This window comes from Desertivirga xinjiangensis (assembly GCF_024436435.1).
In the GTDB taxonomy this organism is placed as follows: Bacteria; Bacteroidota; Bacteroidia; order Sphingobacteriales; family Sphingobacteriaceae; genus Desertivirga; species Desertivirga xinjiangensis.
In genome coordinates, this window is the sequence record NZ_JAFMZP010000004.1 from 1 (window position 1) to 461,373 (window position 461,373).

341 protein-coding genes and 3 tRNA genes (1 of these 344 only partly in view) are annotated in these 461,373 nt (G+C 42.1%); 205 read left to right on the forward strand and 139 right to left on the reverse strand.

What is annotated here, in order from left to right:
- Nucleotides 1-417: 417 nt before the first annotated feature.
- The 3 genes from recA to J3P37_RS11480 all read right to left on the reverse strand — a co-directional run bounded on the left by recA (nucleotide 418) and on the right by J3P37_RS11480 (nucleotide 3,237).
- Nucleotides 418-1,425, reverse strand: coding sequence for a recombinase RecA (recA, locus tag J3P37_RS11470; protein WP_256011287.1), 1,008 nt, complete (start codon nucleotides 1,423-1,425; stop codon nucleotides 418-420).
- Nucleotides 1,426-1,517: 92 nt separating this feature from the next.
- The gene (gene nth, locus J3P37_RS11475) at nucleotides 1,518-2,273 is read right to left on the reverse strand and encodes an endonuclease III (protein WP_256011288.1); all 756 of its coding nucleotides are present in this window, start codon (nucleotides 2,271-2,273) and stop codon (nucleotides 1,518-1,520) included.
- 349 nt (nucleotides 2,274-2,622) lie between these two features.
- Nucleotides 2,623-3,237: an RNA polymerase sigma factor gene (locus tag J3P37_RS11480; protein WP_256011290.1), complete on the reverse strand. Its 615-nt coding sequence runs from the start codon at nucleotides 3,235-3,237 to the stop codon at nucleotides 2,623-2,625.
- Between the two features lie 261 nt (nucleotides 3,238-3,498).
- Here J3P37_RS11480 and uvrA point away from each other — a divergent pair, with 261 nt between their 5' ends.
- The 6 genes from uvrA to J3P37_RS11510 all read left to right on the forward strand — a co-directional run bounded on the left by uvrA (nucleotide 3,499) and on the right by J3P37_RS11510 (nucleotide 10,852).
- Nucleotides 3,499-6,300 (forward strand): excinuclease ABC subunit UvrA, encoded by a 2,802-nt coding sequence (gene uvrA / locus J3P37_RS11485; RefSeq protein WP_256011294.1) that lies wholly within the window; start codon nucleotides 3,499-3,501, stop codon nucleotides 6,298-6,300.
- Nucleotides 6,301-6,428: 128 nt separating this feature from the next.
- On the forward strand, nucleotides 6,429-7,598 hold the full coding sequence (locus tag J3P37_RS11490; RefSeq protein WP_256011295.1) for a trans-sulfuration enzyme family protein: 1,170 nt from the start codon (nucleotides 6,429-6,431) through the stop codon (nucleotides 7,596-7,598).
- Between the two features lie 44 nt (nucleotides 7,599-7,642).
- Nucleotides 7,643-8,074 (forward strand): OsmC family protein, encoded by a 432-nt coding sequence (locus J3P37_RS11495; protein WP_256011296.1) that lies wholly within the window; start codon nucleotides 7,643-7,645, stop codon nucleotides 8,072-8,074.
- Between the two features lie 570 nt (nucleotides 8,075-8,644).
- Entirely contained in the window at nucleotides 8,645-9,178 is a 534-nt protein-coding gene (locus J3P37_RS11500; RefSeq protein WP_256011297.1) for a YceI family protein, read from the forward strand.
- A 424-nt stretch (nucleotides 9,179-9,602) separates the two neighbouring features.
- A complete protein-coding gene (locus J3P37_RS11505; RefSeq protein WP_256011298.1) occupies nucleotides 9,603-9,788 on the forward strand; it encodes a DUF551 domain-containing protein in 186 nt (61 codons plus the stop codon).
- An 80-nt stretch (nucleotides 9,789-9,868) separates the two neighbouring features.
- On the forward strand, nucleotides 9,869-10,852 hold the full coding sequence (locus tag J3P37_RS11510) for an acyl-ACP desaturase (RefSeq protein ID WP_256011299.1): 984 nt from the start codon (nucleotides 9,869-9,871) through the stop codon (nucleotides 10,850-10,852).
- Nucleotides 10,853-10,891: 39 nt separating this feature from the next.
- Here J3P37_RS11510 and J3P37_RS11515 read toward each other — a convergent pair whose 3' ends face one another.
- From J3P37_RS11515 to J3P37_RS11560, 10 genes are all read right to left on the reverse strand, one after another.
- Nucleotides 10,892-11,104: a hypothetical protein gene (locus tag J3P37_RS11515; RefSeq protein WP_256011300.1), complete on the reverse strand. Its 213-nt coding sequence runs from the start codon at nucleotides 11,102-11,104 to the stop codon at nucleotides 10,892-10,894.
- 72 nt (nucleotides 11,105-11,176) lie between these two features.
- Nucleotides 11,177-12,133, reverse strand: coding sequence for a transglutaminase family protein (locus J3P37_RS11520; RefSeq protein WP_256011302.1), 957 nt, complete (start codon nucleotides 12,131-12,133; stop codon nucleotides 11,177-11,179).
- Nucleotides 12,134-12,145: 12 nt separating this feature from the next.
- Nucleotides 12,146-13,081, reverse strand: coding sequence for an alpha-E domain-containing protein (locus tag J3P37_RS11525; protein ID WP_256011303.1), 936 nt, complete (start codon nucleotides 13,079-13,081; stop codon nucleotides 12,146-12,148).
- A gap of 14 nt (nucleotides 13,082-13,095) precedes the next feature.
- Nucleotides 13,096-14,544: a circularly permuted type 2 ATP-grasp protein gene (locus J3P37_RS11530; protein ID WP_256011304.1), complete on the reverse strand. Its 1,449-nt coding sequence runs from the start codon at nucleotides 14,542-14,544 to the stop codon at nucleotides 13,096-13,098.
- Between the two features lie 95 nt (nucleotides 14,545-14,639).
- Complete coding sequence (locus J3P37_RS11535; protein WP_256011305.1) at nucleotides 14,640-15,830, reverse strand: aspartate aminotransferase family protein; 1,191 nt, start codon at nucleotides 15,828-15,830, stop codon at nucleotides 14,640-14,642.
- Between the two features lie 103 nt (nucleotides 15,831-15,933).
- Nucleotides 15,934-16,341: a hypothetical protein gene (locus J3P37_RS11540; RefSeq protein WP_256011307.1), complete on the reverse strand. Its 408-nt coding sequence runs from the start codon at nucleotides 16,339-16,341 to the stop codon at nucleotides 15,934-15,936.
- Nucleotides 16,342-16,353: 12 nt separating this feature from the next.
- Nucleotides 16,354-17,001 (reverse strand): hypothetical protein, encoded by a 648-nt coding sequence (locus J3P37_RS11545; protein ID WP_256011308.1) that lies wholly within the window; start codon nucleotides 16,999-17,001, stop codon nucleotides 16,354-16,356.
- A 30-nt stretch (nucleotides 17,002-17,031) separates the two neighbouring features.
- Nucleotides 17,032-17,574 (reverse strand): RNA polymerase sigma factor, encoded by a 543-nt coding sequence (locus J3P37_RS11550; RefSeq protein WP_500793327.1) that lies wholly within the window; start codon nucleotides 17,572-17,574, stop codon nucleotides 17,032-17,034.
- 128 nt (nucleotides 17,575-17,702) lie between these two features.
- Nucleotides 17,703-18,533 (reverse strand): alpha/beta hydrolase family protein, encoded by an 831-nt coding sequence (locus J3P37_RS11555; protein WP_256011310.1) that lies wholly within the window; start codon nucleotides 18,531-18,533, stop codon nucleotides 17,703-17,705.
- Entirely contained in the window at nucleotides 18,530-18,988 is a 459-nt protein-coding gene (locus J3P37_RS11560) for a MarR family winged helix-turn-helix transcriptional regulator (protein WP_256011311.1), read from the reverse strand. The genes J3P37_RS11555 and J3P37_RS11560 overlap by 4 nt, the downstream gene beginning before the upstream one ends.
- 349 nt (nucleotides 18,989-19,337) lie before the next feature.
- Between J3P37_RS11560 and hemA the strand changes: the two genes are divergently transcribed.
- The 15 genes from hemA to J3P37_RS11635 all read left to right on the forward strand — a co-directional run bounded on the left by hemA (nucleotide 19,338) and on the right by J3P37_RS11635 (nucleotide 34,958).
- Entirely contained in the window at nucleotides 19,338-20,564 is a 1,227-nt protein-coding gene (gene hemA / locus J3P37_RS11565) for a glutamyl-tRNA reductase (protein WP_256011312.1), read from the forward strand.
- Nucleotides 20,565-20,629: 65 nt separating this feature from the next.
- The gene (gene hemC / locus J3P37_RS11570; protein ID WP_256011313.1) at nucleotides 20,630-22,210 is read left to right on the forward strand and encodes a hydroxymethylbilane synthase; all 1,581 of its coding nucleotides are present in this window, start codon (nucleotides 20,630-20,632) and stop codon (nucleotides 22,208-22,210) included.
- Nucleotides 22,211-22,255: 45 nt separating this feature from the next.
- Nucleotides 22,256-23,224 (forward strand): porphobilinogen synthase, encoded by a 969-nt coding sequence (gene hemB / locus J3P37_RS11575; protein WP_256011314.1) that lies wholly within the window; start codon nucleotides 22,256-22,258, stop codon nucleotides 23,222-23,224.
- A 61-nt stretch (nucleotides 23,225-23,285) separates the two neighbouring features.
- Nucleotides 23,286-24,665: a glutamate-1-semialdehyde 2,1-aminomutase gene (gene hemL / locus J3P37_RS11580; RefSeq protein WP_256011315.1), complete on the forward strand. Its 1,380-nt coding sequence runs from the start codon at nucleotides 23,286-23,288 to the stop codon at nucleotides 24,663-24,665.
- Between the two features lie 35 nt (nucleotides 24,666-24,700).
- Nucleotides 24,701-25,576 carry a sensor histidine kinase gene (locus J3P37_RS11585; protein ID WP_256012017.1) on the forward strand — a complete coding sequence of 292 codons (876 nt, stop codon included), beginning with the start codon at nucleotides 24,701-24,703 and terminating at the stop codon, nucleotides 25,574-25,576.
- Complete coding sequence (locus J3P37_RS11590; RefSeq protein ID WP_256011316.1) at nucleotides 25,566-26,270, forward strand: response regulator transcription factor; 705 nt, start codon at nucleotides 25,566-25,568, stop codon at nucleotides 26,268-26,270. Before J3P37_RS11585 ends, J3P37_RS11590 begins: the two co-directional genes overlap by 11 nt.
- A gap of 5 nt (nucleotides 26,271-26,275) precedes the next feature.
- The gene (locus tag J3P37_RS11595) at nucleotides 26,276-26,791 is read left to right on the forward strand and encodes a hypothetical protein (RefSeq protein WP_256011317.1); all 516 of its coding nucleotides are present in this window, start codon (nucleotides 26,276-26,278) and stop codon (nucleotides 26,789-26,791) included.
- Complete coding sequence (hemE, locus tag J3P37_RS11600; RefSeq protein ID WP_256011318.1) at nucleotides 26,788-27,834, forward strand: uroporphyrinogen decarboxylase; 1,047 nt, start codon at nucleotides 26,788-26,790, stop codon at nucleotides 27,832-27,834. Before J3P37_RS11595 ends, hemE begins: the two co-directional genes overlap by 4 nt.
- 20 nt (nucleotides 27,835-27,854) lie before the next feature.
- Nucleotides 27,855-28,388, forward strand: a complete 534-nt coding sequence (gene hemJ, locus J3P37_RS11605; RefSeq protein WP_256011320.1) for a protoporphyrinogen oxidase HemJ — start codon at nucleotides 27,855-27,857, stop codon at nucleotides 28,386-28,388.
- Between the two features lie 32 nt (nucleotides 28,389-28,420).
- Nucleotides 28,421-29,551: a lipid A deacylase gene (locus J3P37_RS11610; RefSeq protein ID WP_256011321.1), complete on the forward strand. Its 1,131-nt coding sequence runs from the start codon at nucleotides 28,421-28,423 to the stop codon at nucleotides 29,549-29,551.
- Nucleotides 29,552-29,599: 48 nt separating this feature from the next.
- Nucleotides 29,600-30,169 carry an RNA polymerase sigma factor gene (locus J3P37_RS11615; RefSeq protein ID WP_256011322.1) on the forward strand — a complete coding sequence of 190 codons (570 nt, stop codon included), beginning with the start codon at nucleotides 29,600-29,602 and terminating at the stop codon, nucleotides 30,167-30,169.
- Entirely contained in the window at nucleotides 30,150-30,881 is a 732-nt protein-coding gene (locus J3P37_RS11620) for a hypothetical protein (RefSeq protein ID WP_256011323.1), read from the forward strand. Before J3P37_RS11615 ends, J3P37_RS11620 begins: the two co-directional genes overlap by 20 nt.
- Nucleotides 30,882-30,885: 4 nt before the next feature.
- The gene (locus J3P37_RS11625) at nucleotides 30,886-31,677 is read left to right on the forward strand and encodes an outer membrane beta-barrel protein (RefSeq protein ID WP_256011324.1); all 792 of its coding nucleotides are present in this window, start codon (nucleotides 30,886-30,888) and stop codon (nucleotides 31,675-31,677) included.
- A 158-nt stretch (nucleotides 31,678-31,835) separates the two neighbouring features.
- Nucleotides 31,836-32,885, forward strand: a complete 1,050-nt coding sequence (locus J3P37_RS11630) for an ABC transporter ATP-binding protein (RefSeq protein ID WP_256011325.1) — start codon at nucleotides 31,836-31,838, stop codon at nucleotides 32,883-32,885.
- Between the two features lie 120 nt (nucleotides 32,886-33,005).
- On the forward strand, nucleotides 33,006-34,958 hold the full coding sequence (locus J3P37_RS11635; protein ID WP_256011326.1) for an LTA synthase family protein: 1,953 nt from the start codon (nucleotides 33,006-33,008) through the stop codon (nucleotides 34,956-34,958).
- Nucleotides 34,959-34,980: 22 nt separating this feature from the next.
- On the opposite strand, the gene ilvA is transcribed toward J3P37_RS11635, so the two are convergent.
- From ilvA to atpD, 13 genes are all read right to left on the reverse strand, one after another.
- Complete coding sequence (gene ilvA / locus J3P37_RS11640) at nucleotides 34,981-36,228, reverse strand: threonine ammonia-lyase IlvA (RefSeq protein ID WP_256011327.1); 1,248 nt, start codon at nucleotides 36,226-36,228, stop codon at nucleotides 34,981-34,983.
- Nucleotides 36,229-36,318: 90 nt separating this feature from the next.
- Nucleotides 36,319-37,380 (reverse strand): 3-isopropylmalate dehydrogenase, encoded by a 1,062-nt coding sequence (gene leuB, locus J3P37_RS11645; RefSeq protein ID WP_256011328.1) that lies wholly within the window; start codon nucleotides 37,378-37,380, stop codon nucleotides 36,319-36,321.
- A gap of 33 nt (nucleotides 37,381-37,413) precedes the next feature.
- A complete protein-coding gene (locus J3P37_RS11650) occupies nucleotides 37,414-38,934 on the reverse strand; it encodes a hydroxymethylglutaryl-CoA lyase-like TIM-barrel protein (RefSeq protein ID WP_256011329.1) in 1,521 nt (506 codons plus the stop codon).
- 102 nt (nucleotides 38,935-39,036) lie between these two features.
- Nucleotides 39,037-39,633, reverse strand: a complete 597-nt coding sequence (leuD, locus tag J3P37_RS11655; protein WP_256011330.1) for a 3-isopropylmalate dehydratase small subunit — start codon at nucleotides 39,631-39,633, stop codon at nucleotides 39,037-39,039.
- Nucleotides 39,634-39,710: 77 nt separating this feature from the next.
- Nucleotides 39,711-41,108 (reverse strand): 3-isopropylmalate dehydratase large subunit, encoded by a 1,398-nt coding sequence (gene leuC / locus J3P37_RS11660; protein WP_256011331.1) that lies wholly within the window; start codon nucleotides 41,106-41,108, stop codon nucleotides 39,711-39,713.
- 49 nt (nucleotides 41,109-41,157) lie between these two features.
- Nucleotides 41,158-42,672 carry a 2-isopropylmalate synthase gene (locus J3P37_RS11665; RefSeq protein WP_256011332.1) on the reverse strand — a complete coding sequence of 505 codons (1,515 nt, stop codon included), beginning with the start codon at nucleotides 42,670-42,672 and terminating at the stop codon, nucleotides 41,158-41,160.
- 106 nt (nucleotides 42,673-42,778) lie between these two features.
- Nucleotides 42,779-44,248 (reverse strand): ATP-binding cassette domain-containing protein, encoded by a 1,470-nt coding sequence (locus J3P37_RS11670; protein WP_256011334.1) that lies wholly within the window; start codon nucleotides 44,246-44,248, stop codon nucleotides 42,779-42,781.
- A gap of 277 nt (nucleotides 44,249-44,525) precedes the next feature.
- Entirely contained in the window at nucleotides 44,526-46,007 is a 1,482-nt protein-coding gene (gene ilvC / locus J3P37_RS11675; RefSeq protein WP_256011335.1) for a ketol-acid reductoisomerase, read from the reverse strand.
- Nucleotides 46,008-46,173: 166 nt separating this feature from the next.
- Nucleotides 46,174-46,785 carry an acetolactate synthase small subunit gene (ilvN, locus tag J3P37_RS11680; protein WP_256011337.1) on the reverse strand — a complete coding sequence of 204 codons (612 nt, stop codon included), beginning with the start codon at nucleotides 46,783-46,785 and terminating at the stop codon, nucleotides 46,174-46,176.
- Between the two features lie 39 nt (nucleotides 46,786-46,824).
- On the reverse strand, nucleotides 46,825-48,561 hold the full coding sequence (gene ilvB / locus J3P37_RS11685; RefSeq protein WP_256011338.1) for a biosynthetic-type acetolactate synthase large subunit: 1,737 nt from the start codon (nucleotides 48,559-48,561) through the stop codon (nucleotides 46,825-46,827).
- Between the two features lie 81 nt (nucleotides 48,562-48,642).
- On the reverse strand, nucleotides 48,643-50,358 hold the full coding sequence (gene ilvD, locus J3P37_RS11690) for a dihydroxy-acid dehydratase (RefSeq protein ID WP_256011339.1): 1,716 nt from the start codon (nucleotides 50,356-50,358) through the stop codon (nucleotides 48,643-48,645).
- A gap of 606 nt (nucleotides 50,359-50,964) precedes the next feature.
- The gene (atpC, locus tag J3P37_RS11695) at nucleotides 50,965-51,210 is read right to left on the reverse strand and encodes an ATP synthase F1 subunit epsilon (RefSeq protein ID WP_256011341.1); all 246 of its coding nucleotides are present in this window, start codon (nucleotides 51,208-51,210) and stop codon (nucleotides 50,965-50,967) included.
- 90 nt (nucleotides 51,211-51,300) lie between these two features.
- The gene (gene atpD, locus J3P37_RS11700) at nucleotides 51,301-52,806 is read right to left on the reverse strand and encodes a F0F1 ATP synthase subunit beta (protein ID WP_256011343.1); all 1,506 of its coding nucleotides are present in this window, start codon (nucleotides 52,804-52,806) and stop codon (nucleotides 51,301-51,303) included.
- Between the two features lie 187 nt (nucleotides 52,807-52,993).
- Between atpD and J3P37_RS11705 the strand changes: the two genes are divergently transcribed.
- From J3P37_RS11705 to obgE, 7 genes are all read left to right on the forward strand, one after another.
- The gene (locus J3P37_RS11705; protein ID WP_256011344.1) at nucleotides 52,994-53,281 is read left to right on the forward strand and encodes a hypothetical protein; all 288 of its coding nucleotides are present in this window, start codon (nucleotides 52,994-52,996) and stop codon (nucleotides 53,279-53,281) included.
- A 66-nt stretch (nucleotides 53,282-53,347) separates the two neighbouring features.
- On the forward strand, nucleotides 53,348-53,596 hold the full coding sequence (locus J3P37_RS11710) for a hypothetical protein (protein WP_256011345.1): 249 nt from the start codon (nucleotides 53,348-53,350) through the stop codon (nucleotides 53,594-53,596).
- An 83-nt stretch (nucleotides 53,597-53,679) separates the two neighbouring features.
- On the forward strand, nucleotides 53,680-54,591 hold the full coding sequence (locus J3P37_RS11715) for an SDR family oxidoreductase (RefSeq protein ID WP_256011347.1): 912 nt from the start codon (nucleotides 53,680-53,682) through the stop codon (nucleotides 54,589-54,591).
- 78 nt (nucleotides 54,592-54,669) lie between these two features.
- The gene (gene floA, locus J3P37_RS11720; RefSeq protein ID WP_256011348.1) at nucleotides 54,670-55,653 is read left to right on the forward strand and encodes a flotillin-like protein FloA; all 984 of its coding nucleotides are present in this window, start codon (nucleotides 54,670-54,672) and stop codon (nucleotides 55,651-55,653) included.
- Between the two features lie 110 nt (nucleotides 55,654-55,763).
- Nucleotides 55,764-55,837: transfer RNA gene (locus J3P37_RS11725), tRNA-Arg, on the forward strand.
- A gap of 70 nt (nucleotides 55,838-55,907) precedes the next feature.
- A complete protein-coding gene (locus J3P37_RS11730; RefSeq protein ID WP_256011349.1) occupies nucleotides 55,908-56,480 on the forward strand; it encodes an adenylate kinase in 573 nt (190 codons plus the stop codon).
- Nucleotides 56,481-56,561: 81 nt separating this feature from the next.
- The gene (gene obgE / locus J3P37_RS11735) at nucleotides 56,562-57,560 is read left to right on the forward strand and encodes a GTPase ObgE (protein ID WP_256011350.1); all 999 of its coding nucleotides are present in this window, start codon (nucleotides 56,562-56,564) and stop codon (nucleotides 57,558-57,560) included.
- A 166-nt stretch (nucleotides 57,561-57,726) separates the two neighbouring features.
- Here the strand turns inward: obgE and J3P37_RS11740 are convergent, their stop codons facing one another.
- Nucleotides 57,727-58,284 carry a WcaF family extracellular polysaccharide biosynthesis acetyltransferase gene (locus J3P37_RS11740; RefSeq protein WP_256011351.1) on the reverse strand — a complete coding sequence of 186 codons (558 nt, stop codon included), beginning with the start codon at nucleotides 58,282-58,284 and terminating at the stop codon, nucleotides 57,727-57,729.
- A gap of 133 nt (nucleotides 58,285-58,417) precedes the next feature.
- Here J3P37_RS11740 and J3P37_RS11745 point away from each other — a divergent pair, with 133 nt between their 5' ends.
- The 8 genes from J3P37_RS11745 to J3P37_RS11780 all read left to right on the forward strand — a co-directional run bounded on the left by J3P37_RS11745 (nucleotide 58,418) and on the right by J3P37_RS11780 (nucleotide 66,027).
- The gene (locus J3P37_RS11745; RefSeq protein WP_256011353.1) at nucleotides 58,418-59,140 is read left to right on the forward strand and encodes an ATP-binding cassette domain-containing protein; all 723 of its coding nucleotides are present in this window, start codon (nucleotides 58,418-58,420) and stop codon (nucleotides 59,138-59,140) included.
- Between the two features lie 81 nt (nucleotides 59,141-59,221).
- On the forward strand, nucleotides 59,222-59,800 hold the full coding sequence (locus J3P37_RS11750; protein WP_256011355.1) for an outer membrane beta-barrel protein: 579 nt from the start codon (nucleotides 59,222-59,224) through the stop codon (nucleotides 59,798-59,800).
- A gap of 100 nt (nucleotides 59,801-59,900) precedes the next feature.
- On the forward strand, nucleotides 59,901-60,629 hold the full coding sequence (gldF, locus tag J3P37_RS11755; RefSeq protein WP_256011356.1) for a gliding motility-associated ABC transporter permease subunit GldF: 729 nt from the start codon (nucleotides 59,901-59,903) through the stop codon (nucleotides 60,627-60,629).
- A complete protein-coding gene (gene gldG, locus J3P37_RS11760) occupies nucleotides 60,623-62,305 on the forward strand; it encodes a gliding motility-associated ABC transporter substrate-binding protein GldG (protein ID WP_256011357.1) in 1,683 nt (560 codons plus the stop codon). Before gldF ends, gldG begins: the two co-directional genes overlap by 7 nt.
- Nucleotides 62,306-62,480: 175 nt before the next feature.
- Nucleotides 62,481-63,605, forward strand: a complete 1,125-nt coding sequence (dnaN, locus tag J3P37_RS11765; protein ID WP_256011358.1) for a DNA polymerase III subunit beta — start codon at nucleotides 62,481-62,483, stop codon at nucleotides 63,603-63,605.
- Between the two features lie 141 nt (nucleotides 63,606-63,746).
- Entirely contained in the window at nucleotides 63,747-64,430 is a 684-nt protein-coding gene (locus J3P37_RS11770) for a DUF4397 domain-containing protein (protein WP_256011359.1), read from the forward strand.
- Between the two features lie 129 nt (nucleotides 64,431-64,559).
- Nucleotides 64,560-65,288: a DUF4397 domain-containing protein gene (locus J3P37_RS11775; RefSeq protein ID WP_256011360.1), complete on the forward strand. Its 729-nt coding sequence runs from the start codon at nucleotides 64,560-64,562 to the stop codon at nucleotides 65,286-65,288.
- Nucleotides 65,289-65,376: 88 nt separating this feature from the next.
- Nucleotides 65,377-66,027, forward strand: coding sequence for a DedA family protein (locus J3P37_RS11780; RefSeq protein ID WP_256011361.1), 651 nt, complete (start codon nucleotides 65,377-65,379; stop codon nucleotides 66,025-66,027).
- Here J3P37_RS11780 and J3P37_RS11785 read toward each other — a convergent pair whose 3' ends face one another.
- A complete protein-coding gene (locus J3P37_RS11785) occupies nucleotides 66,028-66,975 on the reverse strand; it encodes a zinc dependent phospholipase C family protein (protein WP_256011362.1) in 948 nt (315 codons plus the stop codon).
- A 134-nt stretch (nucleotides 66,976-67,109) separates the two neighbouring features.
- Here J3P37_RS11785 and rpsT point away from each other — a divergent pair, with 134 nt between their 5' ends.
- From rpsT to J3P37_RS11835, 10 genes are all read left to right on the forward strand, one after another.
- Nucleotides 67,110-67,364 (forward strand): 30S ribosomal protein S20, encoded by a 255-nt coding sequence (rpsT, locus tag J3P37_RS11790; protein ID WP_256011363.1) that lies wholly within the window; start codon nucleotides 67,110-67,112, stop codon nucleotides 67,362-67,364.
- Between the two features lie 80 nt (nucleotides 67,365-67,444).
- Nucleotides 67,445-68,143 (forward strand): RadC family protein, encoded by a 699-nt coding sequence (gene radC / locus J3P37_RS11795; RefSeq protein WP_256011364.1) that lies wholly within the window; start codon nucleotides 67,445-67,447, stop codon nucleotides 68,141-68,143.
- Between the two features lie 56 nt (nucleotides 68,144-68,199).
- Nucleotides 68,200-70,596 (forward strand): phenylalanine--tRNA ligase subunit beta, encoded by a 2,397-nt coding sequence (gene pheT / locus J3P37_RS11800; RefSeq protein WP_256011365.1) that lies wholly within the window; start codon nucleotides 68,200-68,202, stop codon nucleotides 70,594-70,596.
- 103 nt (nucleotides 70,597-70,699) lie between these two features.
- Complete coding sequence (locus J3P37_RS11805; protein WP_256011366.1) at nucleotides 70,700-71,008, forward strand: hypothetical protein; 309 nt, start codon at nucleotides 70,700-70,702, stop codon at nucleotides 71,006-71,008.
- Between the two features lie 23 nt (nucleotides 71,009-71,031).
- Nucleotides 71,032-71,322: a cell division protein ZapA gene (locus J3P37_RS11810; RefSeq protein ID WP_256011367.1), complete on the forward strand. Its 291-nt coding sequence runs from the start codon at nucleotides 71,032-71,034 to the stop codon at nucleotides 71,320-71,322.
- A 234-nt stretch (nucleotides 71,323-71,556) separates the two neighbouring features.
- Nucleotides 71,557-73,110 carry a ribonuclease Y gene (gene rny / locus J3P37_RS11815; protein WP_256011368.1) on the forward strand — a complete coding sequence of 518 codons (1,554 nt, stop codon included), beginning with the start codon at nucleotides 71,557-71,559 and terminating at the stop codon, nucleotides 73,108-73,110.
- Between the two features lie 47 nt (nucleotides 73,111-73,157).
- Nucleotides 73,158-73,664 (forward strand): Mpo1 family 2-hydroxy fatty acid dioxygenase, encoded by a 507-nt coding sequence (locus tag J3P37_RS11820; protein WP_256011369.1) that lies wholly within the window; start codon nucleotides 73,158-73,160, stop codon nucleotides 73,662-73,664.
- A 41-nt stretch (nucleotides 73,665-73,705) separates the two neighbouring features.
- Complete coding sequence (locus J3P37_RS11825) at nucleotides 73,706-73,951, forward strand: hypothetical protein (RefSeq protein WP_256011370.1); 246 nt, start codon at nucleotides 73,706-73,708, stop codon at nucleotides 73,949-73,951.
- 536 nt (nucleotides 73,952-74,487) lie between these two features.
- Nucleotides 74,488-77,340 (forward strand): TonB-dependent receptor, encoded by a 2,853-nt coding sequence (locus tag J3P37_RS11830; RefSeq protein ID WP_256011371.1) that lies wholly within the window; start codon nucleotides 74,488-74,490, stop codon nucleotides 77,338-77,340.
- A gap of 82 nt (nucleotides 77,341-77,422) precedes the next feature.
- Nucleotides 77,423-78,784 carry a beta-helix domain-containing protein gene (locus J3P37_RS11835; protein WP_256011372.1) on the forward strand — a complete coding sequence of 454 codons (1,362 nt, stop codon included), beginning with the start codon at nucleotides 77,423-77,425 and terminating at the stop codon, nucleotides 78,782-78,784.
- Nucleotides 78,785-79,500: 716 nt separating this feature from the next.
- Here J3P37_RS11835 and J3P37_RS11840 read toward each other — a convergent pair.
- The 6 genes from J3P37_RS11840 to J3P37_RS11865 all read right to left on the reverse strand — a co-directional run bounded on the left by J3P37_RS11840 (nucleotide 79,501) and on the right by J3P37_RS11865 (nucleotide 85,555).
- Complete coding sequence (locus J3P37_RS11840) at nucleotides 79,501-79,692, reverse strand: hypothetical protein (RefSeq protein WP_256011373.1); 192 nt, start codon at nucleotides 79,690-79,692, stop codon at nucleotides 79,501-79,503.
- 148 nt (nucleotides 79,693-79,840) lie between these two features.
- A complete protein-coding gene (locus J3P37_RS11845; RefSeq protein WP_256011374.1) occupies nucleotides 79,841-80,425 on the reverse strand; it encodes a nucleotidyltransferase family protein in 585 nt (194 codons plus the stop codon).
- Nucleotides 80,418-81,593: an XdhC family protein gene (locus J3P37_RS11850; protein WP_256011375.1), complete on the reverse strand. Its 1,176-nt coding sequence runs from the start codon at nucleotides 81,591-81,593 to the stop codon at nucleotides 80,418-80,420. The genes J3P37_RS11845 and J3P37_RS11850 overlap by 8 nt, the downstream gene beginning before the upstream one ends.
- 3 nt (nucleotides 81,594-81,596) lie before the next feature.
- The gene (locus J3P37_RS11855) at nucleotides 81,597-83,840 is read right to left on the reverse strand and encodes a xanthine dehydrogenase family protein molybdopterin-binding subunit (RefSeq protein WP_256011376.1); all 2,244 of its coding nucleotides are present in this window, start codon (nucleotides 83,838-83,840) and stop codon (nucleotides 81,597-81,599) included.
- A gap of 96 nt (nucleotides 83,841-83,936) precedes the next feature.
- Nucleotides 83,937-84,920, reverse strand: coding sequence for an FAD binding domain-containing protein (locus J3P37_RS11860; RefSeq protein WP_256011377.1), 984 nt, complete (start codon nucleotides 84,918-84,920; stop codon nucleotides 83,937-83,939).
- Nucleotides 84,917-85,555: a (2Fe-2S)-binding protein gene (locus J3P37_RS11865; protein WP_256011378.1), complete on the reverse strand. Its 639-nt coding sequence runs from the start codon at nucleotides 85,553-85,555 to the stop codon at nucleotides 84,917-84,919. The genes J3P37_RS11860 and J3P37_RS11865 overlap by 4 nt, the downstream gene beginning before the upstream one ends.
- 254 nt (nucleotides 85,556-85,809) lie before the next feature.
- Here J3P37_RS11865 and J3P37_RS11870 point away from each other — a divergent pair, with 254 nt between their 5' ends.
- From J3P37_RS11870 to ald, 20 genes are all read left to right on the forward strand, one after another.
- Complete coding sequence (locus J3P37_RS11870) at nucleotides 85,810-87,093, forward strand: sugar MFS transporter (protein ID WP_256011379.1); 1,284 nt, start codon at nucleotides 85,810-85,812, stop codon at nucleotides 87,091-87,093.
- 48 nt (nucleotides 87,094-87,141) lie between these two features.
- Nucleotides 87,142-88,032: an ROK family protein gene (locus tag J3P37_RS11875; protein ID WP_256011380.1), complete on the forward strand. Its 891-nt coding sequence runs from the start codon at nucleotides 87,142-87,144 to the stop codon at nucleotides 88,030-88,032.
- A gap of 231 nt (nucleotides 88,033-88,263) precedes the next feature.
- Nucleotides 88,264-89,301: a LacI family DNA-binding transcriptional regulator gene (locus J3P37_RS11880; protein ID WP_256011382.1), complete on the forward strand. Its 1,038-nt coding sequence runs from the start codon at nucleotides 88,264-88,266 to the stop codon at nucleotides 89,299-89,301.
- A 196-nt stretch (nucleotides 89,302-89,497) separates the two neighbouring features.
- Nucleotides 89,498-89,692 (forward strand): hypothetical protein, encoded by a 195-nt coding sequence (locus J3P37_RS11885; RefSeq protein WP_256011383.1) that lies wholly within the window; start codon nucleotides 89,498-89,500, stop codon nucleotides 89,690-89,692.
- Nucleotides 89,656-89,811 (forward strand): glycoside hydrolase family 97 C-terminal domain-containing protein, encoded by a 156-nt coding sequence (locus J3P37_RS23120; RefSeq protein ID WP_369414075.1) that lies wholly within the window; start codon nucleotides 89,656-89,658, stop codon nucleotides 89,809-89,811. Before J3P37_RS11885 ends, J3P37_RS23120 begins: the two co-directional genes overlap by 37 nt.
- 162 nt (nucleotides 89,812-89,973) lie before the next feature.
- Nucleotides 89,974-90,558: an RNA polymerase sigma-70 factor gene (locus tag J3P37_RS11890; RefSeq protein WP_256011384.1), complete on the forward strand. Its 585-nt coding sequence runs from the start codon at nucleotides 89,974-89,976 to the stop codon at nucleotides 90,556-90,558.
- Nucleotides 90,559-90,677: 119 nt separating this feature from the next.
- Complete coding sequence (locus J3P37_RS11895) at nucleotides 90,678-91,682, forward strand: FecR family protein (RefSeq protein ID WP_256011385.1); 1,005 nt, start codon at nucleotides 90,678-90,680, stop codon at nucleotides 91,680-91,682.
- Nucleotides 91,683-91,876: 194 nt separating this feature from the next.
- A complete protein-coding gene (locus tag J3P37_RS11900; RefSeq protein ID WP_256011386.1) occupies nucleotides 91,877-95,344 on the forward strand; it encodes a SusC/RagA family TonB-linked outer membrane protein in 3,468 nt (1,155 codons plus the stop codon).
- 4 nt (nucleotides 95,345-95,348) lie between these two features.
- Nucleotides 95,349-97,052 carry a RagB/SusD family nutrient uptake outer membrane protein gene (locus J3P37_RS11905; RefSeq protein WP_256011388.1) on the forward strand — a complete coding sequence of 568 codons (1,704 nt, stop codon included), beginning with the start codon at nucleotides 95,349-95,351 and terminating at the stop codon, nucleotides 97,050-97,052.
- A 42-nt stretch (nucleotides 97,053-97,094) separates the two neighbouring features.
- A complete protein-coding gene (locus tag J3P37_RS11910) occupies nucleotides 97,095-100,133 on the forward strand; it encodes a SusC/RagA family TonB-linked outer membrane protein (RefSeq protein WP_256011389.1) in 3,039 nt (1,012 codons plus the stop codon).
- Nucleotides 100,134-100,150: 17 nt separating this feature from the next.
- Complete coding sequence (locus J3P37_RS11915) at nucleotides 100,151-101,893, forward strand: RagB/SusD family nutrient uptake outer membrane protein (protein ID WP_256011391.1); 1,743 nt, start codon at nucleotides 100,151-100,153, stop codon at nucleotides 101,891-101,893.
- Between the two features lie 2 nt (nucleotides 101,894-101,895).
- A complete protein-coding gene (locus tag J3P37_RS11920; RefSeq protein ID WP_256011392.1) occupies nucleotides 101,896-103,719 on the forward strand; it encodes a glycoside hydrolase family 2 protein in 1,824 nt (607 codons plus the stop codon).
- A gap of 8 nt (nucleotides 103,720-103,727) precedes the next feature.
- Entirely contained in the window at nucleotides 103,728-104,804 is a 1,077-nt protein-coding gene (locus J3P37_RS11925; RefSeq protein ID WP_256011393.1) for an endo-1,4-beta-xylanase, read from the forward strand.
- A 24-nt stretch (nucleotides 104,805-104,828) separates the two neighbouring features.
- Nucleotides 104,829-107,912 carry a T9SS type B sorting domain-containing protein gene (locus tag J3P37_RS11930; RefSeq protein WP_256011395.1) on the forward strand — a complete coding sequence of 1,028 codons (3,084 nt, stop codon included), beginning with the start codon at nucleotides 104,829-104,831 and terminating at the stop codon, nucleotides 107,910-107,912.
- Nucleotides 107,913-107,940: 28 nt separating this feature from the next.
- Nucleotides 107,941-108,843 (forward strand): PorP/SprF family type IX secretion system membrane protein, encoded by a 903-nt coding sequence (locus tag J3P37_RS11935; RefSeq protein WP_256011397.1) that lies wholly within the window; start codon nucleotides 107,941-107,943, stop codon nucleotides 108,841-108,843.
- A gap of 15 nt (nucleotides 108,844-108,858) precedes the next feature.
- Nucleotides 108,859-110,502 carry a T9SS type A sorting domain-containing protein gene (locus J3P37_RS11940; RefSeq protein WP_256011398.1) on the forward strand — a complete coding sequence of 548 codons (1,644 nt, stop codon included), beginning with the start codon at nucleotides 108,859-108,861 and terminating at the stop codon, nucleotides 110,500-110,502.
- A gap of 87 nt (nucleotides 110,503-110,589) precedes the next feature.
- Nucleotides 110,590-111,825: an endo-1,4-beta-xylanase gene (locus J3P37_RS11945; protein WP_256011399.1), complete on the forward strand. Its 1,236-nt coding sequence runs from the start codon at nucleotides 110,590-110,592 to the stop codon at nucleotides 111,823-111,825.
- Between the two features lie 89 nt (nucleotides 111,826-111,914).
- Entirely contained in the window at nucleotides 111,915-114,137 is a 2,223-nt protein-coding gene (locus J3P37_RS11950; protein ID WP_256011400.1) for a glycoside hydrolase family 3 N-terminal domain-containing protein, read from the forward strand.
- Nucleotides 114,138-114,230: 93 nt separating this feature from the next.
- Entirely contained in the window at nucleotides 114,231-115,328 is a 1,098-nt protein-coding gene (locus J3P37_RS11955; protein ID WP_256011402.1) for a mandelate racemase/muconate lactonizing enzyme family protein, read from the forward strand.
- Between the two features lie 36 nt (nucleotides 115,329-115,364).
- Nucleotides 115,365-116,504, forward strand: a complete 1,140-nt coding sequence (gene ald, locus J3P37_RS11960) for an alanine dehydrogenase (RefSeq protein WP_256011403.1) — start codon at nucleotides 115,365-115,367, stop codon at nucleotides 116,502-116,504.
- A gap of 358 nt (nucleotides 116,505-116,862) precedes the next feature.
- On the opposite strand, the gene J3P37_RS11965 is transcribed toward ald, so the two are convergent.
- Nucleotides 116,863-117,240, reverse strand: coding sequence for a hypothetical protein (locus tag J3P37_RS11965; RefSeq protein WP_256011404.1), 378 nt, complete (start codon nucleotides 117,238-117,240; stop codon nucleotides 116,863-116,865).
- A 252-nt stretch (nucleotides 117,241-117,492) separates the two neighbouring features.
- On the opposite strand from J3P37_RS11965, the gene J3P37_RS11970 reads away from it, so the two are divergent.
- The 9 genes from J3P37_RS11970 (at nucleotide 117,493) to J3P37_RS12010 (ending at nucleotide 137,358) form a co-directional block, all read left to right on the forward strand.
- The gene (locus J3P37_RS11970) at nucleotides 117,493-121,683 is read left to right on the forward strand and encodes a hybrid sensor histidine kinase/response regulator transcription factor (RefSeq protein ID WP_256011405.1); all 4,191 of its coding nucleotides are present in this window, start codon (nucleotides 117,493-117,495) and stop codon (nucleotides 121,681-121,683) included.
- 283 nt (nucleotides 121,684-121,966) lie between these two features.
- Complete coding sequence (locus J3P37_RS11975; protein WP_256011406.1) at nucleotides 121,967-123,139, forward strand: glycoside hydrolase family 43 protein; 1,173 nt, start codon at nucleotides 121,967-121,969, stop codon at nucleotides 123,137-123,139.
- A 24-nt stretch (nucleotides 123,140-123,163) separates the two neighbouring features.
- Complete coding sequence (locus J3P37_RS11980; RefSeq protein ID WP_256011407.1) at nucleotides 123,164-126,283, forward strand: SusC/RagA family TonB-linked outer membrane protein; 3,120 nt, start codon at nucleotides 123,164-123,166, stop codon at nucleotides 126,281-126,283.
- 18 nt (nucleotides 126,284-126,301) lie between these two features.
- Nucleotides 126,302-128,257 (forward strand): RagB/SusD family nutrient uptake outer membrane protein, encoded by a 1,956-nt coding sequence (locus J3P37_RS11985; RefSeq protein ID WP_256011408.1) that lies wholly within the window; start codon nucleotides 126,302-126,304, stop codon nucleotides 128,255-128,257.
- A 24-nt stretch (nucleotides 128,258-128,281) separates the two neighbouring features.
- Complete coding sequence (locus J3P37_RS11990) at nucleotides 128,282-129,925, forward strand: endo-1,4-beta-xylanase (protein ID WP_256011410.1); 1,644 nt, start codon at nucleotides 128,282-128,284, stop codon at nucleotides 129,923-129,925.
- Nucleotides 129,926-129,979: 54 nt separating this feature from the next.
- Nucleotides 129,980-131,917, forward strand: coding sequence for a sialate O-acetylesterase (locus tag J3P37_RS11995; RefSeq protein WP_256011411.1), 1,938 nt, complete (start codon nucleotides 129,980-129,982; stop codon nucleotides 131,915-131,917).
- The gene (locus tag J3P37_RS12000; protein WP_256011413.1) at nucleotides 131,918-133,024 is read left to right on the forward strand and encodes an endo-1,4-beta-xylanase; all 1,107 of its coding nucleotides are present in this window, start codon (nucleotides 131,918-131,920) and stop codon (nucleotides 133,022-133,024) included.
- A 6-nt stretch (nucleotides 133,025-133,030) separates the two neighbouring features.
- Nucleotides 133,031-135,862, forward strand: a complete 2,832-nt coding sequence (locus tag J3P37_RS12005) for a glycosyl hydrolase 115 family protein (protein ID WP_256011414.1) — start codon at nucleotides 133,031-133,033, stop codon at nucleotides 135,860-135,862.
- Nucleotides 135,863-136,086: 224 nt separating this feature from the next.
- A complete protein-coding gene (locus tag J3P37_RS12010; protein ID WP_256011415.1) occupies nucleotides 136,087-137,358 on the forward strand; it encodes an Hsp70 family protein in 1,272 nt (423 codons plus the stop codon).
- 39 nt (nucleotides 137,359-137,397) lie between these two features.
- Here J3P37_RS12010 and J3P37_RS12015 read toward each other — a convergent pair whose 3' ends face one another.
- Nucleotides 137,398-138,420, reverse strand: a complete 1,023-nt coding sequence (locus tag J3P37_RS12015; RefSeq protein WP_256011417.1) for a LacI family DNA-binding transcriptional regulator — start codon at nucleotides 138,418-138,420, stop codon at nucleotides 137,398-137,400.
- A 193-nt stretch (nucleotides 138,421-138,613) separates the two neighbouring features.
- Here J3P37_RS12015 and J3P37_RS12020 point away from each other — a divergent pair, with 193 nt between their 5' ends.
- From J3P37_RS12020 to J3P37_RS12145, 26 genes are all read left to right on the forward strand, one after another.
- Nucleotides 138,614-140,896 (forward strand): FAD-dependent oxidoreductase, encoded by a 2,283-nt coding sequence (locus J3P37_RS12020; protein ID WP_256011419.1) that lies wholly within the window; start codon nucleotides 138,614-138,616, stop codon nucleotides 140,894-140,896.
- Between the two features lie 18 nt (nucleotides 140,897-140,914).
- Nucleotides 140,915-142,633, forward strand: a complete 1,719-nt coding sequence (locus tag J3P37_RS12025) for a sodium:solute symporter family protein (protein WP_256011420.1) — start codon at nucleotides 140,915-140,917, stop codon at nucleotides 142,631-142,633.
- Nucleotides 142,626-144,032 (forward strand): sialate O-acetylesterase, encoded by a 1,407-nt coding sequence (locus J3P37_RS12030; RefSeq protein ID WP_256011421.1) that lies wholly within the window; start codon nucleotides 142,626-142,628, stop codon nucleotides 144,030-144,032. The genes J3P37_RS12025 and J3P37_RS12030 overlap by 8 nt, the downstream gene beginning before the upstream one ends.
- A gap of 358 nt (nucleotides 144,033-144,390) precedes the next feature.
- The gene (locus tag J3P37_RS12035) at nucleotides 144,391-147,228 is read left to right on the forward strand and encodes a SusC/RagA family TonB-linked outer membrane protein (protein ID WP_256011422.1); all 2,838 of its coding nucleotides are present in this window, start codon (nucleotides 144,391-144,393) and stop codon (nucleotides 147,226-147,228) included.
- Between the two features lie 16 nt (nucleotides 147,229-147,244).
- Complete coding sequence (locus J3P37_RS12040; protein ID WP_256011424.1) at nucleotides 147,245-148,939, forward strand: RagB/SusD family nutrient uptake outer membrane protein; 1,695 nt, start codon at nucleotides 147,245-147,247, stop codon at nucleotides 148,937-148,939.
- A gap of 31 nt (nucleotides 148,940-148,970) precedes the next feature.
- Nucleotides 148,971-152,087, forward strand: a complete 3,117-nt coding sequence (locus tag J3P37_RS12045) for a SusC/RagA family TonB-linked outer membrane protein (protein ID WP_256011425.1) — start codon at nucleotides 148,971-148,973, stop codon at nucleotides 152,085-152,087.
- A gap of 9 nt (nucleotides 152,088-152,096) precedes the next feature.
- Nucleotides 152,097-153,848, forward strand: a complete 1,752-nt coding sequence (locus tag J3P37_RS12050) for a RagB/SusD family nutrient uptake outer membrane protein (protein ID WP_256011427.1) — start codon at nucleotides 152,097-152,099, stop codon at nucleotides 153,846-153,848.
- A 65-nt stretch (nucleotides 153,849-153,913) separates the two neighbouring features.
- Nucleotides 153,914-156,232, forward strand: coding sequence for a glycoside hydrolase family 3 C-terminal domain-containing protein (locus J3P37_RS12055; RefSeq protein WP_256011428.1), 2,319 nt, complete (start codon nucleotides 153,914-153,916; stop codon nucleotides 156,230-156,232).
- A gap of 115 nt (nucleotides 156,233-156,347) precedes the next feature.
- Nucleotides 156,348-160,391: a hybrid sensor histidine kinase/response regulator transcription factor gene (locus J3P37_RS12060; protein WP_256011429.1), complete on the forward strand. Its 4,044-nt coding sequence runs from the start codon at nucleotides 156,348-156,350 to the stop codon at nucleotides 160,389-160,391.
- Between the two features lie 355 nt (nucleotides 160,392-160,746).
- The gene (locus J3P37_RS12065) at nucleotides 160,747-161,292 is read left to right on the forward strand and encodes a sigma-70 family RNA polymerase sigma factor (protein ID WP_256011432.1); all 546 of its coding nucleotides are present in this window, start codon (nucleotides 160,747-160,749) and stop codon (nucleotides 161,290-161,292) included.
- Nucleotides 161,293-161,375: 83 nt separating this feature from the next.
- Nucleotides 161,376-161,612, forward strand: coding sequence for a hypothetical protein (locus J3P37_RS12070; RefSeq protein WP_256011433.1), 237 nt, complete (start codon nucleotides 161,376-161,378; stop codon nucleotides 161,610-161,612).
- 115 nt (nucleotides 161,613-161,727) lie between these two features.
- Nucleotides 161,728-164,061: a glycoside hydrolase family 3 N-terminal domain-containing protein gene (locus J3P37_RS12075; protein ID WP_256011434.1), complete on the forward strand. Its 2,334-nt coding sequence runs from the start codon at nucleotides 161,728-161,730 to the stop codon at nucleotides 164,059-164,061.
- A gap of 109 nt (nucleotides 164,062-164,170) precedes the next feature.
- On the forward strand, nucleotides 164,171-164,524 hold the full coding sequence (locus tag J3P37_RS12080; RefSeq protein ID WP_256011435.1) for a hypothetical protein: 354 nt from the start codon (nucleotides 164,171-164,173) through the stop codon (nucleotides 164,522-164,524).
- 67 nt (nucleotides 164,525-164,591) lie between these two features.
- The gene (locus J3P37_RS12085; protein ID WP_256011438.1) at nucleotides 164,592-167,765 is read left to right on the forward strand and encodes a SusC/RagA family TonB-linked outer membrane protein; all 3,174 of its coding nucleotides are present in this window, start codon (nucleotides 164,592-164,594) and stop codon (nucleotides 167,763-167,765) included.
- 10 nt (nucleotides 167,766-167,775) lie between these two features.
- A complete protein-coding gene (locus J3P37_RS12090) occupies nucleotides 167,776-169,383 on the forward strand; it encodes a RagB/SusD family nutrient uptake outer membrane protein (protein ID WP_256011439.1) in 1,608 nt (535 codons plus the stop codon).
- Between the two features lie 10 nt (nucleotides 169,384-169,393).
- The gene (locus J3P37_RS12095) at nucleotides 169,394-170,305 is read left to right on the forward strand and encodes a DUF5017 domain-containing protein (protein WP_256011441.1); all 912 of its coding nucleotides are present in this window, start codon (nucleotides 169,394-169,396) and stop codon (nucleotides 170,303-170,305) included.
- 3 nt (nucleotides 170,306-170,308) lie between these two features.
- Nucleotides 170,309-171,694 carry an alpha-L-fucosidase gene (locus J3P37_RS12100; RefSeq protein WP_256011442.1) on the forward strand — a complete coding sequence of 462 codons (1,386 nt, stop codon included), beginning with the start codon at nucleotides 170,309-170,311 and terminating at the stop codon, nucleotides 171,692-171,694.
- A gap of 25 nt (nucleotides 171,695-171,719) precedes the next feature.
- A complete protein-coding gene (locus J3P37_RS12105) occupies nucleotides 171,720-173,645 on the forward strand; it encodes a T9SS type A sorting domain-containing protein (RefSeq protein WP_256011443.1) in 1,926 nt (641 codons plus the stop codon).
- Nucleotides 173,646-173,655: 10 nt separating this feature from the next.
- Nucleotides 173,656-175,035 carry an SGNH/GDSL hydrolase family protein gene (locus J3P37_RS12110; protein ID WP_256011445.1) on the forward strand — a complete coding sequence of 460 codons (1,380 nt, stop codon included), beginning with the start codon at nucleotides 173,656-173,658 and terminating at the stop codon, nucleotides 175,033-175,035.
- A 29-nt stretch (nucleotides 175,036-175,064) separates the two neighbouring features.
- On the forward strand, nucleotides 175,065-176,282 hold the full coding sequence (locus J3P37_RS12115; RefSeq protein WP_256011447.1) for an alginate lyase family protein: 1,218 nt from the start codon (nucleotides 175,065-175,067) through the stop codon (nucleotides 176,280-176,282).
- Between the two features lie 11 nt (nucleotides 176,283-176,293).
- Complete coding sequence (locus J3P37_RS23125) at nucleotides 176,294-179,074, forward strand: MGH1-like glycoside hydrolase domain-containing protein (RefSeq protein ID WP_256011449.1); 2,781 nt, start codon at nucleotides 176,294-176,296, stop codon at nucleotides 179,072-179,074.
- 63 nt (nucleotides 179,075-179,137) lie between these two features.
- Nucleotides 179,138-180,418 (forward strand): polysaccharide pyruvyl transferase family protein, encoded by a 1,281-nt coding sequence (locus J3P37_RS12125; RefSeq protein WP_256011450.1) that lies wholly within the window; start codon nucleotides 179,138-179,140, stop codon nucleotides 180,416-180,418.
- Nucleotides 180,419-180,446: 28 nt separating this feature from the next.
- Nucleotides 180,447-182,417 carry a right-handed parallel beta-helix repeat-containing protein gene (locus J3P37_RS12130; RefSeq protein WP_256011451.1) on the forward strand — a complete coding sequence of 657 codons (1,971 nt, stop codon included), beginning with the start codon at nucleotides 180,447-180,449 and terminating at the stop codon, nucleotides 182,415-182,417.
- Between the two features lie 3 nt (nucleotides 182,418-182,420).
- Nucleotides 182,421-185,753 carry a T9SS type A sorting domain-containing protein gene (locus J3P37_RS12135; protein ID WP_256011452.1) on the forward strand — a complete coding sequence of 1,111 codons (3,333 nt, stop codon included), beginning with the start codon at nucleotides 182,421-182,423 and terminating at the stop codon, nucleotides 185,751-185,753.
- Between the two features lie 45 nt (nucleotides 185,754-185,798).
- Complete coding sequence (locus J3P37_RS12140; protein WP_256011453.1) at nucleotides 185,799-187,613, forward strand: DUF4955 domain-containing protein; 1,815 nt, start codon at nucleotides 185,799-185,801, stop codon at nucleotides 187,611-187,613.
- Nucleotides 187,614-187,716: 103 nt separating this feature from the next.
- Nucleotides 187,717-190,089 carry a glycoside hydrolase family 3 N-terminal domain-containing protein gene (locus J3P37_RS12145; protein ID WP_256011454.1) on the forward strand — a complete coding sequence of 791 codons (2,373 nt, stop codon included), beginning with the start codon at nucleotides 187,717-187,719 and terminating at the stop codon, nucleotides 190,087-190,089.
- A gap of 80 nt (nucleotides 190,090-190,169) precedes the next feature.
- Here J3P37_RS12145 and J3P37_RS12150 read toward each other — a convergent pair whose 3' ends face one another.
- Both J3P37_RS12150 and J3P37_RS12155 read right to left on the reverse strand, forming a co-directional pair.
- Nucleotides 190,170-192,716: a family 20 glycosylhydrolase gene (locus J3P37_RS12150; RefSeq protein WP_256011455.1), complete on the reverse strand. Its 2,547-nt coding sequence runs from the start codon at nucleotides 192,714-192,716 to the stop codon at nucleotides 190,170-190,172.
- Between the two features lie 88 nt (nucleotides 192,717-192,804).
- On the reverse strand, nucleotides 192,805-197,124 hold the full coding sequence (locus J3P37_RS12155) for a hybrid sensor histidine kinase/response regulator transcription factor (RefSeq protein WP_256011456.1): 4,320 nt from the start codon (nucleotides 197,122-197,124) through the stop codon (nucleotides 192,805-192,807).
- Between the two features lie 187 nt (nucleotides 197,125-197,311).
- On the opposite strand from J3P37_RS12155, the gene J3P37_RS12160 reads away from it, so the two are divergent.
- The 7 genes from J3P37_RS12160 (at nucleotide 197,312) to cysQ (ending at nucleotide 207,492) form a co-directional block, all read left to right on the forward strand.
- Complete coding sequence (locus tag J3P37_RS12160; RefSeq protein WP_256011458.1) at nucleotides 197,312-198,112, forward strand: glycoside hydrolase family 16 protein; 801 nt, start codon at nucleotides 197,312-197,314, stop codon at nucleotides 198,110-198,112.
- 54 nt (nucleotides 198,113-198,166) lie between these two features.
- Nucleotides 198,167-201,313 (forward strand): SusC/RagA family TonB-linked outer membrane protein, encoded by a 3,147-nt coding sequence (locus J3P37_RS12165; protein WP_256011459.1) that lies wholly within the window; start codon nucleotides 198,167-198,169, stop codon nucleotides 201,311-201,313.
- Between the two features lie 10 nt (nucleotides 201,314-201,323).
- On the forward strand, nucleotides 201,324-202,892 hold the full coding sequence (locus J3P37_RS12170) for a RagB/SusD family nutrient uptake outer membrane protein (RefSeq protein WP_256011461.1): 1,569 nt from the start codon (nucleotides 201,324-201,326) through the stop codon (nucleotides 202,890-202,892).
- Between the two features lie 114 nt (nucleotides 202,893-203,006).
- On the forward strand, nucleotides 203,007-204,422 hold the full coding sequence (locus J3P37_RS12175) for an aryl-sulfate sulfotransferase (protein ID WP_256011462.1): 1,416 nt from the start codon (nucleotides 203,007-203,009) through the stop codon (nucleotides 204,420-204,422).
- A 25-nt stretch (nucleotides 204,423-204,447) separates the two neighbouring features.
- A complete protein-coding gene (gene chrA, locus J3P37_RS12180; RefSeq protein WP_256011463.1) occupies nucleotides 204,448-205,710 on the forward strand; it encodes a chromate efflux transporter in 1,263 nt (420 codons plus the stop codon).
- Between the two features lie 2 nt (nucleotides 205,711-205,712).
- Nucleotides 205,713-206,738, forward strand: coding sequence for a sulfotransferase family protein (locus tag J3P37_RS12185; protein ID WP_256011465.1), 1,026 nt, complete (start codon nucleotides 205,713-205,715; stop codon nucleotides 206,736-206,738).
- Nucleotides 206,722-207,492 (forward strand): 3'(2'),5'-bisphosphate nucleotidase CysQ, encoded by a 771-nt coding sequence (cysQ, locus tag J3P37_RS12190; RefSeq protein WP_256011466.1) that lies wholly within the window; start codon nucleotides 206,722-206,724, stop codon nucleotides 207,490-207,492. Before J3P37_RS12185 ends, cysQ begins: the two co-directional genes overlap by 17 nt.
- Before the next feature lie 2 nt (nucleotides 207,493-207,494).
- Here the strand turns inward: cysQ and cysC are convergent, their stop codons facing one another.
- The gene (gene cysC / locus J3P37_RS12195) at nucleotides 207,495-208,043 is read right to left on the reverse strand and encodes an adenylyl-sulfate kinase (RefSeq protein ID WP_256011467.1); all 549 of its coding nucleotides are present in this window, start codon (nucleotides 208,041-208,043) and stop codon (nucleotides 207,495-207,497) included.
- 560 nt (nucleotides 208,044-208,603) lie between these two features.
- On the opposite strand from cysC, the gene J3P37_RS12200 reads away from it, so the two are divergent.
- A complete protein-coding gene (locus J3P37_RS12200) occupies nucleotides 208,604-211,216 on the forward strand; it encodes a TonB-dependent receptor (protein ID WP_256011468.1) in 2,613 nt (870 codons plus the stop codon).
- A 160-nt stretch (nucleotides 211,217-211,376) separates the two neighbouring features.
- Here J3P37_RS12200 and J3P37_RS12205 read toward each other — a convergent pair whose 3' ends face one another.
- Both J3P37_RS12205 and J3P37_RS12210 read right to left on the reverse strand, forming a co-directional pair.
- The gene (locus tag J3P37_RS12205) at nucleotides 211,377-212,237 is read right to left on the reverse strand and encodes a DUF4886 domain-containing protein (protein ID WP_256011469.1); all 861 of its coding nucleotides are present in this window, start codon (nucleotides 212,235-212,237) and stop codon (nucleotides 211,377-211,379) included.
- A 76-nt stretch (nucleotides 212,238-212,313) separates the two neighbouring features.
- A complete protein-coding gene (locus J3P37_RS12210; RefSeq protein ID WP_256011470.1) occupies nucleotides 212,314-212,904 on the reverse strand; it encodes a biliverdin-producing heme oxygenase in 591 nt (196 codons plus the stop codon).
- A gap of 132 nt (nucleotides 212,905-213,036) precedes the next feature.
- Here J3P37_RS12210 and J3P37_RS12215 point away from each other — a divergent pair, with 132 nt between their 5' ends.
- From J3P37_RS12215 to J3P37_RS12295, 17 genes are all read left to right on the forward strand, one after another.
- Entirely contained in the window at nucleotides 213,037-213,900 is an 864-nt protein-coding gene (locus J3P37_RS12215; RefSeq protein ID WP_256011471.1) for an SdiA-regulated domain-containing protein, read from the forward strand.
- A 65-nt stretch (nucleotides 213,901-213,965) separates the two neighbouring features.
- Nucleotides 213,966-214,652 carry a response regulator transcription factor gene (locus J3P37_RS12220; RefSeq protein WP_256011473.1) on the forward strand — a complete coding sequence of 229 codons (687 nt, stop codon included), beginning with the start codon at nucleotides 213,966-213,968 and terminating at the stop codon, nucleotides 214,650-214,652.
- Nucleotides 214,639-215,910, forward strand: coding sequence for a sensor histidine kinase (locus J3P37_RS12225; protein ID WP_256011474.1), 1,272 nt, complete (start codon nucleotides 214,639-214,641; stop codon nucleotides 215,908-215,910). The genes J3P37_RS12220 and J3P37_RS12225 overlap by 14 nt, the downstream gene beginning before the upstream one ends.
- Nucleotides 215,911-215,998: 88 nt before the next feature.
- Entirely contained in the window at nucleotides 215,999-216,445 is a 447-nt protein-coding gene (locus J3P37_RS12230; RefSeq protein WP_256011475.1) for a PepSY-like domain-containing protein, read from the forward strand.
- 697 nt (nucleotides 216,446-217,142) lie between these two features.
- Nucleotides 217,143-220,328: a SusC/RagA family TonB-linked outer membrane protein gene (locus J3P37_RS12235; protein ID WP_256011476.1), complete on the forward strand. Its 3,186-nt coding sequence runs from the start codon at nucleotides 217,143-217,145 to the stop codon at nucleotides 220,326-220,328.
- A gap of 19 nt (nucleotides 220,329-220,347) precedes the next feature.
- Nucleotides 220,348-222,123: a RagB/SusD family nutrient uptake outer membrane protein gene (locus J3P37_RS12240; protein WP_256011477.1), complete on the forward strand. Its 1,776-nt coding sequence runs from the start codon at nucleotides 220,348-220,350 to the stop codon at nucleotides 222,121-222,123.
- Nucleotides 222,124-222,140: 17 nt separating this feature from the next.
- Entirely contained in the window at nucleotides 222,141-223,697 is a 1,557-nt protein-coding gene (locus tag J3P37_RS12245; RefSeq protein WP_256011478.1) for a DUF4957 domain-containing protein, read from the forward strand.
- A gap of 89 nt (nucleotides 223,698-223,786) precedes the next feature.
- Nucleotides 223,787-227,932: a hybrid sensor histidine kinase/response regulator transcription factor gene (locus J3P37_RS12250; RefSeq protein ID WP_256011479.1), complete on the forward strand. Its 4,146-nt coding sequence runs from the start codon at nucleotides 223,787-223,789 to the stop codon at nucleotides 227,930-227,932.
- 507 nt (nucleotides 227,933-228,439) lie between these two features.
- Nucleotides 228,440-228,748, forward strand: a complete 309-nt coding sequence (locus J3P37_RS12255) for a hypothetical protein (protein WP_256011481.1) — start codon at nucleotides 228,440-228,442, stop codon at nucleotides 228,746-228,748.
- Nucleotides 228,749-229,125: 377 nt separating this feature from the next.
- Complete coding sequence (locus tag J3P37_RS12260; RefSeq protein ID WP_256011483.1) at nucleotides 229,126-229,545, forward strand: SRPBCC family protein; 420 nt, start codon at nucleotides 229,126-229,128, stop codon at nucleotides 229,543-229,545.
- Between the two features lie 24 nt (nucleotides 229,546-229,569).
- Nucleotides 229,570-229,965 (forward strand): DoxX family protein, encoded by a 396-nt coding sequence (locus J3P37_RS12265; protein WP_256011484.1) that lies wholly within the window; start codon nucleotides 229,570-229,572, stop codon nucleotides 229,963-229,965.
- Nucleotides 229,966-230,157: 192 nt separating this feature from the next.
- Nucleotides 230,158-230,736 (forward strand): RNA polymerase sigma factor, encoded by a 579-nt coding sequence (locus J3P37_RS12270; RefSeq protein WP_256011485.1) that lies wholly within the window; start codon nucleotides 230,158-230,160, stop codon nucleotides 230,734-230,736.
- A gap of 90 nt (nucleotides 230,737-230,826) precedes the next feature.
- Nucleotides 230,827-231,963 (forward strand): FecR family protein, encoded by a 1,137-nt coding sequence (locus J3P37_RS12275; protein ID WP_256011486.1) that lies wholly within the window; start codon nucleotides 230,827-230,829, stop codon nucleotides 231,961-231,963.
- Nucleotides 231,964-232,198: 235 nt separating this feature from the next.
- On the forward strand, nucleotides 232,199-235,477 hold the full coding sequence (locus tag J3P37_RS12280) for a TonB-dependent receptor domain-containing protein (protein ID WP_256011487.1): 3,279 nt from the start codon (nucleotides 232,199-232,201) through the stop codon (nucleotides 235,475-235,477).
- A gap of 9 nt (nucleotides 235,478-235,486) precedes the next feature.
- On the forward strand, nucleotides 235,487-236,242 hold the full coding sequence (locus J3P37_RS12285; RefSeq protein ID WP_256011488.1) for a hypothetical protein: 756 nt from the start codon (nucleotides 235,487-235,489) through the stop codon (nucleotides 236,240-236,242).
- Between the two features lie 45 nt (nucleotides 236,243-236,287).
- A complete protein-coding gene (locus tag J3P37_RS12290; protein ID WP_256011489.1) occupies nucleotides 236,288-236,656 on the forward strand; it encodes a hypothetical protein in 369 nt (122 codons plus the stop codon).
- Between the two features lie 395 nt (nucleotides 236,657-237,051).
- Complete coding sequence (locus J3P37_RS12295) at nucleotides 237,052-237,885, forward strand: DUF3800 domain-containing protein (protein WP_256011491.1); 834 nt, start codon at nucleotides 237,052-237,054, stop codon at nucleotides 237,883-237,885.
- Between the two features lie 628 nt (nucleotides 237,886-238,513).
- Here the strand turns inward: J3P37_RS12295 and J3P37_RS12300 are convergent.
- Nucleotides 238,514-238,587, reverse strand: a tRNA-Met gene (locus tag J3P37_RS12300).
- Between the two features lie 138 nt (nucleotides 238,588-238,725).
- Here J3P37_RS12300 and J3P37_RS12305 point away from each other — a divergent pair.
- The 3 genes from J3P37_RS12305 (at nucleotide 238,726) to J3P37_RS12315 (ending at nucleotide 241,971) form a co-directional block, all read left to right on the forward strand.
- The gene (locus tag J3P37_RS12305; protein WP_256011492.1) at nucleotides 238,726-239,106 is read left to right on the forward strand and encodes an START-like domain-containing protein; all 381 of its coding nucleotides are present in this window, start codon (nucleotides 238,726-238,728) and stop codon (nucleotides 239,104-239,106) included.
- A gap of 110 nt (nucleotides 239,107-239,216) precedes the next feature.
- Complete coding sequence (locus J3P37_RS12310) at nucleotides 239,217-240,650, forward strand: LptF/LptG family permease (RefSeq protein WP_256011493.1); 1,434 nt, start codon at nucleotides 239,217-239,219, stop codon at nucleotides 240,648-240,650.
- Nucleotides 240,651-240,756: 106 nt separating this feature from the next.
- Nucleotides 240,757-241,971, forward strand: coding sequence for a bifunctional 3,4-dihydroxy-2-butanone-4-phosphate synthase/GTP cyclohydrolase II (locus J3P37_RS12315; protein ID WP_256011494.1), 1,215 nt, complete (start codon nucleotides 240,757-240,759; stop codon nucleotides 241,969-241,971).
- Between the two features lie 525 nt (nucleotides 241,972-242,496).
- Here the strand turns inward: J3P37_RS12315 and J3P37_RS12320 are convergent.
- The gene (locus J3P37_RS12320; protein ID WP_256011495.1) at nucleotides 242,497-246,909 is read right to left on the reverse strand and encodes a translocation/assembly module TamB domain-containing protein; all 4,413 of its coding nucleotides are present in this window, start codon (nucleotides 246,907-246,909) and stop codon (nucleotides 242,497-242,499) included.
- A gap of 96 nt (nucleotides 246,910-247,005) precedes the next feature.
- Between J3P37_RS12320 and tsaD the strand changes: the two genes are divergently transcribed.
- The 3 genes from tsaD to crtD are packed head-to-tail and all read left to right on the forward strand — an operon-like array spanning nucleotide 247,006 to nucleotide 249,713.
- On the forward strand, nucleotides 247,006-248,034 hold the full coding sequence (gene tsaD, locus J3P37_RS12325) for a tRNA (adenosine(37)-N6)-threonylcarbamoyltransferase complex transferase subunit TsaD (RefSeq protein ID WP_256011496.1): 1,029 nt from the start codon (nucleotides 247,006-247,008) through the stop codon (nucleotides 248,032-248,034).
- 45 nt (nucleotides 248,035-248,079) lie between these two features.
- Complete coding sequence (locus J3P37_RS12330) at nucleotides 248,080-248,250, forward strand: hypothetical protein (protein ID WP_256011498.1); 171 nt, start codon at nucleotides 248,080-248,082, stop codon at nucleotides 248,248-248,250.
- Between the two features lie 2 nt (nucleotides 248,251-248,252).
- Entirely contained in the window at nucleotides 248,253-249,713 is a 1,461-nt protein-coding gene (crtD, locus tag J3P37_RS12335; RefSeq protein WP_256011499.1) for a 1-hydroxycarotenoid 3,4-desaturase CrtD, read from the forward strand.
- Between the two features lie 256 nt (nucleotides 249,714-249,969).
- On the opposite strand, the gene J3P37_RS12340 is transcribed toward crtD, so the two are convergent.
- From J3P37_RS12340 to sufB, 8 genes are all read right to left on the reverse strand, one after another.
- Nucleotides 249,970-251,238 (reverse strand): DUF1501 domain-containing protein, encoded by a 1,269-nt coding sequence (locus J3P37_RS12340; protein WP_256011500.1) that lies wholly within the window; start codon nucleotides 251,236-251,238, stop codon nucleotides 249,970-249,972.
- A 604-nt stretch (nucleotides 251,239-251,842) separates the two neighbouring features.
- Nucleotides 251,843-253,807, reverse strand: a complete 1,965-nt coding sequence (locus tag J3P37_RS12345) for a DUF1800 domain-containing protein (RefSeq protein ID WP_256011501.1) — start codon at nucleotides 253,805-253,807, stop codon at nucleotides 251,843-251,845.
- Between the two features lie 87 nt (nucleotides 253,808-253,894).
- Nucleotides 253,895-254,206: a DUF59 domain-containing protein gene (locus J3P37_RS12350; RefSeq protein WP_256011503.1), complete on the reverse strand. Its 312-nt coding sequence runs from the start codon at nucleotides 254,204-254,206 to the stop codon at nucleotides 253,895-253,897.
- A gap of 4 nt (nucleotides 254,207-254,210) precedes the next feature.
- The gene (locus tag J3P37_RS12355) at nucleotides 254,211-254,663 is read right to left on the reverse strand and encodes a SufE family protein (RefSeq protein ID WP_256011504.1); all 453 of its coding nucleotides are present in this window, start codon (nucleotides 254,661-254,663) and stop codon (nucleotides 254,211-254,213) included.
- A 9-nt stretch (nucleotides 254,664-254,672) separates the two neighbouring features.
- Nucleotides 254,673-255,911 carry a cysteine desulfurase gene (locus J3P37_RS12360; protein ID WP_256011505.1) on the reverse strand — a complete coding sequence of 413 codons (1,239 nt, stop codon included), beginning with the start codon at nucleotides 255,909-255,911 and terminating at the stop codon, nucleotides 254,673-254,675.
- 10 nt (nucleotides 255,912-255,921) lie between these two features.
- Nucleotides 255,922-257,247 carry a Fe-S cluster assembly protein SufD gene (gene sufD, locus J3P37_RS12365; protein WP_256011506.1) on the reverse strand — a complete coding sequence of 442 codons (1,326 nt, stop codon included), beginning with the start codon at nucleotides 257,245-257,247 and terminating at the stop codon, nucleotides 255,922-255,924.
- A 13-nt stretch (nucleotides 257,248-257,260) separates the two neighbouring features.
- On the reverse strand, nucleotides 257,261-258,052 hold the full coding sequence (gene sufC / locus J3P37_RS12370) for a Fe-S cluster assembly ATPase SufC (protein ID WP_256011508.1): 792 nt from the start codon (nucleotides 258,050-258,052) through the stop codon (nucleotides 257,261-257,263).
- A 35-nt stretch (nucleotides 258,053-258,087) separates the two neighbouring features.
- Nucleotides 258,088-259,533 (reverse strand): Fe-S cluster assembly protein SufB, encoded by a 1,446-nt coding sequence (gene sufB, locus J3P37_RS12375; RefSeq protein WP_256011509.1) that lies wholly within the window; start codon nucleotides 259,531-259,533, stop codon nucleotides 258,088-258,090.
- Between the two features lie 251 nt (nucleotides 259,534-259,784).
- Here sufB and J3P37_RS12380 point away from each other — a divergent pair, with 251 nt between their 5' ends.
- Nucleotides 259,785-261,089 carry an O-acetylhomoserine aminocarboxypropyltransferase/cysteine synthase family protein gene (locus J3P37_RS12380; protein WP_256011510.1) on the forward strand — a complete coding sequence of 435 codons (1,305 nt, stop codon included), beginning with the start codon at nucleotides 259,785-259,787 and terminating at the stop codon, nucleotides 261,087-261,089.
- Nucleotides 261,090-261,641: 552 nt separating this feature from the next.
- Here J3P37_RS12380 and J3P37_RS12385 read toward each other — a convergent pair.
- Both J3P37_RS12385 and J3P37_RS12390 read right to left on the reverse strand, forming a co-directional pair.
- On the reverse strand, nucleotides 261,642-262,724 hold the full coding sequence (locus tag J3P37_RS12385) for a mannose-1-phosphate guanylyltransferase (RefSeq protein ID WP_305121157.1): 1,083 nt from the start codon (nucleotides 262,722-262,724) through the stop codon (nucleotides 261,642-261,644).
- Between the two features lie 67 nt (nucleotides 262,725-262,791).
- Nucleotides 262,792-263,757, reverse strand: a complete 966-nt coding sequence (locus tag J3P37_RS12390; RefSeq protein ID WP_256011511.1) for a KpsF/GutQ family sugar-phosphate isomerase — start codon at nucleotides 263,755-263,757, stop codon at nucleotides 262,792-262,794.
- A 96-nt stretch (nucleotides 263,758-263,853) separates the two neighbouring features.
- On the opposite strand from J3P37_RS12390, the gene recQ reads away from it, so the two are divergent.
- Both recQ and kdsA read left to right on the forward strand, forming a co-directional pair.
- The gene (gene recQ / locus J3P37_RS12395) at nucleotides 263,854-266,043 is read left to right on the forward strand and encodes a DNA helicase RecQ (protein ID WP_256011513.1); all 2,190 of its coding nucleotides are present in this window, start codon (nucleotides 263,854-263,856) and stop codon (nucleotides 266,041-266,043) included.
- The gene (kdsA, locus tag J3P37_RS12400) at nucleotides 266,044-266,856 is read left to right on the forward strand and encodes a 3-deoxy-8-phosphooctulonate synthase (protein WP_256011514.1); all 813 of its coding nucleotides are present in this window, start codon (nucleotides 266,044-266,046) and stop codon (nucleotides 266,854-266,856) included.
- 104 nt (nucleotides 266,857-266,960) lie between these two features.
- On the opposite strand, the gene J3P37_RS12405 is transcribed toward kdsA, so the two are convergent.
- Entirely contained in the window at nucleotides 266,961-267,413 is a 453-nt protein-coding gene (locus tag J3P37_RS12405) for a hypothetical protein (RefSeq protein WP_256011515.1), read from the reverse strand.
- Nucleotides 267,414-267,507: 94 nt separating this feature from the next.
- Between J3P37_RS12405 and gatB the strand changes: the two genes are divergently transcribed.
- The 4 genes from gatB to J3P37_RS12425 all read left to right on the forward strand — a co-directional run bounded on the left by gatB (nucleotide 267,508) and on the right by J3P37_RS12425 (nucleotide 271,730).
- Nucleotides 267,508-268,992, forward strand: coding sequence for an Asp-tRNA(Asn)/Glu-tRNA(Gln) amidotransferase subunit GatB (gene gatB / locus J3P37_RS12410; RefSeq protein WP_256011516.1), 1,485 nt, complete (start codon nucleotides 267,508-267,510; stop codon nucleotides 268,990-268,992).
- A gap of 33 nt (nucleotides 268,993-269,025) precedes the next feature.
- Nucleotides 269,026-270,123 carry a TlpA disulfide reductase family protein gene (locus tag J3P37_RS12415; protein ID WP_256011517.1) on the forward strand — a complete coding sequence of 366 codons (1,098 nt, stop codon included), beginning with the start codon at nucleotides 269,026-269,028 and terminating at the stop codon, nucleotides 270,121-270,123.
- A 103-nt stretch (nucleotides 270,124-270,226) separates the two neighbouring features.
- Nucleotides 270,227-270,913, forward strand: coding sequence for a response regulator transcription factor (locus J3P37_RS12420; protein ID WP_256011519.1), 687 nt, complete (start codon nucleotides 270,227-270,229; stop codon nucleotides 270,911-270,913).
- A 97-nt stretch (nucleotides 270,914-271,010) separates the two neighbouring features.
- Nucleotides 271,011-271,730 carry an RluA family pseudouridine synthase gene (locus J3P37_RS12425; protein ID WP_256011520.1) on the forward strand — a complete coding sequence of 240 codons (720 nt, stop codon included), beginning with the start codon at nucleotides 271,011-271,013 and terminating at the stop codon, nucleotides 271,728-271,730.
- Between the two features lie 43 nt (nucleotides 271,731-271,773).
- Here J3P37_RS12425 and J3P37_RS12430 read toward each other — a convergent pair whose 3' ends face one another.
- The 3 genes from J3P37_RS12430 to J3P37_RS12440 form a co-directional block, all read right to left on the reverse strand.
- Entirely contained in the window at nucleotides 271,774-273,162 is a 1,389-nt protein-coding gene (locus J3P37_RS12430; RefSeq protein WP_256011521.1) for an arginine decarboxylase, read from the reverse strand.
- Nucleotides 273,163-273,463: 301 nt separating this feature from the next.
- A complete protein-coding gene (gene ctlX / locus J3P37_RS12435; RefSeq protein WP_256011522.1) occupies nucleotides 273,464-274,390 on the reverse strand; it encodes a citrulline utilization hydrolase CtlX in 927 nt (308 codons plus the stop codon).
- Complete coding sequence (locus tag J3P37_RS12440; RefSeq protein ID WP_256011523.1) at nucleotides 274,387-275,811, reverse strand: arginine deiminase family protein; 1,425 nt, start codon at nucleotides 275,809-275,811, stop codon at nucleotides 274,387-274,389. Before J3P37_RS12440 ends, ctlX begins: the two co-directional genes overlap by 4 nt.
- Before the next feature lie 148 nt (nucleotides 275,812-275,959).
- Between J3P37_RS12440 and argS the strand changes: the two genes are divergently transcribed.
- Nucleotides 275,960-277,729 carry an arginine--tRNA ligase gene (gene argS / locus J3P37_RS12445; RefSeq protein WP_256011524.1) on the forward strand — a complete coding sequence of 590 codons (1,770 nt, stop codon included), beginning with the start codon at nucleotides 275,960-275,962 and terminating at the stop codon, nucleotides 277,727-277,729.
- Nucleotides 277,730-277,761: 32 nt separating this feature from the next.
- On the opposite strand, the gene bioD is transcribed toward argS, so the two are convergent.
- From bioD to J3P37_RS12470, 5 genes are all read right to left on the reverse strand, one after another.
- Nucleotides 277,762-278,376, reverse strand: a complete 615-nt coding sequence (gene bioD / locus J3P37_RS12450; protein WP_256011526.1) for a dethiobiotin synthase — start codon at nucleotides 278,374-278,376, stop codon at nucleotides 277,762-277,764.
- Nucleotides 278,377-278,380: 4 nt separating this feature from the next.
- Nucleotides 278,381-279,574, reverse strand: a complete 1,194-nt coding sequence (locus tag J3P37_RS12455; protein WP_256011527.1) for an aminotransferase class I/II-fold pyridoxal phosphate-dependent enzyme — start codon at nucleotides 279,572-279,574, stop codon at nucleotides 278,381-278,383.
- Nucleotides 279,571-279,984 carry a DUF4890 domain-containing protein gene (locus J3P37_RS12460; RefSeq protein WP_256011528.1) on the reverse strand — a complete coding sequence of 138 codons (414 nt, stop codon included), beginning with the start codon at nucleotides 279,982-279,984 and terminating at the stop codon, nucleotides 279,571-279,573. Before J3P37_RS12460 ends, J3P37_RS12455 begins: the two co-directional genes overlap by 4 nt.
- Before the next feature lie 104 nt (nucleotides 279,985-280,088).
- Nucleotides 280,089-280,493, reverse strand: coding sequence for a DUF4890 domain-containing protein (locus J3P37_RS12465; protein ID WP_256011529.1), 405 nt, complete (start codon nucleotides 280,491-280,493; stop codon nucleotides 280,089-280,091).
- 59 nt (nucleotides 280,494-280,552) lie between these two features.
- Nucleotides 280,553-281,329: an XRE family transcriptional regulator gene (locus J3P37_RS12470; RefSeq protein ID WP_256011530.1), complete on the reverse strand. Its 777-nt coding sequence runs from the start codon at nucleotides 281,327-281,329 to the stop codon at nucleotides 280,553-280,555.
- 96 nt (nucleotides 281,330-281,425) lie between these two features.
- Between J3P37_RS12470 and J3P37_RS12475 the strand changes: the two genes are divergently transcribed.
- A complete protein-coding gene (locus J3P37_RS12475) occupies nucleotides 281,426-281,767 on the forward strand; it encodes a GIY-YIG nuclease family protein (protein WP_256011531.1) in 342 nt (113 codons plus the stop codon).
- A gap of 50 nt (nucleotides 281,768-281,817) precedes the next feature.
- On the opposite strand, the gene J3P37_RS23130 is transcribed toward J3P37_RS12475, so the two are convergent.
- From J3P37_RS23130 to J3P37_RS12495, 5 genes are all read right to left on the reverse strand, one after another.
- Nucleotides 281,818-282,048 carry a hypothetical protein gene (locus J3P37_RS23130; protein WP_369414076.1) on the reverse strand — a complete coding sequence of 77 codons (231 nt, stop codon included), beginning with the start codon at nucleotides 282,046-282,048 and terminating at the stop codon, nucleotides 281,818-281,820.
- Between the two features lie 213 nt (nucleotides 282,049-282,261).
- Nucleotides 282,262-284,979 carry a peptidase MA family metallohydrolase gene (locus J3P37_RS12480; protein WP_369414077.1) on the reverse strand — a complete coding sequence of 906 codons (2,718 nt, stop codon included), beginning with the start codon at nucleotides 284,977-284,979 and terminating at the stop codon, nucleotides 282,262-282,264.
- 60 nt (nucleotides 284,980-285,039) lie between these two features.
- Nucleotides 285,040-287,499 carry a penicillin-binding protein 1A gene (locus J3P37_RS12485; RefSeq protein WP_256011532.1) on the reverse strand — a complete coding sequence of 820 codons (2,460 nt, stop codon included), beginning with the start codon at nucleotides 287,497-287,499 and terminating at the stop codon, nucleotides 285,040-285,042.
- 96 nt (nucleotides 287,500-287,595) lie between these two features.
- On the reverse strand, nucleotides 287,596-288,372 hold the full coding sequence (locus tag J3P37_RS12490) for an amidohydrolase (RefSeq protein ID WP_256011533.1): 777 nt from the start codon (nucleotides 288,370-288,372) through the stop codon (nucleotides 287,596-287,598).
- Nucleotides 288,373-288,398: 26 nt separating this feature from the next.
- Nucleotides 288,399-289,544, reverse strand: coding sequence for a methionine aminotransferase (locus J3P37_RS12495; protein WP_256011534.1), 1,146 nt, complete (start codon nucleotides 289,542-289,544; stop codon nucleotides 288,399-288,401).
- 126 nt (nucleotides 289,545-289,670) lie between these two features.
- Between J3P37_RS12495 and J3P37_RS12500 the strand changes: the two genes are divergently transcribed.
- From J3P37_RS12500 to J3P37_RS12510, 3 genes are read left to right on the forward strand one after another with little or no spacing between them, the layout of a single operon-like run.
- The gene (locus J3P37_RS12500; RefSeq protein WP_256011535.1) at nucleotides 289,671-290,639 is read left to right on the forward strand and encodes an ABC transporter substrate-binding protein; all 969 of its coding nucleotides are present in this window, start codon (nucleotides 289,671-289,673) and stop codon (nucleotides 290,637-290,639) included.
- Nucleotides 290,639-291,511, forward strand: coding sequence for an ABC transporter permease (locus J3P37_RS12505; protein WP_256011536.1), 873 nt, complete (start codon nucleotides 290,639-290,641; stop codon nucleotides 291,509-291,511). The genes J3P37_RS12500 and J3P37_RS12505 overlap by 1 nt, the downstream gene beginning before the upstream one ends.
- A complete protein-coding gene (locus J3P37_RS12510) occupies nucleotides 291,504-292,253 on the forward strand; it encodes an ABC transporter ATP-binding protein (RefSeq protein WP_256011538.1) in 750 nt (249 codons plus the stop codon). The genes J3P37_RS12505 and J3P37_RS12510 overlap by 8 nt, the downstream gene beginning before the upstream one ends.
- Before the next feature lie 51 nt (nucleotides 292,254-292,304).
- Here the strand turns inward: J3P37_RS12510 and J3P37_RS12515 are convergent, their stop codons facing one another.
- On the reverse strand, nucleotides 292,305-292,973 hold the full coding sequence (locus tag J3P37_RS12515; RefSeq protein WP_256011539.1) for a DUF4412 domain-containing protein: 669 nt from the start codon (nucleotides 292,971-292,973) through the stop codon (nucleotides 292,305-292,307).
- A gap of 66 nt (nucleotides 292,974-293,039) precedes the next feature.
- Here J3P37_RS12515 and J3P37_RS12520 point away from each other — a divergent pair, with 66 nt between their 5' ends.
- From J3P37_RS12520 to J3P37_RS12535, 4 genes are read left to right on the forward strand one after another with little or no spacing between them, the layout of a single operon-like run.
- Nucleotides 293,040-293,855, forward strand: a complete 816-nt coding sequence (locus J3P37_RS12520; protein ID WP_256011540.1) for a PorV/PorQ family protein — start codon at nucleotides 293,040-293,042, stop codon at nucleotides 293,853-293,855.
- A 10-nt stretch (nucleotides 293,856-293,865) separates the two neighbouring features.
- A complete protein-coding gene (locus tag J3P37_RS12525; RefSeq protein ID WP_256011541.1) occupies nucleotides 293,866-295,899 on the forward strand; it encodes a helix-hairpin-helix domain-containing protein in 2,034 nt (677 codons plus the stop codon).
- Nucleotides 295,899-298,034, forward strand: coding sequence for a ComEC/Rec2 family competence protein (locus J3P37_RS12530; protein WP_256011542.1), 2,136 nt, complete (start codon nucleotides 295,899-295,901; stop codon nucleotides 298,032-298,034). Before J3P37_RS12525 ends, J3P37_RS12530 begins: the two co-directional genes overlap by 1 nt.
- Nucleotides 298,035-298,068: 34 nt before the next feature.
- Nucleotides 298,069-299,133 (forward strand): metallophosphoesterase, encoded by a 1,065-nt coding sequence (locus J3P37_RS12535; RefSeq protein WP_256011543.1) that lies wholly within the window; start codon nucleotides 298,069-298,071, stop codon nucleotides 299,131-299,133.
- 66 nt (nucleotides 299,134-299,199) lie between these two features.
- Here J3P37_RS12535 and J3P37_RS12540 read toward each other — a convergent pair whose 3' ends face one another.
- Entirely contained in the window at nucleotides 299,200-300,936 is a 1,737-nt protein-coding gene (locus J3P37_RS12540; protein ID WP_256011544.1) for a phospho-sugar mutase, read from the reverse strand.
- A gap of 401 nt (nucleotides 300,937-301,337) precedes the next feature.
- On the opposite strand from J3P37_RS12540, the gene porK reads away from it, so the two are divergent.
- From porK to J3P37_RS12560, 4 genes are all read left to right on the forward strand, one after another.
- A complete protein-coding gene (gene porK, locus J3P37_RS12545) occupies nucleotides 301,338-302,747 on the forward strand; it encodes a T9SS ring complex lipoprotein PorK/GldK (protein ID WP_256011547.1) in 1,410 nt (469 codons plus the stop codon).
- 26 nt (nucleotides 302,748-302,773) lie between these two features.
- Nucleotides 302,774-303,673: a type IX secretion system ring subunit PorN/GldN gene (porN, locus tag J3P37_RS12550; protein ID WP_256011549.1), complete on the forward strand. Its 900-nt coding sequence runs from the start codon at nucleotides 302,774-302,776 to the stop codon at nucleotides 303,671-303,673.
- A 261-nt stretch (nucleotides 303,674-303,934) separates the two neighbouring features.
- A complete protein-coding gene (locus J3P37_RS12555) occupies nucleotides 303,935-304,801 on the forward strand; it encodes a YihY/virulence factor BrkB family protein (RefSeq protein ID WP_256011550.1) in 867 nt (288 codons plus the stop codon).
- Between the two features lie 34 nt (nucleotides 304,802-304,835).
- Nucleotides 304,836-305,765, forward strand: coding sequence for a hypothetical protein (locus J3P37_RS12560; RefSeq protein ID WP_256011552.1), 930 nt, complete (start codon nucleotides 304,836-304,838; stop codon nucleotides 305,763-305,765).
- Between the two features lie 19 nt (nucleotides 305,766-305,784).
- Here the strand turns inward: J3P37_RS12560 and J3P37_RS12565 are convergent, their stop codons facing one another.
- The 4 genes from J3P37_RS12565 to J3P37_RS12580 all read right to left on the reverse strand — a co-directional run bounded on the left by J3P37_RS12565 (nucleotide 305,785) and on the right by J3P37_RS12580 (nucleotide 308,743).
- Nucleotides 305,785-306,297, reverse strand: a complete 513-nt coding sequence (locus J3P37_RS12565) for a DUF4251 domain-containing protein (RefSeq protein ID WP_256011553.1) — start codon at nucleotides 306,295-306,297, stop codon at nucleotides 305,785-305,787.
- Nucleotides 306,298-306,726: 429 nt separating this feature from the next.
- Nucleotides 306,727-307,347 carry an L-threonylcarbamoyladenylate synthase gene (locus J3P37_RS12570; RefSeq protein ID WP_256011554.1) on the reverse strand — a complete coding sequence of 207 codons (621 nt, stop codon included), beginning with the start codon at nucleotides 307,345-307,347 and terminating at the stop codon, nucleotides 306,727-306,729.
- A gap of 32 nt (nucleotides 307,348-307,379) precedes the next feature.
- Nucleotides 307,380-308,435 (reverse strand): 2Fe-2S iron-sulfur cluster-binding protein, encoded by a 1,056-nt coding sequence (locus tag J3P37_RS12575; RefSeq protein ID WP_256011555.1) that lies wholly within the window; start codon nucleotides 308,433-308,435, stop codon nucleotides 307,380-307,382.
- 53 nt (nucleotides 308,436-308,488) lie between these two features.
- On the reverse strand, nucleotides 308,489-308,743 hold the full coding sequence (locus tag J3P37_RS12580; protein WP_256011556.1) for a KTSC domain-containing protein: 255 nt from the start codon (nucleotides 308,741-308,743) through the stop codon (nucleotides 308,489-308,491).
- Nucleotides 308,744-308,883: 140 nt separating this feature from the next.
- Here J3P37_RS12580 and J3P37_RS12585 point away from each other — a divergent pair, with 140 nt between their 5' ends.
- The 9 genes from J3P37_RS12585 (at nucleotide 308,884) to J3P37_RS12625 (ending at nucleotide 316,543) form a co-directional block, all read left to right on the forward strand.
- Nucleotides 308,884-309,621: a (Fe-S)-binding protein gene (locus J3P37_RS12585; protein WP_256011557.1), complete on the forward strand. Its 738-nt coding sequence runs from the start codon at nucleotides 308,884-308,886 to the stop codon at nucleotides 309,619-309,621.
- 6 nt (nucleotides 309,622-309,627) lie between these two features.
- Nucleotides 309,628-311,019, forward strand: coding sequence for a lactate utilization protein B (locus tag J3P37_RS12590; RefSeq protein WP_256011558.1), 1,392 nt, complete (start codon nucleotides 309,628-309,630; stop codon nucleotides 311,017-311,019).
- Between the two features lie 82 nt (nucleotides 311,020-311,101).
- The gene (locus J3P37_RS12595) at nucleotides 311,102-311,683 is read left to right on the forward strand and encodes a LutC/YkgG family protein (RefSeq protein WP_256011559.1); all 582 of its coding nucleotides are present in this window, start codon (nucleotides 311,102-311,104) and stop codon (nucleotides 311,681-311,683) included.
- A 117-nt stretch (nucleotides 311,684-311,800) separates the two neighbouring features.
- Nucleotides 311,801-313,069, forward strand: a complete 1,269-nt coding sequence (gene fucP, locus J3P37_RS12600) for an L-fucose:H+ symporter permease (RefSeq protein WP_256011561.1) — start codon at nucleotides 311,801-311,803, stop codon at nucleotides 313,067-313,069.
- A gap of 1 nt (nucleotide 313,070) precedes the next feature.
- A complete protein-coding gene (locus J3P37_RS12605) occupies nucleotides 313,071-313,406 on the forward strand; it encodes an L-rhamnose mutarotase (protein ID WP_256011563.1) in 336 nt (111 codons plus the stop codon).
- A gap of 456 nt (nucleotides 313,407-313,862) precedes the next feature.
- Entirely contained in the window at nucleotides 313,863-314,087 is a 225-nt protein-coding gene (locus J3P37_RS12610) for a hypothetical protein (RefSeq protein ID WP_256011564.1), read from the forward strand.
- A 13-nt stretch (nucleotides 314,088-314,100) separates the two neighbouring features.
- Nucleotides 314,101-315,267 carry a glycoside hydrolase family 88 protein gene (locus J3P37_RS12615; protein WP_256011565.1) on the forward strand — a complete coding sequence of 389 codons (1,167 nt, stop codon included), beginning with the start codon at nucleotides 314,101-314,103 and terminating at the stop codon, nucleotides 315,265-315,267.
- Between the two features lie 175 nt (nucleotides 315,268-315,442).
- The gene (locus J3P37_RS12620; protein ID WP_256011567.1) at nucleotides 315,443-315,808 is read left to right on the forward strand and encodes a response regulator; all 366 of its coding nucleotides are present in this window, start codon (nucleotides 315,443-315,445) and stop codon (nucleotides 315,806-315,808) included.
- Nucleotides 315,809-316,084: 276 nt separating this feature from the next.
- A complete protein-coding gene (locus J3P37_RS12625; RefSeq protein ID WP_256011568.1) occupies nucleotides 316,085-316,543 on the forward strand; it encodes a GNAT family N-acetyltransferase in 459 nt (152 codons plus the stop codon).
- 90 nt (nucleotides 316,544-316,633) lie between these two features.
- Here J3P37_RS12625 and J3P37_RS12630 read toward each other — a convergent pair whose 3' ends face one another.
- Nucleotides 316,634-316,792 carry a hypothetical protein gene (locus tag J3P37_RS12630; RefSeq protein ID WP_256011569.1) on the reverse strand — a complete coding sequence of 53 codons (159 nt, stop codon included), beginning with the start codon at nucleotides 316,790-316,792 and terminating at the stop codon, nucleotides 316,634-316,636.
- Between the two features lie 34 nt (nucleotides 316,793-316,826).
- Nucleotides 316,827-317,033: a hypothetical protein gene (locus J3P37_RS12635; protein ID WP_256011570.1), complete on the reverse strand. Its 207-nt coding sequence runs from the start codon at nucleotides 317,031-317,033 to the stop codon at nucleotides 316,827-316,829.
- A gap of 305 nt (nucleotides 317,034-317,338) precedes the next feature.
- On the opposite strand from J3P37_RS12635, the gene J3P37_RS12640 reads away from it, so the two are divergent.
- The gene (locus tag J3P37_RS12640; RefSeq protein ID WP_256011571.1) at nucleotides 317,339-319,234 is read left to right on the forward strand and encodes a DNA topoisomerase IV subunit B; all 1,896 of its coding nucleotides are present in this window, start codon (nucleotides 317,339-317,341) and stop codon (nucleotides 319,232-319,234) included.
- 9 nt (nucleotides 319,235-319,243) lie between these two features.
- On the forward strand, nucleotides 319,244-319,753 hold the full coding sequence (locus J3P37_RS12645; RefSeq protein WP_256011572.1) for a cytidine deaminase: 510 nt from the start codon (nucleotides 319,244-319,246) through the stop codon (nucleotides 319,751-319,753).
- Between the two features lie 41 nt (nucleotides 319,754-319,794).
- Here the strand turns inward: J3P37_RS12645 and J3P37_RS12650 are convergent, their stop codons facing one another.
- Complete coding sequence (locus J3P37_RS12650) at nucleotides 319,795-320,229, reverse strand: nuclear transport factor 2 family protein (RefSeq protein ID WP_256011573.1); 435 nt, start codon at nucleotides 320,227-320,229, stop codon at nucleotides 319,795-319,797.
- A 275-nt stretch (nucleotides 320,230-320,504) separates the two neighbouring features.
- On the opposite strand from J3P37_RS12650, the gene J3P37_RS12655 reads away from it, so the two are divergent.
- Both J3P37_RS12655 and J3P37_RS12660 read left to right on the forward strand, forming a co-directional pair.
- Complete coding sequence (locus J3P37_RS12655) at nucleotides 320,505-321,602, forward strand: acyltransferase family protein (protein WP_256011575.1); 1,098 nt, start codon at nucleotides 320,505-320,507, stop codon at nucleotides 321,600-321,602.
- Between the two features lie 45 nt (nucleotides 321,603-321,647).
- Nucleotides 321,648-323,069 (forward strand): pectate lyase family protein, encoded by a 1,422-nt coding sequence (locus J3P37_RS12660; protein WP_256011576.1) that lies wholly within the window; start codon nucleotides 321,648-321,650, stop codon nucleotides 323,067-323,069.
- Nucleotides 323,070-323,117: 48 nt separating this feature from the next.
- Here J3P37_RS12660 and J3P37_RS12665 read toward each other — a convergent pair whose 3' ends face one another.
- Nucleotides 323,118-323,279, reverse strand: coding sequence for a hypothetical protein (locus J3P37_RS12665; protein ID WP_256011577.1), 162 nt, complete (start codon nucleotides 323,277-323,279; stop codon nucleotides 323,118-323,120).
- A 148-nt stretch (nucleotides 323,280-323,427) separates the two neighbouring features.
- On the opposite strand from J3P37_RS12665, the gene J3P37_RS12670 reads away from it, so the two are divergent.
- Complete coding sequence (locus J3P37_RS12670) at nucleotides 323,428-324,321, forward strand: aldo/keto reductase (protein WP_256011578.1); 894 nt, start codon at nucleotides 323,428-323,430, stop codon at nucleotides 324,319-324,321.
- A 53-nt stretch (nucleotides 324,322-324,374) separates the two neighbouring features.
- Here the strand turns inward: J3P37_RS12670 and J3P37_RS12675 are convergent, their stop codons facing one another.
- From J3P37_RS12675 to J3P37_RS12710, 8 genes are all read right to left on the reverse strand, one after another.
- Nucleotides 324,375-324,803, reverse strand: a complete 429-nt coding sequence (locus tag J3P37_RS12675; RefSeq protein WP_256011579.1) for a GNAT family N-acetyltransferase — start codon at nucleotides 324,801-324,803, stop codon at nucleotides 324,375-324,377.
- A gap of 17 nt (nucleotides 324,804-324,820) precedes the next feature.
- A complete protein-coding gene (locus tag J3P37_RS12680; RefSeq protein ID WP_256011581.1) occupies nucleotides 324,821-325,231 on the reverse strand; it encodes a hypothetical protein in 411 nt (136 codons plus the stop codon).
- The gene (idi, locus tag J3P37_RS12685; RefSeq protein WP_256011583.1) at nucleotides 325,221-325,751 is read right to left on the reverse strand and encodes an isopentenyl-diphosphate Delta-isomerase; all 531 of its coding nucleotides are present in this window, start codon (nucleotides 325,749-325,751) and stop codon (nucleotides 325,221-325,223) included. The genes J3P37_RS12680 and idi overlap by 11 nt, the downstream gene beginning before the upstream one ends.
- Nucleotides 325,752-325,756: 5 nt before the next feature.
- The gene (locus J3P37_RS12690; RefSeq protein ID WP_256011584.1) at nucleotides 325,757-326,602 is read right to left on the reverse strand and encodes a phytoene/squalene synthase family protein; all 846 of its coding nucleotides are present in this window, start codon (nucleotides 326,600-326,602) and stop codon (nucleotides 325,757-325,759) included.
- 82 nt (nucleotides 326,603-326,684) lie between these two features.
- Nucleotides 326,685-328,352: a glycoside hydrolase family 43 protein gene (locus tag J3P37_RS12695; protein WP_256011585.1), complete on the reverse strand. Its 1,668-nt coding sequence runs from the start codon at nucleotides 328,350-328,352 to the stop codon at nucleotides 326,685-326,687.
- A gap of 74 nt (nucleotides 328,353-328,426) precedes the next feature.
- On the reverse strand, nucleotides 328,427-329,431 hold the full coding sequence (locus tag J3P37_RS12700; RefSeq protein ID WP_256011586.1) for a pectinesterase family protein: 1,005 nt from the start codon (nucleotides 329,429-329,431) through the stop codon (nucleotides 328,427-328,429).
- Between the two features lie 573 nt (nucleotides 329,432-330,004).
- Entirely contained in the window at nucleotides 330,005-331,183 is a 1,179-nt protein-coding gene (locus J3P37_RS12705) for an AIR synthase related protein (RefSeq protein ID WP_256011587.1), read from the reverse strand.
- Between the two features lie 101 nt (nucleotides 331,184-331,284).
- On the reverse strand, nucleotides 331,285-333,459 hold the full coding sequence (locus J3P37_RS12710) for a glutamine synthetase III family protein (protein WP_256011589.1): 2,175 nt from the start codon (nucleotides 333,457-333,459) through the stop codon (nucleotides 331,285-331,287).
- Nucleotides 333,460-333,653: 194 nt separating this feature from the next.
- Here J3P37_RS12710 and J3P37_RS12715 point away from each other — a divergent pair, with 194 nt between their 5' ends.
- Entirely contained in the window at nucleotides 333,654-334,496 is an 843-nt protein-coding gene (locus tag J3P37_RS12715) for an energy transducer TonB (protein ID WP_256011590.1), read from the forward strand.
- A gap of 52 nt (nucleotides 334,497-334,548) precedes the next feature.
- Nucleotides 334,549-335,505 carry a GNAT family N-acetyltransferase gene (locus tag J3P37_RS12720; protein WP_256011591.1) on the forward strand — a complete coding sequence of 319 codons (957 nt, stop codon included), beginning with the start codon at nucleotides 334,549-334,551 and terminating at the stop codon, nucleotides 335,503-335,505.
- Here J3P37_RS12720 and asnB read toward each other — a convergent pair.
- Together asnB and porU2 are read right to left on the reverse strand one after the other, a co-directional pair.
- Nucleotides 335,502-337,304 (reverse strand): asparagine synthase (glutamine-hydrolyzing), encoded by a 1,803-nt coding sequence (asnB, locus tag J3P37_RS12725; protein ID WP_256011593.1) that lies wholly within the window; start codon nucleotides 337,302-337,304, stop codon nucleotides 335,502-335,504. The genes J3P37_RS12720 and asnB overlap by 4 nt on opposite strands.
- A gap of 1 nt (nucleotide 337,305) precedes the next feature.
- Complete coding sequence (gene porU2 / locus J3P37_RS12730) at nucleotides 337,306-342,228, reverse strand: putative type IX secretion system sortase PorU2 (protein WP_256011594.1); 4,923 nt, start codon at nucleotides 342,226-342,228, stop codon at nucleotides 337,306-337,308.
- 51 nt (nucleotides 342,229-342,279) lie between these two features.
- Between porU2 and J3P37_RS12735 the strand changes: the two genes are divergently transcribed.
- The 9 genes from J3P37_RS12735 (at nucleotide 342,280) to fbp (ending at nucleotide 350,625) form a co-directional block, all read left to right on the forward strand.
- A complete protein-coding gene (locus tag J3P37_RS12735) occupies nucleotides 342,280-343,470 on the forward strand; it encodes a glycosyltransferase (protein WP_256011596.1) in 1,191 nt (396 codons plus the stop codon).
- 10 nt (nucleotides 343,471-343,480) lie between these two features.
- A complete protein-coding gene (locus tag J3P37_RS12740) occupies nucleotides 343,481-344,692 on the forward strand; it encodes a lipopolysaccharide biosynthesis protein (protein WP_256011598.1) in 1,212 nt (403 codons plus the stop codon).
- Between the two features lie 28 nt (nucleotides 344,693-344,720).
- The gene (locus J3P37_RS12745; protein WP_256011599.1) at nucleotides 344,721-346,022 is read left to right on the forward strand and encodes a glycosyltransferase 87 family protein; all 1,302 of its coding nucleotides are present in this window, start codon (nucleotides 344,721-344,723) and stop codon (nucleotides 346,020-346,022) included.
- Complete coding sequence (locus J3P37_RS12750; protein ID WP_256011600.1) at nucleotides 346,019-346,954, forward strand: glycosyltransferase family 2 protein; 936 nt, start codon at nucleotides 346,019-346,021, stop codon at nucleotides 346,952-346,954. Before J3P37_RS12745 ends, J3P37_RS12750 begins: the two co-directional genes overlap by 4 nt.
- Nucleotides 346,955-347,153: 199 nt before the next feature.
- On the forward strand, nucleotides 347,154-347,843 hold the full coding sequence (locus tag J3P37_RS12755; protein WP_256011602.1) for an FkbM family methyltransferase: 690 nt from the start codon (nucleotides 347,154-347,156) through the stop codon (nucleotides 347,841-347,843).
- Between the two features lie 39 nt (nucleotides 347,844-347,882).
- Entirely contained in the window at nucleotides 347,883-348,269 is a 387-nt protein-coding gene (gloA2, locus tag J3P37_RS12760) for an SMU1112c/YaeR family gloxylase I-like metalloprotein (RefSeq protein WP_256011603.1), read from the forward strand.
- The gene (locus tag J3P37_RS12765; RefSeq protein ID WP_256011605.1) at nucleotides 348,250-348,975 is read left to right on the forward strand and encodes a tRNA1(Val) (adenine(37)-N6)-methyltransferase; all 726 of its coding nucleotides are present in this window, start codon (nucleotides 348,250-348,252) and stop codon (nucleotides 348,973-348,975) included. Before gloA2 ends, J3P37_RS12765 begins: the two co-directional genes overlap by 20 nt.
- Before the next feature lie 11 nt (nucleotides 348,976-348,986).
- Nucleotides 348,987-349,481 (forward strand): metallophosphoesterase family protein, encoded by a 495-nt coding sequence (locus J3P37_RS12770; protein WP_256011606.1) that lies wholly within the window; start codon nucleotides 348,987-348,989, stop codon nucleotides 349,479-349,481.
- Nucleotides 349,482-349,503: 22 nt separating this feature from the next.
- Nucleotides 349,504-350,625 (forward strand): class 1 fructose-bisphosphatase, encoded by a 1,122-nt coding sequence (gene fbp / locus J3P37_RS12775; protein ID WP_256011608.1) that lies wholly within the window; start codon nucleotides 349,504-349,506, stop codon nucleotides 350,623-350,625.
- On the opposite strand, the gene rnhA is transcribed toward fbp, so the two are convergent.
- Nucleotides 350,622-351,098, reverse strand: a complete 477-nt coding sequence (rnhA, locus tag J3P37_RS12780) for a ribonuclease HI (protein ID WP_256011610.1) — start codon at nucleotides 351,096-351,098, stop codon at nucleotides 350,622-350,624. The two genes, fbp and rnhA, sit on opposite strands and share 4 nt — an antisense overlap.
- Before the next feature lie 211 nt (nucleotides 351,099-351,309).
- On the opposite strand from rnhA, the gene J3P37_RS12785 reads away from it, so the two are divergent.
- Nucleotides 351,310-351,385, forward strand: a tRNA-His gene (locus J3P37_RS12785).
- Nucleotides 351,386-351,613: 228 nt separating this feature from the next.
- Here the strand turns inward: J3P37_RS12785 and J3P37_RS12790 are convergent.
- Together J3P37_RS12790 and J3P37_RS12795 are read right to left on the reverse strand one after the other, a co-directional pair.
- On the reverse strand, nucleotides 351,614-352,006 hold the full coding sequence (locus J3P37_RS12790) for a hypothetical protein (protein ID WP_256011611.1): 393 nt from the start codon (nucleotides 352,004-352,006) through the stop codon (nucleotides 351,614-351,616).
- A gap of 90 nt (nucleotides 352,007-352,096) precedes the next feature.
- Nucleotides 352,097-352,969 (reverse strand): LysR family transcriptional regulator, encoded by an 873-nt coding sequence (locus J3P37_RS12795; RefSeq protein ID WP_256011612.1) that lies wholly within the window; start codon nucleotides 352,967-352,969, stop codon nucleotides 352,097-352,099.
- A gap of 102 nt (nucleotides 352,970-353,071) precedes the next feature.
- Here J3P37_RS12795 and J3P37_RS12800 point away from each other — a divergent pair, with 102 nt between their 5' ends.
- Both J3P37_RS12800 and J3P37_RS12805 read left to right on the forward strand, forming a co-directional pair.
- Nucleotides 353,072-353,794 (forward strand): class I SAM-dependent methyltransferase, encoded by a 723-nt coding sequence (locus J3P37_RS12800; protein ID WP_256011613.1) that lies wholly within the window; start codon nucleotides 353,072-353,074, stop codon nucleotides 353,792-353,794.
- Between the two features lie 105 nt (nucleotides 353,795-353,899).
- A complete protein-coding gene (locus tag J3P37_RS12805; RefSeq protein WP_256011615.1) occupies nucleotides 353,900-354,796 on the forward strand; it encodes a bestrophin family protein in 897 nt (298 codons plus the stop codon).
- Nucleotides 354,797-354,918: 122 nt separating this feature from the next.
- Here J3P37_RS12805 and J3P37_RS12810 read toward each other — a convergent pair whose 3' ends face one another.
- From J3P37_RS12810 to J3P37_RS12820, 3 genes are all read right to left on the reverse strand, one after another.
- Nucleotides 354,919-356,679, reverse strand: coding sequence for a RagB/SusD family nutrient uptake outer membrane protein (locus J3P37_RS12810; protein ID WP_256011616.1), 1,761 nt, complete (start codon nucleotides 356,677-356,679; stop codon nucleotides 354,919-354,921).
- 49 nt (nucleotides 356,680-356,728) lie between these two features.
- Nucleotides 356,729-359,989, reverse strand: coding sequence for a SusC/RagA family TonB-linked outer membrane protein (locus J3P37_RS12815; protein ID WP_256011617.1), 3,261 nt, complete (start codon nucleotides 359,987-359,989; stop codon nucleotides 356,729-356,731).
- Between the two features lie 394 nt (nucleotides 359,990-360,383).
- Nucleotides 360,384-360,977, reverse strand: a complete 594-nt coding sequence (locus tag J3P37_RS12820) for a dihydrofolate reductase family protein (RefSeq protein ID WP_256011619.1) — start codon at nucleotides 360,975-360,977, stop codon at nucleotides 360,384-360,386.
- Nucleotides 360,978-361,311: 334 nt separating this feature from the next.
- Here J3P37_RS12820 and J3P37_RS12825 point away from each other — a divergent pair, with 334 nt between their 5' ends.
- Nucleotides 361,312-362,535, forward strand: a complete 1,224-nt coding sequence (locus J3P37_RS12825; RefSeq protein WP_256011620.1) for a PQQ-dependent sugar dehydrogenase — start codon at nucleotides 361,312-361,314, stop codon at nucleotides 362,533-362,535.
- A gap of 401 nt (nucleotides 362,536-362,936) precedes the next feature.
- Complete coding sequence (locus J3P37_RS12830) at nucleotides 362,937-363,680, forward strand: DUF6266 family protein (RefSeq protein ID WP_256011622.1); 744 nt, start codon at nucleotides 362,937-362,939, stop codon at nucleotides 363,678-363,680.
- A 234-nt stretch (nucleotides 363,681-363,914) separates the two neighbouring features.
- Here J3P37_RS12830 and J3P37_RS12835 read toward each other — a convergent pair whose 3' ends face one another.
- From J3P37_RS12835 to J3P37_RS12845, 3 genes are all read right to left on the reverse strand, one after another.
- Nucleotides 363,915-364,508, reverse strand: coding sequence for a YceI family protein (locus tag J3P37_RS12835; protein WP_256011624.1), 594 nt, complete (start codon nucleotides 364,506-364,508; stop codon nucleotides 363,915-363,917).
- Between the two features lie 147 nt (nucleotides 364,509-364,655).
- On the reverse strand, nucleotides 364,656-365,045 hold the full coding sequence (locus J3P37_RS12840) for a YidH family protein (protein WP_256011625.1): 390 nt from the start codon (nucleotides 365,043-365,045) through the stop codon (nucleotides 364,656-364,658).
- A gap of 24 nt (nucleotides 365,046-365,069) precedes the next feature.
- A complete protein-coding gene (locus tag J3P37_RS12845; protein ID WP_256011627.1) occupies nucleotides 365,070-365,306 on the reverse strand; it encodes a hypothetical protein in 237 nt (78 codons plus the stop codon).
- A 169-nt stretch (nucleotides 365,307-365,475) separates the two neighbouring features.
- Here J3P37_RS12845 and J3P37_RS12850 point away from each other — a divergent pair, with 169 nt between their 5' ends.
- Nucleotides 365,476-366,240 carry a rhamnogalacturonan acetylesterase gene (locus J3P37_RS12850; protein WP_256011629.1) on the forward strand — a complete coding sequence of 255 codons (765 nt, stop codon included), beginning with the start codon at nucleotides 365,476-365,478 and terminating at the stop codon, nucleotides 366,238-366,240.
- An 11-nt stretch (nucleotides 366,241-366,251) separates the two neighbouring features.
- Entirely contained in the window at nucleotides 366,252-367,025 is a 774-nt protein-coding gene (locus tag J3P37_RS12855; RefSeq protein ID WP_256011630.1) for a rhamnogalacturonan acetylesterase, read from the forward strand.
- A 145-nt stretch (nucleotides 367,026-367,170) separates the two neighbouring features.
- On the opposite strand, the gene J3P37_RS12860 is transcribed toward J3P37_RS12855, so the two are convergent.
- From J3P37_RS12860 to J3P37_RS12870, 3 genes are all read right to left on the reverse strand, one after another.
- Nucleotides 367,171-367,620, reverse strand: coding sequence for an SRPBCC family protein (locus J3P37_RS12860; protein ID WP_256011631.1), 450 nt, complete (start codon nucleotides 367,618-367,620; stop codon nucleotides 367,171-367,173).
- A 31-nt stretch (nucleotides 367,621-367,651) separates the two neighbouring features.
- Nucleotides 367,652-368,074: a VOC family protein gene (locus tag J3P37_RS12865; protein ID WP_256011632.1), complete on the reverse strand. Its 423-nt coding sequence runs from the start codon at nucleotides 368,072-368,074 to the stop codon at nucleotides 367,652-367,654.
- 68 nt (nucleotides 368,075-368,142) lie between these two features.
- Nucleotides 368,143-368,721, reverse strand: coding sequence for a Crp/Fnr family transcriptional regulator (locus J3P37_RS12870; protein WP_256011633.1), 579 nt, complete (start codon nucleotides 368,719-368,721; stop codon nucleotides 368,143-368,145).
- A 272-nt stretch (nucleotides 368,722-368,993) separates the two neighbouring features.
- On the opposite strand from J3P37_RS12870, the gene J3P37_RS12875 reads away from it, so the two are divergent.
- A complete protein-coding gene (locus J3P37_RS12875; RefSeq protein WP_256011635.1) occupies nucleotides 368,994-371,381 on the forward strand; it encodes an outer membrane beta-barrel protein in 2,388 nt (795 codons plus the stop codon).
- Nucleotides 371,382-371,422: 41 nt separating this feature from the next.
- Here J3P37_RS12875 and J3P37_RS12880 read toward each other — a convergent pair whose 3' ends face one another.
- The 6 genes from J3P37_RS12880 to J3P37_RS12905 form a co-directional block, all read right to left on the reverse strand.
- On the reverse strand, nucleotides 371,423-372,061 hold the full coding sequence (locus J3P37_RS12880) for a DUF417 family protein (protein WP_256011636.1): 639 nt from the start codon (nucleotides 372,059-372,061) through the stop codon (nucleotides 371,423-371,425).
- A gap of 239 nt (nucleotides 372,062-372,300) precedes the next feature.
- Nucleotides 372,301-373,044 (reverse strand): hypothetical protein, encoded by a 744-nt coding sequence (locus J3P37_RS12885; protein ID WP_256011637.1) that lies wholly within the window; start codon nucleotides 373,042-373,044, stop codon nucleotides 372,301-372,303.
- Nucleotides 373,045-373,055: 11 nt separating this feature from the next.
- Nucleotides 373,056-373,847 carry a hypothetical protein gene (locus J3P37_RS12890; RefSeq protein ID WP_256011639.1) on the reverse strand — a complete coding sequence of 264 codons (792 nt, stop codon included), beginning with the start codon at nucleotides 373,845-373,847 and terminating at the stop codon, nucleotides 373,056-373,058.
- Between the two features lie 19 nt (nucleotides 373,848-373,866).
- Nucleotides 373,867-377,265: a TonB-dependent receptor gene (locus J3P37_RS12895; protein ID WP_256011640.1), complete on the reverse strand. Its 3,399-nt coding sequence runs from the start codon at nucleotides 377,263-377,265 to the stop codon at nucleotides 373,867-373,869.
- 142 nt (nucleotides 377,266-377,407) lie between these two features.
- On the reverse strand, nucleotides 377,408-378,334 hold the full coding sequence (locus tag J3P37_RS12900) for a FecR family protein (RefSeq protein ID WP_256011641.1): 927 nt from the start codon (nucleotides 378,332-378,334) through the stop codon (nucleotides 377,408-377,410).
- Nucleotides 378,335-378,392: 58 nt separating this feature from the next.
- The gene (locus J3P37_RS12905; protein ID WP_256011643.1) at nucleotides 378,393-378,989 is read right to left on the reverse strand and encodes an RNA polymerase sigma factor; all 597 of its coding nucleotides are present in this window, start codon (nucleotides 378,987-378,989) and stop codon (nucleotides 378,393-378,395) included.
- 104 nt (nucleotides 378,990-379,093) lie between these two features.
- On the opposite strand from J3P37_RS12905, the gene J3P37_RS12910 reads away from it, so the two are divergent.
- The gene (locus J3P37_RS12910) at nucleotides 379,094-380,332 is read left to right on the forward strand and encodes a cation:proton antiporter (RefSeq protein ID WP_256011644.1); all 1,239 of its coding nucleotides are present in this window, start codon (nucleotides 379,094-379,096) and stop codon (nucleotides 380,330-380,332) included.
- A gap of 21 nt (nucleotides 380,333-380,353) precedes the next feature.
- Here J3P37_RS12910 and J3P37_RS12915 read toward each other — a convergent pair whose 3' ends face one another.
- The 12 genes from J3P37_RS12915 to J3P37_RS12965 form a co-directional block, all read right to left on the reverse strand.
- Nucleotides 380,354-381,415 carry a fatty acid desaturase family protein gene (locus tag J3P37_RS12915; protein WP_256011645.1) on the reverse strand — a complete coding sequence of 354 codons (1,062 nt, stop codon included), beginning with the start codon at nucleotides 381,413-381,415 and terminating at the stop codon, nucleotides 380,354-380,356.
- Between the two features lie 236 nt (nucleotides 381,416-381,651).
- The gene (locus tag J3P37_RS12920; protein ID WP_256011647.1) at nucleotides 381,652-382,812 is read right to left on the reverse strand and encodes a sensor histidine kinase; all 1,161 of its coding nucleotides are present in this window, start codon (nucleotides 382,810-382,812) and stop codon (nucleotides 381,652-381,654) included.
- Nucleotides 382,813-382,934: 122 nt separating this feature from the next.
- A complete protein-coding gene (locus tag J3P37_RS12925; protein ID WP_256011648.1) occupies nucleotides 382,935-383,654 on the reverse strand; it encodes a metallophosphoesterase family protein in 720 nt (239 codons plus the stop codon).
- Nucleotides 383,654-384,415: a metallophosphoesterase family protein gene (locus J3P37_RS12930; protein WP_256011649.1), complete on the reverse strand. Its 762-nt coding sequence runs from the start codon at nucleotides 384,413-384,415 to the stop codon at nucleotides 383,654-383,656. Before J3P37_RS12930 ends, J3P37_RS12925 begins: the two co-directional genes overlap by 1 nt.
- A 26-nt stretch (nucleotides 384,416-384,441) precedes the next feature.
- Nucleotides 384,442-385,524 (reverse strand): ACR3 family arsenite efflux transporter, encoded by a 1,083-nt coding sequence (gene arsB / locus J3P37_RS12935; RefSeq protein ID WP_256011650.1) that lies wholly within the window; start codon nucleotides 385,522-385,524, stop codon nucleotides 384,442-384,444.
- Between the two features lie 29 nt (nucleotides 385,525-385,553).
- A complete protein-coding gene (locus J3P37_RS12940) occupies nucleotides 385,554-386,120 on the reverse strand; it encodes a DUF6428 family protein (RefSeq protein ID WP_256011651.1) in 567 nt (188 codons plus the stop codon).
- A 48-nt stretch (nucleotides 386,121-386,168) separates the two neighbouring features.
- Nucleotides 386,169-386,498 carry an ArsR/SmtB family transcription factor gene (locus tag J3P37_RS12945; protein ID WP_256012020.1) on the reverse strand — a complete coding sequence of 110 codons (330 nt, stop codon included), beginning with the start codon at nucleotides 386,496-386,498 and terminating at the stop codon, nucleotides 386,169-386,171.
- 115 nt (nucleotides 386,499-386,613) lie between these two features.
- Nucleotides 386,614-388,116 carry a glycine betaine uptake BCCT transporter gene (locus tag J3P37_RS12950; RefSeq protein ID WP_256011652.1) on the reverse strand — a complete coding sequence of 501 codons (1,503 nt, stop codon included), beginning with the start codon at nucleotides 388,114-388,116 and terminating at the stop codon, nucleotides 386,614-386,616.
- A 21-nt stretch (nucleotides 388,117-388,137) separates the two neighbouring features.
- The gene (locus tag J3P37_RS23235) at nucleotides 388,138-388,257 is read right to left on the reverse strand and encodes a four-helix bundle copper-binding protein (RefSeq protein ID WP_500793325.1); all 120 of its coding nucleotides are present in this window, start codon (nucleotides 388,255-388,257) and stop codon (nucleotides 388,138-388,140) included.
- A gap of 113 nt (nucleotides 388,258-388,370) precedes the next feature.
- Complete coding sequence (locus J3P37_RS12955; protein WP_256011653.1) at nucleotides 388,371-389,051, reverse strand: potassium channel family protein; 681 nt, start codon at nucleotides 389,049-389,051, stop codon at nucleotides 388,371-388,373.
- Nucleotides 389,052-389,059: 8 nt separating this feature from the next.
- A complete protein-coding gene (locus J3P37_RS12960; protein ID WP_256011655.1) occupies nucleotides 389,060-390,835 on the reverse strand; it encodes a TrkH family potassium uptake protein in 1,776 nt (591 codons plus the stop codon).
- A gap of 65 nt (nucleotides 390,836-390,900) precedes the next feature.
- Complete coding sequence (locus tag J3P37_RS12965) at nucleotides 390,901-391,983, reverse strand: mechanosensitive ion channel family protein (protein WP_256011656.1); 1,083 nt, start codon at nucleotides 391,981-391,983, stop codon at nucleotides 390,901-390,903.
- Between the two features lie 512 nt (nucleotides 391,984-392,495).
- On the opposite strand from J3P37_RS12965, the gene J3P37_RS12970 reads away from it, so the two are divergent.
- Together J3P37_RS12970 and J3P37_RS12975 are read left to right on the forward strand one after the other, a co-directional pair.
- Nucleotides 392,496-392,855 (forward strand): response regulator, encoded by a 360-nt coding sequence (locus J3P37_RS12970; protein WP_256011657.1) that lies wholly within the window; start codon nucleotides 392,496-392,498, stop codon nucleotides 392,853-392,855.
- 280 nt (nucleotides 392,856-393,135) lie between these two features.
- Nucleotides 393,136-395,016, forward strand: coding sequence for a PAS domain-containing sensor histidine kinase (locus J3P37_RS12975; protein WP_256011658.1), 1,881 nt, complete (start codon nucleotides 393,136-393,138; stop codon nucleotides 395,014-395,016).
- 15 nt (nucleotides 395,017-395,031) lie between these two features.
- Here the strand turns inward: J3P37_RS12975 and J3P37_RS12980 are convergent, their stop codons facing one another.
- From J3P37_RS12980 to J3P37_RS12990, 3 genes are all read right to left on the reverse strand, one after another.
- Nucleotides 395,032-396,006, reverse strand: coding sequence for a gluconolaconase (locus J3P37_RS12980; protein WP_256011659.1), 975 nt, complete (start codon nucleotides 396,004-396,006; stop codon nucleotides 395,032-395,034).
- 12 nt (nucleotides 396,007-396,018) lie between these two features.
- Nucleotides 396,019-397,230, reverse strand: coding sequence for a PQQ-dependent sugar dehydrogenase (locus J3P37_RS12985; protein WP_256011661.1), 1,212 nt, complete (start codon nucleotides 397,228-397,230; stop codon nucleotides 396,019-396,021).
- Nucleotides 397,231-397,343: 113 nt separating this feature from the next.
- Nucleotides 397,344-398,948 (reverse strand): PAS domain-containing sensor histidine kinase, encoded by a 1,605-nt coding sequence (locus tag J3P37_RS12990; protein ID WP_256011662.1) that lies wholly within the window; start codon nucleotides 398,946-398,948, stop codon nucleotides 397,344-397,346.
- Between the two features lie 348 nt (nucleotides 398,949-399,296).
- Between J3P37_RS12990 and J3P37_RS12995 the strand changes: the two genes are divergently transcribed.
- The 6 genes from J3P37_RS12995 to J3P37_RS13020 all read left to right on the forward strand — a co-directional run bounded on the left by J3P37_RS12995 (nucleotide 399,297) and on the right by J3P37_RS13020 (nucleotide 406,987).
- Complete coding sequence (locus J3P37_RS12995; protein ID WP_256011663.1) at nucleotides 399,297-399,599, forward strand: hypothetical protein; 303 nt, start codon at nucleotides 399,297-399,299, stop codon at nucleotides 399,597-399,599.
- 188 nt (nucleotides 399,600-399,787) lie between these two features.
- Complete coding sequence (locus J3P37_RS13000; protein WP_256011664.1) at nucleotides 399,788-400,498, forward strand: ABC transporter ATP-binding protein; 711 nt, start codon at nucleotides 399,788-399,790, stop codon at nucleotides 400,496-400,498.
- 1 nt (nucleotide 400,499) lies between these two features.
- On the forward strand, nucleotides 400,500-401,921 hold the full coding sequence (locus tag J3P37_RS13005) for a DUF3526 domain-containing protein (RefSeq protein WP_256011665.1): 1,422 nt from the start codon (nucleotides 400,500-400,502) through the stop codon (nucleotides 401,919-401,921).
- Entirely contained in the window at nucleotides 401,918-403,306 is a 1,389-nt protein-coding gene (locus J3P37_RS13010) for an ABC transporter permease (RefSeq protein ID WP_256011667.1), read from the forward strand. Before J3P37_RS13005 ends, J3P37_RS13010 begins: the two co-directional genes overlap by 4 nt.
- 82 nt (nucleotides 403,307-403,388) lie before the next feature.
- The gene (locus J3P37_RS13015) at nucleotides 403,389-405,758 is read left to right on the forward strand and encodes a TonB-dependent receptor (RefSeq protein WP_256011670.1); all 2,370 of its coding nucleotides are present in this window, start codon (nucleotides 403,389-403,391) and stop codon (nucleotides 405,756-405,758) included.
- 29 nt (nucleotides 405,759-405,787) lie between these two features.
- On the forward strand, nucleotides 405,788-406,987 hold the full coding sequence (locus J3P37_RS13020) for a YncE family protein (protein WP_256011671.1): 1,200 nt from the start codon (nucleotides 405,788-405,790) through the stop codon (nucleotides 406,985-406,987).
- A 138-nt stretch (nucleotides 406,988-407,125) separates the two neighbouring features.
- On the opposite strand, the gene J3P37_RS13025 is transcribed toward J3P37_RS13020, so the two are convergent.
- The 15 genes from J3P37_RS13025 to J3P37_RS13095 all read right to left on the reverse strand — a co-directional run bounded on the left by J3P37_RS13025 (nucleotide 407,126) and on the right by J3P37_RS13095 (nucleotide 431,833).
- The gene (locus tag J3P37_RS13025; RefSeq protein ID WP_256011672.1) at nucleotides 407,126-407,368 is read right to left on the reverse strand and encodes a hypothetical protein; all 243 of its coding nucleotides are present in this window, start codon (nucleotides 407,366-407,368) and stop codon (nucleotides 407,126-407,128) included.
- 230 nt (nucleotides 407,369-407,598) lie between these two features.
- Nucleotides 407,599-408,594 carry a hypothetical protein gene (locus J3P37_RS13030; protein ID WP_256011673.1) on the reverse strand — a complete coding sequence of 332 codons (996 nt, stop codon included), beginning with the start codon at nucleotides 408,592-408,594 and terminating at the stop codon, nucleotides 407,599-407,601.
- Nucleotides 408,584-411,703 (reverse strand): efflux RND transporter permease subunit, encoded by a 3,120-nt coding sequence (locus tag J3P37_RS13035; protein ID WP_256011674.1) that lies wholly within the window; start codon nucleotides 411,701-411,703, stop codon nucleotides 408,584-408,586. The genes J3P37_RS13030 and J3P37_RS13035 overlap by 11 nt, the downstream gene beginning before the upstream one ends.
- A 10-nt stretch (nucleotides 411,704-411,713) precedes the next feature.
- A complete protein-coding gene (locus J3P37_RS13040) occupies nucleotides 411,714-412,772 on the reverse strand; it encodes an efflux RND transporter periplasmic adaptor subunit (RefSeq protein ID WP_256011676.1) in 1,059 nt (352 codons plus the stop codon).
- 23 nt (nucleotides 412,773-412,795) lie between these two features.
- A complete protein-coding gene (locus J3P37_RS13045; protein WP_256011678.1) occupies nucleotides 412,796-414,106 on the reverse strand; it encodes a TolC family protein in 1,311 nt (436 codons plus the stop codon).
- 429 nt (nucleotides 414,107-414,535) lie between these two features.
- A complete protein-coding gene (locus J3P37_RS13050) occupies nucleotides 414,536-415,219 on the reverse strand; it encodes a YiaD family glycine zipper/OmpA-like lipoprotein (protein WP_256011679.1) in 684 nt (227 codons plus the stop codon).
- Nucleotides 415,220-415,450: 231 nt separating this feature from the next.
- A complete protein-coding gene (locus J3P37_RS13055; RefSeq protein WP_256011680.1) occupies nucleotides 415,451-416,218 on the reverse strand; it encodes a LytR/AlgR family response regulator transcription factor in 768 nt (255 codons plus the stop codon).
- Entirely contained in the window at nucleotides 416,193-417,233 is a 1,041-nt protein-coding gene (locus J3P37_RS13060) for a sensor histidine kinase (protein WP_256011681.1), read from the reverse strand. Before J3P37_RS13060 ends, J3P37_RS13055 begins: the two co-directional genes overlap by 26 nt.
- Before the next feature lie 394 nt (nucleotides 417,234-417,627).
- Entirely contained in the window at nucleotides 417,628-418,737 is a 1,110-nt protein-coding gene (nagA, locus tag J3P37_RS13065) for an N-acetylglucosamine-6-phosphate deacetylase (RefSeq protein ID WP_256011682.1), read from the reverse strand.
- 139 nt (nucleotides 418,738-418,876) lie between these two features.
- Nucleotides 418,877-421,321, reverse strand: coding sequence for a beta-galactosidase GalB (gene galB, locus J3P37_RS13070; protein ID WP_256011683.1), 2,445 nt, complete (start codon nucleotides 421,319-421,321; stop codon nucleotides 418,877-418,879).
- A gap of 197 nt (nucleotides 421,322-421,518) precedes the next feature.
- Nucleotides 421,519-422,955 (reverse strand): glycoside hydrolase family 30 beta sandwich domain-containing protein, encoded by a 1,437-nt coding sequence (locus tag J3P37_RS13075; RefSeq protein ID WP_256011684.1) that lies wholly within the window; start codon nucleotides 422,953-422,955, stop codon nucleotides 421,519-421,521.
- A gap of 25 nt (nucleotides 422,956-422,980) precedes the next feature.
- Complete coding sequence (locus J3P37_RS13080; protein WP_256011685.1) at nucleotides 422,981-425,272, reverse strand: FAD-dependent oxidoreductase; 2,292 nt, start codon at nucleotides 425,270-425,272, stop codon at nucleotides 422,981-422,983.
- Between the two features lie 13 nt (nucleotides 425,273-425,285).
- Complete coding sequence (locus J3P37_RS13085; protein WP_256011687.1) at nucleotides 425,286-427,028, reverse strand: sodium:solute symporter family transporter; 1,743 nt, start codon at nucleotides 427,026-427,028, stop codon at nucleotides 425,286-425,288.
- 62 nt (nucleotides 427,029-427,090) lie between these two features.
- Entirely contained in the window at nucleotides 427,091-428,770 is a 1,680-nt protein-coding gene (locus J3P37_RS13090) for a RagB/SusD family nutrient uptake outer membrane protein (RefSeq protein ID WP_256011688.1), read from the reverse strand.
- 36 nt (nucleotides 428,771-428,806) lie between these two features.
- Complete coding sequence (locus J3P37_RS13095) at nucleotides 428,807-431,833, reverse strand: SusC/RagA family TonB-linked outer membrane protein (protein WP_256011689.1); 3,027 nt, start codon at nucleotides 431,831-431,833, stop codon at nucleotides 428,807-428,809.
- 232 nt (nucleotides 431,834-432,065) lie between these two features.
- On the opposite strand from J3P37_RS13095, the gene J3P37_RS13100 reads away from it, so the two are divergent.
- The gene (locus J3P37_RS13100) at nucleotides 432,066-433,223 is read left to right on the forward strand and encodes a LacI family DNA-binding transcriptional regulator (RefSeq protein WP_256011691.1); all 1,158 of its coding nucleotides are present in this window, start codon (nucleotides 432,066-432,068) and stop codon (nucleotides 433,221-433,223) included.
- Between the two features lie 67 nt (nucleotides 433,224-433,290).
- On the opposite strand, the gene J3P37_RS13105 is transcribed toward J3P37_RS13100, so the two are convergent.
- Together J3P37_RS13105 and J3P37_RS13110 are read right to left on the reverse strand one after the other, a co-directional pair.
- Nucleotides 433,291-434,820 (reverse strand): glycoside hydrolase family 53 protein, encoded by a 1,530-nt coding sequence (locus tag J3P37_RS13105; RefSeq protein WP_256011692.1) that lies wholly within the window; start codon nucleotides 434,818-434,820, stop codon nucleotides 433,291-433,293.
- Nucleotides 434,821-434,941: 121 nt separating this feature from the next.
- A complete protein-coding gene (locus J3P37_RS13110; protein ID WP_256011694.1) occupies nucleotides 434,942-437,401 on the reverse strand; it encodes a hypothetical protein in 2,460 nt (819 codons plus the stop codon).
- A gap of 509 nt (nucleotides 437,402-437,910) precedes the next feature.
- Here J3P37_RS13110 and J3P37_RS13115 point away from each other — a divergent pair.
- Complete coding sequence (locus tag J3P37_RS13115; RefSeq protein WP_256011695.1) at nucleotides 437,911-440,067, forward strand: sulfatase-like hydrolase/transferase; 2,157 nt, start codon at nucleotides 437,911-437,913, stop codon at nucleotides 440,065-440,067.
- Between the two features lie 111 nt (nucleotides 440,068-440,178).
- On the opposite strand, the gene J3P37_RS13120 is transcribed toward J3P37_RS13115, so the two are convergent.
- Nucleotides 440,179-441,213, reverse strand: coding sequence for a LacI family DNA-binding transcriptional regulator (locus J3P37_RS13120; RefSeq protein WP_256011696.1), 1,035 nt, complete (start codon nucleotides 441,211-441,213; stop codon nucleotides 440,179-440,181).
- A gap of 135 nt (nucleotides 441,214-441,348) precedes the next feature.
- Between J3P37_RS13120 and J3P37_RS13125 the strand changes: the two genes are divergently transcribed.
- The 9 genes from J3P37_RS13125 to J3P37_RS13165 all read left to right on the forward strand — a co-directional run bounded on the left by J3P37_RS13125 (nucleotide 441,349) and on the right by J3P37_RS13165 (nucleotide 459,529).
- Nucleotides 441,349-444,354: a SusC/RagA family TonB-linked outer membrane protein gene (locus tag J3P37_RS13125; RefSeq protein ID WP_256011698.1), complete on the forward strand. Its 3,006-nt coding sequence runs from the start codon at nucleotides 441,349-441,351 to the stop codon at nucleotides 444,352-444,354.
- 11 nt (nucleotides 444,355-444,365) lie between these two features.
- Nucleotides 444,366-446,021: a RagB/SusD family nutrient uptake outer membrane protein gene (locus J3P37_RS13130; protein WP_256011701.1), complete on the forward strand. Its 1,656-nt coding sequence runs from the start codon at nucleotides 444,366-444,368 to the stop codon at nucleotides 446,019-446,021.
- Nucleotides 446,022-448,028, forward strand: coding sequence for a glycoside hydrolase family 2 protein (locus J3P37_RS13135; RefSeq protein WP_256011702.1), 2,007 nt, complete (start codon nucleotides 446,022-446,024; stop codon nucleotides 448,026-448,028).
- Nucleotides 448,029-448,052: 24 nt separating this feature from the next.
- Nucleotides 448,053-450,335 (forward strand): FAD-dependent oxidoreductase, encoded by a 2,283-nt coding sequence (locus tag J3P37_RS13140; RefSeq protein WP_256011703.1) that lies wholly within the window; start codon nucleotides 448,053-448,055, stop codon nucleotides 450,333-450,335.
- A 5-nt stretch (nucleotides 450,336-450,340) separates the two neighbouring features.
- Nucleotides 450,341-452,047, forward strand: a complete 1,707-nt coding sequence (locus tag J3P37_RS13145) for a sodium:solute symporter family protein (protein WP_256011705.1) — start codon at nucleotides 450,341-450,343, stop codon at nucleotides 452,045-452,047.
- 21 nt (nucleotides 452,048-452,068) lie between these two features.
- Nucleotides 452,069-453,595, forward strand: coding sequence for a glycoside hydrolase family 53 protein (locus J3P37_RS13150; protein ID WP_256011707.1), 1,527 nt, complete (start codon nucleotides 452,069-452,071; stop codon nucleotides 453,593-453,595).
- A 75-nt stretch (nucleotides 453,596-453,670) separates the two neighbouring features.
- The gene (galB, locus tag J3P37_RS13155; RefSeq protein ID WP_256011708.1) at nucleotides 453,671-456,118 is read left to right on the forward strand and encodes a beta-galactosidase GalB; all 2,448 of its coding nucleotides are present in this window, start codon (nucleotides 453,671-453,673) and stop codon (nucleotides 456,116-456,118) included.
- Nucleotides 456,119-456,251: 133 nt separating this feature from the next.
- Nucleotides 456,252-458,621: a glycoside hydrolase family 35 protein gene (locus J3P37_RS13160; RefSeq protein WP_256011709.1), complete on the forward strand. Its 2,370-nt coding sequence runs from the start codon at nucleotides 456,252-456,254 to the stop codon at nucleotides 458,619-458,621.
- Between the two features lie 512 nt (nucleotides 458,622-459,133).
- Nucleotides 459,134-459,529, forward strand: coding sequence for a DUF1573 domain-containing protein (locus J3P37_RS13165; RefSeq protein WP_256011710.1), 396 nt, complete (start codon nucleotides 459,134-459,136; stop codon nucleotides 459,527-459,529).
- A gap of 256 nt (nucleotides 459,530-459,785) precedes the next feature.
- Here J3P37_RS13165 and J3P37_RS13170 read toward each other — a convergent pair whose 3' ends face one another.
- Nucleotides 459,786-461,373, reverse strand: partial view of a peptidase associated domain and porin domain-containing protein gene (locus tag J3P37_RS13170; protein ID WP_256011712.1) — the 3' portion only. The gene runs 1,214 nt beyond the window's last position; the window shows 1,588 of its 2,802 coding nt (coding positions 1,215-2,802); its start codon lies beyond the right edge, outside the window; its stop codon occupies nucleotides 459,786-459,788.

The window sequence follows — 461,373 nt, forward strand, 5'->3', positions numbered from 1 at the left end:
TACTGCAGTAACATGTGGGAGAGTAGGTCGGTGCCAAATCTTTATTAAAAACAGAAGCTCGTTAGTTATACTAACGGGCTTTTTTGTTTGGGGCGGAATTGCTGTAGAAGTTTGGTATAAGCGCACGCGGCTCGCGGATCAAGCGGAAAAGTTCTGGGCATTATTTCTTTGTCATCCTGAACATGTTTCAGAACCTCTTGCCTAAACAGGGCATCATGCACATAGTTCAAGAGATGCCGAAATAAATCCGGCATGACGATAGGCGTTAACATGCTTAGCCCCCCCAACTTTTACGCTTGATGCCTTAATTTATAAAACGGCACTAAATATTTATATGGGGAGGCTAGTTACTTAAATATAATAATAAAGCCTTGCTCTTTGGGAGCAGGGCTTTATTATTTGTGCTGGAGAGCTTTATTAAGCTTCTTCCAGATGAGAGCCAGTAACAATTTCTCTGATCTTTGTTTCTAACTCATCCATCAGATCTGGATTATCGAGGATCAGTTGCTTTACAGCGTCGCGGCCCTGGCCTAACTTAGTATCTCCGTAACTGAACCATGATCCTGATTTCTTAATTACCTCGTATTCTACTCCAAGATCGATAATTTCTCCCACTTTGGATATACCCTCTCCGAACATAATATCGAACTCTGCAAGGCGGAAAGGAGGAGCCACTTTATTCTTAACTATTTTAACCTTCACGCGGTTTCCTGATACTTCATCAGAATCCTTGATCTGGGATATACGACGTACGTCCAAACGCACAGACGCATAGAATTTCAAGGCGTTACCTCCGGTAGTTGTTTCCGGGTTGCCAAACATTACACCGATCTTTTCTCGTAATTGGTTGATGAATATACAGCAGCAGCCTGTTTTAGAAATAGTACCCGTAAGCTTACGTAATGCCTGAGACATCAAACGTGCCTGTAGGCCCATTTTTGAATCGCCCATTTCACCTTCTATTTCGCTTTTCGGCACCAATGCTGCCACTGAGTCAATGACAATAATGTCAATTGCTCCGGAGCGGATCAGGTTATCGGCGATTTCCAGGGCCTGCTCACCATTATCTGGTTGTGAAATCAATAGGTTTTCGATATCTACTCCAAGTTTTTTTGCATAGAACTTATCAAAAGCATGTTCTGCGTCGATAAATGCAGCAATGCCACCTTGCTTTTGACACTCAGCAATAGCGTGTATAGCCAAAGTTGTTTTACCAGACGACTCTGGTCCATATATTTCTATGACACGGCCTTTAGGAAGACCGCCTATACCAAGGGCTATGTCAAGACCAAGGGATCCGGTTGATATAGATTCTACAGCTTCAACTACGCTATCACCAAGTTTCATAATAGTCCCCTTACCATATGATTTCTCTAGCTTATCCAGGGTCAGTTGAAGAGCTTTTAATTTATCTGCGTTGCTCATTTTTTTAGTTTATTAATACGAAGTTATGAATTATAAAGCAAAATGCTAATATTTTTTGCTAATTAATATTGAGGTGATTTGAATAAATAAAATTATTCTTTTACTTCGAATTTTTTTAATGCCTCCGTCAATTTAGTCACTTTTTTACGCTTACTTAATTCGCGCTCTTTTTTACGCTCTGCAATCGCCGCCTGAGTGAGCGCTGTAGCTGTTTGCTGGTAAGCATAATACTTACAGAAATGGGTGATAGGACAAATCTCGCACTTCGGGCGGCGTGCCAGGCAGATATAGCGTCCGTGCAAAATTAGCCAATGGTGCGCGTGCCTGATTGTTTCTTTTGGTAAGTATGCGATCAATTGTTTTTCAACTGCGAGAGGCGTACTGGCGTTCCTCGTCAAACCTAAGCGGTTGGCGACACGGAAAACGTGTGTGTCTACAGCCATGGCAGGCGCTTCAAATACAACGGAGGTGATAACATTGGCTGTTTTTCTGCCAACACCAGGCAGTTTTTGAAGATCTTCCATAGAAGATGGAACCTCGCCATTAAACTGTTCTACGAGTATCCTGGCCATTCCGGAAAGGTGGCGGGCCTTGTTGTTTGGATAGCTCACCGATCTTATAAGTTGAAAGATGTCCTCTACCTCTGCCTGTGACAAGGAAAAGGCGTCTGGATACTGCTCAAATAGTTTAGGTGTGATTTGATTGATCCGCTTGTCTGTACATTGTGCCGAAAGTATGACAGCAACAAGCAGCTCGTAGGGATTCGAATAGTTAAGTTCTGTTTTTGCATCAGGCTGATGAGTAGAGAAATACTCAACAAATGCCTTAAAGCGATCTGTTTTTAGCATGACTAAGAATTGAAGTAAAATTCAGGCATGGGGCTTACAAAAGGTTTATGAGGAGCCAGGCAGCCTAAATTTCAGTAGCAAATTTGAATGAGGTAAGATGCTTAAAGAGATAAGTTTCGTGAATGAGCTAGTATATTCTCAATGGTGCTTTGATGCGGTTGTCTGATTTCGTTATTTAATTCGCTTCTAATAAAGGCGAAGAAGATTTCATCTTCGCTGTTCAAAGAACAAGAAGGTTCATCAGGAGTATTCTCAATGAATAATAGCGAGGCTGGAGTAGAAAATTGGATCATACGCAATGCTGTTTTTTGATATATAAATCTAAAACGGCATTGCGCATGAAATTATTTTATTCCACAAGAATTTTTTTCGGATTGTTTACGAGCTTCAAGGTCAGTTCCTTAGCTTCCATCATTTTCCTGAGGTTATTAAGGGCATATCGCATTCGGCCCAGCGCTGTATTGATACTTACATTGGTGATCTCTGCGATATCTTTAAAGCTCATGTCGCCATAATGCCGCATAATTAATACCTCCTTCTGTTCTGAAGGTAAAAGCTGAATCATTGCTTTCAGATCTTTATGAGTTTGATCGCGGACCATTTTTTCCTCAATGCTTTCATCATAAAACCCAAGAACATCGAAAATATCGAACCCATCACCATTGGTAATAATAGGAGTGCGCTTTTCCTTACGGAAATAGTCAATAACCAGGTTGTGCGCAATTCGAAGCACCCATGGTAAGAACTTTCCTTCTTCGTTATATTTACCTGCTTTTAGCGTGTTTATAACTTTGATGAATGTATCTTGAAAAATATCTTCTGCCAGAAAATCGTCTTTTACCAGCATATAGATAGATGTGAAAATTTTTGCTTTGTGCCTGCGGATCAACTCTTCTATGCCCGCTTCCGCACCTGCCATGTACACATGTACCAGCTCGTGATCATTTTTATCTTGAAGATTCATAGGACTCCCTTTCTGTAAATTCCCCTTTAAAATTGTTAGTAAAATTTATTAAGTAGAGTTTTTCCTATAATTCCCTTTTGTTTAAAAATGTGTGCGTTGTGTGTGGTGTTGTTATCTCAAATTTAATTACTAAATTTTATATGTGCAAACATTTATTTAAAAATAATGAGTTAATTGGTGGTATTTTTGCAGGAAAACAGTTGGTGCTGTTTTCGAATTAATACCTTAAGGTGTTTTAAATAAGTTTAAGTGTCCGTTTTCATGAGTATAGAATCAGAAAAAGATCCCCAAAAATATATCATCATAAAAGGTGCCCGGGTGCATAACCTGAAGAATATTGATGTAGCGATACCGAAGAATAAGCTGGTTGTGATTACAGGAATGTCTGGTTCGGGTAAATCGTCACTGGCTTTTGACACTTTGTATGCCGAAGGGCAGCGCCGGTATGTGGAAAGTCTCTCGTCTTATGCGCGTCAGTTCATGGGCCGGATGAATAAACCGGATGTTGATTATATCAAAGGAATTGCGCCGGCCATTGCCATTGAACAAAAAGTGATCACCAGTAATCCCCGTTCAACTGTAGGAACATCTACCGAAATTTATGATTATTTGAAGCTATTGTTCTCAAGGATCGGAAAGACGTTTTCTCCGGTCTCAGGGAAGGAAGTGAAGAGGGACACGGTAACAGACGTAGTGAATTTTATATGCTCACTTGGGCAGGATACCTCTGTGACTGTTTTCTGTCCGCTGCATCCGCATAATAATCGTTCCTTAAAGGAAGAGCTCGCTGTGCTTCTTCAGAAGGGGTTTTTAAGAGTTTATTATAAAGGAACCCTTTCCAGGATAGAAGATCTGCTGGAGGATGAGTCAGTAAAGAATGACAAGCTGTTGGATTCTGAAACCTTGCGGGTGATCATAGACAGGATTTCGGTTAATGAGGAGGAAGAAACGGTGAGCCGGATGGCGGATTCTGTGCAAACCGCATTCTTTGAAGGTAAAGGGGACTGCTTTGTTGAGGAGAATGGAAACGTCCATTTCTTTTGTGACAGGTTCGAACTTGACGGGATTAAGTTTGAAGAACCCAATCCCAACTTTTTCAGCTTCAATAATCCTTACGGGGCCTGCCGGCGCTGTGAGGGGTATGGCAAGGTAATGGGAATAGATGAAGACCTGGTAATTCCTGATAAAAGCAAATCGCTATATGACGGCGCAGTGGCTCCCTGGAGAGGAGAAAAAATGCGTGAATGGCTGGATGAACTTTTAAAACATGCCTTAAAATTTGATTTCCCGGTTCATCGATCATATAATCAATTGACTGAAAAGGAACAGCAGCTTGTTTGGTCAGGTAATAAATATTTCCGCGGATTGGATGCGTTCTTCAGGCATCTTGAGGAGCAAACTTATAAGATTCAGTACCGGGTATTGCTATCGCGATATCGTGGAAAAACTACATGCCCGGATTGTAAAGGAAGTCGTTTACGTAAAGATGCGTCTTATGTGAAAATAGCTGATAAGTCAATTACCGATATTGTTTTGATGCCTCTGGATTCGGCGCTTAGTTTTTTCGAGACGCTTGATTTGAAAGAGAATGATACTAAAATAGCGAAGCGACTGCTTATAGAAATAACAAACAGGATCAGGTTTTTGAACGACGTTGGCTTGAGTTATTTAACACTTAATCGCCTAAGTAATACGCTTTCAGGGGGAGAGTCACAGCGCATTAACCTCGCTACGTCGTTAGGTAGTTCTCTGGTGGGTTCTGTTTACGTACTGGATGAGCCGAGTATTGGCTTGCATCCCAGAGATACCCAGCGCCTGATAGGTGTTTTAAAGTCGTTGCGTGATGTTGGAAATACAGTACTAGTGGTAGAACATGAAGAGGAAGTAATGAAAGCCGCCGACCATTTGATTGATATTGGCCCCGAAGCAGGTACCCAAGGAGGAGAGTTGATATTTACCGGCGTTTATGATTCTATTATAAAGGACGAAATTAGTTTAACAGGGAAATATCTGAGCGGCCGGGAAAAGATTGAAGTCCCAGAAAGACGGCGTTTATGGAACGACTGCATAGAAATCAAGGGTGCAAGGGAGAATAACTTAAAAAATATTAATGTTAAAGTACCTCTCAATGTGTTTACTTGCGTTACGGGCGTTTCCGGTTCGGGGAAAACATCCCTAATTAAGCGAATTCTTCAACCTGCAATACAAAAAGCTATCGGGAACTATTCAGGCGAACAAACGGGCGCTTATGATGAGCTGACAGGCGATACGGGCAAAATCCAGCAGGTAGAGTTAGTGGATCAGAACCCAATAGGCAGGTCGTCCCGCTCCAATCCGGTAACTTATGTTAAGGCCTGGGATGAGATAAGGAATTTGTATGCTTCGCAGGCATCCGCAAAAGCAGCAGGTTTAAAACCCGCCGCTTTTTCATTCAACGTGGAAGGCGGCCGCTGTGATGTATGCCAGGGGGAAGGAGAAGTGAAAATCGAAATGCAGTTCATGGCAGATATTTTCCTTCCATGCGAGGCTTGTAATGGTAAACGCTTTAAGCAGCATGTGCTGGATGTAACATATAAGGAAAAGAACGTTTCTGAGGTGCTTGATCTTACAATCGATGAGGCTTTAGGGTTTTTTGCGGAAGAGCCAAAGATCCTTAATAAGATCCAGCCACTTGTAGATGTAGGTTTGGGCTATGTCCATTTAGGCCAGTCGTCGAACACCCTGTCTGGAGGTGAAGCGCAGCGTATTAAATTAGCTTCATTTCTAATTAAGGGAAATAATAGTAGCAAAACTCTGTTCATTTTTGACGAGCCGACTACTGGACTGCATTTTCATGATATAAAAAAATTACTGAAGTCATTCACTGCCTTATTAGATTTGGGGAACAGCATTCTGGTGATCGAACATAATATGGATGTGATAAAGTGTGCAGACTGGGTTATCGATATCGGTCCTGAGGGGGGTGACAAAGGGGGGAATCTTGTATTTGAAGGATTGCCTGAAGACCTGGCTAAGAAAAAAGGATCTTATACCGGCAAATTTTTGAAGGAGCATTTGCAATAGGTGGCCGGTTGTTTAGGCGAATTCTGACACAAGCATTATGTGGTCTGCAGGGAATATTACTATTTTTAGCAGATATTAAATAATCATTCTATTTTGCCTCAATATCGGGCAGAGTATAGATAATTCTAATGAAAGAGCAATCCAGATTAATTCGTAACCAGGCTCCGCGAAGTCATAACAGGGAGCATTCAGTTCCTTTATACCTGACTTCAAGTTTCATATTTGATGATGCAGAGCAAGGCAGGGCAATTTTTGCAGATGAAGAGGACGGAAATATTTATTCGCGTTATTCCAACCCAAATACAACAGAATTTATAGATAAGGTCTGCAATCTGGAAGGCGCAGAAGCAGGTCTCGCTTTCTCATCGGGAATGGCCGGGATATTTGCTTCGTTAGCAGGCTTACTCCGGAGCGGAGACCATATCATTGCTTGCCGTTCGGTGTTCGGATCTACGCATCAGTTGCTGAATCAGTTGTTTCCGCGTTGGGGGATCACCTATACTTATGTGGATGCCTCGCAGCCTGAAACCTGGGAGGCAGCAATTCTTCCTGAAACCAAAATGATATTTCTGGAAACACCTTCCAATCCTGGTCTTGAACTGATAGACCTTGAATGGTTAGGTGGATTTAAGAAGAAATATCCTCATATTATTCTTAATGTTGATAACTGCTTTGCGACACCTTATTTGCAAAAACCTTTGCAATACGGGATTGATTTGGTTGTGCATTCTGCGACTAAATACATGGACGGACAGGGACGTGTTTTAGGTGGTATTGTTTGCGGCAAAGCTGAACTGATTAAAGAATTGATGTTTTTTATAAGGCATACGGGGCCTGCTATGTCTGCTTTTAATGCATGGCTTCTTTCTAAAAGCCTGGAAACGCTTACTTTGCGTATGGATCGACATTGCAGTAACGCGTTGAAACTTGCTGAGATGCTTGAAGAACATCCTGATGTGGAAGTGGTGAGGTATCCGCATCTTCCTTCACATCCTCAGTATGATCTTGCAAAAAAACAAATGAAACAAGGCGGTGGAATTGTTACCTTTAATGTAAAGGGAGGATTTGACAGGGCTAAAAGCTTTCTTGATGAGCTGAAGATGATCTTATTTACATCGAATCTGGGAGACTCCAGGTCCATTGCAACTCATCCTGCATCAACAACTCATTCCAAACTTAATGACGCCGAACGTTTGGCTATCGGTATAGCGCCTGGAAGTATTCGCATATCTGTAGGATTAGAGGATGCAGAGGATATTCTTGAAGACGTTAGGCAAGCTTTAGATAATTCGAAATAAACCATCATCTGGGTTGCTCTTAGCAGCTTTACTAGTAGAAACAAATGAAGATAGAATTGAACAGAGTAAATGATGCCGTACATTTTGAGGCATCAGGTATGACAAGTGTTAAGGTAAATATTGACGGCTCGCCCGAAATTGGTGGCCAGGGCTTAGGCGCCAGGCCTATGGAACTGGTTTTAATGGCTTTAGGCTCTTGTAGTTCACTTGACTTACTGCAGATTTTAAAGAAACAGCGTCAGGAAGTCAAAGATATCTCTATTTCGGTAGAAGGAGAGCGTACAGACAAGATACCTGCCGTTTTCACTAAAATACATATGACATTCGACCTTAAAGGAAATATAGACCCTGCCAAGGCAGAGAAAGCGACAGAACTGGCTGTGAAAAAATATTGTTCGGTGCATGATATGCTGGCTGCCGGTGGTGTTGAAATCACTTATTCGATTAATATCACAGAGGCAGCCGAACTGGTGTAAGCTTTTTTTTGTCTTGGTAATGATAAAAAGGGGGGATTCATAATGGATCCCCCTTTTTTATTTGGGCTTTTGTCTGTCCTTAGGAGTTCCGGAGAGCTCTTAGGATTCATAAACAAAATGGGATCAAGCGGAAAAGTTGGAAGATGTTCTTCCTTCGTCATCCTGAACTTGTTTCAGGACCTCTTGCTTAAGCATGTCCTTTATAGTCCAAGAGTTGCCGAATCCTGAACTTGATTCAGGATCGGCATGACGACCGTTTTAAAAAGTTTGGCACTAATGCGCTTAGCCGCCCCCAACTTTTCCACTTGATCCACAAAATGGAGCCTTTGACTCGGTTAAAGCGCTATACAAAAACGCCTGAGGAGTCGGAGACCCTCTTCTATTTGTTGATCCTTAGTCCCTGGCGCGCTTAAGCCCCGGCTAAAGACTAAGGACAGCGCCGAGCGTGGGAATACGCTAATATTTGCTTGATGCAAATGCAACAATTGAACATTCAGGCTGTTAACATATTTACATTAGTGTTACATGTTTAAACATCAATTTGTATTTCTTTGAATAAAAACTTAAAATATGGCAACAACTACTACCTGGGTTATAGACCCAACACATTCGGAGATTCAATTCAAGGTGAAGCACCTGGTGATCTCAACCGTAACCGGTAATTTTAGAAGCTTTGACGGTAAAGCCGTATCAGCTAATGAAGATTTTACAGATTCAGAGATCGAGTTTACAATTGATGTTAACAGTATCGACACTAATCAGGAACAGCGAGACGCACATCTTAAATCAGCAGATTTTTTTGATGCTGAAAAATATCCAAAGATGTCCTTTAAGTCAACTTCTTTCAAAAAGGAGGGTTCTGATTACAAACTGGTTGGGGATCTAACCATTAAGGATGTAACTAAGCAGGTTGAGCTTGATGTCGAGTTCGGGGGAGTGGCAGGAGATTTTTATGGAAATACCAAAGCAGGATTTGAATTAAGCGGAAAGATCAGCCGTCGCGAGTTCGGATTGGTTTGGTCAGGGATTACTGAAGCGGGGACTGTAGTTGTTGGAGACGATATAAAGTTGGTTTTAAGCGTGCAGTTTGCTAAGCAGGCTTAAACGTTAAGCATGGTCGGTTAAATAATCATTCAACCGATCATGTTTATATTTAGAATCAGGCGATTTGAGCCGAATTATTGAGTTTGCTCTGGTTATTCCGTAAAAATTTACCTTTGCCCGATTTGAATGCTTTTAAATCGTTTTTTATTAGATCCCTTAATTCTTTATCCAAGTTTGATGAGGTATTTAAAACTACAACTTTCATATAGTGTTAATTTAGTGTATAACACTTAGCATATCTCGTTCCAAAGCATATTTGTGTGCTGATTGGCGCTTTAAGGTCTCTTTGTGTATGGATTTAACTACATTAAAATACAGATGGTGCCTAGGCCAGCATACGAGAGAAAATATATTTTACATTAAATGCGGGGGATTAACAGCTTTAATATGATCGAAATTAATTAAAAGCGTAGTTTTGTATAATATGGAATGGGTTCTGATTAAAGATACACTACCCGAACAAGGTGAAGACGTTCTATTGTTCGACGGCGGTCAGATTTACTTTGGCTATTACAGCGAAATATCTGACAAGTTTATTGTTGGTGACGACAAAGTCAATATAAGTGATTTTACGCATTGGATGAAATTGCCGGCATTTCCGGGAAAGTAATCTTTTCACGCTATCGTTATGTTATAAATTGACGGATAGCATATAACAAAATAATTATCTTTGCATTTTTAAATAACAGCATGAATATAAGTTACGGAGCTCGACGAGAAGTAATGAAGCATATTGAGAAATATATGCTTGATAATATGCAGACGTACCTTAAGTCTATTGATACTAACTGGCAACCTTCCGACTTTCTGCCTGATTCTAGTAAGGATAATTTTTTTGAGGAAGTGAAAGAGTTACAGGAATGTGCAAAGGACCTTCCTTACGACCTGATAGCTGTGCTTATTGGAGATACAATTACTGAAGAAGCTTTGCCTACTTATGAGTCATGGCTTGCTACCGTGGAGGGAGTTTCTAAAGATGAAGAGGGAGGCTGGATGAAATGGCTTCGGTACTGGACGGCAGAGGAAAACCGGCATGGCGATCTGCTTAATAAATACCTTTATTTGTCTGGACGTGTGGATATGCGTCAGATGGAAATCTCGACCCAATACCTCATCGCAGATGGTTTTGATATTGGTACAGACAGAGACCCTTACAGGAATTTTATCTATACCAGTTTTCAGGAGCTGGCAACAAATATATCACATCGCAGAGTAGCTTCTTTGGCTAAAAAGAATGGCGATACCTTACTTTCTAAAATGTGCGGTGTTATAGCATCAGATGAGGCCAGGCACGCTAAAGCTTATACGGATTTTATCTCACAGATCTTTAAGGTTGATCAGAGCGAAGCTATGATCGCTTTCGAAGATATGATGCGTAAAAAAATCGTTATGCCTGCGCACTTCCTGCGTGAAATTGGAAAAAAGGCTGGTGATACTTTCAGTCACTTTGCAGATGCGGCACAACGTCTGGGGGTGTATACTGCTGTTGACTATGTAGATATCCTGCAAGATTTAATTAAGAGCTGGAACATCGAACAGGTTACAGACTTAACCGACGCCGGTGAAAAGGCCAGAGATTATATAATGAAACTTCCTGGGCGTTTGACAAGGATAGCTGACCGGATGAAAGATCCGGGGCTGGAGTATAAGTTTGCGTGGATACATGCTATGTAGGTAAAAATAAAAGGGGAGCAAAATTGCTCCCTTTTATTTTTACTTGTCTTTCTTAGCGTCTGATCTGTAATCTTCACTCTCTTCGATCCCTTTATCCCATTCGGGAGAGTTACCACTTTCAGTAGGATTAGGATTTATACCATTTATATTTGCATTGTCTGTTATGAAATCTTGGGTTTTAAGAACAGATTTTGATTTGTCCTCCTTCTCTTTCTTATTTTCTACCGGTTTCGATTTTGATGATTCTGACATGATTTTTCAATGTTTATGTACTTATTAAACTGCTGAATAAGTGTTTTGTTCACCTCAAATCATATCAGGTATTTATTGTTGTTGCTGCTGCATTTCTAAATATTGCTGAAAGCTGTTTAAGGGAATCGCAGTTTCGGGCAATGTTACCGGAATTATTTCGGCATCTATCTTTTCCTCTTCCTCGTTTTCGTATGATACGGTGACGGATACTTCCAGTTTATGTTCCGCAGCGCCTTTGTACACACCTTTTACTGGCGAACAATCCGAAAAATTACGTCCTACCGCAAGGCGCACATGGGTTTCAGTTGCAATGCAGTTGTTGGTTGGGTCTAAACCCAACCATCCGTAAGTGGGGATATATGCTTCAACCCATGCATGGGTGGCTCCTTCACCTCTCATGCCATTTTTATGGGGACATATATAACCGCTTACATAACGGGCAGGTATATTTATCGATCTAAGCATTACAAGGAGAATGTGAGCAAAGTCCTGGCAAACACCGGCTTTTAAATTCCAAACTTCGTCGAGGGTGCTTTCTACTGTAGTGATTCCCGGGATATATTTGAAGTTGTTAAAAACGTATTGATTGAATCGTCCAGCGACAGCATAAGGTGTTTCATTGGCAGTCTTTTCTTTTTCAATTACCGTTCTGAGTTCATCGAATCCTTCGAAGGATTCCTGCTTTAAATAATCCACATAAGGAATTTGATGTTTTACCTTTGTCAGCTCATCCCAGTGATGGAGTGCAAAGAAGTCGTCTATTGGCAGGGCCCTGGGACTGGTATTTACAAGGATTTTGGAATAAATAACCAGCTCTGTGTGAGGCTCACAATTAGTGAAACTTCCAACTTCATTTCCATAATAGTCGCGGTACACATCTACATGCGGGTCGCCAGTGATTTTCAGTTCATGGTCTAATACTTCCTGGTGCTCATCTTTAATGGGAAATAGAATGATTTGATTTGCACTATCCCTCACTAACCCTTTGTAAGTGTATTTTGTGATATGTTTAATTTTGAACTGAGGCATGTTGATTGTTTGCTACGAATATGCAAAATATTGGATGTTGACAGCATTGCCAATTGCATATAGTTCTTTTTTAACTGAATATAGATAGTTGTGCAAGCCTTCTTCCTGTATTGTTTCTATGGTGCTGTATTTTATCCGGCTATGTAACCTGCCTACTAAAAAAGAAAGTTCCTTAACTTCAGTAATAGTGTTATTGATCTTTAATCTGTCAAGATAGCGGCTTATCTGACCAACCGAATATAATACAGACCGGGGAAAGTCGTGGTTAAGAACCACCATTTCGAGTACGTTCTCGGCTTCAAAGCCCTGGCGGTAGGTTTTCAGGTAAAGTTCGTAGCCTCCTATAGACAATAACAAGTGTTTCCAATAGGTTGTATCTGTGAGTAAATCTGGCCCATTGTCGATCGTGCTGAATTTGCTATCCAGAATATCAATTGACTGTATGCTGCGTTCGAGGTATTTGCCAATATTCATGAAACTTCTGCGTTCTCCTCGCTCCATGGTTACTTCTGCAGTGCCATAGTACAGCATTACCTGTTTTATCAGGATGTCTAAGGCTGATATCGGGTCATCTTTTCTCAATGTTGAAATGAGACGCTGGTCTTTCACCAGATGGTAATATTCATTGAGGCATTGCCATAAATCCTTTGTTATGTGATCCTGAACGCTTCGGGCGTTTTCCCTGGCAAGGGTGATGATATTAGTAATCGAATTGGCGTTTTCCTTGCCTGCAACGAGGTAGGAGAGAACCTCACGACTGTTAAATTCTATTTGTTTGACATAATTTTCATCCAGTCCCGTATAGATCTTAATAACCGGACGCCATGAAAACTCCTGAATGGAATCCTGCGACGATGCGTAATATATTTTAAGCATTCTTAAAATACCGTCGCTGCGCTCAACATAGCGACTGAGCCAATACAGATTTGCTGCTACTCTGCTTAACATTATTGTTGTTTAATTTAAGATGCTAAAACCCAGGTGTCCTTGCTGCCACCTCCTTGTGAACTGTTGACAACCAATGAGCCTTCTTTTAGCGCAACCCGGGTGAGGCCGCCAGGTACAATCTCAATGCCATTAGGTCCGCATAACGCAAAGGGCCTCAGGTCGATACGTCTCGGGTGAAGTTGTTTATTCAAATAACAAGGTGCTGCAGAAAGGCTGATTGTTGGTTGAGCAATAAATTGTCTTGGGTCTTTCAGTACCTCTGCCTTGTATGTGTCGATCTCAAGATCGGTAGCGTTGTAACCCATAAGCATACCATATCCACCGCTGCCATTGGTTTTTTTGATCACCATTTTGTCTATGTTATTAAAAACATAGTCTTTATGTTCAGGGTCATCCAGCTTGTAGGTGGGCACATTTTTTAATAAAGGTTCTTCATTCAGATAATATTTAATCATCTGAGGGACATATGAATATATTGCTTTGTCGTCTGCAACTCCGTTTCCAACGGCATTTACGATAGCTACATTACCCTTGCGGTAAGCGCTCATTATACCGGCAACACCAAGTACGCTTTCTGGATTAAAGACCAGGGGATCAAGGTACTCATCATCTACACGGCGATAGATAACATCGACCTGCTGGCGACCATTAGTTGTCTTCATAAATACTTTGTGGTTGTCAACAAGTAAGTCTTTTCCTTCGACCAATTCAACACCCATTAACCTGGCCAGGGTAGTGTGTTCAAAATATGCTGAGTTGTAAATGCCGGGGCTTAACAGTACGATTGTCGGATTTGAGATTTGTCTGGGAGACAGAGACATCAGGTTTTTGTATAGGATGTTCGGATACTCTGTCACGCTTCGTACTTTGCACTGAGGTAAAAGATCGGGGAACAAGCGTTTAGTAATTTCCCTGTTCTCAAGCATATAACTTACCCCTGAAGGCGTGCGGAGATTGTCTTCCAGAACGTAATAAGTGCCGTCAAAATCTCTTATCAAGTCAATCCCAGCAATATGAACGTAGATATCATAAGGAACAGAAACATTAAACATTTCCCTTAAGAAGTGCGGACATGAATAGATCATTTCAATTGGAATGACCCTGTCCTTTATGATAAACATGTTGCTGTAAATGTCTTTCAGGAAGAAATTTAATGCTTTTAGCCGTTGCTTTATTCCTTTTTCAATGAAACTCCAGTCGCTCGCAGTAAGAATGCGGGGAATAATATCAAAAGGAAAGATCTTTTCGATACCTTCTCCACTGTTGTATACGGTAAATGTAATACCCTGACTCATAAAGAGTCTTTTGGCTAATTCTTCTTTTTTATTAAGGTCGTCGGCCGATTCATTCGCCAGATAATCGATTATTTTCTTGTAAGGTGAGCGTATTTGGTGTTCCTGGGTGAACATCTCATCCCAGGTGTTGCTTTCTGGGAGGTAACTTTCTAAAAAATTGCTACTCATCTTTCCTGTTTTTTAAGCTTTTTGTAGATATAGTATAAATACTTCGGGTAATTTATAAAAAAATGAGTTTATCTTTAGAAAATTATAAAAATAAGTTAGTTTTTGTGTAGTTCTATTGCATTGATTATAGTTTGGCAGTACTTTTTGATTTCCTGTTCTGTGATGATCAATGGTGGAGCGATCCTGATAGCTGTATCGCAATGTAAAAACCAGTCGACAATAACTCCGTTTTCTACGCAGGTTTTGCTTACAGCTTCCACCTGTGGAAAGGATTCCAGTTGAATTGCGAGCATCAATCCCATACCTCTAACCTCTTTAATAAGGGGATGCTTTAACAATTGTCTGAACAGAGCTTCTTTAGAAGGAACTTCAGCCATCATATTTTCCTCGAGTATCGCTTCTAATGTGGCCATACCAGCAGCACATGTTACGGGGTGCCCGCCAAAAGTTGTTATATGGCCAAGTATTGGATTGTCTTTTATGGAATCCATGATCTTCCGGCCTGCGATGAATGCTCCGAGGGGCATTCCTCCTCCGATCCCTTTTGCTAAAAGTAAGATATCAGGAATGATACCGTAGTGTTCAAAGGCGAATAATTTTCCTGTACGACCGAAGCCTGTCTGGATTTCATCCATTATTAACAAGGTGCCCGTTTCATCACAACGTTTTTGAAGCGTACGTAGGTAATCGTGAGTTGGTACAATTACTCCTGCTTCTCCCTGGATGCTCTCGATGATTACGCAGGCAGTGTCCTGTGTGATGCCTTGAAGGTCGCCAATGTTATTATATTCGATAAAGTTAACGTTTGGCAATAAGGGGCGGTAAGCTTTCTTGTAGTATTCATTACCCATCACACTCAGGGCACCGTGTGTACTGCCGTGGTAGGCATTATTGCATGAGATGATCTCTTGCCTGCCGGTAAATCGTTTCGCTAGTTTCAAAGCGCCTTCTGTGGCCTCGGCACCAGAATTTACAAAATACACCGAGTTTAGGCTATCGGGTAGAACACTGACAAGTTTTTTCGCAAACAATACCTGTGGTGCCTGTACGTATTCGCCATACACTGCAAGGTGCATGTATTTGTCGACCTGATCTTTGATAGCCTGTACTACTTTTGGATGGCGATGTCCAACATTACTCACAGCAAAGCCGGATACAAAGTCTACGTAAGCCTTACCTGAGGAATCATACATGTATAAGCCTTCGGCTCTCTCAATTTCAAGGAGCCGGGGCGAATTTGATGTTTGTGCATTGTTTAACAGGAATAATTGTCGGAGACTAAGCATGTGATCTTTGTAAATATTAAAGGCTATACTGAGTATAGCCGAATTTAAGAATTAGCATTAAATAAAAAGCCCCAAAAGTCAGGGGCTATTGAACTAACGATTTTTACTGCTTGTGCCGTCTTTCACCGAGCTCTTTAATTAGTTTCTCTCTAAATTCACGCTCGGCAGGATATATCATTGCTACTTTTTGTGCAGGTAATACCTGCAGGAAATCCTTATTGTATCGTTTTCTTATTTCTAGGATCAGAGATTCGTATTTAATCTCATCTACAGGTGCTCCCCCGGAGTTCTTAAATGACATCCGCTCTGCCCGTCTTTGGCTGATCACCTGTTTTATTTCTTTCTGATACTTGTTAAATACGGGCCAGAACCGTTGTGCCTCCTCAGGGCTCAGATCTAATTTTTTCGTTAAAAATTCAACCTTTACAGCATCGATTTGCTTGCTTTGCTGGGCCATAGCGGTTGAGCTCAGGCCAAGTATAATTAGTAATTTAAAAATCCACTTCTTCATCAAATTGTTTCTTTATAATGTAGACTCCAGATATTGTTGAATCTCTTGCTCCGACAACTCCATGTCCAGGTCAGACAAATCATCAGTACTTTGCAGGTGCTCTGCAATAAGATCCACATCACCGGTATTATTATAAGCTTGCAGATAAGCTACTATTTCTGTCTGCGGGATCTGTGAAAATTCAACCTCCGCAGCGACATTATTATCAGTTGTTTTAGTATTTAAAAATACACCAGTTGCTATTATAGCAGTAATACATGCCGCCGCTGCATATTTAATCCAGCCAGGAATCAGTCTGCGGATTATTGGCTCTTTATTGTCATTGCCGGCTTCAAGTGTCCGGGAAATAATCCTGTCCTGCAGATCGGTAAAATATCCTTCCGGTACTGTAAATGCCTCCGTGGAAATCCGTTCCTTAAACTCTTCTGCTCTTACGGATGAAAGTATCTGTTCTTCCAGAGTTTCGAAATAGTTATCCGGAACGTGAAAGTCATTTTGGTGTTTTCCTCCGGTAAGTGCCTCTATACCCACCCTTGCCTGCAGATGCTCAGTCAAGTCACTAAAATAATTTTCAGGAACTGTAAAAGGATTGGTTACATCCATGCCAGCAAGGGATGGTGCATCCTGATTCCAATCTTCGTTCTTGTTTTTCAAGCTCATATATTAGTGAATGTTTTTGAAGCTAATGGTTTAATCATTACTCAATAAAAATGCCTCTATTTTTTTTACTGCCAAATGAAAAGATGCTTTCAGCGCACCAACGCTTGTTCCGGTTATTTCTGAAATCTCTTCATATTTTAAATCATCATAGTATTTCATATTGAATACCAGTCGCTGTTTTTCAGGTAGGGTCAATAAAGCCTGTTGAAGTTTCATTTGTATTTTATCGCCATTAAAATAACTGCCTTCAGTGAGAGTGTCTGCAAGGTCATGAGAAACTTCATCTAAAGGAACATTATTTTTTTGTTTCTTTTTATTGAGGAACGTCAGGCATTCATTTGTTGCGATACGATATAACCAGGTGTAAAGCTGGGAGTCGCTCCTGAAATTAGCGAGATACTTCCATACCTTTACAAACACATCTTGTGTAAGATCGTCGGCGTCGTCGTGATCAATCACAAGCCGTCTGATATGCCAGTAGATCTTTTGCTGATATTTCTTTAACAAAAGGCTGAAAGCTTCATGTCGTGTATGTTCGTCTGCAAACTTTTCAAGTATTTGAGAATCTTCAATCTGCATCATAAATGGTGTTAACCAAAGCCTTTAGTTTGATAGAGTACTTTTTGATTGGCTCTAAATAAGGTATTATGTGTGATAAATCAAACGGTTAAATAAATAAATAGGGTATAAACTGTGCAGGGTCACTCAGTTCTGAGAAAGTCAATGCTTAAATCGCACACTTCTTTTAGCTGTTGAGGCAGGCCAGTTTCCTGCCATGGATGTCTTGCGCCAAATACATGGTCGCCATCTTGTATTTGTAATAGTCTGCTATTGTGATTTTGCCGGTGAAGTTCCATGGCTTGTTCAAGAGGCACGCTCGGGTCGTTTTCGCCATGTATTATCAGCCATGGCTGAGTGATCTTTTTCCCGGCGGCATCGATTTGAAGAAGTTCAGAATGATGTTCAAAGTCCTCAAGTATTTCCAGTTTAAGAGGCATATCCTGCTTCGTGCGGCTGTTTTTACTATAAATTATCCCTTCCTTTTTCCATATGGTTTCCTGCTCGGGTTTCCAGAGGTTGTTGAAGCGGCTCAAAGAAGCCCAGGTTACCAATTTGTGGACGCGCGGATCTTGAGACGTCTGTATGATACTTATTCCTCCACCAAGACTATGCCCGATAAGAAATATTTTTGAAGGCGCTCTGAATTCCTCTCCGCTTAAGGCGAAGGTGATAACTTCATCCAGGTCATAAAGTTGTTTGGAGAAAGTGTTTTCGCTAAAGGATTCTAAGTCATCGAAAACATCACGTTCTTTGAGGCTGATTCCATTGTGAGAAAAATTGAATTTCAGGAATTGGAAACCCTTTTGAGCAAAATATGCGGCTGTTAGGTTATGAGTACCCCAGTCTTTAAAGCCTTTAAACCCATGTACAAATATTACCATCGGAAATTGCTCGACACGATCCGGACTTGAGATGTCGAGAGCAATCGGCTTGTTCGATGCTCCTGTAATTTTGTAAGTGTAGGTTTTCATATCTGGGGATGGCAGTCGGATAAAATAGTCTCCATTGAATTAACAAATTGCGGTCCCCCTGGTTTGAAGAATGTGTTTTCTGCTTCAGTAACAGCTTCCAGCGATGTGGATAAAGCCTCCTTTCCTTTTGTGGTAAGGCTTACCAGCTTTGCCCGCGCATCGCCGCTAAGTTTTATTCTCTTGATAAAGCCCTTTTTTTCAAGACTAGCCAGAATCCTGGAGGTCATCATCCTATCTATTTTAGAAAACTTAGCCACCTGATGCTGATAAACTTTCTTTTCGTCTTTAGTAAGAGTTTCACTTATGTACAGGACAATAAATTGTGTGTAGGTTAGCGAATAAGCCGACAAGACTTGGTTCACATTTCTTTGCCAGCACATCTCAATCTGCCATAATAAAAATCCCGGAGTGTGTTCTATATTGGAAGTATCCGTTTTCAATGAACTACTCTTCATACCTTCATTCGCTATCAGTTCTAATAATCCTCAAATAAAATAATTTTTAAGCTTATAGGATAATTTTTCAATTACTTTTTTAATGTCATAAATGCAGGGTGTGCATTGCCGGCTTGTAAAAAGGTTTAAGATAAGCAATTTGTGTTAGAGGTAGTAGGATGCCTTATAAGATACAGCTTTCGAATAAAAAGAAGGAGAATAAGGGCTTGAAGCTGCATGTAAGCATGCTGAGTAGTATCTAGATAATTTATAAAGGATCTAAATAGCACGCGTTTGACAAAGTAATGACAGCCTGTATATGCCCATTACTTACTTTTGTTTTGGGTTTTTTTAAAAGATATATCAAGCGTTGAAACACTTAAAAGTCTTAGCATTTACTCACCAGCGGATTGATTTAAAGGAGTTGGGGAAATTGGTGATTTGTAATCAGACATTGATTAGCAGATTAAGCTCGGTTAGAGAGAAATTCGATATATCAGAAATATTCTATATAGGTACATGTAATCGCGTAGAGTTTATTTTCTGCGGATCTGCTGATATAACGCCGGATTTTATAAAAGATTTTATCCAGACTTTGGGATTCTGTTTGTCTGAGGACAAAATTGAGCATTTCGTAAATAACTCGTTTATATACGAGGATATGGAAGCATTTAATCACTTGCTTCGTGTATCGTGTTCTCTGGAAAGCCTTGTTGTGGGAGAGAAGGAGATATTGGCTCAGGTTCGAAAGAATTATGAGATTTGCCGTAAGGCAGGGTTTACGGGCGATTATCTGCGGATGGTTATGAATCATGTGGTAAAAACGGCGAAAGAAGTATATACACATACGAAAATCTCGAAAAACCCGGTCTCAGTTGTTTCTCTTGCCTACCGAAAGCTCCACGAACTGAATATGTGCTCCAACTCAAGAATTCTTATTATCGGAGCAGGCGAGACTAACCGAAACATTTCCAAGTATCTTCAAAAACACCGATATTCCAATTTTGCCATATTCAACCGCACATTATCTAAAGCTGAAGATCTGGCGAAAGATCTAAAAGGAGAGGCTTACAGCATTTCAGATCTTTTAACTTATAGAAAAGGGTTTGATGTGATAATTACTTGTACCAGTGCTTCAGAGCCTTTACTGACTAACGAGATTTATCAGTCTCTGCTTAATGGCGAAACTAATAAAAAGGTAATAGTTGATCTGGCTATACCTAATGACACTTGTCCGACGGTTCTTGAAAACAATCTGGTAGAATTTATCGAGGTAGGAAGTTTACAAGGGATAGCTAATAAAAACATGCAGGAACGTTATCAGGAACTGGTGCATGCAGAATTAATTATCGAACAGAACATAAACGAATTCAAGCCATTGCTTAAGCAACGCCGGGTAGAACTTGCTATGCGGGAAGTTCCCTTGAAGATCAAAGAGATACGTAGTGTGGCTGTAAATTCGGTCTTCGCTGATGATCTTGAGCAACTAGATAGCAATTCACGTGAAGTACTTGAGAAGATCATGAACTACATGGAGAAAAAGTATATCAGTGTTCCTATGATTATGGCAAAGGAGATCTTAGTAAACCATACTTAGGTCCCTCTATCGTTTTGACGCAAAAAGATTTTCGTATTTTTGCAACAACAGGCTAAAATTTCATTGTGAATAGAAAAGTTATAATAGGTACACGGGGAAGCGACCTTGCTCTCTGGCAGGCTAATTATGTAAAAGATCAATTAGCTGCAGCCGGATTGGATGCTGAGCTAAAAATTATTAAAACACAAGGTGATAGTATTCTGAATCTTCGTTTAGACAAACTGGAGGGAAAAGGTTTTTTTACGAAGGAACTTGAAGAAGGCTTGTTGAATGGTTCTATTGATATCGCAGTACATTCCCATAAAGATTTACCCACTCAAAACCCTCCCGGATTAAAGATCGCAGCGGTATCTGACCGGGAAGATCCCCATGAGCTTTTACTCATTCTAAAGGATTGCGTCGATGTAAAACAGAAGTTATCTGTAAAGTTCGGCGGAATGGTTGGTACTTCATCCAACCGGAGAAAGGCTCAGCTTCTGGCTGTCAGGCCAGATCTGGAAATAGAAGATCTGAGGGGAAACGTACCCACACGTATCCAGAAGCTCCGGGATGAAGATTATGATGCAATAATGATTGCAAAGGCGGGTGTAGAAAGACTGGGTATCGATTTAAGTGAGTTCTATGTGGAGGAGCTCGAACCTATGGAATTTATTCCTGCTCCGGCACAGGGTGTTCTCGCAATTCAGATCAGGGAAGCTGACACGGAGTTGTTCGACAAGTTACAGGCTATTCATAATGCGGATGTAGCAGAACAAATAGCAGTGGAGCGATCTGTGCTGAATATGTTCAATGGCGGATGTCATATGCCTCTTGGTTGTTATTGCCGAAAAGAAAACAATAAGTTCCAGGTTTGGACGTCGAAAGCAGAGACTGATGAAAGTTTTCCGGACCGCCATTTTATAGAATGTGAAACAACAGAGGGCTTGGCAGAAAAGATTGTTGCCAAGTTTTCCGAGGATAGGTCTTATCCAAAGAGTGTGTTTATCACTCGCGACATCCCTGAATCAAGTTACTTAAGCAAGGCTTTAAAAAAGCATAAGATAGAAATCGAAGGACGATCATTGATCAGAACTTTCCCCATCATAAATAAACTTGATTCTTTTATATTACGTCATGTAGACTGGATATTCTTTAGCAGTAAAAATGCTATAGAGTATTTTTTCAAACTTGAACCTGAGATCGGTAAGAAAACCAGGCTGGGGGTGATTGGCAGGGCTTCTGAAGAAATGCTCAGACGTTTTGGACGAGTTCCGGACTTTAACGGCGAGGAAGAAGGGATTGATACCGCAGACATAGCTACTGAGTTTGCTGAAATTGCCAGAGGACGTACCGTCTTGTTTCCAGGAGCAAAAGAATCGCTTCGCACCGTTCAGAAAGCATTATCGGAGGATACTAAACTTATCGATCTGCCTGTTTATGAAACCGTGATTGAAGAGCACGTTGAACAATCGTTCGCAGATGTTCTGATATTTACCAGCCCTTCAAATGTAGAGGCTTATTTTGCAGAAAACTTACTTGAACCCGGGCAGAAAGTTATTTGCATTGGCCGTTCTACAGGAAAAATGTTCGATGATATGGGAGTGAAGTATACATTGCCTTATTCACCGGATGAAATAGGTTTGGCAGAGGCTGTGTTTGCCCTTTAAAATGTTAAATAGCGCTCATTTTATAAGAGCTTTGAGGAAATTTATATGTTAAATCGGCCGAGAAGATTAAGAAAAACACCCTTGGTACGCGAAATGATTGCCGAAACCAGGCTTTCAAAAGATATGTTCGTCTACCCTTACTTCGTTGTACCAGGCAATAACATAACAAAAGACATTGATGCAATGCCCGGTGTTAGTCACTTTTCTATCGATACCTTGAAGAAGGACGTAGAAAAAGGCTTAAAGCTTGGCTTGAACAAGATTATGTTGTTTGGTGTAGGGGAAGAGAAAAGTGAAGACGGACATACGGCGTATTCAGATAAGTCTCTGGTGACTACTGCCGTCAGAGAACTGAAAAGTGCATTTGGAGAAGATCTTTATATAGTAACCGATGTTTGTGTTTGTTCATATACAAGCCATGGACACTGCGGTATCCTGCATAACGACTACGTGCAAAACGATGCCACCGTGGAGGTTATCGCAAAGATGGGGCTTGCCCATGCATCGGCGGGAGCAGATATGCTGGCGCCTTCTGATATGATGGACGGACGAATTCTGGCTATGCGGAGCTTGCTGGATGCAAATGGCCAGGAAAATACCGCAATCATGTCGCATGCTACTAAGTTTGCATCTTCTTATTACGGTCCCTTTCGGGAAGCAGCAGATTGTGCGCCAGGTAGGGGGGATAGGAAGTCGTACCAAATGGATTTCAGAAATCCTTCGGAAGCAATCAAAGAGGCAATGCTGGATGATCAGGAAGGGGCTGACGTGCTTATGGTTAAGCCAGGGCTTGCCTACCTTGATATTGTAAGCAAGCTGAAGCAGAATACCACTACTCCGATTGCAGTTTATAATGTGTCAGGGGAATATTCAATGATCAAAGCAGCTGCGGAAAAAGGCTGGATAGATGAACAGAAAGTGGTTATGGAGACTATGTTTGCATTTGCACGTGCTGGAGCAAGCATAATCACCACATACCACATAAAAGATATTTTACAAAACAACTGGATGTAATTTTGGAAAGTGTTAAACCGCTTTCTTTTAAGCTTTCGGTTTTAATCTTAACCTCAGGAAAATGCTAGACTCTCTCAAAAAAATATTTAGTTCAGAAGAAGAAACTCCGGTGTCAAGTACAGGTAAACCTGATATATCCCGGGAAAAGTCTGCTGAATTATATGAAAAAGCAAAAAGCTTCTTTCCAGGTGGGGTAAATTCGCCAGTAAGGGCTTTTCGCTCTGTGTTTGGAACTCCGCTTTTTATTGAGAAAGGAGATGGCTGTTTTCTTTGGGATGCTGACGGTAATCAGTTCATTGATTTTTGCTGCTCCTGGGGGCCCCTTATTTTAGGACATAACCATCCGAAGATCAGGGAGAAGGTTACGGAAGTCATGCAGAGAGGATTGAGCTTCGGAGCTCCAACTGCTCTGGAAAATGAATTGGCTGAACTTATATTAAAAAATAACAAGCTGATAGAAAAGATCCGTTTTGTGAGCTCGGGCACGGAGGCGGTTATGTCTGCAATCCGTTTAGCCAGAGGATATACAAAACGCAATAAGATATTGAAGTTTGAAGGCTGCTATCACGGGCATGTTGACTCCCTGTTAGTGAAAGCAGGTTCCGGTTTGGTAACCTTTGGAGAAACATCCTCTGCGGGAGTGCCTCAATCATTCGCAGAAGAAACAATAGTTGTTCCCTTGAATGACAGGGATGCTGTTGGGCAAGCGTTTGCACAGTTTGAAGGGCAAATCGCGGCTGTGATCATCGAAGGAGTGCCTGCAAATAATGGCTTGCTCATCCAGGAAAAAGAATTCATCCAGTATCTGAGAGAGGTCACCTCAAAGCATCAAACTTTGTTGATATTTGATGAAGTTATTACCGGGTTCAGACTTGGTTTTGAAGGTGCTGCCAGGTATTACGACATTAAGCCCGATATCATTACCTACGGAAAGATATTGGGAGGAGGTATGCCGGTTGGTGCATATGGTGCGTCCTCTGAAATTATGAGCAGTATCTCTCCTGAAGGGCCTGTATATCAGGCAGGAACTCTATCAGGCAATCCGGTAGCGATGGCAGCTGGAATAGCTCAGATAACCGAGCTTTTAAAATCCGGCTTTTATAAGGACCTGAATAAAAAGGCGCAGGAGTTTACAGAATCTATTCAACGTTTTGTTTCCGCACGAAATTATAAGTTAAAGGTATATTCGGTGGGCTCAATTTTCTGGTTTGCCTTTACTGATAAAGATATTACATCAGCAGCTGATATTGATCCGCAAAGTATGGAGAAGTTCAAGCTGTTTCATCGTGAGCTATTAAATCGTGGCATTTATTTCGGCCCGTCTGGTTATGAGGTCGGATTTGTATCCGCAGCGCATTCTAAGATTGAACTTGAAAAAGCAAAAAGGGCAATCATCGAATCCCTGGATATTGTGTTCAGGCATACATCTAAATCTTCTTAAATTTATTATTGATAAATTGCAGGACTATGGGACTGATGCGTAAACCGCTTATAATTTTTTATGCTCTTTCAATCTATGTTCTGTCAGAGATCATTTGGTGGGCTTACCTGCTTGTTTCTGTAGAGCCAGAACGAAAAGGCATGATCATTGGGGAAGGTGCTATTTTTTTGCTGATCTTTTTAACCGGAGCCTACTATCTTCAAAAAACACTTAGAAAGGAAAAGAAACTTCAGGAACAGCAAAAAAACTTTCTTTTATCAGTAACCCACGAACTTAAATCTCCCCTGGCCTCTATAAAGCTTTACATTCAAACCATTCTGAAGCGGGATCTCGATAAGGCACAAATCCACTCTTTTTTGAATAATTCTTTAAAAGATATTGAACGGCTTGATGACCTCGTAGAGAACATGCTTATTGCTACCCGCATAGAAAATCATTCTTACTCCTTTCCGAAAGAAGAGTTCAATTTTTCTGAGCTAGTTAAAAAAGTTGCCAGTCGTTTGCAGATACATTCCTGCAGCAGTCAGACCATCATTACAGAATTACAGCCGGATGTCGTTTTAACAGGCGATAAATTTGCCTTATCGCTGGTAGTTTCTAACTTAGTTGAAAATGCTGTCAAGTACTCGCCGCCCTGTGCTGAGATAAAAGTGAAGCTGGAAGATAAAAACAATACTGTTCTTTTTTCGGTAGAAGATAAGGGTATGGGTATTAGTGAGGCGGAAAAACTTCGCATATTTGATAAGTTTTACCGTGTAGGTAGTGAGGAAACGCGGAAAACAAAAGGGACGGGTTTGGGCCTTTATATTGTGAAGCAAGTATTGGAAAAGCACAAAGCTTACATTAAGGTTAAAAATAATAAGCCAACAGGAACTATATTTGAAGTAACTTTTAATTCAAATGGCAACTAAACAACGTATTTTACTGGTAGAAGATGAAGATCACCTACTGGAAGCAATAAAGCTAAACCTTGAGCTTGAGGGCTACAAGGTTACCACAGCCACCGATGGCAAAAAAGCACTCAAAGTTTTTAAAGAGGAAAGGTTCAATCTGATCATTCTGGACGTTATGCTGCCAGAAATAGATGGATTTCAGGTAGCAGAAACGATACGCCTTGAGAACTCTGAGGTGCCAATTATGTTTTTGACCGCTAAGAATACCAACGAAGATCGGGTAACGGGATTAAGGAAAGGCGCAGATGATTATTTGGTAAAACCTTTCAATCTCGAGGAACTTATCTTACGCGTAAACAATCTGGTTAAACGTGGTCTGAGTAATGATGAGAAGAAAGAGCTGAACACTTACAAGATAGGTGAAAAGACTATTTATTTCAATTCATTCGAACTACGCAATGACGACGGCTCGACTACTCCTTTGACGAAGAAGGAAACCATGCTTTTAAAGCTTTTGATCGAGAGAAGAAATGAAGCGGTGTCCCGGGAGCAGATCCTGGAAACTGTGTGGAATTACGATGTATACCCTTCCACAAGAACAATTGATAACTTTATCCTGACTTTCAGAAAGTACTTTGAACCGGACCAAAAAAACCCTAAATATTTTCATTCCATAAGGGGAGTGGGCTATAAGTTTACCGATAGCCAATAATTCGGATGACCTCGAAAGCGCGGTTCTCTATAGCTCTGATAAGCATCATTTTGCTTATCTGGGTGACTTACCTGCAGGTCTATGAGATGTCTGCAATAGTTGGTCTTGGAATCGCTTATCAGGTTTGGGCTTACTTCAGACAGGGAACTGTTGCTCTTGCGGCAAGAGCATATCAAAAAAAGGATTATGCTTCGGCTGAAAAACTCTTAAAAGAAATAAAAAATCCAGACCGACTGGCTAAAAGCAGGAGAGGGTATTATGAGTTTATCCAGGGTAATATCCAGCTTCAAAAAGGCAATCATGTAGAAGCGGAAACACATTTTCAGATAGCCAGCCGGTTCCCCCTTCGTAATGAGAACGACAAGGGAATTGTTCTTGTACAACTTGCGAATCTGAACTTGCAAAAGAAAGAATTTCTTAAGGCCGGTGCTTATTTAAATGTAGCTAAGGACCTTAAATTAAGTTCGAGGGTTCAAAGCATTGTTCAAAAAATAGAATACGAAATACAAAAAGCAAAGTGATAAATACTCAAAAGGATTCTCTGTTTATCAGAGCAGCACAATCGCAACATACGGACCGCCCACCTGTTTGGATGATGCGGCAGGCAGGACGTTTCATGAAAGAATATTGGGATATTAAGAATAAATACTCTTTCCTGGAAATGTGCAAAACCCCTGAAATAGCTGCGGATGTGACGATGCTGCCAGTTGATTTGCTTGACATTGATGCTGCTATTCTTTTCTCAGATATTCTGGTTACAGGTGAAGCAATGGGCGGAGATCTGAGTTTTACCCAGGGGGTAGGACCGAAGTTTGCAAATCCGGTTCGTTCACTGGCGGATGTTGAAAACCTTCAGACAGACTGTCTTGATAAATTGCAATACGTTGCAGATGCAATAAAGGTAATACAGCAACGGTTGGACGGAAAAATTCCATTGATCGGATTCGCCGGAGCACCCTTTACTGTGATGAGTTACCTGGTTGAAGGGGGATCGTCAAAGGACTTTAAACTGACTAAATTGATGTTGCATAACCAGCCGGAACTTGCACATCAGCTCCTTTCAAAAATAGCACAGGTTACCATTGATTATCTGAATATGCAGATCGCTGCTGGCGTGAATGCTGTTCAAATATTCGATAGCTGGGCACAGGCCTTATCATGGGATGATTATAGAGAGTTTTCCCATCAGTACATACAAAGAATAATTGCGGGTTTAAATCGCCAGGATATTCCAGTAATTTCTTTCTGTAAAGGTAGTTCTGTGTTTGCCCCACTTATGGCGGAAGCGAAACCGGATGTGATCTCCATTGACTGGAATGTGGATTTACTGGATATGAAAAAGCGGTTGCCTGCGGGAATAGCTGTACAAGGCAATTTGGATCCTCATATCCTGTATGCCGACAAGAAAGTTATTAAGGAAAGAATTCACAGGCTCATAGACAGGATGCAGGGTGAAAATGGGTTTATTTTTAATCTTGGACATGGTATCATGCCGGACATTCCTTTTGACAATGTGAAGTATGCGGTCGAGGTGATCAAAGAATATGCTCCTATTATGCCTTAGATGAGGCGACAATTCAGGCTATGTACTTATATCTGAAATCCATTCATATCATTTTTGTTGTAAGCTGGATGGCTGGGCTGTTTTATATAGTGAGGCTTTTTATATATCATGTTGAAGCTAATGACCGGCCAGAGCAGGAACGCATTTTGCTGCACAAGCAGTTTGATGTGATGCAAAGCAAGTTGTGGAACATCATTACCACACCGGCAATGATATTGACATTTCTAGCAGGTTTTGGTATGTTTTATCTTAACCCCTATTTGTTACAGGCGGATTGGATGCTCGTAAAGCTTGGATTTGTCGGTGGATTACTAATCTATCATTTTATTTGTCAGCGAATTATCCGGCAGTTGAAAGCAGGCGTTTGCAAATGGACCTCCACACAACTTCGTTTATGGAATGAAGTCGCCACTATTCTTTTGGTGGCAATAGTGTTCACGGTGGTCTTAAAAACTGCCATAGATTGGTTGTATGGCTTGATAGGCCTCATCATTTTCATAGCTGTAATCATGTCGGCAGTTAAAATCTATAAATATTACCGGCTAAAATCATAAATAATAGAGGAGGAATCTACCTTTGTAAACTCATGAAAAAACTGCTCTCATTTTTTTCCATGTTGCTTATATTTTGTACAGCCGATGCACAACTTGTAAACGATTCGCTGGAATATCGCTTAAAACCGGATTCTCTTAAGACCCGGAACCTTGAACTGAGCTTCTATAATTTCAATTTCCTGAGGAATTATGAGTATTTTAATGATTTTCATGATGGATATACGCTGTTTGGTACCCAGTTAGAGCCTCGATTGGTGTATTACCCCAACGCCAAATTAGCCGTCAGTGCCGGGGTTCATATTCGCAAAGATTTTGGCAAAGACGGTATCAACAAATCTTATCCCCTTTTCACTATCAGGTACCAGCACAAAAGTACAGCGTTGATCAATGGAGTAATAGAGGGAAATGTTCATCATAGGTATATAGAACCCTTATTTGACTTTGAGAGAAAAATAAACAATCCTGTTGAATATGGTACCCAGGTAGTGATTGACAAACCTTCCTTATTTCTAGATGCATTTGTTAACTGGAACCGGATGATTGAAAAACATTCGCCTGATCAAGAACAAATTTTTGCCGGTGTTTCATCAGATATCAGTATCCTGAGAAGGGGTAGAATGAAGTTGTCTGTACCTGTTCAGGTTTTTGCCTTCCATCAGGGAGGACAGATCGATACGGATCCGGATCCATTGAAAACAATAGCGAATACTGCTGTCGGCATAAAATTAAACCTGGAACGGGATGGCTTTATCAAACATATCCGTACTGAAAATTATTTTGTTACCTATACTGACCTATCTCCTACCAAAGAAAGCACCTATAATGACGGAACTGCCTGGTTTATCAATATCGGGCTTGGCACTAAGAAGTACGGCGACCTGACTGGCTCTTTTTGGGAAGGAAAGAAATACGTTTCCCCTGTTGGTATGCCGATTTATCAATCCGTATCTCAGCAAATAGATCATGCCGGATACAGCGAAGATATAAGACGGCTGTTTATCCTCAGGTATACCTATCAACGCCAACTGGTCTCTAATTTCTATATCGACTTCCGTGTGGAGCCGGTATTTGATCTTAAAAGCTCGACTACCAAGTCAGTTGACTTTTCTCATTCCCTTTTTCTGGTATATAAACAAGACTTTAAGCTTTTCAAGAAAAAATAGAATTCATGCAACCTTAGTGGCTGTTTGTTCATCTTACAAAAGAACAATATGAAGTTAAGCCGCAGATTAACGGTCGATGATTTGCTTGAAGGATGTCAGCGGAATGACCGTAAGGCGCAGGAGCAATTGTATAAGACTTTGGCACCCAGGATGCTGGGGGTTTGTATGCGGTATGCTAAAAATATTTTTGAAGCTGAGGATATGCTTCAAAACGGCTTCACAAAGGTCTTTCAGAAGATATCGGAATACAGAAGTGACGGTTCATTTGAGGGATGGATAAGACGAATAATGGTCAACACTGCAATTGAAGTGTATAGGAAGAATCAACGTATGCTGGAGATAGTCAACATCGACGAAGTAAATGATACAGCCCAGGCTACATTTGATATCAATGGTCTGGAGGCTAAGGACTTGCTCAAGATAATCCAGGAATTGTCTACCGGCTACAGGATGGTATTTAACTTATATGCAATAGAAGGCTATACGCACAAAGAAATTGGAGAGAAGCTGGGGATCAGCGAGGGGGCTTCCAAATCGCAACTTTCAAGGGCGAGAGCCATATTAAAGGAAAAAATAAATAAAATGGAAGGAGGGAGATATGCAGGGTATGTCGGATGATAATTTTGATAAGCTTTTTAAAGATAAGTTTTCAGCCTTTGAAGGGGAACCTTCCGGGGCTGTATGGAAACAGATCAACTCAAAGCTGCAAGGCAAGAATGACAGGAAATTTCCGCTCTTCTGGATTGCAGCAGCCAGCATCGTCGCCGTTTTATTCGCTTTTTTATGGCTAATACCGTCGAAGGAGCCAGTTAAGCTTTATGGAGCGAAAAAGCCCTCGGTTGAAGCACAGGCTCCGGTGGTTTTGGAGGAGAAACTAAGCGCCGGGTTATACAGAGAACCTGTAAAACCATCCGGCGATTATAAAGTTATTAGTCAACCAGGGAAGAAAAGGGTACAAGTAACAGCGAAAATTCCTGTACGGAATAGAGTTGGGCCGGATTATAAAGAAGGTTCAACTTTGGAGGATAATGAAAGCGGGGATATTCTTACGGTTACCGTTGGTCTGCCTACAGAGGCCGGCAGCCTGAGAGAGACAAGTATCGCATCGGCTGACCTGCTGGTTTTGAGAGATACTTCTGTTACTGCTCCTGCGGTTGAAGAGCCGAGGTCGAAGCAGAAAATTAAAACTGTTGGGGATCTCGTGAATTTTGTAGTGAGCAAAGTAGATAAACGAAAAAATAAAATTATTGAGTTTTCCAAAGAGGATGAGGGGGATGTTGTTTCGGGTTTAAATCTTGGAGTGCTCCAGTATAAAACACAAAACAGATAGTAAAATGAAACTTCAACTATTAATACTATTGCTGCTGTCTACCGGACTAAAGGGGCTGGCACAGGATACCACTTCCCGTGATACAGCTAAAGCAAACGGGGGAACAGTGGTTATAATTGCGGGAATGGAACTTGGTAAAGAAAAAAGCGATTCGACCAAAAGAAGAGGATCTTCAAAAGTCTCTTTCCAACTCACTTTCGCCAGAATAGATCTCGGTTTGGCCACCTTTTTAGACCAGGGAAGCTTTACTTTATCGCCTGAAAATTCATTCCTTGAGCATACACAATGGAAAACACACAATTTTGGGTTTGAGCTATTTCAAACAGGCTATCGTTTTAACAGCTATTTTAAGATTTATTTGGCCGCAGGCCTTGATTGGACCCATATTCGACTGAAAAGGAATATCAGCATTTTGCCAGAGCAGCCTCAGCTTAGCTATAAAGAGGAGGATGTCGACTTCAGCAAAAATCGTTTTACAAACCAATATCTAAGGTTACCACTGGCCTTTCAGTTCCGTACTAAAGATGATAATAGAGGGAATAAATTCCATTTTGTTGCAGGACCCGAAGTTGGCTTCCTTATTAACGGTAAAACCAAGCAGGTAAGCGACGAGCGGGGCAAAGTTAAGTACAAGGACGATTTTAATTTTAACCCCTTTCGGTACGGTGCTTTTGCACGCTTCGGATACGATGTTTTGGGTGTTTACGTCAAGTACTATGCTAACGATGTATTTGCAGACAATCAGGGACCCGGCGACTTCAAAAATCTGAACTTTGGTATTATGCTTGGGTTTTAGAGGAGCTTATGTAGAGTCTCTTTTCGAAAATGCTTTATGTCACACGCGGCACGAGTGTGACATAAGCCAGGAAACAGGATACAGGCAAAAAGAACAAGGATATTTCCGGTTTAAATTGCCGATATTTGCGCATTGTTTAATTTAATCTGCTCCGGCAATTGGCAAATACATCCTGCGAAACAAACAACAGCAACGACCGTTTAACTGATCTTCCCGATAACAGAATTATCACCGTACAAGGCTTAAGGAAAAAGTATGCCTCAGAGCCTTATTCGGGTATTAGTAAAGCCAACCTCTTTATTGAGAAAGGCAAGATCGTAGCTATTGTAGGAGAAAGTGGTAGCGGAAAAAGTACCCTGTTGAAGCTGATTTATGGCCTGATAAGTCCGGATGAGGGCCGCATCTATTTCCGGAATGAACCGATAATGCCCCCGGAAAAAAAGTTGATTCCCGGGCACGATTCCATGAAAATGGTAACCCAGGACTTCAGTTTAAATATTTACGCAAAGGCGTATGATAACGTTGCTTCTATGTTATCGAATACGAACCTTAAGCTTAAATCAGAGAAGACCATAAAAACCTTAAATCTCTTAGGTATAGGCCATCTTGCCGAGCGAAGGGTCATTGATCTTAGCGGAGGAGAGCAGCAACGCGTAGCGATCGCGAAGGCGATAATAACTGAGCCGGAGGTACTGTTGATGGACGAACCCTTCAGTCAGGTAGATACTCTGCTTAAAAGCCAGCTAAGGGCTGATATAAGGCGTCTAGCCTATGAGTTGGGCATTACTATCATTCTGGTGTCACACGACCCTGTCGATGGTTTATCTCTGGCGGATGAACTCATTATCCTAAAGAGGGGTGAGGTGGTAGAAACAGGAACTCCGAAACAATTATATAATCAGCCAAAGAATATCTACACCGCGCGTTTGCTGGCAGATTGTAATGTCTTAAGCTCTCAAGATGCTCACAAACTGGGAATAAACACAAAATCCAGTAGCGTTGCAATCTACTTAGATCAGGTGCAACTTAAACCTGGTGAACGCAGTATTACCTTTACGCTTTGCGATGCTTTCTTCAAAGGGATCTGCGAAGAACTTTTATTAGAAAAAGAGGGTGTAAAGTTAAGAGCTCTGAACTTTGACATGGGTTTTTATAAAATCGGCGAATTAATACCAGTTAGCATAGAGAGCTTTAAGGAGTTTAATTAATCACCTTTCCGTTTGCAAAATATCAGAGATGTTAACATAAACATTATATGATATTAACGCAATTGTTATATTTGAAGAGCGTTTGTCCAAAACAAACCGCCCGATGAGTTTAACTAATTAATGAACAAAATAAAATTTGCTCTTCCCCCTCCGTTCTGTCAGTTGGGCGGCTTAGTCGTATTATATTTTTTATGCCGTTTACTTTTTGTAACCGTCAATGTATCTGAGTTCAGCTTTTCTTCAGTTGCTGATTCACTTCAACTCTATCTGTATGGACTAAGGTTTGATCTTTCAGCAATCTTCCTTACCAATATTTTCTATATTTTATGCTACCTGATTCCGGCTCCTTTTGTGATCAACAGGTATTACCAATTGTTTTTGAAAACAGTATTCATTGGTTTTAACAGTTTTTCTCTTTTGCTGAACTGTGTTGACATTGCTTATTTTCCGTATGTACATAAGCGGTTATCCGGCGATGCAATACTTTTCGTTACCGGAGAAAAAGGGGACGATTTTTTGAAAATGTTACCCCGGATCCTTGCCGAAAACTGGTTCATTTGCATTTTTTTTGCGGGTATTGTCTTCTTGCTTTTCAAGGTTTATCATCTGGGTAGAAATAAATATCCCTTGTTAAATCCCTCATTTAAAGTATATGCTAAGGCCTCTCTCGTGTTTATCCTTGCGGCAGGTGTATCGATCCTCGGGATAAGGGGAGGATTTCAAAAAAAACCACTGAATATTATTCATGCTTCCGAAATGGTTGAGGTGCAGAATATGGCAATTGTTTTAAATACGCCATTCACCCTGATAAAAACATTTAATAAGAAGACACTGCATGAGGCTGATTACTTTCCAGCTTCGGTTTTAAACGACTGTGATAAGGGCTTACATTTCCCGAAAGCTAATGTGGTGAGCACGACTAAACAAAATGTCGTCATAATTATAGTTGAAAGTCTTTCTCAAAATTACATCAGTTTCTTTAATGGAAAGGGTAAAACACCTTTTCTTGACTCTCTATTTTCAAATAGCCTGGTGTTTTCTAATAGCTTTGCTAATGCGAAGCAGTCTATTCAGGGTATACCGGCTGTTTTATCATCTATACCCTCTTTGCAGGAAGATGCCTTTATTTTCTCGCATTACTCTGCAAATAAAATAACGTCAGTTGCCAATTTGTTAAAGCGGGAAGGATATAATTCATCCTTTTTTCATGGCGGCGGTAACGGCACTATGGGATTTGATTCGTACAGTAAACTTTCAGGGTTTGATGCATATTATGGAAGGGATGAATATGACAACGATGGTGATTTTGATGGAAACTGGGGCATCTGGGATGAACCATTTCTGAAATTTATGGCAAGTAAGTTATCTGAAATGCCCCAACCTTTTGTGTCAACAGTTTTTACGCTTAATACACATCATCCTTTTACGGTACCGCCTCAATATACCAAGCGCTTCAGGCAGGAGGGGCACCCTATTCTGGGCTGTGTTCAATATGCAGATTATGCTTTGTCTGAATTTTTTAAACAGGCCAAAGAATCAAAGTGGTATGACAATACATTGTTCATCATTACAGCGGATCATACCGGTCCAAAGCTAGATGACTCTGGTACTGACGTTTTGGATGACTATCGTGTGCCGATTGTGTTCTTTAAACCGGATGGCTCGCTAAAAGGGATTAGTGAAAAAATTGCTAATCAGATCGATATACTGCCTTCGGCAATGCATTTGTTAAATTATCCGCACGCCTATTATTCCCAGGGAAAGGATCTGTTTTCGGATGCTTGTGCAAACTTTGCCGTCAACTATAATTCCGGTATATATCAGTATATAGACTCAACATACTGCTACCAGTTTGATGGGCAGAAAATGATAGTGTTCTACAACTGGAAGAACGACAGCGGTTTCAAAAAGAATTTGAGCACTCAAAAGCTTTCATCGGAAATAAAGAAAAGCGATGCAGAACTTAAGAAGTTCATACAGGTTTTTAATGGTACGATGATCAATAATAAAATGTCATTGGAGATATCAAACAAACCCTCAAAAAAGCTGGCTACTTTAGATGAAACAAAATAATGAGTGTCACAGTAAAATTTTGCTAGACCAGGTATTCAAACAAGGTTTGATCTTTATTGATCTCTTTAAAATCAAAGCGGTTATCTTTCATCCTCTGTATTAAGGAAGGATAGTCGTCTGCAGATTTAAGTTCGATGCCAACTAATGCAGGCCCGCTTTCCCTATTTGTTTTTTTAATGAATTCGAACTGCGTAATGTCATCACCCGGACCTAATACATCATTGACAAACATTCTCAATGCCCCTGGTCGTTGAGGGAACCGGATAACAAAGTAATGCTTGAGGCCTTCGTAAAGTAAAGAAAGCTCCTTGATCTCCTGCATCCTTTCGATGTCGTTGTTGCCTCCACTAATCACGCAAACTACTTTTTTACCTTTTATTGTTTCAGTACAAAGATCCAGTGCTGCTACTGATAAAGCACCGGCAGGCTCGGCAACGATTGCATCCTCGTTATACAATTTAAGGATAGTAGTGCATACTTTGCCTTCAGGTACAAGAAGCATTTCATCCAATATCTTTTTGCAAACTGGATAGGTTAGTTCTCCGGCACGTTTCACGGACGCGCCATCAACAAAGCGGTTTATTTCCTGCAAGCTCACAGGGCCGCCGGTCTCGAAAGCTTTCAGCATCGACGGAGCGCCTTCCGGCTCAGTACCAATGATCCTGATGTCCGGGTTCACTTGTTTAAGGTAACTACCACAACCTGCTGCCAGGCCGCCGCCGCCAACGGGCACAATCAGCACTTCTGCGTCAGGGAGGTCCTGGTAGATTTCTACACCTACCGTTCCCTGGCCCTCTATGATCTTGAAGTTGTCAAAGGGAGGGATAAAGGTCATCTGGTGCTTTTCGGTATAACTTAATGCTTCCTGTAAACAATCGTCAAACGTATCGCCTACTAGTATGATTTCAATCATGTCGCCACCGAACATCTTTGTCTGGCTGACTTTCTGTTTAGGGGTGATCTCCGGCATGAAAATTATGCCTTTTGAATTTAGTTTCCTGCAGGAGAAAGCAACCCCCTGCGCATGATTGCCTGCACTGGCGCAAACCACTCCTTTACTCAGCTGCTCTTCGCTAAGCTGGCTGATCAAATTATAGGCTCCCCTAAGCTTGTAAGATCTTACTACCTGCTGGTCCTCTCTTTTCAAATAGATCTCAGCCTGATATTTCTCAGACAGTCGCGAGTTATATTCCAGAGGTGTTCTTTTGATGACTTCTTTTAAGCGCTTTAAGGCACTAACAGAGTTGAATTTGTGCGAAGGGTTGCTCATGATGCAAAATATTTAAAATCCCGGAGAATTGATCAATAAAAAAAGCCGCTATCTCTTTTAAGTAGCGGCTTTTCGTCTGTAAAGATCGTATTAGATATTTTTAGCTAACCAGTCTCCAACTTCGCTGGTTTTGTAAGCCTTTATTCCTTTAGGAGCAAGGTCTTCAGTTACAATACCTTCTGCAAGCGATTTGTTAACCACTTCTCTGATAGCTTCAGCTTCATCTTTCAAACCGAAAGCATCTTCAAACATCATTGCGGCAGATAGCACGGTTGCGAGCGGATTGGCAATATCTTTACCTGCTGCCTGCGGATATGATCCGTGGATTGGCTCATATAACGAAGTATGAACACCTTTTGATGCAGATGGCATTAGTCCCATAGATCCGGAAATTACTGAAGCCTCGTCAGTAAGGATGTCACCGAAAAGGTTTTCAGTAATGATCACATCATAGGAGCTAGGCCATTGAACTAAACGCATTGCAACTGCGTCTACAAATTCATAGCTAACCTCTACTTCGGGATAATCTTTTTCCATATTCTGTACAGTCTCTCTCCATAAACGTGAGCTCTCCAGAACATTTGCTTTGTCTACACAACACAATTTCTTGCTGCGGGTAAGCGCAAGCTCAAAGCCAAGCTTTGCCAGACGCTGAATCTCCTCTCTTGTATAAGTACAGGTATCAAACGCGGTGTTTCCATCATCTTTTCTACCTCTTTCGCCGAAATAAATTCCTCCTGTAAGTTCTCTCAAAATGATAAGGTCAGTTCCTTCAATTCTTTCACGTTTTAAAGGCGAATTGTCTATTAAAGATGGGAAAGTGAATGTAGGCCGAACGTTGGCAAATAGACCTAGTTTCTGACGCATCTTTAGAAGGCCTTGCTCCGGACGAACAGTTGCTTTTGGGTCATTATCATATTTAGGATGCCCAATGGCTCCAAACAAAACTGCATCTGCAGCTAAACATACCTCATGAGTACTATCAGGATAAGGTTCGCCAACAGCATCGATAGCGGCTGCACCGGTTAATGCCGAGGTCCATTTAATTTCATGATTAAATTTTGCTGCTACTGCATTTACAACTTTTACTGCCTGGTCGATCACTTCAGGACCTATTCCATCTCCTGCTAAAAGAGCGATATTAAAATTCATTGTTGATTTGTTTATGTTGTTATATGTTTAATTTTAAATGATATTGAGCATTTTCTGAGTTGCCTTTATCGCGCAGACAGTCTGGTCAGAATCAAGACCTCTTGTTTTGAAGGTTTTGTTATCATCAGTCTCCCAGGTGATAATAGTTTCACAAAGGGCATCTGAGTTACTCCCGGGGGCAATGCGTACCGTATAGTCAATAAGTTTAGGCAAACGTAGTCCTTTTCTGGTATAGACCTTGGTTAAAGCGTTCATAAAAGCGTCGAATTGCCCGTCACCCTGTGCATGCTCTTCATAAACTTTACCGTCAATACAGATAGAAAGTGTAGTAGAAGGCCTTAGGCCCTTGGAATGCGTTAGAACGTACGACTCAAGTTTTACTTTCTCTTCATACATACTGCTATCCAGCACATCGGAAATAATATAAGGAAGGTCCTCTTTCGTTACCGTTTCTTTTTTGTCTCCAAGCTCAATCACCCTTTGGGTCACCTTTTTCAGGTCTTCATCATTAAGTTTTAAACCTAATTCCTGAAGATTCTTTTCGATGTTCGCCTTTCCGGAGGTTTTACCCAAAGCATATTTCCGCTTTCTTCCAAAACGTTCAGGAAGAAGGTCATTAAAATATAAGTTGTTCTTATTATCTCCATCTGCGTGAATCCCTGCAGTCTGGGTGAAAACGTATTCACCGACAATTGGCTTGTTCGAAGGTATCCTGACCCCTGAAAACGCCTCTACCAACTTACTTACTTTATAGATCGACGATTCTTTAAGGGCAATATCTATATGTGGGAGAAAGTCGTTAATAACCGCCACTACGCTAGCCAGGGGGGCGTTTCCCGCCCTTTCTCCCATGCCGTTTACTGTTAGGTGCAAGCCATCAATCCCTGCCTTAACTGCTTCCAGCACATTTGCGGTCGCCAAATCATAATCGTTATGCGCATGAAAATCGAAATGAATCTGAGGATACGTAGTTTTCAGCAAAGAAACGTATTCAAATGCCTCCGGAGGGGTTAAAACTCCCAGTGTATCCGGCAGCATAATTCTTTTCACCGGCTGTTTCGAAAGGAATTCCAGGTATTGTAACACGTATTCTTTAGAGTTACGCATGCCATTACTCCAGTCTTCCAGATAAACATTAGTAGCTATGCCATGGCTTTGCGCAGAATCAATAACCCAGGCTATTTCTGCAAAATGCTGTTCGGGTGTTTTTTTTAGCTGATGGGTAAGATGATTTAAAGAGCCCTTAGTAAGCAGGTTCTGAACTTTCACTCCCGACTTTAGCATCCAGTCGATAGATACGCCATTGTCAACGAATGACAAGACTTCTATGGCGTCAATAAACCCATTTTCTTTGGCCCACTTGGTGACGGCCTCAACCGCCTGGAACTCACCCTGTGAAACACGGGCTGAAGCAATCTCAACACGGTCAACTTTCAACTCTTCCAATAAGAGCTGCGTAATGGTTAACTTTTCTGAAATGGAAAAAGACACCCCGGATGTCTGTTCTCCATCCCGAAGGGTAGTGTCCATTATTTCTATTTTCCTGGTCTTCATGACTGAGACTGAAATTGTTTGATTCGTTTTATAGTATAGTTAAAAGGCATTTCAACATGGGTTGAAACGCCTTTAACTATTCAAGATTTGCGCAGTGCTTTATTACAGAGGAAGGTGTGTTGCAAACTCCTGTATTTCTGTCTTGATATTTTGAAGATAATCTATATCGTCAAAACCATTTTGCATGTTATCTTTTTTATAACTGCTTATATCAAAGCTTTCTTTTTCACCGGTAGGCGAAAGCGTGATAGTCTGAGCAGGCAGGTCTATTTCTAGCTCAGTTTTAGGGTCAGCATATACTGCGTCAAATATCTTCTGAAGGAATTCAGGGCTAACCTGAACCGGCAATACGCCGATGTTTAAGCAGTTGTTTTTGAAGATATCAGCGAAGAAGCTTGATACCACAGCTCTGAAACCATAATCATAAACTGCCCATGCAGCGTGTTCCCTTGAAGAACCAGATCCGAAGTTTTTGCCACCTAGCAAAATTTTTCCGGTGTAGGTTGGATCGTTTAATACAAAATCAGCTTTAGGGGTATTATCCGGATTATATCTCCAGTCTCTGAATAAGTTGTCTCCGAAGCCAACCCGTTCAGTTGCTTTTAAGAACCGTGCCGGTATAATCTGATCGGTATCCACATTTTCGATAGGAAGTGGAACTGCAGTACTTGTTAATATAGTGAATTTATCGTAAGCCATTTTTAATTTTTTTAGGTTCAGATTGACAGCTGTTGCCAGCGCCGATCATAGAACTATCCTGTTTACTGTGTATCTCTTTAAGCTAATAAGGTCCTCGGATCTGTAACCTTTCCAGTAACTGCAGCGGCAGCTGCAACCAGTGGACTTGCAAGCATGGTTCTTGCGCCTGGGCCTTGTCTTCCTTCAAAGTTACGGTTTGAAGTACTCACAGCATATTTACCCGCAGGAACTTTATCATCGTTCATCGCAAGGCAGGCAGAGCAGCCTGGCTGACGTAGCGTGAAGCCTGCTTCTGTTAAAATATCCAATATCCCTTCTTCTTTGATCTGCGACTCTACGATGTGAGAACCTGGTACTAACCATACCGTAACATTTTCTGCCTTTTTCTTTCCTTTAACCAAAGAGGCGAAAGCTCTGAAGTCTTCAATCCGGCCGTTTGTACAGCTTCCCACAAAAACATAGTCTACTTTTTTGCCGATCATTGAATCTCCCTGGTGGAAGTCCATGTATCCAAGAGATTTTTCGTATGTAGCAACACCTCCTTCAACTTCTTTTGCATCCGGAATGTGGTTTGAAATACCGATACCCATACCAGGGTTTGTACCATAGGTGATCATTGGTTCTATAGCAGAACCATCATAGGTATACTCTATATCAAAAACAGCATCAGCGTCTGTTTTAAGAGTTTTCCAGTAAGCCATAGCCTTGTCCCATGCCTCTCCTTTTGGAGTAAACTCGCGTCCCTGAACATAGTTAAAGGTAGTTTCATCAGGAGCAATCATTCCACCGCGTGCTCCCATCTCAATGCTGAGGTTACAAACGGTCATACGACCTTCCATTGACATCTTTTCGAACACCTCTCCGGCATATTCAACAAAGTATCCCGTTGCGCCGGAAGTAGTTAATTTTGAGATGATGAACAAGGCAACGTCTTTCGGGGTAACACCTTTACTTAGTTGACCGGTTACATTGATCCTCATCTTTTTAGGCTTCGGCTGCATGATACATTGAGTAGAAAGTACCATTTCCACTTCGGAAGTGCCGATACCAAATGCGATTGCACCAAAGGCGCCATGAGTAGAGGTGTGAGAGTCGCCGCAAACGATAGTTGCACCCGGCTGAGTTATTCCATACTCCGGACCAACAACGTGTACAATACCGTTTTTCTGGTGACCAAGGCCCCAGTGGCTAATTCCGTATTCACGTGAATTTTGTTCCAAAGCCTTAAGCTGGTTCGCAGAAAGCGGATCAGCAACCGGTAAATGCTGGTTAATTGTAGGTGTATTGTGGTCTGCCGTAGCGAAAGTACGTTCAGGGTATAAAACTTTAATTCCTCTGCTTTTTAATCCCAGGAAAGCCACCGGGCTGGTAACTTCATGGATTAAATGGCGATCAATAAATAACACATCAGGCCCACCTTCAATTTTGCGAACAACGTGGGTGTCCCACACCTTGTCAAATAATGTCTTGCTCATTTTTATTTTAGATATTGTTAATTATATTTTTGAAGTTTAAACTTCATTTCTACACAAATTTATTTAATGCATCCAGGTAAGCGTTTGCCGAAGCGCGTACAATGTCTGTACTAAAGCCATATCCCATATATGATTTATCCTCATAGATCACGCGCATATCAACCTTCGATACATCGTCGCTTCCTCCATGAATGGAATGGATGTTAAACTCTTTAATTTCAATATTTTGACCGAGTATATGTTCAATGGCTTTTATAGTGGCGCTCACCGGTCCGTTACCAGTAGCAGTAGCTTCATGTTCAGAACCTTTATAAAGCAATTTAACAATGGCTTCCGGATCTGATTGATCTCCGCAGGTTACCTGCAATGAATTGATCTTTAAACCGTTTTTGAAGTTTGTCTCGGCTTCGTCACCCATTAAAATTAAAAGATCATCGTCTTTAATCTCTTTTTTCTCATCGGCCATTACCAAAAAGCGCTGATAGGTTTGGTCCAGGTCTATTCTTTCGATGGAATATCCTAAACGCTCCAGGTGATGCTTAAGAGCATGTCGTCCGCTGCGGGCGGTCAGGATAATCTCCGACTGGTCAATTCCTACATCTTCAGGATTCATGATCTCATAAGTTTCGCGGTGTTTCAGCACCCCGTCCTGGTGAATACCAGAACTATGAGCAAACGCATTTCTGCCGACAATGGCTTTGTTTGGCTGAACAGGCATACGCATCATGCGGCTTACCATACCACTAAGGGGGTAAAGCTGTCTGGTATTGATATTTATTTTATCGTGATAGCCAAGCCCTTTGTGAGTATTCAATATCATAACGACTTCCTCCAGGGAAGTATTGCCTGCGCGTTCGCCTATACCATTTATAGTACATTCAATCTGACGGGCACCGTTTTGGAGTCCTGCAATGCTGTTTGCTGTAGCCAGGCCAAGATCGTTATGGCAATGAACAGAGATCACAGCATTGTCGATATTCCTGACATTTTCTTTCAGAAAGCGGATCTTCTCCCCGTACTGTTCAGGAAGACAATATCCGTTAGTATCGGGGATATTTACAACAGTTGCTCCGGCTGCTATCACCGCCTCAATCATTTGTGCCAGGTAAACGTTATCTGCTCTTCCTGCATCTTCCGCATAAAATTCAACATCTTCTACAAAAGACTTCGCATATTTAACTGCTTCAACGGCACGCTCCAAGATAACTTCGCGGGTGCTGTTGAACTTGTACTGAATATGCATATCAGAAGAGCCAATACCTGTATGGATACGGGGACGTTTAGCGTATTTCAAGGCTTCGGCTGCGCAGTCTATATCACCTTTATTTGCGCGTGTCAATGCACAAATGATAGGTTCGCGGATAGCCTTTGACAATTCAACTACGCTCTGAAAGTCTCCGGGACTTGAAATAGGAAAGCCTGCTTCGATAATATCAACCCCCAGCGACTGGAGGGCTTCTCCAATAATAATCTTTTCAGGAGTTGTTAATTGAGAACCGGGTACCTGCTCGCCATCACGTAGCGTGGTGTCAAAAATAAATATACGGTTAGGATCGTGTAACATGATTATTGGGGTGTTGATGTTGATTTTTGGGATAAAGACTTATGCCGACGAGTGCATGTCTGGATATCATCCCCGAATATTATATTCATTAAAATACTCTTCTTCATTATATTAAACAGCTTTCTGCAATTGTTTCCACTTTCTTAACTTCGCCGTTCTCTAAGATTATTCTTTTTTCCAGGCAGGCTGGCAGATCAGACTCGAAATGCCCTACGTAGATCAGCGTCATTCCATTGCTGCTCAATTCGTCAACCAATTTATTGAAATACTGTGTCTGATGCAGGTCAAGGCCCTGACAAGGTTCATCCAGTATCAGAAGTTCCGGGTTTTTAATGATCGTCCTCGCCAGCAAAACCAGCCGTTGTTTTCCCAAAGGAAGCGTGCTCAGCAAGTCGTTCTTGTCATCGGTTAAGCCAAAGAAGTTAATGAGCTCATCGACTTTTGTGCTTTTTGAAAACGGAAGCTGTTTAAACAAGCCTACTGAATCAAAAAAACCTGAGGCTATACTCTGCCATACCGTTGACGAAGAATCAAAATACCAGTGAAACTCCGGAGAAATAATGCCTATATGTTGTTTTATGTCCCAGATACTTTCTCCGCTGCCTCTTTTATTACCAAACAGATAAAAATCATTGGCATAAGACTGAGGATGGTCGCCGTTGATCAAACTTAATAAAGTCGATTTTCCGGATCCGTTATGTCCCTGTAGCAGCCATTTTTCACCAGCCCTGACTTCCCAGTTTATATTTTTTAAGACCTGCTTTTCGCCATAACTGATATTAACATTAATCATTCTGACTATCTCGTCAGATGGATATACCGGCGCTTCCTTTAGAAAGTCGGGAAGTTTTCTGCCAGGTCTTTCCATTGAAACCGGGTCCAATTTAGCAGAAGGAAGCCTTTCAAGCTGTCCCTCCCTGATCCGGGCAAAGCGATTGATGCAGGAAGGCAATTCGGTGTCGTTTGCTATTATGATAAGCTGAACACCTTCTGCTGAGATATCATTTAATAAGTGGTCCAGTTTTACACGCGATAAAACGTCCAATCCTGTATAAGGCTGATCAATAATTAAAAGTTGAGGTTTTAACCACAAAGCCTTAATCAGCTGTAACTTTTTATGTTCGCCGCTGGACAATTCCAGCAAAGACGAATTCATGAAAGTAACGAACTGCAATTCAATTAAAAGCTTTTCGGCCGCCGTAAACTCGAGTTGATGTTCCTTTCCGAAGTTCCGAAGCTCAGCCCCGACACTTAATGTGTCCTTTGCCTGAAGGCTGGTATACCGCTGCTGGTAGTAAAAGTTAGCAACTCCTTCTATGTTTTTAAACTGATACCAGCTTTCAACATAGAAGACCCGGGCTGGCAGAGCGCTTTTTGTATTAAAGCTGAAGGTGACATTTCCCGAATAACTCTGTAAACCAGCAATAACTTTTGCCAATGAAGATTTGCCAGTACCGCTGGAACCTGTAAGCAGCCAGCTTTCGCCGGGAAATATATCCCAGTTCAAATCCCTTATTACCAGTTTATGCTGGTATTTTACGTTAAGGTTTTGAATACTGACCAGTGGTTCTGACATATAGTATTTTGTATTTAAGAAGGTGTCCATAAGCCGGATCCTCGTCTTGTCTCTTCGTCATCCTGAACTGTTTTGTGATCAGGACCCTGATTCGTTTCTTCCGTCATCCTGAACTTGTTTCAGGATCTCTTGCCTAAGCAAGTCCTGCAAGTATAATTCAAGAGATGCCGAAATAAATTCGGCATGACGACCTGCCTTATGATCTGCATTTTAGCAAATTTGGCATGACGATCTACGTTATACGAGGATGAGACTTTTGGACACCTTCTTTATGTTTTTAGACTGTTTTGATAGCTTTCATTGCAGTCATCGCTTTACGCAACTTTGTACCTACAATTTCAACAGGGTGATTTCGAAGGATCTCGTTAATAGTTACCAGTTGAGTGTTATCAACAGATCCGTCCTTGCCTTCATTGAAGTTTTTACCAACAAGGTCAGTATCCACTTTTTTCATGAAGTCGGCCAATAAAGGCTTACAAGCCTGATCAAACAGGTAGCAACCATATTCTGCCGTATCAGAAATTACACGGTTCATTTCGAACAATTTTTTACGTGCAATAGTATTCGCAATAAGCGGAGTTTCGTGTAAAGACTCATAATATGCAGACTCTGGTTTAATACCCGCTTCAACCATAGTTTCGAAAGCTAATTCAACACCTGCTCTAACAAATGCAACCATTAGAAGGTAGTTGTCAAAATATTCCTGCTCTCCGATCTTTACATCACCAGCAGGAGTTTTTTCGAAAGCAGTTTCACCTGTTTCAGCTCTCCATGCCAATAAATTTTTATCTCCGTTAGCCCAGTCTTCCATCATGATGCGGCTGAATTCGCCACTCATGATATCATCCTGATGTTTTTGGAATAGTGGACGCATGATCTCTTTAAGCTCTTCAGAAACGTCAAAAGCTTTGATCTTAGCAACATTGCTTAAACGATCCATCATTCCTGATACGCCACCATGTTTCAAAGCTTCAGTGATAACTTCAACTCCATATTGAACCAGTTTAGACGCATAACCAGCATCGATTCCTTTTTCAACCATTTTATCGAAAGACAAAATAGAACCGGTTTGTAAAAGACCGCAAAGGATAGTTTGCTCACCCATCAAATCTGATTTTACCTCAGCTACGAAAGATGATCTTAATACGCCCGCTTTGTGACCGCCTGTACCAACGCAATATGCTTTAGCCTCAGCCAAACCTTTACCCTGAGGGTCATTTTCTGGATGAACAGCAATTAATGTTGGAACACCAAAACCTCTTACATACTCAGATCTAACCTCGCTACCAGGAGATTTAGGAGCAACCATAATAACGGTAAGGTCTTTGCGGATCTGCATGCCTTCTTCAACGATATTGAAACCATGAGAGTAAGAAAGCGTAGCGCCTTGTTTCATCAATGGCATTACAGCATTAACAACGGCGGTGTGCTGTTTATCAGGCGTAAGATTGATCACAAGGTCAGCAGTAGGAAGTAATTCTTCGTAAGTTCCAACTGTGAAGTTATTACCGGTAGCATTTTTCCATGAATCTCTTTTGCCTTCGATCGCCTCTTTGCGTAATGCATAACTTACATCTAAGCCACTATCTCTTAAGTTTAAACCTTGATTTAAACCTTGGGCGCCGCAACCTACTATTACAATTTTCTTTCCTTTCAACGCATTTACGCCGTCAGAAAATTCTGAACTGTCCATGAATTCGCATACTCCCAATTGATTTAATTGTTCTCTAAGGGGCAGTGTATTAAAATAATTTGCCATTTTTTATTGCTTGATTTCTATTTGATTTTCTTATTAAATATTTCGTTAGTTCTATCGGCTCGCAAAGCGATTAAAGGATGCGAATATCCTAAATTGACGCTAAATTACTGCAATTCAATTCATTTAATTTTCCGATCCTTCATTTGCCTTCTTTTACAGGAGATACTTACATGGTGAAAACTTTATCGGCACTATTTAGATACTCATTTTCAACCACTTCATGACCAGGTTCCTGACTTTCAAACTCACGAAGTTTCCGGTTAAATCCTTCACTGTCTTTGATGATCATCACTCTGGCACTTCTGACGAACTCAATCAATCCATATGGCTGAAGCTTGTGGATCAGGGCATCTGTTTCCTCCCGGTGACCGGTAGTTTCAAATACGGTATAATCATGTCTGATCACTACCGCCCGTGCGCCGTTTTCACGTAAAAGACGCTCAACAATAGCTTTCTCGGCAATCTCGTCCGTAGGGACCTTATAAAGAGCCATTTCCTGCCAGATCACATCTTCATTGGTATTATAATAAACCTTAAGCACTTCTACCTGCTTTTCAATCTGGCGGCATACTTTGCTAACAACATTTTCAGATTCGGTGATAACGATGTTGAAGCGGTGAATGCTGTCGATCTCTGAAGGAGAGGTATTTAAGCTTTCTATGTTGATCTTTCTTCTGCTAAAGATAATTGCAATACGCGTAAGTAAACCGATTTGGTTCTCGGTATAGACGGTGATATTATATTCCTGTTTCTCTGGGTTTGGAATGTGAGTAGTCATGATTTTTTAGTTTTTTAGCTTGACTTTATCCTTTTTACCTTAACTAAGCCTGATTTCACTTACGCTGCAGCCTTGCGGCACCATTGGAAATACATTGTTCTCTTTGGTAACCATTACCTCAAGAAGGTATGAACCATCGTGTTCGATCATCGTCTTAAGGGCAGATTTCAAACTTTCACGATCGTTAACGCTTTGGCCAGGAATGTTATATCCTTCAGCAACCTTTACAAAATTAGGGCTGGTAATATTTACGAAAGAATAACGTCTGTCATTGAATAGCTCCTGCCATTGGCGAACCATACCTAAAAACTGGTTATTAAGTATCAGGATTTTCACCCCTACGTTAAACTGCATGATGGTTCCAAGTTCCTGGATGGTCATCTGCACACCGCCATCGCCGATCACTGCTATTACCTCCTTGTCGGGCGCCCCGAATTTAGCACCAATTGCTGCTGGTAAAGAAAATCCCATAGTTCCCAAACCGCCGCTTGTAATATTGCTGCGGGTATTGTTAAACTTAGCATAGCGGCATGCCACCATCTGATGCTGGCCAACGTCGGTTACTATAATGGCTTCACCATTGGTTAATTCATTAACTTGCTGGATCACTTCACCCATGGTCAGCTCTTCTGACGAAGGGAATAACTCATCCTTTATAACTGCTTCTACTTCCTGACGGGTAAATTCATTGAATTTCGCCAGCCATTCTGTATGCTGCTTTTGTTCGATCAATTCTGTAAGGATGGGAAGCGTTTCTTTGCAGTCACCCCATACCTGTACAGTGGTCTGAACGTTTTTGTCAATTTCTGCAGGGTCAATATCGAAGTGAATTACTTTCGCCTGTTTGGCATATTTATCAAGGCGTCCGGTAACTCGGTCGTCGAAACGCATTCCTATAGCAATAAGTACGTCACATTCATTTGTTAATACATTGGGACCGTAGTTTCCATGCATTCCAAGCATACCCACGTTTAGAGGATGGGTAGTTGGTATGGCACCTGCGCCAAGAATCGTCCATGCCGCCGGTATTCCCGATTTTTCAACAAAGGTTTTAAACTCCTGTTCGGCACTACCCAATAGCACACCTTGTCCCCATAGAATGAATGGTTTTTTCGCAGAGTTGATAAGCCTTGCAGCTTCTTCTACATATTCTCTCCGGACTATTGGTTTCGGACGATAACTCCGGATATGCTTGCAAGGCGTATAGCCTTTATATTCGAACTTTTGGAACTGTGCATTTTTTGTGATATCGATCAGTACCGGACCAGGTCTTCCGCTTTTTGCGATATAAAAAGCCTTAGCCAGTACTTCGGGGATCTCTGTAGCGTCAGTAACCTGGTAATTCCATTTGGTAACAGGGGTGGTGATATTGATAACGTCAGTTTCCTGGAAGGCGTCTGTACCTAATAGATGAGCAAATACTTGCCCTGTTATACAAACAAGAGGAGTGCTGTCGATCTGGGCGTCAGCAAGGCCGGTTACAAGGTTTGTTGCTCCCGGACCACTGGTAGCGAATACAACACCAACTTTGCCTGATGCCCTTGCGTAACCCTGACCTGCATGTATACCTCCCTGCTCATGACGGACTAATATATGGTTAAGCTTATCATTGTAATCATACAAGGCATCGTAGATAGGCATAATTGCGCCTCCCGGATAACCAAAAATGACATCCGTGCCTTCTGCGATCAATGCTTCCAATACGGCTTGCGAACCACTAAGTTCGATGCCTGTTTTCTGCTCTGCAGCGGTTAATTCCTGTTGTGCTGTATCCATTGTTATTTAGATTAGAGACCTGGTTAAGATTTGCTTGCTTGCCTTATCTTTCCCAGAATCGTGTTTCTATTATTTGTTTGTTTACAAGTCCGTTACACAGCCTTCTGCTGCGGTACTAACCTGTTTTGCATATTTATATAAAAGGCCTTTTTTAGCTTTTAATTCCGGCTGAGTCCATCTTGCACGTCGCGCGGCAATTTCTTCGTCAGAAACTTTAAGATTGATACTGTTCTCAATGGCATCAAGTTCAATGATGTCATTGTCCTGAACCAATCCGATTAAGCCTCCTTTGTAAGCTTCCGGGGTGATGTGACCCACTACGAAACCATGAGTACCACCGCTAAAACGGCCGTCAGTGATCAGGGCAACGCTTTTGCCTAATCCCACACCGATAAGGGCTGAAGTTGGTTTAAGCATCTCAGGCATTCCTGGAGCTCCAACCGGACCCACATTCCTGATAACAACTACGTCTCCGTGCTGAACGCGTCCTGACTGGATACCTTCGATCAGCTCGAACTCACCGTCGAATACACGTGCCGGACCAACAAAACGCTCACCTTCTTTACCGGTGATCTTTGCGACACTTCCGCCTTCTGCAAGGTTTCCATAAAGGATTTGCAGGTGACCGGTTGCTTTAATTGGATTTTCTGCAGGAAGAATTATTTTCTGAGATTCAAAATCCAGGGATGGGATATCTGCAAGGTTTTCAGCAAGAGTTTTACCAGTACAGGTAAGGGTGCTTCCATCTATCCAGCCTTTTTCCAAAGCGTATTTCATCACAGCAGGCACCCCTCCAATATTATGAAGGTCTTCCATCATATATTTTCCGCTCGGTTTCATATCCGCAAGTACAGGGATACGGTTGCTGATAGCCTGGAAATCATCCTGGGTTAACTCAACATCCACACTCTTGGCAATTGCCAATAAATGCAGAACCGCATTGGTAGATCCACCAAGAAGCATGATGACCACAATAGCATTTTCAAAAGCCTGACGGGTCATGATGTCTTTTGGTTTGATATCACGCTCCATTAATAAACGGATCGCTTTTCCTGCTGCAAGGCACTCTTGCTTCTTCTCCTCGCTTAATGCCGGATTGGAAGAAGAATAAGGCAAGCTCATACCAAGAGCTTCAATTGCTGCAGCCATCGTATTTGCAGTATATATACCACCGCATGCTCCCGCACTTGGACAAGAGTTTTTGATGATCTCCTTAAAGTCGATGTCACTAAGTTCGCCAGCCATTTTTTTACCCAGGGCTTCGAAGGCGGAAACGATGTTCAGATCTTCTCCTTTGTAGTGTCCCGGGTGAATAGTACCGCCATACACCATAATTGATGGACGGTTTAATCTGCCCATTGCCATCACAGAACCAGGCATATTTTTGTCGCATCCAGGCAAAGCAATCAGCGAATCATAGTACTGAGCTCCACAAACTGCCTCGATTGAATCAGCAATAATATCACGGCTCACCAACGAATAACGCATACCTTCTGTTCCATTACTCATGCCATCGCTCACACCAATGGTATTGAAAATCAGACCAACGAGATCCTCTGCCCATACGCCCTCTTTAACCAGCTTGGCAAGGTCGTTCAGGTGCATGTTACAGGTGTTGCCATCATAACCCATACTTGCAATTCCCACCTGGGCCTTTTGCATGTCCTCTTCAGTCAGGCCAATTCCGTAAAGCATGGCTTGTGCTGCCGGCTGTGTAGGGTCTTGAGTCAGGGTTTTGCTGTAGCGGTTCAATTCGTTTACAGTTGTTGTGCTTTCTGTATTATCAGATAAGGTCATGTCGTTTTATTATTTTTAAAAACCTATAGATATAAAAAAAGCGCCTCCGTTGTTAGAAGGCGCTTACGTTTTCTTTTATTAAGACACCTTCGAATGAGAAGCAATGAGGAGCACCACAATTACGTTAATAACAGGTACCAAACTTGTCACAGTAATGCTCAATCTTCTTCTTAATCTTGGGTTCATGTTCTTACAAACTCTGTTTTGAATTTTGATATGTTCAAGGTAGGAACTTGGAATTTATCAATCAATAGGGGTAGGTTGAATTTTTAATTTAATATAATATTTTATTATGAGCACATTCTTTAGAATAAAATATTGAATGAAGTGTGTTTACTGATATTTAGTATTTGTGCAGAATACCAAAACCAATTTCGGTATACAGTTTTGCTAATTGCTTGTTTCTAAAAATGCCGCCTGTTTCCGCCTAAAAAGTATTGACAATTAAAAAAAGTGAAAAAAAAAGCGCCCGGTGGATTGTGATCTTGTCGCTCTTCGAATTTATAATTCCCCTTTTGTCAGCGTTTCCAAAGAGTACGCAAAAGTCTTCAAAACAAAAGCGGCCGGTTGATCATCAACCGGCCGCTTAATTTTGAAGGCAGAAAACTAAAGTTTTACACCTTCGGCAAGTACCATTATTTTGTTGTCAAGTACTTCAACAACTCCGCCTTTAATGAAGAAACTTTCTTCTCCTTTGCCAGTGCGGATAATCACTTTACCATCATCGAGGGTTGAGATTATGGGAGCGTGGTTGTTTAGTATCTCAAAAGATCCCTGTACGCCAGGAACAGTTACGGATGAAACTTCCCCTTCAAATACTGTATTATCTGGTGTTAAAATCTCTAATGTCATATACTTCGTAATAAGTTGTAAGTCTTAAGTTGAAAGTTATAAGTTGTGATACAGACTTATAACCTACAACTTATAACTCAAGAACTAATTTTATGCAGTTGCTTCAGCAAGTAATTTCTTGCCTTTTTCAATTGCATCTTCAATGGTTCCTACAAGGTTGAACGCAGCTTCAGGATACTCATCCACTTTTCCGTCCATGATCATGTTGAAACCTTTTATAGTATCTTTAATATCAACCAATACTCCCTTTAAGCCAGTGAACTGCTCAGCAACGTGGAACGGCTGAGACAAGAAACGCTGAACACGACGTGCCCGGGATACTACCAGTTTATCTTCCTCAGAAAGTTCGTCCATACCCAGGATGGCGATAATGTCCTGAAGTTCCTTGTAGCGTTGTAGAGTTTCTTTTACGCGTTGTGCGCAATCGTAATGCTCATTTCCTAAAACAGCAGCACTCAAAATACGAGAAGTTGAATCTAGAGGGTCAACCGCAGGGTAGATACCTAACTCAGCAATCTTACGTGAAAGTACAGTTGTTGCATCTAAGTGAGCAAACGTTGTAGCAGGAGCAGGGTCAGTCAAGTCATCCGCAGGTACATAAACTGCCTGTACAGAAGTGATTGATCCGCGTTTTGTAGAAGTGATACGTTCCTGCATTAAACCCATTTCAGTAGCGAGAGTTGGTTGGTAACCTACAGCTGAAGGCATACGGCCTAAAAGTGCAGATACCTCAGAACCAGCCTGGGTAAAGCGGAAGATATTATCGATGAAGAAAAGGATATCACGTCCTTGTCCTTGCTCATCGCCATCACGGAAGTATTCAGCAATGGTAAGACCAGAAAGGGCAACCCGTGCACGCGCACCTGGAGGCTCATTCATCTGTCCGAAAACGAATGTAGCTTTAGATTCTTTTAATTCGTTTTCGTCAATCTTGTCAAGGTTCCATTCTCCCTTTTCCATTCCATGCATGAACTCTTCACCATATTTAATGATGCCAGATTCTAGCATTTCACGAAGTAAGTCGTTACCTTCACGGGTACGCTCGCCTACACCAGCAAATACCGAAAGACCACCGTGTCCTTTGGCAATGTTGTTGATCAGCTCCTGGATCAACACCGTTTTACCAACACCAGCACCACCAAACAACCCGATCTTACCACCTTTAGCATAAGGCTCTAAAAGGTCGATTACTTTGATGCCGGTGAAAAGAACTTCCGTTTCAGTTGAAAGGTCCTCAAATCTCGGAGGTTGAGCATGGATAGGGCGTCCTGTCGACTTGTCAAGATCCCTGATGCCGTCTATTGCATCTCCAACCACGTTAAATACACGTCCTTTGATACTTTCGCCAATAGGCATTTTAATCGGAGCACCTGTATCGACCACTGCTAATCCACGAACTAGTCCGTCGGTTGAATCCATGGCAATTGCACGAACGCGATCTTCGCCGAGGTGTTGCTGTACTTCAAGGATAATTTTTTGGCCGTTAGCCTTAGTTATCTCTAAAGCATCGAAAATTTGAGGGAGCTTAGCGTCGTCCGCAAAGCTTACGTCAACTACGGGACCGATAATCTGCGCTATTTTTCCAGTGTTAGGCATATAAATTTTGGATGAAATTTTTGTTACTCAATTACATAAGCATCACAATGATGCTGATTTTGGTGCCGCAAAAATACGTTTTATTAAAGAAAATCAAATGACTGTTTAAAAGAATTTTAATCACTGGTGATGATTTTTTAAAACCGATCAGTTTTGGCCTTGTTCTCTTTGAATAAAAACATCGAAAATGAAAGCTATAAGTGTGATAACCAAGGGTTTTTTTGAGTGTAAAAAACGCTGGGCAGCTCTGTTAATATTTATTTTTTTCAGTGCAGTTGTATATGCCCAAAGATCTGATGATGACAGTCGGGTTACTACAGAGTTTAATTATGACAGCAGGGAAATGGCCTGGTACGCCCAGCCCTGGATCTGGGCTATTGTAGCTGCCGTGCTGATCTTGTTAATTGCTTTTGTAAGTAAAGGGTACTTAAAAAGGCATATGGAAGATGATTCGGAAACCGGAACGACGCACTAAAATAAATTGTGTAATTTTTTCGCTGGCATATTTATTGTTTATACAATTATACTAAGCATTAAATCTATGAAAACGATAAGAAAAATTACAAAAACTGAAGTGTGGTTAACTGCTTTGGTTATGACAATGAACCTTTTGTTTGGAGCCGGCGCTTTTGCTCAGAATTCAGCACCTGAACAAGTGGATGTGAATATTAACACCAATTCGGGTGGCGCTGGCTGGTATGCCCAACCCTGGGTTTGGGTGGTAGGAGTAGCGCTCTTTATCATCATTATCATTGCCATCACCAGAAGCGGCAACAGCCGGGAAGTATAGACAAATCCAGTACTTATATTAAACCAGAGGAGACGAATTATTTTCGTCTCTTTTTGTTTGCGCCCTTTGCTGATATTTGCTCTATGAAAACAATTCTGGTAACAGGCAGCAATGGCTTGCTTGGGCAAAAGTTAACAAGTCTGATCTGTGGATCTGGCCGGGCAAATCTGATAGCTACTTCACGCGGAGCAAATCGAAATCCTTTATCTGAAGGCTATTTGTATGTTCAAATGAATATATCAGAGCAGTCACAAATTAAAGAGGTAATTTCAACATACAAACCAGACGTGGTCATCAATACAGCTGCAATAACAAATGTGGATATTTGTCACATTCAGAGAGAGCTTTGTACACAAGTCAATGTAACTGCAGTTGAACATCTTGCAAAAATCTGCAAGGAACTTAATATTCATCTCATTCATCTTTCAACCGATTTCGTGTTTGACGGAAATGCGGGTCCCTATTCGGAGGATGCTTTGCCAAATCCGCTTAGTTTTTACGGGGAAAGTAAAGTGCAGGCAGAACAAGTAATCAGAGATTCCGGATGCAAATGGGCGATAATCAGAACTATCCTGGTGTATGGCATAACAGCAAGTAGTAGTCGCTCAAATATTGTTTTATGGGCGAAAAGTTCTCTGGAAAAGGGGGCGCCTATAAAGGTGGTGAATGATCAATGGCGTATGCCAACGCTTGCCGAAGATCTTGCCGAAGGCTGTTTACTCACTGCAGAAAAAGAAGCAACAGGAATTTTTCACATATCAGGAAAGGATATGATGAGTGTTTATGAACTGGTTCAGCAGGTAGGGGCTTTTTGGAACCTCGATACCTCACTGATTCAGCCCGTTTCTTCTGCTACGCTTAATCAGGAGGCAAAGCGTCCTCTGAAAACAGGCTTCATACTTGATAAGGCAATAAGAGAACTGGGCTATAAGCCGCATTCATTCCTTGAGGGGCTAAAACTTCAAAAAATGCAAATTCAATTAGCCGGCATATAGAAATATCAAATTAAAGTCTAATTTAGTAAAATTCAGTTATTCAATAGCTGAGATATTGATCAACATAAATTTAATCCGATGGATCCAAATGCTAGCTTATTAATTACCGTAGTTGGGGCCGTAATAGCCCTCTTTTTCTTCTTCTATATTTTACCGGTGAATCTCTGGTTTACTGCACAGCTCTCAGGCGTAAAAGTAAGTCTGTTAAATCTTTTTCTTATGCGATTGAGGAAAGTGCCACCATCATTGGTTGTTAATGCAATGATTACCTCCACTAAAGCCGGTCTGGATTTAACTTCCAATGATATCGAAACGCATTATTTAGCCGGTGGACATGTAAATAATGTTATTAAGGCACTCATATCTGCTGATAAGGCAAATATTCCCCTCGACTTCAGGCTGGCAACTGCCATAGATCTCGCAGGTCGGGACGTATTTGATGCCGTCCAGTTATCGGTAAATCCCCGGGTTATTAATACTCCGCCGGTTGCCGCCGTGGCTAAAGACGGTATTCAGTTAATTGCTAAAGCACGAGTAACGGTTAGGGCCAACATCAACCAGTTAGTGGGTGGGGCTGGAGAAGAAACCATTCTTGCAAGGGTAGGTGAGGGGATAGTAACAACTATAGGATCTTCAACCAATCACAAAGAGGTACTTGAGAATCCGGATAAAATATCAAAGGTAGTTCTAAATAAAGGACTGGACAGCGGCACGGCTTTCGAAATCCTATCTATTGACATTGCAGATATCGATATAGGTGATAATATTGGTGCGAAACTTCAAACCGATCAGGCGGAGGCCGACCTTAAGGTTGCTAATGCCAGGGCCGAAGAACGACGCGCTATGGCGGTGGCTTCTGAACAGGAGATGCGTTCAAAAGCGCAGGAAGCCCGTGCAAAAGTTATAGAGGCCGAAGCGCAACTACCATTGGCCATGGCTGAAGCTTTCCGCTCGGGCAATCTTGGTATCATGGATTATTACCGGATGGAAAACCTTAAATCCGATACGGAGATGAGGGATTCTATTGCCAAACCAGCGCCTGGTAAAGGGAAACAATCTTAATGTTTGTAAATCAATGGTTTCAAACTTTGGGGTCTGTTGAAATGAAAAAAACTTAAAAAACTATTTTAATCTTTTAAAAGAAACTCTATCTTTGCAGTCCATTAACAAAGGGACCTGTAGCTTAATTGGATAGAGCACCTGACTACGGATCAGGAGGTTAGGGGTTCGACTCCCTTCAGGTCCACAAACCAATAAATAAGCCTTTTCGAGCAACACCGGAAAGGCTTTTAATTTTTAACAACAATCTGAATCCGATGCTTAATCTAGTATTATTTGGCCCTCCGGGAGCCGGTAAAGGAACGCAATCCCAAAAGCTTATTGAAAAATACCAGCTTGTTCATCTTTCTACAGGAGATATTCTCAGAAATGAAATCGCAAATGGAACGCAATTGGGTATTGAAGCCAAAAAACTAATGGATCAGGGCCTTCTTGTTCCTGATGAAGTGGTGATTGGCATGATCAGCAATAAGTTGGATGCAAATAGAGATGCCAGGGGATTTATTTTTGACGGTTTCCCGAGAACAGTTGCCCAGGCAGAGGCTTTAGATGCATTGCTTTTATCAAAAGATACTTCCATTTCTGTGATGATAGCCCTGAATGTTGACGATCAGGAATTAGAAAAGCGTCTTTTATTGCGGGGTAAAGATTCCGGCAGACCAGATGATGCTAATCCTGAAATTATCCGCAAGCGCATCGAGGAATATAATAGTAAAACTGCTCCTGTAGCTAATTTCTATAAATCGCAGGCGAAGTTTGTAAGTATCAATGGCATTGGCAGTATCGATGAGATATTTACCGAGATCACCAAAGTAGCGGATACGTTTTAAATCAGCGCGTAAAATATAGAAACTTAGCGGATATGAAGAGCTCCTTCTATCCGCTATTTTTGTACAAAAAAACACTCATTCATGTCTCAAGGATCAAACTTCGTCGATTACGTAAAAATTTGCTGTCGCTCAGGGCACGGTGGAGCCGGCTCGGCGCATTTGCACCGGGACAAACATACAGCTATGGGTGGTCCCGACGGAGGTGATGGCGGCAGGGGTGGCCATATCATATTAAAAGGCAGCACCCATATCTGGACACTACTTCATTTAAAATATCGTAAGCATGTAATTGCTGAAAATGGGCAGAACGGAGGAAGTGGACAGAAAAGCGGTAAATCCGGCACGGACGAAATCCTGGAAGTGCCACTCGGCACAATTGCAAAGGACGCTGAAACCGGAGAAGTTTTGTTCGAAATAACAAAAGATGGTGAAACAAGAATATTAACTCCTGGAGGCAGAGGAGGTCTGGGTAACTGGCACTTTAAGACGCCAGCCCTGCAAACACCTCGTTTTGCTCAGCCTGGTGAACCGGGTAAAGAAGAGTGGATGGTGCTTGAGTTGAAAGTATTAGCTGATGTGGGTCTGGTTGGTTTCCCTAATGCAGGGAAGTCTACGCTGCTTTCTGTAGTCTCAGCCGCGAAGCCCGAGATCGCTGATTATCCTTTCACAACCTTAGTGCCTAATCTTGGCATTGTTTCTTACCGCGATAGCCGCTCATTTGTAATGGCTGATATTCCGGGTATTATCGAAGGAGCTTCAAAGGGCAAGGGATTGGGATACCGATTTCTTCGTCACATTGAACGAAATTCTGTATTGCTATTCCTCATTCCCGCCGATACGAGCAGAACAATTAAGGAAGAATATCAGATCCTTCAAAATGAGCTCGAGCAGTACAATCCTGAATTAATGCATAAACCCAGGATTTTAGCCATAAGTAAATCGGATATGCTTGATGAAGAATTGCAAAATGAAATGAAGCAGGAGCTGCCCGCTGATGTACCTTCTTTATTTATTTCTTCAGTGGCGCAAAAGGGTATTGTTGAATTGAAGGATCTGCTTTGGAGAACAATAAATAGCTAGAGGACGATGAAAAGCTCGAGGCTGTCATGCCGAATTTATTTCTGCACCTGCTGAACTATGTATAGCGCGCCCAGCTTAGGCAAGAGTCCTGAAGAAAGCGATGACGCTATTCTTGAGGTCGTCATGCCGAATTTATTTCGGCACCTCCTGAACTATATTAGATCAATTAACTCTCTAAAGCTCTGTCCCTGACCTTCACAGCCGGATTCCCCTGGTAGATAGAGTAAGGCTCCAGATCTTTAGTTGCCACCGACCCCACAGACAAAACGCTGTGTGATTTACAGGTAACTCCGGGGCATACAGTGGCTTTTGCGCCGATCCAAACCCCCTCTTCCAGCGTAATACCACCCACTATCAGGTCAAACGTCGTCTTCTTGAAATTGTGGTTCCCGGTCAGAAGCATAGCTCCCTGTGAAAGACAAGCGTTATCGCCGATCACTGTTTCGACAAGGTTGTCAATCCACACATCCTCCCCCAGCCAGGCGTAATTGCCGACGCTAAGCAGCCAGGGATATTTAACACTGATACCCGGCTTAATATTCACCCCAACGCCGATCTTTGCGCCGAACAATTTTAAAAGAAAAACCCGTATTCCGCTTGATGGTATGAAGGAAGTCTTTAAAAATGCAGCATTTACCCATATCCACAGAAGGCGCTTAAGGGATGATGCTTTGGGGGTATACCAGGAGTTGTTGTATTGAGAAAGGTCTGTTTTGTTCATCATTGCGATCATTGCGGCGTTCAGTGTCAATCTTGCGATGCAAGATTACGAAATTTTAGGTGCTCAAACACCCGGGACAAATATTTTATAAATTAGCACAATTCTTGTATCCTATTGGGGATCTTTAGAAACAGTTATGAGCGTAAAGGTAGAACAACTCACAAAAGTATACGGAGAGCAAAAGGCGGTTGACCAGATTTCCTTCACAGCACATGCTGGAAGAGTATTGGGATTCTTGGGACCGAATGGTGCTGGAAAATCCACAACAATGAAAATTGTGTCTTGCTTTATTCCTCCGACCGCAGGACGCGCGAGCCTGTGCGGGTTCGATGTAGCTAAAGACCCCATGGAAGTAAGGAGGAACTTGGGCTACCTGCCAGAACATAACCCGCTGTATCTTGATATGTATGTCAAAGAATCGCTTAGCTTCATTGCTAACATTCACCAGCTTGCCAATAAGAAACGTAGAATAGATGAAGTGATAGAACTTACAGGGCTGAGGGCAGAACAGCATAAAAAGATCGGAGCCTTGTCAAAGGGTTACAGGCAGCGTGTCGGTCTGGCACAGGCAATGATTCACGATCCGCAAGTACTAATCCTGGATGAACCTACCTCTGGGCTCGATCCCAACCAGCTTATTGAAATTCGTAACCTTATAAAAACTCTTGGAGAGACCAAAACAGTGATCTTGTCAACGCATATTATGCAGGAGGTGGAGGCGATATGCGACGATGTTGTGATAATTAATAAAGGAAAGGTTGTAGCCAACCAGGAACTTGTGGGATTAAAAAATACTCACAAGAACCAATCTCTGGAAAACATCTTTCTAACTCTCACTAAATCAAGTAGTTTTCTCTGAAGTTAAGAGTTTGCTCTTTTCGTGTTGACATTTCAAAAAAACAGCTTACTTTTGCGGCACATTAATCCAAAATTAAGTCACATGAAAAAAGTTTTATTAATTGCTGCTATTGCAGTGTGCTCTTTAAAGGTATCAGCACAAACCGAGCAAGGAAATATCGTTGTAGGTGGATCCGTTAACTTCTCATCACAAAAGATTGAAGTAGAAGATGATGCAGCCACCTCTTTTTCCATAATCCCTAAAGCAGGTTATTTTATACAAGAAAACATTGCGTTAGGTACAGGTATTGGATTCCAGTCTGGAAAGTCTTTTGACGGAGATAAAACAAATACATTTATTATAGCCCCTTTCGGAAGATATTACAAATCTATTTCTGAGCAATTTAAATTTTTTGGCGAGTTATCCGTGCCGATGGCTTTTGGACGGTCAGAAAATGAAGATGGTGATAAAGGTCCCAAATACAGTGCTATAGGAGTTGGTTTGTCTCCGGGCTTCGCCTTTTTCCCGACAAAAAAGTTCGGAATAGAGCTTAGTTTTAGCGGTATATCATACAGAAGCGAAACTGTTAAACCAGAAATCGGAGACGATATGACAAGTAACGTGTTCAATATCGGAGCTGATTTCTTCAACCCGAACATCGGTCTTTTGTTCTATTTCTAAAAAATCAAAACATACTATAAAAAATCCCCGTTAGACTTTTCTGACGGGGATTTTTTGTTTGGGGCGATATTTGTAAGTAATTTCGACGACAGAAAAAAATATGCTTTCAATCTTTAATAAAGAAATTAGCGGTTTTTTAAACTCTCTTGTAGCTTATATAACTATTGGAGTGTTTTTATTGGTTATGGGCTTGCTGCTATGGGTCTTTCCCGATTCCAGTATTCTGGAATATGGTTATGCTGGCTTAGACAGTCTTTTCAATACAGCTCCATATCTGTTTATGTTCCTCATCCCAGCTATAACCATGCGTACGTTTGCTGAAGAAAGCCGGGAGGGGACATTTGAACTGTTGGCTACCCGACCTTTAACTGACTGGCATATCGTACTGGGTAAATATTTAGCTAGCTTGATGATTGTTTTATTTGCGCTGCTGCCTACGCTTATCTACTATATCACTGTATATCATTTAGGTGCAGTAAAAGGCAATATTGATACAGGAGCCGTAATCGGCTCGTACATCGGCCTATTTTTACTTGGAGCAGCTTTTGTTTCAATTGGCATATTTGCTTCGGCCATAACAAATAATCAGATCATTGCCTTTACTATAGCCGTCTTTCTTTGCTTTTTTTGTTTCATAGGCTTTGATTCTATCAGTCAGCTGTTATCATTGCAGACCGTCGATACTTATATAACAGCTTTAGGTATTAATGAACATTATCAATCTATCAGCCGTGGAGTGCTTGATACACGAGACTTGGTGTATTTTCTAAGTTTTATAGCAGTTTTTCTGGTGATTACTAAGACAATATTAGGAGGCAGAAAATGGTAGATCGCAAAAAAAGAGATTTACAATACCTCGCATTGTTTATAGTTATTCTTATTGCAATAAATATTGCATCATCTTTCGTTTTTACACGCTTTGACTTTACAGCGGAAAAGCGCTATACCTTATCGTCGATCACTAAATCTGAATTATCTGACCTGAGCGAAAATATTCAGGTGACCGTCTACTTAGAGGGTGAATTCCCATCTGCTTTTAAGCGACTAAGGAACTCAACAAAAGAAATACTTTCAGAATATAAGGCATACGCGAACGGAAGGCTGCGGTTTGATTTCGTAAATCCACTTACAGGTAGTCAGGAAAATCAGCAAACGGTCTACCAGGAACTGGTAGCAAAAGGGTTGGAACCAACCAATCTTAGTGTGAAAACAGAAGCCGGACTTACGCAAAAGATCGTTTTCCCCGCTGCTTTGATCACTTATCAGGGAAAACAAATTCCGGTTAACCTCTTTCAAAACCGCGAGGGGCTGCCGCCCGAAGAAGTTTTGAATAACTCCATTCAAAATCTGGAATATGCTTTTACAAGCTCAATTAAGAAGATTACAAGTGGAGGAAAACCGCGGATAGGATTTACAGAAGGGCATGGAGAGCTGTCTGATCTTCAACTGTCTGATGCTCTGAATACGCTTCAATCGGGTTACGAAGCAGGCAGAGTGGATTTAAAGACCATTCCATTCGAAGGGATTAACCGCTTGAAAGTACTGGTCATACCTAAGCCGGACCGCCCATTTACTGAGGCTGAGAAATATAAAATTGATTACTTTTTAATGCGCGGAGGCAGTCTGTTTTTTGCAATAGATAACGTAAATGCAGAATTGGATAGCTTGCGGGGTATGGGCAGCCAATTGGCTTTTGCTAAGAAACTGAACCTGGATGATATGTTATTTACCTACGGCGTAAGGGTAAATTATGATCTTCTCGCAGATATGAACTGCGCGCAGATCCCTGTGAATGTCGGTAACATCGCAGGACAACCCCAGATGCAGATGGTGCCATGGTTGTTTTATCCAATATTTGTCCCGGTTTCAAAACACCCTCTGGTGAAGAACCTTGATGGAATACGGAGCGAGTTTGCCAATACCGTGGATACGATTGCTGTAGAAGGAATTCGCAAACAGGTTATCCTAAGCTCTTCCCCTTATAGCCGGCTGTTAAAGATACCTAATATGATTTCCCTGGAAATGATCGCACAGGAGCCGGATCCAAGAGAATTTCAAAGCCGGCCAAAAAGTGTTGGAGTACTTCTGGAGGGCGAATTCACTTCCAATTTCAGGAACAGGCCTGTGCCGGAAGAGATCACAGACAACGTAACAATTCCCGAAAAGGGAAGGGCTGCCAGGATCATTGTGGTTGGCGATGGTGATATTTTAAAGAACCAGATCAACACCCAGGATGGTTCTCCCCTGCCTCTAGGATACGACAGGTATACCCAAAAGCAATACGGGAACAAAAATTTCCTCTTGAATATTGCTGATTATCTCACCGACGACTCAGGGATTATAGAGCTGAGAAACAAAGAAATCAGAATCCGCCTGCTCGACAGAGCAAAGGTACGCGACGAAAAACTGAACTGGCAATTGCTTAACATTCTGCTACCTCTTGTATTATTGACAATATTCGCACTGGGTTGGCATTTTTACCGGAAAAGTAGATTTGCAAAATAGGCCTCACAGCTATATCTTGTGTTGGAAATCTGAAAAAATCTTTTCCACACTATTGTCATAATGTTAGCATTTTCTTTTTCAGGTTTGATTTTGCTTTTCCTATTTTTGAAGGGCGGAGATTTGTTTAGAGAAGCCTCTGTTCATCTATTCACTAGATTTTTAGATATAAAGATATATGAGATTCATTGTTTCGACGTCGACTTTATTAAAACAGTTACAAGCTGTAAACGGAGCATCAAGTAGCAGTACTGTTTTGCCGATACTCGAAAACTTCCTTTTCGAAATCAGAGATAGTATTTTAACTATTTCAGCAACTGATTTGCAGACTAGTATGACCACGTCTTTAGCTGTTGAATCTAAAGAAGAAGGTAAAATAGCTATCCCTTCGAAAATATTACTTGAAACTCTTAAGACACTTCCAGATCAACCTATTGCGTTTAATATCGATGATAGTACATTTGCGATCGAAATAAATGCAGGTGACGGAAAATATAAGTTGAGTGGAGAGAATGGTGATGATTTTCCTAAAATTCCTACTGTAGAAGACGCTTCTGCAGTTAATCTACCGGCTTCTGTTTTGGCTGAAGCGATTAATAAAACCATTTTTGCTGTAAGTAGTGATGAGTTAAGGCCTGCAATGACCGGTGTCTTTTGTCAACTTACGCCGCAGCACTTTACTTTTGTATCTACTGATGCGCATAAATTAGTTCGCTATCGTAGGATGGACGCGAAGTCTGAAAGCGCAGCTTCATTTATATTACCGAAAAAGGCATTGACGCTTTTGAAATCTTCCCTGCCTTCGGATGATGTTAATGTTTCCGTTGAATATAACAGTACCAGTGCGTTCTTCCGCTTTGGAAATATTAACCTTATTTGCCGCCTGATCGACGAAAGATACCCTGACTATGAAGCGGTAATTCCACAAAACAATACAAATCAGCTAACCTTAGACCGGGCATTGTTCCTTAATTCATTGCGCCGTGTGGTTATCTTTGCTAATAAAACAACACATCAGGTTCGTCTGAAGATCACCGGAAGTGAGTTGAACATATCATCCGAAGATATTGATTTCTCCAATGAGGCTCATGAGCGTTTAAGCTGTCAATATGAAGGCGACGATATGGAGATCGGCTTTAACGCACGCTTTTTGATCGAGATGCTTAATAACTTAAGTGGTGAGGAAGTTACCTTACAGATGAGCACACCTAACCGGGCGGGCTTGCTTATTCCACAAACGAATGATGAGCGCGAGGATGTTCTGATGTTGGTTATGCCGGTGATGTTAAATAGCTACGCCTAGTGTAGTAGAATTAATACGATTTTAATATAAGATTGCTGCAAAGAGCATCTGGCTGAGTTTTTGAACTTAGCAGATGCTCTTTTTCTTTAACACCTGTAAAGGAATAAAGCACACACACACACATATATTAAAATTATGATTATGAAAACTCAAACACGACTTAGCAAACTTATGCTCGCATTCGCAGCATTTTTAACTTTAAGCTCAGTCATGATTCTTAGTTCCTGCAGTAAGGATGACGACGATGACGATATGGATGGCGCTAATATACAGGTGATCCATTCGGCTGAAGGTACCGGCAGGGTAGAACTGTACCTGGACAATCAAAAGGTTAACAATTCAGCAGTAGCTTATGCGCAGTCATCGGGATATCTTAGAACAACTACCGGAGCGAAGACCGCTGAAATCAAATTGGAAGGAAGTACACAAGTAGTAAGCAGTACCAATGTGAATTTCGAAAGTGGGAAAAATTATACAATTTATGTCACAAATAGCGGTACTGCAGCAAGTACGGTAACTACATCAGATAACACTACAAAGCCAACTGCAGGAAATGCAAAAGTGCGCTTTGTCAATTTAAGTGCCTTATTGTCTAATGCAACCATCATGCTGGATAACTCCTTGTCACTGTCAGGGAACCTCGCTTTCGGTTCTACAACAGATTATAGTGTAGTTTCGGCGGGCGAACATAACTTCAAGGCGACAGCTGCAAGCAATGCGAACATTTCCACAAATAAGACTTTTAGTGTTCAGGATGGGAAAGTTTATACCATCTACCTGATGGGTACTACTGACCTTGGCTTGAACATTGTTACTCATAAGTAATTCTATAAGTATTTTTTGATGGAGTCCGGCACTATTTTGGCCGGACTTTGTTTATTTTGTACATTACTGTTTCAATTACACATTTAATAACGTATACATATAGATTATTTCCACCTAATAAGATCAATTATGAATTACTCAAGAAAAACTACTAAGAAAAATCGAGGATATTTTTTAGCATTATGTTTAGGACTCTTTAGTCTCGTGTTGTTGTCTTCATGTAATAAAAATGATGACGATGACTTTGAACAGCCTGATGTTTCAGGGATCAAATTTATTCACTCACTTCCGGCACAGACATCTTTAGATTTCTACGTAGATGGTCAACGAGCCACCGGGGCAGCCTTGACGGTAAACCAATATACTAACTATATCGGTGTATACTCAAGAAAATCATTAATCCAGGCCGCAGTTGGCGGAACTTCAACAGAGGTTTTTAAAGACACTATAGATCTTGTTGTTGATAAAGGTTACTCAGTATTTCCAACATACAAATACCTGTCAAAAAACGACAGTACAACATCCGTGATACTGGAAGACAATCTTAACGCACCCGCATCAGGCAAAGCGAAGGTTCGCTTCCTGAATCTTAGCCGTAGTGCAACCGGAGTAGATTTTAGGATAAAAGATCAAACCACCAATTTGTCTGGTGCCAGAGCTTATAATCAAGCTTCAGAGTTTATGGAGATGGACCCGGGTTCCTTAACGTTCGAGGTTTTAGATGCAGGAACAGCAACTGTTAGAGCTACTTCTGCGGCCACTACAATCTCATCGGGTAAAATTTATACTATTTGGACCATCGGTATTGCCGGAGGCACCGGCGCGCAGGAGCCAAAGGTGTATCTGGTAGAGCATTAATCTGAACAAAAACAAATAATATAAAATAGAAATATCAGAGAATTCCTCTGATATTTCTATTTTTGGCAAACACTTAATCGTATTTGCCTTGGAAATCATCCAATCGATCATCGACTTCATTCTTCATATTGACAAACATCTTGTAGAAATTGTCAGCGAGTATCAAACCTGGACCTATCTTATTTTATTCCTTATTATTTTCGCGGAGACCGGTTTAGTGGTTACCCCCTTTCTTCCCGGTGATTCACTGCTCTTTGCAGCAGGAGCTATAGTTGCTAAGGAAGAAAGCGGATTAAACATCTTCCTGATGGCAGCTATTTTGATCATCGCGGCCATTTTGGGCGATATGGTAAATTATCTGATTGGGGATTATATCGGTCCGAGGGCCTTTAGTGGAAAATATAAATTATTGAAAAAGGAATACCTCGAGAAAACACAGGCCTTCTACGTTAAACACGGAGGCAAAACCATTATTTATGCCCGTTTTATTCCTATCATAAGGACCTTTGCTCCGTTTGTTGCAGGCGTCGGTACTATGAGCTACAGTAAGTTTGCTTCATACAATGTTATTGGTGGGGTTTTGTGGGTTGTCAGCTTTCTGTTCATTGGATTTTTCTTCGGTAACCTGCCTATTATCAAGCAGAACTTCACCTACGTGATCTTTGCAATTATATTGTTATCCTTGCTGCCACCAGTAATAGAATTGCTGAAAGGCAAAAGCAAGACAGTTAAGGCCTGATCATTCAGGCCTGCCCAACTGGTTCCCTTCCTGGTATAAAAGTTCGTCTTTTTTATCTTCTGCCTCATCTCTACTTTTCAGCCCGTTCAAATCCGGTTGTCCGGCATCTACCCAGGCAGAATACCAGTAGCTGGCGGTAACAAGTATAGATTGCTGCATTTGTTTCTCAACCAGTCCATTTAATGCGATATGATAGGCCCTTGAATATTCCTCAGAATACTGCTTTAGCAAAATCCCATTTCTTTCGGAAAAAGCATATTTTCTGTCCGAAGGGAAACTTTTGCTTAACCTGGCTTCAATCAAAAACACTGAGTCTGTAAGACTATTGGTCCGCCGTAGAAATTTCCATGCCTCGTTCAGTGGATTCTCAATGTATCTCGCCTTTCCAACAAAAAAATCATATTCCGAAGCAAATAATTCAGGCAGGCGGCTTTCCAGGAAACCATGTATCCCAATTTGGTTAGTAAACTGACCGTTATAATTGCTTGTAGTATGCAGAGGAATGTGTGCATCTGCAATATAATGGCTCAAATCACAAGAATGTCTGAGGATCATCTTCGCATCTTTTTCCTTAAAAGCCCTGACCAACGAATAATACGTCCGTTGAATCTGCCAGGGAACAATCCCATGAGCTCTGAGAGTATCCTCACTATATTTCCGTACAGCTTCATCCCATTTCTGGGGAATGCTGTCAAAAGGCGACAGCCCATAGTGATCTGTATCTAAGTAGTGCCTGGAAGCTTCATCTTTATTAACATAGCGTCTTTTATCCGGATCTACAGAATGTTCAGTAATGTACTCAATATTACTCTTGTAAAATTTTATCATAGGCGCAGGCAAGCTGAATACCGCCATCCGGCTGATTTTTTTATGTGCAAAAAATCCCCATGAAGAAAACAGAATAACAGTGGGTAGTGAAATGAAAAGGGTTAATAGATTTCTGAACATGTTCGGATTACAATAAGGTGCTTTAAGTTAATACATTACTTGGTTATGGTTCATGATTTTTTTAAATAAAAGTTTTGTTCTTAAATCTTATCGTCTTATATTTGCAGTCCGAAAAATAGAAGTACAACTTACAAATGGCAAATCATAAATCAGCAATAAAGAGAATTAGAGCGAATGCTACTAAGCGCTTACGTAATCGCTATCAGGCTAAAACAACCCGTAACGCTATTAAAAAATTACGTGGCACTACATCAAAAGCAGAAGCTACTCCGCTTTTAGCAAAAGTTGTGTCTATGCTTGATCGTCTTGCTAAGAAAAATGTAATTCACAAAAACAAAGCATCTAACAATAAGTCAAAGTTAACAAAGTTTGTTAACGGCTTAGGCTAAGATATTTAAATCATATACAAAAAAGGGAAACTATGACGGTTTCCCTTTTTTGTATATTGGTGTTTCCATAATTTTAAATTATGGAAACTTATAGCCAGAAAATCACCATCAAATCCTGGGCAGAAGAAGATCGTCCGCGGGAAAAACTGTTGAACCAGGGCAGAAGGAGTTTAACCGACGCGGAGCTGATTGCAATTCTCATCGGTTCCGGAAGCAGGAATGAAACAGCGGTTGAACTCAGCAAGCGCATTTTGCATTCTCTCGAAAGCGACCTTGACAAACTTGGCAGGCTTTCAGTAAGCGAGCTCTCACGCTTTAAAGGGATCGGCGAAGCCAAGGCAATAACAATTATTGCCGCATTAGAACTTGGCCGCCGGAGAAGAGAGTCTGAAAAAGCTAAGAAAACACAGGTCACTTGCAGTAAGGATATTTACAATTTATTGAGCCGCTATTTTTCCGACTTAAATCACGAAGAATTCTGGATCTTGTTGCTTAACAGAGCTAACAACGTGTTGTCCCAGCACTTGATAAGCAAGGGTGGTCAGGGAGGAACAATTGCAGATCCTAAGATAATTTTTAAATCAGCCCTCGAAAATAACGCTGCTTCCATCATCCTGGCACACAACCATCCCTCCGGAAATCTGAAGCCAAGTCAGGCAGACATTAATCTCACAAAAAAACTCCGGGAAGCTGGTAGTTTCCTCGATATTCCGGTGCTTGATCATCTGATATTCACAGACGCATCTTATTTTAGTTTTGCAGACGAGGGAATACTATAAGAACTTCTTTAAGCATTCTCCTTTTATTTATCTTTGCCCTTCATTAATTAAAACGGATGAAGATATCATACAACTGGCTTAGCCAGTTTATACATACAGAAAGAACCCCGGAAGAAATATCACAAATACTAACGGCTATTGGCTTAGAGGTAGAAAGTCTTGAGAAAGTACAAAGCATACCTGGGGGACTAGAGGGCTTGGTAGTAGGATTTGTAAAAGAATGCGTACAGCATCCAAACGCTGATCGTCTGCGTGTGACGAAAGTTGATGTGGGAAAAGGCGAAGATTTACAGGTGGTATGCGGCGCTCCTAATGTTGCCGCAGGTCAGCATGTTATCGTAGCAACCGTGGGCACAACGGTATATCCCAACGAAGGGGAGCCTTTCAAAATTAATAAATCCAAGATCAGGGGCGAAGTATCCGAAGGGATGATCTGTGCTGAAGATGAAATTGGCCTGGGTGGTTCTCATGCCGGTATCATGGTGTTGGATTCAAGTGCTCGCATCGGAACTCCCGCAAAAGAATATTTTAATATCAAGGATGATTACCTTTTTGAGATTGGCTTAACTCCAAACCGCGCCGATGCGGCATCTCATCTGGGTGTAGCCAGAGATCTTGCTGCTTATTTAAGAACCTCACTTACTTTACCTGATGTTTCGGCGTTTAGGCCTGACAACCTCGATCGCCCTATTCCTGTCATTGTTGAAAATGAAATAGCTTGCCCTCGGTATACTTCGATCACTATCAGTGGTGTCAAGGTAACGGAGTCTCCTGACTGGCTCAAAGAAAAATTAAACATAATTGGAGTCAGGTCTATCAATAATATTGTTGACGTTACAAATTACGTGCTTCATGAGCTAGGACAGCCATTGCACGCGTTTGATGCCGATGCAATAGGTGGTAAGGTAGTAGTGAAAAACTTCCCGGACGGAACTCTTTTTACCACGCTCGACGAGACCGAACGGAAGTTGTCCTCCGATGATTTAATGATCAGCAATGGTGAAACTCCACTATGTATTGCAGGTGTTTTTGGTGGGCTTACCTCCGGAGTAAAAGAATCAACCACAAACATATTCCTTGAAAGTGCTTACTTCAATGCAGTGGCGGTGCGCAAAACGTCCAAGCGGCATTCGCTTAAAACCGATGCTTCGTTCCGCTATGAAAGAGGTACAGATCCGGAGATTACCGTTTTCGCTCTCAAGAGAGCCGCTTTGCTGATCAAAGAAATTGCTGGTGGACAGATCTCCTCTGAGATATCCGATTTTTATCCTTCACCGGTAGCTCCTTTTGAGGTTTCAGTTAACTACAAAAACGTAAACCGCCTTATTGGAGAGGCAATCGAGCTGAATACGATCAAAGAGATTATTACCGCTCTGGGTATCGAAATAAAGGCAGAAACAACCGACGGACTCACATTGTCAGTACCTACCTACAAGGTTGACGTTACGAGGGAAGTTGACGTTGTTGAAGAGATTCTTCGTATTTATGGCTACAACAAGATAGAGATACCTGCCCAGATAAGAGCGTCCTTAAACTATGCGGTTAAGCCGGATAAAGAATTGGTGATGAATCAGGTAGCGGATATGTTAAGCTCCAACGGCTTCTCCGAAATCTTATCTAATTCATTGACTAAGTCATCTTATGCCGAAAATCCTGAAACAGCAGTTAAGATCATCAACCCCTTAAGTAGCGATTTGGATACAATGCGCCAAAGCCTGCTTTTCTCCGGTCTCGAAGCAATAGCCTATAACCAGAACCGCCGGAACGCCGATCTCAAGCTTTACGAATTTGGGAAAATATATTCACTCGTAAACGGGAGCTATGTGGAGGGACAGCGCCTATCAATATTTATCACTGGCAATCAGCTTGCGCAGCAATGGAATCACACCAGAAAGCAGGTGTCTTTTTATGACCTTAAAGCTGCAGTGGACGCAATCATTAAGCGCTTAAATGTTACTGGATTGCTTCAGGACGGATTCGAAAATAAAGACTTTCAACAAGCGCAGCAATATAGAAAGGGTGACAAAGTCTTAGTACAATTCGGAATACTCAGTCGCTCCGTGTTGAAAAAGCTGGATGTAGAGAAAGAAGTTTTTTATGCTGATTTTGATTGGGATGCAATTTTAAAAGCTATTCGTAAGAACAAAATTACTTACCAGGAAGTTGCTAAAATTCCGGCTGTAAGGCGGGATCTGTCATTGTCTATTAACAAGCAGATCACCTTTAATCAGTTGCAGCAACTGGCGCTTAAGGCAGAAAAGGCACTACTAAAAGAGGTAAATGTGTTTGACGTTTATGAAGGCGATAAGCTACCTGCAGATAAGAAGTCGTATGCTTTGAGTTTTCTTTTGCAGGACGAAGAGAAAACGCTTACAGATAAGCAGATTGATTCGGTAATGAGTAAATTAATAACTATTTTCGAAAAGGAACTAGGAGCGGAAATAAGAAAATAGCTTTTAGCTTAGAGCTTAAAGGGTAAAGTTTAAAGCCAAGAACTACTTCTGCTCTCTGCTTTCAGCTTCCGTTTTCAGCTAGCATTTTTCAATTTTTTAAACTATGTCACTGACTGGTCAACTAAATAATGTACTCGGCAAAACACAAAGGCTTATAGAGCTTTGTGAAACTTTGCAGGAAGAAAATGACTTGTTAAGGCTTGAAAATCAGTCGCTGACCGTAGCTGTGGATACCAGTAAGGTAAAGATGGCCGACCTGGAAGAGAAGCTGAGAGCCCTGAAGTTAGCCCGCTCACTCGAACAGATTGCTGTAGCTAAAGATGGAGCAAATGAAAAAGCTCTTGACATAAAGCAAAAAATTAGCGAATTTGTGCGGGAAATAGATAAGTGCATAGTATTACTCAAAAAGTAATACCTTTGTGAAACAAAAGCTCAATGGGAGAAATCTCAATAAAAATAAATATTGCTGACCGTGTTTACCCATTAAAGGTAAATATGGAAGAGGAAGAAGTGATCAGGAGAGCAGCTAAGCTGATAAACGACCGCATAAAAGAGTTTCAGGAAAACTATGCGGTTCGTGATAAACAGGATTTACTTTCTATGTGTGTGTTGCATTACGCCACCGCCACATTAAAAAGTGAGAAGAAGATGGTAGATGAAGATACAGAGGTTGCAGATAAAGTGTACCAATTAGACCAGCTGTTAGACGGATTTTTTTCTAAGTAATATATCGTTCTTTTAAATACGCGAAGAGCGCTAAAGGTTTAACCGCTGTTAAATTTTTAGGTTTCACTATTTTATAAAACTTAACGCTTCAATATCAGCAGAGTTAATATAAATGCAAATCATCTGGCAATGTCCACCTGATTATGATTAAAACTCGAATTCATGTTTGCTGAAGTTTTAAAATACATGGGATCTAAATTTTAATAGCGGTTTTTTTTTAAGTGATAACTATATATGGATATAATACTTTACATTTTTTTAGGATTAGTGATAGGAGTAGTGATAGGGAGATTCCTATTGCAGAAGCTACTCAAAAATCAGGAAGTTGCTGCTCAGAATAAAGTAAAAAAGATTTTAAAGGATGCTGAGAATAACGCTGAGATATTAAAAAAGAATAAGCTTCTTGAAGCTAAGGAGAAGTTCCTGCAAATGAAAGCGGAGCACGAGCAGGAGGTTAGTCAGAAAAACAATGCGCTGAATCAGCGCGAGAATACTATTAAACAAAAAGAGCAATCCTTAAATCAGCGTCTAGAAAACATGACCCGCAAGGATCAAGACCTGGATGCTCAGCGTAAAAACCTGGAGAAACAACTTGAGATTACTCAGAAGAAGCAGGAAGAGGTAGAAGCTTTAAAGAATCAGCACATCACCCAGCTGGAAACGATAGCAGGCTTATCAGCCGAGGAAGCTAAAAATCAGCTAGTAGATACCCTGCGTGAAGAGGCTCGTACTAAGGCAATGATCCAGATAAAAGACATTGTTGATGAGGCCAAGTTAACCGCTAGCAAAGAAGCGAAAAAGGTAGTGATCCAGACCATTCAGCGTACAGCTACAGAGGCAGCCATTGAAAATACAGTATCAATTTTCAATATTGAAAATGATGAGATCAAAGGTCGCGTTATAGGGCGCGAAGGGCGTAATATCCGCGCTCTGGAAGCAGCTACCGGAGTTGAGATCATCGTAGATGATACACCAGAAGCTATCATCCTGTCAGGATTTGATCCTGTTAGAAGGGAAATTGCCCGCCTTGCATTACATCGTTTAGTAACCGACGGACGTATTCACCCTGCTCGTATCGAGGAAGTGGTTTCAAAAACCAAGAAGCAGATCGAAGATGAGATTGTAGAAATTGGTGAGCGTACAGTGATCGACTTAGGTATCCATGGCTTACATCCGGAGTTAATCCGTATGGTAGGCAGAATGCGTTACCGGTCTTCTTACGGACAAAACCTGTTGCAGCACTCCCGTGAGGTTGCTAACTTCTGTGCTACCATGGCATCAGAGTTAGGACTGAATGTTAAACTGGCTAAACGTGCCGGCTTACTGCATGATATAGGTAAGGTGCCTGATGATAATCCGGAATTACCACATGCTATCCTGGGTATGCAGCTGGCTGAAAAGTATAAAGAGCATCCTGAAGTTTGTAATGCTATTGGAGCGCACCACGACGAAATTGAAATGACGTCTATGATCTCGCCGATCATTCAGGCATGTGATGCTATTTCCGGTGCACGTCCGGGGGCACGCCGGGAAGTGGTGGAAAGTTATATCAAACGCTTAAAAGAGCTAGAGGAACTTGCGTTATCCTATCCAGGTGTTGAAAAAACCTTCGCAATTCAAGCAGGACGCGAACTTCGCGTAGTGGTTGAAAGCGAAAGAGTAACCGACGCCCAGGCTGAGATCCTGGCGACAGATATATCAAACCGTATTCAAACAGAAATGACTTATCCCGGACAGATCAAGGTAACTGTGATCCGTGAAACCAGGTCAGTTTCTTTCGCGAAATAAGCCTTTACTTAATCCCTCTCCGAAAGGAGAGGGGCTGAATTCTTACAATGGCTAAACAACACGAGATTCTTCCAGTCATTAAAGTTCTAAATCAATACTCAGAAGCACATCAAAGTCCTACAAACAAGTTGCTTCAGTGGATATATGTCCCTTTGCTATCGTTTGGCCTTTTAGGTCTTATCTGGGCCATCCCATTTCCCCATCTCAACTTTTTAGGGAGATACAATGGTTTTGTGAACTGGGCATCATTTCTGATCGCCTTTTCTATCTACTATTATTACAAATTATCGCCTCTATTATCCTATGGAATGCTCCTGGTTGTATTTGCATTTTCAGCAGGAATTGTAAGTCTCGAAAAGCTTCATACCAATCAAGGTTGGCCCCAGTTGCCGCAGGTCTGCCTAATAATCTTTATCCTGGGTTTGCTCTTACAGTTTATTGGATACAGCGCCGAAGGAAAAATACCCTCTTTTATCACTAATTTAAAATTCTTGTTAACCGGACCTATGTGGCTGATACATCAGCTTCTCAAAAAAGTTCGCTTGATCCATTAAACTGGCAATGTATTTGATCCATGATAGTAAATCTTACTACTATGGAAAATCAGAAATATATAATCCCTGGAATAGCCTCTGCGATCATTCCTGGATTAGGACAGATAATCAAAGGCCAGATAATTAAAGGACTTCTTATAATTATAGTTGGTGGTACTGTAGGTTTTCTCCTCGCCTGGACAGCAATCGTCCCCATCCTGATCTGGGCCTGGAATGTTTATGACGCCTTCACTTCCGACAGCGAAAGAAGCATCGTAGACGATAATAGCAAACGAGCCGGTATCTAAGCTTATTCAATGATTTCTAAGCCTTTTACTCCGGAGGTTCCTATCTGTCCAGAGACTTCCCCAGGGTGTCTCTGGATTCAGAAATAAAAGCGAGTCTCCGACTCGCTCGGCAACAGATAGACATTCTTTACCAACTCCGGAAATTGAAATTAATACCCAGTTCAGCCTTCTCCTAGCCCTCTCAGGTACAAGCTTGAACCATGAGGGTACTTTCCAAGTACTAAGACTGTCAATTTCACGGTCTTGGTACGGTTCATGTACGGTTTAGTCACGGTCTATAAAATACGATATCTCGTTCTTGTCTCGTCCTAATTAGGCTATACAGGTTAGAGGATTAATAGTAATTGAGCTATACAACGACGTAGTACTAAGACGCCTTTAGATCATTAGGATGCGTTGTAAAAGCGAGGAGTATCGAGGCGCTTCTAGGAGGTTCTTAATGTTAAATTAACAAAACGCTTACTTTTCCTTAATTGACCTCTAACATCCACTTAATATTCCGGTAATACTTTTGTGGTTGAAAAAACGAAGCAAAAGTGAAAAATAATCTAGTTTTCAGAACTTTAACCCTGGTGTTCCTTTTCGGACTAATGAGTTTGGAGATATTTGGCCAGTCTACAACCGGCAAAATCACAGGTAAGGTAACTGACAAAAAAAACGGTGAGACTTTAATAGGGCTGAATGTAAAAGTGGTAGGTGCCCCAAAAGGCGCATCGACAGATGTCGAAGGCCGGTATACTTTAGGAAATCTTGCTGCTGGTAAATATTCTGTTCATTTTACTTATGTAGGTTATGCTACTAAGACAGTGTCGGACGTGATTGTAAAAGCAGGTGCGGTTACCAATCTTGACGTTACAATGGATGAGGGCGCTAGTAACCAGCTTCAGGCGGTTGTAATCAATGTGTCAGCAAAACAAGAGTCGGTGGCGGGTTTATATGCACAGCAAAAGAACGCGGTAAGTATGTCAAGTGGAGTTTCTGCTGATGTAATTAAGCGTTCGCCAGACAGAAATACTGGTGAAGTTTTAAAACGTGTTAGCGGTGCCAGTATTCAAGATAACAAATTTATCATTGTTAGGGGTTTGAGTGACAGGTATAATAATGCAATGGTAAATAATGCACCTTTGCCCAGTACCGAGCCAGACAGAAAGACTTTTTCTTTTGATGTGATTCCTTCCAGTTTAGTTGATAACATTGTTATAAATAAAACTGCCACTCCCGAACTTCCCGGTGATTTCACAGGTGGAGCTATACAGATTAAAACAAAAGACTTTCCAGATGTAAAGAACCTGGAAATAAATTACGGAATAGGATACAACTCTCTGACAACTTTCAATAATTTTTATGGAAATACCAGACCAGGCTTAGATTTTACTGGATTCGGAGCGACTTCAAGGGCATTGCCTTCTTCTTTTCCTGCAACAAGAAGACAATTTAATTCTGCATCTCTCAATCAACAAGTTGCTTATAGTAAAGGATTTGACAATACCTGGGGTATTAATAATTTGGGTAAGGCGATGCCTAGCCAGAATTTACAGTTCGTCTATGGTAATTCTTATGCTCTGAAAAATGAAAGTAAGCTTGGCTTAATATTGTCAGCAACCTATAGAAATTCAACGACGATATCAGAAGAGTCGAGGAGTGAGTTTAACCTACGTTCTAATAATGTTAGTGTTCCGTTCTATCAGTTTAATGATACCTACTATGCGTTTAATACGACTTTAGGAATACTTGCCAATCTTTCTTATATAAAAGGAAATAATAAATTTGCGTTCAAAAATATCTTTAACAAATCGTTTGATGATACCTATTTAAATAGGTCTGGCCAGACAAATGAACAGTTAACACTTCTCAAAGGCTCCCAGCAGGAAGTAAATGATAAATCCCTTATAAACTCTGTGCTTGAGGGGGATCATCTATTAAGCAGTATTAACAAATCAAGGATAAATTGGAATGTGTCTTTTGGCAGAGTGACTAACAATCAGCCAGATTTAAGGCGATTGTCTTATACTAAGCCTGTAGAGGGCGATCCAAGCGAACCATATCAGGCAGCTGTTCCACTAGTTGCGTCACCCTCCACAGCCGGCCGTTTTTTTAGTGAACTTTCGGAGAATATTTTCGGTGCTGCTGTTAATTATTCCATTCCCTTCAATTGGTTAGAGAATTCCCATTCATTGAAGGTGGGCTTGTCAAAACAATATAAGCTCCGCGATGTGTCAGCCAGAGTGTTGGGCTATAAACAGGGGGGATCGGGATATACTTTATTGACTTTGCCACAAGATCAATTATTTGTTAGTAATAATATTTCGGCTGATCTGTTTTTTATCGATGATATTACCAATACCAATAATAAATATGATGCAACAGGTGATTTAAATGCTGGTTATGTAATGTTTAATAACGTGTTGTTTAAAAAGTTGAAAGCTTCATGGGGCGCAAGGGTTGAAAATTACATTGAGGAGTTAAACACAGTAGATAACAACAGGCAGTTAAATGTTAAAAATAACTACCTGGACATACTGCCATCGGCAAACTTAAGTTATCCACTTAACGATAAGTCAAATTTGAGAATTAGTTATTCAAATACAATTGCGAGAGCTCAATTTAGGGAACTAGCTCCCTTTAACTTCTACGATTTTGTTACGGATGCAATGAGAACGGGAAATGATGATTTAAAGCGTAGCAAAATAACGAACTTAGATTTACGGTATGAAATATACCCATCTGCCGGACAATTGCTTTCTATCTCAGGGTTTTACAAGTTTTTGAAGGATCCAATCGAATCTTTCATTACATCTGATAGTTCGCCGACAAATAAAACGATTTCCTACTTCAATGCACCCCAAGCAACTGCCCTTGGGTTAGAATTAGAATTACGGCATGACCTCGGTTTTATCAACACAGGATCTGCTAACTGGAAAAACTTGATTTTCAGTGCTAATGCTGCTATAATAAAATCTGAAGTGGATTTTGAAGGATCTGGAGTTGTTGCGCAAAGCCGTCCGCTACAAGGACAATCTCCATACCTGATTAATACCGGATTGCATTACAATACACCAAACTCTAGCTGGCAAACAAGCTTGCTGTATAACAGGATTGGTAAGCGAATCTCCGTCGTTGGTTTTGGTAACACTAGGAATGGAAGTTATTTCGCCGACTATCCAGATGTTTACGAAGCGCCAAGAAATATTCTTGATTTCCAGCTTTCCAAACGTATAATCAAGAAGAAGGGTGAGGTAAAACTGAATGTTAGTAATATTTTCGATAGCGACGCCAAGTTTTATCAGGACTTGAATGAAAACGACAGATACGATAATTCATCTGATCAGCTTATCAACTCTGTTCAATATGGACGTTCAGTGTCTCTATCGTTCGGATATCGTTTCTAATACTTAATATTAAGGTAATATACTCTTTAAATATTGCTAATAATCACATAATACATTTGTATCAATAAGAAAAAAAAAGATCATGAATTTTAAGAAGCCAAAATTTTATGCCGCAGTACTTTTGTCGGCATTCACAGCATTCAGTGCATGTAAAAAAGATGATGGAGACGACAATAATCAAGAAACGGAGTTCACAGTACTTCAAGGAGAAATCAGAGGTACAAGAAAGCTAAGTGCGGATACAACGTATTTATTGCGTAGTTTTGTTCGGGTTATGGCTGGTGGTAGACTTGAGATTCCTGCAGGGACTATTATTAAAGGTGAAAAAGCTACAAATGCCGCCCTTATTGTGGAAAGAGATGGTGATATTATTGCTAATGGAACTGCCTCAAATCCAATTGTTTTCACTTCGGATCAGGAAGTTAAAGCAGCAGGAGATTGGGCGGGAATTGTAATTTGCGGTAAATCTACCGTCAATACAGAAAGCGGGACAGCTCAATATGAATCTGGAGTTTTAGGTTCTGAAGTTGCTAATTATGGTGGAGAGGTTCCAACTGATAATTCAGGGGAATTTAGTTATGTTCGTATTGAGTTTGCAGGTTATCCTATTCAGGTCAATAAAGAGATTAATGGCCTAACTCTCTGCGGTGTAGGAAGTGGAACTAAAGTGCACCATGTTCAGGTCTCTTATGGAGGTGACGATTCATTTGAGTTCTTCGGAGGCACAGTTAATGCAAGCCATTTAATAGCATACCGTGGTGTGGATGACGATTTTGACTTCGATCAGGGATATTCAGGCAAAATTCAGTATGCTATTTCTATAAAGGACCCAAATGTGGCAGATATCTCGCAAGGTGGAATGTCTAGAGGTGTTGAGGCATCAAATGGTTCAGCGGTTAGCGAGGAGCAATATAGCAGGCCTGTTCTTTCTAACTTTACATTTATAGGGCCAGGTGGCGGAAGTTCTAGCGCTAACCATGGTGCTGGAATCCATATTGGTACCAGTAGCCGACTTGTATTGGCAAACTCAATTATTGTTAATCATAAAACTAATGCTCTTGAATTGAGCTCGGATTTCGCAGCGAACTCTTTAAAAAACGGTCAAACAGTAGTTTCAAATAACGTGTTTTTTGGAGCTGGAAATAACTTTGGTTTATCAAGCGTTGCAACCACAATATTCGCAGATGCTGCGGCTCTTGGTACTTTCCTAGCTACCGGTGGGAATACTACTGTAGCTAACCTTAATGCAGTTGGATTTACTAGTACAAACATAGATGCTCCAAACCTTACATTAACTGCAAATTCTGTAGCTAACGGGAAAGCAGCCTTTACTGGTGATTTAGCAACAGGCTTTGAAACCACAGCTACTTATGCTGGAGCGATGGGAACTAGCAACTGGACAGCTGGATGGGCTAACTGGACTCCAAAAAGCACAACTTACTAGGATTATTAATTAAATAATTATAACATAGAAGCCGTCTCATAAGTTAGTTATGGGGCGGCTTTTTATTTATAGTTTGACGAGGCATATTTCAAAACAGTTGCTTTTTGGCAAGAGCTTTGATGGTATTGATTATTAAATACTTGCTTCAAACTTGTCATACCCCTACGCTTGGCTCTGTTAACAAAAACTTAATATATGTCGCTGTCGCATATCTTTATAGTCGCCCGTATTTCTAATACTAATTATAAAGTATGAATCATTTAAGCTTGACCGCCCTTATTCTGATCGTTCTTACCTCCTGCAGTGACAACAACGACTTGTCTATATCTTCGGACAATTTAACTGAATGTCCTGCTGAGACAAACTGTTCAAATTTATTTACTGAGAGCGCGGATTTCGATCAAGCGTTTCATCTCAAATCTGGAAACTTCAGGGTATTCATGGCAGAGCAAAAAAAAACACATAGTCAGGATGAGATAAGATCCATGCTGTATATCAAGGCCCCGATGGAAGGGAAGTCGTTTTAGTCAGAGACTCTGTTTTTATTGGATAATCCTTAGTCCCTCGCGCGCTTAACCCTGGCTACAGACTAAGGACAGCGCTGAGGTTTACGGAATAAGCTTAAAAATCTGTCCGAGTTCTTTGTCGGTGACTGTGCTCTTTTCGGATTTGTCGTAGATGGAAGTAAGAAAAACGGTAGTAGCGGTGACTTTCACCTAAGTTCCTACCCTTTCCCCGCCTGATCTGCCTTTACCTTTAGAAGTGATAGAAAGGCGGATTTTATAGAAACTGTTGCCGAGCGCCTTGCCCTGTTTGGGATTATCCGAAAGGCTTCCCAGGAGTTCCGTCATATCTTTTTTAAGCGAAGGATATTTTACATCACCAATATGAACATTTTGAAACTGCATTGAGCAAATTTAGCATTTGGAACAATATTTAAAACGAGCCTGGACGGTGATTGAAAAATTATAGCTGATCATTTACCACGTTTGTTCCTACAGGTTAAATATTACTGAAGAATATCCCGGTATCGGGTTCTAAAGGATAGCCGGCATCTCAACTTAGCTTCTTATAATCCTCCTCCGTATCAATATCTATTTCCCCGTTGTGAAAGGGCACACTTGCGACAGATTTGTGGAAATTAGTAAGAAGTTTCTTTGCGCCTTCCTGGCCTTTGAGGTCCATCAGGTGTTTAAAATATCGCCTGTCAAATAGTACAGGCGTTCCTAGCGTGTCCTGGTAGGCGCAGGCAATGATTGCTTTTCCAGATCTGTTCTTCTCTGCAATCATTTGATTAAGTAATTCTGCTGTTACAAATGGTTGATCAGAAACAAGCAATATTACCCCATTGAACAGCGGGTTTGTTTGTAAGATACTGTCAAGCCCTGTACGGATAGAGGATGCGATTCCGGTTCTCCAACCGGAGTTATGAATGACGGGGATGGGGTGGTTACCAACTTCTTGCTTTATCAATTCTGCATATGCACCCGAAACCAGAACAGCAGATTTAACTGCGCTTTCCTGCACCGCACGAAGAACATTCCCGATAAGAGTGGTGCCGAAAAAAGGCAATAGCTGCTTAGGTCTTCCTAATCGGGAAGATTCTCCTGCGGCTAATATAATCGCCCCTATATTACTCATTTTGAAAAGTGAAGTCTTCTTCTTTTTGTGCGGATACCTTAAGTGTTGGCGCGTGAATAGATGTGGTTTTATCGCGCAAATGCTGACAAATCCTGCTGGCAAATATAGTTTTGATCTCTGCGAGCACTGACAATGCAATTTCTTCGGCTGTTTCAGCTCCTATGTCTAAGCCAACGGGACCATAGATCTTTTGATGATCTTCCGGACTTAAACAGTTTCCCTCATTTTCAAACTCGGCGATCATTCGACTTAGTTTGGATTTTGGACCCAGCATGCCAATATATGTGGCGTCTTCCCGAACGAGAAATTTCAGCATCTTTAGGTCATAATTGTAGTTATGGCTCATTAGCACGAAGGCTGTTTGCTGATCGATCTCCAGCTGAGGAACTACTTCTTCGGGCCGAGCAACGAATACCTTGTCGGCCTTTGGAAAGCGTTGCCGGGTAGCATAATTCGGACGGCCATCAATTACGGTTATTTGCCAGCCAAGAAGATGAGCCATCTCTGCTAAGGGAATGGCATCGTTTCCGGCACCTAAGATAACCAGGGAGAGTGCAGGGCTCACAAAATCAAACAATGATGCGAGAATACCATCGTCCAAAGTATAGCTCTTTATTGCGGAAGTTTCTTCCTGGAATGCCTGTGTTGCGTCGGCCAGGACCTGTAGTCTCAGATCCTGGGAGAGTGACAGACATGATTTTGATGCATCATTAAGATGTAATAAGCAGGTCCCCGGTTGTGCATAAAACGGATTATCCAGATTAAACAGGGTAATTATCACGCCTTTTTGTCTCCGGCTGGTTAAAGCTTTTAACAGTTGGATGGGGTTGTTCGGATTAGCGGCTGTAATGGGTTCAAATAAAATATGTACTATCCCATTACAACCTAGTTGTATCCCGAACTTTGCATCATCATCGTCTGTCGTATCGTAGGTCACCAGCTTGTTCTTTCCCTCGTTAATAGCTGAGAGAGCTTTGCGTAAGGCATCGCCCTCGAGGCAGCCGCCGCTAATGGCACCGGTGAGCTTTCCATCTTCGGTAACCAGCATACGGGCCCCCGGTCTGCGGTAGGAAGATCCCTCCACATGCACAACGGTTGCAAGAGCTGTTTTTAGTCCGAGTTGCTGCGCTTTATCAAAGGCCTTGATGATATCTTTGAGCTCCTTCATTAATCAGATAAGTTTATCAGGTGTGATGGGAAGTTCCCGGATACGCTTTCCGGTTGCATTAAATACCGCATTGGCTATTGCCGGAGCCACTCCGATGATTGCTATTTCGCCTAAGCCTTTGGTTCCCATCGGATCTACAATATAGTCGGGCTTATCTGTAAAATAAACTTCCACCTTGGGTACATCGGCATGGACAGGCACGTGATAGTCTGCAAAATCTTTAGTAACATACCTGCCAAAACGATGGTCCATGACAGCGGCCTCCTGAAGAGCCATCCCAATCCCTCCGGTTACACCTCCGATGATCTGATTAGCCGCTGTTTTCTTGTTGATAATGGTTCCTGCATCAATACAACTGACCACTTTGTCTACTTTCACACGTCCGGTAACAGGATGAACCATTACCTTGACAAAGTGAACGGAAAAAGAGTATTTAGAATATTTCGAACCTTCTTCTCCAGGTTTAGAATCCTGAATGATGTCGAGTTCGGTAAGTTTCTGTTTTTTTAGAATGTCAATATATGACATTTTTACGGAAGGCGATTTTGCAAGGGATAGCTCGCCTTTATCGAACAGTACATCTTCCATTTTTACGCCCGTAAACCTTTTTTCGGAGGCGGCAGCCATGGTCAAAAGTTTTTCTTTGATGTGTGTGCAGGCTGCAACTACAGCAGATCCCACTGTCGCCACGATGGCTGAACCTCCCTGATTTGGTGCCTGCGGAAAATCAGAGTTGCCGAGTTGGAAAGTGATCTTTTCGGGAGGAATACCTATATGTTCGGAGGCAATCTGTACCATGGCGGTTCCGGTTCCCGGACCAATATCTGTAACAGCACTTTGGAAGAGGATGGAGCCATTGGCCATCAGCTTAGCCCTCACAGCAGCTGCTCCGCGATGAGCTCCAAAGGTTCCAACTCCCATTCCAAAGCCAATGAGCCACTCTCCTGAACGTACCGTCCCGGGTTTTAACGCACGGTCTTTCCAGCCAATCTTTTCAGCTCCTGTCTGTATACATTCCTTAAGATACTTGGTAGACCAGGGCAGCTTTTTATCGGGGTCTGTGTCTGTATGGTTCATAAGCCTGAATTCCACAGGGTCTATATTCAAGGCAAATGCTATCTCATCCATGGCAGATTCAAGTGCAAAAGCCCCCGTTGCTTCTCCGGGGCCGCGCATCCAGATAGGAGTACTTACATCCAGGGGCAAAAGCCTGTAAACGGTGCTTACATTGGGACTGGTGTACATCATCCTGGTTTGCTGGAGGGTAGACTCTGTAAATTCCTCATAAGACGACGTCTGACCGATAGACTCATGAGTGATTCCCAGAATTTTGCCATCCGGAGAAGCGCCAATACCGATCTTTTGCCAGGTATAAGGACGATAACCTACCATGAAAAACATTTGTTCGCGGGTAAGCATGAGCCTGATAGGCCGGTCTAACATTTTGGCAGCTATGATAGCAGCTGTTTCGTGGGGCCAGTTGTGTAAGCCGTTCCCAAAAGCTCCTCCCACAAACTCGGAGATCACCCTGACGTTTTGCACCGGCAATTTCCATTCCTTAGCAAAGGCCTGCTGGGTAGGTTTTGTGCCCTGAACCTTATCATACACGGTCAATTTGTCCTCAGCTTCCCAAAAAGCTGTAATTGCCTGAAGCTCCATCGGGTTATGCACTTCGGTAGGTTGTATGTATTCCAGTTCCAGTTTAACAGGAGCAGTTTTATATCCATCCTTAACACCACGTGTATAATCCGCTAAAGGAGATTTTGGGTTCTTTTTGGCTTGTGACGGAAGAACCGACTGAGCTTTATTGGTGTCAAAATCGGTCTTGTGCTTATCCTCGTTGTATTGAATCTTTACCAGTCTGGCTGCATACCTGGCTCTCTCCAGTGTATCTGCTACCACCATGGCAACAGGTTGTCCGTTTGAGTAAACCTTGTTGTCGTAGAATGCTCGCAGGGGCTGTCCTCCTGTTGGTGGCTCTGTGGGATGTTCATTATCCGCAAAACCAGGTACTTTTATCGCATTTTCATGCGATATTACCGCCAGTACTCCAGGGGCGCTCAGGGCTGCTTTAGAATCAATGGCTTTTATCCGGCCTTTTGCGATGGTGCTTGAGATTATGACACCATGGACGAGGCCAGGTAAGGCATATTCGGCTGAATATTTAGCCGCACCGGTCACTTTCATTCGGCCATCCACCCGGTTCATCGGATCTCCAATAACTTTATCAAAAATTAGTCTGCTCATTTGGACGTTTTAATTATTATTAGAAATAATGGGTAGCTTGGATCTCCAATAAATTATCAAAAAACAATCTGCTCATCTGAAATAGCTTTTTTCGAATTATGATAATTTGGATGCCGTTTTTAAGGCCTGGACAATCGAATTAGGACCAAGCTTTAGCTTGAAAGCATTGTGCTTAAATGCTTTGGCTCCCTGCATCGCTATTTTGGCGGCCTCTGTAAAATTTGTTTCTGAAACCGCTTTGCCGGCAAGATACTTCTCTGCTTCTGTAAGCCGCCATGGTTTATGCGCCACGCCTCCCATGGCTAAGCGAGCTTCACGGATCACGTTTTTCTCAATATGTAATGCAGCCGCAACTGAAACCAGGGCGAAAGCATATGATGCCCTCTCTCTCACTTTCAGATAATGGGCATATTGAGCGAATGGTGCATCGGGAATATCTACAGCCAGTATCAGTTCTCCGGGCTGTAGGTTTGTATCTGTTTCCGGCCGGTCTCCCGGAAGCCGGTGAAAGTCTGAAAATGGTATACGCCTTTCGCCCTTTGGTCCGGTTACTAAAACTGTAGCGTCCAAAGCCATTAAGGCAACACTCATATCGCTTGGATGTACAGCGATACATTTGTCGCTAAAGCCAAAAATTGCATGCATACGGTTAAAGCCTTCCAGCGCTCCGCATCCTGAACCTGGCTGCCGTTTATTACATGGGAGTGCTGTGTCATAAAAATAATGGCACCGTGTACGCTGCAGCATATTGCCTCCTACAGTGGCCATGTTTCTTATCTGTGCTGATGCGCCTGAATTTAAGGCTTGTACCAGCAGAGGAAGTCTTTTCTGGATCAGACTGTTTTCGGCTACGACACTGTTCAGAGCCAGTGCGCCAATTCTTATAAAGTTTTTTTCGGCTTTGATTTCTTTGAGAGGGAGTCTGTTAATATCGATCAGTCTCTCAGGGCTTACTATCCCTCGTTTCATTAGGTCGGTAAGGTTGGTGCCTCCGGCGATAAACATAGCAGCTTTGTCTTTTCTTATAGCATCTACAGCAGCCTGTTGCTGGTTTACCCGGATATAGGAAAACTGATTCATACCTTTTTTCCTCCTTTTTTCACTTCTGAAATAGCATTTACAATGTTGGGGTAGGCCCCGCATCTGCAAATGTTTCCGCTCATATATTCCCGGATCTCATCTTCTGATTCTGCATGTCCTTCGCGTATACAAGCCACAGCCGACATGATTTGTCCTGGGGTACAATAACCGCATTGAAAGCCGTCGTGCTTAATGAACGCTTCCTGCATAGGATGCAGCGTTTCTCCATCAGCCAGCCCTTCAATTGTCGTTACTTTCTGCCCATCCTGCATTACTGCAAGTGTCAGGCACGACAAGATCCTTTTCCCGTTTACATGAACGGTACAAGCTCCACATTGTCCATAGTCGCAGCCCTTTTTTGTTCCTGTGAGATTAAGTTGCTCACGTAACAAGTCCAGAAGAGTCACCCTGGGTTCAACACTGAGCGATTGCTGCACTCCGTTTATTTCTAGTTGCAGTGATGTTTTTTCTATCGCAGCAGCTAGTTTTTCATCCCAATGTTCATTTGCAGCCTTCAAGGCGATGGATGGGGTGATGCTTAGTCCAGAAAGAAGTGCGGACTGTTTGAGAAAATCTCGCCTGCTATCATCGGGTTGTTTTTTTTCTATGAATGTTCCGGGCAGTTTTTTGTTCATAACATTTCAGGTAGAAGCTTCGAAATACTATGGAATATAATTGTTGTGACGGAAGCTTTGTTTTGGCTATTTGTATTTTTCCGAATGATAGAATCGAATGCCAGAACACTTTTAATTTGAATGACGGGAATATGGTCAGCTCGTTAGGTAAAATCAAATTGTAAGGTATAATTTGCTAAAACGTTTTAATGTGTTAGATTTGTCATTATATTTTTTGCTATATTTCAACTTTCAAAATAATCAATATAAGCCCAATGGAAATTACAAAAATAAAAAGCGTGCCCCAAAGCGAGCAAGTACTAACAGGGGGGACGAAACCAAAATTCACAGAAAAAAAATATCTCACCGTTTTAGTATTTGTGACGTCATTATTTATGTGCTGGGGTGTGGCCATCACAATGGGGGACGTGCTAAACAAACATTTTCAACATACCTTAAGTCTTAGCCGTTCTCAGTCGGCTTTTGTTCAGTTCGCCATCTTTGGCGCTTATTTCGTAATGGGTATTCCTGCCGGGTTATTCATGAAAAAGTTTGGGTATAAGAACGGCGTATTACTGGGTTTGTCTCTTTTCGCCTTGGGATCATTCCTTTTCGTTCCGGCGGCCAATACGGCCTCCTTTACTTTTTTTGGGATCGCTTTGTTTATACTTGGCTGCGGTTTATCTACTTTAGAGACAGTAGCACACCCTTTTGTTGCCTCTCTGGGAGATCAGCGGACAAGCGATCAGCGGGTAAATTTCGCACAGTCATTCAATGCCCTGGGAGCAATAATTGGTCCGGCTGTGGGATCTTATTTTTTACTCAGGAATAACGTGGAAGGAAGTACGGATCTCACTTCAGTAAAAGTATTGTATCTGGTTATTGGGGGTGTTATTGCTTTTATCGCCATTTGTTTTGCATTTGTTAAGGTTCCCGCATTAACAGATCCTCATGTGGTAGACACAAACATCGACAAAGATGCGGTAAATGTTGACCTTGCACCAGGAAAAAAACTGTTTCAGCATTCTCATTTTGTATGGGCGGTTGCCGCTCAATTTTTTAATGTTGCTGCACAAAGTGGAACATGGGCTTTTTTCATCAATTATGGTCATGAAGTGATGGGTTTTGAAGAAGCAACCGCGGGAAATTACATGGTACTTTTTATGGCGATGATGCTTACCGGGCGTTTTGTAGGGACCTTTCTTATGCGAATAATAGCGCCGCATTCGTTGCTGGCTATTTTTGCGCTGGCTAACGTCGTTATGTGTATTATCGTAGCACAGAGCTTTGGTTGGGTGTCCTATGCCGCTTTGTTTGCAATTAATTTCTTCTTCAGCATTATGTTTCCTACCATCTTCAGCCTTGGTCTTAAAAATCTGGGTTCACATACTCAACAAGCCTCTTCTTTCCTTTCAATGGGCGTTGTGGGCGGAGCTGTATTCCCTTTAATTATGGGAGCTGTTGCAGATAATGTAGGTATTGCACAGTCTTACTATTTACCTATTGTATGTTACCTGGTTATATTTTTGTTCGGGTCGAAGTTTTATAGGGTCAGGTAAATCATGTCATACGCAGGCTAGATAAATTTAAAAATATATACAAGTAATATGAGTAATTCAATAGTAATGGGGGTTGATATCGGTGGCTCTCACATTACTGCAGCTTTAGTTGATCTTGATACAAGAAAAGTGATTCAGCACTCATGGATCCGGAAAAGTGTTGATTCTCATGAAGACGCCAGTCGAATAATCAGTTCCTGGGGGGAGGCTATAAAAAAGGCTTTTAGTGCGTTAGAATTCGAGATCACAAAGGTAGGGATAGGGATGCCCGGCCCGTTTGATTATGAGAATGGCATCTGCTTTATAAAGGATCAGGATAAATACGAATCATTGTATGGTCTCAATATTAAAGAACTTCTAGCGGAAGCGCTTGAAGTTAATCCCGACAAGATTCGCTTGATGAACGATGCTGCCTGTTTCCTGCAGGGAGAGGCTTTCGGGGGAGCAGCGAAAGGGTTCTCTAAAATCATTGGGCTTACACTGGGAACGGGATTGGGCTCTTCTATTTATTCTCAAAATACTGCAGTTGATGCTAACTTTTGGAATCTGCCTTTTAAAGATAGTATTGCGGAAGATTATCTGTCGACACGCTGGTTTATTAAGCGGTATCGGGAACTTTCCGGTAAGGTGGTTACAGACGTGAAGTATTTAGCAAAACTTGCCATTTCGGACAATGACGCGTTAACGGTGTTCAACGAATTTGGAACCAATCTGGGTGCATTTCTTAATGAATTTATTGAGCTTGAAAAGCCTGAAGCTATTGTATTGGGAGGGAACATCTCCAATGCATTCAATTTATTTGAGAAAGCTTTAAGAAGCAGTATCAATACAAACTTCCAGCATATTCCCATTTTTCAGGCAAAGCTTGGTGAAGAAGCCGCTTTAATTGGCGCATCGAGCTTATGGTATTTTTCTTCATTTGAAACAGTTTCCGACTGACTCCTTGCTAAAACGATATAGTTCTTGCTTGTTTGTTGGTGTTGCGTGCCATCTAATTCTAGGCAGGGCTGCCCGATGGCAGCCTGCTTTTTTGCTGACACCATTTTGCATTTTTTTTCTTGCTATAAGGTTTTACTTTAAAAAGTATTGATCGTTCGGCTAAAGTTTTTAATTTCGAAGTTCCTGAACGAAGATTCATTTGGGATCTTTTGAATTCAATTATAGACTAGCGTGAAGAAGAAACTCTCAATCGTAGACATCGCCAAACAATTGGAAATATCCACAACCACTGTGTCGTTTATTTTAAATGGTCGGGCAAAGGAGAAGAGGATAAGTGATGAATTGGTAGAGAGAGTTTTGAAGTTTGTAGAAGAAGTAGGGTACAAGCCCAACGTCCTTGCTCGTAGCCTCAGAACAGGGAAATCAAACATTATAGGTCTGCTTGTTGAGAATATAGCAAATCCTTTTTTTGCAAACATTGCCCGGCGAATTGAAGAGAATGCCTATAAAAACGGCTATAAAATTATTTACAGCAGCACAGAAAACGATACCGATAAAACCCGGGAAATACTTCGGATATTTAGAGAGCGGCATGTGGATGGTTATATCATAGCCCCTCCTGAAGGGATAGAAGAAGAACTAACATCGCTCATTAAATCGGGCGCTCCTGTTGTCATGTTCGATCGTTTCCTGCATCAGGTCGCTGGTGCTGACTATGTGGGTATTGATGGTGCCAACAGCATCTATAATGGAATGAAGCACCTGGTGGATAGGGGATATCGTCATATAGCATTTGTTACTTTAGACTCTCTTCAATCACAGATGCAGGAGCGTTTACAAGGGTATGAAAGAGCTATTGGAGAGTTTGATATTAACGAATATATCAAGGAAATTGCTTACAACCAGGCGGAGGAAAGTATTGTCAGGCATATTACATCATTCCTGAAAAGAAAGAAGGAACTGGATGCGGTTATTTTCGCAACGAATTACCTGGGTATAAGCGGGCTTAAGGCCATTAAGTCATTAGAGCTCCGTATACCGGATGATCTTGGAGTACTTGTATTTGACGATCACGATCTGTTTGAACTGCATTCGCCCTCTATCACCAGTATCGGGCAGCCGCTTCAGGATATTTCAGAAAAAGTAATTGCTTTACTGCTCGAAAAGCTGAATAGTTCTCCTCACATAAGAGAACCGGAATATCTGACCCTAAGTACAGCATTGGTAATCAGAGATTCCACAATGGCAAAATCCGGCTCTAAGAGCTGATATAGATCGACATTAACCACTGCAATTAAATATCCAATTGTTTTTCGCTAAATCGTTTTAATGACTAAATTTGATTTAGTGATCGCCAGCTATGTATTCGTGAAAACTAACCAGTTAAATAAAAAGGCAAAAGCTTGTAAGAAGTACTCGCGTATGGGATCCGGATATATATAAGCATTAAATATTTTTTAACGATATGCATTACAAACTCGCTCTGCTCACATTTATTTGGGCATCAGCTTCTGCGGTACAAGCTCCTTCCGTGTTCCCGCATTATACTAAAGAAAAGAAGATAGAAGGCGACAGGGATGAAAAAGTTGGTAGGAGAGAACATTTCATTGCGGACAATATAAGATGGTGGTTTGGAAAGATGGAATTAACGCTGACCTGAATGCGAAGGATTTCAAAATGGAAACACTTGAAGTAAATAAAAAGTCTGTTATAAAAGCAATTCTTAGTAAGGGCGGCGGATGGGTTGCTCATTTGCAAATGATAAGCGGGGCAAACTAATACTGTTCTAAATTCCACCTGCTGGCGGAGATGCTGATCGGCATTTCCGCTCCTTCCCTTTTCTTTTGTCCATTCCGGGAAAATCTTATCTTTGAGGCTGTAATCCCGATTATAAACAGCCCTCATTTTATGAGTTTTATTAAGTTTCTTTAAATTGTATTGATGGCGAGCAGAGAAGACACAGATGATGAGATACTTTTACAGGACCTTAGAAAAGGAGACCGGTCTGCTTTTGAAACCATTTATTTGAAATACTGGGATCAGCTGTATTCTTCTGTATATAAAAGAGTTAAAAGCACGGAGGTGGCACAGGAGATCGTGCAAGATTTTTTTGTCTCTTTATGGGAAAAAAGAACTACGTTTTCTGTTCATACATCTTTCGAAGCTTACATTTTTACGGCGGTGCGCTACCAGGTGTTAAATTACCTGCAGAAGGAAATAACAAGGAACAATTACCGGGCCGGTTTAGATGCTCACGAGGGCTACAGCAACAGTACACTTGATCAGGTTTATATCAATGAACTGAGAAAAGTGATTGAAAACGAAATCGGCCAGCTTCCGGAGAAATGCCAGCATGTCTTCCGGCTGAGCCGGCAAGAGCATTTATCAATCAAAGAAATAGCTGAACGTCTGGACATTTCTACAAAAACGGTGGAAAATCACCTCACCAAAGCTCTTAAAATATTAAGGATCAACCTCAGTGATTATATAGGTGCTGCTATATTGCTAGCGCTCCTGTTTGTGTAGTATTCTTAGAATAGAAGGCAATCTAAAAAATAAAAATTTATTTTAAAACAGAGTAGGTGTTAGAGCGCGCTTAACTGACATGTATATATAAACCCAGATAGAAAACCTTTTTAAGCCTGATGACCGGTAATAAAATTACAGCAGAATTCATACAAAAATACCTTAATGGTACCTGCACACTCGAAGAGAAGGCAAGGGTAATACTTTGGTATAATTCTTTTGATCAGCAAGAGGATATATTGGGGCAGCTTAGCCTTAAAGAGAGGGAACAACTTAAGCTCTCAATGCTCGATAACATCAACAGCCGCATTGATAGCATTTCGCCGGCGAAGGAAAATACAACTTCAGTAAGAACCCTTACTTATTGGATAAGTGGAATAGCAGCTGCTTTATTAATGTTTCTCGGTATTACATTCTATCAGAACCAGGAAGCCCCTGTAATTGCTAATCAAAATATAAAAGAGGCTAAAGTTCTCGTGCTTGAAAATCAAGGTACCACACTGTATAAACGGGAACTGGAAGATGGTACGGTGATCTGGTTAAACCCAGGTGCCAGAATTGAAGTTCCTGAGCATTTTGCTGCAAATAAGCGCGAGGTTTCTATGACAGGTAAAGTTTTCTTTGAGGTTTCTAAAAATCCGAAAAGACCATTTCTGATCTATGCAGGCGGTGTAACAACCAAAGTACTAGGTACAAGCTTCCTGATCAAAGCAGAGAAAGGCAAAGATACAGAAGTGGAGGTGCTTACCGGAAAAGTAGCTGTGGCAGTTTCTGATAAAGAAAATGATAAGGGGGTAATGTTATTGCCTGAACAAAGGGCAGTGTATTCTACTGAAGAACAATCCTTAAAAAAAGATATAACTTCTGCACAGTCGGAAGTAAAGATTTGGAAAAGGCCCAGGCTGTCGTTTGAAAATACGCAGATCAGGGAAGTGCTGAGCGTGTTGGAAGACAATTTCGATATCACCATAAACAGTAATGCGAAGATCAATTCCTGTATTCTTAAGGCTGATTTTACAGATCAGAACCTTGCAGAGATACTGGAAATGCTTTGTAAATCTGTGGATGCCAGTTACCAGATAAACCAGGAAGTAGTAACAATTAATGGAAAGGGATGCAATTAATCAAGCCGATTTAAACCGACGTAAATCAAACGATATGAAATAATAACGATTACAAAAACATCATATTTTCTTAAGAAAGACTAAGGGTGAGTAGTGGCTCCCTTAGTCTTAAAAAACCTTGCTTAGAATACCTTTTTTAAAGGTACAGGCCTTTTTTTGTCTCAATTTTAACCAATAGAAACAATTCAAATATAATGAAATGTAGTTTACAATCCTCTGATTTCAAAAAAATTATGATGATGACCTTTATGCAGATGGTAATGTTTGCAGTACTTACAGGTGTTTCTTTGGCCGCAAATGTTAAAGCTCAGGGCGTGCTTGACCGTACAGTTAACCTCTCCGTAGAGAATGTTAATCTGGATGAGGCGCTTCGCAAACTGGAAAGTTCTACTGATGTGAAGTTTATTTACAGCAAAGACTTCGTGCGGCTGGATGAGAAAGTCTCTTTAAATGCTAAAGGGATTAAACTGGGTACGGTTTTAAAAAATCTGCTGCTCCCTCATGCTATTTCTTTTGAGCCTATCAGCGACCGGATCATATTAACACGATCAAAAAGAGAAGAGGAATCACCTGAAAACATCGTTCCTGCGGAAGAAACAAAGATCCAGGATATAGTTATAACAGGTGTAGTTAAATCTACCTCCGGCGAAACCTTACCAGGTGTGAGCATCAGAGTTAAAAATAAACCAATTGCTACCTTGAGTGACATTGATGGAAAGTACACAATAAAAGTACCTTCGGCTAACGATGTTCTTGTCTTTTCTTACATCGGTTTTGTGACCCAGGAGAAATCTGCAGGAAGTAACAGGGTTCTGAATATCACTCTTGCCGACGATGCTCAAAACCTGAAGGAGGTAGTGGTTACCGTGGGGTACGGTACACAAAAAAAGTCTACGTTAACTGGCGCAATTAGCACTATCAGTAGCAAAGAGATCCTTAAATCACCAAATGGAAACGTCACCAATAGTCTGATCGGCAGGGCTCCAGGAGTAGGAGCTGTTCAACGAAGCGGACAGCCTGGTTCCAATAGCGCTATTATTAATATCCGTGGGGTTGCTACTTACAATAATACAGGTGCCATTGTAATTGTTGATGGAGTAGAGCGGCCAGATTTTGGAGATATTGATCCTAACGAAATAGAGTCGATTAATATCCTAAAAGACGCATCGTCTACTGCGGTGTATGGTATCAGAGGAGCCAATGGGGTAATTGTAGTTACCACTAAATCAGGTAAGGAAAGCAAGCCAAGGGTTAGTTATTCCGGAAACCTGAGCCTGCAATCGTATACCGGCATTCCAAAAGCGCTGGATGCCTATTCAAATGCTTATCTTATTAATGAGGCGAACAGGAACGATGGTCTGTCGCCTACCTGGACGGATGCAGCCTTGCAGAAATTTAAGGATGGTTCAGATCCGATTGGATACCCGAACGTGAACTGGTTTGATTATGTCACCCGTGATTTTTATTCCCAGACGCAGCACAACGTTAACGTTAGTGGCGGTACCAAAGTGATAAAATACTTTGCATCTGTAGGTTACCTTTTTGAAGACGGAATATTTAAGAACTTCGATTCTCCTTATAAGATAAAGTCTACACCTGACTATAACCGCTACAACTTCAGGTCGAACATTGATGTAAAGCTTAGTAAGAACCTTGATGTAGGTGTTAAGCTGGGAGGAAGGTTACAGAAACGATACCAGCCTTCTGGATTAAGATCAGGTTCAGGATCTTTCTCTTACGACAATGTGGAAGCGATGATCTCCCGTGTGTTACAGGTGCCGGCATTCGCTTATCCGGTAACTTTGCCTGATGGACGTATAGCTCAGAACCCAAGTGTGGGAACCAATATCTGGAATCCTTTGGCAGTGATTACCCGTTGGGGAACACGTTATGACGACTTCAACAGCGTCCAAAGTACCTTCAATATAAACTATAAACTGGATGCATTAACCAAAGGATTATCCTTTAAAACAGTATATGCATACGACTCTTATTTTGAAAGCACCACCAGGCGAAACGCGAGCTGGGCTGCATATTCGATAGATCGTGAAACAAAGGAAGTAACCCTTACCGGAGATCGACCACGGGACGAACCATTAAGTGGTTTGGAAAACGTATTTGGCGGAACCATACATTCTAACCTGCAAACCGGCTTTAACTACGACCGGAGCTTTGGCAAACACAGTTTAACAGGGTTGGCACTATTTACCCGCCAGCTGATCAATGTTCAGGGGGGCTCTGCTACGACAGCTCCACCGAAAGCATCGCAGGGCGTAGTTAGCCGCCTTACTTATAATTATGCCGGAAGATACTTTGCGGAATTCAATGCCGCTTATAACGGTTCAGAGAACTTTCCGTCAGGAATGAAGTATGGTTTCTTTCCTGCAGTTTCTGCCGGCTGGACCATCAGCAATGAGAGTTTTCTGAAAAACAGTGAATGGCTAAGCTACCTTAAGGTGAGAGGAAGTTATGGATTGGTAGGCAGCGATGATATCGGTCAGAGATTTTTATATCTCACAAACTATTCCAGGGTTACCGGAAATTTAAACATCAGTACTCCTGCTTACTCGCGTCCCGGCAGAGTAGTGCAGTTTGGTGATCCCAACAGTATCAGGAACCTTCCTGTGGTGTATCTGCCTGATAATGCCATTGGTAACCCGGTGATCACCTGGGAAACCGGTACCAAAAGGAACTTTGGTATAGAGAGTAAATTTTTCAGGGATGCGATCAGTTTGAACCTCGAGTTCTTTGATGAAACCCGGAAAGATATCCTCACTCCCAGACAATCCGGAATGCAAATTCTTGGACAAGGTTATCCTCCTTTGAATATTGGTGAAGTGTATAATAAAGGATTTGAGGCAGAGCTGGATCTGAATAAGCGTTCAGGCGACCTCAGTTATGGCTTGAACACCCAGGTGTCTTTCGCCCGCAACCGCATCATCAGCCGTGACGAACCTATTGGTCGTCCGGACTATCAGAAACAGGAAGGCAAGAGGGTTGGGCAGTTCTTTGGTTATCTCACGAACGGGTTTTACCAGTCGCAGGAGGATATAGACTCTTATGTTCCCAACGAGTTGGGCAACCCCATTCCGGGAGATCTGAAATATGTTGACTATAACCGTGACGGAAGGATCAACAGCGACGACCGGGCTCCGATCGGATATTCACGTACTCCAGAATATATCTTCAGTTTCACTCCGCGGATGGCTTACAAGGGGGTGTCTCTTTCCCTTATGTTCCAGGGAGTTGCGAACGTTAGTTCTGATGTGATCTTATCCGAACAAAATAACGGTCAGCAGATGTATGAGTTTATGCTGAACCGCTGGACTCCGGAGACTGCAGCTACGGCAACCTGGCCGGCTTTACACTCCAGGGGTAACCCGTATATCAGTTACCAGCTGAATGATTTTATCCTTCAGGATGCATCATACATCAAGCTTAGGAACGCGGAGCTCTCCTGGAGCCTTCCGGCAAGATGGCTGAGCCCGCTTAAGATATCATCCCTAAGGGTTTTCTTAACAGGACAGAACCTCATCACATGGACGAAATTTAAAATGTACCTGGATCCGGAGAATATCAACCTGTCAAATACGGATTTCTCTAAACAGTCTATTTATCCAACATCACGTATCTACAACCTTGGTGTAAACCTTCAATTGTAATTCTATGAAAAGATTAACATCTAATATATACGGTATAGCAGCGCTTTTTTTGCTGCTGGTATTGTCTTCATGTAAAAAGGATTTTCTTGACAGGACTCCCGGCGTGGATCTGGACGAAGAGAAGGTTTTCAGTGACGGAGCGCTTGCCGAACAATATGCTGATAATGCGTATAATTTTTTGATCGACGAATATGCACGGTTCAATGCACATCGCGGAACAACATCCCAGGCATCTGACGAAGCAGTATCGGGAAATACGGATATTTCAGTGCGCACCTTAAATCAGGGCTTGTTTCATGATCATTATGAAAGAGGGGGAGCTTCTCTTAACGATATCGGTGATGTGTGGGAACGAGCTTATGGAGGAATCCGGATAACGAATACAGTGCTTGCCAGGATGAACACCATTCCATGGAGTAATGCTACCCAAACGCCGGCTTCAATAGAGGCGCAGATGCGCTTTATCAGGGCATTTCTATACTTCGAACTGATCAAAAGATTTGGAGGCGTACCCATTGTAGATAAACCGGCCAGCATTTTCGATGACGTCGATATTCCCCGGAATACGTACCAGGAGTGCGTTGATTTCATTATTTCCGATCTTGACAAAGCTAGAGAATTGGGCATTCCGGAAGAGTACAATGCTTCTAACTACGGCAGGCCTACCGTGGGAGCTGTGCGTGCCCTTCGTTCGCGGGTACTGTTATATGCAGCCAGCCCTTTGAATAATCCCACAAATGATAAAACAAAGTGGAAACTGGCAGCGGATGCGGCTGATTCGGTGATTAGCAGGAATAATTACAGTTTACAGCCATCATACAGCGATATCATGAATGTAGCTCAGTCCCCTGAATATATCATGATCAAAATTAGAGGTCCGCGTGCGATCGATGGTTTCCTGCTGGATTTTGTAATGTCGCCTGGTTCGGGCGGCGCACAGGGTTCAATGAACCCTACTCAAAACCATGTGGATATGTATGAGATGAAAAATGGGTTGCCTATAACTGATCCGAATTCTGGATATGACCCGCAAAACCCTTATAAAGACCGGGATCCAAGGTTAGAATATAACATACTTTACAATGACGCTTCCTGGCAGGGAAGAAAGATGGGTATGTGGTCGCAGGGGACTGGTGAAACTAGAACGTACGGTGCGGACTTTAGACCAAACAACATCATTTACTCGGCTACCAGGTATTACTGCCGCAAAATGTGGCCGGAAGTCTATGTGAGAAACACGACTCAAAGAGCGCTCTTCAATTTTATCTTCTTCCGGTATGCAGAGATCCTGCTGAATTATGCTGAGGCCCTTAATGAGGCTTCGGATAATCCGGATGACCGCACACTTGCGATTGGCAAGGTCAATGAGATCAGAGCCAGGATCGACGTTAACATGCCTCCTCTTTCCGAAAACCTGAACCAGGATCAGTTACGCGAAGCCATCCGGCATGAAAGAGCGATAGAACTTGCCTTCGAAGACCACCGCTGGTACGATCTGATTCGCTGGAAAATCGCCAAAGAGGTAATCACTAAACCCATGAAAGGCATGGATGTGGTTAAAAATGCCGATGGAACATTCACTTATAACGTGGTGACGCTTCCTGTCAACTACCAGAAAAAGTTTGAGGATCACATGTACCTATACCCGATCCCGAGGAACGAAATATTTAAGAGCAAGGGTGTTTTAACGCAAAATCCTAATTGGTAATTGACACAAATGAATGTTGAGAAATTTTTGAAAGATCTGAAAATGAAGCTTATAAATATCCGATATATCACCAGCTTAATATTATGCCTTCTATCCGCAGGTAAAACAATGGCACAGTCGGAAGAGACTACTGTTAGTGGCATTGTAGTCAATACTGCTGGTCAGCCGCTAGAAGGTGTAAGTGTACTGGTTCAGGAAAAGACACAGGGTATATTTACCGATAAGGAAGGACGATTCAATGTAACTACTACCGGAAACGACAGGGTGATCCTGAAGAAAGCCGGTTATAATACCAGTTACCTTGCATCCTTTGAAATTAAACCTGAGAACCCTCTGGTACTTAAAGAAAGCCTGGTTGGTGCCGGCGATGATGATAATGTGTATATCCCCTTTGGGATACGAAAAAATAGGGAAGTTACGGCTACCATAAGTACGGTTACAGAGAACGATCTTCCCCAGTTGCCATTGTCTACCCTCAACAATGCCCTTACCGGTCGTCTTCCCGGCTTACATATCCAGCAAACCGGTAACCGCCCTGGAACGGATGATGCCAGTTTCCTGATCAGAGGACGCTCCTCTTATAATAGTTCTCAGGCTCCCCTGGTACTGGTAGACGGGGTAGCACGCGATTTTATGGATATGGACCTGAATGAGATTGAGAGCATCAGTGTGCTTAAAGACGCCGGATCTCTTTCCTGGTATGGTATGAACGGAGCAAACGGGGTGGTCTACGTGACTACCAAACGCGGCAGCGCCAGTTCAACCAAGGTAACTTTTGACGCTCAGGGTGGGGTACAGGTTCCGGTAACGCTGGCTAATCCCTTAAATTCTTATGCTTATGCCTTTTTGTTCAACGAGGCCAGGCAGAACGACGGACAAGCCCCTTTGTACAATCAGGAAAGCTTGGTGGGTTATTACAATGGTACCGATCGTTACGCTTATCCGGACAATAACTTTCCTGAACAGTTTTTAAAGAAAGCTTCGCCGGTACAGCGTTATGTAGCGAGTATCAGTGGTGGAAATGCCTTTGCACGCTATTTTACCCTTCTTAGTTTTTATGACCAGGACGGTTTGTATAAAGGAGGCAATAATGAGAACTATAATTCGAACACCAATTTCCGCCGTTACAACTTCCGGACCAACCTGGATCTGCATGTCAACAAGACGCTGGATGTTTCACTCGATGTGGGTGGGCGGGTAAATAACCTCAGGTATCCCCGGGATGGAAATACAAATTTTCTGAACGCAGTACTCTCAACTCCTTCTAATGCCTTTTCTGTAATGAATGAAGACGGTTCTTACGGGGGAAGCAATTACTTCAGAAACAATCCTTTAGCTATGCTGGAGGCACGCGGAAATATTACAGACGTATACCGTACTCTGCTGGCTACTGTCAATGTGAGGCAAAAGCTTGATGCCTTAACAAAAGGCCTCTCGTTAAACCTATTCTATACTTATGATATGACCGGACTCTATACTTCGGGTTTTAACCAGAATTATGAGATCTATGAGCGGCAGGCAGCAGGTGTATTTAAACGTTATGGCAATCAGGCTCCTGTAAACTATGCTGCCAGTTCATTCAGCGGAAATGTGCGCAACAATGAGTTCTGGGGCGGTGTGGATTACGACAGGGAGCTGGGAAAACATGGCTTTAAATTTTCCAGCAGGTTCCAGAGAGCTGTTTCTGCATCGTCCTCAAGGCTGGATGATCACCGGGAAAGTATAGCGAACAGGCTTTCCTATAATTTTAATCAGCGCTATTTTGCAGATGTTATTGCCACTTATGCAGGTTCGCAAAACTTTATAAAAGACAAAAGATATGGCTGGTTCCCTGCGGTTTCTGCTGGATGGATCGTGTCTGAAGAACGTTTGCTTAAACCACTGAAGTTCCTCGATTATCTTAAACTCAGAGGATCGTATGGCTTAGTTGGGAATGACGGGATCAATGCCTCCAGACGCTTTGCTTTCAGTAACTATTTCACCCGTGGCGGCACTCAGTATTTCTTTGGCACGGGATACAGCAATGTGCCCAATACCTCAGAGCTAGATCTGGCTAATCCTGATCTTACCTGGGAGAAAGCAAGAAAAGCTAGTGCTGGTTTTGATGCCCGCTTTTTCAAACAATCCTTTTCGCTTACTGCGGATTATTTCCATGAACGGAGAACTGATCTGTTAACTGCAGATCTTTCTCCCGCTATTATTGGCCAGACATTGGTTCAGATCAATGCCGGTGAAGCCGAGTACCAGGGTGTTGAAGGCTCTTTGAGCTATAATAAAACCCTTAATAAGGTGTCTTTCGGCCTGCATGCTAACTATACCTATGTAAAAAGCAAGATCCTGTCTTTAAATGAGGAAGCAGGTCTGCCTGATTACCAGCGCCAGATCGGGTTTCCGATAGGTGGTGTAGAGACCAGCAGCGGCGTAGTGAGGAGATTCCTGATCTCAGAGGGACTGTTCCAAAATGAAGAAGAAATTGCTGCAGCGCCTGTACAACGTTTCTCAGGAAACGTCAGGCCGGGAGATATTCGCTATAAAGATGTGAACAACGATGGCCTGATCGATAATCTTGATTTTATATCGACCGATTACTCGGATATCCCCTCTTCCTATTTTGGTTTTGGAGGTTCCGCCAGGTATGCCGGTTTCGATATGTCTTTCCTGTTCCAGGGTGTAACCGGTCGTACTATTCAGATCAGCTCCCTGGTTAATGCCGGTACATCTTCAAGTGGTTATATCAACCAGTTCAGCGCTTATCGCTGGACTCCTGCAACTGCTGAAGCTGCGCAATATCCGCGATTGACCATCAACGACCGTGCTAATAATATCGTTAACTCTGACTATTGGCTCCGCTCTGGCGATTTCCTGAAATTGAAGCATGTAGAGCTGGGCTATACTCTGCCTGCCGGAGCTATCAAAAGACTGAAGCTGGCTACCTGTCGCTTTTATGTCAGCGGATTCAACCTATTGACTTTCGACAAACTTAAAGATCTTCCGATCGATCCGGAGATGCCTGATGCAGGTTTTAACTCATCTTATCCTTATCTGGCAACGTTCGCCTTAGGCATGAACCTTAAATTTTAAAAGAGGAAATAAAGGTTATGAAATTAAATATTAGAATACTACCCATATTATTATCATCAGTAATCATACTGACCACATCAGCCTGTAACGATGATTTCCTCCAGGACGGCTCTGTTACCGACGGGCCGATTAGAGAAGATGAGGTATGGGCCAATGATGCTTATGCCAGAGGCGTATTAAACAATGCTTATTTCTCTATTCCTGAAGGATTTGATATCGATGGGAACGGTGGAATGCTGGCTTCCGCTACTGATGAAGCAGTGAATTCTGGCGTTAACGCCACCATGAGCATTTTCAATAATGGAACCTGGAGCCCTTTGCGCACAGTTGATGATCAGTATGCAAATCTCTATGAGGGTTTGCGGAAGGTGAACATGTTCCTTGGGAATCTTGACGGGAGTGAAATTATTCCAACCGATGGATTGAGTATTGCCGAAGATAAGAGCCGTTTAAAGGGACAGGCATTTTTTCTTAGAGCTATGTTGCATTTTGAACTCGTTAAGAGATATGGTGCTGTAACGCTGGCTACACGTGTATTCAGCAGGGATGAAAATCTTAACCTTCCGAAAAATTCTTACCAGGAATGTGTGAAGCAGATCGTTGCAGACTGTGACAGTGCGCTTAAACAAAATTTACCTGTATGGACACGTCAGGAATATAGTCCGATCGACGCTTCGACGAGGTTCGCCTGGAGAAGCGGAGATAAAGGCAGAGCTACAAAAGCTGCCGCAATGGCTCTGAAATCAAGAATGTTATTGTATGCAGCCAGTCCTTTGTTCAGTACTGCTTCTCAGGTTACCTGGCAGGAAGCTGCCGACGCCGCAAAAGCGGTTATTGACCTAAACGCCCATAGTTTATTCAATAATTATACGAATATTTTTAATTACGGCGCAGCTCAATACAATGCTGAAGTCATTTTCGCTACCAGGGCGCTAAACAGGAACGATATCGAACAGGATAACGCTCCTATTGGTTACGACGGGGCACGGGGACGTACTAACCCAACTCAGGAACTGGTTAATGCTTTTGAAACTACGAATGGGAAATCAGTTAACGATCCGACGAACACGTTATATAATCCTGACGATCCGTATAAAAACCGGGACCCCCGTTTCTCTTTCGCCATTAACCATAACGAAAGGCAATATAAAGGCAGACCTGTGCAAACGTACGTTGGCGGGTTAGACGGGCTGAACAAAAGTATCGATGCCACCAAAACCGGTTATTACATGCGTAAGTTCCTGAGTGAAGCGCCTACATGGAATGAGAATTCGAATACGTTTGCGAGGCGTCCATGGGTGGTCTTTAGATATGCGGAGATGCTTCTAAACTATGCAGAGGCGTTAAATGAAGCGCAGGGGGAAGCAGCTGCGACTGAAGTGTTGAGTTTTGTCAATCTGGTAAGGAACCGGAATGGAGTAAACATGCCTCCGCTGCAAACTACCGATCCTGCAGGCAACGGTTATGTACCGCTAAATAAAGACGCCATTCGCGAGCGGATCCATAACGAAAGGCGCGTGGAACTATGTTTTGAAGGACACCGTTTTTATGACGTTCGCCGATGGAAACAAGGTGAGCTTTATCTTAACAAACCGGTGAGTGGAATGCGTATCACGTTCGATGAAAACGCTAACCGGGTGTACACCCCTTTTATTGTGGAAAACAGGGTTTTCCAGGAAAAGAATTACCTCTACCCTTTTTCGCAGAATACCGTTAACCGTCAACCAGCACTAATACAAAACCCAGGATATACTAATTGATAATGAATAAGCTTAGATACATATACATTGTAATTTTATTAATAACAGGTACGGCTGCATTTGCTCAGCAAAGCCTTATCCAGAATATTTATTCAAGGAAACACATCAGTCTGAACGGTCGGTGGAATTATATCATTGACCCATACGAAATGGGGTACTATGATTACCGTCATGAACCGTTCGATCAGAGCAAATCAGGCAAGGGTGGCTTCTATGATGACCGTAAACAAATCGACAAGTCAGAGCTGATTGAGTATAATTTTGATCTTGCCCCTACAATAAATGTTCCCGGCGACTGGAATTCACAAGCCGAGAAGCTTGAATTATATGAAGGCACGATCTGGTTACGCCAAAAGTTCCTCGCTAACCCTGCAAACGATAAAAAGTATGTTCTGTACTTCGGTGCCGTGAATTATGAGGCACACGTTTACCTGAACGGGAAGAAATTAGGAGTACATAAAGGAGGGTTTACGCCATTTCAGTTTGATGTAACAGGTAAATTGAAAAAGGGCGAGAACTTCGTTGTGGTAAAAGCGGACAATACCCGTAAGCAGGATGAAATTCCGACGGTAAATACCGATTGGTGGAACTACGGAGGTATCACACGCGACGTCCTTCTTGCCGAACTTCCGAAATCTCACATCTCCGACTATAAGATCCAGTTAGCGAAAGGAAATGCCGGTAAGATTGAGGGATTCGTAAAACTTGAAGGGGCTGCTGCTAACGAGGAAGTGACTATATCCATCCCTGAAGCAGGAGTAAAAGCCACAATCAAAGGCGACGGACAGGGCAGAGCACAGGTGAATATTCCTGTAAGAAAGCTCAAATTATGGTCCCCTGAAAGTCCAAAATTGTACCATGTTGAGATCTCTTCAGGAAACGACAAAGTTTCAGACAAGATCGGGTTCCGCACAATCGAAACCAGGGGCCAGGATATCCTTCTAAATGGTAAAGCGGTATTTCTCCGCGGTATCTCCTTACATGATGAAAACCCTTTAATCCCGGGCAGACTCCGTTCCTCAGCAGATATGAGAATGATGCTGAACCAGGCAAAGGAGCTGAATTGCAATTATGTACGGTTGGCACATTATCCGCACAGTGAGGAAATGGTAAGACTGGCCGACGAAATGGGCCTCCTGGTTTGGGCGGAAGTGCCTGTATACTGGACCATTTCCTGGGAAAATGCCGCTACCTATCAAAATGCCGAAAAACAGCTAACTGATTTAATAGAAAGAGATAAAAACCGGTCAAGTGTAATTATCTGGTCGATTGGAAACGAGACACCGCTAAGCGAACCCCGCTTTAAGTTTATGAGTAGCCTTGCAGCCAAAACCAGGGAGCTGGATAATACCCGTTTGGTATCGGCAGCACTTGAAGTACACCGCAAAGGCTTTGACGTGATCGTCGACGATCCGCTGGGAGATAAGCTTGACCTGGTAAGTTTCAACCAGTATGGCGGATGGTATTGGGCCTTGCCAAAAGACTTGTCTAAGTACAAATTCCAGATCAAATACAATAAGCCGGTGGTGATTACTGAAGTAGGAGGCAGTGCTCTTGCGGGTTTCCATGGGGATGAAGATACCCGCTGGACAGAAGAGTTCCAGGAATCTTTATACAAAAACCAGATTCCGTTTATGAGTACGATGAGTGGCTTGCGAGGAATGACCCCATGGATCCTGACAGATTTTAAATCACCAAGAAGACAGCATCCTTATTTCCAGGATTTCTGGAACCGCAAGGGCCTGATATCAGAGACAGGCAAAAAGAAAAAGGCATTTTTTGTCTTAAAGGATTTTTACGAAAAAACCGAACAGAAGTATAAATAACAATGATTATGAAGAAGTATTGGTTATTGATTTGGGCAGTGGTAGTTGCCACTTCCGGTTGTCTGAAGGGTCAGGATGATCCTGTGTTTCCTTCCCCTGATCTTACAATTCCTCAGGACGAGAATGTTACCTTGCAGAGTGCATTACCTTTCCCTATCGGCGCTGCAGTAAACAATGGCCTGATAAGAAGCAGAGCTCCATACCGGGATGTGGTGATCAAGGAGTTTAACAGCCTTACCGCAGAAAATGCGATGAAGTTTTCACAGCTTCATCCGGCCGAGAATACGTATACCTGGACGGAGGCCGACTTCCTGGTAGAGTTTGCCCGCCAGAACAATAAACGCGTTCATGGACACACGCTTATCTGGTACAAAAATCCACCATCATGGGTGATGAACTATCAGGGAGATGCCGCTGCCTGGGACCGGCTTCTTAAAAACCACATCCAAACGGTAATAAGCCACTTCAAAGGAAAAGTAGTTTCCTGGGATGTGGTGAACGAAGCAATCGCTGAGAATGGAACATTAAGAGATTGTATCTGGCTGCAGAAATTGGGTCCTGAATATATTTCTAAGAGCTTTATTTACGCTCATGAAGCCGACCCGGATGCACTGCTGTTTTATAACGACTACGGACACGAATACGGCCCTACCAAAAGGAACGGAATCTTAAAATTGGTTAACGATCTGAAGGCCCAGGGAGTGCCTATTCATGGAATTGGCTTGCAAATGCACACCCGTTATAACATGGCTGATAAAAATATTGCTGATGCTATCAACACGGCCGCAGCTACAGGCTTGAAAGTTCATATTGCCGAGGTTGAAATCTCCATGAATCCTGATAATATTCAGGACTTGACCTACTCTGCCGGTCTGGCTGCGCAGCAAAAGGCGAAGTATGAGTTCCTGGTAAGAACTTTTAATGCTATTCCGAAGAATCAGCAATTTGGTATCACCACCTGGAATGTGGGCGATTCTGATAGCTGGATCAGAGGCGAATATAACCGCCCTGACTGGCCACTTCCTTTCGATGATAATTACAATCGAAAAGCTGCTTACCAGGGAATATTAGACGGAGTTAAATAGGAACCATTTTTCTAATCAAGATACATGAAGATGAAGAAGTTAGGGCTTGCTATGCTTTTAATGGCAGGCCCGGTTGGCGCCAGCCTTGCCCAAAGTGTAGTGATCAATAAAATATATAATGCTACTTCTGTTTTCGACGGAGAATCGGACGCGGTGGAATTATTGGTTATACAGGACCATTTAGACATGCGCGGTCTTATTGTAAAAGATTTGTCGCTGCCAGATGCCAATAAAGATGCAGGAGGGAAATATAAGTTTAATAACATAGATCTCTGGAAGGACCTGCGAAAGGGGACCACGATCGTATTAAGGCGTTTAAAATCTCAGGATGCAGCGTATACCGAAGATACAGATGCATCTGATTTTAAACTGGATGTTTTACTTACAAGCTCCACTGCAAACAGCCCGTATCTTACCCCTATACAGGCAAATGTAGGAGGGCAGCATCTCAATATAACCAATAACGATATCGTCGTAATTAAAACGGATGACGGATCAGCAAATGGAACGGGAGTTGGCGGTACCATACACGCCTTTGCTACGGGCAACAGTAATACCTCAACTTTTTATACAGATCTTCAGTCAGCCGGGGTGCCCATCCTGTATTCTTCGGCGACAACGGGCACTGGTTCTTTCCAGTACCCAACAAATCCGGATAAAGCTTTATCTGACTATAACGGAGCAAAAGCGGCTGTATCCACAGGATCCGACCGTGGCTGGGGCGTAGGATTTGGAGAGAACAATATCGCATATCTTGCTTCTTTAAGAACAGCATTTGTCATTAACACCCCATCTTCACTTTCAGGGATTTTCGAGGCTGGCAATAGTCTAAAGCTGAGCTGGAACGACAACTCCGATAATGAAACAGGTTTCGAAATTGAAAAATCAGCAGATGGTACTAATTTTACTACCCTGACGACTGTAGGGGCCGGAGTAAGTTCCTATACGGAGAACAATGTGCCGCCATCGCAATATGCCTTTTACAGGGTAAGAGCTATTAATCCTTCAGGAAACTCAGGTTATAGCAATGTGTTTAATTCGTCGACACTGGCCACAGCTTCTGTAGTGGTTAATAAAATATATAATGGTACATCTACCTCAGATGGTTTGTCGGATGCGATTGAATTATTGGTGATCCAGGATAATTATGATTTAAGAAATCTAATCGTCAAAGATGCAGAAGATAACATAACCCGGGATGCAGGGGGCAAATATAAATTTAATAATACCCCTTTCTGGTCATCCATGCGCTCTGGAACGACGATTGTCTTAAGACGGACAGCATCTGCTGATCCGAACTATGTTGAAGACCTGGATGCCTCCGATTCTAAACTGGATCTGATCATGGATAATCCCGCTTATTTCACAGCGGTACATGTCAGCGGGCACCGGTTCAATATCACCAATACTGATATGGTGTTAATTAAGTCGGGCAGTCAGAATGGTTTTGACGATGTTATTCATGTGTTTGCAACAAATAACGGTGGAGCGGCTACATCCTTGTTTCATTCAGTAAAAGCACCAGCATTGGTATCTCCGGCTATTACAAATACCGGCTCTTTTCAATATCCTTCAAATCCTGAAAAGTCAGCCAGCGACTATAATGGTGTTAAAGCTACTGATTCTAATAATGCCAACCCTGGTTGGGGAATCGGTTTTGGACAAAATAACATTGATTATATCGCCTCACTTAGAAGTATGGCTCAGTTTCCAGCACCTTCGGCATTAACCGCCAATGTGCTTACTGCAAATGAAGTGGAGCTGACCTGGCAGGATAACTCAGCCAATGAAGAAGGCTTCCAGATTGAAAGATCTACTGACGGTACCAATTTTTCATTGTTAACCACTACGCTACAGGATATAGAAACTTTTACAGACCATACCGCAGTGGCTTCTACTGTCTATTATTACCGGGTTCGTGGTATGGAGGGAGCAACGCATTCGCCGTACTCAAATATAGCTACGGTAACAGCAGGTGCCGGTATCATTAGCGCGCTGAATTTCACAGCAGAAGACCTCTATGAGAATCAGCCTGAAAACACCCTGGCTGGCACTCTTTCTGTCGTTTCTCCAGATGCATCTGTAACTTTAACCTATACACTAACAGAAGGTATTGGAGCAGAAGATAATGCCAGTTTTATTATTTCTGGCAACCAGCTCAAAACAAAAGCGGAGTTTAACTATGAAAATAAACAGACTTACAACATCAGGGTAAAGGCGACATCACAAACCAATTTCTCTGTTGAAAATACCTTTGTAGTTTCTGTTCTTGATGTCAACGAAAAACCTGTGATCATGGCGGTAGGCGCTCAAAACACCTGTGTAGGAACTGAAGAGAAAGTTATCTTATTGAGCGGTATCTCGCCTGGCCCGGAATCTGCCCAGTCCTTGACTGCAACTATCTCTTCAGATAAGCCATGGTTTGATGCACTTGGGGTTAATTTACTGTCAGACGGCAAAGCCGAAATAAAATACAGGTTAAAAGCGGGAATAAAGGGAGAGACCAGTATTTCGCTGATTCTGCAGGATAATGGAGGGAAAGCTAATGGCGGTACCGACACTCATACCGAAACCTTCAAACTTTCCATTCATGAGTTTCCTGTTGCCTCCATTACATCCGACAGAGGAGAATCGATCGACAGGGGGATCACTGCCCGCCTTTCAGCCAGTGGTGGAGAAAGCTATCAGTGGGAAACAGATGCAGGTATAATCGGGAATACGAATACTGCTGACTTGCTGGTAAGGCCGTCAGAAACCACTACATACAAGGTAACAGTCACGAACAGCGGAGGCTGCAGCAGCACCCAGGAGTTCACTATTAAGGTGAACACTAATTATGATCTTATCGTGGCTTCAAATCTTCTTTCTCCGAATGGAGACGGCCTGAATGATCATTGGAAGGTTCAGAACCTGGATCTATACCCAAATAATGAAGTAAAGGTCTTCGATAAAACAGGGAGGCTCATCTTCCATAAGAAGGGCTATAACAATGACTGGGACGGACGGGTAGCCGGATCTTCACTCAATGAAAATACATATTACTACATCATTGACTTTGGACCTGGTGTGCCCAGGAAAAAAGGAGTGATCACCATGTTAAATAACTAGCTCTTCCGACCCCAATAAAATTTTTCGAATGAAACTATTAAATAAATATTTAGCCGGTGCCTTACTGCTTACCGGACTGTTTTCTTCCTCTGTAGCCGATGCTCAGATCAGTTCATTGGGAAATATGTACTACCAAAATCAGTACATGGCTAACCCGGCCTTTGCAGGGATGGAAGAAGGCCTGAATGCTAATCTGGTTTATCGCGAGCAGTTTAATCAGATGCCTGACGGTCCGGTAACTCAGTCTTTCACTGGTGCTTATGGTATCGGTAAGAAAGTTGGTGTTGGAGTAAATCTGAACTTTGAGAAAAGTGGTATAATTAACCAGACTCGGTTAATGGCAACTTATGCTTATCACCTCCCTGTTACTGAAACCGGAAAATTGAGCTTTGGTCTCTCTCTTGGCTTATACCGTGAATATATCAATAACTCGGACGTTACCGGCGACGATTATGATCCGGTTACCAGCAGGTTTAATGACCGGGGGAATCGACTTGATGGCGATTTCGGTATCGCTTACAGCGGATCCAGACTTAGTCTCCAGGGGGCAGTATTGAACCTGAGAAATTATCTGGAAACGGACCCGAATTATATTTCAGGAACAGGTTATGCTACGTTCTTTTCTTCAGTGGCATATAAATGGACGCTCAATGAAGAGTTTAGCACTGAACCAAAGCTGGCTTACCGTGGAATTAAGGGCTTCGACAATATTCTCGATGCCGGTGTGAATGTAGCTTATCTAAACCGCTTTAATGTTTTTGCAATGTATCACACTACTAAAAGCGCTACCATGGGCTTTGGAGTAAAGTACAACGATGTTTTCACTTTCACGGGTGCGTATACCACCAATACCTCGGCAATGAGGAGCTATTCTAACGGGGATTTTGAGGTAGGGATCAATGTAAAACTCAAGAAAAAGAATCAGCAATAAACTAAACGATTAACCATGAAACGAACTTTACTTCTTATTTGCGCTGCAGCGCTGACGTATTCGGCCAGTGCTCAGTTTACACCTGGTAACCTGGCGATTTACCGCTATGGTAATGGTGACGCCCTGGCACCAGGAGCAAGGGTGCCCGTGTTTGTTGATGAATATACTCCGGCAGGGAACAAAGTAAAAACCATTGAAATTCCGGAGACTGCCAGCGGGTCAAATTTGGGCATCAAAGGCCTGGGTTTAACGTCAGGTGGTGTGTATGAGGCAGAAGGCTTTCCAGTACTTTCAAGGGATGGGCAGAAATTAACAATCCTTGGTTACGATGCCGCCCAAACTACTCCGCCTTTCAGGTACGTAGCGGGTATTATTGATGCCGCAGGAACTGTTACAAGTAATACGGTCATAGAGGAAGCTATTGGTGCCCCGCGATCTGCAGTGGTAGAAGGTACCAGGTTATATGCAAATGGAAATTCTGGGGGGGTAAAATACAAGGAAATTGGCGCTGCCGGAGCATCGCAAAGAGTATCTGACGGGCAAAATGCACCCCGGGTGTTAACAATAGCCAACACTATTTACAACGGGATAGAGGCAATAAGGCTATATGCACCAATAGGAGGAACCCAACAGACGGCCTCTTTGCCAGCCGTTAGTCCATTACCAACATCACAGGTTGTTTTTTCAACGACACCATCTTTCCCTGGTGCTGCATTGCCGTTTAACGTGCACCAGGCAATAGCTCTTAAGGCTTATGGTAGAACCATTTTATATATTCTTGATGACGGAGATCCTACGGGCTCAGCTCCATTGATCAGAAAATACCGGACCAATCAGGGTGCAACAACCTGGCTTGAGCTTGGAAGTATAAGTGTACCAGCCACAACGAAAAGTCTCACAGCTAAAATCGATGATACAGGTGTAACCCTGTTCTTTAGTACCTTAGGTACACCTAACTCTGCTAACTCGCAACTTTTTACTCTTCATGATGATTTTACCGACAGCAATGACGAGAACAAAATGCTGTCGGGCGCGCCAACACTTATAGCCACAGCACCTGCAAACACGACGTTCAGAGGGGTTACCTTTGCCCCCGGAACCAATGTTTTGCCGGTTACTCTAAGTTCATTTGAGGCGAAAGCATCTTCAAATGCTATCAGGTTAAGCTGGTCCACGGCCTCAGAACAGAACAGCTCACACTTTGATATCCTTAGATCGGTAGATGGAAAAGACTATCAGAAAATTGGCGAAAAGAAAGCCTCGGGGAATTCTGATGCCAATACGAACTACACTTATGTTGATGAAAATCCTTATCCGGGAGTAAATTACTACAAATTGCAGCAGTTTGATATGGATGGTAAATTTACTTTTTACGGTCCTAAGCAGGTGCAGGCACAATTAGATAAGACCAATTTTAGTATTTATGCCTCGGCGTCAAAGGCTGCAGCAGATATTTACGTCTATTCTACTATCAGACAGAAGGGAAGGATCCGCATTTTAAATATCGGTGGCCAGATACTACAGGAACAAACATTGAACCTTGATAAAGGGCTCACTAAAGTCACGATGCCGGTAACTCAGGTTCAAAGCGGGGTTCAGATCGCCGTCCTGAATGCACAGTCAGAAGTAATCACCAAGAAGTTTTTATGGCAACAATAGTTTAATTAAGCTTTAACGGTCCGGCGATCAAGGGGAGAAAACCGTCGGACCGTTTCTAATCGCATCAAATATTAACCAATTATAATCATGAAGAACGTAACAATTTATTCATTGGCTTTCTGCGCCCTGTTCCAGGCTTGTAAGGTAGAAGATACACTCAAAACAGACGATCAGCTATTAAGCAATTCGAAGCAGGAACCTGCCTCTGTATCAGTAAGCGATGTCCTCCAGGAAGTGAATGCAAACATTATCGTGGGGGCGGCAGTGAATTCAAACAAGTTTAGCAACACTGCTTACAAGGATCTGGCAAAATTACATTACAACAGTATCACTGCTGAGAACGACATGAAAATGAACAGCCTGAATCCTTCCAAATATGTATGGGATTTCGGTATACTTGGGAACGGTATAGAAGAGAAGAATGAGAAGATCCCGAACCTCGCTAAAGATCATGGCTCTAAAAGGATCCACGGTCATGCGCTGGTCTGGCATAGAGCATTACCCCAATGGTTGAAAGATGTGGAGAGCAATACGCCAGTAGCGCAGCGCGCCGATACGCTTGATGCGATCATGAAACGGCACATAAATAAAGCCGTGGGCTTTTATAGTAATAATTATAAAGCAGGAAATCCACTACTTCCTTTGCTGACCTCATGGGATGTGGTCAACGAAGCTTTTTATGACGATGGTTCTTTAAGAGGAAACCTGAATATCAGTAATGGACAGGACATAGGTAGCATCTGGAAACGGTATATGGGGGAAGTTTATATAGAAAAAGCTTTCCGGTATGCACGGCAGGCGGCAAGGGTTAACCAGAACTGGAAGTTAAAACTTTTTTATAACGACTATGGTCATGAGTATTCCACTGCCAAACTGAACGCTATCTACAACAAAGTAATGGCCTTAAAGCCGCTCACTGAAGGTGGTGATCCTATTATAAATGGCGTAGGGCTACAAATGCATATCAGGTGGAATACGCCTTTAGCGAATATTGAAGCGGCAATACTAAAAATGAAGCAAACAGGTCTGCTGGTACACATAGCAGAATTGGATATTTCACTGCTTTCCCCAGGAGAAACATCCGTACCTTCGGCACAGCTTACAAACAGGCGAAACTTGCAAAAATCGTTGTATTATAACGTGGCCAGGGTGTACCAGGAAATTGTTCCGGCAAATCAGCGCTGGGGGATTACCTTATGGAATATCGGTGACGCAGATTCGGCATGGGGACAAAATGCAGAAGCTACATTGTTTAACACGTCATATGCAGTTAAGCAAAATTTCTGGAACTTTAGGGACGGTTTGAATTTAAATATTCTCTAATTGAGGGAAATTTGACTGATTCGCCTGGTATATGCAACAAAAAATAATAAACACATAAACAGATAACACAATTGAATTAACATTTAGTAATGATCAGGCGAATCAGTATTTTATTAGTAGTATGTATAGGTCTTTACGCTAAGACTTCAGCACAAAAAAAGACCATCAGCCAGCGCGTCGACTCGCTGCTGCGATTGATGACCCTGGAAGAGAAGGTTGGGCAGCTAAACCAGTACTCGGGCAGGCAGGTTACAGGACCTGTAAGCCAGGTGAAAACAAACTTACTCAACGATATAAAAAACGGCTGGGTGGGGTCCATGCTTAACGTAAAGGGCGTAAAAGATACGAGGGAGATACAGGAAGCTGCGCTTCAGTCGCGGTTGAAAATTCCTTTATTGTTTAGCCTTGATGTTATTCACGGCTACAAAACAGTATTTCCTATCCCTCTCGCCGAAGCAGCTTCCTGGGACCTGGAAGCCATGCAGCAGACAGCCCATATTGCGGCCAAAGAAGCAGCAGCAGCTGGTATACACTGGACCTTCGCTCCGATGGTAGATGTTGCCCGCGATCCACGATGGGGAAGGGTAATGGAAGGTGCAGGGGAAGATACCTACCTGGGCTCATTAATTGCAGCAGCACGAGTGAAGGGCTTCCAGGGAAAGCAGCTTGGAAACACTGACGCTATAATGGCCTGCGCCAAGCATTTTGCGGCTTATGGAGCGTCCATGGCCGGCCGCGATTATAACGCTGTCGATCTGAGCGATCAAGCTTTATGGGAAACTTACCTTCCCCCATTCAAATCTGCAGTGGACGCTGGGGTTGCTACCTTTATGAATTCTTTCAACACCCTTAACGGGATCCCCGCAACGGGAAATGCTTATTTGCAGCGCGATATTTTAAAAGGAAAGTGGAATTATCAGGGCTTCGTGGTAAGCGACTGGGGTTCCATAGGGGAAATGATTCCATGGGGCTACGCCAAAGATGATGCGGATGCTGCTCAAAAAGCTATGCAGGCAGGCAGCGACATGGACATGGAAAGCCGGGCTTATAAAGGGCACCTGGTTAAGCTGGTAAAGGAAGGAAAAGTGGCAGAAGCTTTGGTGGACGATGCGGTAAGACGGATACTCTACAAGAAGTTCGAAATGGGTTTATTTGATAACCCGTTCAAATTTTCTGATTATAAGCGGGAAGCGAAAGTACTAAACGACCCCAAACATAAAACGGTAGCAAGGGAAGCTGGCAGGAAATCTATTGTGTTACTAAAAAATGAAGCCGAGCTTCTACCCTTCACAAAAAGCAAGTCCAAGATCGCATTGATCGGACCGCTCGTAAAGGCAAAAAGAGACTTAAATGGCAGCTGGACTGTCAATGCAGATACCAATCAGATCGTCAGTTTGTATGAAGGTATGAAGAATAAGTTCGGCAAAAAAACGGAGCTCTTGTATGCTCAGGGCGCAGAAGTGGAGGGAGAGAGCAGAGCCGGTTTTGATGAGGCTGTGAAGATTGCAAATCAATCGGATGTAGTAGTGATGGCGCTTGGCGAAACCTGGGATATGAGCGGTGAGGCAAAATCCAAAACCAATATTCATATAACAGGTCAGCAGGAGGCTCTTTTTAAAGCAGTGAAAGCAACAGGAAAACCCGTTGTGGTAGTGCTAATGGCTGGACGTCCGTTAATATTTAATGAAATAGTGGCGAAAGCAGATGCCATACTGTATGCCTGGTGGCTTGGCGACGAAGCAGGTAATGCTATCGCTGATGTTCTTTCCGGCGATTATAATCCTTCGGGAAAACTGCCGATAACATTTCCAAGGTCGGAGGGGCAGATCCCACTTTCATACAATTATTACAATACAGGCAGACCGATAAAAGATCCTGAAAACATCATTTACAAGTCTGCATATATTGACTCACCGAACAGTCCTATGTATGCATTTGGATACGGACTTAGCTATACCTCTTTCAACTATTCAGATATAACCCTTAGTGCAGATAAACTGAATGCATCCGACTCTGTGGCTGTTAGTTTTAAACTAACCAATTCCGGGAAATACGCCGGAGAGGAGGTTGTGCAGTTGTATATAAAAGATGAGGTTGCTTCTGTTGTGAGACCAATGAAAGAACTTAAAGATTTTAAGAAGGTATTTCTTAAAGCCGGTGAAAGTAAAACCCTGAACTTCACTGTCAGCAAAGAAAAATTATCGTTCTATAACTCTAAGCTTGAATGGGTGGCCGAGCCCGGCGATTTTGAAATCATGATCGGAACCGCATCTGATAATATCAAGTTTTCGAAGAAGATAACACTGCAGTAATACCTAGTCCAAGGCTTAAAAAGGCCAGCCATTTCGAAGAATTCTCGAAAATGGCTGGCCTTTTTTTTATTCTACGTATATTCAACGGGAGAAATGAACATTACCCATACAGATATTTACAGGCTAAGTATTAAAATGGAGCCCTTTGCTATCGCGACAGGGACGATGCATTACGCTCAGAACGTCTTTATCAGGATACATACAGATTCAGGGCTTACCGGTGTTGGTGAATGTTCTGCTTTTCCTTATATCGTAGGGGAAACACAAGAAAGTTGTCTCTTATTAGCTGTTGACTTCGCGAAAATTATAAAGGGTAAAGATGCTCTCAAGATACAAGAACGTTTAGGAGAGATCAATGCTGCAATTGCAGGCAATACAACCATAAAAAGCGCCTTCGATATGGCTTTGTACGATCTGTCTGCAAAGTATTCCGGACTTCCACTTTATCGGTTCCTGGGTGGGGAAAAGAGAGTGATAGAGACAGACATAACTATAGGGATCAACACTGTAGAACATATGACGGCTTCCGCTTTAAAATACAAAAGCAATGGTGCGAGGATGTTGAAGGTAAAGCTGGGAAAGAATGCAGTTGAAGATGTGCAAAGGATTGAGAAGATCAGGCAGGCGGTAGGAGATGATATAATTATCCGCATTGATGCTAATCAGGGATGGAACTTCGAGGATGCTTTGTATGCCCTGAAAGCAATGTCTGACCTCAGGATCCAGTTTTGTGAGCAACCTATGAGGACCTGGTATGATGATTATCTACCCTCGCTGCTTCAACAGTCACCGGTGAAAATAATGGCTGATGAAAGCTGTTATAATCATCACGACGCCAGAAAACAGATCAAATCAGGATCTTGTGATTATATTAATATCAAACTTGTGAAATCGGGAGGAATAGCTGAAGCGATTAAAATCCATGATCTGGCACAGGAAGAAGATGTTCCCTGTATGATCGGAGGCATGCTGGAAAGTCGCCTTGCCCTGAGTGCAAACCTGCACTTCGCCTATGCTTCTCCAAACGTTAAATTCTATGATCTGGATACCTGTCTCCTCGGTCATCTCGAGGACCCCGTTATAGGAGGCGCCAGGTATAAGGGTTATTTCCTTGACATAGAAGATCTTCCTGGAATCGGCGCAGATATTGATGAACATTTCCTGAAAAACTGTGAAAAGTGGACGGTCTGATCGTATCTGATTATTAAAAATTCAAAAATATATTTTATGCAAATTGCTGTTCCAACAGAAATTAAAAATAACGAGAGCCGTGTAGCGATGACCCCAGCGGGGGTAGTTCATCTAGTGCGTAATGGCCATGAAGTATTTATTCAAAAAGGTGCCGGAAGTGGGTCTGGCTTTTCAGATGAAGAATATGCGCGGGCGGGAGCGACCATACTCGATACCGCCGCAGAGATCTGGGAAAAGGAAATGGTTATGAAGGTGAAGGAGCCACTTCCTTCAGAGTATCACTATTTTCATGAAGGATTAATACTATTCACCTACCTGCATCTTGCTCCTGAACCTGAACTTACGAAAGCTTTGCTGGAAAAGAAAGTTATAGGTATCGCTTATGAAACAGTTCAGAACTCCAACGGATCGCTTCCTTTATTGACGCCTATGAGCGAAGTTGCAGGTAGAATGTCCGCACAGTTAGGAGCGCAATTTCTAGAAAAGCCGGAGGGCGGAAAAGGTGTCCTGCTGTCTGGGGTTCCGGGTGTAAAGCGATCGAAGGTAACTGTTATAGGCGGCGGCGTAGCCGGCACTAATGCAGCTAGAATTGCGATTGGTATGGGTGCTGATGTGACTATTATTGATCTTAATCCGGAAAGGCTAAGGCAGCTTGAAGACATCTTTGGTTACCAGGTTCAAACATTAATTTCCAATCCTTACAATATTGCTGAAGCTGTAAGAGAGTCAGATCTGGTAATCGGCGCCGTCTTGATTCCGGGCGCTAAGGCTCCGAAGCTGGTAACAGAAGATATGGTTCAGTCTATGGAGCCAGGATCGGTTTTGGTTGATATCGCTATTGATCAGGGCGGTAGTTTTGAAACGACGGACAGAATCACCACGCATGATGCGCCAACTTATATAAAACACGGTGTGGTACACTATGCAGTAGCAAATATGCCGGGAGCAGTTCCACGTACTTCTACCATCGCACTCACAAATGTTACTGTTCCTTATGCGCTGCAGATAGCAAACAAAGGATATAAGGCAGCATGTCTTCAAAATGACGCCTTATTGAAAGGGATAAATACTCTTGATGGGATGGTTACTTATAAAGCTGTTGCAGAAGCGCAAGGGCTTCCGTTCTCTGATGCCAGAACGCTTATAAGTGTTGACGACAGCAGGCCGGTTTGGTGATAAAAACCTTCATGAGTGGAACTCACATACGGAGGATGAAAGTCGTTTGAAGGTTCTTTGTGGCCTAAGAAAAACAATTAGACTTTCACAAAAAAAGAGGTATGAAATTATGTTGATTTCATACCTCTTTTCGGCTTGTTCTGTGAACATGGACTTGCCTTCATATTCGTCTTCATCCCAATAAGCCACATATGGTGTAGATCCGCTGAATGCTAGAGATACAGATTGAGCACCCATGCCAGAAAAACTTCATTTCCCACCTTCTGCCAGGCGGTGCCATTGAACTTCTGAACGGTTAAGCGGCCATCATTAGCGTAATCCCGGTAGGCCACATAAGGACCAGATCCGTTAATGGCTATTAACGGGTTAGAGGAGCACGTCCTTCAAGTGCAGAGTAGTCGGCCATTTTATAAAGGGATTGGCGGTCGAAAGTAGCAGCCATTGCTATAGCCTGAGGGTAAACCGTTACTTTGAAGGGAGTGCGGGCAACACCATGTAGTGTTTCATTCCACCAGTCGTATGCAGGTACGCCGAGCTGTTTGATTGCCGGAGCGGAGTTGAGCATCTGGGCAACTTTTTCTTCAAGTGTCAACCGGCTTACCAGATCATTTACGCGTTCTTCAAACGAAAGTGAATAATCCTGAAATGGATATTTTTTTGTTTGAGCATTACAAAATAAGGCGAAGGCTGTTAAAAGAGCAATCCAGCATGCAGCAGAAAAAGGTTTAATTTTCATTGGTCGGTTGGAAATAAAGCGCTAACGTTGGCATAAAAATAAAGAACAAAACGATATCTTGGTACTGTCTAAACATAAATACGATCAAATAAAACAAAATTGCTAGGGGATATGCCCGGGCTCTTTTATATTTGAGTAACCAATTACCAAACGTGTATCTATATTTATTTAACTAACCGCAAAGGCGAAGAAACCTGTAGTCCCGTTATGACTGGTGAATGCTGTCTTCGTTGATGAATCTGATTGAAACCTATGCTAAACCGGAGTGTAATTAATTCTTGTGTGTCTTTGTTTGTATTCTGCATCGCCTGTGCATTGCCAGTTTTTTCCCGGCAGGAAATACCACAGTTTACTGATATCACAGTTAATGACGGCCTGTCATCGAATACTGTAACCGCAATTGTTAAGGACAAATATGGATTTGTGTGGTTTGGAACAGATGACGGCTTGAATAAGTTCAATGGCATTGAGTTCACTGTCTATAAGAATCACCCGGCTGATAAATCGAGCCTGAGGAATAATGAGATAACCTGCTTGCACGAAGATGTAAAGGGAAGGCTTTGGATAGGGACCAATGGCGGTTCCGTAAGCTTATACGACCGGAAAAACAACAAATTCATAAATTTTGACGGCCCGGAAACAGGGATAAGCAGCAGTGCCATTTCTTCTTTATCGAGTGATAATAATGGCAACGTTTGGATCGGAACTTATAATGGATTAAACGTGCTGAATCCTGAAACGAATAAAGTTATACAGCTAAGTGTAACTCACAGCACGAGTAAGAAACCGGAGTATAGTCCTATTACAGCTATTTACAAGGATACAAAAGGTCAGATGTGGGTTGGTACTACTCAGGGTTTGTATTTGAAAAGTGAGAAAAGCAGGGGTTTTACACGCTTCGCTCACAGACCGGAAGACTTTTCAAGTCTTTCAAATAATGCAATTCAGGCGATAACCGGCGATAGTAATGGCACTGTTTGGATTGGCACTGAGGATGGTCTGAATAAATATATTACCAGCTCGAGAAGTTTTATCCACTACTATAGTAAGTACGAAGGAACGAATTCTATAAGTGACAATTTTATCTGGACTCTGGCAGCTGATAAAAACGGTCAGCTATGGATAGGAACGGAGGAGGGCCTGGATATTATGGATGTTGGTGATTCAAAGATCACTAATATCAGACCCGACAGCAGGAATAAACACAGTATCAATAATAAATCGATCAGAAGCATACTGATCGATAATCAAAATATTTATTGGATAGGGCTTTTCCAGGGTGGAGTAAATAAATACGATAAGAATCTCACCACTTTTAATCTCATTCAAAGTAATAAATATGATCCCTCAGGTTTAAGCTCTCCTATTGTGACATCATTTGCGGAAGATATCAATGATAACATTTTTGTCGGTACAGACGGGGGTGGCTTGAATGTGTTTAACCGGAAAAATGGTTCATTTCGTCGATATAATCTTATTGGAAAGGATAAAAAGGGACAGTCAAATCTGACAGTTTTGGCCCTGGAGAAAAGTGCAGGAAAGCTTTACGTGGGTACTTATTCCAATGGGCTTTTTATTATGGACCCGGTTTCTGGCATTTATACGCAACTAAGAAGCGGTAAAAGCCAGTTTGATTTGAACCACAATGATGTTTTCTGTGTCAAGGCGGATTGGGAGGGGAATATATGGATTGGGACTAATGGCGGCGGAGTTAATATTTATGATCCACAAACTAGAATTATCCGGAAGTATGCCACCGATTATCAGACAACTACTAATAACAATGTGCCCTTAAATAACGGAATCAGGGCGTTTGAGGAGGATGATGAAGGGAATATGTGGGTTGGGACCTATGGAGGGGGAGTGTCGGTTTTTAATCCTAAGACAAACAAATTTAAATTCTACACTACCGATAATGGCATCACCAGTAATGTTGTGCTTTCGCTACTGAACGATCACAAAGGAAACATGTGGCTGGGTACCCTGGGGGGCGGTTTATGCGTAATTAACACCAGGACTAATAAAATCAGATCTTATACGGAAAGTGACGGACTTGCAAACAATGTTGTCCAAAAACTTATAGAGGATGCTAATGGCTTTATCTGGCTCAGTACTAATAAAGGGATTTCGCGATTTGATCCCAAATCAAAAGTTATAAAAAACTATACGCGGTATAATGGTTTACAGCAGAGCTCATTTGTAAACGGTGCCGGTTTACTAACTTCCAATGGAGAGATATTTTTTGGGGGATTAAATGGCATTAATTACTTCAATCCTTCGAATTTGAAGATTAACAATAACATTCCCGAGGTAGTGTTCACAGATATGAAGATATCGAATAAATCTGTTGTCCCTGGGATAGAGGGATCACCATTGCAATCGAATATTTTATTGGCTAAGGAAGCTGTGGTTGATTATAAGGAAACCTTTTCCATATCTTTTATTGCTCTGAATTTTAGTATTTCAGAACAAAATCAGTATGCATACATTCTGGAGGGCTTTGACGATGACTGGAACTCTGCTGGTACCAGTACTTCAGCCACGTATACTAACCTCGATCCCGGAGAGTATTTGTTTAAGGTTAAAGCCAGTAATAACGACGGGTTATGGAACGAAAAGGGTGCAACACTGAAAATTATTATTCGTCCCCCATTCTATAGAACTAATCTAGCTTATGCGATCTATGTCATACTTTTTCTTTCGATGCTTTTTTATTCAAGAGAAAGAGGGATCAGAAGAATAAAAATGAAGTTTGCGCTTGAACAGGAACGCATTCAGGCCAAGCAATTGATCGAGCAGGAACGCCGGGAGGCAGAACGTTTAAATGAGTTAAGCCGTTTGAAGATCAAGTTCCTTACAAATTTAAGTCATGAATTCAGAACACCAATTTCGCTGATCATGGGGCCTGTTGAAGGATTACTTAGCAGGCAATGGGATGAAAAAGTGGCCAGCCAGTTAAATATGATCAGGAGGAATGGCCGCAGATTATTAAACCTGGTTAATCAGTTGCTGGACTTTAGAAAGATGGAAGAGCAGGAGCTTAAGCTGATCCCTACTGAGGGTGATGTTGTATCTTTTATTCAGGATATTTCTGAGTCATTTAAAGATTTGTCAGAAAGGAAGAGGATAAACTTTGTCTTTGAATCACAACTTAAAAATTTATATGCCTGGTTTGATCATGATAAGGTTGAACGGATCTTATTTAATCTGCTGTCTAACGCGTTTAAATTCACAGAGGAGGGCGGCGATATTAAAGTGGATATTTATCGGTTGGAAGGTTCTAAGTATGATATAGAAGATTACTTAAATAGTGACTTAGACGATGACGGCAAAGCATTGATTTGCATCAAAGTAAGTGATACCGGAATTGGAATTGCTGCTGAAAAGCAGGATTTCGTTTTTGAGCGCTTTTTCCAGATCGATACCGAAGCGGCTATCTTAAACCAGGGAAGTGGGATCGGTTTATCGATAGCTAAGGAGTTTGTGAAAATGCATGGCGGAAACATTAGTCTTGAAAGCCAGGAGGGTAAAGGAGCTACTTTCAAGGTTATTCTGCCACTTACCATTGCATCGGACAAAGTTGAAAATGCGGTACAGGACGCAGATGCCTTAAGAGACATCAATCTGGACATAAACCACCATGCCAACAATTTCATTAATGATGAGAGAGATCTCCCTTCTATTCTGTTGGTGGAGGATAATGAGGATTTCAGATTTTATTTGAAGGATAATCTTAAGGCTCATTACAGGGTTATTGAAGCTTCAAACGGGAAAGAGGGATGGCAGAAAGCCCTGGCTACTCATCCGCAATTAGTTGTGAGCGATATCAGCATGCCTTATATGGATGGTATTGAGTTAAGCCGGAAAATTAAACAGGATAAAAGAACGGCTCATATTCCTCTTATATTACTTACTGCTTTAAATGCAGAAAAGGAACAGGTTATTGGATTGGAAACGGGGGCAAATGATTATATGACTAAGCCTTTCAACTTCGAGATCTTAAATGCTAAGATTAGAAACTTATTGATATTGAATAAAAGGTTTAAGGATACATATACCAAACAGATTAAAGTGGCGCCGACAGAACTTGAGATCCAGTCAGACAATGAAAAGTTCCTTAGTAAAGTGCTACGTTATATTGAGGACAATCTTAACGATCCCAAATTATCTGTAGAAGACTTGAGTAAGCAGGTGGGAATGAGCAGAGCTACTTTATACCATAAGTTACTTGAACTTACCGGTCAGACCCCTGTCGATTTTATCCGTTCGATAAAATTAGAACGTGCCGCTCTTCTGTTGGAGAAGAGTGATTATAATGTAGCTCAAATAGCATATATGACGGGGTATTCTTCACCAACTTATTTCACAAAATCCTTCAAAACAAAATACAACATGCTTCCTACTGAATACTTAAGTTTAAAAAGAACCAATCAGCATTGTTAAGCGAGTAGGCTTTTTTCCATCGCGCTTTTATTGCGTACTGCACCTGTGAAAATTGAGTAATTCCATCCAAATTTTGTTTAGTGACTAAAGAAAAAGTGACTTCAGGCTGCAGATAAGGCATGTTTACTAGGTGTTAAACATTTTTGTTATGATATGATACAAATGTTGCAGCCCTTCCATCGCTATCGCAATAGTTTTGGTGGTAGAGAATATCAGGCTTTCAAACCAAACTTATAAACCAGAAATCCCGATACATTTCGCCAGACATTTAATAAACCAAACTATGCCAGAAAAAGATTGGAAACGAATCAACATGAGCAGACCGTTGATAAGGATCGCACTGCCAGTGATCTTATTGTCAGCCACCGGTTGTTTTTCACAGGATGCGAAAAGTACAGCAGAGATGAAATCAAAAGACACCAGCTCTGTTACTAAAATCACCACTGCCTCTGACACCCTCCTGGTTCAGTCAAAGCCACTTATTTCAAGTATTTATACGGCGGATCCTTCAGCCCATGTTTTCGACGGAAAGATCTATATCTATCCTTCTCATGATATTGAATCGGGAATTGCTGAAACCGACAATGGCGATCATTTTAACATGAAAGATTATCATATTCTTTCAATGGATGAAATCGGGGGATCGGTGAAAGATCATGGAGTGGCCTTGGATGTGTCTTCAATACCCTGGGCAGGTAAGCAGTTATGGGCCCCGGATGCCGCTTATAAAAACGGAAAATATTACCTCTATTTTCCGGTAAAGGATAAGGAGGGTGTTTTCAGGATCGGCGTTGCTACCAGTAATAAGCCGCAGGGGCCTTTCAAGCCGCAACCTAAACCAATGGAAGGAAGTTACAGTATTGATCCGGCTGTTTTTACTGATGATGACGGAATCTCATACATGTATTTTGGTGGAATTTGGGGCGGTCAGCTGCAGAAATGGGAAAGAGGAAAATTTAATCCGGGTGGTTCAAAAACTGATCTTATGCAGGATGACAAACCTGCCCTGACCGCAAAGATTGCAAAGCTTAAAGACAACATGCTTGAGTTTGCAGAAGCGCCCAGGGACGTGGTGATCTTAGATGAGGACGGAAATGTTATCAAAGGCGGCGACCACGACAAAAGATTCTTTGAGGCTGCCTGGCTTCACAAATATCAGGACAAATACTATTTCTCATACTCCACCGGAGATACGCATAAAATCGTTTATGCCACGGGAACAAGTCCCTACGGACCCTTTACTTATCAGGGCGTTGTTTTAAAGCCGGTTTTAGGCTGGACCAATCATCATTCAATAGTCGAGTTTAAAGGAAAATGGTATTTATTCTACCACGATTGCGAATTATCAAAAGGTCAAACACACTTAAGAAACGTCAAGGTAACGGAGCTTCACTATGACAAGGATGGACGGATCATTCCGATGGATGCCAATGTTCAAAATATAGCTAATCAATAAACAAACTAATCAAAATAACCAATTATGAAAAAAATCAGACCACTGAATAGGTTTTGGTTACTCCTGTTTTTTATAATTCCAGTTGCGGTATTTGCGCAGGACAGGACAATAACCGGGAAGGTTGTTGATGAAATGAACCAGCCGCTGCCTGGCGCCAGTGTGAAAGTCACCGGAGGTGCCAGTACTTCTACCGACGTTAACGGAACTTTCCGGGTAAGAGTTTCCGAAGATGCGGTTACTCTTTCTATCGCTTTTATCGGTTACGCTACAAAAGAAGTGACCGTTGCGGCGGGGCAAACTAGTATTGATATAGCGTTAGTGCCCAGTGCAAGAAGTTTGGAAGAAGTTGTCGTCGTAGGATATGGAACACAAAGAAGGAGGGATGTTACTGGAGCAGTTTCTTCTATTAGTGGGGAAACCTTGAGAGAGGTTCCTTCTGCAAATTTCCAGCAGGCTTTGCAAGGAAGAGTTGCGGGCGTCGAAATTCAAAAAGTTGGAACAAATCCAGGTGCAGGTGCCCGGATCCGAATTCGCGGGGTTCGTTCAATTTCAGGGAGCAATGACCCTTTACTTGTATTGGATGGTATCCCTTACGAGGGAAGTATCTCTGATATTAACTCAGATGATATCGCCTCCACAGAAATATTAAAAGATGCGTCGGCAACCGCAATTTACGGATCAAGAGGTGCAAACGGGGTTGTTTTAATAACAACGAAACGTGGAAAAGAAGGCCCAACACGGGTGTCATTTTCTTCTTATTATGGTTTGAGTACTGTTGCCCGTAGGTATGAGGTTTTTAATGCTGAAGAATACCGGGCTATGCGGGATATTTCACCATGGGTTGATGGTTATATTCCGGAGGAGATCGAGGGGATTGCTCAGGGACGAAACACCAACTGGCAGGATCTGGTGTATAAGGACGGTTTGATGACCGACAACAACATCACTGTTTCAGGAGGTAGCGCCCAGAGCAGGTTCTCAATAGGATCAGGATATTTCAAACAAACAGCCGTGCTGCCAGGTCAGGACTATACACGTGGTTCTCTGCGTGCTAATGCAGACTTTAACGTAGGCAAACGGGTGACTGTTGGATTGACTTCTTTAAATAGTCTAGGAGTTGCCAGCGGTACACAGAACCCATTGGATATGTATCCGTTGTTGTCTCTAAGCCCGTTAACTTCCCCATATAATGCTGATGGGACTATCAATGTGAGACCAGCAGGCAGTCAGATCGATAAACCCTCTTATTACAACCCGTTAATATTTTTGAATGAGGAGCGGGATGTAGACAGGGTGCGGCGTTTTCGGACGTTTAACACTTTGTATGGTGAGGTGAAGATCATTGACGGCTTAAAGTATCGTGCAAATGTGGGTTTATCTTTCGTACAGGCCAATACGGCTGTGTTTCTACCGGCGGATACTGAAACCCAACCATCCTATTATAGAATAGCTCAAGGCAATACCGCAAGGGTAAACAATGAGCAGCAGTGGGGATACACATTTGAAAATCTCCTTAGTTATGAAAAAACCTTTGCAAAAAAACACCGTATCTCAGCTACTGCATTATTTAGTGTTCAGGAGCAACAAGGTTGGAATACACAAGTCTCAAAAGATTCAATCAACGCTGATTTCATTCAATTCTATGACCTAAGCCAGTCTAATCAGTCGGCAACTAATGCTGCAGATCTATCGGGAGGTGAAAATGCCTGGGGGCTGGTCTCCTATATGGCCAGAGCATTTTATTCGTATGACGACCGTTATTTGATTACACTTACCGGAAGGGTTGACGGCTCATCAAGGCTGGCTGATAAATGGGCGCAATATCCGGCAGTTTCTGTGGGGTGGAACATCAGCAATGAACAGTTCATGAGGGGTATCCAACCTGTTTCAAACCTTAAACTTCGTCTTTCTACAGGAACTACCTCAAATCAATCCGTAAACCCTTATACCACTTTGGGAGGTGTGACCTCGGGAACCATACGGTATAATTATGGTACGAACGAACTGGTGCAGGGATATAGTGTGAGTAGTTTACCTGATAAAACCCTGGAATGGGAATTTACGAAATCGAGTAACGTTGGGTTAGATTTCGGGTTTTTAGATAATCGGATTACGGGTAGTATCGAATGGTATAAGCAAAAAACCACAGGCATTTTATATGCGGTAGGTTTACCTCCCTCCTCTGGTATAGCTGGTAGCTTTACGACAAATGTTGGTTCAATGAAAAACCACGGGATGGAGTTTTCAATATCTACCGACAATATCCGCGCAAAAAAGGACAGAGGATTCAGCTGGAGTACTGATTTTAATGCCTTTTTTAACAAAAACAAGTTGTTAAGCCTGAATAGTGGGTTTACGAGAGATATTCCAAACCAGTTACATATCGGACAACCTTTAAGTGTTATTTATGACTATAAAAAACTTGGTATCTGGCAATTAGATGAGGCATTGGAAGCGGCAAAGTTTGGGCAGGTTCCCGGCCAGCTGAAACTTGCAGATATCAGCGGGCCTGATGGAGTGCCCGATGGACGGATAACAGAAGATTACGACAGAACTTATGTTGGTAATGGCGATCCTAAGGTTCAGGGAGGAATTACAAACCGATTCAGTTACAAAGGCTTTGACCTCGATATTGTTGCCTATGCCCGGCTGGGCGGAACGCTGGTAAGTCAGCTTCATCAGCCGAGCTCAGCTTACTTAACAGTAAATGATGGGAGAAGAAATGGACTTAAAGTTGATTATTGGACTCCCTCCAATCCAACGAATGATTTTCCTATGCCTTCTACGCGAATAACTCCTCCGCAGGCTACCAGTGCATGGACAACCCTGGGTTATTATGATGCTTCTTTTGTAAAAATCAGAACGATCAATCTGGGATATACATTTTCAAATATGTTGACCCAAAAAGTTGGAGCTCAAAGGATGCGCCTGTATGTATCAGTCCAGGACCCCTTCATCTTATTTTCACCGTATATTAAAAAAGGAGGAATGGATCCCGAGCCGACAAGTGATACTGGAAATAGCGGTGTAGGAAATCCACCGAACCTTCGAAGCGGGGCCGGCCAGGCGAACCGGGCATTAGTTATTGGTGCTACCGCACCTGCACTAAGGACCTTTTTAGCAGGAATCAATGTTTCTTTTTAATTGATCAAAGATATTATCATGAAAATCACTAATAAATTATCTGTTACACTTTTAACTCTGGCTCTGTTATCCCAAGCTTGTAAAAAGATACTGGAGGAGGAGCCTAAGACCTCTTTTACTACTGAATATTTTAAAACTCCCCAGGGAATTCAGCAGGCAATAAATACTATTTATTCTGGGATGAGATATAATTATGGTCCTACCGGAGGTATCGCCGTAACTGTTCAGGGCACCGATGAATTTACATTTGGCGATCAGCCAAGAATTGACGGAACAGGGGACAATCTTCAACATAACCAACTAGGAACTTACAATATCAACCCGGATAACGGCGCCATTCAAACTCCATGGAATCGCAATTATCAACACATCAACCTGTGTAATGCCGTTATTGAGTTTGCGTCGGAAACCGGACTCCCTGAGTCGCAACAAAATGTGCTGGTTGGCGAAGCAAGATATATGAGGGCTCATTATTACATGCTCCTGGTGACTCAGTTTGGTGCAATTCCCTTAGATATGGGCGCTGGGGATCTGAAGTTCAATACCGTTCCATATTCTGGTTTTAAGCGACCTGCGGCAGGTCCGGAAAGAGAGGCATTGGTTGGTAAGAATTTTCAGGCAATGATTGATGACCTAAAGTTTGCAAGTGAGAACTTGCCCGATCAGCGCCCTTCAACACCGGTAAATGGAGTGCAGTCTTTTACTTCATTCAAGCTTTCTAAAGCAGCTGCCTTATTGTTGCTTTCCAAAATGTATATTTTTAGAGGCTATTCAGCCCATGCCCAGCCGGACGACTGGCGAAATGCGTATAATGCAGCTAACGAATTAATAAGCAATCAGTCAAAATACGGCGTTGCCTTACAGCAAAACTTTGCTGATATATACAAACCCGGAAACGATTACAATTCTGAGATTCTGTATTCGGTAGAACGGGTAGCGCTGAATAACGAATCGAACGAAGTGCCTTCCCCGGGAACAACCTTTGACGGAAAAGCTAATTTTTCGAACAACGCTTTCACCTCAAACTACGAGAATAATCCGCCCGCAACTTACTTCAATGCCAATATCCGTGGCTTTGACTTAATTGATGGAAGGCCCCTGGTATTCAATCGTCCATTAAGACGTCTGGCTCCCACACGGTTCCTTCTTAGACAAATATTCGCCGACAAGGTGAACGACAGTCGTTATAACGGATCATTCAGGGATGTATATTATGCTGCTTCACAGAATGCAGCGGGAACTGAGAATTACAATAATTATGTAACAAACCTTGGAACTAAGGGGTTTGCACTTGGAGATACCGTAATTTACATGACTCCTACTAATGAGATAGCAACTGCTTTAAAGGCACTCACAGGGGCAAACATGAAAAAGTACTGGATCATTTCACCTGATGAATTCTATACTAACCAAAATACAGGGCTGACCATTTATCCAAGCCTGAGTAAGAATGAAGCACCAAACAGAGCCGCATTTAATGACGCCTCGGGAAGACCGTATATTGTAAGTAAGCTTGGCGAGGCATACCTGCTGGCCGCAGAGGCTGCTATGCAAATGGGTGACCAGGGCAATGCAAGGAAACATATAGTTACTTTAAGGGAGCGCGCAGCATACCGTTCGGAACGTGCAGGGATGAATGCGACACAAAACGCCGAAGCTAATGCTGCAGCCAAAATAGGCAATGTGTTGAGCATTCCTGCCACCATAGACCTGGATTTTATACTGGATGAGCGTTCAAGAGAGTTAGCTGGTGAGAGTATGAGATGGGCCGATTTGGCCATGCGTGGTAAACTCCTGGAAAGGATTAAGAAAACATATACAACGACCGTAAATGGGCAAACTGTGACCAGTGCAGCTAATCCCGACGCTGCACCGGGAATTAAAGAGTTCCATGTTTTGCGACCGATCCCGAAAGGACAGTTAGATGCGGTTGATGATCCCGACAAGGCTAAATTTCAAAATCCAGGGTACTAGTCACAACTATTCTATTTATATAATATGAAAAAGAATTTATTTGTTCCAGTTATACTTGCATCATTTATAACTGTGATAAGCTCTTGTAAAAGAGAAGATATTGGGATACTCAACTATGCCTCCTATGCTGATACTTCGGGAACCTTAAAAGAACTCGCTAATTTTCCGATCGGAATGGCTGTTGAGTATCCTTTAGCGAGTACAAATTCCAGATACTGGGGTACAGTAAAGAGGGAAGCCAATTCGATCACTTTTGGAAATGAATTAAAGAACAGTTCCATTGTAAAGGCTGGTGGTACTTATGATTTTACAACAGCCGATAACTTTTATAACCTGGCCACGAATGCAGGTTTACAAGTCTATGGTCATACATTAGTTTGGCATTCTCAGCAAAGAGCAGATTATTATACGAGTCTGATAGGAGGAGATGTCAGCGGCCCTACCGTAACTAATTTAGTAGTTAATCCAGGTTTTGAAGTAACAGCGAACAGCAACGGAGACATAGCGCAGGGCTGGCAGATTTTAAATGGAGCCGGACAATTTTCTATCAGCAGCACGAACAGCAACTCTGGAACAAACGCCTTGCAAGCAAATGTTCCGGCTGGAGGGCAGAATTATAACACTCAGATTATTACGAGAACACCAATACCCGTAACTGCAGGTAAAACGTACACTATTTCATATTTTATTAAAGGGGCAGCGGCTCAGAATATTCAGTTTGAAATAAGGCCCTCTTCTGGTTCGGTAAACTATCAGGGTGGTAAACCTGTAAGTACAAGTTACAGTAAAGTTAGCTACGATTATCTTGTTCCAGCTGGAGTAACAACTATTCAGCTCGCCTTCGACCTTGGTGGAACTGCAAATACACTGTATATCGATGATGTTAGTATCGTGGATGCAACGACTGTCCCCCCACCTTCAAATACCGAAATAGCGGCTATTGTTGATAATGAGATGAAAAGGCATATTCAGACTGTTGTTGGCCGTTATGCAGGTAAGATTAAATCCTGGGATGTAATAAACGAGCCATTTACAGATGGAGGCGGAGAATTACGTAATAATACAAATTCATTGAAAGAAGACCGCACTGACATATTCGTTTGGCAGAACTACCTCGGCAGAGGCTATGCTGCAAAAGCCTTTCAATATGCCAGAGCGGCTGATGCAAATGCAGATTTATTTATGAATGATTTTAATCTGGAATCTGATGAAACGAAATTGAATGCGTTTGTCCAACTGGCTAGTGAATTAAAAGCTGCGAATGCAGGAATAACCGGTGTGGGAACTCAAATGCATATTGATGCTGCCACTGCCGACTTTGGTAAGATTGCGATGTGCTTTGACCGCCTTGCATCCACGGGATTAAAAGTGAGGATCACTGAATTAGATATCCGGATCAATGCAACTAAAAAGGAATACTTTGTGCCTACTGAGCAGCAATTACGTCACCAGGCGACAGTATACAAATTTGTAATCGATAGTTACTTCAGGTATGTTCCTGTTGCGCAGCGTGCGGGTATTACATTCTGGGGTGTTCATGATCCGGACAGCTGGTATAATTCTAATAACGCACCCAACGTTTTTGAGTACCCTCTTCTATTCGATAAAGACTACAATAAAAAAGTTGTCTATTCTGCAGTAAAACAGGCCTTAATGGATAATAGATAGTTCGGGAACCGGCAGGTGTTCCATCCTGCCGGTTTTATTTTAAAGCAGCCTGCAATGAGACCATTCTTTTTAATAATCAGCTTTTTCTTATTTGCTTTCAATTCATTGTTGGCGGAGGTGCGTCTTCCCCGCCTGATCAGCAATAATATGATCCTGCAGCGAGATCAAATAATTAACATTTGGGGGTGGGCAAAGACCGGAGAGAAAGTTACTGTGCGCTTCAACAATAAAAGCCTGTCTGCTAAAGCTGGATCAAACGGCAAATGGCAGATCGCCTTTCCTGCCATGAAAGCTGGCGGACCCTATATTATGCAAATAGACGCAGATAATCACATTACTTTATCTAATATTCTTCTTGGGGATGTTTGGGTTTGTTCAGGTCAGTCGAATATGGAGTTGCCCATGTCAAGAGTGAAGCCGAAGTTTGGGCAGGTAGTCTCAGCGTCTGCTAATCCGAATATCAGGCAGTTCGATGTGGCAATGCGTTATTCTTTTAGAGCTCCGAAAGAGGATTTTGATAGTGGAAGCTGGGTTGAGGCAAATCCTGAAAGTGTTTTAAATTTTACGGCTGTTGGTTACTTCTTCGCAAAAGAACTGTATGAAAAGTATAAGGTGCCTATTGGCTTGATTAAATCAGCGGTAGGTGGCTCTCCGGCCGAAGCCTGGTTAAGTGAGAAGGCACTGTTGCGATATCCCCATTTTTTAGAACTGACGAGGCGATATAAAGACAGTACTTTGGTTGACAGTATTAAAAAAGCCGATGCTCAAATTGTAAACAGCTGGAATGCCCGTCTTGATAAAGAGGATAAAGGTTTAAGAGAATCCCCGGTATGGTACAGCCTTGATTATAAGGCTAATGACTGGGAGCTTACCCAAATCCCCGGTTATAAAAATACTAATGGAGTGGTTTGGTTCAGAAAGGAAATAGATGTACCTGTGTCTATGACTGGCAAACCAGCTCTATTGATCTTAGGAGCGATAGTAGACCGCGATGTGGTGTATGTGAATGGAAAGTTTGCCGGTTCCACCGGCTACCAGTATCCACCACGAAGATATAAGCTTCCTGCTGGGCTGTTAAAGCCTGGTAAAAACGAGATCGTGATTAGGGTGATCAGTTATTCCGGTCGCGGAGGTTTTGTCAAAGATAAAGAATATGCCCTTCAGGCTGAAGGACAAAGTATTAATCTGCAGGGCGACTGGCAATACAAATTAGGCTATGCTTCAGAACCAATGCCGGGCGGCGGCACAACCTTTCAATACCAGCCAGGTGGTTTGTTTAACGGAATGATCGCCCCTTTGTTGAAATATTCAATCAAAGGTGTGATCTGGTACCAGGGAGAATCAAATACGGGCAGGGAAAAAGAGTATCAGCAGCTTTTTCCAGATGTAATCAGAAACTGGCGCAGTAGCTGGAAGCAAGGAGAGTTTCCGTTTCTCTTTGTTCAGCTAGCCAACTTTATGGAAGTAAAAGCTCAACCATCTGAAAGTGAATGGGCTGAATTGAGGGAAGCTCAATCAATGGCCTTAAGCTTGCCCAATACGGCTATGGCCGTAACGATCGATGTGGGTGAATGGAATGACATTCATCCTTTGGATAAACAAACAGTCGGAAGGCGATTGTCGCTGGCTGCTCAAAAAATAGCCTACGGGGACAATGGCGTAGTTTACTCAGGACCCACTTATCAGTCGGATACACTAGAAGGTAACAAGGTGGTGATCATCTTTGATAATATAGGATCTGGATTAGTGGCAAAAAATGGCGGATTAAAAGGCTTTGCTATTGCAGGAGCGGATAAACGATTTGTTTGGGCACAGGCTCGGATAGAGGGGAATAGGGTGATTGTCTGGAATGATGAGATTCGGCACCCTGTTGCTGTTAGATATGCCTGGGCAGATAATCCGGAAGGTGCTAATCTTTACAACAAGGAAGGCTTGCCCGCTTCTCCATTCAGAACGGATGCTTACAGTTTCAATACTCACACACTTAGATAAATGAATTTAATATTTAGAGTAATAATGTTTTCCTTTTTGGGAGCTTTGATGTTTGCAAGCTGCAAACCGAGAAAGGGTCATGCTGTAAAGGAAGCGGATCAAAAGGGCATGAAAGATCATTACAGAAGTTATTTTCCGGTTGGTGTTGCGGTGGGGCCACAATCTTTAAAAGGGGATGAAGCGGTTCTGATAAAACAACATTTTAACAGCATTACTGCTGAGAATGCTATGAAGATGGGACCGATCCATCCCCAGGAAAACCGGTATTTCTGGCGGGATGCGGATTCTATTGTGAGCTTTGCCGAAAAGAACGGACTTAAGATAAGAGGACATAACTTGTTATGGCATGAGCAGACACCCGACTGGCTGTTTAAAGATGGCAGTGGAAATCAGGTGAGTAAAGAGGTGTTGCTCCTGCGTCTTAAGGATCATATTACTAGTGTAGTAAAGCGATATAAAGGGAAGATCTACGCATGGGATGTAGTGAATGAAGCGATCGACGATAGTCCGCAAAACTATTTGAGAAACTCCGAATGGTACCGGATATGTGGGGATGAGTTCATTTCAAAAGCCTTCCAATATGCGCATGAGGCTGATCCGGAAGCTTTGCTTTTTTACAATGATTACAATACGGAACGTCCTGAGAAGCGGGAGCGGATCTATAGGCTGCTGAAAGAACTGCTGAATGCGAAAGTGCCTGTTCATGGCGTCGGTTTACAAGCGCATTGGTCGATCTACGAGCCCACGGAACAAGACTTGCGGGCGGCAATTGAAAAATACTCATCACTGGGATTGCAGCTTCATATCACTGAACTGGATATGTCTGTGTATCCGTGGGAGAAGGATCGCCGAGAGAAAAGGCCGGATGAAGCTGATTCACTTAGTCCTGAATTAGAACAAAAGCAAATTGCGCAGTACAGCATGGTGTTTAAAGTATTCCGGGAGTATAAAAAGAACATTACCAGCGTGACCTTCTGGAACGTTTCAGACAGGTACACATGGCTGGATAGCTATCCGGTTGCCGGAAGGAAAAATTACCCGCTCTTATTTGATATCAACCTTAAACCTAAAAAGGCTTATTGGGAAGTCGTGAATTTTAAGAAATAAGCTTGTATGAAAAAACTAAATTGCCTGTTCCTGGGGACCCTGCTGCTGCTTTTTATGCAGGTAAAAGCGAATGACGACATCAGCTATGTATCGAATAAACCTGTCAGCAATGGGTTTGCCTTAATTGCTGATAGTAAGCCCGTTCCTGTTTTATGTACTAATGCTGATCATCCCGGAGTATTAAGAGCCGTTAAGGATTTTCAGAATGACCTTAAGCTGGTTTCGCAATCACAGCCAGCTCTATTAAACTCGCCGGAAGGTAAACTGCTTGTGCTTATTGGTACAATCGGTAAAAATAAATGGATAGACGTGCTTATTAGGGAAAAGAAGCTGAACGTTTCTGCTGTGAAAGGGAAATGGGAGGCTTCAATTACTCAAATAATAAATAAACCTTTTCCTGGAGTTGAAAAAGCTCTGGTTATAGCAGGAAGTGATAAGCGTGGTACTATTTATGGAATTTATGATCTTTCTGCGCAGATAGGAGTATCTCCCTGGTATTACTGGGCGGATGTCCCGGTAAAGCAGCAAAAAGAGGTTTATGTGCTTCCTATGATTCATGTGAGGAAGGAGCCGGTAGTTAAATACCGGGGAATCTTCATTAACGATGAAGCTCCGGCACTTTCGGGCTGGTCGCGGGAGAAGTTTGGAGGGTTTAATCATAAGTTCTATGAAAAAGTATTTGAATTGATTCTGCGCTTAAAAGGAAATTATCTGTGGCCGGCGATGTGGGGAAGTGCGTTTTACGATGATGATCCGCAGAATCCAAAACTTGCCGATGAAATGGGAATAGTCATAGGCACTTCTCACCATGAACCATTGATGCGTGCGCATGATGAATGGCGAAGGTATGGCAAAGGCGCCTGGAACTACAATTCGAATGCAGCTGCTTTACAAGAATTCTGGCGTGGCGGCATTAAACGCATGGGCAATAATGAAAGCATTGTGAGTATAGGAATGCGGGGCGACGGAGACGAACCTATGAGTGAGGAAAGCAACATTGCTTTGCTTGAAAAAATTGTAAAGGATCAGCGCGAGATCATAAAAGAAGAAACCGGTAAACCGGCTGATCAGACTCCCCAGTTATGGGCCTTGTATAAAGAAGTTCAGGAATACTACGATAGGGGAATGCGGGTGCCAGATGATGTAACCTTGCTTTTATGCGATGATAACTGGGGTAATATCCGGAAACTTCCGAAGCTGGATGAGAAACCGCGCAAAGGGGGATATGGTATTTATTATCACTACGACTATGTTGGAGGGCCGCGGAATTATAAATGGGTTAATACGAATCCGATCACGAAAGTCTGGGAACAAATGAACATGGCTTACGAATATGGAGCTAACCAGATCTGGATCGTTAATGTTGGCGATATTAAACCTATGGAGTTTCCTACGGAGTTTTTCCTTGATTTTGCTTGGAACCCCAGGCGATGGCCGGCTGAGCGATTGCAGGAGTATACAAGGCTTTGGGCTGAGAAGCAATTCGGTGCGGAGCATGCTTCAGAAATTGCTGATATTATATCCAAATACACCAAATATAATGGCCGCCGTAAACCGGAATTGCTGTCTCCGGAGACGTACAGCCTGACGAATTACAGGGAGTTTGAGCGTATCGTCTTTGATTATAATAGCTTACTTGGAGAAGCGGAGAAAATTAATCTGGCATTGCCGGTTGAGTTCCGGGATGCCTATTATCAATTGGTCCTTCATCCCGTTAAGGCATGCGCCAACCTGAATGAGCTATATTATACCGTTGCAAAAAACCGGCTTTATGCTACGCAAGGCCGTGCTTCTACTAATAGACTTGCTGAGAAAGTTAAATTGCTGTTTGACAGAGACGCTGCGATATCAGAGGAATATAATAAAGGGATCGCTAATGGGAAGTGGAATCACATGATGGATCAGACGCATATAGGTTATACCGGCTGGCAACAGCCTGAAAGGAACACTATGCCTGCTGTGGAACGGATTGATCTGCCTGCAACCGCAGAGTTGGGAGTAGCCATAGAAGGCTCTGATAATTTCTGGCTGGAGGGCTCTACAGCTGTGTTGGAAATGAGTTCATTGGAACAGGAATCACGTTACTTTGATGTTTTTAACCGGGGAACTGGGATATTAATCTACAGTATCTCTTGTCCTGTCTCATGGGTTAAACTAAGCAGCAATAAAGGTAGTGTTGAGGAAGAGCAAAGAGTATGGTTAAGTGTGGATTGGGAAGCTGCTCCGATGGGAGTGAGCAAGGTTCCGGTGGGTATTATTGCCGGGGACAAAACAGTCTTCGTGGAGGTGTTGGTCGTTCGTTCCAGCCTTAAAGCCGGATACGGGTTTAGTGATACTCAGGGCTATGTCGCTATTGAGGCTGAGCACTTCAACCGGGCGGTAAACAAAGGAAAGACTTCCTGGAAAAAGATTCCCGACTATGGCAGAACCTTGTCGGGAATGACGACACTTCCTTCAACCGCCGCTGCATCGAAGCCAGGCGTGGATAGCCCGCGGCTTGAGTATGAAGTGGGTTTTGAGAAATCGGGTGAGGTCACCGTACATACGTATATATCTCCAAGCCTTGATTTTACCAATTCCAATGGTTTACGATATGCGATCTCAATTGATGATGAAGTGCCACAGGTTATTAACCTTCATGCGGATAACACCGAAGAGGCATGGAACGTATCGGTAGCCGACAATATCAAAGTCTTAAAGTCTAAGCATCTGCTCAAGACAGCCGGAAGGCATGTTCTAAAGTTCTGGCGGGTTAGCCCGGGAGTAGTATTGCAAAAATTGGTAATTGACACCGGCGGTTTGAAAGAAAGTTATCTGGGACCGCCGGAAACAAACTAGTTGTTGTCCCTCCTGTAAATTGGTTAATAGTAAATAGCCAGTTCTCTCCCCGGGAACTGGCTATTTGTTTTAGTTATATCTAACAAAAAAAAATTGTTTTGGTTAAACCTCCCTGTGGGACGGTTCATTATGGAGAGCTATTTTATAATTCCTGTTATCTTTGCCGATCAGCACCCTGAATTTGGCAGGCTTGCCTGTAGCAGGAAAAGACTTTCTCCCTTATTATGAACAAGTTTATTTACGGTCTGGATTTCGGAACCACCAACTCTGTATTGTCTATTTATGATGAAGATAAAAACGAGATAGTCGACACCATAAGAGTTCCATCTCTTATTTATTTTCCTGAGTTTCCTGTGGAAGGGTCGACAAATTACATAATAGGAGAACAGGCGATCACTGCTTATCTTGAAGATGGGATGAGAGGCAGATTTATCAAATCTGTCAAACAGATCTTGGCTAGATCAAGCTTTATTGAAACAAGGATACACAGCCGGAGATACAATGCGTCTGACCTGGTGGCCCTTATTCTTAAAGATCTGAAGACAAAGGCGGATCAAATTATTGGATACGATTGTAAGAAAGCTGTGATTGGTCGCCCGGTGTTTTTTGATGATGACAGCAGCGCAAAAGATACGCTGGCACAAACAAGACTCAGCACGGCCGTAGAAAAAGCCGGTTTTACTGAAGTGCGTTTTCAGTTCGAACCTATAGGAGCAGCCTTTGCTTACGAAAAAATGATCCTTAAGAAAGAGAAAGTTCTGGTTGCAGACCTTGGCGGAGGAACAACCGACTTTACTTACCTGGAGCTGGATCCTGCCAGAGCAAATACCACAGACCGGCAGAAGGATATGATTGCCAGCGGAGGGATTTACATTGGCGGAGATAGTTTTGATTCTGCATTTATGTGGGAAAGGGGTACTCCTTACTTTGGCAAAGACACGTTATATGAAGCGAGCCCAGGCAAGTTGTTAAAAGTTCCGATATCGCTTTTTGATAATATTTGTTCCTGGGATAAAATGAACTTCTTCAACAATGTCAGGATAAGAAGGAGCATGGAGGATTACTACCATTACTCAAATGAGGACCGGAATTTTAAAAACCTGCTTACCCTTGTAGATAATAACCTCGGTTATTCGGTATTTCAGGCTATTGAAAGAACTAAGATAGGACTCTCAGAATACGATGTTTTTTCGTTTCAATATGGTAACATGGGAATTGAGATAGATGAAGAGATAACTATTCAAAGTTACAATGCTATTATTCAGAAAGACCTGGAAAGGATATCAGCCTACCTGGACAAGTTTATGTTGGCTAATGGAATTAAAAAGGAAGATGTTGACAGCTTGTTCCTTACAGGAGGAATCTCTTTGGTTCGGGGGGTGAAAGAATTGTTTCAAGATAAGTTTCCTGGCAGTAAAATAAATTCGGGAGATAATTTTATAAGTGTAGCGAATGGGTTGGCGTATAGTGGGTATTTGTTTGAGGAGGAGATTTAAAAGTTAAAAATGCCTTAATTCGGTAAAACTGCCCATTCTTTAGCTTTTGACAGTAGAATTTCGTACAATAAGCTCAGTATTCAATACTTTGATCAGCGGTTTCCATTTTGAAATATCGTTGTCAATCTGGTCAAGCAGTAAATTCATCGCAACTTCGCCCATTTCTTTTACAGGCTGGGATACTGTGGTCAGACTGGGTTCGATAAAGTTTGAAGCATAGTTGTCACTAAATCCAACCACAGCTATATCTTCCGGAATCCGTTTGCCCATTTGCTTAATAACCTGGATAGCCTCAATAGCTGTTGGATCATTTATTGCGAACAACGCGTCTGGTGGATTAATGCTGTCCAAAAGGTGTTTGACATATATTCTAACCTTACTTAACGTAAGATCATAAGATATTATCAGATCCTCATCGATATCAATATTATGTTTTATCAAAGCGTCTCTGTATCCATTTAATCGTTTGCGGCTGATTGCTAAAGAATCCGGACCGGCAAGGTGAGCAATTCTTTTTTTGCCGATCAAAATTAGATGTTCAACGGCCTTAAAGGCTGCATCATAATCGTCCACCACTACTTTAGGTACCATCATTTCTTCGCATACGCGGTTGAAAAACACGATGGGAATCCCCCTTTTTTGAAAGGTCTTTAAATGGTCAAAGTTTCGGGTCTCCTTACTTAGTGAGATAAGCAGGCCATCCACCCGGTTATTCAGCATAACTTTGGCATTAGCAACTTCGGTTTCATAGCTTTCATTCGACTGGCTTATCAATACATTGTATCCGGCTTTTGAAGCGGCTTCCTGCGCACCAATAATCGCATGTGGGAAAAATGATGTATGAAAATCGGGTACTATCAGGCCGATCGTTTTTGTTTTGTTTGTAATCAAACTAATTGAAAAGATATTGCGCTGGTAATCCATTTCTTCCGCCAGCGCTAACACAGCCTTCCGTGTTTCTTCTTTCACATTTGGGTGGCCTGTTAACGCCCTCGATACAGTCGACTTTGAAAGGTTGAGCTTATGAGCAATATCAATGATTGTAGTTTGATGACTTTTCATAGTTCTAAAGTAATAACAAAAAAGGGATTCTATAATTGATTTGATACTTTGCAACCGGTCCCAATTATTGGGAACGGTTGCAAAGTGTTTTTTTGGACATTGCTCCTATTTGGACTGAGGATGCTGAATATCTTCGACATAATTATAAACCGCTTTTTATCAGAAAAGGATTAAATAGTTTGACTCATATTTAATGAAACAAGAAACATTTTGCGAAAAGAGAGAATTGCGGACCATTAGTCTAATTGCGGATTTAGGTATCGTTGGAGGCGGCCTTTCCGGGGTCTGTTCTGCTATTACGGCTGCTCGTGCCGGTGTAAAGGTCGTGTTGGTACAGGACCGGCCTGTGCTGGGTGGTAATGCTTCAAGTGAAATTCGTTTGTGGATTTTGGGAGCAACCTCGCATTTGGGAAATAATAACAGGTGGTCAAGGGAAGGGGGAGTTATCGACGAGATCCTTGTCGAGAATACCTATAGAAATCCGGAGGGAAATCCTGTCATCTTTGATATGATCCTGCTGGACAAGGTGAAAATGGAGAGTAACATAACTTTGCTTTTAAATACTGCAGTCTATGACCTTGAAAAAAGAGATGCAGAGACCATTGATCATTTGAAAGCGTATTGCAGTCAGAATTCTACTACGTATTATATCCGCGCACCTTTTTTCTGCGATGCGTCAGGTGACGGCGTCATCGGATTTCTGGCAGGTGCCGCTTTCAGAATGGGTGCTGAAAGTTGTGCGGAATTTGGTGAAAAAATGGCGCCAAGCGCAGAGTATGGCGAGCTTCTTGGGCATTCATTATATTTTTACAGCAAGGATACTGGCAAACCGGTCACTTTTGTGCCTCCTTCATTTGCTTTACAAGATATTACAGAGGTTCCCCGATTTAGGAATTTTAATTCCAAAGAGTTTGGCTGCAAATTGTGGTGGGTTGAATACGGGGGGCGTTTGGATACGGTTCATGATACAGAAAAGATCAAATGGGAGCTTTGGAAAATTGTTTACGGCGTTTGGAACTATATAAAGAATTCAGGTGAATTTCCCGATGCTGAAAACCTCACGCTGGAGTGGGTGGGGGCTATTCCCGGTAAAAGGGAAAGCAGAAGATTTGAGGGCGATTATATATTAAGTCAGAAGGACCTGATAGAACAAAGACATCATGACGATGCGGTAGCATACGGTGGCTGGTCAATTGATCTTCATCCGGCTGACGGCGTTTATAGTGAGCGCCCAGGTTGCAACCAGTGGCATAGTAAAGGGATTTTCCATATCCCTTATAGAACTCTATATAGTAAAAATTTAAAGAACCTGTTTTTAGCTGGAAGGATAATCAGTGTCAGTCATGTGGCTTTTGGTGCGACCCGGGTAATGGCTACAAGTGCTTATGTTGGACAGGCAGTAGGAATGGCAGCTAAGCTATGTATTGATCAGAATCTTCAACCAAGGGATTTGTCAGAAGGTATGCAATTAAAGGAATTGCAGCAACTGCTATTGAAGAGCGGTCAGTTCATCCCGGGCTTTAAAGTTGAAGATAATGATGACCTGGTTCAGCATGCTCAAATTATTCCTTCAAGCGAACTATTGTTTAAAGGATTCGCTGCCGAAGATAAATGGAAACCATTGGAGATGTCCTCTGCTCAATTACTTCCCATCGAAAAAGGGAAGGTTCCGGTTTTCAAAACCAAGGTTAAAGTACTAAAAGATACTGTTCTTGAAGTTGATCTTAAATCCAGTGAAAGGAGCGGAAACTTTACTCCTGACCTGAATCTGGCTCGGAAGGAGATCGTACTTGGGAAGGGAGAGTACGAGTTAATGTTGGATTTTGATGTCGCAGTTCAGGCAGATGCATATGTATTTGTAATGTTCCATAAAAATCAGGACGTTCATTTAGGATTTACTGAGAAAAGGGTGACTGGAGTGCTGTCGGTATTTAATCTTGTGAATAAAGCTGTTTCTAACTATGGTAAACAGATGCCCCTGCCAGATTCGGGTGTGGATGAGTTTGAATTTTGGTGCCCGCAACGTCGCCCCGCCGGCCAAAATCTGGCCGTAGAGGTACTCAAGGGTTTACCTGTATTTTGTGCTGAAAATATCCGAAATGGGGTTGACCGACCGACGACCTTACCAAATGCCTGGGTGGCTGATCCTGTTGACGAGTCACCCTCATTAGCATTATCTTGGGATACTCCACAGCAAATTGCACGCATTGAACTATGGTTCGACACTGACTTTGATCATCCTATGGAGTCTGTTCTGATGACACATCCCGAAACGGTTATGCCGTTCTGTGTGCGAAATTATTCAATATATGATGATTCAGGTATTGAACTAGCAGTTGTAAAAGATAATTATCAAACTTGCAATCGTATAACTTTTAACAAGCCAGTACAAACCTGCAGGGTTCTGATTAAGATGGAACACCCATCTGAAAATGTTCCGGCCGCTGTGTTTGCTGTTCGTTGCTATTCATATTAACTAAAAAAAGAGATCACAATGGCAAACCTGGATTTTATAGTAATGGGCGTTTTTGCTCTGCTGATATTTGCAATCGGCCTTACCTTTACAAGGGTAGGAAGCAAAAGCGGGCAGGCTTTTTTTGAGGCCGGAGGTGAAACTCCCTGGTGGATAAACGGACTTTCCCTGTTTATCAGTTATTTCTCGGCCGGAACTTTTGTGGTTTGGGGATCTATAGCCTACAAATTTGGATTGGTGGCAAATGCCATTCAGCTTACTATGGCAATAAGCGGATTAATTGTTACTCTGTTTATTGCTGCAAGGTGGAAAAGAACTGGGGTTGCAACAGCGGCGGAATACATTGGGAAGAGGTTTGGCGCTTCTGAAAAGCAGTTCTATACTTACCTGACGTTGCTTCTAAGTTTGTTTACCACAGCTGCAGTTCTCTATCCCGTCGGGAAAATGGTGCACGTAGTAACTGCACTTCCGGTAAACTTAAGTATCCTGATCATTGGCCTTATCATCGTATTGTATACTGCTGCAGGCGGCTTGTGGGCTGTTCTGGTTACCGATGTTGTTCAGTTCGTAATACTGTCTGCTGCAGTTGTTATTGTAATTCCAATTGCTTTCGCGAATATTGGTGGAATCAATAATCTAATTACAAAAGCTCCTCCGCAGTTCTTTGAGCCTTTTAACGAGGATTACACTTTCGGATTCATGCTCGCCTTTATCGTTTATCAAACTTTTTATATTGGCGGGAACTGGTCGTATGTTCAGCGTTACACCAGTGTTTCATCGGAAAGAAATTCAAAGAAGGTAGCTGGAATCTTCACGATACTATATTTTATTAGTCCCGTGATCTGGATGATCCCTCCGATGGTTTATCGCATAATAAATCCTGATTTACAAGGGCTCGATACTGAGGATGCCTATATGATGCTGATCCAGGAGGTAATGCCGGCGGGGTTAATTGGGTTGGTTCTGGCAGGAATGGTTTCTGCCACTTCCAGTAAAGCAAATACAACGATCAATATGGCTGCAACTGTATTCGCCCAGGATATTTATAAGAATTTGATCAGACCCCTCGCATCTGAGAGTGAAGTGATATGGATGGCAAGGTTTTTTACCCTGTTATTTGGCGGAGCCACTATAGGAGTTGCTATCTGGATACCAAGTGCCGGAGGTATCGTAGAAGTAGTACTAAGTACGGCCTCCATTGCGGGAGGCGCGCTTTTTGCGCCAATTATCTGGACCTTATTTTCCAAACGCCAAACAGGCTTTTCGGTAGTAACTACCACCATCGTCTCCTTAAGTATAAACCTGTTTTTAAAGATAGGAACTCCGGTATTGTTCGATATCAAACTTAACCGGACCTTAGAAACAATATGTGGGATGGGAATACCGGTAGGTATCCTCGCAGCATTTGAACTGGTTTATCTGCTTAACAAAAAGGTCTCGGCAAAGGCTTTAGGGTTAATGACTGAGCCTGATCCTATTAAAAATTTACTTGATATAGAATCAAAAGAGGCACACGCTGATGCAGAAAAACAGAATATTTTTGGAATCAGAGTGATTGCTATTGCAATGGGATGTGTGGGAATCGGGATTGTCACTCTCGGCGTACTAGCCAGCAGCTTTTCAGGAATTGTAATTAGCGTTGGTGCTATAGTTGCGATGGCAGCTGCTTTCATCGGAAGGATATCATTAAAAATGGGAAAGAAATTGAAGGTCACTAAAGAGCAACTTCAACATGCATAAAATTCTTAGCTGTACCTTAGTTCTCACAATATCTACTGTTTTATCTGTCTCTGCGGAGATTAAACTGTCGGCCCTCTTTACAGATAATATGGTGCTTCAGCAAAGAAGTAGGGTTAAAATTTGGGGAACGTCATCTTTAAAGGAAAAGGTAAGGATCAGAACTTCATGGAATAGTAACAGATATGAAATAAGGCCAGACTCTACAGGGCGCTGGATCATCGAAATTCAGACGCCTGTTGCCGGAGGTCCCTATCAAATAGATGTCTCAGGACAAAATCAGCTTTCCCTGAAAAACGTCCTGATAGGAGAGGTGTGGCTATGTTCCGGGCAGTCAAACATGGATATGCCGGTTAAAGGTTATTACAATTCACCTGTTTTGCATTCAAATGATATTTTAGCAAATTCATCCAACAGCCGTATCAGGATGTTTCATGTCGCAAAGAAAACGTCTTCCGTTCCTTTGGTAGATGTAAACGGACAGTGGGAACAGGCATCTTCATCCTCAGTCAAGGAATTTAGTGCTGTAGGGTATCTTTTTTCTGCGTATCTGAGTAAGCAGCTCAATGTGCCGGTAGGTATAATTCAGGTAACATGTGGAGGCTCTCCGATTGAATCCTGGATCGATGAAACGGCCTTGAATGATTTAACCAGAGCCGGCGTCCTCAGTGGAGGTGCTACTACTAAAGCTGTGCACCATGTGCCATCCAGTTTGTTTAATGGAATGATCTCTCCTTTAGTGGGATATGGTATTGCCGGAGTAATATGGTATCAGGGCGAACAGAACCGTTATAATTATGAGGATTATAGTTTCCTTCAACCTGCTATGGTTGAATCCTGGCGCAAGTTATGGCGAATAGGGAACTGGCCCTTTTTTTATGTGCAGATAGCACCCATGCATTATCCCGAAACTCAAAAGCGCCTTCTCCCATTTTTAAGAGAAGTGCAATTGCAGGCTACAGAAAAGATCCCGAATTCTGGAATGGCGGTGTCTTTAGATGCCGGAGAGGAAAATAATATACATCCTGCAAATAAAGATATTATTGCTAAGCGGCTTGCCTATCTTGCTTTGGTAAAGACCTATAACAGGACAGGGGTTTCTGCTATCGCCCCTCAATACAAATCATTTAAGATCCTAAAAGATTCTATCAGTGTTCAGTTTTCGCATTCTCCCATGGGTATGACAACATTTGGAAAAAAGTTAAGCCAATTTGAACTTGCTGGAAGTGACCGTGTCTTTTACAAGGCAACAGCTGAAATAAAAGGAAGTAATGTTCTTGTTTACAGCGATGCTGTAAAACTTCCAGTAGCTGTTCGATATGCATTCAAGGATTGGGCTGTTGCTGAGCTTTACAGTATTGAGGGACTGCCGGTATCTCCTTTCAGGTCTGATGATTGGTGAAACAGAGCGATTATCGATTGTTAGCTCTTTATTTTGAGAGCCAATTTGAAAGACGTTTTTAAACAGATGTTAACTTGCAATATCTATCATGAAGTTATGGGAACGGTTGCAAAAAATGGAACCGTTCCCAGCACGAAGAAGAGGGTTTTTATTGTTATCATCCTGTTTCGCCTTGCTATTTTTAGCCTATATAATTAACCAATCAATATAAACCCAAAGTGATGAGAAAAGTATACTTTCAAACAAAGTACTTTCGCCCTTTTTATACTCTACCCTGTATAAACTGTGCTTCTGAGATTTTAAATAATAAGTTCTGTTTATCATTAACCAATCAAATTTAAAGCTAAATAAAATTGCTATGGGAAAAATTAAGCGAGATATTCTTGTTCTGGTTTGTTCTGCAACAGCATTGGTGTGTGGTCACGCCGGCTTTGCGGGCGATAGTCCCGGTAAACGCATTCAAGCTGCCCTCAAAGATTCCATACAGCACGACTCCCTGGAACTTCGCAAACAGCAAATTTACTTTCAGACACCTCAAGCGCTTTCTACTGCCTCTACTGCATTTGTATCAGGCCAGGATATTGCAAGCGTACCTGTGGTTTCTTATCCAATGGCACTTGGCGGTCGACTGGCTGGCTTGAATATAATTCAAAGCTCCGGACATCCTTTAAGTGAGGGTTTTTCTTTTAGCCTGAGAGGTCAGACGCCACTAATTTTCATTGATGGTATTCCAAGATCTGTTACAGAGATTGGAATGCAGGAAATTGAATCGATTACGGTTCTAAAAGATGCTGTTGCTACCGCAATGCTAGGCATCAGAGGATCCGGAGGAGCGATAGCAATTACGACTAAAAAAGGGTTTACTGGTAAGCAACAGGTGAATTTCAACATACAAACCGGTACCTCAAGGTCGACGGATAATCTTATTTCTAAACCACTTGACTCATATCGTTATGCACAGCTTTACAATGAAGCTCTCGCCAATGACGGTCTTCCGGCAGGTACATATGGGTTCAGCTCCGAAGCTATTTCTGGCTTTCAATCCGGGTCAGATCCTTATAAATACCCGAATGTTAACTGGAGAGATCAGGTACTGAAGAACTCAGCGACCGTGGCGCGATATAATATTGATACGCGGGGAGGCAATCGTTTTGTTAAATATTTTGTATCGGTTGAACATTTTCGGCAGGATGGAATCCTGCAAACCAGTGATGTAAATAAATATAATACAAATTCGGATTTGAAAGGATATTTCGCCCGGTCAAATGTAGATGTGCAATTAACGGATGCACTCAGTGCAGGTATTTATATTCAGGGCCGGATATTAAATACGACTAGTCCGGGGGATGAGGGTACAGCCGGTATCTTTTCTTCATTGGTTAGTACTCCAAGCAGCGCTTACCCTATTTATAATCCAGACGGAACCTATGCCGGAGTCCCGCAATTCCAGAATAACATCCTTGCCCAGAATATCTCCTCAGGATATTCATTGAACAATACCAGGACAGTTCTTTCTGACTTTTATCTCAAAAGAACACTTGACGAATTAACAAAGGGACTTTGGATTAAAGCCAGGGCATCCTTTTTTAGTAATCTAAGTGAGGGGATCACCAGAAACAAATCATTTGCGGTATTTGAACGGACTGGCACTGCTTCGAACGGTGATCCGGTGTATCAGCAATATAAAACAAATGGTGTGCAGGCAAATGCTAATGGAATTAATTTTCAGAACCGGTCCGACTTCCAGGAACTATCACTGGGCTATACCCGCGATTTTGGCATACATGGACTTGACGCAGTAGTACTAGCAAATCGTGATAACCTGGTTAACGGCTCTAATTTACCGTATACTATTCAGGGGATTTCAGGGCATGCAGCTTATAATTTCAACAAAAAATATCTGGCGGAATTTTCCTTCGCCTATAATGGCGCAAATCGTTATCCTGATGATGGTGGATTTAAGTATGGCTTTTTTCCTGCATTGGGCTTAGGTTGGAATATTTCAGAGGAAGATTTTTTAAGTTCGGTGGATTGGTTGAGTCATCTTAAACTGTATGGGTCGTATGGAAAAACGGGGCAGGACAATGGAGCGTATTTTCAATACCAGCAAGTATATAACGCCAGTCCAAGCGCCTATTTTGGTTCCAGTGCAGGCGCAGCTGCTACCGTTGGTGAATCTTACCTGGCGAACCCTGATATAACCTGGGAAAAGGCTAAGAAGCTGAATGTAGGGATAGACGCCGCATTCTTAAAAAATCAACTTGGGTTCGGAATAGAATATTATGCGAATCGGTTTTATGACCTAAGCATTGTTCGCGGCACCAATTCGGGCTTGCTGGGTATTAGTTATCCTAATGAAAATATAGGACGTGAGCGCAATTCGGGCTGGGAGACTCAATTGTCATGGCAACAGAATCTGAAGAAGATAGGTTACTTTATAGCATTTAATGCAAGTTTTCAACGTTCCAAGCTGCTCTATAATGCAGAAGCCAGTCAAAGGTATGATTGGATGCAGAGGACCGGACAGCCAGTTGGAATTCAATTCGGATACGTTGCTGAAGGGCTTTTTCAAAATCAGGATGAAATCAATTCACATGCAAGCATTGAAGGGTACCGAGCTCAGCCAGGAGATATCAGATATAGAGATTTAAATGAAGATGGCGTGATTAATCAGTATGACCAAACCGCCATTGGTCAAAAAAAGCCCGCCGTTCTTTTAGGAACTACGCTGGGATTTAAAGCAGGCAGTTTCGATTTCTCTACGTTACTGCAGGGCAGGGCCAACCGCAAGATCTATTTATCGGGTAATAGCTACTGGGAATTTCAAAACAGCGGAAGTGGTCAGGCCTTTGAAAACCAACTGAACAGATGGACCCCGGAAACAGCTGCAACGGCGTCTTATCCGCGACTAAGTACAGGAATGGGCCCAAGGGACGGGTCTGTAAACAATTGGGTTACATCATCGTACTGGCTTAGGGACGGAAACTACCTGAGGGTTAAAACCATCGAACTAGGATATAAGATCCCTTCTGTTTATTCCAAAAAGGTTGGCTTGAACATGGCTCGTCTCTATGTAAATGCCCTTAACCCATTCACCATAAGTTCCGGCGATTTAAATGGAGCGGATCCTGAGAATTTTTCTGGCAGCTATCCGATTCAAAAAGTTTTTAATATCGGCGTAAATGTTCAATTATAGATTACAACCTCAAGTCATGAAAAGAGTTACCCATTTGTTAACAATGGCCCTGATATTTGCAAGTGTATCTTGCACTAAAAAGTTTGAGACTTATCCGGAGGAAAGAACATTTGAGACAGACGTTTTTGATCCCACCGACAAACAAGGTGTATTAGCAACAAACTATTTGCTGGGCATTTTTTCTTTCCTGCCATCCGGTTTTAACCGCATAGATGGAGATTTCCTGGATGCCGGAACTGATGATGCAGTTCCCTCATCTTTTGCCTCTTCAATCAGTTTATTTACCAATGGTCAGCTAACATCGTCAAACTATCCTGACAACAACTGGTCAAACAGCTATACTATTATCCGTAGGAGCAATGTTTTTTTGAAGAATATCGGCATTGTACCCATCCCTGAGGCTAAGCGGAAGACTCAGGTTGCTGAAGCGCGGTTTCTAAGGGCATTCGCTTATTTCGAATTGCTGAAAAGATATGGAGGAATTCCCCTGGTTGGTGATACAGTATTCAACCTGGAGGATAATCTGGATCTGCCACGGAATACTTTCGAAGAATGTGTAAACTACATTGTGTCAGAATGCGACGCTATTACGACTGAACTGCCAAGAGGCTCCACAATCCCGGCGACTGATTTTGGACATATACCTTCAGAAGCTGCAATGGCTTTAAAATTGCGCGTGCTCCTGTATGCTGCCAGCCCCTTATATAATGGAGGAGGAGTTGAATCTAATCCGGAGATTAGGGTGCTTACAGGCTACCCAACAGCTAGTGAGGCCCGGTGGGTTAAAGTCATTGAAGCGGCAGAACCTTTGATAGCGATTGGGTATTACAAATTACCAACAGGATCCGGAACAAGTGTGTATTCGTCTGTTTTTACCACCAAGATAAATACAGATATCATTCTTTCAAAGCAATCTCCTAACTCAACTACCATTGAAAATGCTAACGCTCCCGTAGGATACGTGGCCCCGGCCACCAGTAACGGACGCACAAGTCCTACACAGAATTTTCTGGATGCTTTTCCTAATTTAAACGGAACTCCGTACACAGGATCAACATTAACCTCTGTCCAATACGATAACAGGGACCCGCGATTGAAAGCAATTATCTTTTATAATGGCGTACAATGGCTTGGTCGTGGGGTTCAAACTTTCGAAGGGGGACTGGACAAACCCAATGTTCCTTTCAAAACACAAACCCGCACATCTTATTATTTGAGAAAGTTTATGGGCGACTTTACAAGTTCCAGCACATATTCCAACCAAAGTCACAATTTTCCCTATTTCAGGTTTGCGGAGGTGCTTTTATCTTATGCAGAGGCTTTAAACGAATTGGGACGAACTGAGGATGCAGTAAAAGAAATTGCTAAAATACGTTCTCGGGCAGGGATAACTGCTGGCCCAAATTCCAGGTATGGAATCAAAACCAATATTGATCAACTGGAGATGGCCGACCTGATAAAGAATGAACGCCGGATAGAACTTGCATTTGAGGAGCACCGCTTCTGGGATGTAAGGAGGTGGAAAATTGCATCCACAGTATTGAACGGTACGGCCAGAGGATTAAGCATTACTCCGAACGGCAGTTCTTTCGAGTTTGAGCATCAGGATGTTGCCACTCTTACCTTTAAAGATAAGTACTATCACATGCCTGTTCCGTACAGCGAAGTTATCAAAAACAAAAAGCTTATTCAAAATGAGGGGTATTACTAAGCAGCCCGAATTAAAAATCAACGATAAGACTATGAGAAGGTTATTATATATAATTTCAGCTCTCTTACTTAACTGCGTATCTGCCCTGGCGCAACCAAAGGTAATAACAGGAACAGTGAGTGATAAAAGCGGACCTCTTCCAGGTGTTAGCATCACAGAAAAGACTAATCCCCGTAATTTAACCGCTACTAACGCCGACGGTAATTTTAAAATTACCGTTAATAGCAATATAATTGTTTTGACATCTATCGGCTATATAACTCGCGAGATCAATGTTCAGAACCAAAGCAACATCAATGTTGTGATGAATGCAGATCAAAAATCCCTCGAGGAGGTAGTTGTTGTGGGATATGGCACACAGAAAAAAATTACACTTACGGGTGCAGTCAGTTCTGTGAGTGGAAAGGAGATCAGGCAAAGCCCTTCACCAAGCTTGCAAAATACAATGGCTGGACGGATCACCGGCTTTTCCAGTCAGCAAACTTCCGGGCAGCCTGGCAGGGATGGAGCAACGTTTAACATCCGTGGGGTTAGTTCTTATGTGGGAAGCAATAATCCTTTGATCCTGGTAGATGATATTGAATTCACCTATAGCCAGTTTTCTGCACTGAACGCCAATGAAGTAGAGTCGATCAGCATATTAAAAGATGCTTCTTCGACCGCTATTTACGGTATAAGAGGAGCAAATGGTGTAGTCTTGGTAACCACAATGAGAGGAAAAGCCGGAAAGCCGCAAATTTCTTTTCAAACGGAATATGGCCTCAGTCAACTTACAAAAAGACCTGAATACCTGGATGCCTATGGTGCTGCAACGGTATTCAATACGGCACAGGTAAATACCAATAACCTAAATCCAAACAGTAATTTTGTGCGGACATTTTCGGATGAAGATCTGGAATTGTATAGAAATGGCACTGACCCCTACGGGCATCCAAACAATAACTGGACCGATATTTTACTAAAGGAATTCGCACCCCAGTTGCGCGCAAACTTCAATATTACGGGAGGTACTGACCGCGCGAAATATTTCGTGTCTCTCGGATACCTTGATCAGGGAGGACAACTGAAAGATTTTAGCGAGGATCTGAACAGCAAGTATTACTATAAGCGCTATAATTACCGCTCCAACATTGATCTCAGCATCAATAAAACACTTGATTTGAAGTTTGACCTTTTCGGGAATGTGGATGAAATAAATACGAATAATGCAAGTGCTAACAGTAATCTGTTTAGCGACATTGGCAGGTTGGCAGAAACAGCCGCTTTTAATTATCCGGTATATAACCCCGATGGAAGTTTAGGCTATAGTATGTGGCAAAGGAGTTCATCAGGAAGAAACAACAACAACCTGATCGGCCGCTTGATGTATAATGGTTATTCCCGGTCATTTTCAAACAATATTAATCTTTCCACTACAGCCATACAAAAACTTGATTTTCTTACCAAGGGATTATCTGCAAAAGCTACGGTAGCTTATCGGAATTTTTATACTTATGGCAGGAACCTTCAGCGCCCGGTTAGCGGAACAGGTTTTATATCTTATATCTATAATCCCCAAACGGAAGCCTATTCCTTTGGGCAGAGGGATGATGTGTACAGACTGAGTACACCTTCGATGTCTTATAGCCCTGGAAGTACTGTTCGGGCTTTAACTGTACAGGGTTTTCTAAACTATAACAGGTATTTCGGTAAACATAATATATCAGCACTTGCCTTATACAGCATAAACAGTAATACATCATCAAACACCGAAAACCGGGACTATAACTTTATCCCTGAAAATTTTGCGGGATATACAGCACGTATAAATTACAATTTTAATCAAAAATATCTTCTTGAGCTTAGTGGTGCTTATAATGGGAGTGACCGGTTCGCAGACAAAAATCAAAAAAGATTAGGTTTTTTTCCGGCAGCATCAATTGGGTGGAATCTTTCCGAAGAAAAGATCTTCAAAGAGCATGTTAAATCGATCAATACCTTAAAGCTGAGAGCATCTTACGGTCTGGTAGGTCAGGACAATGTTATCGGTGGGGTGTACGCATATAAGTCGATTTATACCACCGGTACCGGCACCGGACTTTTTGGTATTGCCCCCAATAATGCCTTTGCTACCGCTATTGAAGGAATGTTAGGAAATGAGGAAGTGACCTGGGAGAAGGAAAGGAAGCTGGATATAGGTATTGATTTCTCTGCCGTTAACAGAAAGGTCACAGGTTCATTAGATTATTTTAATAACAACCGGTACGATATTATGACTACCCGGGGAACTGTGTCAGATGTTATGGGGCAACTTTTACCTGTAGTAAACCTCGGTAAGACAAATAACAAAGGCTGGGAAGCGGAATTAGGTTACAATGACAAGATTGGGCGCAACTGGAATTATTCGTTTAGGGGCACCTACTCGTTCGCTAGGAATAAAATTGACTTTATGGATGAAGCTTTGCCACTGTATGAATATCAGCGGTTAACGGGACAGGCTATCGGTTCTCAATTGAAATATTCATGGACAGGGGAGTTCTATACAGCGGAAGAAATCGCTGATCCATCCGTGCCGAAACCTACCATTGGCGGTCGGCCTGGTGATCTTAAATATAGGGATCTGAATGATGATGGTGCTATCGATGCCAGTGACCGTTCGTATTTTGGCTTAACGAATCTTCCCAATACAACCTATGGGATTACGCTTGGCGTAGGGTACAAAGGGTTAAATGTCACCGCGTTATTTCAGGGAGCGGCTAATTTTGTGGCCAGTGCCCAGGGGGCAGTCATCCACCATAATGCAAGTAATGCATTGCCGATCCATTTAGAGCACTGGACCCCTGAACGTGGTAATAGTGCCAAATATCCTCAACTATATACAACAGCCCTAAGTCAAAGCCCTAGAGATTTTTATTCGGACTTCTGGGCAATTCGAGGAGACTATATCAGATTGAAGACTGCAGAGATCAGTTATACCTTGAATCAAAAACTGGCAGCTAAACTCCGGACAAAATCTATAAGGGTTTATACGAATGGTTATAACCTGCTAACCTGGACGAAGCTGGATAAGTTGTACAGCAATCTTGATCCTGAAGTTTTAGAGTCGAGCGGAGATTTGCCATATCCTCCGACCCGGATTATTAACATGGGCTTAAACGTCACTTTTTAAGAATCAATTATGAAAAAGATATTCGCTATAGCTTTCATTGCAGGCGCCCTTGCCGCTTGTCAAAAATCATCCTTCCTGGATGATAAAACCAATGGCCTGACGGAAGAAGCTGTTTTTACCGACAGTATTCAGACAATGAACTTCCTGACCAAGATCTATCAGGATGCCGGATATACCTTCGGCCCTTCACGTTTTTCTTCTGCCGGAGGGTCTGGCAACACAGAATTGGCTACTGATAATGCGGAAGGAAATAATAATTTGTCGGTGTGGGGAAATGCCTATGCACAGGGGGTGATTGGACCTTCAAATGTGCTTACCGGCTTTGCAGCCGATAAAGATCTCTGGAAAACTCCATATAAAAATATACGTCGCGTTAACCTCCTGTTATCAAAACTGCCTGATGCTCCGTTCGCAGAGGCTACCAAAACACGTTTACGTGCGGAAGCACGATTTTTAAGAGCTTTTTACTATCATAACATGGTGGCGGCTTTCGCCGGAGTTCCTTTAATTGGGGATAAGGTTTTTGGGATAAGCGATATTATCGATATTCCCAGGTCCTCTTACAGTGATTGTGTAAATTACATCACTTCAGAGCTTGATGCCGCTGCTGCGGACCTGGCTCCCATTGTATATAAGGATATCGATTATGGGAGGATAACAGAAGGAGCCTGCCGGGCTTTAAAGTCGCGGGTATTACTTTATGCTGCCAGCCCCTTATTCAATGGAGGGTCTGTATCTACAGACCCCGCTGTAATTCCCCTGACGGCTTATCCATCCAGCGACAATAATCGCTGGAAACTGGCTGCTGATGCTGCCGAGGATGTGATTGGGATGAATGATTACTCTTTGTATGTCGACAATACAACGCGCCCGGGGTTCGGTTTTTATCAGGTGTTCTTAAGGCGTGTCAATAACGAATATATTTTCGCTTTCAACCGTCCGGCACAGAAAGAGTTTGAAGCCTACTATCTTCCTCCAACCAGATCTGGCGCCAGTATCATGCGTCCAACCCAGAATCTTGTGGAAAGCTTTCCAATGAGAGACGGAACGCCGATATCGGAGAGCGGTACGTATGATGCGAATAATCCCTATATTAACAGAGATCCCCGCCTCGACAACTCAATCATTTACAACGGGATGGTGTACCAAAATAATTCGGGTACCAAAACAGCAGTGTTAACCTACACAAGCTTAGGGTCAACTATTGCCAACACTACGTCCGATGCTTATACCACTGCAAATAATTTTACCGGTTATTTCTCAAGAAAAATGCTGGATGAAAATCTAAGCAACAGCAGTGCAGGATCAACTGAGCGTGCCTGGCCTCTTATCAGGTACGCAGAAATCCTGCTGAATTATGCAGAGGCTGTTAACGAAATGGGAGAGCCGGAGAAGGCGGTAGAGAAATTGATATTGCTGCGCGAAAGAGCTGGAATATTGCCTGGTGCAGACGGCCGGTATGGGATAAAGCCAAACATATCGGCGGGTGATTTGCAAGATTTAATACGCAATGAACGCAGGATTGAACTGGCATTTGAAGATCATCGGTTTAATGATATCAGGAGATGGAAAATTGCTTCAACCGTTCTGAAAGGCTTTAATAAGATCGATATAATTAAACGGACAGGCACGAATACCTATGTGCATACTATCGGAACGGCTCCACGGCCTCTTAATTTCCGCGATGCGATGTACCTTTTGCCAATTCCGCTTTCAGAAAGGCAAAAAATGCCGTCGATGCTTCAGAATCCTGGGTATTGAGCTACTCATCAGTCATTTCCAGGGTTCTGTAAATGTAAAAGTTTTATTGATTTCAGATATTCATAATGAGGATACAAAGATTCTTTTCTCAGGCTTTCATACTTATAGTCTTAAATATTATTTCAGCGAAAGCACAAGAAGGAGAAAATAAATTACCACAGTTGGGAAAAAGCTCGGTCAAAGAAATTGTATCGGCTATGACCCTTCATGAAAAAGCGCAACTGGTAGTGGGAGCAACTGAGTTGAAAAAAGCATCTTCATCTGAAAATGGCACCGTTATTGGCTTCACCGAACAAAAAGTACCCGGAGCTGCTGGGATAACGGCTGCGATCCCACGGCTTGGAATTCCGGCGCTTATTGTAAGTGATGGACCTGCAGGAGTCCGTATCAATCCAAGGAGAAAAGGAGACACTAACACTTATTATGCCACCGCTTTTCCCGTGGGCACCTCACTGGCTTCCACCTGGGACCCGGCTCTGGTGGAAGAAGTCGGGCGCGCTTTCGGAAACGAGGTAAAAGAATATGGTATTGATATCTTGTTGGCGCCAGGAATGAACATTCACAGAAATCCTCTCAATGGTAGAAATTTTGAATACTATTCCGAAGATCCTCTAATATCAGGAAAGATTGCTGGAGCAATAGTTAGAGGTATCCAGTCGAATGGTGTAGGAACCTCTGTGAAACATTTTTCAGGAAACAATCAGGAATCTAACCGCAACGGAGTGAATGTCGTTGTTTCTGAAAGGGCTTTGAGGGAGATATACCTGAAAGGATTCCGTATTGCCATTGCAGAATCTAATCCCTGGACAGTAATGTCTTCTTATAATAAATTGAACGGTGCTTTTACAGCAGAAAGCTATGACTTGCTTTCTACTATTTTACGTGATGAATGGAAGTTTGAAGGATTTGTGATGACAGATTGGGGCGGAGGCCGAGACAGACCTGGGACAATTAAAGCGGGCAATGATCTGATCATGCCTGGCCGGCCCGGACAATCAGACCTGATCGTAGCAGCGGTCAAAAATGGGACCCTGGATATAAAGGCTCTTGATACAAGTGTAGAACGAATTGTAAAGGTCATTCTTAAATCTCCAACCTTTAATAAGTATGTATATTCTGATAAGCCGGATCTTAAAGGTCACGCCGCAATGGTAAGAAAAGCAGGTGCTGACGGAATCGTTCTTTTAAAGAACGAACAGCATACATTGCCGCTTAAAACTCAAACTAAGGGGATTGCTGTTTTTGGGAACACCTCCTTCAAAACAATTGCCGGAGGAATGGGAAGTGGCGATGTGAATAAAGCTTACATCATATCAGTAATGAAGGGACTCGCTAATGCAGGCTACACTCCCGATGCTGATTTGAAGAAAGATTACCTAACCTATTTTTCGAAAGATTCTGCAGCGCAGATGGCGGCAGGGGCTAAGTGGCCAAAGGCCGCTCCTGAAATGACGATTTCCGACAGTGTCATTTCTAAAAAAGCTGAAGACTGTGCTGTTGCCTTAATAACGGTTGGAAGGAATTCTGGTGAGGTGAATGATCGTAACCTGGAAACGAATTATCATCTTACGAACTTCGAGATAGAACAAATCAAGAAAATTGGCGCAGAATTCCACAGAAAGGGGAAGAAAGTTGTAATTGTACTGAATATCGCTGGTGTTATTGATATGAAAGACTGGAAGGATGTGGCTGATGCGATACTGCTTGTATGGCAACCTGGGCAGGAAGCAGGAAATTCCATAGCAGATGTACTAAGTGGAAAAGTAAACCCATCGGGCAAGCTTGCTACAACCTTTCCTGTGAATTATACTGATGTCTCTTCTGCAAAGAACTTCCCTGGAACGCCAGTGGAAAAGCCTTTAAATGTAACTTACGAGGAAGGTATTTATGTTGGCTACCGATATCATGATATATTTAAAGTGCCTGTTGCCTATGAGTTTGGCTTTGGGTTGTCATATACCGATTTTATCATAAGTGATTTGAAGCTAGGAAGGATTTCATCTGATGGCTCTTTTGACATAGCTTGTAAAGTAAAAAACACCGGTTCGGTGGCCGGTCGGCAAGTCGTTCAGGTATACATCTCGGCTCCAGGAAAGACAATCGATAAGCCTTCGCAGGAACTTAAAGCATTCTTAAAAAGTAAAGTCCTGGCCCCAGGAGAATCCGAGAAGATGAGGTTCAGTATTAAAGGATCAGAGCTCGCATCTTTTTATTCAGACCGTTCCGAATGGATCACTGAATCGGGAAAATATGAAGTAAGACTCGGCTTCTCATCTAAAAATATTCAGAAAAACGCTTCCTTTCAGATAAAGAATGAGATTGTTATTGAAAAGACCCACAAAGTACTGCAGCCTGGGGTACATCTCAACGAATTAAAACCATAAATTCTTTTTCGTTTCGGTGGCAACATCTCATGGGTTAATAGAATCTTTACTTGAAGATATAAAACTATAGATTATTATTTTTATATTTTTGATGTGAACCATTGTTTACACGTAATTGAATACTGTTAATTTTCCGGAGGCCAAAGAATTCGTGTATATTAAGAGAGAGAAGCCAACTGCGATACTGGCCTTCTTTTTCTTTCTGTGTATATTTTCTGCTCATCAGTTATTCTCACAAAGTAATCCTGAATTTAACCATATTACAGTAGAAAACGGCTTATCTCAAAGTACCGTGTATGCTATTACACAAGATTCAAAAGGATTTATCTGGTTTGCCAGTCGGGATGGATTAAACCGCTATGATTCACGAAATATAAAAGTTTATAAGAATATTACCGGAGATAAAAGTTCATTATCCGGAAATCTGGTTACCTGCTTGCTGTCGGACTCTAAAGGTAATTTGTGGATAGGTACTGCAAATGGGCTAAATAAATATAATCGAAATCTGGAGACGTTTACCCGGTTGCTTCAGGAACAAGATCAGGTCAAGTGTAATATCTCTCAAATTTACGAAGACCGGAAGGGTAATCTTTGGATAGGTACGAATCGCGGCCTTTATTTCAAAGGCGTTACAAGTGATAACATTAGACTTTTATCCTTTTCAACTTACAGGCACAAGCAATCATGGAAAGAGGTTCTAACCATTAAAGAAGATCATAAGGCAAACATCTGGATCGGCACAGATAACGGTTTATTCAAAATGAATACCAAAGGGAAAGTTGATATTTACCGCAATTCGACTGATCCGAAATACAATTATATTCGAACAATAACCCAGGATGAAAAACATAATTTATGGGTTGGTACAGACGGGGGCCTTCAATATGTAGATTCCTCAAGCATTACGTTGGTATCAAAAAGGAATAAGCACCCTGTTGTTTCCAAAAGTGTTCGTAAAATAATGATAAGCAAAACGGGTAAGATCTGGTTGGGAACTTCAAATGGTATTTTGGTTTATAATCAGACAAGTGGCACTTTAAAATCGTTTGTAAACGATCCAGGTGATTCAAAAAGCTTAAATCAAAATTCAGTGTATGATATCTATGAAGATAAAGCGGGTACTATATGGATTGGGACATTTTACGGCGGCGTAAATTATATCCTTAAGTACCCTCCTAACTTTATTGCCTATCAGAAAAGGAATGATGCAAATGCTTTGGAAAGCAATATAATAAGTGGAATTGCAGAGGACGATAACCACAATCTGCTGGTAGGCACTCAGGAAGCCGGATTAAATTATTATGACAGAACCACTGGAAAATTTCTGTCATATAAGAGTAGAGACGGCGATGCCAACAGTCTGAGTTCGGATATAGTCAAGCTGATCTACAAAGACAGTAAAGGAAACATCTGGGTCGGAAGTCATTACCTGCAGTTATACAACCAGCAAACTAAAAGCTTCAAAACTTTTAAAAATAAGATTAATCAGCCTGCTTTCATTAATGCCATTTGTGAATATAAAAATAATACCTATTGGGTCGGAGTCCGTGATGGCGGCATTTACTTGTTTGACTACTCAACTGAAACCGTAGTGTCGGCTGACTCTATAACTGGTGGCAGATTCAAAAATAAGGTTATTAAATACATCTTTAAAGATGTATCTGCCAATATTTGGTTTGGTACGGATGCCGGCCTCTTTTTGCTGAATGGCAAAACTGGCGAAATTGAAAAATACGAAAGTCGCCCCCCCGGTCAGGGCACACTCGGTTCCGATAATATAAACGTGATTAGCCAGGATCGTAAGCAACGTATTTGGGTTGGTACAGCCAGCGGTGGCCTAAGCTTATTTGATCGGGCTAACCGGAAGGTTACAAATTTCACTGTAAAAGATGGATTGCCAAGTAATACTATCAATGGCCTTCTGGCAGATGATTACGGTTATCTGTGGCTAAGCACAGATAAAGGTTTATGCAGGTTTGATTCGGAAAAATATACCACCAGAAACTACAATATCCAGGATGGTTTGCCAGGAATTGTATTTAATTTGAATTCTTTTTTGAAAGATCATCAGGGTAATTTCTTTTTTGGCGGATATAATGGATTAGTTCAGTTTAATCCCTCAAATATATCCGCTAACGATGAAGTGGCAGACCTTCATTTTCTTGATATACATGTTGCGAACGAACTAAATTCAGCAAATAAGTATATAAGCCAGCTGACTAAACCATTACCTTCAGTCGCTTTTAGTTATCGACAGAATGTATTTACTGTCGATTTTGCATTGTTGAATTACGTAAGGCCGTTGAAGAACAAATATGCCTATCAATTATTAGGTTATGAGAAAGGCTGGACGTATGTAAATGTGCCTTCTGCTACCTTTACTAACGTGCCTGCCGGAGAGTATACCTTGTTGGTTAAGGGGGCGAATAACGACGGGAAGTGGACTGCGGAACCAATCAGATTGGGAATTTCCATTTCGCCTCCACCATGGTTGAGTTGGTGGGCCTACCTTTTCTATTTCATTATCGCATCAGGAATAGCATTGATTATTGTCAGATTTATCGTTATAAGGGATCGCTTAAAACGTGAAGAACAGATCCACCAGATGAAACTTGACTTTTTTACTAACATTTCTCATGAGTTGAGAACTCCCTTAACCCTTATTTTAGGACCGATTGAATCTATTATTAAAAGTGCCGAGGCTGATACGAAAATTAAAAATAAGCTGTCTCAAGCAAAATTTAACGTCGACAGGCTTTTAAGATTAGTAGGGGAGCTTCTCGACTTCCGTAAAACAGAAACAGGAAACTTAGAGATACATGTGGCTAAGCATAACATTGTGAGTTTTGCCAGGAAGATCTTTCTATCTTTTGACGACTTTGCAGAAAAAAGAAGTATCGATTATAAATTTATAGCGGAAAAGCAAGATATTGATTTGTATTTCGACGATGTGCAGCTTGAAAAAGTTTTATATAATATTCTTTCAAACGCATTTAAATTCACCACTCAGGGAGGAAAGATTACACTGGAGATAATTGCAGACCAATCAGATGTTTTGATTAAGATATCAGATAACGGAATAGGTATTCCGTCGCATAGTTTATCTAAGATCTTCACCAATTATTACCAGGTAAAAGATTACGGGCAGCAATCTTTGGGCTCTGGTATCGGTCTGGCATTGTCAAAAAGTATTATCGAGTTGCATCATGGTGCTATTTCTGTTGCAAGCCGCCAGGCTGAGCACACGGAGGAACGTTTAACCTGTTTTACCATACTAATGAAAACTGGGAGCGCTCATTTTTCAGCAAATGAGATGCTGCCCGATCGCATCTCAAACCTTCCTTTAGCGCCTAAGCTGACAGACACTCTGCCTGATACCGATTCAATGCCTGGTATTGATGGTAAGAAGTTTGATATACTGATCGCTGAAGACAACGATGCGATACGGAAATTCATCGCAGAAAATTTATCAGGTAATTTCAATATAACACAGTGCGCCAACGGGCAGGAAGGACTGGACGCTGCATTCAGGAACATCCCTGATCTGATAATAAGTGATGTGATGATGCCGGAAATGGATGGGCTTGAGTTTAGCAAAAAGATAAAAGAGGACGACCGTACCAGCCACATACCGCTTATTTTACTCACTGCACTATCAGATACAATTCATCAGATTGAAGGCCTGCAGATGGGAGCAGACCTTTATCTGAGCAAGCCATTTAGCATCCAGGTATTAGAACTTAGCATAAACAATTTGCTGGCATCTCGCGATTTAATGCGACGCAAGTTTAGCCAGGAGTATACTCTCCAACCTTCTAATGTTGTAATAGATTCTAAGGATGACGCTTTTTTAAATAAGCTGGTCAACTGTATAGAGTTGAATATGACCAACAACGATTTCAGCGTGGATAAACTAGCGGTAGATATGGGTATGAGCCGTAATGTCCTGTACCGTAAGATTGACGCATTGACGGGAATGTCGGTTAACGATTTTATTAAATCAATTCGTTTAAAGAGAGCTTTACAACTCCTGGAATCGCAGGAATACGCGGTGTACGAAGTGGCAACTTTGGTTGGGTTCAACGACCATAAATATTTCAGTAAAGAATTTAAGAAATGCTTCGGTAAATCTCCCAGTGAGTTTAAAGTAATCAAATAGGTTCTTAATAAGTCTTTATCCGGGAAAAGTCTTTATCGCTCCTCGGGTTAAATCTCAATAATCTCAGAAAGTTCAAGAAGTTCAGGCTGCGTACGTCCTGGAATTTATGAATATTGCTTTTTAGGGCTTTAAAGGAGGATTTTCCTCCCCTTTAGTGCAGATTTTCACCCCTCCCTTTCGCTTAAAAGGTTCAATTTTACACTCAAACCAATTCTGAAAACCGGTTCAAATATACATCGAAACCTACACGGGTTTTCCCTGAGCATTCAGTAGGTGTGCAATGTCTGTTGGAGGATTTCATGGTGTTGAAAGTAAAACTCAATCATTTTGTAAGCATTATTAAACCCTAACTCTGATGGATAATAGTGATGAGATCATTTTAAATAGTTTGAAAACAGACTCAGTTGAGTCCTATGAATTGCTTTTCAAGAAATATTATAAGCTACTAACAATGCAGGCATTTTATATTCTTGAAGATGAAATGGAATCAGAAGATTTAGTGCTGGCTTTTTTCTCTGAAATATGGGAGAACAAACTTTACAATAATATCCAGAGTTCCTTGAAGGCATATCTCCAGGTATCGGTACGCAATAAGTGTTTCAAGATATTGGATAAACGAAAAACCGCTTCAAAGCGTATGGATAACTACGTCTCCACCTTGCAGACTGATCTTGATGAAGTTGATGACAAGAATGAATACATATCTACAGACCAGATTCAAGTAGTATTATCGGACTTCCCAAGACAAAGATTACAAGCTTTTACCCTTGTTTACATGCAGGAAAAAAGATATAAAGAAGCTGCGCTGGAGATGGGTATTTCTATAAATTCAATAAAAACACATTTAAAGCTGGCCATAAAAGAGTTGCGAAAAAGGCTGGTTGTATCTTCAAATAGCTAGCTTTTACTAGAGATCCCTCTGGCTTGTGTCCATCTCTTGCGGAGCCATTCACCCGTTTTGATCAAAAAAGGGTCTGCCTTCAAATGGAGTACAATAAAAAGCATCCTGTGCATGCTCTCTTGGTAGAAAAGATCACTGGTTATATCAACCCGAAGGACGATCTGGATCTGCAAAGGGCTATTGATAGTGATGAAGAAATCAGGTGTTTATGGAAAAGTATCTGCGATATGCATGCGGCCCGCGGAGGTGCTTTTTTTCATTCTCTGGACGAAGGCAAAGCCTGGGAAAAGATGAAAGCCAAAACAACAGGCCATAAATGACGGATTTCACCCTTTTTTCAGGCCAAACCGGGTCTTATATTAAGAAAGTTTTTTAGACATTTAGGCAGCCTCTCCTTTAACCTGCCTGTGTGCAGGAAAACCAATTACAATTTTTATGAGGATCAATACTTTTATTTACATCAGTTTTATTTTAGTTTCGGCAAAAGGCTTCTCTCAAACCTCCAATTATATTGATCGCAATGGAAATGGGCGTCAGGATGTGTTTGAAAATCCTGCAAGAACGCCGGATGAGCGTATTCAGGATTTGATGCGGCAGATGTCCATCGAGGAAAAAGTTGGCCAAATGGTACAGTACCCGGTTCCTTCTTTTGTCGGCGATCCTAACAGCCCTGATGAATTTGTCACCAGGAATAAAAAGCAGACCGCAGAACTAAAGAAATTGGTTGAAAAAGGTTTGATAGGTTCCGTTCATGCAAATTTGAGAGAAACTCCCAGGAATATTCAGCAGTCTGTAAGTCAGGTTAATAAGTGGCTGGATCAATCGCGGTTAAAAATTCCATTTTTAGTTGCAGTTGACGCTGTTCATGGAAACTCACTGGCCATCGGTGCCACTGTTTTCCCAAGTACCATTAATATGGGAGCTTCTTTTGACGAGACTCTATCTTATAAGGTAGCAGACGCTACATCTAAAGAATGTGTTGTTTTAGGGCAGAACTGGACAATGGGGCCGAATATCGAAGTTGCAAGGGACATGAGATGGGGTAGGATAGGTGAGACTTTCGGAGAAGATCCGTTACTCGTTTCCCGGCTTGGCGTGGCAACCATAAAGGGATTTCAAAAGGAATTGTCTCATAAATATAGTATGGCTACTTGCGCAAAACATTTTATAGCTGGAAGCCAGCCATCAGACGGTAGAAATAATAGTCCGACTGATGTTTCTGAAAGAACGCTTAGAGAGGTGTTTTATCCGCCATTTAAAGCGGCATTCGAAGCAGGCGTTGCCTCTGTTATGCTCGCCCATAATGAAGTGAACGGAATTCCTTGCCACAGCGACAGCACCATGATTAATGATTGGATTAAGGCTCATCAGGGCTTTTCGGGAGTTGTCATAAGCGATTATATGGATGTGCCAAGACTGGTGTCTATGCATCATGTAGCGGCTAATGAATCTGATGCCTACAGGATGGCAGTTAAGGCTGGATTGGATATGAATATGATGGGTCCGGGTTTTTACGAACCGGTATTAGAAGGCGTAAAAAGTGGGGAAGTTCCTCTGGCAAGAATCGACGACGCCGTAAAAAGAATACTTTATATCAAGTTTAGGCTGGGCCTTTTTGACAAAGTTATTGAGCTGAAGAAAGAAGATCTTTCCATTATTGCCAATGCCGGACATAAAGCCCTTGCTTTGGAAGCGGCTAGAAAATCAATTGCCTTATTGAAAAACAATAAAAATATTTTACCAATAAAGACAGGGACACAAATATTCCTTACCGGTCCATTGGCAAATAATGAGGCAATCCTGGGTGACTGGGTAGCTCCGTTTGAGCACTCGAATTCCACAACAGTCCTGAAGGGCTTCACGGCACTCGCAGGAAAAAATAACTTGACGTATTTTGATTGTGGCTCGTTGGAAAGTATTACAGATAAAATTATTGCGGAGGCAGTTGAAAAAAGTTCAAGCAGTGAAGTTATTGTCATTGTTGCAGGCCAGAATCCAAACCGCTCATCTGCACCTGGAACAAAAACTGAAGGTGAAAATATTGACCGGAACACTTTGGTCTTGCCCGGCAATCAGGCAGCACTGGTGAATAAACTTGCAGAGACAGGAAAACCGGTTATAATAGTTTACATCAATGGAGGTCCCATTGCAGATGATGCGGTGGAGAAGAATGCTGCGGCTATCATTAATGCTTTTTATCCCGGCATGGCTGGAGGCCAGGCAATTGCTGAAATAATTTACGGTAAGGTAAATCCAAGCGCTAAAATGCCTTATTCAGTTCCTCGCGGGACAGGGTATCTTAATTCATGGTATAATCAGCGTCCTTCCAAATATTCGACACTCAGAGGCCGGTATGCTATGGACGAAATTTCAAATGGCGTCACTCCATTGTACGATTTTGGCTATGGGCTGAGCTATACCCAGTTTGTATATTCAGATCTCAAGGTGCCTGCAAGCATAAAAAAAGGGGAAAGCTTCGAGATTTCTGTCAGGATAACAAACCAGGGGAAAATGGAGGGAGAAGAGGTGGCCATGTTATTTATGAATGATATCGTAAGCAGGGTAACTACTCCTTTGAGGCAGCTCACAGATTTCAAAAGGATACACCTTAAGACGGGAGAAAGTAAAGTCCTGAAATTTTTGATTAAGCCGGAGCAATTGATGTATCTGAATGAAAAGTTAAATCTCGAATTGGAAAAAGGTGATTTTAGATTTACTGTAGGAACTCACTCGTCTTCACCCCAAACGGCCATATTGCAAGTAAATTAAACCAATTTAATCCTTAATAATAAATATTCTTCACCCCTTTTTCTTAAAAATAGGTCTATAAACCGAACCACGATCTGTACAATCAAATTACTAACATATAACCGGAATTATGAAACGATTAAGCTTATTAGCCGCATTTTTTTTATTAAGTATTTCTTTTGTTATGGCGCAGGATAAGCCAGCCAGAATTTTATTTAAATGGGATCAGTCAACGATGGAGGAAGTAGGTTTTACGCAGGAGCAGATTCAAAGATTTGAAGAAATCCAGAAGGAAACTAATCTGGCTTCTTCTGCCCTACGAAAAGATGCCAGCTTGACCGCGGAACAAAAAAAGGAGAAAATGAATGCTTTGGTTAAAGAAAGAAGAGATAAACAGTATAGTGTCCTTACGCCTGAACAACTGGTAAAAACTAAGGCTATAATAAAAAGAATTCAGGCGGCAAATGCCGCAGCAGGATATTAGTACTTTTTTTAATCTCATTCAGGAGCGGGAAATCCCCTCTGAATAGTATACCAGATAAACCCAAATTATGTGCAGTTTTTTATTCAGGAAAATAAATGTGTTGTTGGTAATTATTACGGTAATCACAACAACGCAGACTTCGGCTAAAGTTCCGGGTACAGTATCAGCTACGTATTTAAAAGAGGTTCCGGCGCAAAACCTGAAAGTTACCGGGAAGGTAACAGATCAAAAAGGCGAACCTTTAATTGGTGTAACAGTTAAAGTAAAAGGCGTTAATACAGGTACAACTACAGATGTTCAAGGTAACTATTCTATAACCGTCAAAGACAGATCTGTTGTTCTGGTATTTTCCTATCTGGGTTTTGCAACCAGGGAAGTGCCGGTGACCCAGAATGTGCTGAACGTTAAACTGACCGAACAGAAGACAGGACTAGATGAAGTTGTAGTAATTGGTTATGGTACCCAAACAAGAAAAGACGTAACCGGGGCCGTATCACAAGTTAACGTGAAAGACATGCAAAAGGCCCCTGTTAAGTCTTTTGATGAAGCCCTGGCTGGTAGGGTTGCAGGTGTGCAGGTTTCGGGGAACGATGGGCAGCCTGGATCGCTTAATAATATTATTATACGGGGAGGGAATTCTGTTACCCAGGATAATACACCCTTATATGTGGTTGATGGTTTTCCTTTAGAAAATCCAGACTACAATATGATCAGTCCGGCTGACATCGAAAGCATTGACGTGTTGAAGGACGCCTCAGCTACGGCGATTTATGGCGCAAGGGGAGCCAACGGGGTAATTATAATTACTACCAAAAAAGGGGTGGAAGGCATTCCCGAGGTCAGCTATAGCGGCTATTATGGGGCACAGAAGATATCAAAAACGATGGACCTGATGAGTCCTTATGAGTTTGTTAAATATTTCCATGAATTAAACCCTCAAGTGGCAGAGATAGCTTATTTAAGCAATGGCAAAACTTTAGAGTCATACAGAGACGTAGAAGGGGTAGATTTCCAGGATCATGCATTCCGCACAGCTCCTATTCAAAATCATGATATTGCTTTAAGGGGAGGAACTAAGACCACTAAGTATTCCGTTTCCGGGAATATTTTCCGGCAGGATGGAATTTTTGTTAACTCAGGCTTCGAAAGAAACCAGGGGCGATTGACACTTGACCAGACCGTAAGCAAAAAGCTTAAAGTATTTACAACTATCAATTTAAGTAATTCCTCTTCGTTTGGTAGTTTGATAGGAGCGGCTGAGGAGAGAGGATCCACAGCTAGTGCGCTGTATGGAGTCTGGGCTTACCGGCCCGTTCCTATTAATGATGAGAATCTGTTAAGTGATCTCATCAACCCAGATTCTGAGGGAACTACCTATTCAGATTACAGGGTAAACCCTATTCTTAATGCTAAAAATGAGTTGCGAAGACAAACTAATAATAGTCTCAATCTGAATGGATATGCAGATTATGACCTCAGCCCGGATATTAAGATCCGAATAAGAGGAGGCGTAAACATTGGCTCAAGAAAAGAAGAAAATTTCTTCAACAGGTTTACTTCCTCTGGCTACTGGAGCGTGCCAAACGGTTCAATATATAATAATCAGACAACTAACTGGCTTAATGAAAATACGATTACCTACAAAAAGACATTTGAAAAGATACATCGTTTAGAAGTTCTGGGAGGTTTCACGTTACAGGGAGATAAATTCAGTAGAAATGGATTCTCTGCAAGAGATCTGGTGACAGAATCTCTGGGGATCGATGGACTGGATAATTCACGAAGCATTGTACCGTACTCCGCTACATCACGATGGGGATTGGTTTCTTATTTGGGCAGGGCAAACTATAGTTACAAATCGAAGTATCTGTTCACTGCATCGCTAAGAGCAGATGGTTCTTCTAAATTTATAGGTGATAACCGCTGGGGCTATTTTCCATCGGGCTCCGTAGCCTGGAGGATGAGCAGCGAAAACTTTATGAAAAAGTTTGATTTTATCACCGATGCAAAATTACGTTTAAGTTATGGCGCAACGGGAAATAACAGGATAGCTGATTTTCCCTACTTATCTTTATTTGAAACCAATAATTCTTATTATTCATTTAATAACCTGGAGCCACTTCCTGGTTTAGATGTTTCACAATTCGGAAATACTGATTTAAGATGGGAAACAACCTATCAGACTAATTTAGGCTATGATCTTAACCTCTTCAGGGGAAGGGTAGAATTTACGGCTGAAGTATATCAGAAAAAGACTAAAGATCTTTTGCTGAACGCAGATGTTCCTTTTACAACGGGCTTAGCCAGTGTCTTTAGAAATGTCGGTTCCATAAAAAACGAAGGCCTGGAGCTGAGTTTAAATACAGCTAATATTAAAAAAGAAAATTTCTCGTGGAGCACCAGTTTTAATATAAGTTTTAACCGCAATAAAGTTATCGAACTTGCAGAAAATCAGCAAACTCTCACGAAAACAACTCTGCTTAGACCTGGATATAACAATTTGTACCCCTACATAGCAATTGTCGGCCAGCCTGTGGCTCAATTTTATGGTTTAATCTGGGATGGTGTTTATCAGTATAAAGATTTCGATTTACTGCCCAATGGAACATATTCGCTTAAAGATAATATTACCGACAACGGCGAAGCCAGAGGGGCAGTTAAACCTGGTGATATAAAATACAGGGATATCAACGGTGATCGGAAAGTCAACGCTTCAGATTATACGGCTATAGGGAGGGCATTACCAATTCATACCTGTGGATTCAATAATAATTTGGCTTTTAAAAATTTTGATCTGAATATATTCTTTCAATGGTCTTATGGTAACAAAATTTTGAATGCGAACAGGATCTTTTTGGAAGGAAATGAGGTGGGGTCGCCCTATGTAAATCAGTTTGCCTCTTATGAAGATCGCTGGACCCCAGACAATCCGAGTAATACATTATACAGCTCAACCGGTAGAGGTCCTCTTGCTTATTCGTCAAGGTTACTTGAAGACGGCTCCTTCCTGAGACTAAAGACGCTTGCATTAGGTTACCGTATTCCTGATCGCCTGGTAAGAAGTGTAAAAATGAAAAATCTGAGAGTTTATGTCTCCGGGCAAAACCTTCTTACATGGACAAATTATTCGGGTTTAGATCCAGAAGTATCCGTTAGAAATTCGCCCCTCAGTCCCGGCTTTGATTATTCAGCCTATCCGAGATCTCGAGTCTTCACATTCGGTTTAAGTGCTTCACTATAATTTTTAAGTTATGCAAAATAGAAAGATAATATATTCACTATTGGTTGCTCTTGTACTTGTTAGTTCATCCTGTGAAAAAATATTGAATCCAGAGCCCACGGACCTGATTTCAAAAGAGCAATATTACAATAATGAGGCTGAGCTGCAAATTGCCTTAACCGGCGTTTATGATAAATTATCCTCATTGGATATTTATGGAAGCAATCAGTCCTTCTGGCTCACATTTGGTACAGATGAATCCACCTCCCGGCTTTCGTTGACAAATGAACCAATTGCCGAATATTCATATGATCCGGCCAATCCGCGGTTAACGAATTTCTGGCAGGCATTGTATGAAGGCATAGAGCGGGCGAACCTTCTGCTGGCAAACATAAAAAAGCCAGCAATGGATGATACCAGAAGAGGGTATATAGAAGGCGAGGCTTTATTTTTAAGGGCATACTATTATTTTCTGCTGGTGAGTAGTTTTGGCGATGTTCCATTAAAATTAACGCCTACGAGTAGTATTGTAAATACAGATATCCCACGAACACCATCGAAAGTGGTATACGAGCAAATTATTGCCGATATGACAAAGGCTGAAGCCTTAGTTCAGGATGTGGTAAAATATGACCTGGCTGGCTCTGCAGATGGTGGCCTAATGTATGCCGGACGGGTTACAAAATCGGCAGTTCAAGGTATACTTGCGCGGGTTTGTCTTACTATGGCAGGCTATCCTGTACGGGATGTTTCAAAGTATCAGTTGGCATATGAATGGGCCCTTAAAGTAAAGAGTTCTGGCCGACACAGGTTAAACCCTGATTATAGTGATGTATTTATAAGGTTAGCATCAGACAGATATGATACGCAGGAAAGTATTTGGGAAGTAGAGTTCTATGGGAATAATACGGGTGGTTATAATGAGGGCGGGCAGGCTTTAGGCTCTCTGATAGGTATACTTAATAACGTAACTACTAATAATACGATTGGTTATAGTGCTGCATATGTGAGAGTTTCTAAAAATCTGTATGATGCCTATGCGGTAAAAAATGGCATTTTGATAGACACCCGGCGTACCTGGAATTGTCCGAACTTTACATATTCAGATGGGGTGAAGGTAACTCAAACAAACGTTTGGGTTTTTCCAGCAGGTAAATTTCGCCGGGAGTATGAAGTCGTATTTCCTAAGGACAAGAATTTTTCTCCCATAAACTTCCCGGTGCTCCGTTACTCTGATGTTTTGTTGATGATCGCAGAGGCTGAAAACGAAATGACCAATGGAGAATTTACGTCTGTAGCTACAGAAGCAGTGGAAGAGGTGAGGCGCAGGGCTTATACAGATCCATCAGAAGCCACTTTAAAGCCGGCAGAAGTTGCCAATAAAGAAGCTTTTGCTGAAACGATCCGAAACGAACGGTTTAAAGAACTTTGTTTCGAGGGTTTAAGAAAACCTGACTTAATCAGGTGGGGTATGTTTTATGATACCATGAAGGAATTCGCTTCATATTCTGATCGGAATGGAGGTACATCTATTGGAGCCATACCCGCAAAAAATCTGGCTCAGAGGCACTGGCTGCTGCCCATCCCGAGCAGGGAAATGTCGTTAAATAAAGCACTTGTTCAAAATGTAGGTTGGTAATTTGAAAAATATGAGGTATTTAGTAATGTTATGTATTGGTGTCTTTACATTAAGTGCTTGTACAAAAAACGAAGTAGGAAGTCCCGTGTTTGAAGTATCTTTTGATAAGAGCAAGACATATAAGGAGGGAGATACTGTAGTTTTCAATATAACAGGAAACGCAGAAAACTTTAGTTTTTATCCCGGATCGTCCGGCTTTAATTATGCTTATAAAGACAGGATCCAGTTGGATGGAACCCCCGTTCTTAATTTTTCGACTCTTTTAAATTATGCAGGGCAGGTAAATACCATTAAACTATGGGCATCGGTTGATTTTAATGGTAAATACACTGAAAGTGATGTCAAAGCAGCTACATGGAAGGAGCTGAATGCTTCTTATGCAACAGCAGCAACCGAACGCCCATCGGGAGAAATAGACTTAACTGAGTTCTTGAATCCCGAAAATAAACCACTCTATCTTGCATTTCAATATCTCGGATACTTTCATGCCACTTTAAGGCAACCTAAATGGACCATAAGGTCTTTTAAGATCGATAACAAAGTAACCGATGGGAGTATAATACCTGTAGTTTCTACAGCTGAAATTGGCTGGTCGCAGCTGGATTTTAAAAACAACACTACAGTATGGAGCTTGCCTGCAACCGGATTGATATCCATTGATGGTACAACTGTTCCTGCAAGCGGAATCAAGACAAAGGATGACAATGATGACTGGGCTATCTCGAAGCCGATAGATCTGCGAAAAACTAAGCCTGATCAGAGTATTCCGGTTAAACATCTGCTCTCTGGTAATTTAGACAGCTATAAGTATGTATACACAAAGGCAGGTACATATAAAGGTGTATTTGTTGCTTTTAACCAGAATATAGATTCGCGCGAAGAAGTAATTAAGGAGTTTACCATCACCATAAATCCAAAATAGCTTATGAAATTAAAGCTCATTCTGAATTTGCTTTTAGTATTAAGTATTTCTGCTTTTGCACAGACATCCACACAACAATCGCAAACAGTTCCTGCATGGGCAAAGGAAAGCCCCGAACAAAAGTGGAAAAGGATGGAATGGTGGAGAGAAGCCCGGTTTGGTATGTTTATACATTGGGGACTGTATTCGGTTCCGGCAAGACATGAATGGGTCCAAAGCCGTGAAAAAATACCCGTCGAAGGTTATCAGAAATATTTTGAAGCTTTTAATCCCGACCTATATAATCCAAAAGACTGGGCGCAAAAGGCAAAAAATGCCGGAATGAAGTATGTGGTGATTACGGCCAAACATCATGAAGGTTTTTGTTTGTGGGATACTAAATATTCTGATTTTAAAGCCACTAATACGGCTGCTAAAAGAGATCTGTTAAAACCCCTGGTAGATGCTTTCAGAGCGGAGGGAATACGAATAGGTTTTTATTATTCCCTGATAGACTGGCATCATCCGGAGTTTACCATTGACAGGGCGCATCCATTGAGAGACAATAAGGACGCACGTTCAGATAAGCGTGATATGTCAAAATACAGAACTTATATGCGCAACCAGCTTACTGAGCTATTAACGCAGTTTGGACAAATAGATCAGTTGTTTTTAGATTACTCTTACCCCGGCGAGAACGGGAAAGGTCATGCTGACTGGGATTCTGAAGGTTTATTGAGACTGGTCAGAAAGTTACAGCCGCAAATTATTGTAGATGACCGACTCGATTTATACCATACCAGCTGGGGCTGGGACTATAAAACTCCCGAGCAGTTTATGCCTCAGGAATGGCCTAAGGTAGACGGTGTAAAAGTGCCATGGGAAACATGCCAGACATTCTCGGGATCATGGGGTTATAATCGTGATGAATATACCTGGAAAAGCCCTCAGCAATTAACCGCTATGCTTTCTGAAGTAGTAAGTAAGGGAGGCAACCTTTTATTGAATGTAGGGCCGACAGCCAGGGGAGAGTTTGATAGCAGAGCAAATGAAAGATTAGCTGCAATAGGCCATTGGATGAAATACAACAGTCGCTCCATTTATGGCTGTACTGAGGCTCCACCAGAATTTAAGAAACCTGATAATTGTTTCTTAACCTATAATCCCTCAACCAGAAGACTTTATGTGCATGTTCTGGAATGGCCATTTAAATCGCTTCACCTCAAGGGATATAAAGGCCTGGTTAAATATGTTCAGTTATTAAGTGATGGATCAGAAATAAAATTCAGGGAGAATATTGCTCCGGGTAGTCACACAACCGAAACCACTGGAGATAATGATATCATGCTTGAGCTTCCTGTTCAGAAACCGGAAGGTGCCATACCGGTAATCGAAATAATCTTAAAATAGGAATAACCATTTTAAACCAAAAACGATGAAACAGAATTACCCCGTTTTACTTTTTATACTGCTATTCTTTACTTTCAATGCCATAGCGGAGACCAGAACATCTGTACAAAGTGGCCCCTGGAATAATGCCGCTACATGGGGTGGCGCTGCCGTGCCTGCCAGCTCGGACGATGTAATTATCGCAGCGGGACATACCGTTTCGTTACAAGCAGCTTCTTCAGGGAAGACCCTCCAGGTCGAGGGGACATTAGCTTTTGGAAGTTCGTCCGGATTTTTAACGATTTACGGGGATGTGACAGTTGCAGCTGCAGGTAATATAAATGCTTATGTTACCACTAGTCCTGCAACAGGAAAACCCCTGACTGTGCGCGGAAATTTTATTAACAATGGCACTGTTGATTTTTCACAGGCTAGTGCTAACCTGATTATGGGGGAGCCTCTCAGCAAAACTGCGAGTTCGATTTCAGGCACTGGGAATTTTGGGGTAATAAGGATGCTGACTATCGATAATCAGTTCGGCGTAAATTTAAGTTCTCCGATCAATATATCTAACCGCCTGTACTTAACAAGCGGTGTGTTTAATAACGGAAATAACTTAACATTAAATAACTCCAATGTTGGCAACGGCCCACCTGCACCACAAATGATTGTTATCCGGTCGCAGTTAAGTAGTCTGGAAAGCGCATTTATACCAGGATCTAACGTTGCTCTCTTTATTCAATATACTGCTAACGAGGATGCAGAAAATGCACAAATAGTTGCAGGGTATGAGATACCTGCCAGTAATTCTATAGCAAGGCTTACACTTGAAAATCCCGGAGGTCTGCTTTTAACTAATGACCTGAGACTTACCTCGTCAAGTATCGCCCTGGTGCTTACCGCGGGTATAGTAACTGTTCCAAAAGAAAAGGCAATCACAGTTACCAATACCACCGTAGGAGCTACATTAATAAGTCAAGGTACCGCATCCAGCTATGTAGATGGGGCAATTATTGTTACTGCATTGACTACCGCCCAGATTAGAAATATACCTATTGGAAGTAATGGGAAGAACAGGAAAGTTGTGTTAACCGGATTAAAATCTGATGGTTCCTCATCGGCTTTAGTCAAATTTCATATTGAAGATGCGAATGGCGGCACTCCTGCCTCAGGTACAACTATCGCCAATACGCGCCGCTGGGTAGGAGAGTTGCTAAGTGGCGGTGTAACTTATACCGGTATCAGTATCGATTATAATGATGATGATAAAATTAAATCGATAGTTCCTGATCTTCTATCAAAGTCTGCCTCTTCAAACGGATCATATAATATTCTAGGTTCAGGTTCTACCACAGGGAACAGCGTTTCTTCGGCAATTGGAACTTATACTGACTTTGGCTTTTTTGCTTTGACGCACACCGGTGTTCTTCCGGTTGTTTTAACATCTTATAATCTCAAAAGAGAAACAGAAGGTATTAAAATAAGCTGGACTACTGGTTCCGAAACTAACAACCGGCATTTTATAATTGAGCGTTCTTCTGATGGTAGATCATTTACTACTCTGCAAACCATTGAAGGGAAGGGAAATTATATCGGCAACTCTGAGTATATATTTTATGATAAAAAGCCATTGAGTGGAATTGCTTATTACCGTTTAATGCAAGTAGACTTCGATGGGAGAACAACTGATCTTGGTTTGGAATCTATCCGTTACTCTTTAGAAAGTAAGGTAGAACTAACTGTTTATCCTAATCCTGTAACAGATAAGGTTAGTATATCATTAACCAACAGCCCCCTTAAATTAGCTGACATCGCCATGTTTGACATGAACGGTAGTATCGCGCATAAAGAAGTCAACGTAAATATTGAAAACGGCTGTCAGATAAATGTTGATCATTTGAGAAAAGGTCAATACCTGATAAAGATATCCGGAGCGGGATACGCAAAGGTTGCAAAGGTGTTGATCAATTAACAGTCCCGTTATGATGAGATTAGGGTTTCTTATTTACTTAGTACTGTCTTCCTGGTGTGCAACAGCGCAGAAAGCTAAAACACCATTATTTAAAAACGGGGATAAAGTATGTTTTATAGGTAATAGCATAACCAATAGTGGAGAGTTCTACAATTTTATTTACTTGTACTATGCTACCCGCTATCCACAGGAACAACTACAATTTATTAACTGTGGTATTTCCGGAGATGTTGCCGCAGGGGTTTTAAAGCGCATGGATAAGGATATACTTATTCACCAACCCAACTGGACCGTATTAATGGTTGGAATGAATGATGTAAGACGAAATTTGTATACTACAGAGGCATCGAAAAAAACAGGTATAGAGAATGAACGAACGAAAGTATTAAATACCTACAGGAACAACACTGAAGATATTGTAAAAATCCTTGGTTCAAAAAGTAAGGTGATTTTACAAAAGCCGACAATCTACGATCAGACTGCGGTGTTAAAAGCGGCTAATGACTTTGGAGTGAATGATGCGCTTGGAAAATGTGCAGATCAGGTTCAAAAACTTTCTGATAAATACAATACAAAACTGGTTGATTACCGGACCATTATGAACCAGGTGAATTCTCAGTTGCAGCAAGATAATCCTGCGGCGACTATCATTGGTCCAGATAGAATACATCCTGCCTCTCCCGGACATTTGCTGATGGCCTATCAGTTCTTAAAATCCACAGGTTCATCCAGGTATGTTTCTAAGATCATTATTGAGAAAAACCTATACCAAAGCAACGAGAGAAGTCTCAACTGTGAAATAAATAACCTCAAAACAGAACCTGATGGCATATCGTTCAGATGTTTAGAAAACAGCCTTCCTTTTCCTGTAAGGCCCGAAGCCATGGAAGCATTGGGTTGGATTCCCTTTACTGAAGATTTAAACCAGCAAATACTACAGGTTAGCGATGTTAAAGCGGGTAATTATGATTTGCAGATAGATGGTCGGCTGGTCGCAAGCTATTCTTCTGAGGAATTAGAGAAAGGTATCAATTTATCTTTACTTAAAGCTACACCGCAATATCAGCAAGCTTTAAAAGTCATGAATCTCTGTATGAACCTCAGAAAACATGAAAGTTTGTTAAGAAGCTTGAAATTTGTCGAGATAGGACATCTGGAAGACTTGAAAATAAGAACAGATACAGCCCAAATTAAGCAGTTTCTCGATGACCGGTTAAAGAAATATGAAAACAGCGGGCACTATAGTTATTATAAGACCCAGTTTCAAAAATATCTTTTGAATAAGCCGAGGGAAGAACGGACAGAAAAGCAGATGGAGAGTATAAGAAATGAGATCTACCAGGTAAATAAGCCTGTCCCTCATGTCTTTAAATTGGTTAAAAAGAGTTAATCAACAAGTTAAGTCTAAATTGCCCAATTATGAATAGGATTTTTTTATGGCTGATCGCGACAGCCTGCTGCACGATATTATCCGGAGTTTGTTTGGCATGGGCAAAAAAGAACGAACCAAGCTGTATCGCTTTTAGTTACGACGATTTGTCGGCTATCCGGAAAAGCATAAAAGCTGGCAAGACTGATTATTTGCCAGCATATAATCAGTTGCTGAAGTATGCTGCACAGCTGCTGGAGACACAGCCGGAAAAAGTAACCGATGGCGACCGACCACCTACCGGTGATGTCCATGATTTTTATTCGATCGGCAAGTTCTCCTGGCGTAACCCTAACACGCCCGATGGCATGCCTTATATTCGTGGCGACGGCAAGTATAATGAGGAGGCGTTTGGTGACAGGTATGATCTTACACGTTTTGAAACGACCGTGAAAAATGTCAACATCCTCACGCTGGCCTGGTTTTATTCAGGCGATGAAAGATATGCCGTAAAAGCTGGCGAGCTGCTAAAAAACTGGTTTATTGATCCTGAAACGCGGATGAATCCCAATATGAAGTGTGCTGCTGCATTGCCAGGTGTAAATGATGGTTTGCCGACAGGGATTATCTTTACAGTAATGCTGGTTGAGATGACCGATCATGTGCAGTTGCTCCGCTTGTCTAAATCGTGGGATGCAGATTCCGATAAAAATTTAAGAAAATGGTTTGCCGAATATAAAACCTGGCTCGAAACGAGCGATTTTGGAAAAATAGAAAAGGCCGCTAAAAACAATCACGGCACATGGTACGCTGCCCAAATCGTAGCCTACAATTTGTTTATTGGAGAGAAAGATGGAATGAATGAGGAGTTTCAACAGGCCAAAAACAAACTCAGCTCGCAGGTAATGCCCCGAGGCGAATTGCCGCTTGAGATTAAACGGGTTGAAGGTTTTCACTATTTTATTTATGGCCTTAAGGCTTTTAACGTGCTGGCAAACGGATTGCAGAAGTTCGGATATGATTTATGGGCATATCAAACGCCTGATAAGAAAAGTTTGATGCTCCCTTATAAATACATCATTCCTTACATAACGCGGGAAAAGTCCTGGACCAGTGGAGGAGTAGTTTCAGGTAACGCACGGGACCAAATAATTATGATCAAACAGGCCGCAGCAAGGTATGACCTGCCTGAAAGCAAGAAGGCGGTTGATCTGCTAAATGCGGCTATGAAGCCTAACGACATTGGCCAGCTCTATATATTTAAATGAATAATCATCCCGTGACATATCAAGCAAAGTCGTTTGTAGGCTTGATTCATAAACTTTTTCTGCACAAGTATGGAATAATTTTGCTTTTCCTTTTACTCGTTGCGGAATCCTCTTTCTCGCAAACCGCTCTTTCTGAAAAGGAATTTGAGAAGTTAAACCACTCGCATGATATAACAGCACCCGATTGGGGGCCCTATTCTAAATCTTACGCAGGCGTATCGCATATTGCAAATAGGGATCAGGGCATCAGGTTCGATTTTACTGTTGTTACGGGCTATTATAGAGGTAAACTTGTTATTCCTAACCACTTATTTGAATCTGATTTTCACCCATGGACCGCTACAACGGATTTAAATAGTTTTTCATTTAGACAGGAGATTGCATGGAAGGATAAAATATTTGCAGACCTTTCTGTTACTAAATTTAAAGAGGACGCTCGCCTGGTGCAGATAAAATTGTCAAATAATACGCTCGAAACCCAGGCTTTATCTGTCAACATGCTGGCCGGTATCAGTTATCCTGAAGTAAGACCCATGCAGGTTAAACTTCCTTTTGGAAGAAAATGGACAGGCGGCATCGAATATGATACGTTAGAATATGTAGTTCCCCGTCCGGATGATCAGCTACGCCCTGATGGCCTGCTTAAAGGTGAATGGCGGAGCAGTCAGTTTACAAATGGGAGCGCGCTGGCTGATGGCTTTGGAAGACATAAAGGCGACTTCGTATCTTATAAGTTTGATGCTGATGGATATGAAAATGCTCATTTGGTATTAAGATATAGAGTTGCTGAGGGAAGTTCTGCCATTTTGAAAACCGATGGCTTAGCACAAAAGATATTGTCTTTAAAAGGCACCGGAAAGATGGAGCAATATGTTGTACCGATTGGTAAGATGGCGGCAGGTTCCCAAATTCTTAGGTTTGTTGCTGCCAACTCAACAAGTGTGGAAATAGACGGCTTCACGCTCGTAGAAAAAGACGAACTAGCGTCGGTAAGTTTTGAAAAAAGTTCTTCCGATTTTTTGCCTGTGCAGGAGATAGGCGATAAAAGTTTAATATTGAAGTTCCCGGGCTTACAGCAGCACTATGGTATTTCCTGGAAGAGTTCAGAACCTTATATATTCCGCGACCTTTATGGTAAGTACATGGACGTTTCTCTAAGGAAAGTAGCTGGCGATAATATTTATCCGAGTGTGACTGATAAGAGTGAGGGCCATCATGCAAATGTCTTTATTCGTCCTATAGAACTGGCTCCCTTATCCAGCAAGACAATTTTTGTAATACTTTGTCAGGGCGATAAAGAGCACTTAGAGAATGTATTTAAGGACTTCGCAAATGAGGATCTTGTTCCACTTGTAAACGAAGTGGAAACGTTAGGTTCCATTAATCCTGAGGGGAAACCCTATGTTTTTAGCCAAGAAAGGATGAAAGCCACACTTCTGCAAAACGTAGTGTATCCTATTTATAACGGAGGTAAATACACACGTCATTTTACTCCCGGGAAGCGTTGGAATAGCTTATATACCTGGGATTCAGGTTTTATAGGCTTGGGGATGGCTGAGGTCGACCTGCGGCGTGCGGTAGAAAGCCTGAATTCATATACCAATAATGAAAGCAACCCTAATGCTTTTGTTCAGCATGGTTCTCTTGTACCCGTACAGTTTTTCCTTTATCAGGAGCTTTGGAATAAAACGCAGTCGACAGAACTGCTTAAGTATTTCTATCCCAGGCTTCGTAAATATTATCTGTTTTTTACCGGGCAGTATGGAAGTTCAACTATGAATAATTTGAAATCCGGCCTGCTGCGTCCTTTTGATTATTTTTATAATTCAGGAGGATGGGATGATTACCCGGCCCAGGAGTATATGCATCACAGGGGGCTTGCTGCTCATACGGCACCTGTTATCACTACAGCGATGGCCATACGGATCGCAAAAATAATGTCGATGGCCGCGGCTACTTCAGGAAATCTTAAAGATGTTGCGGCTTACCAAAAGGATATTTCTTCGTTTACAAAAGCGATTCAGAAAAATAGCTGGGATAAAGAGTCAAGATATTTCGGTTATGTGGTTCACGATAGGATAACTAAAGAAGCGTCATATATTTTAAGAACGCCTGAAGGTGAGAATTTCAATAAGGGGCTCGACGGGCTATATCCGCTTATCGCAGGAATTTGTACTGAGGATCAAAAGGCCGAGGCACTAAAAAAACTATTCACTTCCGGTAAGTTATGGACAGATATCGGGCTTTCAGTGGTCGATCAATCGGCCGGCTATTTTAGTAAGAACGGCTATTGGAATGGAGCTATATGGTTTGCCCATCAATGGTTTGTCTGGAAGACCATGCTCGATCTGGGTGAAACCAGGCATGCCAATAAAATAGCTAAAACCGCGCTGGATCTGTATAAAACGGAAGTGGATTCCACCTATAACACTTATGAAATATTCCGGGTACAAACAGGGCGAGGAAACGGCTGGCATCAGTTTTCAGGCTTGTCGGCACCGGTTTTAAATTGGTTTGCTGCCTACTACAAGCCTGGAACCATAACTTCGGGTTTTAACAGTTGGATCGAATCTAAAACTTATCAGCCCGGTTCGGATACACTAGAAGCCAGGATAATGTTTGGAACCATGGAAGAACAGCAGACGGTATTAATATGCATGCCGGCCGGGAAAAAATACCAGGTATTTGTAAACGGAAAAAAAGCCGGGTTTAGGGAAAGTCTTGCTGGCTTACTCGAAATCAGCATACGGCAGTTAAAAGCAAAGGAAGTTTCAATTTCTGTTCACCCATAATTATTTCAGGGGGTCTATACTTCAAAAATCAGACATTTTCTTGCCCGTAATAATTATAAACACATGCAAAACAGAAGACAATTTTTAAAGCAGGCTGCTTGTCTTACTTCTATCCCTTTTTTAGGTTCCGTTGTAAATGCTCTCGCCGCCAGTCCGGGAAGCGCAAGACCCACGATACTGTTAAGATCATCCTGGCAGACAGTGAATATTGGAGATATTGGACATACGTTTGGAATAATGGAACTTTTTCAGCGACACATTCCTGATGCTGACGTTATTCTCTGGCCTGTCAGCATCAATAATGGAGTAGATGAATTATTAAAAAAGAGCTTTCCATCGCTGAAAATTGTAATCGGCAATCTTGACGCCCAGGGCAATCCGGGTAACACTGAATTAAAAAAAGCTTTTGAAGATTGTCAATTAATGGTGCATGGATCTGGTCCCTGGGTGGCGGCGAGCGCTGATTTAAATGCATGGTCAAAACTTACGAAAAAGCCTTTCGGGATTTATGGTGTATCTCTGGAAACAGCAAGTGCCGGTTTAAAGGATCTGCTTAACAAAGCTTCTTTTTTCTATGCGAGGGATACAATTTCTCTTAAGTTTATTAAATCTTTGAATTTAAAAATTCCCGTGCTTGAATTCGCCCCAGATGCTACTTTTGCTATTAAGCTGCATAATGAAGAAAAAGCCGACAGGTATTTAAAGTCGACGGGCTTAAAAGCTGGAGAGTTTATATGCGCCATTCCACGTTTGCGGTATACTCCGTATTTCCAAATAAGAAATATCCCTCCCACAGAAGAGGAGAAAAAGAAATACGAAAATTCTCTTAAATATAAAGAGGCTGATGCCGCTAAATTGAGGGAAGTAATTATACGTTGGGTAAGGGAAACTAATCTTAAGGTGCTTGCCTGCCCGGAGATGACCTATCAGGTAGCAATGGCTAAAGAAGTTCTTGTAGATCCTCTACCGGAAGACGTCAAAAAGAATGTAGTTTGGAGGGATCGTTATTGGAATCCCGACGAGGCTGGATCTGTTTATGCAAAAGCAAGAGCATTGGTCAGCTATGAAATGCACTCTCCTATCATTGCATTTACCGAAGGAGTTCCATCTATCCATTTAAAGCAGCCGACAGATACCACGAAAGGCCAAATGTGGAGAGATATCGGGCTTTCAGATTGGTTATTTGAAATTGAAGACACCTCCGCGAAACAGATTGGAGATGCATTAATGAAAATTCATAACAACTATTCATGGGCGTTATCAGAAATGAAGAAATCGGATGGAAAAGTAAAATCCCTTCAGAAGAAATCAATGCAACTAGTAAGGAAGATAAGCAATTCGTAACAAAAAACCTCCGTAAAATCAGTAGAACATGACAGTGAACTTTTACTTATCTAAAATAACCTGCCTATGCTTATTTATTTTCATTTCAGCGACGGGCATTGCGCAAACTACCTATTACGTTTCAGCTACAGGGAGCGATCAGGCCGGCGGAACATCAGAAGCCAGCGCATGGAAAACGCTTAAAAAGGTGAACCGTACAGCTTTCAGGCCCGGAGACAGAATATTGCTTAGAAGAGGAGATGTATTTTATGGCCAATTAAGGATCGCTTCGAATAAGCTTATTGTGGATGCTTATGGAAAGGGACAAAAGCCAATAATTAGTGGTGCAGAATTAGTTACTAATACCTGGAAGCATAGGGGAAAGGGGATATGGGAAGTTCAGATAGGAAACAAGCCCGCACAAATAAATACTTTATTCAAAAATGAAGTGCCTCAGCCCATTAGTCGTTATCCTGATACAGACGTAAATAATGGCTATTTAAATTTCGAATCTCATGAAAGTGCAAATAAGTTCACCGATAAAGACTTAGACGATGAAATAAACTGGACGGGTACTGATATGATTGTTCGGTCGGAGCTTTGGCGCATGGAAAAAGTGAGGGTTTTAAATCATGAGGGACAAATTATTGAGTTTAAGCAGGTGAAATCGATACCCCGCTTGCGCGACGGTTTCGGATATTTCTTTGTAAACGACCTAAAAGCTATCAACCAGGAGGGAGAGTGGGCCTATGATCAGGCCATCGGCAAAATATATCTTTATTCTGCCATAGACCCTAATAAATCCAGGATCACTGTCTCGCTAACCGATACCTTGGTTTCGGTGACAAAGGCTCAGAATGTAACTTTAAAAAATATTAAAGTAATGTATTCCGGTAAATTGGGGATTTCGGTGAGCAGATCTTCCGGGGTAATAATTGACAACGCCGAAATCCTGTATTCCGGCGGAGATGGTATTGTTTTTAACAGCAGTACTAATTCTGCTTTACAAAATACGCTCATTGCCGATGCAAACTGGAGCGGTGTAGTTAGTACAAAGTCCTCCAGTCACATTAAGTTCGCGAATAATATAGTCCGGAACATTGGAAATCCTGCTTATGGTAAAAGTAAAACTTTCATTGGCATAGATTGCAACTCTTCGTTTTCAGAGCTGCTTAATAATAAGGTAAATAACACAGGTTACGCCGGCATAATTGCATGCGGAGAAAATAACCTGGTAAGAAGGAATATTGTTGATGGCGTTTGCAGGATACTGGAAGATATGGGAGGGATTTATACGAACAATAACATTAATAATACCTCAGGTACCATCATCGAAGAAAATATTGTGATGAACAGCTCATGTCTGCCAGGCGGAGGTGCTGGTGAGCATAGTTTGGCGAATGGTATTTATCTGGATAACCGGTCACAAGGCGTCACGGTGCGTAACAACACGGTAGCCTTTGTAGATGGGAGCGGCATATTTATTCATTCCACTCTTCGTGATAATAAGATCTATGATAATACATCGTTTCAGAGCGGTTACAGCGAGTTTTACATCACTAACCCAGATACTCTTCCCCAATACGATGTACAGAGGAACATTCTGGTATCTAATAATCCAGCTGAGAATCATCTGGTTTTCCTGATAGGTAAAACTAATAAGTATACTTTTCACGAGATCGGCCTATTTAAGAATAATCATATCATTAACCCATTCCATGCAAAAACTGTAAAAGTGAATTATAAAAGCGGAATTAAGGCTGAACTTAAACGTTTATCAGTTGAAGAATGGGAAGGTCTGGCTGCTAATACAGTGATTGACAATAGGGTTTCGCCGGTAAAATACACCGCTGATACACCTAAAGATGCTATACAATTTTTTTATAATACCACTAACTCAGTTCAGAAGTATAGTCTTGCTAAGGGATTGTTTGTAGATGCAAAAAATAAAGAATATATGGGTACTGTTTCTGTTTCTCCCTATTCTTCATTGGTGCTGTTTAAAAAAGATAAAATATAAAATATGACAGTATTCCGGAATGTCCTTAAAGTTGTATGCCTGTGCCTGTTCATTCTGGTGTCGGCATCAGGTTTTGCACAAACAACCTATTATGTTTCAGCTAGCGGGAGCGATCTGGCTGCAGGAACCTCAGAGGCAGCAGCGTGGAAAACGCTTGCAAAAGTTAATAGCTTCAACTTCAACGCCGGTGACAGAATATTACTTGAAAAAGGAAATATCTTTATCGGAAAGCTAAGGATCATTTCCTCGGGTGTCACTATCGATGCTTATGGTTCAGGAAATAATCCAGTACTAAGCGGCTCAGAACAGGTGAGCAGTACCTGGACGGTTTTTAGCGGTTCTGTATGGGAAACTACTTTTTCAGGTAACAAGCCTGTGGCTGTGACAAATCTTTTTAATACAGATACCAGGTTACCTATCTCCAGGCATCCAAATAAAACGGTAAATAATGGCTATTTCAACTTTGAATCGCATGCAGGATTAACTCAGATAACAGATAATGATCTTAGCGGATCTCCCGATTGGACCGGCTCAGAAATAGTAATTCGTTCAGAGAGATGGCGGCTTAACCGCACAAAGGTTAGCTTACACTCCGGAAATTCGATCACTATACCCTCGGTTACTGGGATACAAAATTTGAGGGACGGGTATGGCTATTTTTTTGTAAACGATATCAAGGCAATAGATACCGAAGGAGAGTGGGCATACAATTCAGCCAGCGGCAAGCTTTACTTACATTCTGCAATTGATCCAAATACTCAGTCAATTCGTTTTCCTCGTACAGATACTATTATACACATTCGTAGTGCTTCAAATGTCACCCTTAAAAATGTAGATGTTACCTGTGCGGGAAAGATCGCAGTTTGTCTTACAAATAGCCCGGGCTCTGTTATTGAAAATGTGAACATCAGCGCTTCGGGAGGTGACGGAATTGTCTATACGGGCTGTATAGGCGGGTTATTTCAGAACAATTCTATAAGCGATATAAATAACACTGGAGCCTTTGCCAATACCACCAACAGCCAGCTAGTATTTAAAAATAACGTGGTGAGGAATATTGGTAATGAAGCGTATGGAAAAAGCAAGACCTTTATAGGTATAGACATTAATTCTCCAAATACCGAAGTGTCAAATAACCATGTGTCGAAAACGGGTTACACCGGTATCCTTTCCGCAGGACTCAATAATCTGGTAAAAAGAAATGTAGTAGATAGTGCCTGTTTGATATTGGAAGATATGGCTGGAATTTATACAAACTACCAGAACGGCGCTAACTCTGGCATGATCATCGAAGAGAATTTCGTTTTCAATAGTGTAGGAGAGATGCTGGGGGCTCCCGGTGAATACAGTAAAGCGAATGGGATTTATGTAGATAATCTAAGTACCGGAGTGACTGTAAGAAACAATACCGTAGCATTTGTAAATGGCGCAGGACTATTTGCAAATTATAACAGGGAAGGCAATCAGTTTTATAATAATACTTCTTTCAGCTCTGGAGTCAACGAATTTTCTATATATAAGCCGTATAGCAGTCCTGAGTATCTGGTTAAGGAAAATATTCTGGTAAGTGATAGTACAGTGCCGCATTATGTAATTAATTTAGATAATACGGAACAATTTACCTTTCAGGAGCTGGGTAATTACGTAGATAATTATGTGATCAACCCCTTCCAGGATACGATAGTGCAGGTTTATGTTAAGGAAAGCGGTGTACAACAGATTCAAAAATATACCCCTTATGACTGGGAAATAGCAGCACCAGTAATAAATGGTACTCTTCCATCTCCGGTTAGATACGATATAAATACCGATCCTGGAGAAGTAATCAAGTTCTACTACAATACCACAGCTTCCCCAAAGTCAATTACACTGCCTGTAGGTAGGTATATAGATGCCAAAAATGAGGCATATTGTGGTAGCACAGTTCTAGCACCTTATACCTCACTCATCTTATTCAAAAAGGACGACAACGGCTGCTCTGCTTTGCCAGCCTGTGCTACGCCATCCGATGTTTCAGTAGATAGCCTGACAGGTAAGACAGCGCGCTTAACCTGGAATGCCGTTTCCGACGCCATTAATTATGATATCCGGTACAGGCTGGAAGCAGATTCGGTTTGGAATTACGCGCATAACTTACAGGATACTACCGTCAAATTGGGAGGGCTGCAGCCCGAAACGTATTATTCTTATGAAATAAGAACCAGTTGCTATGGCAATGAAAGTGAATGGCATGCACTGCCGGTTTTCAAAACCATTCAGTCTGTCGCCGAACATGTTTTTATTAACGCAAATTATTCGAATTGTTCGCCTGCAACAGCCTTTTCAACCACCCATAGTGATACAGATAACAAATGGACGCTGCAAAATTCCGGAGGGATAGGTACAGTAGACAGGGACTATATTCGCTCATCTTCGGCAACCGAAAATGCACCAGAGATCACACTTTCTGTAAATGATGGATTAGACTCCTGCAGTACCTACGATATTTATTTCTATTATATGTCACCATCTACACAGCCATGGAAAACGAAAGCCCGGCTTAGTACAGAAAGTTCTTTTATCACTTTTGACAGGAATACAGCAGGCGCAGAATTATTAGCTGATAATACAGGAACCAGCACGTCTAACAGGTTGTACCGGGCAAAGTTGGGCACAGTACAAGGTGTAAGTGGTTTCTCGGTCATTATTGATGACATTTATTATGGCGTTTCTTCTTCGAGAAGTGTATTTGACGGTGTAGGTTACCTCAGGCTAATGGATAATAAACCAATTGCCCCCGACTCGCTTGTCTGCACTTTACTGCAGCCGGACAAAATTGGAATTACCTGGAGAGATTTGGCCACTGATGAAACTTCTTATATAGTGGAAAGAAAAAAAGGAAATTCAGCGTTTAGTCCAATAGCCACTTTGCCCGCCCAAACCCAGAGCTATGAGGATTCAATTACTGAGGCCGGAAAATATACTTATAGAGTATATGCTGCAAAAGGCGGCTGTAAATCTTCGTATTCCAATCAGCTGTTTGCCGATAATACCGATATGCAGGTATTAGGTATCCAGCAAGAGAAACAACAGGTTAAATTACAAATAGCTAAAAAAATGAGCATGGTGGTCTATCCGAATCCATCGGATGGTGTTTTTACTATAGAAATGCCTAAATCTCAGTCTAACCGGTATGGGAATATATGGGATCTCACAGGAAAATTGCTTCAGGTGGTTAACTTTAAATCGGAGGAAACGAAGCTAAATGTCGATATTTCTTCTCAAACTTCTGGGCTATATTTATTGGAGGTAAATGATGGGTCTAATAGATCTTACTATAAGCTTGTCAAGAAATAGCCTAAGTTTTGATCTGCCTATTTCACCCGCTCGTAGATAAAGAAAATGAAACAAATACATTTGTATCAAACAGATCCTTTTCGGCTTAAGGTATGGAGTTTACTCTTTTTGTTAAAAGTCATGACCTTTCCTGTATATGCCCAGAATGATAGCTCTGATCTTCCCGAACCGAAAATTTTTAAATCCTTTAAGAAAAATAAGAATCAAAGTGATTTAGCAGATTTCTCCTATGCCGGATATCACTATGGCGAAAAAGAGCTTCCTGGCAAGCTTAAAAATATTGTCGATGTAAGTAGACATGGCGTACTGCCAAACGGCTCACAGGATTGTACTGAGCGTGTACAGCAGATTATTGACAGCTTGGGAAAGGCTGGTGGTGGAACAGTTTGGTTTCCAAAGGGCCGGTACTTGTTGAATATGGACAGTACCCAAAAGAAATTTATTCAGATAAATTATAGTAATATAATTATAAAAGGAGAAGGGCAGGGAAAAGATGGTTCCGTTTTTTTTATGGGAAATGACCTTTTACAATTTGACAGGCATCCCTGGCTTTCCCCTTTCTTATTCCAAACAGCTTACAGCCTCCAAGGCTCGGATGGTTTCTGGGGAATTGATTATCCTGAAGCAACCAAAGCTCAGCTAGAAAAACAACCCAAACAAAAAGGAATTTTCTATACGGCGAAAATACTCACTCAAGTTTCTGCCGCGGCGAGTAAAGGCTCTCAAATTATTAAGGTTAAATCAAGTTCCGGAATCAAAGCCGGCGATGTAATTCTTATGGGGATGTATAACACCTCTGCCGATGGAAATCTTATTAAAGAACTTTTAAAGCCGTATAAAAACTTTGAAGCCCATCATAAAGTAGCTAATGAGGCCGGGATTTTAAAAGCTCCTAGTTTTCAATGGCTAGTAGAGGTAGAGAGCGTGGTTAACTCGTCAACAATTAAATTGAGGCAACCATTGCGTCAGGACATTAAAATGGTCTATCAACCGGTTATTGCAGAGGCGCCCATGCTTAAGGAAATAGGTATAGAGGACATTCGTATTGAAAGCGCCTGGAAAGGTGTTTATTGTCACCATGGATGCCTTAAATCTACCAAATATGAAAGTGCTATGATGGATTATGGCTGGAATGCCATAAACTTCTGCAGGGTTGCCCATGGTTGGATAAAGAATGTAACGATGGTTGATTTCACAAACCCGACCTATCTTTTGGATAGCCGAAATCTGACAGTTACCGGACTTAGGATGGAAGGCCATGACGGACATTCCGGGATCAAAATATATGGTCATGCTTCAGATAACTTGATTCAGAACTCAGATTTTTATAGTAATTATACGCATATTTTGAGCGGAGAGGGAAATGCAATGGGGAATGTTTTTACCTCAATCAATTATCATCGTTCTGATAAGGTGCCTGGTGATTTTGACTTTCATGGTTTTATAGACGGGAGATTTTCGCCACCTTCACACAATCTTTTTGAGAATATTAAAGGATTCCATCAGATCTCGGGTGGTGGGGGTGTGAGTAAATTGCCTCATGCCGGTAATTATAACACCTGGTGGAATATTGAAACGAAAGGACATAAGTCGTCAAGAGAAGTGTTTGTATCCTGGCTTTGGCAATCTGCTGCATACAATCATCCTGAAAAAGATCATCATAAATTATATTCAAAAAGCATCCTAATTGGCTACTTTAGTCCCGATATCAAACTTGAGCTCAATGGTAGCACGGTCGATACAAGAGATGATTGGGTTTATACCGAGTTTTTTAACAAAGGACGAGTGGCTCCATCTTCTTTATATAAGGCACAGTTTCTATTGAGGCACAAAAGTAAGGACGCGAAGTTGACTAATTGAGGACTCTATATTTTTGACGGATTCTTATTAATAGCTGATTAAAAGACACACACACACACATATTGTAAGTTCAATGAAATTTCTGTTTTTATTATTATCTTTTTTGAGTTTTACAACAGTTTCATTTGCCCAAAAGCAATCCATCTACAAAAAAGGCTGGATTGACTTTAATAAAAATGGTAAAAAGGACATCTTTGAAGACCCTTCTCAAGAGATAGAAAAGAGAGTTCAAGATCTTCTTTCGCAAATGACACTGGAGGAAAAGACCAATCAAACTGCTACTTTATATGGCTTTGGCAGGGTATTAAAGGATGAACTCCCTACTCCTCAATGGAAGCAAATGATCTGGAAAGATGGCATAGCCAATATTGATGAACATCTTAACGGACTTGCCTATCATCCCAGATCGAAAACCGCTTATTCTTATCCCCATAGTAAACACGCAACTGCGATAAATACCGTGCAGAAATGGTTTGTAGAAGAAACCCGTTTAGGCATTCCGGTCGATTTCTCGAATGAAGGGATACACGGGCTTAATCACGACAGGGCTACACCATTACCTGCCCCTATTTCAATTGGCAGCACCTGGAATAAGAAACTCGTTAATCAGGCAGGAACCATAGCTGGAAGAGAAGCTAAGGCACTGGGTTATACAAACGTATATGCACCTATCCTGGATCCGGCAAGAGATCCGCGTTGGGGACGGGTGGTTGAGTGTTATGGAGAAAACCCTTTTCACATCGCAGAGATGGGTAAACAAATGGTTCTAGGCATTCAAAGTCAGGGAGTGGCTTCCACATTAAAACATTATGCAGTGTACAGTATCCCGAAAGGGGGAAGAGATGGAAATGCCCGTACGGATCCGCATGTGGCACCGAGGGAAATGTACCAGCTTTATCTTTATCCCTTCATGAAAGTAATTAAGGAGGCAGCTCCTATGGGCGTGATGAGTAGTTACAATGATTGGGATGGTGTTCCTGTTACGGGAAGTTATTTTTTTCTGACGGAGTTATTGCGTCATAAATTCGGATTTAATGGTTATGTGGTTTCTGATAGTGAGGCGGTAGAATATATCGAAACGAAGCATCATGTGGTCGACGATTATAAAGGGGCAGTTAAGCAAGCTGTTGAAGCAGGACTCGACGTAAGAACGAATTTCACCTTGCCGGATGATTATATTCTTCCTTTAAGGGAGTTGGTCAGAGAGGGGAAGGTGTCTATGAAGACACTTGATGAACGTGTAGCAAATGTACTAAGAGTAAAATTAAGACTTGGACTTTTTGAACAGCCTTATGTTGCAGATCCCAAGTCTGCAGATAAATTGGTACACACTACTAGCGATGAAGCACTCTCCCTGGAAATAAACCGTCAGTCGGTCGTGTTATTAAAAAATGAGAACAATTTGCTTCCGCTTGATCGTTCAAAATTAAAAAACATCTTAGTTACCGGTCCGCTGGCTAACGAAAAGAATTATACCACCAGTCGTTATGGACCTTCAAACAATGATGTAGTAACTGTCTTGGATGGTATCAAAGCATATGTAGGGAACTCAATACAAGTAAATTACGAAAAGGGCTGTGATGTGGTAGATGCTACATGGCCCGAAAGTGAGATCATTCCCACCCCGCTAACGGCAGAGGAAAAGAGTGCCATCGACAAGGCGGTTTTACAAGCGGCAAAAGCCGAAGTAATCATAGCGGTAGTGGGAGAGGATGAAAAGCGTGTAGGCGAAAGTTTATCCAGAACCGGATTAAACCTTCCTGGAAGACAACTTCAATTGTTACAGGCTCTGCACGCAACCGGAAAACCGGTAGTGATGGTCACAATAAATGGTCAGCCGCTAACCATTAACTGGGAGAATCGTTATTTGCCTGCTATTTTGGAAGCCTGGTTTCCTGGGCCTCAAAGTGGAAGAGTAGTTGCTGAAACCTTATTTGGCGAGAACAACCCCGGTGGAAAACTGCCGGTAACTTTCCCTAAATCAATTGGGCAGCTGGAATATAACTTTCCCTATAAACCTGCATCACATGCAGGGCAGCCAAGCGATGGTCCTAACGGTTATGGAAAAACCCGGGTAAACGGTGCTTTATATCCTTTTGGTTTTGGCTTAAGTTATACCACGTTTGAGTACAGTAACCTGAAGTTAAGTTCAGCTGCGATTAATCCGGCAGCGACTATTGAAGTGTCTGCAGATATCACCAATACAGGTAAGCTTACAGGAGACGAGGTGGTCCAGTTATATGTAAAGGATATGGTTAGTAGTGTTACTACTTACGAGTTCGATCTGAGAGGCTTTGAGCGGATCAGGCTAAAGCCTGGTGAAACGCGGACGGTAATATTTACGCTAAAGCCGGATGATCTAGCCCTGCTGGATAAGAACATGAACTGGACTGTTGAGCCTGGAAAGTTTAAGATTATGGTGGGAAGCTCATCAGAAGACATTCGACTGAATAGTGAACTTATAGTTAAACCGTAAAAAAACAAGGATATCAGCCGACCTTTCAGTTCGGATGATATCCTTGTAGAGATATTTCTCAGAAAAATCGGCAATAATCATCAGTTGTGGACAACTACTTTTTTGCCCGACCGTCCCTGCCTGGAGAATACTTTTAATGTTATTATGCCTTTATCTTTTATGGCAGAGGTATAAATGGGGCTATTCATAGTTGGCTCGCTTCCATCAGTTGTATAGCGTATGGTAAAGCCAGGTAACTGAACATTAGCTTTTACCACTCCATTCAGGCATTCTACCCCTGGCTCAGGTATCCGATAGCTAAAACCTCCTTTGTAAAAAGCCAGTCTGGGAAGTTCTCTTAAACCAATTGTGCTGGTAAATTTATTCCATGCTGTCTTATACCGGTGGTCTGTAAAGATTGTGCCATTCAGGTTTGACCATGCCGGTTCCTTAGCCCATGCCCGCTCAGCTACACCTAATAACTTAGGAAGCAGCATGTATTCAAGCAAACTGTCTTGTACAATAGTCTCTGTCCAAAGAGCAGATTGTAAACCTACAATGTTTTTTATAGCCGATTGCTTCAGCGCATCCTTATTTTTAAAGAACTCCTGCGAAACAGCTTCACCATACTCATTCTCTGTGGTGGTGAGGTAATAGTTATAAGGGATAAAATAAAAAGGCTTGTCTACATTCACAAAACCGGCCCAATTCATACCATGCTCATAAAAACTGTTATTATAAGCCATATCCAGGTACATGTTAGTCACATTAGAAAGCACCACCTTGAAGCCCGCGTTGGCGAGCTTATAAGCCAGGTCTTCTGCTCCTGTTCCGATGATATTATTCCAAACATCAGTGGTGTAGCCACGATTCGCAACCGAGGGATCTAATACCCATTTTTTCTTTCCGCCTAGAACCATTCTTTTAAGGCCGATTTCCTCCCATCCATACAGGTGCAGATTATTCTCCTTCAGAATGTCGTTTACTTTTCCGTAATAATATTTCCACATTCCATAGACTGTTTTTATGCTGGTATCCCGCGAAAGCAGGGAATTCACAGCCGGAGATTTGGCCCAAACACCCTCTGGCACTTCATCCCCACCCATATGAATCATCTTAAGGGGCGCATTAGCATCAACATACATTTTCACCAATTCATTAGTGACCTTTCTGATGAAATTATAAGTAGAGGGGAGTGCTGGATTGATTACATTATCCGTCCATCCCTGAACAGATCGGTATACTGAACTATCTGAAAGATCGCGAAGCATAAACTGTTCGGCCTCCGTCTTCAAGCCTTTACTGAGATATTTGTGATAACGGGCATCCATTGATTTTATAGCAGCCCTGGCATGCCCGGGGCTTTCTATCTCAGGGATGACACAAATATGTCTGGCAGTAGCGTATCTTAGAATCTCCAGGTAATCATTTCGACTGAAATAGCCGCTTCCAAAACGATTGTTGCTATCCGGTCCGGAGCCGTAGGCTGGGGGAAGCATTTGGTATATATCAGCAGAATGTCCTCTCCTGGCCCCCACTTCAGTTAGTTCGGGCAAACCTGGGATCTCAATTCTCCATCCTTCATCATCCGTTAAGTGAAAGTGTAAAACATTCATTTTATAGAGCGCCATAAGGTCAAGCACTTTAAGGACTTTTTCTTTGGATTGAAAATTCCGGGCTACATCAAGCATGAATGCCCGGTGTCCAAACCTTGGGGCGTCACTAACTTCAAGTGCAGGTATAGAAATATTTTCCTTCCTGGTTGCCCATGCTTCTGGAGGTAGTAAAATCTTTAACGACTGTATTCCATAGAATATTCCGGAAGCCTCCGATGCTGTGATGGTAATTCCTTTAGTGGCAGATTTTAATAGGTAGCCACCAGCAGGAGAATCCCCCAAAGCCAACTCTATGGCTGGCGAGGAGGTTCTTTGTGTAGAAATTACCGGCTTGGTCCCTAGAACTTCAGCGAGTTCACTCGCTAGAAGTTCTGCCTCCATTCTGAATTTGACAGGAGACACAATTATAGTTTTACTCGTTAACTCGAAAGACCCTTTCTGTCTGATGTAACTAACCGGACTTGGAAATATTAAAGAAGGTTCAGCTGCGGGCAGCGTATTTAATTGTTCATTTTTTTTATATGATGCTAAAGCAACTGCCGGTTCAATGCTGATATCCAGGGAAGTAGTGTTTTTTAGTAAGTAACCTTTGCCGGGTTCATTGTCATATACCAGATAAAATCCAGAGGGGACTTCTGTGAAGTTACGGATATCGGGTACAGAAATATTTATTTTGAAGCTCTCGCCTGGTTTCAAAGAATTCAAACCCGGCTTTACGCTGATTCTGAAACGATCACCGTTTATATGACTTATGTGATATTTGAGAGAATCAGCGCCAGCTGAAAATGGCTTTTTAATTGAATTAAAATAGAGAGACCATCCGGTAACCGGGATATTAATGCCGCCGTTGTTTTTAAGTAGTAACACAGGCTGACGTGTGGCTTTCTGCGTATTTATTTCCCAGCTATAAATCAAAGCATTTTGGTAGCCAGGGGTATTGCTTTGTGCTATACTATTCGAATTCAGTAAGGTAGAAAGCAGCAGGGTTAGTACTACACTGCTCTGAGCTCTTATAAATGACAAAAATTGCATTCACAAAGCTATCACAGATCTCATTCTGCAATTTTCCAATAATCCGGATTCAATGTAATGCAGTTCTTATTTATGTTCCCAATGTATACTATAGTGCAATATGTTTCGCTTCTGCGGGATTCTTTCTTAGAGAAGTTATATATTCTTTCGGTGTAAGCTTATACTGTTTCGTAAAGCTTTTCGAAAAATAGGATGGCGTTGCAAAACCAACTTCATAAGCGATCTGGCTAATGTTCAGCTTGCCTTCCTGCAGGTACTTTAATGCTTTTTTAAGCCGTATATTTTTGATGAAGTCGTGCACGCCCATGCCTGTGAGAGTTTTAAACTTTGCATACAAGACCGTGCGGCTCATTGCTGCGTGTTCACTCAGTTTTTTATAATCCAGGTCCGCCTGTGATAGGTTCTCTTCAATAAATAAACTCATTTTCTCAAGGAACTCGCGGTCAATCTTATTATAATCCAGGTCCTCTGGTATTAGCTGATCAGCCAGCGTATATTTTCTTTTAACGTTTTCCTGGTTATGAATGAGATTATAGATAACTCTGAAAAGGATTTGGGTATTTATAGGTTTCGTAATATAAATATCAGCTCCTGCCTCATATCCGGAGATCTGGCTTTCCTGGTTACTTTCTCCGGTTAACATTAACAAGGGTATATGGCTCGTGAGAATATTTGTTTTCATCTTATGACAAAACTCAAGGCCGTTCATTACAGGCATAATCAAATCTGAAATGATGAGGTCAGGCTGGCAATCAGATGCAGTCTTAATACCATCCAGCCCGTCCTGAGCTTCGAATATTTCAAAGACTCCTGATAATAAAAGCTTCAGATAATTTCGAATCTGCGGATTGTCGTCTACGATCAGTATTCGTTTTCCCTTCAAAACCTGCCTTTGGCCCGGAGGTAATGTGTATTCGATATCTGCACTATTTATTTGTTCAGTTTCTGTAATTGCCGTTACGGTTTTTTGCTGACCAGATAAGCTCGTTTCCTGTGGAGAAACACTCTTAGAAGATTTAGGTAAGCTTATGATAAACATTGAGCCTTTACCGGGGATACTTTGGATGGACAAAATCCCCTGGTTAGCCTTAATGAAATCCTTACAGATCTGCAGTCCTAAGCCTGTCCCCGTTTCACCCGCTGTCCCAAGAGACGCCTGCGCCTTGCTCTGACCTAGTTGTTCAATTTGCTGGGCAGACATGCCGATCCCGCTGTCTATGATAATGATATCGAAATGATCTTCAGTTTCTGCCGAGGTGATTTCAATTTCGCCGGCTACTGGCGTAAACTTTATACTGTTTCCTAAAATATTCCGGATAACGGTATTGATCATTTGATAATCAGCATAGATCATATGTCTGCTGTCGACATCCACACGGCAGTTTATATTCTTGTTGGCTAACTGGATCTGAGCCAGGTAAACATTTTTTACCACTAGTTCATGCAGGCTAAGGTCTGCAGGTTGACAATGCAGCTCTTTCGACTGTGTCCTGGCCCAGTCAAGTAGGTTGGTTACGAGCGAGTTTACAGAATTTGATGAGCGGCTTATATCATATACGTAAGAAGAAATTTCTGAAGGCCCAAGTTGATTGAGCCTGTTTTTAAGCAAGTCAGCGAGTCCGCTTAATGCGGAAACAGGGTTTTTAAGGTCGTGAGCCAGGATGGAAAAGAACCTGTCTTTGGTCTGATTGCTGATCTCAAGTTCTTTAACCGTAGATTCCAGTTTGTGATTTTGAACAACGATGTGCTCCTGTTGTTGAAGGATCTTATCTGTTTTTCGTACGATCTCCTTATTTACTTCTTCCAGGTTTTCATTCTGGAGTTTGATTTTCTCATTGCTTTCGAGAAGAAATGCGTTGCTTTCTGAGAGTTCATGAGTACGAAGCCTTACTTCTTTCTCAAGCTGCCTGTTCCTATTTTTAATTGAAGAAAGGCGCAGATAGAAGATGCTGATCACAATGCCCGACGCGGCCAGAAAAAGTAAAGTTTTAAACCACCAGGTTTTCCAGAAAGGAGGAGTGATTATAAGCCGGATACTTGCGGTTTGATTAGACCACTCCTTGTTATTTTTAAGACCTCTCACCTTAAGAACATATTCCCCGGGGTCGAGATTTGTGTAGGTTAAACTGTTGCGTGTACCCAGTTTGTGCCATTGATTCTCAAAGCCTTCAAGCTTGTATTGGTATTGTTTCTTCTCATTCGAAGTATAATTTAAGGAAGCAAATTCGAAGGAAAATGATGACTGTTCATAGGAAAGTATAATCTTTTTTGCATCACTTACTGCCATTTTTAAGGGAGAATGATCCTCTTCATTTTGAGCAACAGAAACATCCTCATTAAATAGTTGAAACCGGGTGAAAAAAATAGGCGGATCATAATTAACGGGACTAATCTTTTCGGGATTGAAGAGATTGAATCCATTCCGGCCACCGAAGTAAATTTGTCCCGTATGGTCAATGCACTTGGCATATTTAAACTCATCAGCCTGTAATCCGTCAGCGGTTGAAAAGATTTCAAACCTCTTGCTTTTGGGATCAAACTTGGTCAGACCCTTGTTCGTGCTTATCCACAGTATGCCTTTTTTATCGCCAATTACGGCGCCTATTGCATCATTTGATAAGCCATTTTCAGAGAAATAAGCATTATTGACCAGTCTGTCCTGGTCAAAGTGGTTTAATCCGAAGTTAGTGCCAATCCAAAGTTTTCCATCTTCGTCGTCCCAAATGGATGTGACACCGTCGTTGCTGAGCTTCTCGCTGTCCTTGCCGTAATACTTTGTGGAAGACGTATAGGCAGTGAAATTATTATCTCGTTCATTGAATTTATTCAGGCCGCCACCATCGGTGCCGATCCAGATTGTTCCCCTGCGGTCTTCATGAATCGTCAGAATATGATTGCTGCTGATACTTTTGCTGTTGGTGGCCTGGTTGATAAAACGTGTGAAGGATTCTGTCTTTTCATCGTACAAGTTTAACCCACCTCCATAGGTACCTACCCAGATCCGGTTTCTACTGTCCCTGAATATTGAGAAAGCATAATTACTGCTTAGGCTTGTCGGGTCTGCCGGGTTATTCCTGAAGTGTTTGAAACTTTGTTTTTCATAATTAAAAACTGTAATGCCATCACCCCAGGTCCCTAACCATATATTGTGCCTGGCATCTTCGTTAACACTTAGCACGTAATTGCCACAAATGCTGTTCTTGCCGGCCCTGTGAGTAAAATACCTGAATGTTCCATTTTCAGGATTAAACAAGTTCAGACCTCCGCCATCAGTACCTATCCAGATCCGCTTGGAAGAATCTTCAAAAACAGTGTTTACAATATTATTGCTCAGGCTGTTTTTTCCCTGCTCGTATTTATAGTGGATAAAGCTCGACTCGTCCAGGCTTACCATCGAAATACCCGCACTGGCAGTACCGATCCACATATTGCCTTTTGCATCGCGTTTTATACAATTAATGGAGTTACTGCCAAGGCTTGTGGGGTCGTTGTCAATATGCTGATAAGAAATCGATGCAGGTAGCGAAGGATTATAGATGAACAACCCTCCATTTTCAGTGCCAATCCATAAGTTTCCCTTGGCGTCTTCCTCCATGCACAGCAAAAAAGTGTGCTCAGGATTATTGGAATTTAATCGTTCATAGTTGATTTTCCGGAAGGATGACGTTGAGGAATCAAATTGATTTAATCCACCGCCATAAGTACCAACCCACAGTTTTTTCTGGCTATCCTCAAAAATGAACCGGATATGATCATCAGAAAGTCCTTTCCCTGTTCCTTTGCTGGTGCTGAACTCATGCACTACTTTACCTTTTGAATTGATCACGAAGAGTCCGGAATTAGCCATGCCTACCCAAATATTCCCAAAGTGGTCTTCTCTAACAGCCGCGATAGCAGATTTTGTGTTATAATGCCTGTAATAGCCGCTTTCTTTATTATAGGCGTATAAGCCTTTATCACTGCTGCAGATCCATAGATTATTTTTCCTGTCTTTATACAGATAGCGGATATTATTGCTAACCGGTTTATTTCCGGGTAAAATTTTATCAGGCTCTGTAAATTTATCTTTCTGAAGGTCGAGTATATTTAAGCCGCCATCAGCTGTTGCAAACCACAATTGATTCTGGCTGTCCTGTACAATACCTTTAATATCGTTAGAACGGATGGTGTTTTTGTTGTTAACGCTGCGGCGATAGATCCGGAACTTGTAACCATCATATTTGTTCAGTCCGTCGCGGGTGCCAAACCACATAAAGCCTTGCTTGTCCTGGAAAATTGTTTGAATAACACTGTTTGAGAGTCCCTGAGTAGTCTCAATTTGCCGGAATTTCAAATTATTCTGCTGTGAATATGTTGTAATTGTAAATAAACAGCAAACTTTAACTAAAATAAGTGTACCAATTTTCATCCCGAACACGTTAAAAGGGTAATTTCTGATACAATTTATTAATAATTTGATAAAATACAGGTTATTTATTCAGTTTTTTGACTGTTTCGAACGGGATTGCAGGTAATCAGGACTATAGGAAAAAATCAAATTTAAAGGTCGCGTAATATTGTGCAGGGGTCTTAGAAAGTAAATTCCCTGTGCCAGCATGAACAAAAAGATAAAGAACCTTTTAATTACCTGTATGTTTTTCGGGTTGGCACTGCCAGCTAATTCACAAGACTTTTTTGATGATTTCAACGGTACGAAGTTGAACCGCTCTCTATGGGATAAAGTGAATTCCAAATGGGGGGAGGATACTTCCCGGACAACCCATGGGGGAGTGATCCCCGAACATGTATATGTGAAAGACGGTAACCTGGTGATTAAGGCCAACGGTAATTTTTACAAAGGTAAGGTTTGGGGGCATGGTCAGAAAACGAAGGTAGGTGGCGCTATCTCCACAAATAAAAGATTTGCTTCAGGCAGATATGAGATCAGGGCGAAGATCTGCCCGCAGGCAGGTGCTTTGTCGGCTTTCTGGACCTACTATTATGAACACGATACCATTAATCATGAAATAGACTTTGAATTTCCGGGTAGAAATCAAAAGCCGAACTCCCCTGAGACCTCTGATATAAACTGGGGCCTGATGACGAACTGGCGGGGTGTAGCCGAAAAGGATCACAGAAATGCAGATGTATATTTTGGTAACCAGGCAGACGGGCAGTACCACTTGTATCGCTTCGAGTGGCATACGGGTGGTAATAATGAGAAGCCACGGGTGGAATGGTATTATGACGATAAGTTAATGCATACCTCTTATGAAACCGTGCCGGACATAGCTTCGAAGTTCTGGATAGGTATATGGTTTCCCTGGTGGATAGGCAGGGCAGATTTTTCAACCGACTATATGTACGTTGACTGGATAAAGATCACGTGCTTTCGGGAGCCTGGCGATAAGTCCTGAGATATAATAAAAAGAACGAACCCAATACGATAATCAATAGCAATAATTAGCACTATGATGAAATGTTTTACAAAAAGAAGGGTACCACCCGAAGCTCTAGCTTCCCGCTTGCTTTACAGGCAGGCTGTACCTGCACTCATTCTGAGTTTATTATTAAATAGTCCGCAAGTCGCTAATTCTGCAGAGAAAAAAGGAAGCGGTAAAGCTCAATCATCCCTTAATCAGCAGCAGGTAACGGGAAGCGTTACCGGGGAGGATAACTTGTCCATTCCAGGAGTAAGTGTTACCGTAAAAGGTTCCAAAATAGGTACTACCACCAATGTGGAAGGTGCTTATAGAATCACTGCTTCTCCGGGCGATACATTGGTATTTACAATGATCGGTTATAATACCAGGGAAGTCTCACTTGGAAGCCAGATTATCGTCAATGTAACACTTCAGTCAGCTGTGGAGCAGTTAAGCGAAGTAGTAGTTGTAGGATACGGTACAAAGAATAAAAGCACCTTTACCGGTTCAGCGGTTACTTTAAATGCAGAGGATCTTAATGAGTCTTCCCTGTCTTTAGCCAATATGCTTCAGGGAAGGGCTGCCGGTGTTCAGGTAAGTCAGAACAACGGAACTCCCGGAGCCGCGCTATCTATAAGGATCCGTGGCACAAACTCATTGAATGCCAATAGCGAACCTTTATATGTGATTGACGGCTTTCCGGTAAGTGACCAGGTGGGATTTTCTTTGAATCCTGATGATGTGGCTTCCCTAACGATTCTAAAAGACGCTGCATCCACAGCTATTTACGGTGCCAGAGGAGCCAACGGCGTAATTATGGTGACCACGAAAAGCGGCGCTAAGAGGAAAAGCAGTTTGAATATTCACAGCTATGCCGGTTTTCAGAATGTTATTAATCAGTTTGACCTGATGAACGGCTATCAGAATGCATTGCGCCTGAACGAGATTGCAAGGCAGGAGGGAGAAGGAGGGACAATTCCTTATTCTCAGGGTCGTTTGGATAGTTTGCAACAAGGTATATTGGGAACAAACTGGCAGGAACAGGTCTTTCGTACCGCGCACGTCCAGAATCACAACCTAAGTTTCGAAGGTGGCGGTCCGAAAACAAATGTGTTTTCGAGCTTTGACTACATGAGTCAGGAAGGTGTGGTGATAAAATCTAATTACAAGAGAATTGGCGGGCGTGTAAACGTGAATCACGAGGTGAATGATAAGTTAAAAATGTCGGCCAGGGTATTTGGTAACTATGGAATTCAAAATGACCTTCCACTGGCTCCATCCTCTGTCAACGGTTTTCTTAAACAGGTGCTAAAGGCAAATCCGGCTTCGACGTTCGACGGTGGTGTGAGCGCAAGGCTTGATGCTCAAAATCCTCTTCATTCCCTGGAAGCAGAAGACCGTGAGAATTCGGCTTTTCGTACGCAGGCTTATTACTCCCTGCAATATGAGCCTATAAAAAACCTAATACTGAAGTCTGACCTGGGAGCTGACTTATCACGTACTGAAGCCCTGTATTTCTCTCCTTCCACGGCTATCAATTCTAAAGATACCAAAGGACAGGCCTCTGTGACCAATATGGATGAACATGATCTGCTCTTTAACCCGACGGCTACCTACAGTTTCAGCAAATCAGATAACAATGTTACCATGTTATTGGGTTACAATGCCCAGAAATATACTTACAAGGAGGTTGGTACAGCAGCTACTAATTTCGCCAGCGATGAGCTGGGATATAATAATCTTGGTGTCGCCTCTCAGTTTGGAGCCTATTCAGGAAAAACCCGAATTAAGCGTAAAAGTTGGTTCGGCCGGGTAGATTACGACTACAAGAATAAATATATTTTTACAGGAACCTACCGTATTGACGGATCCTCTGTTTTTGGTGCTAATAGTAAGCTTGGATATTTTCCTTCCGCAGCAGTAGCCTGGAATTTTAACGAAGAAAGCTTTTTTAAAGATCTCAATTTCCTTGAGACAGGTAAGTTACGTCTAAGTTACGGGGTCACAGGAAACGATCGTATCCCTACCAATATTTCACAGGCTGTATTCTCCAGTGACAATTCAACGAAATATACGCTCGACGGAGTAACAACGGTGAATGGTATCGCTGTTAATCGTATCGCAAATGCCGATTTGAAATGGGAAGAAACGAATGCATTGGACCTGGGACTTGATCTGGGTTTCTTTAATAACCGTGTGATCATTGAAGCCGATTATTACAGCAAGGTAACCAGTGACCTGTTGCTGGATCGTACTATTGCATCATCCAATGGATTTACAACATTTTTTGGAAACAGAGGTGAAGTGACTAACAAGGGTTTTGAACTTTTCCTGCAGACTACTAACATCAATAAGAACGGTTTCCGCTGGAACAGTACTTTCTCTTATGCCAAAAACAAGAATAAGATTACATCTATAGGGCCAAAAAGTACGGACACTTTCGTGGGATCGTTCAAGCCGGAAGGTAATGCCAATTTCGAAACACCTTTTATTATCCGTGTCGGTGAGCCTGTCGGAACTATTTATGGATATGTTTATGATGGAATCATACAGGACAACGATCCGGTTTTGTCCACAACTCATCCAAACGCAGAAGCCGGGGATCCGAAGTTCGTAGATGTCAACAATGATGGTATCGTAAACGCTGATGACAGGACGATTCTTGGAACCGGTGTTCCCAAGCTCAATTTGGGTTTCACTAACAGCTTTAGCTATAAAGGTTTCGAACTGGATATTGTGATGCAGGGACAAACAGGTGGTAAGCTAATTAATGTTCAAAAGCTCGATCTGTTAAATCCGATTTCTCAAGGAAACGGACTTGCCCAGCTGGTTACTGATACCTGGTCGCCAACAAATACTACAGGAACTGTACCCGCACGTGGTTTTTATGGCAATGCTCATGGCGGCTGGGTGAATTCAAGGTTTGTTGAAAGCTCTGACTATCTAAGGGTCAAGAATATCACTCTTGCCTATACCATTCCAAACAGGTTTACTCGCCGGATCGGTGTTGATGGATTAAATGTGTATGTTAATGCTCAGAACCTCATTACCTGGACCAAGTACTCTGGTCTTGATCCTGAGATCGGAAACCTAGTGAATAATTCGCAGCAGAACCAGAATGTGGCTCGAGGAATCGACTTCAATGCCTATCCGGTTAATAAAATGTTCCTGTTCGGAGCCAAGCTAACTTTTTAATATTAATGCAATGAGGACTAAAAAAAATATATTTCTTATAGCAGCCATTACTGCTTGTGTGGTATTTGCCTGCGAAAAAGGACTTGATGAAGAAACGTTTTCAGTTTTTGACGCCAACACACTGTCAAAACCGGTAAATGGCGATCAGGCCGTTATAGGAACCTATGCAGCGCTCAAAGATAACGGGGGATATGGATATTATGCGGGGTACCTGTACTGGCTGTATGAATATCCAGCCGATGTGGTAACAACCACTTTAACTGCCCGTCAGGGAGTTCAATTGGATCAGCTAACCTATGACGCCAGCAATTCGGCCATAGGCGATGTATGGACGAGTATCTATAGGCTTATATCCCGTGCGAACGAGTCGGAGGAACTGATCAGTAACATTGATTATGTAGGTAACGGGTCGACCGATAAGTTGAAGAATCAGCATTTGGCCGAAGTCAGGTTCCTGCGTGCCCTGGCTTACTATGACGCAACATCCCTATGGGGAAGTGTGCCCTTGCTGAACAAGCCTTCTTCACAATTTTCAGAGGCCGACGAAAATCCGCCACTTGAAGATCAGGCTACCATAGAAGCGGCAATGATCGCCGACCTGCAATTTGCAGAAGAGAACCTGCCTCCTTCATATGGCGCTTCCGAGGTCGCCAGGGCCACCTCGGGAGCTGCAAAAGCATTGCTGGGACGCCTTTATATAAGAAGACTGGAATGGGACAATGCTGCTAAAAAATTAGAAGAAGTAATTGATAAAGGATATGACCTTCGCAATCAATCAGAAGGCGGCATTGTTTCGCTTTTTTCAAGGGACAACCGTTCTGATAATGAGTTTATTTTTGTGCTTAAGTCCTCGAGCGAGACGGGTGCTTATACCATCAACTCGAACAGTTTTGGTCAGAATTCTACGCCCTGGGATTATAACAGGGGCTGGGGTAACTTCCCTTTAAATCTTTCATTTTATTCGATATTTAATCCGGCAGACGCACGGCGAGACCTACTGACGGGTAAATTTACTACCATCTATGGTCAGATAATGGCTGTTCCTAAAGAGTACGGAGGCGAGGCTGAAGCTGCAGATAAAGATACCCTGGTGGCGAATTTTGTTTATAACCTTAAATATCCGCATACCGGAAATTATAATTATTCAGGCTTCAATAACGTGACGGTCATTCGTTATGCTGATGTATTGCTTATGAGAGCCGAAGCATTGAATGAGCTGAATGGTCCAAATCAGGAAAGCATCAACCTTATAAATGAGGTAAGAACGAGAAGTAATTTGCCTGGATATTTATTGAGTAATTTTACATCAAAAGCTGCTTTACGTGATGCCATCTTTGAAGAGCGACATAAAGAGTTCTTTATGGAAGGTCGTCGTCGCGACGATTTGATCCGCTGGGGAAAATCTGCAAGTAATGGTGTGAACCCCTTGTTGAAATTTAAGGAAAAAGTTGTACCTACACTTAAAAACCCTACAACTTACTCTGATGCGGTAAATTATGTATATTATCCTTACCCTCAGATCGAAATTCAAAGTAACACATCACTGAATTCAGGCGTGAATGCAGGTCGTGTAAAATAATAACAACACATGAAGTAGATAGTCCTACAGATTGTGTATCTTGAAAAAAAGATACTGTGTAACGCAGTATCTTTTTCCTGCTTAAAAAAATAAAACTTACCAGTGATAAGGGGGATGAAAAAAAAGAAAATATGGCTAATACTGGCTGGTTTACTGGTATGTCTGCTTCTGTTATTTAGAACATCAATAGAGGATAGATTTATCCCATTGAAGGTAAAGAACATTGAACTGATGAAACTTCCTTCTAACCGTTTACGATTCCCGGTAAATATAAATGCAAGCACCGGCTGTGACGCAGTTATCCAATACTGGAAAAAAGGGTCAAAGGATACCTTATATTCTACGGTTTCTTATGGAAAGCAACGACATCAGCTTTATATCACTAATACGGTAGCCCGCACGTCGTACCGTTTCAGGGTGATGCTGAAGAAGGGCAAAGAAATTGCCTGCAGTAAGATCTACCCTCTGGAAACACAACCTATCTATCAGGCTACGCCTTATTTTAGTTTGGAACGTTCTGATCCCTCCGTGGATGAAGAGCTGAAAAATAAATACTTCTTAACACAGATCCTCACCCAGCCGGGTTCAGTAGTGATCATAGATCGCACCGGCGAAATCGTATGGTATGAGGCGTTTCAGAAAGGGGTAAAAGTGAGCCATTGGACCAAAGACAGAACGGTCCTTTGTATTGTTGGACCGGAAAAAATACCCTCCTCAGGCGGAGATGAGATCGTAGAACTGGCAATGGATGGAGGGGTGCTTACTCACTTCAAAAAAGGGAAAGGAGAGATGGATAAATTGGTTCATCATGAGGTAAGAAAGGACAAGGAAGGTAATATCTACAGCCTCACCTTCACCAAAAAGCTCGCTGATCTTTCTTCCGTTAAGGGCAAAAAGAAGGATACCCTGAACGGCGATGGAATTGTGCTTTTCTCTAAACAAGGCAAAAAGCTTTGGGAATGGTCGGTATTAGATCATCTTGATCCTTTAAAAGATCCGGAAATACTGAAGCATAAAAAAGACTGGGTTCATGCAAACTCACTTTACAGACTAGAGAACGGTGATTTCCTAATGTCTTTCCGAGATCTTAACCAGGTTTGGAAAATTGATTTTAAGACAGGAAAAGTATTATGGAAGCTGGGCGAGAAAGGCGACTTTACCCTGGACCCAAAACTGTTTTTCAGTGCTCAGCATTACGCACACCCGGTTCTTAATAAGAGCCTTATGATTCTGGATAATGGCGATAAAACGCATATCTCTCGGGCAATGATATTCAACCTGGATACACAGAATATGGTAGCAAATGCTGAAAGAATAGTGGCACTGCCTCCTGAATATTATACTACTGCCAAGGGCAGTGCCGGTTTATTCGGAGTAAAGAAAGACAAGTTTCTTTTCTGTTTGACCGACCCGAGAGCGTTTCTAATCACAGACATGAAAGGAAAAATACTCTGGAAAGTCAGGGTAGGGGGAGATCCGTACCGTGTTGAAGAAATTTCTGACTTCCGAAATCCGAAACCTGTTTTTTGACGATATGATGGGAAAGGTTTTTAATATGGAACATCCTGCAGCACTGCAATCTGGTGTTCAGAATAAGACGCAGCTGGTAGGGCTGGATTACCTTTTCTTTACCTTCTTTAAAATAGGACTTATATCCTTTGGTGGGCACATGGCCTTGGTTTCTGTCATTCAGAGGATCATGGTAGAGAAAGATAAGGTTCTCGAAAATGAATTTATTCTGAACAGTATCGGCATTGCCAGTTTCCTGCCCGGACCACTGGCCGTTAATGTAGTGGGACAAACAGGTTATCATCTGCGGAAAACCAGCGGAGCCATCGTAAGTACCGTAGCAGTTATCTTGCCGGCCTTCCTGATCATCGTAGGGCTGGCCTGGTTATATTTCTCGCAGGGACAGGCATCAACCTGGAAAGTAGGAATGACGTATGTAGCTGGTGTAGTTGCTGCTGTGATCCTTACTTCCGGGATTACTTTGTTCATAAAAGAAGTGCAAGGCAATCAGAAAAAAATGCTGCTGTTTGCTGCTGCGCTGCTGACATTACTACTTTACAGCAATTACTTCGCTACGATAGCAGTGTTGCTTGGCGGTGCCTTTGCCGGAGTTTTGTTACAGGTGGCACCCGTCTCTGTCAAAGCCGTTTCTGCCGGTTCACACCACATAGAGGATTGTATATCAAAAAAGAAAGAGCTCCGGTTAATTGCAGACCGCATATTTATGCTTTTACTCGCCCTTAACCAGGTTTTGTTCTTCTCGAATCTTTCACGGCAGGTCAGTCCCCTGAATCTGCGGCTCATAACCATTTTTGCAGGCATAAGCCTTTCACTTTTTGGCGGCGGCTATGTAATGATACCTATTATGGAGGCTCTTTTTGTGAAAGATCTGCACTGGCTAAGTAGCCGCGAGTTTGTGGATGCCATTGCGTTCAGCCAGGCAACTCCGGGCCCAATCCTTATCAGCGCGGCATTTATAGGCTATAAGATATCAGGCGTCCTGGGAGCGCTGCTGGCAACTGCAGCTATATTTACCCCTTCGGTATTTCTTGTGATCAAGGTAAGCAGTTTCATAGGAAGGTTCAGGGAAAGCAACCTTCTAAGCAATATGCTTGGGGGTATTAAAGCAGTTGTTGTGGCTTTGATACTAGTTTCGGCCTACAGGATAATTTTACCGGAAAAGTTGGGTCTTATCCTTTTCGCGACTCTTCTCATTTCATTTACTTTGAATTTTCGCTATAAAGTGAGCCCGGTTTACCTTGTCGCCGGCGCAATTCTTTTTGGCGTACTAAACTATACTATCAGTTAGCTATGGAAAATATTTCAGGCATTCAGATCATCGGTACTCAACGCTCAGGATCTAATCTTTTGAGGGTAATACTAGACCAGTCGGAAGAGATTGCCTCTCCGCATCCGCCGCATTTACTCATCACATTTTTACCCTTACTTCCGTTATATGGGACTTTGAATGAATCCTCCTACAGAACCCTGGTGGATGATGTGGTTGAGTATGTAAAGGCTAACCCGGTTCCATGGGAGGGAGTAATCCTGGACAAAGAGAAGATCTTCAGCTCCTCAAAAAACTATTCGCTGCCCGAATTAAATCGTCTGGTCTACGAAGCTGCTGCCGAAGCCAAGCATTCCAGGTACTGGTGCTGCAAAAGTATGGCCAATGTTCATCACGCAGATGAGCTTGAAGCTGCGGGTTTAAATCTTAAATATGTTTACCTTTTCAGGGATGGGCGGGATGTAGCCGCATCCTTCAAAAAAGCAGTAGTTGGCGAAAAACACAGCTACCATCTGGCAAAGCAGTGGACGAAAGACCAGGAAGCGTGCTTAAAACTGGAAGCACAACTTGATCCGGCCCGTTTTTATAAGCTCAATTATGAAACATTGATAGCCGAACCGGAAACTACGGTAAAAAGCCTTTGCCATTTTCTCGATATTACGTATTCAGAAAAAATGCTTTCTTTCTATGAATCCAGAACGTCAAAACTTACAGCCGAAGCAGGTGAAATGTGGAGCAATCTTAAGAAGCCGATCATCAAGGATAATACAGGGAAATATTTAGATGCGTTTAAAGAGGACGATCTTGAGATCTTTGAATCCCTTGCCGGAGGAGTCTTAAAAAAATTAGGTTATCAACTCAATACCGAGACAAGCAGCGAAAGACGTTCAGTGCTTTTTTCTCAAGACAAGATAGGGCTCTATGATCAGATGAATTCAGAATTGAAGAAACACACACTTCAGACCGCAAAGCCTGATGATTTGGAAAACAGAAAGCCTCAGGAGCAAATTTTAAAAGCTATAAAGAACAGGTATGAAGCCAGAAATTAAACCGATTTTAAAAATTGCCGTTGAAGCGGGAAAAGCCATAATGTCTGTTTACGGAGATGAAGAAGCTTTCTCTGCCGTAACCTATAAGGAAGACAGTTCACCGCTTACTGTTGCCGATAAGTTATCTCATAACATCATTGCGAAGGGACTTTCAGCCCTTTACCCGGACATACCGGTTCTTTCCGAGGAAGGTTCAGATATCGAGTTCCAGCTACGCAAAGATTGGGAATATTACTGGTGTGTTGATCCTCTTGACGGAACCAAAGAGTTTATTAACCGCAACGGAGAGTTCACCGTTAATATAGCCCTTATTCACCGAAATCACCCGGTGCTTGGAGTGATTTATATCCCCTGTCAAAATTTGCTTTATTATGCAGATGCGTCCGGTTGCTTTAAGCAAACTCCACAAAAGGAACCAATTCCGATAAAAGCAGATCTTAAAGCTCAGGCATGGATTGCGCTAGGTAGCCGGTCTCATTCAGATACCACTGAAAATGATTTTCTAAGAGCATATCCGGTAACTGGGCTTCTTAGCGCAGGCAGCTCACTGAAGTTCTGCTTGATAGCAGAGGGGAAAGCCCATATTTATTACCGCAAGGGCCCAACTATGGAGTGGGATACCGCTGCCGGTCATGCTATTGCCTTAAGTAGTGGCGCAATATTTACTAATTCTGATGGTACCCCCTTTTTATACAATAAGCCCTCTCTCAAAAACGGAAGTTTTGTTTGCCAGATACTTGCAGTGCCTTCTTAGGATTAAACAGGTTTAACATCCTTAATGGCTTTTTCAAACACCATTCTGGCACATTCTATTGCCGGAATGGTATGAGTAGCCAGGGTCATAACGCCAGGCTGGGGCCTTTCAAAAACAGAGTCGTACCCTGTAAAGCTCTCGATCTTATGCTGCCGGGCTTTCTTATACAAGCCCTTTACATCCCTTTGTTCACAAATCTCAATCGGACAATCCACAAATACTTCCAGAAGATTATCTCCTAAAATATCGCGGGCAATACTTCGGTGGCTATTAAGTGGAGTGATTAGAGAACAGATAGTAATTATGTTATTGCAGCAAAGAATCTTTGCTATTTCCGACGTCCGGCGGATGTTTTCGGCTCTGCCTTCGTCCGTAAAGCCAAGACCTGCGTTTATACCCTCCCTCAATTGATCACCATCAAGTCTTACACAAAACAGGTTTTCCTGACTAAACATTTCGTCCAGTAAAGAAGCGATAGTGCTTTTTCCAGCGCCCGACAATCCAAACAACCAAATAGTCTTTCCATTTTGCCCTGGTAATTTTTTATGCATCTCCTCTAATTTAAACAAAATTTTCGTATTCAATTATTAGCTGGGAGTTTGGACCAGGTCCCTTGTGTTGAACTCCTGCTTTGCTGTATTTTCCACTTGTAACCATTGAGCCGCGTGAAGTTGTATTTTATCACCCTCGTGCTTTTTTACGGAATCCGAATAATCATGTGATTGGTTTTCTTGTTGAAATACTTCCAATTTTTTGCGCGCAGCAGAAAAAAATAGAGCACATTTTTAGTACCATATCAGAGCTGTTTGATCAAAATTAGCATGGATTAACCAAAATAGATTTCCTGGGATCCTGAAAACATGACTATTTGCAGGATAAGGGAAGCTTGAGTAAAAAAAATTTGCAGTTATGAAAAAGCAAAGTATCTTTGTCTATCAGTTCTATAGATTATATAAGCAAACCCAACATGAAATGAAGAAGCAAATAACAAGTTCAGTTTCCCAGACTTATTCAGGCAGCACTCTGTGTTGCGGCTGCTGTCGTTAGCAGTTTGTTTGCTTCTCTTACAATTACTCTCAATTTTTACTAATCTCATCAAATAATCATAATAATGAAACGTACATCATATGCACTAAAACTTCTACTACTATTTGCCCTTTTAGGTCAGCTTACCCCTTTATTTGCCCAGCATACCCTTGTCGGGAATGTAAGAGACAGCAAAGGACCTTTAGCTGGGGCTAATGTGCTGGTAAGAGGTACCAAGTCCTCTGTCATCACAGATTCCATAGGTAATTTCAGGCTTAGAGTAAGCGCCGAGACGCCATTTTACCTTAGGGTCAGTTTTATTGGTTATAAGCCTCAGGATTTTCAGGTTCTCAAATTCCAGGATACGCCCTTACAGATAACACTGATAGACGATGCTCTGCTCGAAGAAGTAGTTGTTACCTCCAGGCGTCGTTCAGAAGTATTGCAAAACGTACCCATTCCTATCTCGGTAGTGGGCGGTTCTCAGATCGAGCAGGCCGGCGCATTCAACGTTAACCGTGCGAAAGAACTTATTCCTTCCGTCCAGCTTTATACTTCCAATCCACGCAATACCGGAATTAATATCCGTGGAATCGGTTCTCCGTTCGGACTTACTAACGATGGCCTTGATCCCGGTGTTGGTTTTTACGTAGATGGTGTATATTATGCACGTCCCGCAGCCGCTACCCTTGATTTTATTGATGTTGAACGTATAGAGGTACTCCGTGGCCCTCAGGGAACTTTGTTTGGTAAGAATACCAGTGCCGGAGCCTTTAACATTGTGACTCGTAAAGCAAGTTTCATTCCGGAGGCCTCTTTCGAGACCAGCTTCGGAAATTATGGATTTATCCAGGCGAAAGCTTCTGTATCAGGGCCCTTGAGTAGCAAACTTGCAGGGAGACTTTCGTTTTCAGGCACGCAACGCGATGGTTTGGTTGATAACGTCAAAACTGGCGTAGCAACGAACGATATCAATAACTTAGGTTTCCGTGCGCAATTGCTTTACAAGCCTTCAGAAAATGTTTCCATTACGCTTGCCGGTGATGTAAGTGATCAAAAACCTGATGGTTATGCACAAGTTGTTGCCGGGGTTGTTACCACGAAGCGTCCTGCTTATCGCCAGTTCAATGCGATAATTTCTGATCTTGGCTATTCATTGCCAAGCTTAAATGCTTTTGATCGTAAAATAGATCATGATACACCATGGAGATCAGGTAATCAATTGGGCGGAGCGTCTTTAAACGCTGAGATAAAACTAGGTCCCGGTACCTTGACATCTACTTCAGCATGGCGCTATTGGGATTGGAAGCCATCTAATGACAGGGATTTCACAGGTCTGCCTGTATTAGCTAAATCGCAAAATCCGGCAAAACACGAAAACTGGTCGCAAGAAGTTCGTTATGCCGGAGAGATTTCCGACAGGCTTAGTGGTGTAGTTGGCTTGTTTTATATCGATCAGGAAGTCAAAATTAACGGTACTGAAGAATCGGGTTCAGCTCAGGCACGTTTCTCAAAAAGTTCAACCGGCGCAAATGCAAACACTCCAGGCATAACTAACGACGAGCTGTGGGCTACCCCGGGCCTTCTGGAAGGATATGGTATTTATACAACAGCTTCTATCAAATCTCAGAGTGCTGCAGCATTTGCCAGCCTTGACTGGGAATTCTTTAAAGGGTTCCACATACTGCCAGGTGTTCGTATCAACTATGATAATAAGGATGTAAGTTATGATCGCGCTGCAAGAGGCGGTCTTGATGTTGCTGCAAGCAGTTATAGCGCTGCAGTAAAAACAGAACTGCAAAAAATAAAGAACGGAGTATATAGCAGCCAGGCTTATGAAACCAGCGCTGACGAGAGAAATTTCACCTATTCGGTTACTGCTGCGTACAAACCAGGCAGAAGACTTAACGCCTTTGCTACGTATTCCACAAGCTTTAAGCCGGTTGGTGTAAACGTGGCCGGTCTGCCCTCTCCTGAAGCAGGCAAAACTATATTAGACTACGCGGTGATCAAACCTGAAACCACAAAGCATTATGAGTTTGGAATAAAGAGTACCCCAATAAATCATCTAACTCTGAATGTAGCATTTCATAATTCAGATATTAAAGACTACCAGACAAACGTTCAGTCTCCTGATTTGACCGTTAACCGTGGTTACATCGCCAATGCGGAGAAAGTGAACGTTAAGGGCGTAGAGGTGGATGCCAGCTTTAGAGCCAGTCAATCATTCAATTTCTATGGTGCAGCGGCTTATACAGATGCAAAATACGGTCGTTTTACAAACGCACCTCTTCCACTAGAAGAGACTGGATTATCACCATCATTTAAAGATATCTCCGGAGGACGCCTTCCGGGGATTTCTAAATGGGCCGGATCATTTGGCGGTGAGTTTAGTACTCCTGCTAAGTTCTTCAGGCGCGAAGCGAAATTCTTTACAGCAATCGACGGAGCTTACCGTTCTGAATTCTCATCAAGCCCATCTCCGTCAGCATATCTGAACATCGATGGATATACGCTTGTAAACGGTAGGCTGGGCTATAGATCAGTAGCTGGCTTATCCGCCTTTGTTTGGGGTCGTAACTTATTCAATAAAGATTACTTCGAGCAATTATTGCCCGCTGGTGGTAATGCAGGTCACTATGCTGCAGTTCTTGGAGATCAAAGAACATTCGGGATAACTTTGAGATACACCCTGTAAGAGGATCAAAGGCGGCATCAGCAAGAAAGCCATCTATTATTGGGCTTTTAAAAAAAATTAAATAAGCACACGTGGCACGAGTGCGCTAGCAAGTGCAAATATGCTCGCTCGCTGGCGCACTCGTGCCACGTGTGCCTCTTATGCTCAACAAACCAAAACTTTACAACTTAAACTTCTCCATAGAAGTTACTTTGTTTCGCTTCTTCATAGCAAAATGAGCCGCATGCTGAGCAATATCAGCTTGTGCCTTGGTAATTGTAGAAGGAATATAACTGTTTCCAACAGCACTCTTACCCGTAAGCGCTTCGAGCCAGGTGCATGCCGCTGTATACCTTCCATAAGTTAACTGCAAATGGTACCCATCCCTGGTAAGGCTATCACCAATGGCGCTTGTTCTCGCATTCTGTATAGCCGTTCCTGCAGGTATCAGCATATCCAGAGGTTTAACATCTTTAAATACAGATCTAGTAGCTTTTACAATTGCTTTATACATTTCATCCTGGTTCTTATTATAGTTGACAAAGCCCTTGTGTGGAGAACTCTTGGAGTAAGCCCAGGTACGATGTAAAATATATTTAACCTTTGGATTACGGGCCCTTTGCTGAACATAATCGAGCAGGTTCGTCAGATACGGAAAATAACTTTCTTGCATGCCGGAGTACGGGCTAGCTTGCTGAAAACTAATGTAATCCCAGGGCTCATCTTTAATACAAAACTCCATGGTTTGATTAGCAGTCACCGTCTTTTTACCACCCACAATCTTCCTGTAAGAATACTTTGCAGCATTCGAAGCAGCGTTTTTACTATGAGTCTGGAGAGAACAGCCGCCGATATAGACGTTTCCTATAACCAGACTATCGCCCGCAGCCTTTGCCAGGTCATAGAGATAATTCTCAACGGCGTCCTCGGAAAAGCTGTTTCCAATAGTTAATACCTTAATTACGTCCTTAGCGTTAGCGCCCAAACTGCAAAAAACGATAAGCAACAAGGCGGCAACATGTTTACGAAAATAGATCTTCATGAAAATTTACTTTATATGATATTTATTAGTGGTTATTTGGTGAAAATAACGACGTAATATATGAAAAATCGTAAAACTAAATGGTGGATGATGGTCTAGGCACAGCCTTCGCCACTTCCACTTCACCAAACACATCTCCAAAGCGAAGAAAGGTATCGTGCGCACTTTGTATGACCAGCGCTTCTTCGTTCTCACTTTTTGCGATGTTATTAAGTACCTCCGTAAACAACGCCCATTTTTGTCCCGACGCTTCACCGTAGCCGCTGAAGAAAGAGAAACCTTTACTTAACCCTGCCTTTTCCAGCATTTGTACAATATAAGGACCGCCCATAATTGAACCCTCCAGCACATAAAGTGCCCCGATAGCCTGCGGGATATTATTTATCGCTGGTGTAAGGCAATCAGGCAGTTCATCCACGCAGGCACCCAAAGCTTCAATATCGGCTTTTATATAAGATGAATTGCGCCGTTCTGCAAGGTCAGGCAATATTTCAGTTGTAATATATGGGGCCACCGCCTTCTCCACAGCATTGAAATAAGCATAGAAATGTGTTAACAGATTAGCATAGTCTGCTTCATTGCGAATTGCTTTGATACGCAATACAACCTTTTTTTCCACTTGCTGGTGTGGAACCCTGGTGGCTTCTTTAATTTTCGTACTTAACATATTCTGAAGTAAAAATGATCAATCTATCTGGCTATAACGTAAGTAGAGCTCAATTTTGATGCTCAGCAGTAAATAATTCCCAATTCTTTCCAGTATTCGGGCGTATCTTGCTTTATTAATTAACCGAAGAATATGCGGACAGCAATTTTTATAACAGCTTTTATTGTCATATCGACAGTCACAGCTTTTCTGATACGACTAAGTGGAGAAGCCAAAAAGGCGGATTCACCTGAGAAATCCCAGACCATAGGAATTAACCCTCCGGTAAAAAATCGCTGGGAACTTCCGGACGTTTTAAAAGAAATATCCGGGATAGATTTCCTTGACCAGGATCGCGTAGCATGTATTCAGGATGAAGCAGGGACAATATTCATTTATAACCTTCGCAGTAGCAAAATTGAAAAGGAGATTCCTTTTGCCGGCGACGGCGATTATGAAGGTATCGCTCTTCATGGGCATGATGCTTATGTGCTGCGTTCCGACGGGCGGATATTCGAGGTAGCTAATTTCATGAAGGACGCCAAAGTTCAGGAATACTTAACTCCACTTACAGCAAAACATGACACAGAGGGCTTATCCCTGGATAAAAAGAATAACCGCCTGCTGATTACAATAAAAGGATATGAGCCGGATCAAAAAGATTTCAAGGGCGTTTATGCATTCAATCTCTCCACTCGTCAGCTAGAGAAAGAACCGGTATTCAAGGTTGATCTGAACCACCCCCACCTGGAAGGGTTTAAGAAGAAGAAAAAAGCAAGCTTTAACCCTTCTGATATTGCCTTGCATCCGGGGAAGGATGAAATCTATCTTGTAGAAGGTTCCAAGCCAAAGATCCTGATAATGGATTTTTCAGGCAACATAAACAGAGTCCAGGAATTTGAGGGTGCAGATTTTACACAACCCGAAGGTATCGCTTTTGCTCCGGATGGGACCCTGTATATTTCTAACGAAGGGAAAGATAAAAAGGGGAACATCCTTCATGTGAGCGATTTTTGATTCAGAAATCTGAGGGGTGCTACTCTTAACTCAACAATTTTGTTCGATTTTACTTTATTTGAATAATGAAAGTATTAATTGTTGAGGACGAACCTGAAATGCTCGAAGTAATTGCACAGGCCCTTGAGCAAGAAGATCTCCTGGTAGAAAAGGCGACGGATTATTTCTCCGCTCTGCATAAAATTGTTTCGTATGAATACGATTGTATAATTCTCGACATTTCACTTCCGGGAGGGTCAGGTCTGGCTTTGCTAAAAGAGCTTAAGAATATGCAGAAAACCGAGGGTGTGCTTATTGTGTCAGCTAAAGATTCGGTTGATGATAAGGTTATAGGCTTGCAGGCCGGTGCCGATGATTATCTTTCAAAGCCCTTTCATCAGGCAGAACTGATCGCGCGGACTAAAGCCATTTTAAGGCGTAAAAATTCATTTTCCTTAACGCTTTTAAACGTGTCTGACCTGTCGGTCGATACCGAAAGCCGGCAAGTACAGGCGAATGGCTCAGAGCTTCAGTTGAACCGTAAGGAATACGAAATATTACTGTATCTGTGCGTAAATAGCGGACGCCTGGTAAGCCGCACAGCCCTGGCAGAAAAGGTTTGGGGAGATAATGTTGATATAGCCGATAACTTTGACTTTATTTATTCCCAAATTAAAAACCTGCGAAAGAAACTAAAAGAGTCCGGTTCAACGGTAAAGATTGAGGCTGTTTATGGTATAGGCTACAAACTCACAGCCAATGAAGCTACTTAATTATACCAGTTCATGGTTTGCGCTGCTTCTGCTTATCATCATTCCGGTTTGGGCGGGTGTGTTTTATTTTACCATACTGGATGAAATTTACGACAGTATGGATGACGGCCTTGAAAATCAGAAGATACTGGTAATAGAAAAAGCATATCAGGACTCAAGTATTGTCAACAAACAGACGTTTGGAGAAGGGTACTACGCTTTTACGCCCGTTGATCCGGAAAAAGCGTTGAAATTTCAAGATATCTACCTGGATACCCTGATGTACATGAAGAATGAGGATGAGTTCGAGCCGGTACGCATGCTGAAGACAGCATTTCATCTAAACGGTCATTACTATCATCTTCGCCTCATTACTTCCATGGTTGAGGAAGATGATCTCATTTCTGTATTACTATATGCACTGGCTGGGCTTTATATCGGGCTGGTTTGCACAATTTTGATTTTAAATCAGCTGCTCATCAAACGTGTGTGGCTGCCGTTTTATGGGTTGATTGACAAACTAAAGCACTTTAAGCTTAATGGTCCTGATACTTTTGTTCCTCCTCCCACGAAAATTGATGAATTCATTTTATTGAACTCAACCGTTCGGAAACTGATCCAGTCCAACATCGACACCTATCAAAGTCAAAAACAGTTTACTGAAAATGCTTCACATGAATTGCAGACTCCGCTTGCAATCGGGATTAATAAACTCGAGCTGCTGGCGCAGGAAGCAGATCTGAAGCCTCAACAGGCAGCTTACATCGAATCGGCAATGAACAACCTCGAACGCATGAAGCGTTTGAACTCCTCCCTGCTTTTGATGTCGAAAATTGAAAACAACCAGTTTGGTGACCGCGTGGCAGTAAACGTCAATCAAACCGTCTATCAGCTTTTGGAAGACCTGACAGACATGGTGGAATACCGGCAGATAACCATTCAGACACATGATCATATGGAACTGATATGGGAGTTGAACAAGGGGCTCGCCGACATTCTGCTAAGCAACCTCCTTAAAAATGCAATATTTCATAATAAACCAGGAGGGCAGATAACCATTCAATTCAGTAATGGGGTGCTAAAGATCAGCAATAACGGAGAACCTCGGGAGTTGGACCGGAACCAGATATTCGAACGCTTCTATAAAGGCAGTGAATCTACCAGCCGTTCCGGCCTGGGCCTGGCGATTGCACGGGTGATAGCCCAGAACTGTAGGCTTATTTTAGATTATGAATATGATGCAGTAAGCTATACGCATTCTTTTACTCTGACCCAATAGAGATACTAACCATATTCCCAATTCTTTCCAGTTTCGGCCGATATCTTTACAGAATAATATTAAGGTTTTATCTTTTAATAAATTGCAAATGAAAAAGTTAATATTGAATTCGATAGCAGGTTTGGCCACCTTCGCTGCCTGCAGTCAGGATATTCCTGCAACTGAAGTTCCTTCCGTAGTTGTGAATGCATTTAATTCAAGCTTTAAAAACGCTACGGATGTCGAGTGGGAAAAACATAATAATTTGTATGAGGTCGATTTTGAGATCAACCGTACTGATTTTACGGCCCTTATTGATCCTAAAGGTGCGTTGGTAATGAAGAGACAGGATTTGCCTGCACGATCAATTCCCTTGCCTGTGAAGTCGGCAGTCAACGCCAAATACAAAGGCTATAGGATCGATGATGCCGACCTCCTGGAAAAAGCAGGTAAACGATATTACCAGTTAGAACTGGAAGGAAATGGTAAAATGGATCAAAAAATAGTACTGACAGATACTGGGGCTGAAACTTCCGATATTAAATATTGGGATTGATCCAGCCCATGACCGCGCTAATGGTCCGGCCACGTTCAGACCATTAGGCGCTGTCATCTTGTTCACTTAGGTTTTGTTCCTTCCTGCTGGATCAGTAATTCATAGCTTCGCTAGCGCACTCGTGTCGCGTAGTGCTCAACCATCAAACACTTTAAATTCTCCTTTCATGCAGAGCTTAACGACCCAGTCATCTTTTAGTTAATATCTCATTTCCCTCCTTCTTCAACCAGTGATTTATGGCCATTCCTGCTCAAAAAAACCGATTTTCTGCACGATTGTTCCAATGGGAAATATAACCCGCATTTTGGTATTTGTAACCCTTTGTTAGCTTGTGGTTTATTGTGCCATTGCGGGTGTACTGATCTATCTTTGTATTACCAATAAAGCCAAAACAACCAATTTATATGCGCGAAATTTTACAAGCATCTAGTCCTATGTGGGATTTGATTTGCAATTCCCCCTCTGTCGCTTTTATTCAAAAACACATTCCTCCGGAATTTCCGGTTGCTCCTGATACAGACAGTTGAGTCCGAATTTTTGCATCTGTTTCTATTAGAAATGCTATAGCCAGTAAGGTCGTGCATCTATCAGATCCGGTTAAACCTTGTACGGCTTTTAAAGTATCGGTCATACGAACAATGTGTATCGTAAAATTTAATCTTAATCAATTACAATATACCTGAAATCAATCTTTATTATGAGAAAAGTAAACCTATTACTCTGTGCGCTGCTTGTCCATGTGGCGGCATTCTCGCAGACCCGCCTCATAACCGGGAAGGTTACCGATAAGAGCGGGGAGACCCTTATCGGAGTAAGTGTAAACATCAAAGGCACCCAAAAGGGTGCCAGTACCGATGCCAGTGGTGCCTTTAAACTGAATATTCCTACAGAAGGAAGTACTACCCTTGTTTTTACCTATATAGGTTATAAAACGAAAGAGTTACAGGCCGGTACACAAACCCAGTTAAACGTAGTGCTGGAGGAATCCACTAATAGTCTGGAAGAAGTGGTGGTTATTGGTTACGGTTCCGTTAGAAAGAAAGACTTAACCGGTGCTGTAGGAACCGTAAGTGCGGATGTAATTGCCGCTGCCCCGGTTTCATCCGCCTTGGAGGCGATCTCTGGACGGGTCGCCGGTGTACATATTGCCACAACTGAAGGTTCCCCAGATGCTGAAATGTCTGTAAGGGTTCGGGGCGGAACATCGATCACCAGTGACAATACCCCGCTTTTTATTGTGGATGGATTCCCTGTAAACTCTATAGCCGACATCGCTCCTCAGGATATCGAAAGTATAAGTATTTTGAAAGATGCCTCTTCTACTGCGATCTATGGTGCACGGGGAGCAAACGGAGTAGTTCTGGTGACAACCAAGGGTGGGACAGGCGGAAAAACCAGTATAAGTTATAACGCTTTTACCGGCACAAGGAAACTGGCAAAAAAACTAGATGTCCTTTCACCATTGGACTATGCAACCTGGCAGTACGAGCGAGCTCTTCTGGCCGAACAACCTGAGAATTATACAAAATATTTTGGAAATTATCAGGATATAGACATGTATGCCAACGCTCCGGCCAACGACTGGCAGGATCTGGTTTTTGGACGTACTGGAACTACTTTTAACCAAAACCTCAATATCAGTGGAGGAGGCGAAAAAACTAAATTCAGCCTGAGTCACAGCTATGTGAAGGATAAAGCTATTATGCAGCTTTCCGGGTTTCAGAGGCACAATGTGAATTTCAAGCTTAATCACAAGCTTTACGATAAACTTGTGCTGGATTTTAGCGCCAGGTATGCTGATACCAGAACCGAAGGTGGTGGTGCCAACGAGCAGAATGAAAAATCTTCTGCAGATTCACGTTTGAAATATGCGATGATCTATCCTTCGATCCCTGTCTCCGGGCTAACCAACTCGACTGAAACAGATGACGCATTTAACTTATATAACCCACTCGTGGCACTTTCAGACAATGACCAGTTTGTGCAGCGAAAAACATATAATCTAAACGGAGCTTTAACCTACGAACTCGTCAAAGATCTAAAATTGCGTTCTGAGGTTGGCTACGACGGTTTTAGGGACGATCAGGATCGCTTCTACGGAGCGACGACCTATTATGTTTCAAATATACCTGCGGAAGGAGATAAAGGACTTCCTGCGCTTATTTTTACAAACACAAACCGTAATGGATTCCGCAATACGAATACATTAAACTACGATCTGAAAAAGTTCCTGAATAAAGACCACCGTCTTAATGTGATGTTGGGGCAGGAATATCTGATTAGAAAAGAATTGGTTGCTACAAATGTGGTACACGGCTTTCCGTCGACCTTTGACTTTGCTGATGCACGCAGACTATCCACTCAGGGAACACCAAATTCCATTCAGAACTTCTTCCAGCCTGATTATAAGATATTCTCACTTTTTGGCCGCGCAAGTTATGATTTCAAAGGAAAGTACCTGCTAACGACGACATTCAGGGCTGATGGATCGTCTAAATTTGTGGAGCCTAATCGCTGGGGTTATTTTCCATCCGCCTCGGCTGCATGGAGAATCTCGCAGGAGGAATTTATGGAAGGTACTAAATCATGGTTGAATGATCTGAAGATCCGCGCTAGCTATGGTGTTGCAGGAAATGATAACATCCCCTTAGGTGTTTCTCGTCCTGCGATGATTAACTCCAATACCACATGGGTTAGCGGGTTTGACAGCTATTGGGCTGCGTCAAAAACAATGCCCAACGAAACTCTGAAGTGGGAAACCACCACTACAAGGAACATAGGTGCAGACATTTCAGCTTTCAACGGACGCCTTAACGGAACCATTGATGCCTACCTGAATAATACCACGGACCTCTTGCTGGGGGTATTGATAGGAGGAACAGGCTATGATGTTCAGTACCGTAACGTCGGCGAAACGCAAAATAAGGGTTTGGAGCTTTCACTTAGTTATAACGCTATTAAACAAAAAAACTTTGACCTGAGTGTAAATGCTAATATCTCATTCAATCGCAATAAGGTGATTGATCTTGCAGGAATGCTCAGTTATCCGGGATCCTCAGATTGGGCGTCCACTGAGATAGGTGTGGATTACCGGCTTTTCGAGGGCTCGCCGATCGGACAGATCTGGGGCTATCAGAATGACGGAAGATATGAGGTGTCAGATTTTTCAGGCTACGATGCTGCTGCCGAGAAATGGCTTTTGAAGGACGGGGTAGCCGATGCTTCTGCGGTGGTTGGAACTATCCGCCCGGGCACCATGAAGCTTAAAGACCTGGACGGAGACGGTAAAGTGCTCCAGTCTGATCTTGACAAAACCCGGATCGGTAACACTTTACCCTTAAATACCGGTGGTTTTTCGATCAATTCTCGCATTTTCAACTTTGATTTGAGCGCTTATTTCAACTGGAGTTATGGTAACGATGTTTACAATGCCAATAAAATCGAGTACACATCAACCAGTAAGTATCATTCACGTAATATGATCTCTGTAATGGAGAGCGGGCAGCGCTGGACAAACCTCCGTGCTGATGGAACCCTGAGTAATGATCCTGCGGAGCTGGAGGCAATGAATGCAAATACTTCACTTTGGTCGCCTTATATGAGCCGTTTTGTATTAAGCGATTGGGGAGTGGAAGATGGCTCTTTTTTAAGATTGGGAACACTCACTCTTGGTTACACTTTGCCAAAAGCTATTACAAGCAAACTGAAAATGGGATCGGTTAGATTCTACGCTTCCGGTTATAATTTATGGTTATTGACAAATTACAGCGGCTTTGATCCGGAAGTATCCACCAGACGCAGAACTCAGCTTACTCCGGGTGTTGACTACTCCGCTTATCCAAAAAGCCGCTCTTACTTATTCGGTTTAAATGTGAATTTCTAATGATCCAACAATTATGGTGATGAAAACAATTAAAAATATTTCGTTGATGGCTGCAGGGCTTATCGTTTTAAGCAGCTGTAAAGATATGCTGGATGCCCCTACTAAATCTGCTATGGAAGAATCGGTGATATACTCAACGCCAGGCCTGGCGGAAGGCATCATCCCCGGAATACTCCAGTCTTTTGGCGAAACGAACTCTTATCGGGGCCGTTTCCTTGTATACTACGGGATAAACACCGATACAGAAGTATCTAACAGTTTAAAAAATACAACAGACGATAAGGCAAGACTTGCTAACTACGATGCGGATGCCTTTAACTCCCAGATGAACACCGACAATAATGCTTACGCGAAGTTCTATGAAGGTATCGAGCGGGCTAATCTGGCTATAGCCGGGATCAGAAGGTTCGGAAATGTGACGGAAGATGCAGCCATGGGACGTGTACTGGGAGAGATATTAACGCTCAGGGCCGTTCTATATAATGATCTGATCAAGGGTTGGGGAGATGTGCCGGCAAGGTTTGAACCCATAACCCTGGCTACGGCTTACCTGCCCAGATCAGATCGTGATACCATTTACAAGCAAGTTCTGGCAGACCTTGACGAGGCAGCAGGCTATTTACCCTGGCCTAAGGAATCTGGTGCAGCATCGGTTGAGCGGGTTAACAAAGCCTTTGCCAAGGGCCTGAGGGCCAGGATGGCGTTGGCAGCGGGTGGATATGCATACAGGCTGGACGGAACCATTCGTTTGAGCACCGATCCTGAGCTTTCGAGAGACAAAATGTACGCTATCGCTAAAAAAGAGTGTTTGGATATCATCGGTAGCAAATCGTTGAGATTGCTTGGATTTGAGGAAGTTTTTCGGAAATTAAACGAAGAAGCAGGCGAAGCAGGACTTGAATCTATGTGGGAAATTCCATTTAGCGCCGGCAGGGGAAGGGTAATCTTCGACCTGGGTGTGAGACATACTAATCCTGATAAATATACCAAGCAAGCCAAAGGTGGTACAGACGGACCCAATCCAATCATGCTTTATGAATATGAAAAAGATGATGTGCGGCGCGACGTAACAATTGTTCCTTACGAATGGACAGACGGAATTCAGGTTCCATCTTCACTAAGCCGCCTTTATTTTGGAAAATATCGTTACGAATGGATGAAAAGGATTGTAAGTTCCGACAATGATGATGGCTTGAACTGGATGTATATGCGATACGCCGATGTGTTACTTATGGCCGCTGAAGCAATAAACGAAATTGATGGTCCGGCCGCAGCAGCTCCGTATCTCAGAGAGGTTCGCGAAAGAGCATTTCCTGATAATTTGCAAAAGGTAACCGACTACATGAACCTGGTTACAGGGTCAAAGGAAAGATTTTTTGAGGCTATCGTCGATGAACGTGCGTTAGAGTTTACCGGTGAGATGTTAAGGAAGGCTGATCTGATCCGCTGGAACATGCTGGATACGAAACTTCAGGAAGCCAAAACAAAACTGGAGCAACTAGAAAATAGACAAGGCAAATATTCAAATCTTCCTGCAAAGATTTACTATAGAACCCGGCCTAATGGAGAAACCGTGGAGATCTACGGACTGAACTTCGGTGATACGGATGGACAAGGCACTGCTCTGGGTTACACCGCCAGCAAAACCTGGACCTTAACAGCCTCGGATGATAAGACCACTTATTGGAATGCTCTTTTTGTAAAAGATCCAAACAAGCAGCAGGTATGGCCCATCTGGCAGTATTTTATCGACAATTCAAACAATACACTGGATAACAAACACCTCGGATTATAAATCGTAATTCATAAGATATGAATATCAACAAGGTCATAATTGCTGCCTGCATGTTTGCAGTATCAGCAACCTTCACAGCATGTCAGGACGACGACTTGGTGGAGATAAAAACATTAGAAACAGAAAGATTATTTTCGCCGACAGACTTAACGGTTAATGTGATAAATAAACTCGATGCGCGACTTCGCTGGGTGCCTGTAAACAATGCAGAGTCTTACACAATAGAATTTTCTGAGAATGCTGATTTCTCAGGAACTCCGGTAAGAAGTATTGAGAATATTTCGAAGGATGAAATTCCCTACACCGTGACCGGATTTAGTGGCGAAACGGAATATTTTGTACGGGTTAAAGCCGTTGGGAAAGAAATCGCAGAATCAAAGTGGATCACTGGGTCTTTTCAAACAGATCCTGAACAGATCTTTTCTAATGTCGATCTGGAAAAGATGGCTGCAAACTCGGTTACCCTTAACTGGACTCCGGGAGAAACCGCCAGCTCCATCGTCATCACGCCGGGAAACATAAGCCATACCGTTACTGCACAAGAAATTGCGGCTGGTGAAGCAACAGTTTCCGGATTGACCGGTGATACGGAGTATACTGCAAAGTTAATGAACGGCAACAAAGTTAGAGGAACCAGAACCTTTACAACGCTGATTGATCTTAATACTGTAACCGTTGTGCTACCGGGAGAAGATCTTGCGAGTAAAATAGCGAACGCTACTGCCGGGCAGACCTTTGGTTTGGTGTCGGGCACTTACAATGTCAACGCGGATGCAATTGTAAGTAAATCAATATCCCTAAAAGGCGCCAGACCAACAGACCGGCCGATTGTAAAGGGGCTGACTCTAAGGCTCAAAGCAAATGCTGGTTTAACCCTGAAAGACCTGATTTTAGATGGCACCGGTTCCAATGGTAACCAGGCAATCCTCTATGACGAGGCCCTGAATGATGCTTATGCTCCATTATCCGTAAGAGACTGCGAAATCAAAAATTATGATAAAGGACTGATGTATGTAAGTGTTAAAGCTTTGATAGAGTCGGTAACATTCAGGGGTAACGTAATTTCTGGTATTGTAGGTAACGGAGGGGATTTTATTGATTTTAGAAATGGAATTGCGAAAACCTTATTATTCGAAAATAATACCGTTTATAACAGTGTCCATGCGAGAGATCTGTTCAGGATGGATTCGGGTGGTTCCACAAACTTCGGTTCAGTTACAAGTATCATCACTATCCGGTCGAACACATTTAACGATGTATCTAATGGTACTTCCAACAGGGTGCTTTATATCCGGCTCGCGAAACACGAGATTCATTTTACAAAAAATATTATTGCTAATACGAATGGCCAGTATACTAACAGCTCAGCTACGACTATAACTACTATGGCCAACAATAACTATTTCAATGCACCTAATTTTATGGGAAGCACAAGCTCGAATGCCAAAAATGATGTTAGCCCTACCAGAACCACTTTGGATCCGGAATTTGCGAATGCTGCAGCAGGTGATTTTACCATCGGCAATGAGGATTTAAAAAGTGCAGGTGTCGGAGACCCCAGATGGATCGAGTAACTGATATCGATCTACCTCGAAGACGGGTTGTTTGAGCGATCAAACAACCCGTCCTAAAGATCGCAAACTGATTAAAAAACAATATATTTATGTTATTACAGCCCCGTAGGGCAAAAACTACGGGGCTTTTGGCCCTAAAGCCTATCCGTCAGCTGCCTGTTGTTTTGGCGCCTGCAAATATTCAGGTTATGAAGTGTGTGTTGAAGACATTTATCTATTTGTTAACGTTATTGGTGTTTGTAACTACCCCAGCGCAGCTTTATGCTCAGCCGGGCCAGGTTGTTTTTGAAAATTACACACTTGAAGACGGTCTTCAGAATAACACCGTGCAGCAGGCTTTTCAAGATAGCAAGGGATATATGTGGTTTGCAACCAACCACGGAGTTTGCCGGTATGATGGCTCGAAGTTTACTTCTTTCCGAAACGACCCGCGGGATAGTACCAGTTTATCGGGACTCCTGGCAAGGGTAGTCTATGAAGATAAGGCAGGGAACCTATGGATTGGCACCGAGTCCGGTGGCTTAAACCGGTTCAACCGGGAAAAGGAAAAGTTTGAGCATATCCTGACAAGCAGTTCTACGCATGGAATAGGTACTTCCGTAAAAAACATAGCAGAAGATAAATCAGGGCGGCTTTGGCTAGGAACAAACATCGGCCTTAAAATGTACGATCCTAAATCGGGTAAAGTAAGATCATATCCCTTCAAAGCCAATAGCACCGCCTCTCCATCTGATACCTATGTAAGAGTAGTTGAATTCGATTCACGCGGCAAACTATGGGTGGGCACCAATGCAGGACTCGATCTTTTTGATCCTGCCTCAGGAAGATTCAAACGAATGTATGCTAACACTCCAGGTCTGGGAGATGAGATTTGGGAGATCTATAAAGAACCTGAGGGGATGCTTTGGGTAGGTACTTACAATAATGGTCTGTTTCGAATAGATCCTGTTTCAGAACAAATTGAAACGATCCACCTGAACAGCGCCAGGGAATGGAGTAACACTATCCGTTCAGTAGTAAGAGACGAGCAGGGGCTCTATTGGATTGGCAGCCGCGCCGGTTTATACATCTACAACGCTAAAAATAAAACATATTCCTGGTTCGGAAATATTGAAAATGAACCGAAATCACTTGTCAACAACTCCATTCTGGACATATACAAAGACAACGCTAAAAATCTATGGATCTGTACCCGTGGGGGCATAAGTCTGATGGTTCCGGGGCGGCAGGCGTTCAGGTATTACAATGCGTTTGAAAAGAACTCGAATCATCTGAATAATAATGAAGTATATGCCTTTTGGGAGGATAAAGCATCCGATCGTATCTGGATAGGTACAGGTTCAGGAGGAGTAAATATCCTCGACCGAAAGACAGGGAAGTTCAGTTATATGACCCATAGCCCGGGTAATCCAAATTCCATAGCAGGCAACAGTATTAAAACCTTCCTGGAAGATGGCAAAGGAAACGTTTGGATTGGAACCTATAAAGAGGGTATTAGTGTCTACAATCTCAAGACTAAGAAATTTACACATCTTCGGCATAATGCTAATCCATCCAGTCTGGCTAATAATAGTGTGTGGGCCTTGCACAAAGACAAGAAAGGAAATATCTGGGTTGGAACAGACGCCGGACTTGATTTGTACAATGAGCAAACCAATAGCTTTATACATCAAAACATTAGTAACAAAAAGCAAAAGGTTGCCTGGATCAATGAAGATTCAAAAGGCAATCTTTGGTTGGGCCTGCTGAGTATGGTAGCCGTGTATGAACCTGAAGCTGGAACTGTAAGTACTATACGCGTACAAGGAAGTTGCTTTTATGAAGATGCAAAAGGACGACGCTGGTTAGCCTCAAGAAATGATGGACTTATTTTGCTTGGGGCAAATAATAAACCCGCAAAGTATTACGATGAACGGGATGGCCTACCTAATAATCAGGTGTTTCAGATTCTTGAAGATAAAACAAAGAATCTCTGGTTGAGTACAGCAAATGGCTTAGCCAGATTTGATCCGTCAACTGAGTCGTTTACTAATTATGACAAAAGGGATGGATTGCAGAATAATCAATTTCATTACGGGGCAGCTTTCAAGCTAAAAAGTGGCGAACTGGTGTTCGGAGGTGTGAACGGATTTAATGTTTTCGATCCAGGCAAGGTAGCAAGGAACAATTTCAACCCTCCTGTAGTGCTTACAGATCTGAAGATCTTCAATAAGTCGGTTCGCATAAATGATCAGTTCAATGTACTGGAGAACAGTATTTCAGAATCTCAAAAGATATCAATACCCTATCAGTACAATATCCTCACTTTTGAGTTTTCTGCCTTAAACTTTGTCAGGCCTGAGAAGAATAAGTACAAGTTCAGGATGATTGGCTTTGACAAGAACTGGAATGAGGCAGGTGCCACTCCAACCGCAACTTATACCAACCTCGATCCTGGCACGTATACCTTCGCTGTAATCGCCTCCAATAACGATAATCAGTGGAACGATAATGGCTTGCAAATACAGGTCGAAATTTTACCGCCGTTCTGGAAAACCTGGTGGTTTAATTCACTGGCCTTAATCACCGTCCTCGGATTAATTTATTTGGTGGTTGAGTTTATCATCAATCGTCAGAAAATAAAGCAGCAGCTGGATCTGGAACGGATAAAAGTGAAGCAGTTAAATGAAGTAAATGATATAAAGCTGCGGTTCTTTACCAATATTTCTCATGAAATACGTACCCCGCTTACGCTGATCATCGGTCCGCTTGAGCGATTCAGGAACAGCCAGATGGATATGGACATTATAAGAACGCACAGCGAAATCATGTACCGGAACGCCACTGCGCTGCTTAAGCTGGTAAATCAATTGCTTGACTTCAGGAAGCTGGAGTCCGGTAATCTTACTCTTGATATGCAAAAAGGAGACATCGTTGTTTTTATAAAGGAGATAGTCGATTCATTTACACCAATGGCCGAAGAAAAAGGCATCAAGTTGAATTTTAGCAGTATTGACGCTAGTTTGTTAACCTACTTTGACCCGGATAAGCTGGAGAAGATCCTCAATAACCTGCTTTCGAATGCATTGAAGTTTACTGGAAAACAGGGTGCTGTCTCGGTTTATATGACACTGAAGGCAGATGATTCCTTCGATAGCAACGATGAGTTTATAGAAATTGTGGTGCGGGATACAGGAATAGGCATTGATGCCCGTAACCGGGAACGGATATTTCACCAGTTCTTTCAGGTGCCGGAAAATAAAGACCAGGGAGGAACCGGTATCGGACTGGCTCTCACCAAAGAACTAGTAAAGCTTCATAAAGGCGAAATCCTGGTAGATAGCCAGCCTGGTAAAGGTACGCGGTTTACTGTCCGGATACCACTGGTCAGGGAGGAAGTCAGGGAGGCGGTTATAGATTCCGGGATTGATGAGGAGGCTGATCCGAACCAGGATACCGGTCAGAAAAAAGACCTTATCAATGAGCGTATTCTGCTGATCATAGAGGATAATCCTGACGTGCGAAAGTTTTTGAGGGTAAGTCTTGAATCGCAGTTCCATATTGAGGAAGCGGGAGACGGAATGGAGGGACTTCAACTTGCTCAAAAGTTTTTACCTGACATTATCTTGTCGGATGTGATGATGCCGGTACTGGATGGAAATGAACTGTGTAAAAGATTGAAGGCTGATGAATACACCTCACACATTCCGATAATCCTGCTGACAGCCCTTTCATCTAAGGAGCATACTATTGCCGGACTTTCCAGCGGTGCCGACGATTTTATAACCAAACCTTTTGATATTTCTATACTCCAGACCAAAATAGAAAATCTGCTGGCTCTGCGTAATTCCATCCGGAAGAAGTTTGAAGGGAAATTGGTTATTTCGCCGACTAACATAGAGGTAACCTCTCCGGATGAGGTGTTTTTACGTAAAGCGGTAGAGGTGGTGGAAAAAAATATTGATGATACAGACCTCGATATTGAAACTTTCTCCAAAGAAATGGCCGTCAGCAGGATGCAGATGTATCGTAAGCTCTCGGTATTAACTGGTATGACGGTGAAGGAATTCATCCGGGATATCCGCCTTAAAAGGGCAGTCCAGCTACTCGATCAAAAGAAGCTAAATGTTTCCGAGGTAGCTTATGCTGTTGGTTTTAAGGATCTCTCACATTTTCGAAAATGCTTCAGGGAGAAATACGGTATGAATGCTACCGAGTATTTGAAGCGGAACGAAAATGGGCCTCTGGTGAAATAATGAAACAAAGTGAGCTAATAAATTAACAGTGGTCTGGATTTCTACCCCGCTCCCAGACGGCGTCTACATTCCTACTGACCATCAACTGACTTCCTTCTGAGCTCCTTCTACGCTTGTTCGAGGATTGTAGAACAAGCGTAGAACGAGCGTAGATGGAGAGAGTAAACTGTGACTAGGAGAAGGGTAGGAGCGGGGGCCTCTACTGTTAGATCTCATACGGGTGAATTCAAGATAACTAACAATGCTCTTCGAGATATTTACAATGTTCTTCGAGATATTTATCTTGAAGCCCTATCAGGTTCTGCGAACCGCATCGTTAATTCGCAATTAATCTCTATAATCTGTTCAGGCACACTTCTTCTGTTAAATCTTTAAGTACCAGTACTCGAATGTTAATATAGATTTTCTGGCACTTTATTACCAATCCAAGACCTTCTGAGCGTACATACTTGAACAATACTCGTTCGCTTCTGGTACCTTGCTTATTACTGCCTCTGGTCGCATGAAATGCCCGGTTTTCCAAAAACTCCAGTTCGGAGAACGTACCGGACGGCTAGGGGAAGGGGCCGGGAAAGGTTATGGTCAAATACCGGAAGCGTTCGGGAAAGCTTGCCAAATCCTTCGGGAAAACCTACCCTGGCTTCGGGAAGTGTTCGGGAAAGCTTCGGAAAAAAGCGAAGCCGCTTCGGAAAGTGTTCGGAAAACGTGGTAAAAACTGGCTTGTTTTCCGAAGCGCTTTGCCTGTTTGGGGATATCTCGTTGCGAGTAGTAGTGAATACTACTGGCTCTCTCCGGGGAATTAGGAGAAAGGCTTAGAACAACGAAAACGACGGAAATGATAAAAAACCACGAAAACAGCGAAAAACGCTAAAAACGCCGAAAAGCATCAAAAACGCCGAAAACGCCGCTTTCAGCGCATCCCCATTTTTATCCACTCTATCTTTGTTGGCGGAAGCATTGCGTAACGCGTCCTTACAAATATTTAAATTTAAACTAAAAACGATGGGAATTATTAAAAGAGGAGCTAGTGAAATCTTCTCCAGAAGGGCTGGAAGTGTACTTGGAAATCGTTGGAACTACATTAAGTTACGATGACTTGTCGTATTTTACCCCTAAACTTGTCGTTTCCACTACTGACTAAATTTGTGAGTCTGTAGCATCTTTGTGATATAAAAATAAAAAAATTGAACACGATGGCAGAACAAAAAAAAATTTCGGTAGAAGCAACAGTGAATGCTCCCGTAGAGAAAGTATGGCAGGTTTGGAACAATCCAGCAGACATTATGCAATGGAACACTCCTGATCCTAGCTGGCATACTACAAGTAGTGAAAACGATCTTCGGACTAACGGTAAGTTTAAATCCAGGATGGAAGCTAAAGATGGCAGCTTCGGTTTTGATTTTGAAGGCACGTATGACAAGGTTGAATTGCATAAAGAAATAGCTTACACTATGCCTGACGGCAGAACAGCCACAACACTGTTTAACGGAGAAGATGGTAAAACCACCCTGACCACAACCTTCGATGCGGAATCACAGAACGATCCGGAGTTTCAAAAACAAGGATGGCAAGCTATCCTCGACAATTTTGTGAAATACGCAGAAAATAAGTAATTGTTAACCAGCAATTTTAAGAAGATGAAAAAGAATAAAATAATCTTTTGGGTAGCTACTATTATTATTGTTCTCTGGGAAGGCGTGATGCCGCTTAGTACTGTATTGTTTGCGCCCGAATACGTTAATGCCGGTACCAAACCATTAGGATACCCTGATTACTTCGCATATACGCTGATCTTCTGCAAGATACTTGGAGTTATCGCGATCTCTTATCTCAAAGCGCCCGCAAAGCTAAAGGAGTGGGCATATGCCGGTCTGACATTTAACTTAATCTTTGCATTCATTAGCCACGCATATGTTGATAAGAATGTCGGATATATGCTATCGCCAATTGTGGTATTGGGTATTCTTATGGTGTCCTATATTTATAATAATAAGATCCAGCAGCATGGCCAAAACAAACTATCAATCAATTGATGAATATCATCAGGCAGAATGAGGAGAATGCAATGAGGAAAAAGAAATAGAACAGGCTTTTGAGTTACTAACATCTGCTGACAGGAAAAACCCTCCCAGTTCTGGGAGAGGTTAAGTATAAGTTAATAATTTGATAACAAATATTCTATACTCAATTATTGATAGTTATACAACTTTGTGTCGCATAAGTAGATGATAGATTACAGCCATTACACGGACACCAAATTGGCCGAACTGTTAATAGAGGGCGACCACGACGCCTATGCTGTGATCTATAACAGATATAAGTTCTTGCTCTACGCACACGCTTATAAAAAACTTCAGGACCGGGAAGAAGCGCGCGACGCGGTACAGGAATTATTTGTTTCCCTTTGGAATAGAAGGGAAAGCTTAGATGCCCGGGCTAACCTGGCCGGTTATCTCTTTACTGCATTGCGCAATTCTATATTGAACCTGTTTGCCCGTAAAGAGGTACAAAAGCGTTATGTCGAATCAATTGCGGCGTACTATACCCAGGAATATGAAGCTTCCGATCACCGGATACGCGGCCAGCAGCTTGCCGTGCAGATCGACCGAGAGATAGCAGCGCTTCCTCCAAAGATGCAGGAGGTGTTCATGCTGAGCCGTAAGTCGCACATGAGCAGGAAAGAAATTTCGCTGCAACTGGGAATAGCGGAAGCTACGGTCGACCGTCAGATCGCTAACGCTTTGAAAATATTACGGGCTCGCTTGACCCTTGTTGCCTATTTCCTCGTTTTTTTCAATATATAGCGCATACCAAATTTTTTTTATTTTCATCTGCATAGTCGGGCCGACTTACCTGTATTGGTTATGTGTTTCATTTGAAATTAAATGGCTGCTATGGAAAAACCCGACTTTGATGCACTGCTGGAAAAATACCTCAAAGGCGAATGTTCTACTGAAGAACGGGATCTTGTTGAGAGCTGGTATATGCGTTTTAACGATAGTTCCGCCTCTCTATCTCAGTCCGAGCTGGAGAAGGAGGTAGGAAAGATGACCGAAAGCCTAGCTCCGCTGGTCCCCATTTCCATTCAGCGCGTTTCTGTTTTGCGGCGTTTACGCCTGCCTCTAAGTATTGCGGCTTCTATTCTGGTGATATTTAGCATCAGTTATTTGCTTTTGTCTGAACGACAAAAGGAAGAGCTTGTTGGCCGCCCACAGGAGGGTCCGATCAGCCCGGGCAGGCAGGCAGCCAGTCTTACTCTGGCAAGTGGAAAAAAAATTTTCCTTTCAGAACAGCAGACCGGTGAAGTTGCTCAAGAAGCTGGCGTTAGCATTATAAAAACCAGTAATGGCGAACTGGCATATGAAATAAAGGGCACAAAAGGCGTGTTATCCGGGTTTAATACACTTTCAACAACAAATGGAGAAAGTTACCGGGTTAAACTGCCAGACGGCTCCATAGTTTGGCTCAATGCGGCATCATCACTAAAGTATCCAGTATCATTTGAAAAATACGCTTCAAGGGTGGTCTCCCTTACGGGCGAAGCCTATTTCGAAATAGCTAAAGACTCCAGGCGTCCGTTCATCGTAAATTCCCGGGGACAACAGGTGGAAGTGTTGGGAACGCATTTTAATATCAATGCCTATGACGATGAACCTGTCATACGAACGACATTGCTCGAGGGTAGCGTGCGTCTGAAAGCAACAGGAAGTTCAGCATCCAGGGTTTTGAAGCCAGGCCAGCAAGCTGAATTAATGGCTTCTAACGTTAAAATTTTACCAGCCGACACGCGCACAGTTACGGCCTGGAAAGACGGGTATTTCCGGTTCAGCAATGAAAACCTGCAAAGTGTTATGCGAAAGATTTCGCGCTGGTACAATGTTGATGTAGTTTTCGAAAAAGGTCTTCCGGAAGACACTTACAGCGGGGCAGTAACACGTCACAGCAATATCAGACAGGTTTTAGAAATCATGGAGGGATCGAACAATATTCATTTCACTATAAAAGAAAGGAGGATCATCGTCAGCAAATAAATAATTCAATAAATAATAATTGTATCCGATGGTCATCAAAAAAAAGCCACCTCAGTTAGCGCTGAGATGGGCTTAGCACATGATGACAAATAATTAAAACTATTTGATAACCCGAGGCTCCCCCTGCTGCTTTCAAACCGAGCGGGTGCCCCGATACTAACATGTACCACAAATGTACGGTTTTTACCAAAACAAATCCGTATGGCCCCGGCGTCATACAACTAAGATACTATTGATGATAAAATTGACAACGGTAATGCTTCTTATTACCATGCTGCAAGTTAACGCGGTTACTTTAGCGCAAAAGGTCACTATCAATGTAACTAACGCACCTTTAGTTCAGGTGTTTGACAGTATCCGTGACCAAAGTGGCGTTGATTTCTTTTTTTCGGCTTCGCTCATCAGCAAAGCCAAACCAGTCAGCGTTCGTATTAACGAACAGGAACTGGGCATTGCTCTGGCGGAAATATTCTTAAATCAGCCGCTTACTTATGTAATAAAAAACAATGCTGTACAGGTTAGGATAAAGGAACAGAACGCGGCTGATAATATAGGTCGCATATCCGGCAAAGTAATGGATGACCGCGGAGAACCACTTCCCGGTGCCACCATAAAAATTATACAAACCGGACAAACCATCCAATCCAGCCCTGACGGTACTTATCGGTTCAGTGTTAATCCGGGTATTTATACGCTGGAAGTAACATACGTTTCCTTCCAAACAAGACGTATTACCGATGTTACGGTCACCGCCAATGAGCTGACTACTCTTAATATCACTTTAAATGCAGTGATCAATTCCTTAAATCAGATAGTAGTTACCAGTGGCTACAAAAAAGGAAGCGTTGCCGGACATTATTCCCAGCAAAAAAATGCCGCGGCGGTTACCAATGGTATCTCATCTGAACAAATCTCCGCTACTCCTGACCGACATGTTGGCGAAACACTTTCCCGTATATCAGGTGTAAGCACTACCGATGGCAGCAAGGTGGTAGTACGCGGTATAGCAGAACGTTATAATGTTGCAACGCTAAACGGCAGCATCCTTCCAAGTACTGATGTTCAGGAGCGCAATTTTGAGTTTGACCTGATACCTTCCAATATGGTTGAGAATATAGTGGTATCAAAATCTGTTACGGCTGACATGCCTTACGGTTTTGCCGGCGGTGCAGTACAGGTAAACACTAAGGCCATTCCGTCAGAAAACTTCATGTCGTTTAGTGCAGGGTTGGGATATAACAGCCGCACAATGGGGAAGGACTTTTTGGGATACGGACGTGGAAAATACGATTATTTTGGGTTTGATGACGGCTCTCGAGACCATTTTCCGAAAGATATTCTCAATATTGAAAGCGGTTTCAAACCGAATCAGCCAGATGACCAGAACGAAGTTTCTCTTGCCGAGGTTGCAGACCAAAATAAGCGAATAGGAGGTACAGAACGCCTTGGTACTCGTTCCTATCAGGCCGCACCAGCACAAAACTATCAATTTAGCCTCGGAAGGGTTTATTCACTAAGCAAAAATAAAACCCGTAATTTCGGCTTTGTTAGTTCTGTTAACTATCGAAACACGCAGCGTAACAATTATATAAGAAATATGCGCAGGGGGAGTTGGAGTTTACGGCCAACTAACGGAGATGACCTTGACGATGTGAATACAGGTAATCTATATAATTTTAACACCAATCTTGGTGCGTTGCTCAATGCAGGCTTCAGCACTGATAAGCACCAAATACAAACCCAAAATATTTACAACAGGGTTTTTGATAACCAGTTTAGTCGTATTACTGGTTGGAGTTGGGAACAACCTAAAAGTCCGGATAACCCATTTCCGGAAGTGGAAGAAGATGAGCGTCCAAAATTCACCGACTTGTTACAAAACAGAATAAGCGGCAAGCATGTTTTTGGGCGGTTTACGATAGATTGGAACGCCTCGCGTACACACCTGAAGCAGGTGGAACAGGATGCGATATCTGGTGGCCTGGGTAACACGGTCTATGCTAATTATGCTCCATTGTATCACTATTACCCTGGTCAGGCGAGTGATCCGGGTTGGGGGAATTTAAATAGAGGCCAGTTTTCTTACCGTGAAGCTGACAAAGAAGCAATGTTTAATGCAGCCTATAACTTTCGTTTAGGCAGTACCAACCACATTTTTAAAACCGGTTATAATTATTTACACCGCCATTTATTTTATGACTGGTTAGTACTTCCTATTGTTGTAGGAGATGTTTTCCGGTCCAGTTACGCAGAAATTCCGGTACAGGAATGGGGAGATCATATGGATATGAAAAATCCCATGACAAGTTTCTACTACAAGACCTCAAAATACCTGGATGCAGGTTTCGAAGGGAAAGGCATAACTCACGGCTCGTATGTCATGACTGATAGCAAAATAGGCGCAATGCTAAGAGTAATATGGGGAGTCCGTGCAGAACACTTCGAGTTGGATACGATTAAAAACCCGACTAGTCTGATGACCGATGACAATGTTAAGTTGTTGTTGGAAGAAGAAAAGGCCTGGCGCTTCCTGCCCTCTGCCAGCGCAACCTTTAGTCCGATAGCTGACCTCAACCTGCGGGTTGCCTATGCCAAGTCAGCGGTACGGCCAGGGTTGATGGAGAACTCTCGTTTCTCGCGTTACAATCCTAACTATGGAACGCGGGTAAGAAGCCAGGGCGTCACCACAAGTATTATCGATAATTATGACCTTAAAGCCGAATGGTTTCCAAAAGCAGGAGAAGTGATATCCGCAGGATATTTTTATAAAAAATTTGACAAGCCTGCCGAGTTTTATCGTATCAATGATGAAAGTGGTGGCAGTGCGTATGTGACTATAGGAAACTCCGACTGGGCCAAAGTAAAAGGCTGGGAGTTCGAGATCAGAAAGAGCCTTGATTTCATTTTGCCTGGCGCCTTGTTTATGAACAACATCTTTTTAACAGGCAACCTCACCCTCCAAAAGTCTGAAGTTCGCTCCAGGGAAATCCGGTATGCTAAAGGTTCGGATGGAAACGATTCTACTTATTTCAATTACCTGAAGCACCCTCGTCAGCTATATGGTCAGGTACCCTTGCTATATAATTTAGGGGCACAATATACCGGAAAGAGATTTGGTATCAACCTTGTTTACAATTATATGGGTTACAAGACTTTTGTGACATCCAGCGAACCTATGCTGGCGGAGTATGAGCGGCCAAGGGCGCAATTGGATATGCAGCTGAGCTATCGTTTTTTTGGCAATAAGATGCAGGCCAGGCTGAACGTTCGGAACCTTACCGACGCGCCGTACCGGTTTTTCGTAAATGATGCCAGTACCTATGAACAAAAGCCCGGCACAGAGGATTTATTAAATGCCGAATGGGGCGATCGCTATGAATACAAATCGGGTTTTTCTGAAAAATTCGAGAAGGGCTATACAGATAAGGAAACCGGACAGTTGATTGGAGACCGCGAAACCTTTACAAATTATGTAGGACGCACAACCAGCTTGTCATTAACCTATAACTTTTAATTTTTAAAAATGAAAACGCAGTTTTTTGTTCTTGGAATAATAATTAGCATATGCATTGCCGCATGCAAGGAGTCCGGTGACTTAGTTGTGAAACCGGTTAGGGCGACAAAAACAATTGAATTCAGGGGCTTTGCCCTTGGAGATACTATTGAGCAGTATTTCGATGGCAAAAAGGTGAGAGAGTTTCATGGACGTGTTACTTATAGCGGGCGAATGATTTTTGATAAAGAAGGCCCAGTAATTATGGACTTGAAGAAGAAAGGGGACAGCAAGGTGCTTTATTCGAAGGTGTTTGAACAGGATACGACAAAAACAATACCACCGTTTACCATTTGGTATGATGGGGTAAAGGTTAGTGAGACGTACAATTATCCTGAACCACGGCCGGGGATAGAGCAAATTGCCTTTTATTTCGATTTTCCAGCAAACATGCCGGTAGATATTGTATATGGAGATGCTTCAGGCGATGTTAACGGCATGCAATATTTAGCCAGAAATGTGCAGCCAAAACAATGGGTTGATTTTATGGAAATTGAGCCATTGGATGGTACGGAGCTTTATGTGTTCTTGTTAAAGGCGGGGACTAAGGAGTTTCTGATTCAGAATCGATTTGAGCTTAGTTATATCCAGGCTCAATTGCCTACAACAGGAGGATGGTACCAGGGCGGCGATGTCCAGAGTCTATTTGCCCGGTACGTACCAGCTTCTGATCAGCAAGAGGAGCAGATTGCCGTAGAAAATTTAATTGATACTTTTAGGAGGTAGGGGCCATCAGGCAAAACCTTTCTCTCGATTTAAATTATTATTATCATGAATGGCATCAACAAAGCAAGACACGTGAATCTGGTAAACGCATTGCATCAATTGGAGAGCATAGCGGCATTATTAGAAAGTAACTCGGTTGTCTCCTGTGTTAAAGATGAAAGTCAAAGTCTAATGTTCATGCCTACATCCCTTGAACTAAGAGAAAAACGCCTGGAATTAGAACACAGTTTGGAGGTTTACTTTAATATGCTTGACGATCTGGCTAATCACATTTCCGTCTATGAGGATTTGTTTTCTAATCTGAAAGTAAGTTGTGTGAGTGCACATTTGAAAGCGCTAAAAAAGAATATCCAGCCGCAAGACGCTATAGTCTCGAAGCTTAAGACAAGTATTTCACTTGCTTATTGCACTTAATCGAATCAGTGATGTAGGGGCAGGTCGCGAAGTGGCCTGCCCTTTTGTTTTATAATGCCTTTGCATTTGCGGGTGGATTTTAGATTTTAGGACTAACCTTGAATCTTTTTAACCAACTTTAATATAATCTGACCGTACGTAACAGTCTGGGGCTTCCTGCCACTCTCAAAAGTTTTCTCAAGCTCGAACTTTATATAACTCATCTAAGTTCGACTTCTCTGCAATCGTTGCGGCAAATGGAATGACCAAAGGAATTTAGCAGGTCAGCATCAGCCCAATTGCCTCAATGCACCATTGAATCGATTAAGGAAGTAGAAAAATCCTAACGTTTCAAATTAGAATGTTTGGATTTTATTCAGACAGTTTCCGGGAGTTACAAGTATATTTGAATTCTTATGGCGAAGGAATTCTTTCTTTACTGTGATGAATCGATAGAAAAAGGAAAGTATTATTCAGATTTCTACGGTGGTGCTTTAGTGGAATCACAGAATTATGAACGTATTGTTAGTACTTTAGAAGCAAAAAAGGTTGAGCTTAATTTGTATAACGAAATAAAATGGAATAAAGTTAGCGGCGGTTATCTAGAAAAATACATCAATTTCATCGATGCTTACTTCGAGTTGATCAGATCCGGAGATATCAAGCTACGGCTAATGTTTCGCCAAAATGCCTATGAAGCTATAAACTTAACGGAAAGACAAAAAGATAATGGTTTCTTCCTTCTGTACTATCAATTTATAAAACATGCTTTTGGATTCATGTCTCTGCCAGAAGATGACTCGAAGGAGAGGAAATATCTTAGACTTTATTTTGATGAACTGCCGGATAATAAACTAAGATGTGAAGCATTCAAAAGTGAAATATTTGGTATTCAATCACTCCCCGGTTTTGTAAAATCCAACATCCTGATAAGAAGAGAGGATATAGTTGACGTTGATTCCAAAAAGCATGTTATTCTTCAAGGGATGGACATAATATTGGGGTCTATGGGATTTAGATTAAATAATCTTCATAAAGCAAAACCGGAAGGATCCCGGATAAGAGGAAAGAAAACAATAGCAAAGGAAACCCTTTACAAAAATATTTTAAAACAGATTCGCACGATTAGACCTGGATTTAACATTGGAGTTAGTACGGGCGGAACACCTGAAGACAGATGGCTTCATCAATACAGACACTGGAACTTCGTTCCTAAAAATCACAAAATAGATACAACCCGGTTCAAATAAAAAGAAAAACCCCGTCTAAGCTACAAAGCTCCCACGTGGAACGTAGGCCTTCACCTTGACAGGGTATCGCAAATATACAAATGAAGTTGTATATATACAAAATATATACAAATATTGAACGAACTAGTTTCAATTAAAGAGATTGAAACCGAAAATACAACATGGTAATTGACAGCATAAACATGCTGGTAACGAGGGGTCAAGCGGAAAAGTTGTGGGCATCATTTCTTCGTCATCCTGAACATGTTTCAGGACCTCTTGACTTAAACAGGGCATCATGCACATAGTTCAAGAGATACCGAAATAAATTCGGCATGACGATAGGCGTTAACATGCTTAGCCTCCCCAACTCTTACGCTTGAAGCGTAAAGAGCAGGCAGCGCTTGTGGTGTTTGCTTATATTGAGACTCATGAAGATTTTTGCTTAGTCCACAGATTTTGGCACTGATCCGGTTTTTTCCATAGTATTCCCGGAAGCGTTCATCGTCCAGATAAAACTCTATATATACTTTCCGATGTTAGCTTGAAAGAGTTGACGATTTTGGTTTTGAGTGCATCCTTTGGCGACGATTTGGCGATAAGTGCTTTGTCGTCGCTGAAGGTTGCGCGTAACTCGCTGAGAGTTAAGTAGCGGGGAGCAGGATCGAACTGCCGACCTCAGGGTTATGAATCCTGCGCTCTAACCATCTGAGCTACCCCGCCGTCTTTAAGTTTTGTAAACTTCTTCCTTTTTCTAGCATTTTTTAACATGCTTTCCGAAAGGGTTTGCAAATATAGTTTAAATTACCTTTCTTTAAAAAAGAAATCTAAAAAAACGCCTCGCTAGAGAAAAGGAACAGAATGTCAGAAAAAAAGAAATTTAATTTAGAGTACGAGATCAAGTCATCGCCTAAAATTCTTTATAGTTTTTTAAACGAGCCAAATGCTCTGGCTCAATGGTTTGCGGATGATGTATCTTATAGAGACCAGGTGTATACATTTGTTTGGGATGATGAAGAACATAAAGCGAAGCTTCTTTCAGCGAAGGAAAATAAATTAGTAAAATTTAAATGGCTGGAGGATGAGCCGCATTGCTATTTTGAAATGGAGGTGATCCAGGACGAGCTGACCAACGATGTTGCACTTGCAATTACGGATTTCGCTCCTGAAGATGCGCTGGAAGAGCGGAAGCTGATCTGGGATAATCAAATTCAATACTTAATAAGTGTGCTCGGCGCTTAAAGATAATGTATGGTGAAAGTGCTCTGGTTTTTAATCGGAGCAAAGTCCTGCGAGGTGTATTTTGTTATTTCTATGAAATTCATAGCAAAAATTTTCTCTAAGTTTGCATAGTGAAGAAAGTCCATCTGCTGGTTATTAAGGCGTTTATTCGTCCTTTTATTGTTACCTTTTTCATCGTGATGTTCGTGTTGTTGATGTTGTTTTTATTCAAATACATCGATGATCTTATCGGGAAGGGCTTTGAGTGGTATGTGATTTTGGAATTGATGTGGTATGCCTCAGCCACAAACGTAGCTATGGCTTTACCCCTGGCGATGTTATTATCTTCTATCATGACCTTCGGCAGTCTTGGCGAAAATTATGAGTTGGTGGCTATCAAAGCGGCCGGAATTTCTCTTCCTAAGGCAATGATGCCTTTAATAGTACTGGTATCCACATTAAGTGTTTCTGCCTTCTTGTTTTCAGATTACATGCTGCCGGTGGCAAATTTGAAAATGGGGTCCTTGTTATGGGATGTAAGAAATCAAAAAACAGCCTTTCTGATTGAGGAAGGAGTTTTTAATAATAGTATCGATCGTTACGCCATTAAGGTTCAGAAAAAGGGTGAGGACGGACAAACACTACATAAGATCCTGATCTACGATCATAGTGCAACTAATGGAAACCTAACGGTGCTAATGGCCGATAGTGGTAAAATGTATAAAACCAGCGATGAAAGCTCTCTAGTTCTGAAATTACATAATGGTGCACGGTATGTTGAGGAATCGGGTGATAGAGTTTATAACCCTCGTCAGCGTTTTTACCGGTATCGTTTTAAGGAGACTGAGCAAAAGTTTGATCTGTCAGGCTTTAAAATGCAACGTACAGATGAAAACTTGTTTAAGAGTAATTATGCCATGCTTAACCTGAGGCAGTTGAACTATTATCGCGATTCAACGATGAAAAAAGCCGATAGTAATGCAACCACAGTGTTATCCGGCTTGCTGCCTATGTACAGGCTTTCGTATTCTAATTTCAAGCTAAAAAATAATACTAAGGCAAAGGCTTATAAGGGGTCGATTCTTAAGACACTTCCTGAAGAATCGCATGGGCAGGCAATAAGTTATGCCCAGACCCAGGTAAGAACCCTGGCCGAAAATCTGAACCTTAAAGGTGAGGAACAAAGCACATTCGATAAAAGTGTCCGGCGGTATATTGTGGAATATCACAGGAAATTCACTCTGGCTTTTTCGTGCCTGGTATTGTTCTTCATTGGTGCACCTTTAGGCGCTATCATCCGAAAAGGAGGATTAGGGCTGCCTGTGGTGGTATCGATCGTGTTTTTCCTGATATTTCATATCATTTCTACTATAAGTGAGAAATCGGCTCGTGAAGGCTCTGTCGACCCGGCGCTGGGGATGTGGATTGCTATCATCGTGCTTTCGCCACTCGGGGCATTTTTAACTTATAAAGCTGCGGCAGACTCTGTTCTTTTTGATGTAGACTATTACAAGCAATTGTTTCAGAAGTTATTTAGGCGATTTAAAAAAGTAAAGGCTAATTGATCTGAAGGATTCAGCGTTCCTGAATTTTTTTTAGGCCCTTATTATTTACCTTTCAATTATATACCGAGTCGGTTTCTACCTAAGATAAACGTAAATTTGCGTTATAATGAAAGTGAAGTTAAGTACAATAGAAGAAGCTATAGAAGAAATCAAGGCTGGTAAGGTTATAATCGTGGTTGACGATGAAGATCGTGAAAACGAGGGTGACTTCCTTACTGCCGCTGCCAATGCTACACCAGAAGTGATTAACTTCATGGCTACCCATGGCAAAGGCTTGATCTGCGCCCCGCTTACAGCAGAGCGCTGCGATGAGTTAAAACTTGATTTAATGGTTGGCAATAACACCGCCACTCATGAAACTAATTTTACCATTTCCGTTGATCTTATTGGACATGGCTGTACTACCGGGATCTCTGCTTCTGACCGGTCTAAAACCGTGCTGGCATTAATTGATCCGGCGACCAAACCGGAAGAGCTTGGACGTCCGGGACATATTTTCCCTTTGAGGGCTAAAGAAGGTGGAGTACTGCGCAGAGCAGGCCATACCGAAGCGGCAATTGACCTGGCAGCTCTGGCGGGGTTCGAACCGGCCGGCGTTATCGTTGAGATTATGAAGGAAGACGGTGAAATGGCCCGTCTTTATGATCTGATAGAAATTGCAGAAAAGTTTAATATGAAAATCGTCTCTATCAGAGACCTGATTGCATACCGCTTACGTACCGAAAGTTTAATCAAAAAGGAAGTCGCCGTTAAGCTGCCTACCCAGTGGGGTGATTTTGAGATGGTTGCTTATACCCAGGTGGATACAGGAGATCATCACATTGCCCTGGTTAAGGGAAGTTGGGAGCCTGATGAACCGGTAATGGTACGTGTTCATAGTTCATGCATTACTGGTGATATTTTTGGATCCTGCCGTTGCGATTGCGGTCCTCAGCTGCATAAGGCGATGGAGATGATCGAAAAGGAAGGCAAAGGTGCTATCATTTATATGAACCAGGAGGGAAGGGGCATAGGGCTTATTAATAAGTTGCATGCTTACAATCTTCAGGAGAATGGATTTGATACGGTTGATGCTAATCTGCAGCTCGGATTTAAGATGGATCAACGTGACTATGGGATCGGTGCTCAGATCCTGAGAAGTTTGGGGATTACCAAAATTCGCCTAATGTCGAATAATCCTACTAAACGGGCTGGCCTGGTTGGATATGATTTGGAGATTGTAGAGAATATTCCAATAGAAATAAGTTCAAATGTTCATAATGAGTTGTATCTTAAGACAAAGAGGGATAGAATGGGACATTTGATTATGAAGGAGGATTAGCATATTATCTGATTAGCACACGCGGCACGCGTACGCTAGCATACGTCGATCTGCAAGCATACGTCGCTGGTGCACGTTCAATGTCGTTATTTAAGCTTTTGTCTGTCCTTAGGAGTTCCGGAGGAGCTCTAAGGATTCAGAAATAAAAAGGAGTCTCGGACTCCGTTAAAGCGCTATACAAAACGCCTAAGGAGTCAGAGACTCTCTTTTATTGATCCTTAGTCCCTGGCGCTTAAGCCCCGGCTACAGACTAAGGCCAGCGCCGGGATCAAAGTCTGAAGTAGATTAAGAGCCTGGTGCAGGTTGTCATGCCGAATTATTTCGGCATCTCTTGAATTATGCTTGAAGGGCATGCTTAGGCAAGAGGTCCTGAAACAAGTTCAGGATGACCAAGGAATGAATTCTGTACGGAAAAACCGAAATTTTGAAGCCTGGCCGTATGCTGGCGCACGTGTGCCGCGTGTGCCTGAACTGTTTTAATTTCTATGAACAGGGCTTCATTAACGCTTGATCCTCTGAAATAAGCTACCGTCCCGACTCTCTGTTTGGTGGCGGAGGGGTTGGTGCTGTTGGTGTGGGTGTTGTAGTTGGGATACCAGGTGACAGTGGCGGATCATCTGAACGCCTGCGCTCATGCCGGCGCTGTCTGTTGATCAGGGCCCGAAGAAATTCTCCGAAAGTATCAAAGTCTTTGCGGTAAACCAAACCTATGGCATTTACATAATCTTCCTGGTTCTGTGCCAGGGTTAACACGCTGCGGTTGTTCAGTTTATTCGACACTCTTGCAGTAAGACTACCGTCCTTTTTTATCAGGTAAGAGGCCTCTATATCACGGGCAATAGCATTGCCACCGAGTACGTTGAAGTCATTGAGGTCGTTCCCTGTAACACGCCGGTCGCTTAGACCTCCCGTAAGGATCAGGCGGTTGTTAAAGAAACGGCCCGATAAGCCGAAGTCGTTCAGGGACCTGAAGTTAATATCCACTGTTTTCAGGTTAAGCGATTGTGCAATGATCGAATTGAGCTGGTTGAAAATAAGTTCAGAACCGGCGCTGGTTATCGTTTGCGTTGCTGCCGATGAGAGACCTGTATTTGCAGTAAACGTCCGCCTTACAATAAGACTGATCGCCTGTGTGTTTTTATTGTCCTGGTTGCTGAAATAATTCTGCAAATCGTCCTTAATATAGGTGTCTGCAGGGAAGTTGATGTCAAAAACGATGTCCGGTTGCGTAAGTTTCCCGCTCAGGTTTATGATGGCTTCCACCTGCTGGATGGATTGCTGCTCTGCATTTCTTCCTGCGGCTATATACAGGTCTCGGAGGCTGGTACGTACTCCATAAACCGCTTTAAGATTGATCTGAGCATCGGCCGGATCCCCTGTCCAGCGAATAGAGCCACCCTGGCTGATGTCGAATTCCTTATTGATATAATCCTGAGCCGTAAACACGAATTTCCCGCTGGATATCAAATAGTCTCCCCGCATTTCAAAGTCGCCGGCACTGGTGATCTTAAGGCTGAGCTGCTCCGCTGTACCACGACCGTTTAGCTTCCCAAGATCAGTGATGATATTTACCTGGGAGGCCTCATCAACTTTCAGGTCAAAGTTCATCACCAGACCGCTGAATGTAGGCAACCTGGTAGGCGTGATGCTTGAATCTTTCGCTACAAAAGTGATGAAATTGCTGTTGCCGATCCTCTCTGACGCATTCAAAGGAATATTGAAAACAGTACCTTCTTCTGTTTTTGCATTGATATCGATCCGCATATTATTAGTGGGGCCCCTGAACCGGAAAGTGCCGGTGCCGAAAGCCGTTCCATAATATACAGGATTGTCTTTGGCGGTTGTATTGAGGGCAAGGAATCGCGTAGCGCGCAGGGTTACATCAATTTCAGGTACTTTAGGGTTAGTCATATCCACACTTCCTGAAGCTGTTGCTTTGTTGCCGTAGATGTCTGTTAGCTCAAGGTCGTTCAATTTGATCACACTATTATCTACGGTGACATCATCATTGATCCGATAGGGTGTTTTCAGATAATTTATGGTGAGACCCGTATTGATCAGGCTAGCACCGCCATTTATCTTCGGATTTAAGGGTGTACCTGTCAGTTTTAGCTGTGCTGAGACATTTCCTGAAAGGTTCGACACAAGGTTTTTTATAAAGGGCTGGAAGATGATCACTTCCCCATTATTCATAACCAGGTCTATATCCAGTTTATTGCTCACTGAGTTGGCGTTATAGGTTCCAGATGCAAACAGGGTTTCAATACCCTGCTTCAAGATGTTCATCTCCACATCTACAAGCTTCGTCTCATTGTCCAGATTTGCCGTTAGCATCACATCTCCAATTGTGGTGTTGTTCATGGTCAGGGAGTCAATCTTAATGTCGGACTCCATCTTGGTTTTTTTTGTGATTGAAGAGATCGCCAGCGCTCCGTTTAGTTCACCCGACAAAGAAATCCCTGCACTCGAGGTTACAGGGTTGAATGTGGCTAACTTGAACTGTTTGAAGTTGGCATATAAGATATCTTTGGGATCTGGTGAGATCACTCCATCGAGCGTTAATAATTGGTTATCCCTGAACAGTTCGAAGTTTTCAATGAAGACCTTTCCCTGATCAAATTTAAACTTTACTTGCTCCTGGATGCGCCAAATTTCGTGATTGATCACCACATCCGACGGCAGAACCGATAAACGGGCGGCTGTATCGGTAGCAAATTCAACCAGACCGTTTAAATCGAGCTGGTTAGTAGCGTCTTTATCCGATAGCTTAACGTTCAGCGACAGGCTGTCGTTTTGAAGGATGTTGGCGATGTTTATGTTCTGGATATAGAGTTTATCGGTAATATCTACCCTATCGGCAGTTAAAAACAGGTTTAAGGCCGAAGGGCTTGTAGACTCATCGATAATGAGGTTATTTATCCGTATTTTCTTAAATTCAATCAAAGGACTGGAGCCATTCAGTGTAGCCGTATTTTCCGCAGAAATGAACCTTCCGTTAAATACAGCACCTTCGGGTACCTTCAGTTCGGGAAGCAGAAAGAGAGCTATCGGCTCAAAATATTTAACTTTTAAACTGAACTCAAAATCCTGAGCCCCAAAAGGCACTGTTTTAAGTTTGAGAGATGGCAGATATTGATTGACAACAGATTTAAAATAGGATGGCAGCGTGGCCAGATCGTAATTGCCGAGTAAGCTGGCATCCAGTATATCTGACTTAATGGTTAAAGACCTGGAAGTTCCCACCCCGCTTGCCGTGAGGTATACTGAATCGACAACAATTGAGTTCTCAGGCCTGGATAAACGGATCCTGTTTATCTCGAAGTGTCCCTGAATATTATTTAGATTGTTGCCGGTAAAATTTGTTCTCAGATCGGCATCCAGTTGTATGGTGTCTTTTGTGAAACCCAGCTTATGAAGCCGGGTATTTTTCAGGCTTGCTACGAAGTTGTATTCAGGCGTCTGTTTACGGATGTTTATACTGCCATCGAAGTCCAGATGGATATTACGATCCTTAATGTCAACCTGTCCAAGGAAGATGCTCTCATGAAAAGAGCCGTTAATGCTGATGTTACTGTACCGGTATCCTCTAAAATCGACGTAAGCGGCCTCAGCTTTTATTTCTTCGTTCAGGTCCTTAAAAGAGAAGCCACGGCCTTTTATCTGGGCAGACAAGGTTGCACGCCCCAGATCCTTTCTGTCAAGCAATTCCCGAAGGTTAAAATCATAGGCCTTGACAATGCCGGAATAAGTTGGCGTGCCCTGCAGGTTCATATTGAGATCTGAGTACACCCGTCCGAGCGCAGTTTTCAATTCTCCCCTGGCGCTAAAGTCTTTTACGAGGCCTTTGAAATTCCCTTTGAAACTAATGTTACCAAACTTTTCTGCTATTGGAGGGATCTTTTGGCTTTTGCCTGTAATCGCCCTGGCAAGAAATTCAACATCTTTTTTATTACTATGTAATTGCTCAAAACGCAGGTCCATCCGGGTCTGGTTGATTGCTGGCAATCCTTTTATGTCAAAGTTTCCTTTTAGGTAAGTTGCTTGTCCCGCCCTGGCAGAGAAGTTCCTGGCTTTAATATCCCTGAGGTATCCACTAACTGTTCCATCTAAACGAATATCCAGGTTCATCTTTCGTGTAGCGTCAGCAAAAAACGAAATATCTTTTGAATGAAGCTTCGACCTTTTAAGGTTTAACTTTACGTAGACTTTTGAGGTAAACTGTTTGAAATCCGAGAACTTTGAATATTTTAACAGCAGATAGTTACTAAGTGAGGAACGCGGGGTTTCCAGCAGCAGGTTTTTGAACTCCATTTTATTGGTGTCTATAATCGCGTCTGTGCTAAGGTTATTTAGCGTAAATCCACTCTTTTCCTTAAACTGCAACTGGTTTATGCGGGCTTTAAACAGGTGATTTTTGGTATCTACGTTCTGTATGGTGGTGCTGAGATTATTTAGATCCAGATCATCGAAATTAATTCGCTGTAAAGCATTATTCCGGTTAAAGTTGCGGTACTTGAAAGAGATATGATTTAAAACCACTTTATCAATGGTTATGTTGAAGGGCTTCTTTTTAACTTTAGGCGCAGGAGATTTTGGCGTAAAATAATCTACAATGAACTGCAGGTTAGTGCCCCCTTGTTTATAGCTTTTTAGATAAAATTTTCCGCTATCCAGCTGAAGGCTGGAAATCCCAATCCTTTTCTGCTTTATGTTGAACACATTCAGATCAACGGCAAATTCAGGTGAATACAACAAAGTATCCTTATCGAGATCCTGTACATACAAGCCCTCGAGCACCAACGACTTGAAAGGCTTAATATAAAGACTCTTTATTTCAATGGTTGTGTGGAGCTCATCAGATAAATATCTGGCAGCTTTTTTGGCTATATAGGTTTGTACCGGCTTTAACTGCAATGAAAATATAAAAGCAGCAGCCAAAAGAATGACTGCTGCTAATGTCCAAAGAGTTATTTTAAGTACTTTTTTAATAGTTTTGTATTTTAAACAGTTTAAACAAAATTATACATATCCGGTTTGGCAACAATTCTCGCTATCGAATCTTCATGTGATGAAACCTCCGCTGCTATATGTAAAGACGGCAAAATGCTGTCAAATATTATAGCTACCCAGGCGGTTCACCAAAAATATGGAGGCGTTGTCCCTGAGCTGGCCTCGCGGGCCCATCAGCAACATATTATTCCCGTTGTCGAAGATGCTATAATATCAGCAAAAATAAGCAAAAAAGACATTGATGCGGTAGCTTTTACGCGCGGACCGGGCTTACTTGGCGCTTTATTGGTAGGAACTTCATTTGCGAAGTCATTTGCATTTGCCCGGAACATCCCATTAATAGATGTAAACCATATGCAGGCTCACATTCTTGCCCATTTTATACCGCCTGCCAATCCGCTGGAACAGCCGGAATGGGCTGCCCCTGAGTTTCCTTTTCTCTGCTTAACGGTTTCGGGTGGACACACGCAGATCGTTCTTGTGAAGGACTATTTCGATATGGAAATTGTTGGGCAAACCATGGACGATGCTGCCGGGGAAGCTTTTGATAAAACTGCAAAAATTCTGGGATTGCCGTATCCGGGTGGGCCTTTGATTGATAAATATGCGAAAGAAGGTAATCCCCAGGCATTTCAGTTCCCTGAGCCACAAATACCGGGACTTGATTTTAGCTTCAGCGGCTTGAAAACTTCCATTCTTTATTTTGTGCGTGACAAGAAGAAGGAGGACCCGGATTTTCTTGAAAAAAATATGGCAGATATCTGTGCTTCTGTTCAGAGCCGGATCATTACGATCTTGCTGGCCAAGGTAAAACGGGCAGCCAAAGAATTCCGTGTAAATAATATTGCTATCGCCGGTGGGGTATCAGCAAACTCCGGTCTTCGTGGGGCTTTACAAGATATGGCCGGAAAGCAAAATTGGAAAGTATTTATTCCACCCTTCCAATATTGTACAGATAATGCCGGAATGATCGCTATTGCCGGTTATCACAAATTTCTTAAAGGCGACTTTGTAGGCCAGGACGTAGCACCCCTGGCACGAATGGTTTTTTAAGAATATTTAAATGATTTTTAAATCAGTATACTTTCTATATTTTATATGAGTTTTGGAACTATAGTGTTTGGCCTTGTCTTCGTAATTCCCCTAATCGCATTTGTGCTTTCTATAGTTTGGAAAGATAAGAGCTCCCGTAAGCTTGGAGTACTTGTTATTGCGGCATTGGTGATCTTTGCTGTTATTGTAGCGTATTTCGCAAATAAAGACAAATAGATATGCCTAAAGCCATTATCGTTGGGGCTGGAATAGCAGGTATCGCATCTGCTATCCGTTTGGCGGTTAAAGGTTTTCAGGTTGATATATATGAAAAGAACTCCTATCCGGGAGGAAAGCTTTCTGAAATAGAGCAAGATGGCTACCGTTTCGACGCGGGGCCCAGCTTACTCACCATGCCTCATTATGTCGATGAGCTTTTTCTTCTTGCCGGTCGTAAACCAGAGGACTATTTCCGGTACCGCAAGCTCGACAGTATCTGTAACTATTTTTATGAAGACGGAACCCGGATCAGCGCATGGGCTGATAGCGAGAAACTCGCCGAAGAGTTCGAGGCAAAGACCGCTGATTCCGCAGACGCAATAAAACGGTTCCTGAAAAAATCGGCAGAGATCTACAAGCTCACTCATCATGTTTTTTTGGAGCGATCCCTTCATCGTTTAGCTACATATACCCGGTTGAAAACTTTGTTCTCTTTTTTGAAGCTGCGAAAGATTGATTCTTTTCGTACCATGAACCAGGCGAATAGCAGCATGTTTCACGATAGCCGGACCCTTCGTTTTTTTAACAGGTACGCTACATACAATGGCTCGGATCCATATCAGGCTCCTGCCACCTTAAATGTCATTCCTCATCTGGAACAGCACTTTGGCGCTTTTTTCCCTGAGGGAGGAATGAATGCTATCACCCTGAGTCTGGTAAAGCTCGCGGAAGAGCTGGGCGTTAATTTTCATTACAGCACTTCCGTAGAGGAAATAGTAGTAGCAGAGAATACGGTAAAGGGAATCAAAACCGATAATGGAAGCTTTACAGCAGATATAGTGGTTTCTAATTTAGATGTTTGGTTTACCTACAGGAAATTGCTGAAAACGCATATCCCTGAAAAGATCTTAAATCAGGAGCGCAGCAGCTCAGCGCTTATCTTCTATTGGGGAGTAAGCAGAGAATTTCAGGAGTTAGATCTGCATAACATTTTCTTTAGTGAAGATTATGAGCAAGAGTTCCGCTCTATCTGGGGAGTAAAGCAAATCTGTGATGATCCGACTATCTATCTTAACATCAGTTCCAAATACAAGCACGATGATGCTCCTGAAGGGGCAGAGAATTGGTTTGTCATGATAAATGTTCCTTCCGATGCTGGTCAGGATTGGGACCAGCTGATTGAACAGGCGAGAGAATGTATTATTCGAAAGCTAAGCCGTAACCTGGGTGTAGATGTCAAGGAGTTTATTGGCTCTGAATCGATACTTGATCCCAGATCCATTGAATATAGAACTGGGTCCTATCAGGGTTCCCTGTATGGTAGCAGTTCGAACAATCGATTTGCCGCGTTTTTCAGGCATGCTAACTTTTCTTCGAAGTTTAGAAACCTGTATTTTGCCGGAGGCAGTGTGCATCCGGGTGGTGGAATTCCTTTAGCTTTATTGTCAGCGAAAATAGTAGCGGAAGATATTAAAATATAATATTAAGATATATTATTTAGACTTGGCTTTATTGTCAGCGAAAATAATAGCGGAAGATATTAAAATATAATATTAAGATATATTATTTAGACTTGGCTTTATTGTCAGCGAAAATAATAGCGGAAGATATTAAAATATAATATTAAGATATATTATTTAGACTTGGCTTTATTGTCGGCAAAGATAGTAGCGGAAGATATTAAAATATAAATAAGATAGCAACCGGTGCCCCGACCGGTTGCTATCTTATTTGGTTTTATGATTTAATCACCCCAATTGAAGTTCCTTCCCAATCGGGAAATATCGCAGCGCTGTTATTTATTTTCAGGTGTTTTCCGGCAACTTCACTAAATACACTCCTGAAGTCGGTGGTAACCGCCAGGTCGCGACCATCTTCCAGGTTTTCTACAGCCAGCGGACTAACTTTCCCATGTACAACACCACCGTTCACTCCATTGCCGAGGATGAAATTACAGGAGGCGCGTCCATGATCTGTTCCTCCTGTTCCGTTTTGTTTTACCGTCCGCCCGAACTCAGTCATGGTCATTACGGTGACATCATCCTGCAGGGTTCCCATATCGTTCCAGAAAGCCATGATGCTTTCACTAAGGTCGTTAACATTCCTGGCGAAGATGCCGGTGTCTGTGCCCTGGTTAAAATGGGTGTCCCAGCCGCCTGATTCTGCAAAGGCAACTTCGAGGCCGACATCCATCTTTATAAGCTGAGCGATCTGTTTGAGGGAGTTACCAAGGGCAGATGTAGGGTACGTAGCACCATTAGCTGGCTTATAGTTTTTTGTATTTGTTTTTTGAAGCAGTTTGACAGCGTCGAAGCTCTCTTTTCCGGTGTGTTGCAGTAGTTCGGAGGAGGTTTCGTCATACAGGTCTTCAAAGCTTCGTGCTGCCAGGTTAGCGCCGGCCTGGTTGCCTTTCATCTGGATGCCAAAATCCTGCAGATTACTGATGGCAACCGATGGGTTATCGCCATAAAGCGAGCGGGGCAGGGAGGAGGTTAAACTTACTGCCTGAAAGGGCGTAGCGGCCTCGTGCCCCATGAGGCCTACCGCCCTATTGAGCCATCCGCTTGGAGTTCCTTTTTTAAAGGGGGTGCCTGACTCCATATAATCCTGTGCATCGAAATGCGAGCGGGTATTATTGGGAGAGCCAATTCCGTGTACTATGGCAAGGCGCTTTTCGCGGAACATCGGCTCGAAGGCGGCCATGGACGGATGCAGTCCGAAGCGGCCGTCCAGGTCGAATAGAGGGCGTCCCGTAGTGGTTTTTGCGGCAGACATAAATAAGCCTGGTCTGGCGGCTTTGAGATACTGATCAGTAAAAGGCGTTACTGCCATTAGACCATCCATTGCGCCGCGCTGGAATATGCATACTAATATTTTTTTGCGCTGAAAGAGCCCGGGGGCTTTTATTCCGGCTACTGCTTCAGAAAGAAAGGTTGGAATTCCACCTATCCCGATGCCGAAAAGTGCCAGGCCGCCGGCTTTAAGAAAACCTCTTCTTGATGTCATGGTATTTAGTTTTTTAGTTAATTGGGCTAGACCCAGTTATTTGTGATGATGTCATGGTATTTAGTTTTTTAGTTAATTGGGCTAGACCCAGTTATTTGTGATGATGTCATGGTATTTAGTTTTTTTAGTTAATTGGGCTAGACCCAGTTATTTGTGATGATGTCATGGTATTTAATTTTTTAGTTAATTGGGCTAGACCCAGTTATTTGTGATGATGTCATGGTATTTAGTTTTTTAGTTAATTGGGCTAGACCCAGTTATTTGTGATGATGTCATAATGAGTGTTTTTTATTCTATTTTAAAAATACTGTCCGTAGAGTTCCGCAGGGTCTCTATGGATTCAGCAATAGATAAGAGTCTCCGACTCGTTAAAGCGATATCCTTAATACCCAGCGAGTCAGAGACTCTTTTTTTATTTATGAATCTGTAGTCTGCCACCCTTGCCATTCCCACAACACTACAGACAGGAGTGACGAGCTGAATCTGAGCTTATTTCTTCGTCATCCTGAACTTGTTTCAGGACCTCTTGTCTAATCCCTGGTTCAAGAGATGCCGAAATGAATAAATGAATTCGGCATGACGAGCTAGTTCTGCTGCCTTTTGCTTATTTACGTTGAAATTCCGGAGAACCAATAATTACGCCAACAACCTGAGCCAGCATTGTACTATTGGCGACTGCAGTTTGCCGGACATTAACATTAGCACCATCATAATTTTTAACCTTTTTTACTGGCCTCTCACTTTCATACATGATCACCGCGTCCTCATTCATCATACTCATGTTGTTTTCAGATGGCGCTTTAGTCCTAGCTGCGGCGTCCGCAATCTTTTTTGTGAGGAGTGGGTCGCTTAACATAGGCGTTAACCGTTTAATAGTCTCGGTTAGATTTCGTTCAGGCATGATCATTTTACTGTAGGTGACCAAGGCAGCCTCAGCACTTTCAGGCTCACGGCTATTATTCAGGGCCGGCAGATTAATTTTCACACCGGGGATTCGCTGCGAGGCGAGCGCTAATCCAAAGTTCATCCGGTTTAATAAAGACCCTGTGTTTATCCAATAATTACCTCTGTCGGGAAAACCGGTTGGAGCCTGGTAGTAATAAACCTTTTGGCCCATTTTCGTTATCCAGGTATAGAGTTGGTAGGGTTGCCTGATTTCGGCATCCAGACTCCGTACGGCACTGATCGCCAGTTCAAATGGTGATTTAGTTTTTTCTCGTAAGGCATCTTCGCTCCAGAATTCAGGCGCTGTAGCCATGGTGATCAACACTTGTCTGATATCTCCATCTTTTTCCTGGAAGGTTTTAGCCATTTTATCTACAAGGCTTTGCGGTGGGTTATCACTTACAAAGCGAACTGCGATCTTCCTTGAAATAAACTTGGCGGTGGAGGGATGGCTAGCAAGCATATTTAAAAGCGCGACACCTTCCTCATAGCCTCCGCCGGCAGGAAACCGCTTTCCTAGCACCACTTTCTCCTTTTTATCATGCCTGTCTGGCGAAAAAAGAAAATCGCCGTCAATTACATAACCTTTCTGTATCAGCTTTTCCTCTCCCTGCCTTGCCAGATTCTTTTTTAATGCATTTCCACCATATCCGTCGTTCATGGGATATATGCCCCAGCCTGTAAGCACCCGGGCTGCCTGCGTCACATCATCCTGCGTATAGCCTGCATCCACCCCCAGGGTATGAAGCTCCATTACTTCGCGGGCGTAGTTTTCATTAAGCCCCTTGTTCTTAGCTGTTTGTTTAAGTTTTTGAATTTCTTTATACTCTTTGGTATTGGTGTCGGCTTTGCCTGACATGTAGAAATTGAGACGTTTGCTATAGGATTCTGAAGAAGAACCAACACTGCTGAAATTATCCAGGTAACGTAGCATTGCGGGCGATTTTGCTGTGGCCAATAAAAGATCATCAAACTTTTTAAACACATTAGGCCTGATCACATCTCTTTCGTAAGCGGGGATAAACTCAGCACACTGGCCTTTGTCAAGCGAGACATTGAAATGGTTAAACCAGAAATCGGTAAGCACTTCCTGCAATTGATTGTTAGAATATGAGGCCCGCAATATCTTTTGACTAATGAATTGGCGATATAAGTCTTGCTGAGGCTTTAGACCCTTTATTTGCATATAGGCATTCAGCTGAACCCTATACGATTTTCTGTCTGCACCGACTGAGTCTTTATGGATGAAGCCGTCTTTAATAGCCATGCGCGCGGCCTGACCACCTCTGGGGTAAATTTCTACGATCTCAGAATTACTGAGTTTCATTGCTGGATATTGATCCAGAAGTAAGTTTAAAGAGTCGTCTTTAAGCTTCGCTGTAAGCTGTTCCAGGAACCATTTTTCCAGACCAGTCTTTACTGCTGCATCAATATCGCCTGGCCTTGTACCATAGCTGAACCGGCTCAGTAAATGTGCTGCAGCCTGGCGGTCATTAAGCCCTGCTTTTTTATAAGGGAAACTAAATTTAGCTTTATTGGGCTTCTCATATAAAAAGGATGTGAGAAAAAAGCCAGCCGTCAGGAGAACGAACAAGCTGAACGCAAAACGTAAAATAACTTTCATACTGAAGTGCTAAGTTTGGTTCAGGTAAGACTCAGGAAAATTAATTAAGTTTAATTTATAGACCGAGAAATTTACAACAGATTTCCCTTACAGGAATCCAAGCTCCAGTTTTGCAACATCCGACATCATTTCACGGTCCCAGGGTGGGTCCCAAACCACTTCTACGTGTACTTCATTTACCCCGGGAATTGCCCTGATCTTTCTTTCCACTTCCGCAGGAAGTGTTTGGGCAGCCGGACAACCGGGAGCTGTGAGGGTCATGACTATCTGAACATTGTTAATGGGCAGGATACGTGTTTCATATATAAGTCCTAACTCATAGATGCTTACCGGGATTTCGGGGTCGAATATGGTCTGTAAACACTCGGTTACTTTATCTCTAAGTTCAGCGGAATCCATAATATTATAAACTTTTGTCAACAGTGGAATTTATTGTGCTAAAGGCGATCGCATAGTTTTTCATCTGCCTGACCATGGCAAGCAGCCCATTAGACCGGGTTTGGGCGAGATGAGTGGTCATGCCTATCTCTTTCATAAAGTCGAGTTTAGAATTTAAGATCTCGGACGGTGAGTGGCCTGACAAAACGCGGATCAGCAAGCTGACCAAACCTTTTACAATCACGGCATCACTTTCCGCCTTATAGTAGATCTTACCATTATCGTATCTGGCAATCAGCCATACTGTCGATTGGCAGCCTCTGATCCTGTTCTCATCTATTTTATGCTCCTCTTCCAGCGGAGGGAGCTTTTTCCCGAGATCGATTATATATTCATATTTCTCTTCCCAACTGTCGAACAGTGCAAAATCCTCAATGATCTCCTGCTCGATCTCTGATATGCTTTTATCATCGTTCATAGGATTATGTCATAATAATATTTTTACGGCTTTATGAACCCCGGCCACCAGGGCATCCACTTCTTCAAAAGTGTTATACATGGCAAATGAGGCTCTCACTGTGCCTGGAATGTCGAAACGTTTCATCAGTGGCTGTGTACAGTGATGTCCTGTGCGAACAGCGATGCCCATATTATCGAGCAGTGTGCCAATATCAGAAGGATGGATGTTATCAATGACGAACGAGACCAGACTTACCTTGTTGTTCGCTTTTCCAATAATTCTAAGACCTGAGATATCTTCCAATTGCCGAGTAGCGTACTTTACCAGTTCTACCTCATGTTCTCTGATCAGGTCCTTCCCAATACTTTCTACAAAGTCGATCGCTGTTTTCAAAGCGATAGTATCTGCTATATTCGGTGTTCCTGCTTCATACTTATAAGGGAGTTCATTGTATGTAGTTTGCTTAAAGGTTACCTCATTGATCATTTCGCCTCCACCCTGAAATACAGGCATTGCTTCCAGCAGGTCTTTTTTCCCATACAGAACACCTACTCCTGTAGGTCCGTATATTTTATGCCCTGAAAAAGCGAAGAAATCGCAATCCAGGTCCTGAACATTAATATCGAGGTGAACTGAGGACTGTGCGCCATCAATTAAAACCCGGGCCCCAGCTTTATGAGCTTCCTCGATGATTTCTCTCACGGGATTGACTGTTCCGAGTGAATTGGAAACCTGAACGATGGAAACAAGTTTTGTGTGGGGGGTAAGTAGCTTTTTGAAGATTTCAAAGCTAAGCTCTCCATTGTCATCTACAGGGATGATCTTTAAAACAGCATTCTTTTCCTGACATAGAACTTGCCAGGGTACAATGTTAGAATGATGTTCCATTTCGGAAATAATTATTTCATCACCCTTGTTGATATTCTGTTTTCCCCAGGTATACGCTACGAGGTTTATTCCCTCGGTAGTACCTCTGGTAAAAATGATCTCGTCAGAAGAAGCAGCACCTATAAACCGCGCGATAGTTTTTCGGGTGGCTTCAAAAGCTGTTGTTGCTTCCTCGGCCATGCGATGGATGCCGCGATGGATGTTGGCATTATACCCTTTATAATAGTCACTTATTGCATCGATAACACTCAATGGTTTTTGAGCTGTGGCTGCATTATCGAGGTAGACCAGCGGATGGCCGTTGACCTGCCTTTGAAGGATTGGAAAAGCGTCTCTTATAGTATTGACATCAAGAGCCGGTGATACTGTGTTATTCATGATAATTTGCTCATTCGTTGATCAAAAGCCGGTCAGAAATCAATTGTTCAACATAATTTCGGAGCCGGTCGGGTTTAATCTGGACCAGGATATCCATGGCAAAGGCCTTTAGTAAAAGGGCTTTAGCGTTTTGCTGGGGAATGCCCCTGGCTTGCAGATAGAACATGGCATTTTCATCCAAAGTTCCAACGGTACAACCATGAGAGCATTTCACGTCGTCAGCAAAAATCTCTAACTGTGGTTTTGTGTTGATGCTGGCATGGTCTGAAAGTAAAATGTTTTTGTTAGATTGGTAAGCATTCGTTTTCTGCGCCAGACGTTCAACTTTTATCTTGCCGTTAAAAACGCCGGTAGCATATTCATCCATAATGCCTTTATAAAGTTCTTTGCTGTAACAATTGGGCTGACGGTTATCCACAAGGGTATGGTTGTCTACATGTGTTCGTCCGTTTATTAAATACAAACCGTAAAGGTGCGAATCGCAACCTTCGCCGTCCAGAATAAGATTAGTGTTATTGCGGATAGTTCCCCCATTAAGGGTAAGGCTTAATGCATGTACATAACTTTTGCCGGTTTGGTGAAAGTGCGTAGTGCTGATCTGGTTGGCATTAACAGTATTCTGTATCTTATAATATTCTACATAAGCATCTTTATTAACCACTACTTCCAAAACCTGGTTGCTGAGGTTATCCATGGTACCTATAGTTGCAAAAGTTTCGGTGATCTGTATCCTGGATCCTCCGGCTGCAAAGATTAAATTACGAGGTTGAGAAAGGATATGATTATCCCTCACGTCTGAAATATGGTAGAAATAAAGGGGACGGTTCAAATCGCCCGGCTGCTTAAGATGGGGATGCACATAAATAAAAACACCGTCGTTGATGAAAGAGGTGTTAAGTGCATGAATACCGTCTTCCAGGTAGCGGTTACTGTGTCCGAGATGTTGTTTAACTATCGCGGCAAAATCGCTTTTCAGAGCTTCCGGCAAGGAAATTACGATTAATTCATCATTGGACGACCTGATGGAAGAAAGGCTGGAAATAAAGCGACCATTCACAAAAAAAAGTTCATCTGCGTCGGTACTTCCCGGTAGGCGTATGGAATCCAGAAAGGACTGGTCAATGCCCGACAACGCAGACGCCGATAGCGCCTGTTGGTACTCGTTGTTAAAAAGATTACTAACATTGGTATACTTCCATTCTTCATGGCGTAAGCCTGGAATGCCCAGGCGAGTAAACCTATTGAACGCTTCGGTACGCAGGCTGGCCAGCTCATCGTTGGGATGACTGGCCTGAAGCTGGTCAAATCTTTTCTGAATGTAGCTGAGATCGATCATAAGATTTATTCAATCATGTTTTGGAAATATTTTCTGGTTGAGTTGCGGAGACAGAACTTTCTGATTCCTCCCGGATGAAATCATAACCTTTTTCCTCCAGCTCGAGAGCCAGGTCTTTTGTGCCTGATCTAACGATCTGGCCGTTGTACAGGACATGGACAAAATCGGGGACAATATATTCCAGTAGGCGCTGATAATGTGTAATAAGCAGGATCGCCCGGTTCTCATTTCTCAGGGTATTTACGCCTTTAGCAACAATGCGCAACGCGTCGATATCGAGACCGGAATCGGTTTCATCCAGAATGGCCAGTGATGGCTCAAGCATAGCCATTTGAAAAATTTCATTCCGTTTTTTCTCACCCCCCGAAAATCCTTCGTTCATAGAGCGGGTAAGCAGTGACTGATCCATATCTACCAGACGCATTTTTTCCTTCATTAACTTTAAGAACGCAACGGCATCTAACGGAGCCTCTCCATGATACTTCCTGTTTTCGTTGACCGCCGTTTTTATGAATTGTGTGGTGCTCACCCCTGGGATTTCTACCGGATATTGAAATGCGAGGAACATTCCTTCGTGTGCACGATCTTCAGGTGAAAGCTCCAGCAGGTTTTTTCCAAAGAAGGTGATGCGCCCTTGTGTTACTTCATATTCTTCTCGTCCTGCCAGTACTAATGCCAGGGTACTTTTTCCCGACCCGTTCGGGCCCATAATGGCATGGACCTCACCTGCCTTAATTTCCAGGTTTACGCCTTTTAATATCTTTTTTCCGTCTGTTTCTGCGTGTATATCTTGGATTAATAACATAAGAGTCTGTTTAAAGAATGAAATTACTATCAGCTTTATCCAACACTTCCTTCCAGATTGATTGCCAGAAGTTTTTGTGCTTCAACGGCAAATTCCATTGGTAACTGATTCATCACTTCTCTGGCAAAGCCATTTACTATCAAAGCAACAGCCGTTTCACTGTCTATGCCTCGCTGTTTGCAGTAAAAGAGCTGATCTTCCCCAATCTTAGAAGTAGTTGCCTCATGCTCAACTACCGAGCTGTTATTTTTTACTTCGATATATGGAAATGTGTGTGCGCCACAGCGGTCGCCTAATAATAGCGAGTCGCACTGCGAGTAGTTTCGGGCATTAGTAGCCCATTTACTGGCCCTGACCAGGCCCCGGTAGCTGTTATTACTGAACCCGGCAGAAATTCCTTTTGAGACTATACGGCTTTTAGTGTTTTTTCCCAAATGGATCATTTTTGTGCCAGTATCAGCCTGCTGATAGTTATTAGTCAAGGCAATGGAATAAAACTCTCCGATAGAGCTGTCTCCTTTCAGGATCACGCTGGGGTATTTCCAGGTTATGGCAGAGCCGGTTTCCACCTGCGTCCAGGAGATCTTTGATCTGTAACCCTGGCATATCCCCCGTTTGGTTACGAAATTATAGATACCGCCATGGCCTTCCTTGTCACCGGGATACCAGTTTTGAACGGTGGAATATTTGATCTCTGCTTTTTCAAGAGCTACAAGTTCTACAACAGCGGCATGTAACTGGTTTTCATCCCGCATAGGGGCGGTACATCCTTCCAGGTAGCTCACATAACTCTCATCCTCAGCGATGATAAGGGTTCGTTCAAACTGCCCGGTGTTTTCTGCATTGATGCGGAAATATGTGGAAAGTTCCATGGGGCAGCGTACGCCCTTTGGGATATAGCAAAAAGAACCATCAGTAAACACGGCGGAATTCAGGGCTGCAAAGTAGTTGTCGGTCATTGGAACTACAGAGCCGAGGTATTTTTTTACCAGTTCAGGATGATTTTGAATCGCTTCACCCATTGAACAAAAAATTATTCCTATCTCTTCCAGTTGCTTTTTAAAGGAAGTTGCTACCGAAACGCTGTCCATAACAACATCCACAGCAACTCCACTAAGACGTTTTTGTTCCTCAAGGGAAATTCCCAGCTTGTCGAAAGTGCGTTTTAGTTCCGGGTCGAGGTCGTCAATGCTGTTTAAACTTGGTTTTTGTTGCGGGGCAGCGTAGTAGATGATGTCCTGGTAGTCGATAGGGGGGTAGGCAACATTAGGCCATTTGGGTTCTTCCATTTTTAGCCAGCCTGCGTAGGCCTTGAGCCGCCATTCGAGCATCCAGTCGGGTTCTTTTTTCTTAGCAGAGATGAGGCGTATCACATCCTCATTAAGCCCTTTCGGTACCGTATCTGTTTCTATGTCTGTAACAAATCCATACTTATAATCCTTTAGTACAGTCTGTTGCAGAGTACTCAATTCATCTTTCATCACAATAGGATTAAGTCTTGTAATTGAATGTCTCAATGTAAATATAACGAAAATGTGCGGGTTTGTTTTATGTAATAGAGGATAATAACATTCAGTAAACAATTGAAAGCTATCAGTGCCGATTGAAAATGTAATGCAAGTGGAAATTTTTTGTTTGGCTAAAAATAAATTCGCTGATCAATCTATAAAACCTATAGATATTTTATATTTGTCTTTAACCTTAATTGAAGGAAAAAATTAGAACCAAAACTATGTCAGAGAAAAAACTCAAATTCGAAACCCTGCAGGTACATGCAGGGCAGGAAGCAGACCCTACTACCGGTTCGAGGGCAGTACCTTTGTATCAGACTTCATCCTACGTATTCAAAAGTTCTGAGCATGGCGCCAATTTATTTGCACTCAAAGAATTCGGTAATATTTATACACGATTGATGAATCCGACAACCGATGTTTTTGAAAAACGTGTAGCAGCTTTAGAGGGCGGAGTTGCCGCGCTTGCTGTGGCTTCTGGTCAGGCAGCTCAATTCATCGCTTTAAACAATATTCTGCAGGCTGGCGACAATTTTGTAACAACTTCTTTTTTATATGGCGGAACTTACAATCAGTTTAAGGTGTCGTTTAAGCGTCTTGGAATAGATGCCCGCTTCGCAAAAGGTGATGACCCTCAAAGTTTTGAAGAGCTGATCGACGAAAATACAAAAGCACTTTACCTGGAGTCTATAGGTAATCCGGGTTTTAATATTCCGGATTTTGAGAAGTTTGCCCAGCTCTCGCAAAAATATGATTTGCCTTTGATCGTAGACAATACCTGCGCAGCCGCTGGTTATTTATTCCGCCCTCTTGAACATGGCGCCCATATTGTGGTTCAATCTGCAACTAAATGGATCGGAGGACATGGTACCAGTATAGGAGGGGTGATCGTTGACGGCGGAAACTATAATTGGGGCAATGGGAAGTTTCCTCAGTTTACGGAGCCTTCAGATGGTTATCATGGGCTGGTCTTCAATGATGTGTTTGGTATTGGTGGTCCCTTTGGTAATATCCAGTTCATTATACGGGCGAGAGTAGAGGGATTAAGGGACTTTGGTCCGGCGGTGTCGCCATTTAACTCGTTCCTGTTTTTGCAGGGGCTTGAAACGCTTTCTCTGAGGGTTCAGCGCCATGTGGATAATGCTTTGAAGCTGGCCAACTGGCTTGAGAATCACGAACAGGTAGAGAATGTAAATTACCCTGGTCTTAAAAGCAGTCCTTACCACGAAAACGCTAAGAAATACCTGAAAAACGGATTTGGATCGGTGCTGTCTTTTGAAATTAAGGGTGGTAAGGATCAGGCAATCAAATTTGTTGATAACCTTAAGCTGATTAGTCACCTGGCGAATTTGGGGGATGCGAAGACTCTCATCATACAACCATCAGCCACCACTCATCAACAGTTGAGTGCAGAGGAGCAGATCGCTGCGGGAGTTACTCCAACACAGTTACGGATATCGGTAGGTATTGAACATATTGACGATATCACCGACGATTTGGAACAGGCTTTTGCAACCATCCGTTAAGCGAAGCTAGCCGCTTCTTCCGTTCCGGTGGGAGCCATGGGCCGTGTCCGCACACTTTTTTTCGGAAAGAAGCTGTGTGTATACATTTGTTTATTAATAATGTTTGCACGATGTTCATTTTTTTGTTGTTGATTATTAACTAGTTATAATTTTGTTTGAAATAATAAATATATTTTTTACATTTTTTTTGGAGATGAGGGCTTTATATCTATATTTGTGATGCCCTCCCAAAGGGCATGTTTTTCATAGGTAGATGTAGGGTCGAATACTAGTATTCGACCCTTTTTTTATAAAAAAATTTGAGGTTATGCGGAGGAGCGGAAACATTACAATAAAATGCTTGTAACGCAGGATGTTAGCACACGCGGTACTCGAGCGCTAGCAAGGGATTTAACGGATTAGAGACTTTTATTTTACTGAATCCTAAGAAATCCTTCGGAATTTTCGGACGGGATAGAAAAATATTTATACTTATGCTCTTAGGCTCTTTGGTATATTTAGGCTCTTCGGGATATTTATCCCGAAGCCCTATCGTAGGTTCCCCGAACCGCACTAAATATATTCCACACCAAATCGTGCTTTAACATCGGCCACAATTTGCTTGACGTTCTGTTCCTGGCTTTTCTGACAAACCATCAGTGTGTTGTTTGATTCAACGATTATGTAGTCATCGAGCCCCTGTAAGATAACCAGTTTTTCACCTGGTACATTAACCATGCAATTTGATGAATCGTACATGATCACTTTGTCAGAAGGAATTACAGCGTTGCCAACGTAGTCTTTATCAGCAAGTTCATAAACTGACGACCAGGTGCCGAGATCGGACCAGCCGAAATCAGTGGGAAGTACGTATACGTTATCGGCTTTCTCCATTATTCCATAATCAATCGAAATATTGGTGCACTGATAATAAGCGTTTTGAATAAAGGAATGTTCGGCAGGTGTATCAAATACACTTTCTCCTTCCTTGAAAATATCGTTTATATCAGGCAGGTATCTCTCAAACGAGCTGATTATTGCTTTTGCAGACCACACAAAAATACCGGCATTCCATAGAAAGTCCCCACTTTGAAGGAATGATTTAGCTATTTCCAGACTCGGTTTTTCGGTGAAAGTTTTCACCTTGTGGAAATTGTCCTCGAGGGTCTGGGCGTTGAATTGAATGTATCCATATCCGGTATCAGGACGTGAGGGTTTGATACCCAGGGTGATCAGGCAGTTGTGTCTCTTGCTTACTTCGAGGGATTTGTTGATATCATTTACGAATTCCTCGGTATTGAGGATCAGATGGTCTGATGGAGCTACCACGATGGAAGCATCAGGATTAAGGATGCTTATTTTATGGCAGGCATATGCAATACATGGGGCTGTATTACGCATAACAGGCTCTCCTAAAATCTGGGTTTCATCAATTGCAGGGATTTGTTCCTTTACCAGGGATTTATAAATGTCATTTGTGACTATATAAATGTTCTCTGCCGGCACAATTTTCAGAAAACGTTCATATGTATTTTGTATGAGCGTTTTTCCGGTACCTAATATGTCGATAAATTGTTTTGGATGAGCAGTCCGGCTTATTGGCCAAAACCGGCTTCCGACTCCGCCAGCCATTATAACGGCATAAAAATCTTTCATTATAATATTCCTTTTTTGTTTGCAATGAATATCATGTTTTGATATGATAGTTCACCTGATTTATTAATTATATAATTCCCTCTTTCAGTAGGTCGTGTAAATGGATAATACCTTTGTAACTACCATCTTTTGTTACTATTAATTGGGTTATGTTATTGCTTCTCAATATACTGAGCGCATTCACAGCAAGCTCATCACTATCGATTAGCCGCGGGTTTCTGCCCATTATATCTTTTGCTGTTAATTCTGCAAATGACTCAAATTTTTCCATCATTCTACGAATATCCCCGTCTGTGATAATTCCCAGAATCGTGTCGCCTTCAACTACAGTTACTGCCCCTAAACGGTTTCGGGTAATTTCCAAAATTACATTCCTGATAGCTGCGTCGGGATCAATCTGAGGTTTTTCATTGTGTATGTACAAGTCGCTCACCTTTAGATACAAGCGCTTGCCCAATGACCCACCAGGGTGATATTTAGCAAAATCAGCACTGCTAAATTCCCTGCATTCAAGCAAGCATACTGCAATCATATCGCCCATTATGAGTTGCGCTGTTGTACTCGTGGTTGGCGCCAGGTTGTGCGGACAAGCCTCCATGGAGGTTGTCGTGTCGAGAATGTAGTCTGCCTGGAGGGCCAAAAATGAATTAATGTCGCCCACCATTGCAATTACGGTATGGCCGGCTAATTTTAGTAAGGGGACTAATACTTTTATTTCGGGAGTATTCCCGCTTTTCGAGATACAAATTACCGTGTCGTTCTGTTGAATTATTCCGAGATCTCCGTGAATGGCATCGGCTGCGTGCATAAAAATAGAGGGTGTACCTGTTGAATTTAAGGTTGCTACAATCTTTTGTGCAATGATCGCGCTTTTTCCGATTCCGGTAAGAATAACTCTGCCTTTAATATTCAGCAGATGGTTGATTATCACCCCAAAGTCATTATTTATTTTCGAAGATAACGAAGAAATGCCTTCAAGTTCTATTTTGAGTGTTCTTTGTGCGATTTGTATGATCTCGGATATAGTTTTCAAATAAAGATTTTTTAAATAAAAGTATCATTTTCCGCCAAAAATATGTTATTTTGACCTAAATTTTAGCCTTTCTAAAATAATTTCCCGGTGAGGACGATGGAGATAAAGAAATCATTATTCGATAATTTACAGAACTTTTTTGGCTTTGATAACTTTAAAGGAGAACAGGAAGCCATTATAACTAATATTTTACAAAAGAAAGATACGTTTGTAATTATGCCTACAGGCGGTGGTAAATCAATATGCTACCAGCTGCCTGCTTTAATGAGTGAGGGGACGGCCGTGGTAATTTCTCCCTTGATTGCTCTGATGAAAAATCAGGTTGATCAATTGAGAGCATTTGGTGGAACAGAGAGCATTGCTCATTTTCTCAACTCTTCTTTAAATAAGGCGGAGATAACCAAGGTTAAGCAAGACGTATTGAGTGGCGAAACAAAGCTGCTTTATGTGGCACCTGAATCTCTTGCAAAAGCGGAAAATATTGATTTTCTGAGACTAATAACTGTGTCATTTGTTGCCGTGGATGAGGCGCATTGTATTTCTGAGTGGGGGCATGACTTCAGGCCGGAGTACCGGAAGATCAGACAAGTGATCAGCAGTATCGGCGAAAATATTCCTATCATTGCATTGACTGCCACTGCAACTCCAAAAGTTCAGCAGGATATTATCAAAAACCTGCAGATGAACAATTCCACACTGTTTAAGTCGTCATTTAATCGCCCCAACTTGTATTATGAAGTAAGGGCAAAGCGAAACGTGCTTAAAGAGATTATCCGTTTCATTAAAAACCACCCGGGCAAGACGGGAATTGTATATTGTCTTAGTCGTAAAAAGGTTGAGGAGGTTGCTGAAGCCCTTAACCTGAATGGTATAAAGGCGCTTCCTTATCATGCGGGTCTCGAACCGAAAGTTCGGGCTGAAACTCAGGACAAGTTCCTAATGGAGGATGTAGAGGTGATTGTAGCAACAATTGCTTTCGGAATGGGGATCGATAAACCAGATGTCCGGTATGTTATACACCATGACATTCCTAAAAGTATGGAAGGGTATTATCAGGAAACCGGGCGCGCAGGCCGGGATGGTGGTGAAGGCGTCTGCGTGGCTTTTTACTCTGAGAAGGATATTGATAAGCTTGCCAAGTTTATGAAGGATAAACCTGTTTCCGAACGGGAAATAGGAACTCAGATCCTGAAAGAGGTGATTGATTATGCGGAATCTGCGGTATGCAGGCGTAAGCAGATCTTACATTATTTCGGCGAAAACTTCAGTGAAGATAGCTGCGGTGAGATGTGCGACAATTGCCGGGCAGAGAAGACACATTTTGAGGGAGCTGACAAACTGCAGCATACGTTGCGAATCATAGAGGCTCTCGGTGAGAAGTTTGACGACCATCATATCATAAGCTTTATGATCGGAGAGGAAACTCCTCAGATCGTGGCTTATGACCATAATAAACTTCCTGAATTCGGAATGGGTAAAGAAGACGGGATTTTGTTATGGAAGTCGCTGCTGCGCCAGACATTATTGAGTAATTACGTTTCGAAAGATATAGACAATTACGGGTTGTTAAGGCTTACACCTGCCGGAAAAGACTTTATTGTTAATCCTTATACTGTTCGCTTTGTATTAAACAGGCAAATGGACTCTGCCGAGGATGATTCCGAAGAAGGAGGACAACAAGGGGGAGGAGCTTTGGATACGGAGCTTCTGAAAATGCTGAAAGAACTCCGTAAAAAAATTGCAAAGCAAAAAAATCTGCCGCCATTTGTTATTTTTCAGGATCCGTCATTGGATGAGATGTGTACGCATTATCCGGTTAGTATTGATGAGCTGAAACAAATTCAGGGCGTAGGTTCTGGTAAGGCACTTAAGTTCGGTGCTCCATTTATTGAACTTATTAAAAAGTACGTTGAGGAGAATGATATAGATCGTCCGATAGATCTGGTTATAAAAAGTGCTGCAAATAAATCGGCATTGAAAGTTTCGATCATTCAAAATATAGACCGGCAAATTGCTCTTGACGATATAGCTTCAGCCAAAGGCATTACTTATGAAGACATTCTCCGTGAGGTTGAATCCATAGTTAATTCAGGCACCAAGCTTAACCTTAACTATTATATCGATGAAATGATTGATGAAGACCGGCAGGATGAGGTGTTTGATTATTTCAGATCGGCTGAAGTGGATTCTATCGATGAAGCGCTTAGGGAGTTGGGAAGTGATGATTATACTATTGAAGAATTGCAGTTGATGCGTATTAAATTTTTATCAGAACTTGGTAATTAAATGATCCAGAATATTCCTCAAATCAAGCACACGAGCAGTAATAACTTCTTTCTGATGGCTGGTCCCTGTGCTATCGAGGGCGAAGAAATAGCGATGCGTATCGCTGAACGTATCGTCAATATCACTGACAAACTTAATATCCCTTTTATTTTTAAAGGGTCTTATAAAAAAGCTAATCGCTCCCGTATTGATTCATTTACCGGAATTGGTGACGAAAAAGCGCTTAAAATTCTGTCTAAGATCAGCGCAGAGTTCGGGGTGCCTACAGTTACTGATATTCATGAAAGTGCCGAAGCTGCAATGGCGGCCGAGTATGTAGATGTCATACAGATCCCGGCCTTTTTATGCAGGCAAACCGATCTGCTGATTGCCGCTGCGAAAACCGGTAAGGTGATCAATATAAAGAAAGGACAGTTCTTATCTGCAGCATCTATGAAGTTTGCCGTAGATAAAGTTGTCGATTCTGGTAATTCCAATGTGATCTTAACGGATAGAGGCAATACTTTCGGATACCAGGATTTAATTGTGGATTATAGAGGTATTCCCGAGATGAAATCTTTTGGGGTTCCGGTTGTGATGGATTGTACACATTCATTACAGCAGCCAAATCAATCATCCGGCGTGACAGGTGGTAAACCTGCATTGATTGAAACAATTGCAAAAGCTGCAATTGCTGTGGGAGCTGACGGGTTGTTCATAGAAACGCATCCCGAACCTGAAAACGCTAAATCGGATGGCGCGAATATGTTGCATCTGGAATTACTTGAACCATTATTGGAGAAACTTTTAAGGATTCGACAGGCAATTATTTAGCTAACGAAAAATAAAAATGGCCGGCATGTTGCCGGCCATTTTTATTTTTGCTCTTGCTGACGCACGCTTGCCGCGTGTGCTAAGAAACAAGTTCATTTATCGGTTCACTCCTTATTGTGTGAAAGTTTTTCCTCCTGCGGGTGTCCGGTGACAACGAAATACTTCGAATTAGTGGAGTTAATAATAGCCACTTGTTTGTTTTTCTGTCCTAAAAAGTTTGCATATCTTCTCTTATGTGCGGCAAAGTTAAGATAGGCTTGAGGGCGGTTAATCACAACCTTGTAACCACTGTACAAATCATAATCTTTGTGCGCTTCGGGAAGGGTGTCGGAGAAGACCCATCTTCCTTTTTCGAAATAGATAAACTTCTTTTCGTTCACATTGTAATAACTCTCCAGATCCGGAAGATAATAAAAAGCGACGTTGTTGAAGCCTGTGGGGCCCCAAAGTGGCTGAGCCGCGATGTTTCCTACATATTTTACCGATTCTTGTGCTTTAAGAGTAGGGCCGAAAAATAGCAGGCACACTACTACGCTTGAGTAAATAAATTTTTTCATAAGTATAGATTTTGATGTACTCTTAAAATTTCAAAAGGCGTGCCAGTAATTACTAATTTTAAGCAGAAATGGTATATTTGACCAGATGACAGCAATGGATACTGAACAGAAAGTAATGACAGAAGAAGTTCTGAATAAATATGAATTGGTTATTGGTTTAGAGATACATGCCCAACTTGCAACAAAAACTAAGATTTTCTCTTCAGACCCTGCTTTTTTTGGAGCTGAACCTAACAAACATACTACCCCTGTTTCTCTGGGACTACCTGGTACTCTACCCAAGATTAATGAAGAAGTTGTTACCTGTGCTGTAAAGTTAGGCCTTGCGACTCATTGCAAAATAAACCTTGTAAACAGGTTCGACAGGAAGAATTACTTTTATGCCGACCTGCCTAAGGGGTATCAGATAACCCAGGACGAACTGCCAATCTGCCAAAAAGGCTTCATCGTAATTAACTTAAAAGATAAAGAAGAGAAAAAGATACGTCTTAACCGCATTCATATGGAAGAGGATGCTGGCAAAAGCATGCACGACAAAGATGACAGGTACTCTTTGATAGATTTGAACCGCGCAGGAGTACCACTCCTCGAGATCGTTTCTGAGCCAGATCTTCGTTCTGCAGAAGAAGCAGCTGCATATTTGAGCGAAGTGCGAAGGATTGTCAGGTATCTTGATGTGTGCGATGGTAATATGGAGGAAGGAAGTCTTCGTTGTGATGCGAATATTTCGGTGAGGCTTAAGGGGGCTGCCGAATATGGCTGCCGTTGTGAAGTGAAAAACCTTAACTCCATACGTAATCTGCAAAGAGCGGTTAACTATGAATTTAGAAGACAGGTGCAGCTTATTGAAAGCGGTGAGAGGATCGACCAAAACACTCTTAATTTTGATGCAGCCACCGGCGTAACGTCTGTTTTGCGTTCAAAAGAGATGGCCCTGGACTATCGCTATTTCCCTGAGCCGGACTTACCGCCGTTACATTTATCTCAAGACTGGGTGGACGAGCTTAGAAAAGAACTCCCTGTACTTCCTGAACAACGTATTAAAAGGTATACATCTGAACTGGGGCTTTCTGAATATGACGCCTCGCTATTAACGAATGACAGGTCTGTTGCTGATTTCTATGAAGAGCTTATTTCAGTAAGCAGCAACTATAAATCGGCTGCTAACTGGGTAATCGGTCCTGTTCAATCTTTGTTAAACGAAAGCGGAAAGGAAATATCTGAACTAGGAATCCCGGCAAGTGCTATTGCTGAGATCATTCAACTTGTCGAGGAAGGTAAAGTAAATAATTCAGCTGCGACTCAGCAGATATTCCCTGTCCTTACAGCTTCGCCCGGTAAGCAGGTAAACGAAATTGCCAGGGAACTTAACCTGTTTATTGACACTAATGAAGACGATTTAGATGCTTTTATCGAACAGGCTGTAAGTAAGTACCCCGACAAAGTAGTAGAATACAATAAAGGTAAAAAAGGCGTTCTAGGTTTATTCATGGGTGAACTGATGAAAGTGTCGGGTGGGAAGATTGACCCTAAAACGGCGAACAAGTTACTTATTAGTAAACTGGAATCTTTAAAATAAAGACGTGGCAATTATCTGTCAAAGAGGACATAAATGAAAAGATTAATAAGAATTATAGCGCTGGTGATATTTGCATTAAGTGCTTGTAAAGATAAAAATGTGTTTACCATTGATGGTAAACTGGAAAACGCTGAAGAGATAAAGCAAGTGTTCTTATATAGACAGGAAAAGGTTGTCGATTCAGCATTGCTAAATGAAGATAAGAAATTCAAGTTTACGGTATCATCCCCTGACGCTGACTTTTTTTACATCGTTGCCAAGGATAAAAATTATCTGTTAGTAGCTGAGAACGGCGATGAACTGGATTTTTCTGCCGACTATAAGAATCTTACCGGAGAATATTCAATAGAAGGATCAGAAATCTCGGATAAGCTTAAGACCTACAACCAGCTAAGCAATAAATACGGAAAGATCTTCCTTGAATTACAAAACGAGTATCAGGAAAAAGTAACTCAGGATCCGGCCACTAAAGATTCTCTGGAGGCGGTACTCATACCAAGGTTCGAGCAGAATATGAAGGCATTCGCAGATGCTTCAGTAAAGTTTGCCAATGAGAATAAAGATAATCTGGCTGGTTTTTATGCCGTCAGTTCTTTGGATCCGACAAAGTTTGAATCAGAGCTTCTTAAATATGCTGAAGGGCTGAAGGGCAAATTTCCGAATAACAGGCCCGTACAGGATTTTCTGGAAAGGATGGAAAAGGCAAAAGCTTTTGCTGTAGGTCAGCCTGCGCCTGATTTTGAAGCTCCTTCAGTAAAGGGTGGAGCACTTAAATTGTCGGACTTCAAAGGTAAATATGTGTTGCTTGATTTCTGGGCGTCATGGTGTGCCCCTTGTCGCCAGGAAAACCCTAATCTCGTTAAGCAGTACAACTTGTACAAGGACAAAAACTTCACCATTCTCGGCGTGTCATTGGATAACAGCAAAGATGCCTGGGAAAAAGCTATAAAAGATGACCAGTTAGCATGGAACCATGTTTCAGAACTTAATCAGTGGAACAGCCAGGTTGCAAAGCAGTTCCAGGTAGAAGCTCTTCCTTCTTCTTATCTTATTGACCCACAAGGGAAAATTCTTGCAAAGAATTTACGCGGAGCCGAACTTGAAAGTTTTTTAAACAAAACGTTCAGGTAAGTTATAAGTCATGTTAAGCTTATGTCATCCTTAACAATAATTTAATATTATCTTAATCATTTGATGCTCTTTAGGACATACCTTAGTAGCATATTTAAAAAAGATGAGTTTAATTAAGCAAAAGATATTAATTGTAGATGATGAACCGGATATAAGGGAGCTTATTGAGTATAATCTTAAAAAAGAGGGTTACCAGGTCTTCACTGCATCAAACGGTCAGGAAGGAGTTTCTGAAGCTAAGAAAAACCATCCGGATCTGATCATCCTTGATATCATGATGCCTAAAATGGATGGCATCGAAGCCTGCAGAATTCTAAGGACCATGAACGACTTTAAGAATACATTTATGGTTTTTTTAACGGCACGCAGCGAAGAGTACTCTGAAATAGCCGGTTTTAATGTAGGAGCTGATGATTATATAGCAAAACCAATCAAGCCCAGGGCTTTGGTGAGCAGAATAAACGCCATATTGCGCCGCAATAGCCAGCCAGAAGAAGCCATTGAAAACAAGCTCGAGATATCCGACCTGGTTATAGACAGGGAGACCTACCTGGTTTACCGAGGCAGTACAAAAATCGTGCTTGCAAAGAAGGAGTTTGAACTGCTATACTTACTAGCCGCCAAACCGGGAAAAGTGTATACTCGTGAGGTGATCCTGAAAAGTATATGGGAGGATTCTGTGGTAGTAACTAACCGTACTATCGATGTTCATATCCGTAAGATACGCGAAAAACTTGGTGATGCTTACGTAAGTACTGTCAAAGGCGTCGGATACAAATTTGAAGCCTAGACTTAATTGTGTTCGCCTGATATTAAACGTTCTGTTTTAAGCTAGCGCCGACCGCGAAATCTGCGGGAATCCCGGCATAAATCGCTACTTTTGCCCAGTGAAAATTCCAAGGCTGGAAGATCTTATCATTTTTGAGAATGAGGATCTTATCGTAGTGAATAAACCCCCTTTCATCAGTTCATTACATGAACGCGAGGGAGGGGATATTAATATGTTAAATCTCGCTAAGCAATATGTAGCTGACGCGCAGGTTTGTCATCGTTTAGATAAAGAGACATCCGGTTGCCTGATCATTGCGAAGAATCCGGAAGCATACCGCATGCTGTCTATGCAGTTCGAACATAGAAAAGTAAAAAAGGTGTATCATGCAGTAGTTAATGGTACTCATGTCTTTAATGATCTTAGCATTGATCTTCCTATCCTGAATTTGGGAAATAAAAATGTTACCATAAACAAGCAGGAAGGGAAGCCGGCTCAAACTCTTTTCAACTCTCTGAAATATTTCAAGCATTACACCTTAGTTGAATGCCAGCCGGTAACCGGCAGAATGCACCAGATCAGGGTTCATCTAGCCACTCAAAGAGCTGCTATCGCAGGAGATGAAATGTATGGAGGAAAACCGGTATTTCTTTCGCAAATAAAAAGAAATTACAGGCTAAGTAAAGATCAGGAAGAGCTACCTATAATGAAGCGTTTTGCGCTGCATGCTAAAGAGGTCACCTTCAGGTTAAGGGGTGATGTAGAAGTGACTGTGGAGGCCCCTTATCCGAAAGACTTTGCTACGTTATTGAAGCTGCTGGAAAAGAATGATGTATAAAGGATCAGGTCAGCAAATTTATTTGCTGACCTGATAAAATACCCTAGGTGGTATACCCTAGTATCTTTAATACCTGTTTGCTGTTTTGCTCTTCTCCAAAAACATCAAAATTAAACGTCTCATCACGGTTACGGCGTATGATAACATGTTTAGGAGAGGGAAGAAGACAGTGATGAATACCACCATACCCGCTTAATACTTCCTGGTATGCTCCCGTATGGAAAAAACCCAGATATTGTACTTTACGCGTCTTAGGCATGAACACACTGTTCATATGAGCCTCTTGGTTATAATAGTCCTGTCCATCACAGGTTATACCGCCAAGGTTCACCCGTTCATATTCGGAATCCCAGTTATTTACGGGTAATAAAATATATTTCTGGTTCAGTGCCCAAACATCAGGAAGGTTAGTAATAAACGAACCATCTAACATAAGCCATTTTTCACGGTCGTTCTGCTGTTTACGGCCAAGGACTTTGTAAAGAATTCCTGAAGCTTCCGCAACGGTATACTTCCCAAATTCAGTGATGATATCCGGCTCGATCACATCGTGTTCGGCACAGATCTCCTTGATCCGTTTAACGATCTCATTTACCATGTATTCGTAGTCGAAATCGAAAACCAGGGAATCTTTAAAAGGCATGCCACCACCAATATCCAATACTGTGAGGTCGGGGTTTATCTTCTTAAACTTGCAGTAAAGCGTCACATATTTCTCTAGCTCATTCCAGTAATAGGGAGTGTCAGATATACCCGAGTTAATAAAGAAATGCAGTAATTTAACCTTGAAGTTAGGATTTTGCGCAATCTTATTGTTATAGAATTCGATTACATCTTCCATTCTGATACCCAGCCGTGAGGTATAGAACTGAGAGTCTGGCTGCTCTTCTGATGCAATACGGATACCTAAACTACAGGGAATATCCAGCTCATCATCATAAATATTAAACTCTTCTTTATTGTCAAGCACCGGAATGATGTTTTTAAATCCATCATGAAACATATCAATAATGTATTGCTTATATTGATACGTTTTAAATCCGTTGCAGATAATCGTCATCTCTTTATTTACCACCCCCTTTTTTTCAAGAGCATCGATCATTGGCATATCAAATGCTGAAGAGGTTTCAAGGTGAATATCGTTTTTCAGGGCTTCCTCAACAATGTGTCTGAAGTGGCTGCTTTTTGTACAGTAACAGTACATATAAGTTCCACGATAATTATTGTTTACTATAGCCTGCTGAAATAGCAACTTGGCTTGCTGAATTTTTTTAGATATAAGGGGTAAATAAGTAAACCTAAGCGGCGTGCCATAGGTTTCAATCATTTCCATCAGATTTAGGTCCTGGAAATATAGTTCATCATCAATAACTTCAAAGCCCTCCTGTGGAAAGCCAACGCTGAGGTCAATGAATTCTTCGTAACTCTGCATCTATTTTTCTTTTTGCAATGTGGTTATTGTAAACTCTTTGCGTTCTACGTGTAAGATTACAAAAAGGCTTCAATTTTTAACGTGCGAAAATAACAAAATTGACTTGTTGTTTTCTTACAAATAATTATGAGCTGAAAAGATTACAATCAATTAAGGTAATTTATTGGGCTGAAGAACAAAAGGGCGAGACCTACAGTTATTAGGCTGTATAAACCGACGGATTATGGCAGATGGTCCGAAAAAATACAGGTCTCCGGAATCCAAGCCTGTTGATGCGCCACATATGGAAACTGGAAAATGATCAGGACATAGCTTGCTTGTGTGGTAAGAATACTTCCGCAATCATACAACGGGCACTTCCGCCGCCTGTATTCTCTATCGTGTACAGCGGCGAGAAAACCGGTCGGCAGTAGCGTTGAAGCCGGTTTAACTGATCTCCTGATAAGGATTTATAAGCTTGCTCGGAAAGAACAAGAAGATCTTCGTTGTTTGTGTTTCTGAGCTGAAGCATATTGCCCGCAAAGTGAAGCAGCTGATGATAATTAATTTCGACGATGTCTTTGTTAGTTTCCTCTAGCATACTTACTATTGCCATCCTTTCCCGGGCGTTAGGAATAGCGTCTAAACATATTACAGCAAAGGACTTACTCAGGCACATAAGGACATTAGTGTGGTATATGGGTGTATTGTTAAGATCAACGGCATTAAAAGTGAGGGGTTTGTATCCGGAAAGTTTACAGAAATATTGAAGAACTTCCGGGTTTGTTCGCGGTGACAGGCAGGCGTAAGCAATCTGATGATCGCGGTCTAAAACCATGCTGCCCGTTCCTTCGAGAAATTTTCCTTCCTGCTCGAAAAAGCTAAGATCAAAAATTTGTTTTACATCGAACCGGGTCTTTAGTTCTGCTAAAATATCCGCTCGCCGCTCAAGCCGCCTGTTCTCAGCTTCCATGGGAAAGACGTAAACAGATCCTGAAGCATCTGTCATGATCCAGTTATTCGGGAAGATGGAATCAGGAGTGTGAGGGATAGGTGTATCCTGGATGATAACAACCTCTAACCCATTTATTTTCAATAGGTCAGAAAACTGATCGAATTCTTTCAAAGCAAGGGGCTGCGGGTGTCTCTTTCGGGCCATTTTATCCATGAAGGAATTACTTATCGCAGCCTCCTCGTTGTAAGCAAAGTTAACCGGCCTGATCATTAATATGGTGCTGGCTGAGCTCATATATCATCTCTTAACAGAGGCATGCTCATGCAATGAAAGCCTCCTCTGGCACGCGAAAGTTCTGCTGAAGGTATCAGAATCAGGGTATCTGTTAATGATTCGATGGTTATTTCGTTTTTCTCAAGCTTTTCGATCAGATCGGAGGCAGTAAGGGTGGTGAATCCATTTTCGCGGAAAGCCTCTATTGTTTTGTCATTTCTGTCGTACCCTACCACTACTCCCTCTTTCAAAGCCAGAAGATTACAGGAGTCGGTCCATTGTTCCCTTACATCAAAAGGAAAGATGTTGTTGCCGGAGTAAATGAACCTGGTTTCTGTCTCCGAACCAAGGTCTTTGCGACTAATATGATCCAGCAAGTCTTCAATGCAGGCAAACTTTTTTGGCCTGTCCATCTTTCCTTTTTTAAATTGTATGATCTCCGGCTTCTCTTTGTTCTTCTTTTCCGAGAAATAGTCAATGGCGTCGGGGCCCCGATGCTGTTCTTTTGATGAAATTGAGCCAAGCACTACCCACGTGTCTCGTTTTACCTGGGTGAAGATCGTATCAATGTGCATAAAGTCGCGCTTATGCGGTATTTTTATCAGCGTAACTTTCTCAATAACGTTATGCTCAAAAAGAAGTTTAATGGCTTCGCTCGCCCCGCTCAGCGTGGTTCGTTCACTGCAGCCAATTAAAATGTGACGGGGACTTACTACCATAACATCGCCACCTTCTATAGTGGTTTTTTCACCGGGATCTTCTCCTGGCCTCAAAAAGTACTTAACAGTATCGGGTATTTCAAGAATATGATCGCGGTAGTTTTCAAAGATCTTATGGTTGAAAAAAATATATCTTGCTAACAGGGTTTCCCGTGAGCGCGCTTTTTTAGCAGGTTTGTTGATTAAAATGTAGTCGTTTATGGTTATTCCAATGTCCCGGGTGAAAATAAGGTTCGGAATAGGAGGAAATATCATGCTCCCGTCGAACAAAGATCCCGATATAAAGATTTTTGCAAGTTCGGCAGGAGAGGTATTTATCAGCTCCTTCTGTAATTTATAGCTACAACCTTCAATTGCACATACCGCTGCAGTAAGCTTCTGACAGATGTTATTGTCTTCCAGTATCTCAGACAGGAGTCTTTCTATTTCGATGACTTTAAGTGAATTGTGAAAGTTTCTGTTGTTGGGTTTGTAGAAACTTCGGTTACTTTCTGATGAATCTATCTCAGCAATCCTTCCTCTGATGATCTCAGGATCGAGAAAATACAGGAGGACCTTGACGTAAAGGTCGTATTCTTTTTTTCGTACGGTTTCCAGGTGAAGAATATCTTCAAATAACCAATCCTGGGCCTTAGAGGGCGCCACACGGCCAATTCCGCTGTCAGGGCTATGAATGACCAGCGAACGAAGCGTACCAATTTCTGAACTTACTTTGATCTCCATTAAAATATAAACAAACCATAAAGCTATATGATTGACGTTAAGGGCATGTTTAGTTAAGATTAATTAGATTGGTCCAAAAAGATCATCAGGTTCACATAAAAAATTTATACACTATTTTTGGAGGCGAAATTTTATCTAAGTTTGTCTGATGGATTTTATTTTAAAAGGAACCGTTGAAGCTGTTAAAGCTCTATATAATACAGAAATTAAGGAATCGGATATAGCTCTTCAGGAAACCCGCAAGGAATTTGATGGCGAAATAACTGTTGTAACGTTTCCTCTTACGAGATTGTCAAGGAAGACCCCTGAGCAAACAGGAAATGAAATAGGAGAGTATCTGGTTAGCCACTTATCCGAGGTTGCCGGATTTAGTGTAATTAAAGGTTTTTTAAATATTGTTTTATCTGAAGAATTCCTTTTAAAAATATTCAAAGAACAACTAGTAAAAGAAAACTTCGGTGAAGGCCAGCCAAACGGTAAAAAGGTGATGGTTGAGTATTCATCTCCCAATACTAACAAGCCACTTCATTTGGGCCATGTAAGGAATAACTTACTTGGTTTCTCAGTTGCGGAGATTCTTTCTGCAGAAGGTTTTGAGGTTGTGAAAGCTAATCTCGTTAACGACCGGGGTATACATATCTGCAAATCAATGCTTGCCTGGCAGAAATTTGGACAAGGGGAAACTCCCGAAAGTACCGGACTTAAAGGCGACAAACTTGTCGGCAATTATTACGTTATTTTCGACAAGGAGTATAAAAAGGAAATCGAAGAACTGAAGGCCCAGGGTCAGTCAGAAGAGGACGCAAAGAAAAATGCACCGCTAATTAATGAGGCGCGGCAGATGCTTCAGAAATGGGAAGCCGGTGATGAGGGGGTGATCAGCCTCTGGAAAACGATGAATAGTTGGGTGTATGCCGGCTTTGATGAAACCTACAATAAGCTTGGTGTTTCCTTCGACAAATATTACTATGAATCTGATACTTATTTATTAGGAAAGGATATTATAGAGGAAGGTCTGGAGAAAGGAGTTTTCTTTAAAAAGGAAGATAATTCAGTCTGGATAGATTTAACCACAGAGGGCTTGGATGAAAAGCTGGTTTTAAGAGGGGATGGTACTTCGGTATATATCACCCAGGATTTAGGAACGGCAGAATTGAAGTATAAGGATTTCAATGTAGAAGAATCGATCTATGTAGTAGGGAACGAGCAGGATTACCACTTCAAAGTGTTGTTTTTGATTCTCGATAAACTGGGTAAATCATGGGCTAAAGGGCTTTATCATCTTTCGTACGGAATGGTTGATCTGCCTTCCGGCAAAATGAAGTCACGGGAAGGAACAGTTGTTGACGCAGACGACCTCATCAGAGAAATGGTGGATACCGCCAGAAAGCGGACAGAGGAACTTGGAAAAACCGAAGGCTTTTCGGACGCAGAGAAAGAGCATCTGTACAACATGATCGGTTTAGGGGCTTTAAAATACTTTTTATTGAAGGTAGAACCGAAAAAGCGTTTGTTGTTCGACCCTAATGAGTCTATCGACTTCCAAGGCCATACCGGACCATTCATTCAGTATACTCATGCGCGGATCCGGTCCGTTATAAATAAAGCAAGTCATAAAGACTTTAGCTTTTCAGAAATTGGTTCTTCTCTTTCTTCATCTGAAAGAGAGCTTGTCATGTCTTTATACAAATATCCGGAAGTTATATCTGCGGCAGCTAAAGAACATAGCCCAGCTTTAGTGGCAAATTACACTTATGAGCTTGCAAAGCTGTACAACAAGTTCTATCATGAAGAGCCTATCTTAAAAGTAGAGGAGCAACAGTTAATGAATTTCCGGCTTGCCTTATCACAGTCTACCGCCTCGGTTATTAAAAAGTCAATGAAATTGCTGGGAATCGAAGTCCCCGAAAAAATGTAACGAGTTTCAGGCGCTTGCATGTTGTTTTGTTCTCAAGCGCCTGTATCTATTTGCTGTGCCAGGAACTTAATACTTTCTTTGTCGAGGTTTGGAACCAGTGGAATTCTTCCAAGCAATCGGGTGTCGCTATAATTTAGTATGACAGATTCTGAGTATTCGTCGGGAGCTCCGTTGAATATTATTCCCTTCACCGGGATATTCCTGTGCTTTAAAGTATCCAGGCTGAGCAGGGTATGGTTAATGCTACCCAGATAATGTTTCACAACCAGGATAACTTCTGCCTGTAAATGCCCAATAAGATCAATGATAAGCTGTTTATCATTTAAGGGTACCATTAAGCCGCCCGCACCCTCTACCAGAAGCTGATTCTGTGTTTCCGGAATATGTATTTTGCTAAGATCGATCTCAACGCCGTCCAAAGCCGCAGATTTATGCGGGGAGAATGGCTGGGTTAAACGATATGATTCCGGATGAAAAAGCGACACCGGATTCGATACAAGCGCCTTTACCTTCATCGTATCAGAATCATTCAGATCGCCCGACTGTACAGGTTTCCAGTAATCGCATTTTAGTTTTTCTACAAGAACGGCTGACACAACGGTTTTCCCGACGTCAGTACCAATTCCGGTTATAAAAAGAGGTCTCATTTGTTTAATCCTTAAATGTTTCTGCTACTTTCTTGAGTAAAAGCTTGATTTCGTTGTCCGAATTGAATGTATGAAGGCAAAAGCGTAATCTTTCTTTTCCTTCGGCTACGGTAGGGTGGAGAATAGCCCGAACGGCAAATCCTGCATCTTGCAAAGCTGCTTCAAGTCGTTTAGCTTTTTGGTTGCCCTCAACTAAAAGGCATTGAATAGGCGATTCGCTGTTGATGAATAATCCAGGGAGTTGGCCTGCAGCTTCTTTAAAAGCCGCTATCTTCAATTCTATATCACGTTTGAAATTGTTTCTTCGAAGATACTGATAAGCCGAATAGACACTGAGATGTGACAAAGGAGAAGCAGCTGTTGTGTAGATGAAGGAACGGGCAAAGTTGATCAGGTAAGAGCGCAATGCCTGGCTGCCCAGGATAGCTGCACCATGGCAGCCCAGTGCTTTTCCAAAGGTGATTATCCGCGCAAACACCTGGTCTTGCAAGCCAAGTTGATGTACCAATCCCTGGCCCTGTTCGCCGAATATACCAACTGCGTGAGCTTCGTCCACAATCAAAGCTGCTGAATACCTTTCAGCAAGAGCTGCTATTTTTTGTAAGGGGGCTGTATCGCCATCCATCGAATAAATGCTTTCAACAGCGATGAAAATCCTTCCTTTTGCTACTTTGAGTTTTTCTTCTAAGCTATTTAAATCATTATGTTTAAATGAGTAACGGTTAGCAAAACTTAGCCGTGCGCCATCAATAATAGAAGCGTGGATGAGTTCATCGGTGATGATGGTGTCTCCTCGTTGAGGCAGCGAAGAAAAAATTCCGACGTTGGCATCGTAGCCCGAATTGAAGATGAGAGCGGCTTCAGCCTGATGAAAGTGAGAAATATAGTTCTCGAGGTCTTCTGTAAACGGGTCATTGCCTGAAATAAGTCTGGAACCTGTAGAGCCTGTAAGCGAATAGGAATGTTTACTTATTTCTGCCTGAAAGATGGACTGCAAATCTGCAGATCGGGCAAAGCCCAGATAGTCATTAGAGCAAAAGTCGACCAGCTGGACGTACGTATTTAATGTACGTAAAGAATGACCTTCTATTCTTTCGTTAAGTTTCGCATTAATATATGAAGTGATGTCGTTCAAAACGGCCCTAAAATAAAAAAAGCGGCAGGAATAACCTACCGCTTTCGCTAATTGTTTAATCAATTAAGCTTCCCCTCTTTATTTCTTTTTCTTTTGAATTCAGCTTTACGATGTTTGCCTTTCTCGTGGCGCTGCGCTTTAAGTTGGGCGTAAGCTTTTTTCTGATCGCTGTTTAAGATACGTTCAATTTTCTTTTCGCTGGCTTCAAACTGGCCTTTCATTTTTGAACGATCTTTTTCACCGCGTTTTCTTGTTTCGCTGCGATTCTTTTCCATGTCTCTGGCCCGATCCAGATGTACTTTGTAGATTTCCGACCTTTGTTTATCAGACAGAGATAGTTTCTTATCCATTGCATCCGTCATGAATTGTGCTCTTTGCTCAGGAGTTTTCTTTGTATGTTTTGCTCTGTCCTGTGAAAAACCTGTAAGTGAAATGCCCGTAACTAATAAGGCCGCTAAAATTAACTTTTTCATATCTATGTGTGTTTGTATTAATAGAGCGTATTTGAGGAGCAGGGTTTAACAAGGACTTTGTTAAAAAGTGTTAAGGAAAAAAAGCGGCATAAGCCGCTTGTTTTCTAGTTGGATGGTTGAGCATTTGATCCGCCCCGGCGACCTGAACGGTTTTCCATGCGGCTTTTCATTTCTTCCTGATAGGTCGCATAAGCTTTCTTTTGCTCATCGTTAAGAAGAGCTTTAATTTTTTTGTCGGCCTGCTCGCGAATAGGCCGCATTTTTTCGAAAGATTGCCTTCTGTCGGCTACTTCAGCTGTGGTCGCTCTCAGGCTATCCACCGACTTAGCTTGAGCCAGAAAGATAGCTTCCAGTTTTGATTTCTGTTCAGCATCTAGTTTTAGTCTGTCTGCTAAACGTTGCGACTGCGTTTTGGCTCTTTCTTCCGGAGTACGTGGGGCCTGCTGCTGAGCCTGGCTGTAAGATAGAGATCCGACTAATAAAGCGAATGCTAAAAATATTTTCTTCATAATCTAATTTATTTGAAGTTTAGACCATGTAAAGGAAAATAGTTTAATCCGCTATTTACTTAATTGTTGTTCTGTTGCAGCTTAGCAATAGACTTTTGCATTTGTGACATTAACAATGTAAGGCTTTCCATCGTTGGTTCAGGAGTGGGCTCAGGAAGGGAGGTTGAAATATAAGCTTTAGCTTTCCACACTTCCAATATATCCTCTGCCGATATCATATACGGCTCATAAGCAATATTATCAGAGATAAGTTTAAGCGCCTTGTTTTCTTTAAAGCGATTGCCCGCTCTCTTATAAACAACACCATCAGTCTTTGAAATGAAAACATAAGTTTCACCAGGTTTGATATCGTTCCAGTTTTCTACATATTCTCCCACAATAATACTTCCTGGCTGCAGAGGAAGCATGGAATCGCCCTTTATTTCAAAAGCCCTGTAGGTGCCTTGCTTTAATATCGGAAGATGAAACCTGGGCAGATCGCTAATGAATTCCGGGTCGGCGTATCCATTCAAATATCCTGCACTTGCTTTTACAGGCACCAGTTCTATATTCTCGCGTTCTTCTGAATCTACCGAAATACTTAATACCCTAACGTTGCCAGATTCGGCCTTAGGCTTTGGTTTCCACTTATCGGTGATCTTTTCATTTACAAGTTCATCCATACTTAATTCGTAGTATTCTGCGAATTTTTTTAGCAAATCGTACTTCGGATCGGCTCTTTCCTCTTCATAAGCTCCCACCAGAGAACGCTTAATCTCCATTAAATCTGCGAATTGCTGCTGTGTAAGCCCTTTTTTCTTACGTAAGTATTTAAGGTTGCCAGAAATATTGCCCATGTTAAAAATAAATTTGCATTTGCTAAAATAGTTAGTAACTTTATGCTCATAAAATTAGCAATTATTTTTTAATCAAGGTAATTTAATTAGTAAAATATGAAAAGGTATGTGTTTATAGTGACTGACAGGAACAGAATTTCTTTACATGTAGGTATGAGTTCTGATTTGTTAAAAACGGTAGGTTTCTACAGGCAAATGCCTAATCTGTTTTTTGATAGTGCCCAGCAACTAACGCGCCTTGTTTACTTTGAAGAGCTGAATAGCGAACATGCCGCTATTGAGCGATTTAACGTAATCAGCCGGTATACGAGGGCTCAAAAGGAAAAGATTATAAGAAGTGTGAATCCTGACTGGCTTGATCTGAGTATAGGCCTGGATTTCGAACAAATATTAAGCACCAGGGGAATGCATGTAAATGCGCGGATAAGTGCAATGTAACCATAAAAAAACCTTCATGAGCGGCCGCTCATGAAGGTTTTTTTATTAACCTACCATCCTGGTGCAAATGTTAGTCCGAATACAGGGCCGTTCACGTCTGTTCTCTGGAATGGAATAGCGGCATAAGGTTCCAGGATGAAGTATCCAAAAACGTTAACACGCAAAGATAGACCTGCACTCATAGCGGGTACCCGCTCATAATGTCTCAAGACAGCGTTAGGGTTTTCCTCAGTTGGTCGTGCCTCAGTCCGGGTTACGCGGGGAGTTGCACGAAAAGCCACTTTAGAATCCTCATCATATGCTAAACCGATGTCGAAGAATGCGTTCAGGTCAGAGAACAGAAATCTGGATTCTATGGCAGAAAGCTTTTTCGGACCGGTAAATGGAAGTCGTATTTCAAAATTAGCAACTGCAATTTTTGAGCCTGTTAATTGATTAATGCCAAAACCTCCAGAACTTCCCTGGTTTCCTTGTTTATAAAAGGAATTGGCTTCCTAGCCACGTATCAGGTAAGGATAACCAATAAACAAGGGATAAAGTCTTTCGCCATCGCTTCCAAGCCTTGCATAGGAATATGCTCTTGCAGCCAGTGTCACTTTATTAATTCTTTTGTATTTACGGAGATCAGCGGTTATCCCGGTAAAACTAATATCGCCCACCAATCTTTCTGCACCAATTCTGTAGCGAAAACCATCCAGCGGTGCGGTGATTCCGAAAACAGAATTATCACCCACGAAAGCCCCGTTAAACTGCACTATGCCAAAGGATTTGAAATCCATGCCAAATTGCTGGTAGTAAGGCTCATTTGCGGCCTCTGATTTGGAAACTTTGCGTCTGTCGGCACCTTGAAAGAAGCCATTACTATAATAATCAGAGTAGCGGTCAATACGATAACTGTAATAGGCAACACCTGAACTAGCTTCGAAGCGATGCACTTTCGAGAACGGATAAGCCGCAAGGAGTTGGAACTGGTCTTCAAAAGTTCTTAGTATATCCGTGTTAATTACACCTAGCGTTGGGTTTTCCGGGTCGACGGAAGGATAGCTTATTCCTGAGATATAAGGAATGTGAGAAACCGAAGCACCCCAGCTGATGCGGCTTTTCTGGTTAAGGAAGCCAACCTGGGCGCCGAAATCATAGATCTCTCCATTTACTGAAGCTGCTGCAAAAATTTGATTTCTTCCGAGAATGTCGCTGAAAAGACCTTGTATTCCACCCGCAAGCCCACTGCCAAACCGGCCGCCCACTGAAGCGCCAACCCCATTACTTGACAGATAGTCTAGTTGAAACTGCGGGCGATATTTAGCAGGCTGTATCGATTGATTGCTGATGGTTTCAAAGCGTTCAAAATTGTCAAGGTTCGCGTTGATGATGTCTACTCCGACCGATTTGGCTGGGGGTAAAGTTGCCGCCTCGAAGTTCAAGGCCTGAGCATCAACCGACAGGGGTTTGAATTCATCAGCTTTTGCATTATAAATAGTGTACTTCTGTGCTCTGTAGTACGAATAGATTATATCATCGTTTTTTGATACGCTTAAAGCTGGAGAATATTCGGTGATGCCACTGATGCCTGTAAAGTAGTCAGTCAGCTGTTCTACTTGTGCAGAATTGATTGTATAACGGTAGAGGTTCCTGAAGCCATCGCGATTTGATAAAAAGTAGATCTGCTGACTGTTTCCTGAGAACTGCGGATTTAGATTGTTTGCACCTGTAAAGACCGGAATATCTGTGATGATTTTGCTTTTCAGATCCATGACCGCCAGATTATAGGTAATGTCTACACTTTTGTTGCTTTGGTCCAGCGTTGTGCGGTCACTGCTGAAAACCAAAGACTTTCCATCGGGAGAAAAGTTAGGCTGGTAATCAGAGTACCTGTCGTTAGTTAGCTGAGTTATTTTCTTCGATTTAAGATTATAAATGTAAATGTCGCTATAACCATTTTTTAGTCCTGTAAAGGCGATATCCTCACCATTTGGCGACCAGCTAAGATTACTGAATTCTCCTACATCTCCCATGCCCTCTGTGACCTCATTTTTGCCATTAGAAACATTTACAATAAAGAGTTTAGTTCTCCCGGCGCTATAGGCGCTGAATGCAAAACGCTTGCTATCGGGGGACCATGCCCCGGCCGATTCAATAAAACTAAATTCGTCGATATGGGAGTTAGATGTTTTACTGGTGAGCTTTCGTAAGATTTTCCCGGTTTTAGCATCGGCGAGAAAAAGGTCGATACTGAGCAGATCCTTTTCAGACAAGAAAGCAACATAATTGCCGTCGGGAGATATTGCCGGAGCAACGTTCATGTCCCCTGCATTTTTAGAATTCAGGATACTTCGTCCAATAGGAATTTGTGCCGTATCCTTTAGCAGGGGCTTATATGCGTTTTCTATGCTGGTTCTCCAAAGGTTCGAAAGGGTTCTCTCATCGTATCCAAAAGTTCGTCGTACAGCCATTTCATACCCAAATTTGGCAGTGGCTTTGAACAAAGGGACAATTACGGTATCGCCATATGTTGAGCCTATATATGTCCAGAATGCCTGCCCGTACCGATAAGGGAAATATCGACTACTGGTTGTAAGATCTCTTAAGGTTGGAATGTCTTTATTTAAATAAGCATCACGCATCCACATAGACGTGAATGCATCTACTTTTCCTACGGATAAATATTCGGCCATCCCTTCCACCATCCAAAGAGGCAGATTGCCTATGTTTTCGAGGTTGGTTGAATCTCCTTCAATTAGTGAATGATATTGAAAGGCATGGACAAGCTCATGGCCAAGAACGTGTCTGGTTTGGTGATTGAGTTGCTGGATCGGCATGATCACCCGGTTCTTCAAGCCCTCTGTAACACCCCCAGTACCCACACTGGCGCCGCCCTGTAAGACTGTTGTAGATTGAAAATCCGGATGATTTTCATAAAGAATGAAAGGGTTCTTTTTACTGAATGTGTCTCTGAAGACCTGTTGATGAAGGTCATACCATATTTCGGTCTCCCGCAAAAAATGACTTACCAGACTGTCGTTCTTCAGGTAATGATAGAGCTCAAAATGTGGTGATTGTTTTACTTCAAATTTAAGGTTCTTGTACCTCACCAGGTTCTGCCCAAAATACTGTGCAGATACTGGGTTTTTTATGTTGCTGAGCAGCGCAAGAAGAAGCAAAGCAACTAATTTGAAAACAGGTTTTTTTACGTTTGAGTATCGTGGTTTCATATCAATGGGGCCTGGAATTTAAAGCAATATTTCGGTGCGTTTGTATTTGATTTTCGTTAGCTAATTGTTAGACTCCTGTTCTTTTCTTTTTCTGCGGGCCTCCCGGTTAAGTTCTCTCCTCGTTTTGTTATCCATTTCCTGTTCAGGTTTTTGTAATGGCTCCTTCTGATTTGAAGGTTGTGCATTACCAGGGTTTACTGCAGGTTGTTTGGTTTCTGCAGCAGGTTCAGTAACTTCCGGTTCCGGAATTGATACACTGTCTACAAACAGGGAATCCGTTGCAGTACTGTCTGTTGCTGTGGTGTCTATAACAACCTCTGGTGTAGGGCATTTATATTCACGTGTGATGTCAACCTCCGGTGAAGGGAACGCACCATAAGTGTACCCTGTTGAAGGGTCATGGTAAACTTTTTCCATAAATTTACCAAAAATCGGTAAGGCGGTATGTGCCCCCTCGCCAGTTCCTGATGTACGGAAATGGACACTGCGCTCGTCACAACCCACCCAAACTCCAGTAACAAGGTCTTTAGTTATCCCCATATACCATCCATCTACGAAATCAGACGATGTTCCGGTTTTACCACCTATTTGATTTCCTTTTTTCCATAGATCCCATTCCCATAAAGACCGGGACGTGCCTCCGGGCTCTTCCATCCCGCCTTTGAACATGTAAAGCATCAGCCAGGCAATTTCCTCGCTAATCACACTTTTTTGTTCAGCCTTGAACTCCTCGATAAGCTTGCCATCGTGGTCGGTAATGCGTTGCACTAATATCGGCTCTGTCCTTTTCCCTTTATTGAGGAATGTTCCATACGCTCTGACCATTTCGAACACAGATACGTCGTTCGAGCCAAGGCTAACAGAAGGGACTGATTTCAGTTCGCTCTCAATTCCGCATTCATGGGCATATTTAACAACATTATCCCAGCCAACTTGTTCTGTTATTTGAGCAGTAATTGAGTTAACAGATTTGCCCATTGCATGCCGGAGTGTCATTTCACGTCCTGAGAAAGAATAATCTGAATTCTTAGGTTCCCACACCTTATGTTCGTTGTTCTCATCGTAAGATATTTTCACTGGCTTATCGATGAACTTATCACAGGGACTCATCCCCCTTTCGAGAGCTGCCAGATAAGCAAAAGGTTTAAAAGTTGATCCAGCCTGACGTTTTGCCTGATCCACATGGTCGTATTTAAAATGGTCGAAGTCGATACCTCCAACCCAAACCTTAATGTGTCCGGTAAAAGGATCCAGGGTCATCATGCCTGTATTCAGAATCTTAGCATAATACTTTATAGAGTCCAAAGTAGAGTACTCCACTTCTTTTTCGCCCTTCCAGCTAAACACCTTCATTTTTTTAGGAAGATTCAGGTAGTAATCTATTGAATCGGGATTGTTGTTGTATTTCTTTTTGAGATAGTCGTAGACAGGGAGACGCTGTGCTGCCTTGATTGGGAAATCTTCTATTTCTTTTCCTTCAGAGTCACGCCAGGGGTTTTGATTTCCCCAGGCATTGTTTAGGCGGGTTTGCAAAATTTTCATTTGTTCATTAACAGCCTCTTCTGCGTACTTCTGAAGTTTAGAATCTATAGTTGTATATATTTTTAATCCCGACTCATATAAATCATAACCATTATCATCACACCATTTTTCCAGGTATCTTGCTACAGCCGTACGTAAGTAGGAGTCTCCGCGACTATCATCTTCAACCTTTCCAATGGTAAGGTTCAAGGGGCGTTTACTAAATTTCTGGTACTCAGACTGGTCGATATATTTGTATTTCTCCATTTGAGACAACACTACGTTACGTCTTTCCAATGCCTTTTCGGGGTTGTATTCCGGATTATACGTGGTGCTCGCTTTGAGCATACCAACCAGCATAGCTGCCTGATCTACACTAAGATCGTCAGTGTCTTTATTGAAGTATTTTTTTGCCGCAGTTTTTAAACCAAAGGTATTACTGCCAAAAGGAACGGTGTTGAAATACATGGTCAATATTTCTTCCTTGGTATATTGGTTTTCGAGCTTGAAGGCGGTGATCCATTCTTTTAGCTTAAATACCAGGGTTCTCACCAGAGGAATCCGTTTTACAAAGCCCTGTTGCTTGATGTTACGGGTACGATATAGATTTTTTGCAAGTTGCTGAGTGATGGTACTTGCGCCACGCTTATCGCCCTGGGCTGTGGAAACGACGCTCGACAACAAAGAGCGGATATCGATGCCCCAGTGATTATAAAACCTGACATCTTCGGTTGCAACAAGTGCATTGATCGTTTGCGGGGTTAGCTGATTAAATTCGATGGGTGTGCGATTTTCCTTATAATAGCGTCCGATCAGTTTGCCATCCGCCGTATAAAGTTCTGAGGCTATACGCATATTTGGCGTTCTGATGTCGTGGCGGCTTGGAGAATATCCAAATAGCCATAGAAAATTCAGCTCTATGGCACAAAAAAACAGGATAATAAAATATATTAGTATAACAACATAACGGATTGGTTTGATCCTGATTTCTCTAAACATAAACTAATATTAATGCTTTCGCACAATTATCAACAAAATCGATATTATAATTATAAGATTAAAAAAAATGAGAAATGTATTCTTAACATTTTTTAACTAAAGAAGGTTAAATTTGTCGGCATCCCTGAGAAAGGGATAAGCCCGCCTGTTTTTAACCAGCTCTTCTCTTGATATTGAAAATGTGTACAGATCTTCGTCGTTTGGCTTATAATATACGGTCTTGCCATATGGATCGATACACATGGAGTCTCCTGAATGATATATTTCATTTCCGTCATGCCCCACACGGTTAAGTCCGATTACGTAACATTGGTTTTCAACGGCCCGTGCTGGAAGTAATGTTCTCCAATGAGAGGACCGCTTTTCAGGCCAGTTTGCAACCACCAATAAAAGATCGTAATCGGCGTTATTGTTTCTTAGCCATACCGGAAAGCGTAGGTCATAACAAATGACCGGGCATATTTTCCATCCAAGCAGGTCTACAATAAGCCTGTCCTTACCAGTAGTGTACACGCTGTCTTCTTTCCCAAGTCCAAACAAATGTCGTTTGTCGTATTTTTCGTGGCTCCCATCCGGGCGCATCCAGATGAGACGGTTAAAATACTGACCATCTTCTTTTATAATCATGCTGCCAGTGATCACACAGTCGAAACGTTTTGCTTGTATCTCCATCCATTGCATGGTCTTTCCGCCAGTTTCTTCGGCTAAAGTTTCAGCATTCATCGAAAAGCCTGTGCTAAACATCTCGGGAAGTATAATAAGGTCAGTCTTTTCGCGGATCGAAGATAACCTAAGGCCCAGATTTTGCAGGTTTTTGTCTACATTTTCCCAAAACAGGTACGCTTGAAAAGTTGTAATTTTTAAAACACTCATTTAAAAGGTTTAAAATGTTTACGAATTTAAACTTTAGCTAAAAGATTAACGGCTTTTTCTAAAGTTTCTTGTTTTTTTGCAAAGCAGAACCTGACTATGCCATAGTCATTACCGCGGTTATAGAATGCGGAGGCTGGAATAGCGGCAACCTGATGTTCTTTAGTCAACCTTTGAACAAAATCGATGTCTTTTTCTTCCGTGATATTTTTAATACTTGCACACTGGAAATAAGATCCATAGCAAGGCAACAATTCAAATCTTGTTTGTTGCATCAGATCTCTGAAATAATCGCGTTTTTGCTGAAAGAATGAATTAAGTTCGGTATAATAGCCTGTATTCTTCAAAAACTCTGCAATTGCATACTGCATAGGGGTATTAACGCTAAAAACCAGGAATTGGTGCACCTTTCTGAATTCATTCATCAGGATTTCAGGCGCCAGGCAATATCCCAGCTTCCAACCGGTAGTATGAAAGAGCTTTCCGAATGAGACAGTTACAAAGCTTCGTTCCTTAAGTTCAGGGTAGCGCGCCATGCTTAAATGCTGCCTGTCATCGTAAACCAGGTGTTCGTAAACTTCATCACTCAATATCAGGATATCTGTACCTTTGGTGATGCTGATAAGCTGCTTTATATCTTCCTCATCCAGGATAACCCCTGTTGGATTCTGCGGAGAGTTAAGAATGATCATCCTGGTCCTTGAAGAAATAAGTTTTTTCACCATATCCCAGTCGATCTTATAGTCCGGTGGAACAAGCTCAAAAGGCTTTACAAGGCCGCCCAATAGTTTTATCGATGGAGCATAAGAGTCATAAGCCGGCTCAAATATTATGACCTCGTCACCGGGAATGATAGTAGCAGCTATAGCGGTGAAAATAGCCTGAGTACCCCCAGCGGTAATGGTGATCTCTGTTTCCGGGTCGTAGCTTGTATTGTACAGGAGCTCTACTTTTTCAGCTATCTGGTTCCTAAGTATAAGCAGGCCGGCCATGGGAGCATATTGATTCTTGCCCTGTTTCATGAACGAGCCGACCAGGTCGATAAGTTGCGGCGGTGAATCAAAGTCAGGAAATCCCTGCGATAGGTTGATAGCGTTGTATTCTGTAGCCAGCGCCGACATCACTGTAAAAATAGTAGTTTCGGTTTTGGGTAGCTTCGATCTAAAGTGAATCATCGCGGCGAATTTATAAATAAAACTAGTTAGCGTAATGCGAAGAAAATTGTTTTAGTATTTATACGAGATTTGAATCATTATTTTAATTAGGTGCCTCTTTGTTGCTTAAAATGATAAATTAGCAACATGAATCTCAGAAAGTTCCTGGTTCCGCTTTTACTCATAATATTCTTTTCGGCCTGCAGCAGTAAGGATAGCAATGTGCCCGTTATTGGTTTTGCAGACGCCTTTGAAGATGAAACTATTTCTCAGGCTAAAGCCGGATTCTTTGACGCCTTGGATAAGGAAGGGTTTAGTGAAAAGAACCATACGCTAAAGGTCGTATACCGTAACGCCCAGGGAGATATTCCCACTTTGACCCAAATAGTGAATTATTTTATATCAGAGAAAGTGAACCTGATTGCGAGTAATACCACATTGGCTACGATAACGGCCATTCAGCGCGCAAAAGAAATTCCGGTCTTCATGATGGTTTCGCCGGTTCCTGGTAATATGAAAGTTCTTGATGAAAAAGGTAGAACCCCCGCGAACCTGTTGGGAGTTGCAGAAGATCTGGCCTATATCGATACATCTTTCTCCTTGATCCAAACGCTGCTAAAAGCAAAGGGCAGGAAGTTAAGGGTAGGGATGATCTATAACCAGGCCGAACCTCAATCAGTTGATGCATTGAACAGGATTAAATCTTTGGCCTCAAAAAATAATATAGCTATTGAGGCTCTGCCATTAAACAGTTCTGCCGATGCCCAGCTGGTCACACAGTCCTTGCTTGACAGGGAGATCGATGCTTTTTTTGCAAATCCCGACAATACCATCTTTGCCTCATTTGAAACGATAATCAAAAACTGTAATCAGAGAAATGTCCCGGTTTTTACCAGTGAAGCAGGTTTGGTAAAGCGGGGCGCTGTGGCTGCCTTTGGTGCCGACATTTATCAATGGGGCTATCAGGCAGGTCTGCAGGCGGCGAAATACCTTAAAAGCGGTAAAAGGGACAATTTGCAATGGGAAATGGTTAAAGTCCGGAAGAGAGTTTATAATCCTTCAAGCGCAGAGAAATATAAGATCAGCATTCCCGCAAACTTTGAGGCATTGAAATAATGGATTTTTATCTGACGGCACTTCTACAGGGATTATGCTTTTCGGCCATCGCCGCAGGAATTTTTATCTCCATGAAAATATTTAATATTCCGGATATAACCACTGATGGCAGTTATGCATTGGGCGGTGCTGTTACAGGGGTATTACTGTCAGCAGACTATTCCCTGGCGCTTGTATTTCCATTAGTAGCACTGGCCGGGGCCGGTGCAGGCGTATGTACAGGTTTAATTCATACCAAACTGAAAATAAATCCGCTTCTCTCGGGTATCCTGGTGATGACCGCCCTTTACTCTATTAATCTTAGTTTAATGGGCAGGTCAAATATCCCGCTAATGAACCACAGTACTCTGTATTCTTTGCTTATGCTTTCAGATGACCATAATTTAAATACTTTGTATGTTCTGTTGTTTTTTGTGATCGTCCTGCTTTCCGCGATAACTTATCTTTTGAAAACAGATTTCGGGATTTCCATGAGAGCTACTGGAAACAGTGAAAGCATGATCCGTGCCTTAGGTGTAAATACCGACCGGATGAAAATCACAGGTCTGGCTATAGCCAATTCTTTAACAGCTATTAGCGGCTTTTTGATGACGCAGTTTCAGGGTTTTGCTGATATCAATATGGGGATTGGTATCGTCATTGTGGGACTAGGTTCTGTTATCATTGCAGAGGCCTTTATCAATTGGTTTAATATTTCTTCAGTAAGCTTGATATTGTTACTGGTTATATCCGGAGCAATTGTATTCCAACTGGTTTTATCCCTTACCCTGAGTCTGGGTATTGATGCTACCTTACTTAAGCTGGTAACCGCACTTTTTGTCCTTGTGATTGTAAGCTTGCCAAGGATCTCATTCAGAAAAAAGTATGATTAAACTCGAAGGAATTTCCAAGGTTTATAACGCAGGCCGGCTTAACGAGGTGAACAGCTTGAGAAATATTAATCTTTCTGTTCAGCGGGGAGAGTTCCTGGTTGTGATAGGTGCCAATGGTTCCGGTAAATCCACTCTGCTGAATATTATTGCCGGGAGCGTTGTGCATACAAAAGGAAATTTATATATCGACGGGAAGGACTTGGGGATGCTGCCTGATTACAAAAGGAGCCGGTGGGTTGCACGTGTGTTTCAAAATCCGCTGATGGGAACTGCTCCCGACTTAAGCATTCTGGAAAATTTCAGACTTGCAGCCTTACGTACAAGTCCGAAAAAACTTAAAATAGGTATCAATAATTCTTTTATTAAAGAGGTGAAGGAAAAAGTGGCCTCACTATCTATGGGGCTTGAAGATAAGCTAGATCAGGCTATCGGGAGTTTATCCGGAGGGCAGAGGCAGGCGCTTACCCTTTTAATGAGTGTAATGGATGACCTTAGTGTTTTGTTGCTGGATGAGCCTACTGCCGCTCTTGATCCGCGATCCGCGGAATTGGTGATGAAAACCGCCGGCAATTTGATTAAAGACTTTAATTTAACGGCCCTAATGGTTACGCACAATTTAAAAGAATCGCTCGCGTACGGCAGCCGCTTAATTCAAATGAGTGAAGGGCAGATCGTCAGGGACGTTACATCTGAGGAAAAGCAGCGTTTGCAGGCCTCTGATATTTATGAATGGTTCATGTGAAATTAAAAATGCAGGCCCTTCCCGGAAAGGTCTGCAAATTCCTGCAAATCCTTATCTTCTTCCTCCACCCATCATACTCATCAACTGAGCGAAGGTAATTTCTTCATAGTCTTTAGAAGCGCTGAATATAGCAGGAGGAACTTTTCCTTCTTTTACTTCTTTTACAACTGCTTTAATTCCCATTCCACTTTGAAAGCTATTGAACTGCAAGGGAAAGCCCAAAGATTTATCAAAGAACTGAGTTAACGAGTTTTGATTGACAGCTATATCCTTTGTAAACCAGGCTTCAGTTGTTTTTCCACTTTTTTTCTCAGTAATAGTATATTTCTGAGCGTTATACTCGTTAATTTTTTTTGTCCCGGTACCGGCTGAGATACTGAAATCCGGACCATTCTCTTTCATCATCTCAATATCGTCAGGACTGAACAAAACGGAATATTTTTTTCCGTTCATGGGTACGTCGATAAGAAGGCGTTGAAATTCAGTTTTCGTATTCAATATAGAATTAGTGGTTGTAAAGGCGGATTTGGATAGCGTTGCCGAGGAGTCGCCCTTAAAATATACGGTTAACTCGGTTGGAAACATTGCCGCTATCTGTTGCATCTGAGGGGTCGGCAACCATTCAACCGTATATACCACTGTACCTTCGGTTATAGTTTTCTGTGCAAAGCCAAGGGTCGCAAGCGAACCAAGAACAAGACATAATATGAGCTTCGTCATTAGATTGTGTTTTTAATTGTGATAATATTAAGCAAAAATTACAAGTAACACGATCAATTTTTTGCTATGAAGCTGAATTTATCGCATAGTTTGGCGTTTTTAGGGTGTTTCTCGTTCCAGTTTCAGGCATTTTCGCAGGATATAAATCTGGGACCGAGATTTACATCCCTGGGCAATATGGGAGCGGCTTTACAGGATATCTGGAGCCTGCAATCTAATCAGGCGGGTTTAGCAGCTATTGAACGGCCCGTTGCTGCCATAGCTTATCAAAGTAACTATCTCGACACTGAAATAAGTACTCAAACTGCTCTCTTCGCCTATCCTCATAAAAAAAATGTATTTGGTATCAGTGTACAGAACTACGGAGTTTCGGTTTACAAGGAACAGCGTATGGGTTTATGTTATTCAAAGCGCTTTGGCAGCACTTTGTTCGTAGCGATAAATGCCAATATTCATCAGTTATCCATTTTACAATATGGCAGTGCTCATACCTACTCAATAGAGGCAGGGCTGCAATATAAGATAGGGAAGCAACTGCTGATCGGATCGCATATATCAAATCCAGGAAAAAATGCTTTTAATAGCGATGTGAATGCTTCGGTGCCAACGGCAATTCAGATAGGGGCTTCGTATCGCTGTTCAGACAAGGTGCTGTTAAACAGTGGGTTAATAAAAAGTTTGAGTACTATAACTGATGCGCGTTTTGGACTCGAGTATAAGCCTGGAGAAAGCGTGGCGCTTCGTGGTGGAATAAACGCAAATCCTTTCAGGCAGTTTGCCGGGTTTGGTTGTAAATATAAAGGGTTGCATGTTGACGTTGCAGCAAGCTCCCATCCCAACTTAGGCTATTCACCGCAACTGGCTTTAGGGTATGAATTTTAAGAGCTTTCTGATGTTGCTGCTTATAGTTCATAAGGCTAATCTGCTTTCAGCTCAGGTTGAAACCGACGATGTGGTTGAAATGATCATAGAATCAATGACAGAAGCCGCAGGGGAGGACTTTGACTATACCGAGTTAACGGAACGTCTGAATTTTTACCGAAAAAATCCTATAGACCTGAACGGTGCTGAAAGGGAAACATTACAGGAGCTAATCTTTTTATCACCTCTGCAGATTGATCAAATCCTTAGGCATAGAAATGAAACCGGAAAATTACTTGATCTTCTTGAGCTTCAAACCATTGATGGACTTGATGCCCAAACTATCAGGAGATTATTGCCTTTTGTTTTTTTGCCCGGGAATAATACGCCCGGGAACCTTAGTCTGAAAAATCTGGTCCGGGAAGGACGCAATGACTTGTTTGTCACCGTCTCTCAGGTACTGCAGAAACAACAGGGATACGTTATTCCAGAAGACAAGACAAAGGCATATTACCTTGGATCGCGGCAACGGTTTCTGACTCGTTACCGTTATCATTACGGACAAAACCTTTCGGCAGCCTTGACTATGGAAAAGGATGCGGGCGAACGATTTATTTCCGCGAAGAAAATACATGGGTTCGATTTTTTTTCAGGCAACTTATCTTACAAAACTGGTGGCAGGATAAAAAAAGTAGTTGCGGGTGATTATTCTCTGCAGTTCGGCCAGGGTCTAAGTTTGTGGTCGGGCCTGGGTTTCGGGAAAGGAGCTGCCGTTTCGTCGGTTGCAAAAAACGCTGTCGGGCTTAAAGCATATACCTCAACGAATGAGGCTCTGTTTTTAAGAGGCCTGGCCTCCACTATTCAGTTTGGAACAATAGAGCTTACCCCTTTTCTATCTGGCCGGCGGGTAGATGGAGGACTGTCTGAAAGTGAAGGAAGCGGAGATGAAGAAGTGACTTCCCTGGTGCAGACCGGACTTCACAGAACCAGCAGTGAAAATAAAAAGCGCAGGAACACCAGTCATTTTCTTTATGGAGCTAATATTCTGTATTCAAAAAGATCTTTGAGAATCGGAGCCTTAGCCTATCACAACCGCTTTAGTTCGGCATTCGGATCGGCTAAGCAGGCCTATGATCTTTACAGGTTTACAGGGCGCAGCCTGAACAATTTTAGTACGTATTATAATAGTAGCTGGAAGAATATTTATTTTTTTGGAGAGCTTGCCTATTCAGCCGGAGGTAGCGTCGCAGTCATTAACGGTGCAATTTCCAGTCTGACACCCAAAGTTGCCTTGGTACTTGTTCACCGTAATTATGCGAAAGATTACTATTCTTTCTTTAACCAGGCTCTGGCTGAAGGGAGTAGTGCCGTTAATGAAAAAGGATTCTATTCGGGACTGGTAGTTACTCCTGGCAGGAAGTACGAGATCAGTGTTTATGCCGATCTCTTTCGCTTTCCCTGGCTGCGATATAGGGTCGACAGCCCTTCTTGGGGCTATGAAATGTTTTCACAAATAGGTTATGCTCCATCAAAGAAGTTTAAGCTGAGTATCCGTTACAAATTTGAGAATAAACAGGAAAATGAGAACATTCCGAATCCAATTAACTTTTTGGAACAGGTGGCAAAAAAAGCATATCGGCTGGAGCTTAATTATAAAATCTCTGAACAGTGTCAGTTGAGGAACCGGGCAGAAGTTATAAGCTACCAAAAAGCTGAACAGAAAAGAGAATATGGATTTTTACTGTTCCAGGACGTGATTTATAAACCGTTGCAATCCAGGGTTTCAGCTAACATCAGGTTTGCTGTTTTCGAGACCGAAAGTTACAATGCCCGTATTTACGCCAATGAGAATGACGTTTTATATAGTTTTTCAGCCCCTGCGCACTATAACAGGGGGTTACGGTATTACGCAAACCTTCGCTACCGGGTGTGCAAAGGCATAGATATGTGGTTCCGGTATGCTAAGACAAGCTATTCAGACCTTCAGGAAATAGGTTCGGGGCTGGAGAGAATTGCGGGAAACAATAAATCGGATGTTAAACTTCAATTACGATTTCAATTTTAATGCCGGTTGTATTCAGAGGCGAAATATTGTTTGTCAGACTACTTCTTCCTCTGATTATAGGAATAACGGGAGGCCTTTGCTTTCGTCCTTCATCTTTAAGCTATTCAATCCACACGAGCATTTTGCTTTTTCTGTTTACCGTGCTCTACCTTCTATGGTTCAAGTACAGATCCTTCAAAGTTTACCTGTTCAAGTGGTTGCCCGGCTTGATCGTACATCTGTTATTGATATGTCTAGGTTACGTGATAACGGCCCGGCATTACGTGGAAGGGAGCCCTGATCATTTCAGTAGAACGCCCTCCGAAGCACTGGTAGTAACCATTTGCTCTGATCCAAGCTATAAAAGCGATATTTTAAGATTTGAAGCAGAAATAAATCAATCTTTTCAGGGAAAGCGATTTTACCTATGTTCCGGAAAGCTTTTGGTGGCTTTGCAAGCCAGGGCCCGCCCGGACCTGAAATATGGAGACAGGTTATTTATTCCTTATGTATTTGAAGAAGTGGCTCCTCCACTTAATCCATACGAATTTGATTACAGACACTATCTTGCGAATCACGGGATTTATCACCAGACATTTATCACAGCTTCAAGGGTCAGTCTGTTAAACAGAGGGCAAGGTAATTCTCTTATAGGGATGGCTCTAAACTTACGTCAAAAACTAGTAAGGGGTTTTCAGCAGTTTATTCCGGGTGCAGATGCGGCGGCCCTCGCGTCCACCCTTATCCTGGGATACCGTGCTGAATTAAGTGCTGAAACTATCAGTGCTTATTCGAAAACAGGTACAATGCATGTCCTCTCAGTCTCGGGTATGCACGTAGCTTTGGTGTTCTTTGTCCTGAATCAATCACTATGGTTTATGGATAAAAGACGCTGGCTGAAAATTCTGAGAGCATTTCTCATTGTTGTCTTAATATGGTTTTATACTCTAGTCTCCGGTTTTTCCCCCTCAGTTTGCCGGGCAGCTGTGATGATCAGCTTTCTAATTATTGGCAAGCCCTTCAACCGTCGCATTAACTCCTATAACTTAATTTGTATTTCTGCGTTCTTACTACTTGTTTACAATCCATATTTTCTGGTAGATGCGGGTTTCCAGTTGTCTTACCTTGCAGTGCTGGGGCTTATTTACCTATATCCTAAAATTTACCGACTTTGGTATTTAAAGAACTGGATTTCGGATAAAATATGGGACTACGTGTCTTTATCAATAGCAGCGCAGGCTTCAACTGCTCCGTTAAGTCTATTGTATTTTCATCAGTTTCCGGTGTATTTTCTGTTAAGTAACCTTCTGATCGTCCTCCCGGTTTCTCTGATTATGTATGCCGGCCTTGGCTTTCTATTTCTGTTTTCATTCTATAACACACCGGGCGATTTATATTTAGTGCTAAAAATGTTGGGGGCTTTGCTGAGTCTATGTATTGAAGGCCTCAATAAGGTTCTGCTATATATAGAACGCCTGCCTTATTCAAGTATGCAATTCTATCATTATGATGCATGGTATTATTGTTTGATGTTTCTTGCGGGATTGTTATTAATATTTGCTTTACAAGCCAAAAATAAGAAGCTTTTGTATGTCTTTTCGTTCATAATGCTGGTTATAGCGATCTATACCTCGCGCTCTAAAATACATCGATATCATATCCGCCAGGTTATATTCTATAGCTTGCGTAAAAATACGGCTATTGGTTTTTTTGATGCAGGGAAAGCTTATGTCTATTCAGATCTTAAGTCGACCGACAAGGCATTTCAATTCTCTGTAAAGCCCTCACTGGATGCAATTTCGAATGAGTTCTATTTTATAGATCGTGTCCCCAAAAAGAACAAAAACATTCCTGGACATGGCGGTAATTGGCTGCAGTTCTATAATCTCAGGATACTCATGTGGGATCCGTCCATGGATAATCATACTTTTGACAAAACGCTTAATGCTGAAGTTCTGTTACTTCGGGGAAATCCAAAAGTTAAGATCGCGGATGTGATAAAATGGGTAAAGTTCCAGGTTCTTCTGATTGATGGAAGCAATACAAACTACCGGGCAAATGCCTGGCAGGAAGAGGCCAGAATTCTTAAGTTAGATTGTTATACTCTGAAAGGCGTTGCCGCGTACTGCATAAATTTAAATTTGGAAAAAAATTAAACCAACAAAGCCAGTTTTAACCTGTTAAAAAGCTATGCCCATTCAACCTGAGCTTAATCTTCCTTATGAAGTTTTTTTAATTGGAGATACCGGCGATATTTCTCCTACCAGGCCCGACCCGGTTTTACAGACCCTGTGCTCGCACTTTAATCCTGATCAGCATTCTGCTGTAGTGTTTCTGGGCGATAATATCTATCCCCGGGGGATGCCACCGAAAGGGAATATTTTACGGACCAATGCGGAAAATACCTTAAAAAGACATTTTGAAGCATTAAAAGATTACCATGGAAAGGTGGTTTTTATAGCCGGAAATCATGATTGGAATAAAGGGCGGAAAGATGGTTATGAGTATATAGTACGGCAGGAAAAGTACATTCAGAAATTGTTCGAAGGACGAAACGTATTTCTGCCCTCAAATGGTTGCCCCGGACCGGTCGAAATTGATATCAATCATAGCCTGACCATTGTTGCAATTGATACACAGTGGTGGCTACAGAAGGGACTGAGGCCAATAGGCAGGCAATACGGTTGCAGCGTCGAGTCGGAGGAAGATTTCTTTGAACAACTGGTTGCTATTCTTGAAAAGAACAAGCATAAGCATCTCCTTGTTACTGGTCATCATCCCGTTTATAGTTACGCGATACATGGTGGGCGCTTCAAGCTGAAACATCATATTTTTCCATTGACGATATACGATAAATCAGCCTGGATTCCCTTGCCTGGAATTGGTTCTTTACTGCCACTGTATCGTAAGTTTTTAGGAGCCAGAGAAGATATGGCACATCCGAGATACAGGCGGCTGCGCAAGAAATTAAAGGAGATTCTAGCGCAATATCCTAATCTGATCTATGCTGCGGGACACGAGCATAATTTGCAATACATCTGCAAAGATCATAATCACTTCATTGTAAGCGGATCAGGCTCAAAAGTGAAATATGTGGTTCAAAGTGGGAAGTATCTGCGTTTTGGCGAAAAGGTAAAAGGCTTCTTCAAGCTGCGTTTTGATACCGATGGTGCGGTTTTTTTGTCGGCCTGGGCAGTTGATCCCAGTAAAAAGATGACGATGGGCAAGCTTATTTATGAAGAGCAGATAATATAAGAAGTATACTAACTATCCAGGATCTGCCCGGTAAAGGCAAATCCTGGTGAATGTTGTAAGGGCTTGTTATACCCCAAGGTCGCTGATAATAGTATTTACTTTTTCATCAAGCAAAGTGTCTGCTTCTTTGTAAGCGGTGGCATCAGTAAGTGAACCTTTTACACTGCAGTAGAATTTTATTTTAGGCTCAGTTCCTGAAGGGCGCGCCGAGATTATACTTCCATCTTCAGTGACAAATTGCAGTACATCCGATTTTGGAAGTGCAATTTCGCTAACATTACCTGAAGAAATATCCGTTTCCTTTCTTAACTCATAATCTTTAAGGGTTACTACTTTCGAACCGCCAAGGCTTACCGGCGGATTGTTTCTGAACCTTTCCATCATTGCTTTGATCTCTTCAGCTCCACTCTTGCCTTTTTTAGTTACTGATACAAGCTTTTCCTTATAGAAGCCATACTGCTGATACATCTCAAGCAAGGCATCGAACAAGCTGCTTCCCTGATCTTTGTAGAAGGCAGTCATTTCTGCGATAAAAGCGGCAGAAATTACAGCATCTTTGTCGCGGACCAGGTCGCCGATCAGGTATCCGTAGCTCTCTTCCCCGCCACCGATAAATGTTTTTTGGCCTTCAAATTTTGTCATTAATTCGCCGATATACTTAAAGCCGGTGAGGGTATTATAGCATTCAACATTCTTTGCAGCGGCAATGGCATCAATGATATACGAAGTAACAATGGTTTTAACAATATATTCTTTGCCGGTAAGTTTTCCGTTCTGTTCCCAGGCTGTGAGCAGGTAATTGATGAGCAAACTGCCGGTTTGATTTCCGTTTAACAGTACAAACTCTCCTTCATTATTTCTAACGGCTATACCTACGCGGTCGGCATCCGGGTCGGTTGCCAGGATAAGGTCAGCATCGATTTCTTTCCCTTTTGCCAGAGCCAGAGTTAAGGCTTCTTTTTCTTCCGGATTTGGATATACAACCGTTGGGAAATTGCCGTCTGGCTTGATTTGTTCTTCAACCAGGCTTACATTGGTAAAACCAAAACGCTCTAAAGCTTGCGGGACCAGCGTGATTCCGGTGCCATGAATGGGAGAGAATACTATTTTAAGATCTTTCTGACGTTTGATGGCCTCAGGTGAAACAGAAAGCTTAACGATCTTATCAAGATAGAGCGCGTCTATTTCTTCGCCGATATATTGAATATTCTCTTCAACAGGCGAAAATTTAACAAGGTCAACAGAAGTAACCTTAGCTACTTCGTCCATCACGAGCTTGTCGTCCGGCGATACAAATTGACCGCCATCAGCACCATAAGCTTTATAACCGTTATATTCTTTAGGATTATGAGATGCGGTAAGCATTACGCCGCTTCTGCATCCTAATTCACGTATTGCAAAGGATAGTTCAGGCGTGGGTCTCAACTCTTTGAAAAAATAAACCTGGATGCCGTTTGCTGAAAAAACTTCTGCCGTAACTCTGGCCAGTACATCGGAGTTATTACGGCTGTCGTGAGCGATAGCGACTTTTATTTTTTCTCCCGGATACTTTTTTATTAAATAATTAGCTAAACCCTGGGTAGCGGCCCCGATGGTATATTTATTTATGCGGTTAGAGCCCGGGCCCATTATACCTCTTAATCCTCCTGTGCCAAATTCCAGGCTGCGGTAAAAAGAATCTGTTAATTCAGTATAAGCTTCCTCGTTAAGGAGGTTCTGAATTTGCTGTTTCGTGTCTGGGTCGTAGCTTCCCTGTAGCCAGGTGTTAACGCGTTCTAATACAGAAGGCTCTAGTTGATGCATAAAGGTATGAGAGTTAAAATGTGCAATGATGATTTTTTAAGTGCAAGTATAATAAAGTTCCAATTATAGATTGTTCTTTATTGAAAATTGTCCAGGGATAAACGCATTTATTGAAAAATTGTTAGCTATAGTTTGAATTTTTTATGACGGAGAAGAATGCTTTTTAACGGTCCCTGTACTGATGCAAAAAAAGGTCAGCATTTGCTGCTAACGCTAATAAAATGCCAGGGAAACCGCCTGAGGTATTGTTTTGATGTTTATTAATAAGTCTATCGAAAACGAGGAGTTTTGCAACAGAAGGAGGTTTTTTTTAGCAGTTTCTAAAAAAAGGTGTGAAAAAAAAGCCGATGGCATCATTCTTGATTAACTGGTAACATACCCATGATTTAAACAACACACTTATGAAATCAACCAAATACTCTACTAAATTTAGGAAAATAAAAAGTCTTAAAAATATTGCGGCGCTCATTTTTGCTGGCGCTGTAGCTTCTAGTGTTTCTTCCTGCTCATCCCGGAATATTTATGAAACGCCGGCGGTGTATAGTTTTAAAGGCAAAGGAATGATGCCGCCTCCAGGTATGGTTTATGTACCTTCAGGTACAATAATGTACAAAAGCTCGTCCGACGATGATGCAGTTGTAAAGAGAGTAAGCTTAAGCCCTTTCTTTATTGACGCCACGGAAGTAACCAATCGTCAATACAGAGAGTTTATTGATTGGGTGGCAGATTCTATTGTAATAACAGATTACTTAAAAGACGAAAGTTATTTTCTGCCGCCTGATAAAAATCATCCGGAGATCATTGCCAAACAGATCAACTGGAGTAAGCTTGAAAAGAATGATACTCCTCTATGGTTAAGCGCCGATCCAAATATCAGCTCAAAAGTCCTTGGTTCACTGGTGCTGGAACAAAACGGCAAAAAAGTTTTAAATACTGAATTGCTTAAATACTCCCTTACTTACCAGAAGACTGGAGGGAAAAACCAAAACGAATTTGTTACTGAGGCAGTAAAGATCTATCCGGATAACAACGTTTGGTCTGCCGATTTTCCAAATTCACAGATGGGTTTTATGTCGGCTAATTATAATACGCATAAAACATATGACAATTATCCTGTAGTTGGTGTTACCTGGAAGCAGGCCAGGGCGTTTGCTGATTGGAGAGGTAAGTCGGCAGCTGCAATGCTCAATAAAAACGCTTATTTGAAGGCCTATCAGTTAACTTACAATCTGCCAACAGAAGCTCAGTGGCAATATGCGGCTGCTGGGGTGAGGAACCCGGAAGACGCACCTGTCTCAAATGCTAATAATCTGGTAACAGCGAAAGGGAAAAACGGCGAAAAACTGCTGGTAAACTTTAAACAGGGGGAGGGTAGTTATACAATGGACGGTTCAACGTTCACCTTACCTGTGAAGTCGTATAGCGCAAACGGTTTCGGATTATATAACATGTCGGGGAATGTTGCAGAATGGACCCTTGATGCTTTCAGTCCATCTGCCGTTGAATTTGTACACGACCTGAATCCTGTATTATTATATGATGCCAGCGATAGTGATGCTGAAGTAATGAAAAGAAAAGTTATACGAGGCGGTTCCTGGAAAGATAATGCGGAAGTACTGAATACAGATACCCGTAATTACGAAGTACAGGATCAGGCACATTCATATATAGGCTTCAGATGCGTTATGCCAGCCCCCGAATTGCTTAGCGACCAGGTTCGCACTCGTAAGAATCAACCCGTTCAAAAACGTGCGTCAAATGTAGGCAGAGCATCGAGACCTTCCGAAAATGTAGTAACAAAAGCTGAATAACATACACACTCAAATAGAAAATTACCATGAAAAATTATATAATACTTTCTTTTCTCTTGGCTGTTGGGAGCCAGGGAGTAATGGCTCAGGCACAAACACAGGCAACACTTACTTCAGATTCCATTTCCACTGTTGGAACATCTGATTCACTAACTGCAAACGAACCTATGGTTCCGGTTGACGGGTTTTACAATTATACAATTCTGGATAACGCGAGTCCCTTTAATTATCCGCAGATCAATCCAAGTAATGTGCGGTTTTATAAAAGGATCTGGAGGGATATAGATCTGACGGATCCCAAAAATCAAGTGCTCGCCGTACCAGGATCTACTCTTATTGAAACTATCCTTGATGGAATTAAAACAGGAAAGCTGACAGCTTACGATCCGGGGGATGATTCTTTTAAGACCCGTGTCAGTGCCCAGCAAGTGATGTCTAAACTTGTAGATACTGTATTGATACCGGTGTTTGACAATAATGGAAATCAAATCGATTCAAAAAAACAGCTTAACGACTTCGATCCGCAGAGGATTACTAAATTCCGGATTAAGGAGGATATCTTTTTTGACAAACAAAGGTCTAAAATTGAAAGTCGTATAATTGGAATAGCTCCCTTGATGAGCTTAAATACAGACCAGGCAATTGTGGGAGAGGCTCCGGCATTCTGGTTGTACTTTCCGGAATGCCGGCGGGTATTTGTTAAGAAAGATGTTTCTGACCCAGATAAAAATATGTTCGACATGAGTATGGATGATATTTTTTTGCAAAGAAAATTTGCCAGTAAGATCATAAAAGAATCGAATACAACCGGTCAAAGAATTGTGGATTATACAAAAGATTCATCTGAACAAGAGAAAGAAGCTATGCGTATAGAAGCTGGCATTGAAGAATATAAAAAGAAAGTTTGGGGATATAATAATAACTGATCTTTATGACTTGTAAGTGAAATTTAAAAGCTGCCCCCGGGCAGCTTTTTTTGTGTTCTAATTGTGTTATACCAGGTAAGAACAAAATGCTGATTATGAGTGTACTATAGGTGGCTGTTCTAATTTATCGATCTGCTTAAAAAAAATATGCCATATGTTTTGGGCAATTGATTTATTTTGTGATAAATAAAATAACACCCCAGATAGTTGCAGGAATCCGTAATCTTAAAAAACAAAAGCTCTATAGCACATCTTTGGACGTTGCTCAGAAGATCATTTAGTGAACTGAAAAAGAACGACCCTCTGCGAATGGCAGGTGCTACATCCTTTTTCACAACGTTTGCTATAACCCCAATTCTGCTGATCTTTATACAGCTCTTAAGTACCTTTCTGCGCCCCGAGAAATTTAGCGCCAGGTTAATTGGAAAACTAAGTATTATGATGGGGCAGGATAGCGCCCAGCAGATACAAGCTACCATTAGAAATATCAGGGGTATTACACACGATGGTTATGCCACTGTAATAGAGTTTATTTTTCTTTGCTTTGTTGCAACCACTTTGTTCATGGTGATGGAAAACTCCCTGGATCAGATATGGAGAATAAAAATAAAACCGGATGCGGGCTTTCTCTTTAGTTTAAGAAGACGGTTCAGGTCGTTTTGCATTATTTTGCTGGCCGGTATTCTGTTTGTTGTAGGATTGATCACAGAGGGAGCCCAGGCGTTTATTGGCAATTATATTGACTACATATTTCCGGACAGCGGTTTTGTATTAAATAACATTTTGAATGAAGCGATCTTTATGTTGATTGCCTCTATATGGTTTACTATTGTTTTCCGATTTTTGACGGATGGTCGTCCGGAGTGGATTGTGGCCGTTTCGGGTGGAGTTCTCACCGCAATATTATTTACGCTTGGTAAACTTGTTGTACACTGGGGGCTGTCACAAAGTAATATCGGAACTATATATGGTGCTTCCGGGTCGATTGTGCTTATCATGCTGTTTGTATTTTATTCTGCTTTCATGTTTTATTTCGGTGGATGTTTTGTAAAAGTTTTAAGTGAAGATCTGGATCAGCCGATCCGCCTGGTAAAAGGGGCACACCGGTACGAGATTATGGATGTTTAGAACTTGTAATCCAAACAGAATCCTTATTTTCGCAATGGTGCAGAACGATAAAAAGACAAAACGATACCATGCTGTAGTGTTGCTGATCATTGTTGCGCTGGCCGCCTGTAAAAGTAAGGGCGCCCAGGAAGCGATACGCAGACCGTCTTTTAAAGCAGCAATCGGGACACAATATACGGAAGTCCGCCGCGAGTTTGATAATGGAATAAGTTTCAGTGAATACGGGTTTCAGCAGGAACCAGAATGGATATTGCAGTTTCTTTCGGAAGATTCGGTGAAAATCTACAGTCCATTCGAAAAGAAATTTTTGCATTACCCCGTGTACTTTGATCATGATTCGGTTTTTAATATGGCCAGGGAGTGGGTTCGTTTAAAACACGTCAATCAGGATAGTCTCGTCTTTCAGTTATTACAGGTAGAAGATAAGGCAGTTTCGAAAGAAAGATCAAATGTGTACATGAGGTTTTATTCTGAGCCTTACTTAAAAAAGATCAGTGCTGATCCAAAGATCCTGCAAAAACCGAATAAGAAAGATACCCTTTATATAAAGTCGCTCATCGCTAAAGCCAACCGGAATCCCGATAATCCGGACAGCGCTTTTTCGGCAAGGACTCCCGCCGTCTTTAAAAGCACTACACCTGCTATTACCTTAAAAAGATCTCATGGAGCCGCCGATCCTTTGAATCCTAGTCCCGCAGATGCTTATCTGAACCCGGAGTATTCTATTTTTATTGAAGGTGCCTATAAGGACTTTAATCATAGTTTTACCGTTTTGGTCGATCAAAATGGAAAAATACACTTAGGCAGTTTCAACATCGATGAGGAGTTTCGTGAATCTAGAACACGGGTTTTAAAGGGAATTATTGATGTTTATTTACACAAGTATCTGGAAGTGACACCTGGAAGTACCTTGGGAATGCAACATACCAGTGAAGTAATGATTTATCTTAAGGGTCGGAAATAGCTATCTTAACATCGCTGTTTTAATCAGCTGCAGCAATATATCCGGTGTATGTTATCGCATCGCGGTTGTTGGCGGTTACTTGTAAAGTGGCATATCCAAGTTCAGAAACTGCTAAGTTAAATTGCCGGGCATATTGTGCGCGGTTTTTTGGGATGATCGTAATATTTTTCATCCCCTTTTTCTTCTTCTCAACCTTATATTCGAAATCCTCAGTTGTAAAGATCAGCCCTGATTCTGTTGGATTCATAGGGGCTGTAAACGCTCTGCCATAATAGGGCAGATAACTGTTAAGGGTGTCTTTTTTTATTTCAAGTTCATAGTCGCTGGTGATATTTATAGAGCCACCCCTCATTGGTTGTACAGTTTGGACTTTAAAAGCAAATCTTTTTGCATCGATCAGTTTTTGAACTTCCTGGATCTTTTCTTTCTGACGAGCGGCTTTTTTGCTTTGCGCATGGAGCTCTCCGATATTAAAAATTAACAAAATTGCTAAAGCAACAACTTTTTGAAGGGTCGAAATAACTGGTTTCATAGCTATTATTTTTACTACTTAGAGTATAACGGATTAAGGCCTTAACTGTTGTGTTTTTTGGATTGGCTTATTAGTCAAAAACATTTAGATGTGAAATTTTCTGCAAAATCTTCTTAAAAACGGGTGTTGCATGAAAAGATTTTTTTGCACCGTATTTTCGAATGGCAACGAATAGTATATCGTTCTTGTAGGTTATTTGTTAATATAGTAAGTTGTGGTTGGTTTCATTGCTGCTTTTGCAGTAAATTCTTTAGTTTGTTATAAAAAAAATCCCCGCAGGGCAATGCGGGGATAACAGGTTTATAGCTGGAAAGCTCAAGCTTCGTGTAAATATCGTTTTCTTAAGTTAATGATTGTTTTTCAATATTCAAATAAAAAAATGGATCTTTTTAAAAGGGCGGTTCAGTGCTTAATGGAATAAAAATTGCCTTATAAGAACTCCTGTAAGTCGCCTTTTCCCTGTCTTATAATATTAAAGTCGCCCGAGGTGCAATCAACCACAGTTGAGGGAAGGTTGCCTCCATAGCCGCCGTCGATCACAATGTCGACTCTGTCGCGGTATTTTTCATAAATCAATTCAGGGTCGGTGGAATATTCAATTATTTCATCTTCATCATGTATGGAAGTCGAAATGATCGGATTTCCCAGATGGCGCACAATCTCCCTTGCTATGTCATTATCGGGCACACGAATCCCAACCGTTTTCTTATTTGAGCTAAGTAACCGTGGCACTTTGCTGGTGGCCTCCATGATAAACGTAAATGGTCCTGGAAGTGCTTTTTTCAATAGTCGAAATAGCGAGGTATCTATTGGCTTCACAAAGTCGGAGATATGGCTCAAATCGTAGCATATGAATGAAAAATTCGATTTCTCAGGTTTGATTCCTCTAATCTGACAGATCTTTTCGATGGCGCGCTGATTAGTGATGTCACATCCAAGGCCATAGATAGTATCTGTAGGATAAATGATAATGCCACCTTTCTTTAGCACCTCAACCACCTGCTGCAGTGCTTTTTCACTGGGGTTTTTCTCGTAAATCTTTAAAAGCATAATCTAAAAAATATAAAATGGTCTTAAATGTTTTAGCTTTCACTGAAATCGATCACCACGTTCTCTGTTTCAGGAAAACCCGTGCAGGTGAGGACCCAGCCCTGCTGTAAATCAGTTTCAGTTAACACTTCGTTGATGCTCATATAGACTTTTCCAACTTTGCATTTAGCGGCACAATTTCCGCAAATACCTCCCTTGCAACTGTAGGGTGGATTGAGCCCCTGTCGCTGGGCGGCACTTAGGATGTCCTCTCCCGATCTAACTACTAGCTGAGTAGTTTGACCAGTAAGTGTAAGGAAAATTTGCCGTTCGGGAAAATGTCTGTTGACAGCCTGTCCGGCGCGCATAATCTCTGGCAAAAAGTTTTCCCTTCGGATATTTTCTTTTGGGAAGTGCATCAGCATTAAAACGAAGTTGAGCATTCGCATATATGCAAATGGACCACAGATTAAAAACAGGGCATCCTCTTTCTTGAATACAAGTAACCGCTCGATAAGTGGTTCAACATTCAGGTTACTGAGTCGTCCCCGTTCTTTTACTCTGTTGCCGGGATCTGAAAAGAAGTTTAATAAAGTTAGGTTTTCGTATCGGTGGTCCAGGGTTTCAATCTCCTCGAGGAAAAGAGAGTTATCTTCATCTTTATTGCTGTAGATAAGGTGAATGATACTTTGCGGTTCCGCATTTAGCAGATACTTTACCTGCGGGAGAATGGGTATTATTCCGCTTCCTGCGGCAAAACAAAAAATATCGCGTCTGTATGTTGACCCGGGCTCTACTGAAAATCGCCCGGCAGGGGGCAGGGAGTAAACAATGTCTCCAACTTTCCACGTTTGAAGAATAAGGCGGGAGATGGCTCCGTTTTCGACTTTTTTTACGGTTATTTTAACCGGCTCTCCCGGCAAGCTCAGAATTGAATAAGAACGCCGGATTTCATGGTTCTCTGTATGTATGAGAAACGTTAGAAATTGTCCTGGCTTGAATTCCATTTTTCCTTCGTTCAATAACTTTAATTCGTAAGTTCTGGCCGAAGGAGTCTCCTGCTTTATAGCGACGATACTGAAATGAAGCCGGGAATTACTATCCATCATTGAAGAAACCGGGTCTAAAATACATTGTTCTTTTTGGAAAGGAAGAATTTTATCTAATAGATCTGCTCATAGTTATGGTAAACAGGTTTGATCCTGGTGTTGACAAACACACCGGATGATCCTCCATTGAGCACCTCAGTCCGGTACTCGTTCCAGACGTTTAAGTCTACATTATAATAGTGATATGTTTTTCCTCCTGTATATGCGATTTCGAGAACTTGTTTGTGTTCCGCATAATCGACATGATTTGTTGTTCCTGAAGAAGGTGTAACGATCTTATTTCTGGTGTTCAGCAATCTGGTTTTCATATGGGTTTAAAGTCTGATATAGTAACAAGTTAGAGTCTGCTTATGTTGACGCCCAGCTTATTTCGTTTAGATATTTGACAATTTTGCACAATAAAAATTTTCATATACCTGTAAATTTGCCTCTTCACAACATAAGATTTATGAAAGTCGGTTTATTTGTACCCTGTTACGTAGACCAGTTTTATCCTCAGGCTGGTATAGCCACGCTTGAACTGCTGGAGAAGTTGGGAGTAGAAGTAGAATTTCCGGAGCGTCAGACCTGCTGCGGTCAGCCGATGGCCAATTCGGGTTTTTCGCACTTAACAGGCGACTGTGATGAGCTTTTTACAGAAAGCTTTGCCGGGTATGACTATGTAGTAGCACCTTCAGGGAGTTGCGTGCTTCACCTGAAAGAGCATCTTCATTCAAAGAAGAACCCCTCAGCGGCAGAAGACCTGCGAGGCAGGATCTATGAGCTGGTAGAGTTCCTGACGGATATCCTGCAGATAAAAAGCCTGAAGGCGCGTTTTCCTCATAAGGTAGGTGTTCATCAGAGCTGCCATGGCTTAAGAGGACTGCACCTGTCGCAAATGAGCGAGCTGGTAGCGCCAGGTTTTTCCAAGCCTGAATACCTGCTGAACTTTGTAGAAGGCATTGAGCTGATCTCGCTTAACCGGAAAGACGAATGCTGCGGTTTTGGCGGGACTTTCTGCGTAGCCGAAGAAGCGGTGTCGTCCAAGATGGGTAAAGACCGGGTATCGGATCATGTTCAGAACGGGGCCGAATATATTACAGGAGCCGATCTTTCCTGCCTGATGCATATGGAAGGGATCCTGAAGCGTCAAAAGAGCGGGGTTAAGGTTTTGCATATCGCTGAAATACTAAATGCCGGGGAGTAATTGAGTATGGTTAAAGAAGAAACACAACATAAGGGTTTGACCGAACATTCGGGGCTGGCTGATATCTTCAACCGGGATGAGCAGCGGGTTAACTGGCACGACGAAACCTTGTGGTTTGTGCGCAGCAAACGCGATAAAGCAGCCCATAGCCTTCCCGAGTGGGAGCTGCTGAGGGAAACAGCCTCACAGATAAAACATAATGTACTGTCTGACCTGGATACTTACCTGCAGCAGTTTGAGGAGCAGGCTCTGATCAACGGAGTTACGGTGCACTGGGCAGCCGATGCCAGGGAACATAACCAGATCGTTCATTCGATCTTAAAGAAGCATGAGATTAACAGGATGGTGAAAAGCAAATCCATGTTAACCGAAGAATGCCACCTGAATGAATATTTAAAAGAACATGGGGTAGAGGTTATCGATACTGACTTAGGCGAGCGTATTGTGCAGCTGGCTGAAGAACCACCAAGTCATATTGTACTGCCCTGTATCCATAAGAAGAAAGAAGAGATCGGGGAGTTGTTCCATACGCATTTGGGTACAGCTGCGGGTGAGTCTGATCCCCAGGTACTGACCGAGGCTGCCCGTCAGCACCTTCGCGAGTCTTTTTTAACGCGTCGCCTGGCGCTAACGGGTGTAAACTTCGCAGTAGCCGAAACGGGTGAGTTTGTGGTGTGTACCAATGAGGGAAATGCGGATATGGGGTCCCACCTGGCGGATGTACATATCGCCAGTATGGGTATAGAGAAGATCATTCCGCGGAGGAAGGACCTGGGATTTTTCCTGCGCCTGCTGGCCAGGAGCGCTACCGGTCAGCCTATTACTACCTATTCAAGTCACTTCAGGAAACCAAGAGCGGGCCAGGAGATGCATATCATCCTGGTAGATAACGGCCGGACGGTTCAGCTGGGTCGTGAAGATTTTCGCAACTCGCTGAAATGCATCCGCTGCGGGGCCTGCATGAACACCTGTCCGGTTTACCGGCGCAGCGGTGGGCATAGCTATCATAATGCTATAGCGGGCCCTATCGGATCGATCCTGGCTCCGAACCTGGATATGAAAGCTTATGCGGATCTTCCCTTTGCTTCGACCCTTTGCGGCTCCTGCAGCAATGTTTGCCCGGTGAAGATCGATATTCATGACCAGCTGTATAAATGGCGGCAGGTTCTGGTAAAAGAAGGGCATGTGAGTCCGGTTAAAGCCATGGGAATGAAAGCGATGGCCTTCACCTTTGCCATGCCGAGGTTCTTTGCTTTTGCAGGTAAAGCAGGCCGTGTGGTGATGAAATACCTGCCCTTTGTGGTAAGCAATAAGCTGAATCCCTGGTATAAGGAGCGGGAGATGCCTAAGCCACCGAAGGAATCGTTCAGGGAGTGGTACAAGAGGGAGAGAAGATAGGTTTTAAGTAGTAAGTTATAAATTATAGGTTCAGGATGCAGACTTACAGCATATAACTTACAACTTATATAATGTTTATAAAATGAGTAGCCGAGAAAAAATATTAGCTGCGGTGAGAGCCAATAAGCCGGATCTGCAGCCTTTGCCTGATGTGATTATTCCGGTACGGGAGGAAGGATTGATCGAAGAATACAGGCGGGTGGCCGAAGGAATAGGAGCTAAGGTGTATGAAGTAGGGGGGATTGCTGAAGTGAAGGAATTACTAGCCGCTTCGTTTGAGCCGTCTCAGCGGATAGTGAGTCCGCTGGAGGACTTTGCCGATATGGCCGAAGGGATTGAAGCGGGTATAGATCCGCATTCTTTTGCCGATGTGGAACTGGCTATTGTCAGGGCAGAAATAGGAGTTTCAGAAAACAGTGCCTTGTGGGTACCCGAAGGCAATGTCTCCCAGCGGGTAATTCCGTTTATCTGCCAGCACCTGGCAATTCTGATAAACCGGGAGCGGATCGTGCCAACGCTGCAGCAAGCCTACAGCCTGATCGGTGAAATTAACTATGGTTACGGGGTATTTATTGCCGGCCCTTCCAAAACTGCAGATATTGAACAGTCGCTGGTATTGGGAGCACATGGTCCCAGAAGTTTGCGGGTGTTTATTGTAGGATAACTTGCGGGCGGGAGGGATAATATTGTTTATTATTAGAGCAATTAAATAGAATTTTTGGCTCATTTTTTTCCCCAGTTTTGACTCCTATAACTAACTAAACAAAATTTCTAAGCGCATATGGATAAGCGAAACAAATATTTATTTCCTTTAATACTAATAACGGTGCTATTCTTTTTATGGGGCTTCGCACACAACTTAAATCCAATTCTTATACCCCATCTAAAGAAGGCCTGCCAGTTAAATGATCTTGAATCATCGCTTATTGACTCAGCCTTTTTTATAGCTTATTTTTTAATGGCGCTTCCTGCCGGGTATTTTATGAAAAAGTACGGCTATAAAGGCGGGATAATTTTAGGCCTGATCCTTTTTGCTACGGGCGCGTTTTTGTTTTATCCTGCAGCATCTTTGAGAGATTTCGGTTTCTTTTTGTTCGCATTATTTGTTATTGCAAGCGGCCTGACGTTCCTGGAAACTGCGGCTAATCCTTATATGAATGAGTTGGGGGACCCTGCAACAGCAACCCAACGTTTAAACTTTGCGCAGTCTTTCAACGGCCTGGCCGCCACATTGGCTCCTTTAATAGGAGGAAACCTTATTTTATCTGGAAAGACATTAACTGAGGCGGAAAAAGCGCAGATGACAGCGGGCCAGTTGGATGCTTATCTGAATGTAGAAGCTTCTGCTGTTAAGGTTCCTTATCTGGTAATAGGTATAATCGTATTATTGGTCGCTATATTACTATGGAGAGCAAAGCTACCGGAAATTGTAGAAGAGGAAGATTCGGCGCTTGAGGTAAAGGGATCTATCTTTAAGGAAAGAAATCTGGTTTTCGGAGTAGTAGCTCTGTTTTTTTACGTTGGCGCACAGGTAGGTATAGCGAGCTTCTTTATCCGGTATTCACATTATGTTGCCGGAATTGAAGAAAAGACTGCCGCTTACTTGTTGTCGGCGGCACTGTTCGGTTTTATGATCGGGAGATTTGTTGGTACATTCCTGATGAAATATATTGCACCACATGTGCTGTTAGCGGTATATAGCATTATCAGTGTTGTCTTGCTGTTTGTGGTGGTATTAGCTACAGGACAGGCAGGGATTTATGCTTTGGTCGGTATCCAGTTCTTTATGTCTATAATGTTCCCAACCATATTTTCTCTGGGAATCAGGGGGTTGGGAACGAAACGGAAACAAGGTTCATCATTGCTAATAATGGCTATTGTTGGCGGGGCTATCTTGCCAGTGATAATGGGCCGCGTCTCTGATGCCAACGAGGGAAATATTCAACTAGCCTACATTGTTCCGGTTATTTGTTTCGTAATTATTTTCTTTTTTGCTTTATACCAGACAAGAGTAAAAGCTGAGATGGAAAAAGTTCAAATATCCCATTAAAATGAAGAAATATTGTTTTGCACTGGATTTGAAAGATGATCCGCAGCTAATGCAAGAATATGTTGAGATGCATCAAAACGTATGGCCGGAAATAAAGAAAAGTATCAGAGATTCCGGGATTTTGGATATGGAAATCTATAAGGTGTCTAATCGTCTATTCATGGTGATGGAAGTTGAGGATGGTTATTCATTCGAATCGAAGGCCGAAAATGATGCATCAAACCCAAAAGTTCAGGACTGGGAACAATTAATGTGGAAATATCAGCAAGCTTTGCCTGGAGCCAGAGAAGGTGAAAAGTGGATGCTAATGGAAAATATATTTAAATTAAATGGATGATGTTTAGAGGATTCGAGATTTTACATTATTGCTGAACTCCGGACAATTCAGACTACATAGACCAAGTGATTGAGAAGATATACGATAGCATGGAGCCTCTTGGGTGTAAGACCGAGGGGCTTTTGTTGTTTGATGGAAGGGAGTATTTTAGCGTCTCATGATTGTTGGTTCATGAAATGAAAGGTAATGAGATACAGATTTAGAAACGAGGCTTTCTTAACATTGTTTCTATTCCATATCGTGCGAAGGTGAATATTATATATTTTAGAAGATCATTGGTGAACCGGTATTGAATGCGTTGCAGATAATAAAACTTACTAACAGATATAATTATGAAACTAAAAGTAGGCCCTGATTAGTGCCATCACCTGATTAAGATGTAACCCTTCAACAGGCGGATATGATGAATGGCCGGTTAACATAACTGATGCTGTAGCCGCATTCAAAGAGACGGATGTGTTTCAAAAACAATTCAATGGTTCGGTTCCCTCAATATTCGTTTCCCTGTCAGGTGATGGAGAGCTTGTTGACAACCAGGGTACTTCGACAGGATCACGTGCGGTACAGTTATATAACGGACGGGCAATTATCCGGGTGAAAACGCGTAATGGAAGGAGCAATGTAGCTGCCAGTATTCCAGAAATGACATCCACTATCCCATCAATATTTATAAATCTATAAGAAATCAATTATTATGAAATATTCTTTAGGCCTGATATTAGTTCTTCTCAATATCAATACAATTTATGGACAGAAAATTAATGTTAAGAGAGAGTTTAAATTTGCTGAAGAGCAGGTAAATTATATGCTGAGCGAGATTGAAAGGGCGGATGTAAAGCCTGGCCAGGTTTCTCCCCGGACCTTTGAAAACGGCAAGCTAAAGCTTGTGGTTTCTAAGGATTGGACCAGCGGTTTTTTTCCAGGCGTTTTATGGTATTTATACGAATACACGGGCGATGCCAAATGGCTGACGCAGGCAAAGAAGTTCACTGCAAAACTCGAGAAAGAGCAATTTAATAAGGGCACGCACGACCTGGGTTTTATGATCTATTGCAGTTACGGAAATGGTTTCCGCTTAACCAAGGATGAAAACTATAAGGAGGTGATCATTCAGGCAGCTAAATCACTTTCAACCCGTTTCAGTCCTCAAACAGGCGTAATTCGTTCATGGGATCATCATAAAGACGTATGGCAATTTCCCGTCATTATCGACAATATGATGAACCTGGAGTTGCTTTTCGAGGCCACAAAACTTACCGGAGATTCTTCCTTTTATAAAATTGCGGTAACACATGCAAACAATACTATAAAAAACCATTTCAGAAGCGATAACAGCTCTTACCATGTGGTGGATTATAACCCCGAAAATGGTTCTGTTAATAAAAAGATGACGCATCAGGGTTATGCCGATGAATCTGCCTGGGCGAGAGGACAAGCCTGGGCCCTTTATGGTTTTACCTTATGTTTCCGGGAAACGGGCAACAGAGCTTATTTAAACCAGGCAAATAAGATTGCCTCGTTTATATTAAATCATCCAAATCTGCCTAAAGACCTTGTGCCTTATTGGGACTTCAATGCTCCGGGTATACCTGCTGAACCGAGGGATGCGTCTGCTGCGGCAATCATAGCTTCGGCATTGTACGAACTGGCAGGTTATTCGAATTCAGACATGTATAAAAAGAAGGCAGGTACTATCCTTCGAAGTCTGAGTAAAGGGTATCATTCGCCTGCAAAGAAAAATGGTGGTTTCATATTGATACATAGCACTGGTCACAAGCCAGCTAAAAGCGAAATTGATGTGCCCCTTGCCTATGCGGATTATTATTACCTGGAGGCTTTATTGAGAAGTAACCGAAAATAGCGTAGATTGCTTCATGGCGGATGGCTTCATGTATGCGTAATGCCAAATGCGCATACATGAAGCTATTCTACTTTAAAGGCAAACAACGCTCTCCGGAACTCTATCAATTAGTATTTATCTAAACTATAAAAGCTTTTTTGTTGTAGTAATTGTGTTATAACAGTTTTTGCTGCAAATGAAGAAAAAGATATTAATTATTGAGAAGGATGAGGATACACTCCAGATTATATCCCATCTTCTTATCGAAGAGGGTTATCAGGTGAGTGCTTCGTCTTCTGAATTCGGAATATTTGAACTCATTCGTAAAGAGATGCCAGATGTTATACTACTGGATATCTTAAAGCCTACAGTACAAGGTGCAGCATTAAATCGGGCAATCAGGGCAACAGAAGGTATCAACCGCATACCCATCTTGTCCTATTCGATGTATCTTAAATTCCATGGGACTGAAAGCGATGGAATTGAGGAAGAACAGAGTGTCCAACCGTTTAATTTGCTTGAATTACTAAATATTATCGAGCGACAGCAGAATGTAAGATGAGCTGAAGACGGCTGAAGAGTCGAGGAAGAAGAGGGTTTGTTGCTTTTATAAATCAATGTTACAAAAAAAGGTCTTCAAACGGGGAGGATGAAGACCTTTAAACTAACCAATTATAAACCACTACAAATATAAGAATGTTTGTTAATATGTCAAGGGTTTTTTGATAAAAATAAATTCATCTTAATAGAATCATAAAAATGTTGTGAAAATCGCAATCTTAGTTCGCTAAGAGTGGTTTATTTAGTATAATTGTTTTTGCGAAATTAAAGGCATTAAATGATACGACTAAAGCGTACATCGACCAAAGACCGGGATTTCCGGAATCTCATTGTGGAACTCGACACAGATCTGCAGAGCAGATACAAAGATGTAAAATATCAGTATAATGCCTACACAGATGTAGATCACCTTAACACTGCCGTCATAGCTTATATTCAGGATATCGCGGTAGGATGTGGCTGTTTTAAAGAAATAGGTGAAAATACGGTGGAGATTAAGCGGATGTTTGTGAATCCCTATTTCAGGGGGTTTGGTGTCGCATCGTCTATTATAGAGGAACTCCTGATTTGGGCTAGACAATTATATTACGAAGAGGCGGTGCTTGAAACCGGTAAAAAACAACCGGAATCTATCAAGCTCTATGCTAAGCACGGATTTACAATCATAGACAACTTCGGACCCTACATAGGAATGGAAGAAAGCGTTTGCATGCGAATGGATCTAACAAACAAATAAGTCCTGAAATTGATTTCAGGACTTATTTGTTTAACTGAGGGAAAAGAACGAGTGTTATAGGTAGAGTAGGGTATAATGATTCACTTTATGCTATGCAACTAAAAGATTTTGGTCGTTTGAGTTCAGCGTATTTACAAGTTGACTTTTTGCAGCTTTTATTAAGCGGAGTTCATCGGCTAGTATACTTAAAAGTTGTTTGTCGAATTTTTCGCTGAGTTTAGTGATTTTAGTTTTAGCTTGACTTTTCATAACGTTTCTTTTAGGTTGTATCTTAATTTTTTAACTAGTCTTTTTCAGGTTCGTCTGGATTATCGCTAAGATTATTCTTTCTGCGTTCAGCTTCTTTTTTTTGTCTTAAAAGTTGCTCTAAATCCCGTTGATCATCCGCTTGTTCCGGATTTGAAGGGTTGTCCCAGTTTTTTTCCGGTACTGCTTCTTCGTTTTGCTCTTTTAGATCTTTCGGTAATTTTATTTTGTTTACGACTACCATAATATTTCCAATCTGTTTTTATCTGTTCATATTCCATACCAGAATTGGTAAAAACGAGCGGTTGTTAAAAGAATATTTCTAATTTGTTTGAATATCAGTTTCTTATAACCGAGATTATTTACCAGGTGCTGTACGGATTATCATACAAACGATTTTTTTATTAGTCCAGGGTTTCCGAGATGTATGAAAAATAGTACGCAATCAGACAATTGTTGATGATTTGTTATTCTATCAAATGCGAAAATTTTTAGTTTTGTATAAGTTTGATGTAGGATCAATCTTTATCTTTCCAAATCCGATAGAATATGGCAGAGAATTTAAGCGAGAACGTAAATTATAGTGAGGATAGTATCCGGTCATTAGACTGGAAAGAGCACATCCGTCTTAGGCCAGGTATGTATATTGGCAAGCTGGGAGACGGATCCGCATACGATGATGGTATTTATGTTTTGTTAAAGGAAATAGTTGATAACTCAATAGACGAGTTTGTGATGGGAGCGGGCAGAACGATTGAGGTCAATATTAGCGAGCATAAAGTAAATATCCGCGACTATGGCCGGGGTATTCCGTTGGGCAAGGTAATAGATTGTGTTTCAAAAATTAACACAGGTGGTAAATACGATTCAAAAGCTTTCCAAAAATCAGTAGGTCTGAACGGGGTGGGTACAAAAGCCGTTAACGCATTATCTACAAGTTTTACAGTTCAGTCTTACCGCGATGGCAAAACGAAGATCGCAGAGTTTGCAAGGGGCGAACTCATCAGAGACGAGGCTGAAAAAGACACTACTCAGCGGAATGGAACTGCTATAAACTTTATTCCGGATGATTCTATCTTTAGAAATTACAGGTTTATTCCGGAGTTTATCGAAAATATGATCTGGAATTACGTCTTCTTGAATTCAGGCCTAACTATAAATTTCAATGGTCAAAAATATTTTTCAGAGCGGGGACTGCATGACTTATTGGTAAAGAATACCGATCAGGAAGGAATGCGGTATCCTATTATTCACCTTAAAGGTGAAGATATTGAAATTGCGATGACCCATGGTCAGCAGTATGGAGAGGAGTATTATTCTTTCGTGAACGGTCAGCATACCACTCAGGGCGGAACACATCAGGCCGCTTTCAGGGAGGCTGTGGTCAAGACCGTGCGTGAGTTCTATAAAAAGGAATTCGATGCCGCCGATATCCGGGCTTCTATTGTGGCTGCAATTGCAATTAAAGTGCAGGAGCCCGTATTCGAATCGCAAACCAAGACCAAACTAGGCTCGCAAAATATCGGACCGGAAGGCCCTTCTGTCAGGGGTTTTATCAATGATTTTGTGAAAAAAGCATTAGATGATTATTTGCATAAGCATACCGAAACTGCTGATGCCTTATTGAAGCGGATTCAACAGTCTGAACGGGAACGAAAGGATATAGCTGGAATTAAAAAGCTGGCGAATGAGCGTGCAAAAAAGGCTTCTCTGCATAACCGGAAACTCCGTGACTGTAAAATACACTTTGACGATAATCATGAACGTAAACAGGAAACAACTTTATTCATTACGGAGGGGGACTCTGCAAGTGGTTCGATAACCAAATCGAGGGATGTGATGACCCAGGCTGTGTTCAGTTTAAAGGGAAAACCGCTTAATTGCTTCGGGCTTACCAAAAAAGTGGTTTACGAAAATGAGGAGTTTAACTTATTGCAGCATGCGCTTAATATAGAGGATGGTCTGGATGCCCTGCGGTATAATAATATTGTTATAGCAACTGACGCGGATGTGGACGGGATGCACATTCGTTTGCTGATGATGACATTCTTTCTTCAGTTCTTTCCAGATCTGGTAAAAGCCGGACATGTATCTATCCTCCAAACCCCTTTATTTAGGGTGCGCAATAAAAAAGAAACCATTTATTGCTACAGCGATGAAGAGCGGCAAAGGGCAATAGCGAAACTGGGAGTAAAGCCTGAAATCACACGGTTTAAAGGTTTGGGCGAAATATCACCCGACGAGTTCGGGTTATTTATTGGAAAGGACATCCGCCTTGATCCCGTAATTTTGAAAGACGCCAACATTCATTCTTTGCTGGAATATTTTATGGGAAAAAATACACCTAACCGCCAACAACATATAGTAGGTAACCTGCGAGTGGAAAAGGATGACGCTCAGTTTGCGGCCAGCGCAGAAACTATAGAGGCTGAAACCGCTGCATAGATTTTAAGGATGGTTACCGAAAAAACACTAAGTATAGCTTTCCATATTTATAATACGATAGCAGAACTGGGCCCTGAAGATAAACAGTTGTGTCTGGAAGCAGAGAAAGCCCTTAACTCTTCTTATTCTCCCTATTCTGGTTTCAGGGTTGGGGCGGCAATATTGCTGGAAAGTGGAAAAATAATCCATGGGAGCAATCAGGAGAATGCTGCTTTTCCGTCCGGCCTATGTGCAGAGCGTGCAGCGTTGTTTAATTTTGGTTCCAACTATCCGAATGAGAAGATTACCCATATAGCTATCACCTCTTATACAGACAAGTTTGTTGTCGAAAATCCGGTAACTCCTTGTGGCGCTTGTTTGCAGGTTCTGGCAGAGTATGAGAGGAAGCAAGTTTCGGAAATTGAGGTTTTACTTTACTGTTTAAATGGCGCCGTGTGGAAAATAAAGGGCGCGAAAGCATTTTTACCGTTCCTGTTTTTTGAGAATAGGCTTAATAGAAGCGATGATAAAACCGCATAAACCAAGCTGCCGCCGACAGCTTGGCTCTATCTAAAACTAAATTAACTAAAAGAACTTGAAACATTGGTTATTTTCCAACCCCGGGTGGTGTTAGCCAATGTCACATAGTTTATTTTCGAGAAGTTCTCATATTTCATGGTTACCTTAACCACGGCTTGCGAATTGTTTTGCTCTACTACATTGTATGTCGTACTGCAGTTTTGTTTTACGTCTGAAGTGTTTTTCAGAGAATTAACCATGTCAAACTTGCTGTAATTTATGATTTTATCACCTCGGGTGACAGTAAACTTCACATCGTTATCAAGAACATCAGAGAATCCTTTAACCTTTCCTAAGGAAACCGCATCGATATAAGTTTTGAGTGCATAATCCATACTTAGTTTACTAATAGTGTTAGGCTCATCGCGGGCGAATGAACGGGCTGACATTGATACTAAGAGAAGCAAGGTGGCGAAGAGAGTTTTGAGCGTTTTCATTGTGTTTGTTATTTGAGAGTTTATATCTAAATAGACGTAAGTTTTATTAATGCGTTACATTGGCATGAAAAAATTTCAGCGTGCTGAAAAGTGATTAGCATCAAACTTTATAAAAAGGCAATTAGCCTCAAGGATTCTCGTCATAGTGCAAATAGCGCTCAGTGTTTTGCGTTGTTACATGAACAATGAATAAATTATATCTAATTCGCAAAACTTCTCAAAAAACTGTAACAATAACAGGATTGATTTGTAAATAATACAGTCTACCTGTTACTATGGAAAAAAAAGCGTATTTCGCATCGATAGCCAACCTGCGTGTAATTGCTATCATGGCTATCATTTTGAATCATTCCCAGCTTGGAATTGAAGCCGATACCCACTACTCTTTGACATATCTTATTTATGGCCAGTTTTCCAAATTCGGATCTCTGTTATTTATGATCATTTCAGGTTTCCTCTTCGAAAAAACAATCTCGAAGTACACAACAGAACAGCTTCTCTACCGAAAAACCACAACCATTCTTTTTCCCTCCCTGCTATTTATTCTACCCTGGATTATCCTGAATATAGGGGTTTTGCCTTTTATCGGCGAACAAACAGCCGTTATCAGCAAGAGCTTTATTTACACTGAGCTGTACAATATTTTTTTTCGATCAATATATTGGTTCCCTATTAATCTCTTTTTGATCCTGATGATTAATAGCTTCATTCGCGGGCGGCGGAGTCTGAGCTTATTGCTCATCCCGGCAGTTTTGATCACCATTTTTTATAGCGTCAACATTTATTACCATTGGGTTCCCCGGCGACATAATAGCGCCATTCTAGCCTTTTTTACCTTCTTTTTTGCCGGGCGCTTGTTACATATCTACTATCCTCAGGTAAAGAATATTATTAAAAACGCCTCTCGCAACCTGTTTTTAAAATTACTTTTTTGTGGCCTGAGTATTACTTTCTTCGTATGTGCGGTTTTTGAGAGCTATTATATCCAGGAAAATGTTCAGGGCACGGATCCAAACAATATTCTGCGCATGAGTAATATACTCTATACTATCGTATTTCTAACCTTCCTCTATGGGATAAGGAACAGAGTTGATTTTACTAAATATTTTGCAGATAAAACCGTTTTTCTTATTTATCTCATACATCCTTACTATCTTTATGTAGGGAAGTTTTTATCCGGCAAGATCATAAAATTCGGACAATTGCATACTGCGGACTATATACCCTTAGAACTAGCTTATGGAACAGTAATTTTCATCTTGTCAGTATTTTCAGCCAGGTTGCTTTTGAAAAGCCCTGTTTTCAATTCTATAATAAGCGGTGATATATGGGTGAAGAGAGCCGGGATTGAGGCCCGCCAGGTTTCTGGGTAACAAAAAAATTAATTTTTTAATATAGATTTCAATGGAGGTACAAGCATGTTTTTTAGGAAAAGAGGCTTAAAGTACCAGATAGGGAGATTTCTAGCTGCGTTATTACTATGTATTATTGGATGCCCTGTTGTTTCACAACCGATAGCTTTTCCGGGAGCAGAGGGTTTCGGTAAGTATGCGACGGGAGGGCGTGGAGGTAAGGTATTGCGGGTTATAAACTTGAATGACAATGGGCCCGGTAGTTTACGAAATGCACTTGACGCGAAGTATCCCAGAGTTATAGTTTTTTCTGTATCAGGAACCATTCATCTTAAGTCGAAGCTAACTATCAGTGGCAACAATGTAACCATTGCTGGACAAACTGCTCCCGGGGATGGCATCTGTATAGCTGATTATCCGGTAGGTATCAATGCGAGTAATGTCATTCTGCGATATATTCGTTTTCGAATGGGAGACAGATATCAGAATAAAGGAATGATTGACGGAGGAGGCTCGGACGATGCCCTAAGTGGCGGAAGTAAACAAAAGAATATTATTATTGATCATTGTACAATGAGCTGGAGTACTGACGAAGCCTTTTCCCTTTACGCAGGCGACAGTACCACCCTGCAATGGAACCTCATCTCGGAGCCACTTAATTATTCCTATCATTTCGAAAAAGGCGATAAAGACTTTGAGCAGCATGGATTTGGAGGCATCTGGGGTGGAGCACACCTGTCAGCACATCATAATCTTTTTGCACATTGTAACAGCCGCACCCCCCGTTTTGAAGGCAACCGGCATATTCCACAGGAGTTTGTAGACTTTAGAAATAATGTAATATTTAACTGGGGGACCAATAATGTGTACGGGGGCGAGGGAGGTAATTACAACCTTGTGAATAATTATTACAAATACGGACCTTCTACAAAGGAAAATGTGCGATACAGAATTGCAAATCCATATAAACTCGAGGGAAGGCTTCCCTTCGGAAAATTTTTTATCGAGGGAAATTATGTCGATGGCTCATCAGAAGTAAGCAATGATAACTGGATGGGGGTTGAAATGAACCAGGGGACTGAAGAAGACAAGATGCTTGCAAAAGTTAATTCAGCCTTTCCTGCAGAGCCTATTACCACACATTCAGCGAAAGATACGTATAAATTGGTCCTTCGCAGCGCAGGCGCAAGTTTGCCCGCCCGGGATACCATCGATCAGCGAATCATCAGAGATGTAGAAAGCAGAATGGGCCGCCTGATAGATGTGCAGGGAGGTTATAAACATGGTGCCGAATATAGTAAGAGCAAAAAAGCCTGGCCTGAACTAAAAACCAGCGGAGTTCTTTTGGACTCAGATGAAGACGGTATGCCGGACGATTGGGAAAAGGTTCATAAACTAGATCCCTCGAAGGCCGGAGATGCTAATCAGTACAGGCTGGAAAAACAATATACGAATGTCGAAGTTTATCTGAACTCTCTGGTAAAATAATACAATCCAGACTGCGGGGGATTACTATAAATTCGTTTTGCGCTTATATTAATCATTGCGTATAAGGTCCGGCAAATTGAGGATTGGATACAAATTACCGGGAATCAGGATGTACTGATATCCGTTTTCAATGATAAGATTATTGTTAAACTCTCCGACTACTTCTCTTAAGTAACCCGCATACAAAACATACTTCCCTTCCCTGTACATAATTTTAAGTTTATATGTTGAATTATACGTGTTACGTTTGGTATGTGTTACAGCCGTTTTAGGGATAAACGTCGGGGTGAAAATAATTGTAATTTAAATTCTTTTAATTGCCATTATATACGATAATTGTAAAAGGCAAAAGTTAAAAATGGAAAAAATATATTTAAGTGATGCAGGTCCGAAAGTATCGCCTGCTATTTATGGTTTCTACAGGTGGAATAACGAGGTGAGTGATACCACCGCAACCATGGAAAAAATCGTTAACTTATGTCTTGAGTTAGGGATCAATACTTTTGACCATGCAGATTCCAATGGAGGGTATCAGTGTGAGGAGACATTCGGAAACCTAATAGCAAAAAAATCATTTAAAAGGGAAGATATCGTTTTGTTTACCAAGTGTGGCCTGCGTTTACCTCACGTGAGCCAGCCTGGAGTGTATGTCAGACATTATGATACTTCGAGTGACCATATCCAAAAAAGCGTAGAAGATTCATTAAGAAAACTTAAAACGGATTATATAGATATCTTTTTACTGGATCATCTGGATCCAATTTCAAACCTTGAAGAAACGGCGTTTACTCTGGAAAAGCTGAAAGACTCGGGTAAAATCAAGAATATCGGCGTTGCTAACTTCTCGGTATTTCAACATCAGCTTCTGGCGTCTTATCTTAAAAAGCGTATTGTTACCAATCATATTGAATTGAATTTGCTAAACACTACCGCATTGGATAACGGGCAGATTGATTATATTAAGCAACGGTATATGCGGCCATTGGCTTCTTCGCCTTTGGCAAGAGGAAGGATACTGGAGGGGGGCGATCCTCAGGCAGTAAGGGTGCGGGCCAAACTCGAGGAGATTAGTGAAAAGTATCATGTTGATAAAGAATCACTGGCTGTGGCTTGGTTAATTAAACTGGGAGCACTACCTCTTATTGGCACAACCAGTGAACAACGTATCCGAAATATTGCGGAGTCCTTTAATATCGATCTTAGTCACCAGGACTGGTGGGAGTTGTATAATGCTTCCAGGGGAGAGCTTTAGGAAGAGATGATTAAATTAAAAAGCCACAGACGTATTCTGTGGCTTAATTGCGTCTACAATTCTTTTTTCATCATAAAGTGCGGGATACTTACTTCTTCAAATTCATCCCCTAAAATCTCATATCCTAATTTCTGATAAAAGCCAACTGCTGTTTTCCGAGCATGTAGAAATAATTTGAGGAAGCCCGCTTTTTTTGCGTGTTCTTCCGCAAAACCAATAAGCTTAGTGCCAATGTGTTTTCCTTGAAGTTTAGGTTGCACTGCCATTTGTTGTAGCTGAATGACATTTTCCGAGATTGTTCTGAGGAGGCAGCATGCTATCATTGTGTCCTGTTTAAAACATCCTATAAGGATGGTGCTTTTTTCCTTCTCAAGATATTCCTCATCAAAATGCAAGCCCAGAGGTTTACGCAGAACCTGGCTTCTTAAGGTGACCATTTCTTTATATTCGTCGCTTCCATGGCTGATAATTTTAAACTCCATATAAAACCTCTTTCAGTTCAATTAATTGAGAATGGATATTTGCTTAAAAAAGTTTGTCCCATAGCATTCTTTTCATACCTGGCCAGGCAGGATCTTTTCAGGTCATTGTTGATGTTATCCCCGTCCAGGGAAATATCAACACCCTTGGGAAAGTTTCCTCTCTTAAAAAAAAATACTCGTGTGGTGCCGTACTTGGTATGCGGCATCAATTTGCCGTATTGCTCCATCTCATTCCACAAGGTGTCTGCGACACTAACTGCATAAATACGGATCACAGGTCCAGTGTTCTGCTCGTTACGTTTAAAGTCCAATTCCTCGAAGTTTCCTTTGAGATCGGACGTTCCGGGTTGAGTAAAGGAGTCTTTTATCATCCACAACAATCCAACAATTACAGGCACCAGTATAAAATATTTTCTTTTAAAACTCATTATTGCTTAATATATCTTTCACCTTTGGGTATGCAATTAAAAACCAGAAAGTGAAATCTTTTTTGTTTTCTTTTAGAAGTAAATCTATCTCTGAAGGGAACAGCCATTTATAATCGCATACTTCGTCTGGATTTGGGTCAACCTGCCCAGTGTAGTCACCAATTAAAATATGATCAAACTCATGTTCAATAAGTCCGTTTGGAAAGGAGGTTTGATAGGTAAATGAGGCAACCTCTTGTAGCTCGCAGTTAAATCCCATTTCTTCATATAAACGGCGCTTAGCCGCGCTTAACGTAGTTTCTCCTGGAAAGGGATGGCTGCAGCATGCATTGGTCCACAGTCCCGGGGAATGATATTTGGACACTGCTCTTTTATGCAGGAGCATCTTCCCTTCATTGTTCCTTATAAAAACGGAGAAAGCCCTGTGAAGAAACCCTTTTTGATGCGCCTCTAACTTCTCCATAGTTCCAAGAGGTCGGTCATTCGAATCCACCAAAATCACCTCGGTAATAGTCTTCATTTAACTCATATTAGATTAAGCTGATTTCTTAATCCCGCCTTACATACAATAACCAGTTTCATGTGATTTGAAATGCGGATCCGTTTTGCAAGAATAACCTGCGGATGCGTACGTTTAACTTTTTTAAAGAGTGCTAGATAATATTTGTAAGCTACGTATACACCAAATCTGGCACTAAGGGGCAATAATTTTATGCCTTTATAAGCCATTTTAAAATCCTCTTCAATATCATCTTCTATTTTTTGCTTTTCAAATTCATCAAAGCGATTTTTCTGAAAATCCGGAAAATAGGCTCGTTCGAGATCATCTACATCAGATTGTAAATCTCTCAAAAAATTTATTTTTTGAAAGGCAGCACCCAAAGCTCTTGCATATCCCTTAAGCGTTTCAAACTGCTTTTTATTGCCTTTGCAAAATACCGAAAGACACATTAACCCGACAACTTCTGCCGACCCATAGATGTATTGCTGATATTCCGCCTGTGTAAAACAAGATTGTTGGTCAAGATCTGTCTCCATGCTGTTGAAAAATGCCACTATGAGCTCTCTGTCTATCTGATATTGATGTACTGTTTGTTGAAAGCTTTGCAATATCGGATTAAGACTGATCTTATCATCAATCGCCCTGAAAGTATCTTCCTTGAAATGCTTCAGCAAGGTTTTTTTATCGTGATCATGAAACGTATCGACAATTTCGTCGGCTAGCCTCACCATTCCATAAATAGCGCAAACGGGAGTTCTGAGATCCTTTCTGAGAAGGTTGATTGCAGAAAAAAAAGAGGTACTGTATGCCCGAGCCACCGATTTGCTGCAATTTCCTGCAACATGATCGTACATGATTACATTATTCATCTGGTCTATGTCGAAAATATAAAACCGTTTTGCACTATTTAAGTTTAGAGCAAAACGGTTTTTATTTCTAAAAACTGATGGCTCAGTTTTGAATTACTTTTTCAATCCTGAACCAATCAAAATCTGCATATCCCGAATCATTAGTTACTGTTTCACGGGTAGCAAAAAGTCCTACTTTGGCACCTTTCCATTTGCCAACTTCGGCCTGAAATTCGTCGCCAGCATCAGTATAGGAGAGGCCATCTAAGCTATAACTAAACCGACATTTAGCGCCATCGGTGATTTTTACTCGGAAGTAAATATCGGCCTTTGGGTTACTGAGTTTTAAAATTGTTTTTTCATCTTCAGGTTTTCCTCGGTCTGCATCCTTACAAATTGTATATACCAGGTACACGCCATCTTTCTTACTTTTGAGTGCCAGGTTGGCGTAGCTTAGGCCCATGATGGCCAGGCCAGTTTTTTCGTTTTCTATTTTAGTATTGTTCGGAGAGAAATTCAGTTTGGTGGTCGCCATGAATATGTCTGCCGGGAATTTTTGTGACAGAACATTAGGTGTTTCCCAAAGATTTTTAGCTTCCCCGGGTATTTCATCGGTGAATAACCTTAGAGTGCCTTTTGCCGGATTACTGAAAGACCAGGTAGCCTTTGAATTGGCATGCCATTGCCATTGTAGCCCAAGTTTTGTCCCGTTAAATTCATCGCTTTCTATTGGTGTTACTATTGGATGTGTTTTTCCAACATCCGGTTTTTTATAGGTAAGCACAGGGTCGCCTGTCCCATCGCCGTCCGAATCAGTTCCTATTACCGGCCAATTATCAATCCATTTCATTGGATTGAGATGGACTACCCTACCATAAGCTTCCTTGTCCTGGAAATGCAGGAACCAGTCTTCTCCGCTTTGAGTGTTAACCCAAGCTCCCTGATGCGGTCCATTAACCGGCGTTTTTCCCTGAGCCATTACCACCTTTCGCTCATAGGGACCATAGACATTTTTCGAACGTAAAACCAGTTGCCAGCCCGTAGGTACGCCCCCGGCCGGAGCAAAAATATAATAATAACCATTTCGCTTATAAAATTTGGGACCTTCAATGGTGACATCAGTTTCGTGCCCATCGTAAACCAACACTCCCTGATCAATCGTTTTGGTGCCTTCGCTGTTCATTTTTTTCACCACGATCACGCTTTTTATACCAGCCCTGCTTCCCGCATAAGCGTGCACAAGGTAAACTTTTCCATCTTCATCCCAGAGAGGGCATGGGTCTATCAAGCCTTTTCCTGCTTCAACGAGTATTGGTTCAGACCATGGACCGGCTGGATTTTTAGCCTTTGTAAGAAAAATTCCAAAATCGGGATCAGGGTAATAGATCAGAAATTCACCATTTCTGTATCTTATAGAGGGGGCCCAAACCCCGTTGCCATGTTGAGGTTTCGAAAAATGATCAAAAGGCGCCAGGCGAGTTACAGCATGTCCGATGATGGTCCAGTTTACAAGGTCTTTGGAATGTAGTACCGGTAAGCCTGGAATGTCTTCGAAAGATGAAGAAATTAAGTAAAAGTCATTGCCCACTCTGATAGCATCAGGATCTGAGTAATCGGCATTTAAAACCGGGTTTTTATAAGTACCGTTGCGCTGGTCAGAAACCCAAACCTCTGATACGTAATCTGGCTGGCTTTTGACTTGTCCATTGCCGGATACTGAAGCAAAAAGGAAAGCGGAAAAAAGAACGGTTTTTAACTGATCTATATTCATTGTGTGTTAAAGGTTATAATTTGAAGTTTAGACTAGCGAATGCGCTTGAATTGCTCATTTAAATAATTGATTACTTATTTAGTTGCAGGAACCCAAGGTTTTGAACCTGAAAAAATATTTTGTATCGTGTATTTTTCAACCTGTTTTTTCGTTAGCTGTCTAGACCATGAAACTCGCTTGCTGGTGTCAGCTCCTGCACCCGTGTTCGCGTATTCGGCATAAAAAGCAGTCTTCTCTTTATCAGGGAACATCTTGTCTCCTTTCCATGGATTCCAGCCTTCAGGCACTATGTGGTCACCCATTTCTGTACGGATAAAGACCGTCTGTGCATATGGTCGCCAGGGTCTTCCTAAAAACACCTTTGTTGCTGCTGAATCTGCTATCAGCTTGCAGTCAAGAAAGACGTATCCGAACGCTTGCCCGGGACGGGTAGCAGCAGCTGTAATGTATGAATTGCTAAGGCTTTTAATTGTACAACGTTCGAATACTACTGTTGCTTCACCGAAGATAAAATCGGTGGTCCCTTCAATATGGCAATTTCTAAAATACTGGCGGCTGGTTTCTTTTGCGGTATACAGGGTATCCTGGTTTCCGGTTATCTTGCAATTGGTAATTATTATGCGATCTCCCTCTGTATGCAAGGCTACGGCTTGCCCCACTCTGCCTGCAGTATTTTCGATAGTAAGGTTTTCAATATGGATATCATTGCCTTGAATAAGAAGGGTATAAGAATTAAATGTTGAGAATTTCTCCAGGCCCAAAGCATCTTTACCCTTGGCGTTCAATTTTCCGGAATAGTCGTTCCAACTGATAACAGTATTTTCGGGGTTTTCTCCTACGAGCGAAAGATTTGATTTCCAGGAAGGGATCACAACCTTTTCTTTGTATACTCCCTTTTTTATATAAATGATAACCCGCTGATGACCAAGATCGCGTACCGAATTTATAGCTTCCTGTATTGTCGTATAATCTGCGCTTCCATCCTGTGATACCGTAATTTTATCAGGATACGTTTTGAGCTGTGCCCTGGTACCAGTAATAGTAAAAAGTAAAAGTAGTGTAGTTACAAATGATTTCACGGTCAGTTTATTTGTTTTAGTATTTGAAACGAGATAATTGGTTATATCCCTAAATACAAGAGTAGCAAGTTTTAAATTTTTTAGCTTAAGAATGGGAATATATTTTTGTGCAATCGTTCCCGATAAGGCCTTTTATACCAAATGATTGTAATATTTTAGTTGGAAAATACCAACGTTTGCATAAAGGCTGTCTTTATACCTATAGAGTGCCGGAATAAAACCAGGTAAACTTTGTGCAAATAATGAAAGTTCAAGAGCAAAAAGGGCAGTTATTCTTCGTCTTCCAGGACGGCTGCATTTGCTATCTCATAGGCCATCCAGCCATATGCCATTAAAACGCATAAAATTATAATTGCCAGTGTCATGGTAAATATTTTGGTTTATAATTTATACAAGTTCGCGAAAAGATTTCAAATTGAATATCTTTTTTTTAAAAAAATAGAGTATTTCATTCTCATGCGTGTAAACACCGGAAGATAAGAGGGAGAACTACAAATCTGTTGATTTTTGTAAATAAAAAAAAAGACCTGCAAAATTATCAAGTCTTATAGGTCCTTCTGTGAGATATTGAGATTAATGATAAATAAATTCGCCGTATTCTGATCTAACAGTCACCTTTTTTGTATCAGCTGCTTCAACTCTTCCAACCACCTGGGCACTGATGCCGAAGCCCTCGGAAATTTTAATGATTTCAGAAGCGATAGCCTCAGGTACATAAATTTCCATACGATGACCCATGTTAAATACTTTGTACATTTCTTCCCAGCTGGTGGCCGATTCTTCCTGGATCAACTTAAACAGCGGAGGGATGGGGAATAGGTTATCTTTTATGATGTGAAGGTTGTCAACAAAATGAAGTACTTTAGTTTGGGCTCCACCACTGCAATGCACCATTCCATTGATTTGCGAACGAAAAGCTTCGAGAATCTTAATGATCACCGGAGCGTAAGTACGTGTGGGTGAAAGTACCAGTTTACCTGCTGACACAGTTTCATTCGTTCCTATTTCTATTTGGTCGGTAAGCTTTTTATTGCCGGCAAATATCAATTCATAAGGAACTGCAGGATCGTAACTTTCAGGATATTTCTCTGCCACATATTTATGGAAAACATCGTGACGTGCAGAAGTTAAGCCATTAGATCCCATACCTCCATTATATTCCTTCTCGTAGGATGCTTTCCCGTAAGAAGAAAGGCCAACAATAACATCACCAGCTTTGATGCGGTCGTTAGAAATTACCTCATCTCTCTTCATGCGGCAGGTAACGGTTGAATCAACAATGATGGTGCGAACCAGGTCGCCGACATCAGCCGTTTCTCCCCCGGTCGAGTAAATTCCCATTCCCAGAGCTCTGAGGTCAGAAAGAATTTCTTCTGTACCATTGATAATTTCGGCAATAACTTCGCCAGGGATCAAATTCTTGTTTCTGCCTATAGTAGAGGAAAGTAGGATATTATTTGTCGCACCCACACAGAGAAGGTCGTCGATATTCATGATAATCGCATCTTGCGCTATCCCTTTCCAAACGGAAATATTGCCGGTCTCTTTCCAGTAGACGTAGGCAAGCGATGATTTTGTTCCTGCACCATCAGCATGCATAATATTACACCAGGCATCATCTCCACCTAGAATATCAGGAATGATCTTGCAAAATGCTTTTGGGAATAAGCCTTTATCTATGTTTTTTATTGCGTTGTGAACGTCCTCTTTGCCGGCAGAAACACCGCGCTGATTGTATTTTAAGTCTGACATCGGCTGCAAAGTTAGCTGTTAGATATGAGAATGCAGAATAGGTAATGAAAGAAGCCGCCTCAAAATAAATTGCGGCGGCTTCTTTTTAAGGTATCTGATCCCTATTTGATAAATAAAAGTTCTCTGAATTTTGGCAGAGGCCATTTATCATCAGCAATCAGTTGCTCAAGCTTATCAACGTGGTATCGGATCGGCTCGAAGTAAGATTTTACTTTCTCATCGTAAGCAATTGACTTCTCACGAACATCTTCAATAACATTAGCTTCCTTACGTGCATTGATCATTTCCTTCACGTTGGTTCTGATGAAATTCACGTGATCGGAGATTTTAGTAATGATCTCCATTTGCGCTGCGTAACTGTCCTCTTTAAGTCCGATTTCTTTTAAACCTTTCACGTTAGTGATGAGGTCTGTTTGATACGCTACGGAAGCAGGGATGATCACGTTATTGACCAGTTCGCCCATCACACGGGCTTCGATCTGAAGTTTCTTGTAATAGCTTTCCAGAAGGATTTCATGACGGGCATGCGCTTCACGTTTGCTATAAACGCCTGATTCCTCAAAAAGCTTTTCGGTTTTTTCAGTGATCAGAACATCAAGTGCTTTAGGTGTGGTCTTGATGTTTGAAAGTCCCCTGGCTTCAGCTTCCTGCGCCCATTCGTCGCTATAACCGTTCCCTTCAAAACGGATGGCTTTTGATTCTTTGATATAGCGTTTGATCACAGTCATGATCGCTACGTCTTTTTTCTCACCCTTCTTTAAAAGTTTATCGACGTCAACCTTAAACTTGTTCAATTGATCCGCAACGATCATATTAAGAATGGTCATTGGGTTTGCAGAGTTTGCTGAAGATCCTACAGCGCGTAATTCAAATTTATTTCCAGTAAACGCAAATGGCGAAGTACGGTTACGATCCGTGTTATCCAATAAGATCTGAGGAACTTTAGGAATGTTAGTCCATAAAGAAGCTTCATTCTTCATTTTGCTGGTAACACGGGAAGTTTCAATCTCATCCAAAACGTCGTTTAACTGAGTTCCAAGGAAGATTGAAATAATTGCAGGAGGCGCTTCGTTCGCACCCAGACGGTGATCATTACTAACTGATGCAATTGATGCCCTCAACAGGTCTGCATAATCGTGAACAGCTTTAATAGTGTTTACAAAGAATGTAAGGAACATCAGGTTGTTCTTTGGCGTTTTTCCTGGTGAAAGAAGGTTTTTGCCAGTGTTGGTGATCAGGGACCAGTTGTTATGTTTACCAGAACCGTTTACGCCTGCAAATGGCTTTTCGTGTAATAACACCTTAAAGTTATGACGGCGTGCCACCTTATCCATTAGATCCATCAAAAGCTGATTGTGATCTATCGCAAGGTTAATTTCTTCGTAAATCGGTGCACACTCAAACTGTGAAGGAGCAACTTCATTATGACGTGTTTTTAGAGGAATTCCCAATTTGATGGACTCGATCTCCAATTCCTGCATAAAAGCAAGCACCCGGTCTGGAATAGAGCCGAAGTAGTGATCTTCCAGTTGTTGGTTCTTAGCCGACATATGACCGAAAAGAGCTCTTCCGGTTAGATATAGGTCCGGACGTGCATTGAACAGTGCAAGGTCGACAAGAAAGTATTCCTGTTCAATACCCAGTGAGGCATTAACCTTTTCTATGCTTTTGTCGAAAAACTGAGCGACTGAAACAGCAGCTTTATCAAGCGCGGATAGTGCCTTTAACAGAGGCGCCTTATTATCGAGGGATTCACCCGTGTACGAAACAAATACAGTAGGAATACAAAGCGTTTTGCCCATCAGAAAAGCTGGCGACGACGGATCCCAGGCAGTATAGCCACGGGCTTCGAATGTGCTTCTGATACCACCGTTAGGAAAACTTGAGGCATCTGGTTCCTGTTGAGCCAGGGCATCGCCAGAAAATTTCTCAATCGCTGTACCATCGCCTGCCGGTTCAAAGAAAGAATCATGTTTCTCAGCAGTGGTTCCTGTTAACGGTTGAAACCAGTGTGTATAATGTGTTGCACCTTGTGCTATCGCCCATGATTTCATTGCCGAGGCAACCTGTTCAGCAATATCTCTTTCAATTCTGGTTCCGTGAACAATTGAATCGTTTACACTATCAAAAGCATCTTTTGATAAATATTCTTTGATTTTTTTCTTATCGAATACATTGCAGGCATAAAAGTCGGAAACTTTGTCGGAAGGCGCCTTCACTTCAGGGATTGTCCTTGAAAGTACTGTATTTAATGCCTGAAAACGGAGATTTGACATGATTTAGTGTTTTACTATGTGTGACTATTTTTGATTTTTCTATTCTCAGTTTCAAATATTTGGAAAATCTCTTGAATTAGCTAATGATTTGGAGAAAAAAGGCTTTTTAATTATAAAATATAATAGTGCAATAAAATTTTTGTTGGTTTATGGAATACATCGGGTCCCGGGCATCATAAGTAAAACAACCTATTATGCTTAGTTCCAAATTCAATCTTTACAATGCCGGGTGGCTCGACGTTGTATTTGCAAACAGAAATCAAACTTATGGCGCTTATGAGTTAAGAAAAAACTACTCTGCAAGATTAGCAAAATCATTACTGGCAGCAGTAACCCTTTTTGTGATACTGGTTTGTTCACCTGCTATATATAAATATTTTAAAGAGGAACCGCTTATTGAGCCACCGGTTGAGCTGCTCGACGAACAGATGTTTACGGCGACCGTCGTGAACATTAAACCGCCTAAAAAAATAGAAGTTCCGGCAGCCGCAAAGGGCCAGGCTAAACCTGTAAGGGGAAAGTCGGTTGGCTGGACCACTCCAAAAGTGGTAGATGCGAGCCAGGTAACTCAGGATGTACCCGCAACTGAAGATCTAATGACATCGGTAATAAGTACCAGTACTCAGGATGGGCCAGAAATAGGAGGCAATGTGATAGAAGGCCTGGAAGGAAAAGGAGGAAATGGAACCTCCGGAGAAACAGGGAATGGGGTTACTGGAGAAACAATATTTGAGGTTGTAGAGCATCAACCAATGTTTCCTGGTGGATTAGAGGCTTTTGCCAACTACCTGCGAAAAAATCTCAGATATCCTGCTGCTGCATCAGAGATCGGAGTAACGGGGAGGGTGTTTGTCAATTTTATAGTGGAGAAGGATGGAAGTTTGACTGATATTAAAGTGGTAAAAGGGATAGGGCATGGCTGTGATGAGGAGGCGGTGCGAGTATTGAAAAAGTCTCCCCGATGGGCTCCTGGAATACAGAATCAACAAAGGGTAAGGGTTATGTTTACGATTCCTATTGTGTTTCAAATGGAGTGAGTTGTTTTAATTGAAAAATGTCATTATGTTGGCTGAAAATCTGCGGGAATAAATGCTGACTGAAATTTCGAAGGAAGAGTGGATCAATATTACGAAGGATACTGAATGTGCTTCGATATTTATTGATCCAGTTTTTTTAGAACCAATAAGCCGGGTTTTCAGATACTCTATAAAATACTTTATGGCTGAATTTAAGGCAAAACCAGCGCTTGGTTTTGCCTGCTTTGTAAAAGGGAAATCAATTAAGGTCCCTACTCATTTTATTTATTCAGGGCTGTGGTGGGATTTAAAATATGATACTATCAAATTCCGAAACTTGTTAATAGAGGCGATTGGCGATTTAAAGAGGTCTTACAATTCCATAGAATTTCGTTTGCCTCCGCCCGTGAGTGATATCCGGCCTTTCCAATGGCAGGACTTTTCATATCAAGTTAGTTATACCTATACAAGAAATACGACAGACCTTAACTTTGAGTATAATATAAAGTCTCGTGTAAAGAAGTCATTTGAGAGGAAGATTGTACCATCTGTTTCATTTTCTTTTAGCGATGTCTGGAATCATCAGATACATGATCTTAAGCGCTTTCATTTTTCAGATCGCTTGCTAGGAAAGACCAAATCACTTTTTAAAGCCTGGTTTGAAAATGGTTTTATGCTTATTTATGAAGCACGAAGTCCTGAGGGCTTAGTTGGATCATCGTGTGTGCTATATGACCAGCACCAGTCGAAAGCATATAATCTATTGATAAGTTCAGCGAATTCTAATTATCATACAGGAGTTCATGCCGCACTGTATAACTTTATCTTTAACGACCTTCGATCCAGGGGTATCAATAATTTCGACCTTTACGGAGCGGATTTAAGAGGCGTTGCTGATTTTAAATCCAGTTTTGATGCGATATTAGAGGCGCACTATACAACCAGATATAATGGCAGAGCTGCATTTGTGAAAAACCTTAAAAGCGGGCTAAAGAATAAACTTATTGCTATAAAAGGAAAGGTCCTCTAGTCGATCCACTCTTCAAGCCAAAGTTCTAGTGCTAAAAGTATCCAGATCTGTCCGCTGAAATAGCTTTGGGGATTTCGTTGAAAACGGCTCAGTGTGCTTGAAATTATTTGAGGGTTCAGCAAATTTCTCTCACTTAATGTCCGAATTTTTTGCTTAGTAAATTCTTTAAGGTTATTCGAAAGCCAGATACCAACCGGCATTGAAAAGCCCTTTTTGGGTCGGTCCAATAAATGTTTAGGAATATACTGATGCGCAATTTCTTTCAACAAGTATTTAGCCTTTCTTTCTGGACATTTTTTGTCTCCAGGTAACGCTGTAATATATTCAACCAGGTCAATATCCAGTAGGGGATCCCGGTTTTCAATACCGAAATGCATTAAACACCTGTCGGCTTTCATAAGAAGATCGTCAGGAAGGTAGTTTAAAAGATCAAAGTTTAAAAGAGTATTTAATTTGTCATCAGAGTTATGGTCAAACTCGAGTTCGTTGGCAGTCCCTGTAAGCAAGAGTGTTTCCTCTTTTGTAAAATAACCACGAAGGGCTTTGTGGAAATTTAAAGGATTACTTTGACTGAAAATATTTATCAGGCGACGTTTTTTTAAACTCGGGGGAAAAGGTACTATGCCGGCAAACGGGCTGTACTTTAAGGATTGGAAGTAAGAATTGTAACCACCAAAAAGTTCATCTCCTCCTTCCGCAGAATGCAGTACCTTAACGTGCTTCTGTGTTAATTGGCCGGCCAAAAGTAAAGGGATAGCTCCGCTGTCACCCATTGGTTCATCGAAAGTTTGGCCTAAAGAGGTAATCAGATCATGGATTAATGAGTTGTTGAAATATAGTGTATGATGTTCGCTGCCTATATGATCAGCAATTTTTTGAGCATCGTGGGCTTCATTATATTTGGCTTCCTTAAATCCAATGGTAAAGGTCTGAATCTTATTTGCTAGCTGTTTTTGGGCAACTGCTGCCACTGTCGAGCTATCATATCCGCCACTTAAAAGAAAACCTGTTGGTGCATTTGAAATAAACCTGCTGGTAATAGATCGTACTAATTTTTCATGAGTATTCTTTAAGATTGAAGCCGTGTTTTCATCACCGGCTATTACGGATGTATTTAAATGCCAGTATCTGGTTTTCTCCAGCTTTCCGGAAGATATATCGAGGGATATAACTTCTCCAGGGCTAACTTTGAATACATTATGTAAAATGCTGTATTTGGATGGAAAGTAACCATACTCAAGATACAAGCTGAGAGCAGCCATGTTTATTTTTTTAGGAACGATGAGCTGCTTTAAAAACACCCGTAATTCGGATCCAAACAATAGTGTGTTGTTTTCAAAATAATAAAAAAGGGGCTTTACTCCAATTTTGTCTCTGACAAGAAAAAACTTGTTTTTTATTCCGTCGTAAATAGAGAAAGCGAATACTCCGTTTAATTTTTTCAAATAAGTATCTGGCCAGGTGATGTAGGTTTGAAGCAATACTTCTGTATCCGAATCTGATTTGAATTTCACACCATAATTCGAAAGTTCTAACTTTAATTCTTTATAGTTGTAAATAGTTCCGTTGAAAACCAAAACATAATTTCCACAATCACTCTTGAAGGGCTGGTGCCCTCTGGCAGATAAATCAATTATAGATAGTCTGCTGTTTCCCATTGCTATCGAAGAATTGTTTGTTCTGCTGAAATAAAAACCAGCATCATCCGGCCCCCGGTGTTTAAGAAGCGTTAGTGAATCACTTATATCTTGTTCTGAAAGTTTACCCGAAAAGTCAACAAATCCTGATATACCGCACATATTATCTCATCAGGTAGATTTTACCAAAGTTGTTTTTGAAAAATTTATCGCCTGCGGTGCTTCTGTGTTTTATTGCTGTACTGTCATTGTTTTCGACCAGAACCCTGTAAAAATAAACTCCATTAGCCAGGCGATCACCGAATTGATCAGTTCCGTTCCAGGTAAACTGTGAGATGTTATTACCTATTCTCAAATCTCCAAGTTCTTCTTTCAATACCTCTCTTACTATTTTACCGGTAGCTGTAAGTATTTGTATTTTTAATTTGTCAGGAATTTTGTCACCCGTAAGGGTGAAAACAAATTTCATACTTGTTGTAAAAGGATTGGGGTACGGATAAAAGTTAGATATACTCGATTCGTTTACTACTTCAAAATCAATTTGGTAATCAGTAGTTTCATTGTAGTTTCCTAAAGCGTCCTTACCACGAACCTTTAAAGTGTATGTACCATCCTCAAACCGGTCTGGGCGATATTCAATAACGGCTTTGTTATTGACAGTACTGGTGGACGGCGTGAAGCTTAGTTTGCTGGATGAGAAATACTCTCGTTTGTATTCTGAATCACTCTCTTCCTGCTTTTTATGAGAAATCTCTACAGAAGAGGTATCGGCAATTTTAAAATATTTGCTGTCATCTAAAACGCTGATGTTAATAACAGGTTTTGGCGACACTAATTCGCTGTTGATAATGTTTTTTCCATCGAAAAGGACATTCACAAGAGGCGCTCGATTATCATTGATAACCGTGAAAAATTGGTTCAGATAGTTGTTTGACTGTTGTCTATCCTTGTCGTCCTTGGGTTTGAATTCTATTTTAAGGGTATTGCTGCCTTTTAAGCCCTTGGTTGGGATCTTCACCGTCACGCTTGTACTATCACCGGGGTTCAGAGGGGCGAACGTATCAATGTAAGTCGTCGTAGCGCTGCGGTCGGATTTGGTTAATGTATAAAAGGTAGTGATTGAATCGGTTTTAATTGATGAAATATTTTGATAGGCAAGTTCCCATTTTACAGTATCTCCTTCCTGGATGACCGGAGTGTAAAAGTTATTTTTTAGAGATGTGTTTATCGACCCCTCGGGATACCCATCATATAAAACTTTCCAGGATTTTAATTGCGCCGGAGTTCTGTTTGTTTTATCCGCTAAAGAAACATTGAATTTCAAAAAGGGATATTCGTTGGCGTCAATGTCGCTTAAATCAACTGATTCAGATACTGAACTTCTCTGAATCAGGTTGCTCTCTACCCCATTTTCTTTGACGCCGATGATGTTTAGTGACAGTTCGTCGTAGGCATCTGCCTCAAACTCATATTGTAAGCTCTCCCATTTTTTTGATGGTCCTACCAATTCGGACGCATACGATCCCTGTGTAAAAGGGTAGTAATATTCTTTTTGAAATTTAATGACCTGTCTTCGGGCAGGAGTGCTGGAATTGGGATCGGCAGTTATTTCAATTGCAGTGCCTGGTGCACTACCTTTTTGCCCCCAGAACATATATGGCTCACCGGGACCAACAGATTGGAAGGTACTTAAACCTACGGATTGAAGTGCGGTTTTAGCTTGAGCGGAAAGGTCTTTCAGCGAAATATTCCTCCCGTTATGACCGACTACATAGTAATTCGCAGGGATATTATTGATATAACGAATTAAGCTGTCCACTTCAATAGAGTTATTGATGTTGAAATGGAACTCTCCGGAATTGACAAATTCTCCTGGAATATTAAATGCAGAAGTATAGGTAAATGTTGTCAGTGTTGACGGATTTAAAGCGATAATGCTGACTCCTGTAAAATTAGTATCTCCAAAACCGAGTCTCCCGCCAGGATCAGAACGGTATGCTCTTTCTTCGCCTGATGTTACATCATCACCCAAGGTTTGTATATTAGTAATAAACGTAGTATTATTAAATGCCACTCTTCCATGGTCACTTATCCAATGCGTACCTTTGAACGATAAATCTTCAAACTGATTTTTATGGGATTGATTCCATCCGTTGGGGCTTTGTTCAATATAAGTAAAAGAGGCATCCTGCCAGGAATCTTCAGAACCAGCCAATTTGACCCTCCAATAGTAAACCTTATGATTTTCGAGCGAAATGCCAGGTTGCCAGGTTGCAATATTATTTTGTGTGACGTTCCCTGAAGATTTCTTCCATCCGCTGTTGAATGAACGAATGGTGTCGATTTCAAAATTGAACTCAATGTCGTTAGAAAATAAGTTTGATGCCTGTGCTTTTAATTCCACAGAAGGGTTTGATATAATACTATTTACTAGAGGGGAAAGAATGGTTACTCCATTCGAAGGCATAATAAAGTTGAAGCTAGCGGTATTATTTACTTCGTTCAATTCATCAAAACTATTATTTGCGTCCAGGCTTATGGTAAATTTGTTGCTCCCACCAAGTTTCAAATTCTCTCTTTTGATATAAAAAAATAGTGTGTCTGTATTATATACCGGATCAAAAGTCCGGGCAGGGTAGGTGAGTATGGTATTGTCTGGCAATGTGTGTTTGACAGAAACACTTAGTGGGGAGTTCAGGGCTTTGCCAAGGTTTTTTGTAATGATTGCCACTGCAAATGAATCGCTTGCTGCTGTAATATTTTCGGGATAGATAAATAAGTCTTTATTTTCCAGATAATAATCAGGTTTTGTTGGACTATAGAATTTTAAAGCAGGATCCCCCTGCCATAAATATTGCCTTGAATGTGTCCGGTTCAAAATATCACTACTGTTCTGATAGCTTTTTATGGTTGCCTTCAAATTCTCAGCGATCGATTTGCCGTAATTATTTTTAAATAAATTGCGGTATAAAATTGTGCTGAAATTACCCAAATAGCTAGCTACCCCTTCATCGGAAGTGGCCAGCCAACCGATCGCTGCTTTCCATGGCTGGAAGATCATCTTTTCTCCAAGCGAAATTTGAGTAAAAGGGTTTCCTGCGTTACAACCGTTAATCATGTAGACTAACAATTTGTTTTGGTTCTGAAGTTCTTCCGGTTCTCCGAAGTTAACTTCGGTTGCTTGAGCACTACCATGTCCAAAAAAAGAGAGCAAGCCAGCTCCCTTGTTAATGCTAGCTACTATTTTATTCTTCAGGTTATCTGTAATAGGTTCAGACACATTCTTTTGAAAATTTATTGCTTTTGCTCCAAAACTTTCTTTAGCTGCTTCACGAAGAAAGCTGTTTTGAAAGCCTGACCACTGTGTGTTCTCATACACTGTGTTGCCTCCACTAACATGAATGAAATTTTTTCTCCAGATCGAATCAGGTTGTTGTTCATACGTCTTCAATTTATTTAAATAGATTTCAACTTCAGCAGGTGTTTGAGCAGCGACTCGACCCGTTGAAATGGCCGGTTCCCATACGGTTCCGTCCAATCCGCTTGTTAACATATTGTCTGATGGGGGATTGCCGATACCGGGCACCAGGTCCTTTTCAAATTCGTTTCTTAAAAAGAAATGAGATTTACCCTTGCCTAATAAGAGCAGATATTCCGGTTTTCGAGCTGCTTTTTCTATTAGATATTTACAGAAATGCCGGATAGCTAAAGGGTGGTGAATGCCATAATAAAATTGATTGTAAAGCTGGTCAGTGGTAACAACTAGAGGTTTGTATCCGGTCTGAGCACGGTAGTCTGCATATTCCTGGGCTTTAGCTAAAAGTGAGGTATGTGTAACAATCAAAAAGTTTTTATCGGAATTAGAAGGCGAAAAGTTTACAAAGTTTACCGGCGTAATTTCAGGCGTCCCAAAATTCGAATGATCATAAACAAATATTTCTTTATCGTTTCCGGCACCAGGAACGATAGCTTCTAATATTCCGTTACTTTGGTTGGCTTCGATTCTTATATTATTAGTCAAATCTAAAACAATGGGCGTGATTAAGGAGGAATTGCTAAATCTTATCAGGGAGGTGTTTTCTGTTTGAAATCCTTTCAACGTAAATTTCAAAAATTGCTGACCCTGTAGATTGTATTGTCTTGGATATTGAATTTTTAAATAACCAGGAGCCTGGTAATCAGTGTAATTGGCATAGGTGGAACTTGCTGCAAGATCTTTTACAGCTGAAAAACGGAAATATGTGGTGCCGCCTAATTCGTTAGCTCCTAGGTTGAACTTGTCCCTCACGACATTGTATTCTCTATACAATATGTCTCTTTTAGTTACGAAATTACTACCGTCCTTACTTACTTCGATGCGCAGATGATGGTTGTTTGTGTTCCCTGTTTGGGAGTTCGAACGTCCGGCTACATAAGCTTCGACATCGATTGAGGCAGCTCCTGAAAACAAAAATGGGGTGGAAAGGGCCTTTATCTGGGAGCTGGCATGATGGATTGTTGAACCTAGGATTCCTTCTCCGGCAGTATATTCGGAAAGACTGGTTTCTGCCAAAATGTAGGCTCCCGGATAGTAACCGCCGTCAGTAAAGAAACTAACCTCAGTATGCATAAAATAAGATTCGGCCGTTAAACCAGTCGAAATGCCTGTGAAACCAGTAAAGCGTTTGCCAGGAACTGAGTTTGACCATGTCAGAAAATAAGCTGCCGTGTCCGTGTACAAGCTGTAATAGTCGTGTGGCTGGTTTGCCGGATCAGCGTACAAAGGTTTATCTAGTTTGCCATCATTTTTAGAAGCATAAAATTCTAAATAATCGCCCACATCCAGTTGAGCATCACCTTCACCCGATATAAATAGGGCGATCTGTTGACCTTTAGAAAATAATTGAATGTTTTTTGGATTTATCTCCGAAACCGGCAGTCCCGCCTGTTGAAGCTGATTTTGTGTTATCCGGTAAACTCCGTCTTTGCTAATTTTAATTTTATAGTAAGTTTGAGAAAAATTAATCCAATCATTACCATAAGGGGTTTGAGAAAAAATCAAACAGGAAGGTAATAAAGTAAAAAAAAGAAGAAGCTTAAATTTCATACTTCACCAAATTTAATATTTTTAGTTTACCCATTTAGTGCTGAGTGCTTAATGCAGAAAAAAAAAACTTACGTATTAGTATTACCCAGCTGGTATCCTAGCAAAGTGCATCCTTTCAATGGTGATTTCAATGAAAGAACAGTAAATGCTCTATCATCAGAAGTTGACCAAATTGTGTTATACGTAGTAAAGAAGGAAAAAGGTTGGCAAATCGATACCACATGGTCGCACACTGAAAACTTGATAACCTGTAAAGTCTATTACCCGGGCTTGAATCTGCCAGTTATCGGCAAGTACATTTCAGTATTTAGTTATTATATAATAACTAAATATTATATCAGGAAAATTATTTCCAGGTATGGACTTCCTTCTCTCGTTCATATGTATGTGATCCTATATGCTGGCATTTTAGCGCCCTGGATTAAGAAAAAATACCGGCTGCGTATTGTGATGACGGAGCACTGGACTGCTTTTTATGACTATGCAGCCCATAACCTGTACCAATATCCTGGTTTGATACAAAACCTGATTAAAAAGCTATACAAAAGCGTTGATCATCTGATGCCTGTTGCAGATGCTTTAGCCCGTCAAATAAAACCTTGGGCACCTGCCGTGCAGCAAACGGTTATTCCCAATGTTGTGAATACTCGTATTTTTAGTCCGCAAATATCTCCTGAGAATCAATGTTCAGGGATTGAAAAAGGGAAGAAACTGCGTTTTTTACACGTATCCTCCATGGAATACCAAAAAAATCCGGAAGGTATCTTACGTGCGTTTGAATCGGTGTTAAAGAAAGGGACTCTTGCAGAATTATGGCTAGTAGGGCCGGTGGGAGCGAGCCTGCAATTGATGATTGACAAATCAGAGCTTTTAAGGGGCGCAGTACAGGTAAAGGGGGAAGTTCCTTATAAAGATGTGGCTGTTTACATGCGGAAAGCTCAGTGCTTATTGATGTTCAGTCGGTTTGAAAACCTTCCCTGCGTTATTCTTGAGGCTTTGTGCTGTGGCCTGCCTGTTATCGCAACAGACGTTGGAGGTGTAAAGGAAATTATAGATCCCTCAAACGGAATTTTGATACATTCTGAAGATGGAAAAGCGCTCGAAGAAGCGATTACTTCGATCGTCAACAATTATGATCTTTACAACGTGCAAAAGATCTCAAAAAATGCTATCGAACATTATAATTATTCGACGATTGCAAAACGGATTTCAAAAATATACAACGAAGTTTCGTTGATTTAGATGTTGATTGATGCTCAGGAAGATTGTATATACTTTTCAAACGAGTTTAGCCAGCGCTTTTACAGCTTTATTAACTGTTTGGCTTACAGTGAGGTTTTTAGGAGCTGAAGGGCGAGGGGTTATTAGCTTGTTTCTGATAAATATTTCAGTAATTCAGATATTTACCTCTATTGTAGGTGGAGCGGGCCTGGTTTATCTTGTTCCGCGTTACGGGGTGAGCCGGGTGTTTTTTCCGAGTCTAGCCTGGGCTATCATCTGTTCTTTACTGGGTAGTTTTTTAATGGAAAAGCTGTCCCTCGTACAATCATCATTTTTTATTCATACCATTGTTCTTTCTTTTTTTCAAGCTATAATACTCAATAACCTGCAGATTCTGATAGCTAAGGATAGGGTGTCCGTCTATAATTTCTGCCGTTTATTGCAGCCCGCAATGGTTTTCGCGGTATTTGGCCTGCAATTGATGATTCAATCTCATCATTCAGTCAGTCTTTTCTTTAATTCTTTGTATGTGAGTTTTACCATCGTTCTATGTATTAGCTCTTTTTTTACGTTTAAAGGTGAGCGTTTTTCAGGCAGATACTTTGAGTGGGAAGTAATCAGCACTTTTTTTCATGTTGGTGGCCTTAACGAACTTAATAATATAATGCAGCTTGCCAATGGCAGGTTTTCATTCTATATTGTTGAGAAAACTTTAGGAGTGGCGGCACTTGGCATCTTTTCCCTTGCAATCAGTCTTACAGAAGCAGTGTGGATGTTTGGTCGCAGTATAAGTACGATTCATCATAGTGAAGTTTCGCGAAAAGAGGAGAGCGGCTTGAAGAACAACGAAAAGTTGATTAAAATGTCCTTTTTGGGAACTTTAACTATGTTGATTATTGCTCTGTTGCTGCCAGCTAGACTATATCGCGAGGTCTTCGGCTTGGAGTTTAAAGAAATAAAGTGTGTAATTCTTTTGCTCGCTCCGGGAGTAATTGCTTTATCTGGCGCTATGGTGATCTCCCATTACTTTTCGGCGATTAAAAAAATTCATTTCAATACGGTGTCTTCAGCAATAGGTTCCCTCATCATAATTGTATGCTCTTTGATGCTTGTTCCTCAGATGGGAATACATGGCGCAGCGCTGGCCAATAGCCTTTCATGGATAACCACTTCCTTGATAATATTTTTCCAATACCGGAAGTTAAAAAAAGTATATTCAGGAAGTTTATCTGATATCAGTTAATATATTTATGCATTAAACCAATACTTTGATGAAATTGCCGTCCAGTTTGGAAATATCAAACTTTATACGTTTCAATCTTTTTAATCCCTTTTTTTATAAAGATAAAATCAGTAGCGCTGTTGATAATCCTGAGCAGTTCAAAAAAGCGATCTGGATTGCGGTGTTGTTACGCTTTATGTGGTTTTTCTTTATAGGGCACAGCGATCTTGAAATTTATAAATATTGGATGATTTTTTTGAAAGATCTGCCTATATTTTCTTCTTACAATATCCCCACCTATGCTGAATTTGATGTATTGCCGCTCACAGCAATAATCCTAAAGATTGTTACTTCTATTATCGAACTTATTCCCAACGGTATAAATATTCCCGGATTTGCGTATACAGGGATTCGTTTTGCTAATCTACTTATTGAGGCAGGATGTATTTATCTGCTACACAAAGAGCTTAAAAATCCATTTATTACATTCTTTTTGCTCTTTAATCCTGCCAGTATATTAGACGGCTATTTGTGGGGACAAATGGATGTTACGTATACTCTGCTTTTTGTTCTATCTCTGGTATATTTTTTAGGGCGCAAGCCCCTTTTATCGGGACTTTTTATCGGGTTAAGCATTGCTTTTAAAACACAGACCTTGTTGTTTTTGCCTCTTTTCGGTCTTATTATTTTAATCAGGAAGGAAAATTGGGCCTCGTTTTTTAGGCTGGTTTCGGTCGCTTTAATTATTACTTCGACGCTTTACCTGCCTTTTATGCTGGGGGGCAAAGAATTTTGGGCACCGGTTATGGTAAGTTTTACAGCTTACGGTCGTTATGATTTTATATCGGTGAATGCCTTGAATATCTGGTGGGGAATGTTTGCTCAGTATGATTTGCAATTCCCTGATAACCATGCGCTCGTTTTCGGCCTGATATCCAGAAGACACTTTGCTTTGAGCTGTTTTGCGGTAGTATATAGCCTCATTTTGATTAAAACCCTGAAAATAAAGCTGAACAATGAGAACATCTTCAGGCTGTTTTCCATCCTTTGTTTTAGTTACTTTATGCTTTTGCCCGAGATGCATGAGCGATACCTATATCCCTTTTTTATTTTCTATGTTTTTGTTCTTCGAAAAGATAAAACCTGGTATGTGCTTTTCTGGTTAGTTAATGCTTTTTATGCATTTAACCTCCTTTACGGTGGATGGCTTGCCTGGTCTGGATTGCGGACAATCACATTTTTTAATATCTCAATCGTAGCGTCTTATGTCATTTTTCTGGTATGGATGTATTATATCTTTACAGAAATGAGGGTGCTTAAAACTTCAAGTCAATTAAAGAACCAGGAATGAAAATATTATCTGTAATTGTTCCCTGCTATAATGAAGAGGCGGTTATTTTGAAAACTCATCAGCGGTTATTAGCTGTCTTATCAAAATTGGTACTGTTTCAATTTGAAATAATTTATGTTAACGACGGTAGTACCGACAACACGCTAACCTATCTCGAAAAAATAGCATCGGAAGACAAGGCGATAAAAATTCTTTCTTTTTCCCGAAACTTTGGGCACCAGCCCGCTATTTCGGCTGGCCTAGCTCATTGTAGCGGTAACATAGCTATAGTCATTGATGCTGATCTTCAGGATCCGCCTGAATTAATACCTGAAATGATTCAGATGTGGGAAAAAGATTTCCAGGTGGTTTATGGCAAGAGACGTACCCGGAAAGAGAAAGGATGGTTTAAATTATTGTTGGTAAAGTTTTTTTATCGCTTCATTAACGTCCTTTCAGATATTGAAATACCAGTTAACACAGGCGACTTCCGTCTAGTGGATCGCCGGGTAATTGATATTTTAAACATGATGCCCGAAAAATACCGTTACGTTCGGGGTATGGTCAGTTGGGCAGGGTTCAAGCAATGCGAAATTTTATATGACCGCGATAGCCGGTTTGCAGGCGACTCAAAGTATCCGATGAAGCGATTGCTAAAGTTGGCTGCCGATGGTATCTTTTCATTTTCCTTAGTTCCGTTGCGTGTCGCTTCATGGATCGGGGCCAGCACCGCTCTGCTTTCCGTAATAGGCATCATTTATGCCTTCTTAAATAGGGTACTTACAAAAAATTGGGTGCCTGGATGGACATTGCTTTTTATAGCGGTAATGTTTTTAGGCGGTGTAACCTTGCTTGTTCTTGGTATCATTGGGGAGTACATCGGAAGAATTTACGGAGAAGTGAAGCAAAGACCTTTGTATCTCATCGAAAGCAAAACAGGTTTTGACCAATGATTGAGCAGGGTGCGATAGTTTCATCGCATTTAATATTTGCAGTAATTACCGATCATTTTTACCACTTAAATATATAATGGTGTTAATCCGAGTTTTAAACCGTTTTTGTAATCGCTACATTACTCTTAAAAGTTTTTCTGAGAATATTTTCCAGACAATTCAGTTGTTTTGGTTTTTCCGACTGGCAAGCTTAACGTATTTGAAAGGAGTAAATAAAAAAGACGGACATCGTATAAAGATGCTCACGCTAAATATCTTCAATAAAAAGACTAAGCTTTGGTTTAGACCAACACAAGGCGACTTGTTAATATTTAACGAGGTGTTCGTCGAGAAACAGTACAACCTTCCCATAAGCGATGAAAAATTAGATACTATCATTGATCTGGGTGCTAATGTTGGCTTTTCCAGTTTGTTTTTCATAAAAAAATATAATCCGTCAAAACTCATTCTTGTAGAACCATCAGAAAAAAATCTTACCGTGGCAAAACTAAATCTGAACTATTGGATTGGAACAAATCAGTGCCACTTTTATATGGCTGCGGTCCATTATAAAAAAGGTACGGTTTACCTTGATGAAAGCTTAGCTCCTTATAACTTCAAAACAAATACGACAGGAAGTAGCGGTGCAGTTAATACCGTCACTATTCCACAGATCATGCATGAGCACGGTTTGAACACAGTTGATCTTTTAAAAATTGATATTGAGGGAGCTGAAAGTTATTTATTTCAGCAGGACACGGATTGGCTCAGATCTATTAGAACAATTGTTATTGAACTTCACTCACCCTTGAATGAACGTTGGTTGAAAGAGAAGCTTGAGCCTTATGGGTTCGAAATAATATCCGAGCCGAAAAATCATACTATTTTTGTAGCGATCAATAAAAGATAAATTAAATAGCCAACAGGCAAGTAGATTTCTATCCAACACATGCTCAACATCACCTCCATCCACCACATAGCCATCATCTGCTCAGATTACGAGCGTTCAAAACAATTTTACACCCAAATTCTAGGCCTTGAAGTAATCTCCGAATATTATCGCAACGAAAGAGACTCCTACAAACTCGACTTGAAAATCGGTGATGCACAGATCGAACTTTTTTCCTTTCCATGCACCCCAGAAAGACCCTCAAGGCCGGAAGCCCGCGGATTGCGTCACCTTGCTTTTCAGACAGATGATATCGATAAGGCTGTTGAGCAGTTAAAAGAAAACAACATTGAAGTTGAGCCCATCCGCACTGACGAATTAACCGGCAAGCGCTTCACTTTTTTTGCTGATCCAGATCTTCTTCCCCTTGAGCTCTACGAAAAATAGTATTTTCAGATTTAAGCAGTTTGAAGTTGATCAGTCGGGCTGTGCCATGAAGATCAATACTGATGGCAGTATCCTTGGCGCACTGGCAGGAGGCGAGAATGCCGCGAGGATACTTGATATTGGTACCGGCACCGGAGTAGTTGCACTGATGCTGGCACAAAGATTTCCGGAAGCGCATGTTGATGCGGTTGAAATCGAGAAGGTCGCAGCAGCTACCGCCGAACGTAACTTCAAGGGATCTGTGTTTGCAGGAAGGCTTACCATGTTTCCGTTCGCATTCCAGGAATTCTTCAATGCCAACCCAGAAAGTAGGTACGATCTCATCGTAAGTAATCCTCCATTCTTTCTTGATTCTCTAAAAAATCCTGATAAGAATAAACAAACAGCGCGGCACACAACGAACGATTTTTTTGAAGCGCTGGTAAAGCTATCGGCCAAACATTTAAATGCCGGCGGGGTGCTTACTTTAATATTGCCACCATCTACATTTTTAATCTGCAGAGAATTGGCCGAGAAAGAAGGTTTGTATCTCGTAGAGCAAGTTGATATAAAGTCCTTTGACGATTCTGAAGTTCACAGGAAATTAGTTAGCTTCAGCTTTCAGGAGCAAGTCACCAGTCACAGTACATTCGTAATCTATGCTTCACGCAATCAGTATTCCCAACAATTTGTGAATGCATTGGGAAGCTTCTTTACAATATTTTAGATATTTTTCACATGAAACGCATCGGATTAATTTCAGACACCCATGGCTATTTAGATGATGCTGTATTTAAATATTTTGATCAATGTGATGAAATATGGCATGCCGGCGATTTTGGAACCATTGAAATCGCGGATAGATTAGCTGCATTTAAGCCTCTGCGTGGTGTATATGGAAATATTGACGGAAAAGATGTTCGTTTGGTATACCCAGAGCATCTGCGATTCAAATGTGAAGAAACAGATGTTTGGATCACTCATATAGGTGGCTACCCCGGAAAATATAATCCGAAAATAAAATCTGAAATCTATCAAAATCCCCCAAAATTGTTCATCGCCGGACATTCTCATATTTTGAAAGTTTTATATGACAAGAAAATCGGTACTTTACACTTAAATCCTGGTGCTGCAGGCAAACAAGGATGGCACAAAATGCGTTCTTTGTTAAGATTCAGCATTTCTGAGGAAAAAATCCATACCTTAGAAGCGATAGAATTGGGGATTAGATAATGTAAAAAATACACTAAGTACTATGTCAGCAGTCAAAACTTTAGGTCAATTTATCATTGAAAAACAAAAAGACTTCCCTTATGCCAAGGGAGAATTATCGCGTTTGTTGAGAGACATCGCTATTGCCGCCAAAATTGTTAACCGGGAAGTGAACAAAGCCGGTCTTGTTAATATCCTTGGTGAAGTTGGAACCAAGAACGCTCATGGCGAGTCGCAAAAAAAACTTGATGTATATGCAAATGAACAGTTCATCTCTGCTCTTACATGCGGAGGCGAATGTTGTATCATTGTATCAGAAGAAAACGATGATGCAGTGTATATTGAATCTGAAGTATCTAAGAATGCAAAGTACATAGTAGCTATTGATCCCCTTGACGGTTCTTCGAACATAGATGTGAATGTTTCTGTTGGAACCATATTTTCAATTTACCGTCGAAAATCAACTGAAGGTAAACCCACTATTGAAGATGCCTTACAAAATGGCACAGAACAGGTGGCTGCAGGTTATATAGTTTATGGCTCTTCAACCATGCTTGTATATACTACAGGAGTTGGAGTAAATGGATTTACCCTGGATCCGTCCATCGGAGAGTTTTGTCTCTCTCATCCGAATATGACCATACCTAAAGACGGAAATATTTATTCCATCAACGAAGGAAATTATGTGCATTTTCCTTCGGGAGTTAAACGTTATCTAAAATACTGCCAGGTGGAAGATCCTGCAACTAACCGTCCTTACGTCTCCCGTTATATCGGATCTATGGTTGCAGACTTACATCGAAATCTGTTGAAAGGCGGCATCTTTATTTATCCAACCACTTCTAGTGCGCCAAAAGGTAAATTAAGGTTGGTATACGAGTGTAATCCAATGGCGTTTATCATTGAGCAGGCAGGCGGAAGGGCAACTACTGGTTTCGAACGTATTCTGGATCTTGAAGTTGAATCATTACATCAGCGTTCAGCTATATTCCTTGGTTCAGAAAATATGGTACGCAAAGCGGAAGAAATGATGCGTGACTTCTCGCCTGAGATTGCGCCTAAAAAGGCGTTTGAAATAGACAGCCCTGTAGCTGTTGCAGACGGTGGTGGCACCATCACAGAAAATGTATTGAGTAAGCTAGGAGTGGTAGGAGGGATCGACTAGATCAATCCATCCCCTCTGGAAGATTCAGCTTCAAAAACTGAATCAATCAACAATTTATCTCTTTGTTGATACGCTGCGACTGCTAAACGGTCGCAGCGCTCGTTTTCGGGATGCCCGGCATGTCCCTTGATCCACTTAAAATTTACTTTATGTAATTTATAAACCTGGAGAAAGCGGAGCCAAAGATCTTTGTTCTTTTTTCCAGCGAAGCCCTTATTCAGCCATCCAAACACCCACTTCTTTTCTACAGCATCCACCACATATTTTGAGTCTGAGTAAACAAGTACTTCCTGACCTGGTTTTTTTAAAGCTTCCAGCCCTACAATCACTGCCAAAAGCTCCATCCTGTTGTTTGTGGTTTTTCTAAAGCCACCCGAAAGTTCTTTATAACGCGGTCCTGCGCGTAGTATAGTTCCATAGCCCCCCGGACCAGGGTTGCCACTTGAGGCACCGTCTGTGAATAGTTCAATCATAAAGGGGCAAAGGTAAAAGGATATTATGAGTTTATGCTAAGCTAATGGAGAAGTTTGGGGCTCAGATTTAGGCTTCTGAAAACAGCCTGCAGCTTTTTATTGCTGATCTTTTTTAAGATGAATTTATAAATTGATGATAATCAGTTAATAAAAAATGTACTATAAATTTGCATAATGCCATAATTGGCTTATTTTTGCATCATAATAACACGGTGGTTTTAGCTCAGTTGGTTAGAGCGCCTGATTGTGGTTCAGGAGGTCGTGGGTTCGAGCCCCATATTCCACCCAAAACCGGCTTTACATATACGTAAAGCCGGTTTTTGTTTTTTGCGTCCATAAAAGAAAGGGGATCAGTGCCAAAATCTGTGGACTAAGCAAAAATCTAGGCACACGCGACACGCGTTCGCCAGCATACGCCAATGCGGTTTTTGAGGCCCCTTGGCGCACGCGTGCCGCGTGTACCATAAAGCCTTCACAAATCAATATTAGCTCTTGAAAAGATAGCTCCACAACTTTTATGTTTTATCCTCCTTTTCCCGAAGGATCACCAATATTAAAACAGAGAAAATCAGAGTAAGAATTGAAAAGCATTTCTCAAAGTTAGTTTCTGCGAAAAGGTTTCCGATAGTATTCAACACAAATACAACAAAAAAGAACCATAATGTGATCGTCGTAAACTTCAGCGGGAGTTTAAGCCGACTGAATTGACCTTTCGCTACCAGTATAAGAGCAAGGAACAAATTGATCAGAATGGAAATACTTTCAAAAACATACATCTCCTCTTCTGTTTTTAAGCGGCCGCCCCAGGTTATTTTATACGGAATGGCTCCTCCCAGAATCAGCGAATGAAAAATTATTACCAGAACAAGGATTATCAGTAAGATTTTAATGGCTGTTTTTGCTTTCATTTTGTTTTGATGCTTACAATTATAGTGATTTAGAACCTTTCGGGAGAAGAAATTGGCAGCCGCGCTAGGTACTACAAGAGCCAGTAAAATTTAGGAATATTTATCGATAAACCATTTCAAGGCCGGACTGGAATTCGACTTCTTATACGCCAATATCACTTCTGTAGCGATCGGAATATCATTCAACTTGAAAAACGACACATTTAAGTTGGAGTATTGCTGTTCCAGCGATGATGGTAGAATAGAAACTCCCAAACCTGCTTCTATAAGCTGCAAGATGGAGTGAACATTATTGGCCTCATGTACGATGTTAGGTTTGAATCCCAGTCGCTCGCAAATTTCTACCAATTTATCATAATAGTGAGGCGCATAATCTTTATTAAAGAAGATAAAAGGACTTCCTTTAATAAAACCTGCCAGATCATCCTGATTGGTAAACTTCTTTTTTGCTGATGGAACAACAACTGTAAAGGGATCAAAAAATAGTGAATGCAATTTCAGTTTTTCGGAATGTACCGGTGCTCTTAATATGCCTACGTCCAGTTTTCCCTGTTCTAAAGCCTCAATCTGCTTCACAGTAGGGACTTCATATAAGCTCGTCCTGATATAAGGAAAGACTTCCCGCATGGTCTTCAAAACTTCAGCTAGGTGGTGTTCGTAAACGGAACTTATATAACCGATCTTCAGCTCGCCGCTTTCGCTAAGATGAATTTGCCGGACTATAGTCTTGCTTTCTTCCAGCCTTGCAAGAATAGCGTCCACTTCCCCTTTAAAATATTGACCGGCATCTGTTAATATAACGCGCTTATTGCTCCGGACAAATAATTGTGCGCCCAGCTCTTCCTCCAGCTCTTTGATTTGCCGGCTTAGTGGCGGCTGTGAAATAAAAAGCGCCGCTGCAGCTTTTCTAAAATGCAATTGTTCTGCCACAGTCTTGAAATATAAGAGATGTCGTAATTCCATGTTCAATTTATTGATACCTGGTAAATATCATAACTTGATAAAAATGGTATTTTTCAAATATTAACATTACTTCTAGTTTAGGCAAAAGAAAATTTAGTTAATATGAAAGAAGATTATTCATCAAAATCAACGGTTGAGGAGATCAGGACGAGATTCGACAATGATGTAGAACGGTTCTCGAACCTGGAAACTGCTCAGCAAACAGTTATAGATGCACAATATTGTCTGGAGATTATTACTGAGGCTGTCAGCTACCTAACGCCAAAAGCCAAAAGTTTATTAGACATTGGCTGCGGAGCCGGGAATTATAGTCTGAAGATGCTCCGGAAGATCCCGCAACTGAGCTGCACTCTTATTGACTTAAGCCTTCCAATGCTTCTAAAAGCACAAGAACGGATCACTAAAGAAACCGGGGGAACCGTCAATATCTTTCAGTCAGATATTCGTGAAGTTGATTTGCCAGAGGAAGAATATTGTGTTGCCATGGCAGGATCTGTTCTTCATCATCTAAGAGATGACAGTGAGTGGGAATTGGTTTTCAATAAGATATACCGTGCGCTCAAACCTGGTGCTAGCTTTTGGATATGTGATTTAGTTGTTCATGACGTACCAGCCATTCAGCAGCTCTTTAAAGATAACTATGGCGACTTTTTAGAAGGATTGGGAGGAAAGGATTATAGGGAAAAAGTGCTTGCCTATATTGAAAGGGAAGATAGTCCGAGGTCTGTAAATTTTCAAATGGATCTTATGAAGAAGGTAGGCTTCAGGCATGTTGAACTTCTACATAAAAATGCCTGTTTCGCCGCCTTTGGCGGTATAAAGTGAAATTAGAGGATTCTGAAATTAAGGAATCCTTTTCTTATTTGCGCTGTTATCTAAGAGTTTCTCTTAGCTCTTAAAACCGATCACGTAAATGCCTGTTAGGAGCATATGATTATTGAAACAAACATCCGCGCCATCAAGGTGATACTGCTTGTCTGGAAGTGGTTAATTTTTTATCTGTCTTTATCTATTGCGGTCGCCGTTCTTTATACACGCTATAATTTTAATATTTCAATTTCAAATGCTGAAATCTCTATGCTAGGCATCGCTCTTTCCATATTGATGGGGTTTAGGGTTAGCGCTGCGTATGAGCGCTGGTGGGAAGCACGAAAGATTTGGGGAGCGGTAGTAAATAATTCGCGAAGTTTTGCCAGGCAAGTGATTACTTTTTGCCATGACTCCGGTGTTGAAGGCGAACTGGTGAAATCCCTTATATACCGTCAAATTGCATTTGTACATGCCATGGCATGCCGTTTAAGACAAGTGGATTGTGCAGTGTTGATAGAACCTCTGCTTTATGACGATGAGTACGAGAAGATCATCGTCAAGTCTCACATTCCCAATTTACTGTTGCTTCATAATACCTATGCAGTTAAGCAGCTCCAGAAAGATAATTATATTACCGATTTTGAATTGATGCGTGTGGAGGAAACCCTGTATCAGTTAACAGATAACCTCGGGGCAGCAGAGAGAATCAAAAATACTCCTTTCCCTGTACCATACAGTTATTTTACCTGGCTTTTAGTGCATCTTTTCGCAATACTGATTCCTTTCGGAATGGTAGATGCTTTCGGATACCTCACTATTCCAGTGGCCCTTTGTGCTACGTTCATATTCCTTGTAATTGACCAGATCGCAGTTGAAATACAAGATCCCTTCTCCAACCGGGAGAACGATATCCCAGTATCAGCCATTTGTCAAAATATAGAGATTGATTTAAAAGAGATGATGGGTGATACCAATTTACCTCAAACGAAGACGCCTGAAGGAGGGGTGTTGATGTAGGAGGGAGATGCATAACTGTACTAAGCACACGCGGCACGCGTGTGCTTGAACTGTGATTAATGATCTAACTAAATGAACGAGATGCTTTCGTAAAGCTAAAAAAAAACCCTGGTGTCAAAATATCAATAGTTAGGGTTTTGCTTCAACCTACCCGCATACGCTTGGAGTATCGATGTTGTAAATGGAAACAGCTCGCTTTTATTCGGTGTGAAAAATCTGGCAATTCCCTGATGCAAAGGTAAATTATCAATTGTCGCCCCTGATATCAAATGCTGCCGCCACTCCGTACGGGTCCAACCCGTAGCTGGATTGGGTACTTGAGTTGGCGTGTTAAAAGGATCTGTTCCGAAGAATTGAATCTCTTCCCCATTGTTCCTCCAGTAGATATATTCCGGGACAGAGGCATAAGGGCCACTCGCATCCCTTATCTGGACGATTCTTTGCCGCGCTTCCTCAAGTTTGGTTGATAACAAATTCCAACGTATCAGGTCATATTTCCGAATAGCTTCACCACCGAATTCCAGGTACCGTTCGTTTACGATGGCGTTAAAAAAGCCTGTTCTATCTGTGGGAGTTACACCGATACTACCGTTGTTTTCGGCGAAAGCGCGGGTTCTAACCTCCTCAAAAGCTGCGATGGCGGCTGCGGAAGGACCATTATTTAATTCATTATCAGCCTCGGCAAACATTAACAACACGTCAGCGAACCTTATCAAGGGCCAGTTATAACCAAGGTTTAAAACGGTTCCAGGTAATAAAGGATTCCGCCAGTCGCGACGAAATTTCCCGTCAGTTAACTCACCCAGCCTTCTCAAGCTTTTAAGATTCGTTGCTCCAACGGAATAATAGGTTATAGACACCTCGCGCCGGGTATCCAATTGATTAAAAGCGTAAAAATAATTAGGCAGCACTAATAGTCCGCCGCCTCCCTGACCGTATCTGGAGGCAGCATTAAGGCTTGGGCCATTATATTGTCCCATCCTGCTATCCGAATTGCTGTTTCCACCGCCAGCGCCCACTTCAAAAATAATCTCACCAAAAGGGTCCGCGGTAAAAGAGGTAAGCTTGCGCCAGACATCCTCAAAAGAAGGATTTAAGGTGTGCTGATTGCGGTTCTGCATCAGCTCTGCGCATTCGTCCCTTGCTATTTTATAGTATTCAAGGTAGTCACTTCTCCGCTCCATCACTTTAGAATCCGTCCTCAGGGAGTATCCTCCCCGAAACAATGCTAATTTTGCCCTCAAAGCCATTACAGCCCCCTTAGTAATTCTCTCATTTCTTGTAACCTCAGTTCTCCAGGGCACAAGACCTTTCGCTGTAGCGAGATCCGCAATTAATTTATCATAAGTACTATCCCGGTTTGACTGCGGGATGAAAAGATCAGGCTGCCGGTAGGAGGGAACCATTGGGGCCGGTACATCTCCCCAGTTCCTGATCAGTTCAAAGAGATATTGTGCGCGTAACGTTAAAGCCTCCCCGTGCAAACGTCTTAACTCCATCTGTTCGGTGGCTGTACCATTGCTATACAGTGGCATCAAAGGAATCTGTTCAATACACAGGTTGGCTTTTTCCAGCCCCCGGTATAGCTGATTGAACGGATTGGTAAGTTCAGTATTGGAAAGTAATAGCTGGTACCTGCCAATGCCACGGCGGCCATTGTCAATATTGCCGCTAACTATCGCTTCATCAGAATCGTATGGATAGTAAAGGTTTATCCGGATACCGTAGCCATTATCGCCCTGAAGATCGTCATAAGCACCCAATACGGCCGTCGTTGCGTTTGAAACATCCGAAAAGGCCTGCTCTACATCATATTGCGATTCCGGCTCCACTTCAAGAAATTTTTTACATCCCGCAGCAGTTACCAATAAGCATAAAATCATTGCGGAGATTTTTATTTTAGATGAATTCATTTTTTTAAGAATTAAATACCTACAATGAAATATTTGCTCCAAAAACCCAGGTCCTGGAGCGCGGATAGCCAGCGAAATCAACGCCCTGAGTAAGTGGGTCGGATCTTCTGGTACTTATTTCAGGATCAAAACCCGTATAATTGGTGATCGTTGCCAGGTTGTTAACTGTTGCATAGACCCTTAGGCCGGCTATTTTAACCTTATCAATAATCCTTTTTGGGAGGGTATAACCCAATGTTACGTTATTAATACGAAGGAAAGATCCATCCTCAATTGCCCACGAATGCAGGTAATAGCGTTGATTGCGTACAGGAGCCCATATTCCGGCATTCTCGTTCAATGCCGCAAGCGCCGCCGGATCTGTAACTACCTGGCCACTTGAGTTAATCGTGGTCCAGCGGTTCTTCATAGTCTCCAGCATATTCAGGTTCAGAAAAGATCCGTCAGTCCACTCAATTTTATTGGCGTTATAAATATCGTTTCCGTAAACAAAGTTCACGAAGACGCTCATGTCGAAGTTCTTATAATTAAACTGGTTATGCCAACCACCAGTAAACGCCGGGTTAGCATCGCCAATAACCTGCCTGTCATTGTCCAGGGTAATCAACTTGTCGTCGTTTAGGTCCCTAAGTTTTAATGAGCCTGGCTGGGCAACTCCAAAGATGCCAGAACCATTTGGTACTCCACTTTTTAACGTGTAAACACCGTTAGCGTAGTCGAAATCCTCGACCTTGTAAAATCCATCGGTAACAAAGCCGTACATCAATCCAACCGGATCACCTACCCGAACCAGGTAATCGTCAGCTCCGTCAGATCCCTGCCAACCGGAGCTCCTTGTTTGCTGAGTAATAGGGCCCAGGCTTTCTACTTTGTTCCTATTAAAAGCAATATTGAAGTTAGATGTCCAGGAGAAATCCCGTTTCTGTAAGACACTTCCATTTATTTGGAATTCCACACCGCGGTTAGAAGTTGAGCCAACATTCTGGATCTGGGATGTATATCCGGTTGTAGAAGGAATAGCTACCTGTAATAGCAGATCGTTACCTTTATTTTTGTAAATATCAGCTGTGAACTGAATACGTCCTCTCAGGAAAGAAAGATCAAATCCCAAATTCTGCGACACTGTCTTCTCCCATTGTAAATCTTCATTTGCCAGAGCTGCCGGTGCAAATGCAGGGAGGACCGTATGATTTAAGGCATACTCGCCCGTTACGCCATACAATTGCATATATAAAAGATCTCCTATCCGGTTGTTCCCTGCAACACCATAACCAACCCTGATCTTCGCATCGCTTAGCCAATCAAACTTGCGCATAAAATTTTCCTGGGATATCCGGTAAGCCAAGGTTCCGGATGGGAACATCAGCAGCCCTTTATCGTATCGGAACTTGGACGACCGGTCGGCCCGCAGAGAAAACGATCCCAGGAACTTGTCATCATAAGAGTAGCGCGCCTGACCAAAAAGCGAGAAGATCCTGTTTGGAGGAGTTATGGACGATGTTGGCCTGGGTTGTGTTGAACCACTGGGAGGTGAGCCCAGGCTCATATTTGCCAAAGCTTTCTCAGCGGTGATGTCGGCAGGAAAAAAACGGGTTTCCACAAAATTATTTTTAGACTTAAGCTGGTAGATCTCCTGACCAACCAGTAAGCTGATATCATGATGCTCCTTTATATCATTCTTCACATATTGAAGCGTGTTGGAGTTGTTGATCGTGGTGTTATTCTGAGTAGTAATAGACGCCACCGGCAGCGATGCAAAATTTCTTGCAGTCGGTGTAATTTTACTATAGAACAGCTCCTGTCTTGTGTTAGAAGCATCATAACCTAGGGTTGACTTAAAGGTAAGACCCTTAATAATCTCATAGCTGAAACTACCGCTGACATTAGTGCTGTTTGAAGGAACTTTCCGGTATTCAGCCTCAGTCAAGATCACCGGGTTCTGGATCTGATTCGAGTTCAGAAAATAATTCTCATCAAATTCATCCGTTGCTGGTGCTGTGGGAAGTTCGAATGGCCTGTAAACAATGCTGTGGCGAAGTCTGTTGGTGTTCCTGGTTCCAGTGGTAGTGGTACCTGCACCCATTATTTCCTGATCAAGATAGCGGGCGGTAACAGTGATCTTAAACTTGTCGGACGCTCTGTGGTCCAGTTTAAGATTCGCCAGGTAGCGTTTAAATCCTGATTGAAGCAAGATTCCGTCCTCGTCATTCGCCGTAAGGCTCAGGTTAAATGTCGTCTCTTTCGATCCTCCGTTTACGGAAACATTGTGACTCTGAAAGTAAGCATTCCGTCCAAACACTTCGTCCTGCCAATCAATAAACGGCTTATCCCTATACACCTGAAGCGTATCCCATGTTGAACCATAGTTCCTGGCGAAATTGTCAATATCTGATTGGCCCGCTCTTGAGCGTTCGTATTGCCAAACAACAAAATCATACGAATTCAGCACATCCATCGTTTTTGATATAGATCGGAAGCCCTGTGTTCCGGTATAATTCACCGTAGTTTTTCCTGGTTTTCCAGACTTCGTAGTAATGATCACTACGCCGTTTGCACCCCTGGCGCCGTAAATGGCAGTTGTCGAAGCATCCTTCAATACGTCGATCGAAGCAATGTCCTGTGGTGCGATAACATTCAGTGCGTTTTCAACCTGAATCCCGTCCACAATATATATAGGCGAATTGTCCTGTGTAATAGAGCCTCCTCCTCGTATTCTCACAACCACGTCAGCTCCCGGAGCACCTTCTGTGGTCGTAACCTGTACCCCCGCGAGCCGGCCGGTAATTGCTTCAGCAGCGGATGAAAGTGGCACATCTTTTATTTGCCTGCCAGACAAGGATGATATCGAGCCGGTAACGTCCCGCCGGCTTACAGTTTCGTAACCTACCACCACCACTTCATTAAGCTGACTGCTTGACTCGGGCAGTACCACATTTAATGTTCGCTGCCCGTTTAACCTTATTTCCTTGGTTTCATAACCAAGGTATGAAAAAATCAGGGTGGCGTCTTCCGGGGCCTGTATAGAAAACTCTCCATTGACATTAGTCGAAATTCCCTTGTTAGTGCCTTTTATGATTACAGAAACACCTATAAGGGCCTCTCCTTTATTGTCGGTAACTTTTCCACTGATCGAGACCTGTTTGGGGGCTTTTATTTCCGTCGACATTTCTCTTGCAGCAAAAAGGGGATAAGAAGCCAACAAGGGACTCGCTATAAGAAGTCCATAGGCATAGCTAAGACTGAAATGAAAAATTTTCAGAATGGTAGAGAAGTATTTCATTTTGCAGATAATTAAGTAGATGCAGGGGGGGTGATAGGCGGTTGATCAATAAAGATGATTTGTCCTTAGGGAGGACAGCAATGGGAGAGGTAGTTTAGAAAGTATTTCATTTCTGATTCGGTTAATTGTGTATCAATGCACATAGCTACGCAAATCAGCCAAAACCGCGGGTACTGTTATTTTAGCACCCTATTCAACGTAGTAACATGCGCGTCCGCCAACCAACAAAATCAGAGGTACTATGAGAAGACAAAAGCGGCTTAAAATAGCTTGCCCGCTTTTATTATTTAGGTAGATGCTTTTATCGGTCAGCTATACTAATTTACAGACTTTCTTATTAAATAAAAAATAAAATTATAGTCTATGATGGGGCATCATGGAGTCTGATGACTCCTTAAACTCCAGCATAGCCCGTCTCTACACCTCCTGCCCGTTTGTAACTGGCGATAATTACTCCGGTCGATGTAACAGTAGTTTCTGTTAAAGTAAGCGCGGCGGGAACCGAGTATTCATCAAATAGTTTCTTTCCTTTACCAAGGATCAAAGGGTGGATTTTGAGCCGAAGTTCATCTATTAAGTCATGCTTGAGAAGTAAATGGATAAGCTCGCTGCTCCCCCAAACCTGGATGTCCCGGCCTTCTGAATTTTTAAGCTTTTCGATATCAGCCAGGCTTTCGAGGAATACGGAGTTTTCCCAATCTGATTCTTTCCTGGTTCTGGAAAGCACGTATTTCGTGCCTTCACTGATGCCGGGCCAAAACGCTTTATGTTTAGGCCAGTAGGCCTCCCAGATATCAAATGTTCGTCTGCCTAAAAGATAGTCTGCAGGTCTCAGCTCTTGCTCCACCACCTTATCGTATATTTCGTCACTTAAGGGTGCAACCCAGCCGCCGAATTTGAAACCGCCTGAAGTATCTTCTTCTGGTCCGCCTGGTGCCTGCATTACTCCATCTAATGTGATCATTGAAAATACAATTATTTTTCTCATGGCATTTTTTTTTGGTTCAATACAAAATTCGTTAAGAAATATTGTTTTGGTGCTGTGCATATGCGACAATTTTAGGGTGGTAGAATACGGAATTTGTTTAGAATTTCTGGATGGTGCGTAGCGAGTTGGAAACTCGCTCTTATTGGAGGATCTTGAGTTCGCTGTGCTCAAAACTCAGGACAGGGCTCGAGCAAGACCGACTTGCCGCGGCCATACGGTTACCTCTTAAGCTCGTTTCAAACTTCAGCATCCACCGTACAAACTCTATTCTTTTCAAAATCAGAAACTCATTTGAACATACTCTGTTAAACTTTTACATCTAAAAATAACACCTATGAAAACACTCCTCACCCGGATATTTGGGGTAACCCTTTTATTGGCCGGCCTCATCTACGGTTGTAAAAAAGGCGATGGTTTTTGGGACACAATTGTCCCTGAAACGGAAGAAGAAACTACCTCCGCACAAATTAACGGATATGTATTCCGCCCGGCACTCGTTCAGGCTACAGACGCAAACATTGCGCAGCTCAAAGTACCGGCGGGATTTAAGGTTGCAAAGTTCGCTGATCAGCTGGGCAAGCCCCGTATCCTGTTAGCCGGTAACAATGGCGTAGTGTATGCCTCGGATCGTGAGGCAGGACTGGTAACGATGCTTAAAGACAATAACAATGACGGACTTGCTGAGGTAAGACAAATTGTAGCTACAATTAAACAGGCTCATGGTCTGGCAATTTACAACAACCAGATGTACATCACTTCTGTACGGGAAGTTTATAGGAGTAACATAAACCCTGACGGAACGCTGACTCAACCTCAAATGATCATCAACAATCTACCCGACGGCGGACAACATCCCAACAGAACACTTGCATTCGGCCCAGATGGAATGCTGTACATCACGGTTGGAAGTACATGTAATGCATGCGATGAACCCAATGGCAAGAATGCAACGATCCTGCGGGCTAATGCAGATGGTAGTAATATCAGTGTTTATGCAAAGGGCTTGCGTAATACTATCGGATTCGGCTGGCATCCCCAAACGGGCGAACTATGGGGAATGGATCATGGAATCGATTGGCTTGGGGACAACGAACAGAAAGAAGAGCTTAATCTGATCAAACATAATGGCAATTATGGCTGGCCTTACATTTACGGCGATGGAAAGTATAACCCTGGTACCAATCCCCCTCCGGGCGATACCACTTATCAGCAATACCTGCAAATGACCACCTTACCAAGCTTGCTTTACGATGCCCATGCGGCTCCTATGCAGATGGTATTCTATACTAAAAACTTATTCCCTTCTGAGTATGTAAACGATGCCTTTGTAACTATGAGAGGCTCCTGGAACAGAAGTCAGCCTGTAGGATACAAGGTTGTGAGGCTGCGTTTTGAAAATGGCCAGCCTGTAAGGTTTGAGGATTTTCTAACCGGATTCCTGGTAAATAACAATCGTGCTCATTTTGCCCGGCCAGTAGGCTTAACTGTTCATTCAGACGGCTCTCTATTGGTAGGTGATGATACAAACGGAGTGATTTACCGGATAAGCAGACAGTAAAAATCAAAAAAGAAGTTCTTCAGATTGAGACTGAGGAGCTTCTTTTGAAAAATGTTTTACTCGATCAGTGAGCTTCTTTTTTTAGCTCACACACAGCTGGTGCCTGCTTTGGTAACCATTCAAACGCAAGCTTTGCTACTTCCTGCCGGGGATGGAATTCAATAGCTCATTCTATAGCAAAAGTATTGAGAATGCTTGTCCCGCTAATCCCAACAACGTACCCCCGCCATATTATTTAGATCGTGACCAAACCGTGATTAAACCGTGACAATACCCTAGTCTGACGTCTTTGATACTTACGAGGTAGGGTGAAAAAATGATCTTCGTCACTTCTCGTTAAAAGACCGTTTAGGATTTGGGGGAATCTGTATCTTTAACTTAAATCATTAATTATCATTCATATGGCAATCTTTTATAACGGTATTAGCGGCCCTTTCAGCGGCAAGGTAGGTGACGTTGTAGGCAGTAAATGGAGAGATATTAATTATATCCGGGCGAAGCCAAAACGAACTAAAAAACCTAAACAATTAGGGCAAATAACAACTAACAATTCATTTACTCTCATACATCAAACACTCATGAACATTGAGAGTCTCGTGAATGAGTGTTTTGCGTCTTATCCTGGAAAGGGGACGGGCAGGAACTCGGCTCATTCGTATAACGGAACTCGGGCTATCATTCAAACCGGGAATGGACCAGCTATAGATTTCAGCAGGTTTCTGTTTAGTTGGGGAGATTTGGATGGCACCAGAGAAACAAAGGCCTGGGCAAATGGACCATTAACATTGTTTGTTTCCTGGGACACCTCAACAACGACCAAAAAAGCCAGTCCGGACGACGAGGTGATTTGCCTCACCTATTCCCGTAAATTGTGTGCGTTTTTAATAATACGGAAAACTGTTCGCAAGGATGGACAGCTGCAATATGAGTTGCCCCGCGGCCTTGCAGGCCAGGAAATCGAGGTAATGATAGCGTTTAAGTCACATAAAAACGGAAGCTTTTCGCAGAGCCAGTATGTAGGAAGAGTCGATCTGGAACAGAAGAAAGTCAGCGAAGCAGCAACGGAAAAAGTTACAGATGAGCAGCCAATATTCTGTAAGCCTATCAATCTGCCGTCAGGATCGCTCTTTAGCTGCCAACGTTAACGAAACCTGCACTTTGGTTACTCAACACGTGGTCTTAGATCAACACTTCATCGGCCAGACATGGCCAACAAACAGGACCGGCATGATGCCGTCCTGTTTGTTGGCCATCTGTAAACTTGCTGAATACTAATAATGTTGTCACCTACCACGCTTGAAATTAGTGTATGAATAAAAGCTTTTCTTTTCATCACAAAGCTCTGGTTTGACAGAATAAATAGCTTATGCTACTAATTTCTAGTTTTGCGTGAATTCGCCTGAAGCGTTGATCCTCACCTCGTCGCTGATCATTGGTGCTGGAAACTTGCTGCCAATACTGAAGTCAGAACGTTTAATAGTACCTGAAAGGGAAAATCCAGCCGTTGCTTTCTTGCTCATCTGGTTCTCGACAGTTCCGTTGTAAGTTAAGTCAAGGACTACTGGTTTGGTAACGCCGTGGATAGTTAAATCACCAGCCAGCTTGAACTGATTTTTGCCTGCCTTTTTCAATGAAGTGCTTTTAAACGTCAGGTTAGGATATTTTTCTGCATCAAAGAAATCCGCGCTTTTTAAATGCTTGTTCCTTGCTTCTACCCTGGTATCTATGGAGGCTGTTTTTGCGTTGAGTTCAAAACTGGCATCACTAAAATCCGGCTTGGATGATTTTACCTCAACGTTAAAGTCATTAAAAGTTCCAGAGACGTCTGAAATACCCAGGTGTGTTACTGTAAAGCCGAGCTGCGAATGTGCAGGATCATTTTTCCATGTTCCGTTGAGGATAGTAAATGCTGATAATGCAAAAAACGCCAAAAGAGATAGGAGTGTTATTCCTGAAAAGGTTACTTTTTTCATGTTTGTTGTTTTGTTATGTTTTAAATTTTGACATCTGACATCTGTATTAATATCGGTTTGTCTGCCTTATTTTTTGGATAAGACAAAGTTACGCAGAGGAAGATTCAGCTTCCATTGACATAGGATAAGAAATGCCGGAGATTTTAGCTAAAGATTCGGAAGCAGGTAAATAACCAGAAGAATACTTACAACTAGCAAAGCGATAGTTAGCGAAAGCGAAAGCTGGAACGAGGGATAATACGTGTTTTGAATCAGTTTCCTTTCTATACTTTTATATCTGACAAAAGCCAGCAACGCTACAACGGCTCCCGTAGCAACAAGTAGTATTCCGATAACCGCAGAATAGCCTTTTCCTTGAACAGCGGGCGCTTGATTCAATGCAATAGAGAACTGTTTTACAAAGAGGGAGAACTTGACAACCACAAAGCCAAACCCCATGATGGCAATGCTTGTCCGGATCCAGGACAAGAATGTTCTTTCATTCGCCAGGTGGTCACTTGCACTAATTTTATCGTTGACAGGGTCTTTATCAATCATATCTCAAGGGGAGATCCGTACAAACTAGGGTTTTACACCCTTATAATATTTCTCAATTTCTACACCAATAGAATTAATATCTTCCTGGGAGACGTGCCCTGTTACCAAACTCCATGAATTATCTCCATTATTGATTAAAGAGATGTTTTGTCCCTCAAAAGCAAAGTCGAATGTTTCAGTTTCATGAAAGATCTTCAATCGCGTCAACTGATCGCCGGCAATTTTGACATCAATTTCAAATGGTTCTTTAAGACGGTTCATAGGTAAATAACTATGTTCCGGAGGTTTTGTTCCTGATTTGATCAATCTATTGATTTTTTTTACCTTGGACAGGTGACACCTTATGAAAGAAAAGAAAAATTTTAAACATCAATATTGGTGTTCTGTCTTAGCTTCGTCCAATTGGAAAAATAAACCTAATGAGTGTAAAATGAGACCATATATCAAACATATACTGATAGGACTTAGTATCCTGAGCCTGTGCTTCAGCATTGCGCCGCGAAAGATGAGAATTTTCCTGGTTGGTGATTCGACCATGTCTGAAAAAGCTCTAACTGCTTATCCTGAAACTGGCTGGGGCATGATATTTTCAAAGTTTATAGACACATCCAACACGGTAATTTATAATGTAGCTCAGAATGGCCGAAGTACAAAAACTTTTATACAGGAAGGGCGCTGGGCTTCAGTGGTAGATAGCCTGCAAAAAGGAGACATCGTACTTATCCAGTTTGGTCATAATGATGAAGTGCAGACTAAGCCGCAATCAACCACAGAAGAAATGTTTCAGGAGAACCTGATCCGGTATATCAGGGACGTTAAAGCTAAGAAAGCGATTCCTGTACTCATTACTCCGGCTGCGAGAAGAAGTTTCCGCAGCGATGGTGGATTGGAAGATACACACAAAGTTTATTCTCAACTGGTACGCAATGTGGCAAAGAAGAAAAAAGTGCATTTGCTGGAACTGGATAAAAAATGCCAGGACTTGCTTGTTTCATTCGGTCCCGAGAACTCAAAATGGCTTTTTAATCACTTGAAGCCGGGGCAACACCCGAATTACCCGGAAGGAAAGCAGGATAATACACACTTCAGTGAACTGGGAGCAAGAAAGATGGCAGAGATTATTTATGCCGAACTGAAGGGCCAAAACCCAGGAGGGATCAACGATCATTTTTTCAAACCCCAACCTAAAAAATAAGGAGTTAACCTATGCGTATTTTAAATAAATTTATCGCTGCAGTCCTTATCTGCGTGTTGTGTTCTTTTGCTTTGCAGCCCGAAACAATTACTGTCTACCTTATCGGCGACTCTACCGTTTGTACACAACCTGTGTCTCAAGCCCCGGTTACCGGTTGGGGTACTCCCTTCGCTGTTTTCTTCAACAAGACGGTAAAAGTGGAGAATCATGCCAGGGGTGGGCGAAGTACCCGTACTTTTCTCAGCGAAAATCGTTGGCAGCCCATAGCCAGTGCGTTAAAAGAGGGGGATTATGTATTCATTCAGTTCGGACACAATGATGAGGCGAAAGAGCCTCAATATGCAGCGCGCTATACTTCTCCGGAAAATTATCGTAAAAACCTGATCAGGTTTATCCTCGAGACCCGCGCTAAAAATGCAAAACCTGTATTGGTGACCCCGGTTTCCCGCCGTAAATTCAGCAGCGAAGGCAAGGCACTGGAAACCCATGTGGAATATTCACGAGTGGTCGCTGAAGTGGCGACTGAGTATAAGGTGCCTATGATAGATCTGGATACTAGAAGTCGTGCACTTTATGAGTCCTTTGGTCCTGAAAACTCAAAATTGTTATTTAATGTTTCTGAACCCGGGACAAATCCCCAGTTTCCGAACGGTGTAAATGATGGCACTCATTTTAGCGAATATGGCGCAAGACTGTTGGCCGAGTTGGTGTTAGACGAGATGAAGAACTTGAACCTGGATTTGTTGAAGCGGGTTGTTAAAAAAGAAGTAAAGCAGGACTTATAGGTTTAGATGTACCCGACATGCGTGTAGCATCTCGTTTAATAATGGTTTGGAAGAGGCAAAACAGCAGCTTAGCCGATAAATTACTAACAATGCTTAAGATGAACTAAGCAAGCAGCAGGTACACGCAGCAAGCGTGTACCTGATCTTATTTTTCACAGATCTCTTTCAGCTTTTCTAGTGCTTTGGGATACGTTTGATTAAAATAAGTTAGCATTTCGCTGTTAACATCTACATCCACGGTAAGTTCCGTGATGCCATTACTTTCTTCAAACGTATAGTTTTCATAGCCGCCGGCCCAGGCTTCAACTGCCGGCCCTTCAGTGATCTCTTTATCGCCATCCACCACACCAAGGTAAAAAGTAGACACAAATTTATAGGGAATATTTTCCTGGATCTTGCCTACCATTCCTTCCTTCTTACCTTCTTTGCTAAGACCAGTGAATAAAATCTTGCTGCCCTTGGTCCAGCTTCCTTCAAAGTCGGAAGAAGGGTTGAATACGGATGTCCATTGTTTGAAAGTATCTTTTCCCAACATGGTATCATATACCTTTTCTACTCCGGCATTAATGTTGGTTTTGTATTGCTGTCTTTCCATTGGTCTTAGATTAGTTGATTGATGTATCTGATTACTCTTGCTTATTAGCGTAATTTACCATCCAGCACACGCCGTACTTATCTTTGAAGGAGCCGAAATAATCGCCCCAGAACATATCATCTAAAGGCATTTCGATGACACCACCTTCAGAAAGCGCGTCGAAGATCCTTTTCGCCTCTTCGCGACTGTCAGGCGAAATAGAAATGTAATTGTTGTTACCCACATTCAAAACATGTCCCATTGATGGAACGCAGTCTGATGCCATCAGAAACTGGCCGTCGCCTATCGGTATGGAAACATGCATAGCGCGGTTCTTTTCTTCAGGAGAGAGTGCTTCAGTTCCGGGTGCATCACTCATTTTCTGAATAAATAGCTCCCCGCCAAAAACAGTCTGGTAAAATTTGAACGCTTCTTCGGCATTGCCGTCGAAATTCAGATATGGATTAACTTTCATTGTTGGTTGTTTGATGATGACAAAGTTATGCCAATCAGCTTTTCATCCACTTGCCATAGGACAAGAAATTACACTTCTTTAACCAGCTCTTTCCTGATCCTGCTCAAAGATGTGTCAGTAATGCCAAGATAGCTGGCTATAAATTTTAAAGGAGCTTCCTGTAAGATCTGGGGATGTTGATACTGTAGCCTCTTATAGCGTTCACTGGCAGAATCAGTGATCATAGAGATAGTGCGCTGTTTTAGCTGGAACAGGCATTCAGACATCCAGGCCCGGCCCCATTCGTTGAAGCCTTTGATAGAATGGTAGAGCACCTGGAAATTGTCGAGGTTAATCGCATAGCATTTACAATCGGTCAATGCCTGAAAATGTTCTACAGATGGTATCTGATGAAACAGCGAGACCACATCAATAGCGATCTCATTCTTTCCAATAAAGCCGGTGGTGATGTCATTCCCATTAAAATCATATACGTACGACCGTACCAGACCTTCGATCACACAAAAATAGGAATTGGCTACCTGGCCTTTTTTAAGCAGGTAATCTCCTTTACTGAAAACTACCGGGACATGAGCCTGGCAAATTGTTTCAAGCTCAGACTCGGTTAGCAATGGGTGCTGATAGATGACTTGCAAAGTTTGCATCATTAAAAATATAAACCTTCCCTCAGAATGTCCTCATTGGAGAAAAATAAATCTCTTTTTGAAGATTTTTTCAACTAAGCATTTACACTCGTTAACAGTCATCTAAGGCAAAGATAAATTTCGATGTAAGAATTATTTGCGCTTTGTTTCTTTCTAGTTAGAGAACTGATTTGAACCTTTATATTCAGTTCCTTTCAGCTACTATTATGTATAGAAATCGTAGTGTCAATTAAGGTAAGCATAAGGTATATTTACGTCACTGAATTTTATCACCAATGAAAAAACACTTCTTTTTTTTCTTATGGCTAGCGCAAGTTTCTATCGCATTGTCAGCTCAGGCCCAGCAGAAGACATATTTAATCAGTGCGACTATCATCGATTCAGCCACTTTAAAACCAGTAGGATTTGCAACAACGCTATTAAAAAAAGGTAATGAAGTTATCAGATCCACCTTGGCTAATGAAATCGGGAATGTAGAAATTAGAGCCGGAGGCACTGGCAAATTTAGCCTAACAGCAGGCTTTACCGGTTATAGATCTAACACTGTTGAGATCGAGCTATCTGAAAGCTCCAGCGGTGTGATACATCTTGGCGAAATTAAAATTGGTAGGGAAAGTAAGGTATTGAAGGAGGTCGTTGTTGTTAGCAAGAAAAATATTATTAACCAGGATGTTGACAAAATAACCTATGATGTACAATCCGATCCGGATAGCAAGGGGCAAAACATGCTGGAAATGGTTACTAAGATACCTTTGTTATCTCTGGATGCCGATGATAATGTGCAGCTAAAAGGTAATTCAAGCTTTAAAATCCTCATTAACGGCAAAGCATCGGGCTTAACAGCAAGGAGCCCTAAAGATGCATTACGCAGTATCCAGGCGGCAAATGTGTTAAAAGTAGAAGTAATTACGATGCCTTCAGCTAAATACGAAAGTGAAGGTGTTGGAGGAATCATAAATATTATAACCAAGAAACCAGCCGAAGGCTACAATGGCCTTGTAGGCTTATTTCACAACAATTTGTACGCTGCGGGTGCCTGGGTTAACCTGGGTATAAAGAAAGGTAAGTTCGGAATGTTTGGTTATGTTGACAGGTACATTACCAACAATCCAGGCTTCAGCTTTGAAAATAGTCGTACCAGCATATTGCCTCAACCCTTTAAACAGGTACAGCGCGGTTCGTCAGACAGGACAGGAAACATTTTTTTCTCTAATACAGAATTCACTTATGAAATTGACTCACTAAATCTGCTTACAGCTTCAGTTGGTTACAATATGGAGGATAGCCGCCAAACTGGGGAGCAAAGCTTCCGGTTTTTTAATAACGATGGAATAGAGGAGGCTGGATATAAATTAGATAATATCAATACTAACAACTTCAGCGGCCTGGACTGGGGAGCTAATTATCAGATGGGGTTTAGAAAGAACAGTGACAGGCTGGTTACAGTTTCTTATAAATATATTAGATCGGTGTTTGATGGTACGATTGATAACAGGTTTGTTGGCGGTAATCTTGGAAACCTATATCAACGAAATGAATCTGGTACGAGGGAACAGACTATTCAGCTGGACTATTATCATCCATTCAGAAAACTAACTATCGAAGGTGGCATAAAATACATTACAAGAGACAACCATAGTGATTTGGAAGCTGTTGAAGAGAGCCAGGGTAATGATTTTAAGTATTTGCAAAACGTTTTTGGCTTTTATAATTCCTATCAATTGAAATTAACAAATTGGGGAATCAAAGCGGGAGTACGCCTGGAGAGAACAAGCGTTGACGCAGATTTTATTGCAGGAGATGATTTTCAAACCAGTTATACCAATTTAATTCCTTCTTTATCTTTCCAGCGCAAGTTCAGTACCAGCAGTATAACATGGGGTTATACGCAGCGTATAGAACGGCCCGGAATTGGTCAATTGAATCCATTCATCAATAAGAATAATCCTTTAAACTATAACTATGGAAACCCCAGCTTAAAGCCCGCATTAAGTCACAGTTTTGAACTTAGCTACAATCGGAACAAAAAAGCAAATACACTGCTATCCTTAAGCTATGCGTTCGCTAATAACATCATCCAGAGTGTAGTTTTTATCAGGCCAGATTCCATTTCAGTTACAACATATAACAATATTGGCAAATATGACAACTTCGGTCTTAATCTCAATTACAAGTATCCTATAACGAAGCAGTTCAATATTAGTATTAATGGAAATATCAAGTTTCTGAGTTTCGAAGGAACCGCTGATGGTAAAAGCTTTAAGCATGATGGATTTCAGGGTTTCATAGGATCTAATTATTCATATTACTTTAAGAAGGACTGGAAGGCAGGTTCATCCCTTAACGTTGCCAGCCCTTTTATCAAAGTGCAGGGTGAAACAAGTGGCTATCTCTCCCATTCATTTAACATTAGCAAAGAGCTGTTTAATAAAAAAGCTACGCTGGCTGTAAATTCTAAAAACCCTTTCCTTAAATACCGAAACGTTATCACTGACGTAAATACGCCATTGTTTACCCAACGGAACAATAACCAGAATTATACCCGCGGGTTTTTGATTTACTACATTCACAGATTCGGAAAGCTGAAGGAAAGTATTAAGAAGTCCAAGCGAGGAGTGTCTAATGATGATGTTAAAAAGGAATCATCATCTGATGGAGATTAAGGCGTTGAGGTTTAAACTGTTACTTTCCGGCTTCGAAGGGATTATAGTCGGAATCCTGAAGGTTTCGATCCTGCATAATCGTACTGGTGAGAACTGCTAATTCCTTTCTGTCTCTCTCGTAAAATCCCACGAGCGCTATCAGAGGCGCAGATCAATCCTGCGGCCATCATAATCACGTCTTTTAGCACCAGTCGGCCAGCTCCTGACAAATAAGGGAACCCGTAATGAGGAGTAGGAAAATCACCTCCTAAATTTGGAACATACACTTCGGGTGTGGTGATTAGAAAACTTAGTGTCACGAGAGACATTACAAAAGTAAGTAATCCGCCGAGGAGACCAGGCCCCGGGAACCAAATTCCCAGCACGGTCAGAATTCCAATGAGGACGATAGCCGTTCCCAATGCATAGGAAAAGACATAGGTGCCATTTTCTTTATGCCATGCAATATTCCTTTGGACCGTCTTTCCCTCCGGGTTTTTATACTGATTATATTCCGGTGCTTCTTTACTATAGAAGAAAGACATTAGCGGGCTATTGGCAACAAATGGAACAATACCGTCTGCCTCGTATTGAAAGACTTTTAAACCACCGATCCAGGCCATGACAATAAAGATGGCAATCCTGGTAAAATGGATAAAAGAGGACTGTGCGTTTCCTAAGATGGACAGTAGCGTATGCATATGATTTATCTAAGTGCGACAAAATAAGTAAAAAATCACATACGATTTGTCGCGTCACAATGATGTTAGTTCAAGGATGCTAATTGAAGCAATTTAAAAGAGCTGGTATCAATGCCAGCTCTTCTAAAACTTGTATTTCTACCAGGCGAAATTTGATTCCCTAATTTCACCGTAGCTTTTGCTTCAGAGACAGGCCGATCATTTCATCAATGATACAGCCTGCCTGTAAAATTGCTCTTCTAAGGTTTGAAGAGACTAACTACATCCAGCTGATTGGAAGCTGCTGTTACAAAATAAGCCTGCACCCTGCCCGTTTCTCCATTCTTCGGAATGTAAAGTGTGCCCGTGGGAGACTGGCTCTTGTACTCATCGTCATGAAAGGCCCACTGATCGGTAGTGCCTGCTTTCACGAAATACCAGGTATAGTTTTTATTAGGATCTTTGAACCCTTCTGCAGATACATAATCAGCGTAAGCCCAGGTGGCAGGCATAACATTTCTGGCTATATAAACGGTTTGACCTGTTTCATTCCTCATGAAAACATCTATCAGATCGCTGCTCTCGGGGTAATAAATATAGAAGGCCAGTTTATTAGTTGCCGGATCGGGCGAAGGAATTTTAATTTCCAGCGGCGTGCCATTGATCATCACGAAGGGGAAAAACCTCTCGAACTCATTCTGCCTTAAATCCAGCTCATTTTGATATACTTCTTTCCCGGAAACGACGTCCCTGATCTTTAGCAAAGCCTGCTCCTTGCTGGAAGGATAGGTATATACCTTTCCAAAGTTCAACAGCGTGTTAGGGGCAGTTTTGAATTTGTCGTAAACTCCTGTATCTATCGAAATCTCGAGTTCGCTATTACCAATGTTGTAGCCCATTATTTGGATACTGATGGCTTTTTGGGTCAATTCATCCTTATTACAGGCGGCTATAACACATGCAGTCATGGCCAAAAGCGCCAGTTTTTTTATTTTTTTGATCATCTGTTTCATTTTTATAGTTCTAACCGGTTCCCAAATCGCATGATATTTCCTGCGGGAGCTTCAGAGAAGATGTAAAGTTTTGAAGAAGCAGCAGAAGCGGCAGGCTTAGGAGCCGTAGAGTTGAGTGCATTCCAGGTGTAGCTCGTACCATCGATGTAGGGTATGTTAGTACCGGCTTTGTAAACCCGCACACTGAACAACACTGAGGTCATGGTGCCGTTATAGTCCTGCCTCGCAGTAGAAAATGTGGAAAAGGTTAGCGGTGCACAGAATTCGTAGGGTTTCACATTCGAGGCACGGGCAAGCTCCTCAAATACTTGTGGTGTAACAAAGTATTTGCCTGCCACAATATCAACGGGCTCGGTGTAGTTGGTCACCGTAGGCTGGAACATGTAAATGAGGCTGATCTTATCTGCGGCTACAGCAGGTTTCTCTAGCATTGCACTAATGCGTCCATCCATGTAAAGAAAATTCACTTTAGCAGCACCATCTGCTTTTTTCAGTTCCTGTTCTAACACCAGCTTTCCTGTAGTCTCTTCATTCACAGTTAGCTTTACCTTGTCCTCATTTGTATTGAACGTGTAAATATTTTTTTGATTGAAACTATTGTTTGGCGCCAGCGAAGCGGCAAAATCAAAACCGCCAACTTTCACCAAAAGGTTTTCGCTGCTTCCATTAAATCCTGTAACGGTAACAGGCATTAGTTCGCTTTTATCGAGAAAATCATCGCTTCCCTTTTTACATGCAGTTACGGAAAGCAACAATGCGCCTATACAGGCCGGACAGAATTTATTCAATTTCATCGTTTTCATTTTTATCATCTTATAAATTATAGGATAGGCTCATGCTAAAGGAAGTGCCGATCTTTCGGAAAAACGTGTCGGTATCGCCTACGCGCCACTGCCTTCCATCCTCGGTAGGTTCGAAATTCCCTTTTTCATATTTGTCGGAAAAACCGTCTTTCCATTCGTATAGCTGCGACCATTCGGTCATGTTCATGCTGTCTGCACCGGGTTTAAGCGAATAGGTATTCTTCGAATTGATGAAGAAACGATAAGGACTGTTAAGCAGGTTGCTCATGTTTATCCGCGCTTCCATCTTCTTGCTTTTGAGGAACTTGTAGCCCACTTGTGCATCCAGCTGGTCACGCGGTCTCTCAATTTCAGAATACATCGGCTGCATCCCCACGGTAAAGGTTTTATAACCTGAGTGGTTAAAAGCTACGTTTGCGCTGAGTCGATTTCCCGAATACAGCATTCCGATATTATATAATACCGGTACCTGGCCGTATAGCGGACGTTTTTCCTTCAGATAAGTTTTGGTCTTGTAGGAATACTTTACACCTTCTTTGTCCTCACCCGTTCCCATGGTCGAGTATTTGAAGGCGCTGGCTTGTACCTCCGAGTTTTGCAGGGTAAGGTTAGCACTGACGTAAAGATCATTCAGGAATTTCCAGTTGCTGTTAACGAACGTTAAATTCTTACGAAGGTCGAATTCCCAGCCTTTAACGTCGGCATAATCGGAGTTGGCTGTAAGCAGATCAATTGCTCCGCTGCTTGAGGTCACATCCAGGTACATTTCTACAGGGTTTTTGAAATGCTTTTTAAAATATCCCACAGAGATAACCTCCCCGGCAGATGGATACCATTCTAATCGCAGATCATGATGCGAAATGATGGTAGAAACCACGCCTGTATTCCGCTGAACCCGGCCGTAGAGATAATTGTAGCGTGCAAAGCTTGAATTTTCGATCAGTGCTGGCCTGATGGCCGACTTAGCATACGAGGCCCGTATATTTAAATCCTTTATTGGGGTAAGGGTAAGATTGGCAGAAGGCAGGTACAACCATTTCTTTTCGTCGGCACTGCCATCCCGGGTGCGATGTACGAGGTTACCTGTTTCCGGATCCACATAACGATTTTTAACCAGGGCATCCATTTCGCCTTGTCCGGCCTTGTCGGCAGCAGAATCTTTGATCTTGTCGTAATTGTAATACTCTCCTCTAATGCCCCATACTAAACGGATCCAGCTTTTGAAGCGGTTATCCATCATACCATACCAGGCCTGGTTATTGTTCTTTCCGGTGTAATTGCTGTTGTTGAAAGCTGCAGGCAGATAAAAGACATCATGTGATGGGTCGGTAAAGTCAAAGTTCCACTGATGTATTGGCTTGAGGTCGCTCATGCCCTTTGCCGATACTAGGGGCAGAACGTTCCAGGCAAAATCACCTTTTTTCTCCAGGAACTGATACCCCGCCTTGAATACCTGCCCTAATTGACCTATGTTGAAATTATAACTCAGTGCTGCATCGCTTGCCCAATTGGTTTCTACGTATTGGTAAGAAGAGCGGCTTAAGGGACCTGGATTGGCTGTACCATTGCCCGGACCGTAAAGATAGCTGGTGCCATTTAGCGTGACGTTAGGCCCCATGTTGGCATCTACTGCATCTTGTTCGTGGTTGTCTACATTGTTACGAGCTACACCCCATTCGAACTTTAACTTGCCGAAAGTATGCTCGCCCGTGATACGATTTTGTAACAAACTAATAAATTTGGGGCGATCGTATTCGTTAAGTGCCGGATAGCTGTCTAAGCCGGCATTTTCTCCCCAACCCCTGACACGGAAAAACTGATTAGCAAATACCCTCGAGTAAAAGTTACGCAGGGTGATCTTGTGGTTCTTGCTGCTCCATCCCAAATTAACCAGGGCACCCAAACTGGTGGTAAAGTTGTACTGAATCGCCGAACTCGGCTTCAATTCCTCAAATGTGTTGGGATCATAGAAATTCTCGCCGTTCTTATTGAAGTCGCCACGCTCAAAATGTCCGATATTGTCAATAGATTGCTCGTTACGGTAGCTCAGCGATCCCACAAAACCCAGGCGGCTGTGCTTTAATCCGTAGCTTCTGCCCATGCTAAACTGGTAGTTTTGGCCCGGAGCCGTTTTATAGGTGCGGGTACCAAGCCTTTCGGTGCCGCCTATTCTTTTATTCTGCGCTGCAATCAGGTCGGGGGTGCTGGCGGGATCACCAGCAGTATAATTAGCTTGAGTAAAAAAGGAGAGGTCTTTCGGAAAATGCTTTCGTCCGCCATCGTCAAAGCCAAAGTAATCGCCTTCGCCACGTTGGTAACCTAAGAACTCTTTTCCGGTACTTCCGTTGATGTACTTACTACCTATACTGAAAGACATGAAATCCCGGGTGGGGATAGCCATCGTATTCACTTGTACCAGGCCACCTCCAAAACCAAAGCTCATATCCGGCGTGGCTGTCTTTGAAACCACCACATTGTCTACCAGGTTGTTTGGAATGATGTCGAATTCGAAATCGCGGACCTGTACATCTGTACTCGGTAAAATTGCTCCATCCATCATAGCCAGGTTATAGCGTTCGGCGATACCCCTTACCACTACACGTCGGTTATCGGTGGTGCTTACACCCGAGATCCGTTTTAGAGTCTCACCTATATTTTTATCTGGAAGGGAAGCCATCTGTTCACGGCTGATCCCATCTGAAACCACCGCATTGTTTTTCTGACGGGCGTATAAGGCGTTAATGCTTTCCGTTTTGTACGTTCCTGTAACCAATACCTGGTTTAAGCTATTGCTTGAAGGGTTGAGCACCACACTGAGCTCACTTGTTTTTCCTGCCTTTACCTCTATTTCGGTAATGCGCTTGCTTTGAAAGGAGATGTAAGTCACTTCAAGGGAATAGCTGCCTGGGGGAACATTGAAGACATAGGTTCCGTCGACTTTACTCTGAATGCTTTGGCCGGTCTCAACGATTTTGATATTGGCACCTGGAAGCGGTTCTCCCCGGTCGTCGATGATTTTACCGGCAATGCGACCTGCTTGCTGTAAGGAAGCGCTGCGAGGTTCGTTGGCTTTTGAATATAAAACTACCGCACCTCCCTGTTCTTTAAAAGCAATAGGACTATTTTGCAATAGTTGGTTAAGGATATTTCTGAGTTTTTCTTCACGGTAGCTGGCGGCCCTGACCGATACATTTTCAGCAAGGGAAGGATCGTAGGCAAATCTTACCCTGGTTGTAGAACGTAATTCAGATAAAGCTACGGATAAAGATTGTCCTTCTTTAAACTGGACATTCACCTTTATTTCGAGCGCCTGCGAATGGGCCTCGCTGGCCAGCAGCGAAGTCATGACATTGATGGAGAAAACATATAGGATCAGTGAGATTTTCACACCTATTCTGATTATAGACATTAATTTTTAATACTTTTATGATGTTTATATTTAAACCTGGCGTTTGCCCTGACGATGACCAGGAAGCTGCAATTTTCTGTCAAGGGGCAAGCGCATGAATCTCCGGTACCTATCCAATAGGTACCGGTTTTTGTTTAGTAGACTATCTCATCAATATCACCTCCTTGTCATTGATCTGATAATGAAGCCCGTGTATCAACTTTAACTGATCCAAAATTGCCCCGGGACTATCTGCTAAACTAAACTGAATTGAAATAGGCAGATCTTCCAGCGCCTTCTGTCCGAATTTTACTTCCATTAAAAACACATTGTTAAACGTTTTCGCGAATGATCTTAAAGGAACGTTTTCCAGTATGTATTCTCCGTTTAGCCAATTTTCTGCAGAGTAAGCTGTAGCACTTTCCAGCTTTGCCGTCTCATTTATCCTATTAAAAGAAAGCTGTTGATTGGGAGATAAAATTCCCAGTTGGGTTTTGGCAGTACGTACGGCAACTTTTCCGCTTAATAGTGCCACCCTGATATCCGCTGCCAAAGGATCATTGTTGATAATAAATTTAGTCCCCAATACCTCGGTCATGATCTTACCGGTAGTCACTGTAAAGGGATGCTTTGGGTCATGACTTACTTCGAAATACGCTTCTCCCTGTTGCAGTTCTACCCGGCGCGTCTGTTGTAGGAATGGCTTTGAAACAGACACTTTTGAACCTGGTCGTAAATGGACAACGGTACTATCGGGCAGTGTTATTTTCTTGAACTCGCCTTTTCCGGCGGTATAACTGTCCCAAGTCTTTCCAATTACTGGCGATGTTGATCTTTCGTACACCCGGTAACTAATGGTTCCGGCAGTAAGCAATAATACAGCTGCGGCTGCCACTTTAAGCCAGGATTTATAAAGCTTCTGTATTTTGATCTTTCGGCGAATCCCGTATAGTATTTCTTCGCCTGTCCTTGTTTTTTCCTGCTGATTGGAAAATGCTTCGAAGGGGACGCTATCATCCGTACGATGGAACCAAGCTTCGGCTTGCAGCTCTGCTTTGCGCCTTTCCGCGAATATATTTTTCTTTGCCATACATAATGCTCTTCGCAGCCGAAGCCAAAATGTACTTTAAGGAAAAGCTATTGATGTGTTAAATTTTTGTTAACAGCACCGCCAACACTCCAGCCAGGTTTGCTGGTTCTGAATAGAATTTACGTGTCTGCGATCTCAGGCGTTCGAGGGCCATCGAAATATTATTCCTCACGGTTTGTTCGGAAAGGGACAGTTCAGCCGCAATCTCCTTGATGGATTTGTTTTCGTAGCGACTCAGCTGGAAGGCCTGCTTCATATTAACGGGCATTTTTTCAACTTCGCTGTCTAATAAATCTTGTAGTTCTTTCGCTTCTAAGATTGTTGATGAAGTTGGTAAAGTTCCATCCTGTTGATAAAGCATTTCCCTTTGCCGGGTACTTGTTTGCTTCCTGTACCAGGAAATGGCCTGTTTTTTAGCGGTAACATTTAACCATGGAGCCAAAGACCGCTCCGCTATGATCCTGTCGCGATAGCGCCAAAGGTTAATGAATATTTCCTGTACAATGTCTTTTGTAGTTTCCCTATCACAGATACGCCGATAGATCATCGCATACACTTCCGGCCAATAACGTTCATAAAGCTGTTCGAAGGCTTTTTGATCACCATCTTTCATAGCAGTGATTAAATCCTGGTCGGTAAGTAGCGTTTGGCTCACCGCACAAAGTTACCATGGAAAAGATTACCTTTTTGTTAACTAATGATGAATTAGATTACACAAGTCATCGCATTCGCTGGTATAATAGTTGAGAGGTACTTTAAATGGATGAATATTTCCTTTTACTAGCGCTTATAGGTTTCACAGCATTCAGCATGGCATGGATGCCGGCCATTTCTAAGGTGACCGGAATTTCCTATTCAATAATATATCTTGTTGCGGGAGTCCTTTTTTATAAGTTTTTCCCTGACGTTTTGCCTACCCCAGATGTTCATGTTTATCCGGTGCAGTCAGTTCGCATTGCTGAATTAATCGTTATCATTTCTTTAATGGGTACAGGAATAAAACTCAATCGTGCTTTTTCCTTTAGAAGTTGGCAAACCCCTCTGAGGCTTATCAGCATTGCTATGTTGCTTAGCATAGGGCTTGCTGCCCTTTTTGGTTACACACTTCTCGGCTTGAGTTTGGCTTCCGCTTTACTGCTGGGCGCTGCTCTTGCTCCCACAGATCCCGTACTGGCGTCCGACGTGCAGGTAGGTCCGCCTAAAGAGCGCATAGAATCGGAAACAAAGTTTTCCCTGACTTCAGAAGCAGGTTTAAATGATGGTATGGCCTTTCCTTTTACCTGGCTTGCTATCATAGTAGCTCAAATAGCTAATGGTACCAGTAGCGGTAACCCTGTTTTGTCCTGGGCTGGTTACTATTTTCTCTATAAAATTATTTTAGGGCTTGCAATAGGTTATGCCTTTGGAAGGATTGTAGGATATTTAGTTTTCAATTTAACGGAGCGATATGCTTCTATAAAAACCAGAGATGGGTTTCTGGCTATTTCTCTTACACTAATCGTATATGGTGTAACAGAACTCGTTCATGGTTACGGGTTTATAGCAGTTTTTGTAAGTTCAATAACTTTAAGACATTTTGATAAACAGCATGATTATCACGACAACATGCATTCCTTTGTCGATCAGACGGAACGGTTGTTAGTTGCGGTTGTACTTATACTTTTCGGAGGGGCTTTAGTCTCGGGGATTTTAGAACCATTGACATGGGGTATGGCCTTCTTTGCCATTATATTTGTTTTTATTATCAGGCCGGTTGCTGCAATCTGTAGTTTATATGGAACTAAAATGCATATCAAAGAAAGGTTAGCGATTAGTTTTTTTGGCATCCGGGGTATAGGGTCAATATTTTATTTAGCTTTCGCATTCGGCGAAGCAAATTTCGAAGGCAAAGATGAATTGTGGGCAATTGTAGCCTTCACCATTCTCTTATCAATTATTATACATGGCCTTACAGCGACACCGGTAATGAAGCATCTGGAAAATGGCGCCAGGGAATAGATCTCAGACATTTTTTCAAGGCTAAGCATTTCCCAGCCTTTTTATATGCAGGAGATGCGAAAAGAATGCTCTTGCCATAGTTCTGTGTTCCAGGTAAGTAACATTAAATTCCTCACAGGTTTCTTTTACCAGTTTATTAATTTGAGGGTAATGGATATGGCTTATTCCGGGAAACAGGTGATGTTCAACCTGAAAATTCAATCCGCCCAGAAACCAGGAAGCGATTTTACTTCCAGTGGCAAAGTTTGCAGTGGTACTGATCTGATGTACAGCCCATTCCTTCTGGATTTTGTTGCTGTTTTTATCTGGCTCAGGAAATTGCGTACCCTCTACCACATGAGCAAGCTGAAATACAATACTGATTGAGAACCCACAAACCACAGCAGCAATAAAGAACCCCGTGAGCGCTTTAAGCCATCCAAGCATAATTACCGGAAGTAAAAGGTAAACAAAAACGTAGAAGAGTTTCGTTAACCAGAATACCAGATGCTCTTTGCGGTTCATTTTCTTTGCGGCAGGGTCTTTCAATATCCGGAAATACTTTTCAAAGTCCTGATATAGAATCCATATAATATAGGATATGCCGTACAGGAGAACCCAGTATATATGCTGGAATTTATGGTACCAGCGGCGTGGTTGTTCTTCATGCATCCGCATAAACTTAATATCGATATCATGATCCATGCCTTCAATATTTGTATAAGTATGATGATCAATATTATGCCGCTGTTTCCAGAAGTGTATGGTGCCTCCCAGGATATTTAAAGAATAGGCAGACACTTCGTTTAACCATTTATGCCGCGAAAAACTCCCGTGTCCCCCCTCATGCATGATATTAAAACCAATGAAGGCTAGATTACAGCCCAGCAATCCGCATAAGATCACTGCTGGAACATCACCCGGAGTAAAGAATACCAGGATAATATAGATCGAGATGGCAGAAAGGCTAAGTATCAAACTTTTAAAAAAAAGTTTTATTCCTCCTGTTTTTGAAAGGTTATTCTGAATAAAATAAGAATTTACCTTTTCTTTTAAAGCTTTAAAGAAAAGGCCATTGGCATTGTTGAAACTAATTTTTGACATTTTAAGAGCATTAACCATAAATTGTAGTTATTAACCAAAAGCAGGCCTCCGGCTAATACTTCATAAAGACTATAAACAGGAGGTTGATAGGAGACTTAAAAGTAAGAGCGCCTATGCCGGAAAATAGCTACTATAAAAATAGACATTCAATTGAGCGCATTGTTTACATAAAACGGAACAAAAATTACATAATTCACATATGGTAACTCGAGCTATAATGTTTATGATTGAAATCGTCATAAACAGGGCAGACTAAAATGAAACGTGCTTCCTTTACCTTCTTCACTTTCTACCCAAATGCGGCCATTTTGCCGATGGATCATCTCTGCGGAAATATAAAGGCCGAGTCCTAACCCGGCAATATTCTGAGTGTTCTCATTTTCAACCCGAAAGTACCTTTCAAACAAATTTTCGTGCTTTTGAGCAGGGATACCCATTCCAAAATCCTGCACACTACAGATTAGTTCCTTTTCGTTTCGGTCTAGCCTCACTACAATTTTATCCTCTCCCGGAGAGTATTTAATAGCGTTGTTTATCAAATTTATTAGAACCTGCTCTGTTCTGCCCTTATCGCCATAGCAATTAACGTTTTCAATTGTTTGAAGGTTGATATGGTAATTTGATGTCGCCCGGATATCATTCACCACCTCATTAAGAAGGTCGCTGAATGAATAGGTAACCAAATTAAGCGCGAATTTTCCTCCTTCCATCCTGGTTATATCCAAGAGGTCGTGAATTAATCGAGTGAGTTTAATCACCTGAATATTCATCTTTCTTAGCATGGCTCCGGCGAACGCATTACTTTCCGACTTAAAAATTCTCTCCAACACCTGGCCATAAGCTTTTAAAGACGTTATTGGGGTTTTTAATTCATGGCTAACAATACCCAGAACTTCATCTTTCGACTGTTCATTTCGCTTTCTGTCAGTAATGTTTTGTAGTAATGTATAGCCTAGCGTCTGATCCCGGTCTTTAAAAAGAATAGATTCAACAATGCACCATACCTCTGTCTTGTCTTTCTTAATCAAGCAAACTTCAAAATTGAATTTTGGCACTCGTTTTTCCCATAATTCAGTCTGTAAACGTTGCCATCGCTCATTAAAATCAGCCCTTGAAAAGTCTCTGATTCTTGATCCGATTATTTCTTCTTTCCGATAGCCTAATAAGTCAACTACTGCCTGATTTATTTCCAGGATCTCTAGGTCAGCATTTATAATTTTATTAGCTACACTAGACTGCTCGAAAATGGTCTTAAAGCGTTCATCACTTTCGTGAAATCGTTGCGCTTCTTGTTTTACCTCTTTTAATTCATTTTGTAAAGCATTATACGAAGCACTTATCTGATCGTATTGAGCTTTCAGTGTGTTGAAATTGAGCGTGTTGTTTTCTGGTTCCAAACAGATATGCAGATTTAGTGGATCAATATAAGGACTTCTTATAACAATCAGCAATGCAATAAGTTCTGATAGCTAGTCTGCAGGACAAAAAAAGAGGTAAGTTTGTGGAGCAAATAATTAGATTAATACGCTTTTCGTAGTCTATCTGCAAATTCTTCAGGCAGCGGGCTTTTTTCAACTGCAAGGGCCGCCTGATCTACATCATATTCGAAACGAATAAACTCGACTTTTACACTTTCCTTTTCTGATAGAGTACTGTTCTCGTTAAGCGTAAATAATACATACCCACCACGTGGATCGCCATCTTTTGGTTTACCAACGGAGCCGGTATTGATAATATGAGCAAAGCGGTCATCCCGGGAAAGAATCCGATGATATGGCTTGTGAGAATGAGCGCAAAAAAGAATATCGGCTTTAGCTTCAAAAAGCAGTCCTCGGACATAGTGCTCATCCGTATCCTCAAGAATATATTCGTCATTACTTCTGGGACTGCCATGTACCAGCAGGATATTGAAGTTTTCACTACCCAACTTATACTCCAGGCGGATATGAGCAGGTAGCGCCTTCAAATATTCTTTGTTTTCAGCTGTGATCAGTTGGTAAGCATAGTCCTTGCCGGTTACCTCCGAAATTGTCTTTTTAACTTTTACATCGTGGTTTCCTGCTAAAGTTGCTATGCTGCGTCTTCTGATTTCCGAAATCACTTCGTTCGGCCAGACATTATATCCTACAAGGTCACCCAGACAATAAACCACATCAGGTTTTCTGTCATCCAAATCCTTCAAAAAAACCTCAAATGCCGGAAGGTTGGCGTGAATGTCTGAAAATAATGCAATTCTCATCAGGCTGTTCTTAACATATCTGCAAAACCATTGGGGAGCGGACTGTTTTCAACCGCCTTAGCTGCCTTTTCTACGTCATATTTAAAACGTACAAATTCTACCTGGATGGCGTCTTTATCCAGCACAGAACTAGTATGGTTGATGGTTAAGATAACATAACATCCTCTCGGATCTCCGTCCTTGGGTTTCCCAACAGAACCAATATTTACTGCATGGCGATATCTTCCGCTTGCTTCAGCAATAATCCGATGGTAAGGTTTATGAGTATGCCCAAAACAAAGGATATCAGCATCTGCCTGCTCCATGATGCGTAGTAAGCTTTTCTCTTCCCTATCCTCAAATAAGTACTCATTCACTTTCCTCGGACTTCCATGAACCAGAAGCAGGTTCATTTTATCATCGTTAAGCTGATATTCGACTTTGATATGAGCAGGAAGTGTCCTTAAATACGCTCTTTCAGCTTCTCTGACAATTTCATTAGTGTACGAGATAGAAACTTTGCCCATTTCTTTCTCCAGATCTGTTTTATAGGCGCAACCACATTCATCGATATTTCTGCCTATGCCGAAATCATAGTTCCCGGTGATAGTTGGAATTTTCCGTCTTTTAATTTCATTAATGACTTCGTTCGGCCAGATGTTATAGCCTACCAGATCTCCAAGACAGTATATTGCATCGATGTCTCTGGATTCTATGTCGGCAAAAAAAGCCTCTAGTGCCGGAAGATTTGCGTGTATGTCTGAAAATAAAGCGATTTTCATTTAGGGTAAGGGTATAGTATAAAATTTTATTTAGCTAAAACGGATTCGTGTCTATAATATCTATTGCGGAGCCAAAACGCTACCTTCACAAGAGCAATCAGAGCAGGTACTTCTACAAGCGGGCCGATTACGCCGGCAAATGCCTGTCCGGAGTTAATACCAAACACACCAATTGCCACTGCAATAGCCAGCTCAAAGTTATTTCCTGTTGCAGTGAAAGCAATGGAGGTGCTTCTTGAATAGTCGGCTCCAAAGGATTTTCCAATAAAGAAGCTAGCCAGGAACATAACAGCAAAATAAATCACCAGTGGTATGGCAATCCGGATGACATCCATTGGAATTTGTACGATCAGTTCGCCTTTTAAGCTGAACATCACTACAATGGTGAACAGCAAGGCAATCAAGGTAATTGGAGAGATCATGGGTATATATCTTTTCTGGAACCACCTTTCGCCCTTAAGCTTGATAAGGGAATAGCGGCTAATAATACCTAAAGCAAAGGGAATACCTAAATAAATGCCTACGCTTTCTGCGATCTCGCCTATAGTGATATCGATCTGAAGGGATTCAAGGCCAAAATAGGGAGGCAAGATGGTAATGAAAATATAAGCGTAAACGCTGTATAATAATACCTGGAAGATGCTGTTCAGTGCGATCAGACCCGCCCCGTATTCCCTGTTACCTTCGGCTAGTTCGTTCCATACCACCACCATTGCAATACAGCGGGCAAGACCAATCAAAATGAGGCCAACCATATATTCCGGGTAATCCCTCAGAAAGAAAATTGCAAGGAAGAACATCAGTATCGGCCCTACAACCCAGTTTAGAAATAGGGATGCTCCCAGTACCTTCGTATCTTTAAATACTTCTCCCATATTTTCATATTTCACCTTTGCGAGGGGCGGGTACATCATTAGGATCAAGCCTACCGCAAGGGGAATATTTGTTGTTCCACTCGAGAAAGAATTGATAAACCGGGAGGAAGAGGGCATGAAGTAGCCAATAGCTACTCCGATAGCCATGGCAAGGAATATCCATAAGGTTAAGTATCTGTCAAGAAAACCTAGCTTCTTTCGCTCCACTACCGGTGCGCAATTAGTTGCTGACATGTCAATGCTTATTGATGATTAATACTTATTTAGCAGCAGCCTGAACCTGGAGTACAAGTAATTTCAGTCGCGAGATTTTGTAATTGAATTTTAGGTTTCAGGTCTTTCACATCGGAGGTGCAGCAGTCTTCACCTGAATCCGTGGTGCCACAACTTCCGCCACGAGTAATGGCTTTGCATTGCACTGCATCCGGACTTAGAATTACAATCAAATTATCTCCATCTATAGTAATTTGGGTGGGATACATCTGGCGGGTATCAAATTTTGAATTTCCGAATTCGATCTTTACTTCAGCCTCTGGGTTTAAGAAAATCTCTTTTTCTACAATATCAATGATAGAAAGCGCTTTACGAGCTTTCATAGCCCTTTCCTGTTGTTTAACTCCGGGTTCCCAAAGCTGAATAATTATTTCTGTCCACTCATTTTTTATTCCTCCACAGTCCACTGATACGATTGGGGCTTGTTTGACTTCAGTGATGTGGTAAGACTGATCCACCCATTTTCCTGCTTCGTATTCAAACTGAAGATCTAGTCCCGGATTCTCTATTAGTTTATTTTTAAAGCTTTTCCAGCTTAATGCATTTGGGTTATTCATAAGTCTAACAGTTTATTGCAATTTTACGATATATGCTCTTAAATTTTTTTAGCAGCAGGAATTCTCCATCTTGTAAGAGGCAAAGAAGCTTCCAAGTGCTTTCTCTAATAATGTCCAGTTTTCGGGATTAATACAATAACAAATACTGACACCCTCTATGGTTCCCTGTATCAAACCAGCATTTTTCAATTCCTTCAAGTGTTGAGAAATGGTGGCCTGTGCGAGGCCAAGCTCTTCAACTAAACCTCCGCAGATACAAGTTTTGCGTTTAATTATCTCTTGAAGTATTGCGATGCGAGCGGGATGAGCGAGTGCCTTTAGCATGGTGGCCAGTCGATTCTGTTCATCAGTGAATATTTCTGTTTTAGTTACGCCCATAGTATATCGCAATAATACGATTAATATTAATTGACTCAAAATATTTTTTTTTGTAGTACCGCGCGATCTATCGTAGTAATGTAGATCTAGTCATTGCGCTACCCGTTTCAATACATCAGTCTGCCTTTGGCGGAGATTTGTCATCCTTTTTTCGAGGCATGAATTCCTCCTGCAAAGCGAGATACAATGAATAACACATAAAAGCCAGGATAATGGAAAATGGTGCTGCTGCAATAATTGAAGCTGTTTGAAGGCCCTGCAGTCCGCCGCTAAGCAGTAATACTGCTGCTATAGACGATTGCAATAAACCCCAAACGAGTTTGATTTTAGTTGAAGGATTTTGGACTCCTTTAGATGATAGCATTCCAAGCACAAAAGTTGCAGAATCAGCGGAAGTAATAAAGAAGGTAATAATTAGCAGTGTAGCAATAGCAGAAAGAATATTTCCCAGTGGCAACTGCTGTAAGGTATTAAACAAGGCCGACGTCACATCAGTCTGTGCCGCTTCTGCTATCTTGCCATTATGAAACAGTTCAAGGTTTAAAGCGGTGCCACCAAATACGGCGAACCATAAAAAGCCAAATAAACTTGGAACCAGCAACACTCCTAAAACAAACTCCTTAATAGTTCGCCCCCTCGAAACACGGGCGATAAACATTCCTACAAAGGGAGCCCAGGCTATCCACCATGCCCAATAGAAGAGAGTCCAGCTTTTAATCCAGTTTCCCTGACTGAAGGGAGTTAATGTGAGGCTCATTTGAACCAGGTTTTGCAGATAACTCCCGATAGTGGTTGTGAAAACATCGAAAATAAAAGATGTAGGACCAACAAACAGGACAAACACCAGCAGAACTACAGCAATGCTCAGGTTGGCGTTACTTAGTATTTTTATACCTTTATCAAGGCCGGTAGTAGCAGAGGCCAGATATAAGATCGTCACGATGACAATGATGGTCAACTGTGTACTAAAATTATTTGAAAGGCCCGTTAAGGAGTGCAGGCCACCATTTATCTGCAGCGTTCCGAGACCCAAAGACGTAGCAACTCCGAAAATGGTAGCGATGATAGCCAGAATATCAATTGCCTTACCTAAAGGACCATCGGCTTTTTCTCCAATCAAGGGAAAGAAAACACTACTAATGAGCCCGGATCGTTTTTTACGGAAAGTGAAATAAGCGATGGTTAGGCCGATAACCGTATAGATCGCCCAGGCGTGCAGTCCCCAATGAAAAAAAGAATAACGCATGGCCAGCCTAGCAGCTTCTGCTGTCTGAGGGCTGGCGTTTTGAGGCGGATCAATATAGTGACTAAGAGGTTCAGCAGCTCCCCAGAAAACCAGCCCAATTCCCATGCCTGCACTAAACAGCATAGCAAACCAGCTTTTCTTTGAATATTGCGGTACATCATCATCTTCACCCAGTTTTATACTTCCATAGCGACTAAAGGCCAGGAAAATAGAAAACAGGAGGAATGAAAAAGTAGCTAGAAGGTAAAACCAGCCAAATTTTTCAGTAGTGATGTTTAAAAGAGACGTCGATGTTTCAGCTAAGTTTTGCGGCGAGATTATACCCCATAAAACAAAGAGAAGCACGACTATTGCAGCTATAGCAAAAACCATATTTTTGGAAATTACGTATTATTATGAAGCTGCCACCATTCCTATATCTTCTTCCTTAGTGCATGGACTTGCACAATGATTGCAAACCGCAGCGCATTGCAGGCATGCTTCAATACATGATTTCCATTTTGAATATTCCATAACTTTCCTTTAGATGTAAAGGTTTAACAGGATGGGGTAGTCATGGTTTAAATTAACTGAAATTGGAAGAGAAAATGGGCTTTGCCTATGCAAAAGCCTTCCAAACTCTCTGGTCACGCTTTGATCAGACGCTGAATATCCATTAGCTCACCAAACATCACCAAAATATCCTTTTCTTCCAGTAGGGTATTTGATTTTACTACTCCTGTTGCTTCCTTAAGGTTTCTCCCTGTACCATCAGCTGACTTACTGGTAGATTTAATCGTTGTGAGTACCAGTACCTTATAGCGGTTATTGAAATCTGCCTGTCCGATTGTCTTGCCCACAAACCGTTCCGGTACAAGGGCTTCAACAATGCTGTATCGCTCAGATATTTTAAACGAGTCAATTACTCCAACCGTATCCAGCCGCATTGCAAGGCGTTCAGCCGATTCCTCTTCTGGAAGGATATATTCCTCTATGGCCATTGCATCGAGTACTATTTTCTGAAGAGGAGAAACAACCCTGCCTATAATTCTTTTTACCTTTAATTGCTTGAGCAGGGCGGTTGTAAGAAGAGAGGCTGCTTCGTCTTCGCCTATGGAAACTATCACCGCGTCTGCATCGGCTAAAGGCAACGATGATACTGCTTCTTCATCAGTAGAGTTCATACAAACAGTATGAGTGATCTTTTCCTTCAATCGTTCCACCTTTTTCATGCTATTGTCCACACCAATTACTTCATGTCCCATCTCTGTTAAGCGGGTAGCCAGCGATGCACCGAAATTCCCTAATCCTAATACAATAAACTTCATATAAATAATTAAAATGTAACCTCTTCCTTGGGATACTGATATCCCTTATTTTGTATGCTTTTAATTAAAGTGAGCACAAGTGTTAATGTTCCTACACGGCCCATGAACATCGTCGCAATTAAGATCAGTTTACCAGCATCGCTGATCCGGGGGGTAATGCCCAGAGTCAGGCCCACCGTACTATAAGCAGAAACGCTTTCAAAAGCAAGGGCAAGCAAGCCTTTATCACCATCTGTAATTGCGAGTAAAAAGGTTGCAATAGCTAAAGAGACGATCGAGAGCATTATAATTGCAAAGGCCCTCCGTACAGATTCATCTGAAATTTCCCTCCGGAATATTTGAATCCGATTGTAGCCTCTTGCAAGGCTAAAAATGTTTAATGCCGCAACCGCGAACGTTGTTGTTTTTATACCTCCCGCTGTCGATCCGGGCGAGCCTCCTATCCACATTAAAAACATGACAATTAAAATTGTCGGAAAGGAAAGCGAAGCCATATCCACCGTATTGAATCCTGCGGTACGTGGGGTTACTCCGGTAAAAAATGCTGTGGCTAATTTACCGCCGATCGTAGAATGTGCTGCAAGCGTAAAACGATGCTCCAGGGCCAAACAGGCAAGTGTTCCAAAAATAATCAAAAAAATGGTAGTCCATGATATTAGTCTGGAGTTAAAGCTTAATACCCATGGTTTAAAGATGAACGCTTGCCGGTACATTAAACGGTCCCTCAAATTGCCATACCAGCGGACGAGAAAACGATAAATATTGTGAACAAGAGCAAAGCCCATTCCCCCAATAATCAGCAACACAGCCACAACAAAATGGAAAGAATAATTAAATCTGAAGTTGAGATCGTATAAGCCGTTCGACAGCGTTGAGAATCCTGCGTTGCAAAAGGCAGAAATAGAATGAAATACGGAAAAATGAATTCGGTCTCCGAGGGATTTAAAACTTATTGAATCAACACAAAGAAATATCCAAACGGCACCAATTACTTCAAAAAAGAAGGTAATGCTAACTATGGTAGTAAGCGCCTTTACCACCGAACTGATTTTGCGTTCATTGACAAATTCCGTAAACATCAGCTGATTTTTATAAGATAGAGCCCCTGTAAAGAAAAAGCCGAAGAATCCGGTAAAGGTCATGATCCCTAACCCTCCGAGCTGAATTAACACGAGGATAACGTTCTGTCCAAACAAGGTAAAATCCTGACTGATATCTATGACTGATAAGCCGGTTACACAAACTGCACTGGTAGACATAAACAGGGCATCTAAAAATTCTAAATCATTTTGTACTGTCGATTTAGGTAGTAGGAGTAGAAACGTGCCGATCAAAATCAACACCAGGAAGCTTATTATAAATAGGACCGTCGGGTTAAGATAGAAATGCTCAAAGAAAAGGCTCGTTTTTGATACTTCAACGATAAATACAGCGAAAATACCTACGAACATCCAGGCTGGTCCTTCAAACCCTCCTCCATCCAGCATCTTGTATCTAACAATGGATATAAGACTTAAATAAAAGAATAAAAGAATCTCGCTTAAAAAGGAAACTTTATATTTCTTTCTTATAGATATAATTAGGAGAATCTTTACCAGAAGCAAGACAATGAAGCTGTCAAAGAAAAATATCAAGACTTTCATCATTGTACTTTCCAGAAAAAGGTTGGTATTATATCCCACCAGGAATAATATCAACAGCGAACAAGCCAGACTTGTCCACAGCATAATGCGATCTATAACCGATCTGATCTTACTTATGCTGTCTGAATGAAGTTTTTTCATCTATAAAATATCTTTGCCAAAGTTCTTTATTTGTTTTTTACTTCCACTACATTAACCTTCTCATTTTAAACCTCCAGGACTGGAGCGGCGTCAGAAACTGCAGCAGGGTTGACAAAAACGGTTTGGGTAGGATAGGCAAATTCAATTTTTTCCCTTTCAAAGGCGGTGAAAATGTCAAGGTAAATTTCCTGCTGCCGGTCCATATAAAAATTAAAATCGGCACTTTCCACGTAGTAAACAAATTCGAAGTCGAGACTGGAATTTCCAAAGCCTGAAAAATGAGCGCGGTCGAACCGAACACTTTCTTTGCTCAGAATGATCGCTTTAACTATTTCTGGGATCTTTTTCAGTTGTTCGGCTGAAGTTTGATAGACAACACCAAGCTGAAATATTATACGCCGCTGCTCCATTCTTTTGTAATTATGAACCTGTGCATTGGTAAGATAGGTATTAGAGCAAACCAACTGTTCTCCACCCAGGGTCCTGAGACGGGTGGTTTTAATTCCCACGTATTCTACCGTTCCCATCTTATCATTAACAATAATAAAATCACCTATTTCAAACGGCCGGTCAAAAAAGATAATAAAATAACTGAAGAGGTCTCCCAGAATAGTTTGGGCAGCCAGGGCTATGGCAATACCGCCAATTCCGAGCCCAGTAATCAGGGTGGTGACATCGTAGCCGAGATTATCAATCAAAAAGACGATACCAAGCACCCAAATAATAATATTGATGATGATCAGGAGTCCCTTTGCCTGCTTTTCCTTGGTTTCACTATTAGTCTGTTTATGAATGAAGGAAAAAAGGAATTGCCGGATTATGGCGGTAATGATACCAAGTAAAAAGAAAGTAAAGGCAAACAGAAAAGCAACATGAATAGCCCGGCCAACAGCGGCCGGAAAAGTCAGTGCATTAAGAGAAAAATAAAATGCAGCCACATAAAATAGCGGAACCACCGACTTCTCAATTGTGGTAACAAGAAAATCATCAATCGACGTTGCGGTTCTTCCTGATAACTTTTTAAGCTGGTAGATAATAATTTTTTTGAAGATCTGAATCGCCAAAAATCCTCCAAGCAGCATAACAATTGCAGTGATCCAGGCTAAAGTGGTGTTACCTAAAAAAGTCATGTTCCAAAAATTTTTCATTTTAAACAGTTTGTTCCCATTGGGAAATTAACGAATAGCACTACTTATATAGGTTGATAAGCGTGCAATAAACTTGATGGTTTGTACAGCCAAAAACCGGCTTAACCTAAGAAACAAGGAACAACACCTTCTAATTTAATGAAGAGGAAGTATGTTCCGAATATGAGCAAAGGTAGAAAATCAAGCTGTGAATTTGCTCTTTGATGGATATTCTCGTTTCCTATTCATAAATGTCGTCGATAACGATAGACAGAAATTCTTCCTTGCCAGATTATTTCAAAGGTTGTAAATACTTGATAAAAAGAAATATAAGTATTTTTGTTATGTCTGAACAAACAGCAGGTTTCCTCCATTCCATTGGTATTAGTCCTGAGCAGAGGGATATTGAATCGGCCGATAATACAACCGAGAGAAAGAGATTCTTCAATTCACTAATAACGGCCAACCTTATAGCCCTGAAAAAATCTATTTGATGCTAAAATTTTTTATTTTTGCGTTATATCTGGTATAGAGTGAGGAAAAGAGTTTTAGTATTCGAGCAGGATAGGGATATTCTCGAAGTTGTGAGTTATGTATTAATAGAAGAAGGATATGATGTTGCAGGATTTTCTTCAGAAAAGGAGGTTCTTGAAAATCTTGGGAAAGAGGATCCCGACTTAATTCTGCTGGATGTTCAACATATTACACCAGAAGGTACAGCACTGTGCGAAAAGATCCGGAAAGATCAGCAGTTCGGCCACATTCCTATCGTTGTTCTTTCTACGCATATGAAGGCTAGTAAAGTAAAAGAAGTATGTGCGGACGACGTTGTCGGCAAGCCCTTTGATATCGATATGTTGCTGGAGGTTATCGGTGCTCATATCGATGCTTAGTGTAATGCAAGGCCAGTTATAGGTACGCGCGGCAAGCGTGCACCTATAACTATTTTCACAGATCTCTTTCAGCTTTTTCTAAAGCCTTAGGATAGGCCTGATTAAATAAGCAAGCATCTCTTCATATACGATTTTGAACAGCCTGTTTGAGCAAATGACGGACGAACAGCGCTCGGATGATGACCGGAACCAATCCAACCCATTTTCCCAATTCTCACAATGATATACTAAACAGGTATCTGCTAGCATAGTTATTGCTATCTCATTCGATATACCTTATATGTATCTTATCTCTGACGAAGTTCGACAATCTCTGGCGGCTGGACCTCCAACTATAATTCTGGGACCGAATATTCCAGTCTTTACTATAATATATGCTAACCCTGCTTATTACAGGGCAACCGGAACAATTCCGGAAAATCTCATCGGGATAGGATTCCTTGAAGCATTTCCCGAAAATCCCGATGACCCGGAAACTGGGAATGTTAGGGAGTCAAGGAATAAGTTGATAGAATGCGTATTGACGAAAAAGGAAACGACACTGTCGAGTCAGCGCTACGATATTCCTGTTCGAGGTACCTGTTTCTTTGAAACAAGATATTGGCAAGCCTACAATAGTCCGGTCTTAAACGCCGAAGGAAATATCAAATATATTATACATGTAACCATTGACATCACTAGTACATTTGAACTGGCCAGGCAAGATCGGATTGCTGTTGAAGTAGCGGAATTAAAAAGAAAAGAATTTCATTCTCTGTTTATGGAGGCTCCCGGCGCAGTTTGCATTTTGCACGGCCCCGATTTTGTTTATGAGCTGGTTAATCCTACTTATCAAAGTATCTTTCCCGGCCGTTCTCTGTTGGGAAAGCCTGTTTTGGAAGCGCTGCCTGAAATGAATGGTCATCCCCTGATGGAAATACTTAGCAGTGTTTATCTGCGCGGCGAGACATTTGAAGGGAAAGAAGTATTAACCCAACTTGCACGACATGAAAATAGCCAACCGGAGGAAATCTACTGGAACTTTATTTACAAGCCCAGGTATAACAGCGATGAAATAATTGATGGTATCCTTGTTTTCGCTTATGAAGTTACTGAACAGGTCAAAGCAAGGAAGCAAGCCGAAGAACACGCCGATAGGTTTAATGCCATTATGGAGGCTATGCCACAAATTTCCTGGACGATAACTGATAGAGGAGAAGCTACTTTTTTCAATAAGCAGTGGTATTCATACACTGGCCTTAGTTTTGAGCAGTCAAAGGGCTATGGATGGCAACAAGTACTCCATCCTGACGACTTGCCAATAGCGCTGGGGATAGGTGACAAAATACGCGAGACTCATTTAGAGCAGGATATTGAGGCCCGGTATAAACGCCATGATGGTACTTACAGGTGGCATCTGACCCGTATTAAGCGAGTCTTGAAATCGAATGGGAACATCGATTTTTGGATAGGCACATCTACTGACATTCATGAACTAAAAATGCTGCAACAGCAGAAGGATGATTTTATAAGTATTGCCAGTCATGAACTCAAAACACCGCTTACCACTCTAAAGGCCTCACTTCAACTTTTGGATAGAATGAAATCGAAGGTGGTTGATAGTGTCATGGTAAAACTAATTGAACAAAGCAATATAAGTATAGGAAAGGTAACCGGATTAGTAAATGACCTTTTAAATGCAAGTAAATCTACGCAAGGCCAGATTCATTTGCGAAAGTCGCGGTTTAAGCCAGCTGAGCTAATCAATACCTGCTGCCATCATATTCGCCAGTCTGGCGAGTATTCAATAATTCTCCGCGGAGACATCGATCTGGAAATAAATGCAGATCCGGAACGAATAGAGCAGGTTTTAATAAATTTCGTTAACAATGCAATTAAATACGCACCCCAGTCCAAAGAGATCTTTATTGAGATAATGAAGGAAGGGTCGGTAGTAAAAATATCTGTTACAGATACCGGCCCCGGCATTGCCGGGGATAAAGTTTCCAACCTGTTTGACAGGTATTACCGGGCTGATAGTACAGGGATGCAATACTCTGGTTTAGGACTTGGTCTATATATTAGTGCTGAAATAATAAAAAAGCATGATGGTAATATTGGAGTAATCAGTGATGTGGGGAAAGGAAGTACATTCTGGTTTACGATTCCAACCCCACCTTGATAAAATCATTAACCACTACTTTGATTTAGGAACAGGTTTAAATACAGCACGTTGAATGGCAAACTGTTTGCTTGGAACAGCATTGCTGTCAAGCAATTCATTAAACCTGGCGTTCATTATCCATACATCCTTTCCATTCTTTGTGGCCGTAGCCGGGTAGGTGAAACGATCGGCGATTAATGTTGTAGCCGAAAGTTTTGCACTTTGCCAGTTATCGTTTGAGTGAAGCTTGAAGATCTTATCATTTCCGCCATTCACTACTATGGTCAGGTGTTCAGGGTCATTGAGAAGTAATCCGTCTCCACCCAGGAAGTACTGGTCTAAAGCAATCCGCTGCACATTTTTCGGGTTCCTGATCTCTACTTTATAAAGCTGGCCAGTATTGCTGTTATCAACTATCAGATATCCTGCAGGATGATAAGCAATACCATTTAAACCAATGCCATCCGTTTCAAATTGTTCATCTTTAGCAAATAGAGAGACCTGGCCCTGTGGAGTAATCTTATAAATAGCATGAGAATAACTATCCGTCATATAAATATTCTCATTATCACCGAACGTGATATCGTTGGGGAAGTGTTCGCCTGGCAGGAGGCCAGACAGGTCAAGATCCGTCAATCGCTTTCCGTTGTCCAGATCAATACTAATCAGTCGTATCATCTTATTTCGTGTTTCCGGCGAAGTATATTTGCTGTAGTTAGCGTCTCCAACACAAACAAATAAGCGCTTTCCATCCGGATGTATTTTCATACCATAGGTAGATTTCAGGGTGCTGTCGCCATGAAATACAGAATAGCCACCTTGCGGGCCTACTTTGCCAATAACACCCAGCCGGGCTGACGATACATAGTAGACATTTCTCACACTGTCGTATGCCACACCTTCAGGGTAGCTGTCGGGCGCTTCAAAAGCAATACGCTCCGTGGGCTTAATTGCTATACAGCCGGCAACTAAACAAAGACTGAAGAAGAGTAATTTTATTGTTTTCATCAGATAGTTCTTTTAATCTCTTTTAATGGCATAAATAACCCCGTTTGCATCATCAGAAATATACACCATACCTGATGGTGTTATGCTGATCCCCGCAGGACGGCCAAACCTGGCTTTCCGTTTGAACATCAGGAAGCCTGGTTTTAAGAAGCCTGTAAGAAAGTCTTCGGCGCCGACCGCAGTACCATTCGAAAACTTTATTCGCTGAACTTTAAAGCCGACAGGTTTGCTCGAATTCCAGGAACCATGCCAGGCAACAAGTCCGTCTCCATTATAATCCTGGGGAATATTTTTGGCATTTCCAAAAAACTGGAAAGCAATGGGAGCCATATGTGCCCGAAGTTCAAGTACAGAGGGTTGTGTTGTTTTTACCCATTCTTCTTTGATGTCTCCGGGAGGATCCTCCCGGCTCCGATCCACTTCACGTTTTCCATAGGCGAAAGGATAGCCGTAATTTCCTCCTTTAATGATATGGTTAACTTCCTCAGGTGGCCATTTACTGCCTTTGGCGTCGCCTCCATTGTCGATGCCCCATAACTCGCCGGTTTGAGGATGAAAATCAAAGCCGATCGTGTTTCGTAAACCGCTGGCGAAGATAGTACGCTTCCAGGTTTTTGGATCAACCTGCAACATCGTCGCAGCTTCCTTATCACTCTCCTTGCAATCGTTACAAAGGGTGCCAACGCTGATGTAAAGCATTCCGTCTGGTCCGAAGTCGATGGTCCGGTTCGGGTGCTGCCCGCCATTAGGCAGATCGCTTATCAAAAGCTCCATGTCTCCAAGGGTGCCATCTGCCTTTACGGGATAACGGCGTAGCTGCATATTATTACACAGATACATATAGCCGTCTTTCATGGTTATACCATGAACGCCTTTAAATTCGTACAATACCGTTTTCAGCTCTTCGAACTTCGAGTCTCCGTCTTTATCTTTCAGCATCAGTACGTCCCCGGCGTCGCGCCTGGTTATATAGAGCTCACCGTTGGGCCCGTTATAAAGCATCCGCGGCCTGCCTAATCCGGAGGCTGCTATACTTACATTCCACCCTTCCGGTACTTTTAATAATTTAACCATTTCCGGTAGGAAATCAAGATGCTGAGGATACTTGGTTACATGGGCAGATCGTGTTTTCTTTTTAGGCGGTAAGCCTCTTTGGGCAGAAGCGATGTTGCCCAACAGGAGCAGGGTCAATGAGAGTGTTAAAGTAGTTTTCCATGTTTTCATAGAATGTATTTTACTTGATAAATTAAATTCAAGTGAATTAGTTTTAACTATTATGAAAAGGTTCTTTTAGGTATACAACCATTCCAGATCTGTAGACAAAACCTATAAAACAGCTAATCAACATCAGCAAGCCATAGGCTTGCATCTTCAACGTTTCGAAATAACTGCGTCTCCACATTTCCAACTTTGGCGTTTACCGTTTCTCTTAAAGACAATTGATCAAATGTACTGGCAGAATGAATCCATGCTAAATATTCCAGACCTGCCTCTTCTATCATAGGAAACCAGTCCATACCGACCCATTCCGCAGCATCCGCCCACGAACCCAGGACATGGGTGTTGTCTATCAGCATCTTATTGCATTTATTCTCCTTTACGATCTTCAAAGCCTTCAAACATCCGGCCTTGATTGAATTATGATTCTGAAAGCCTGTCCATTCAACCTGCACCCTTTGATGATCCTTCAGGTACTTTACAGATACGCTATCATCTTTATAGTGAATCTTAGTATCAGTTACTTTTTTCGTTTTAACTTTTTCAATCGGAAGCCTGAAAAAGAATGTACTTCCTTTACCCACTTCGCTTTCAACCCAGAAACTTCCATTATGCTGTAAAAGAATTTGTGAAGCAATAAATAAACCAAGACCCATCCCCTGATACTGCATAGCAACTTTTTCTACCCGGTAAAACCTGTCAAAGAGCTGAGCCATGTCATTTTTTGCTATTCCAATGCCAAAGTCCTGCACACTCACTATAATATTATCAAGCTCGGTTTTCGTGCGAACGATCACCTTGCCTGCACCGGGCGAATACTTAATGGCATTATTTAGAAAATTGATAATCACCTGTTCGATTCGGTACTGGTCGCCCCGATAGAGCACCTTTACATTGTCTTCAAGCACTATTTTATGGGTAGGGGATAATTCCTGTACACTGTTAATTGTCTCCCTTAATATGTCGTGAAAAGGAAACCATGTCAAATACAAGTCCGATTTCCCCGAGTTCATTTTAGTGATATCAAGCAAATCGCTTATCAGGCGCTCAAGTCTTTTGATATGTTTGCCGGTTTTTTGAATGAAGGGGTAGACTTTCTCTTCTTTACTTATTTCCCGCTCCAAAAGTTGAATGTAAGATTTGATATTGCCCAATGGTGTTTTGATCTCATGGCTCATCACACTTATAAATTCATCTTTTCGGGCATCAGCTTGCTGACGCACTTTATCGAAAGCTTTTCTCTCAGAAATATCTTGTACGATAGTAAAGCCAAGCGTAGTGCCGTTATCTTCAAATATTATGGAAGTTATGTTACACCAAATAGGATTGCCATCCTTTTTAATTAAGCAGGCGTCCATATTAAAACTCGGAAGCTTTCCAAGCCAAAGCTTTTTTTGCAGCAGCATCCAATTTTCTTTGCAATCCGGATGGGAAAAATCTACTATCAAAGCACCCAACAGCTCCTTCCTGGTGTAGCCCAGAAGAGCCAAAAGTGCTTCATTTACCTGCAATATCCGCAGATCTGAATCTATAATCTTATTACCCACAGCAGATTGATCAAAAATAGTTTGGAACCTGATATTGTCAATACGAGTTTCTTCCACAAAATTTTCTTGTTTCTCGAAGTCTGCTACCGTTTGTTTGTTAGAGGACTTGAGAAACTTAATTTCTTGTTTTAAAGTCTCAATCTCTTTTTGATAGTTGGTATGGTCTGTATTATTCAAAGTTCAAAGCTAAACGTGTTCGTTGATTGTTAGCATAAAATGCCCACAATCGCCTAATAAACCGTTTCCTTACTTTGTAAGGTTAAAGAACTTGATCTGTAAGGTGGGCGCAAAGCTATAATAGTAACGCTGGCAATTGATTTATGTTCTATTCATACAGGATAGTTCGCTTAAATTTGTTTGAGCCAGAAGTTAAAGATATCCGCCTCTTTATTTTTGGATAGAGGAAACCCTATAAGTTAACCTAAACTAGATTTCAAAAAAGTTTCGACTTTCAAAAAATTAATGCAACTTTGCTGCATAAACAAAGTTCCTCTGAATAATAAAAGACAAATATCATCTTTATTATTGCTACTGCTCTTTATTGGGATGCAGTTGCTCCAGGCCATTCATGCATTCGAAGATCATAGCTTTTCGTCCTTTGATACTGGCTCAGGGCACTCAAAACACCAGGTTTTCAAACAGCAGGAAAAGTGTTTTGTCTGTGATTATAACCAGCATCGTTCGCAAGAATTCATGTGGGATTTCGAACCGGTTAACTTCAATTGCAGCATCCTGGGTTATCGTATGCTCAGAGTCGGCTATTCACAAAGTATTTATCAAACAGCCGTCCACGCCTGGACAAACAAAGGGCCGCCAGTTAAATTCTAGCCTAAGTAATTACTGTTTTCCGTTAGTTATGTGCATACTGACGTAATGTGTGCGTCAGATGGTGGCAACACGTTCAATACTTATCGGTTAATCAGCGCTTAGTCAGTTTCCGCCGGCCATTCCCTGGCCTGTTCTCGCCTGTTCAAGGCTTGAACCTCACACTTAAGATTTATTAGATCAATTATTTTATGGAGTTTGTATTAGAAGCCAGAGGTCTGTGTAAGAGCTACCTGGAAAACCGGGCATTGAAGCCTCTTAACTTGTCGTTACAGCAGGGCGAAATTTTTAGTCTGCTTGGCCCTAACGGGGCCGGAAAATCTACCACCATAAATCTCTTCCTGGGGTTTATTAAACCAAGTTCGGGCGCAGCTTACATCAATGGAATAGAAGTTGCCAGAAATCCGGTCGAAATAAAAAGGTATCTGGCCTATATCCCTGAACAAGTAGTTCTGTACCCCAATCTTACCGGGCTTGAGAACCTTTCACTATTAAGCTGTTTGGCCGGATACCGCTACAACAAGCAGGAACTGCGTGGTTTGTTGATGAAAGCCGGTCTGCAATCTGAAGCTATCGACAGATACACAGGTGGCTATTCAAAAGGTATGCGGCAAAAAGTTGGTATTGCAGGGGCTCTGGCTAAAAAAGCGAAGGTGCTTTTGTTAGATGAGCCCACTTCCGGACTTGACCCTAAAGCCAGCAACGAATTCTCCGTGCTGCTGCAGCAGCTCAGCGAAGAAGGCACGGCGGTATTTATGGCCACCCACGACATATTCCGTGCACGGGAAGTGAGCACACGCATCGGCATCATGAAGGCCGGCGAGCTGGTACACGAACTGCGCTCGGGTGATATGGATGCAAACGAACTCGAAAAACTTTACCTCAACTACATGCACGATTAAAATGATCAGAACAATATCCCAAAAGGAAGTTACTTCCGTACTGCGAGATAAGCGCTTTGTGCTCATAGGTGTAATAGTAGTGCTGTTGTTAGTTGCAGCGGTCATCACCGGTATAATTTCTTATAAGCAGCTTAGTGCAGAAAGAACGATCGCCCAGCAGGAGGCCAGCAATGACTTTAAGGATCAGCCAGCCCGGCATCCGCACCGCATGGCCCACTATGGCTCCTACGCGTTTCGGCCGAAATCGTCATTCAGCTTTTTCGACTTTGGCCTCGATAGCTATACCGGTACTATGGTATACCTCGAAGCACACCAGCAAAACAGCAGCAATTTCAGCACGGTACAGCAGTCTGGCAGCCTGCTGCGGTTTGGCGAATTGACAGTGGCATTTGTGCTGCAATGGCTGATTCCGCTGCTTATCATTTTTTTAAGCTTTAACACTTTTACCCAGGAGAAGGAAGATGCCACCATTAAAAACCTGTTAAGTCAGGGTATGACCGTCGGCGAAATAGCCCTGGGAAAATTACACGGATACCTTAAAGTGCTGACGCTGATCCTTGTTCCAGCCTTACTGGCAACTTTTGTTTTTATGTTCCTTGCTAATGATCTAAAGTTCAACGGAGACTTTTTACTGCGGCTGGCCTTGTTCGTTGCTGCTTACAGCATTTACTTTTTCATCTTCCTGGCATTATGTATATTGGTTTCAGCCTTCAATCAATACTCGCGCACAGCACTGATCAGCCTGCTTGCCATCTGGATTTTCTGTTGTATTCTGCTACCGAAAATAACAGCCAATATGGGCAGTTTGCTATTCCCGGCACCTGTGAAGGCAGAGATGGATGCCCTCGTTCATCACGCCGCCAGTAAGGGTATTGACGGCCACAATCCCCAGGATAAACGTCGCGCCGATCTTACCAAAAAGCTGCTTGCCAAATATAAGGTTGACTCCGTAAGTCAGTTGCCGGTCAACATCGACGGTGTGATCATGGCTGAGGGTGAGGCATACAGCAGTAGGGTTTATGCCGAAGAGTTCGACAAATTGGCTGATACATTCCGCAAACAAAGCAGTATCTCGGAATGGGCGGGATTTGTCAATCCATTCCAGGCGATCCGCTATATATCTATGGGCTTAGCCGGAACAGATGCAGCGCATTACGTGCATTTTTTAAAGGCGGCAGAAGCCTATCGTTACCAGCTTACACAGCATCTTAATCACCTTCAGGCAAGCAAACTCAAGTATCATGATAAGGATACCCGCTTAGATTCAAGCCACTGGAAAAATTATCCGGAGTTTGAGTACAGGCAGCCCCCGGTGACATTTGCGCTTAGCCGGCATTGGATTTCGATTGCAGCTCTGCTAACCTGGGGTATATTGCTTTTATCACTTTTCAGATACTTAATCAGCAGACTTTTTAAGCCATGAGACACAGAATTCTAGCAACGTTACTTTATACCGAATGGCTCAGTTTTAAAAGAGAGAAGAGCCTTCTTTTATTTACCCTGCTTTTATTAGCAGCGGGTTTCTACGGCATCTACTCCGGTCATGCCGAAATTAGCCGTCAGCGAACAAAGCTCGCCGGGCTGGAGCAGCTCTATCAGGATAATATTAGTGAAATGAATGCAAAGTATCCGGATGGTGCCGATGCCGGCGATATCGGGTATTATCATTCCGCATTTGCCAGAAATTTACCTGATTCCTGGGCCGCACTATCTATCGGGCAACGCGATGCAAACCCATATTACATCAAACTGAGGCTCCTGGCAGTGCAAAATCAGTTGTATAATTCGGAGAACACCAATCCCGATAAACTTGCTTCCGGCACTTTCGATCTCGCTTTTGTCCTTGTATATATCCTGCCGCTTTTTATTGTAGCCATCTGCTTTAACATTTACTCGGCCGAAAAAGAGCGAGGAACACTCGGATCCATATTGTCTCAACCGGTTTCGCTATCTGCATTGCTTTTTGCCAAATTTCTGTTCCGGTTCCTGCTGATCCTGACGCTCGTTATATTCCTGTCTCTTGTGGGTATATCTGTGAATACGGCTACTGCCGACAGCCGGTTATGGTTATGGATAGGAGGGACGGTGCTATACAGCCTATTCTGGCTGGGGGTATGCTATGTCATTGTAGTGCTCAAAAAGAACTCAGCTTTTAATGCCGTTTCATTGCTGGGCTTATGGCTTTTGTTTACTGTAATAATGCCGGTAACGTTCAATGTGATCATACAGATAAGACAACCGCTCAGCGAAGGTTTGCAGCTTACATTAAAACAGCGCGAAGAGGTACACGCGGGTTGGGACAGACCCAAAGAACAAACGATGCAGCGGTTTTTTACTTATTATCCAAAGTACAGGAACACTCCTGAAATCGGTGCCCGATTTGAATGGAAATGGTATTATGCATTTCAGGAGCTGGGAGATCGCTCAGTAGACAGTCTTTACAAAGTGTATTCCCATAAGCTTAAATCGCGTTCCCATCTTACTTCAGAGCTTAGTAAGCTAAGTCCACCGGCTACATTCCAGCTTTTCTTAAATGCTCTTTGCGGTACCGACATCCGGGCGCAGCTTGATTTTATGGAGAGTGCAGTGCAGTACCACAATAAGCTTAAGGCTTTTTATTACCCATATCTTTTCTATAAAAAGCCCTTTCTGGAGAGTGATTTTGCATTCGAACCCCGCCATGCTCATCAGTCGGTCGCAGACCGAAATGCAATTTACCCGGCGCTGATAGCTATGCTCATAGCTTTTCTGGCGGTACTTTTTGCTGGTGCTGTCCTGCAATTGCTGGTAAGCTCTGAGATACGATAATTACAATAAAACTCAATTTATTTAAACTCAAACAAAACATGAAAACAATAATAAATTAATTGAACATTTTGATGCAGGCACCATGAAAGTTATACTAACTCTTGGGCTTATGCTGGCATTTGTCAGTGTAACCGCTCAAAAACACGGTATCTTACGAGGTACTATAATAGATGCGAAATCGGACAGGCCCTTACAAAAAGCAACGATTAAGGTCGCAGGCGCTGATATAGGGGCTATCAGCGATGACAATGGAATGTTCCAGATCAAAAACCTTGAGTCTGGAAATTATATCATGATATGTAGCTCTATTGGTTATGAAACCGTTACGCAGGCTGTTCACTTTGCCGGGATGTCGATGGACATCACCATAAAAATGGCACCGGTTTCTAACGAACTTTCCGCTGTTAATGTTAACGGACTGAATGCTGAACAGGCAGAGGTTAAGAAAACGAAGGAAAATGTAATGCCCGTTACAGTCATTACCGCTAAGGAAATGGAGAACCGGGCTGGAAACCTTAATGAAATTCTGGCCAGGCAGGCCGGTGTTCAAATCCGGTTAAGTGGCGGTTTGGGAAGCGATGCAAGGATTTCAGTGCGAGGCCTTGAAGGTAAAAGAGTACAAATATTCCTGGATGGAAATCCCTTAAATACGCCGGATGGGAGTTTAGGCCTGAACGACCTTCCTGTCCAAATAATTGAAAGGATTGAAATTTATAAAGGAGCAGTACCTGCATATCTTGGCGGGGACGGCCTGGGAAGTGCTGTAAATGTAATTTTTAAACACAGGGATGTGAGCTATATAGACGCATCAATATCCAGGCAGTCTTATAATACGCAACTCAGCAATCTGATCGTAAAAAAGACCTTCGATAAGCAGGGGATTGAAGTCGGTGTAGGGGTCTTCGATACACGTAGTGATAATAACTATGTGATGAAGTCGCCTTATCAACCTGGTTTGAGGATAGAACGGGATCATGATAAATATCACTCTTTGCTAGCAGCTGTTGCAGTCAAATTTCATAAGCTTTGGTTTGATGAAATAGAGATTGAAGGAGCCTATGTGGGTAACAGGAAACAAATACAGGGCATTCAGCAGAATATTCAGCACGCTGAAACAAAAGGTCAATCTTACGTAGGTCTGATCAACTTTACCAGAAAGAATTTTGCAGGCGGCAAACTAGGGCTGAAATATAACCTCCTATTGTCAAAGTTCGATGTAAGATTTATCGACACATCGGCATATAGTTATAATTGGGATGGGACCAGGATTCCAAGCAGCATAGGAAAGGGTGAGTTAGGAAATGGTCCCAATCTGTCCACGAATTTACAACGGGATTTACGGCAGCGTTTTAATCTGGACTATCGTATAAATCGAGATTTTACCCTCAACTTCAACAACACGTTCCGCAGGGTCAGCTCAGATCCGGAAGACGATGTCGGCAATGCGTTCCTGGGTAAAAATGTGTACAACTATCCCGGTTCTCTGCTGAACAGCATTACCGGTTTGACATTGGAGAGCAGATTTCTGGACGAAAGGCTGCTGATCTCTACTGCCCTGAAAAATTATTACAATGTTGTAGATGGTTTCAACACAAGTATCTATCTGAACAATAGCATCCCTGATAAATTACGGAACACGACCAACGAACTTGGCTACACTGCCGGACTAAGATATTCAATTTCAAAATCGTTTCTGGCAAAAGCCAGTTATGAAAAAGGGTTGCGGCTGCCTAACAATACAGAGCTTTTTGGTGATGGTGTTTTAATTACGCCTACAACTACGTTGAGACCGGAGATTGCCCATAATTATAATGTAGGGCTGGTTTTTGATGAAAAAAACAGAAATAACAGGCGTCTGCAGATAGAAGCCAACGCTTTCTATATGAATGTTGACAACCTGATACAGCTCTCTGGTAACGGACTAACGCTTGGGTATGTAAATTATACAAAGGCAAATATCAAAGGCGCAGACCTGGATATCAAGTATGATGTAACCAAAAATGTCTTTGCGGGATTCAATGCAACTTATCAGGTACTCACAGATATAAACAGGCTGATTCCTGCTACTAGCGTGCCCAATCCATCATACAACCTTCAAATACCCAACACCCCGCAATTGTTTTTTAACTGGAACGCAGAATATCATAAACGCGGTATATTAGGACATGGCTCTAATACGCGGTTGATGTATGACGGCAGCTTTGTGGCAGAGTATAACTACGGGTTTAAGATCAGCGTCTATGATAATTTTGTGATACCATCTTACCTAACGCATACCATATCACTAGAACAGTCTTTGCAGGAAAGTAAATATACGATCACTGCCGAGGTGAATAATATTTCAGGCAAGGAAATTCTTAATAATTATAATCAGCCGCTTCCGGGCAGAACGTTCCGCATTAAATTACGCATGCTCCTGATGGGTAAAGCCAATCATGATCATGTTCATTAACTGAAACTTACATAACTAAATAAATTATCATGCTAAAACAAACTCTGAAAATCACTGCGGTTTTATCTCTGGCATTCGCATTTTACTCTTGTAAAAAAAAGGACCCTGCAAATGATCCGACCTCCGGTTTTGACAAGCTAATTATCGGAACAAATATTACGACCGCCAATCCCGTGACGGGGTATGTGGGTACGCTAAAAGACTTAAGCGTTGGCAATTTCACAAATTCAAAATCAAGGCAGACAACCGAGTATCCATACATTACGGTTTATAAGAACGACGTTTTTGTTTTGCCTCAGCGTTACGGTGACGTAGTTAAAAAATATACCAGGCAAGAGGACGGTACCCTTAGTGAAGCTGGCAGCCTTACCGCTCCGGCTGCTTCATGGCCAATTGGTGCAGTGATTGAAAACGATAGCAAAGGATACATTTCACTATCTAAAGCAGGTAAGATATTAATTTTCAATCCGACTACTATGGCTATCACTGGTACCATTGACGTGACCAGTTATGCGCTTGGTGGCGACGGGAGTCCCGATCCAAATATTATGGCGCTAAAAAATGGTAAATTATACGTCGCCTGCAGTCAGACTTCCAACTACTTTACCAGCAGTTACCCGGTTCAGGTGCTTATCATAGATGTAGCTAATGGAAATACCATTACTTCTGCAACAGACAACAGAAGCTTTTGGGCCGGAAGCATTAACGAGCAACATTCGATTTTTTTCGACGAAAGCGGTGACATGTACGTTTATTGTGTCGCGTCGTACGGTTTCGGCGGCTCTGACCAAAAAAGCGGCTTTTTGAGGATTAAAAACGGACAGACAACATTTGATCCAAGTTATTTCTTTAATACCGCGGACTACACAATAGCGGGGATTCCCGGCGGCAAACTGGATTACCTTCAAAAGATGAGGTACATCAGCGGAGGAATTGTTTATTCTACCGGTAATGTCTATGCACTGGCAAGCAACCCGCCAAATTATGTTAGCGACAGAACTTATGGGTCTTTCAAGGTTGATCTGATCAACAAAACAATCACAAAACTTAATATACCGTATTCAAACGGTTATGCAGCTTCTGTTGGACTTTTTGAAAACAAGATTCTGTTTGGAATCGCCGGTACCTCAGGCGTAGGCATCTATACGTTCGACCCTGCAACGAATACAATCAGCACCAATCCCGTAATAACCACACAAGGTGATCCAAATGTGATTGAAACGTTTTAAAACTGGTACCGGCCAGGATAAGTGACAAGTGCTCACGCCGGAGTCTTTTCACCAAGTCCAGTCAGTCTCCTGCAAATAGTAGCTTAAGATGAGGGATTGTAAATCAACAGAGGCAGTAAACCTCTGTTGATTTAACTTTTAAAAATGAAACTGAACGCCTATATGAGGTGTAAAAAAGTTTGTTCCGATCGACAAGATTTCATTGCCAGCTCCTTTGATTTTATTGTCTGTAATAGTTACATAATATCTTGCAAAGGGGCGAATTACAAAGAATTCGTTCTGCCCCGTAGGACTAGCTTCTCCAAGCTTGGAATAGTTGTAGCCAAAGCCAGCTCCTATTGCTGTGTTATCAGTAACAAAATAAGCAAGGTTTGGCACCAAGGACAACTCCTGAGCTGCTTTTGCTCCTTCTTCATCTGATTTTATTGATCGGTAAGAGGCGCTCCCGACAACAATTATTTTTCCTTTTTAAGTTTGAGCTTCTGCAGCATATGTCAAACCTGTCAATAATGTAATTGCTAAAATGAACTTTTTCATTTTTTAAACGTGTTGTTAATAGATTAATATTTTATATAAACTATTGGATTAGCTTGAGAAGGACATTCAATCCCCTACAGGCGCAATAGAGAAACACTAAGATTTAAATAAGGCCTCGTTGTTCTTTCATTATTAAAAAAATAATCTCTTGTTGTCTTTCCTGCTTCAAATGCCCTTGCATCCATAGGAATTGCCAGCCCCCCCTCAACACCAACCATAAACTTTCGAAATAGTCGATATTCTAACCCTGCTCCAGTTTTGACGTCAGAGGAGCTGTAATTGACATCTTCGGGAATTGCCTGGAATTTTTGCTCGAAAAAGAAAGTTGAACCAGAAATGCTTGTTCCAAAGGATGCCCAGAGATCTTTTTTCATCATTTTTCTCAAACTTACCCTTGAAGGATCAGCCGACAGTTCGAGTTTGGAGTAACCAAACCTATGCCAGTAGCTGATTAACGGAAAGGCTGGGATGGGGCTGGAAGGATCAATATTTACTACAAGACCAATCGTAAAGTTGGTGTTCTGATTCTGTTTCAGGATAAAGGAAGCACCGGCCATGTAGCTCATTTTCCTTAAATAACTAATGTTGTTAGTGAGCCCTGAGATAGAGGCAAGGTAAACTACCTTTTTTCCAAATAAGGAGTCACTGCGAGTATACATCGCTCCCACTCCAACCGCTCCCTTGCTGAAACTAATCAAGGAGGGATCTAATCCCATACTGGCAGTTTCCTCTTCTACAAACTCCATCCTTTGATGCTGATATTTTACGTTCGCTACAACGGTGTTTTTCCCCCAGCTAGCAACAGGAAACTTTAATCCAATAGAAGTTTCTACTAAATTAGCATCACCCTTATACACTTCGTTTTCGCCTAACTTTCCACTCATAATCCCTGCTCCAAAAAGGCTTGTAGAAATTGACACCGGCCGGAAAGCCGGAGATCTGATAGCAGCCTCCTCAAGGTAGGAAGCTTTTATAGAGTCACGGTATTTCTGATTAAGAGCGCCAGGATTTGTTTGTGCATGCAGACTGCTGATAGATAGTCCGGATACAATAAGAATCTTAAGCTTCATACGCTATTTGCCCTCCCTTCTTACTGCCTTGAAACCGGAGCTTCACTTTTTCGACAATCATATACATCGCAGGCACTACAAATAGAGTAAGGATCATGGAACTGGTAAGGCCACCAATAATCACCCAGGCCATTCCATTTTTAATTTCAGCTCCGGCACCGGATGCCAGTGCAATAGGAAGCATACCAAGGATCATGGCAAGCGTTGTCATCAATATTGGACGTAACCGTTCCTTTCCAGCCTCCAGTAAAGCATCCTTCAAATCATGCCCTTCCTCTCGCAATTGGTTCGCAAAGTCGACAATCAGAATCGCGTTTTTGGAGACTAAACCAAGCAACATGATCATACCGATGATGGAAAAAATATTCAAGGTTTCCATAGTTAGGGCAAGGGCTAGCAGAGCTCCGATTATCGCGACAGGAATAGAAAACAACACTACAAAGGGATAAATGGCACTTTCATACAGCGCGACCATGATCAGGTATACAAGCAGTATAGCAGTAAGTAGTGCAATTCCAAGACTACCAAAAGCATCGCTTTGATTTTTTGCATCTCCCAGGTATTCTACGCTGACACCTTCAGGAATACTTATTCCAGCCACCTTTGCCTGAATATCCTGTGTTACTGATCCTGTAGGTCTCCCTACAACGTTAGCTTCAACGGTTATCGAGTTAAGCCTGTCTGTACGCTGCAATACACTCTCACCAAGCCCCTCACTCACCTCTGCAAACTGGCTTAAGATAAATGTTTGTCCTTCGCTATTGGAAAAAGGAAGGTTCCGTACATCACCAATACTTGAGCGGTTGCTTTGATCAAGGTTTACCAAAATGTCGTACTCGTTTCCATCTTCCTTAAATTTGCTGTTATCATTGCCGCTGAAGGCATTCTGCAAGGCACCACCTACCTGTGTTGCATTAATTCCCAGAAGAGCCATTTTATCGCGGTCCAGCTTCACATTCACCTGTCGCTTCTGGTCTTTTACAGACAGCTCTACGAAGCGGGCACCAGGAATAGTAGCAATCGCTGTTTTGTATTGTTCTGCCACGCTCCGAACTTTTTGAAGGTCTATTCCCTGAATGGCAACCTGAATAGGGGCCTGGGTTCCGTTTCCGGAAATCGAAGTCGGAGAAGCTGTAAACTTCACTCCGGCGATCGATTCGCTTAGCTTTCTCTGCATAAACACTCCAAATTCTTCCGAACTCATGGACCGCTCCTTTAAATCCTTCAGGGTTACAGTAATCTCAGCAAGGTTACCATTGTTACTGGTTCCTGCTACACTTCCCCCTACGAAGCCAATACTTGAAAAAACATTGTTAACATCCGGATGTGCCATTAATATTTTCTCTGCCTCCTGAGTACTTGCATTGGTCTGGTTAATATTGGCATCAGGCGCTAGCTCGAGACTGAACAATACCTCACCCTGGTCGCTTGAAGGAATAAAGGCAGCACCTATAAAACCTGCAGGTATCAGAGCAATGGAGGCAATAATAAGAATGATCACGCCTAATAAAAGCCAGCGCTTTTTCTTTAGCACCACTTCAAGCATTTCCCCATAATAAAACTTTACTGCATCAATAAAATCTTCGAATTTAATATTGAGTCGCCCCCATAGTGTGTGAGGGTTCATTTCTTCAATCTTGCCAAAACGGCTGGCGAGAAGCGGTGTAATAGTAAATGAAACAAATAAGCTCATTAAGGTGGAGATGACTACCACCAGTGAAAATTCCCGGAGGATCGACCCGATGATACCACCCGACAAGGCCAGGGGGAGAAATACCACTACGTCCACCAAAGTAATTGCCAGAGCAGTAAAACCAATTTCATTACGACCGTCCAATGCTGCCTTTACTTTGTTAGAACCCATTTCAAGGTGCCGGTAAATATTTTCAAGTACCACGATCGAGTCGTCCACCAGAATTCCAACTACCAGCGACATTGCCATCAAGGTCATAAGGTTTAAAGAAAACCCGAATAAATACATGGCAATAAATGTGGGAATGATAGAAGAAGGTAAGGCCACTAGGACGAACATGGAGCTACGAAAACTGTGAAGAAAGGCAAGCATCACGATCCCTACAATTAGAATGGCCAGAACAAGGTCGACCATTACCGCATTTGCCGACTCTAAGGTATAAACCGACTGATCCGAGGATACAGTAAACTTTAGGTTCTGAGAACCGTACTGCCTCTCTATTTCCGCAAAACTTTTCTTTACCTCCTCACTTACATTCACTGCATTAGCATCACTTTGTTTAATTACCTGGACCCCAATAGATGGAAGGCCGTTGATGTGATTAATTGCAGTTGCTTTTGCTGAGGCATCTACGACTTCGGCAACATCCCGAAGGTAGACGGTTCCGGCATCTGGACGATTTTGAACGATAAGAGAACGGAGTTGCTCCAGGGATACCATGTTAGCATCAAATTGTATAGATACCTGCTGAGCCTCTGTCTCAATACTTCCCGCCGGAAAGGAACGGCTGGCATTATTAACGGCGTCGGTTACCTGGGTGATACTCAAGCCATATGCCCTTAGTTTTGACTGGTCAATGTTCACATGGATTTCCCGTTCTTCACCACCTATTATATTAACCTGCCCTACACCGGGGACGTTTTGAAGAACCGGCTTCAATTGCTTATCCATAAAGTCGTAAAGGTCCCTGGCGGGTAGGTTCGATGTTACCCCGGCTCTGATAACCGGAGCTTCTTCCAGATTAACCTTATTGACTACGGGACGATCAATATCTGCAGGAAGCTCATTCTGTGCCTGGTCAGCCTTTCGCTGAATATTACGTTCTGCCTCATCTACATCTGTCCCAGCCTTTAGCTGCACCGTTACAACCGAAACGCCCTCTTGTGAGGTCGAATTAATTTTATCCAAACCTTCCACTGAAGCAAAAGCATCTTCAAACTTTTTCGTAACCGAAGTTTCCACTTCTGCCGCTGAGGCGCCGGGATAAACTGTGCTTACCGTTACTGTGTTTACCTCTATGGATGGAAGCAGATTGTAATTGAGTTGAAAATAGCTCTGCGCTCCAAAAAGGATGAGAATGGTAAATATTACTATAATTAATAATGGCCGTTTAACGGCAATTTCTGATATTGACATGCCCCTCTGTTTATTTTGTGATACTTACCGGTGTTCCTTCTTTTAAATTAATTTGTCCTGAGGTTACTACAATATCACCCGCTTTCAGACCGCTTATCACCTGAACCATTGATCCTGATTCGCCGCTCACCTGAATTTGTTTCTGACGTGCAGCTCCGTTTTCCACCAGGAATACAAATGCATCCTGCAGGCTACCTGTCAAGGCCTCGCGCGGAATAACAAGACGTTGCTGTTGAGTCCTTTTTGAAAAATCTGCATAAACGAAAGTACCCGATTTTAGAGGAGAGGAATCTCCGTTAAGAACTTGAATTTCAACTCTGTAATTACGCGTTTGGTCGGCCTGTGGACTAATAAAACGAACGGTTCCACTGAATACTTTTCCAGGATATACATCGGCAGTTATTTTCACCTGCTGCCCAACCTTTACCTGATAAACCTCGGCTTCAGTCAGGTTAACTTCTACCTTGGCCTGAGACAGATTAATAATTGTTGCAATCTCAGCTCCTCCGTTTACAAATATTCCCTGTTCTACTACTTTAGATGAAATTACGCCACCAGTGGGAGCCTTAATTGATGCATCTGCTATCTGTTTCCTGATCTGTCTGGATTCATTTACCGCATTCAGGTAATCCTGACGAATGCTGTTCACCTGCTCCTGAGTTGCGGCTTTGCCGGCCAGCAGTTCCGTGTAGGTCTGGAGATCATTTTTTAGTTTCGCTACATTGCTTTCAGAGCGCTGTAAATCCAACTGTTGGGTACGAGTGTCGATTTTGGCAACCACTTGTCCCTGCTTTACCCGATCACCAAGGTTAATGTTAAGACGTTCAATAATTCCGCTCGTTACAGAAAACACTTTAGCCTCTTTGAAGGGGGTTATATTTCCTGTCTTTAGAATATTGACTTCCAGTGTCTGCATTTCCGCTGAATCGATACGTACAGGAATCCTGACAGCAGTTGTTTTGGTGTCCTGTTTTTTCTCATTCAACTCTTTCTTATTAGCGGAGAGTTTGAAAGTAATCAGCCCAACAATTAGGGCGCTAACGATGCCTATAGTGTATTTCGTTTTCATTTAAAAGGGGATAAAGAAGTGTATTAGGGTTTTAAAGTTCCGGAAGCTTTATCAAAATCTACTCTTGTCACAAACAGCTTATAAAGTGAGTTTAGGTAGTTGTTCTGCGCCTCCTTAAGAGAATTCTGTGCATTAAGCCAATCGGTAAGGTCGGTAACTCCCTTTTGGTACTGCAGATCTGTCGTTGAAAAGACTGATTCTGCTAGTTCAATATTCCTTCGGTCGTTTTCAACATTTGTTTCAGCTTCTTTGAGCTTGGTGGCTGCATTTTGAAATTCCAACTGATACCTTCCTTTATCGAGTTCGAGTGTCTCCTGTGCGTTCAACCGGTTATACTTGGCTTGAGATGCCTGAGCATTTCTTTTAAAAAAATCAAAAACTGGAATACTAAGCTTTAATCCTGTTGCTGAAAATGTGTTCATGCCTTCAAAAGCGGGACCGAGTTGATCACCAAAACCGTTAGCTCCATATCTGAAATAGCCGCTGAGCTTTGGAAGAGCCCCGGCTCTAATCCTGCTTTCCTCGATTTCCAAGAGTTTAACATTAACTTCTGATAGCCGATACTCAAGTCGGTTGGAGGGGTCGAAAGGAGTTTGATAGGAGGATTCAGTTTTCACCCTGCTGGCATCGATGCTATCAAGAGGAAGCGCATTTGAAAGCGGATATCCCATCTCAAACTTAAGCTGATTCTCCGACAACACCAGGTTGCTTTCGGCAACTCGTAGCTGTGAAACTGCATTATTGTGATCAACTTTAATCTTATCGAGTTCCTTTTGAAGGATAATTCCCTTATTAAATTTAAGAGTGTTGATCTCAATTTGCCGGGAGTATGTTTCAATTGTGGCCCTCAGGAAGTCCAACTGCTCCCTGTATACAAACACCTGGTAATAGGCAGTGCTTACATTGTAGATGATCTGCTCGTTATTCAACTTTTGGTTTAACTCAGCCTGCTGTGTATTATACTTATTAGCTTTCAGTCCGGTGATTAACGATTGATCAAATATCACCTGATCAAGTTGCGCAGTTCCGTTCGTGTTATATTTTTTGGCAAAAGCTACCCGTGTATCTTCGGGACCGAAAACACCGGCAGGTATTACCGTCTCCTGTACTTTCAGGTTGTTATCAACTGTGCCATTTACACTAATCGAGGGCAGGTAAGCCGCAAGGGCCTCACGAGCTCTTGCATCTGCTGCTTTCTTTTCGTTCAGGTATATGGTTGTATTTCTATTGTTCTGCAAACCATATTCAATGCACTGCTGCAAATTCCAGCCCTCTTGCGCCGATAGGCTGAAGGGTAGAAGAAAGATAAAAAATAAAAAGGGTCTTCTGTTCATTCCTGTTATGTTTTGGATTATCCGGAGTATCCGGTTCACTAACAACAGCGCAAAAATTGCTACTGTGAGGAAGCTACAGAAATGAAATCAGGTTGAAACGGACAAATCAAAGGTCGAGGCGACAGGAATTTAACCCTTCGAAGCAGAATAGAGAAAGAAATACAAATTAAATAATAATGACAAGCGTGAAGTCGCCAGAATTGATACCGATTTGAATAATGGAGGATAGTAAGGTAATATCTGAGTCGCGAGCATCCTGTAATACTTTGACAATATTTCGCTTGTTTAAATGCTTAATCGCGGGTGGGAAAGCAAAATAAGAACATTCCTGCCTTAAATTGCGGCTGAACAAAAAGAGACAACGCTCCGGAATGGAGGCTGTCTCCGGTTAACCGCCATTTTCCAAGGCGAAATCGTTATTTGTATAACTTATTTTGTCTTAGCATCAGCTTTCATTGCATCATTTGCAAGAATTACAACTTCAACCCGGCGATTAGATGCGCGGCCGGACTCAATGGCGTTATCTGCAATCGGTTCAGTCTCTCCTTTTCCTGAAACTTTTAAACGGGATGTTGAGATTCCTAAACTGGTCGCGTAATCACGTACAGAAGATGCGCGTTTTTCAGAAAGTGAAAGATTATACGCGTCAGAGCCTAAATTATCAGTATGCCCGACAATTAAGACGTTAGTTTGTGGGTTGCTATTTAAGGAGCTTACTAGTTTTTGAACGTTTTCCTTTGCCTTTGCTTTTAACGTTGCGCTATTAAAGTCGAATAAAATACCAGAATCAAATTTGACAATGATTCCTTCACCCTCGCGAATAACTTCAGCGTCTGGCAAGTTTTTTTTTAGCTCCTCAGCCTGACGATCCATGTTGCGACCTATGAAAGCCCCTGCTGTGCCCCCGATCGCACCTCCAATAATCGCTCCCACAGCCGTATTGCCCGCTTTTTTACCAATAATAGCACCAAGGGTTCCTCCTCCTGCAGCCCCAATAACGGAACCTTTGGTCGTATTGGACATCGACTTAATCGTACTGCAGGATGTTGAGAAAAGTGTGTAACCGGCGAAGGCCAGCAGAGTAATTTTGCTACTCATTTTGTGTTGCTTCATTTGTTGAAAAATTATAGGATTAAAATATTTTACTACCAATAAGTATTATCATTTTATATTTAGCCTCAGTCTGATTTCTACCACTGATTGTCAGAAATAACAGCCTTGCTTGGCCGGTATTATTCCCTTTTGGATAATAGCACTACCCAACAAACATTGCAAATATGACCTGGAGTTGCAGGATTAGGAAGTAAAAGATAAGTGAAACGGACAAATTTAGGTTTGAAGCAATTAGTTTACCCTCGATAGCCAGTCCAGGAACACAGGTGCTTTTTCTTTGCTAACCGTAACTCTGTCAGGAAACGGGATGTTCAAATTCAGCGCGAGCTTTCTGGAAAAGAAATTAGATACGTCATTGATTGCTTTTCGGTTTACCAGGTATTGCCGGTTTGCCCGGAAAAACAATTCACCCGTTACCTTTTCAAGCTCTTCCAGATTCTTATTAGGGTGATAGGTTTTGCCATCGAAGGTTTGCAGATGTGTTTCTTCATACCTGAGGTAAAACAGTGCAATATCTTCTAATTTAAGAGGGATAATCTTGTCTTGAAAATGTACAAGTATGGAGGAGGCTGTCTGTGTTTTACTGGTAGTAAGATGCTGCAAAAGGCTTTTATACTGGGTGCTTAAATCACCTGCAAAAGTTCGGCGGAAGTTTTTAAATTTCTCAATAGCAGAAGCAAGCATTTCCTTGTCGAAGGGCTTCAAAATATAGTCGATGCCGTTTACTCTAAATGCCTCCAATGCGTAATTATCGTAGGCTGTACAGAAAATAATCGGAGCAGAGACAGATACTGAAAGGAATATATCAAAACTTAGCCCGTCACCAAGCTGAACGTCACTGAAAATCAAATCAGGCGCAGGTTTGCATTTAAAGTAGCTGACCGCTTCTCTGACGGAATGAAGCTGAGCAACTATTTTTATTGAAGTTTCGAGTTCACAAAGGGATTCAGCCAACTCCGTCGCAACTAGTCGTTCATCTTCTATAATCACTATATTCATTCGGCATTAATTTTAGTTTTACTGTAAATCTGCTACCATCGTCAAGGATATCGATGTCTTCCCCACACCATAAACGATAGCGCTCCGAAAGATTTGCAAGACCTAAACCGCCCGAAAATTCCTTATTCAGCTTAGGCCGAATATTGTTACTAACAACAATGAATTCTCCTTCTTTCTTCAAAGTGACATGCAGGGGGCTGTCCTCCGTCGCTTCATTATGCTTAATTGCGTTCTCCAGTAATGGCTGCAAAGAAAACGACGGCAATAGATACCCCGCCTTTATATCCTCTGGTATAGCCGTGCTACATACTAAAGCAGTGCCAAAGCGGATTTTCTGCATGTCAAGATAATTATTATACAGTTCAAGTTCTTCATCAAGGGTAGCTGTACCACTGTTGTTATTGGATAGAGTGGCCCGTAGAAACTTCGATAATAGGACAAGGTATTTTTCGCCAGTATCCTTCTCTATCTTATAGAGAGCTTTTAAGGTGCTTAGTGCGTTGAACAAAAAGTGAGGGTGAATCTGTTGACGCAATAACAGATTGGATGCCTCCGCATGTGAAGCTTGAAGCCTGGAAAGTTCGAGTTCTGCAATCCCCTTATCTTGTTGAAGAATTATAATATTTTGAATAATAAAAATTAATAGATTAGAAATTGCAATGTGTGCTATTATCCCGGATATCACCTCCCCCTCAAGATTCTCCAATTTAACGGCAGCTAGCCAGAAAAAAAAAGGCATCACCACAACGTAAAATAATATACTGAACAAAAAAGACAGGAAATAGCGACCAACATTCAGGTAATCAGACCTCATCGAAAACTTCTTACGAAAGTATATAGCTAGATACATATTGATATATCCTGTGCCGAGCAGTCCAATTCCGGCGAGGATTGTAAAAACTATACTTATTGGCCATAGGCTCTTTTCAGGAATTGAGAAAAACAAAGCATACATGGCACCAACGATACCAGCCAACCAGTTTAGGCGAATTAAGTTCCTTTTTGGAATATTCATATGCAAAGTTAGTTGTATCCTGCCAGAATATGTTTTGTAGCAAGGGGGAAACGGACAAAAAGGTAGCTGAGGCGTTAAAAGGCCGCTCGGTATTCAAGGACCTTGTGAACAAAGAGGGGCAAAAGTACAGTGTGAGAACATAAACGTTTACGATCAGAAGATGCATGCCGTAAGAATCTGTAAGCAATGAAAACTACTATCATAAATCCCCATATCATACGAAGAGCGGGTCGTAAGGGGCTCGACTGTTCTCATGTCTAATTCATAATGGAAACAGCCGCCGAAAAAAATATTTGAGGTTGCTACAACTCCTATACACCTTTGGACAATAGCAATAATGCAAGAGGATATAAATTATCAAACATTAAATAAAATGCGGCTTCAGTTCATGTACCTAACCTCTGACCACCTCAAACTTTTTCAGATCCTCATCAAACACGGTAAACACTGCCGGAAAGCCTGCAGCTATTTGTCCAATATGTTTTTCCATTCCTAATACTGCTGCGGGCCGGCTGGTTACCATGGCTATTGCTTCATTCAATGGAATACCTACTTCTCTAACGGCATTTCTCAGCGCATCTGCCAAGTTTATGGCCGCTCCGGCTAAATTCCCTTCAGAGTTTATGTACTGGCCGTTTTGCAGAAAGGCGTTAAATCCCTTCCAGCTGAATTCAGTAACCTTTCCGCCTATAAAAAGCGCATCTGAGATCAGGAACAATTTGTCGCCCTTAATTTTATAAGCAATGCGTGCTGCCGGGAAATCGCAGTGAGCGCCATCGAGAATGATAGGTGCATACACAGAAGACCTGTCAAAACAAGCGCCCACCAGTCCCGGGTTTCGATGCAGAAGCGGAGACATTGCATTATACAGATGGGTTACGAGATTTATTCCCAGGTCAAAAGCACGACAGGCTTGTTCATAGCTGGCATTGGAGTGGCCGGCGGAAATAGTAATGCCCGATTCAAGCAGGCGCTCCATCTGCCGGGTGCCGAAAACCTCAGGTGCAATGGTGATCATGCTGATCACGTCCTTTCCATAACTAATGATCCTGTCGATCATTTCGTCGGATGGGCTTGTGATATATTCCCTGAGATGCGCGCCTCTTTTGGCTTCGTTAATAAAGGGGCCTTCCAGGTGTAGTCCTAATATCCCCGAACCCGGATTTTTATCTTTATATGCTTTTACGGCATCCAGACTTTTGAAAATAGTTTCATGCGGAGAGGTAATAAGTGTTGGTAAGGTGTAAGCCGTTCCCACCTTTTCAAATGCCTGTTCTATGTCTGCTAAAGCTTCCTGATCGGCTTTGTCTGTAAAATGGAACCGTTCGCCGCCGTTAACATGCACATCTATAAAACCAGCAGAAATACAATTAACTGTCGGGTGTCCTTCAGAAGGAGATCCCGGTTCGATTTTTGTTATCCTTCCAGCCTCAGATGTTATTACTTGATTCCCCAGGACAGCATCCCCGGTAAAAACTTTAGACGCAAAAAATCTTTTTCCCATTGACTTTTAAGGGTATACGCGTAGCTAAGTTAAACAAAAATTTGGTTGGTTCTTAAAGGCCTGTTTAATCCCGTTATTTGCTAGATCTTCTGATCAAAATACGATTAATTTCCTCAATTTTATCACCATTGAGCTCTGCCTATTTTATTTTTAGTCTTAACACTCCCTTCTGTAATCCTTCTCCCTGAACGTGAACCTGAATTTCACCTGCCCTTTCTGAGGATTGTATCGTTCCTACCAGCATACCGTTAAACGCCTTCATTTGAGGTAGGTGAAACATTTCAAGCGAGGTTGGGTCTCCATTACATACTGCCCTGAACTGTCCCTGACCTGTCACTTCAAAAAAAATAGAGTTATCAGCCGTGGGGCATAAATTCCCCTCAGCATCTACGATTTTAACGGTTACATAAGCAAGATCCTTTCCATCAGACTCTAATACGGTACGGTCTGCAACAAGCTCCAGATGGTGAGGCTTACCAGATGTTTTCACCGCTCTTTGTGCTACCCGTCTTCCCTGTTCATCATAAGCAACTATTTTAAGTTCTCCTGGCTCATAAATCGCATCGTTCCACATCAGCCGATAGCGGGAAAACTTGTCTGAATTATTTTTTCTCCGGATTCCCTGGCTTTTTCCATTGATGAAGAGTTCAGCTGCAGGATAATTTGTATAAACAAATACTGGTGTCACCAATCCCTCCCGGCCCGGCCATGTCCAATGCGGCACCATGTGTAAGGTTTCCTGCAGGGAATTCCATCTGCTCCTGTATAAATAGTACCGGTCTTTAGGGATACCGGCCAGATCAATGATACCAAAGTAAGAACTCCTTGACGGCCATTGTTCGTTGTAAGGTGTCGGCTCGCCAAGATAGTCGAAGCCGGTCCAAACAAATTCCCCCATCATATAGGGTAGACTGTCCTGCATCATAAATTCTTCATCGGGAGTTTGCGACCAACTGCAGGCTTCAACATCATAAGATGAAGAGTGGCTATCCGCGTACTTCTTTTGCTTAGCTTCCTGAACAGGAAATTTATAAATACCGCGGGAACTTACTGTTGACGCAGTTTCTGACCCAAGGACAAAGCCCTGCGGTAGTTTCTTCATAGCCTCCTGATACCTTGATGGCTTGTAATTGAATCCGGGAACATCAAGAATTGCGGCAAAGCCGTTATTAACAGCAGCATCAAAACGATCCATTCCCGCAGTCACAGGACGGGTCGGATCTTCCCGATGACAGATATCCTGCAGGAACTTGGCAACCTTCCCTCCATCCTTTGAACTTTGTTCATTAATTTCGTTTCCTATGCTCCACATTACTATCGAAGGATGATTCCGGTCGCGATGGAGCATGTTTACCATATCTTTCTCTGCCCACTGATCAAAGTTCTGGCTGTAGCCGTTAGGCATTTTCGGAATCTTCCATTCATCAAAACTTTCGTCAATTACCATAAATCCCATCTCATCACACAAATCAAGCAATTCGGGAGCGGGAGGATTATGAGAAGTTCGGATGGCATTACATCCCATATCCTTCAGAATAACTAATTGCCTTTTCAACGCTGCCGTGTTTACCGCTGCTCCAAGCGGACCAAGGTCATGATGGTTGCAAACTCCTTTAAACCTGGTTACTTTACCATTTAGTAAGAATCCCTTTAACGGTTCAACTTTTATAGTTCGGATGCCAAAACGGGTCCTGCTCTCATCCACCAAAAACTTGCCTGCGAAAACTTTGGTTATGGCTGTGTATAAGAAAGGGCTCTCAACTGACCAAAGCTTTGGAGTAGTAACTTTTACAGTTTGAACAGTTGACTCTCCTTCGGTAGCGGGAGCAGAAACATCTGCCACAACTTTCCCCTCTGGCGAAACAAAGGTAGTTTCAAGGCGTAGTCCTTTTCCGGCACCATTTTCCAGCTCAGTTTTGATTTTAACGGTTGCACTGTTTTCTGAAACTTCGGGAGTCGTTATAAAGCTTCCCCAGGTTTTAATGCTCTTTGAGTTTTTAATAATAAGATGCACATTTCTGAACAAACCAGCGCCCGGATACCAGCGCGAAGACTCGGGCTTATTTTCTAACCGTACAGCCAGTACGTTGGTGCTTCCCGGCTTCAAAAACGAGGTCACGTCAAACCAAAAAGAGCTATATCCGTAGGGCCAGTTTCCCACTTTCTGGCCGTTAATAAACACTGTAGCGTTACTCATGGCACCGTCGAACAATAATATTGCCTTTTTACCAGGCATAAAATGCGTTGGATTGAAGTTTTGACGATACCAGGCCGTTCCCATCCAGGGTAAACCTCCTGAACGGCCTGTTTTAACACCAGGCTTTTTTTCTCCATCCTGAACCACCTGGGCAAGTTGAATGTCGTTATCCCTGTCAAAAGGACCTGTAATTGCCCAGTCGTGGGGGACGCTGACTATACTCCATCCCTGATCATTGAAACCGATGTCCGAAAAAATCACATCGTCCCCTTTATTAAATTTCCAGTTTTTATCGAGCACCATTACATTCCGCTGAGCTGCAGCTACGAAATAGAGAGAAAGAAACATTGCTGGCAGAATCTGCCGTATTATTTTACTTGAAATCATTTTTATCTTCTTTTTAACAACAGAATGTAGGAGCGCCTCAAGCTCCCGTAGCTTCTTAGGAGTCTTAGGAATCTTTTCCGGAAGGTTGTTGCGTTCTGCAGGATCCTTTCTCAGATTGAACAGATGAGTGCATGAACTATATCCGGTCACAACATTTTCCCAGAGAAAGTATAGCTTAACACTACGCTTCCCTGGCCCTAGTTCTCCACCCAAAACTCGATTGACAAGTCAGGAACGGTAGGTGTAATGACAGCCCCCTTAATTTTCTCTAGTTTCAGATTGCGAGTTGCAGGAGTATAGCGATATCCGGTAAAACTCCTTTTAATACCTGTATTGATGTTGAAAGTAAAAGGAGCTCCCGAGCGGTTTGTTAACACCAAAACCAATTTACCTTTTGGTGTTTTAAAGGCCATGATCCGGTTATCATCCAAAATCTTCTGTTCATCTACGCTAAAGCGCTGAGAGTTCCAGGGCATGTATTTCAGAAAGCCTGCAAGGGCATTAAAGTTATTTTGATTGTAATCCCAATGCCCTTTTTTTATCTGAGGACTATGACTAAAGTCGTTATCATCCTGCGGCCTCCAGAAACCCAGCGAATAACCTGAAGCTTCCACATTGTAGGTCGGCTTAAGAGCATGCAGCCAAAACCAGGTAGGTGAGTTAGCGAAAGTCATCCAGTTCATCACATTTTGAGCAGTGTTAATACAAAGTCGCTCGCTGCTGGGATGCTGGTATTCGAACTCATTTTGAAATACGGGTTTGTTGAAGGTATTCATGTTATACTTGGGACTCTCTTTTCTTATGTCTGTCGAGTTTGAACCGATTCTATGATACACCCACGAATCTACATAGTTAAGCAAAGCAGAATCTTTTCTGATTATGGCTGCGTTTTCTCCCGCATTTCCCTCCCATGAATCTACCATAATAAGTGCCTTTGGAATCGTACTTCTTATTTTAGGGGCAATTAATTTAAATGCCTTGTAATACAAGTCTGGTGAATAGGTGCAGTGTGAGTACGACTGGCTTTTAGGTCCCAAAGCCAAACCTCCTACCGATCCCAATGTCGGTTCGTTCTGAAGGCCCCACATGGAAACATGTATTCCGTTTTTCTGCAGGTACCGGATGTCATCACAAAGGGCATCTCCAAATGCATTTAAGAAGGCCTCGTCACTTTGCTTAAGCGTGCCGCCGAGATAACTGTTTGTTGACTTCCAGAAGGGTGCAGGTGACCAATATTCCATCGATATTCCTTCCATGCCCGATTCATCCATCATTTCTTTCAGGTCCTTCAACTGGTTGGGGTAGCGTTCAACGATCCTCGACCGGGTAGAGTCCAAGCCCCTGAAATACAATCCCATAGCGAGTCTGCAATATCTGAATCCTTTCATGAGATCCTTATAGAAGCGTTTGCGTTCCGAATGTACAAGATTATTGGGCACAGCCACTTCTACATCGGGCAAACCTCTGTTTCCTGAACCTATCGCGTCGTTCTGTATTTCGACACCCAGCCCCCAGATAATTTGTTGCGGCTTATCATGCCTCACTATATAACTTCCTGTTTTCTGAGCTTGCAGGGAAAACGATGCAGCCAGCTGGAGAGCAGCTGAAAATAAGAGGATCTTAACTTTTTCCATTTACTTTTAGTTTAAAGTGCAGCACTTAGTAGCACCTGATTTCATAAATCTGCGCAGAAGGATCTCCGTTGGTTGCATTGACACTTATTCTTATTCTATCTGTATCAATTGCATGTAAAAGCCGGTGTTTATTCTGACGCTGATAATTATTCTTCACCTCGATAACAGTTTCCCAATTGCCCTCTAAAAATGCCTCGACAGAATAATCTTTCGGACATTGGGGATCACGATAGAAGGGTTCATATGCATGATATTCACGAAGTAAGTGACCCGGAAAAGTAAGTTGAATCTCACTCAGGGATTTCAATTCTGCCCAGGTCAACTCTATCGATTGGGGCAAGGGGAGGTTCGGGTCAGATTTCCATAAGTTTGCAGAACGATGTGGGCGGCTTACTCCACTTATTACATTCTGCGCTTTAAAGCAAGCCTGAGGAGGTTCCACTTTGAAGCTGAGTGTTTCCCCATTTCCAAACCGTCTCATTTTATTTTCACTGATCTGATACATTGCCACGTGGGCAGATTCTATCCGCCCGGCGATCAGCCATTCAACTTCAGGATTAGGCAACAGGTCAAGTCGGATATAGCGGTTATCAGGAAGTGACTCTATGTCGACGTTTAACTCTACCCAGCTTTTTCCCGGAGGAACAACAGCTTCACCTTTGGCCAGTAAGGGTATGCCGGTTACACGGTAGTCCCAGATATTATCTACCAGCTTTACTTCATAAGCCACCATTTCATCTCTACCCAATGTGTTGTTCAGAAAAACCGAAATCTTCTCAATTCTTGAAGAACCTGTAGCTATGAGCTGCCCCTTTCTGTTTTCAAGTCTTTCAAGCACATACTGGGGTTGATCCCTCCAGATTTTCAATCCCTCGTGGCAGCCTCTGCTTTCCGGGCCCGCACCCAAAAGAAAAGCCTCACTACTCGCACTTACTGAAGCTGACAAAGCAAGGTCGTCGGAGTCGGTATTTTTATAGTTCGGAAGAAAACAGCCATCACGTAATAGTTGCTGCTGGATCCGGTTAATCAGTTTCGACGGCGCTTCCGAAACCGGAATTTTATTTTGAATAGCCAGAGCTGCTGCTGTGCCTGCAGCTTGTCCCATCAACGCTGTTGTATTCATCACACGTACAGTGCCTAAAGCTGCATGTGTAACACTTACGTTTCTCCCTGCCATCATCAGGTTTCCAACGTTCTTTGAAATTAAACTTCTCAAGGGTATGCCGTAGGGACCAGCATAGCTCTTTACGGCATACTCAGAGAACGTGGAGTAATTCTCATTGCTTGCCGGTTCGCTATGTTCGGCCAGTAAGCCTCCGGGTGTGTGAAGATCTATAAACCAACCACCAAAGGCGATCTCGTCATCAAACACGGTACAGTTCTGGGGGTCGTGTTCCGTCATCAGGTATAGCCCCATAATTCTCCGGCTTTCTCTTTTGCCGGGCACCTGTCCAATCCAGTCAAGTGCATAATTTCTGGTCCTCTCCATCATTTTCGGATCTTTGTTCTTCATCCAATCCCAAACCCCTAGCGCGTGCCGGGTAAGTTCGTGCCTGATTGTTTCATTGTCGGTGATTGTATTGTAAGGAACTCCGATTTCCAACCACCAGTAACCACCTCTTTCTTCTTTTGGTAATCGTCCTTGTTTATAAAAGAAGGATGCGTCATCATATTCGATTGCCCAGTCGGGCGCAGTAAAGGGAACAGGCTTTCCGACATCTTTCGTTTTAAAATGAATGGAATTACCCATCACATCTTTGCTTGCCACTTCAGGTGCATGAGGTTCGTTAAATTCGTCTTTACCTTCACTTCCCAGGCGATATTCGCAACCGGCGCGCTCTGCTACTATCCCGTCTCCTGAAGCATCAATGAATATTTTTGCTTCCAAAATCAATTCAAGCTCAGCATTCTGTTGCCGGGCAAGAACACCCTTGATCTCCTGGTCACTATTCATCAATACATCATAAGCTTCTGTATTTACATGGATAAAAAGGTTGGGGGTACTTTGTGCGAGATTATATAAGGTAAGATCCCAGACGCTGTTTGTCCACCCATTTTCAAAAATTGCTTCATGGTTCTGTGCCCTCTCTTCTATAAGAAGTTCGGAGATGATACCAGTTTCCCTGGCATAAGCATGGAAGGCACATGCTCCATGAGGTGTTACTCTTATTTCTGATGAACTGTTACCGCCAAAAACAGGTCTGTTTTGTACGATACAAGTCTTGCTACCCAAACGTGCAGCTGCAACGGCAGCGCAAAAACCTGCCAGGCCGCCACCGATTACGAGCACGTCAAATGTTTCTATCTTCTTTTGCATTATATATGTGTGTTTATGCGTTCTTAAGTGTTAGATGCTTTTCTGGTATTTGAACCGGCTTTTTGACTGTCCTGATTATTATCAGGCTGATAGTGAGCAGGGAGCCGGCAAAAAGAGCTATTAGTCCCCTTACCGATGAATCTGAAAATATAAGTATGCCGAACATTAATAAAGAGAGAGCTCCGATACTAAAGCCGAGTAGTCTGGCTGGAAAATACGCTATTGTTGCATCAGACTTGGCACTTTCACGTTTGGCATTTAGCAGAGTTTCGCTTTTAACCTGTAAGAAGCCCTTTGAAATAGTACGGGAAGAAAGCTCCAGGATCAACAAACAAACTACCGGTACCATCAGACCGATCATTACTTCCATCTCCTGGCGGTGCTGATTATAATAAATAACTGCAGGGCTGGCTGAGGTCTTAGGGATGAAATATTTACAAAAGATAGCAGCAATCATACTGGCTCCCGTAGAAATCCAAACTGCATTCTGCCGGATCTTTCCAAAATATAGACCCCACAATACAGGTAATACCATAGCTACTACCAGCAAGCCTGTAATAGTCAGGATCACCTGCTCAGCACCTCCAAAGTACGGAACCATCAGCGCAATAGAGATGATAAGACCTCCGATCAGAAAAGAAGAGACCCTACCAATCATCACAAGCTTTTTTTCAGAAGCCTGGGGATTTATGAAACTTTTATATACATCATTGGTGATTGCGCCTGCATACACATTCACTTCTCCGTCTATATAACTTGCTGCTGATGAAAACATCGCCGCCAGCAGGAGACCGATCATTCCTGCCGGCAAAACAGAGGCACATGCCAGGATATAAGCTTTCTCGGGTAAGGCAGCAGGGTCAATAAGCCTGTAAAGCATAGGAGGCAGCATCCAGATTATTGGACTAATAAGGTATAGCGTTCCAAAAAGATAAGAAGCCTTCCGGGCGTTTGCAGGACTGCTGACAGCCAGAAAACGCTGGATAAAAACCCATTCCCCACCCAATTTAAAGGTATGAACAATGACCCAGCCGAGTAGGAACAACCACGTAAATGCTCCCCCGGTTGGTGCTAAAAATCCTTCCGGAGCATGAGCCAGGAATCCTGAAATGCCTCCGACCTTCGACAGACATAAGGGAACTACAAACATTACGGTAGCCGTTAATACCACAAACTGAATGGCATCGATGATAAGCACAGCCCATAAGCCGCCACTTACTGCATAAACCAGCATTAAGGCCCCGGAAATTACAACTGCAGTAGGGATTGACAGATTCCCGGTTGCTGGATCTGCTAACCAGTGGCCGGGGGAGAGGTGTATCAGAGACGAAACCAGAACGGCAAAGGAATAAAGCGCTACCCCCATGGCGATAATTTTGAAAAGCATACCGATCCAGGTATAAAATTGAACTGATCCCCTTCCGAACCTTATAAGCAGATATTCGCCCACAGTTACAATACCTAAAGACGCCCACTTCGTTGCTATAAAGCGGCCTACGATAAAAGAACTGATTCCTGAACACATCAGAATGCTGACGGCAACCAAACCTGATTTATAGGCAATGCCTCCCCAAACGACAAAGGTTCCGGCAGAAAACGCACTCATGAAAGAGGAAAGACCTGAAAGCCACCATGGTGATTGCTTTTTAACAGCGAACATGTCTTCCGTTGTTTTATTCTTTTTGGAAAGCATACTTCCAACCAGCAATATTCCCGCGCCGTAAACAAGTAAAACGAAATAGTCAATAGGTTGCATTTTTAGTATTTTGATTTCAGATTTTTCTGTCGCCGTAGCAGTCAGACGGTCCAGACTAAATATTAATAATTAGGATTAGGGGTCAACAGCGGATTTACCCTGATTTCCTGGGCGGGAATGGGCCAAAGGTATTGCCTGGTCTTGTCAAAGTTTCTTTCCGCCACAATTTTCACATCATCTCCAAAAACTTCATAATCAGCTATTCCGTCATCATCCAGGGGAGTGACTCCCGGAAAAGGCCATTTAGTCCGGTCCTGTTTGGAGGGGTCAGGAAGACCGATAACTGGCCTGGTGAGCGCTTTTTCCGCAAGTCTCCAGCGGATCAAATCCATATAACGAAGTCCTTCTTTCGCAAATTCAACACGGCGCTCTCTTCTTACTATTTTTCTCAACTCCGCAGGATCTATAGTCGTCACGGCCGGATACATTGCAGGTTGTGTGACCGCAACCCCGTAAGCTCTTGCCCGAACTTTATTGATAGCTTCAAGAACGCTGGCGTCAATTTCTCCCAATTCAACACTTGCTTCTGCATAGGTTAACAGCATTTCAGCAAACCGGAGGATTATAACATCGCTATCATCTACAAACTTGTCAGCCCAGCTTTGCTCTATACCTTTTTTCCACAGCAAGCCGGTAAAACTTGCAAAAGCCGCTACACTTCTGCTATCCCGGTTACTTACATTCCTGTTCTCTTTTGAACTGAACACCGTAAGGGCATCCGGGTGTGGCTGATAATTATAGCCCAACCATTGGGTATTAAACTCGACGATGGTAGCTGTAAGCCTGGGGTCTCTGTTTTTAAAAGGATCTGTAGGGCTATATAAAGGTGATTCATCGATTGGCTTGCCGTCTATACATTCGAAAGCGTCCATCATTTCCCGTGTGGGGATCTGCGCTCCGAATCCGCCAGCATTCCGGGGCAACTGATCCTGGACATTTGTTCCCGACGCTGCTACTTTCTGAGCCTCGTCCCTCGGGATACTGATAATGATTTCACTGCTGCTTTCGCCTGCCTTAAGAAACAACTGAGAAAAGTTACTGTGCAAGCTGTATGAGCCCGCGCCCGTAAGGTTCATCACCGCCAGAGAAGCATCACGGGCTTCTGTCCATTTATTCATGTACAAAGCGGTGCGGGCTTTAATTCCCAGAGCGGCTCCCTTTGTGAGTCGCTTAAGACCAGAACCATAGGTTTGCGGGAGATTCTGGGCTGCAAAATCCAGCTCCGTAAAGATAAATTTAAGTATTTCTTCCTTGTTCGTCCTGACTATGCTATATGCCTCTCCTAACTTCATTGGTGAAGTTACCAATGGTACATCGCCGAAGTGCGTAATAAGCCTGGAATACTGGTAGGCTCTGATCAACCGCATTTCCGCTTCAAGCCTGGAAAGCGTATTAGCAGGAGTATTAGCTGCAGCCTTCTGCATGTTAGCTAAAAATGAATTTGCCCGGGCAATTACTTTATAACAATTGAGCCAGTAATCGCGAACTGTTACATCCTCTGAATTCATTGTTCCAAAGGTTACAGCGTTGCCGAGTGAACCGCGGTGCCAATAGTTATCGGTATATTGTTCATTATCGTTCCCCCAGAAGTCGAGCCTGTAGAGATCATTTACGGCAATCTCTAATTCTGTCTGGTTGGAATAGAAGCTTCCGGTAGAAGCTTCCGAAGGGGGAGTCAGATCCAGGTCGGCACAGCTTGAAATAATAAAGGCTGCGAGCAGGATACAAAATATTCTTTTCATAATTATGAATCTTGTAATGATAATTCAGTTAAGTTTTTAAAACCTTACACTGGCGCCGGCCATTAAAGTAGTTGCCATCGGATACGAAGAAGAACTTAGCTCAGGATCCCAGTACTTCGGAAAATTATGGGCTGCAAAGACATCGTTTGCTGACACATAGAGCCTCATAGATTGCAATCCAACCTTTTTAACCACAGTATTTGACAGTGTATATCCCAGGGTAAGGTTTTTTACCCGGAAATAGGCACCATTAATCAACCAGAAATCTGATAATTCGTAGTTACTGGATGCTGATCTGGTAGAAAGACGGGGATAAGTTGCCTGCAGATTCTGATCGGGCGTATTGCCCTTGCTCCAAAACTTGCCCACCATTTCTTCAGGCACATTGCCGAATCCTTCCTGAAAAGGTCTTATTATATCTGAACTCAAGCGACTTTTGCTCTTGCCAACACCCTGAACGACGACGCCAAAATCCACTCCTTTGTACTCGAGCCTCAGGTTGCCTCCGTACAGGTACCTGGGCAAAGAACCTCCCAGTAATACCTTGTCGTCAGGTGTTATTTTACCATCACCGTTCATATCTTCATACCGGATATCTCCTGCAGTAACGTTCTCATTTAATCTGGGAGAACTTTTCGCTTCCTCAGCTGATTGAAACAGGCCGTTAGACCTGTAACCGAACCATTCATTATACTCTGAGCCTTTAAAACTGGATTGAGGACCTCCGGGATTTAGCACGGTAGCTCTCAGATCAGTTATACTGGATTTTGCATCAGACAAATTGACTGCAGCCGAATAAGTCAACTTGCCCAGCCTGTCTTTCCAGCTAAATTCCGTTTCCCATCCTTTTACCTCAAGGACCCCGGCATTTTGATTGGGTTTATCATAGCCAAGGTACATTGGAATGTCGAGTCTTAGCAGAATATCTGAGGTTTTTTTATGATAATAATCGGCCGTAAAGTTTAAGCGATTTTTAAAAAAAGCAACGTCCAGGCCGGCATCTACCGTACGGGTTGTTTCCCAGGAAATATCTTCTACCGCATACTCCGTTTGGGCTCCTCCGGTTTGAGGCACCACTACACCATTAAGATAGAATAAAGGATTAGAAAAACTAATAGTTGCCTGGTAAGGATAATCACCGATCCGTTCATTTCCTACAGAGCCATAGGAGCCTCTGATCTTCAGGAAGGAAAGCCACTCTATACTTCTCATAAATACCTCTTCGGAGATTGACCAGCCCAAAGAAAGCGAAGGGAAGAAGGCTCCGCGGTTTTCTTTGGAAAATCTTGATGACTCATCGTACCTCAAGTTCCCCTGGAAATAGTACTTGCTTTTATAGTTATACATCACCCGACCAAACACCGACCTTAGAGCAGACTCTGAAGCAGAACCATAATTGTCTCTTAGCTCCTGTGAACCTGCATTTAAATATGGAAAATCATTCAGAGCAAAACCACTACGGGAGGCGCCCATGTTTTCGCCTCTGTTATATATCTCTTCATATCCTCCAAGCAAGCCAACCTGATGTACGGCGCCAATTGTCTTGGTATAATCGGCTAAAAGTTGTCCTGTAATGAAGCTCGATTCTGTCCTGTCTTCCAACAAGCTTGTTCTTATCTGATTACTCAGGTTGGTCTCTGTTCCATCGGGATTGGTGAAGCGGATCCGTTTGGAAAAGCTTTTACTCTGATCAAAAGACAGCGTCGGAGATAATAATGCAGTCAGCTGTAAGCCGGTAACTGGTGTTAGTTTAAATGCCATACGACCCGTAAGCTGATTGTATTTACCATTAACTGTTCCCCCTTCTTTTAGTTGGGCAAAAGGATTTCGCCCTTCTTTAGCCAGCGCGTAATTTCCATTCTGATATAGAGCATTATATACAGGTGGCATTAGCCGGGATTCGTAAAATACATTCCACTGTGGGGAAACAGTCCCAGTTCTCTTGAACCCAAGGTCAAGGCTGACCGACATTTTTTTACTTAACTCAAGGTCATTATTTATTCTAAATAGAAAGCGTTTATAGCTACTATTGTCATGTAATGCGTCGATATCTGAATAGCCCAGGGATGCTTTTGTTTTCACTTTATCTGTTCCCAGTGTGAATACCATATCGTGGCGCTGCCGCGGAGCCAGATCGTTCAACAATATTTCCTGCCAGTCGGTATTACCAAAGGGGAAAAGATCGGGCGTTTCGTTCCTGTGTTTTTCGAAATTATCGATAAAGTCCTGCGCGTAAGGTCCGGCAGCGGCCCCGTCATTTGTAGCTTGTTCATTAAAATACCTCATGTAGTCTGCACTGCCTACGTATTCTGGCAATGCTGTTGGCTTTTGAAGACCATATTCGTAATTATACTCAAAGCTCTTTTGCCCGCTCTTTCCACGCTTTGTAGTGATCAGGATAACGCCGGCGGCAGCCCTCGAACCGTAAATAGAAGCAGAGGCTGCATCCTTTAAAACGGTAACATTTTCAACGTCGTTAGGATTAACATTATCAATAGTGCTGGTCTGAACTCCGTCTACAATAATCAGCGGACTATTTTCACCAATAGTTGAAATCCCTCTGATAAGAATCGAAGCACCTTCGCCCGGCTTACCATTGGACCGAGTAACTGAAACACCGGAAACTGCTCCCTGGAGCGCTTCTGAAACCTGTACAGTCTGCCTGCCACCTACATCTTTAGAGCTTATAGTTGAAACTGCCCCGGTCAGGTCCTTTTTCTTCTGCGTACCATAGCCAACTACCACTACTTGTGATAACTCCCTTACAGAGCTTTTTAAAACAACTAAAAGATCCTTATTTTCGGCAGCTACTTCAGTCGACTCATATCCAATGCCGGAAATAAGCAGCAGGTCCCCGGCTTTTGCTGCGATGGAAAATCTTCCCGCTGCGTCTGATACTGAGCTAGTAGCTGTTCCTTTAATACGTATTGTGGCTCCGGGAATGATTGCTCCGGTTTCCTCTCTTACAATTCCTTTAACCGTTGTCTGCGCCACCGCGTTCGATGAAAGTACAGTAGCGATAAAAAAGACCAGGAAACGAATCTTAGGTATTATCTTGCTCATAATTATTCGTTAATTTAAATCTATAATTGGGTTTTGAAAATCATAACATGTATAGATAAAGTATCTAGCATGTTTACCGTCATGTCATGATTTATGGTCTAAAAGTATCTTAATTAGCTACTTAATCCAACTTTTTCGGGGAAGGTAAAATGCTTTTTTCTATCGAAATCGTTTGTGTAATCGTTTTCGGTAGATAGAAATACTTTAACTTTACATTTTCAATTCTCCAATTATGCCAAGAGTTAAATGCCCGAAATGTAATAAGGTGGAAACTATTTTACGATCCGGATTTATTCGTAAGAAGCAACGTTTCTACTGCAAGGAATGCAATTATAATTTCACTCTTAATCATGAGAACAGAAAAGCTAAGAACCGATCTAAACAGGGTTATCAGACGACGATACTGGACATAGCAAAAGCTATGGGTATTTCTGCTACAACTGTAAGCAGGGCTTTGAGAGATTACCCGGACATCAGTATGAGCACGAAAGAAGCAGTGAAAGCCGTAGCAGAAGAAATGGATTACCATCCTAATCTCCTGGCCCGGAGCTTCGCCAGCAATCATACGCAGACGGTTGGTGTTATTATCCCAAACTTAGAAACAAACTTCTTCTCTTCCATGCTTGGAGGAATTCAAAAGGCCGCAGCTCTGGCGGGGTATAAGGTGATTATATGCCAGTCTGATGAAAATCAGAAGATAGAAATGGAGAATATTCAGCTATTGATTGACAACAGAGTTGAAGGCTTGTTTATTTGTCATTCAATTGAGAGCGAAGTTGTTGACCATCTAAAAATCCACTTAAAAAAAGGAATCCCAATAATCCACTTCTACCGCGTGATGATGGATACGGATACTTCAAAAGTTGTTGCAAAAAATGAAGAGGGTGCCGAAATAATAACACAACATCTTATTAACCGGGGCTGCCGAAGGATTGCAATTATTGCAGGCCCTTCTAACTTGCTGATAACAAAGGAGCGGTTGAAGGGCTATCAAAAGGCACTAAAAAAGCACAAAATAAGTGTGGATCCAAGCCTTATAGCCTATACTGATTTTAAACACAAGTCGATATTGGAAGCCATGGACAATTTTTTCAGTCTTGATAATAAGCCGGACGGTGTTTTCAGTATATCCGACCGGTCTGCTATTATAGCTTTGAAATATTTAAAAAATAAAGGAATCCAGGTTCCGGGGCAGGTTAGGGTAGCCGGATTCGGCAATGATCTGATGGGGGATATGGTGGAGCCTTCATTAACAACGTACGATGTTAAGACGGCAACTATTGGAGAGAGGGCTATGCATTTATTTCTAAACCAGGTACTTTCTGAGGATTATTACCAAAAAGAAACGCTGGTAGTAGATGGAGAGATCGTGATTCGGGAGTCTACTTAGGGTGCCCTCAATAGAAAATGGTGAAACCGGGACCCTGGGGAAAGCGGTTTCACCATTCGTTACATTCCTATTGTTTCAGTAATTGAACATTATCAACATTGCACCATTTGGCGGCGCCGGCTTCGCTATAAAAAACCACTTTACATTTGTTATTCACCACCAAAATATTAGGTATCTGAATTAGTTTCCAGGTTGATGTAGCTCCAATATTAAAAACCTTTTCAACTCCCAGTGCACCATATTCTTTGGCAATCATCTGGCAAATAGTTTGTCCCCCACTACTTTTAACCCGCGCTTTAAGCGTATAATTTCCGTTGGGAATATTGCTTGCTATCTGGTATGTCTTAACAGAATAACTAACATTCCTATAATGAGTCAGCTTGTAGCCACCGTTATATCCCCCAGACTCGGTGTAAGAGCCGCTTGTACTTGAAACCCCGTTTGAACAAGGCCAGAAGGCCGGATTATTAGTGCTGACATTTTCGTCAAAATCAGGATTTAGCATATAGTTCATATTTACCGAGTCTCTCAAAGCTTCTGTTGCAATAGTAGGACGGCCAAAACTATCCATCATTCCCTTTGCATAGGTGGTGTTGGCAGCATAAGATTCAGGAGCCCAATAGAAAACACCGAGGCCTTTTCCATTTGGGATATGCCTTATTTTATTAATAATATCAGCTACAAAGGCCCGGCATTTAACCGAATCACGCCACGTCATCCCAATTTCGGTTACCATAACTTCCTTGTTGTATTGGCTTGCAAGCGTCTTTAAATTCGCAAAACACTTATTATTTACCGCTTGCCAATCGTTACCTGTAGATGATGGATAGAGCGAGACGCCGATGATGTCATATTTTCCGCCCCGGCTATTTAAGCCTCCATAAATAAATTGAAGTGGCCCGGAAATGTCGCCGCCTGCAACATGCACAATAACCTTACTACCTGGACTAACTGCTTTCACAGCCTCGTAGCCTTTGTTTGTCAGTGCAGCATAATTCGACATACTCAATGAGGCTTTTCCTGTATTCCACAGCATGCCGTCATTGGTTTCGTTTCCGACCTGAACCCACTCCGGATATATTCCGTTATCTTTCAGGGAGTCCATTACATCGTAGGTATGGTTATAAACAGCCTGTTCGAACTGAGCTAAAGTAGTAAAACCAGACCATGCTGCAGGTTTTGTCTGGTGCGTTGGATCAGCCCAGGTATCACTGTAATGGAAATCGATCATCAGTCTGTAGCCTAAATTATGTGCCCTGATCGCCTGAGCAATTACGCTGTCTTTGCCGGACTGCCCCTGGGGATTATTCACCCATACCCTGATCCGGAGCGCATTGGCTCCTAAGTCTTTAAATAGCTTATGACACTCGGTAGGTACTCCGTTTCTATCATAATAAACCGCTCCCCTGGCTACATGGATAGGGACAGAGCTAAGATCTACCCCTATTGCAAAGTCGTTAGCACCGAGAGTGGTTGCCGTTGAATTGATTTTTGACACCGGAGACAAAATATCCTGCTTGTCTACTAACGCCTTTTCTTTGCAGCTTAATAAGCATAAGCATACAAGGGCCGGAGCCCAGATTCTAAATTTATTCATATAGTTTATTGATTAGTAATTTTAGTAATTGCAATTCCAACAAGCCATGTATCATGGCCAATACCCAGCCACATGAGCAGAATACTGCTCAAAACATTTCATAGCCCCTGACCATAGTTTTTTACTGGTAAGTAAGCCAGGTGGTAGCTTTGCATCCAGTGTCTGAACTGAAACGGATCCATTTCGACTGAAAAGAAGCCGGGAACGTATAGGTGTATTTTTCTCCGGGTTTTACTTCCACTTTTTTGAAAAGCATCCAGGGGCCATGTCCTACCGGTTCTACCTCTATGGAGATATTAACCGGTACTGTTGCATCGTGAGATATTTCAAGCTTCTTTTTGTCGTAAAAGCCAATGAGATAAGGATCCGACGGTATATTCTGTTCTACAGACGTATCCTTCCAGGGACCTCCTCGTCCAACAGGCTTTCCCATTTTCCACAAGTCATCTATTGAGCCTGCCCATACTTTGGCATTACCATCAGAGGAGGTCACGATGTGCTTGTTGCTTTTAGTTTTTCCCCGGATCCCGCTCATTACCAGTAAACCCCGGTAAGAAGTAAAGTCGTGGATGCCGAAAGTATGAGAAGCAACAGGCCTTATCTTCGCATATCCATCAGCATTTTCCGCCGGCAACTCATAAAACGTCCCGTGAACATTCAGCAGATCACGCTCGGTAACCACTTCCCTGCAAACCCTTCCCAGGGCATGGGAATACAGTCCGTCAAAGTCTTCACTTCCCAGGGGCAGTCTCCACCTTCTGCTCTTGTCGTCAATAACCAGCACCGATGATTCTTCAATGCTTATTCCTGAGGCTGGCTTCAGCGAAAGGTGTTCGCGAATAAAGTCTGCGGTTTGGGCATCTTCCTTCTTCTCCAGCTTCATCTCCGCATTAAGCTCATAGTATCCCTTTTCGCTGAACTTTCCGCCGCTTATATCGCCGGCAAGTATTCCTAAGGTTCTTCTGTTATCTCCTAAAGAGTATAACAAACCTCCCCTATAATGGTCTTCCTCTACCGGGCTCAATCCCTTAAACAGAGATTTGCTTGCCTGGTAAGCACGGCTATCGTCTGTATAGGAGAATTGAAGCGTTGCCTTTGTTGATCCATCCGGAATCACCCTGATCCATTCGCCTTTCTCCGAAGGATTGAAACTAATGTTGAGCGACTTCCCAGGTTCTACCCGTTCATTTTGAAGCTCCTGCCAGTCGCCTCTTCCTGTACGATCTGTCTGGAAGCGGAAAGTCACCGTCTGAGTGCCCTGGTTTAATAACCAGGCTGTCCGTTGTTTCCAACCAGCAAACAAAAAGGGGTCTGAGGCCTCACCGGCCGTTACTTGCTCGGACAACCAAACGGCTCCGTTGGCAGTATTTGGCCCTAATTCGTCTAAAGTCCGGGCGCTGCTGAACCATAAATTTGAATGGGACTGACCCGGACCAGCCATGTCTCCTTTGGCCTTCCGGCTGTTTAAAAACTCTTTCTTTGCCGCATCATCTGCCCCAAAAACCAGGCGGTCGTTCCAGCGGGCAAAGTCGCCGAACACCTTCAGATAAGCTGATCCTGGCCTTATGCCTGCTGTACTCTGTGAGGAAAAACCTTCCGGAAAATGCCAGAACATTCCGTGCATGGTCATCAGGTAATCGGCTTTGCCTGCTGTTCCCACATTCCTGATCCGTGGCCATTCCGTATTCCAGCCATGGGCCCCGTCGTAACTGTGACTTGCTTTTGGCAGCCGGAAAAAGCTCCAGCCACCATTATCCCTCAGGCCAAGCAAAACTGATTTATGATCCCAGCCGGTTGCCCAGATAGGATCGGTAGCCGGATTTTTGCTCCCTTCTATACCGCCCGGACCGGTGACTTCGGCAAACTGGTTTCGTCTTACAATCTTCCAGGTCTGGCCATCCCATTCGGCAAGAACACCCGAGGGCACATCGAATTTCTCCCGGGCCTCCTCTCCATATTCGCCATTATTTGAATAGATCAGAACTCCCTGACCAGAATACAAACCCTTTCCATGGGTACCTGGCAATATGCTTTCGTACGCTTTTTTGGCATCTCTGAAAGGGTTTTCGTCAGGAAAGATTGTTTTTATAGCAAGTGTTTTTACGTCGAGCTCGTAAATTCCCTCTTCCATGGTAGCCAGGTACGCTTTACCTGCAGGATCGCTCAGGTGTCTGGTGATTCCAGTATAACGGCCCGGGGCCAAACGATAGGACAGCGATCTTATTTCCGCCTTTTTATTAATTGCATAAGGCCCGATGAAAAGCTGTCCGCTTTCCGGATGGATCATCCTGTTTGCAGGAGTTCCTCCTATGCTTTCCCGACGCGTAATCTGCTTTAGCTCCGGCGTTATCTGGTAGAGTTTATCCGAGGATCCCAAATAACTGTGAGGAGCATACGACACTACCCACAAACTTCCAGCCCAGGGAACTACCGCACCCGTTCCGCATTCTCCTTCATTATTATAGTAAGCCAGGTGAGGATAGATGCCGCTGTACTGAGGCATCTGATTGATGTTATTCATCCGGGATGAGCTGCAGGAGTATAAAAGAACTACGAAGCCAAACAAAGTTAGTTTATTCATATCAGTCTAATATCTTACTTGAGGATACGTTTCGCTTTGGTTTTTAAGGCATATGTCAAGTCTGCCGGATAGATAAAGGAACTTCCTCGTTCGTTGTTGCCAAAGCGTTTGAAACTATTACCTTTCTACATCAACGACTTAAATTTATTCCGTTTGTCTATAGGATCCAACCTGTCGTTAGGGAATAAAGCACCTTTTTATATCGGAAACGTTTGTGTAAGCGGTTTCGATAGATAGAAAATTTGAACGCTGGATTAGGATTAAGAATCTGTTTTAAAACGTTCGGGCTTCTAAAACGATCTGCCAAGTTTATAAGCTAGAGTAATGTTAAACTCGAAATTGGTAATCATTATGGGAATGCTCCCAAAAATGGGAACGCTCCCATAGTATCTTTACGAGCGTTTATATGTGTGTTTAAATTCTGTTATATACCTTCGGTACTGATGAGCAGATTGCAACAGACAGCTCAAAACCATACTAACCATACAATACAGAAAGGTGTTGGCTAAATGAAAGAATGTTTAAAGTTCACAGTTCTGATCTTAAGTACTGTCTTAATCGGTAGCAAATCAGGTTTCGCACGATTTTCATTATTAAGAGAAAAACCATTCAAGGATATAGAAAATACATCGATTCCTTTGAAGGTTAATGTAGCTAAAAATTTACGAGGTGACCGTAAACCTAATATCATCTTTATTCTTACTGACGATCTGGGTTATGGCGATCTGGGTACTTTCTTTCAAACAAAACGAAAAAAATTAAACGATCCCCGGAATCCCTGGGAGCTAACTCCAAATTTGGATAAAATGGCTTCTGAAGGCGCTATACTAACCGATCATTACAATGCGGCTCCGGTCTGTGCTCCTTCGAGAGCTTCTCTTCTAACAGGTTTAAGTCAGGGGCATTGCTCTGTTAGGGATAATCAGTTTGATAAAGCGTTAGCGGATAATTACACAATAGGTAATATATTACAGACAGCAGGCTATGAAACAGCCGCGATAGGAAAATGGGGACTACAAGGAAATAAGACTTTTGACGTTGACGGCGATAAGTGGCCGGCCCACCCACTAAATCGCGGGTTTAATTATTATTATGGATATATCAGGCACGCGGACGGTCATGAGCATTATCCTGCAGAAGGTTTGTACAGAGGGAAAAAGGAAGTTTACGAGAACAAAACTGAAGTAAGTAAGGGCCTTAATAAATGCTATACAGGCGACCTTTTTACTGCGGTAGCCAAAAAGTGGATCACGCAACAAAGCCATGGAAGCGACAAGCAGCCCTTCTTTTTATATCTAGCATATGATACTCCCCATGCAGTGCTTGAACTACCAGCAACTGCATACCCGAAGGGAGGAGGTTTAACGGGAGGAATTCAATGGTTAGGGCAACCCGGAAAAATGATTAATACAGCGGAAGGTGTACCTGACAGCTACGTTAGTCCGCTTTTTGCCAAGGCTACTTATGACCATGATCGTAATCCCTCTACAGCAGATGTTCCCTGGCCTGATACTTATAAACGCTACGCCACTGTGACTAACCGGATAGATCAGCAGGTGGGTGATATACTGCGATTGCTTAAGGATTTAAAAATAGACGATAATACTGTTGTCGTTTTTGGCTCAGATAACGGTCCTTCCGTAGAATCGTATCTGCCGGGAAAATTCGTCGGCTTTTCTCCGGAATTTTTTGACAGCTATGGGCCTTTTAACGGTATAAAGCGAGATCTTTTGGAAGGTGGCTTAAGATCACCTACTATTGTAAGATGGCCCCGTGAAATTGCAAAGCGAAGAGTAATAAATGCTCCTTCAATCTCTTACGACTGGCTGCCCACTTTCGCAGAGATGGCCGGATTGCCTGCTCCCGAAAAATCTGACGGTTCGAGCCTGTTAAAGACGTTGACCGATAAAAAGAAATCTGATCCTCATCAGATTTATGTAGAATATTTCGAAGGAGGAAAAACTCCTGCTTTTACTTCTTTCGAAGCACAGAACAGAGAGCGAAAAAGAAATCAAATGCAAATGATCCGTATAGGGGATCTGGTAGGGATACGCTACGATATAAAATCAAGTGACGACGATTTTGAGATATATGATATTATTAATGATCCGGCACAATCTTCTAACCTTGCCGGGAAGCTGGGGGAGACGCAAGCCCGGATGAAGACTCAGGTTTTAAAAATGCGCTTACCTGATGCGGGCGCAGCAAGGCCTTATGACAATGCTTTTATTGATCCGGAAATAAAGCCTTCTGAAAAAGGGATTAAAGTGGGATATTATAATATGCCTTCATCCTGGATCCCACAGACCGAAAATCTGCAGGCAATATCTCAAATCAAGATAACGTCACTTGATAAACAAAATATACCGCAACTTAACAAAGAAGGACTTTATACATTCGAAGGCTATGTCGACGTACCTGATGATGGCATATATGAGATCAGGCTGACTACAAAGAACAAGGCCTTCCTCCGTATACATCAAATTGCTGCAATTGATCTCGATTACAATACGAATCATCCTGCACAGAAGGTTGTTACACTTCCTTTAAAACGTGGGCAGCATCCCTTTAAGCTGTCTGCCAGGTATGTTCCGGGAAACTTTGAGGCAGACATTGAATGGCGAAGCAAGGGTAGTTTCGACTGGAGCCCCGTTCGGCTTTATTAAGTACGTTTGAGACACTGAAATGAACTCAGAAAAACTAACTAGGTACACCAGCTTGTAACTATCCTTCATATTTTCTGCAGTCATGAAGAGGCTGCTTTCTTGAAGGATCAGTTAACTTGAGTCTCTTTGAATTAGCTTCGTTTTTAGAATAACAGTTTGGGCTTTCCAGTCTTCTATATTCCTTTTAATCTGGTCAAGAAGCAACTGTGCGGCTACACGACCTATTTCAGCCACAGGCTGTTCTACCGTGGTAAGACCGGGTTCAATTAACGATGAAACCATGTCATTACTAAAGCCAACAACCGCGATATCTTCGGGGATACGAATCTGTTTTTTCTTCAATACCCGCATCACTTCAATGGCAGTAGGATCGTTAATAGCAAAAATCGCATCTGGTTTATCCTGTAACCCTAAGAAGAAGTTTACGTGCTCTTCAACCGTGTTCAGATCCAGATCGTAGTGCCGAAGTAGTTGTTCATCCCACTGCAACTTGTTTCTTTGCAATGCATTTTTGTATCCTTCCCCGCGTTTTTTGCAGACATGCAGATTTGCGGGCCCATTAAGAAACGCTACACGTTTCTTTCCTCTTTTTATTAAATGCTGGACGGCGCTGAATGCCCCTTCTTCATCATCTACAATTACCTTGGGAACAACCATTTCTTCACAAACCCGGTTAAAGAAGACAATAGGAATCCCTTTGCGCTGAAACACTTTGAGATGTTCAAAGTTTGTGGTTTCCTTTGTAATCGATATCAAGAGCCCATCAACCTGATGCAGGAGCATCACCTTGGTATTTGCCACCTCCGTCTCATAACTTTCTTCCGAATGACAGATGATAAGATTATATCCGGCAGCTTTGGCCTTCTCCTGTGCACCTATTATCACCTTTGGAAAAAACGATCTCGTAAATTCCGGTACAATGATCCCTATAGTAAGGCTGGAGTTTTTTATCAGTCCAATAGAAAGCATATTTCTTTCATAATCCATTTCCTCTGCCAGTTTAAGCACTCTCTCGCGTGTTTGTTGATGCACACTGGGGTGGCCGGTTAGCGCCCGGGAAACAGTTGATTTAGATATTCCAAGCTTCTGTGCGATATCCACTATAGTTATCTGGTGCTTTTTCATGTCGCAAAAATAGTCTTTCATGGGAATGTTCCCAAAAATGGGAGCATTCCCATAGGGAATTTTATTTCAAACTTCTGCTCTGACTCCACTTTGGATTCTATTTTTGAACTATAAATCAAGCGAATTGCTACCCAATAACTAACCAGTAAATAAACAATGAGGAAATTAATTTTATTGCTGTCATTCATTCTCTCTGTTCAAACTTTGCTGGCACAAAGTGCCAGGACGATCCGGGGCAGGATAGTGGATGACCAGAATGAGCCCCTTCCGGGAGCTAGTATTCTTTTAACTGAAGAAAAAAAATCTGCTGTTGCCAACACGAAAGGCGAGTTTAGCATTGTTTCTTCTAACTCTTCCAATAAATTAAGAATTACTTTCATGGGATTTAAGCCTCTGGAAGTAGCATTACCCGGGAACGACGAGCCGCTCATCCTGTCTCTCGCTCCTGAGGGGCGTAGTATGGATGAAGTAGTGGTGGTTGGTTATGGTACCAGTACTAAAAAGGATCTAACCGGCGCTGTTTCTACGCTAAGCGGCGATCTGATCACAGACAGAAAGACTACCCGCCTGTCTCAGGCACTGCAGGGGGCTGTCCCCGGCCTGGTAGTAACCAGAAACTCAGCAGGACCCGGAGCTGGTAGCACTATGAGAATCCGTGGTATCACTACTTTGGGTGTAAGTGATCCACTGGTGCTGATAGATGGTGTTCCTGGAAATAGCGACAACATCAATCCTGATGATGTGGAAAGTATAAGCGTTCTCAAAGATGCTGCGTCATCGGCTATCTATGGTTCGAGAGCGGCTGCAGGTGTTATTTTGATCACTACAAAGCGTGCTAAAACAGGTCAGGCAGCTATTACCTACAATGCGGATTTTGGCTTACAGAAAATATCCTCGATGCCCTCGTTTGCAGATGCAGCAACCTGGAGAAGGCTAAACAACGAAATGAAAAGGAACGATGGTGCGTCTGCGAGTACTTTGTTCTCTGAGGAAGTTATAAATAATTATGCAGCGCTTAATGCGGAGAATCCCGATCTGTATCCGAATACGAACTGGCAGAAAACATATTTCAAGGATCATTCCCTGCAGCAGCGCCATAGTCTCGACCTCACTATTGGTACAAAGGCCGTAAGAACTAAGGCTATCCTGGGTTATATTAAGCAGCCAGGAATGGATCCTAATCGTTCATTCGACAGGTATTCCCTGCGGGTAAATAATGATATGAATATCTCTTCGAAGCTAAGTTCGAATGTTGATTTTGCCTATTACCGCGCTCAATCTTTTAGTCCCTCAAGGGATGAAGTCTGGTTAGTGAGACAACTGGCTCCTATTTATGATGACTTCTTTTCGGATGGCCGGTACGCACCTGGAAAAGACGGTGGAAATCCACTGGCCAATAATTACCTGGGAGGTAATAACTATAGCCGCAATAACCAGATTACCGGCAGGATCCAGCTAAATTATGATGCTTTTAAAGGTTTTCGTCTTTCGGGTATTTTTGCGCCGCAATTTGGATTCCTGAATACAAAGAAGTATACCAAAAAGGTGGAATACTTTGAAATGAACGATCCTTCCGCTATAGATCTGACCTACGGAACAACCAATACTCTGAACGAGTCTCAGTCGTATTCACAGAGAATTAACACACAGCTCCTTGCCAACTATCAGTTCAAGATAAAGGACCAGCACTCCTTTACTACCTTGCTTGGTTACGAAACATATACTGTACGTGAGGAAGATGCTTCGCAAGCCAGAGAAGGGTATTTACTCGATTACTATGTTATTAATAGCGGGCCTAAACTGAACATGGACAATGGCGGAGGAGCTTTCGAGAATGCGCTGCGTTCATATTTTGGCCGGGTGACCTATAACTTTAAAAACAAGTACCTGCTTCAAACCAACTTAAGGCTGGATGGCTCGTCGCGCTTTTCAAGAGATTATCGTTGGGGATTCTTTCCCTCAGTATCTGCGGGATGGGTAATTTCCGAAGAATCTTTCTTTAAAGATCAAACACCTTTATCATTTTTGAAGTTCAGAGCTTCCTGGGGACGTAACGGTAATCAGCAGATCGGAAATTACAGTTATCAGGCCTTGATCGAGCTTGGTTCAGCGTTGCTTTATGATTCGGCAGGAAAGATCGTGCCAGCAAGCACTGGTAGTCAGCAAGATCTCGCAATCCGGGATATCAGCTGGGAAACTAAGGAGGACTACGACCTGGGTATTGATGCGGCAATGTTTAATAACCGCCTTTCTCTTACTGCCGATTACTTCCATAAAAATACTTATGACATCCTTTGGAAACTCGATATACCGAGAAATATGGGGCTAAATGCTACAGAGCAAAATGTAGCCAAGCTGATCAATAAAGGCTGGGAATTACAGGCCGGATGGAACGATAAGTTAGGCGAAAACTGGACATACCGTCTCTCTGCAAATATTTCAGATTACAGAAGTAAGGTAGTTGATCTGAAGGGGATTTCTACGCTTAAAGAACAGGCACTTCTGGAAGGGCAGCCATTTAATGTCTGGTATGGTTATGAAAACGCCGGGTATTTCACTGATGCAACAGACGTAGCAAATTCACCAAAATTGTCCGGTGGCGAGAAGCCAGGAGATATAAAATACAGGGATGTTGATGGAGATGGGAAGATCACGGCCGATAAGGACCAGGTGGCACTTGGAAATTCATTACCCAGATATGTGTATGGGGGAAATGCAAGTATCTCTTTTAAAAATATTGACTTTGGCTTTTCTTTTCAGGGAATAGGTAAACAGCTTGGGAAACCGGGAAAATTAATGTACCAGGCTTTTGTTGATAATTATGGCAACGTTCCTTCATATATGGTAGATAACACGTGGACACCCGATCGTACCAATGCTAAATATCCCCGTTTAAGTTATAACAACAGGAACGTGAATTATGCCAATTCGGACTTCTACTTATTTAATACTGCGTATTTCCGCCTTAAGGATGTTACGCTCGGTTATACCTTCAATAAGCGCCTCATAAGTAAGGCTGGCATGAAGGGGTTGAGACTTTTTGTGAGTGCAACTGACTTGTTCTCTGTAAGCAAATTCCCTAAAGGCTGGGATCCTGAGATGGGGGTAAGCGAAAATCCTATTGTGACTACTTACTATGGAGGCCTTAGTGTTACTTTTTAATTGAACCAGAAATGAAACCAAAATATTTATATTCGATCATACTTTCCGGAACCCTTTTTTCTTCCTGCGAAAAACTGGATAGGTTCCCTCTTGACAAGCCCAGTTCTGAAACCTTTTATGCAAACAAAACAGAGCTCGGGATTGCTGTGAACGCTCTATATAACCGAGCTCTTTATCCGCAGGATGCTGAAGCCTGGAGCGACAATTACTGGGAGCGAACGGGCAATGGAAACGATATGATCCATGGAACTACAACTATACGTTCAGGAATGTATGGAGATACCTGGTTTGCTTGTTATAAAGGAATTGCCAGGTCAAATAAAATCCTCGATAACCTTAATAAAGCTAAGGATGTTAGCGACGACGAGCGCCGGCAGGCAGAAGCCCAGGCAAGATTTGCAAGGGCTTACGAATATGGCATCCTCATCACTCATTTCGGAGATGTTCCTTTGATCAAAACCACTCTTTCACTGGATGAGTCATTGACCATCAAGCGAACCCCAAAGGCCGAAATTAAAAAGTTTATTTATGATGAACTTGAGTTCGCTGCGTCTGTACTGCCCCCAACTCATAAGGGCTTACAATATTTTACTAAAGGAGTAGCACTCGGAATAAAAGCCCGGATCGCTATTTCGTTAAACGACTGGGAGGCTGCTGCAGATGCAGCCAAAAGGGTGATGGATCTTAAGATTTACAATCTCTATCCCTCTTACCGAAACTTATTTCTCCGGGTTGGGCAGCATAGTTCAGAAGTGATCTTATCTTTCCCGCGTTCCGCTGCATTCGATGATACCTATGATATACAATACTCGATGAGCAGGAATGCAGGTGGCTTCGCCTCAAATATTCCAACGCTCGACATCATTGATAGCTACGAATGTACTGACGGTAAGCCTATCGATGAATCTCCTCTTTATGATCCTAAAAATCCGTTTGAAAACCGCGATCCTCGTTTAGCCGCTACAATAGTAGTTCCAGGCGAAAACTGGTTAGGTTATGTTTATCAGAACCATCCTGATGCTACACAGGTTTTCAGTTCGAAGGACAACAGAAACGTTACGAACAAAGATGCAAAAAATGCGAGCAATCCTTTTGCAAGTTTTACAGGGTACCTCTGGAAAAAGAAGATAGATGAAACGCAGGTGGCCCAATATAATAAGGTGGATTTGGATCAAATCGTCCTGCGTTATGGCGAAATTCTTTTAATCTATGCGGAAGCTAAAACAGAATTGAACGAGATCGATGCTTCTGTCCATGAAGCCATCAACCTGGTGAGGGCGCGTGCATATGGTGTACCTGTGGGTTCTGTAAATCTCTACCCAGCCATAACCACTACTGATCAGGTTGAGTTACGGAAGGTGATAAGAAGGGAACGCCGGGTCGAACTGGTACTGGAAGGCACAAGGTACATGGACCTCATTCGATGGAAGATCGCCGAAAAGGCAATGAACAAAAAGATCGTAGGTGTGCCAGTTAATAAAGCAGACTACCCCTTTCCAGGTACTCCCGCTATTGATGAAGACGGAATTCCTTCCTATGATGCTTTTTTGTCAAAACTAACTGTTTTGGATACCAGGGCTTTTGACCCTTCTAAACATTATATCTGGCCTGTACCTTATGATGAACTTGTATTAAATCCCGGACTCGGACAAAACTTTGATTGGTAAATGAAGTACTTCTTGATCATAATTTCCTTCCTGCTGGTCGGTCTATCCGGTCTGCAGGGGCAGGAGTCGAAGAACATTTCCTTGAAGGGAGAATGGCGTTTTGCTCTCGATTTCTCTGGTACAGGTTACCAGAGAGGATGGGCAGATGAAAAGTATAAATTTGAGAATGGCTGGGATAGAGTGACCGTACCTCACAGTTTCTCTGCCGACCAGCGCTATCTGTTTTACGAAGGAACAGCCTGGTATCGCAGGCAAATCAACTGGACGGCCGGGCTTAAAGGAAAACGTGCAATCCTTCACTTTGATGCTGTTTTCAATCGCTCTCAGGTTTGGCTCAATGGAAAAAAGCTAGGTGAACATGAAGGCGGCTATACGCCCTTTGAATTTGATATCACCGAATATCTTGTACAAGGGAAGAATGTGCTTGCTGTAAGGGTGAATAATAAACTTGATTCTCTTACAATTCCCACCATTTTAAGCAATCCGGCAAATGGCGGAAATGTGGGCTGGGTAAATTATGGCGGCATTACGCGGGATGTCTATGTCAGGGTGAGGCCGGAAACGTATATCAAAAAGTTAAAAGTAGAGGCTGTCCCAAATCTCAGTAACGGTTCAGCGGAAGTGAAGATCAATGCCTATGTACAGAATTCCGCCTTGTCACAGGTACAATCCCGGTTAAGGATAAATGTGTACAAGGATGGCAGAAAACTGAGCTTGAAGGTGCCGCAACAGGATTTTTCGATAGAGAGCAGCGCACTTAAAAACAGTGGTATTTCGGTCCCTTTAAACTCAAAGGCTACAGAGCTTTGGAGCCTTGATAATCCGCAGTTGTACCAGTTGGAGGCAATTCTGGGGCCGGACACTCAAAAGGTAAACTTTGGTATTCGCAAGATAGAGGTAAAGCAAACCGGCATTTATTTAAACGGGGAGCGGTTGAAAGTTGGAGGAGGGAATCTGGTGCTGGATTATCCAAAGCTGGGCTCGGTTGTTGACGACAGTCTGGTGATAAATTACATGTCGCGAATGAAAGAGGGGGGGATGGAGTTTCAGCGGCTTACTCACTACCCCTTACCCGAAAGTATCTTGGATTGGGCCGACAGTAACGGTATGCTGATCATCACTGAGGCTGGCAACTGGGGATATCAGCCAAAGGAGATGGATGATCAGAAACTTCGGGCGGTTTTCAAAAAGCAGTTGCAGGAAATGATTGAAGCGAACTGGAATCACCCCTCAGTGATCGCATATAGTGTCGGGAATGAATTCGACTCTTTTCTCAAATCGGGAAGGGACTGGGTAAAAGATATGTTTGATTTTGCCCGGACTATAGATTCTTCCAGGCTATTGACTTTCGCAAGTAATAAGCTAACGCATGGAAGCATTAAGGGGCCGGAAGACGAGGCAAGTATTTACTGCGATTTTGTTTCAGCCAATATATACGAGGGCTACGCTGGATTCGAAAAGACACTTCAGCGAATACATAGCCTTTATCCAAACAAACCACTGCTAATTAGTGAATGGGGAAAGCGGGCTGACCAGGTTAAGAGCGAAGAAGACCGGGGTGCATACATCTCTAAAATTGCAGAGATCCTGCGCAAATATGATTTCGTAGCAGGAGCGTCATGGTGGTCCTTCAACGATTATAACAGCAGGTATATGGGAACCAATGTTAACGGCTTCCGGCCCTGGGGACTTGTCGACTACTGGCTAAATCCGCGCCTAAGCTATAGTGTTCATCAAAAGGAGTTTTCCCCGGTTATGGTAACCCGTACCGGTGAAGAAGGCAGGGGTGGAACTAAGAGCATAACGGTTAGAATTACAGCCAGGAAAGATTTTCCGATGTATACTTTAAGGGGTTATAACCTAAAATATCTCGGAAAGAGTGTTCATATCCCTGAGCTTCAGCCAGGATCTTCTGTCGACCTTAAGCTGGATGCGGATCAAAAGGACTCTTTCTTTATCGACATTGTCAAACCCACCGGTTTTTCCATTTTACATACTAAAATATAACATATACACACATACACAGCCAATATGCTTATTGCAAAACCTGAAGAACGGAGACAATTGAAGAACATTACCCTTACGGGAGATCTGGTAATTGTTGGGGGAGGACTCTCCGGCGTTTGTGCAGCCATCACCGCTGCAAGGGCCGGAGTCAAAGTAGTACTTGTACAAGACAGACCGGTACTTGGCGGAAATGCGTCGAGTGAAGTACGCCTCTGGATATTGGGGGCTACCTCCCATATGGGCAATAACAACCGATGGGCGCGTGAAGGAGGTATTATCGATGAATTGCTGGTTGAAAATATGTTCAGGAATAAGGAGGGAAACCCCCTGGTTTTTGATTCGATCTTACTTGATAAAGTTATTTCCGAACCTAATATTCACCTGTTATTGAATACAGTAATCTATGAGGTTGAAAAGGGAAGTGAAAATACTATCACTTCGGTTAAGGGTTTTTGTAGTCAGAACTCAACAGAATACGTTTTATCAGCCCCCTTGTTCTGTGACTGTTCAGGGGATGGAATACTTGGATTTTTATCCGGAGCTGCTTTCAGAATGGGGGCTGAGAGCAGAGATGAGTTCGATGAAAAATTTGCGCCAACCAAAGAATACGGAGAATTATTAGGCCATTCGCTCTATTTTTATTCGAAAGATGCCGGAAAACCCGTAAAGTATGTGGCGCCAGACTTTGCTCTTTCTGATATCACCGCAATACCACGTTTTAAAAACTTTAACACACATGAATTTGGCTGCAAGCTTTGGTGGTTAGAGTATGGCGGCCGTCTTGATACGGTTCATGATACTGAAAAAATTAAATGGGAACTCTGGAAAGTGGTTTATGGTACCTGGAATTATATCAAGAATTCGGGTAAGTTTCCCGAGGCCGAAAATCTGACACTTGAATGGGTGGGCACAATTCCTGGAAAGAGGGAAAGCCGCCGCTTTGAGGGGGATTACATGCTTAATCAAAAAGATGTTATTGAGCAAAGGCCTCACTTTGATGCAGTAGCATATGGTGGATGGTCCCTGGACCTTCATCCCGCAGATGGGGTTTACAGTGAAAAACCGGGATGTAACCAATGGCATAGCAAAGGCATTTATCCTATACCTTATCGCTGTTTATACAGTAAGAACGTGTCTAACCTTTTCCTCGCCGGACGCGTCATCAGCGCTACCCATGTTGCTTTCGCCTCCACGAGGGTGATGGCAACCAGCGCCTACGTAGCGCAGGCTGTAGGAATGGCAGCCAGGCTCTGCATGGATTACAACTGTAAACCAGCTGAAATTATCGGTTTAAATAAGATTGAGCAATTGCAACAATCTCTACAACAAAGGGGTCAATATATCCCAGGTCTTTCACTTCTTGATCAATCAGATCTCGTAAAAATTGCAAAGTTAACGGCATCAAGTGAGCTGAAAATTGAAGGCTTAACCCATCATGTCGAATTTAAGCCACTGGAGGTTGCAAGCGCTCAATTGATACCAGTAAAAGAAGGGCCGTTTCCAAAATTAAGGATCCCTGTTAAAGCCACTTCTTCAACAAGTTTGACTGTATGGTTAAAAGCCAGCAGTAAACCAGGGAATTTTACCCCTGATCTTCTTATAAAGGAAATCACTCTGGATATAAGTTCAGATCAGTCAGAACTCGAAATTGAGTTTGATTACCAGGTTAAGGGTGGCGGATACTTTTTTGTGTGTTTTGCGAAGAATCCAGATGTAAGAATTGGTTTTTCAAGCCAAAGAATCACCGGACTTTTATCGGTTTTTAATCATATAAATAAAGCTGTTTCTAATTTTGGCCGACAAGTGCCCACAGGAGATCTTGGCGTTGATGAATTTGAATTCTGGTGCCCGAAAAGGAGGCCAGAAGGGCATAATCTCGCCCTGAAGTTTGAGCCCTCACTTCATGGATTCGAAGTAGAAAACGTTAGAAATGGTATTGATCGCCCTGTAAGTACAATTAACGCGTGGGTTGCTGATTATACCGATAGGCAACCGAGTCTGAAGCTGAGCTGGGAAACTCCTCAAGAAATTTCCAGAATAGAGATTGTATTCGATTCAGATCTTGATCATCCGATGGAATCCGTATTAATGTCCCATCCGGAATCGGTGATGCCTTTTTGCGTAAGGAATTACCGGCTGGAAGATGGTGACGGAAATTTGTTGTATGAAAGAAAGGGAAATTACCAGACAAGGAATGAAATAAAACTGGATAAGCCTGTTTCTTTGAGGGAACTCATATTAAAAGTAGAACATCCGTCCGATCTGGTCCCTGCGGCGTTGTTTGCATTCCGTTGTTACAAAAGATAGAGGTTATGGTACAGATTGATTTTTATGTAATGGCGATCTTCGCCCTCCTGATTTTTGCTATAGGCCTTACTTTTACCAGGGTAGGGAGTGGCAGTGGTCAGGCGTTCTTTGAAGCAGGTGGTGCAACTCCATGGTGGATTAACGGACTATCTTTATTTATAAGCTATTTTTCGGCCGGAACCTTCGTGGTTTGGGGATCCATCGCTTACAAAAGCGGCCTTGTGGCAAATATCATTCAGCTGACGATGGCGATAAGCGGCTTGCTTGTCGCGCGTTTCGTTGCTGCACGCTGGAAAGCTACAGGAGCGACAACGGCTGCTGATTACTTAAATACACGCTTTGGAGTAAAAACCCAGCAATTCTACACCTATCTTATTTTACTGCTCAGCCTGTTTTCAACAGCAGCTGTACTTTATCCTGTAGGTAAGATGGTGCACGTCGCCACTCCTTTTTCTCTCAATGCCTGTATTATGGTGATCGGGTTGATCATTGTACTTTATACGGCAGCAGGTGGATTGTGGGCTGTGTTAGTTACCGATGTGGTGCAATTTGTTGTTTTATCGGCTTCCGTTTTCATTGTTATACCGATTGCGCTGGCAGAGATCGGCGGATTTTCCGGGTTCTTTGCAAGGGTTCCCGACGGATTCTTTCAGCCTTTCAACTCCGATTATACCATGGAGTTTATGCTGGCTTTTATTGTATACCAGTTTTTCTATATAGGCGGGAACTGGTCTTACGTACAGCGTTATACCAGCGTACAGAAGCCGCAGCAGTCCAAAAAAGTAGCTTATCTTTTTACAGTGCTCTATCTTGTTAGCCCAGTTATCTGGATGCTGCCTCCGATGATCTACCGCATCATCAATCCAGATCTGCAAGGGCTGGAGCCAGAAGGGGCCTATATGATGTTATGCCAGAAGGTGCTTCCGGCTGGTTTGATAGGCCTTGTGCTTGCAGGAATGATCTCAGCAACCTCCAGCAAGGCTAATACCACAATAAACCTGGTTGCTACGGTATTCGCAAATGATATTTATAAGGCGCTTATCCGTCCGAAAGCGCCTGAAAAGGAAATGATACTTATGGCGCGGCTTTTTACACTGGTCTTTGGTGCTGCAACCATTATGGTAGCTATTCTGATTCCGAGGGTAGGGGGAGTTGTGGAGGTGGTATTAAGTACTGCATCTATAGCAGGTGGTGCTCTTTTTGGTCCTATTATATGGTCTTTATTCAGCAGAAGGCAGACAGCCTCTTCGCTTGTGACCGTTTCTGTAGTATCCTTAGTTGTCAGTCTCTTTTTCAAGATCATTCTACCTGCAACTGCAGATATAAAGCTAAACCGGGCGATGGAAACAACCCTCGGAGTAGGACTTCCCCTGCTGCTGCTTTTTGCTTTTGAACTGTACTCGCGGTTTAGGCAGCACTATGGTCCCGCTTATATACAGGGTTCTGTGTTGGAATATGAAGCTGAAGTGGAAGAAGCAGCAGATCAGCAAAACGCTTTTGGAATTAAGGTGATCGCCATATCTATGGCCGTGGTTGGCGCCGGTATTATCGTACTGGGGCTGCTGGCAGCAGCCTTTTCCTCCGTGGTAGTGGCTGTGGGTCTTTTTATTTTTGTTTTTGCCGCTTTTATCTACTGGAAAATTACCAGGCCGAAAGCAATCCCTGTTCCTTCAAAGATTCTTCCCGAAGTAGCGCAAAATACTGATTACTAACTAATAAACAAATTAACCATTATGAAAAAGCTAAATCTATGGGCTCTGCCCCTGCTATGCTTATGCCTTTTCGGCTGCAAGGAAAAGGGCTTAACAGAACAAGAGGCAACACAAATGCTTTCTGTTAAGTCAACACAAAACGTTCTTTCGAACCCTGACTTTGCAGTCGGAGTCGATCTGAGTTCTGTTCCGAAAGATGTAGCAAAAGGTGCAGTCTACTATGACAGGAATGGCGTCGCCACAGAGTGCCATCAACTTTTCAGGAATTTGGGGGCTAATGCCATAAGGATTAGGGTCTGGGTAAATCATGTAAAGGGGTATAGCAGTAAGGAAAGTGTAGTAGCACAGGCGATCCTCGCGAAAAGTCTTGGCTATAAAATAATGATAGACTTTCATTATAGTGACACCTGGGCCGACGCAGGGCCTACACCCCATCAAACCAAACCTGCAGCATGGGCTTCATTCACTTTAGCACAACTAAAAGACGCAGTTTATAACCATACTTACGATGTTATGGATTCGCTAAAGGATAACGGAATTTATCCTGAGTGGGTTCAGGTGGGAAATGAAACGAATAACGGAATGCTATGGGACACCGGAAAAGCTTCTTTAAGTATGAGCAACTATGCAGCCTTGACCAACAAAGGGTACGATGCGGTAAAAGCAGTTAGTCCGAATACAAAGGTGATTGTCCATGTTGCCGGCGGTGATAATCTGGGTGGGCTGCAATTTATCTATGGGGGATTGAATACTACTGGGGGGAAATACGACATTATCGGGGTTTCCCTGTATCCATCCAGTAGCAGCACCTGGCAGACCACAAATAACCAATGTTTTTCAAATTTGAAATCTCTGGCAGCAACGTACAATAAGGAAGTAATGGTTGTTGAAATAGGCATGAACTGGCAGGATTCCGTTAGATGCAGGGCATACGTAGCAGACATTATTAATAAAATGCGGCATATCCCGAACGGAAAAGGGTTAGGGGTGTTTTATTGGGCACCGGAATCTTATTTTCCTGTCACCGAATATAAGAACGGTATGATGAATCTGTCCGGCCGGCCCACTATCGCGACCGAAGCTTTCCAGGATTCGGTTAATATGAACTATATTTTGAATCCCGATTTCGACGAAAACGGCGCCACTCATAATCCAACATCCTGGCTTTGCACTAACGGAACAGCTAATACTAACGGATCATATACCCAAATGGGGGGGCATAACGGAACATATAAACTAAGCCACTGGAAAAATGTAAATTACCATGTGAAGACTTATCAGGTGGCCAGTAATATTCCTAACGGAAACTATACCCTAAAGGCCTGGGTTAGCAGCAGCGGAGGACAAGACACCTGCCAGCTGATAGCAAAGGAATATGGAGCTGCAGGTGTTCAAAAAGTATATAATATCACTGCAACTTCAAGCTGGAAACAGATACATATTCCAAATATCCAGGTAACCAACAATAGCTGTAAAGTGGTTTTTTATAGTAAAGCTCCTGCAAACAAGTGGCTCAACATGGACGGCGTACAGCTGCTGAAACAATAACAACATCATTCAGAACGCAAATGTCATACTCATTATAATGTATGGCATTTGTGTCTGACTAAACCACACTACAAAATGATAATAATTCTAATGGAGCGTTTTTCCAAACCACTATCTGTACTCTTTTTAATTTGCATGTTTACTCCTTCCATCGCTCAGCGTCACCTGATGCGGCTAAATGATGGCTGGAAATTTTCTAAAGGAGAGTTTTCGGAAGGGGCAGAGGTAAAATTCAATGATAAACAATGGCAAAACGTCAGTGTGCCTCATGACTGGGCTATTACAGGTCCGTTTGACAAAAATAATGATATGCAGGTCACCCGGAATGAACAGGATGGCGAATTGAAGGCTACAGAGAAGACCGGGCGAACCGGTGCTCTTCCCTATTACGGAATTGGCTGGTACAGGTTGAGGTTAAAAGCTCAGGGCTTTACAAAAGGGAAGCAGGCTATTCTTCGTTTTGACGGTGCAATGAGTAATGCCAGTGTTTATGTGAACGGCAAGAAAGCGGGAAATTGGGCTTATGGCTATAGTTCTTTTTGGCTCGATGTGAGTGACCTCTTATCAAACGGAGAAAATGTGCTGGCTGTGCGTCTGGACAATAAACCGGAATCGTCACGCTGGTACCCCGGGGCAGGCCTTTATCGAAATGTTTACCTTGAAATAAAGGACAGGAATAGCATCAAAACCTGGGGAACATATATAACCACGGACAGTGCTGATAGAAACGGGGCGGTCATTACAATAAGAACTACCCTTGATAAAAATGCAGAGCCAAATCTTAGGTTGGAGACGACGCTTCTTGATCCTCAGGGCACCGCTGTAGCGAAAACAAGTCAGACGTTTAGCGGATCCGTGCTGAAACAGGAGATCCGGGTCGAAAAACCGGGCTTATGGTCGCCGGAGACACCTTATTTATATACAGCAGTTTCCAAAGTGTTTAAAGGAAGCGTACAAACGGATGAATACCGTACACGGTTTGGGATTCGCACTATTGAAATCAGGAAAGAAAGCGGCTTTTATGTAAACGGACAGCTGACAAAGTTTAAAGGCGTATGCAATCACCACGATCTCGGGCCTCTTGGCGCCGCCATAAATGTTGCTGCTCTTCGTCGTCAACTGGTCCTTCTTAAAGAAATGGGTAGTAATGCGATACGTACCTCACACAATCCTCCTGCACCCGAACTTCTCGACCTCTGCGACGAAATGGGTTTTCTGGTGATCAATGAAAGTTTTGATGAATGGAAACGCGGGAAAATGAAGAACGGATACAACCTCTACTTTGATGAGTGGGCAGAGAAAGATCTGGTAAATTTTATTCACCGTGATAGAAACCATCCTTCGGTGATTATGTGGAGTATTGGTAACGAAATCAATGAACAAAGCTTCAATGATGGCAAAGATATCGCAAAGTACCTGCAAGATATTTGCCACAGGGAAGATCCAACCAGGCCTGTTACTGCTGGCATGGACCGGTTTGATGCAGCGGTTAATAACGGTTTTGCTGCAATGCTGGATGTTCCAGGATTTAATTATAAGCCTTCCCGGTATTCTGAAGCTTATCGTAAGCTTCCTCAGAAAGTAATTCTTGGTTCTGAAACCGCTTCTACCGTAAGCTCGAGAGGCGTTTACAAGTTTCCTGTTCAGGAGGTTAAACAAAAGACTTATGAAGACAGGCAATCCTCCTCCTACGATCTTGAGGCCTGCAGCTGGTCACAAACGCCCGACGAAGAGTTTGTTATGCAGGATAGTCTGTCTTACATGTTGGGTGAGTTTGTGTGGACGGGTTTTGACTATCTGGGAGAACCTACGCCTTATAATGAAATGTGGCCTTCACGTAGTTCATATTTTGGTATCATAGACCTGGCCGGCATTCCGAAAGACAGATATTACCTTTACAAAAGTCGCTGGAATCCATCAATGCAAACCTTGCATCTTTTACCTCATTGGACCTGGCCCGGGCGGGAGGGACAAACTACTCCAGTGTTTTGTTATACGAACTATCCTGCAGCCGAGCTTTTCGTAAACGGAAAAAGCCAGGGAATTCAGACGAAAAGTAAGACCTCGAAATTTACTCGTTATCGCTTGATGTGGCCAGATGTAAAGTATGAACCGGGGACGATCAAGGTAGTCGCTTTTGATGAAGCGGGAAGGAAAGTAGCAAGTGAGGAAATTAAAACAGCAGGAAAGCCTCACCATATTGAACTTAATGCAGATCGAAAAAGCTTGCTGGCAAATGGAGAGGATTTGTCTTATATAACAGTTAAGGTAGTTGATGAAAACGGAACACTTTGCCCCACGTCTGATCATTCTTTGCGATTTAGGGTCAAGGGAAATGGAAACTTCCGGGTAGCTTGTAATGGCGATCCTACCTCCCTTGAAGAATTCCATGTTCCGCAAATGAAAGTGTTTAATGGAATGCTGGTAGTTACTGTGCAAACCACCAACAAGCCCGGAGAAATTGAACTGGAGGTTGATGGTGAAGGCTTGAAATCCGGTATAATCGCCTTCGAGTCCAAATAGGGTTTAAAACATTACGAATGTTACAAGAGTGTTACTTTTGGTTACCTGAAGATAGTAACCATGATTTTTTTTGATCTAATATTGCGACAAACCAACTTCACAATGAATTATAAACGTAAATATCTCTTGTACTGTGAATAACTTTAATCGCTTTATTGCTATCGTACTTTTATTGTTTAGTTTTCCAGCTGTGCTACGGGCACAGCCGGTTTTTTCTACCTTCAGCGTGGGGAAAAAGCAGTTTGAGTTGAATGGAAAACCGTATGTGATCCGGGCCGCTGAATTACATTACCCGCGTATTCCCCGTGCTTACTGGGAAAAGAGAATCAAGCTTTGTAAAGCAATGGGTATGAACACCATTTGTATTTACCTGTTTTGGAATTTGCATGAGCAGCAAGAGGGAAAGTTTGACTTCAGTGGCCAAAACGATGTGGCTGAGTTTGTTCGTCTTATTCAAAAGAACGGGATGTATTGTATTGTCAGACCGGGACCGTATGTATGTGCCGAATGGGATATGGGAGGCTTGCCCTGGTGGTTACTTAAAAAGAAAGACCTCGAAGTGCGAACGCTTTCTGACAGTCATTTCATGGCACGTGCCGGACGTTTTTTAAGAAAAGCCGGTGCCGTGTTGGCGCCTCTTCAAATCCAGAACGGGGGAAATATCATAATGGTCCAGGTAGAGAACGAGTATGGGGTATGGGGTGATGATGGACATTATATGGCTGCTATCCGGGATACGATTCGTAAGGCCGGGTTTGATAAAGTTCAGCTATTCCGGTGCGATTGGTCATCGAACTTTGACCGCTACGAGGTGGCAGGAGTAGCGAGTACGCTAAATTTTGGAGCAGGGGCAAACGTAGAAAATCAGTTCGAAAAGTTTCGAAAAATAAATCCTGACGCCCCCCTGATGTGCAGCGAATATTGGACGGGCTGGTTCGACCAATGGGGCCGCCCCCATGAAACACGGGGCGTTAATTCTTTTATATGGAGCCTGAAAGATATGATGGAAAGAAAAATATCTTTCAGTCTTTATATGGCCCATGGAGGAACGTCGTTTGGTCAGTGGTCTGGGGCAAATGCCCCCTGGTATGCACCCACAGTGTCTTCGTATGACTATGATGCACCAATTAATGAGGCCGGGAAGCCAACTGATAAGTTCTTTGCGATAAGGGATTTGTTGAAAGATTATTTAAATGAAGGAGAGGTATTACCGGAAGTGCCGGATGAGCAGATTTCCCTAATCACCGTACCCCAGATCAAATTTACTAAATACGCCGCTTTGTTCGACAATCTTCCACGTCCGAACAAAAGCAAAATCGCACAGCCTATGGAGTTTTTTGACCAGGGCTGGGGACGAATTCTCTATCGCACTACAATTCCAGGCTCGGCCTCTGAAAGAAGATTGCTCATAGAAGGAGTGCACGATTATGCTCTTATCTACCTCGATGGAAAATATCTCGGTAAACTGGACCGCAGATTAAATGAGAACACGGTAAAGGTTCCGAAAGCTGCCAAAGCCGCCAGGTTGGATATTCTTGTTGAAGCAACAGGCAGGGTCAATTACGGGCGGGCAATAATAGATCGTAAGGGAATAGCCGGAAAGGTAGTATTGAAGGATGGGAATAAGGAAATGGAGGTTTCTAACTGGAATATTTACAACTTTCCGGTGGAAAGCGAGTTCCAGGAAGGGCTTAAATTTACCACTGCCATAGGGAAAGGTCCGGGCTGGTATCAGGGATCCTTCACCATTGATAAAATTGGCGACACCTACCTGGATTTGAGCAGCTGGGGAAAAGGTATGGTTTGGGTAAACGGTTACAACCTGGGGAGATACTGGAAAATAGGTCCTACACAAACAATGTTTCTTCCCGGAGTCTGGTTAAAAAAAGGTCTTAATCAGATTATAGTTTTAGATATTGAGCATGGCAATTCGGAGCGGTTGCAAGGAGTGAGGCAGGCTATCTACGAGGTAGTTCAAGATGAATCCATGTTGCACCGAAAACCGGGGGAAGAGCTGGATCTCAAGTTAGCCAAACCTGTGTTAACAGGAAGTTTGCCTAACGAACCGGGGTGGAAAAAGGTAACACTTCCTGCAACGGAGAAAGGAAGGTATTTCTGTCTTGAAGTCACTCAATCGCAATCAGAAAATGATCCGGTTACTTCGCTGGCAGAAATGGAAGTTTTAGCAGCTGATGGGAAACCACTATCTTCATTAAACTGGAGTGTAGTGTATGCTGACAGTGAAGAAGTTACGTCTATCGGAAGCTCTGCCGATAAAATTTTTGACCTCCAGGAGTCTGTTATCTGGCAAACGCAAATTACAGGCAAGAAGCCCCCGCTTCCACATGCTGTGGTAATAGACATGGGGCGCATAGAAACTGTAAGTGGAATACGTCTTTTACCCCGGGGAGATACAAATGCAACAGGTATTATAAAGGATTTTCGTTTCTACCTGCAGGATAAACCTTTTACCATTAAAAAAACTTCAGGGCAGCTAAAATAGACCTTATTGAAATATTGACTCGGCAAGTTGATTGGTGCTATGGTACAGCTGCTGATTCCTTTCGATAGAAATATCAGCAGCGGCCATAGCTTTTTTATTGTTACCTGCATGCCAAAAGTATTTCCCTCGCCATCAGAAGCAGGGCAAACCCTCTCAATGGTGCTAAGATGAAAAAAATTTTAAAAGCAGACAATTCAAAGAGTTTGCATATCAATATAGCATCAAATTAGTGAATTTGCTTTCTAACGTAACAAAAACAATCGTCTATGTAACAATCGAAGGTTTCCACTTCCTGCTTTCGGTTAAACTAATTAACCTTGTGGCTGGGTAAACTAACATTAACCGCTTCGACACGTCTTTAAAAAACGTTCTGCCGTTAGAGTTTATAATAAAAGTCCAGCTGTGTGATGATCCGAATTTTAAAGAATCAGGAACCACGTTTTTATAATATAATGAAACAGAAAGATATTGAAATATTTGAAGCGAAGTTACACTTAAACAAAACATAATCTATGAAAGCCGTGATAATACTATTTACTATGCTATTTCCAATTATAGGGATTGGCCAAAGCAAACAAGATATTACAAAGTCAAAGATATATTATGGAAAGATTAAACTTCTAACACCTGAAGTGAAATTTCCCGATTTTAAAGCTGGACAAAGCTATGTAGGACTTATCTTATTCACAAATATTTCCAATCGGAAGATGCAAATTAAGGAGATAGTTAAAGATTGCGGATGTGTTAGTACAAAAATTAGTTCTAAAACTGTAGTGCCTCAAAAGAATTTTCCCATAGAAGTGCACATTGATGACGCGAAAAGAGGCAAGTTGAACACGAAGATTTTCATTTATTTCGTCGGTGAGGAGTATCCGATAGTTGTTAACATCAAAGGGGAATTTATTTAAATGCTTTTAATCTATGTACCATCCCCACTGCTGCACTATTGTTACCGATTTTGTTGCAAATTGACTTACCGACTAAACTCTTGCGAATAGAACGAGAATCCCAAGAATTTTTGGTTACCAGTTTGATCCACTTTGTTTTTATCCCCGTTTAACTTAGCCGCATTTTCTTTTCCAGAAAATACCCGCTGGCCTCACCGTTGTTTCTTTACATAAATGTTACAGTCTCCCTGTAGCGGACGAACTTGTGCCCGCTGCTTCATTGTGATATTCCAAATTTTCTTGGATAATAGGCTAGTCCAAGCATGAAGTATTGTTGCAGAACATTATTTCTTCCAGTTGTAATGCTATTTGCGCTGCTATAACTAATTATTGTGCTGTTCTGACGAAGGATATCAAGCGCTGAAAGCTTTATTTCGGCTTGATTTCCTTTGAGGAAACGAAGAGTAGCACTTGCATTCCAAAGAATGAAATTTCGCGAGGATAAATATGTAGCCGAGTTATGATTATAATCAAGGCTGCTGTTAAAGACTATTTTTTTTGCTAAATCAAATCCTGTTGAAAATGTAGTATGATTATAAAGACTTCTTAATTTTTCAGCTTGGGAATTATTTTGATATATATATGATTGGGCAGTCTGATGTTCTAATTTAACTGATATATTTTCTTTTAACCAATAGAGTGTGCTAAAAAATAGTGATGTAGAATTGTTAATTGTGTTTACAAATTTGCCATTAATATAGCGTGGAATACTAATGTTATTTAACGTTGCTAATCCATAAACCTGCATTTGATTGGAAAAGAGAATAAGTTGACTATCGAACCTTGCTCGAAATTCATAAAAAACAGATTGGGCAATGTTTATTGGATAACTATTAACTCTTCCCTGGTGGTCATACGCAAGGCTATCTGAAAGAGCGTTACTTACCGTTCCGCTTACCACGCTAAATAGATATTGTGCATTTGACTGTTTAGATCCAACGCTTAAATGTTTGATAGAAAAGTTTAACTCCTTTTTATATCCGGGTCTCAAAGAGAAATTACCGTGCTGTTTGAAATAAATGTTAGAGCTATCAACCAGAGGAGCAACTAGGTTGACTGTCGGGTAAATAGCTGTTCTACTCCCGTCTAAACTAATTGTCGTTCGCCTATTATTTCCATTTCCTCTACTATAAGTGATTGTTGCGGCTGGAATAAAGCGTGAGTATTTACGATCAAAATTTTGCGAATGTTTTTGTGAAAAGTTCTGTTGATAAAAAAGCTGATTTTTGAGATTAAATACAATCTCAAACGATTTATCATATCGATTATTTAAAACTTTTGACCAACTTTTGAGTAAATTTAGTCCTGGTTTGATATCAACTTCTTTGTAATGAGATTGATTTGTGAGATAAGAATTAATTACATACCGGTTTAATAAGCTGTCGAAGTCGTTTACATCATTAACAAGCCGCTCGCTACTCGATTTAAGATCGGTATGAAACCCAATATTAAACAAATCGAATTGGTCTGTTTTGAACAAGTGCCTCTGTAAATTGTCCCATCTTAGACGAAAGTCATTTATCATACTAATAGTCTTATCCTTGTAGCGGCGATTATAGTTGGTTGCAAGATCAGATGGAGATTCATTGGGTGTAAAGGTGGTCTGGATACTGCGTCTACTAGATTTATCTGTAACCCGAAAAGCATAGTCCAGTTGTAGTTGTAGGGGCTTACCTAAAATTGATGCCTTAATCGCGATGTTACTTACACTATCATTATCTTCATAGGAAGTGGTGCTTTTGTTCAATATGTGTAAGGTAGAAGATGTTAAACTTGTATTGACCTGTGAGGAGTTCGAATTTTGA

Coding starts and splice junctions, on each gene's coding strand:
- J3P37_RS12945 (WP_256012020.1), bottom strand. CDS start 386,498: ATGGGCGTAACTAAAACAGAAATATTCACTGATGAACAGAATCGACTG.
- J3P37_RS12525 (WP_256011541.1), top strand. CDS start 293,866: ATGTTGCTGCTTATAGTTCATAAGGCTAATCTGCTTTCAGCTCAGGTT.
- J3P37_RS13165 (WP_256011710.1), top strand. CDS start 459,134: ATGAAAGCCGTGATAATACTATTTACTATGCTATTTCCAATTATAGGG.
- J3P37_RS12540 (WP_256011544.1), bottom strand. CDS start 300,936: ATGCATCAACTAGAGCCTTCTGTATTAGAACGCGTTAACACCTGGCTA.
- J3P37_RS12095 (WP_256011441.1), top strand. CDS start 169,394: ATGAGGTATTTAGTAATGTTATGTATTGGTGTCTTTACATTAAGTGCT.
- J3P37_RS12630 (WP_256011569.1), bottom strand. CDS start 316,792: ATGAAAAGTCAAGCTAAAACTAAAATCACTAAACTCAGCGAAAAATTC.
- J3P37_RS12915 (WP_256011645.1), bottom strand. CDS start 381,415: ATGTCAAAAATTAGTTTCAACAATGCCAATGGCCTTTTCTTTAAAGCT.
- J3P37_RS12615 (WP_256011565.1), top strand. CDS start 314,101: ATGAAATATTCTTTAGGCCTGATATTAGTTCTTCTCAATATCAATACA.
- J3P37_RS12160 (WP_256011458.1), top strand. CDS start 197,312: ATGAACAAAAAGATAAAGAACCTTTTAATTACCTGTATGTTTTTCGGG.
- J3P37_RS12475 (WP_256011531.1), top strand. CDS start 281,426: ATGAAAAGGTATGTGTTTATAGTGACTGACAGGAACAGAATTTCTTTA.
- J3P37_RS13095 (WP_256011689.1), bottom strand. CDS start 431,833: ATGAGCAAGATAATACCTAAGATTCGTTTCCTGGTCTTTTTTATCGCT.
- J3P37_RS12860 (WP_256011631.1), bottom strand. CDS start 367,620: ATGGAAAGACAGCAATACAAAACCAACATTAATGCCGGAGTAGAAAAG.
- J3P37_RS12140 (WP_256011453.1), top strand. CDS start 185,799: ATGAAACAAATACATTTGTATCAAACAGATCCTTTTCGGCTTAAGGTA.
- J3P37_RS12875 (WP_256011635.1), top strand. CDS start 368,994: ATGAAAAAACACTTCTTTTTTTTCTTATGGCTAGCGCAAGTTTCTATC.
- J3P37_RS11665 (WP_256011332.1), bottom strand. CDS start 42,672: ATGTTACACGATCCTAACCGTATATTTATTTTTGACACCACGCTACGT.
- J3P37_RS12950 (WP_256011652.1), bottom strand. CDS start 388,116: ATGGTTTTTGCTATAGCTGCAATAGTCGTGCTTCTCTTTGTTTTATGG.
- J3P37_RS12290 (WP_256011489.1), top strand. CDS start 236,288: ATGAATGGCATCAACAAAGCAAGACACGTGAATCTGGTAAACGCATTG.
- J3P37_RS11975 (WP_256011406.1), top strand. CDS start 121,967: ATGCCAGAAAAAGATTGGAAACGAATCAACATGAGCAGACCGTTGATA.
- J3P37_RS13120 (WP_256011696.1), bottom strand. CDS start 441,213: ATGAAAGACTATTTTTGCGACATGAAAAAGCACCAGATAACTATAGTG.
- J3P37_RS12305 (WP_256011492.1), top strand. CDS start 238,726: ATGTCAGAAAAAAAGAAATTTAATTTAGAGTACGAGATCAAGTCATCG.
- J3P37_RS12045 (WP_256011425.1), top strand. CDS start 148,971: ATGAGAAGGTTATTATATATAATTTCAGCTCTCTTACTTAACTGCGTA.
- idi (WP_256011583.1), bottom strand. CDS start 325,751: ATGAAGACTATTACCGAGGTGATTTTGGTGGATTCGAATGACCGACCT.
- J3P37_RS11595 (WP_256011317.1), top strand. CDS start 26,276: ATGACCTCGAAAGCGCGGTTCTCTATAGCTCTGATAAGCATCATTTTG.
- ald (WP_256011403.1), top strand. CDS start 115,365: ATGCAAATTGCTGTTCCAACAGAAATTAAAAATAACGAGAGCCGTGTA.
- J3P37_RS12420 (WP_256011519.1), top strand. CDS start 270,227: ATGAGTTTAATTAAGCAAAAGATATTAATTGTAGATGATGAACCGGAT.
- J3P37_RS12100 (WP_256011442.1), top strand. CDS start 170,309: ATGAAATTAAAGCTCATTCTGAATTTGCTTTTAGTATTAAGTATTTCT.
- J3P37_RS12665 (WP_256011577.1), bottom strand. CDS start 323,279: ATGTACAGGGAAGGGAAGTATGTTTTGTATGCGGGTTACTTAAGAGAA.
- J3P37_RS12255 (WP_256011481.1), top strand. CDS start 228,440: ATGCCCGGTTTTCCAAAAACTCCAGTTCGGAGAACGTACCGGACGGCT.
- cysC (WP_256011467.1), bottom strand. CDS start 208,043: ATGCATAAAAAATTACCAGGGCAAAATGGAAAGACTATTTGGTTGTTT.
- J3P37_RS12645 (WP_256011572.1), top strand. CDS start 319,244: ATGGTTACCGAAAAAACACTAAGTATAGCTTTCCATATTTATAATACG.
- J3P37_RS12090 (WP_256011439.1), top strand. CDS start 167,776: ATGCAAAATAGAAAGATAATATATTCACTATTGGTTGCTCTTGTACTT.
- J3P37_RS13050 (WP_256011679.1), bottom strand. CDS start 415,219: ATGAAGCAACACAAAATGAGTAGCAAAATTACTCTGCTGGCCTTCGCC.
- J3P37_RS11885 (WP_256011383.1), top strand. CDS start 89,498: ATGCATTACAAACTCGCTCTGCTCACATTTATTTGGGCATCAGCTTCT.
- J3P37_RS12265 (WP_256011484.1), top strand. CDS start 229,570: ATGAAAAAGAATAAAATAATCTTTTGGGTAGCTACTATTATTATTGTT.
- J3P37_RS12315 (WP_256011494.1), top strand. CDS start 240,757: ATGAAAGTGAAGTTAAGTACAATAGAAGAAGCTATAGAAGAAATCAAG.
- J3P37_RS23120 (WP_369414075.1), top strand. CDS start 89,656: ATGGTGGTTTGGAAAGATGGAATTAACGCTGACCTGAATGCGAAGGAT.
- J3P37_RS12680 (WP_256011581.1), bottom strand. CDS start 325,231: ATGAGTTTTAAAAGAAAATATTTTATACTGGTGCCTGTAATTGTTGGA.
- J3P37_RS12260 (WP_256011483.1), top strand. CDS start 229,126: ATGGCAGAACAAAAAAAAATTTCGGTAGAAGCAACAGTGAATGCTCCC.
- leuB (WP_256011328.1), bottom strand. CDS start 37,380: ATGAATTTTAATATCGCTCTTTTAGCAGGAGATGGAATAGGTCCTGAA.
- J3P37_RS13005 (WP_256011665.1), top strand. CDS start 400,500: ATGATCAGAACAATATCCCAAAAGGAAGTTACTTCCGTACTGCGAGAT.
- J3P37_RS12595 (WP_256011559.1), top strand. CDS start 311,102: ATGAGTAGCCGAGAAAAAATATTAGCTGCGGTGAGAGCCAATAAGCCG.
- J3P37_RS11850 (WP_256011375.1), bottom strand. CDS start 81,593: ATGAAGGAGCTCAAAGATATCATCAAGGCCTTTGATAAAGCGCAGCAA.
- uvrA (WP_256011294.1), top strand. CDS start 3,499: ATGAGTATAGAATCAGAAAAAGATCCCCAAAAATATATCATCATAAAA.
- bioD (WP_256011526.1), bottom strand. CDS start 278,376: ATGAGACCTCTTTTTATAACCGGAATTGGTACTGACGTCGGGAAAACC.
- J3P37_RS12575 (WP_256011555.1), bottom strand. CDS start 308,435: ATGATGGATAGTAATTCCCGGCTTCATTTCAGTATCGTCGCTATAAAG.
- J3P37_RS12735 (WP_256011596.1), top strand. CDS start 342,280: ATGCAGAAAAAAAAAACTTACGTATTAGTATTACCCAGCTGGTATCCT.
- J3P37_RS12675 (WP_256011579.1), bottom strand. CDS start 324,803: ATGGAGTTTAAAATTATCAGCCATGGAAGCGACGAATATAAAGAAATG.
- sufC (WP_256011508.1), bottom strand. CDS start 258,052: ATGTTATTAATCCAAGATATACACGCAGAAACAGACGGAAAAAAGATA.
- J3P37_RS12530 (WP_256011542.1), top strand. CDS start 295,899: ATGCCGGTTGTATTCAGAGGCGAAATATTGTTTGTCAGACTACTTCTT.
- J3P37_RS12200 (WP_256011468.1), top strand. CDS start 208,604: ATGAAACGTACATCATATGCACTAAAACTTCTACTACTATTTGCCCTT.
- J3P37_RS11930 (WP_256011395.1), top strand. CDS start 104,829: ATGAAGATGAAGAAGTTAGGGCTTGCTATGCTTTTAATGGCAGGCCCG.
- fbp (WP_256011608.1), top strand. CDS start 349,504: ATGTCAGCAGTCAAAACTTTAGGTCAATTTATCATTGAAAAACAAAAA.
- J3P37_RS13040 (WP_256011676.1), bottom strand. CDS start 412,772: ATGAAAACGAAATACACTATAGGCATCGTTAGCGCCCTAATTGTTGGG.
- dnaN (WP_256011358.1), top strand. CDS start 62,481: ATGAGATTCATTGTTTCGACGTCGACTTTATTAAAACAGTTACAAGCT.
- J3P37_RS11635 (WP_256011326.1), top strand. CDS start 33,006: ATGAACAAAATAAAATTTGCTCTTCCCCCTCCGTTCTGTCAGTTGGGC.
- fucP (WP_256011561.1), top strand. CDS start 311,801: ATGGATAAGCGAAACAAATATTTATTTCCTTTAATACTAATAACGGTG.
- J3P37_RS12565 (WP_256011553.1), bottom strand. CDS start 306,297: ATGAAACCAGTTATTTCGACCCTTCAAAAAGTTGTTGCTTTAGCAATT.
- J3P37_RS11950 (WP_256011400.1), top strand. CDS start 111,915: ATGATCAGGCGAATCAGTATTTTATTAGTAGTATGTATAGGTCTTTAC.
- J3P37_RS12650 (WP_256011573.1), bottom strand. CDS start 320,229: ATGAAAACGCTCAAAACTCTCTTCGCCACCTTGCTTCTCTTAGTATCA.
- gldG (WP_256011357.1), top strand. CDS start 60,623: ATGGTAGATCGCAAAAAAAGAGATTTACAATACCTCGCATTGTTTATA.
- J3P37_RS11480 (WP_256011290.1), bottom strand. CDS start 3,237: ATGAATCTTCAAGATAAAAATGATCACGAGCTGGTACATGTGTACATG.
- J3P37_RS12085 (WP_256011438.1), top strand. CDS start 164,592: ATGTGCAGTTTTTTATTCAGGAAAATAAATGTGTTGTTGGTAATTATT.
- J3P37_RS11920 (WP_256011392.1), top strand. CDS start 101,896: ATGAATAAGCTTAGATACATATACATTGTAATTTTATTAATAACAGGT.
- asnB (WP_256011593.1), bottom strand. CDS start 337,304: ATGTGCGGTATATCAGGATTTGTTGACTTTTCGGGTAAACTTTCAGAA.
- J3P37_RS11730 (WP_256011349.1), top strand. CDS start 55,908: ATGCTTAATCTAGTATTATTTGGCCCTCCGGGAGCCGGTAAAGGAACG.
- J3P37_RS12000 (WP_256011413.1), top strand. CDS start 131,918: ATGAATTTAATATTTAGAGTAATAATGTTTTCCTTTTTGGGAGCTTTG.
- J3P37_RS13140 (WP_256011703.1), top strand. CDS start 448,053: ATGCTTATTGCAAAACCTGAAGAACGGAGACAATTGAAGAACATTACC.
- J3P37_RS12975 (WP_256011658.1), top strand. CDS start 393,136: ATGTATCTTATCTCTGACGAAGTTCGACAATCTCTGGCGGCTGGACCT.
- J3P37_RS13105 (WP_256011692.1), bottom strand. CDS start 434,820: ATGAATAAATTTAGAATCTGGGCTCCGGCCCTTGTATGCTTATGCTTA.
- rpsT (WP_256011363.1), top strand. CDS start 67,110: ATGGCAAATCATAAATCAGCAATAAAGAGAATTAGAGCGAATGCTACT.
- recQ (WP_256011513.1), top strand. CDS start 263,854: ATGGAGATAAAGAAATCATTATTCGATAATTTACAGAACTTTTTTGGC.
- J3P37_RS11715 (WP_256011347.1), top strand. CDS start 53,680: ATGAAAACAATTCTGGTAACAGGCAGCAATGGCTTGCTTGGGCAAAAG.
- J3P37_RS12075 (WP_256011434.1), top strand. CDS start 161,728: ATGAGGATCAATACTTTTATTTACATCAGTTTTATTTTAGTTTCGGCA.
- J3P37_RS12240 (WP_256011477.1), top strand. CDS start 220,348: ATGAAAACAATTAAAAATATTTCGTTGATGGCTGCAGGGCTTATCGTT.
- J3P37_RS12480 (WP_369414077.1), bottom strand. CDS start 284,979: ATGAAACCACGATACTCAAACGTAAAAAAACCTGTTTTCAAATTAGTT.
- J3P37_RS12005 (WP_256011414.1), top strand. CDS start 133,031: ATGAAAAAACTAAATTGCCTGTTCCTGGGGACCCTGCTGCTGCTTTTT.
- J3P37_RS12635 (WP_256011570.1), bottom strand. CDS start 317,033: ATGGTAGTCGTAAACAAAATAAAATTACCGAAAGATCTAAAAGAGCAA.
- J3P37_RS11980 (WP_256011407.1), top strand. CDS start 123,164: ATGAAAAAAATCAGACCACTGAATAGGTTTTGGTTACTCCTGTTTTTT.
- J3P37_RS12825 (WP_256011620.1), top strand. CDS start 361,312: ATGAAAACACTCCTCACCCGGATATTTGGGGTAACCCTTTTATTGGCC.
- porK (WP_256011547.1), top strand. CDS start 301,338: ATGAAATCAACCAAATACTCTACTAAATTTAGGAAAATAAAAAGTCTT.
- J3P37_RS12330 (WP_256011498.1), top strand. CDS start 248,080: ATGAGTTTTGGAACTATAGTGTTTGGCCTTGTCTTCGTAATTCCCCTA.
- J3P37_RS12710 (WP_256011589.1), bottom strand. CDS start 333,459: ATGTCAAATCTCCGTTTTCAGGCATTAAATACAGTACTTTCAAGGACA.
- recA (WP_256011287.1), bottom strand. CDS start 1,425: ATGAGCAACGCAGATAAATTAAAAGCTCTTCAACTGACCCTGGATAAG.
- J3P37_RS12910 (WP_256011644.1), top strand. CDS start 379,094: ATGGATGAATATTTCCTTTTACTAGCGCTTATAGGTTTCACAGCATTC.
- J3P37_RS12405 (WP_256011515.1), bottom strand. CDS start 267,413: ATGAAAAAATTTATTTACTCAAGCGTAGTAGTGTGCCTGCTATTTTTC.
- J3P37_RS12030 (WP_256011421.1), top strand. CDS start 142,626: ATGCATAAAATTCTTAGCTGTACCTTAGTTCTCACAATATCTACTGTT.
- J3P37_RS11895 (WP_256011385.1), top strand. CDS start 90,678: ATGACCGGTAATAAAATTACAGCAGAATTCATACAAAAATACCTTAAT.
- J3P37_RS13110 (WP_256011694.1), bottom strand. CDS start 437,401: ATGAATAAACTAACTTTGTTTGGCTTCGTAGTTCTTTTATACTCCTGC.
- J3P37_RS11890 (WP_256011384.1), top strand. CDS start 89,974: ATGGCGAGCAGAGAAGACACAGATGATGAGATACTTTTACAGGACCTT.
- J3P37_RS11900 (WP_256011386.1), top strand. CDS start 91,877: ATGAAATGTAGTTTACAATCCTCTGATTTCAAAAAAATTATGATGATG.
- J3P37_RS11500 (WP_256011297.1), top strand. CDS start 8,645: ATGGCAACAACTACTACCTGGGTTATAGACCCAACACATTCGGAGATT.
- J3P37_RS12955 (WP_256011653.1), bottom strand. CDS start 389,051: ATGAAGTTTATTGTATTAGGATTAGGGAATTTCGGTGCATCGCTGGCT.
- J3P37_RS13125 (WP_256011698.1), top strand. CDS start 441,349: ATGAGGAAATTAATTTTATTGCTGTCATTCATTCTCTCTGTTCAAACT.
- gatB (WP_256011516.1), top strand. CDS start 267,508: ATGGATACTGAACAGAAAGTAATGACAGAAGAAGTTCTGAATAAATAT.
- J3P37_RS12790 (WP_256011611.1), bottom strand. CDS start 352,006: ATGAAAGCAAAAACAGCCATTAAAATCTTACTGATAATCCTTGTTCTG.
- J3P37_RS12560 (WP_256011552.1), top strand. CDS start 304,836: ATGGTGCAGAACGATAAAAAGACAAAACGATACCATGCTGTAGTGTTG.
- J3P37_RS12820 (WP_256011619.1), bottom strand. CDS start 360,977: ATGAGAAAAATAATTGTATTTTCAATGATCACATTAGATGGAGTAATG.
- porN (WP_256011549.1), top strand. CDS start 302,774: ATGAAAAATTATATAATACTTTCTTTTCTCTTGGCTGTTGGGAGCCAG.
- J3P37_RS11915 (WP_256011391.1), top strand. CDS start 100,151: ATGAAATTAAATATTAGAATACTACCCATATTATTATCATCAGTAATC.
- J3P37_RS13055 (WP_256011680.1), bottom strand. CDS start 416,218: ATGAATATAGTGATTATAGAAGATGAACGACTAGTTGCGACGGAGTTG.
- pheT (WP_256011365.1), top strand. CDS start 68,200: ATGAAGATATCATACAACTGGCTTAGCCAGTTTATACATACAGAAAGA.
- J3P37_RS12125 (WP_256011450.1), top strand. CDS start 179,138: ATGCAAAACAGAAGACAATTTTTAAAGCAGGCTGCTTGTCTTACTTCT.
- J3P37_RS12870 (WP_256011633.1), bottom strand. CDS start 368,721: ATGATGCAAACTTTGCAAGTCATCTATCAGCACCCATTGCTAACCGAG.
- J3P37_RS12740 (WP_256011598.1), top strand. CDS start 343,481: ATGCTCAGGAAGATTGTATATACTTTTCAAACGAGTTTAGCCAGCGCT.
- J3P37_RS11905 (WP_256011388.1), top strand. CDS start 95,349: ATGAAAAGATTAACATCTAATATATACGGTATAGCAGCGCTTTTTTTG.
- J3P37_RS12900 (WP_256011641.1), bottom strand. CDS start 378,334: ATGGCAAAGAAAAATATATTCGCGGAAAGGCGCAAAGCAGAGCTGCAA.
- J3P37_RS12885 (WP_256011637.1), bottom strand. CDS start 373,044: ATGATCAAAAAAATAAAAAAACTGGCGCTTTTGGCCATGACTGCATGT.
- J3P37_RS12345 (WP_256011501.1), bottom strand. CDS start 253,807: ATGAAAGTTATTTTACGTTTTGCGTTCAGCTTGTTCGTTCTCCTGACG.
- J3P37_RS12130 (WP_256011451.1), top strand. CDS start 180,447: ATGACAGTGAACTTTTACTTATCTAAAATAACCTGCCTATGCTTATTT.
- J3P37_RS12010 (WP_256011415.1), top strand. CDS start 136,087: ATGAACAAGTTTATTTACGGTCTGGATTTCGGAACCACCAACTCTGTA.
- J3P37_RS12850 (WP_256011629.1), top strand. CDS start 365,476: ATGAGACCATATATCAAACATATACTGATAGGACTTAGTATCCTGAGC.
- J3P37_RS13060 (WP_256011681.1), bottom strand. CDS start 417,233: ATGAATATTCCAAAAAGGAACTTAATTCGCCTAAACTGGTTGGCTGGT.
- J3P37_RS12520 (WP_256011540.1), top strand. CDS start 293,040: ATGAAGCTGAATTTATCGCATAGTTTGGCGTTTTTAGGGTGTTTCTCG.
- J3P37_RS12570 (WP_256011554.1), bottom strand. CDS start 307,347: ATGCTTTTAAAGATTTACGAGAAAAACCCCAGTGAAAAAGCACTGCAG.
- atpC (WP_256011341.1), bottom strand. CDS start 51,210: ATGACATTAGAGATTTTAACACCAGATAATACAGTATTTGAAGGGGAA.
- J3P37_RS12280 (WP_256011487.1), top strand. CDS start 232,199: ATGATAAAATTGACAACGGTAATGCTTCTTATTACCATGCTGCAAGTT.
- J3P37_RS11545 (WP_256011308.1), bottom strand. CDS start 17,001: ATGAGCTTGAAAAACAAGAACGAAGATTGGAATCAGGATGCACCATCC.
- ilvD (WP_256011339.1), bottom strand. CDS start 50,358: ATGACCTTATCTGATAATACAGAAAGCACAACAACTGTAAACGAATTG.
- J3P37_RS11875 (WP_256011380.1), top strand. CDS start 87,142: ATGAGTAATTCAATAGTAATGGGGGTTGATATCGGTGGCTCTCACATT.
- J3P37_RS12270 (WP_256011485.1), top strand. CDS start 230,158: ATGATAGATTACAGCCATTACACGGACACCAAATTGGCCGAACTGTTA.
- arsB (WP_256011650.1), bottom strand. CDS start 385,524: ATGTCAGCAACTAATTGCGCACCGGTAGTGGAGCGAAAGAAGCTAGGT.
- nagA (WP_256011682.1), bottom strand. CDS start 418,737: ATGGGAAAAAGATTTTTTGCGTCTAAAGTTTTTACCGGGGATGCTGTC.
- J3P37_RS13135 (WP_256011702.1), top strand. CDS start 446,022: ATGAAGTACTTCTTGATCATAATTTCCTTCCTGCTGGTCGGTCTATCC.
- J3P37_RS12175 (WP_256011462.1), top strand. CDS start 203,007: ATGAAAAAAAAGAAAATATGGCTAATACTGGCTGGTTTACTGGTATGT.
- J3P37_RS11740 (WP_256011351.1), bottom strand. CDS start 58,284: ATGATGAACAAAACAGACCTTTCTCAATACAACAACTCCTGGTATACC.
- J3P37_RS12340 (WP_256011500.1), bottom strand. CDS start 251,238: ATGACATCAAGAAGAGGTTTTCTTAAAGCCGGCGGCCTGGCACTTTTC.
- J3P37_RS12750 (WP_256011600.1), top strand. CDS start 346,019: ATGAAAATATTATCTGTAATTGTTCCCTGCTATAATGAAGAGGCGGTT.
- J3P37_RS12215 (WP_256011471.1), top strand. CDS start 213,037: ATGCGGACAGCAATTTTTATAACAGCTTTTATTGTCATATCGACAGTC.
- J3P37_RS12490 (WP_256011533.1), bottom strand. CDS start 288,372: ATGAGTGTTTTAAAAATTACAACTTTTCAAGCGTACCTGTTTTGGGAA.
- J3P37_RS12230 (WP_256011475.1), top strand. CDS start 215,999: ATGAAAAAGTTAATATTGAATTCGATAGCAGGTTTGGCCACCTTCGCT.
- J3P37_RS12580 (WP_256011556.1), bottom strand. CDS start 308,743: ATGAAAACCAGATTGCTGAACACCAGAAATAAGATCGTTACACCTTCT.
- J3P37_RS11525 (WP_256011303.1), bottom strand. CDS start 13,081: ATGTTAAGCAGAGTAGCAGCAAATCTGTATTGGCTCAGTCGCTATGTT.
- J3P37_RS11870 (WP_256011379.1), top strand. CDS start 85,810: ATGGAAATTACAAAAATAAAAAGCGTGCCCCAAAGCGAGCAAGTACTA.
- J3P37_RS11805 (WP_256011366.1), top strand. CDS start 70,700: ATGTCACTGACTGGTCAACTAAATAATGTACTCGGCAAAACACAAAGG.
- J3P37_RS12070 (WP_256011433.1), top strand. CDS start 161,376: ATGGAGTACAATAAAAAGCATCCTGTGCATGCTCTCTTGGTAGAAAAG.
- J3P37_RS12040 (WP_256011424.1), top strand. CDS start 147,245: ATGAAAAGAGTTACCCATTTGTTAACAATGGCCCTGATATTTGCAAGT.
- J3P37_RS11745 (WP_256011353.1), top strand. CDS start 58,418: ATGAGCGTAAAGGTAGAACAACTCACAAAAGTATACGGAGAGCAAAAG.
- hemB (WP_256011314.1), top strand. CDS start 22,256: ATGTTAAATCGGCCGAGAAGATTAAGAAAAACACCCTTGGTACGCGAA.
- J3P37_RS13075 (WP_256011684.1), bottom strand. CDS start 422,955: ATGGAAAAAGTTAAGATCCTCTTATTTTCAGCTGCTCTCCAGCTGGCT.
- J3P37_RS11705 (WP_256011344.1), top strand. CDS start 52,994: ATGAAAGCTATAAGTGTGATAACCAAGGGTTTTTTTGAGTGTAAAAAA.
- nth (WP_256011288.1), bottom strand. CDS start 2,273: ATGCTAAAAACAGATCGCTTTAAGGCATTTGTTGAGTATTTCTCTACT.
- J3P37_RS11985 (WP_256011408.1), top strand. CDS start 126,302: ATGAAAATCACTAATAAATTATCTGTTACACTTTTAACTCTGGCTCTG.
- J3P37_RS12880 (WP_256011636.1), bottom strand. CDS start 372,061: ATGCATACGCTACTGTCCATCTTAGGAAACGCACAGTCCTCTTTTATC.
- J3P37_RS11865 (WP_256011378.1), bottom strand. CDS start 85,555: ATGAACAAAAAACTGCCCGGAACATTCATAGAAAAAAAACAACCCGAT.
- J3P37_RS12845 (WP_256011627.1), bottom strand. CDS start 365,306: ATGAACCGTCTTAAAGAACCATTTGAAATTGATGTCAAAATTGCCGGC.
- J3P37_RS11840 (WP_256011373.1), bottom strand. CDS start 79,692: ATGCAGTTTCAAAATGTTCATATTGGTGATGTAAAATATCCTTCGCTT.
- J3P37_RS12670 (WP_256011578.1), top strand. CDS start 323,428: ATGGAAAAAATATATTTAAGTGATGCAGGTCCGAAAGTATCGCCTGCT.
- J3P37_RS11775 (WP_256011360.1), top strand. CDS start 64,560: ATGAATTACTCAAGAAAAACTACTAAGAAAAATCGAGGATATTTTTTA.
- J3P37_RS12890 (WP_256011639.1), bottom strand. CDS start 373,847: ATGAAATTGAATAAATTCTGTCCGGCCTGTATAGGCGCATTGTTGCTT.
- J3P37_RS11590 (WP_256011316.1), top strand. CDS start 25,566: ATGGCAACTAAACAACGTATTTTACTGGTAGAAGATGAAGATCACCTA.
- J3P37_RS12020 (WP_256011419.1), top strand. CDS start 138,614: ATGAAACAAGAAACATTTTGCGAAAAGAGAGAATTGCGGACCATTAGT.
- J3P37_RS12220 (WP_256011473.1), top strand. CDS start 213,966: ATGAAAGTATTAATTGTTGAGGACGAACCTGAAATGCTCGAAGTAATT.
- rny (WP_256011368.1), top strand. CDS start 71,557: ATGGATATAATACTTTACATTTTTTTAGGATTAGTGATAGGAGTAGTG.
- J3P37_RS12165 (WP_256011459.1), top strand. CDS start 198,167: ATGATGAAATGTTTTACAAAAAGAAGGGTACCACCCGAAGCTCTAGCT.
- J3P37_RS12715 (WP_256011590.1), top strand. CDS start 333,654: ATGCTTAGTTCCAAATTCAATCTTTACAATGCCGGGTGGCTCGACGTT.
- J3P37_RS12745 (WP_256011599.1), top strand. CDS start 344,721: ATGAAATTGCCGTCCAGTTTGGAAATATCAAACTTTATACGTTTCAAT.
- J3P37_RS11505 (WP_256011298.1), top strand. CDS start 9,603: ATGGAATGGGTTCTGATTAAAGATACACTACCCGAACAAGGTGAAGAC.
- J3P37_RS11820 (WP_256011369.1), top strand. CDS start 73,158: ATGGCTAAACAACACGAGATTCTTCCAGTCATTAAAGTTCTAAATCAA.
- gloA2 (WP_256011603.1), top strand. CDS start 347,883: ATGCTCAACATCACCTCCATCCACCACATAGCCATCATCTGCTCAGAT.
- gldF (WP_256011356.1), top strand. CDS start 59,901: ATGCTTTCAATCTTTAATAAAGAAATTAGCGGTTTTTTAAACTCTCTT.
- obgE (WP_256011350.1), top strand. CDS start 56,562: ATGTCTCAAGGATCAAACTTCGTCGATTACGTAAAAATTTGCTGTCGC.
- J3P37_RS13020 (WP_256011671.1), top strand. CDS start 405,788: ATGCTAAAACAAACTCTGAAAATCACTGCGGTTTTATCTCTGGCATTC.
- J3P37_RS12690 (WP_256011584.1), bottom strand. CDS start 326,602: ATGAATAATGTAATCATGTACGATCATGTTGCAGGAAATTGCAGCAAA.
- J3P37_RS12460 (WP_256011528.1), bottom strand. CDS start 279,984: ATGAAAAAGTTAATTTTAGCGGCCTTATTAGTTACGGGCATTTCACTT.
- chrA (WP_256011463.1), top strand. CDS start 204,448: ATGGAACATCCTGCAGCACTGCAATCTGGTGTTCAGAATAAGACGCAG.
- J3P37_RS12235 (WP_256011476.1), top strand. CDS start 217,143: ATGAGAAAAGTAAACCTATTACTCTGTGCGCTGCTTGTCCATGTGGCG.
- J3P37_RS12840 (WP_256011625.1), bottom strand. CDS start 365,045: ATGATTGATAAAGACCCTGTCAACGATAAAATTAGTGCAAGTGACCAC.
- J3P37_RS12660 (WP_256011576.1), top strand. CDS start 321,648: ATGTTTTTTAGGAAAAGAGGCTTAAAGTACCAGATAGGGAGATTTCTA.
- ilvB (WP_256011338.1), bottom strand. CDS start 48,561: ATGGATACAGCACAACAGGAATTAACCGCTGCAGAGCAGAAAACAGGC.
- J3P37_RS11540 (WP_256011307.1), bottom strand. CDS start 16,341: ATGAAGAAGTGGATTTTTAAATTACTAATTATACTTGGCCTGAGCTCA.
- J3P37_RS11940 (WP_256011398.1), top strand. CDS start 108,859: ATGAAACGAACTTTACTTCTTATTTGCGCTGCAGCGCTGACGTATTCG.
- J3P37_RS13030 (WP_256011673.1), bottom strand. CDS start 408,594: ATGAAGCTTAAGATTCTTATTGTATCCGGACTATCTATCAGCAGTCTG.
- J3P37_RS13100 (WP_256011691.1), top strand. CDS start 432,066: ATGCCAAGAGTTAAATGCCCGAAATGTAATAAGGTGGAAACTATTTTA.
- J3P37_RS12170 (WP_256011461.1), top strand. CDS start 201,324: ATGAGGACTAAAAAAAATATATTTCTTATAGCAGCCATTACTGCTTGT.
- J3P37_RS12855 (WP_256011630.1), top strand. CDS start 366,252: ATGCGTATTTTAAATAAATTTATCGCTGCAGTCCTTATCTGCGTGTTG.
- J3P37_RS11925 (WP_256011393.1), top strand. CDS start 103,728: ATGAAGAAGTATTGGTTATTGATTTGGGCAGTGGTAGTTGCCACTTCC.
- J3P37_RS12770 (WP_256011606.1), top strand. CDS start 348,987: ATGAAACGCATCGGATTAATTTCAGACACCCATGGCTATTTAGATGAT.
- J3P37_RS12605 (WP_256011563.1), top strand. CDS start 313,071: ATGAAGAAATATTGTTTTGCACTGGATTTGAAAGATGATCCGCAGCTA.
- J3P37_RS12250 (WP_256011479.1), top strand. CDS start 223,787: ATGTTATTACAGCCCCGTAGGGCAAAAACTACGGGGCTTTTGGCCCTA.
- J3P37_RS11495 (WP_256011296.1), top strand. CDS start 7,643: ATGAAGATAGAATTGAACAGAGTAAATGATGCCGTACATTTTGAGGCA.
- J3P37_RS11530 (WP_256011304.1), bottom strand. CDS start 14,544: ATGAGTAGCAATTTTTTAGAAAGTTACCTCCCAGAAAGCAACACCTGG.
- leuC (WP_256011331.1), bottom strand. CDS start 41,108: ATGAGCAAGACATTATTTGACAAGGTGTGGGACACCCACGTTGTTCGC.
- J3P37_RS12380 (WP_256011510.1), top strand. CDS start 259,785: ATGTCAGAGAAAAAACTCAAATTCGAAACCCTGCAGGTACATGCAGGG.
- J3P37_RS12135 (WP_256011452.1), top strand. CDS start 182,421: ATGACAGTATTCCGGAATGTCCTTAAAGTTGTATGCCTGTGCCTGTTC.
- J3P37_RS13080 (WP_256011685.1), bottom strand. CDS start 425,272: ATGCAAAAGAAGATAGAAACATTTGACGTGCTCGTAATCGGTGGCGGC.
- J3P37_RS11995 (WP_256011411.1), top strand. CDS start 129,980: ATGAGACCATTCTTTTTAATAATCAGCTTTTTCTTATTTGCTTTCAAT.
- J3P37_RS11615 (WP_256011322.1), top strand. CDS start 29,600: ATGAAGTTAAGCCGCAGATTAACGGTCGATGATTTGCTTGAAGGATGT.
- J3P37_RS12695 (WP_256011585.1), bottom strand. CDS start 328,352: ATGAATATAGATCAGTTAAAAACCGTTCTTTTTTCCGCTTTCCTTTTT.
- J3P37_RS11750 (WP_256011355.1), top strand. CDS start 59,222: ATGAAAAAAGTTTTATTAATTGCTGCTATTGCAGTGTGCTCTTTAAAG.
- kdsA (WP_256011514.1), top strand. CDS start 266,044: ATGATCCAGAATATTCCTCAAATCAAGCACACGAGCAGTAATAACTTC.
- J3P37_RS12865 (WP_256011632.1), bottom strand. CDS start 368,074: ATGAAAGTTAATCCATATCTGAATTTCGACGGCAATGCCGAAGAAGCG.
- J3P37_RS12495 (WP_256011534.1), bottom strand. CDS start 289,544: ATGATTCACTTTAGATCGAAGCTACCCAAAACCGAAACTACTATTTTT.
- J3P37_RS11825 (WP_256011370.1), top strand. CDS start 73,706: ATGGAAAATCAGAAATATATAATCCCTGGAATAGCCTCTGCGATCATT.
- J3P37_RS12640 (WP_256011571.1), top strand. CDS start 317,339: ATGGCAGAGAATTTAAGCGAGAACGTAAATTATAGTGAGGATAGTATC.
- J3P37_RS11785 (WP_256011362.1), bottom strand. CDS start 66,975: ATGTTCAGAAATCTATTAACCCTTTTCATTTCACTACCCACTGTTATT.
- J3P37_RS13015 (WP_256011670.1), top strand. CDS start 403,389: ATGAAAGTTATACTAACTCTTGGGCTTATGCTGGCATTTGTCAGTGTA.
- J3P37_RS12415 (WP_256011517.1), top strand. CDS start 269,026: ATGAAAAGATTAATAAGAATTATAGCGCTGGTGATATTTGCATTAAGT.
- J3P37_RS12620 (WP_256011567.1), top strand. CDS start 315,443: ATGAAGAAAAAGATATTAATTATTGAGAAGGATGAGGATACACTCCAG.
- atpD (WP_256011343.1), bottom strand. CDS start 52,806: ATGCCTAACACTGGAAAAATAGCGCAGATTATCGGTCCCGTAGTTGAC.
- J3P37_RS12050 (WP_256011427.1), top strand. CDS start 152,097: ATGAAAAAGATATTCGCTATAGCTTTCATTGCAGGCGCCCTTGCCGCT.
- J3P37_RS11670 (WP_256011334.1), bottom strand. CDS start 44,248: ATGTCAGAACCACTGGTCAGTATTCAAAACCTTAACGTAAAATACCAG.
- J3P37_RS12585 (WP_256011557.1), top strand. CDS start 308,884: ATGAAAGTCGGTTTATTTGTACCCTGTTACGTAGACCAGTTTTATCCT.
- ilvN (WP_256011337.1), bottom strand. CDS start 46,785: ATGACTACTCACATTCCAAACCCAGAGAAACAGGAATATAATATCACC.
- ilvC (WP_256011335.1), bottom strand. CDS start 46,007: ATGGCAAATTATTTTAATACACTGCCCCTTAGAGAACAATTAAATCAA.
- J3P37_RS11965 (WP_256011404.1), bottom strand. CDS start 117,240: ATGAAAATTAAACCTTTTTCTGCTGCATGCTGGATTGCTCTTTTAACA.
- J3P37_RS11845 (WP_256011374.1), bottom strand. CDS start 80,425: ATGAGTAATATAGGGGCGATTATATTAGCCGCAGGAGAATCTTCCCGA.
- J3P37_RS12795 (WP_256011612.1), bottom strand. CDS start 352,969: ATGGAATTACGACATCTCTTATATTTCAAGACTGTGGCAGAACAATTG.
- hemJ (WP_256011320.1), top strand. CDS start 27,855: ATGTACTTATATCTGAAATCCATTCATATCATTTTTGTTGTAAGCTGG.
- J3P37_RS12150 (WP_256011455.1), bottom strand. CDS start 192,716: ATGCAATTTTTGTCATTTATAAGAGCTCAGAGCAGTGTAGTACTAACC.
- J3P37_RS12285 (WP_256011488.1), top strand. CDS start 235,487: ATGAAAACGCAGTTTTTTGTTCTTGGAATAATAATTAGCATATGCATT.
- J3P37_RS13150 (WP_256011707.1), top strand. CDS start 452,069: ATGAAAAAGCTAAATCTATGGGCTCTGCCCCTGCTATGCTTATGCCTT.
- J3P37_RS11650 (WP_256011329.1), bottom strand. CDS start 38,934: ATGAAGACCAGGAAAATAGAAATAATGGACACTACCCTTCGGGATGGA.
- J3P37_RS12930 (WP_256011649.1), bottom strand. CDS start 384,415: ATGAAAATCGCTTTATTTTCAGACATACACGCAAATCTTCCGGCACTA.
- J3P37_RS12080 (WP_256011435.1), top strand. CDS start 164,171: ATGAAACGATTAAGCTTATTAGCCGCATTTTTTTTATTAAGTATTTCT.
- sufD (WP_256011506.1), bottom strand. CDS start 257,247: ATGATCGATCTCAGCTACATTCAGAAAAGATTTGACCAGCTTCAGGCC.
- J3P37_RS11970 (WP_256011405.1), top strand. CDS start 117,493: ATGCTAAACCGGAGTGTAATTAATTCTTGTGTGTCTTTGTTTGTATTC.
- J3P37_RS23235 (WP_500793325.1), bottom strand. CDS start 388,257: ATGGAATATTCAAAATGGAAATCATGTATTGAAGCATGCCTGCAATGC.
- J3P37_RS11990 (WP_256011410.1), top strand. CDS start 128,282: ATGAAAAAGAATTTATTTGTTCCAGTTATACTTGCATCATTTATAACT.
- J3P37_RS12065 (WP_256011432.1), top strand. CDS start 160,747: ATGGATAATAGTGATGAGATCATTTTAAATAGTTTGAAAACAGACTCA.
- J3P37_RS12430 (WP_256011521.1), bottom strand. CDS start 273,162: ATGCAGAGTTACGAAGAATTCATTGACCTCAGCGTTGGCTTTCCACAG.
- J3P37_RS13000 (WP_256011664.1), top strand. CDS start 399,788: ATGGAGTTTGTATTAGAAGCCAGAGGTCTGTGTAAGAGCTACCTGGAA.
- J3P37_RS11935 (WP_256011397.1), top strand. CDS start 107,941: ATGAAACTATTAAATAAATATTTAGCCGGTGCCTTACTGCTTACCGGA.
- J3P37_RS12815 (WP_256011617.1), bottom strand. CDS start 359,989: ATGAAATACTTCTCTACCATTCTGAAAATTTTTCATTTCAGTCTTAGC.
- J3P37_RS11810 (WP_256011367.1), top strand. CDS start 71,032: ATGGGAGAAATCTCAATAAAAATAAATATTGCTGACCGTGTTTACCCA.
- crtD (WP_256011499.1), top strand. CDS start 248,253: ATGCCTAAAGCCATTATCGTTGGGGCTGGAATAGCAGGTATCGCATCT.
- galB (WP_256011708.1), top strand. CDS start 453,671: ATGATAATAATTCTAATGGAGCGTTTTTCCAAACCACTATCTGTACTC.
- rnhA (WP_256011610.1), bottom strand. CDS start 351,098: ATGATTGAACTATTCACAGACGGTGCCTCAAGTGGCAACCCTGGTCCG.
- J3P37_RS12980 (WP_256011659.1), bottom strand. CDS start 396,006: ATGAAAACAATAAAATTACTCTTCTTCAGTCTTTGTTTAGTTGCCGGC.
- J3P37_RS13045 (WP_256011678.1), bottom strand. CDS start 414,106: ATGAACAGAAGACCCTTTTTATTTTTTATCTTTCTTCTACCCTTCAGC.
- J3P37_RS11490 (WP_256011295.1), top strand. CDS start 6,429: ATGAAAGAGCAATCCAGATTAATTCGTAACCAGGCTCCGCGAAGTCAT.
- J3P37_RS11910 (WP_256011389.1), top strand. CDS start 97,095: ATGAAGCTTATAAATATCCGATATATCACCAGCTTAATATTATGCCTT.
- radC (WP_256011364.1), top strand. CDS start 67,445: ATGGAAACTTATAGCCAGAAAATCACCATCAAATCCTGGGCAGAAGAA.
- J3P37_RS12510 (WP_256011538.1), top strand. CDS start 291,504: ATGATTAAACTCGAAGGAATTTCCAAGGTTTATAACGCAGGCCGGCTT.
- argS (WP_256011524.1), top strand. CDS start 275,960: ATGGATTTTATTTTAAAAGGAACCGTTGAAGCTGTTAAAGCTCTATAT.
- J3P37_RS12985 (WP_256011661.1), bottom strand. CDS start 397,230: ATGAAAACATGGAAAACTACTTTAACACTCTCATTGACCCTGCTCCTG.
- J3P37_RS11520 (WP_256011302.1), bottom strand. CDS start 12,133: ATGCCTCAGTTCAAAATTAAACATATCACAAAATACACTTACAAAGGG.
- J3P37_RS11560 (WP_256011311.1), bottom strand. CDS start 18,988: ATGAAGAGTAGTTCATTGAAAACGGATACTTCCAATATAGAACACACT.
- J3P37_RS11610 (WP_256011321.1), top strand. CDS start 28,421: ATGAAAAAACTGCTCTCATTTTTTTCCATGTTGCTTATATTTTGTACA.
- J3P37_RS12245 (WP_256011478.1), top strand. CDS start 222,141: ATGAATATCAACAAGGTCATAATTGCTGCCTGCATGTTTGCAGTATCA.
- J3P37_RS11710 (WP_256011345.1), top strand. CDS start 53,348: ATGAAAACGATAAGAAAAATTACAAAAACTGAAGTGTGGTTAACTGCT.
- J3P37_RS12185 (WP_256011465.1), top strand. CDS start 205,713: ATGGAAAATATTTCAGGCATTCAGATCATCGGTACTCAACGCTCAGGA.
- J3P37_RS13035 (WP_256011674.1), bottom strand. CDS start 411,703: ATGTCAATATCAGAAATTGCCGTTAAACGGCCATTATTAATTATAGTA.
- J3P37_RS13115 (WP_256011695.1), top strand. CDS start 437,911: ATGAAAGAATGTTTAAAGTTCACAGTTCTGATCTTAAGTACTGTCTTA.
- J3P37_RS12925 (WP_256011648.1), bottom strand. CDS start 383,654: ATGAGAATTGCATTATTTTCAGACATTCACGCCAACCTTCCGGCATTT.
- cysQ (WP_256011466.1), top strand. CDS start 206,722: ATGAAGCCAGAAATTAAACCGATTTTAAAAATTGCCGTTGAAGCGGGA.
- J3P37_RS12295 (WP_256011491.1), top strand. CDS start 237,052: ATGGCGAAGGAATTCTTTCTTTACTGTGATGAATCGATAGAAAAAGGA.
- J3P37_RS12655 (WP_256011575.1), top strand. CDS start 320,505: ATGGAAAAAAAAGCGTATTTCGCATCGATAGCCAACCTGCGTGTAATT.
- J3P37_RS12440 (WP_256011523.1), bottom strand. CDS start 275,811: ATGGAGATCAAAGTAAGTTCAGAAATTGGTACGCTTCGTTCGCTGGTC.
- J3P37_RS12965 (WP_256011656.1), bottom strand. CDS start 391,983: ATGAAAAATTTTTGGAACATGACTTTTTTAGGTAACACCACTTTAGCC.
- J3P37_RS12360 (WP_256011505.1), bottom strand. CDS start 255,911: ATGAATAACACAGTATCACCGGCTCTTGATGTCAATACTATAAGAGAC.
- J3P37_RS13145 (WP_256011705.1), top strand. CDS start 450,341: ATGGTACAGATTGATTTTTATGTAATGGCGATCTTCGCCCTCCTGATT.
- J3P37_RS12960 (WP_256011655.1), bottom strand. CDS start 390,835: ATGAAAAAACTTCATTCAGACAGCATAAGTAAGATCAGATCGGTTATA.
- porU2 (WP_256011594.1), bottom strand. CDS start 342,228: ATGAAATTTAAGCTTCTTCTTTTTTTTACTTTATTACCTTCCTGTTTG.
- ilvA (WP_256011327.1), bottom strand. CDS start 36,228: ATGAGCAACCCTTCGCACAAATTCAACTCTGTTAGTGCCTTAAAGCGC.
- J3P37_RS12205 (WP_256011469.1), bottom strand. CDS start 212,237: ATGAAGATCTATTTTCGTAAACATGTTGCCGCCTTGTTGCTTATCGTT.
- J3P37_RS11855 (WP_256011376.1), bottom strand. CDS start 83,840: ATGAGCAGACTAATTTTTGATAAAGTTATTGGAGATCCGATGAACCGG.
- J3P37_RS13090 (WP_256011688.1), bottom strand. CDS start 428,770: ATGAAAAGAATATTTTGTATCCTGCTCGCAGCCTTTATTATTTCAAGC.
- J3P37_RS12385 (WP_305121157.1), bottom strand. CDS start 262,724: ATGAAAGATTTTTATGCCGTTATAATGGCTGGCGGAGTCGGAAGCCGG.
- J3P37_RS11945 (WP_256011399.1), top strand. CDS start 110,590: ATGAAGAACGTAACAATTTATTCATTGGCTTTCTGCGCCCTGTTCCAG.
- galB (WP_256011683.1), bottom strand. CDS start 421,321: ATGATTTCAAGTAAAATAATACGGCAGATTCTGCCAGCAATGTTTCTT.
- J3P37_RS12705 (WP_256011587.1), bottom strand. CDS start 331,183: ATGTCAGACTTAAAATACAATCAGCGCGGTGTTTCTGCCGGCAAAGAG.
- J3P37_RS11860 (WP_256011377.1), bottom strand. CDS start 84,920: ATGAATCAGTTTTCCTATATCCGGGTAAACCAGCAACAGGCTGCTGTA.
- J3P37_RS12470 (WP_256011530.1), bottom strand. CDS start 281,329: ATGGGCAATATTTCTGGCAACCTTAAATACTTACGTAAGAAAAAAGGG.
- J3P37_RS11585 (WP_256012017.1), top strand. CDS start 24,701: ATGCGTAAACCGCTTATAATTTTTTATGCTCTTTCAATCTATGTTCTG.
- J3P37_RS12350 (WP_256011503.1), bottom strand. CDS start 254,206: ATGGATTCCGCTGAACTTAGAGATAAAGTAACCGAGTGTTTACAGACC.
- J3P37_RS11625 (WP_256011324.1), top strand. CDS start 30,886: ATGAAACTTCAACTATTAATACTATTGCTGCTGTCTACCGGACTAAAG.
- sufB (WP_256011509.1), bottom strand. CDS start 259,533: ATGAAAGATGAATTGAGTACTCTGCAACAGACTGTACTAAAGGATTAT.
- J3P37_RS12535 (WP_256011543.1), top strand. CDS start 298,069: ATGCCCATTCAACCTGAGCTTAATCTTCCTTATGAAGTTTTTTTAATT.
- J3P37_RS12015 (WP_256011417.1), bottom strand. CDS start 138,420: ATGAAAAGTCATCAAACTACAATCATTGATATTGCTCATAAGCTCAAC.
- J3P37_RS12035 (WP_256011422.1), top strand. CDS start 144,391: ATGGGAAAAATTAAGCGAGATATTCTTGTTCTGGTTTGTTCTGCAACA.
- J3P37_RS12210 (WP_256011470.1), bottom strand. CDS start 212,904: ATGTTAAGTACGAAAATTAAAGAAGCCACCAGGGTTCCACACCAGCAA.
- J3P37_RS12625 (WP_256011568.1), top strand. CDS start 316,085: ATGATACGACTAAAGCGTACATCGACCAAAGACCGGGATTTCCGGAAT.
- J3P37_RS11835 (WP_256011372.1), top strand. CDS start 77,423: ATGAATTTTAAGAAGCCAAAATTTTATGCCGCAGTACTTTTGTCGGCA.
- J3P37_RS12055 (WP_256011428.1), top strand. CDS start 153,914: ATGAGGATACAAAGATTCTTTTCTCAGGCTTTCATACTTATAGTCTTA.
- J3P37_RS12800 (WP_256011613.1), top strand. CDS start 353,072: ATGAAAGAAGATTATTCATCAAAATCAACGGTTGAGGAGATCAGGACG.
- J3P37_RS12465 (WP_256011529.1), bottom strand. CDS start 280,493: ATGAAGAAAATATTTTTAGCATTCGCTTTATTAGTCGGATCTCTATCT.
- J3P37_RS12155 (WP_256011456.1), bottom strand. CDS start 197,124: ATGAAAATTGGTACACTTATTTTAGTTAAAGTTTGCTGTTTATTTACA.
- J3P37_RS12025 (WP_256011420.1), top strand. CDS start 140,915: ATGGCAAACCTGGATTTTATAGTAATGGGCGTTTTTGCTCTGCTGATA.
- J3P37_RS12805 (WP_256011615.1), top strand. CDS start 353,900: ATGATTATTGAAACAAACATCCGCGCCATCAAGGTGATACTGCTTGTC.
- J3P37_RS12105 (WP_256011443.1), top strand. CDS start 171,720: ATGAAACAGAATTACCCCGTTTTACTTTTTATACTGCTATTCTTTACT.
- hemL (WP_256011315.1), top strand. CDS start 23,286: ATGCTAGACTCTCTCAAAAAAATATTTAGTTCAGAAGAAGAAACTCCG.
- J3P37_RS12485 (WP_256011532.1), bottom strand. CDS start 287,499: ATGTTTAGAGAAATCAGGATCAAACCAATCCGTTATGTTGTTATACTA.
- J3P37_RS11555 (WP_256011310.1), bottom strand. CDS start 18,533: ATGAAAACCTACACTTACAAAATTACAGGAGCATCGAACAAGCCGATT.
- J3P37_RS12500 (WP_256011535.1), top strand. CDS start 289,671: ATGAATCTCAGAAAGTTCCTGGTTCCGCTTTTACTCATAATATTCTTT.
- J3P37_RS12720 (WP_256011591.1), top strand. CDS start 334,549: ATGCTGACTGAAATTTCGAAGGAAGAGTGGATCAATATTACGAAGGAT.
- J3P37_RS12275 (WP_256011486.1), top strand. CDS start 230,827: ATGGAAAAACCCGACTTTGATGCACTGCTGGAAAAATACCTCAAAGGC.
- J3P37_RS12940 (WP_256011651.1), bottom strand. CDS start 386,120: ATGAATAACCCAAATGCATTAAGCTGGAAAAGCTTTAAAAATAAACTA.
- J3P37_RS12355 (WP_256011504.1), bottom strand. CDS start 254,663: ATGAACGATGATAAAAGCATATCAGAGATCGAGCAGGAGATCATTGAG.
- J3P37_RS12110 (WP_256011445.1), top strand. CDS start 173,656: ATGATGAGATTAGGGTTTCTTATTTACTTAGTACTGTCTTCCTGGTGT.
- J3P37_RS12810 (WP_256011616.1), bottom strand. CDS start 356,679: ATGATTTTATGCTTATTGGTAACTGCTGCGGGATGTAAAAAATTTCTT.
- J3P37_RS12895 (WP_256011640.1), bottom strand. CDS start 377,265: ATGTCTATAATCAGAATAGGTGTGAAAATCTCACTGATCCTATATGTT.
- J3P37_RS11620 (WP_256011323.1), top strand. CDS start 30,150: ATGCAGGGTATGTCGGATGATAATTTTGATAAGCTTTTTAAAGATAAG.
- J3P37_RS13010 (WP_256011667.1), top strand. CDS start 401,918: ATGAGACACAGAATTCTAGCAACGTTACTTTATACCGAATGGCTCAGT.
- J3P37_RS12225 (WP_256011474.1), top strand. CDS start 214,639: ATGAAGCTACTTAATTATACCAGTTCATGGTTTGCGCTGCTTCTGCTT.
- J3P37_RS12590 (WP_256011558.1), top strand. CDS start 309,628: ATGGTTAAAGAAGAAACACAACATAAGGGTTTGACCGAACATTCGGGG.
- J3P37_RS11510 (WP_256011299.1), top strand. CDS start 9,869: ATGAATATAAGTTACGGAGCTCGACGAGAAGTAATGAAGCATATTGAG.
- J3P37_RS11515 (WP_256011300.1), bottom strand. CDS start 11,104: ATGTCAGAATCATCAAAATCGAAACCGGTAGAAAATAAGAAAGAGAAG.
- J3P37_RS12515 (WP_256011539.1), bottom strand. CDS start 292,973: ATGACGAAGCTCATATTATGTCTTGTTCTTGGTTCGCTTGCGACCCTT.
- J3P37_RS12835 (WP_256011624.1), bottom strand. CDS start 364,508: ATGAAAAAAGTAACCTTTTCAGGAATAACACTCCTATCTCTTTTGGCG.
- J3P37_RS13085 (WP_256011687.1), bottom strand. CDS start 427,028: ATGCAACCTATTGACTATTTCGTTTTACTTGTTTACGGCGCGGGAATA.
- J3P37_RS11770 (WP_256011359.1), top strand. CDS start 63,747: ATGAAAACTCAAACACGACTTAGCAAACTTATGCTCGCATTCGCAGCA.
- J3P37_RS12505 (WP_256011536.1), top strand. CDS start 290,639: ATGGATTTTTATCTGACGGCACTTCTACAGGGATTATGCTTTTCGGCC.
- J3P37_RS12830 (WP_256011622.1), top strand. CDS start 362,937: ATGGCAATCTTTTATAACGGTATTAGCGGCCCTTTCAGCGGCAAGGTA.
- ctlX (WP_256011522.1), bottom strand. CDS start 274,390: ATGAGCTCAGCCAGCACCATATTAATGATCAGGCCGGTTAACTTTGCT.
- J3P37_RS11955 (WP_256011402.1), top strand. CDS start 114,231: ATGAACATTACCCATACAGATATTTACAGGCTAAGTATTAAAATGGAG.
- leuD (WP_256011330.1), bottom strand. CDS start 39,633: ATGGCTTACGATAAATTCACTATATTAACAAGTACTGCAGTTCCACTT.
- floA (WP_256011348.1), top strand. CDS start 54,670: ATGGATCCAAATGCTAGCTTATTAATTACCGTAGTTGGGGCCGTAATA.
- J3P37_RS11535 (WP_256011305.1), bottom strand. CDS start 15,830: ATGCTTAGTCTCCGACAATTATTCCTGTTAAACAATGCACAAACATCA.
- J3P37_RS12115 (WP_256011447.1), top strand. CDS start 175,065: ATGAATAGGATTTTTTTATGGCTGATCGCGACAGCCTGCTGCACGATA.
- J3P37_RS13130 (WP_256011701.1), top strand. CDS start 444,366: ATGAAACCAAAATATTTATATTCGATCATACTTTCCGGAACCCTTTTT.